The sequence below is a fragment of the Chitinophaga sp. YR573 genome, assembly GCF_900110995.1.
Classification (GTDB): Bacteria; Bacteroidota; Bacteroidia; order Chitinophagales; family Chitinophagaceae; genus Chitinophaga.
In genome coordinates this window covers 141,199-602,571 of record NZ_FOJF01000001.1, presented here as the reverse complement: position 1 = coordinate 602,571, position 461,373 = coordinate 141,199, and the positions used below count along the sequence as shown (strand labels likewise).

The window sequence follows — 461,373 nt, the reverse complement described above, 5'->3', positions numbered from 1 at the left end:
TAACCTGTTCTATACGTGAAAAAGAAGGAGATGTCCTCAGCATAGGCTTTGAAAAAGGGTAGATATAACGTTGATACTGCTCAGGTATCTTTACCATTTGTGGTAACAGTATTGATGGCATAGTTGTGTTTTAACGGTTACGTGGTATATTTCGGTTAACGTGTAGTCCTTAGTTAGGGTAGGTCCATAACAAACTTATTTTGGTTGTCCGTAGAACGAATATACCAATAAAAACTGCAAAATCCTTTCAGTATACACTTGCGAAATGATTTTCATATCTTGTACTTTTCAGACTAACCATGGAGCAGAAAAAGAATCATTCCAGGCGCACATTTATCAGGAATACGGTGGGTGCGGTCGCCGCCTTTACCATCGTGCCCAGGCATGTACTGGGCCGGGGATACCTGGCTCCCAGCGATCAGCTGACAAAGGCCGTGATAGGAACAGGAGAGATGGGCCGGAATCATTTCGCCTACGGGGGTACCCGTGTAGTGGCTATTTGCGACGTAGACCGTGGCCATTTGCAACAGGCCAAGGAAATGCTACCCGGCGGGGTTAAAACTTTTGATGATTACCGGGAAGTGATACAGCTGCCGGAAGTAGATATTGTACATATTGCTACTCCGCCTCACTGGCATGGCCTGATCTCGGCCCATGCCGCTGCTGCCGGCAAGGATATCTGGTGTGAAAAGCCCATGACCCGCACTATTGGCGAAGGTAAAAGGGTGATAGAAGCTGTGCAACAGTATGGCCGTATCTTCCGGTTGAATACCTGGTTCCGTTTCGAAGATAATTTCTATGGATTAAATACACCCGTAAAACCTGTGAAGAAACTGGTAAACAGTGGGTTATTGGGATGGCCGTTAAAAGTGACCGTAGGTAAAACCACCGGGTTCGACTGGAAATTCAACTGGGTTGGCAAAACCAACCTGCCTGTTATGCGGGTGCCTGCGGAGCTTAATTACGACCGCTGGCTGGGACCTGCTCCATATAAACCTTATCATCCGCATCGTGTTCACCAGACCTTCCGGGGTTACTGGGATTATGATGGCGGTGGACTGGGGGATATGGGTCAGCATTATCTCGATCCTGTACAATACATTCTTGGTAAAGACAATACCAGTCCGGTTTCTGTGGAAATAGACGCCCCGCAGCAGCATCCGGATGCAGTAGGTACCTGGAGAAGGATTACTTATACTTATCAGGATGGTTGTCAGATTATATTAGATGGAGAAGGCACTGATGAAAAAGCGGCTTACATTGAAGGCCCGCTGGGTAAGCTCTACCCCGGGTTTAAATCAGATATTCCTGACCTGGAAAAGAAACTGGCTATCTATCCGGAACCGCTGCTACAGGTAACAGATTTTACAGAAGCTGTAAAATTGCGTAAACAGTTTGCTCTTAATGAAATGAACGGGCATCGCTCCTGTACGTTGGTGAACATGGCGAAAATAGCTTTACAACTGGGACGCTCTCTGCAATTTGATCCTGTAAAACAGGTATTCTTATATGATGATGGAGCGAATGAATTGATAGACCCGCCAATGAGGGCACCCTGGAACTTATATTAAAACATGAAAAAGATATTACTGATCATATTGACTTGTACCGGTTTGTTTGCACAGGCGCAAACACTGCCAGCTACAACGCAGCAAACACTACCTGCTACTGGTCTGGAAGCAAAAATTCTGACGCTCACAGCCGGGTTAAAACCGGTAGGGCAGGGGGACAATACCAGTTTACAGTATACCCTTTCAGGTTATGCACATATAGTTACCGATGCAAATAAAGAAGAGGAACGTAAAATTGTTTCCCGCGCCTTTTGCAAGGCATTACCAATAGTTAAAGACCCGGAAAATAAAGCCTTCATTATCTCATTATTGCAAATCTGCGGAGACAACAAATCTGTACCTGCACTTAAAGTATACTTAAACAGTAAACGCCTCTGTGATCCTGCCACAAGAGCTTTGGTACAAATCAACAGTCCCGATGCTAAAGTGGCTTTACTGGCAGCATTAAAAAAAGCTGCTGTGAGTAATAACCAGATCAGTTTAATAGCAGCCATAGGGGAAGTCCATTACCTTGGTGCTTTAGATGAAATCACTGCGTTTACTGCCTCAAAAGATCCGCTGATAAAAAGAACAGCGTTACTGGCGCTGGCTAATATAGGTGATGAAGATAGTGAGCCAATCCTGGCAGCTGCTGCAGAAAAGAGCCATTATAATACTGACAGCACACAAGCTGTCGCTGCCTATATCCTCTATATAAAAAGACTGGCACTGAACTGGCCCATAGGGCCAGCCGTAGCGGCTTCGGAGAAGCTGCTGAAGAAAAGCCATTCGCCATACGTTCGTAGTGCAGCGTTAGAACTGCTCGTACAAACCCGCAGTAAGGATGCAATATTCATCCTGATGAGTGCTGTGGATGATACTGTACCGCAATACCGTGCTGCTGCTTTCCAGCTGGCAGGCAGAAACATCACTGGTGATAATGCAGAACAGTGGGTGCGTAAAGCAGAACTTTCAGAAGGAGCGGTGAAGGCAGGGGTGATAACTATGTTAGGCGCCAGCAAACAAACCGCAGGCTCCCGCCTGATCAAAAACTCTCTTTCCGATAAGGACCCGCGTGTGAAGTTAGCAGCTATCAACGCAGTAGGAGCTTTGGGTACCGGAGAGATGGTACCTGCACTACTGAATACGATGAAAACAGCGGATACGTTATCTGTTACTGCTATCCGGGACGTACTGCTCACCATCAGAGGCTTGGACGTAGTCAGCAGAATCATGGCGTCATTGCCGTTCCAGCCACCCCTGGCACAAACTGCTTTAAAAGAAGTCTTAGCGATCAGAAATCCAACAAATAAAACAGACTGACTCTCTGATAAAACAAACTTATCTAACCATCTATAACCTGTTAAAACCACTAAACCATTCAAACCCGGCCTTCCGGGTCACGGGATAATCATGGCATTCATTTTGATATTTATAGAATGTTTAACATGAATCACACTATATTCTATAACTCTCAATAAGTTCTCATTATGAAGTCATTTCTGCTCCTGCCACTGTTGCTAATGGGCGTATTATTTTCCAGCTGTAAGAAAGAAACAATAGTTCAACAGGTAGTAGTACCTAACCGTACGATTACCACTACGATTCCTGCCAGCGCATGGAAAATAGACAACACTAAACACACTTATTATGTGACGATCAACATGCCTGAAATAGATGACCGCGTATACCAGACCAACGGGGTACTCGTATACTTCTCTTTCGATGGTAAAATCTACGAAGCTATCCCGGATGTATTGGACGGTACTACACTGGAAGTAACACATTCCGTAGGCTCCATTTCAATAGATATACAGGGTGCAGACGGTAGCCAGGTAAATCCTCCCAACGAAGATATATTCGTGAAGATAGTGCTGGTGGAATCAGACCCCGCATAAATCATATAAATACAGATAAGGGGTATAAGTGACGATTCACTTATACCCCTTTTTTTATGTAATTTACCGCTCCATCTTTGATTTTGACTTTTCAACATATACTTTTGTCTCTCATCAGTGAACAAGGCAACAGGTCTGCCTATAAATTTTATGTATCTATGGTTCGGAGAATGCTGAAGATTACTTTCTTCCTGTTATTACCTTTTTTAGAATTAGCTGCTCAAAGTCAGTATGAACTGAACAGCGGATGGGAATGTAACAACATTTCCGGTGTCACTGTAAAAGGAGAGGCCCTCTCAGTGCCTTCCTACAAGCTCACCGGCTGGTTACCTGCTACCGTACCCGGTACGGTGCTAACTACACTGCTCAACAACAAGCTGGTGCCTGATCCGTTTTATGGTATGAACAACATGCGCATACCCGATATCTATCATATCGGACGCGATCATTATACCTACTGGTTCGTAAAAGACTTCACAGAAGCACCACCCGCGGCAGACGGCCAGGTATGGCTGCATTTCAGAGGGGTGAACGACGGCTGTGATATCTTCCTGAACGGTCACCGCTTAAATGCCACCACCCACTTCGGTACTTACCTGCGCTTCTCTTATAACATTACACAATGGCTGGCTAAAGACGGTCACAACCGACTGGCTGTCATCGTATATCCTTCTGCTACCCTGGGTGATCCCAATGGCGGACAGGGCGGCGATGGTACCATCGCTAAAAACGTTGGCCCTCAATACACCGCCGGCTGGGACTGGATTCAGCCTATGCGCGACCGTAACACCGGTATCTGGGATAAAGTGACCATCGAAAAAACAGGCGCTGTGCGGATCAAAAACCCGCATATCGTGACTAAAGTCCCTGGCGTAAGACTGCCGGATACAAAAGTGCAGGCTCCTGCTACCATCCTGGTTTCTACAGAACTGGAAAACGCTACCGCTAAAAGCATTGCCGGTACAGTTAGTTATAAACTGGCGGGTAACACCATCAGCAAAAAAGTAACTATTGCCCCTCATGCTACTGTAGAAGTACAGCTGCCAGACCTGGAACTGAAACAACCAGCTCTGTGGTGGCCTGCAGGTTATGGTCCGCAGAACTTATACCAGCTGCAGTTATCTTTCAATACTACTAAAGCAGAAGATACCGAAGACGTGGAATTTGGTGTACGTGAAATCCAGACCTACTGGAACACGCATACCAACAGCCGCGAAGTAGCCGTAAACGGGCAAAAAATCTTTATCAAAGGTGGTAACTGGATCACTTCAGATGCTATGTTCCGCTTCAGCAAAGAACGTTACGATGCGGAAATCCGCTTTCACAGAGATATGAACCTGAACCTCATCCGCATCTGGGGTGGTAGCTTAACAGAAAGACCAGAGTTCTACGAAGCCTGCGATAAATATGGCCTGCTGGTATTCCAGGACTTCTGGATGTCCGGCGACTGTAACGGCCGTTGGGTAGATCCTATGAAAAAGGAAAACCAGTGGACAAGACGTCAGTATCCTGATGATCACAGCCTGTTCATTACTTCCGTAATAGATCAGGTGAAGATGTTACGCAACTACGCATCACTGGCCTTCTGGTGTGGCGGTAATGAAATCACTCCTCCGGAAGATATCCTGTCCGTCATGAGAGATTCCATCATCCCTAAACTGGACGGTACCCGTTTCTTCTTCCATTATTCCAATACGGACAGCATGTCTTACAACTCCCTGGGTGGTAACGGCGATGGTCCTTATAATATACAGCCGCTCTCCGTTTTCTGGAACGAACGTACTTTCCCCTTCAACTCTGAAGTAGGTTCCGTAGGGGTAGGTGATTACGAATCACTGGAACGCTTTATGCCTAAAGAAAACATGATAGCTCCTGTGAATACACCTAATGGGGTGGATTCTGTATGGGATTACCATAAGTATATCCCTTACTTCGACCACCTGGACCCATACGGCAAACCAAAAGATGTAAGGGACTTCGCCAACAAGGCGCAGCTGGTAAACTACGACCAGTATCGTGGCCTGATGGAAGGCTTCAGCGCTCATATGTGGGACTGGTACACCGGTGTAATTATCTGGAAAACCCAGAACCCATGGACAGCCCTGCGCGGACAGATGTATGACTATTATCTGGACCCTAACGCCTGCCTCTATGGTCTGCATAACGGTAGTGCTCCCCTGCATGCTATGTGTAACCCTACAGATGGCACTATCTACTCAGTAAACAACACCTTTAAATATTATACTGATGTAATGCTGGAACTGAAAGCCTATAATATGGCCGGTAAAGACAGCCTGATTACCCAGGTATTTACAGAGATCAGCCCTAAAACAGTACAGAAATACCTGTCTGTGAAATCAGCAATAGAAGGACTGGGCAGCAAAGAAGGAATGTTCCTGTCTGTAAGATTAAGAGATAAGAACCAACAGGTTATATCCGATAATCTGTACTGGTTCCCGGATGCAAAGGGCAATTACTCCGGTTTGCAGAAGATGGAAGCGGCTAAGGTGCAGATCACTGCTCACAAGGCAGGTGCAGATAGTATCGCTATGAAAATCAGTAACCCGGCGAACGGACCGGTAGCCTTCTTTAACCGCGTATCTCTTGTGGATGCCAAGACAAAGAAGCGTATCCTCCCCGTATTCTATAATGATAACTATGTATCAGTATTACCCGGAGAAGAAAAGATCGTGACTATCAGCGGTGATATGGTAGGCAAAAGTGGAAACGCTGCTGTTTCTGTATATGGTTGGAATGTACCCGAGCAATATATCAATATAAAATAATACAAAACGTACGTAATACTCAGCAGCCATAAGAAAATTCTTATGGCTGTTTTTTTATCTGTCAGTTTTACCCCAAAAAAACATTTCTACTTCCATTTTTGAGTACTTCCGGCAGGAAATTTATTGTTAATTAATTTTTTATTTGATTCTGTAACTATCTATACAACAATTGATTAATCGTTTTTATCAAACGAAGGTTGTACTACTACGAGTAAGATATTTTATTGTAAAAAATCATAATAAATAAACTATTTGCTATATTTATAGTGTGTTTATTGCCTATACCTAGATTTTATGCCAAGATTGCGAATGATTTACACGTTTAGAGAGACGTGCTATCCTGTTTTTTCTGAAACGGGGAGTATTAAGGATTGTCATTTCATGAAGATATTATCACCTGCCGCGGGTGTGATATCTTATATGCTACCGCGGCCGTGGACGCTTACATAATAATGTTTGCCGGTGAGGATTGAACAAAAAATTAAGAATTTACGAATACTAGACGATGCAGCATAAATTTACACTCTTAGCATTTCTTACTTTATTAACGGGTTTACTTGCCGGTTGCGGCGGCGGTAAAAGTTCAGGATGTACTGATATCGTAAACCCCACTGTATCATCAAATGCCCCAATAGGTCAGAATGATACACTCAGGCTATCTATTTTCGGTGTGGAACCGAGTAATACGTATAGATGGACAGGCTCTGACGGATTTACTTCCACTCAGCAGAATCCAACTATTATACATCCTTCAAAGGGTAAGAATAAGTACTACGTGGTAGAAATCAAAACTGCCGGTGGTTGTACTTATACTGACTCTGTAACAGGGATTACGGTAGTTGGTCCATGGGCCCCTTGCGGACTGGATAGTAATACCGCCCAGCTGGATGGAGTTACCTATATGTCTTTACGTACTATAAAAGGTACCGTTACCAGCAGCAGCACCTATAAGATAGAAGGTGTCAGCACTAACGCAGGTGTAGTAGTAGAATTTGCAGGTACACAGCCCCCATCAGAAGGTGTGTATACCATACAGCCATCCAGTGGTACACTGGCAACCGGTTATGCGAAAGCTACCATTACTACAACTACCACCGGTGCATGGACCCCCAATTCCGGTAGTGTGTATGTATCTGTAGATGGAAGTTCGATTACAGTCAGTTTCTGTAACCTGGCCTTTACTTCTACGAATGGCAGTTCTGTGGGACGCATTAATATGACGTTACCGTAGGGAGGCCTCAAACCTTACCATAATTTTATCTATTGCAAGATAATTCAGGGCATATTCCCGGGCATTTCCGGTAATATGCCCTGGTTCGTTATGTACCGCTGCACAGATGCCTTCATTCAGCGCCAGCTGGTCTTCTGCTGCTACCAGTATCCCTATATTCTGTTCCCGTACTACTTCATGCAGACTGGTATCGCTGTTGGCGGTAATCAATGCCAGTCCGCCCACCGCCATAATTGTAGTCAGTTTTGATGGCATCACCAGGTCCCCCGCATTCGCTTTCTGGATCACCAGGTGAACATCTGCCATATTCAGGAAATGATTAAAACGCTCAAACGGCTGCAAGGGGAAAAAGATCACATTCTGCAGGCCCTGCTGCCTGGCCATCGCAATCAGCTTTTCTTTATAAGGCCCGGAGCCACAGATTAAAAACTGAATGTCTTTCAGCCCCGCTGCTGTATATAAGATAGCTTCCAGTCCCTGCTTTTCACCTATTGCACCGGAATACAGCACCACTTTATCCGTCATCTTAAATCCATACTCCGTTTTCAGAGAGGCCCTGTTCTCCAGGGGGTAAAACAGCGATACATCCACCCAGTTGGGAAACAGCACAATATCCCGTCCTGTTTTCTGCTGTATCTTACGGATCATCCCCTCAGAAATACTGCTGATCACATCTGCCTGTTTCATGATATACCGCTCTGTCTTAAACAACAGCCGGATAAGGAAATCAGTGCGTATCATACCCAGATCCCTGGCGGCTTCAATCTGTAAATCCTGTATATGGTAAAACAGCTTTGCTCCACGGACCTTTTTATAGAGTACCCCCAGTAATCCAAGATGGAAAGGGGGGACTACGGTCATGACTATATCGAATTTCTTTACAAATAATAACTGCAACAATTTTAAGAAGGTGGATAACAGGAAAGTAAAATCCATCAGAATCCGCTTCTTACCGGAGGGATCTGCCGGTATATATTGAGGACAACGATAAACGGTAATATTCCCTTCCACTTCTTTCTTATACCAATTCCTGTTTTTAACATATGGTTCCTGTACTTTCCACTGGGGATAATAAGGATAAGCTGTAATGACAGTACATTCATATCCGTTATCAGCCAGCCATCTGATCATTTCTCCACTGTATTTACCAATCCCTGTAGGCTCAGGTGCATAGTTCACTCCTATCAGCAATAATCGTCGGGGCATATTCTTTTATCAGTAAGCGTTTTTATCTCCTTTAATCATGTTCATCATTGTCTGGAAAATGATCTGGCAGTCTAACCAGAAACTGTAGTTCTCAATGTACCAGATGTCCATGTCCACACGTTTTTTCATCTGTCCGTTCTGACGGGTTTCTCCCCGGCAGCCATTCACCTGTGCCCATCCTGTAATACCGGGTTTCACCATCTGCCGCAGCATATAATGGTCCACTGTTTCCCTGGATTCAAAGTGTAAAGGAGTAGCATGAGGTCTTGGTCCTACAAAAGACATTTCTCCTCTTAATACATTGATGAACTGAGGTAATTCATCCAGGTTTGTTTTGCGCAGGAAACGGCCAATAGGTGTAACACGACTGTCATTCTTTGTTGCCTGTAAAAATTGCCCGTTACTATCTACTTCACTTGTCTGCACTATCATAGAACGGAACTTATAACAGGTGATCTTCCTGTTTTTCAGTCCCCATCTTTCCTGTTTAAATAATACCGGACCTTTAGAGGTTAGTTTGATAACAGCTGCAATCAGTAAAAACAACCAGCCAAACACAATAAACATAAACAGTGAAAAGCAGATGTCCAGCATACGTTTAATACGTTGATTACCGGTATCATCTAACGGACATGCACGTATATTTACCAGTGGTACATTGCCATACACATTCATACTTACAGTAGGTGTGCAATACTGATGACAGTCTGCAATAATCCTTACCCTTTTAGCAGCCCTTTCACTTACGTCAATGACCTTCTGTGTTTGTTCTTTCGACCTTTCAGGTAAAGCTACCACCACATCATCTATCTCATTTGTTTCCAGTATACTTGTAAGTTCAGAGAGCTTACCCAGGTACTGGCCATTAATCACGCTATTGGTCTGGTCATCTACAAAGCCCACACAATTATATCCGTACTGATTGTTGTTATGGATGGTATGATAAAAGTTCATGCCTGTTTCTCCTGTCCCTATGATCAGTACATTTTTAGGATCATGATGATGAGGTTGTAAACGAAGCAACAGTTTTTTTACAAGATATTTTGATGTAAGAATTCCCGCAAACAGATAGCTGCCATACAAGAGGGTAAAGGTTCGGGGATATGGGTAAAATTTAATAAAATAGAAGAATAGAAAAGTAAATACACATACATGCAGTAATACTGTTTTGAGGATAGCTACGAACTCGAAGGCAAAAGATCCTCCTTTATCGTAGCTGTCGTACAAACGCAATGAACTTCCCGTTATCGTCCATAAAAACGCGCTGAACAATAATAATAGCAGGTTGAGTTGCGAAAATAATATATCGCCCTTACCTGCGATGTAATGCCTGGTTAAAACAAATGCAGTTGTCAGCACTACATAATCGAGAATTTTCCTTAATGACAGGTGGTTATTAATCTGCTGTTTCATAATGGCAATAGCTTTACAAAAGATATCAATAGATAACTCTAACAATTAATTGGTAAGGCTATGAAGATGAAAATGTTGCTGATCTAAAGGGATGATTAGTTATTCTTTCGCTTGTACAACAAGTCCATTTGTAATATCTGTAATTCGTTTGTTTGTAAAAATCCTACGGGGGCTATAAATTCAAATCCAAGTTCTTTCACAAAATTATGCATCTCATCAAACAGGGGTTCTCCATCGTACATCTGTACAAAAGAGGTTTCAAAAAGCAGGTAATCAATTTTAACAAGGCTGTTCATCGCTCCTTTCAATACTTCTTTTTCAAATCCCTGTACATCCAGTTTTAATAATACCGGAGACATAAAAGGGATATTGATGAGCAGATCATCCATCCGTTTCACCGGTACTTTTATTTTATTCACAGAGGAGGTTTGCGGCATCATCTGTTGCTGCAGGGATGATACGGGTAATGCAGAACTGGCATGCGAATAATTATTACTGAAAAACTCCAGTGAACCGCTGGTACTTCCCAGCGCAAAATTGTAGGTGTTGATGGTGGTTGCCTTTCGTGTATTATGTCGCAGGATACTGTATACGGCCGGCACCGGTTCAAAGGAATGTATATCAGCCTGCGGATAAAAATACCGGGCAGATAAAGCAAATTGTCCCTGGTTTGCGCCTACGTCCAGGATCGTATTTATCTCGGGGATATAATGTTTGCAGTTATGTAATAACTGCGTGGAGGCAATAGAAATGCCCTTTTTTAAAAAAGAAGTAAGTCCCCTGCCGGATTGTAAAAAAACTCTGGCGGCATCCGCTACTTTGAAGATAAGGTTCATGATAAAAATTTATTGTTCCAGCAATCCTTGTAAAAATGAATCGTCTCCCGTACACTCTTCTCCCAGGTAAATAATTGCGCCTGTATAAGTCCGGCACAAATTATCTGTTGCCTGTAATTCCCGTTTTCCAGTTGTAGAATTTTCTCTGTAAAAGCATCCGCTGTAATTACATCTGTGAGTAATCCTGCCTGTCCTACTACCTCAGGCACGGCCGTTGCATTGGTGGCTACTACCGGGCAGCCGGCTTTCATGGCTTCTCCTGGTGGAAATCCAAAACCTTCATAGGCAGAAGGGTAGAGCAGGCACCATGCATAATTGTACAACAGGTTCAATGATGATGGGCTCACTGATTGAAGGATATGATAACGTCCCGGGATCTTTGTCTGAATGTTGCTTAATTCTTTGGGGCCCCATTGTTCTCCTCCTGTTACTACCAGTTGGTAATGCGATGGTAATTGTGTCATCACATCCAGTGCAATAGCAAAATTCTTATAGTGACTGCGTCCGCCTATATACAGAATATAGGGTGTGGTAATATCAAAAGGAAGCGCCTGTGTATTTTTATCCACGGGGTAAAAAGTATCTGCAATACCATGATGTACCACCCTTAATTTATCAGGATCTGTATCCGGATAAAAGTGCAGTAATTCTTTCTTTGTACTGTCTGAGATACAGATGATGCCATCTGCTTTTTTAATACCATAGGCTTTTTGTTGTTTGTTTGCAAGTCCGCGTGGAAAGCGTGTAGCTAGTTTCCTTTCATGTGCAAAATCATGCACTGTCAGTATATTGACGATATTCTTCTGTGGAGATACACGCAGGTATCCGCCATGAAAAACAGATGCATGTGGTAATGTATACCGCATAGGCAGATAGCGCAGATACTGATGAGGGATCCAGCTTTCACGGATACAGTTATGATTCTCGTAGTGTATACTTTTCTCGAAAATATTATCGGATGTAAGTCCGGCATTCAGGAAACTCACAGGTATTCCCGTATTGCAGATACCCTGCAATAATTCATACCAGTAAACGGATACACCGCCTGCTTTCTGAATGGTGAATACTATGTTATCCAGGAATATTTGCATAACTGTCCTCTTTGGTTTCATATACACTCAGCAATGCTGTAATAATCAGGAAAAGATCTATCTGGCTAAAAAAGAAACAAACCCATATAAAGGCCAGGTAGCTGCTCTGGAATCTTGTAATGTCAGGTTTGGTTTGGGTAAGGATGAAAAAGAAGCAGAACAGGGAAAACATCCCGAATTCTACCAGGATATAAAACCATCTCATATTGAGATTATGTCCACCGATACCATTTACACGATTTTCGTAATTCATTTGTCCAAAAAAATACTGTGAAGGAATAAATGTACTGTTGCCGGCCCCATATCCTGAGACCAACAGGTAGGGCTGGTCTCTCAGAAAATCCACTACGGGCAGTTCCATATCCCTTTGCAGGGGCATACCCATTATCACGTTGTCTTTCTGCCATATTTCATTATCATAGCGGTATACGGATCTTTTAAAGACTAACTGGTATATGGCATTGTGCTGATTTTGTGCATATAGTTTGATGAAATAATTTTTAGAGGTATTTACTACCATAAACAGGCATACGATGATGCCCAGTGTTCCGAATATTTTCACACGTACAGAAGGAAATCCACCTACGGCCCAGAATGTTAATAGTGCTGCCAGCATATTGATCCAGAATGTTTGTGAGGCAGTGAGCAAACCAAATATGATAGTGATAATGGTCATCCTGTACTGCCTGTCTTTTACAAACAGCGGAATACATAGTGAAAGGAATGCACTGAATACTTTTGGCTCTGCAAAGAGGGCCTGCACACGCAGTGTAACGAAGGAACTTTCCTGTTCCAGCATGTACCTGCTCTGTAACCCAAGCATTTCTCCCAGCGTCACGCTTCTGAATATATACTGACAAACGATTTGTATAGACGCAATCACGAAAGAGATCCCTGCAATCTTTTTCATTGTATCAGAAAAGAGTGTAAAAGAGAGCTGTTCTCTTTCCTGTACTATTTTGGAAGCAAGGGCAAAAAGGGGCAGGTATGTCTTTATGTAAAAATATACCGGCCTGAAATAAAAAGCAGCTTGTTTACCTAAAGGATAATAAAACGGATCTTTATAAAACTGTACAATCATGAAGACCACGACATTCGATATCAGTGGTAATGCCAGTAGCAAAAGGTATTTGCGCCTGATTTGAAGTCGTCCTGTCACTAACTGGTGTGCCTGGTCCACCATGAAAAATACACCCACAAAAAAAGTAGCTGTAAAGGTGGGACCTACCATTAACATAGTATATGCTTCCGTGGCAAAAGCATACATGATTGTTTCAAGAGCAGTAATCTTATTCTTGTAGTGAAGATATAAGAGTACGGCTGCAAAGAACAAGGGCATTGTTTCTCTGAAGAATTCCACGTATGGACTACTGCTAAAAAGTATACTGTATGAGCTATCCATATTATCCGGCAATGAGTTCATATAATTTCTGCGGCAATACACTCTTCACCAGCTTTTTCACTTTACTTAGCAGGTGAGTTGTTTTAAACAGTGTACTGGCAGCATATCGGTCTGCGTCTTCATCTATTTTAATAACTGAAGGATGTATGATTACAGGCATATCTCCATATTGCATTCTCTTAAACCAGGCAGGTACATATTTTGTATGCGTAGCCTGTTTGCCATAACCAATATTCCTGATAAGGTTGGTGTTAGGGGTGATAGTCCAACCCCTGTTAAACCATACGCTCATAAACCATTGTATATCCCAGGTATCAATTTCATTCCCATAAATAGCATCCAGGTCAGCACGTAACCGGGTATTCAATCCTTCTTTGGATGCATCTTTATATCTCTCCAGGGAGAAATCATATTTCTTCCATGCCCTGCGCCAGCTGGCCCATCCCCAGATATGTGTGTAATGGGAAAAGTAATAGGAACCATCTCCGCGTTCGATGCCCATCTGGTAATTAGTACCACTGATGTGCATGACTTTTTCATTGGTCCTGTAATGCGCAAGTAAGCTGGTGCAAAACGAAAAGAAAGTGGGATCGGGTAAGCAATCATCTTCCAGAATAATACCTTCTTCCACATTGTTGAAGAACCAATTGACAGCACTGCTTACGGCCTTTCCGCAACCCAGGTTATGTGTCTGGAACAACGTGTTTACTTCACAGTCCCAGTCTATCCGTTTTAATATTTCTTCCCTTGTTTCTTTGCATAAGACTGCCTCTCCGGGTTTGTGGGACCTGGGGCCATCCGCTGCAATGAATAATCTTTCAGGCTGCTGTTTGCGGATCTCTTCAAAGACCAGCAATGCCTGATCAGGGCGGTTAAATACCAGGAATAATATGGGTGTCTGTAATCTCATCACTTAATAGCCTCCAGTGCAACTGCGTTATCAAACCTTGAAGATTCTTCTACTAATCTGAACATCTCATCAGGACAGTCATTAAACTTACAGGTCCTTACTTTTTTGAAGCCTGCTTCCTGCAGAATATTTGTAAGAGATAAGGTATCCCACATATAGAGGTGTTCATGATTACCGAGGGAAGTAGACAGCAGGCTTTTAATACCGCGTTGCCGTTGTTTTTTCCCCAGCATTGTCTTTTCCAGGAATTTGGTATTTGCTTCCCTGTCCTGGTTGGAGAGGTCCTGTACATATTCCCTGGCAGCGCTTTCCAGGTCTGGTACCACACAACGGAAATAACCACCGGGTTTCATGATGCGGAAGGTATTGCTCACAGCCAGCTGACAGTCTTCATAAGACAAATGTTCCAGCACATGAGAACAGTACACACCATCGCATGAGTTTTCAGGAACACCTGGTAATCCTTTCAGGATGTCTCCCTGTAATACATCTTTGGGAAAGGTGACATGCATTCTGTGGCGTACGAGATTACCTATCAGTGGTAATTTCTGGATACGCAGAGTAGGAGAGGCATCAAAGTTCTTCCAGCCTTTAGGGGCCGAGTAAGGGCCACATCCGTATTGTACATATAATTTACTCATGGCTTTTCATGTTCTTAAAGATGTAAGTGTAATAAGTCTTGGCAAAAATGACATATCCTGCTTCCTGCATATATTGTCCTATTTCAGTGTTCTGCATATTCGCCAGCAGGAAGGGGTTGGACTCTACCAGTATATAAGCCGGCCGGTATTTCTGCCAGTTATTGGACCGTAGCACTTCCATATCCAGTCCTTCCGCATCAATGGTCAGAAAGTCGATGTTTGTACCGGCAGGCAGGTAACGGTCCAGTATATCTGCCAGTGGCCATGTTTCTATTTTCTGTTCTTTGATAATGCGGTACTGTGGGTCCTGCGTATATTCTTCTACTTTATCTGTAGAAAAAGTATTCAGAGCCGGTTCATTAAAAATGTAATAGGTGAGATGCTGCTTTGTAGCAGATACACCCATTTCAAGATTAATATCCAGTGGCCTGTATTTATTAAACATGGCCTGAGATCCCGGCATGGGATCTATATTGATGCCTGTCCAGTTTTTCTTGTAAAAGAGATAGGTGTTAGATACCCGGAAGGGGTGATGCGCACCTACATCGATATATACGCCATTGGTTTTCGTATCGAAGATCCTTTTCAGTATCAGGTCTTCGCCTTCTGAGCTATAGGCAGGCACCATGTACCGTATCCGCGGTACTAGTTTTGAAGCGATGTCTGCTACTATTTTTTTTACACTGGTCATTTCGTAAGCGGCTTTTCTCTGATTAAGGTTGATAAACTTCCTGTGAAAATTTTAAATGAACCCAATACCTGTTTCAGGTCTGCCAGGGCCATAAACGGGTCCAGCATCTGACGGGTAAAGGTGACTATCCTGCCGCTTTTATCCAGCAATATAACCGTGATATAAAGTGATACGTAAGAGGCTACAGTAGATATCGCAGCCCCTACGCCTCCCATAGAGGGTATTAATAAAATATTGATGATAACGTTGACGAATAAACCAGCTCCTGTCGCATACAGGTTGCTTTTATATGTTCCTTCCACTATCTGGTATTGCATGATGACCATGGCGAGGAATACGGGGATATTTGCCCATATATGAATAAGCAGTATTGTACCTGAGTGAGGATATTTTGCGCCATACAGCATGGTCGTTAGTTTCCCTGCCATAAAAGACATGCTTGTAGCTATGATGATACTTGCCCAAAAGGAGAAACGCAGCCACTTCTCTATGGTATCCCAGTATGCCTGGACGTTTACCTGTTTTTTCTGTACCAACCCGGGTAATAATGCGGTAGATATAACAGTTGGGATGGCATACCACAGTTCGGATATCCTGGCGGCGGCAGCATATTCTCCCAGTTGTACAGGGTTGCCGAATATATCCAGCAATAACTGATCAGATTTCATGTACAGCAATACCAGAACACCTGTGAAAATCAGTGGCCAGCTGTGGGTTATCAACCGGCTGGCTTCTTTTTTACTGAAAGCAGCAAAGAAGTTCACCTGGTTCTTACTAAGATAAAAAACGAGAATGATGATATAAGTAATGAGCAGTTCTATAAAAGACAACCATACAAACGTGAGCAGTGAACCATTGAATACAATGAAGAGCAGTTTGATGGCGCAGAAAAGAACAAACACAGCTACTTTAGGAATGATCACCTTCTGTACCTTGTTATTGGCCTGATAGAGACAATCGAATACATCGAATGACTGTAACACAATATTGAACCCGGTAATAACGGTGCATACCAGGTAAAGGGAGCTTTTGGTAAAGCCTACGACAGCGATGCAGATAAGGCAGGATAAAATACCTGCGCCTATGCGCATAACAAGAGCTGTAGAGAGGATTGTGTCCTGTTTGTCCGGGAAAGACACCAGTTCCTTCACCACCAGTTTGTCCAGGCCCAGTATGGCCAGTCCACCTGCAATAGTAGTTAATGCAATGGCAAAGTTCCATATGCCAAAGGCCTCCGGACCAATATGCCTGGCTATCATCGCCATGGTAATCAGTCCGAAGAAAAGCCGCGCAAGTTTATCTATCAGCAGCCACCCGCTTGTTTGAAATATTTTATGCAATCCTGTGTTTTAATTTTTTAAAGAATGAGAAAAACATCTTTTCTTTTCTCCTGCTATCTGTGTAGGTGTAATGGTCGTAGTAATAATATGGATAGAAAGAATCCTGTTCAATACCATTGAAGATGACGCCTGTCTTTTTGAAGAAACCGTCTTTTACATTGTCTGCAACAGATACCAGTTTCGTTTTCTGTGTGAAATTGTAGCGGACCACAAACAGGGTACAGTCTATAAAGGGAGCCAGGCTCTTCGCATCAGATACAATACCTATAGGCGCTGTATCTATGATGATATAATCAAAGCGTTCTTTCAGTTGTGTTAGCAGTACTTTCATCTTATTCCCTTCAATCAGTTCTACCGGGTTGGGAGGAATGGGGCCGGAAGAAATCAGGAACAGATTTTCTGAACCAGGTATAGGTTTGATGATCTCATCGATGGTTTTGTTTTCCACGATGAAGTTGGTAATACCTGTATGATTATCCTGTCCCATCAGTCGTGATAATTTAGGTTTACGCAGATCCAGTTCCAGTAATACAACCTTCTTGTTATTCACGGTCAGTGAATTACCAAGGTGTGCAGTCATAAAGGTTTTACCTTCTCCCGAAACACTGGACGTGATGAGGATGGTAGTAGAGGATGTATGCTCACTTAATAAGAAGCGCAGATTAGTACGCAGGTTGAAGATCTGTTCCAGCAGAATAGACCTGCTGTGAAGGGAGATCTCTTTATTCTTTTCATCTTCCTGGTATATTTCTGCCATGATGGGCAGGCCGAATGCCTGTTCAATTTCGTTCTTGTTCAGCACCTTGTTATTCAGGAAGTATTTGATGTAGATATATAACGTACCTAATACAAGACCTGCTATAATAAAGGCAACAAACACCAGTGTTCTCTTTGGAGACTCTGGTTTGTCGGGTACAAAAGCAGGTGCAATGATTTTGTTATCGGTAACATTACTGGCGTATGAAACAGAGGCTTCTTCTTTCTTCTTCAGCAGGTACAGGTAAAGATTTTCCTTTACACTCTGTTGTCTTTTGATATTGATGTAATCCCTTTCATAGGAAGGGATGCTCGCGATCCTGGCCTGGATCTGGTTCACTTTATCCTGCATCTGTGTTTGTGCCACATTTGCATTACGTTTATATCCTGCCAGGTAGTTTTTGATGGTGTTCCTGGAATCGTTAATCTGTGCATCCAGGTTCTGTACGATTATACTACCGGGCTGCAGGGAGAGCGATAATTTCTTCCTTTCGTTTAACAGTTCTTCGTAACGGTTGATCATGGCAGTGAGCGACTGGTCTACATTTCCCAGTACAGGAGCAAACGGATGATCTGTTCCCGGCGCATTGATATAATCTTCCATCTGGTTAAATACAGATAACTGCATGTTGGCTTCATTCAGTTTGGTATCTGCATCTTTTACCTGTTCCAGTGCCAGTTTGGAGTTACCTTCAATATCTGTGATCCCTCTCTTTACTTTAAAACTTTCTTCCTGTCTTTCCAGGAAACCCAGTTCATCTTTCAGTGAATCTATACGTACTGTTAAGAAACGGATTGTTTTCAGTGCAACCCTGTTTTTATCGTCCAGCGTATATTCATTGTAGGTATCCAGTAAGGCATTGAGGAAGTGTGCAGTTCTTTGAGGTACACGGTCTTCGTAGGTAACCACTACTACGGTGGCATCCCTGTTTACCAGTGCAGTGCCTATATCTTCAATCTTCTGATAGGCCAGTTGGGGAATAGAATCTATCCGTATACGGAATGCAACATTCTGTCCTGCAATAGCAGGATCGTAAGAGATGCTGAAACGGTCTTTATGTATGGTAAACGGTTCTCCTGCATGTATAGTAAATGGTACGGTAGATGTGTTTTCTACACTTTTTATTTTCAACAATCCGTTTTCGGGTGTCACATCAAGTGTATAGTTACCGGTTTGCGAACTATCGCTGAGGAGGTGTATGTTGAGCGGATTGTGTTCATACAGTTCTTCATTGCTTACAGTCCCTTTTCTGAAATAGCGTATATTGAAATTATTATCCTGAATTACTTTTCCCACAAGGATAGGAGATTTCAGTACTTCCATTTCATTCTCAATGTTCTTTCCGTTGTTAAAAAGGGAGAGTGATTTGAGCATATCCATTTCTTCCCCACCTTTCTTTTCATCATCTTTCAGATATAATTTAGCGCTGGAAAGATATCTTGGTTTGGCATATCTGAGGTATGAGAAGGCACCAGTCACCGCAATCGCGATTACAATTAAGTATAAAGGCCAGTGAAAGGCTATTTTCTTAAAAAGATCATTGATATCGATGATCGTACTTTTAGTATTTCTCTCAGTATTTTTATTCATATGCTTACATCTCTATTTAACGGTAACGATGATGAGGGTAGTGATAAGCGATAATGCACTTATCACTGTCGGTAAAAGTGGTACAATGGTGGAATTGGCAAAAGCCTTCTTCTTTCCGGGCTTTACATAAACAACATCATTGTTGTTCAGATAGTAATAAGGAGATGACAGGGCTTTGCTGTCGTTCAGGTCCAGGGTGGCATATTCTTTAACGCCCTCTGTTTCCCTGATGATCATGATATCGTCTCTGATAGCGGTGTTGTTCAGATCACCGGCCATACTCAATGCATCCAGGATAGAAGCTCTTTCTGCGGGTATTTTGAAAGAACCAGGCCGGGCTACATCTCCCAGTACAGATACCCTGAAATTAGCGATACGGGTAGATACGAAAGCGTTGCGGATAGTTTTGTCCAGTTCCAGTGCAACAAGCGTATTGATCTCTGACGTTGTTTTTCCTTTTACATATACTTTACCGACCATAGGGAGGCCCACATATCCTGTGCTGTCTACGAGGTAACCCTGGTCTATCATACTGGATGAAGCGGCCGATGTACCACTTACAGAGACGGGGTTCAGGATCATAGAGATGTCTTTGTCGATGGTGGTGATGGTAATCTGGAGAACATCACCCGGCTGGACCTTTAGCGACAGTAACTTGTTATCCATTGCTTTTCCATTCGCTTTTTCAATATCATTGAAGTACGTTAGCTTTTTGGTGTTAACGCAGCCTGTTAATATGCACAGGCTTGCGGTGAATAACAGAAGATGGAATTTAGGAATCATGTTTAATATATATTGGAATTGAATGTTTAATATCAGGCCGCTGCTGCCACCGGTTTCCGGGCTCTTTTGCTCCCTTTTTTCCGTAGCATCTGCTGCACAGGTACTTCTATATAATGGTGTATGATAAGACTGGATGGGATTAATACCGCATAGAAGGATAATAAGGTAAATGGTGAGTGGAATATATTCCGGCTGATGCCAAAGTAATCTACCACGATGACGGAAAATACCATTAATGGAAAATGGAGCAGGTACATGGCTAAACTGGAATTTGCCAGTGTCATCATCCATTTTATATTCAGGCCTCCATAGGTTGTTTCTGCAAGGGCCATCATCAGTAATGTTCCCGGATTGATAAGGGTACGGATAAATACATTCCTGATTATGTCAAACAATCTTGTATTGGTTGCTGCCTCATTTGCAGGAAAGAATTTTTGTAATAAGATCATCGCTCCATTCCTCATAAAAGAAAAAGCATATTCAGAAATGCTGAAGATCCATAGCAGGATAGTCAGGCCAATCATCACTCTGGTTATTATCTTCAGATAACTTTTCTGTGAGGCCCAGTGGTATATATGATATACCAGGGCACCCAGGAAAAATGAATAGATGCCTTGTCCTATCATGGGATACATATATTGCACCACCAGTGCAGACAGTGTTATGCCGACAATAATCAGCATGTTCTTATGCAGTTTTAACCAGCATAGAAGGAAGAATATCAGATATAGCAGCACTTCTACCGAGGCCGACCAGGAAGGGCCGTTAAACCCGTTTAAAGCAGGTGTTTTTTCAAATCCCCATGTTTGTATCAGAAACAGGTGTAAGAGAAAATGTGGGGTATCGTTGTTATGAACAATGAAATAATGCCCGTTGATGTAATACATGATGGGTTGTAAAACAACAAGGACCATCAACGTCATGAAGTGAACAGGATACAGGCGGGTAAACCTGAATAACAGGAAGTTGCCGAATGAAGTTTCCCTGGAGGCAATCTTTTCACTGTAAAACCAGAAGAAAATAAAACCGGATAACAGGAAAAAGAGATCTACCACAAGAGGTGACAGCTCATATAACATGGCGAGATAGGGATACAGCGGCAAATGCAGTTTTGCTAATGGGGAATCGAGGGTAAAATCATTCGTATAATAGAAAAACTGCCAGTGGGCCAGCACAACAATAAGTGGCGCAATAGCACGTATAACATCCAGGCTGAAAAAGTACTTTGGGCTTGATGAGAGCGGTGTCATGGAATGGTGTACGTATAAACAACGGAAAGCCTGTAGTGGTGGTTAGCCACTACAAATTATGGAGTTATTTTAGGTTTCAATTGATTATAACATTCTCAGACAAGGGCAAGTTAAATCAAAATTGTCATTTGTACAAAATTGAAGGAAAAAAGCCTTGTTGCACAGTCTGGATGAGATATCCGGAAGTTTATATGTTATAAATAATTAAAAAATGAACAATAATTATATTATTATGTATTTAAGGGAGGAGAAATTTTTTAACCTCAAAACGAAGTGAAAATTTGATGAAAAGTATAAAGAAATTAACCAATATCTTATACCATTATCTGTATAGTCTGCGAAAAACCCAACAAACGGATATCTTATTACTGGGAACATTACTGGCACGACAAAACAAACAACTCTCACATATAAATAATCTGGCAGATGCTGAGTTCAAAGTTTTTTCACAGGCAGGAGATGATGGCATCATCCAGTATCTGATAAATAAAGTACATATACAGGATAAGACATTTATAGAATTCGGGGTAGAGAATTATATAGAATCCAATACCCGTTTCCTGCTGAAGCATGATAACTGGTGTGGACTGATCATCGACGGTTCTAAAAAAGCCACCGACTTTATTAAGACAGATGACATCTATTACCAGCACGAATTAAAAGTAGTGACCTCTTTTATCACCGCTGAGAATATTAATGAACTGATCAGTTCTCAGGGGATCAGCGGGGAAATAGGATTGTTATCTATAGATATAGATGGGAATGATTACTGGATATGGAAAGCGATAGATGTGGTACAGCCTGTTATTGTGGTGATAGAATATAATAGTGTATTAGGGGCAGAAAGGGCTATTACGGTGCCTTATAAGAAGGATTTCGTCAGGGAGCAGGCACATCACAGCAACCTGTATTTTGGCGCCTCTATACAGTCGTTGTGTATGCTGGGGGATGAAAAAGGATATGCCTTCGTTGGCTCCAATTCCATAGGCAATAATGCTTACTTCGTTAAAAAGGACCGGCTGGGAAGTTTAAAAGCCCTCAGCGCAGCAGAAGGATATGTACTTTCCCGTTTCCGGGAAAGCAGGGATAAAAAAGGTAACCTCACACATCTGACAGGTCCCGCGCGTTATGAATGTATAAAAGGACTGCCGGTATATAATGTTTCTTCTAACACCTCAGAATTATTATAAAATATGAATGCACTCTCCAGTACTGTAAAGAAGGTCTACGTATTCCTGTTTGCCCGTAAGGCACTCTATCGTGTAAACCTGCTGTTATATAAATTGAGTATGACAGGCATCGGTATTCACAACTATGAAAATGATTATGTAAGCGGGGAAAAGGCTTTCATCAAATATATGAAAGCACATAATCTCTTTAAAGATGGGGTAATCCTGGATGTGGGGGCCAACGTGGGGAATTATGCTATTATGCTGCGGGAGAACAACATCACATTGCCCATCTTTGCATTTGAACCACATCCTGTTGCGTTTAAAAAATTGGAAAAGGCAGCCTCTGCACATCATTTCATACCTGTGAAGCGTGGGGCAGGAGATGCGTCTGCTACTGCGGTTATTTATGACTACGCAGGTAATGGAGGCTCTGAACATGCCAGTATGTACAAAGAGGTAATCTCAGATATACGCAACAGTGAAGTGGAAGAGATAAGTATAGACATGGTATCCTTAGACCAGTTTGTAACAGAGAATAAAATAGATAAAATAGCTTTACTGAAAATAGATACAGAAGGGCATGAACTGAATGTATTAAAAGGAGCAAAGGATACTATTAAAAGAGGACTGGTAAATGTAATACAGATAGAGTTCAATGAGATGAATGTGATTTCCAGAACATTCTTCAAGGATATTATTGATATCCTGCCCGGATATGATTTCTATAGATTATTACCAGATGGATTATTACCACTAGGGGTTTATAAAATACTGGACTTTGAAATATTCGCATTTCAGAATATAGTAGCCATGAAACGTTAACAGCATTCTATCAATCTACCAGTACAATATCAAGAGCAGTCAGGAAAGACAATGCCCCCGGTAGATTGAATTTTGCATTCTTGATCTTATTGGTCTTCGGATCTATAAAATAATTTTCTGTGTCAACAAAACTGGCGCCTGTGAGATCCGTATTGAAGAACCGGGCATTTCTTAAATCAGTACCGGAAAAGTTAGCAGTACTAAGATTACATTCACTGAAATCTACGTCCGCTGCCACACATTTAACAAACTGACTTTTCTTCAGGTTCTTACCGTAGAAGTTGGAGTAGCTTATCTGGGAGTGATGAAAGCTAATGGAGAGTGGATTACTGGCATTGCACCATAAAATACCAATAGCCTTTGAATTAATTACCTGTATACCGGTAAGGGCGGTTCGTTTTACATTAATAAGAGAGAGGTCACAATCCTCAAAAGTACATTTCTCAAAAATACATTCCTGGAAAATACAGCCTTTCAGGTTAGATTTATAGAAAGTGCAATCATAGAACTCCCTGCCTTCCACTACTTTATCTTCATAACTGATGTTCTCAAATCGCTTGTGCTGATGCAGTATTTCCATGCTCAAAGATAATATTTTTTTACTACGCAGAAAGAGTGCGTACATGGTATGCATCTTTGTATAGTCAGAAGCAGTAGCTCAGATGGTTAGAGCACGGTAATAAAGTTTTAGAATTTTCTCTTCAGGCCAACTAAAACTTACTTCTATGCCAGGGATGCTGGGGTCGTTGGTTCGAGTCCAACCTGCTTCACTGATTAAGGTCAACTGGTACTTACTTCAAACTCTTTGACGAAAAAAGTATCCGAATTACCTGATTAAATTAAATGATTATGAACGGATTATTGAAAGTTAGTTTACGGCAGCAGGCGATATTTATCGCAGAAACGATGGAAACCCAGCCATTGTCTGCAAGTACTGCAGCATTAATAGCTAACATGGTAAAACTGGGATATAGTGCAGGACCTGCGCTTTTGCAGGCATTAAATGTAGCTTCAGCTGCCATGCAGGATGAAGTGCTGGCGACGTTGCGCGAAGTAACAGGTGTGAATAAGAACTGGACACCGCTGGTAATAGACTGGGATATGCCCGGAGCAGCATCTCATGGATATCATGTCATGACGGCATTTGCCAATGCATTTAAAGGAACAGATACTACTTTATATAAGCAAACAACGACTACTTTACCATGCGGGCATATTATCCCGGATAATACGTTCCCCCTGGAACGTTATAACGGTTGTCCTTTCTGTGGAACACCATTTGTATTCGGTGAGCTGGAACATGTAGGGCAGGGTAGCAAACTAAAGATACTGGACCTCTGGACTATAAAGGATGCGCAGGCATTCCTGGAAGATCTGTTAACTTCTAAAACAGCGCTGGATGCTTCTCAGACAGATAGCTTGAAGATATTGCTGCAAAACTTCCCCGTTCCTGCCGTAACAGTAGGTATGAAGGAAACCGCTATGCTGGTAATTGATATACTGATTGATCAGCAGCAGGCTGCTAAAGCACAGGTGTTGTTTACTTCTCCCGCGGACATATTACGTTACCTGTGGTACAAACATACGGGCTTCCTGCAGGTGATTGAACCTAAAACTATCCTGAAAAGAAAGTCAAAGAATCATCAGCATATACATGCTGAACAGGATATGAGTGTAGTGGCGAGGATCTTCTCAAAAGCATTGCTGAAACTGAAATACGACCGTCAGCAATGTTTAATGGTAGCCCGCTGGCTGAATAACATGGACATGGGCCTTGAGCAGATGTGTGAATCCATGCATCCGAAACGTGCGATGTGGGTCCGCTTTATACGCGCCCTACGTCTGGCAGAGTATAGTAAACGTCCTGGTTTTACTAAGCTGAAGGAGCTGCTGGATTACTTCTATAATGAGACTTATTCAGTATGGCAGGGAGATGTGAACGATTACCGTTTAAGGCTGGATGCAGAGAAAACATTTCAGCTGTTAAAACAGCGTCCTGGTTTATTTGCCCGTTCATTGTTTGCCAATATGCTGTGGTTTGGTGAAGTAGATACGATAGCCGCTTTTAAAGAAGTGATAGATAAGGTGCCTGCAAGGCTGATCCTGACATTAAGCATGTATGCGGATATTTATTTCGATCCTGCAACTGACAGGGTTGTAAAACCATTGGGAAGTGTCAGCAAAACGATACCTGCCAATCCGTTACTGTCTGCATACAGTCCTGAGCACCGGGCTGTAATGGTAAAGGCAGTAAAGGACCTGTATGAAATGGTGATGATTAAACGTTTTGCTGCTATAGAAAATACAAATGTATCTATGTATATAGATCCTGTATTGTTTAAAATCCCATTGGCTATAGGTGACCGTTCAGAAACAGTGCAGGACATGCCTATGGCATTACAGGGGACACGTTTCCCGGTAGAAGGAGATACGGTGCGTTTGTTTATGCAGTGGGGAACAGGATTAAAAGCACAACACCTGGATATGGACCTGAGCTGCAGGATCATTTATGAAACTACAGCAGAGATGTGTTACTTCGGGAATTTAAATACTACCGGATGTAGGCATAGCGGTGATATCAGGGAAATACCTTCACAGATAGGTACTGCGGAATATATAGACATGAATTTAGACATCCTGCAAAAGGCGGACGCTAAGTATGTAGTATTCACCTGTAATGCCTACAGTGCCGGAGATCTTGCGCTGAACCTGACAGTAGGATGGATGAACAGTAAGTATCCAATGAAGGTATCTAATAAGACGGGAGTAGCGTATGATCCTTCCTGTGTACAGCACCAGGTACGTATCGTCAATGGCCTGTCAAAAGGATTGGTATTTGGCGTACTGGAACTGGCTACCCGTGAAATCATCTGGCTGGAAATACCTTTCGACGGACAGTTGGCCAAAAACCTGCATATAAAAACAGTGGAGGGTATGTTGCAACGTCTGAACAGTAAACAAACTATCGGACAGTTGTTACAGGTCAAAGCGAAAGCACAGGGTCTGGTATTAACAGATACTGCTGATGCAGATGAAATGTATACTGCCGAATGGGCAAGGAATACTGCCGCAGTAACCGGATTATTAATAGACTAAAAGAAAGCCACAGTAATGTGGCTTTCCTGCTTAAAAAATACTTAATTCAGATTATAGCCAGCGGCCATACCACCATCTACATTGATAATAGCCCCGGTGATAAAATTACTCTTGGCTACTGTATACACCATCTTAGCCACTTCTTCCGCTTCACCCACTCTGTTGATTAAATGTAAACCGGCACTATCATCCACACTATCTCCATGCATTGGCGTGCGTATTGTCCCCGGGGCAACTGTATTCACCCGGATATTATCCCTGCCGAATTCAGCAGCCAGCTGAATTGTCAGCGCATGAATCGCTCCTTTACTGGAAATAGGCGCAGTAGCAGGTACACCGCCAATGCCCTTGTTTACCAGTGGCGTACCGATGTTAATCACCACTCCATCATGCTGTTTCAGCATTTGCGGAATAACCGCCTGTGTAGTAAAGAATGTCCCCTTCAGGTTGGTAGTTAAGAAACGATCAAGATAAGCGTTATCCACTTCCAGGAATGGCTTTGTTTCAAAGATACCAGCGTTATTGACCAGCACGTCTACAGTACCGAATCTTTCAAGCGCCAGCGATACCAGTTGCTCCCCTGTTTTCTTATCACTTACATTCCCTGCCAGCATTGCCAGGTTATCACCTGCGCCCAGATCATTAAATGCCTGCAGTAATTTATCCGGAGTAGCAGCATTTATCACAACGTTGTCTCCCTGTTGAAGAAAATATCTGGCTATTTCCTTGCCTATTCCGGAAGATGCTCCGGTAACAATAATTGTTTGCTTTTTCATATGCCAAAGCACGCAAATATTCAGAAGCTGATTACGTGACCTGCATCACATTCTTTATCATCTTTTTTATCTGCGCAGGAAAGCTGCGCACATGGATATTACATTTGTAACATGAAAACGAACAAAATAACAGCAAAGGATTTAATGTCTGCAGGATACACAGAAGGAAAGATATTGGGGAAGGCGTTGTCAGTAGCAGAACAGTTATTGCAGGATATGGATGTTGATGTTGTATTATCAATGTTGACGGCTGTGCTGGACGATGAGTACGATGGTGAACTGAATGAGTTGCGTGATATGATCCTGGAAGATAGAAAAGTATCCGATATAATTGTATTGAAAGAGCAGCCTGAGAAGTTCGCCATCTATGGAGCTGATAATATTGATGAAGGTGCAAAAACGCAGATGGGAGTTGCTATGGCATTACCTGTTTCAAAGGCCGGTGCCTTAATGCCGGATGCACATCAGGGATATGGTTTACCGATAGGTGGGGTACTGGCTACGCATAACGCGGTGATTCCTTATGGTGTAGGTGTAGATATCGGTTGTCGTATGGCATTATCGATCTTCGATATTCCGGCAACACATTTCGATGAAAACCATGATAAATACAAACGTGAGCTGATCGCCCATACAAAGTTTGGTGCAGGTCATGGGTATTTAAAGGATGAACGTGCCCAGCATGCAGTACTGGATAATGATACATTCAATATGACGCAGTTCATCAGTCAGCTGAAAGATAAAGCCTATTCACAACTCGGTACTTCCGGGGGTGGTAACCACTTTGTGGAATGGGGGGTAGTGGAGTTCTCTGAACGTGATGAAGTGTTAAATATCGATAAGGGAAGTTATGTAGCGTTATTGACACATTCCGGTTCACGTGGTATGGGAGCGCAGATTGCCGGGCATTATACAAGGATCGCAAAGGATATCTGTAAACTGCCACAGCATGCTGTGAACCTGGCTTACCTGGATATGAACTCCGAAGTCGGACAGGAATACTGGCTGGCCATGAACCTGGCCGGGGATTACGCTTCTGCCTGTCATGATATCATCCACCAGAAACTGGCAAAAGCCATTGGTGGAGCACTGCTGGCAAAAGTGGAAAACCACCATAATTTTGCCTGGAAAGAGAAATGGGGAGGAGAAGAGGTGATCGTACATAGAAAAGGGGCTACTCCGGCCGGAAAAGGGGTGATGGGGATCATTCCGGGGTCTATGACAGCACCGGGGTTCTTAGTGCGCGGAAAAGGGCTTGAAAATGCGATTAATTCGGCATCTCATGGTGCGGGTAGACAGATGAGCCGTACTAAAGCTATCAACAACATCACAAAACAGGAGATGTCTGCGATACTGAAAGAAAATAAAGTGACGCTGATAGGGGCCGGACTGGATGAAGCGCCAATGGCATACAAAGACATCAATATGGTAATGGGTGCACAGAAAGATCTGGTAGATATAGTAGCGAAGTTTCAGCCACGTATCGTGAGAATGGCAGATGACGGAAGTAAAGAGGATTAAAATATTTCATTTTACAGGTTCCACTCTTGTGGAAGTGAAACCTGTGAAAATGAAATCCCTGTCCATTGAGTGTGCAAATTACAACGCATCCATAGAACAGGAAAGAGTAGTAACGCGTATTTTCATGCGTAGATATACGTATTCAATTCAAATGTTATATAACGTAGCCGGATACTTTAAGATATTTAAATATATCTTTCTGATAGCTATTAAAGACAACACTTTCCCCAAAACCTGATAATTTTGTGAGTGCTGATACTCAACCTACTAAACAGTTCTGGCCATTATTGGCATAATTTTTAATATTAGGTAATTCGAAAATACTAATTGTCGATTGCCAAACTTAAAATCAGAAATGCCAGCAAGATTTATCCTGTATAGCGTATTTGCCCTCACGTTATTAATTGCCTGTAAAAAGGATGATACATCCCCGGTACCAGGATCTTGTTTTGCAGACAACATTACATTAACGCAAACCGATTTTATCGACTATGTGAGTGCGCATAGTATATTCGTTGCACTGGATGTAAAGAATACCTCTTCAAAAAATTATGATGTGAGTAAAGGAGCCAAACTGGTGAATATGAAGATTCTCATTACAACTACCGATGGTGCACAATACGAAACACATATTGGTCTTACACAAACGTATATCCCCGCAGGTACTTCTACTTCTGCCATTATCTATGCAGAATACGGTGCAGGTAAAACTTACCAGGATTATAAAATAATCACTTCCTGTGATTAATTATTAGCCCCCTTTCCTTCTCTCTTTGTTAAAATCTTGTTCCTAAAAGGAATGATGTTGTTTTTTGTATATACTTAATTTGCTGAAAAACAGGTCTGGTATATTGCAAGTGTATAGTAATAGGTAGTCATAAGATATTGATATTCAACTCTCCCAGGGGTATAAGCCCTATATAAGCCCCCTCATAGTCCTCTACAAGCCCTATACAAGCCGACCTTATTTAGAGGGGGCTTATATAGGGCTTATATCTGTTGTAATTACATCTTTTAGCAGGGAGAGAGTACCGGCAGTATATACGGAATGGTATATAAGACATTGATCTTATAAGGCTGGCCTTTTTAAAATAAATTCTTAAAATAAGTGTAAGTTTCGGGCAGGTAGGAATACTAATGAATAAACACTTTCAACATGAAAACATATATCTGTCTCAAAACCATTGTTATCTGTATAGCTCTTATTATAACTGGTTTTGCTACTTCCTTTGCCCAGCAGAAAAAAGGGCTCCTGTGGGAGATCTCTGGTAAAGGGATGACGCATCCTGCCTATTTGTATGGGACTATTCATATGTACGATACATCCGTATACCGTTTACCTGCCGCTCCTTTCGCCATTCTTGATAAAGTAAAAAAGGTATTCTTTGAACTGGATTTTGGTCATATTGATGCTGCTGAAATGATGAATGCTATGTACATCACTGATAGTACACAATTCATTGATAAACTGCTGGATGCACCTTCACTGGCAAAGCTGAAACCATTACTGGCCTCTTCCCCCATATTGCAGATGCTGGGCGATAAGGCATATGCCATAAAACCCATTCTTTTGTGGAGTATCATAGCAGGAGGTGATGGTAAAACGCCGTCTATAGATATGGAGCTGTATAAGGCTGCTATCGCAAAGAAAGATTCAGTAGGCGGATTGGAAACCGTGAAAGAGGAAATGGACGCACTGAATACGATCAGCATTCCTGCACAGGTACAAATGTTAAAAGATGCCATTCTGAAAGATGTTTCTCCAAAGGAAAGTCTGGCCAAACTGACTGCCGTCTATACTAAACAGGATATTGAAAACTTAATGAAAGACCTGAGCGAAGGTGCGATGGTAGATGCCAATTTTAACGAGTATCTGCTGGTAAAAAGGAATGTTGTGATGGCAGACAGGATCGCTCCTTTACTGGGTAAAGAGCCAGTATTGTTTTGCATGGGTGCCATGCATCTGGGAGATAAAACAGGTGTGATCGCATTACTGGAAAAGAAAGGATATACACTGAAAAACATCCCTTTTAATTTTGAGAAGAATGACTAAAGCTGAATTTCTGGATCACACTATGCCACACCAGGGAATCATCTATAAAGTTGTCAATATCTATGCTGAGTATAAAGAGGATAAAGAAGACCTGTTGCAGGAGATCTGGTTACAGTTGTGGTTATCTTTTCCCCGGTTTAAGTTCCAGAGCAAAGTCTCAACCTGGATGTACCAGGTAGCTCTTAACACCGCATTAACGCATATCCGTAAATCCGCCACCAGGGATAAGCATTTCAAAGTGGTAGCTTCCATGCAACATATAGATGATAACAGTGAACGTGCGGAACAGGAACGCCTGCTGTGGGATATGATCCGGTCCCTTAAACAAGCAGAAAAGGCGTTGATACTGCTATACATTGAAGGCATCAGTTACCGGGAAATCGCAGAAATTACCGGGGAATCTGAAGGGAATGTTGGTGTAAAGCTGAACCGCATCAAACAGAAAATGAAAAAAGATCTGATCACCTCTGCTAAAATTCAACAGTAATGGAACAGAAGAATGATTTTGAATCTCTGCTGAGAGGCGCTGCTGCCAGGTTTGAAAATGAGCCCCTGTCTGAAATAGCTGTAAGTGACATGATTGATGCGCGTTTGGTTACCAGTAAATCCAGGTTATTGTCTTCATTTAGAAAAGAGATCCTGATTTGCCTTATTTGCATAGGTGTTTTCTTTATATATATCTGGGGCGCAAAATACTTTTTTGACACTCCGAAACTGGCTAAGTTTCTAAAGCTTTATACCCAGGTATGTTTAGCAGGGATGTTATATTGTATGGCCAGTATGCTTTTGTTTGTAAGACTCTTACAGATTTCTTTTTTACAAAAAGCGACCGGTATCAGGGATTACGTAACAGTTTTGTATAAAAAGACAAGATGGACATTACAGGTATATCTCTGGATCTCTACAACAGGGGCTACAGGTATGTTAACTGTATTTCTTATAGCCAGCCAGAAGATCCCTTTATACTGGCTGCTGGGTGCGATCCTGCTGTCCGGTACATGCTTTTATTATTTGAACGTATGGTACCTGCATAAAAGATTTGGGAAGAGAATGCAGGAACTGGAGTTACTGATTGCAGAATTTAATGAGCCGGACAAGTAATTGTCCGGCGTTTTGCCTCTAAAAACGAACTGTTCGCCTCATTTGTTTGTTTTCAAAATGAAAAAGCCGGAAGTTGCGGGGGCATATGTTCAAAAAGGGGGGCAAATATTTACGATACCATGTATTGGGGAGCATCGCGTTCCTCTTATTACCATTATTATTATCTCCAAGGCCACCTGAAGAGATAGGCTTTCTGTCACGTCCTACCATCCGGGATTTTATAGGAAATTTCCTGATGTTATCCGTTTTTTATCTCAACTATTACCTGTTCATCCCTGCATTTTATTTTAAGAAAAAATACATCGTCTATACGTTTTGCATTGTTACGGCATTGCTGCTCATCTGCTTACTACCTTCCCTTTTGACAGGGCGTATACCCTGGAACAGCCCCCCACTGCCCATACATACTGGTTTGGTAGATGGGATGCCTCCCTCTCCAAGAGGTAATCATTTCACCCAGGAGATCCGGCATCATATTTTCCTCTTTATCATCGTGATGCTCACTTCAGTCCTGCTGAGGGTAAGAGAGCGCTGGTTTCAGGCTGAAACGGCCCGTTATAACGATGAACTCTCCCATCTGAAAGCACAGATCAATCCTCACTTTTTATTCAATACACTGAATAGCATTTATTCCCTGGCCCTGGCTAAAGACGATGGGGCGCCTGATGCCATCGTTGAGTTGTCGGAGCTGATGCGGTATATTATTAAAGACGCAGATAAACATGAAGTGCTGCTGAGAAAGGAGCTGGCTTATCTCAATAATTACATCGCTTTACAACAATCCCGTCTGGGCAGGACAGTCGATATTATGTATGAAGTGGATGTAGCTCCCGGAGATAAAATGATAGCTCCGCTGATTATCATCTCTTTTATAGAGAACGCGTTTAAGTATGGGGTAAATCCTGATAAGACATCTGTAATTACGATTAAACTAGAATTGAAACAGAATATATTCAGTTTATATGTTGCTAATAAAAAGGTGACAAAAGCGCCTGTGGATGGAGATGGGATAGGAGTGGGGAATACGAAAAAACGCCTGCAGCTGTTATATCCTTCCAGACATGAATTACAGATAGTGGACAATGATATTAATTTTTCAGTGAACTTAATAATGCATCTGACATGATAAAGGCAATTGCAATAGATGATGAACCACCTGCATTACAGGTACTTGAGTGTTATTGTAGCAGAACAGATCTGATTAGCCTGGAACGGGTATTTACCAGTACAGCGGAAGCGCTTAAATACCTGGAGAAACATGTAGTAGATTTGCTGTTTCTCGATATTCATATGCCGGCTATTTCGGGAATCGACTTTTATCAGTCTTTATCCAGGAAGGCGATGGTAATTTTTACAACGGCTTACAGCGAATATGCGGTAGAAGGTTTTAATATGAAAGCCGCTGATTATCTGCTAAAACCGTTTCAATACCCCCGGTTTTTACAGGCGGCTATGAAGGCAAAACACCAGTTCGATTTATTGCAGAAAAGTGCGGACACTGGGTTAGAAGGATATTTAGTCGTACATTCCGGTTACAGTCTGTTACAAATAGCATTATCGGATATTCTTTTTATCGAAGGATTGGATGACTACCTGAAGATTCATTTAAAAAGGCAACAACCTATAACGACCAGGCTTACACTGGATGATATCTTAGCACAATTACCTACAAATCATTTTATACGTATACACCGATCGTACATTGTTTCTCTTAGTAAAATAGATGGGTTACAAAACAGGATTCTCACAATTAACGGGGAAGAAGTAATCATCGGAGCAAATTATGAGCAGAATTTTTTAAAGTACTACACGCAGTTATGAAAGAAGCGTTATTGCACATGTTATTCGTAGGAGTGGTACTGTTTGCCGCTTCCTATCTGAAAAAAGACAACAAAACAACAACAGGGCTGGATACGCAGGTGCAGACACGGATTGACCGTGATCTTCAACGCAACGCTGATTCCGCGCCCGCACTGGCATTGGTGCGGGATACAACTGTTAAGCTGCCGCGCCGGAAATAACGGAGCACTATTCCTGCTATCTTTCAAAACCCCAATTTATTTATGAAACAGGCGATTTGCCTGTTTCAGGATCGTATTGCCTCCCGGGTAAATCGTATGAGATTTTAATGTCCCTGAAAAAATAATTATAATAATTAATTTTTAATGATTAATTTGATAATCAATAGGGGACTGATTTCACCTAAGCCAAAATTAATCAAAGCAGCTAATCAACCAAAGGTCCGATGTACCTGTAATTTATTATAATATATCACGATATTCTTGTTCCATGAATCACAATCCAGATACAGAACTGGTTGAGCGATTAAAGGCAGGAGATATATCCGCGTATGATACTTTCTTTTTGAAGTACTACAAGTTGTTATGTCTGAATGCATATTGGTTTCTGCACAATGAGCAGGAAGCAAAGGATATTGTTCAAACGTTCTTCCTCGACATATGGGATAAAAAACTATATCTTGGTTTTAACGGAGATGTAAAGGGATACCTGCATACAGCCGTTAAGAACCGCTGTCTTAATTATATTAAGAAGCAGAAAGCATACCTGGAAAAACAGGAAACCTTCTCGAATATGCAGGAAGATACCTTCACGACTAACACAGATACCATTCCTGATTACTATAAACAATTGCGTGCCTCATTGAATGATATGGGCGGACAAAAAAGAGTAGCTATTCAAATGGTATATTTGCAGGGCAAAAAGTACCAGGAAGCAGCAGATGAGATGGGTATCAGTATCAATTCCTTCAAAACGCATCTCAAAAATGGATTGAAGGTATTGCGTCACGCATTTAATAATAAAGACCATTAACCTTGGAACATCAGTATGAACAGGCTTTAAGGTTATACATACAAAAGCTGACAGGTGACTTATCTGCAGCAGAGGAAAGTTATGTACATAAAATGCTGGCAGAAGATGCCGCCTTCAGGGAAATATGGTCTTCCCTGGAAAAAGAAAGTATTTCCCTTAATACAGACGAATTCCTTAATAAGATAGATGCACAGGCCGATTTACAGGCGCTGAAACAGCGGCAGCCCGTAAAGCGGATGTTCCCCTGGAAAAGTGTAGCGGCCGCTGCTGCTGTACTTATAGCAGTAGCTTATTTCCTGTTCCCACGCAGTAGTAATAAACCGCAGATAGCCCAGCAAAAGATCAGCAAACCACAGATAAGCCTCTTAACCGGCAACGGACAATCCGTTACATTAGATACTACCGGTACTATCGCCCTTGGGAATACTACTTTGAGTACCAGTGGTAACACGTTAAAGTATACTTCCGCAGATACTGTACAAAATACCCTGCTGGTCCCCGCCGGTAAGAACTATAAGCTCGTTTTGTCCGATGGGACCGAAGTATGGCTGAACGCTGCCACCCGTTTACGCTTCCCTTTCCATTTCTCTGGTTCATCCAGGGACGTATATATTGATGGAGAAGCCTATTTTAAGGTCGCTAAAGACGCTGATCACCCTTTTATCGTGCATACACCCCTTACGAAGGTAGAAGTGCTGGGAACAGCCTTTAATGTCAATACTTATGAAGCCGGCAATGTACAGACCGCCCTGGTTGAAGGCAGGGTCATTGCCCGCAGTGCCAATGGCGAGAGTCAGGACCTGCGTCCCGGCTATAAAGCTGATTACCGGTCGGCCCGGGGATTCGCCACCCACCCCTTTGACCAGGAAGAGGTCCTCTCCTGGATGAATGGCGTTTATTACTTCCATAGCATGCCTTTAACCGAACTGGTAGGGCTGGCCTCCCGCTTTTACGGGATCCATATTATATTAGATGAAAAGAAATTTGCAGGCGTAGCCACTACAGGTCTGATGGACAGGAACAAACTCAATGATTTCCTGAACGATCTGCAAACCACAGCTCATATCACTTACCAGTTATCTGGTGATGAACTGTACATTAAATAATTTATCTCTCTCCCGAAAAAAAATCATTTTAAGCATTCACCCGTTTTGCATGTTACGTTGTAGTTATATTGAAAAGCAGTTTTAATAGCTTAATGCTACACCATCGTATAACGTTTAAATGATCAACCAAAATGAGAAAAAGTGTACGCCATTGCCACCTGGCTATGCGAAGAGGTATACTATACCTTCTGCTCGGCTTAGGCTTTATCGCAAAAGCGCAGGATACTCCGCTTCAATCCACGGTTACAGTAACAGGCCACGACATCTCCCTGTTACAGATTTTCCAGTCAATTAAAAAGCAGACAGGCTTCACGCTTGTTTACAGCAACCAGTTATTAAACGATGGAGAGAAAGTTGACGTCAACTTCAGCAAAGTACACTTACAGGAAGTATTAACCTTCCTGTTCAAAGACAGGAACATCAGCTATGAGGTGAAAAATAACCGCATAGTACTTGATAAAAAAGCACCAGAAGCTGCTACCGTACCCGTAAAAGAGGGAAAGCAGGACGGCCGGATAGTAAAAGGACAGGTAATGGACGAGGAAGGACACCCGCTACCCGGCGTAACGGTATCAGTTAAGGGTACAACGAAAGGGGTGATCACAGATGAACTGGGGGTATTCTCTATCACCGCTGCCAGCGATGATATTCTGAGGATAGCCATGATGGGTATGAATCCGGAAGAAGTAAAAGTGCGGGAACAGAAAACACTGAAGATAACCTTAAGTGCAAAAGTAGATAAGCTCGATGAAGTGGTGGTAGTAGGATTTGGTAGTCAGAAGAAAGTAACGGTTACCGGTTCCGTGTCTACTGTTAATATGGATGATATGAGAACACCTGTACGTTCTCTGACCAATGCACTGGCGGGAAAAGTAGCTGGTGTAATTTCCATGCAGAGCGGTGGTGGTGAACCAGGTTATGACAATCCTAATTTTACCATCCGTGGTATTGGGACCTTCACCGGTAGTACTTCTCCGCTGATCATTGTAGATGGTGTACAACGCGATGATGTGAACAGTACTTATGGTGGTGCTTTTAATAATATAGATCCGGAAGATGTACAGAGTATCTCTTTATTAAAAGATGCGTCTGCTACTGCTGTATATGGTGCCAAAGGTGCTAATGGGGTGTTGATCATCACCACTAAAAGAGGGGTGGCAGGAAAGCCTAAAATCTCTGCGAAAGTGGAATCAGGGGTGAACGGTTTAACGAGATTACCCAAGATGCTGAATGGTGTAAACTATATGAAATTATACAATGAGGCAAGAACAAATGATGGTAATGATGCTACCTACTCTGATGAGGTAATCGCTAAAACTGCCAGTGGTCTTGATCCTTATCTCTACCCCGATGTAAACTGGATCAATACTATCTATAAAGATCTTACTCCCATGACCAACGCCAATATAAATGTAAGCGGCGGGGGAGAATCCATGAGATATTATGTATCCTCATCTTTTTACAACCAGGATGGACAATATAAAGTGAAAAATCTGGACGGATATAATCCTAATCTTAATTTCAAAAGATATGATTTCCGTACGAATGTTGATCTGAATGTAACGAAGACAACGGTGTTGTCTATGAATATCGCTGCTATGCTGGTGAATAGCCGGTATCCGGGTACTTCTGCCGGTAATATCTGGTACGCCGCCTATGCTACAAATCCTATTTCCTTCCCGGTTAAATACCCAGGTAATTTATGGGCAGGTCCCAGGAATAATGGTGGTTCCAATCCTTTCAACCTGGTGCAGAATGCAGGGTACAGCACAGAGTTTAAACCTTCTGTGCAGTCTGTATTAACACTGAACCAGAAACTGGATATGATCACTCCCGGATTAACAGCGATGGGAAGATTTTCCTTTGATACCTATGGCGAATTCAATACCAGCAGAACAGGACTGAATGATCTCTGGTATGCCGGTTCAAGAGATGCTACCGGAAATCTTCTATATGAACGTGTCAGAACCGGCAGCACTTACCTGGGCTATGGCACTTCTTCCTCAGGAGAACGTATTATGTACCTGGAAGGCAATATTGCGTATGACCATGCTTTCGGGAATCATACTTTCGGCGGGTTAATAGTAGCTACTATGCGTAACAGGGTAATAGGTTCTGCCGGAGATTTGAAAACAGCCATCCCTTACCGTAATCAAAGTATGGCAGGCAGGGTCACTTATTCCTTTAAAGATAAATACCTGGCAGAATTAAACATAGGAGCTACCGGATCAGAAAACTTTGAGAAAGGGAAACGCTGGGGATATTTCCCGGCCGTATCTGCAGGTTGGGTGATCTCTAAAGAAGCCTTCTTTGCGCCGTTAACACATACGGTAAGTCTGCTTAAAATAAGAGGTTCTGTAGGTACTACCGGTAATGACCAGATAGGAAGTTATGTGGGTGGCGACAGGTTCGGCTATCTTACTTATATCTCTGATGCAAGCGGGATTACTTTCGGATCTTCTCCTGTTGCTTATGGCGGTAAATCTGCTACTGTTATCGGTACACAGAATTTAACATGGGAGAAATCTGTTAAAACCGATATAGGTCTTGAAGTAGGATTATGGAATAAATTAAGTCTGACAGTAGATGCTTTCAGGGATAAAAGAACAGCGATATTAATCAATCGTCAGTCTATTTCTTCTATTGCAGGTTATAGTGGATTAAACATCTATGCCAATATGGGAGAGATGAAGAACATGGGGATTGATGGCAGTCTGGAGTATGATACGCGTATAGGCAGAGATATCACACTGCGTGTGTTTGGTAACATCACCTATGCCAAGAATAAAATTGTTTATGCGGATAACCCCAAATATCTCTATGCTTATCAGCAACCCGAAGGCCATCGTTTTGGTGAATACAAGGGTTATGTAAGCAAAGGGTTATTTGTTGATCAGGCTGATGTGGATAAAAGTCCTACGCAGACAAGGACCGTATTCCCCGGAGATATCAAGTACGAAGATATGAACGGAGATGGTGTGATAAACAGTAACGATATGACTTACTTAGGTAAGTCGTATTTCCCTACCTGGTCTTATGGTTATGGATTTAATTTCGGCTACAAAAAGATCTCTCTTTCCGCTGTTTTTGCAGGAGTAGCTGATGTAGGTATCATGGCAAATGGCGCTGATATTGTGTCTTCAGATGGTGCTGCAAATGGTGTGGGTGTAGTACCATTCACCGGTATCGGTCAGTATCCTGCTAATGTACTGACTAACTCAACCAGCAGATGGACAAAAGAAAACCCCAGTCAGAATGTGGATTACCCACGTTTAACAATCACTAACAGCGGAGACAATAATTATGTGAACAGCAGTTGGTGGTTGAAGGACGGTAGTTTCATGCGACTGAAACAGGTATCGCTTGGTTATTCATTTATCACGCCTGATATGAAGAGAAAGGGCATCAGCAATCTGGAAGTATATGCAGCAGGTACCAATCTACTGACGTTCTCCAAGTTTAAGCTGTGGGACCCTGAACTGGGTGGTAATGGTGCGAAATATCCTTATGCCAAAACAATGACTGTAGGTCTGAGGGCTCAATTTTAAACAAGACAAAAAGATAATCATATGAAATACTTATTGTGTCTTTTAGTCGTATTGTCTTCCTGTAGCAAGTATCTTGATAAAAAGCCGGATAATCTTTTAACAGAAGACCAGATATGGCAAACACGTGCAAATGCAGAGGCTTATCTCTATAATATTTATAGTTATGTATATAATACAGACGGGGGAGATTATGCTTCTATGGGAGGCTCCGATGAATCGTCTGTATCCATTGGTACGGTAGGAGTACGGCAGATGGTGAGTGGTAACTGGAATGCTGCCAGCGGATACTTTTACAACTGGGCGAATTATTATGCTGCTATCAGAAAATCTTATGTGTTTGAGCAGAATATTGATAAAGTTCCCGCAAATCAGTTAAGTGATGATTTGAAGAAACAATATAAAGGGGAGAATCTTTTTTTACGCGGTTATTATTACTGGCTGCTTTTAAGACAGTATGGACCTTTTGTAAAAATAGACGGGCTGTTGAGCCAGGATGAGGATTTTAACCAGTATCCACGTACTCCTTTTGATACCTGTGTATCGCATGTATCTGCGTTGATGGATCAGGCAGCATTGAACTTACCGGCGGTATGGTCTTCTTCCAGTAATAACGGACGTCCTACAAAAGGTGCCTGTTTAGCGATAAAGGCCAAGGTAGCGCAACTGGCTGCCAGTCCGCTATGGAACGGGAATGCCAACTTTGCGAATTTTAAGAATGCAGATGGTACAGCGTTGGCCCCTGCCAGTTATAGTGAAGACAAATGGAAGGTAGCCGCAGCTGCTGCGAAGGCAGTGATTGATGCAGGTAACTATAAGCTGTTTACCAATCTGGATAATGGCGGGATTACGTTTAACCCTTATCTCTCTGTAAGGGATCTGTTTTTAACCAACTGGAATAACGAGATCATTTTTGCAAATGTAAACTGGTGGCGCTGGGGATATACGAAATGTGCTTCTCCTGGTTCGGGTGGATATAATATGTATGATGCTACACAGAATTTAGTAGATGGGTTTTACATGAACAATGGCCGTACTATTGATGACCCTTCTTCCAATTATGTAGAAACAGGTTTTGCTTCATCTGCCGGTGCTAACAGCTGGGAGCATCATAAGAACGACTGGAACATGTATGCCAACAGAGAACCACGGTTTTATGCTTATATACAGTATAATGCACGCCCTGTATTGCCGGCTCCTACCGTAGATGATAAGAATTATTTTTCTTCTGATGAGAATGTTGATGGCCAGGGCAGGGTTGAGTTTTATTACAATGGTAAATCTGGTCAGCGTTCTGCCGGGAGTAATAATATTACTGGTTATTTAGCTTTGAAGAGAATCAGTCCTAATGATAATATCAGGAATGATGTTTCCTCTTTCCAGGGGCCTTATATCCTGCTTCGTTATGCGGAGATCTTACTGGATTATGCTGAAGCGCTGAATGAATATGATCCTGGTAATGGGGATATCGTTACTTATCTCAATATGGTGAGAACAAGAGCAGGATTGCCCGGTATTGAAACCGTATATCCGGAAGCGGTAGGAAATAAAGACCTGATGAGAAAGTATATCCTGAAAGAAAGATCAGTAGAGTTATGTTTTGAAGGAGACAGATATTTTACCATGATCAGAAGGTTGATGCTGGGGAACCAGGAGAACAGAGCTATCTATTGCATGAATGTAAACGCCAATGATAATGGCTTAGGATTTTCTTTTACCGCATTCTATAACAGAACGCTTTTTCAGCAGCGTTTCTGGGATAACAAGATGTACCTGTTCCCGATAGATCAGGGAGATATTGAGAGAGACAGAGCGCTGGTACAGAATCCGGGATGGTAATCAATTCTTTTACAACACAATTAATCATTATGATCAGGTATATCATAGCAGGTTGTTTGATCTTCTTTACAGCTTGTAAGAAGGATAATGGGTTTACGCATAGTGCCGGGTCTCCGATGTCGGTTGATCATTTCACGCCGGAGCAGGGTGGAGGAGGAACATCTATATTAATTACGGGGAGTAATTTCTCTACAGATACGGCTGCTATCAGTGTCACTATCAATGGTCATAAACTGGCTATTGTTGGTGCCAGTGCTACACAGGTGATGGCTGTAATACCTTCCAAATGTGGTGCTGGAAATATAGTGGTAAAGGTGGGATCTGACAGTACAGTGAGTGCGGATATCTTTAATTATGTGTTTACACGTAAAGTGACTTCGTTAGCTGGTAATGGTACTGCTGGTTTTTCCAATGGGCAGGGATCAGACGCGATATTTAATTTTAACGGGGAGTCGTGGTACCGGAGTAAAGGGATTGCGGCGGATGATAATCTGAATGTGTATGTCGCTGACGTGGGAAATCATTGTATCAGGAAGATAGATACTGCAGGTAATGTAAGCACGTTTGCAGGTAATCCAAATGCTGCCGGTAATGCAGATGGACAGGGGTTGGCTGCGCAGTTCAGCTTGCCTTATGATATTGCTGTTGATGCGCAGGGATATTTGTACATAACAGATCCTGGTAACTGGAATATCAGGAAAATAGCGCCGGATGGTACAGCTGTTGTGATGGGAGGGGCGAGTCAGGAACCCTGGAGTGTAGCAGTAGATCCTACTACAGGATTTGTGTATTATTCAAATTTTTCCAATTCGGGTAATGTGTATAGGATGGATACTGATGGCAGCAGTACAATGGTGATACAGGGACTTAATAAGCCTGCGGGAATGCACTTTGATAAAGACGGTAACCTCTTCATCGCTATAGGTGATGATCATGTAATCAAAAGATTTGAGAAGAACACCTGGGCTGCGACAACGATTGCTGGTCAGACAGGAACTCCGGGATATGTAAATGGTGCAGGTACGGATGCGCGGTTTGCGAATCCGTTTGGACTGACAATAGATGCCTCTTCTAACATTTACATAGCAGGTGCAGGGGATGGTAGCGCGTCTAATGCTGACCAGAGCATCCGTTTTATTGCAGGTGGCAGCTGGGTAGTAAGTACTTATGCTGGTAGTGGATCTGCAGGTTATGCGGATGCCATTGGAGAAGCGGCCGCCTTTAGTGCGCCGTTAGGAGTGGCAGTGGATAAGAATGGTGTGGTGTATGTATTGGATAAGAACAATAACCGCGTTAGAAAAATAGTATCACAATAGCATGAAGTATATGAACTTATTTTTTATAGTACTGATGATGGCTGCCTGTAGTAAAGGCAGCACATCACCAGCCAATATTGTTCAAGACACACACAAGTATTATGTTTCCCCTGCAGGTAATGATGCCAATGCAGGCACTTTAAATGCCCCTTTCAGGGCTATTAACACTGCTTTAAGTAAAGCGATAGCAGGAGATACTGTTTTTGTCAGGAAAGGGGTTTATTACGAGAAAGTAAGTTTTCCTAAATCCGGCCGGCTGGAGAAGGTGATTACCCTGAAGGCATATCCTGGTGAGATACCTGTGATCGATGGCACAGGATTGTCTGTTACAGGCAAAGAAGCGCTGGTAACTATCAGCAATGCCAGTTACATTACTTTCGAAGGTTTCGACGTTTGTAATTACAAAAGCAGCACTCCCTGGGTAAATGTCAACGGGATATTAGCCAATGGAAGCTCCGCTAATCTTATTATCCGGAATAACAGGATTTACAACATAGAACATAATGTCGCTCCTGCGGATGGAAGAAGTGGACATGGCATAGAGATCATAGGTAATACCACTATCCCGATGAAAAACATCCTGGTAGAAGGTAATGAGATCCATGACTGTAACACCGGGTATAGTGAGAACTTAACCATCAACGGTTATGTAGATGGGTTTACAATAAAAGGTAACAAGATCTACAATGCAGAGAACATTGGTATTGATGCTGCGGGTGGTTATTCCGCCAATCCTACACCCGCGTTTAACTATGCGAGAAATGGTGTGATCAGTGATAATGAACTGTATAACATAGACATGACTACCGGACCTATTGGTGGTGGTACAGGCCATGGTGCTATTGGTATTTACATTGACGGGGCCAGGAGTATCATTATAGAAAGAAATAAAGTGCATGAAGTAGACAGAGGTATTGGTATCGTGAGTGAGAATGATGCCTTTCCTACCAATGATTGTATTGTTCGTAATAACTTTGTGTCCAATAGTTTCCGGGCAGGGATTTATTTAGGGGGATATCTTAATTATACTTCCGGTGGTACCAATAATTGTTACGTGGTGAATAATACCCTGTACTTTAATAATAAAGAACTGGGTGCTTTTGGAGAGATAGAAGGGGAGATCAGGTTAACAGAGCAATGCTTTAATAATGTGATTAAGAACAATATCATTTATGCCCGGCCGGTAGATGTCATTATCCATAAGTATACTAATTCCGGGAGTAATAATATCATTGACAACAACCTTTATTTTACTACGGGTACGCCGCAGTGGATATGGAACAGTACCAATGGTCCTGCTATTACGGATTTTAGCATATGGAAGACTACCAGTGCTAATGACGCTGCATCTGTATATGGGGTAGATCCTTTACTGGTAAGCAGTACAGATTTGCATATACAGCCTGCTTCTCCGGCTAACAATACGGGGGTAGTGATTTCTGCTGATATAAACGGAGCGACAGATATAGACGGGAATCCGCGGATTATTAATAATAAAATTAGCAAAGGGGCGCATCAGCCGCAATAATTAAAGCATGTTCAGGATATTTTGTTTACTGTTATTACCGGTGCAGTTGTTGGCTGCTGATTTTAGTGGGGTGAAAGGGATTGTTGAGAGAAGGGTACCGTGGTTGAAACAGCATGTTGTATTTGAAACTTTGTCCGAATCTTCTACATTCTCATTACAAACAAAGAATGGGCAATTAGTTATTAGTGCAGATAGTCCTAATTCAGCTGCTGTTGGTCTCAACTGGTACCTGAAATACTATTGTCACAGGTCTATGTCTCACATGGGAGATAATCTTTCTGCTGTCTCTCCTTTACCTGTAATAAAAGAAGCCATCAAATTAAATGCTTCTGCGGAATATCGTTATGCACTCAACTACTGCACCTACAATTACACCATGAGCTTTTACAGCTGGAAAGACTGGGAGCATGAACTGGACTGGATGGCATTAAATGGTGTGAATGTAATGCTGGTAGCGAATGGTGAAGAAGCTGTATGGCAGAATGTACTGAAACGCATCGGTTATACTGATAAAGAAATCAGTGATTACATTACCGGTCCTGCTTACAACGCCTGGTGGCTGATGGGTAATATACAGGGATGGGGCGGCCCAATGCCACAGTCAGAAATAGATAGCCGTGCTGCGCTGGTGAAAAAGATGATAGCACGTATGAAGCTGTTAGGTATCTCTCCTGTGATGCCTGCATTCTATGGAATGGTGCCCAGTACACTGAAAAACAAAACCACTGCGCATATCATTAATCAGAGCAAATGGGGAGCATTTGTAAGACCAGATATACTGGACCCTACCGATACCGCTTTCACACGTTTAGCAGGTATCTTCTATGAAGAAACGCAACACATCTATGGCAAGGACATTCACTTTTTCTCAGGAGATCCTTTCCATGAAGGGGGTATCACTGATGGGGTAGATTTAGGTAAAGCAGGTGCTGCTATTCAACGTGCTATGCAGCAATATTTCCCTGGTGCTATCTGGGTATTGCAGGGCTGGCAGGATAATCCACGTAAGGAGTTACTGGCAGAGACTGACAAATCCACTATTCTCGTACAGGAGTTATTCGGTGAAAATACTAACAACTGGGAAACGCGTGGTAGTTATGAGCATACGCCTTTCATCTGGTGTACTGTCACCAACTTCGGCGAAAGACCAGGACTAAGTGGCAAGCTGCAACGCTTTGCGGATGAAGTATACCGTGCGTCTCAATCTTCTGAATATATGAAAGGCGTAGGAATAATGCCGGAAGGAATTAATAACAACCCTGTTACTTACGAATTATTATTAGAGCTGGGATGGCATAAAGAGCATGTAAAAGTTTCGGACTGGATAGCCGGATATATCACAGCCCGTTATGGCAAATATAACCCGGATATAGCCCGTGCGTGGCAGTCATTCTTATCTACTATCTATAGCAATCCAGGATACCAGGAAGGGCCTCCTGAAAATATTTTATGTGCAAGACCTGCCTTAAAAATAAAATCTGTTTCCAGCTGGGGAAATCTGAAAAAGGGATATGATACGACTGTATTTGCAAATGCGGTGAAAAGTTTTGAATTGGCAGCAGGCTCTTTTTCTAATAGCGAAACGTATAAAATAGACCTGGTCAATTTTAAAAGACAGGTACTGGCTAATCAGGCAGATAAAGTATTCGCAGATTTTGTTGCTGCTTATAACAGCAAAGACATGCCTGCTTTTGATAAATCTTCCAAAGCATTTTTGCATTTACATGATCTTACCAATCAGTTGTTAAATTCACATCCCTATTACCGTTTAAGCACCTATCAGCAACAGGCAAAACATCACTTATTAAACGCGATGATGCTGATTACTTACTGGGGAGAAAATGATCCCAAAGAAGATAACCTGCATGACTATGCATACAAAGAATGGAGCGGGATAATGCTCACGTTTTATAAGAAACGCTGGGAGTTATATTTCGATTATCTGAAAGGCAATACAGCAGTGCCTGACTGGTTTGCATGGGAAAGGGACTGGGTGAAAAATAATACCCAATCCCATTAAATTATCGGCTGTCCTGGTGAAATTATTTTTTTTGTCCGTAAGCAACGATAGATGCTTTGGCAATCAGGATACTTGAAATGTTGAACCCGACAAATGCTGCAGTAGCATTTTTATCTAAAGTTAATTTGCTTTTCAGTGCGTAGACTGTTACCAGGTATTCGTGTGGAGGACCGGGCACAGGGGCAGCACCTACATAGCCAGGTATGCCCATGTCTGTATTACCCTGGATGGCTCCGGCTGGTAATAGGTTTTTAGTAATATCACCGGCGCCAGCTGGTATTTCTTTGGTGTCTGCAGGGATGTTGTATACTACCCAATGCCAGAAACCGCTACCGGAAGGCGCATCCTTGTCGTAAATAGTGATAGCGAAACTCTGGGTACCGGCAGGTGCATTTTCCCACGATAACTGGGGAGATAAGTTTTCACCGGTGTAACCCATGAAATTGGCGTACTGCTTATTGGATATTTGTCCGCCCAGATCATTACTTTTCAATGTAAATGTTTGTGCAGATGCTGTTGTACAGATAGTAACAATCGCTAAGAGATACAGGATCTTTTTCATTTTACCTTTTTATTTAGGATCCAAAGGTAGTATGTAAGGGAAAGTTCCTGTTAGGGCTAACAGTTCAAAAATTACAGATAAAAGTTCAATTTCTTTGCTGGTACTCACTGGGAGTGAGTCCGAATATTTGTTTGAAAGAATGTGTAAAGCTGGAATGATTTTCATATCCTACTTTATGGTAGATATCACTGGGCTTTTCATTACTGTTGCGTAACAAGGCCGCTGCGAGTTCCATCCTCTTTTGTAAAAACCATTTGTTGGGAGAAGTGCTGTATAATTTAGAGAACTTTCTCTTAAAGGTAGACAGGCTCATGTTACAGAGGAATGCCAGTTCATCTATCGTGATATAATTTCCGATATTAGCTTCTACTGCTTTCCTGATAATAAGATCTTCCTGGTTGTCGAGTACGGATGTACGCAAACTTATAATCTGCTCCCTGTACTTATCACACATGTACAACATCAGTTCCTCTAATTTTAGTACCCGCATTGCCATGGAGATTGGCTTGTTAGTGGCCAGCATCAGGTTTAGTGAAGCGATGAAGTTTTGGAGGAAATCATCTGTCTGGAATACTATAAATGGTTCTTCCAGAGATCTCTTTGTGTTAGTATCAAAGATATCCGGGTGTTTCATGAAGAAGTTAACCAGCTCGCTGTTATCGAAGAAGAGCAGCACACTTTTGTACATCCCGTTTTGGGTAGTTCTTTCACTCATCAGGCAATTACCGGATGAAAGTAATAAGAACTCCTTATTATTTATTTGAACATTCTTTTGTGAATAGTATACACTTTTAGTGCCTTCTGTTAAGAAACTGAAGACGTTCTGATTGAGTGTAATCTTACTTTTCTCAGTATTGGAAGAGGATTGATAGCTGAAAATTGAAATACTATCATTGGTATTCAGATCTTCCGGCAATGAAAATATATTCATATATCAAAGGTAATAAAGATTACCAAAGGCAACTGCACGATTTACCTGACAGGTTTCACCCCTTCGCTGGTCATGATCACTCTTTTCATGCTGCCATCTTTATTATAATACAGATAGTCTATACATACGGAACGGCGAAAGCTACCACCTTCTGTGGGGATGCTGCCATTATGGTAAATGAAATAAGATTTCCCTTTATAGTCGATGATAGCCTGGTGATTTGTATTAGAGTTACCTGCCACTTCATTCAGGATACCTTTGTATTCCCAGGGGCCTTCGATATTACGGCTCATGGCGTAAACTGTTTTTTCCGGAAAGTGACTGGCATAGGAGAGGTAGTACCAGCCATTATGTTTGTTTATCCAGGGAGCTTCGGTGAAATCCTTCAGAGGAACGGTGTGGATGGGGCCATCCAGTTCAGTCATGTTCTCTTTTAGCTTTGCGTAGTAACAGATGGTATTACCCCAGTAGAGGTATGCCTGACCATTATCATCAATAAAAACAGTAGGGTCTATGTCATCCCAGCTGATTTTTGTGTTGGTGGTCATATCGTTTGTGATAAGGGCAGTACCCCTGGCATCCTTAAACGGCCCTGTTGGGCTGTCTGATACAGCTACACCGATGGCTTTGCCATGAATGGTACCATGTTCAACAGCTGCGTACCAGTAAAACTTCTTATTGCGGTAAATGACCTGAGATGCCCATGCGTCATCTTTTGCCCATTTAAACTCACTTACTTGCAGGGGAGAAGGGTGTTCCGTCCAGGTGACCATATCCGTAGAGGAGAAACAGAGCCAGTTGTGCATTATATAAGTTTCCTTTCTGGCGGGAGCTTCATCGTGGCCGGTGTACAGGTACACAGTACCATTGTATACCATTGCCGCCGGATCAGCGGTATATTCATGCGTGATGATAGGATTACCGTTTGAGTGGATAGTAGTATCTGTCTGATGGGATGCCGTATAGGCAAAAATAGATAGAATCAGCAGTTTCATAACGTTGGATTTAATAGCCTTTCAAATATAAGTGTTAATCTGACAATTTAGAAATTATATACATTCCGCTCATAATTATATAAATGCCTTAAGAGGCTTTAACCTTATCTTTGGGGTGTGATGAGTAAAAAGGTCATAAAAGCTTATTTTTTACTGGTTGTATTCTTCCTGAATACACTGGTAGGGATGGCTTGTGCCCTTACCCCACGCGACTGCTGCCATAAGCATGAGGCAATGGCCAGTCAGCGCTGCTGTAATGACTCCGTGCTTAAATTCCAGCAGCTGGATAAAAGCCTGGAACAGCATTTTAATACGGTGATGAATGCCCCGGTGGTATTCATTACGCTTCCCTCTTTACAGACTGTTTATAACAGTTACCCGCTGCAATACCGTATAATAAGGCCGGAAATACCGCCTGATGACATACGTGTATCTATTCAGTCCTTTCAGATTTGATGTGATAGCCCATGTTTTGGCTAATATCCGGCAGGATATTAGCTGCTATTCTTATTGCTATCTTTAAACATTCAATCTTTTATGATGAAAAGTCTGATCCTTTCAACAATATTATTGTTTTCCTCTTTTTCTTCCAGAGGCCATTTGTTAAGTACTGATGGTCATTTATCTCCCCTGTTAAATCTGTATTTAGATATTAAGGACGCCCTGGTAAGCAGTGATGCTGCTACGGCAACTGCCAAAGCCGCTGAATTTGCCAAAGCAGTGAACGCTGTTGATGTGAATAGCCTTACGGCAGATGAACAGGCCGCTTTTAAGCCTTTACAGCAGAAATTGTCTGCAGATGCTGATCTGATTGCCAAAGCCGGGGATCTGGCCGGACAAAGGGCTGCTTTTAAGGAATTTTCGGATCATGTGTATGCACTGTCTAAAGCAGTGAAATTGTCTGATAAACCAGTATACCAGCAGTATTGCCCTATGAAAAAGAGCTACTGGCTGAGTAAAGACGCTGCGATTAAGAACCCTTATTATGGCAAACAGATGCTGACATGTGGAAAAGTAAGCGATACATTATGAGGAAATTACTTTTAATGCAGGTTTGTTCTTTAGTGCTGGTCTGTTCTTCTGCATCTGCACAACATCCTTTGCCGAAGCCGCAGCCTGAAAGACCGATGAAGATGGCACATGATAAACTCAGGCTGATGAAACCTGACTTCCCGCCATCTAAAGGAGTAGTACGGTATGATTTGTACATATCTGACACAACAGTAAATTATACGGGGAAACCCCGGCCGGCAATGGCTATTAACGGATCTATCCCTGCGCCGGTATTATATTTCACAGAAGGAGATACTGCGGAAGTATACGTGCATAACAACATGCACATGGAAACATCTGTACACTGGCATGGGCTGATATTACCCAACAGGTATGACGGGGTATCTTATCTCACTACTGCTCCTGTTAAAGCAGGGGAAACACATCTGTACCGTTTCCCAATTGTACAGAGCGGTACGTACTGGTATCACTCACATACCATGTTCCAGGAGCAAAGTGGTATGTATGGTGCCATTGTAATACGTAAAAAGAATGCCCCCGTACAAAAGGAATATACTCTACTGTTAAGCGACTGGACAAATGACAAGCCTTATGAAGTAGACCGTCGTTTGCACATCGCCAGCGACTGGTTTGCCATCCGTAAGAATAGTGTACAGAGTTACGGCGAAGCGGCTAAAGCAGGTCATTTTAAGACCAAACTGACCAATGAATGGAAGCGCATGCTGGCTATGGACGTAAGTGATGTTTACTATGATCAGCTACTGGCCAATGGTAAAAAAACGGATGAACAACCACAGTTTAAAGCAGGGGATAAAGTAAGGTTGAGGATTGTGAACGGCAGCTCTTCTACCTATTTCTGGTTGAACTATGCAGGAGGAAAAATGACTGTGGTGGCCAATGATGGAATGGATGTAGAACCCGTGGAAGTGGATAGAATGATCATAGGCGTAGCAGAGACTTACGATGTGGTGGTGACTATCCCCGAAGATATGAAGTATGAATTCCTGGCTACCTCAGAAGACCGTACCCGGTCTGCTTCTTTGTTCTTAGGCAGTGGAATGGAGATGCCGGCAAAACATCTGCCTCGTTTGAAATATTTTGAAGGGATGAAGATGATGAATGATATGATGAAGATGAATGGGGAGATGAATGATATGGATATGCAGATGAGTAATCAGCAGATGGATATGAATACTGTGATGTATCCGGAGATGAGTGAGGAGAAGCATGATATGGATGATATGAAGGGGATGAAGATGTCATCATCCGGAGATATAGTAACGCTGAATTACGGTATGCTCCGCTCTCCCGTAAAAACAAACCTGCCTGCTGGTCCGGAGAAAATCCTGCACTTCAATCTTACGGGTAACATGAACCGTTATGTATGGAGCATCAATAACAAAACCGTTTCCGAATCAGATAAGATCCTTATCAAAAAAGGAGAGAACGTAAAGATCATTCTCTACAACGGAACGATGATGCGTCATCCCATGCATTTACATGGTCATTTCTTCAGAGTATTAAACGGACAGGGAGATTACTCTCCTCTGAAGAATACACTGGATATTATGCCCATGGAAACGGATACACTGGAATTTGCTGCAACAGAAAGCGGGGACTGGTTTTTCCATTGCCATATTCTCTATCATATGATGAGCGGAATGGGTAGAATATTCAGTTATGAAAACTCTCCGGCTAACCCGGAAATTCCTAATCCGGATAAGGCTATAAAGAAGATCTATGCTGATGACCGGAAGATTCACCCTTCTGCAAAAATAGGACTGGAAAGCAATGGCAGCGACGGTGAACTGGTCTTCGCCAATACCAGGTATCGTTTGCAAACAGAGTGGCGTATAGGATTAACACCAGAGCATGGATATGAAAGTGAAAGTCACCTGGGGAGATATTTCGGAAAAATGCAATGGTTGTTTCCATACATAGGCTGGGACTTCCGTTACAGAAGAATGCAGGCCCCGGAGAAAAACCTTTTCGGACAGATCAATACAAAGAATTACAGAAGCGCTTTCCATGCAGGGGTAGAATATACATTACCCATGCTGGTAATCGCCGATGCATCTGTAGATACTGATGGAAGATTAAGATTCCAGTTGAGCCGCGAAGATGTACCACTCACCAAACGTCTGCGCTTCAATTTCATGGCCAATACAGACAAGGAATACATGGCAGGATTCAGATACATCGTAACGAAGTATTTCTCTTTCTCCACACACTATGATAGTGATATGGGATTTGGTGCAGGCGTTACATTAAACTATTGACTATATTTTAACCCGATCTGCGCTTATTTTAACTCGCATCCGGATAAATTGTCTTTTTTACATTTAATAGTTATCTTGCTGATCATACATTTCGCATAAGTTATGATCAGCAAGAAACTTTTTTTATCTGCAATAATTACTTGTTTTTCTATAATCGTCATAGCACAGCCTGTGCGCAGACATATCAATTTAGATACAAACTGGAAATTCCATCCCGGGCATGCTGCTGATGCTGCCAGAGATTTTAACTACAGCCTGGAGACTATCCTCTCTAAATCGGGTTCTTCCTGGGGCACACCCGCTGATACTAAATTCGATGATAAAAACTGGGAAGATGTACAGTTACCGCACGACTGGGTTGTAGGATTACCTTTTCAATATGTGAAGAACGATGATATAGATGGTCATGGTTACAAGCCTGTTGGTGGACGGTTTCCCGAGAACAGTATAGGATGGTACCGGAAATCATTTGAGATAAACCGTGCTGATTCCGGGAACCGTTTTGTTATTCAGCTGGATGGTGTGTATCGTGATAGTAAGGTTTGGATCAACGGCTATTATGTAGGTGGTAATTTCAGCGGTTATAATGGTGCGTCTTATGATATCACAGACTTTATCCGTTTCAATAAAACGAATGTACTGGTGGTACGTGCAGATGCTTCCCAGTATGAAGGCTGGTTTTATGAAGGTGCAGGGATCTACAGACATGTGTGGCTGAATACTACCAATAATGTACATGTGGCTACTGAAGGTGGTGTGTATGTACATACTGCTGCAAACAAAACTGTGACCATAGAAACTAAAGTGGTGAATAAGAATATTCATCCTGCTAATACCAGTGTGTATACAGTGATTACCGACAGAAGCGGTAAGAAGATCGCACAGGGAAAAGAAGTACCGTTTACATTAGCTGTTAATGAGAACAAAACAATTAAACAGGACCTGAATATTCCTGCGGCTACATTATGGTCGTTGGAGAATCCTTATTTATACAGGGCTATTGCTGTTGTAAAATCAGAAGGACGTATTGTAGATAGTGTAGAGGTGCGTTTTGGTGTAAGAACGATTACAGTTGATAAAGATAAAGGCTTGTTCGTAAACGGCCTTCCGGTAAAAGTAAAGGGTGTTTGTTGTCACCAGGACCATGCAGGTGTTGGTGTTGCCTTACCAGATCAGTTACAGTATTACCGGATAGGATTATTAAAGGAGATGGGTGCCAATGCTTACCGTACCAGTCATAACCCGCCTACTCCAGAGTTACTTGACGCCTGTGATAGTTTGGGTATGCTGGTACTGGATGAACCACGTTTATTAAACAGCGGTACTGAATATGAAAACCAGTTCAGGCAGCTGATCCTGAGAGATCGTAATCATCCCAGTGTTTTCATGTGGTCTATCGGTAATGAAGAATTTGCCACACAGCGTACAGATATTGGTAAACGTATTGCGCAGAACCAGATCTTACTGCAACAGGAGTTAGACCCTTCCAGAACCAGCACCTATGCTGCCAATATGGGCAATGATTTCAATGGTGTGAATGAAGTGATCCCTGTAAGGGGTTTTAATTACAATCTGCATGGTGTGGATGGTTATCATAAAGATCATCCTAATCAGCCTGTAATAGGCACGGAAGTGGCCAGTACGGTTACTACCAGGAGCATCTATGTAAAAGATACGGTACGTGCTTATGTACCCGATTACGATAGCACCTATCCTTCCTGGGCTTCTACTGCGGAACAATGGTGGCAGCTGGCTGCTAAACGCGACTGGTTCATGGGTGGCTTTGCCTGGACAGGCTTCGACTACCGTGGTGAACCTACGCCGTACAACTGGCCTAATATCAACTCGCACTTCGGGATTATGGATATGTGTGGTTTCCCTAAGAACGTATATTACTACTATCAGGCCTGGTGGACTGACAAAGATATCCTGCACATAGCTCCTCACTGGAACTGGCCTGGTAAAGAAGGACAGCCGGTGCTGGTATGGATCAATACAAATGCAGATAATGTAGAGCTGTTCCTGAACGGGAAGAGTCTTGGTAAAAAAGACATGCCGCGTAATGGTCATCTGCGCTGGACAGTGAATTATGAACCAGGTACACTGGAAGCGGTGGCTTTCAAGAATGGTAAGAAGATAACATCTAAAGTAGAGACCACTGGTAAAGCAACGCGTATCATCTTAACTCCTTCTAAAACTACTTTATCAGCAGATAATGAAGATGCAGTAGTGGTGAATGTAAGTGCGGTGGATGCACAAGGCAGGGAAGTACCTGATGCGGTTAACCTGATCCATTTTTCAACAGAAGCCGGAGCGGTGATTATTGGTGTTGGTAATGGAGATCCCAGCAGCCATGAACCGGATCAATGTGTAGCTGAGGCCTGGCAACGTAGTTTGTTCGGTGGTAAAGCACAGGTGATTATCAGGGCGAATAACAAGCAGGGAGCGGTATCTTTTAAAGCAGAAGGGAATGGGTTGCAGACAGCAACATTAACATTATAGTTTGATTTTTGGGTGCAGGGCGAATGTAATGGTGCGAAGCGCCATCACAAAAAATTACTATTTGATCAGAATAAATCACTACCATATTTAAGCTCAAAATTAACCAGTATATATTTTTTAGTAAACCCAAATTGTAAACCCACTTAAACTGTAAGTATGAAAAAGTCCCCCTGTTTTCTGACGGCGATCGTAGCCCTGACGGTTATGATTGCCAGCTGCTCCAAAGATGAAGCTATTGTAAAAGACAAAGTAACAACAACCGCCGTTGCTGCTGCAGACGATGTTGTGGCCGCCGCCACAGGAAATGTAACCTATACGCTGGTAAAATCTGCTAACCCCACGGCAACAGAACAAGCAGCGTATAACCTGATTACCACCGCTATGGATACTGCGGTAAAATACATGAACGAGTACACTACGTTCACTAAATCTATTACTGTTACTTATGTGCCTTCAGTCGCTACTGCCGATGGGAACATCAATGGTTCCATCCGGTTCGGCTCTAACACCTATTACATGAATGCAGCTACTGCATTGCATGAAATAGCACATACTGTAGGTGTTGGTACTTCCAGTGTATGGTGGAACACATTGATCGTCAGTGGTATTTACACAGGGCCGGTGGCTACCCAGATCCTGAGAACGATCACCAACGACTCTACTGCGCAGATTCATGGTGACAGTCAGCATTTCTGGCCTTATGGGTTTAACTATCCCAGTGAGTTCAGTTCTTATCATGATTACATTTATCATTGTAACATCCTGGAAGGGATGAATCAGGATGGTTTGTAGAAAAAAAGGCACAAAAAAAGACGGGGATATGATTATCTCCGTCTATTACTTAACCTACAACTGTTAAAACTGTATTTGTACAGAATTAGTTCGACGCAAAATTAGTACTGCTCACGCATATAGGAAAACCAAAAGAACGGAATAGAAAACCAATTTTTCCGAAGCCCCGGAAAATTGGTCCTTTTATCCCACTAATTGGGGTTGTCTCAGCTTATTACGTTAGTTATATTTGTTAAAAATAAACTATATGAGTAAAAGGAAATGGCAGATAGACGCGGATCATTCTGATGTACAGTTCAAAATCAAGCACATGGTGATCTCTAATATCACCGGTGCATTCAACAACTTCCAGGGAGGAGCAACCACAGACCGTAGTCATCTTGAAGATGCAGAAGTGCATATGTCTGTAGATGTAAACAGTATTGATACCAACCAGGAACTCAGGGATGCGCATCTGCGTTCTGCCGACTTTTTTGACACTGCACAGTTTCCGCATATCGACTTCAAATCCCTTTACTTCAGAAAAATAAAAGGCGATAAGTATAGCCTTACAGGTAATCTTACCATGAAAGGTATCACGAAACCTGTAGAACTGCTGGCAGAATACGGCGGTACCGTTATAGACCCTAACGGCAAAACAAAGATTGGTTTTGAAGTAACAGGTACTATCAGCCGCTGGGAATTCGGTCTTAGTTATAATGCTGTAATGGAAGCAGGTGGATTTATGCTGGGAGAAGAAGTAGCATTGTTTGCAAATATTCAGTTAGTAGAGCAATAAATTAGTTTTGGGTGCAGGGCGAAGCCCTGCAAAACCCCTTCAATTTTTTTGTAATGGTGCGAAGCACCATACAAAAAAATTGCTCTTTAATAAGAATAGGAAAAATTGGTTTTTTTATCCGTCGTATTGGAATTGTTAGAACTTATTGATCGCTATACCTTTGTGTTATCACAGCTGGGATATAAAACGATAGATAAATAAGTAAAACAAAAGACGATGAAAAAGACAATCATGACAGGCATTGCCGCATTGACCCTTGTGATGGGACTGGCAATAGGAGCTAACGCACAGAGTAAGAACGAAAGACCGGGTTTAATTTTAAGTGCAGGACCGGAAGCAGGAATTCCGGTAGGTAACTGGAACAATTATTATAAGTGGTCATTAGGAGGATCTGTACAGGCTGATCTTGCTATTATTAAGAAGACATTGTACGTAAATCTGAATGCCGGTTATAACAACGTTTTCGCTGATTATACTACCAGCGCAAACGATTATCAACTCATCCCCGTTAAGGCTGGTTTAAAGTATTTCCCCGTAAATAATCTCAATTTGTATGTACAGGGACAGGCAGGTGTAACGTTCATTACGAACAGCACTACTCCATTTAATAACAAATCAGCAGCCTTTGTTTACAGTCCACAGATAGGGTATTTAATTCCACTAGGCAAAGGCAATTATCTGGATGCCGGTGTGAAGTTTGAAGGTAATTCCAAATTTGTTGACGGAGGGGAATCAAGCAATCTCATAGGGATCAGAGTAGCTTACGCATTTGGATTATAATTGTTTCAGGGAGTCATAGAGTATAGCGGGAAAGATCGCCTTGAGTAAAGGCGATCTTTCTATTTTTATGACAAAGATGCAAAAGGCAGTTTCTTAAATTCTGATGGATTTTCATCTGCAAATTTCTTGAAGAATCTGCTGAAGTGAGAACTGGTATCGAAGTTCAACTGATCAGAAATTTCTTTTACGCTTAGTGAAGAAGTGGTTAACAATAAACGTGCTTCCAGATACATTCTTCCGTGAATAATCTGCAATGCATTTTTTCCTGTTTCCTGTTTTACTACTTCACTGAGATGTTTAGCTGATACATGTAACATATCCGCATACTCCTGCACCGTTCTTTTCTCCAGGAAATTTTCTTCTACTAAGTTTCTGAATTCTACAAACAAAGTATACTGCCTGGAAAGCTGATGATGCGGACTGCTGTTTGTGCATTGTTCAAATGCACGGTTTACTTCGTACAGTACCTCTACCAGCTTTAAGCGGATCAGCTGCAGGTGGAAAGGTTTACTATCCCGGTATTCCTCATCCATACTTTCATACAGCTGCTTAATTTTTACAAATTCAGCGTGAGATAATTTATAGATAGGAGGACAGGCAGGATTTAAATCCATCAAAGGATCGAGTACGTTTTGCTTGATAAAGCTATCTGCAATGAATTCCTTTTTAAACATCACCATGTATAACAGCAGATCGTCTGAGGCATTTTCAAAAGAAGTGATATACCTGGGAGAGACGATGTGCAGCGACATAGGCGTTACATCAAAGGTAAAAGCGCCTACTGTTTTAGAGCAGGTACCACGTATGCAGAGTATAATAGCGTAATGATCAGTCTTGATAGGCATTCCTTTTTTCACACTGCCTTCATTGCTGAGGAGAGCGAAATTGTCAGGATGCAGGAGTTCGTCGTACTTGTCCATCCCAAAACTCTGTGCCACTTTCTTGTCGAGGGACAGGTAATATTTTATAGTGGATGGAATATCCAATATGGGAGTAGTCGTATTCATAATAAAGGGGCAAAATTAGGGGAAATTGGCAAATTGTTGCTAATTATACCAGTATCCTACAGTATACTACCCTTATTTTTTCAGCACAATGTCCTCTTTGGCAGCCCATGCGTTGAGGTCCTGTTTGCTTAAAGCTGCGGTCATCAGATCGGGGAAGAGGTCGGGCGTACAGGCGAACACAGGGATACCTAAGTTGGTGAAAAACTGTGCATTATCGTGATCGTAGGAGGGAGCACCTTCGTCATTAAGGGCCAGGAGAACGACTACCTGCACACCGGCAGCGGCCAGTTCAGTGGCTTTTTTGCGCATTTGCAGCTCGTTACCGCCCTCGAAGAGGTCGGTGATAAGTACCATTACCGTGTCCAGGGGGCGGGTGATGATCTGCTGGCAGTAGGTGAGGGCTGCGTTGATATCGGTACCGCCGCCCAGTTGAACGCCGAAAAGCAGTTCTACCGGGTCGGTGAGTTCTTCTGTGAGGTCTGCCACTTTGGTATCGAAGACGATCATCTTTGTATTGACGGCCGGGATACTGGCCATTACGCTGCCAAAGATGCCCGAATAAACCACGGAAGTTCCCATGGAACCACTTTGGTCTATACAGAGGACAACGTCCTTTAAAGAGGTCCTTTTGCGGCCATACCCGATTCTTGTTTCCGGGATGATGGTTTTATAGTCGGGTTGGTAGTGTTTCAGGTTTTTGAGGATGGTGACATGCCAGTTGATCTCGTTATGTCTTGGGCGGGTATTGCGGAGGCTTCTGTTGATGCTGCCGGATACTGCCTGTTGCATGGGCTGGGAGAGGCGGGCCAGCAGCTGGTCTACCACTTTGCGCACTACCTTACGGGCGGTGTCTTTTGTTTTATCGGGGATGACCCTGCTGAGGGTCATCAGGGTAGCTACCAGGTGCACGTCGGCTTCTACCTGTTCCAGCATCTCCTTTTCGAAGAGCATCTGGGTGAGGTTGAGGCGTTGCAGGGCGTCCTGCTGCATTACCTGCACTACGGTGTTGGGGAAGAAGGTACGGATATCCCCCAGCCAGCGGCTGACATTGGGAGAGGAAGGGCCCAGACCGCCTCTGCGGTCGCTGTCGTAGAGGGCGGATAATGCGCCATCCATTTGCAGGTCTGTTTTCCCGAGTTTGAACCCGGTACCATCATTCTGCTCTCCTCCTAATATTAATCTCCACTTCCGGATTTGTTCTTCTTCCATGTTAAATGTTGTTGTTATAACCTAATAACTGCATAATGACAGGGACGCCTTTGGCACCTCTTTCTTCTGCAATGGCGTATGCTGTCTGTGATGTTTGTGTACCGCTATCTCCCTGTTTCACTTTCTCTCCCAGTTTTCTTCTTTCAGCAGCAGTGAAACTGGCGAATGTGCGGCGTAATAAAGGAAGTACCTGGATAAAAACATCTTCCTGCAGCTGGTGTACCCAGTTGTTCACTACGCGCCACAGATCAGGATCTATCAGCAGTAATGTACCACTGCCTTTTAAGAAACCTTCCAGCCACGCTGCTGCAATACCAGGTGATACCGCTGCTGACATAGCGCTGTAGAATGCCTGTATCAGTTGTTCACTGGTGAATAGTTTATAGTCAGCGAGTAAACGGGTGCTGTACCCGGCTATAACAGGACTGGTATTATTCGCAGCGGCAATCACATGCAGCGTTTGTTGCCATTGCGTGGTGATATCGGGTTCCTGCAGGATGTTCACTGCGTTGTTCATTTGCAGGAACAACTGCAGCAGTTTTTGTGCTGCTTCATCTGCAATACCGGTGCAGGCACCGGGCAGACTGATACAGATACGTGTAATCATCCCTGTTATAATACCAGATACCAGAGCAGCATCTGTTTTACGCACGTTGCCATAGCGACTGATAGTGACTAAAGGCGGAATGACTTCCATCAGCTGGATCACATCTCCTGTTGCAGCAGACTGGTTACTTACCTGCCGGATCAGTGTTTCTACTGCCTGTGGTAATTCAGCTGGTAACGCGTTCTCCAGTAGCTCGCATAGTACTTGTAGAGAGGCCGCGTCGGTAGCCAGGTGTTTTACATAGGCATTCGCCGCTGTTTCCACCGTGTTGCCGTATACACCTTTGTCGATGATTTCTATGATAAAGGCCGGGTCCCATTGTAAGCGCCATTGTTCTTTGAAGGTCCCTTTGCCGCTGATATCTGTTTTCTCTGCCCAGGGGAGTTGCAGTAATTGTAAACGATGTAAAAAGATACTCCTTTCCAGATCGTTTTCCTTTCTTAGATCGAGAACATAATCTTTCCAGTCTGCCGTAGCGGGCAGGCGCAATTTCTTCTGTAATCTTTCTATATCTGATTGTAACGGTGGCTTAGGAATATCAAAAGGAACACTGCCTATTTTATTGCCCACTATCAACTGATCGTGGATCAGTTGCATGAGTACTGATTCTCCGTTGCAGAGTACACTGAGCGTAGCTTCATTGAGTTCTTCCAGTCCGGCCCTTGGCTGTTCCCTCAGGGCAGCCAGGCTTTGTGCCAGACGCACCGCTTCTATGATATGGGCTACAGAAGTATCCATGTCTTTGCTGCGGAATAGCTGGGCTACTTTGGCCATCCAGCGGGTACCATCGTCCTGGGGAAATTCCCAGAGATGGTCGTACCAGCCGGGGCTTTCAATACCTGCGCCATAGCCGCTGTAAAAGCTGAGGCGTTCGTAGGTCCAGGGAATCCAGGTACATTCCACTTTCACTTTAGGGAGCCCTTTCAGCAGGTCGTTGTCTTCTTTCTGGGAAGGCATGGTCGTGAGGGCCGGCACATGCCAGGCACCACAGATCACTGCTATTTCGGTGTACATTTCCTTTTGCGCCTGGCGGATGATCTTTCTCATCCAGGCTTCTCTCAAAGGTTCGTTAGGGTCTTTGTCTGGGGGGGCTAATTCTCTAACGGCGTGAATTGCTTCACTCACTGCTTCGAACACCTGTTCATTGGAAGTACGCTGTTCGAACATCTTTTCCCACCATTTATCGGTGTCGGAGTACCCGTCGGCCCTTGCCAGCCAGCTTACAGGATCTGCTCTGAAAGAGGGTTCTTCCGGTTTCTCCCGCTCAATATTCCTTAATGCAAACACATGTGTCATCGGCATATCCATGAAGCGCACCGGAACATTATGTTCATATGCATACTGGATAGCCTGCCATTCGGGAGAGAAGGCAGCAAAAGGATAAAAGACAGAATGATGCAGGTTATCTACCTGGTATAAGAGAATAGCTACAGGTGGCTGTAGCTCTGTGTTATTACTCCATTGCAATATTGCATCTGCTTCCGGCGGACCTTCCACAAGCACAATGTCGGGTCTTGTGGTTTCCAGGAATTCTTTTACATTCCTGGCGCTGCCCGGCCCATGGTGACGTATGCCTAGTGTATGAATCATTACATCATATTTCTACAGGCTCTGTAAATATCTTTCCAGTCCTCTCTTGTTTTTACTACGGTTTCCAGGTATTCCATCCATACAATTTTATCCTGTACAGGATCTTTTATCACAGCACCGATAATACCTGCAGCCATGTCTTCTGCTGTTAAACGGCCATCTCCGAAATAACCTGCCATTGCAAGTCCGCTGTTCACTACGGATATTGCTTCAGCAGTGCTGAGCGTACCGGAAGGAACTTTCAGTTTGGTTTTGCCATCTGTAGTCACCCCATTGCGTAATTCGCGCATGATGGTTACAATACGGCGGATCTCACCTAACGCAGGTGCTTCGGCAGGAACTTCCATGATCTTTTCAAAACTCTCCACACGACGGCGAACAATATCAATCTCTTCATCTATACTATCCGGTACAGGAAGAATAACCGTGTTGAAACGACGTTTCAACGCGCTGGATAAATCGTTCACACCTTTATCGCGGTTGTTGGCAGTAGCGATCACATTGAAGCCACGCACCGCCTGTACTTCTGTATTGAGTTCAGGGATAGGCAGCATTTTCTCGGAGAGAATAGTGATGAGTGTATCCTGTACATCCGCACCGATACGTGTCAGCTCTTCGATACGAACGATCTTGCCTTCTTTCATGGCACGCATTACAGGCGTTTCCACTACGGCATTGGCACTGGGGCCTTCTGCCAGTAAGCGTGCATAGTTCCAGCCATAACGGATAGACTCTTCACTGGTACCGGCAGTTCCCTGTATGATCATGGTACTGTCACCACTGATCGCAGCAGCCAGGTGTTCACTCACCCAGCTTTTGGCGGTACCAGGTAAGCCGTATAATAACAGCGCCCTGTCTGTAGTGAGGGTAGCCACTGCAATTTCCATTAAGCGCCGGTTACCGATGTATTTGGGTGTTACTTCAAAGCCGTTTTTCAGCTTACCACCTACAAGGTAAGTCACCACAGACTGTGGCGTTAATTTCCAGTTGGCAGGCAGTTTACTGCTATCCTGCTTTTTAAGCTCTTCCAATTCCTGTGCGTATAACTGTTCCGCATGACCGCGTAAAACCTGGGACATATTGTTTGTTTTATGAAAAGGATTGTGTGGTTCTTTGTTTTAATTGCAGCAATTTCCGGATATAGTCTGCATTGGCACGCCAGGTATGTTGCTGGTATGCTTCTGTTGGCAAAAAGTTATCCAGTTCTGCAGCTATCTCTACCGGGATAAAATGAATATACCGGTTGTAAAAGCTACGGTTATACTGATAAGAGTTGGCGGCAGTATGTTTAATGACTGCCCTGGCAATAGGTAGTGTCCATTCACGGGTATTCTCCTGTGTAAGGAAAGGAATCACCATGTCTATCATCTGCTCGAAATTACTCAGCAGATAAGCATCTCTTTCTGTGTCAGATAATAACGGCAACAGGCTTACGTAATGCCTTTCTTTATCCGCAGTAAATAAAGGCGCCCATGTCAGGTCTTTAAATCTTCCGGTAGCTATTACGATGGCAGGGATCAGCTTTGCGGATGTTTTATGACGGCCAAACAACTGTAAGATCTCTGCCGGGGAGGATTGAAGGTATTCTTCCCAGAAATGTGGCGGAATATATCCTACTAACTGGTAGAGAATAAACTCTTCATCAGTAAACTCTTTCTGATTACTGATTTTTTCTATGCCCACTTCGTTGATACCTTCAGGTACCTGGATGGTTAATACGTTTTTGGAAGTTAATCCCAGGAAGGCACTTTCTTTTTTCAATTTAACAGATTCCTGTACTAATTGCCAGTAGTGTTGTATGATAGAAGAAGATGGGATCTGACGAAGTATGTTCAGGGTTTCGTCTTTTACTTTCTGGCTTTTCTCTGTTATAATACTTTCCAGCCATTCCACATCTTTGGCTTCGGGATTTACATTGAATGCTTTCAGCAATTCTGCTTTGCTGTTGGCATTCTCCTGTGCCCAGGTTTCCTGGATCCATTGCCGGGCAAGGGCAGGGTTGGTAGTACGGAGTTGTTCCAGTACTTCTTTCCGTTGTTCCGGTTTACCGGTTAACCAGTGGTCTTCTTCTGTTTCGGCAGCGGTAAAGTTCCAGGACTCGTTAAATGTGCATAACCATTCCCCGCGTTTGCCCATACAATCTTCTACCAGCGTACGCAATTTCTTTTGCTGGGTCGCTTTATCCAGTAAAGCCGGCAACAGGTATGGTAGTATTAGTTGCCCTTTGCGGGAGCATAACTGCAGCCAGAGCTGAAGTAAGCTGTTAGCATCTTCATCCAGAATATCTTTTAATACCTGGGAAGCCTTTGGCACACAGTAAGGCTTTTCTTCTGCCGGAGCTTGCGGAATGACCACTTCTTTGTGTAAAGGTTGCACCCCGCTCTGACGGTAGTTAAATGCCAGGCTGACTATCTGTAAGAATTGTTCTTCTTTATCGATGTTCGTATTACCGGTAATCACTGTTACAGCATTTGACAGTACTCCCGGCAGTTCGTCTGCTGTGACCTGTTTTCTTTTGGTACCCAGCATGGCGGTTTGAATGATATTGTCCCAGAACTGCATAAAATTAGTTTGACAGGGAAATGTAATGGGTTTCTGTTAAGATGCCCAGGGGTTCATAACAATTTTCGTTGCCCAGTACGGCCAGGTTCAGGGGGTTGCCTCCGCTGATGGACAGTAGTTTGTACATCTCGCGGAAGTCTTCCTTTACCTGTACGACTCTGTTGCTGCTATCAGACAGCCACCAGCGGCCTTCATATCGCAAGGGTGTGATTTGCTGCAGCAGGAAAGGTCGGGGTGAGCTGAACGGCAGCGCACTGTTGTAAGCGGTTTCCAGTTCGGCTACCTGTTGCCAGCCGCTAAGGCCGGAGATGGGTGGTACGACTGCGGCCGCCGACTGACTTTTGATGAGCGCACGTAAAGGTTGTGCAGAGGGGTAGAATACCAGTTCTGCATCCAGCAACATTCCCGGAGCGAAGTTGAGCACCATGCTCTGAGCCATAACACTGAACTGTAGTACGAGCGCATATTGTTTAGTAGCGGTACCGTATAGCCAGTTACGTTCTACCGTGAGCGAATCTTCTGTTTCGGTTTGTTTGCTCAGCACCAGCCAGGTATCTTTAATACCGGGCTTTTCCCGCAGTTCTTCCTGACTTTGGGTAAATCCTATATTGCTGCGCAGATCGTCTGTTAAAGCAGCTGGTTTATTCGTATAACCGGCAATCAGCAGGTACATGCGTGCCAACAGATCGGTGAACTCATTTTGCCAGCCTTCTTTGTAAAAGCTGAGGTTACCTGCGTTTTTAACAAGAGTGGCTAGTCCGGGTGCTTTGGCATCTACCATACGCCGGGCCATATCGGTAAAAAAGGAACTGTCTTTTTCCGGGATGCCTACAATGCCGTTACGTACGATGTCTTTGATCCAGAGGAGTAATTCGGACAGTCCGTCTTCTACACTCTGTTCACGGGCGTGTTGCCTTTTGGCCTGAGCTGCTTCATTGACAGGCGTTTTTTTATCTGTAGCTGTATTTTTTGTTTCTCTTTTGGAGATCCATTCACTTACCCAGTCCGGCGCTTCGGTAGTAGTAAAATCAGCGGCATTCCGGGCAAAGAGTATCAGTAAGCCGATACCATGTTTACAGGGGAATTTGCGGCTGGGGCAACTGCATTTAAAGGCCATTCCGGCCAGATCTACCTGGGTACGGTAAGGTTTACTGCCGCTACCCTGGCATTCGCCCCAGAGAGCTTGTTCGTTGGCGCCTTTGGTCACCCATTTTGAAGGACTGCTTAATTCCCTGCCTGCTTTGCGGGATGCATCGTCAGGCGCCAGTGCCATTACTTGTTCTTCTGTCAGTTGCAAAGGATGATTTTTTAATTTGCCTTTTAAAGTAATACAAAATTCCAAAAGTGAACACCTGACGTATCAAAAGCGGACATTTACAATATTACACCTTATTATAAGGTGCTGATAATTAAATCAATATAAACTGGCACTTTCTTGGGGAATCAGGAATTATTAATTTAAGGGCGTATGTTCAAAAACTACTTTAAGATCGCTTTCAGGAATCTTTGGAATAATAAGGTTTTTTCTGCTATTAATATATTGGGTCTTGCCATCGGGTTAGCTATCTGTTTACTGATCACTTTATTTGTGACGGATGAACTGGGTTATGATAAATATAATGAGAAAGCAGATCGCATTTACCGGGTGAATGCAGATTTCCTGGTGAACGGGAGCGCTTTTAAAGAAAGGGTGTCCCCGGCGCAACTGGGCACTACGCTGGTGAATGATTATCCGCAGGTAGAGAACTTCGTGCGTATGATAGATTTTGGGGATATGCTGGTAAAGAAAGGAGAGCAGACACTGGTAGAGCATAATGCTGCCTTTGCAGATTCCACACTGTTTGATGTATTCACATTACCACTCATTACCGGTAATCCCAAAACAGCACTGACGCTGGCTAATACGATGGTGATATCGGAAAGTATGGCAAAAAAATACTTTAATACCACTGATGCTTTAGGCAAAACATTATTGGTAGATAATACCAATACCTATACGATTTCCGGTGTGATGAAAGATATGCCTGCCAGTTCGCATGTACATCTGAGTTTTATCAAGGCCATGGCAGGTAATGATGAAAGTCGGGATGCCAACTGGATGTCTGATAATTTTACTACTTACATTCTGGCAAAGCCCGGTACAGATGAAGCTATGCTGAATAACTATCTGAAGCAGGTAACAAAAAAATACATGGAACCGTCGCTGCTGAAAATGACAGGTAGCAATATTAGTGATTTAGAAAAGAAAGGTGGTCATTTTGGTTATAATGTGATCCCTGTAACAAAAATCCATTTATTCTCTACGCTGACCAGTGAAGTAGAGCCTTCCGGCAATATCCAGTATGTATATAGTTTTATCGTGATTGCCATCATCATATTACTGATTGCCTGTGTTAATTTCATGAACCTTTCTACTGCCCGTTCTGCCGGCAGGTCTAAGGAAGTAGGGGTACGTAAAGTATTGGGTTCTCAACGTTCAAACCTTATCTCACAGTTTCTTGTAGAATCTGTATTAACGAGTTTCATAGCATTGGTACTAGCCATTCTGATGGCTGCTGTCTTATTGCCTTTTCTGAATGAATTATCCGGAAAGCAATTGATGCTAGACATTTTTGCAGCGAACTGGATGTTGGTATCCCTGGTATTGACGGCTATAGTGGTGGGCTTACTGGCTGGCAGTTATCCAGCATTTTTCCTCTCTTCCTTTGAACCGGTGAAGGTATTAAAAGGAAAGATTGCTACAGGTTTTAAGGGAGGATGGTTAAGAAATAGTTTAGTAGTATTCCAGTTTGCCACAGCGGTTATCCTGATAGTAGGTACACTGGTGATTTATAGCCAGTTGAATTATATCAGGAATAAAAAGCTGGGTTATAAAAGAGAACAGGTACTGGTGTTAGGAAATACAGCCTCTTTGTGGATTCATGCACAGACATTTAAAGAGGAGATTTCACATATACCCGGAGTGGAAGCTGTTACGATGGCAGGATCTATGCCTACTACTACCAGTTTCAGTACCGGGATATTTTCCAAAGATGCAGCCCGGAGCGAAGGACAGGTGTTAGGCTTAACGCAATGGAATGTAGATGCGGATTATATACCAACACTGGGCATGGAGCTGGCGCAGGGGAGGAATTTTTCTCCGAAGCTGTCTACGGATTCGCAGACGGTTATCATTAATGAAACGGCAGCCCGTCTGCTGGGCTTTACCAAAGATCCTTTAAATAAGGTATTATATTATGGCGGTAATGCATTGAATGTGATAGGAGTGGTAAAGGATTTTAATGCAGGATCTTTGAGAAGTAAGATCCCGCCGGTAGTGTTTACGTTAAGGGACACAAGAGACCGTATGGCATTGAGGATTACTGCTGATAAGATATCTTCTGTTATTCCGCAGATTGAAAAGGCTTATCATGGAATGGATAAGATGGCTGGTCAGCCTTTTATATATTCCTTCCTGGATGATGATTTTAACCGCCTGTATAATGCGGAACAACGTACAGGTAAGCTGTTTTTATCCTTTGCATTTTTTGCTATCCTGATTGCCTGCCTGGGATTATTCGGACTGGTAACTTATGCGGCAGAGCAGCGTACTAAAGAAATAGGCATTCGTAAAGTACTGGGTTCATCTATCACGGGTATTGTAACGTTATTATCCAAAGACTTTTTAAAACTCGTAGGTATTGCATTGATTATAGGTTCTCCGCTGGCATGGTTTATTATGAACCGCTGGTTAGAAGATTTTGCTTACCGGATTAATATCAGCTGGTGGGTGTTTGCGATGGCTGCATGCTGCGCTATTGCTATCACACTGATCACTGTTAGTTTCCAGACGATCAAAGCAGCGCTGGCTAACCCCGTAAGGAGTTTGAAATCTGAATAAGATCATCCGTTTTTTATTAACCCTCTCAACTTTTCTTCATCTAAGATCCTGATGTTTTTTCCGGAAACATCCAGGATCTTTTGTGTGATGAGTTCATTGGTTAATTTGAAGAGTGTTTCGTAGGTGGTGCCCGCATAGGAAGCGATATCCTGGCGCGTTAAGGTGCTGTTTATTTCACCTTTATCATTTAAACCGAAGATCGCTGCTATTTTAAGGATAGCTTCTGCTATGCGGCTTTTTACATCCATGTGTACCATATTACGCATCCCTCTTTCTGCTTCCTGTAAGTCATTGGCATAATAGAGCATGAGCTGGTAAGTAAGTTCGTTATTTACTTTTAAGGTAGTTCTGAGAAATTCCGGCGTAACGAAACAGGCTGTTACATTTTCCAGTGCAGTGGCGGAAACAGGATAGTGCTGATTGGCAGCCAGTGCCCTGTGACCGAGTACATCTCCTGCAGCGGCGAATTTTACGATAAGATCTTTATCTGCTCCCCATTGTTTATGCACTTTTACTTTACCTGTGTGCAGGAAATAGAAACCAGTAACAGGATCTCCTTCTTTAAAGATCAGTTGTCCTTTCTTGATGGTCAGCAGTTTAGCGTTCGTATTAATGGCGGTAAACCACTCCGGCAGGCTGTACCGGCATAAAAAACAATCGCCATGGCTATGCGTCATATATTGTTTGTGCAATGTTTAATAGTACAAATTTATAAAATTATTGCTGAAAAGTATTGTTTATGTAATACTTTTGTGAAAAATAGTTATTTATGTCAGTTCCAATTGCGCCGTCGCTGGATATTAATATAGAACCGTCTCCGGTTGTTTCAAAAAGAGTGTTGTTTTTGAGTTTGCAGGCTATTGTAAATGCGATTGTGATCGGGTTTGTGGCCAAAGGACTGGTGGCTTTAATCAACCTGATCACTAATTTATCTTTTTACGGGAAGTTTTCTTTTGAGGAAGCGAGTCCTGTCCATAATACGCTGGGGTTATTTGTGATTATAGTACCGGTGATAGGTGGTTTGATAGTAGGAGTGATGGCCAGACTGGGTTCCGCAGCTATCCGCGGGCATGGTATTCCGGAAGCGATGGAGCAGGTGTTGACGAATGACAGTAAGATCAAGCCGATCATTACCTGGCTGAAGCCTTTGTCAGCCGCCTTTGCGATAGGGACTGGTGGTCCGTTTGGTGCAGAAGGGCCTATTATCGCCACAGGTGGGGCATTGGGATCTCTGGCCGGGCAGATCATGCATATTACGCCCAATGAAAGGAAGATTATGCTCACCGCAGGGGCAACGGCTGGTATGGCGGCTATTTTTGGAACACCAATAGCAGCGGTATTGTTAGCGATAGAATTGTTGTTGTTTGAGTTTTCTCCAAGGTCCATTATTCCGGTGGCGCTGGCCTGTGCGACAGGTACCGCCATGCATTTTATATTGTTTGGTACGGCCCCTGTTTTTGCGATGCCGGTTATTCCGGCTGCGGGTTCAGAGGCTATGTTGTGGTATGTTTTGCTGGGAGTGGTTATTGGTGTGATAGCTGCGTTTATTTCTAAAAGCATTTATTTTATTGAAGACCTGTTCGAGCATCTGCCTTTTCACTGGATGTGGTGGCCGGCCATTGGTGCTGTAGCAGTGGGTGTTACCGGGTATTTCGCGCCTTATACATTAGGAGTAGGGTACAGTAATATTTCTTCTTTGCTGAGTGGGAATTTATCTCTTCAGATAGTGTTAGGGTTATGTGTGCTGAAGTTTATTTCCTGGTCTGTTTCTTTAGGTAGTGGTACTTCGGGTGGTACACTGGCCCCCTTACTGACTATCGGTGGAGCAACAGGTGTAGGTTTAGGTATGTTGGTATTAACCCTTTTTCCTCATAGTGATATTAACCTTCCTACCTGTGCATTGATAGGTATGGCGGCTATGTTTGCAGGTGCTGCCAGGGCTTTGTTAACAGCCATCGTATTTGCTTTTGAGACGACAATGCAGCCGCATGGCTTATTACCTTTACTGGGTGCCTGTACAGCCTCTTATTTTGTTTCTTTCTTTCTGATGAAGAGCAGTATTATGACGGAGAAGATACAAAGGCGTGGAGTAGCTACTCCGGATGTATATGGACCTGATGTATTGCAGGGAATAAATGCAGAAGATGCCATGGATAAGACGATTAGCGTGGAAGGAGTACCGGAAGCCTATGTGCATCCGGACAGTAAGCTGAGTGTAGCGATTGCCGTGATGGATAAGTATAATACCGATTATTTACCGGTGGTAGATGATGGTAAAGTAGTAGGTGTATTAACAGCAAAGCTGGTACTTGCTGCCTATGGAAAAAAACACAGAGCGAACGAAGATTATCAGCGTGCCATATCAGTGAAGAGAAGTGGGTATAAACTGATTGTGAAAGGGAAGAATTTTTTGGGTGCAGGGCGGAACCCTGCAAAACCCCTTTAATTTTTTTGTGATGGTGCGAAGCGCCATCACAAAAAAATTACTCTTTGATCAAAATAGACCAATCTAAGCAACTAGTATACTTATTTTAACAGATTCATTAAAAAAGAAATATTACCTTCAACTATATTTTATTGTTGAATGGTATTTAAGAATAAACTACCTGTAAGCTATTTACTCTTTACAGGAAGGGGGAGGATTAACAGACTGACCTACTGGACTGTATCTGTATTCATCTGGACGTCGTTTTACATCCTTTTCAACCTTCTTGAATTTGTAGCAGGCTATAGCGCTACCTGGGCCATTTACCCCATTTTAGGCTGGTCTTTACTGGCAACTGCCATCAAAAGATTACATGACAGCAACAGATCCGGCCATTGGTTATGGCTGATCCTGATCCCTGTTGCCGGGCCTTTGATCCTTATCTTTTTACTGGGTTTTAAGAAAGGAAGTGTACTGCCTAACCGTTATGGGGTAGTACCTGGTTCTGCCCCGGATTATTTTAAGAATCCGCAGGTAGAGACGATTGTGAATGATGTGACCCAACTCAACCCCATCACCGTTGCAAAGGTTGTTATTCCAGCCAGTATTGAGGAGCTGGGAAGTATTATTAAAGATACTTCCGGCGCTATTGCTATTGGCGGTGGCCGGTTTAGCATGGGAGGGCAAACTGCCAGTCCCGGTTGTACGCATATAGATATGCGGAAGCTGAACAGGATTATCGCATTTTCGGCACAGGACAAGACCATTAAAGTAGAGGCGGGGATACGCTGGTGTGATATACAGCAGTATGTAGATCCGCATAACCTGAGTGTGAAGATCATGCAGACCTACGCCAATTTTACGGTGGGGGGATCATTGAGTGTGAATTGTCATGGCAGGTATATTGGATTAGGGGCATTGATCTTATCAGTAAAATCCCTGGAAGTAATTTTAGCTGATGGACAACTGGTGAAAACCTCTGCTACAGAAAAACCGGAGTTGTTCTTTGCCTGTGTGGGTTGTTATAATGCGGTGGCTGTGATAGCTACTGTTGAACTGGAGCTGGAAGAGAATGTAGCGGTGAAAAGAGCGTTTAAGAAAATGAGAAGGAGTCAATATAAAGATTTCTTCATTGAGCATATACGGGATAATAAAGATGTTGTTTTTCATAACGGTGATCTCTATCCGCCTTATTATAAAAATGCAAGAGCGGTCAGCTGGATGAAAACAACGGAGAAGCCTACAGTGAAAACCCGTTTGATGCCTTTGTCTGCTGCTTATCCTATTGAAAGATATTTTATCAGTGCGTTTAGTAAAAGCAAATTCGGAAAGTGGCGCAGGGAATATATTATCGATCCTATTTTATATCTCAGTAAAAAGATTCACTGGCGGAATTATGAAGCCGGGTATGATGTGGCTGAATTAGAGCCTGCATCCAGAGCAGAGAGTACTTATGTGTTGCAGGAATACTTTATCCCTGTACGTCATTTTGATGCTTTCTCTGATCTGATGGCGGAGATTTTTATCAGGCATAATGTGAATACGCTGAATGTATCTGTTCGTCATGCAGCGGCTGACAGTGGGTCTATGATGGCCTGGGCAAGGGAAGAAGTATTTGCATTTGTGGTGTGGTATAAGCAGTATACGAATGAGGTGGAGAAGGGGAAAGTAGGGGTATGGACAAGGGAGCTGATTAATGCGGCTATCGCGTTTAACGGCGCTTATTATCTGCCTTATCAGGCACATGCTACTACAGCGCAATTTCATCTTGCCTATCCTGATGCTAAGAAATTATTTGACCTGAAAGCTAAACTGGATCCCGGTTTTAAATTCAGAAATATACTTTGGGATACTTACTATCAAAAAAAATAAACCATATGAATTCCGAATTCAAAGCTGTTTACTCAGATACCAAATGGAGTGATGATTTTTACCGGTTTTTACAGGTGATCTTTCATTTATATCCTGAAGATAAATTCCATCATCTGATTGCTACTGTTTCTAAAGAAAAGAGTAATGATGAAGAGATTTATAAGACAGTGCAGGCTGGTTTGCCTAAGATAAAAACATTTCTGTCTGAACTGACGTATGCCTTACCTGCACTGAAGAAGCAGAAGAAGGAAATGGCCAGGCAGGTATTGCAGTTGCTGGGAGATAAGACAAAGATAAATGGTTACCTGGAGATCGGTTCTACCGGCAGATATATCAGTGAACTGAGGAAACATATTTCACTGAGCGGGCCTGTTTATCTGACCAATGATATTGTAACAGATTATTCACTGGCGGATATTATGGAGAGAGGACAGATTGCAAAAATAGGTACATTTTTCCCACTGGATTACCAGCCTATCAGTGCTACTCAGATCCCTGATGAAAGTGTAGACCTGGTTACCTGTCATATTGGATTACATCATTGTCCGCACGATTTACTGGATGGGTATATTCAATCTGTTAAACGTGTATTACGCAAGGGTGGCTTATTTATCATGCGTGATCATGATGTGAAGACTCCTGAGATGGCAACGTTTGTATCGCTGGTACACACTGTGTTTAATCTCGGATTGAAAGTAACCTGGGAGACGGATCAATCAGAATTTAAATCTTTTAAATCTATAGATGAATGGAGTAAGATCATCAGCTCTTATGGATTTAAAGATTCCGGTAGCAGGATTTTACAGGAGAGAGATCCTTCGGATAATACGTTGGTTTCGTTTACAAAATTGTAATTATGAAGCGACTGAGGATAATGACACTTTGTACGGTGGTAATAGCAGCATGCATTTTCTTTTTTAAGAAGAGAATGCCTACAACTGTTGCTGCCGGGAAAGGGTTAGTGATAAAAAAGGAATGGCTGACTGTAAATCAGCATCCGTTAACACCTGTGAACGATGTGCGTCCGGCGGATCAGACTTTCCTTACTTTTCCGGAATGGTATCTGGTGTTTAGTCCGGAAGAACAGGCGAATTACTTTAAGCAGTATACTGCCAGTAGTTTTCCTTTTATGAGTCATACTGCACAGATCTGGGAGAGTTATCATATCGTGAATGATCAGATCAAAGATAATTTTCCTGTTAATAAGGGATATCATTTTATGATATGGGTGATAGGGAGCAGTGCTTCTGTGGAGTATTCCATTAAAGCCTGGTATGAGACGGTGATAGGCCGGATAACAGATACCCATGAGGTTATTACAGAAGAGGACAGGTTCAATGCAAAGTTTACACAGGAGTATGTTGATTTCATCAAGGATACCCCCTGGTATGCTTTTGATTTTGGCAGTCGTTTACATGAGTTATGGGGTACTTCTTTTTTCGGAGATCATTTTCTGAGGAAGATAGAGCGGAAGTACATTCTTACTTCCGAGTTGCTGGTGAAGGCAGCTTATGGTAAGCTGATAGGGCTGGGTACCAAGACCGTGTATGAGGAAGCGTTGCTGACTACAGGGGTGGTACTGGATTCAAGATGTGTTTCGTTAAAGGGGGCAAAAGCGTTTGGGGACAGTGCTGTACTGGTGTATGTACCAAGGTATGATGGCTTTAGCAGGGCTGCTGATATATTGGCTCAGAGTGGTTGTAATTTTAAAGAAGTGGCAGGGAATAATTCAGCGATTCTATTGACTGTGCTGGTACCTTCTGCAGATACTGCAACATTTGCAGGTGCTCAGATTGTCTTTACACAGGTGATAGCGTCTAAGCCTTCGCAGAAGCGGGTGGCGTTGGCGGTGCCTGTAACCGGATTAAGCAAATTATTGAAACAGCTTGATGCCGGGAATATCCATGTTGAACATGTATTTGATTTTTAAAAACCATAATATGAAAATAGTTACGCTTATAGCTTTGCTTTTTATTACAGTGAGTGTGAGCGGTCAGGTAAAGAGATTGTACCTGGAAGAGCTGGCAAAGAATGATAAGATTAAAGTGTTTAATCGTGAGCTGACGGCAAGGAATTCCGGTGGCAGGAGTTGTGTGCATCTTTCTGAAGCCAATGGGGATGGTGTAGCATGGATAGAGGGGCTGGATTTTTCCAATGGGATTATTGAGATTGATCTGAAGGGGAGGGATGTTTCCCAGCAGAGTTTTTTAGGAGTGGCTTTTCATGTGAAGAGTCAAAAGGTGCTGGACGCTGTTTATTTCCGGCCTTTTAATTTTCAGTCTAAGGATGCGGTGAAGAAAAGCCATGCTGTACAGTATGTATCCCATCCGGATTTCCCCTGGGAGGTATTAAGGAATAAGTATCCAGGTAAATATGAGCAGGCGGTTAACCCGGCCCCGGGGCCTGATGACTGGTTTCATGTAAAGATAGTAGTAGAGTATCCACAGGTAATGGTATATGTGAACCGTAATACGGAACCTAGCTTAACAGTGACCAAATTAAACCAGCGTACCTCAGGGAAGGTAGGTTTATGGGTGGGTAATGGTTCTGACGGGGACTTCACCGGTTTGCAGATTCAGCAGAAATAAACTCATTTGGGTGCAGGGCGAAGCCCTGCAAAAACCCTTCTCTTTTTTATAATGGTGCGAAACACCATTATAAAAAAGAGATTTTATTTTCAATAAATATATTTTATGTTGTTGATTATTAATAAGTTACTGTTTTTGACCCCCTTTTCTTTAAAAATATCTTTCATCCCAGGCAACCATTCTCCTCTGTTCACGTATTATTATTGTAGAACGACAAATTTTGACCATTACTAAATTGATTTGGAACAACTGATAGCAATAATAGATGGGTGCCAGAATAAGCAGTCCAGATGCCAAAAGCTTCTGTATGAGCGCTATTATGGCTATGCATTTAAGATCGTTTTCAGGTATATTTATAGGTACGAAAGGTCGGCAGACATCGTAAATGATGGTTTTGTTAAGTTATTCAGCCATTTTGAGCGGTTTAGTTATGAAGAAACCGAGGATGCGGAAAAGATGCTCATGGGCTGGATAAGGAAGATAATGGTGAATACGGCGATTGATGAATTGCGTAGAAAGAACATGATTCCCGAGATAGGGGGGATTCCCGATTACGTATGGGAGGAAGCCTATGATGGTGAATCGGCAGAACAAAAGCTGTATTATAAGGAGCTGATTGTATTGATAAAGGAGTTGCCCCCTTCTTACCAGGTCGCATTTAACATGTATGTAATAGATGGCTTTTCCCACCAGGAGATAGCGGATAAGCTTCGTATCAGTATAGGGGCATCCAAGTCCAACCTGGCAAAGGCAAGGGCACATTTAAAGAAGAAATTAAGTAATGATACACAGGAATTTGATGTATGCAGCTTCTAGATGACGATATGGACGAATTATTTCGTAAGGCAGCTTCGCAGTATCCCCTAAAGACTGACGGACAGGATTGGGATGCGGTAATGCGTAGGTTGTCTGAGTCTTCTGCTTCTGAGAAGAAGCCTGCTTCCTCATTCAACAAATTGCTGAGGTGGTGGTGGAGACCGATGCTGGTATTGCTGGTATTGGGAGTTAGTATTCCATCATTGGAAACGGGAGATTTATTACCGCTTACAGATGGTGAAACTGGTATAACAAGTGTAAATAGTAATAAAAATAATGTAGGCGTTCCTGTTGCTAAAAAAGTATCAAAAACTGATGCAAATAGTAATAATAATATTCCGGTAACTGAGAGCGTACCAGAAACTGATGTAAATACTAAAATTAAAAAACTGGTAATCAACAATAATAATATTTACAGGCCCGTTATTGCATCGAACAGTGATAATAATAACAGCGTAAACAAAACTATTTCAGAGAAAACAGTGAACAATACAACCGGAATTACTTTATCCGGTGCCGACAATGATATCGTACCACCTTTAAGCATACACGTATTGCCTTCTGCCAATGCAGGAGAATGGAGTATATCTGCCGCATTGCAGCCTGTAAAGAAACCAGTAATAACTACATCACCTGTGGTTGAAAAAATGGATGTTCCTGTAAAGGTGCAGAAAGGTTTGTATGTAGGGATTGTTGCCAGTCCGGATATCAGTACAGTGAAATTACAGCATGTAAGCAAGGTAGGATACAATGCAGGGATTGTAGTAGGGTATAGGATCTCCAGGCGCGTAGCCGTTGAAACAGGGGTATTGCTTGAAAAGAAATATTATTATTCAGATGGTAGTCATTTCAGCACAAAAAAGATACCGATACCATCAGATACGAAGATTATCAATGTAGATGGTTGGTGTAATATGATTGAGATACCTGTTACAGTGAGATATGTTTTTGGTATAAAAGAGAAGAGCAACTGGTATGTGAATGGGGGGCTTACTTCTTATATCATGAACAGGGAGAATTATGCTTATAAGTATGAGGTGAACAATTGGGTTGATACGAAAACCTGGGACTATAGAAACTCCACCCGTAACTGGTTTTCTATTATACATGCAGGGGTAGGTTATGAGCATCGCTTAGGTGCTGTAGGTACATTGCGTGTAGAGCCATATCTGAATATACCTGCTGGTGGGGTAGGAATTGGTAATCTGCCAATAACGAGTGTGGGCCTTAACGTTGGTATTACAAGACCAATCCGTTTTTAGTTTTTAAATCAAACATTACATAATGCGAAAAAGGATCATCATTTTCGCAGGGGTAATCCTGTGCCTTACAGCCATGGCCATAGGTTATCACCTGTACAATATGCCCAGAACTACTGCGGCTGAAATGAGTGCGGATAAACTGGTATCTGCCAAAGAGTTATTTGATGCTTATACAAAGGATGAACAGGCTGCGGATACGCAGTATGGGAATAAAGTACTTGAAATAACAGGAACTGTGCTGGATGTGCAGAAAAGTGGAAAAGATCTGTCTGTGTTATTGGCGGGCGAGGGTAGTGGAGGAGGTGTGAATTGCACAATGGTAGGTGATGTAGCTGCTCCGCCTAAGGGATCGCTGATACATGTGAAGGGCCGTTGTACAGGGTTCTTAATGGATGTAAGTATTATAGATGCAACTATCGTCAACAAATAAACCGTTAAAATTATGAAGAAAGTACTCCTCACATTAGCTGCAATAATCATTGTCTGTAACCTGATGATGGTATCATCCTGTTCTAAAAGTAATGAAGCCGACCTTGCTGCGGACACAACTGGTACTGGTGGTAGCAGCTGCGACACTGTTAATATGAAATATGCAACCAATGTACAGCCTATTATTTCTTCTTACTGTTACGGTTGTCATACTACAGGAGCTGCTTCCGGTGGTGTAGCACTGGATAGTTATGCCAAGCTGAAAGCACAGGTAGATAATGGTAATCTGATTGGTGTTATTACACATGCTTCAGGTTATCCTGCTATGCCGCAGGGTGGCTCTAAATTGTCTGATTGTAATATCAACATTATCAAGGACTGGATTAACCGTGGTACACAAAATAACTAATTTATGAAAGTATTATATTCAATCATACTGGCCAGTATGTTATACATACCAGCGCAGGCACAGTCGTGGATTACGCGCAATGGCAAAATAAGTTTCTATTCGAAGACACCAATGGAAGATATCAAGGCTGTTAACAGTCAGGTTTTTGCTGCCATTGATGCCTCGAAGAAAACGATTGCCTTTACATTACTGCAAAAGAATTTTCTTTTTGAGAAACAGCTGATGCAGGACCATTTCAACGAGAATTATGTGGAGAGTGATAAATTCCCAAAGGCACAGTTTGAGGGTACTATCACAGGAAATATCGGTACAACACCTGGTGTGTATAAAGTGCAGATTGATGGTAAGCTTACCATGCACGGAGTTACCAAACCTGTTAGTATGCCTGCAGAACTGAATCTGCAGCAGGGAAAGCTGGTGGGTAAATCTGCTTTCAGCATCAAGCCATCAGATTATAATATTAAGATACCATCATTAGTTAAAGACAAAATTGCGGCAGAGATACCTGTACAGGTGAGTGCTGAATTTTTACCTAAATAGTTTGTTTTATGCAAAAAACAGCATTCTTATTTCTTTTATTAGTAGCGGGTAACCGGTTAATGGCACAGGATAACAGCCTGTTGCAGTCTTTGGATGATTCACTCAGCACGCAGCAAAAGCATGAAGTAGTAACGGGTACATTCAAAGCTACGCAGATAGTAAATTTACCTACGGTAGAATCTCCGGGTAAACAGAGTTTACAGTTTATGATTATGCACCGTTTCGGGAAACTGAATGGTGGTGCGTATGAATTGTTTGGACTGGACAATGCCTCTATCCGTTTTGGATTGGATTATGGTATTACGGACAGGCTGGCTGTAGGTCTGGGCAGGAGTTCTGAGGATAAGACCTTTGACGGTTCACTGAAGTATAAACTGTTGCAGCAGACAACACACCAGATACCTGTATCTGTGAGTTTGTATGGACTGGTAACGAACTATACACAGCGTTATACAGATAAGCCTTATCTGGATGCACGTTATCGTACCGCTTATACCACGCAGGTAATTATTGCACGTAAGTTTACGCGTAATTTATCACTGGAAGTGGTGCCGGCATGGATGCACTTTAACCTGGTGCCTACAGCACAGGATAAGAGTGATGTTTTTGCAGTGAGTGCAGGTGGACGTATGAAGTTCACCAAACGAATGAGTATCACAGCAGAATATAATTATCTTTTACCTGATCAGGTAGTGACTACAAGCGTAAAAAGTTCCATATCTCTTGGAATAGATATTGAAACGGGAGGACACGTATTTCAGCTGGTGTTTACCAATGCCAGCGGAATGGTAGGACCTTATTATCTTGCTAAGACGACGGGAACCTGGGGCAAAGGAGATATCTTCTTCGGATTCAATGTTACAAGAGCATTCAATTTTAAGAAGTAGATCCATAACCTATGCTATCGTGTGCCCTCCGGATATTATCCGGGGGGCTTTTTTGTATTTGTTGCAAAATTGCGACGAAAGGGCGTAAATCATCTACAAATAATTTACGCCCTTTTTCATGTAAAAACGGTACTGGTCAGGGAAATTAAGCTGTCTGTCGGCAAATATCCGCGATGCTTATATTATTGTTGGGCATGATGTGGGATAGCTATTATTTTCCGCTGTATGACTTATGCCAGCCGTTTAAATAGCCGGTTGTGGGAACCAGTGGATAACAGACCGCTGATTGTTTTCCGCATCCTGCTAGGATTTTTATTGTTCCTGGAATGCACAAATGACATGATATCCGGTAAAGTTGCGGAGCTGTTTATCAACCCGGCATTTACTTTTCCTTTTATCGGTTTCGAATGGTTACAACCTTTACCAGGAAATGGTATGTATATCTATTTTTCTATCATGGGCCTGTTGGGAATAATGATTATGACAGGTGCGTTTTACAGGATAGTGATGGCTGTGTTTACTGTGATGTGGACGATTATCTACCTGATGCAGAAATGTGATTATAACAATCATTATTACCTGATGATCCTTGTTTGTTTACTGATGTGTTTTATGCCTGCGCATCATCGTTTTGCTGTGGGGAATGTGAAGAAAAGTAATGTTTGTCCCAGATGGGTAGGCTGGTTGTTTATTATTCAGTTTGGTATTGTATATACTTTTGCGGCTATCAATAAAATCAATGCGGAATGGCTTAGCGGCAGGTATATGAAATACCTGATGACCGGAATGGATTATTCTTTTTTACAGGAGAGAAGTGTACAGCTATTCCTTTGTTATAGTGGTTTATTATTCGATCTGCTGATTACGCCATTGTTATTGTATAAGCGGACAAGAATTTTTGCTTTCTGCATGGCATGTGTTTTTCATCTGTTCAATGCATTTATTTTTAACATAGGTATCTTTCCTTTCCTGTCTTTGTCTGCTATGATCTTTTTCTTTCCTGAAACCCGTGTGCGGCGGCCAGTCGTAGATGGTAAAAGTAAGATAGGGATGTATGTGATGGGGACGTATTTATTGATCCAGTTGTTATTACCTGTACGTTATCTGTTATACGGCACAGACCCTAACTGGACTGGAGAAGGATTCCGTATGAGCTGGCGGATGATGTTGTGTAATAAATCCGGATGGGTATATTTCAGGATCACAGATCCTGATTCCGGAAAGACCTGGATAGATGAACCGGAGAACAGACTGAATTATATTACGCTCAATTCATTGGTAGGATTGCCGGATATGATATGGCAATATGCACAAAGACTGAAAGAGGAATGTAATAAAAAAGGGCTCCCGCATGTAAGGATTTATGTGATGAGCCAGGTGAGTTTAAACGGAGGGAAACCACAGTTCCTCATAGATCCGAATACGGATCTTGCAGCTGTAAAATGGGAACCATACAGACATTCGAAGTGGATTGTACCTTTACAATAGAATTTTGTTTGTAACTTCTCACTACGCAGATAGTGTAGTAAGTGAATGATTAGTTTCGGGACCTGAGAGATGTGCTTTGTTTCACGTTAAACCAAAAAACACCAAAATGGGATCCTCAAAAGTAACACAGGAGAGTATCGCTACAGACGATGCTTTCGACCTGATGGTTGATAATCTACGAATTTTATTTGATGGTAAAGCAGACCTGGACAGCTACAATGATTTGTTTGAGCAGGTGCAGGAATTGGCTGCTATGACCAGGAAGGTAGTAAGGGAAGATGTATTCAGCCCTTTAACAGATCAGCAGCTAAATCTTCAATACCCGGACGCAGTAAGTGGTATGCAGGTGATATGCCCCTTTATTACAGGTGGGGGAGAGCTGTATGAGAAATTTAATGATACCAGTGATGCCTGGTTCCGTTTGTATATGAGCAAAGGGACGGGTGTTAGTAGTCCTGGCGTTATGCTGAGCCTTGAAATCGGAAACTTTGTTTAGTCAGTACCCCCCAAAAAGAAATTACAATGAACATCGAACTTAAAAAGATCAACTGGGCACCAGGGCAATCAGCTACGGAGCCTCAGATAATGACACTTGCGGTGAGAAAACAAGTAGACAGTAATTACACAGTGATTACGGATGGATTGCAGGTATTATCTGATGGTACTATTTTTAATCCCCCTACCATAAAAGGACTGGATGAGAATACGGGCTATGTATTCCGGGTAAGTAATAATAATCCTGCCGGTGGGCAGATTGAAATGGTCTTTAATACACCGCAGGAGTTAACAACTACTGCTGTCACAAAGAAGTATTATCATAATTCAGAGCTGATCTATGCTGCACCGGGTGGTGGTTTCAGGGATGCTACACTACCGCCAAAGGTGGGTGCGTATTATTCCCTGGAGAATACACTGGCAGACTGGTTCGGCAATTATACAGCGGCTGTGCTGACAGGAACACCTGTATGGCAGAAAGCGAATGACCTCATTGGCATGAAGATTTCCGGGACTACTGATAAGATAGAAATGCCTTCAGTGAATCTGCCGCTGTTTTCGTCCAGGTATGGACTTGGTGTACACTTCTTTGTTGCATCGGCAGACCTGCCTGCAACGGGAGAGTGGCCGTTGTTATCCTGTGAGACAACTACAGGGAATGGCGTATACATTTATGTGGATGCGGCTACGAAAAAAGTACACTGGAGACAGAAGAATGGCAATGTAACAGAAGAGATCATCAGTACGAATGTTATTAATACGGATAGCTGGAATAAGGTGGTTGTTTTCCGTGCATCTGACATTGCGTTATCTCAGTTATGGTTGAACTATTTCAATACGTTTACAGGTAGTTTTAGTATTGCCGGTGTGTATACGGTGACCACTGAAACGGATGCTTTGTTAGTGGGCAGGGAGGCTGTAAGTAATAGTGTGGCCACAGGGGGTATCTTCCGGAATGTTTATTACACAACGGTAGATCTGGACAATAATATTGCAGGTAAATACCAGGACCCGCCGTATCCTGTGGGGATATTGGAGAACCCGGCTGACAGCCAGGATAAGTACAGGATACTGCGCAGGAATATGATAGTACTGAATAATGACAGGATAGTGTGTACTGTGCCACCTGATGCGCCGGTAGGTGCGCGTAAGTTCTATATTGAGAACAGTTCTGGTGTGACAGCTCCTGTGAATATAGAGATACTGGAGATGACGAAAGCTGCCGCTACGCTTGCTATTAATTTCGCTACGGATACGAATGCGGCTACGTTGTTGCAGCAGCAGTATTTTGGTATGGCGAAAGCGTGGGGAGGTGCAAATGGCGGTGTATCTCCGGAGAATGTGTATTTACAGGATAACACGCTGGTGTTTGAAGCGCATGGTGATCTGTATGATGGCACCTTACAGGGGTATAACCGGGATGGCAGTTTAAAGATCCATGATATCCCGCAGGACCCTGCTTTTGGAGAGCCCTGGACAAAACGTGTGGGTGCGGTTATTTCTTCTAAGGAGTATTGTGGTTACGGGCGTTATATAGTAGAGGCGAAGTTACCTCTGGATATTGGTGTGGCGCCTGCCTTCTGGACTTTCCATTACGGAGAGGTGTATCCACAGGACCCAAGGTATGAGCAATTGCTGGCGCAGGGATTACACCGGCAGGGAAGTTTTGGAGATGGGTATTATGTAGTGGAGAATAATGAGATTGATATTGAATTGCCCAGTCATAATTCGATGTATGTATTTGCGACTACTGCGGAGATGATCACGCCTAATTATAACATCGTATGGGCAGGTGAGAAGGTAGCAGTAGCGGAAGATCCTGATCCGTCGAAGAATGGTACCTGGCAGCTGACAAATGCAGCTGCTCCTAATCTGTTATCCAGCTGGACGAAGATCAATAATGAGGTACAACTTATCTATCAGCCCCGCAAGGATAATATGAAGTGTAATAACTGGAAGGGTGAGCTGGGAGCTGGTAATGGGTTTACTTTTGGTACAGATCCTTTCCAGGATGAGTTCTTTGCGATGTTGACCAGCATCGGCAAGAATGTGTGGGATGGGGCTTTTCATGAGTTCCGGTTCGACTGGTATGCGAACAGGGTAGAGTTTTTTGTAGACGGGCAGCAGGTGCAGGTGAATACGCATTTTGTACCGGATGTACCAGGCAGATGGACTGTAGGACTGTGGTTCCCTTCACAGCCGGACCCTGTAAAGCCCTGGTTAGTGAGGCCAACTGGCGGATGGGCAGGTTCTGTAGCTAACTGGAAGTATCAGAAGATGTTTGTGAAGAGGATTTCTCATGAACCTTTTTCTGATGCGGTAGCTGGCGGAACTAACAGATTAGTAGGAGAGACGTATCCGTTTGACGGGTATAAGAATTTTGAATAGATTAATTGACTCCGTAGGAGTTCCTGTTGATAAGGGAATTCCTGCGGAGTTTTATTATGTACAGAAATAAATCAGTTTTACTAAGGAGCTTTCATGTGATAGATAAAGGGGCTACCTTCTGCGTCAGGTCTATCCCTCTTAAATGATATGGCACCTGAGTCGCTATTGGAGTATCGCCAGTCAGCACTTACTTTACGTCTCAGTTCAACCGCAAGGTCTATACTAAGGTCAGTTGCGCCGGCTGGTCTTCCCGGCTCGGTATTACCATACCATTCTCCTCTTGTAGTTGTGCTTCCATTCCAACGTGCAAACTTTGCCTGCATATCGGCATATACAGTATTGCATAGTGTACTAAATGGCACCGGACGGTTTGCCTCACCATGCCTTTCCCTTTTTAATTTTCTTACTGCTTTCCAGAAAGAATCGGGCATTGCTGTATACCGGGACACTATATCCGGCCACTGTAAAAGTGCTACTTCCTGGTATTTAGGATCCTGATTATTATTCCCCGGTAATGCATCATGCCGTTCTACAGCCCTGTTAACTGCATCGTCCCATAAGGGGTGACCATCTTTTAATTCTGCTTTGAGAGCTGCAAGTAGTTTAGTATAGATTTCTTTGAATTGGACTTTAACCGGAGCCCTTCTGTCGGCCCTCATTTTAGCACTTAATTTGGTCTGTAGAGGACGCAGGCTTTCATACGCGGCTTCCATAGAGGCATAGTCTCCAGGCGTAAACGCCAGCGGATTCTCTACTTTATTATATTTAAGAAATTCACTGAAAGATTCTCTCTCTTTAACTGTCATACCGCCTTCTCCTGGTCCTTTCTCGGTAAGGATTTCCCTTTGGACAACGGGTTGCATCTGTACTGCCGGTCTGGAAATTCCATTTCTCTGTTCATCAGCTGCCGCTTTAAAAGCAGGAGGAGCTGGTTTTCTTTGTCGGTTGGAGTACATTAAATGATAGTATAGGATGAGGTATAAATTAGATTTTTAAAAATACGATAATAAATCAGTATTTTCTTATTCCATCTCAATATTAAAATCTGCTGTCATTACCAGCTTACCTTCCTTCTCTGTATCACTACCAGGAACTTTTAATCCTTTGATCTTACCGGTTTTTCCTTTGCTTAAGAGATCCACTATTTGTTTATCTGATAGTTTTTTACCCAGGATTTCGAAAGGGATTTTAAAACCACATACTTTAAAATTAGCACAGCCATAAGCAGTATTGCCCTTTTTAAGGAGCTGCTCCTTACATTTAGGACAAGAGAGTTCTTCAATGACAATAGCTTTCTTCGGCTCTTTAGGCTTAGGTTCTTCTTTCTCAGGCACCGGTGGCGGATCAGGTGCTATTGTGATTGTTTTATGGGCATTGGTCTTTACTTCTATAGTAAGATCTACGACCATTTGTATTAACTCCTGTTTAAAGGTTTCCATGGCATATTCGCCTTTCTCTATCAGGCGTAACTTACGTTCCCATATCCCCGTTAGCTCCGGACTTTTAAGGAGTTCCGACTGGATAGTATCTATGAGGTCCATGCCCGTTTGAGTCGCAAAGATGTTCTTTTTGCGTTTCTCTATATATTTTCTGCGGAACAGTGTTTCAATGATGTTAGCACGGGTAGATGGTCTGCCTATGCCGTTGTCTTTGAGGAGCTCACGCATTTCTTCATCTTCCACCTGTTTACCGGCAGTTTCCATTGCCCTTAGCAAAGTAGCTTCTGTAAAGGCTTTAGGCGGAGTGGTTTTACCCTGATGTACCCTTGGGGTATGCGGGCCAGTTTCTCCCACTACAAATAATGGCAATACTTTCTCTTCTTCTTCCCCTTCCTTTTTAGCACTGACATCATTGGCATAAACTTCTTTCCAGCCTGGTTCCAGGATCTGTTTACCGGTTACTTTAAACTCTACCTGTCCTACTTTACCCAGAACAGTAGTGTTGGATATTTTACACTCCGGGTAGAAGGCAGCGATGAAACGACGGGCAACGAGGTCGTAGATACGTTTTTCTTCCAGACCAATACCACCGGGGTATACGCCTGTAGGAATAATAGCATGGTGATCCGTTACTTTTTTATCATCGAAGACTGATTTTAGCTTAGGGATGGGTTTAGCTAAAATGGATGCAGTTAAGGCGCTATAAGGCGTCATGTCCTGCATGATACCGGCAATTTTAGGGTGTAAGTCTTCCGAGAGATAAGTGGTATCTACCCTGGGGTAGGTGACCAGTTTCTTTTCGTAGAGGCTTTGCACATATTTAAGGGTATCATCCGCAGAAAAACCATATTTCTTATTGGCTTCCACCTGTAAGGCGGTTAAGTCGAATAAGCGGGGATTCCCTTCTTTTCCTTCTTTCTTTTCGAAAGAGGTGACTTCAAAGGGATGTTCTTTGAGGTAGGCAAGCCCTTTATTGGCTTTCTCCAGGTTGCGGAGACGTTCTATGGTAGCGGTGAATTCCGTTTCGCGATAGATGGTTTTTAATTCCCAGTATTCTTCGGAAACGAAAGCGTTGATTTCTTTTTGTCGTTGTACGATCATGGCCAGGGTAGGTGTTTGTACCCTGCCAATGGATAATACTACTTTTCCTGAGGCGAATTTCTTCGTGAACAGGCGTGTAGCATTCATGCCTAAGAGCCAGTCGCCAATAGCGCGTGCGCTGCCCGCAGCATATAAATTGTTGTATTGATCGCTTTCTTTCAGTTTGTTAAAACCTTCGCGGATAGCCTGTTCCGTGAGGGAAGAGATCCAGAGGCGTTTGATAGGTACAGCGCATTGGGCTTTTAACAATACCCATCGCTGGATGAGTTCTCCTTCCTGCCCGGCATCCCCGCAGTTGATGACTTCATCACAATTTTGAACGAGGGTTTCTATTATTTTGAATTGCTTTTGTACACCGGAGTTGTCTATGAGTTTGATACCGAAGCTGGATGGGATCATGGGAAGATCTTCCAGTCGCCAGTATTTCCAGTAATCAAAATAATCGTGTGGTTCTTTCAGGGTACAGAAATGCCCGAAAGTCCAGGTTACCTGATAACCATTTCCTTCATAATAGCCCTCTTTGCGCTGCTTCGCACCGAGTACTTCGGCAATATCCCTTGCCACACTTGGTTTTTCGGCAATACAAACCTTCATAATAATTCTGAATAGGGCGGCAAATATCGTATAATTAGCGGGAATATCAGCCCCTTGTCCAGATGGTAGTTCTGCCAAGTAAGGTAATACCTATATATCCTTTTATTTTCAGGTTACTTCCATCCAGTTTCATGAAACAACTGTAGGTTTTACCACTTTTGGGATCGTAGATTTTTCCGCCATTCCATTCACCATCATCGTAGGTAAAATTTGTAAGGATAACGAGGTTCAGGAGTAACCGGGATTTAAGTTTTTCATCCGGGTTTTTGCGGTCTGTTCTGGAAGAGCCGTCGGGGTTAAAAATGTTCTTTCCCCAGATTATTTTTCCATAGTATTTATTACCTGTTTTATAGATCTCAATCCTGGCATCTTTTTCAGCATTTAACCAGTTACCGAGGACCCTGTCTGCTGCCGGAGTTTGTGCGAATATTTTGCCTGTGGAAATTATAAGGACAATGAGAATGAAAGCTAATCTCTTCATGGATGAAATTTTAAAGTAAATTAGCTTGATTTTGTCAAATCTGATCAAGATATTTTGATGCGTTATTGGTATGCAGTTATATTATTGATTTTAGGGGGAAGCACTACCAGGGGCCAGCAGCCTGTACCTATTGAGAAAGGTTTATCTCAGCATATATTTACTTATGATGAAATTGAATATCTGGAAGATCCGGGAGGGAAGTTACGTTTAGATCAGGTTGTAAACGCTGCTTTTAAGCCCAGCGCTGTCAGTACTCCGCAGAATGGTCATCTTGGTTCTGTTTATTGGTACAGGATCAAAATTAAGTATGATACAGCATCGCATAATTATTATCTGCTGGAATTTTTTGACCAGACGATTGATGAGATAACCGCTTATCTGCCGGATGGCAGGCAGGTATTGCTGGGTGATCGTTATCCTTTTTCCCAACGTTGGTTCCGGCATAAGAATTTCGAGTTACCGGTAGATAACAGTAAAGAAGGAACGGAAGTGTATTATTTCCGGCTGCGCTCTGCACAAACAGCGGATGTGATTATCGTACTGCGTTCGTTTGATCATTTTGTTTCTTATGCGTTGTCTGAATACATGACGTTTGGGATTTTTTATGGCATGATCTTCATTTTCAGCTTTTATAACCTGATTATGTTCATTGCCATGAGGCAGCGTCAGTACCTGTATTATGTGTTGTATAACCTGAGTGTGGTGTTGTATGAGATGTGTACGGATGGTATTGCCTATCAGTGGTTATGGCCAAATTCTCCCGACTGGAATCAGTATGCTTTTGCCTGGCCATTGCTGAGTATGAGCATTTTTGCGTTGTTGTTTACACGTAGCCTGTTGTATGTGGAGTTCAGGGTGCCGGTGCTGAACCGCCTGATTATGGGGGTGATAATAGCACGTTGCCTGTTCTTTTTAGCCTGTTTGTTCATCAACCCTTACTGGTTTAATTATAAGTTTATAGAGGTGATCCCGCTGGCGGTTGCTTTTTATACAGGGATTCATGTGTTGGCCAGGGGCTATAGACCTGCCCGGTTTTTTGTATTAGGGTATAGCTTTTTGTTTGTGGGTTTTATGCTCAAGTTTTTTATTATGCTTGGGTATAGCTGGCTGAACTTCGGGATTGTGAGTTATTATAGTCTGAGTTTCTGTTTTATCCTGGAAATGTTCTTTTTGTCTTTTGCAGTGGGGGATAAGGTGCGGTTATTGAAGAAGAAAAGGGATAAGGCCAGGCGGATGATGATCCGGCAGATGACGGAGAATGCCAGGCTGAAGGATAACCTGAATATGGAACTGGAAGCACAGGTAAAGGCCAGGACTAAGGAATTATCTGAGCAGGCCCAGGTAATTGCGGAGCAGAATGAGATCCTCACAGAGACGAATTCCTTATTAGAAAGCCAGGCCGCGGAGATTTCCCGAATGAATGCGTTGCTGGAGCAGGATAATATACAGCTGCAGACAAATGTGGAGAAGGTAAGCAGGGCCAGGGCCTTGTCTACTTCCCTTGATTTTGAGGAGTTTAGCAAGATTTATCCTGATAAGGAAAGCTGTTTACAGTTTCTGGCGGATTTAAAGTGGACCGGGACATTTCATTGCCGGAAGTGTGGGAATGAGCATTATTATGCCGGTCATCAGCCTTTTAGCAGGCGTTGCAGTAAATGTGGGTATGAGGAGTCGGCAACAGCATATACTATCTATCAGAATATCCGTATCCCTATTAATAAAGCGTTTTATCTCACTTTCCTCGTATATTCTACTAAAGGGAAGATTTCTTCCCATAAACTGTCTGATATCCTCGAAATCAGGCAAAGTACCTGCTGGTCTTATGCTACCCGTATTATTAAGATGATGGATGAAAGGAAGAAGGAATTAAAGCAGGCAAATGGTCAGGGTTGGAGCTTGCTGGTCTTAGACGACGAAGTGCGCGGTTAATATGCTTCAGACAGGACGGAGACAGGAAGGAGAGAGGACGGAGAGAGGAAGGAACCCTGAAAATAAATGAAGGGTACTCAAGCGTATCAGCCTCTCTTATCAAATTAACAGAAAATCCTCCTCGTGCCCTTCATTATCAGTACTTTTCTCACTAATCCCTCTATGGTATTCAAGCGTATCATATTTTTCATAAGTAATTAAAAACCAATTATTTGTGAAGATATTTTTTATTTTAGAATACTAAATCCCCTTATCTTTATCTCATCGTTGTGAAAGAAGTCCATGTTATGAGAGAATCTTCCTATGCTATATATGCTTATTGAACTTATATCCACAATTAAGAACTGACACATTATGAAAAAAAGGGTGACATTCCTGACAGCATGCCTGTTTATGTTATGCAGCTTTGCGATGGCGCAACAGGACATTACTGTAAAAGGACACGTTCAGGACAAACAGGGTACTTCACTTCCCGGGGTTTCCGTAAAAATCAAAGGGACCAACAGAGGTACCACCACACAGGCAGATGGTAATTTCTCCATCGAAGCTCCTTCAACAGGTACATTAGAGATTTCCTATGTAGGTTATGAAGGGCAGAATGTTGTATTAAATGGCCGTACACAGTTGAGTATCACGCTGGCCGATACGAAAACAGACCTCAATGAAGTAGTGGTAATCGGTTATGGTACGCAGAAAAAGAAAGATGTGACCACGGCTGTAGTAAGTGTAAGTACCAAAGACATAGGGGAAAGACCTATTATTCAGACAGCTGCCGCCTTGCAAGGTAAAGCTGCCGGGGTACAGGTTACACAACCCAGCGGTAAACCGGGTGCAGCCTTCTCTGTAAGGGTGCGTGGCGCTACTTCTGTACAGGCAGGTAATGAGCCATTGTATGTAATAGACGGGGTACCTACTTCCGATACCAGGGATATAAATCCTAATGATATCGAGAATATTACCGTGTTAAAGGATGCGTCCAGCGCTGCCATTTATGGAGCCAGGGCATCTAACGGGGTAGTGCTGATTACCACCAAAAGAGGTAAATCAGGTGCAGGGGTGATCAATTTCAATACGTATTATGGGGTATCAAATGTGGCAAAAAAGATCGATGTACTGAATCCAACACAGTATAATGATCTGATGAACGATCTGGGTTATGCTACTACCACTCCTACAGAAACGACCGACTGGTTAAAGGAAGTGTTCAAAACAGGGCATAATCAGAATTACCAGTTGTCTATGTCCGGAGGAAGTGAGAAGTCGCAGTATTTCGTTTCCGGTGCTGTTACCAAAGATGATGGGATGGTGAAACCGGCACAGTACAACCGTTATTCATTCAGAACGAATTTAGATAATCAGCTGAAAGAGTGGCTGAAGGTTTCAACAAATATCAGCTACTCTAATGTGGCTTTGAAAGATTTAAAAGACAATGATAATGCAGGGCGTAATGCAGCTATTCTGGGTGCATTAAATGCACCGCCTATCATGGGTATTTATGAAACGGATGCTGATGGTAACCGTCGTTATACGATGAATCCTTACAAAGCAGGCTGGGATAATCCTATGGCAGCAATTGAAGGCCCTACTCAGGGAACAGGTGATAACAGGGTGTTAGGTAATGCTTCTGCGGATATCAACCTGACTAAATCCCTGAAGTTCAGAAGTAATTTCGGGGTGGATTATTTCAGTCATAAGTATGATTATTACCTGGATTACATTATGACTACTCCTGGTCGTAATGATCATGGATATGCTACTTCACAGAAGACTAACAGCTTTACTTATCTGTGGGAGAATACACTGAACTACGATAAGAAATGGAACAAGCATAGTATTTCTGCATTGGGTGGTGTAACTACCCAGAAGAATAAGTATAATGAATCTAATTTAACGGGTCGTGATTTTCCGGCAGATGCTACTGTGAAAACGCTGAATGCAGCGAACCAGATAGTAGGAGATACGTATGAGTCGCAGTGGTTCCTGATGTCATATCTGGGTCGTGTGATGTATAATTATGACAGTAAATACCTGTTGACGGCAAACTTCCGTGCGGATGGTTCTTCTAAATTAGATAAGAAACATAAGTGGGGATATTTCCCTTCTGTATCTGCCGGCTGGCGTATTTCTGCAGAGCCTTTCCTGAAGGATGTGAAAGCGATCAGTGATTTAAAAGTAAGAGCAGGCTGGGGACAGAATGGTAACCAGGAAGGACTGGACCCTTATGCGTCTTATGGCTTGAATACTTATACCCGTCAAACGCCTACCAGTCCGTTATCCGGTCCGGTTATCAATCCTTCTAAAATCGCTCCTAATCCTGATCTGAAATGGGAAACCACTACACAAACGAACATAGGTATCGATTTGAGTATGTTTGATTCCCGTTTAAGTTTTACTGCGGATGCGTACATTAAGAAGACTTCTGATTTGTTGTTGAACGTAACATTACCTCCTGCAACAGGATATGATTATATCACCCGTAATTCCGGTAGCCTGGAAAATAAAGGGCTGGAGTTTGTAATATCTTCTGTGAATGTTGATAAGAAGGATTTGAGATGGAGCACAGATTTCAACATCGCTTTTAACCGTAACAAGATTACTGATCTGCAGTTATCACAGGTGTATTATTATGCCAGTGTAGAAAACAGGGATAATATTATCATCCTGCAGAAAGGTTTGGCATTAGGTACTTTTTATGGTTATGTATCAGAAGGCGTGGATCCTCAGACAGGGAGTATCAAATATAAAGATGTGAACGGAGATGGTAATGTTACACCGCAGGACCGTACCGTTATTGGTAGTGCGCAGCCTAAGTTTACTTATGGTTTGAATAACAATATCGATTATAAAAACTGGTCATTGTCTTTCCTGTTACAGGGATCACAGGGTAATAAAGTGTTTAATGCTTCCCGTATGGAAACAGAAGGAATGTATGACAGTAAGAATCAGTCGACCGAAGTATTACGCCGCTGGACAACACCAGGACAGGTAACGGATATTCCGAAAGCAAGCAACGGAGATGTAACGAATTCACGTACATCTTCCCGTTTTGTAGAGAATGGTTCATTCCTGCGTATGAAGAGTACTACCTTATCTTATAAGCTGCCGGAGAGCGCTATTTCAAGATTACATCTGAATAAGCTGATGGTATATGCTACTGCACAGAACCTGTTTACTATTACGAAGTATAAAGGGTTTGATCCGGAAGTAAATGCTTTCTCTACTAATGCTGATAATGGGGTAACACTGGGTATCGACTATGGTACTTATCCTGTTGCCAGAACATTCATCGTAGGTTTAAATCTGCAATTCTAAACGCCACAGTCATGAAAAATTCAAGTTATCTCATTATAATGATCGCATTCGTTTTGGGTGCGTGTAATAAAGAACTGGACCTGAAGCCTATCTCCAATAGTACCAGTGGTACTGGCGGACAGGGTACAGCAGGTGCTTTTATCAAAGATGCTGCTACTGCGGAATCTGCGTTATCCAGTTGTTATGCTTATTTCCGTAATGGCGGAGCAGAGTATTATGTACTCGACTATTTCAATATCAGTGATGCACAGTCGGACAATGCGTATGCAGGTGCCGATAATTCTGCCGGTTTTGAGATAGATGAATACCGTATACTTTCTACCAATGCATGGGTGCAACGCGACTGGGGATATCTGTATAATCACATTGCATCCTGTAATGCGGTGATTGTAAATGTACCTAAAGTAACAGATGCTGCACTGACAGATAGTCGTAAAGCACAGATCGTAGCAGAAGCAGAGTTTATTCGTGCGCGTGCTTATTTTGACCTGGTGAGATTGCAAGGCGCTGTACCGCTGGTATTAACAGAGCTGCCTACTATTACTTCTTCCAACCTGGCAGAGATTTATCCGTTGTTATATCCTGCACGTACCAGTGCAGACAGCGTATACGACCAGATCATCACTGATTTAAAAAGTGCAGCTGACGCAGTACCTGCTACTGCATCCAATAAAGGATTTGTGACGAAAGGAGCCGTGTATACATTGCTGGCGAAAATATATGCAACGCGTAAACCGGTTGACTGGCCTACGGTACAGTCGTATTGTGATAAGGTGATTGCATTGGGGTATAGCTTGTTGCCTGTGTATGATCAACTGTGGGATGGTGCGCATGAGAATTCTGCGGAGTCTATTTTTGAATTGAATTTTGATAGCTGGGATACAGGTGGTAACTGGGGAACATCTATGTTCTATGGTACAGACTGGAAGAAGTTCTGTAACCCCAGTAATGATATGGTAAGAGCATATCAGAATGCGCATGATTCTGTTCGTATGAAATCTACACTCACTTTCGCCGATGTAAATGGTAAATGGAGTGATACACGTTTATCACTGGATAGTTTTCCTTTCTTTTATAAGATGCGTAAGTCTGATGGTTCTCAGAATATCATCCTGTACCGTTTAGCGGATGTACTATTGTTAAAGGCAGAAGCGTTGAATGAGCAAAGTGATGTATCAGGAGCGAATGATATTATAACAGAAATCCGTACACGTGCTAAACTGAATGCATTGACAGTAACAGATCAATCTACCATGAGACTGGCAATTGAGAATGAGCGCAGACTGGAGCTGGCTTTTGAAGGGCAGCGCTGGTATGACCTGGTACGTACTGATCGTGCTATTCCTGTGATGGAAGCGGTGACAGATGGCAAAGGTGTGAACCTTGGATATCATTTAACAGCAGAGAAATTATTATGGCCTATACCACAGAGTGAGATGGACCAGAATCCTAATTTAACGCAAAACGAAGGGTATTAATGAGGTGGGGAATTTATAGTCTGGCTTTTATTTTAGCAGCTTGTACTTCTAAGCAGGCGAATGTTTTTCTGACTACGCCTGATGCTAAACAGTTATTGGCTTTACAACCGGCGGTGAATGCAGTTAAGGATACGGCAGTTATCAATATACGTATTGATACGGCTTTACAGTACCAGGAGATAGAAGGATTTGGTGCAGCGATGACAGGTTCTTCTGCGTATGTAATGCAGCAGTATATGAGTTTAAATCAGCGTGATAGCTTGCTGTTTGAGTTATTTGATTTAGAAAGAGGGATAGGAATCAATTATATCAGAATGTCTATAGGGGCCTCCGATTTTTCGGTGGCTCCTTATAGCTATGATGACATGCCTCCGGGCAAACGGGATGATTCTTTATTACATTTCAGTATAGGACGTGATAGTATGTTGTTACCTGTGCTGAAACAGGTAGTAGCGATTAATCCGGGGATACATATTATGGGAACGCCCTGGAGCCCGCCGGGATGGATGAAGACAAGTGATAAGCTGGAAGGTGGTTCTTTAAGAGCGGATGCTTATGATGTGTATGCAAGGTATTTTGTGAAGTATCTGAAAACGTTTGGCGATAATGGTATTAAGATAACAGCATTGACAGTACAGAATGAGCCGCAGTATGAAGCGTCTTATCCAAGTATGAAAATGACGGCATCAGAGCAGGCGGTATTTATTAAGGATCATCTGGGGCCCATGCTGGTACGTGAAGGATTGAAGCCGGAGATTATGTTGTTTGATCATAACTGGAATAGTCCGGAGTATCCTATTTCTATTTTGGATGATACGGCGGTTGCTAAATATGCTACAGGCGCTGCATTTCATTGTTATGAAGGAGCAGTCGGCGCTATGAGCCAGGTACATGCTGCACATCCTGAAAAGGGGCTTTATTTTACGGAATGTTCCGGGGGCAGCTGGGCACCTTCTTTTGCAGATAACCTGCAATATATGGTAGGGAATTTACTGATAGGTACGGTGAATAACTGGTCTAAGAATGTGTTGTTATGGAATATGGCGCTGGATGAGTATAACGGCCCCACTACCAACCAGGCTGATACCGCTTCTAAGGTAAACCGTGGTTGTATGACGTGCAGGGGAGTGGTAACGGTGCAGTCTACCAATGGTACTGTGACGAAGAATATAGAGTATTATGCACTGGGGCATTTCAGCAGGTTTGTGAGGCCGGGTGCTTTAAGAGTGTATTCTTCTTTGATTAAAGGATTGGCTAATACAGCGTTTTTGAATAAGGATGGGAGTAGGGTACTGGTGGTGTTGAATACAAGTAAAGAGGATCGTCTGTTTTCTGTACAGGATGGTACAGTGGTGTATCCGTATTTATTGAAGGCTGGTGCGGTGAGTACAATTATATTGAAATAAGGGGGATGGAAAATAGGGGGCTTGTGCTGGTATCAGTACAAGTCCCCATTTTATTAAATAAAGGTCTCTCGAACACCTCATACCATTGGCAACATCGATTTGAATAAATCTTAAGAGAATCCTGCTGATAATGAAAGAACAGGAATTTTATCACTTAATGAAAGACGCAGTTGGATTATAACCAAATTGCTTTTTAAACGCAAAGGAGAAGTGCGAAAGATTTTCAAAACCTATGTCAAAATATACATCAGATGGTTTTTTCTTTTGCTCGAAAATCAGGTAGTGCGCTAATTCCAGGCGCTTTTGGGTAAGCCACTTTTCCGGTGTGTTGTTAAACCTCTTTTTAAAATCCCGTTTAAAGGTGGTCAGACTTCTTCCGGTTAAATAAGCAAATTTACCAGCAGGCAGGTTAAACATAAAATTCTTTTCCATAAAGTCCATCAGATCAATCTTTCCGGGTTCATCAAGTTGACCGAGTATATGATCTGCGTTATTATCAATAGCCCGCAACACCCTGATTGCTTCTTCTATTTTAAAAGCGGCAAGATCAGACGGTAAGGCGTCCGCTAATTTAAAGTAGGGCGTGAGTGAATTAAACAAGCTTTCGAGCAGGGGATGATCGGCAAATTCTATTAATCCAGGATTGTGATATGTTTGTGAAGCGATCGGATGATTGGTATAAAACCGTTGTAAAATATCCCGCCTGAAAACGATTGATACGGCAATACAAGGATTTCCATCCAATGGTAATTTACTCATACGGCCCAATTGATTTCGGGGGAACAGCACCGTATCGCCCGCATAGAAATTGTATTGTCGGTCGGCAGCAGCTATCCTTACTTCACCAGATAACACTCTGACCAACGCGGGATACGGTAGTACCAACTCACGGCTATAGTGTACTTCTTTTTTGCAGGATATAAATATTTCCGGTACACTGGTAACTTTCAATGTATCCATATTAGTAAAATTAATAAACGTTATCGTGATAATGGCGAATATCAATATTGTTCATTAGTATAGTTTGATATGATGTTAAAGACATAGCTATATTAGAATGCAGGAGTTGAAATAATCCTATTTAACGATCCCTAAACGGATCAGGCTTTCGGCAGTAGCCATTATCGCTTCCGATGTAGAGCGGGGCGCCCAACCCAGCAGGCTTACTGCCTTTTCATTGGTTGTATTCATCACTTTGCTCAAAAACGGAATGATGGCTTTAGCCAAGGGGTTTGTCAACGCCGCAATCCGAACCAGCGTGTTCGGTAATTCTTTAACATTTACCTTTTCTGCCATTGCGCCCATATTTTGTTTTAGTATTTTAGCGACTTCCACCATCCAGATACTTTCGCCTGCCGTGGCAATAAAGCGTTGTCCCTTCGCTGCCGGATCGGTCATAGCCCGTAAATGCAGATCGGCTACATCGCGCACATCGACATATGAAGAGTTTACCTTTGGACAGCCGGGCATTTTTCCTTCCATCATATTTTGAAGAAAGTGAATGGAATGAGAATAATCCGAACCAAGCACAGGGCCTAAAACACCAACAGGGTTAACTACTGAAAGCTCCAGCTCACCACCTTCCTTTTTAATAAAATCCCAGGCTGCCCGTTCTGCCAGCGTTTTTGATTTTTGGTAAGCCGGTACATCCCCGGTTGTGATCGTCCAGTCTTTTTCTGTAAAAGGAATTGTTTGAGGTTTGTGCCCGTAAATTATTGCACCCACTGCAGAGGTAAGCACCACACGCTTTACACCCGTATCACGAGCGCCCCTTAAGACCCGCAGTACGCCTTCACGGGCAGGTATAATCATTTCATCCTCGTGCTTATACTCGTTTAAAGGAGTTGGGGATGCGACATGTAGAACATAGGTACAGCCAGTGACAGCTTCCACCCAATTTGTATCTGAACCTAATTCTGCGGCTATAAATGATAAGCGCTCACCGGCTTCTATGCCACCTTCTTTCAGCATGGCCCGTACATCTGGTTCGCGTGTCAGCGACCTGACGGTAGTTCTTACCTGATAACCTGCTTTTAATAATTGCAGCATACAATGCACCGCAATGAATCCCGATCCGCCGGTTACCAGCACTAATTTTTCACTATTTGAATTTGTTGTCATCTTATTAATGATTTGATGCAACAAAGATCGGTATGATTATAATTGAGTGTTTTGTTTAAAAGGCCGAAGTTGATTTGTTTAAAGGATCGCAAATGGATCCTTTAAATCTTTACGAGCAAATGGTTGGTTTAACTTTATGACATTGGACTCAGCACCATGTAAGGGGACGCTTTTTTCTTCGGTTAAATTTACCCGTTATAATTTGGGTCAAATTCCACTATCCATTCAATACCATATTTGTCCCTGAACATGCCGGCGTAAGTGCCCCAGGGGCTGTCGCCAATAGGCCCTTCAACGTCTCCACCTGCTGATAGTCCGTTAAATATTTTGTCGGCTTCTTCACGGCTTTCTGCACTAACTGCTATTTTCGACCTGTTCTCGCTTTCGTTTACCCGTCCCATAAATTCTGGAACGTCATTGGCAATTAACACATTGTGTTTGCCAAGTGGCAAGGCAATGGTCATTATTTTATTTGCTTCCTTTTCCGCTACCGGAAATTCAGCGCTTGCCAGGTCCTTAAAGCGAATGATCTTTGTGAACTCACCGCCAAAAACTGATTTGTAAAAAGTGAATGCTTCTTCGGCATTTCCATTGAAGTTGATCCAGGGGTTAATTGTTCTCATAATTTTTATTTTTAAATGTGATTGTAAATTTCCCTTTTATAATTTCTACGATAAAGAGGCCAACAGATCTTCCAGGTTTTTTAAGGTCATGGTGAAGCCTATTTTGAAGCCCTCCAATAATTTCTCCAATCGCTCAAACGATTCATTAAAAATGGTAATGTTTACTTTGGTTATGCCATTTTGTTCACTGAAATTGTAATCCCATTCAGAACCCGGCAGTTCACGATTTTCGTCTTTATCTGCAAACGCGTTGTACATCTTAAAATTGGTTTTCGGGGTGATGGATGTAAATTCCTGCACCGCCCAACGCTCCTGCCCGTCGGGGCTTATCATCGCGTAAAATCGCCGCCCGCCTACTTCAAAATTCATATACTTGGTTTTGGCGCGCATAGGTGCAGGTGCCCCCCATTGGTCCAGTAGTTCGGCTTTGGTAAAGGCATCCCATACTAAAGATTGCCCGGCATTAAACTCCCTGGTTATATAAACCGTTTTCGCGGTTTTGTCAACGTTAAAATCAAATAGCAGATCGTTGTTCATTATTTCTGTTCTTTAATTGTTGTTAATAATTGGTCAAGTTGGTTAAATTGAGTTTCCCAGTTTTGCCTGAATTGGGCTAACCAATGGTCAAACTCCTGCATTTTTTTCGCATTAAAGTGATAATAAATCTCCCTGCCGCTATGCTCAGGTTTAATCAATTCGCATTCGTGCAATACTTTAATATGTTTTGATACCGCCTGGCGGGTCATATCAAATTTTTCCGCCATTGCATTTGGTGTTAATGCCTGGATAGCGATTAACGTTAAAATAGCCCTGCGTGTTGGGTCTGATATGGCCTGGAATATATCTTGTTTCATGCTTGATTATTAATTGAGCAACCCTCAGGTTGCAAATATATATGCAACTTTTGAGTTGCGCAAATATATTTACATTTCTTTTTCGAGTATAATGACGGGAAGCTTAGTGGTAATTGTGGTATTCGTTACAATAACTAACCAAACGTGTCTTACTTTACATGAAGGGGGGCTCGAACTTGAAAACCTTTATAATTATCTCATTTTTAAATAATTATGCTGAGTTTATATGGGCTATTTATGAACAGCAGATAACAATTTTCTTTTTAAGTTTAAGATTCGGACTGAGAAGAGCTATTTGAAGACAGTTCACTTTTGATTTTCTGTCGGTGCTGAATACCCCATTCAGTTAAAGCTGCAACAACCTTTTCGAGCGTGTGGCTGTAGGGGGCTAGTTCATACTCTATGAGTACCGGATACCCAACCGATACTTTTTTTACAATGAAGCCGTTTAGCTCCAGTTCTTTAAGTTCGCTGGATAATACCCTTGCAGAAATTCCCGTAACCTGTCTTTGAAGTTCGGTAAATCTGTTGTTGCCTCTTGCCATAGCAATAATTATCATCAGTTTCCATTTGCCCCCAATGGCATATAAAGCATCTCCTACGGCTGCTAAAACCGTTGTACATTCTTCAGTAAACGCTTTATCTGCTTTTGGAATCTCGTTTTCTTCTTTCATAACTCTAGTATTAAGTTGTTAGTCACTAACCTTTAGGTAACAACTAACAAATTGTAAGCAAATGTAGCCTAATTTTGACTTACGAAAATGAACATCAACATCAATAAATAAAAAGTTATGACAGTAGAAATTTTGAGAACACAGGAAGAATTAAGGAATTTAATAGACACTTATGCATATTTAGGTGATGAAAAAAAGATATCAGAACAAATGGGGTTATTTACACGGGATGCTCTATATAAAGCTTATATGAACGACTTTTTAGCAGCAAATGTCTCTGGAACAGAGAACCTGGAAAAGGAATTTAACGGACATGCTTCTCTGGTAAAAACTTATTTTACAATGAATGGACAACATACAGTAAAAATAGATGGAGATACTGCTACAGGTGTTTCTTTTTCTCAAATCAAAATGATAAGAGAGTCTGAGGGAAAGAATATTATTACAGATTATAGTGTTAAATATGATGACAAATATGTGTGTCAAAACGGGAAATGGCTAATAAAAGAACGTACTGGCTACTTTATAATTGTAGAGGCAAGACCACTGAACAATTAGAACAATTGACACAGTGGGGGCTAAAAAAACAAAAATCCGTACCAATAATAATTGTAGCGAACTACTTTCTTTAACACTTGTAAAAGAAATGATGCAGCTACTGTCGGGCAAATGGAAGATGCAGATTGTCACTTTTCTATTAGAAAATGGGAAAACACATTTTATGGATTTGCAGAGAGGTGTGGAAGGTATTTCAGCAACAGTATTGTCCAAGGAATTACAGGAGCTGCAACAGAGTGAAATAGTCGCCCGTAGAGTGCTGAATACAAAACTCATTTCAGTAGAATATGAATTAACAAAACATGGTAAAACTTTAGAGAGTTTAGTTCTATCAATAGCAAGTTGGGGTGCTGCGCACCGTAAACACCAGCATGATAACTCTCAACAGGTATGAAATATTTAGGACAATGTGCACTGACTATGGATATTGAAGGCCGGAGATTATCTCCGGCCTTTCATAGTAAAGTATAGGGATAAATAAACTTTTAAAGAATATCCTTTAGTTTATCTTCCAATTCAATATCATGCAGGTTCTTCGCTATAATATTACCATTGGGACCGATCAGGAAATTCTGTGGTATAAAATGAATACCATATAATGTCGCGGCTTCGTTTTTTGATCCTTTCAGGTCTGACAGCTGTGTGAATACCCCCGTTTTATCTTCAATAATAGCTTTGCGCCATCCCTTTTCAGCATTATCTATGGATACACACACTACAGTGAAGTTTTTGTCTTTGTATAAGTTAAACGCCCTGATGATAAATGGCATTTGTTGTCTGCAGGGACTACACCAGCTTGCCCAGAAATCCAGGAGTACATATTTACCTTTGAAGTCGCTTAACTGATATTTCTTTCCTGCTGTATCAGACATAGAGAAATTCTTTGCAGTAGAACCGACCTCAAACGTTTTATTCAGATCCATCTGTACTCTCAATTCCTTTGCTATATCCATACTGTATAATGATGTGTCCAGCTGCTGATATAATGTCTGTACTTCAGCAGCTGGTGCTGAATAATTCCTGTTGTATTCACGTACCGCGAACAAGGCTACAGGTGATGCAGGATGTGCTTTAACATACTGACTCACTATTGCCGCCTCTTCATTTTTCAGTGAATCCAATACTACTCTGACTTCCCGCATTTTTGTTATTTGCATAGTCTTTTGTAGTTCCTGGTAGCGCATATTATTAGGCGCCATCTTCTTATACAGCAACATCATGTTATTATAATAAAGCTCATAGTCATGTTGCAGGCTGGAGCCTGATGTTACTGTATTACTGAGCGCATCCTGAGATGTAAGTGTTACATGAGATGTATCGAGAAATAAAGTGTAGCTATTGTAATGATCGATTATCTGTTGATTCAGGTTTTCTTTCGGTTGTACTGATCTTAGTCTTACGAGTTGAATGCTGGTCAGTTTTCCTGTAAAGGTATATTTGCCATTCTCCACGAAAGCACTATCTGTCATCATTTTTCCATTGATGGCATATGTCAGAAATATTTTGGAACTGTCTTTTATATTGACTGTTTTACCAGTAATAGAAAAAGTGTTTTGCGCGCTTGCCTGCTGCAAAATAAACAGACAGGCTATTGTTATATATCTTTTCATTAGTAGCCATTATTCTGTGAAAGATTAGTATTATTATTCCTTTCCAGTTGTGGAATAGGGAACAATGCAGCGTGGCTGGTCCAGCCGGATTTATCTACGCTTAGTACGGCATCCGCCCTGTTCGTCCTTTTAAGGTCATACCAGCGATGGCCATATTCACAGAAGAGTTCAATACGTCTTTCCTGCTCAATAGCGGTGAGCACATCACTCTGGGAAACCGCAGTGGTGTTGGCAAGACCGGCACGGGTACGGATGACATTAATATCTTCAATAGCGCCTGTCAGGTTCTTCTGATTGGCCCGGGCTTCCGCTCTTATCAGATACTGTTCGCCCAGGCGTAAGGGTGTCCAGTATTCTCCAGCGCTGGAAGTATTGGTTGTTCTCTGCTTGTATTTATATGGATAATAATAGGTGATTGTATCATCTGTATAGGTTTCTGTATTTACCCAATTGGTAAAGCGCAGATCGCCGGGTTCAAACGCCGCAAGCAGGCTGCTGGTTAATACAAAATTGGGACTGGAAGAGTAAGCCCCATAGTTATAATATTGACCTTCCAGTGTGTAACCACTATATACAGGGCTTGACATTTGCCAGATGGCTTCTGTATTGTTTTTAAGGAACGTCTTACTGATATCGGTGAGTTTGTATAAGCTGCTGTAGTTAATCAGTGTAGTGGCTATTGCTTCTGCATTTGCCCAGTCGTTGGTATACAAATAAGCCCTTGATAACAATGCAGCAGCGGCATACTTATTGGGTCTGGTACGTTCACCGTTTGCATAGGAATAGTCTGCTTTCATACCTGCCTGCGCATCTTTGAGGTCCCTGATGATCTGTGCATACACAGAGTCTGCCGGAGAACGGAATAAGGAATTATTAACGGCTGCATTGGTGGTGGTAGCAATAGGAACATCTCCATAAAGGTTTACCAGGTAGAAGTGACAGAAAGCCCGGATAAATTTGCCTTCAGCGATCGCTTCTCTGCTTAATGAATCGGATAATCCACCACTGCTGCCCTGTATACCTGCAATGAGTGAATTGGCGTAATAGTTAGTGTTGTAAAGACCTGTCCACATATCAAGCGTCATAGGATCATTAGTGGTCAGGGCATTGTTGGTGAAAGGGTCATAGCTGACATTGGAAGTAAGATATCTTATTTCATCAGCAGAGGTTGATGGCAGGACTGACAATTCATATTGCATCGTCTCCGCATTTGTTGAGGCGATAACACTGTACATACCTGCAATTGCAGATTTGAGTGTCGCATCGCTGGTGAAAACGGTTGCTGTGACCAGTTGACTGCTGGGTGCATTTACGTCTGTGAATTTCTTGCAGCTGCTGGCAATCACACATATGAGTAAGCTGCGGAAAAATATATTGCTTGTCATGATTGTACTTTTTAGAATGAGAATTTAAGACCTGTGGTGATAGTCCTGAGTGGAGGGATATTACTGGCAGGACTTTCAGGATCAAAGCCATTGAATTTTGTAACAGTGAAGAGGTTTTGTCCGCGTACAAAAATAGTAGCGTTGGTCATCTTTATCCGTTGTAACCATTTTTGTGGCAGTGTATAAGAAAGCGCTATGTTTTTGAGCCTTGCATAGGCTGCATTACTGATAATAGCGTCTGATCTGCTATAGGCCGCATAGCTGAGATAAGGAGAACCGTCGCTATAGTCGAACCGGGTATTGGCAATAGTTCCTTTTGTTGCCTTGAAGAGGTCATAGAGGCCGCTATATCCATTCTGGACTGTATATCCGGGAGAGTTTGCCGAGTAGGTAGCTGAACCAATTCCCGGTACCATTTTTTTACCTACGAACTGTACAAAGATGTCCAGTTGCAGACCTTTATAACCAAAACTGTTATTGAATCCTCCATAAAAATCAGGATCACTTTTACCCACGGTCACATAATCTCCCTGGCCATATGCTGCCAGTTCTGTAGAAAAGTAAGATGTACTACCATCTTTATTAGCATCCAGTACAGTTGGCAGATGGGTGTTAGGATCAATACCTGTATAATGCCAGAGATGAATAGCGCTCATTGATTCACCAACGATCATTGAACTTGCATAAGCGGTACTGGCAATGCCAGGGAAGGATACCAGTTTACTCTGTGGGAAGCTGATGTTAAAAGTTGAAGTCCAGTTAAAGTTTTTGCTTTTTACGTTCACGGTGGTGAATGAAAACTCCGGACCTTGTTGTTGTACAACAGCATTCAGGTTAGCATAATAACTGGAGAAACCGGTGACATTGGATATTGGGTAAGTGACAAGTGGATTGTCTGTCCTGTTGCGGAACCAGGCGGCTGTGATCAGGATCCTGTCTTTAAAGAAGCCAAGTTCTGTGGCGAGTTCCAGTTTTTTGTTCACTTCCCATTTCAGGTTTGGATTAGCGAGTTTGTTGGGGAGCAGTCCTGATACACCATTATAACCATAGTAGGTAGTCGCATAGGTATCTAAATACTGATAATTACTGATCTGGTCATTCCCGCTGCTGCCGTAACTACCTCGTAATTTTCCGAAACTAAGCCAGGGAAGTTTGTTTTTGAAAAGCTCTTCTTCAGAGAAGATCCATGCACCACCAACGGAAGCGAAACTACCATAGCGGTTATTGATCCCGAACTTGGAAGAAGCGTCCCAGCGGTAATTTACATTCAATATATATTTGTTGGCCCAGTTGTAATTCAGGCGTCCGAATAAAGAAGAGTATTTATATTCAGAATTAGAAGTATATACACTGATAGTACCGGCAGAAGAAGGATTATTTAACAAAGCATCTGAGGAGTAATTAGTAGCCACCAGATAATAAGGCTGTACATACTTATTGCCCTGTAAAGTACTTCCAGCCAGCAGGTTCAATGATCCTTTACTGATATGGTGAGAAAAATCTACCTGTGGTTCAACGTTCCATAATACAGTATAATTGTCCATGAAAAGTGCAGAAGGTAAGGTAGAGGAATAAGGACTAATTGATTTTTTATAGTAGAGGTTTGTAGAGGACATATCCAGTTTATTATATCCTGTGCTGATCTTAAAATTAAGTCCCTTTACAGGTGTATATTTTAACTGGATATTACCAATGAGATTATTATTCTTCGAAGTATACTGCGTGTTTTGATAGGACAGCGGATTAGTAAAGTTCAGGCTTTGATTGGTTGTCCAGTACAGATTCTTGCCGGTGCTGTCGTACAAAGGGAAATTGGGCGCCATTTTATAAGCATTCAGGGCAAGGTCCCCGGCAGCTCCAAGTTGGGCGATGTTCCTGTTTTTATCTACAATAAAAGAAGCTGAAATAGTAGCGGTGAACTTTTTATCCGGTGTACTATGTTCCAGGTTTAAGTGGATAGCGCCACGGTTATAGCCATTATCTCCCGGTACAACAGCGCCTTCATCATGGTAGGCGCCACTCAGCAGGAAGGTGGTTTGGTTATTGCCACCGGAAAAGGAGGCGGAGGCATCATGCGTCTTTGCAGTACCACCAATCAGCAGTTTCTGGAAATCCGTTGTTTTGGTCGTGTCCCAGAGGAGCAGATCGGGTGCATTCGCCACTGTTGGTGTCATGCCTGCATTGAGATAGGCTGTTCTGCGCATCTCAAGATATTGAGGCATTGTCAGTTCTTTTACCCGGTGAAGGTTAGCTACATCGCTGAAACCGGTACTTGCATTCACCTCAAATTTTGTTTTACCTGCTTTACCTTTTTTAGTGGTGATGAGGATCACACCGTTTGCACCACGACTGCCATAGATAGCGGTAGCATCTGCATCTTTTAATACATCAATACTTTCAATGTCGGAAGGATTGATAGCATTGAGCGGACTATTCCCAAATGCGGGTTTAAGATAGCCTACGGTATTACCACCGGCAGTATATACAGATTCTGATAAGTAAGGTACACCATCTACAATGAACAAAGGCGCTGTACCGGTAGTGAGGGAATTGGCTGCACGGATCTGCACCGTAATGCCAGCCCCCGGAGTACCGCTGTTTTCTGAGATGAGTAGTCCGGGTATACGTCCTGATAAAGCCTGCAGCGGATTGGTAACAGGCTGTTTTTCTATGTCTTTGGATGTTATCTTGGAGATACTGCTGGTAGAGGTCCTTTGTGTAGTGGTACCATACCCGATCACCATTACTTCATCGAGCGGACTGGTTTTTGTTTTAACCACTACTGATACTTCTGATCGTCCGTTTAGTTTTAACTCGTAACGTTCTATATTGATGGCTGTGATCACCAATATTGCTGTGGCAGGATCTACATTCTGCAAAACAAACTCTCCTTTTGCATTGGTGATCGCGCCGGATGCAATACCTTTTACACCTACGGTAGCACCAGGTACCGGCTCTCCGTTTTCATTTGTAACATGTCCTCTGATAAGCTCCTCCGGTTGAATGTTCTCTGCAGGTTTTGCTTTGGTCACGAATACAGTCCTTCCCTGGATCTCAAAATTCAGGGGTAGGTTGGCCAGTACAATTTCCATCGCTTCTTTTAAAGGGACCTGTTTCAATTGTACAGATACATTTTTTACATCTTTCAGATCATCTAAATCATAAAAGAATGTGCATCCTGTTTGTTTTTTGATGGCCGAAAATATTTCCGGCAAGGGTACAGACTTAGCTGAATAAGTCACTGTTTGTCCTGAAGCATCTGCGCTTACCTGCAATACAAAGGCAAGTAAGAACACGATGGTAAGTTTGAGCTGCATAAGCAGTTGTTTTTTAATAATTAGCCACCAATGCGAATGTGCTAATGTCTTGTTGGTTGATAATCCCTTTTGAGACCTATAGGCATAGGTCGCTGGATTGCAAAGAGCTTTAAATTGCATACTTTTGCAGTGTTTGGTTGAATAATGAACAGTTAATTGACTTAAACAGAAACCGGGTAATGGACGCCAATCTTTCGCCCGGTTTCAATTATGGCAGGATGATAATCCTGTTTCCCCCTTCTATTTTATAATTGACCCTTGTTTTTGTAAGTCCCTTTAATACCTGTGCCAGTGTCAGTTCCCTGGCTATTTCTCCGGTGAATGCACGTTTAGGTATAGCACCTGCATATTCCACCTCTACATTGTACCATCTGGATAACTGGCGCATAACGGTAGGGATATCGGCCTGATTAAAGGCAAATACGCCGTTTTTCCATGCAATGGCCTGGTCCATGTCTGCATCATCAATGACCTTTATATGGTCTGTTAGTTGTGTTTGTTGTCCTGGTTTTACTATTACACTGGTATGCCCGGTATAATTGACACGGATGCTGCCTTCCAGTAAAGTAGTACTAATGGCATTTTCATCTGTGTATGCATTGATGTTGAAATGAGTGCCTAACACTTCAATTTCCTGGATGCCGGATTTTACATAAAAAGGCATCTTTTCATTCTTAGCAACTTCGAAATAAACCTCTCCCGATATTTCCACTCTTCTTTCTTTTCCGTTAAAAGCAGTAGGATAGTGGATAGAAGAGGCTGCGTTCAGCCATACTTTTGTACCATCGGGTAAGGTCAGCTGGAATTGTCCGCCTCTTGGGGTAGTGAGTGTATTATAGCTGATAGCTAGATCTGCATCGTATTGCAGCTGTGCACCTGTCTGACGTATACCTTTACTGATCACTTTATTCCCGGTACTATCCAGTTTTACAGCAGTACCGTCAGACAGTGTAAGAACGGCTTTGTTACTGCCTGGCGGCACATCATTTGCCAGGACAGTTATATTTTGAGTGGATGAAGATTTGTTAACCCATATATAGGTGCCTGTTGATAATAATAACAAAACGGCAGCAGCGGCCCACCAGCGGGTACGTTTAATGACATGTACGCGATTAGTCTGGAAGATGGTCTGCAGGATCAGGTGCGTCTTTTCAGCAGATAAAGGGATTTCTTCTTTAGGAAGCAGCAGCTGTTTTTCCACCCACATTTCGATGAGCGCCTGGTTATCAGGTTCAGCAAGCAGGGAAAAGAATTCTTCCTCTTCGGTTGCTGTGATAGATTTGGCCAGCCATTGCTGATATAGGTATTGGAGACGATCCTGAGACATAACTATATAGTGGCAGGAAGAATAAGCTTTGGGGGGATCGGTCAGAAAATATTTTTCTGATGGAGCAGGATGAGGACGATGGGGATATCCTGAAGGAAAATGAGGCAGTAAGCGCGGACCTTACGGGTGGCTTCTTCCAGGTTGGATTTTACGGTTTCGGGAGAGATACCCAGTTGTGCAGCGGTTTCCTGCCGGGATAGTCCCTGTTGGCGGATAAGGGAATACACCTGTTGCTGCCGGGCAGGAAGGCGCTGTATAGCTCTCTGCAGGATGCCTTCGTATTCTTTTTCCAGCAGTTTGTGGGCGGCGTCCTGGTGCAGCATTAATTCCGGGAGCAGGCCTTTCTTTTGGCGTTCTCTTTGTTTCAGGAAGTTCCTGAGCGCATAAAGTATCGTTCTTCTTGAAATACCGTACAGGTATCCGGGGAAGTTTTCTATAGCAGGCAGGGATTCCCGCTTTTGCCATAGTACCATAAATACGTCCTGTACTACTTCTTCTGCTATTTCGGCTGACTGAATGACCCGCAGGGAAGTGGTGTAGATATTATTTTTATAGCGTTCTACCAGCATAGAGAATGCCTGCTGATCACCTTCCGCTATTTTTAAGAGAAGTTCCTGTTCATTATAAAAATCATCCTGCATTATCGAATAGTCTGGTTAAAGGTATAAAAAAATAGGGGATAGCCCTGTATAAACTGACTATATCAGTATAAGTTCCCGTTTTATGAAAAGACTCATTACGTTTTTTGCCGTATTGTTTACCCTGCCTGTTTCGGCACAGCATATCCTGGGTGCTGACATCTCCTTTTTACCTGAGCTGGAAGCCAGGGGAATGCATTTCTATGATAAGGGGAAAGAAAAGGATGCGATTGCTATCTTAAAAGATCATGGGTTTAATTATATCCGTTTAAGGATCTTCAATAACCCTGCGGAAGCAAATGGTTATTCTCCGGTTAAAGGTTTCTGTGATCTCTCTCATACTTTACAGATGGCGCTTAGGGTGAAAAAGGCGGGGATGAAATTCCTGCTGGATTTTCATTACAGTGATTTCTGGGCTGATCCCGGGAAGCAGTATAAGCCCTGTGCCTGGGAAGATCTGAGCGTAGATCAGCTGGATACCGTTTTGTATAATTACACTTTTAAGGTGTTGGAGGCATTGAAACAGCAGGGTACCCTGCCGGATATGGTACAGATAGGGAATGAGATCAATCACGGGCTGTTATGGCCCGATGGTAACTCTCGGCACCCTGATACTCTGGCCAGGTTGCTTGCGGCTGGTGTGAGGGCTGTAAAGGCCGTAGACAGCCATATTGTGATTATGATGCACCTGGCATTGGGAGGGCAGAATGCGGAATCCCGGTGGTGGCTGGATAATATGCAGGCAAGAGGGCTTAAGTTTGATGTGATAGGGTTGTCTTATTACCCGCAATGGCATGGCTCTGTGGAGGATCTAAAGAACAATATGACGGATTTGGTTACCCGGTATCAACAGGACCTTTGCCTGGTGGAATATTCTGAATGTAAAAGGGAAGTGAATGAGGTGGTAGCGCATTTACCGGGGAATAAAGGGCTGGGGACTTTCATCTGGGAGCCTTTGAATACCTGGGAAGCTGTATTTGATAAAGAGGGGAGGTCGAATAGCTTATTGGAGATCTATGACGGGCTTTGATATATAGAAAAATTAATATCTTTGGCGCCTGTCATTATAACCTATATCACCTATGAAAAGAGTTTTCACCTTATTCCTGCTGTCTGCGGCATTGTTTTCCTGTTCTAAAAAAGAAGAAGATACAGATCCACCAATCCGTATTGATTATCCATCATGGGGTAGCATGCAGTTTTCTGATACTACTTCTGAGAGTATTAAAATAAGTGTTACTGCTAACAAACCATTCAAGGAAGTTTGGCCTGTAATATACTACAGGGAAGCTGCATCCCTGGACAGCAGCGTTGGAGTGCTTACTCGCCTTGAGTTACCGGATAGTATTTATACAATAGGGAATCTGAAGCCAGGAACTGCTTATGTATTCGAACTGTTTATATTAGATTATGATGTATATAGTCGCTTGCAACGATCAGTTGTTTCAACATCAAAATAGATTGTAAACAATTTTATTATAAGGTGTGCTGCTTTCAACAGCGCACCTTTTTATTTTGAAATATTTGTACGTATTAAGGATTACTGTTAACTTAGAAATGTAGAACTGACACGAATTTAGGCATCGAATATATCTCCACGTATGAAAAAATTGCCTGTGCTTACGGATTCTGAACTGTTTACACTGCTAAAGCAGGGTAATGAAGCGGCATTTGACGAATTATATAACCGCTACTGGTCCTCATTGCTCTCCGCAGCCTGGAAAAGAGTAGGCTCCCGTGAAGCGGCCGAAGAGATCGTACAGGACTTATTTACACAACTGTGGATGAAAAGATCAGACCTGGACATACAGGGAACGCCTGCTGTTTACCTGTTTACTGCTATTAAATATAAGGTACTGAATCACCATATGAAGGAAGATGTACGCCGGCGCTACCGGGATACACTGGAAATACAAACAGATTACTCCATAGAGGAAGCCGTTATTGCAAAAGACCTGGCAGTACGCCTGGAAGAAGAAGTATCACACCTGCCTATGAAATGCCGGGCTGTATTTGACCTTAGCAGAAAACAGCATAAATCCCATAAAGAAATTGCCGAAATACTGCATATCTCAGAGAAAACCGTAGAAAATCATCTTACCAAAGCCTTACGCCTCTTACGTACCATCACTACGATATTATTTTTTTAGAAAGATAGGGGATAGATTTCAGCTGACTGACTATATTAATAGACAGGAGTTAAAACACGTTCATGAAAAACAAGATCCCACCGGAATTGATCCATAAATACCTGCAGGGACAATGTTCCCAGCAGGAAGAAGCCATTATCAATACATGGTATGAGTCGTTTGATGGCGATACGGACCCCTTAACGGGCCTTACAGCGGAAGAACAGCAGGCTGTTAAACAATTGATGCATAGCCGGATAAAGGCGTGTATAAAGGCTGTACCTGTTGTAAGAAAGAACAGGGTGATGGTATATGCTGCTATTGCGGCCTCTCTGTTATTATTTATAGGTATCCGTTTCTGGATGAAAGCGCCCACGAAATCGACACCGCTTGTGGCTTATAGAAATGCTTCTCATGGGCTGATGAAACAGGTGTTGCCGGATAGCAGTATTGTATGGCTGCATCCAAAGGCAAGGCTTAGTTATGCTGTGGGGGAAACCAGGGACGTACACCTGGAGGGAGATGCGTTTTTCGAGATCGCTAAAGATCCGGCGCATCCTTTTATCGTGTATAGCGGTATTATCGTTACCAGGGTATTGGGGACCAGCTTCTATATTAATGGCAATGAAGTGTCTGTTGTTTCGGGTAAAGTAGCCGTACATGCCACTGCTGAAGAGGAAATTATTTTACTGCCACAGCAAAAGGCCACATTATCAGATAAAGCACTGGTGAAGGAAAAAGGAGCAGCGCCTGGTATCTGGCAGCAGCACAGCGTTTCATTTGATAATGTCCCTGTAAAAGAGGTGGTGGATACATTGAATAAAGTGTTTAATACACATATCCGCCTGGAAGATAAAAAGATGGGTACTTACTTATTTAAAGCAGATTTCACCGGACAAAACTTAGCAGCTATTCTCGAAATAATGGAACAATCGCTTGAAGTCACGTATGAAATAACGAACAATGAAATCATCTTAAAGTATCAGCATTAAAAAAAGCCTAGGTGTGGGTTCAGCACGCCTAAGCTTTACAATTACTTCCCGGGAATACCCGGGATGAGGAACTGTTGTCATATTTCACGTAAAATGAAACAATTAAAGTTATGAAAATTAATTTGAAACCTCCCATTGACCTATGTAAAGTTATGAGGATCACATTGAGTCAACTCTTTATTGCATTTGTCTTTTCAGGAGTGGCCTTAGCAGGTACCACCAAAGCACAGGCTGTGTTAGACAGCGCTGTGGACCTTACTGTAAAAGATATGAGCCTGGACCATGCGTTGAGAACGCTGGAAAAGCAATTGCCTGTCAAATTTGTATATAGCAAAACATTAATAGAAACGGATCAGACAGTATCTGCCAACTTTCATAACAGGAAGCTGAGTCTCGTACTGGATAACCTGCTAACACCAATGGGTATCAGTTACCGGCTGGTGAACGGAATGATTGTATTAAGCCGCCTGCGGACGACGCTAAGTACCATACAGGGAAAGGTGACGGATTCTACCGGTACACCCATGCCTGGCGTAACCGTGTTGCTGAAGAACAGTAATAAGGGTGCTACTACAGACGCCAATGGTAATTACTCTTTGCAGGTGGATGACCTGAATGGGATACTTGTATTTAAACTGATCGGTTACCAGACACAGGAAATAGCGGTGAATGGGCGTACCATTATCAACGTTAGTATTACCATAGAGACCAGCGGTTTGCAGGAAGTGATTGTTATCGGATATGGTACCACTACCCGTCAGAATATTACTACTGCCGTATCTAAAGTAGATCCTAAAAAGATCCCTACTGCTGCGAATAACTCTATTCCTGATTTGTTGTTTGGTCGTGCTGCGGGTTTACAGGTAACTCAGCAGAGTTCTCAGCCGGGTGGGAATATTGATATCTCTATCCGTGGTAAAGGAACACCGTTAATCATTGTAGATGGAGTGGTATATCCTAACAGCGGATTGGAACCAACGAATGGTGTATCTACTGAATTACAGGGTGTAAACCGTGGTTTGCTGGCGGGATTGAACCCTAATGATATTGAATCAATAGAGTTCCTGAAAGATGCCAGTGCGGCAATTTATGGTGTATCTGCCTCCAATGGTGTAATGTTGATTACAACTAAAAAAGGGAAGGCAGGGCGCATGAGTGTGACGTATGATGGTAGTCGTTCCTATGTGCGTAACATGCATTATTTAGAGCCATTGAATGCACATGATTATATGCAATACTTCAATGAGCTGAATAAAGACAAATACTTATCAGATCGTAATATGGCGCCATTTGGAACGGTTGCTACAGACCTGAGTGGCTATACTGCCAAGTTTTCTGATGACCAGGTAGCGAAGGCCGGTGTAGGTACTAAATGGCTGGATCAGGTATTCAGGAGTGGTAGTGTGGATAATCATATGCTGAGTATTAATGGCGGTTCGGATAAAGTGACGTACTATTTCTCCGGTAGTTATTTCAATCAGCAGGGAACATTAAAGGAATCCGGTCTGGTGAAATATGCAGGAAGGATGAACATGTCCTTTAAGCTGAATAAAGTAATACAGTTCAATGCGGGATTAAATGCCAACCGTAATAATTACCAGAATCCACAGGCTGGATGGCAGAATGGCGGATCGGGTACGCAGGGATTTAATGCCTTGCAGGCAGCGCTGGCATATCCTTCGTATGTACCAGTACGTGATGCAACCGGTAAGTATTCCATCTTTGCCAATACAGGTAACCCGGTATCTCTTTTTGATATACAGGATAATACGCTGTACCAGGCTATGCTGGCCAATTTATCCGCAGATATTACTATCATTCCGGGTGTGCTGACAGGCAAGGTGTTGTATGGTAATAATAGCGAGTATTCCAATCGTGGATTTTATATTCCTGTGAGTGTTTACTACGGACAGTTATATAAATCAAGGGCCGCGCTGGTAGAAAACCGTCGTCAGAACCAGACAGAAGAAGCAACGTTATCGTTTAAGAAATCTTTCGGGAAAGTGTTGAAAGTTGATGCGGTAACAGGTGTTGGTCAGTACCTGGAAGATTATACCGGTTTTAGTGTGGAGACTTCCAATATCTTAGATCCTATCAATTTAGATAATCTTGCCAGTGCGACCGGACCTAAGACGATTGGTTCTTACAGAGGCGTGAATAAATTAAGATCGTTCTTTATCAGAAGTAATTTTGATTTTTATGATAAGTATGTAGTGGCATTGACTTTACGCAGGGATGGTGCAGATAAATTCTTCCCGGATAATAAATATCAGAACTTCCCTTCTATCTCTGTTGGATGGAAAATCTCTAATGAAGCATTTTTTCATAAAGGCTCTTTTGTGGAGTTGTTAAAGTTAAGGGCTAGTTATGGTACAACAGGGGACAGACCTGGCAGCGCTGCTTATGGCTCTTATGGGCCGGATGCAAATGCAGTTACTTTTGATAATGGGGCTACTATTTATTTCCCTTATAAGCAGACAGCATTTACTAATCCGGGATTACAATGGCCTATTGTAAAGACTTTTGATATAGGACTTGATTTCTCTTTTATCAAGGACAGGATTTCCGGCTCATTCGACTGGTATAATGAGAATAAAGAAAGGTTGTTAATTAATGCTACCACTCCACAGCTGTCACTGATCTCTACTTCTCCTATCAATGGTGGTCATCAGCGCAGGAAAGGATTTGAGTTTTCTTTAAACACGGTAAATATTCAGCATAAGAATTTTAGCTGGAACAGTACATTCAATGTTACTCATTTCGAAAATAGATGGGTAGAACGTTTTCCTAATGATGCTGTCAGACAGTATGAACATCTGGATGATTTAGTGGCCAGTTCTCCTTCCGGTAATACTTATCCTTCACAGGTGATTTATGTATATAAAACGGATGGCATTTTGCAGGCAAATGCGGCTGTTCCTGCATGGCAACCTACTGGTGCTACCAAGCCGGGTTCTCCCATATTTGTGGATCGTAATGGAGATAAGATACTGGATTATCATGATGTAGTGGGTTATTCTGCTATTCCTAAAGCGGTGATCGGGTTGGGTAATAATTTCACGTATAAGAACTTTGATCTGGCGATATTCCTGTATGGACAGTATGGCGCATGGGGATATGATTATACTACGCTGTGGGGAGATCCTGTGAATTTATTATCATTGAACCAGAGCGGTACTACACGTATCAAACAGGCATGGAGTACAAGTAATCCCGGAGGTACTTTACCTGGTGCTGCATATAATGAAACGGCTATTGCACTGGATGCTGGTATAGACAGTCGTTTAGTGAAAAAGGATTTCCTGCGTTGCCGTAATATCACATTGGGATATACCGTGAATACTAAAGTAGTGCATAGTCTGAAAGTATATGTAGATGTACAGAATGCATTTATTATTACTGGTTTTAAAGGAGTAGACCCGGAATTACAGGCAGCTTCTATTAAAGGTGGACCGGCTCCTTATCCAATGATCCGGACTTTCTCCTTTGGTGTAAAAGCAGGTTTTTGATCCTAAATAATTTAATGATGAAAAAGATATTGATCTATATAATATTTGTATTCATTTTAACCGGATGCAAAAAGAATTTTGATCCTGTTTTAACGGGGGTACTTTCTCCTTCCAATTTCCCTAAAACAGAAGCAGATTTTGAGCTGTATACTTTACAGGCGTATAAACCCTTTGGTTCCAAGTGGGGGTATAATGATGTAGTGTATCAGAATATGTTTTTCAGTCCGGAGTATGGGCATAACGCTATGTTCGATCTCCCTTCTGATGAGATGAATGTGTATGCGGAATGGGGTGGTTTCTGGGAGTATTTCAGTAAAGGGGATTTCACTTTTATGAAAACGCAGAATCAGCAGAGTCATTTTGAAAAGGTGCGTTATGTAACTGCGATGACACAGGTGATTGCTGATTTGGAGAAAGCGGATATCGATACCTCTGCTAAGAAGTTGTTACTGGCTCAGGCGCATATGGGGCGTGGATGGACGATGTATTACCTGTTGCATTTGTACGGACCGGTGCCTGTAATCCTTGATGCAAAGCTGATAAATACAGCCGCGGAGAAAGACCTTACACGCCCTTCCCGGGAGAGCTTTGTGAGTTCTATCGCCGGTGATTTGCGTTATGCTGCTGATAATCTTCAACAGACGCCTTCAGAATATGGACGTTTTAATAAGGGGCTTGCATTGGGCGTATTAACGCGTTTATATCTCAATGAAAAGAACTGGCCAATGGCGGAACAAACAGCGCGTGAGATTCTTCCTTTAGGATATAGTCTGGTAACAGATTATGCCAGTCTGTTCCGGGAAATTACAGAACGTAATACGGAGACAATATGGGCGGTGAATTGTGATCCTGCTGCGCCTACTAATGGTGAAGGTGGTGGTAACTTTAATGCGCTTGCATTGTATTGTTTACCGAGTGATTATAAGAGTACGAAACTGAATGGTGGATGGGGTAGTCCTTCCGGCGTGTTTTCTGCTACCTGGCAGTTTTATGATTCCTTTGATCCGTTGGATAAGAGACGGCAGTTATTAATAGCTTCTTATACGGCTAAAGATGGCACATTGCGCGACCGGTCTAATATGCGCGGAGCGGTGATCCGTAAATATCCTGATGAGTCTAATCCGGGTAGTGATGTGCAGGGGAATGATATTCCTATTCTGAGGTATGCAGATGTGTTGCTGATGTTGGCGGAGGCTATTAATCAGCAAAGCGGGCCTACTGCGGAAGCGGTGGGTTATGTGAATGAGGTGCGTTTGAAGCATGGTGGACTGGGCGCTTTACCTGCTGCGTCTACGGCTTCTACACAGGCATTTGATGATGCGATACTGGCCGAACGTGGTTGGGACTTTTATTTTGAAGGCTTGCGTAAGATAGACCTTGTAAGGCATAATAAATGGCCTTTGGCATTGGAGTCTGTTGGTAAGCTGGCGCATGGTCCTGCCGCGTTATTTCCTGTACCACAGTATGCAGTGGATGTAAGTGGTGGTAAATTGACACAGACAGAGGGGTATTGATACATTAACACAAGAGATCTCTTAAGTAATCTTCTGATTGCTTAAGGGATTTTTTTTATCGATTAATCTTTATGAGATATCTTATTTTATTGCTGTTAATTTCTTATAACAGCTTTGCACAAAATATTAATGCGGTTGTTCCTGCTCCTGTTATTCGTACAGGAGAATTACAGATGGGTAATCCCGGGCCTGCCGGTAAGGAATTGCGGGTGAATAATTTATACATGACGCTGGGAGGGAAGCCGGTTATCCCTGTGATGGGAGAGGTACATTTCTCCCGTGTTCCCCGTGAGCGGTGGGAAGATGTGATATTGAAGATGAAAGCGAATGGTATTAACATCGTTGCCTGTTATGTGTTGTGGATGCATCATGAAGAGATTGAGGGGCAGTTTGATTTTCATGGTAATAAAGACCTGCGTGCATTTATTAAACTTTGTCAGCAGCATGGGATGTGGGTATATCCGCGTATTGGTCCGTGGTGTCATGCGGAGGTGCGTAATGGAGGAACACCTGACTGGCTGTTGCTGAAAAACTATTTCCAGGATAGGTCCAATGACCCGGTATATCAGCATTATGCAGAAGATTGGTATGCGCATGTAGCAGGGCAGATGAAAGGTTTGTTGTATAAAGACGGTGGGCCGGTGATAGGAATTCAGTTAGAGAATGAGTATGGGCGTGGCCGTAATGGGGAAGACCATATACGCTGGTTGAAACAGACTGCTCTTAAGTACGGTATTGATGTTCCGTTGTATACGGTTACCGGATGGCAGAATGGGTCTGTACCTGCTAATGAGGTGATTCCTTTGTGGGGTGCATATCCTGACGAACCCTGGGGAGATCATTTAAACAGGAATACGAATTGTGTGAATTTCCGTTTTACGCCTTTGAGGGATAATGAGCATATAGGGAATGATGTGAAGCAGGGGAAGGATAGTTATTTCGACTATTCCGCCTATCCTTATTTTACTTGTGAAGTAGGGTTGGGAATAGAGAATACGGAGCATAGGCGTTTGCAGATTGGCCCTTTGGATGGGTTGGCAATCATTACTGCAAAGATAGGCTCCGGGAGTAACTTACCGGGGTATTATATGTTTGCGGGTGGGACTAACCCTCATGGGTTGTTGACATCTATGGAAGAGAATAAATCGGAGACTGGGTATTGGAATACGAATCCTGTTAGTTCTTATGATTTTCAGGCAGCGATACGGGAGTCCGGGCAATTGAATGATTGTTATCATACGGTGAAGACCTTGCATTATTTTTTAAATGAGTTTGGGGATTTGCTGGCGCCTATGGTGCCGGTGTTTTCTTCTTCTCAGGATTATACAGTAAGAGTAAATAAGAATGCAGGATTTCTGTTTGAGGTAAATTATTGCAGGCATAATGTATTGGATAAAAAGAGTGCGGGGGTTAATGTTAAACTGGCAAATGAGACGATCTCTTTTCCGGATGTAATCATTCCTGATAGCAGTATTTTTATCTGGCCTTTTAATTTTTCTGTAGGAGATGTATTGCTGAAGTATGCTACGGCGCAGCCGTTATGTCATATAGATAACAACTGGGTTTTTATTCAGGATATGAATATAACTCCTGAGTTTTGTTTTGATGCTGTGGAAGTGAAATCTACTACCGGGACTGTTACTAAAAAGAATGGGCGATTTATTGTATCGGATTTAAAACCGGGATTGCAGTGTGTGATTACCGTTCGTGGGGCTGATAAAGAACAGCGGATAATAGTACTCTCTGCCGCTGAAGCTAAACAATCATGGTTTTTTAATGAAAATGGGAAGAAGAGATTCTTTGTGTCTGATGCGGATTTATATATAAAGGATGATCAGTTGCATATCTTCGATACTGTTAATCATTTTAAAGTATCTGCACTTTCACATGATAGTCTTTTTGTAGAGCGGAATTATACATTACCCGCACAGAAAGCAAGTGTTAGTGTTAGACCTGTAATGGCTTTAGAAGGCGCGAAATGGTTGCAGACGTCTGTTATTGCCAAGAATAATCTGTATCACCGTTTTTTTATCAAAGAATTTAGTTTGGGAAATCCTGCTGGTATTAAAACTGCTTCATTAAATATTTACGGAGCATGTAATGTACAGGTGAATAACCGTTGGGTTAATCAACCTTTATTATCTGGTTTAAATAAGCTGGATATTACTGGTTATGTACAGAAAGGGGAGAATACTATTGTGCTTGATTTTCCTGCTGATAGTAGTAAGAAAACATTTGCTGCGGAGATAAATGTAGAATATCTGAATGCAGATAAAGTCTCTTTTGTTACAGATCAATCCTGGTTGATGAAAGATGCTTATACTTATCCCAGTTTTTTGAAAAAGACGGAAGGGCTGAAAGCGCCTGTATTTGGAGATGCCGTTGATGTAAAGAATACAGAAACATCTTACATACTGGAATTACCAGCTGATTATCCGAAGAATGCTTATCTCGATTTACGTTATACAGGAGATAAGGCGCGCTTGTATTATAATCAGGAATTGATGTCTGATGATTTTAATAATGGATCAGGATGGAGACTGGGTTTAAACAGATATGGAGATCTGGAAGGGCAATCCTTAAGATTAGAGATTACTCCTTTATTATCCCCGGAGAGAGTATATTTTGATGATACAGAAGCAAAGAAGAAAGCTTTGAATGCCGCTTTGCAAAGTGTAAGAATTATACCGGAGTATGAGGTAAATATACCTCTGGAATAAGAATAACTAAAGCTCCGTTAGGAGCTCCGTGTTTGTAGAAAACATGTTAAACAACAAACGTAGACTCCGTTAGGAGTCCCCTATTTATAACAAGTTAACAGGGGACTCCTAACGGAGTCTATTATCGGGAAGATTGATTGTTTCTACAAACACGGAGCTCCTAACGGAGCTTTAAATTTTTTCCATTCCTTCTGTACACTTCCCTCTGCGGGCAGCGCTATTAAGGCTTGCCCTATGGTACAACGCCTGCTGCGCAGCCGCTACATTCTCTGGTTTCCCAGCCCAGAGGTCCATTGCTGGTTGCTGAACCGCTCTTGCGTAAGAGAAGGTAAGCGCCCAGGGTAAAGAAGGGTAGAGTTTATGCATTGTGTTCAAACGTGCCGTTGCCTGTTGAGGTGATTGTCCTCCGGAAAGGAATGCTACTCCGGGTACAGAAGCAGGTACACAGCGCAAGAGACATTTAATAGTTGTATGTGCAATGGTCTCATCATCTTCCTGTACGGGGGAATCCTTACCCGGCAATATCATATTAGGCTTTAATATGATGCCATGTAAATCTACCCGTTGATTATGTAACTCGGTGAAAAGCATCAGCAGGCCTTCCTGTGTTACTTTCCGGCATCTTTCCAATGTATGAGAACCATCCATCAGCACTTCCGGTTCCACTATCGGTACTATGCCCGTTTCCTGGCAGATAGCCGCATACCGTGCCAGCGCATGCATATTTGCTTCCAGGCAACCTCCGGAAGGGATGTGTTCATTGATAATGATCACCGCCCGCCATTTGGCAAATTTAGCACCCATGGAGTAGTACTCACTCATACGCTGACGTAAGCCATCCAGTCCTTCGGTGACTTTCTCCCCGGGAAATCCCGCCAGGGGTACTGCACCCAGATCTACTTTTATTCCCGGGACGATGCCATTGTTCTTCAGGGCTTCAGCGAAGGGGATACCGGAGAACGTCTGCTGCCGGATCGTTTCATCACTAAGAATGGCTCCGCTGATGGCTGTCCCGAGGTTAGGGGTGTTAACGATCAGGTCGCGATAGGCCCGCCTGTACTCTTCTGTTTGCGGAATACCGGCTTCCGCAAAACGTTTGTTACAGGTAGCAATACTTTCGTCCATAGCCAGGAGGCCTTTATCGCCTGCCATCATGGCCTTTGTTGTGTCCGTCAGTTCTTGTGTTTTCATGATGTTTATTTCTGCTGCATTTATTGCATCAAAATTTGATCCGATTATCTGATTATTTGGAACTTATTGAACAGCTTCGAGGATATGTGCAACCATTTTATCCATCTCACTATTCTCTATCCATCTAACAACTGCAACAAGATCATGTTGTGGGTCTACATAAATAAAGTTCGTACCGTTGCCAATATGGACAAAAGCATTGGCAGGAGCATCGGGCAGTAATTTACGATCTGTATTCAGGAACCAGTTCATATAGCCATAACCCGTATTGGCAATGGTAGGCGTTAACGCCTGTTTTACCCATTTTTCAGAGATCAGCTGCCTGCCTTTCCAATTGCCTTTATGCAGTGTGAGCAGGCCAAAACGCCCCATATCATAAGCATTGATGAACATCCCGCCTCCCCAGTGACCACCACCACTGACAGACTGTATTGGCTGTCCGTCCAGTACTATCCAGGAGTTACGGTAGCCATACCATCTCCAGGTATTGGAGGCGCCGATGGAATCCATAATGAGTGTTTTGAGTACCTGGGGGAGTGGCTGCCGCCATACACTTGTTGCCGCCAGGGCCAGGGCATTCACCCGTACATCGTTGTATTTCCACACACTGCCGGGGGCATTCCTTTTGCGGGTCATCCATTCAGTGGCATTACCAGCCGGCCTGTCTGCCCAATCGGGTTTCCCCCACAATGTACCTTCCCAGTCGCTGGTCTGGCGCAGCATCACATCCCAGGTAAGCGTGCGGTTATGGGCGCTGGCGAAAGGGGTGAGTAAAGTGGGCTGCCCCAGTTGTTCGGGAGCCGGGTTGCCGGCATTGAATACCTCTATAGGGGGGACGTAAGGCGCTACGGTATCATATACGCTGCGGATAAGGCCGCGGTCTACTGCCAGTCCTATGACGGTGGAGAGGAAACTTTTGGTAACGCTATGCGTCATCTCTATTCTCGAAGGGTCTCCCCATTCTGCTACTATATATCCTTTGTAAATGATAATACCGGTAGGGTCTCCGCGTTCAGAGAACGGACCTACGCCATCGCTGTAGGGTTCTTTGCCAAAGCTCAGGGCCTGGGCAATTTCCTGGTTACGGGCAGCTTTGGATTCGTTGTCTTTCGCAAACTGAATAGCTGCCACCAGTTTAGTAGAATCGAGGCCCAGTGAGGCAGGGGAGCGGTGCTGCCATTGTCCCCGGGGAGGGAAATAAGATTGTGAAAAGCCTGTGATAACCAGACTTATAATAAGGCAAAAGAGGATAATACGTTTCATAATGGGTAATTTACTAATTTCAGGGCCGTATTGCGAAGAATTATGAAGAAGATTATACTTGACCTTTCGGGAGGCGTTGTTGAGCATTTACACGCGAATTCTACCATCTGTTTCAGGCCTTTTATCGATTATCTGAGGAAAAGAGCAGAGGAAGAACAGACCGTTAAAGCAACATTGTATGAAAATGCCCTGTCGCTGTTTGACAGCCATAACGTATATGACCAGGATATTCCGGTGGAAGAAATCCATCAGTATGAAGTATTGCTTGAACAGGTATACCTCTGCCTTTCCGCACCATTGGCATCAGAGGATGAACTGGCCTGGGGACTTGGCCATCCCATGCAGCCGGTTGTTTTTTACGGTACCAGCATGCTGTACGACCTGATGGAGACCAGGAAAGACTACCATGATATATCTATCACTCCAAAGACAGATGAAGCTCATCGCCGGGAAGATCTGCAGATGGTATATTCACTCATTCTCAAGAAAGTATATAATTTCCAGGTACCTCTTAATACCGGACAATTTCATGGTCTTAAGAACATGGCTACTGGTCTGCATGAGTACTATGGTGTACAGATGAATGTGGACTTTATAGATGTGGTTGTAAAAGGAGAAAAGCCAGATATCGATTTCAAAAAATTATATACGAGACTGACTGATGGCGCAGGCTATGAGATACTGGAAGATATACTGCCGCTGGACCTCTTTACTTTCAGGGGAATAACCGCGATGATGATATCGGATGTCACTGCCCGTATGGCCGTACAGAATATCCAGAAAGTACAGATGGAAAGTAATCCCGGTAATGAAGATGAGCGGTATAAAAGTGTGATGTTATCGCTGAAAACAATAGTCAAGAATAATAACATTGAATTTGATCTCTTCCCTTTTGTAAAAGTGAATGATGAACCGGTATATGGTTATGTAAAAGGTGGAACAGGTGTGCTTTTTTCTGTATGGGGAGAAGACCGTTTATCTATAGAAGATTTTCAGCGACAGGTAAAGGGATATACTGCCAACCCACGTTTCTTTTTCTCTGAAGATATCACTGCACCGGAAGAACAGGAGCATATTTTCCTGGAGTATTTCCGTAAGCTGGGAGTGAGATCACTGGCGCTGATGCCGGTATTTTATAACCATAAACTGGTAGGCGTATTATGTGTGCATACCTGGGAAGGCCATACTTTCAACGAAGGTATTTTACCATTGCTGGAGCCTGCTATTTCAGCTGTAGAACAGTTATCACAGGTATACATCGATGAATTTAACTGGGAGATAGAATCGATTATCAAGGAACAGTTCACTTCTATACAAACAGCCGTGCAGTGGAAGTTTAATGAAGCAGCCTGGAATTATCTGTATAGCAAAAAGAAAGGCCTTCCTGCTAAAAGAGCGCCTATCTGTTTTAATGATGTATATCCATTGTATGGCGCGGTGGATATCCGAAATTCTACTGTAGAGAGGAATAAAGCCATCATTGCTGATCTTGAAGGCCTGTTAAATACATTATTGGAAACACTATCGGTGTTGCAGGAGTTCGATCATTCTGCGCTGATGGAGGAGTTAGTCTATAAGTGCGGAAAATGGAAGGAGATGCTGCGACAGGAACAAATGAATGCAGCTGATGAAAACAACCTCACTATTTTTGTGAAGGAAGATGTTATTCCTTACTTAACTCATTTATCAAAACAGGATAAAAATACTACCACCATTATTGATAAATACCTGTTGCTGTCTGAGCGTAATTTGCAAACCAACAGGGAGGCACTGGAAATGTCGATGCAGATGATCAATAATGCAGTAACGGAATATTTTGAATCCCAGCAGGAGACCCTGCAACGACCTTATCCCTGCTACTTTGAGAAGTTCAGGACGGATGGTATAGAGTATGATATTTATATTGGTCAGTCTATTGCACCAGACAGACCCTATGATCAGTTCCATCTTAAAAATCTTCGTCTCTGGCAGTTGTCTTCCATGGCAGCGATTGCAAAACTCACGCATGGATTACTACCGGAGATGCCTACACCTTTACAAACTACGCAATTGATCTTTGTGCATAATAATGTGATCAATATCGGTTTCCGTGCAGATGAAAGAAAGTTTGATGTAGAAGGCGCGTATAGTATCCGTTACCAGATGATTAAAAAACGGATTGATAAAGTACATGTCCGGAATACGGAAGAACGGCTGACTCAACCGGATAAAATAGTGCTGATTTATTTTGATAAAGCAGATATACACGACTATTTGCCGTTCATCCATTATTTACAGGAGAAGGGCATTTTGCATAATGATCTCGAAGAGCTTGTACTGGAGGATTTACAAGGCTTAACCGGGTTAAAGGCGCTGAGGGTAGGAGTGGTATATTAATAGTAATTTAATTTTATCTTTTTGGGTGATGACTTATTTTTGCTATCCCATGAAAAGATATTTATTAGCAGTTTTTGCTCTCCTTGCCAACTGCACCTTTGCCCAGGATACAGCACAAAATATAGTTGCAGGTAGGATCAATGATGTTTCCCAACAACGGCAGTCTTATGTAATCATGATTTCCATTGATGGATTCAGGTATGATTATGCAGAGAAGTTTAACGCGCATAATTTACTGGAATTATCTGATGCCGGTGTGCGGGCAACTGCTATGCAGCCCTGTTATCCTTCCTTAACTTTTCCCAATCATTATGCTATCGTTACTGGTTTATATCCTGCACATCATGGCATTGTAGATAATACTTTTTATGATCGTGTACGTAAACAGGAATATAAAGTAAGCAATAAAAAAGAAGTGGGAGATGGCAGCTGGTATGGCGGTACTCCTTTATGGGTACTGGCGGAGCAGCAGCATATGCTGAGTGCGAGTTATTTCTGGGTAGGTTCTGAGAGTGCGATACAACATACTTATCCTACTTACTATTTTAATTACCAGGAGAAAACAGGTATTGATCAGCGGATACAAACAGTGGTGAACTGGTTGAGTTTACCGGAAGAGAAACGTCCGCATCTGATTACTTTTTATTTCCCGGAAGTAGATCATCAGGGGCATAAGTATGGCCCTGATTCAGATAGTGCAAGAGATGCTGTGCAGTTTGTGGATGCCAGTATAGGAAAGATGATGGCTGCGGTATCAAGGCTGCATTTACCGGTTAATTATATTGTAGTATCTGATCATGGTATGACCACGGTAGATACCCTGCATAATATTATAGTTGCCCCGGTAGTGAAGGATATGATCACAGCGGGAGGTAATGAAAAGATGATGTTGTACGGAGATAATGAGAAGAGGGTTAAATTTGTGTATGATTCGTTGAAACAGCATGCATCACATTATACCGTTTATCTGAAGAATGAGACGCCATTGAGATGGCATTATGGTTTGGAAGATGTTTATCACCGGATAGGAGATATTATCCTGGTGGCAGAGGCGGGATATATGTTTGTGAATGAGGAAACTAAAAAGAGATATCCGGGGCATCATGGGTATGATAATAATCTTACCAATATGAATGCGGTGTTCATGGCATGGGGGCCGGCATTCAAATCACATTACAGGATTGCTACATTTGAAAATATACATGTGTATCCTTTAGTAGCGAAGTTATTAGGGCTTTCAATAACGGAAAAGATAGATGGGAGGATTGATGTATTGAATGATTGTATTAAATGAAATAATTATCCATAAAAAAGTCCTATATTACTGATAAGCATAACTATACGCGAATGATCAGGGCAATTGCTTTGGATGATGAACCTCCTGCATTAAATGTATTACAAACATTTTGTGAGAAAGTGGAAACGATTGTGCTGGAAAGAACATTTACAGGAACAGAGGATGCTTTAAAATACCTGGAACAATCTCCTGTAGATCTCCTATTTCTTGATATCAATATGCCTGCTCTTTCAGGGATAGATTTTTATAAATCTCTTCCTCAGAAGATAATGGTAATATTTACAACTGCTTACAGTGAGTATGCTGTAGAGAGTTATAACCTGAGTGCAATAGATTATTTATTAAAGCCTTTTACTTTTAAACGTTTTCAGCAGGCCATCGATAAAGCAGATAAATACCTGCGGCTGGAACAGCCTAAAGACCTTGTACTGAGGATAGATTATGGACTGGTGAAAATTGTTTTAACAGATATTCTTTTCATAGAAGCCTATGATAATTACCTGAAGATTCATGTGCTGAACATTAAACCCGTTATTATAAGGATGACCATGAAGGCATTGTTATCTTCTCTGCCAGCGGATGTATTTATCAGGGTACATCGTTCTTATATAGTTTCTCTTAATCATATTGAGCATGTACGGAATAAGGTTATTTCCGTTGCCGGACAGAAAATCCCGCTGGGCAGCAGTTATGAAGAGAGCTTTTTCCATTTTTTCAAGGGGGCATAACCCATTCACCACAAGAAATCGCCTGTTCACCCCTGTAAACTAAACTTCGTTTTATAGTTTCTGTCAGTATAGCATTACCTACCATCGGACAAAACTATATTATGAAAAAGCGAACAATGTTAATTATTGGTATTCCTACTTTACTGATTTTTGCATGTAGCAAAAAGGATAGTACGGATACCACTACCACGACTACTACAACTGATACAACTACCTCTACCTCTGATTGCAGCAGTGCTGCCAATACACCCGCTAAGGTGGTGTGTCTGGCCGAAGCTTTTGAGGCTACATTGACTTCCACCCAGCTTTCTACTTTAGTGGTGGATTTCTCACAAACAAATGCGGTGAAATGGTCTAACCTCCCCTGTGGCTCTTCCTGCCGGAATGGGTTGCAGATGGCTAATCTTACTACTGCACAGGTGACCGCTGCACTGGCGGTTGTTGCTGCGGCTACGGGTACCGTAACAGATGAAGGGTACAGTGAGATTAAACAGATTATGGCTGCGGATGATGTATTAAATGCTACAGCTGGCGGTACCACTTACTCATCAGGTATTTACTTTATTGCCTTTTTAGGAACGCCTTCTACAACAGGCACCTGGATGTTGCAGTTTGGTGGTCATCACCTTGCGGTAAATATTACTTATAAAGCCGGTGCGGTGATAGGTGCTACTCCCAGGTTTGAAGGGATTGAACCTAAGAGCTGGGTAACGAGCGGCACTACTTACGCACCGCTTGCGGGTGAACAGGCCGGGATGTTAGCGATGCTGTCTTCTTTAAGTACCAGCCAATTGGCCAGCGCGAAACTCTCTGCTACATTTAGTGATGTATTACTGGGACCTAATGAGGATGGGCAATTCCCTTCTTCAAAACAGGGGTTGGCTGTAAGTTCATTAACCAGTGCGCAACAATTGCTGGTACTGGCAGCTATGAAGCCCTGGGTGGAAGATGTGGATGATTCTACAGCAGCTACATTACTGGCTACTTATAAAAATGAGTTAAGCTCTACCTACATTGCTTATTCAGGGAATGCTACACTGGCCACTAATGCAGATTATGTACGCATAGACGGACCAAGTGTATGGATAGAATTTGTTTGTCAGACAGGAGTGGTATATCCAAGTCAGATACATTATCACAGTATCTGGCGCGATCATACAAGAGATTACGGTAACAGCTTTACATTTTGATGCATGAGAGGGTTTATATTTTACAGCCGCCGGACTGCCATCCGGTGGCTGCTTTTAGCTTTAACAATATTTCCTTGCAGAGCTTTCGCGCATCCGATGCCGAACTCCTTTGTAATGCTGGATATAAAAACACATGGCATTAATGCCGAGTTACAGCTACCACTGAGCGAATTACAACTGGCCTTTGGACATGATGTGACACAAAATTCGGGTACGTTGGTGGCGCGGCTGTCTCCAGAACTCCGCGCTTACCTTCTTGCCCATATTCACGCAGTGAGCGCTGACGGGCGTGCATGGACAGTGACTGTCCGCGATCTGAAGGTGCAACCTGTAGAGCAAAGCGCCAGCGGTCCTTATCAGGAATTAACTGCACGTCTCTGGTTACAGGCGCCTGTTGGTGTTAGCACAAAAGACTTTACACTGAACTATGATGTAATTATTCATCAGCTGGTGACACATAAGGCGCTGGTGGCTATTCGTCAGGACTGGGAAAAAGGTGTTTACAGTGAGCAGCCGGAAGAAGTGGGTGTGATACGCCTGGATATACCTACCGGTACTATCCTGCCATTGCATATTAACCAGTCGGGCGGAAGTATGTGGAGAGGTTTTAAAAGTATGGTGTCATTAGGTATGCAGCATATTGCAGAAGGGACAGATCACCTGTTGTTTTTGCTGGTGTTATTATTACCGGCCCCATTGCTGGTAAAAGAGAAACGCTGGGGTGCTTTCGGAGGGACTCAATACAGTATTATCCGTCTTTTAAAAGTAGTAACGGCTTTTACTGTTGGTCATTCCATTACTTTATTTGCAGGGGCTTCCGGCTGGTTACGCTTACCAGGGCAACCGGTAGAGGTCTTAATAGCCCTTTCTATCCTGGTATCTGCTATTCATGCTTTACGCCCTGTTTTCTCGGGTAAAGAGGGGTATATAGCTGCGGGATTCGGATTGATTCACGGGATGGCTTTTGCCAGCACACTGGCCAATCTGGACCTTGATACTACCAGGATGGGATTAAGTATTCTGGGATTTAATATCGGGATAGAGCTGATGCAGCTATTCGTAATCGCAATTACAGCCCCCTGGTTGATTTTATTAAGCAGAACAAGTACTTATCCTTATGTAAGGATTATCGGGGCTTTTTGGGCAGCTATTGCAGCATTAGCATGGGTTATTCAACGGGTATCAGACAAGACGAATTTTATTACGGATTTAGTGCAGCAATTAATGAAGTATGCTCCCTGGATGATAGTATTGTTAGGAATAGCTGCAATTGTTAGCTTTAGCTGGGAGAGATATAGTCGTAAACAGGGCTTAAACAGGCTCTGAACAGGAACGAAACAGGAACAAAACAGGCTTATCCTCCGTTTATCCTCCGTCTTTTAACGGAGGATAAACGGAGGATAAGCCTGTTCAGAAGCTATTCAGAAGCTGTTCAAGGTATATTAGTAGTTCTTACCGGGCTTTGTTGTACAAAACTCTTTCCCAAAGAATTTTTTGATAAAGGTTTGAGGACTGATACCTAAAAAATGGTTGAAGTCTTTGATAAGATGGCTTTGATCATGATATCCAAAATCATGGATCAGATCAAACCAGTCTATTTCATTTCCCGGATGTTGTTCAATAGTGGTAATCACCTGTTTGAATCTTAAAAAGCGTAGCATCTCTTTAGGTGAATATCCTACATATTTTTTAAATCTCGATTGAATAGTACGTTCAGATAAATTGGCATCTCCGGCAATGGCTTTAACTGGTTCGATGGAAGGGTCATTAAAATAACCGACGCCTTCCAGCAATGGGAGGGAAGCGTTGTCAGATGTATGGGTAAAAGAAAGGATATAATCACTGAGGATTTGTACTCTATCAGGTGCTCTTTTTAAGATAGACCACAATTCAAGGTAGATAGCTTCATCAGGGTAATGAATCTTTTCACTGTCCATTTCGTCCACAGGTAATTGAAATAAGCGGTAAAAGCCATCGAGATTAAATACAACAGTAAGGATATCTGTGTTTTTTAATAACTCATAATTCAGCATTTTCCTTAGTGGCCCTAATAATGCAACATGTTCTATCTGTTTATTGTTTAATGGCTCTGCAGCGAATGAAATCCTTACAGGAGATCCGAAATTGAAGATTAACATCATCTCATAATTAGGAGAAAGATGCCCTATAGTCTGATAATCGGGTGTTGTCCGGATAGCGTAAAAGTGTTTTACGATATCCGATAATGGTGGTTCTGCTTCAAAGTGTTTGCCTGTAAGTCCCATAGTAATTAAGAAAAATTTTCAGACAGGTAATCATTGAATGATATCCTTAGATGTTCTACATTTTCCAGGAGGACGATGATCTTTACTTCCAGTCTTTTTTGCAGATCTATAGTTTTCCTGAGTTGCAGCACATTAGTGGGTTGAAGAAGGTGCTCTTGTTCCCTGATCTCATGCCTTAACAAACTGATCTGCTCATCAGTTTTCAGAAACCTGTTCTGATAATATTCCAATACTTCCAGCTGATCTTTATCAGGGTCAGTTTTTAAAATATGTGCCAGCCGGGTTTTGAAATGAATGTTTTCATCTTCCAGTGCTTTTAGACTTTTCTTCCAGGATTCGTATTCGCTGAGTTTTCCATTTACCATTTGTCGTGCCTTTTCAGCCAAAAATAAACAGATGTATAAAAACAGATGATGACGATGGTTATTTTAAATCATGATCTCCGTCATTTTTCAAATATGAGGGATTCCGCTTGTACGCCAAGTCCTTCCAGTGTGGCATTTATATCCTGGATCATTTTATCCGGACCGCAAACATAGAAGTGTTTATTGAAGTCGGGGATTTTTGCCAGCAAGAAGGCTTTATCAATATGAATGTTTTCTTCTCTTGTTAGAATGAAGCGGGCGTTTTCTCCCAGCATATGGATTAATTCATCTTTATAGATGATATCTGCCGCTGTTTTATTGGAGAAGAATAAGCTATTACCATCTAACTTTTTTTGCTGATATAATTCGCGGAGAATGGCAATAAATGGTGTGATACCGGCACCTCCTGCTATAAAATATCCGGGGCCTTTATATTCGATCGCTCCCCATACATCACGGATTATCAGTTCATCTCCTGTTACCAGTTGATGTAACTGATTGGTCACGTTGTTATATCTTTTGATAGTAAATTCCAGGTAGGCATCACTGTTTAAAGAGGTAAAAGTGAAAGGCCTGGTTTCGTTCTCCCATCCGGGTTTATTGATAGATACATCTGTCGCCTGTCCGGGAGTATATTTATAACCTTCCGGTTTTTCTATACGGAAGCATTTTACATCATGAGTGACCTGTTGTGTAGAAATGATTTTTACAGAGAAGGTTGCCATATGTATATGTTTAAATCAACCTTAAAGGTACCTTATTTCCTGATTTAACAGCTTCATAAATAGCATCTATTACTTTCAGGTCTTTCAGTGCCTCTTCTCCGTCTACCGGTACTTCTGGTTGTTTACCTTCCAGTATGATACCGGACATCTCTTCCATTTGTAAAGTCTGATGTACTACAACAGGCTGGTCCAGTTCACCTTTATTGGTCCGTCCTTTTATTGGTCCGTAACCTGTGGAGGGTTGTAATTCAGCAAATCCTTTTTCTCCATTCAGGAAAAATCTGTCCAGGTTATTCATGTTATAAGTGGAAAGGCAGGAGGCTACAGCTCCACCGGGAAAGCCCATCTGGAACTGGATGGTTTCATCTACTCCTGGTTTAAATAACTGAGGGTTTGTTTTGGTCTCCTGGGCAGTTACCCATACAGGGTCTTCACCTATCATATACCGGGCGCCATTGAGCGCATAAATGCCTATATCCATGATGGAGCCACCACCTGCCAGCTGTTTGTTTAACCGCCATTGATTTGGGTCGCCGATCCTGAATCCACAAAGCCCCTGGAAGAAGAGGATCTTTCCAAATTCCCCTGCTTTTCTCATTCTGATAATCTCCAGGGTATGTGGTTCAAAATGCATGCGATAACCTACCAGCAGTTTCACATTGGCCTTCTTACATGCGTTGATCATTTCCTGACCTTCTTTTGCATTCAGTGCCATTGGCTTTTCACAGATGACATGTTTACCCGCCTGTGCGGCCCTGATGACGTGCGGATGATGCAGGGCGTTAGGGGTGATTACATATACGGCGTCTATATCAGGATTGTCTTTGATTTTATCAAAGTTGTTGTAGTTGTAGCAATTCTTTTCAGGTATACTGTATTTACTTTGCCAGTCCTTTATTTTTGACGGCGTACCGCTTATTACTCCCACAAGTTTTGCTTTCTTACAGGATTGCATGGCTTCTGCTACGCGTGAGCCGTAACTTCCGAGTCCCATAATGGCGACTCTTAATACCGGGCCGTCGTAAGGTTGTTCGGGGATTGCCATACTATAGCGGGGGAGTATGGTGAGTGCTATTGCAGAAGCAGTAATTTTTTGTAAAAAATCGCGGCGTGAATTCATAACGAATGGGTTATTGATGTGTCTGATCGGCTTAACAGAATTAAGATAAGGATAAAAATGTGAAGTTTATACTTTTGTGTAGCATTTTAATATTACATACTATTTGCTGTACCTGGTTATAAATTTTGTTTTAGTAGAATTTTAGCTTTATTTTCATATAAACCCAGGAACTTTTAAAACTCCTATACATATAGAAATTTCCCATCGATAAGTAAATAAATGCCAAAGTGAGTACAGGAAAGAAAAACAGGTAAAAACACCTGTTTACTAAAATGCGTATTTCCGCTTTATAACACCCCGGTTTTTCCTGATAATTTAGACTATCAATAAGGCGTAAACCGAAAAGCCATAACAGAGTAGGTAATTACAAATTAAACTGATCTTCTAATGGGACAATTTGCCTCCATTATTTCGTTAACCTGGGAGGAGATCCTGACGTTAACTCAATCTGCCATCAATGACGAAAGCGCTGCTATTGCAGATCTTGAGTTGATAACTTTGGCATTGAACCCACGGACGCCGGTATTGGTGCCCATATTACCACCACCAGAAGGTATGTCTCCGTTACTTGGCACAGCTATCAGTGATGCACTTACCTCGGCCAACAAAGAAAGCAGGTATATTTATAATGCTATTTTTCCGGCATCTACGCTAACTGATGAAAATTATGATCTGGGGGTAGTACTTAACTACGCTCCGTCGCCCAATGATTTTAAAAGTCTTACTAATCATTTAACTACATTTTTTTCCGATCGTAATTTGCCATTGTCACCGGCAGCTAAAATAGCTGCCAAACTACAGCCGGAGGTAATGGCAAGCAGTAATACTCCATCCGTAACTTATGGACGGGTTCCGACAGGGAAAGTTGAGATCTCCGACCCTTTGATGCTTGTGGAATACCTGTTTTGGGTAGCCGCTTTTGGAATATTCCAAACCGGCAATTCAAGTGAAACCGGTTCACCTCAATTTGCGGTAATTTATAGTTTCCGGGCTTCTCTTGGTAACCTTAGCAGTACGATACAATAACAATTTTTACTTTAAACTCACAACTCCCGTATCATGAATAAAGCAATTACTGGCACACCACCGACAATACCATTGGATGAAGCTATAAAAAGGGCTGCAACCTGGAGGGATCAGGTTTCAAAATTGTCATCAGATGATAGCAGATCTGAAACACCACTGCTCCCGCCACAATTGATTTTCAGAGCCATTAATATCAATATGAGCGATATCGATTGGCTTAAACGCCAACACCCTGACGCCAAATCGGTGAGACTTTACCTTAGTATCCCCGATCCGGCATTTCCATTACAGATCTGTGGCATGTTGGTGCCGGTAGATGCGCAGAATCAGGATATACTTACGCAGAATATTGATAAAAATGCTTCAATGGAGGAGATACTTAAGAGTGTTGTAACCTCCACTATATATGATTTTACACAGCCCTGCCCAACTATGTGTAATACGCCAAGCCCGTTATTTAGCGACACTAATAATATCGATCCTTATCTGCGTTATAAAAAATAAAGATGCTTTCTGCAAATCTTATATACACGGGTATTATTGTACCTGCAAGTGTTTTAATTCCTATCGGCATAGCAACGTACAAAATAAAATATGCCAGTAAGAGTTTAAAAACAATCTGGTATTATTTGTTAATGGATGGCTGTTCAAACATAGTGGCCTCTATACTAGCCGATTTTCATATTAACAACTTACCGGTCCTTCATGTTTTCACTGTCCTGGAACTGTTGGTGCTTGGGTACTTTTATCTTTCCATTTTAAAAGATAAAAAAGCCAGACGGGTAGTTAAATATGTGATGGTGATATTTCCGCTGTTTTGCATCATTAATCTTTTATTTTTTCAGAGCATTTACCATTTTAATACCAATGCCAGGCCGGTTGAAGCATTAATCATTATGGCATGCAGCCTGGCCTATTTTGCCCAGACCAATGATGAAGGAACGGAATGGTCGATAAATCCGCTGAACTGGATCAATACAGGGATACTGTTATATTTTTCCGGTGCATTATTCATTTTCTCGTTTTCGAATTTAGTGGTCAGCCATATTAGTAAAAGATATTTTGCTATCAATACTTTAATGTGGAATATTCATGCAACGTTAGTACTCATTATGTATCTCTTAATTGCCAAAGGGTTTAGTAAATGGAGGAAAAATTAGGCGAAAATATATATCTGCTTATTATTTTATGCACCGGCGGCGTTTCGCTGCTGGTGATTTCCTTTGTGATGTTATTTATTCATAACCAGAATAAGTTACTGAAAAGCAAACAACAGATCCATGATGCTCAAATGAACTATCAGAAAGAGCTGATGCGGGTGGTATTACAATCGCAGGAAGAAGAACGGAAGAGGATAGGGGAGAACCTTCATGATGATGTAGGAAGTTCGTTATCGAACTTGCGTATACTTACTAACAGGCTTAATACGACTAGGCCACATGAAATAGAAAACTACATTCAGTTAATAGATAAAATCATAGAGGATGTACGTAATATATCGCATAATTTATCACCGCCGGCATTAACACTGTTTGGTTTTATGGGGGCATTGGAGGAAATGAGCGATATAATAAACGATGGGAATGATTCTTTTCTAACGATTATTAATCATGCCCAAACCATATCTGACCAATTGCCCTATAACGTTGCACTGGCTTTAATACGGGTATTACAGGAACTGATATCAAACACTGTTAAACATGCGGCTGCAAAAAAGACAGGCATCTCTATTTTTATGGATAATGGTTTACTCACTATTCATTATACAGACGATGGAGGTGGGTATGATCCGAATAATATTAATAATAAAAAAGGGATGGGTATGCAAAATATAGAAAGCAGGTTAAACATGATCAATGCCGGATACACTATAGAGACGGCCCCGGGGATGGGATTTGCCATGTTTATAACTATGGACCCTCATCAATATAAATAATATGATAAATATAGCTGTTGTTGACGATCAAAATCTTTTTCGTGAAGGCCTGGTGAATCTTTTAAGATCTAACCCTGATTATACACTGGTGACTCAGGCAGAAAACGGAAAAATATTCCTGGAGCAATTAGCCGATATGGTTACATTACCTGATATCGCTCTTGTTGATATGAATATGCCTCAAATGAATGGAGTAGAACTCAATACAGTGTTACGGAGAAACTATCCGTCAATAAAAGTTATCATTCTGTCTGTACATGGAGAAGAGCGGTATATGAGTAAAATGATAGAGGCCGGTGCCTGCGGATATCTTAAGAAAAATTGCGAAATAACAGAGTTATTTTCGACCATCAATAATACCTACCAGATAGGCTTTCATTTTAATATAGAAACCTTAAATGCTATGCGCAATGCCTCTAAATATCGCAAGCAGGGTTTGAAAAACATGAACAGTATTCCTATTAATCTTACCGAACGTGAAATGGTAATATTGAAAATGATTTGTGATGAACTTACCAATGCAGAAATATCCGAAAAACTTTTTATCAGCACTCGTACCGTTGACGGACACCGCACCAATCTGTTAACAAAAACCGGTTGTAAAAACACTGCCGGATTGGTCATCTTCGCCATTAAATATGGGATCTACGAAGTGAAATTTTAGAAGCAGGTAAAAATACCTGTTTAATATAATGGGGTATAACGCGCTTAAAAAACGCTTGCTTGTGTCGTTACTTTGAAGTGTCAAAACATATAAGCGCTTAAAAGTAAATTGACAAAGGCCGATACCGAAAAGCCTGAACCGAGTAGGTAAGTATCCCAATTAAAATTTAAAATCATGTTAACTTTCAAAGTATACATTCGTCGCCCACTCACTAAACCACCTATCTGGGACTGGTCGCAGACAGTAGTCAGCCGCACAAGCGCAGAAGCTATTAACAGTGCATATCAGGCCTGGGTAGACTCGAAGCCATCAATACCTGTACCCAAGTTAAGTGAATGTACTTCACAGGCTATTATTAAAAGTAATACGTTTGTAAGGGCGAATGGGAATATATTATCCAATGCCGATATTACACCCGCACAGCAATCATTTATCAGTTGTCTTGAAAGTAAAGTAAATAAGTCGTTGGGTTCCCAGCTTGATGGCAATTTTGAAATGATAAGTTATCCTTCCGGGTTTAATTATGGTATTACCTACGGTAGTAACGCGTATTATAACGCAGCAACTTTACAGGATATTGACACATTGCTCAGCATTTCCAGTAATGGTGGCTTAGAATTAACAGGCGGTGGGTTCTCTGGTTACTATGCCAGGTTATTGCAGTCAGTTATCTTTGTGTTTTCGCAAAAGGATCAACAAACAATGAACGATCAGGATACTAAGGCAAGTGCGCAAATTGCTTCTATTATCAAAGAGTTTTCAAATGCAGGTGGTAAGTTTAGCAATCCGCTGCCTTTAGGAGGAAAATTAGCGGACATTTTTGCTCAGCTTACGAAGACGTATGGAAGTGTATCCAATTTGCCTGATACGCTAAATAGCTTAAGGAATGCTATTATAGCTTATAAGAGTATGGCTGCTCTCAGTTATGCACTGCATAATAAATACACGCTGGCAATGGCTTATCTTAATGCTGCAATTGCAAATATAACAACCCCAACTGCAGACAATGGTGGCATGCAAACCGGAGACACGAGTTTCTATGTGGGTTATACACCATCAAAACTGCCAACCGTAAATCAACTGATTGGAGGTTTACGTACAGCAGGAAATGCTGTAGATGTGGATATGAAACTTTCCAATTTCAGTTCAGATTCGAGTCAGCTGGCAGTATCGGGCCAAACAAGTTTCAGTGTGCCGGTGGCGGATGTTTTTAAGATTTCGGTTAACGCGAATGCCTCTTATGATTTATCCAGATACACATCGTCCAGCTCTACGGTGAGTGTGAATATAACCTATCCTGGTGTTACGCTTTTCGCAGCTGCGCCATCTATAGTGTCAATTGATAATACACAAGGCTGGTATGCTATAGATATTTTACAGGATGTAGTAGCCAAAACCGGCAAGGATGCAACCGGGTTTGCATTACAGGGCTCTGAGTATAAGATAGACGATGTTTTTGGCCCGGGGAAAATATTCTCAAGGTTAAAAACTTTTACTATCAGTCAGCAGCCTACTATTACAATGACTTTCACAGGTGCAGAAAGCAGCCATATAGTATCCGATCTGAAGGTAAATGCATCCGTAAACATGAGTGTTCTTGGTTTATTTAGCGTAGGTTCGGCAAAGATGAGCTACAATGTGCAAAGTGTGGATGATAAATCTACAGAGGGATCTGTTACTGTTAAGTTTGGCCCTCCGGAAATAAGCGGAACGACTCCTTTAGAGCAGCAAAAAGCGTTTGTGTTAGGAGGCGTGGCCTCTTATCCTCCTAACAGTATTTAATATTATTCTGCCTGGGCCGCGTCAATTTATTTTGACGCGGCTTTTTTATTTTATCTTAGCATATGCTTTTTCATTTTAAAACTCAATTTCCAACGTTAAATCCATTTTGGGATAAATATTTGGAATTTCAGACACGGCTGGAGGTTCCTGCAAAAACAATTTTGCTGGAAGAAGGGAAGGTATCTCAGCAGTATATCTTTATTGAGAAAGGTTGTGTGCGTGCGTTTTTCAATAATAATGGAATCGATAAAACTGTACAGTTCTTTTTTGAAAATGAGGGGCTGACTTCTCTGGATAGCTTCGTTAATAATACTCCGAGTCTCTCTTCTATTGAAACGCTGGAACCCTCTGTTGTGTATTTACTCCCTAAACAGTACGTCACCCAATTACTGGAAGAGTTAAGACATGAGCCGGACTTTATGCAAATGATCCTGCAGATTTTTGCCCGGCGACAAATACATTATATGAATGAATTTGTTTCCTTTATACGGGATACACCTGAAGTACGTTATCAGAGATTGCTGAATGAAAGACCGCATATTGTACAGCGGGTGGCACAACACTATATAGCCTCTTACCTGGGTGTTAGTACCGTGCATTTAAGCCGTATTAAAAGCAAACTGGCAAAAGGTAAATCACATTTCTGAACTTGATAACATATGTTATCGTTCCGGTACTGCTTCCTGAACTAATTTTGTTTTAACAAAAAGAAAAGAAATGAAAGCAGCAGTAATGTATCAAAAAGGCGAATTGCCTCAGTATGTTGATTTCCCTGAGCCAATAGCACAAAATGACAATGAAGTATTGGTAAGTGTAAAAGCGGTTGCTATTAAACACTTTGATAAAGGGCGTGCTAATGGCAAACATTATTCAAGCGATGCACCCGGAGAGGGTGGGAGTGTGATCGGTGGCGACGGTGTTTGCCTGCTTGAAGATGGGACGAGGGTATATGGAATGGGGGTAAGTGGTATGCTGGCGGGAAAAGCGACTATTCATAAGGACAGGATAGTCAAATTGCCTAATGGCCTGGATGATGCCGCGGCTGCTGCGCTGCCTAATGCGGTTATTGGTGCAGCAATGGGGTTACGGTTTAAAGCGGATATTCAGCCGGGGGATGTGGTACTGATCAATGGCGCTACCGGTTTTACGGGGCGTGTAGCTGTACAAATAGCTAAACACTATGGTGCAAAGAAGGTCATTGTTACAGGTAGAAACCAGCAGTCGCTGAATGATCTGTTGACGCTGGGTGCAGATGAGATAGTTTCTGTGCTGCAGGATGATGAACAATTCAAAGCACAACTTACAGCGATTCATGCGCAGACACCGGTTGATATTGTTGTTGACTATCTCTGGGGACATACGGCGGAAATGATATTGGCGTGTTTAAAGGGTGATGGTTCTTTTACAAACAGGATCAGGTATGTTTCTGTTGGTAGTATGACCGGAGATCTTATCCAATTATCTGCTGCCAATCTACGAAGTGTAAATCTTCAGTTAACCGGGTCCGGGCTTGGTGCCTGGTCGAAGCAGCAGGTTGGTTTGCTATTTAAGGAAATACTTCCTGAGATGTTTGCATTAGCCGCTGAAGGAAAACTCAAAGTAGAGACGATCAACGTTAAAATGGAGGACATCGCTGAACTTTGGAATTTAGATGTCCCGGATGGACGCCGCCTGGTTGTAACCATATAAATAATCTTTCCCCAACACTTTAAACGTTACCATATGATAGCTGCGCTATTAATCGCCGCCTGGTCATTTATTGTCCTTAGGTTTCGTAAAACATTAGTGGCCAGGTTCCGTAGATGACCTTTTGGTCACCCTTATCTATAATAAATAATACCATCTTAATTGATAAGTATACCAGTTGAATCAAGCATTCCTTCCTGAATTGCATGACGATAGGGGATTGAGGTTTTTCTTCGAAGAATATATATTATGCGCTCATACAGAGCAATCGAGTTGGTTAATAGATTGCCGATATAGCGACCAATTATTCTCGCACTTACTAACTTTAGATAGTCATTGTCATTTGTGTCATAAAGATCTAACACGTCCAGTTCCTCCTGATAGATTTTTTCATCATTAAGGTCAAAATAGACAGAAATGATATGCTCTATATCGGTAATATCCTTTGTACGTCTTGGATTATCATCATTTGCGATGATTTTAAGCAAAATAATTGCTTCCAGTGAGCACACCTTTAACTTAATATTATTCTCGAATTCGAATTCTTCAATATCGATAAACGCTTCCATAAATCCAGGTACATCTATTACAAATAATCTGGGTTTGTGCAGCAGTGTTTCTCTTAACTCATTTTCGATACCACCAAATGGTAAAAGATCTATTTCAATGCTCTGTTTATAAATAAGCTTTATCGCTTCTGTTTCATGAACAGAAAAATCACCACCGTTGACCATTGCTTCTTTAATAGCATAAAATTGATCTTCATCAGAAATCAATATTGCAATATCTACATCTTTGGTTTTCCGTTGTGGCATAAAAGTAGGATTCACAGATAAATGAATATCCCTTGCCAGAGCACCCACCAGATAAAACTCAACACCAAATTGTTTAAATATTTTCTCTGCTGCTGCAAGTAGCTCTAATACAGCCGGCAGTATAATGTTACTTTCCATACAGATAATTATTTTTGATGCGATCAGCTGTTTCCCAACTGCGACTATCAGTGCCTGCCATAAGTTCAGCATAAATAATTAGTGGAGGAGCTGTTCCTTCAGGAATACTATAATTCATCAGTAAGGACTGATCCCAATATTGCTCATATATTTCTATATTGCCACCTGGATCAGGAACTATTTTTAGTTGCTTTACTAATTCATTGGTTGTCTTGGATGTATAGATAGTAAACGTTTGCGGCTCAAGATAATCTACGAGTAAATCTGCACCCGGCTCTCCGCCCCAATAAAATCCATCAATAGATAGCTCTTTCCAATTCTTTTGTTGCTGTTCTCGCAAAAATCGAAATCTGCCTTTTATCAATTTGGGCCTTAATACTACGTGAAATAATTCAGTCCAGCGTCTGATCAATTTTTCCCTGTCTTGTAATTGGGAGAAATTATCTATATTTTCGATATAACCATTCTGCTTCAATTCTTCCAGCATTGGCCCTATGTTACCTAAAGCAATTCCTGCTGCCTGGGCAATTTCCCTGTAAGGTGCTTTTAATAGCATTTTTTGGGATAACATTACCGACAAAAATTTTAGTCCGGTTGCGCTCCATAATTTGCCGATATCTGTTTGCCTACTGGGAGTAACCTCCTTATCGTTTATGTAAATAAATATATTCGTAACATTGATATAGCAATTACCTGCCGCTTCAAGATAGTTGATAGAGGCAGCTTTCAATCTTTCCTTTTGCGGACCAGGAATATACTTCGCAACTAGCAACCATTTGTCTTTTTCGCGACCAAATTGTTGGATGATAGTTGGTATATGCGTCTGGCGGATTTCATTTTTAGCCTCAATGAAAAATTCATAAGTTTGATTACCCAAGGTGATTTCAACATATGCATCTGCCATTGGATCAGGAGAAAGCTTTTGTTTTATCTTTCCCCCTGTCAGCTTACCGAAATTTGCTATAGTATCTCTTAATAGCTCAGGTTCCTTTGTTTTGTTCATTTTTATGCATTATTCATGTTTCATGAACAATCAAATTTAATGAACAAAACTGGATAAGACAAATTTATTTATGCTGTTATACAGATGTTTATATACCGAAGAACATTCATAGCTACAATTTGAGAATAGATCATTTTAGATAGTACGAAAGAGTTTGTATTGAAAGACACAGGCTCTGAATATTTGATAAACAATAAATTCGTAAGAAAAACAATCTTACTGTGTTCCCTGAACAGGACAATTATTATTAATATAATATGCAATCATTGGAAGTAATAGTTATTAACTTCCGATATACAGAATTTCTTAAATTTGTGTTGTATAATTCCTGCTCAAATTATGAATCAGCTTGCTTCAAAAGCTGAAAAAATAGATGCATTGTGGACTTTATCAAAAAAGAATGTCATCTTTTTAAATGATTTACAACAAGAATTCAGACCCGATCTTCAAGCTTGATTCAATCAGCAATTTATGACGCACCAGGAAATGATTGCCTTTAAAACCGGTCTAAAAAGGACTGGAGAGCAACTGATAGCAGAACGGATTACGATGGCAAAATCGGCTATCGCTAACGCACAGGAGGCAGCTAATAGCGAAGGCAAAAGTTCAGCAGGTGATAAATACGAAACAGGAAGAGCGATGGGACACCTGGAAAAAGATATGTATGCACGGCAACTGGCAGAAAATATCAAGGAGCTTGACAAGTTACAGAAAGTAAATACAGATACCATTTATACCACTGCTCAGACAGGGGCCTTTGTAAAATGTCAAGACCATTCTTTTTTTATTGCAGCCGGACTGGGTAAGCAGCAGATAGATGATCAGACAATATTTTTTCTTTCACCTTATGCGCCACTTGCAGCATTATTACTACACAAAAAAGCAGGTGATAGTTTCCTCTTTAATAAAAAAGACACGGTAATCCTTGAGATTTATTAAATGTGGTCATATGCCGCCTTATTGGCAAACGCTATAGTGTTTAAAACATGAATTCTCCCGTGAATGGATCGATCATAGTGGCGATGGGAGGATCAATCTGATTATTAAGGAAAGGTAATGTGCCGATTAGATTACCACTAGGAACATGGAAACCTGGTAGCTGAACTATTCCGAATAGTAGGAATGCAGCCACTGATTCTGCAGCCTGACCTCCGGTAATTTTAAGCTCCTGGTCGGATTTAAATTCAGGGTCAGTAACCATGAAAGATAGTCCTTGCCGTTTCATGGGAATGAACCAGTTCACGTTATAACGGTAAAGTTGTCCCTGATAGCACATACCCCAGGGCTGATTAATGATATTACAGGTGCTATCATCATGTATATGGTAGGCAACTATCTTACCATACTCAACGCCTAAAGTGAAGTTTGTAACGGAGGGTACATTTTTTAAAAACTCTTTGTAACTCGTATAAATGCCGTCATTAAATTGACTGGTAGTATAGATTGGCTGCTTATAACCTCTCCATGCTATATTGAGAATTTCATCTTTCGAGTGAAAAGCAGTAGTAATATTTTGTCTGTCAGCGGCTTTCATTAAGAGGTCAATTGCCTGGGCTATATTTTCACTATGAGCACGGCTATCACGTCTGTTATCATATACCAAAGTTGTATCTATCTGGCATGAAAGCTGAAATTGCTGATTATCGGCAGAGAGGAAGGCTACGGCTTTGATATGAACATAAGCCTTGTCCACAGCACCTTCGGCTATCCGAAAAGACTGTATCAAACAAAGTAAATCCTTTCCATTATCGCTTTTGTATTGATCGCCGTATTGCTTGTTTACATATTCCTGCAGGTAATCCTGTAATGGTTTATCAGGAAGAGCTATGGACTTTTTAAAATAGTTCCTTTTGTAGGGTAGGTATCCTAAGTTCACGCTGTCTCCGCAAATGGCAATCATCTGGATGTCTTTGACGGGCATTGCAAAATGATGAACCGTAATGTTAGCATTCAGTTTTATTACCTTAGTTTTGGGTTGTTCCGGAACAGGTATAGGATTATTAGAATCATCCGGATCTTGAGCAAATGAAGGGATGAGTTGGGATAAAAGCAGTGCTACAGTTAGAAACAGTTTCATTCTATACATAGGATGCTAAAGATAATAAAATCATTCTTAGCGGAATATTTGGTTTAGGCAGAATTCCCTGAATTTATGTTGTATAATTCCTGATCAAATTATGAATCAACTTGCCTTAATATCTGGAAAAATAGGTGCATTGTGGACCTTGTCAAAAAAGGACATCATCTTTTTAAATGATTTACCACAAGAATTCAAAGCCGATCTTCAAACCTTTATTATTGGTGAAACACTTTATATGAAGGAAGGCAAGCTTGTAATTGGTAATAATTTGTATAAAAAATGGCTTAGGAAATTACAAGCTCGAGGATTCGATTATGAGATCGACTTTAAAAACAGTGATTGAAAAGAAGATAGCAGTTTAATACTTCAGGAAGCCTTACTAATTCTCCTCCTTTATAACCAACGCCTGAGGTAGCATCAATAAAAAAGGCAATGCTTTGGTATAATCAAGTTCAGTATATTCAATTCCCAGCAGGCGTATATGATTATAATACTCCTGATGTTTGATATAATAGTATTTTTCTGATTGAATAAACCATGCTGCCGGCCCTAACTTTTGCGCCAGAAACCATTTTTCCAATAAACGCGCACTTCTTCCATTGCCGTCATTCCAGGGATGTATTTTTACAAATACCAGATGGATCAAACTGGCAAAAAAGAATGTTTCCTGTATAGTCAGATCTGTTGCCAATAAAATTTCAAGATCAGCATAAAACTTATTAATTTCTGTAGCTACTTCAAAAGGAGAAGTGGCTATAGATTCTATATGCCCATCATTGGTTGTAACATACATATTCTGACTTCGGAATTTCCCCTGCCAGTTTTTTGCTACAATGTGTTTTGCCAGAATCGTATGTGCTTGTGAAATGTTTGCTTTATTGGGGATTTGATTTTGGGCAAATTCATATGCGAGATAGAGATCATCAATTTTCCGGGTATAATCAGGTTCAAATTCTATCCCGAATCTTTTATGCTTAACATAGGAATCAAGCTCAATAGTAGCACCTTCTATTTTGCTGGAATATACAGAAGCAACAGATCTATAAAAGCTGAATTCTTTGGTAGATAATGGTGCATCGGAAAGCTCGTTGTAAGCAATTGTCAATATCCCAGACGATGTCGCTGAGATATACCCGCTTAACAAATCTGCTGTTAATATTTGCAATTGCTTCATAAATTTAGGCTAGATATCCACAGGATTTAAATAATAAAGAGGTACAAACAAAAAAGGCCATTCTTTCGAATGACCTTTAATTTCTTTGGGAAGCCTTTCCCATAATTCGTACCCGGAAACGGAGTTGAACCGTCACTCCCCTTGCGGAGAACAGGATTTTAAGTCCGGCGTGTCTACCAATTCCACCATCCGGGTATCCTGGAAACAAAAAATCCAAACTGCAAGCAATTTGGAAATCTGTATCTGGAGCGGAAGACCGGGCTCGAACCGGCCACCCCGACCTTGGCAAGGTCGTGCTCTACCAAATGAGCTACTTCCGCATATCTTGTAAGAACTTTCCCGCTAAAAGAACCGTTGTTTTTTCGTTGGGATTGCAAAGATAGGAATTGTTTTGAAAAAACAAAATTCCTACCCCCTTTTTTTGAAAACTACTTCGAATATTTGTACTTGATCATCCCCAGCAACTCCTTCTTTTTACCATAACATTCCTCTCTGTCCGGCAGCCCCTGTGCAGTATAAGTGTACTTCCAGATCGTATAATTCGCCGATTGCCCGTTCACGGTAGTCATCTGTGAAACCCGCTTCTGTGCATCGTAATCGAACATATAATCCGGTAACATCTTCTGACGGGAAGGAGAGTAGCGGACAATATCCGTAAGCAGCCCCTGGTCGTTGTATTTATAGTAAATACGCTGGCTGTGTACATTGTTGCCGGATTCAAACTCTTCTGTAATCTGACCCTTTTCATTTAAGGTGAAGGTGACGATAGAAGAATCCTGAATACGGTCATTATGAAAGTGAATCATTTTGATGATATGACCCGCTGCATCGTAAATATATCTCCGCGTTTCAGTAAACTGATATTTGCTCTTCTGATCCTGGGAAACCAGGTACACTTCCGTGAGTTTTGAGGCCGAATCCCGGATGTAATTGATCACCGTGGTACTATTCTGAGAACTGTCCACTGTTTTGGTCAGATTGCCCTTCGCAGAGAAGTAAGACATCATGGTGGAATAACCCGTTGACCTCGACTGCACCTTCGATTTCATCTTCCTGTAGTTCATCAGTATCTCCCGCTCACACCTGAAATCATCATCTGATTCCATACTCGCATCCAAACTCTCCACCCACTGTACAGCGATTTTATTCTGCTTTAGTACATCAAGATTTTCCTCCGTACGTATAGTATTATGAATATCCTGGTAATAAAACTGAGCATTCGCTACCCCCTGCAGCCCCAGCGCTGCTGCTATCAGCAAAATAAGTTTTCTCATATACATATTAGATGCAAAAATAATGATTCATGAACGGAAGATACAAGAAAGATATTGTATCCAAAAAATACAATATTGATTGTCAGGCGATTGTTAGTAAGCCTATCTACTTATATTTGCAAATTCCAACATAAAAATTCCCGTAACTTAGGATATGCAACCAGAATATATTATCATACACCGGCAAATTGCCCCTTTTGTGGCACAAATACAACTAAACAGACCCAAAGAACTCAATGCGCTGAACCTGCAGCTCATGACTGAATTGAAAGAGGCTTTGAAGGTCCTGGATGCAGATGACAGTGTACGCGTGATCGTAATAAGTGGCAACGACAAAGCCTTTGCTGCCGGGGCTGATATTAAACAAATGGCCGGAAAAACTGCCATGGATATGTTTAATACCGATCAGTTCAGTACCTGGGATGCAATAAAGAAAACAAAGAAGCCGTTGATTGCAGCTGTAAGTGGTTTTGCATTGGGCGGTGGTTGTGAACTGGTCATGTTATGTGATATGATTATCGCCAGCGAAACAGCCCGCTTCGGACAACCGGAAATTAAGATAGGCGTTATGCCAGGTGCAGGGGGGACTCAACGCCTTACCAGGGCAGTAGGGAAGGCCCTCGCTATGGAAATGGTACTTACAGGTCGCTCTATCACCGCTGAAGAAGCATTGAAAGCAGGTCTCATTAACCGGGTAGTACCTGTAGAACTGTATCTGCAGGAAGCCGTAAAGCTGGCAGAAGAAATTGCCGCATTAAGCCCTTTAGCCGTTAAAATGGCCAAAGAATCTGTACTTAAAGCTTTTGATAGCTCCCTTGAGGAAGGTTTGCATTTTGAACGTAAAAACTTTTACCTGCTATTTGCCTCTGATGATCAGAAAGAAGGTATGCAGGCGTTTGTAGAAAAAAGGACACCCATATTTAAAGGAAAATGATTAATAGACAACTGACTGCTTTTTATGTGATGGCCGCTTGCATCATCGGATGTAAACAACCGGAAACAACTAATAAAATAGAAGAAAAGAAACGCGGAGCCATTCAACCCGAAACAGATACCATGATTGCTGTCAATGATACCATAGAACCACTTCAGGTGGCTTCCTGGCAGATCTTTGAACAGTATGACGGTAAATATGCTTTAGAGACAGGTATGCTCCGGAAAGAGCCGCTTAAAACGCGTATAAGCCGGTTGCTGGGAAAAGATGAACCCGTTTTTACAGAACGCTTCGATGTCACCCCTCCAGTAGAAGTGGAAGGTACCATCCTTTATAACCAGGGATGCCGGCGGCATTACTGCGGTACAGATGAAGCTGCCCTGGCTGTAGATATGAACAGGGATATCATCTATATCGGCATAGCTGTAAATGGTGTGGTAACACTATATGCAGAAAAGAATGATAATGTATATCCTGATAAACTCTTAAGATGGAAACTGAAGTTCCCGCTTAACTAACCCGTGTAGGTTCATAACTTACAAAAAAGGAAAGATAAAGGGTCCTGGACCAGCGTATCAATCCGGGCATAATCAGCGCCAGCAGAATACCATTTGTTATCAGCCAGTGATAAATACTGTCATCACGCCATGTAATGCCAAAAATGAGCCAGTACCACGCTAAATTAAACAGGGAAAACAATACCGCTACCACATAACTCACATAACCCGTTCCATACCAGAAGCCTATTTCCAGCTCGGTCTTTTGTCCGCATACGGGACAATGATCATGCATATCAAATACCTTCTTCAATACATAAGGGTTCTGGTTCTTAAACAGATCTCCCTTCCTGCATCGGGGGCATTTATTCAGCAATAAACTGGATATGTAACTCATATGGCCATTAATGGTTGCCTGCGGAGATAAATGATGGCATACCGGTAACAACTCCATTGTGTGCTGGTGCAAAGCAGCGGGGACAGGTTCTCTAAAATACTCTGGAGCTTAGTTAAACATCTCCCGATGATAAAGTCATTCTTCTCAATAATAGCTTCTACTTCTGTATAATTCTCTGCTGTCTTTAATTCCTCAACGATCTGTGATGCGTATTCGTCTGTAGTCATAATTCATGTATGAATGAGAATGCAACAAAGCTACCGCTAATTAAGAGATAAAAGAAAAAAGCCTGGTGGAATATCCACCAGGCCTGCTAAAAACTATTTAATTAAATTTCTTTCTCAACTCGTTCAGCTTCGCCTGGAAATCATTGATTGGCGCAGGAGCAGCAGGTTTAGAAGAAGAAGGCTTCTTATTACTATTATTCTCCCTGCGAGGACCAGCAGAAGGGGCCTCATTATCCTTCATAGATAAAGAAATTCTCTTTCTTGAAGGATCTACTTCCAGTACTGTCACAGTTACTTTCTGGTTCAATTTCACCGCTTCGTTGGGATTGGTAATGAACTTATTACTCAGATGAGAGATATGCACCAAACCATCCTGTTTCACTCCCACATCCACAAAAGCACCGAAATTGGTAATGTTTGTCACCACACCCGGCAATGTCATACCTACTTTCAGGTCTTCCATCGTACGAATACCGTCTGCATATTCAAAGATAGCAATCTCATCACGGGGGTCACGACTAGGTTTATCCAGCTCTTTCAGAATATCTTCCAGTGTCAGCAAACCTACTTCCTCACTCACATATTCCTTCGGATTGATTTTCTTACGTAAATCTTCTTTTGCCATCAGGTCCTGTATGGAACTTCCCTGTTTGCTGGCCATTGACTCTATCAGCTTATAACGTTCCGGATGCACTGCTGAGTTATCCAGTGGGTTATCTCCGTTCTCAATGCGAAGGAAGCCCGCACACTGTTCAAACGCTTTCTCACCCAGACGGGTCACCTTTTTCAGCTGCATACGGTTGCTGAACGCACCATTCTCTTTCCTGTACTTCACGATATTCTCCGCCAGGGAAGGACCTAAGCCGGATACATACGCTAATAAGTGTTTAGAGGCTGTATTCAGGTTCACACCTACGTTATTCACGCAGCTTACCACCACTCTGTCCAGGCTCTGTTTCAGGTTGGACTGGTTCACATCATGCTGGTACTGACCAACGCCAATCGCTTTAGGATCTATCTTTACCAGCTCAGCCAGGGGATCTATCAGCCTGCGACCGATAGAAATAGCGCCACGCACGGTAACATCATACTCAGGGAACTCTTCCCTTGCAACTTCAGAGGCAGAGTAAACGGAAGCGCCGCTTTCATTCACCATAAACACATTGATCTTCTTGCCAAAATCAATTTTCTTCACAAACTCTTCCGTTTCACGGCCTGCTGTACCATTACCTACGGCAATGGCTTCGGTGTTATATTTTTGAGCCCATTTTCTCAATAAGGCTTCTGCATCATCTCTCTTGTAATTTTTTTCCAGGGGATAAATCACATCATTATCCAGCATATTCCCCTGATCATCAAGCGCTACCACTTTACAACCAGTTCTGTAACCCGGATCCACCGCAATAACTCCCTTAGGCCCTAATGGCGCAGCTAACAACAACTGACGCAGGTTCTCAGCAAACACGTCAATCGCCTCAGCATCAGCCTTTTCTTTCGCTACTGCCCTGAACTCATTTTCCAGAGATGGGCGCAGCAATCGTTTGTAAGCATCGGCTATTGCCTTGGTTACCTGTTCGCTGCTGGCGTTGTTGCCAGTCACAAACTGTCTGTGCATGATATCCATTGCATCTTCCTCTTCCGGATTGATGGTACCGTACAGGAAACCTTCAGCTTCCCCACGTAAAATGGCCATCACACGGTGAGAAGGGATGGTATGCAGTTCTTCGTTGAAGTCGAAGTAATCCTTATACTTATTACCTTCCTCTTCCTTACCTTCTATCACTTTGGACGTCAGTTTGGAAGTGTGGGTAAATAGTTTACGCATTTTATCACGCAGCTCTGCATTTTCATTGATCCACTCTGCCATGATATCACGGGCACCTTTCAGGGCTTCCTCTGTAGACGCTACCTGTTCGTTAAGGTATTGTTCTGCAACGGATTGTGGTGCATTCTCAGATTGTTCAAAGATCAGTTTCGCCAATGGTTCCAGGCCCTTTTCAATGGCCACAGTCGCCCTGGTTTTACGTTTGGTCTTATATGGGAGATACAAATCTTCCAGTTCTGCTATCACCCAGGATTGCTCCAGTTTCTCCAGCAGTTCATCGGTCATTTTGTTCTGTTCCGTAATAGTTTTGATGATGTAGGCCCTGCGTTCATCCACCTCTTTGTATCGTTTCTGTAAATCCTCGATACGCCCTATCTGTACCTCGTCCAGGCTACCTGTCACTTCCTTGCGGTAGCGGCTGATAAAAGGGACCGTAGACCCTTCCGCCAGCAAATTCATGGTGTTCTCCGCTTGTCGCGCCGCGATGTTCAGCTCCGCTGAAATAAGCGCAATGTGTTTGGTATTCATGAATTGAAAATTAGTCGGCAAATGTAACTAAATTGGCCTATCCGTTCATAAAAAGAAATTAACATCTTCACATGCAGCCTTACCGCTTTGGACCTTATATTTGACAAATGGAAAATAATGCGGCTTTTGAAAGATTGTTACATATTATGGATGACTTAAGGGAAAAATGCCCCTGGGACAAAAAACAAACCATCCATACCCTCAGACAACAAACAATTGAAGAATTATATGAACTGGTGGATGCCATCACCGATGAAGACTGGAAATCAATGAAAGAGGAACTGGGCGACCTGCTTCTTCACATCGTTTTCTACTCAAAAATCGGTACGGAACAACAACAGTTCACCATTGAAGACGTTATTAACGGGGTCTGTGAAAAACTGATCACCAGGCATCCACATATCTATGGAGATGTAAAAGTGGATAACGAAGAACAGGTGAAACAAAACTGGGAGAAAATAAAATTAAAAGAAGGAAAAACTTCTGTTCTCAGTGGAGTACCCAAAGCACTTCCTGCATTAGTAAAAGCCATGAGATTGCAGGGCAAAGCCAAACAGGTAGGATTTGAATGGGAGAATAGCCGGCAGGTATGGGATAAAGTAAAGGAAGAGATGGATGAATTACAGGAGATGGTAGAAAAAGGGACAGAGAAAGATATAGAAGCTGAATTCGGAGATGTGCTGTTTTCTTTAATTAACTATTCCCGTTTCTTACACATCGATGCAGAAAATGCACTGGAACGTACCAATAAAAAATTCATCCGCCGTTTTCAATACATAGAAAAAATGGCTACTGAAAAAGGGAAATCCCTGGATGAAATGTCACTGGTGGAAATGGATGAACTCTGGAACGAAGCAAAAAAAACTGAATAATTGTTAGATATAAAAGAAATAAGACTTTTCTTCATCCGGCATGGATACCTGCTGATTATTGCTGCCTGGTTATTTACTTTTTCCTTTCTTTTCAGCAATTACTGGTCGTACTATTCTTCCCCGCAGGGAGTAAAACGCAGCCTGGAAAAAAGTATCCGTCAACGGGAACAATCATTCATAGAACTTACAGGAGATTCTGTATTACTCAATGATATTTTTGCAAGAAAATATAATGAAAAAGAGGTAAAACTCCTGGACAACCAGGACTTCTACGTATTTGCATACGATAGCAGTTCTGCCGGTCGCTGGCTTGTATACTGGAGTACCAACCTAGTACAGCCGGAAGAGAAGCAGGCACCTCTTGTCCCTGGTACCCGTTTCGTAAAGTTGAAGAACGGGTATTATGAGATGATCTGTAAAAAGATAAGAAGTAGGGATAGCCACGACAGATACCTTATCGGTGCCATCCCGGTGATGATGGAATACAGTATCAGCAACAACTACCTGGTAGATCACTTTTATGATAAACCGGCGCTGGGGCCTGAATATTCTATTAATTTACGCCCCAAAGGTATTCCCGTTTTAAACGGCCAGAACCTAATACTCTTTTATCTGAACTATGACAGAACAATGGATGCTGGTCCGCCCAACATCCTCAGTGTCATTTTACGTGTATTAGGTTGTATCTGTGTACTCATATTTATCAACTTGTTTGCGGCCATGCTCGCAAAGCAAAAGAACCCGCTCTACGGGTTTCTTTTCCTGTTTGGGGTGATCTTCTTCTTCCGTATTCTCAGTTATTTATATCCATTCCCTTTTAACTTACGCGAACTCAATATATTCACTCCGCTCATTTATGCGAAAGATGAGATCTTCCGCTCATTGGGCGATCTCTTATTGAACGTATTACTTACATTCTGGTTATTACTGTTTTTCCGTGAACACGTAAAAACCATTAAACCGCCGGTAGTAAAGAACTTATGGCAGCAAAGACTGGTCATTATACTGGCCAGTTTACTCATGTATATCGTCGGACAATTCCTCTCGGAATTAATCCAGAGTCTTGTAATCGACTCCAAGATCTCTTTCGATGTAGCTAACTTTTTCAGCCTGAATGAATACAGTATTATAGGATTTATCATCCTCGGATTTATCTCCTTTAGTTTTCTGTTTTTCTCACAGATCATTAACTACCTGCTGAACGAGCTGACGAATTTCCGACATCGTACCAAGTACATTTTCGTAGCAGTAGTAGGGATTGTATGGTTGTTATTCAGGATTCACAACCAGGAAATCTATTACTCGGTAGTGTTGGTAGTATGGCTGATATTATACGTTGTACTACTTGATATTTTGTCTGTTCGTTTTGAGAATAGTTTGGCCACGGTACCTTTTCTTTTCTGGTTGTTTTTATTAACGATTACCACTTCAGCGGTATTGGTATATTATAATGATCAAAAGGAGATTTCATTGCGTGAGAGGATGGCCATAGAGTTATCGAAGCAGAAAGATCCTTACCTGGAGATGCTGCTGACGGATGTGACGAAACAGATGGAGAATGATGAACTGCTGCAATTATTCTTCCAGCAGAACAACGTGAGCAACATGCCCAGGGCTATGCTGGAAAATGAACTCAAACAAAAATATTTCAAAGGATATCTGGGGCGCTTTAACGTTACTTTCTATGCATTCGATGAAAATGGAATGCCGATTTATGGGGGAGATACCAGTAGTTTCTCTATTCTTAGCAGGCGTATGCTGGTGGAGTCGGAACTGATAGGTAATGATCTTTATTATAATGAACGTGGTTTCAACGACTTCAGTTATATAGGCCGGAAAGACTTCTATCGTAATGGGATAAAATCCGGTTACCTGGTGTATGAGTTAACACCGGCAGTGGTAAATACACAACGTCTTTACCCGGAATTATTAGTAGATGGAGAGATATATGATCCGGAAAAGGAATCTTCTGTTCCGTATTCATATGCTATATATGATAAGGGGCAACTGGTGATCAACAATAATGATTATCCATTTGAGGTAAAATTGTATACATCGGATTTACCCAAAGAAGAGATAGCGATTCGCTCCGTAAACGGTTTTTCAGAGATGACCTACAAAGCATCCAGGGATAAAGTAGTGATAGTCGTCAAGGAGAACAGGAGTTTTGTGGAGTTTATCACCCTCTTTGCCTACATGTTTTGTCTTTTCCTGCTGATCATTGTTATCTACCGGGTGCTTGATCTGCTTGTTAAAGCACGTATGCGTATCGGGAATCTCAAAGCGCTGGTTAACATCAGTATTCGTAAAAAGGTACACGGTACTATCATTTTTATTGTCGTATTTGCCTTTATCATTTTAGGTCTTACTACGATATTATTTTTTATAGATCGTTCAGAGAGAGAGAATAAGGAGAGATTAAGCCATACTATTAACGAAGTAACCCATGATGTAGAGAAAGTATTTTCCACCCAAAGGATGTTTGATGATCTGGATGATCTCTATGATCCTATTTTCCAGGCGAGTCTTTCTTCGGCTATCAGTGAAATTGCAGATGACCGTGCTTTGGATATCAACGTGTATGACCGGGATGGTAATCTGCAGATTACTACCCAGCCTTTAATTACCGAAAAGGGATTGTTATCCAGGAAGATCAATCCTGATGCTTATCTGCATTTATACAGGGAACAGAAAATCCAGTGGATTCAGCGGGAAACGATCGGTTCTATGAACTATCTGTCTGGTTATGCTCCTTTGCGCAGTAACGGGGAAATCTTTGCTTATCTGAACGTTCCTTACTTTGCTACACAGACAGAACTAAATCAGCAGATTTCCAATTTCCTGGTAGCGCTGATTAACTTTAATGCATTTATCTTCCTGATAGCTGGTTTACTGGCTTTGCTGATCACTAATTCTATCACCAAATCGTTCTCCCTGGTAACGGAGAAACTCCGGCATGTGAGTCTGGGACAACAGAATGATGAAATAGAATGGTCTAAGGATGATGAGATAGGCGCCCTGGTAAAGGAATATAACAAGATGGTGCGCAAACTGGAAGTGAGTGCGGCCAGACTGGCGAAGAGTGAGCGGGAAGGAGCCTGGAGGGAAATGGCCCGGCAGGTAGCCCATGAGATCAAGAATCCGCTTACACCGATGAAGCTGAGTATCCAGTATTTACAGCGGGCTATTGACAATGATGCACCTAATGTAAAGCAACTGTCTCATAATGTGGCGCGTACGCTGGTAGAACAGATAGATCATCTTTCAAATATTGCATCAGATTTCTCTGCTTTCTCCAGGATTGATGAGTCTAATGATGAGGTATTGCTCTTAAATGAAGTACTGCATTCTCTGAAGGACCTCTACCAGAGCCATCAGAACTGCAATATTCACTTTAATCCACCGGGGCATGCCTTTTATGTATTTGCGGATAAGACGCAGATGAACAGGCTGTTTACCAACCTGTTGCAGAACGCTATCCAGGCTATTCCGGAAGACAGGGAAGGAGAGGTGAATATTAGTATGAATGAGGTAGAGCAGGGCTGGGTGGTGATCAGTGTATCAGATAACGGGGATGGTATTCCTCCTGAGATCCAGTCTAAAATCTTCGTACCTAACTTTACTACAAAGAATTCCGGTACCGGCCTTGGCCTGGCTATGTGTAAAAACATTGTGGAGCAGGCGCATGGGGAAATCAGTTTTGAAACACAATTGACAGTAGGGACTACTTTCTACGTCAAACTCCCATTAATAAAAGAACAGGTGTGAGAGGCTCGTTAGGGCCTCTCATAACTCCCCCAAAGCTCCGAAGGAGCTTTGGGCAATCTCCTTTATCTCAAACTCAATCCGTTATAAAACAAAAATACCGGCTGTCTTTCAACAACCGGTATCGAATACCTTTTAGGTTTTAATAGGAAGTAATTATTTCACTAAGCTCTCACGGATCTTGTCCACAAGTTTAGATTCATGTACTTTTTGTGCCAGTGTGATCATGTTTTTGAAGGCTACTGATTTGGCTATACCATGACCAATGATCACTGGTTTATTAACTCCCAGTACAGGAGTACCGCCAAAGGTCTCATGGTCAAACATGTGCATGTACTCGTCATCGATATTACGTCTTACCGCCATATCATGAATTGACTCAGCCATTTTAAGCACCACATTACCAGTAAAACCTTCACAAACAATTACATCTGCTTTGTTAGTGAAAATATCCCGTCCTTCCACATTACCAATAAAGTTCAGCTGTGGATGTTCCTTCAGCAACGGATAGGTTGCCTGCGCCAACAGATTACCTTTACCTTCCTCTTCTCCGATATTCAATAATCCTACGGTAGGATTAGCGTTATTCAGGATATGTTTGGAATAAAGAGCGCCTAATACAGCAAACTGTACCAGGTTCTCAGGTTTGCAGTCCGCATTGATACCAACATCCAGTAATACTCCATAACCACTGCCGTCCCGGGGAACAAGAGTGGAAATTGTAGGACGTTGTATACCTTCAATTACTTTAATGGTGTAAACGGTACCAACCATCATAGCTCCGGAGTTACCGGCGCTGATAAAGGCGTCTATTTTGCCGTTCTGCAAAAGATAGAAGCCAATACTGATAGAAGACTGAGGTTTTTCCTTCAGTGCTTTGGTAGGATGTTCATCCATCCCGATTACCTGGGATGAATGAACAACTGAATATTTTGATTGGTCTAACTGTGCTTCTGCTAATAAAGGGGCTAAAGCCACTTCATCACCAATAAGCACCAGATGTACATCTGTAGCACCAGATTCTAAAAATACTTTTACTCCTTTTACTGCTTCCAGGGGTGCAAAGTCGCCACCCATCATATCGAGCCCGATTCTCATGAACTTTAGATTTGTCTGATTTGCGTCGGGGGTAAAAATAGTAAAATTATTTAGTGCTGCTTTGTTTTTCCAATACTACTTTACCTCTGTAGTACAGTTTGTTCTCAACCCAGTGAGCGCGATGTCTCAGGTGCACTTCGCCGGTAGCGCTATCGGTGCTTAAAGTATCAGCGAAGGCCTTGTAATGCGTTCTTCTCTTTGCTGATCTTTGCTGAGAATGTCTGCGTTTCGGATTTGGCATTTTATTTAATTTTAATTGTCTGTGTTTAAATGTTTGTTTGCCCGCCATTTACGGCAATGTCAAGCCTCACGGAGCGCAAAATTATCAATTCTGACGGAACTTATCTAAATCTTTCCAGATTGGATTGTCTTTTTCTCCGGATTGCTGACTCATATTCTCCAGCATCTCCAGTATTTTCGGGTCACAACCGCTCTTCCCATCGCTGTTATCCGGATGGATACGCTGCATGGGTATACTCAGGTTGATGAACTCATAAATCCATTCGGCCACATTTAAATGGGATTCCGTCTTGGAGATATACGCCACATCTGCATCTTCCTCATCAATCATCTCCTCAGGATTGTCAACCAGCTTTACTACCTGGTTGAAATCATCCCACAATTGTAACACAAATGGTTGCCCGCACCGATCACAATTTACAGTTGCCTTACCGCCGATCTCAAATTTGAGCAGGAAGAAATTGTTATTCTTTTCCAATAACAGCTTCACCGTAGCCTCACAATTCGTAAAATCCTGCGGACCATAGTTTTCAAAAAAACTATCCGTAATTTGGTACTGAAATGTATGCTCTCCGGGTTTTAGCCCCACAAAGGCAATCTCAAATTCACGGAGTGGTTTCATAAAAAAATCCTCACTTTTAGAGGGATGCAAAGGTAATTAAATATTCGCAATTGCAAAAATTTCCTAATTTTGTTGATTCTCAATATGTATATTTATATATTGTATGTAGTAATTATGTACTTTCCCCAGCTGGTAAATGAATAATGGCAAAAGCCCAAACCAACAAAGTTACACAAAAGCAAACCATAGCCAACAACTCCGCAGTTGCGGACCATGCTATTTTTTCATTGCCCATCAACCTTTTCCTGCAAAACAGTAATGCTGGCATCCTGCTCACTGATGCTCTTCACCGCTTCATCTGGTGTAATAATGTATTCCTGAGGGATGCTGATACAGATGCTTCTGCTATCATAGGCCAACCCTTTAAAGAAGTGATGGCACATATGGCCACCCTGATGCTGCACCCGGAAGAGTTCATTACCAGGATGGAAGACCTTCGTAAAAAGAAGAAACCCTGCCAGGGCCTTGAACTCGTCCTTACAGATAACCGTATATATGAGGTAAGTTATATCCCCCTGCTTGATAAACGCCGCTTCAACGGTAGTATCTGGCAGATAGTAGATGTCTCCAGGCACAAAATGATGAAGTCCAACCTGGAAAAAGCCCGGAACCAGGCTGAAGAGGCCAGGGGGGCCCAAAAGGAATTCCTGGCCAGCATGAGCCACGAAATCCGTACCCCACTGAATGTTATTATAGGTATGACCCACCTGCTGGGGGAAACCGATCTGCGGGATGAACAACAGGATTATATCAATATCCTCAAACATTCTTCGGGTATCCTGCTGGGGCTGATATCAGATATCCTGGACATCTCCCGCATAGAAGCAGGGGAACTCCAGGTGAACCAGCGGGAATTCAATCTTACAGAACTTATACAGTCGCTACGCCATACCTTCGAACTGAAAATGGGGCAGCGACCCATTAAAATATCCGCTGTTATAGACACGGAACTGCAAAACCTGCTGGTAGGGGATGATATGTTACTGAACCAAATCCTCATGAATTTGTTAGGTAATGCAGAGAAGTTCACCAGAGAAGGGGAAATTGCCATTAAAGTGACACTGGAAAGCTGGCAGGACGACAAACTCTGGGTGCAGTTCAAAGTATGTGATACCGGTATAGGGATCAGGAAAGACAGGTTAGAACTCATCTTCCGCAGCTATAAACAAGCCGAACAGGAAATAAGAGAAAAATACGGAGGCACTGGCCTGGGTCTCGCCATCTCCAAACAACTCGTTGAATTACAAGGGGGTACCATCCAGGTGATCGATGTTCCGGGTTTCAGTACCTGCTTCTCTTTCAATCTGCCTTTCATTAATACAAAGAAGTCGGCCACACAGGTGGCAGGTGCCGGTAGTCAGAGCAGAAAAGCCAACTTCTCAGGAGCTAAAGTCCTTGTCATAGAGGATAATCCCATGAATCTGAGATACATCATCAGCCTGCTGGAGAAATACAACATCCATCACCAGCTGGCTACAAATGGTCCTGATGCGCTTTATTTTCTGGACTCCAGGCAATACGACCTCGTACTGCTGGATATTCGTATACCGGGACTGAATGGCCTGGAACTGGCCATAAAGATCAGGGAAGATGAGGATAAGCCAAATGTGGCAACGCCTTTGGTTGCAACCACCGCACTTGCCATGGAAAGTACCTTTACACAGGCCCGTCAGGCAGGGATCACAGATATCCTTACAAAGCCCTACACACCGGACCAGCTGTTACAGGTACTTAATAAATATCTGAATGATGATGAAACAGAAATAATAATGGAAGAAGCTACAAACATAGACGGATTCGAATTTCATGACGAACTGGACGTAAAGTATCTCAATACTTTATACGAGAACAACATTTCGTACGCTGCTGACCTGTTTGAAATATTTCTGAAAACAGTAAAGGATGAAATGATTAAAATCAAGAAACTCGTTACTGACAGGGATTGGGAACAACTGAAATTCCAGGTACATAAACTGAAACCGAACTTTGCCATGGTGGGTCTTACCTGGATCAGCAGTAACATGCAACAACTCGAGAATACACTGAATAACAATACCATCCCCCCTCTGGAAGATGTGGATACACTATTCAGGAATATTTCCCTTGATCTTGAAAAATTCTATCCGATTATAGAAAAAGAATACGAACGTATGAAAGAACTGGAAAGCGGTAGCGCTAACTAAAAAGCATTCAGGATCTCCTTCACATTATTATGATAATTACCTCCGAACAATAACAGATGCACCATCAGGGGGTAGAGCTGACATACACTTATCCGCTGTTTCCACTCAGGTGCCAGCGGGAACATCGCCTCATAAGTATAATAAAAACGGGTATCGAAACCTCCAAACAACCTGGCCATCGCCAGATCCATCTCCCTGTTCCCGTAATACACAGAAGGGTCATAAATACAGGCTTTCCCATCTCTGCCTACCATGAAATTCCCCGACCATAAATCCCCATGCAGCAATGCAGGCGGTTCATCAGGGAAAATATTGGGTAAATGCCGCCACAACTTCTCCATCTTCTCCACCATGTCCTTGTCCAGCAGATGTTTATCATAAGCTGCCCTTGTCAGTGGCTGTAAACGGTTAAATGCATAAAACACAGACCAACTGCTGTAAGGCGAGTTATACTGCTTCATGGTTCCGATATAGTTCGTTTCGGGGAAACCGAAATGAGGCTGGCTATTCCTGTGCATTCTCGATAAGCTCGCGCCAAAATTCTCCCAGAAGTCGGGATTAGCGCCCCCTTTCTCCATAAACTCCGTCAGCAGAAAACCTTTTTCGCCTACCGTACCGTGATATAAAGGTCTGGGTACCGACACGGTATTCGTCTCACGCAATGCAGATAACCCGTTAAACTCCCTGGCAAACATTTCCGGATAACTACGGGAACTGTTCAGCTTCAAAAAGAATAAGCCTTCCCCCGTAGAGAGCTTATACGTTTCGTTAATATCTCCGCCAGGTATTTTTTCTGCGTAATTAATCTGTATTTTCACGCCCGACTGACAGGTAAGTGCTGTTGCAAGTTCGCCCAGTAAAATCTCATCTGTCATCTTCTCGCGGATTAGTATGGAAACAAAAACAAAAATCAGGCATACAGGAGTACGTATATTGATCACCGTATCGTGTATACTGTTGCTTAAAGTATTGTTCGGAGTCAGCCAGAGGTTCGCTGGTTTCTACTTTCATAGGTTTTACGTTTCAATAAGTATGTTGTTTCGACAGGTACTGGGGAAAGTTCCTTTCAGCATCGGCGACGTAATTTATATCGCCTGGATTATAACTGCTTGTATTTATTTGTTAAAACTATGTTATAATATCCTTAAAGCAAAATGGTATAACGTGCTATTTTTGTTGTTAAGAGGTACCCAGGCCATACTGGGCCTGTACCTGGCCTTTCTTGTACTATGGGGGTATAACTATGACCGGGACTCCCTGGAAGAAGATATGCAACTGCAGGTAAGTGATTATAATACAGACCAGTTATACCGTCTCACAGATACTTTACTGGTGCAGCTCAACCAGCATAAAATAGCCCTGGGAGATTCCGTAAAGGCTACCCACCCTGGTCCGGACAGCGCAAAATTATTTGAAAAAGCCATTGAAGCATACACACTGGCAGCTCCTAAGTGGCCCAGTGTCACTTATAAACACCCTTGTATCAAACCTTCGTTGTATGGTACCTGGCTGAATTATATGAATGTAGGGGGGTATCTGAACCCTTTCACCGCCGAAGCCCAGGTGAATATCACCACTCCGGGTTTCCTGCACCCTTTCACTATCTGTCATGAAGTTGCTCATCAGGTCGGTTATGCACCAGAGGAAGAGGCTAATTTTATCGGATATCTGGTAGCTAACAATTATCCCGATGAACGTTTCCGATATGCAGCTAACTTTGAGATGTTTATGTACAGCATCCGGCAACTGGGCAGGGAAGATACCACCCTGGCTGGTCAGTTATGGCGAAGGGCAGTTCCCGGTGTAAAAGCCGATCTGCATCAGCTGAGGGTCTTCAATGATCAGTATCGCAGCCGTGTAGACGACTACACCGCTATCATCTATGATCAGTATCTCAAGGCTAACAGACAGGAGAAAGGGATCCGCAGCTACAGCGAAGTAGTGGGCTGGCTCGTTGCTTATTTCAAGATAAAATAAATCTCAGGACATGAACGCAGAACAAGAACGTTTAGGACAATCAGGCTGGAAAAAATGGGGTTCTTATGTAAGTGACAGACAATGGGGGACCGTAAGAGAAGATTATAGCGCTAATGGGGCTTCCTGGGATTATACCACACACGATATGGCCCGTAGTAAAACCTGGCGCTGGGGAGAAGATGGTATCGCAGGCATATCAGATGATAAACAAAACCTCTGTTTTTCATTAGCCCTCTGGAATAAAAAAGACCCCATCCTGAAAGAAAGATATTTCGGTCTTACCAATGAACAGGGCAATCATGGAGAAGATGTAAAGGAACTGTACTACTACATCGACGCTACCCCCACACACTCCTACATGAAAATGCTGTATAAATATCCACAGCAGGAATATCCCTATCAACGGTTAATAGACGAAAATGCGAGGAGAAGTAAGGATGAGGAAGAGTTTGAATTACTGGATACAGGGCTATTCGACGAAAATAAATACTTCGATGTATTCGTGGAATACGCTAAAGGAGATGTAGAAGATATACTGATAAAAATAACGGTCCATAACAGGGCAAATGAAGCAGCCAGCCTGCATGTAATCCCCACTTTATGGTTCAGAAATACATGGGTATGGGGCCGGCACGATTACAAACCAGCCATGTGGCAGATAAATCAGCAAAGCATACAGCTGAAAGATGAAAGACTGGCAGTACAATATCTGCATCAGCAAGGTAATGGGAAAATAATGTTTTGTGAGAATGAAACAAACAATGTTCGCCTGTACAATGTTGCCAGCAACACCCCTTATCCAAAAGATGGGATCAATGATTATATCATTCACGGCACTAATACCATCAACCCTGTAAAGGAAGGAACGAAGGCCGCTATAGATTATGATATCACCATACCAGCACAGGGCGAATACACCATTACCCTGCGGCTGACAGATAAAGATAATTTCGGAACAGATTTCAATGCCATCTTCGAACAGAGAATTAAGGAGGCAAACATTTTCTATAATGATTTACAAACCGATATTAAAGATCAGGACGAAAGACTGATACATCGTCAGGCACTCGCCGGTATGCTATGGAATAAACAATTCTATAGCTATAAGGTAAAACAATGGCTGGAAGGAGATCCTGCTATGCCCACACCACCTAAAGAACGCCTGACAGGCCGTAACAGCAATTGGAAGCAATTGTATAATGATGATGTGATCAGCGTTCCCGATAAATGGGAATTTCCCTGGTATGCAGCCTGGGACCTGGCTTTCCACTGCGTAACCCTGGCCCTGATAGATCCTGACTTCGCTAAAGAACAACTATTATTGCTTACAGAAGAATGGTATATGAATCCTTCCGGTGGATTCCCTGCATATGAATGGGCATTCGGAGATGTAAATCCACCTGTACATGCAGGAGCAGTATATCGCGTCTTTAAACTGGATGCCAGTATCAAAGGGAAGAAGGATTACTTTTTCCTGGAAACGCTTTTCCACAAACTGATAATCAATTTCACCTGGTGGGTGAACAAAAAAGATAACACAGGCAGCAATATTTTTGAAGGTGGTTTCTTGGGGCTTGATAACATAGGGATATTCGATCGTGGTTTACCATTACCGGATGGTATGCGGGAAGAACAGGCAGATGCTTCCAGCTGGATGGCGGTATATGCATTGAACATGCTGCACATCGCTCTGGAACTGGCTACTTTCAATAAGTCATACACCGGTATGGCTACGAAATTCCTCGAACACTTCATGTACATAGCAGGTGCGATGGCCAGTATGGGAGAGGGGGATAGCGGACTATGGGATGAAGAAGATGAGTTTTTCTACGATCAGATACGCATGTCTGACAATAGTATCGTGAAACTGAAAATAAAGAGTATGGTGGGATTGATCCCGCTCTTCGCCGTAGAAGTCATCACCAAAGAAACATTAAAGGAGAACCCTGTCTTCGAAGAACATATGTCATGGTTCTTACGGCACCGGCCCGACCTGGCCAAGCTGGTATCCCGCTGGTACGAAGAAGGAAAAGAGAATAAACATTTACTGAGTTTACTCCGTGGACATCGCATGAAAAGGATCCTCAGTCGTATGTTAGACGAAACAGCATTCCTGAGTGATTATGGTATAAGAGCTTTATCAAAAGAATATCAGGATAACCCCTATAAGATAACCCAAAGGGGTGTTGAACTGACGCTTAAATATGCTCCCGGAGAAAGCGATAGTTATACTTATGGCGGTAACTCAAACTGGCGTGGCCCTATCTGGTTACAGATGAACTTCCTCATCATTGAAAGTCTGCGTAAGTTTCACTTCTTTTATTCAGATGATTTCAAGATAGAATACCCCACCGGTTCCGGTAAATTTATTTCACTAAAAGAAGTGGGAACAGAACTGGCCGGTCGTTTACTGAAAATATTCCTGAAAGATGAGAACGGGAAAAGACCGGTATTCGGTAACAATGAAAAATATCAGAAAGATCCGCACTTTGCAGACCTGATATTATTTCATGAATATTTTCATGGTGATAATGGTAAAGGAATAGGCGCGTCTCATCAGACAGGATGGACAGGGCTTGTGGCGAATCTTATCAAAATGAAAAACAGTAATCCCTGATTAATTCAATAATAATACGTTTACACTTCTCTGTAAGATATTAAAAGCGATTTCTGCCATCAGATTCTCTTTATCCAGTGTAGGATTTACTTCTGTAATTTCGAAACAGCATATTTTACGATGCTGCATGAATTTAGAGATCAGGTCCTCCACTTCTCTTTCTCTCAGTCCATTGGTTACCGGGGTACCGGTACCTTTGGAGATAGAGGCATCCAGGCTATCTACATCAAAAGAAACATAGATATACTCACAATCACTTAAGTAACGGAATACGGAGCGGGCTACCTGCTCTGGTCCTTTACGGCGTACCTCACTGGTAGTAATGATCTTCATCCCGTATTTCTTAATCAGGTGTTCTTCTTCTTTCTCATAATCTCTGAGGGAGATGAACACGATATCTTCCGGTAATATTTTTGGAGCGATACCACCTATATTTTTAAGTGCATCCCATGCTTTGAGTGTATGGTCATCTACATCATGCACTTTACAGTCGAGGTTATCTTCCGCAATAGACACCGCTACCGGCATCCCATGCATGTTCCCTGAAGGCGTAGTAAAAGGAGTATGCAGATCGGCATGTGCATCTATCCAGATAGCGCCTATTTTAGCCTGTGGGCGGGCCATCTTTAGCCCTGCAATAGTAGCGCCCGCCGTGCTGTGATCCCCGGAAAGAATAACCGGGAACAGGTTCGCTTTGATCGTTTCACTTACACTTTTGCTGATTCTTTCGTATAAGGTAAGGGTACCTTTAATACGTTTGGCATAGGGTGATTCAATAGGTTCAAACAGTAGTTTGTTCTCTGTTTCTATCGTTTCTGTAGGGAAATGCACAAAAAAGTTGCTCATAAAATCAAGCGCTGCAATTTTGATAGCTTCTACACCCAGGCTCGCGCCGCGTGTTCCTGCCCCTATTTCCGATTTTACCTCAATGATCTTAATATTCTTCATAAAAGGTTGTTCTTCCTGAATCAGCAATCTAATGGATTTTAACAGAACACCCTGGTTACCGGACTGTTAAGGCGTATACTCCCCAGGCATAAACGCTAAAGCAATTGCAATAAGGATGCTGTATCTTCAAATAATCTTTAATATTTCAAGGATAATGATGGATAACGTGCAATTTTACGGGATGCATTTTTTTAGTAGAGGCTGAAATGCTAATTTGAGAGGATTGGTATACAAAAACACGTTAAAACACATTCCTGTCCTTTCACAGCACCAAAAAACAATTTATGGACTTTCAACTCACTGAAGAACACCTCATGATCCAGAAAGCGGCAAGAGATTTCGCCGTTAACGAACTATTACCCGGTGTAATTGAACGCGATGAAAAACAACAGTATCCTGCAGAACAGATCAAAAAACTCGGGGAATTAGGATTTCTGGGGATGATGGTTGATCCGAAATACGGTGGGGCCGGACTGGATACTATCTCTTATGTACTGGCCATGGAAGAGATTTCCAAGATAGATGCCTCTACCTCAGTATGCATGAGTGTAAATAATTCATTGGTTTGCTGGGGCCTGGAAACCTTTGGCTCTGAAGAACAGAAACAACAATACTTAGTGCCTCTGGCTACCGGTCAGATGACCGGCGCCTTCCTGCTTAGTGAGCCGGAAGCAGGTTCTGATGCTACTTCCCAGCGTACCCTGGCAGAAGATAAAGGCGACCATTACCTCGTAAATGGTACCAAAAACTGGATTACCAATGGTAGCAGCGCCAGTGTATACCTGGTTATTGCCCAGACTAACCCCGAAAAAGGCAGTAAAGGTATCAACGTATTAATAATAGAGAAAAACACACCCGGTATTACAATAGGCGCTAAAGAGAACAAACTGGGGATTCGTGGCAGTGATACACATAGCATCATGTTCCAGGATGTGATTGTTCCTAAAAAGAACAGGATAGGGGAAGATGGGTTTGGATTCAAATTCGCGATGAAAACCCTGGGAGGTGGCCGTATTGGTATTGCTTCACAGGCACTGGGTATTGCCAGTGGCGCTTATGAACTGGCGCTGAAATACTCCAAACAGCGTAAAGCGTTTGGTAAGGAGATCAGTCAGCACCAGGCTATCCAGTTTAAGCTGGCAGATATGGCTACGCGTATAGAAGCAGCGCGCCTGCTTTGCTTTAAAGCAGCGCTGGATAAAGATAATCATGCTGATTATACATTGAGCGCCTCCATGGCAAAGGTTTTTGCCTCTGAAACAGCGATGTGGGTGACTACAGAAGCTGTGCAGGTACATGGCGGTTATGGCTATGTGAAAGAATATCATGTAGAACGCCTGATGCGGGATGCTAAAATCACGCAGATTTATGAAGGCACCAGCGAGGTACAACGTATTGTTATCAGCAGGGCTATCCTCAGCTAATAAGTTTTTAGGTGCAGGGCGAAGCCCTGCACCTAAAAACCTTTATTTTTGTCGAACTATGTCAGTCAATCTATCAGCTTATAACAAGATCAAAGAACAGCTTAAACCTTATAATGCAAAGCTGGTAGCGGTAAGTAAAATAAAGCCTGCGGCAGATATTCAGGCATTATATAACCTTGGGCAGCGCATCTTTGGCGAAAACTACGTACAGGAACTACAGGAGAAACAGGCCTTATTGCCGACAGATATTCAATGGCATTTTATAGGGCACCTGCAAAGTAATAAGGTAAAATACATTGCCCCTTTTGTTACTATGATCCATGCGGTAGACAGCATGAAACTGCTGGAAGAGATCAATAAACAGGCTGTTAAATTTAATCGTACTATCGAATGCCTGTTACAGGTACATATAGCTGAAGAGGAAACTAAATTCGGTCTCAGCGAAAAAGAACTGGAAGAATTGCTGGAACAATGGCGTGAGCAGCAGCAAGATCTTCCTAATATCCGTATTGCCGGCCTGATGGGCATGGCGACCAACACAGATAACCTGGAGCAGGTAAGGAAAGAGTTTAATCATCTCAAAAGTCTTCAGACAAGCCTTAAAGCCTGTTTCTTTGCGGATCAGGATACTTTCAACGAACTTTCTATTGGCATGAGCGGCGACTATACTATAGCCCTGGAAGAGGGGAGTACTATGGTACGTATAGGTAGTATGCTTTTTGGGGCGAGAATCTGATGGGTGCAGGGCGAAGCCCTGCAAAACCCCCTTCAATCTATCCATCCTAAAACCACTACAGCAGTCTGAAAAGTATTTCTTATCTTTACCCTACTGATCTAATAGGATATATGGTAAAGAGATTTTTATTTTTATTATTAGCCGTGCCAACACTCACTTTCGGCTTGCAACTTGAAAAATGGGATTTAGAAAAAGGTACCTGGCAGGCTCGCCTGCACCGCAAAGACGGAGCCGATATCATCTTTAATTTTGAAGTAAAAGACAGCGCGCAGAAAAAGATCATATACATCTTAAATGCCCACGACCGTCTCCTGGTAGACGACGTAAAAGTATTAGGAGATTCGATCTTCATAAAAATGCCTTTCTTCGATTCCGAATTTAAAGCCGCATTTCGCCCCAATGGCGAAATTGCCGGTACATGGACCCGCCATCTCGCAAATAATGATGTCAGCATCCCTTTCTCCGCAGTATACAATATAAAAGAACGCTTTAAGCAGCATGAGGCTGCTAAAAACAATATAACAGGTCGCTGGTCCACCTATTTCGTCTCACCAGGCAAAGATTCTTCCTTTGCAGTAGGAGAGTTTAAACAAAAAGGCAACACCGTCTATGGGACTTTCCTCACTTCTACCGGAGATTACCGCTTTCTGGAAGGCATTGTAGACGGCGATACCCTCAAACTTTCTACATTTGATGGTTCTCATGCCTATTACTTCACCGCACTGGTAAACAATAATACCCTGGAAAACGGGGTGTTCTATGCCGGTATTGGTGATGGCAGAGAAGGCTGGACAGCTCAGAAAGATGATAAGGCCGCTTTACCGGATGAAAGAACACTGGCTACTGTAAAACCGGGTAATAATCGCCTCGATTTCTCTTTCCCCGATCTTACCGGAAAGAAAGTGGGCATTCATGATAAACGCTTTGAGAATAAAGTAGTGGTAATTACCCTGATGGGGTCCTGGTGCCCCAATTGTATGGATGAAACAGGATTTCTGTCCAGTTGGTACAAACAAAATAAGAGCAGGGGAGTAGAGGTAATAGGATTATCTTATGAACGTACTACCGACTTTGAAAAATCTAAAAAAGCATTGGAAGGATTCCTGAAAAGATTTGATGTATCATACCCTGTTTTAATTACCGGAGTAACGCCTTCAGATCCGCAAAAAACAGAAAAATCATTACCTCAGTTAACAGGTATCAAAGGATTTCCTACTACTATCTTCATAGATAAAAAAGGAATTGTAAGAGAAGTACACACTGGCTTTAATGGCCCTGGAACAGGTACTCACTACGAAGAGTTTAAAAAGGAATATAATAAGCTGGTAGATGATTTACTGGCGGAAAAATAAGCATAAAAAAAGAGGCGGTGATCATATCACTGCCTCTTTTTTTTATTGTCGCTTTGCCATCAATATTTAACCAGCTACTTCTTTTTTGAACTTGCTATAATGTGCAATGCTCTCATTTATCAGTGTCATAATACGTTCGCGGGCATCATCTTTCAAGCCTGTCGCTTCATTTTCGAAAATGTATTTCAACTCACTTAATCCATCTACACCTTTCCCCAATATTCTGCTGATACGGCCCTGAAAATGATGAGCGGACCGTTTAATCTTTTTCTTGGTTTCTGCTCCACTATCTGGTGCATTGAGAATCCCCAGCACTAACCCTGTAGCAACCCCTGCCAATGCTCCGCATAATAATTTTGCCGTACTCATAAAAAATGGTTTTTAAGGTTATACAAATATAATCTGGTACTGTTTTCCAATAATTAGGCCACACTAAATAGTGATTACACCTGTTTCTACAAAATGTTTAAAGCTCAGGATATCTTTCTCAACAATTCTTGCAAAAGCACCGTTCAGTAACCAGGCTAATCCTTTACCCACATATCTTGCCGGCGGACGATAAGTAATATTTACTTCAATTGCTGTACCACCAGGCACATCACTGAAATTTACCCTGCCTGCAGTTACAATATCGGAACCAGCAGCAGAACGCCATCCGATTAAACTACCGGGTTCTTCCTTAATTACTTCAGCATCCCATTCCACTTTACCAATACCCGCAGGGCCTGTAACTACCCAATGGGAATGATAACTATCCAATACATCCACAGAAGCGATATGTTTCATAAAAAGAGGGAGATTATCTATCTGACGCCAGAATGCATATACTTCTGCTCTTGGTTTATCTACTATTAATTTCTTCCGGATATTGAGCGCCTTTGCATGAGCATCCCCCAGTCGTTTCCCGGATGCTGCCGCAGATACAGGGCAATTACCGGAAATACCCCTGTAGAGTAAATACCCGCCGGTAATTAAGCGCAGCAAACTGCGGAATGGATGTTTATCAACATTACTGATGGCGGAAGTGGTTAACATAGCTCCGCTTACTATTGAGGCAATACGTCCCGGTTTGCTCACATTGAGGATATTGGATTTCTCATATAAAGCTGTGGCGCGGGGTTCGCCGTGTCCGTTTAAACTGCTGTATGTACTCATAACAATGTTTATTTATAAAATGTCCCCAATTACATGCCAACTATCTCAGATACAAACGCTATCTTAAAGGCCATAAAAATACAGACGTATGAAAAAACTCTTCACCTGTGGACTCCTCCTGGTAGCGCTGACAGGCATGGCACAGCAAAAACAGAAAGGCTGGATTCAGTTATTCAACGGGAAAGATCTCAAAAACTGGGATATCAAGATAAAAGGACATGACCTCAATGATAACTTCGGAAATACTTTCCGTGTAGAAAACGGACTGCTGAAAGTAAGGTATGACCACTACAAAAACTTCGACGAAAAATACGGGCATATCTTCTACAGAAAACAATTCTCTGCTTATCTGATAGTGGTAGAATACCGTTTTGTGGGAGAACAGGTGCCGGGTGGTCCGGGATGGGCTATCCGCAATAATGGTATAATGTTACAGGGGCAAACAGCTGCCAGCATGGGCAAAGATCAGGACTTCCCCATTTCTCTCGAAGAACAGCTCCTGGGTGGTAATGGCAAAGATGAAAGGCCTACCTCTAACCTTTGTACACCAGGTACAAACGTTGTCATCGATGGTAAACTGATTACAGAACATTGCATTACATCTACCTCTAAAACATATCATGGCGACCAGTGGGTACGTGCTTCTGCACTTGTACTCGGGGATTCCGTTATCAAACATATTGTATTCAAAGACACCGTACTTGTATACAATAAACCACAGGTAGGAGGGGGTAACGTTTCAAATGCAGATCCTTCATTGCTACAGGATGGACGTTTACTAAAGGAAGGTACTATCTCTTTACAAAGTGAAAGCCATCCTACAGACTTCCGGAAAGTTGCGCTGTTCGACCTTTCCCCATATGTACACGATCCTAAAAAACTGGATGCCATCATCAGAAAACTCCAACAGGAAACGAAATAAGAAAAGGCTGACAATCGTCAGCCTTTTTAATATCTATACCATTACCGGCCGCTCAATCACATGATTAAACTGCACACCATGAGGTGGCCTTGGCGGATGCGGCGGACGTGGAGCATTACGTGGCGGCACACAACTGGCTCCCAATATCAGCAGCAGTAACACGGGCAAAAATCTCATATATTTCATGTTGTAGGTTTTAGGTAACATAAACAAAGAACATGCCCGTCAACAGTTGTGATTCCCCGGATTGGCTGCTTATACTCCCTTTTTGAAGAGAAATATGCCGGATGGGACCGCTCTTTTCCTAAAAAGGTTTTTGCTCATATTGGCGCAAAAATGGCCAAATTTGACCTCAGAAAGGCTATTTATGGCTAAAATCCTACTTATTTGTCAGGAAGAGCCTGGCTCAACTCATATTATAAATAATTGATAAAAAGGGGAGGTGATATATATCAGCGCTAAGTTGCAATACTAAGGTTACCTTTGCAGGATGAATATGTCAACTATTTCCAGACCACGCATTCATTTTACCAAAGATCATGAGTGGATCGATTTTAATGGTACTGTTGGTTTTATTGGCTTGTCCGCCTTTAAATTAGCAGGAATAAAAAAGATTGATAGTGTTAAATGGTTCAATAACAAGGGCTCCATTGAAAAAGGGACCTTGATAGCAAACCTCTATTCAGGAGATGAAATCATCCCCGTGAATGCTCCGGTGAAGTGTAAGTTTCTCGGACCGAACATCAGATTGACCAATAACCTGGACTTGATTCTTGAAAGTCCTCAGGACCGTGGGTGGATATTTTTCATCACCCCTTCTAAATTTCAGGACAGGGAAGGTCTTCTTCAGCCCGAAGAATACCAGAAATTAATCAAAGTGCCCGTAGTAGCTTTGTAATTACACATGCAGAAGTTAAATCCTACAGCGCAAAACCCCTACAATACTGATGCTGCATTTGACTGGTTGTATCCCGAAAGGATACAACTTTTGTCAAAGCGGCACTGGACGCCCATGAGTGTAGCCCGCAAAGCTGCACATTTCCTTTCTCAGGGAGAGAAAAAGAAGATCCTGGATATCGGTAGTGGTGTAGGTAAATTCTGCCTGGTAGGTGCTATATATTACCCTGCGGCCACCTTTTATGGGGTGGAACAACGGCAGGAACTCCATAACTATGCCCTGGACGCCCAGGATGCCCTCAAAGTAAATAACGCCCATTTTATTCATGGCAACTTCACACAGCTGAATCTGGACGATTATGATGGTTTCTATTTCTATAACTCCTTCTTTGAAAATCTTGATAAAGGAGACCGTATAGACCATGAAATAGAATATTCCACCAGCCTGTATGTCTATTACTCAAAATACCTGTCACGCGCATTGGAAATGCGTCCCGCCGGTACACGTCTTGTTACTTTCCACAGCCTGGGTGATGAAGTCCCAAATGCTTATCAACTGGTAGATGCCTCAGATGATTTCCTCTATAAAAGTTATATAAAAAGATAGCACTGCTTATAGGTGTTCCGCCCTGGAATCCTTGACTGTATTAACATTCCATTTAAAATTGTTTTTCCCGTTCATCCTTTTTTCTGCACCAATTTCTTGCGTTGCCAATAAACTATTTATATATTAGCACTCGTCAGAAGGTCTCAACTTTTCATTTTTTCTTTTGGCTTAACTCATTTTAACGTTATGGTACTTAGATCGAAAAATCATGCAAGCCGGTCTTTGATGGGCTTCCTGTGCCTCTGTGGCATGGGAATGGCTGTTGTCAATCCTGCTGCGGGCCAGTCAGTTCCTCTGCAGGACCTTTCCTCATTTCATGATCCGGGAAAGAGCTGGAGTATAGCAGGTGATGCTATCGCAAATTTAGAAAAACCCGATGTGCTGCAAGCCGGCACCGGTACAGGTGTATTGCTGAATGTTCCGGATAAAACACACCCTGGTCAGGATCTCTTCTCAAATGCTGAATACGGAGACGTAGACATTGAACTGGATTATATGATGGCGCCAGGCGCTAATTCCGGTATTTATCTGCAAGGCAGATACGAAATCCAGCTGTTGGACAGCTGGTCCGTTACTACCCCTAAATCCGGTGATAACGGTGGTATCTACGAACGCTGGGATGATAGTCGTCCTGCCGGTCAGCAGGGATACGACGGACATGCTCCCCGTTACAATGTAAGCCGTGCGCCCGGTCTCTGGCAGCATATGAAAATTTCTTTTCAGGCGCCCCGCTTCGATGCCGCTGGTCACAAAACAGAAAATGCAAGAATGCTGCTGGTGGAACTGAATGGCGTTACTATTCACGAAGACGTAGAACTGCTGGGACCTACCCGTGGTTCTGCCAGTGAAGAAAAAGCGCTGGGGCCTTTACGTTTACAGGGAGATCATGGTGCTGTTGCTTTCCGCAATATCAGTATCACTAAAGCAGATCAGCCCCGCAAACAAAGAGATGCCAACCGTCGTGATGAAACAGATCCTATCCTGGTAGACGCGCCAGTAAATACCATTCTGCGCAGCTTTATGGATGTTCCCGGCACCCGTATCGTGCATGCTGTTTCTGTAGGTAGCCCTGAAAACGTGCATTACACCTATGATATGGACAGGGGGATGCTGGTACAGGTATGGCGTGGTGGTTTCCTGGATGCTACTTCTATGTGGCACGACAGGGGCAATGGATGCTCCCGTCCTCGTGGTATGGTGCAGTACCTGGGTACACCTGCTTTTACGCTGGCTAAGCTGTCTTCTGCTGAAGCGGCCTGGTTATCCGATACCACTGGTACAGGTTACCGTCCTAAAGGATATGTGCTGGATGATAAAGACCGTCCCACTTTTAAATACTTCCTGTATGGCGCTGCAGTTACAGATGCGGTACGTGTAATATCAGAAGGTCATGGTGTACATCGCGAACTCACTGTAGCTGCTCCGGTAGATGGTTTGTATGCGAAGCTGGCACAGGGCCGTACGATAGAAGCGCTTTCAAAGGATATGTATATCATCGATGGAAAATCATATTACCTGCAACTGGAAGATGCCGGTGGAGAAAAGCCTGTCATCCGCGATGCTGATGGCCTGAAAGAGCTGATTATTCCGGTACGCAGTAAACTGAGTTATTCCATCCTTTTCTAATCTTTTGACTATTGCAAATGAAAAATATTTATAAGGCATTATTGTACTCGCTGTTGCTTACAGCTGCCGCAACAACACTGCATGCCCAGGAAACGCCTAAGGAAGAAGACTTCTTTAAGATCATGAAAGTGACTTCTCCGGAAGGTACCCTGCTGGAAGTAGGTGGCCTAACGGTATTGCCTAATGGTGATCTGGGTATTTCTACACGTCGCGGAGATGTGTACGTGGTAGAAAACCCCACCAGCCGCAAACCTTATTTCCGCAAATTCGCTTCTGGTCTGCATGAGATCCTGGGACTGGTATGGAAAGATGGTGCATTCTACTGCGCACAGCGCGGGGAACTCACCAAACTGGTAGATACCAATATGGACGGTAAAGCAGACGTCTATGAAACTGTTTACGCATGGCCGCTTTCTGGTCATTATCATGAATATAGCTTCGGTCCCAAGATTGCACCGGATGGTTCTTTCTTTGTATCCGGCAACGTTGCTTTCGGCGATCAGGAATGGTGGCGTGGTGAAAGCAAGGTGCCATGGCGCGGATGGATGATGCATATCTGGGAAGATGGACGTATGGAGCCTTATGCAACAGGTTTCCGTTCTCCCTGTGGTATCAGTATGCTGAACGGAGAACTGTTCTATACTGAAAATCAGGGCGACTGGGTTGGTTCCGGTGGTCTCTGGAAGATAGATAAAGGTGACTTTATTGGTCATCCGGCAGGTTTACGCTGGTCTCAGGAGCCAAATTCTCCGGTGAAATTATCCGATGCGGAGTTTCATTCACTGGTGAAGGATCGTCGTGAGAAAGGTGCTGATGGTCATTATCTCAAACCGGAGAACATCGTAAATGAAAAGTTCGTAACGCTGGCAGATGTTAAAAAGAAGATCCCTTCTTTACGTTTACCGGCAGTTATTTTACCACATGGTATACAGGGTGTTTCCAACTCGGAAGCGATCATGATCCCTGAAGGAAGTTTTGGTCCTTTCGGCGGACAGATTTTAATTGGTGACCAGGGTCAGAGTAAGATCATGCGTGTGGTGATGGAGAAAGTGGATGGTGAATACCAGGGTGTTTCTTTTGATTTCCGTGCTGGGTTTCAGTCGGGGGTATTGAGGATGGCCTGGGCCAAAGACGGTTCTACTCTTTTTGTAGGGGAGACCAACAGGGGATGGGGTTCTGCAGGAGATGCCAATGAAGGTTTACAGCGTTTGGTATGGAATGAGAAGATGCCGTTTGAGATGCGTACAATCAAAGCAATGCCTGATGGTTTCGAAATAGAATTCACTTTACCTGTAGATAAGAAATCAGCAGAAGATCTGGCTTCTTATTCCGTGGAGAGTTTTACTTACAAGTATCACTCTGTATATGGCAGTCCTCCGGTAAACAATATTACCTGCCCTGTCAAAGGTGTTAAAGTCTCTGAAGACGGTCTTAAAGCCCGTATTATAGTAGACAGCTTACGCCTGGATTATGTGCATAATATCACACTGGAAGGTGTGCGTGCAAAGGACCATTCTTATTCACTGGTGCATCCTACCGGATTCTACACTTTACATCATATCCCGCAGGGTGATAAACTGCCATTAAGCAAAGCGAGTACGTTCAATTCTTCTAAGGCAAAGGCTGCACCTGCTACTGCTACTACTACTACTAAATCAGCAGTGGCTAAAGTGCCTAAATTTGAAGAAGTAAAGCCTTTACTGGCGAAGTATACTTGTCTGGCATGTCACGCTCCTAATAAGCGTCAGATAGGCCCTGCCTATTCTGATGTGGCTAAGCGCCATTACACTAACGAACAGATCCTGAAACTGCTGGCAAATCCAAAGCCTCAGAACTGGCCTGATTATGCTACTGAAATGCCGCCAATGCCACAGGTGCCTCGTAATGATGCCCTGAAAATAGCGGCGTGGATTAATTCTCTGAAGTAATCATCTTTTGAATAAAAGGGGAAGAAGCCGTCTATATTTATGACGGCTTCTTCTCTTTAAGCTAAAGCCAGTCTGTTATAATTCCTTTCTTATGATAATACCCTTCTGATAATTACGGTATAAATTCCTTCAGCCAATCCTTCACATTAAACGACGGACACGCCTTATGTACATTCGGAAAATCCCTGTGCCCCTGAATAACAGCCGCGGGATACTTTTCTCTCAGTAAACAAACCATATAATACATGGCAGTCTTTTGCTCAAGCGTCCGTGTATCCCGAGGATTATTATCCTCATCAACTCCACCAATATAACTAACATGAATACACACATCATTATACCCCTTAACACCATTCGCAATCAACTCCTCATCCAGTAATCGCTGAACCGTCCCATCTATAGGTAAAATATAGTGGTATCCCGGATTCTTCCAGTGCAACTGTGTTCTCCAATAGTTCTGTATAGCGGCAACTGGTGTTAAAGGCGATGTTGCCGTACAGTGGATAACGATGTATTTTATGTTTCGCATAATCAGAATTTTATAAATGAATATTGTAATGAAATCCCTACAGAAGGCGTAAACGCTTTTCCGTTCCATCCGTAACCGGCGTATGGTCCGATTGTAAAATGTTGCCTGTTTATCATCCTCAGCGCGGTAATACCTGTTAAGTGAACATTTGGATTCAGACTATAAGCATCTACATAAGGTTTTTTATGCTTCTGATAAGCAGTGATGATAATCGAATCCGTAAACCGGTAATTAATCACAGACTCTTTCCCTATTTCACCGGTAAGATTCAGCCACTGGTCATGAAAGCTAAATTTGTATATGGTGGTAGAATCCGGCAGATAGACGGTGTCTACCTTAGGATAAATAAACCCGGTAGTCGCGGAGCTGACGGTCGTAATATCCCGGATATCCTCTTGTTTCACCTGCTTTTTTACAGCGTTTAAAAAAGCGGATGGTTTTTGTATGCTGCCGGCCATTTTGCTGATATGTTCCGTATTGTATTTGTCCTTCCAGTATACCGCACTGTCTTGCGTAACGTTGATATATTCCTGTTTGTGAAAACATGTTCTTAGTGTTATAAAAGTGAAAAATGTGAGTAAAAGAATGATGGTAATATGTGTTTTCATTTTCTTTTGTCTTTACTGTCAGGAGAAAAAGCGATCAGGTTGCACATTTGCCGTAACCGGCTGCGCAGCCGGTTGCCGTAACGTTTTTCCAGTTCTTCCCCATCCATGTTTGTGGTGAGATAAGTAATCATGTGTGCTTCCATGAACAGATCGTAACGATGGAAGAGAATGTCTGCCATTACGTTCATGCTGTTACCGAAATAGTTTACGTCTGATTCCAGTCCCAGGTCATCAAAACAACTGGGACGAGGAGCACTTGAGTGGATATCAAAGCATTGTTTGCTGTAACGACTGATCACCATATAACCTTCTCTCATAAATTCCAGGCTGACTTCTCTGCAGGAACGGATGAGAAATCTGTTATGAGGTGTTACCAGTGTCCGCATGATGCGCATGATAGCCGTCTTTCCGCATCCGACAGGTCCATTGATGATCAGCCCTTTGTACAGGTCTATACCCAGATGATCAGCCATGTTTTCGTCCTGAAGGAAGTAGGTGATCAGTTTCAGGATTGGCGCCCGATCAATATCATCGATGTTGTAATCCGGATGTAACAGCTCTTTTCCCTTTGCTATTATGAGTTGTAAAATCGCATGATAGTCATAGGGGGTTTGAATAGTTTTTGTTATTTTTTGTGTGGAGAGGATTTTGTCGTTCATTACCGAATTTGTTTTTTGTTGTTAAAAGCCATTTTGAGGCCGCTGCCTGCCATTTTCTGATGGGTTGCCTACCCATCATCCACCCGTTGGCTGAATAGTGGTAAAAAAAGCCGAGCGCCGTTTCTGTGTTTGCATGTTCTTTATCAAACCAGCTTAAAACTTCCTGCATGGTTGGATACTTTTGTGCGTGTGTCTCACACTCAATTGTTTTGCATTGTTTATAAGATTGTTTTTTTAAGTGTACCAGTTCTGGTACGGCTTCTGTACCAGTATTGGTACCTGTTTTGAGCAGATCTGGTACTACCTTTTTCACGTCTGGTACTACCCCTGTACCAGTGGAAGTACTACCCCCTGTATCAGGACTGGTACTACTCTCCCGAAAAAGATCCAACTGGTTTTTTGCAATCTCATGATCAGTTAACCGGATGACTGTTACTTTCGGGTAATGCCCTTTGTGCAACTCCGGCTGATAGATGATGTAACCGAATTCATGCAGTTGTTTAAGCATTTTGGCAAACGTATTCTTGTTGCCTATACGACTTCCGTTCATGAGTAAGTCACGCGAGATCCTGAATACAGGCGTAAAATGGTACTTGTTCCAGGTGTTGAACAGTGCGATGTACAACGTAATGTGCAAGGGTTTCAGACGCCTATCTCTTTCTACGAGGTAGTAGAAATTTTGCATGTGAAGAATGTAATTCATCGTTTAGTTTTTTTTCTTCTAAGAGTTTGCTGATAATTCTGCGGGCGTAGTATTCTACGGTTTGGCAGGTTTGTCTTTTTGAGAGGAGAAATAAATTTCCTTACTTGTTGTTGCTCTTTTTGAGTCAGGGGGATGTTTGTTTGCATAGTTTGAATGTTTTTATGCAAATCAAAAAAAATAAGGAATACAAGAACAGGTGCAAAGGGGTCTGACCCCTTTGCACCCCTGTTGATTATCAATAAGTTGAAGAGAAAAAAAGTTATAAATTTCTAAGATGATCGATCATCCTTGTAAGAAACCCGATTGCATCCTCAATAGCTGCGGGTTCAGGATTACGATAGTTTTTCTTAAAAGTTGTAATTGCCAGATCATCCGTTCTTCTGGAATTGAAATGCGTAACTATATAGGATACGATTTCATCCTGAACTTTAGGGGTGATATTCAGCGCTGCTTTCATAAGCGCTTTTGTAAGAACTGCAATTCCTCCTGCCGTGACATCCAGCTTTATTTTTTCAATAGTTGTAATGTGCTGGCTGGGAGCTGGCTGGCTATCCAGTGTTGGCGAAAAATGGTATTGTACGAAGTAATTAAGTACTCCGGTGTGGGATAAAACTTCCTTCATCAATTGTGTGGTGAAAGAATACTCGCTTTCTTTTTTAGAAATTGCCTCTTCTAACAGACTTTCAAGTACTGTTAGTGTACGATATTTATGCGCAATAAACTGCTTGTATTTCTGTTGGTTAACAATAGAAAGGGCGTTTATTACAATGGCTTCCCTGATAGTGTGGATTTCCGCTAAGAGCGCGGCTTTCTGAGCTTCGTATTGTTTCTTGTCTCTAAGGTTATCTTCTTCTACATTGCAAAGGTGGTAAACAATACTGGTCAGAGTGGTAACTGATGACGACATACTTATCTTTTCTACAATTAAAAATTACGGTTTCGGTCCTGGTTGTTAAGGGCCTTGCAAAATCTATCTTCATTTTTGTAAATTTTTATGGGAGCTAATTTATGTTATATAATATTTTGACCAAATTTTTCTTTTGTCCATTTTAGTGAAGGGGGATGTATGACACATCCCCCCGGCTGTTAATTTACATCAACAGCGATGATTGTAAGGGCATTGAAACTACCTGTCTTTAACTGATATAAACTACCGTTAAACTCCTGATAAAATTCAACTCCCAACACCAGAAATAGTGGATCTGCACTATTTGCCGGCAGGTTATGCGTGAGCGTTAACAGGGCTTCCTGTTGTGTGCCATAAGCTATTTCTGCACTGCTTGCAGATACTGACTGATAACTTTCATTTAAGAAATCTACTGCGGAGGCAGCGCTTATCAGTTTGAAGTGAGTAGTACCTGCGGGTGCGTTAATAGCATCCTGCGGAATGTAAGCCGGAATAGAAACCGATGCCACTCCCGTTACACGGTCGATCGCAGTCGTATACTGTTCTGATAAAACAGTACTGAGCGGGCTTTTAATGTTGAAGTTAAAGCCCTTCAGCAGACTGGCATCTCCACTCCAGATATTACGTTCTCCACGCGCACTTGTGATATCCGTTTTCTGCACGTCCATAATAGCCTGTACTAAACGGCTGATCACTCTGCCATCTGCACTTTTGGATAAGAATTTGCTAAAGGCTGCCCTTAGCACCTTTCCTGCTTTACCGGCCCTTCCAAACTCCTGCGCATTTTCCCTTACACGGGCAAACGCAGGATCTGTTGAACGATTACCACTGACGGTTGTTTTTTGCCGGGCCATCATCCCATCCTGGGATTTATAGAAGGTGATATCTCCTATGGTACCCTCTAATTTTGTTATTCCTAATTGTTTAGCCATGGTTAAAATTTTGTAAATTTGTGTATAACGTTTACGTAGGTACGTTATACTTAAACCCCGGTTCCTGCAGTAACCTTTTACAATAATACACCTGAGGATGACACGAAAAAAATGTGCTGATCATCCCTATCACATTTAATCACTTTTGATCAATATTGAACATTATGATACATAGAGTAGTAATTTATGCGAAAGACGTAGAGAACATCACCGGCAAAGAAAACCAGGCTGCGCGGCGGCTCTTAAAAAAGATAAAAAAGCAACTGGGCAAAGCACCACAGGAGTTTGTGACGATGCAGGATTTTTGCCTGGTGACAGGGATACCGGAAGAAGTAGTAGTGCCTTTTTTGAAGTATTGATGTTTTACCCTGATATTTAGGGTATTTCAAGCGACTCATCAGGTAGTATTAGCCCCATACTAGCCCTCTCATAGTCCCCTATAAGTCCCCTGTAAGCCCACCTTATTTAAGGGGGAGTTATAGGGGACTTATACTTGTCTTAATAACAGATTTTAACTAAATTGTAGTATACACGACATAACATATGGCCCGACTTAGAGGAGGTATCGATTTCACCGGAAAAATCGGAGGTTTATCTGCCTACAAAAGAAAAGATATAGATGGTACTTTTGTCCGAATCTCTGAAGGAGTATCCAGCAATAAAATCAAAACAGCTAAAAGTTTTGAAAGAACACGGGAGAATAATCTCGAGTGGAAAGGTTGCGGCAGAGCAGCTGGCAGAATCAGATGGGCATTGCTGTTTGTAAGACATCTTGCAGATCACAACATCACAGCTGAATTTTCGAAATTATGTAAAGTGATACAATTGCAGGATACTGAAAATGTAAAGGGACAGCGGTCTATTCTGTTTTCTAAACACAGGGACCTGCTGGAAGGGTTTCGCATTACTCAGAAAAACCCTTTTGACGGCGTAGTAAGGCTTCCGTTGAAATATGAGATCATAAGAGAAACCGGCAGTGCATGGGTACAGTTACCTAACCTGACACCGGAAATAAACCTGTTCATCCCGTGGCAATATCCGCTGTTCCGGTTTGTGATCTCATTACAGGCTATTACAGACCTGCACTACAACTATCCTGCATATACAAATAAAGACACTGACACTGCACCAGCTGCTTATACAGCGTGGCAGCCAGTAGGAGAAAACTACACAGGAGAGCGTATCGAATTACAATTAGAAGGAGGAGAGAAACGGGATGATTCCTGGACGTTTATACTGTCCGTAGGACTTGAAATGGGTACACCTATCAGCAACAAGATTGTAAACACGATGAAAGATGCAGGTTGTGCCAGGATATTGGCGGTAGGGTAAGTGTCGTACTATTCATTTTTTTGGTATTTAAGAAATATCCATTACTGTGCTTGGGGTTATATAATTAAAAGTTTTCAATCTTAAAATATTACTTGTAATCTTATTGTTTTCTGATAATCAAATTTATAGAAAATAAATATATTTATATATGTACTTTTGTGGATGTCATGCCATTTAGAATCGTATTTCCGTTATATATTGTAGAAATTACCCCTAATAACATGTTCCATGAAAAGAGTAGAAAAGGCCTCTAAAGCTCATGATATTCAAGTTTCCCTTGAGGGAAAAGAAGTTCCTGAGTTTGAGTTAATACCCAAAATTGGTATGATGGTTAATCTTTCCTTACACATAAGAGGGTTGCCCATTATTGATTACAATACTATGAGGCTTGCCGCGAGCCATTACTTTGCTATTCCCCCTAGTTCATTCAGGGAGATAATTTTTAATCTTGCAGAAATAGAATTTGTTCAACTCGTCACGGAAGGAACTACTATTAAAAAAGTCATTCCACGTGTTCCATACTTTGATGACATTTATACATCAATTGGTGATTATGCAGAGACGGTATATAAATTTAATGAACAAGAAGATTTAGCCTTGCGAATTATTTCAAAACTTTCAGATGCACCAACGGAGAAAAGCAACATTTATCTTCCTGGCGCAGATAAGAAAATTGTTGATAGGAGTTTGCAAATCGGTCTCCAAGGAGGTTACATATTATCAAAAAGAGCAAGAGGAAAGGATATTTTAATTAGCCCAACCTTCTTTTCAGAAAATGCTGATGTTTTTGCTGATATGACTGCTAAGGCCGGAGCTACTCAAATAAAAAAAATACTGGAACTCGTATCTAAATCACAAGGATGGCCTTTAAGCATCATAGAAAAAACAATGAGTATTAATGGGGATCCGATTACAAAGGAGGATCTTTCTATTTTAAAAAGCCTTGCGCAAGATGGCGCAGTCAAGCCTCCCTCTATAACAACTTCTCATTCTGGGAAAAATCATTTTTTGTTCCCTCCAGCTCCCGGAAGTTCAAAATTAAACCCTGTTAACAGGGAAATTTATGAAAGAGCTATGGCGTTAGTATCTTCTGTAAGACAAGGGCAACTGTTGTCAAAATCCTTTGCAATAAAATGGCCTGATAAAATCCTTAGAGCATTAAAACGTGATGGATGGTTACACCCAACAAGTGAAACCTATGCTCAATATCATCAACTTGCGATCATGAAATTGGGAAGACTTGAAAAAGCAACTGGAGATCGTTATAGGTTCATCATTATTAATTCAGAAGAAAATATGAAAGCCTTAGATTTGGCAATAAAACTCGTCGAAGAAGGTAAATTAACGAGCATGGAAGTAAATGAAGATGCTAGGATCGCATTACAAAAAGATCAAACCTACATTGAATCAATTATTTCGTCAAGTGACTTAAGAAGACGTGAGACAATAGAACTAAACGAGGAATCTAAGGCAGAGTTTGAAAATTTATTTATTAAAGGAACATCACTATGATGAAAGATAGATTGATAAAGGAAAAACTTTTAGGATATTATATTAGGAAATTTTGGTATCCTCAGCTTGAAGTAGATATTCTATCCAAACAACGAATTTCCAAAACGAAAAAATTAATTACTGATGTAGATGTGTTGGGATTATATACAGATGTTACCGGCAACTTTAGGCTTGTTCTTGGAGATTGCAAAACATTGAAAAATCAATCTCCAATTACCCGAACTCTTTGGATGAGGGGGTTGATGGCTTATCTAAATTCTGAAAAAGGTATTATTATATTATCAAAGGGAATTGAGAAAGAACATCAGCTAACTTCTAGCATTCTCGGAGTTCAATTACTTTCTGATGATGATTTTACAACTTACTCTAAAGGAACTGCTGATTATATCACTGATCTGAGAAGCGCGATGAGTGAAATTGATATCTGGGATGCATTTATTGAAATAGGAAACCGCTATCCTCCACTAAATAAATTTGTTGAATTTTCGCACACGCTTTTTTGGAACGAACAAAATAGCACGTATCAGCTTAGGTCTGCAATCTACCTATTAAGAACTCTAAAAGGAGAATTAAATCCAGCTAATACATTGCACCAAAGCCTTGTACTCAATCATTTTTCGTTGGTAGCAATAGCCTTAAATAATATACTTATACAAATTTTTAATCAATATTTAGTTCCTTCGGCGAAAAGCGATCTCGATGAGGACCTTAAGGTAATAATATATGGTGGTATCGAAAACTATGAGTTCTTAAATGACCTGAGAAAAACATACGCAGGAGGTTCTGATAAAACAGAAGACCTGAAACTACCCAACTGGGATAAGTTTATTGAATTGGTCAGGTTGATGCTAGACAACCCACTTTCTTTTTCAAACGTAGCCTTGTTACTTAAAGAATTAGCCTTTTTGTTATTATCAAAGGATTCAACAAAATATAATTATTCTAAAAAAATTATTAGTAAAGATAAATTCACTTCGACTTTCAGTTTGAGACTTATAGAATATCTTTGCTCAGCAACTGGTCTCCCAAAAGAGTTTAAAGAGATTTTTACCACCCTTATTATAGATTTAGAGAAAGAGTAGCTATTATATTTTTTACTTGTCTCGAATCTTAAAAAATATATTCTGAATAGTGTGGGTAACGAAACTTAAGAATTTAAGACACTGTCTGACATGATAGTAAGCGATATCATAATAGAGCAGATTGATCAAAATAAGCTTGATAGTGTTCTGAAGGTTAATCTTGGATGTAAATTACCTACTATTGATTAATTGAAGGATGTATTTATTTCTACTTATGATAAATCCGATTTGCGATATGCTATAACGCCGTGCACATATTTTCGAGTGCTTATGAAATAAGCGGATATGAAAACTCCCTTAGGCCATACAGAGGGATATATGGAAGAGAGTTTAAGTGTTGCTTTTGCAACACGATTTTGCGGAGGGGGCTTAAGTTACATGGCTTTGATATTAAATAAAAAATATATGGAAGATGAATGCTCGTTTTCATATGAATTATTGTATAACGCAGTCTTTGTTATAGAATCGTTGCGCCCAGGAGATAAAAAGACGGGGACAGACCTCCATAATGATGTTATCCGATGGAAATGTATTAAAAATGGAACGCAGTCACAGCTTTTTACGGTCGAAACAAAGGCTAAACTATTTTCTTTATTTCAGGAGATCAGACAGCTTGTAACCAAAGGAGTTCTTATTCCAATATTGCATTTTGAAATGCATGGATCGGAGAGAGGTATGCAGTTAACCAGCAATGAGGTTGTAACTTGGGAAGAGTTGGGAGAGTTGTGCAGAAATATTAATATGCTAATAAAAAATCAATTGATTGTTTCCTTAGCAACCTGCAAAGGTGCATATTTTTACAAATGCATTGAAATATCTAGACCAGCACCATTTTGGGGTTATATAGGGCCAAAAGAAGATTCAAATCAATACGAGCTCCTTGAGGATTACACAAATTTTTATACTGTATATTTAGATACAGAACAACTACAAGATGCCATTATTGCTCTTAATGTTGCGAGGGGTACAAACGATTATGTATTTATAAATGGGGATATCATTTTTGAGATATTGTTCGAGTTTATGGATAAGAACTACCCAAGCAAAATTATACGCTTCCATAGACTGAAACATCAAACAAAGGCTATTAATCCAAACATGAACAGGCGACAACGCAGAGGGAAATTAATGCAAAACATTGAAGAACACGACCCTTGGGAATTTAAGAGACGTATAAAGAATCAGTATCTTATGAAGTGAGCTTAACTACCAAGAATATAACATTATTAATATTCACAAAAATATGCCTATATGCAATTACAAATTCCACTTGCAAAACTGAATTATAACGAGCTCTTAGCCCTTATTAAATATAAATACCCAGATATTAATGAAGAAGTGAGACGGATGCACATTGCAGGGAGAACGGGAAGTACGGAGAGGCAGTAGATCGTGATGGAGTAGTTAGGACACATGATTGGATTGCAGCACATAATATTGCTGTAACGGAAGGAATAACTCCACAACATTTGGAACGGATATCAAACGAGATATTAAAGACGGTATCCCTATTTGTAGTGAATAAAACTTAAAAGTGAACGCTTATTGATTACATTAAAGGCAATTCCAAACATTAACCTCGTATTAACTGCGCGAAAACCAATAATCCTTTACTATTGTAGAATATAAATCTATATCTGTGCTTAAATAACACCCTAAATTATTCTGATGAGTAGTCTTTTATAACACCTATATATGAAGTAAATTATATCCTGGTACTATATAGCGACACAATTCAACTTGAGCGGGTCTTGCATTGCCTATACAACACAAAGCCAGCAAGTGTCAGGTTGTAAATGTCATTTACAGTACAATAAATATTAGGTCTAACAATTTACTGGTATTTTTTCTTGCGCAGATAGGCGGCGTACCTTTCCTCTAAGTTTACATCAAGATAAATACCTTATCTAAATAGTTAGCTGTCATGTAGAATTAATCCTGTATCATTCAAAAATTAATCTACCCAAAATCCTCTTGTCATGTTGTATTAGGAATTACGTTGCTGTGCGCAGGTATTTCTATAAGGTTATAGATTTTAGTGTCATTTAGTTTTCAAAGGGACAATATCGTATAAATCACATTACATGCATTATCGTATTTTTTATCTCATTGTAGCAATGAGCTGGCCTTGTATTGCCTTTGCTGGTCAACCCTTAGCCCATGACAGCACTGCCCGGCAAGTAACCCAATTACCTGAAAAGTATCTGGTACAGGTGAGGAAAAAGTCAGATCGGGTAGCCTCACGGGTTACTAACCGAACCGATAAGGTATTGAAACGTCTTGCCAAACAAGAATATAGAATGCAGGCAAAACTCAACAAAATTGATTCTGTTGCGGCAAAGAACATCTTCACTACTTCTATTGCAAAGTTAAACAGCTTACGATTTGGGTTGAAGGGAAAAGTAGCTACTGCCTTACCTATCGGAGGCAACGCAGACCTCGATACGCTGGAGAATTCCCTGAAGTTTTTAGATGGTTCAAAAGAATTATTGGGTAATTCTGAGGCGAAGTTAAAAAGCGCCACTAATAGCCTGCAGGAACTGCGAGGGAGCCTACAACAGGTTGATGATATCAAAGTATATATCCGTGAGCATAAACAACAGTTGCAGGAACAGTTAAAACAATATACCGGGTTTACCAGGAACCTGCAAAAGATGAACAAGGAAGCCTATTATTATGGGCAACAGGTCAATGAATACAAATCCCTGCTCAAAGATAGAAAGAAGGCAGAAGCAAAGGCAGTAGCGTTATTGAAGAAAATGCCTGCTTATAACGACTTTATTCAAAGACATTCACAACTGGGAAGTTTGTTTGGCCTTATTGCATCTGGAAATGTAGCACAAAGCATGGAAGGATTGCAAACCCGTACCCAGGTGGAACAGCTCATTCAGCAACGTGTTGGTAGCAGTCCTTCTGCACAGCAGGCCGTCGGTCAGGCAATGGACCAGGCCAGATCACAGTTCAGTGAATTGAAAAGTAAGTTTCCAGATCTGGATAACAGTGCAGATATGCCGGATTTTAAACCTAATCCCCTAAAGACTAAAAGTTTATTACAGCGGATGGAATTTGGTGGGAATATACAGTTCCAGAAGTCCAATAAGTATTTCCCAACCTATGCGGACATTGCCGGACAGGCTGCATATAAGTTCCATAAGAATGGCAGTTTAGGACTGGGCATTGCTTACAAACTAGGGCTGGGAAAGGGCTGGGAACATATCAGTTTTAGCCATACCGGGCTGGGTTTACGCTCATTTTTTGATTGGAAGATACGCGGAACTTTTTTTGTTAATGGTGGTTTTGAAGAAAATTATCAAACCACTTTTACTAGTTTGAACCAACTAAAAAGCCTGAATATTTGGAAGGGTAGCGCTCTCTTCGGACTCAGCAAAAAATATCAGATTAATCCCAAATTGAAAGGAAATATCATGGTGCTGTATGATTTTTTAGCCCCACGACAATTACCCAAAACAGATAATATCAAAGTCCGGCTTGGATATAACTTCTAAAATCAATAAACCTTAACCTTAAATTTTTAATTCATGAAATCAGTTCTTTTCGTGTTATCCCTGTTATGCGTAACACTGCTTGTTAAAGCCCAGAATTATGATGATGTATTCTACTATTCCACTAACACAACACCGGTTAACGGTGTAAAGCTTAAGACGAACCTACCATTTACCAACAGTTCACAGATGGTAACTATTATCCTGGAAGGATATGCTTATTCTACCGGTGATCCTATGAATCTGACACTTACTTATTACATCTATGGCGGTGCGTTTATTAATAGCAGAGTAAGTACTGCGGCCTCACATACTCCTAATATCACACTTGCGAATGAAAATGGTAAGGTCTCCATTTTTGTCGACAGCAAAATATTTTACCAACGATTTCATGTCAGAGCATTTGCCGGAGGTAATGGAGAACAGGCTGCCTGGTTTACCGGATGGAGTGCTGTTGATTCACTGCTCATTGGTACGGCAACAGCCAGCTACCAGATTCCTTACGTTAACAAATTCACAGGTAATGTGATTATGCCTGGTGGCGGCATCTGGAATAGCACCGGAAATGTGGGTGTAGGTACGGTATCACCACCTGTTAAGTTGAGTGTATATGGCCCTAATAATAACGATGGAGCCATTTCTATTCAATCCAATGTAGACAGCCGGTTCTATATCGCAGAAGGGGATAATATGCTAAGGATAGGTGGACTTAATGCGACCACAGGAGTTATTAATGTAATCAATACAGGTAATGTGGGTATTGGTACCACATCACCAGGTTCTTATAAACTGGCTGTAGAAGGCACAATAGGAGCCAGAAAAGTACAGGTGAAGCAAACCAGTTGGGCAGACTTTGTATTCCAGCAGGATTATCAGTTAATGCCTTTGCTGGAAGTAGAAAATTATGTGCTGGCTAATAAACATTTGCCCGATGTGCCTTCAGCTGTAGAAGTGGAAAAAAATGGTCAGGATCTTGGCGAAATGAATAAAATACTGTTGCAAAAGGTTGAAGAATTGACACTTTACCTGATCAGGCAGGAGAAACGTATAGAACAACTGGAAACAGCAAAAAAATAACCCTACACCTAAAAGAATTCTAATGAAAAAAATAAGTTATGGGCTTTTATGCTTCTTGCTACTAAGTAATAGCGTCTATGCGCAAGAATCTGCGCTAAACCCAACAAAGTTTACGGTAGTTCCGTCTGGGCCCAACGCTACAGCATTGGGTAAGTATGGTGATATTCCGGTGAACTTTGCAAATGGACTTCCAATAATCTCCATTCCACTTACTAATATAACGGTAGGTGATGAACTGAATACGGGTATTGACCTCTCTTACCATGCTTCGGGCATCCGCGTTGATGATATTGCTACTTATGTGGGCTTAGGCTTTAGCCTGAATGCTGGTGGCATGATCTCCCGTGTGGTGAAAGGAAAGCCTGATGAAGCTGGTTATATTGGGTTTAGCAACGGTAATCAAATTCCCCCCGGCTATCAGACTGATGCAGTGGATTCTACCTATACTCGTTTCAAGAACAGCGCTGAGGGTATTACAGATACACAGCCGGATGAATTTACTTACAACTTTTGTGGATATACCGGCAAATTTGTGATGGGTATGAGTTATGAGGCTTACCTGATGCCTTATAAAAACATAAAAATAAAATGGGTGAATGTTTCGGGCGGTTTCTATTTCGTGATCACAACGGAGAATGGTACACAGTATGTATTCAATAATCCTGAAACGACAGAGGTAATGGGCTGCGATGATAGTGACATGTCAACAGTGAACACCTGGTATTTGACTAAGATCATCCTGCCCAGGAGTAAGCGGGTTATTGATTTTACTTATGTGACAGATCCGCTGCTGACTATTCAGTCTGTTTCGGAAAGTGAGACTAGTCTGGGATCGTTAGGACCGTCTGAACCGCTCATCGGATGTCCTACTGCGAATTTTCCTATACATCAAACCTGCAATACCAGCAGGATGATCTATCAAACTAAAGTGAAAAGGATTGATTACGCTGGTGGCAGGATAGATTTTAATTATGGTTTCATCAGGACTGATTTGTCCAATGCTGCGCAGGATACTTTTTATGCACTTAGTTCTGTAGTAGAATCCTCAGTATTGTTTGGTGTGGTTACGCCTGTAAAAAGATTTACGATGGACTATACCAACGGTAGTCGTCTTTTATTGAAGCAGGTGAACAACTGTGATATATATGGTAACATTATTTCTACGTATAAGCTGAACTATAATACTGCTCATAGTTTCCCCGATCTGCTATCTAAAGCGCAGGACCATTGGGGTTATTATAACGGAAAGAACAATACAACTTTGCTGCCTGCGGAGGATGGCGTAGATGGTGCCGACCGGGAACCGGATACGGATTTTATCAAAACCGGGATGCTGGAAAAAATAGAATTCCCCACTGGTGGCTATACGACTTTTGAGTATGAAAATAATACCTACTCGCGTGTTTCAGCAACTGATAGTGTAAATGATGCATTATATAGTACGGGCAGTGTAGCTAAAGAGATAAGGACAGGATATTATTCTTCTACAATTCAGTATCCAAATTATCTTAGTGACAGTGCGACCTTTAGTATAAATACACACCAGTTTGTAAACAGTACTGCAACAATACAATCTTGTTGTGGTAACAGTGCCAGTTTGATTATCCGTAAACTGGGAACTTCTCAGACCTGGGATGTTGGTAACGGGCAGACTTACATAGAATTGGATTCGGGACAATACCGGATTATGCTGAATTGTGCGCATGATGAGCCAACTAATACTTATGAACAGTCGAAGATCACGCTTCAGTATAAGAATGTGACCGGGTATACCAAGATAGCACTGGGTGGTGGTTTACGGGTGAAGAAAATCACTTCTTATGATGGCCTTAACCATGCAAATGATGTGGTCAAGTCTTATTACTATCGTTTTGGAAATGATAGTCTGCACTCTACCGGATGGCTGTTTGATAAGCCTGACTATAAGTACAGTTTTACTGCGATGTGTCCTCCGGTAGTGGACCATTCTGGTGACGGGTCTTCTACTGGGGAGTATTCCTGTAATACCAATATAAAAACTTCGTCAGCTAACAATGAAATGGATTTTTCGCATGGTTCCAGTCTGACGTATAAGGAAGTACTGGAATCAACAAGAAATAGCAATGAGAATGGCAGTACACGGTATTCATATTTAATTATAAGTGATGCCAACCCTTATATGACCTATCCTTTTACCCCATGGACAAATAGCCATCCGGCTAATGCTATGGAAGAAAGCCGGTCTATATATGACAATACCGGAAAATTGCTGGAAAAAACCTCTACCACTTATGAAACGTATTTGAAAGGCAGCCTGACAGGCTGGAAGGCAGGTTATGTAATGAAGGGACATTTTGCCCTTGGTGCAGCGGTTGAACGGTTCCTTGGAAAGAAATATTATTATAATAGTTATGCAGTGGAGCCGCTGACAGCTACCGTGAAAGAATACTCCGGTACAGATTCATTGGTTGATGTTGTAGAATATACTTACGACAATAAACAGCACTATTTACCGACGCGCATTCATAGGGTAACTTCTAAAGGTGATGATCACTGGATATACAATAAATATCCTACAGATTATGTCATTCCAACTGGCACGTTATCATCAGCATTACAGGCTTTGAAAATGATGCAGGATAGCAATATCCATAATCCAATGATTGAACAGTACGTACAGCAGGTGCGATCTGGTGTGACTTCCACGATTTATGGGAAACAGGTGCAGTACCAAACAAATATTCAGGGTGTAGTGATGGCAGGAAGCTATAAACTGAAAAGAAGTTCTCCTTTATCCGGTTTTACACCAACATATATTCAGAGTAACGACCTTATAAGAGATGTCAATTATGTGCAGGATATTGTTTTTAATACTTATGATAGTACTGGTAACATCCGTGAGCAAAGAAATGTCAATGATGTAAACGGAGTGTATATATGGGGATATAATAATCTTTATCCTGTAGCTGAGATCACCGGAAGTACTTATGCTGCTGCTGTGGCCTTTATAACAAATATGAACATACTCCGTAATCCCACGAGTGATACACAGCTTAGGGCTGAGCTGAACAAAATAAGAATAGGGCTGGCATCTGCCAATGCATTGGTGACCACCTATACGTATAAGCCAGGTGTTGGTGTGACCAGTATAACTAATCCCTCTGGCAGAACGGTCTATTACGAATATGATAGATTCGGCCGTCTGAAACTGACCAAAGATAAAGATGGGAAAATCCTTAAACAGATGGATTACAAGTACAATAGTCCTGTTACCTATTAACCTCAGAAACTTATTTTATGAACAAAATTACTGCATATATCACCTTTGCGCTGTTGTGGTTAGGGATAAGTAGCACAGTAAAGGCTCAGAATGTACCCAATGGGCAAGGCCGCCCGGCGGCGGTGCCTGTAGCTTTGCCAGGTGCTTATACGGATACTACAATCAATTTGATACGCACCTGGGAACCCAGTATGCCTGCTACAGATACCAATGTGGTTTCTTCATCCAGTCGTACATTGGCAGAGGTGAAGGAATCAACCCAATATTTTGACGGACTTGGCCGCCCGCTGCAAACGATTAACAGGAGAGTTAGTCCTCTGGGTAGGGATTTGGTAACTCCGTTTGTGTATGATGCTTATGGCCGGGAGCAGTTTCAGTATCTTCCTTATGTTCCTAAAACGGGAAACACCAGTGATGGTAAGCTTAAGATTGATCCATGGAGTGGGCAACGGGCTTTCTATCGGGATAGTACACTGATTCCTGGTATTGGGGCTGACAGTGTTTACTATGATCAGACAGATTTTGAGCCATCTCCTCTAAACAGGGTACTTAAAAGTTACTCACCGGGAAACAGTTGGGCAAAAACCGGGGGTAATCATCCTTCGCAGTTGCAATACCTGTTTAACAAAGTTTCTGATTCTGTTCGTATCTGGTATTTCACTGCCGGAAATGTTGTTCCGGTAAGTGGTAGTGGAAAGGTATATGCTCCGGGGCAATTGCACAAAAATGTATCGATTGATAATGCGGGGATGCAAACTATAGAATACAAAGACAAGGAAAACCAACTGGTACTAAAGAAAAAACAGTTATCTGCCACACCGGGAACAGCGCATGTAGGCTGGCTGTGCACCTATTACTGTTATAACGACCTAGGGCAGTTTTGCTTTGTCGTACCACCTAAAGCGACAGACGCTATAAAAAACAATTGGGTAATCACTTCTGCTGTTACCAGTGATTTATGCTTTATATACAGGCATGATGAGCTGAACAGGGTGATTGTAAAAAAAGAGCCTGGGGCAGATTCTACAGAGAATGTATATGATGTGCGTGACAGGGTTGCTTTTAGTCGGGATGGTGCATTAAAAGTAAAGGGTCAATGGTTGTTTCATTTCTATGATGATTTGAATCGTCCTACTATGACGGCCCTGTGCTATATGACTACCAACAGAGCAGATCTTCAGAGTGTGATGAATACGGCGACATCCAATACCATGTCGATTCCGTTTACCTTTGCAGGTACAGGTGATCTGATTGTGATAGCTCCTACAGGTGATTCCTTGTATGAAGCTACAAATTCGATTACCTTTCAGGGGGATTTTGATTCTGGAACAGGTGCAAATTTTATTGCGCAGATCAATCCTAATGCAACGAATGGAGCCGATACAATCAATGCCACAAACCCTCATCCATACATAGTACCCAGTGGATTGATCCCTGTTTCATATACTTTTTATGACGATTATAATTATGCCGGTAAGTTTGACTATGTAAGTGGAGATGCAGGAAAACCACTTGCACTAAGCAATCCCTATGCTGAAACCAATCCTTCTACCCCGACGACCAATACAAAGGGTATGCTTACAGGTATGAAGGTAAGGATATTGGATACCGATCAGTGGCTGACAACGACCCAGTATTATAATGACAAAGGCCGGAATATTCAATCTATAGCGCAGAATACCTCTGGCGGGGAAACAGTAACTACAAGTTTGTACAACTTTAATGGAAAAGTGCTCAGTACTTATGAGCGGATAAGGAATTTCAGAAGTATCGTTACTCCTCAAATTACTTTGCTCACCATGATGCACTATGATGCGGCGGGTAGGATGGACTCGTTAAAAAAGCAGTTGAATGATGATCCCAATCTGCTTAAAACTATTGCAGTTTACAGTTACGACGAACTGGGAAAACCGAAACTAAAAAGGCTTGCGCCAACCAGTACAACAGCCCAGTTGGAAAGCCTTAACTATGAGCGTAACGTTCGTGGCTGGCTGAAATCAATAAACAAAAATTTTGTAAATACACCTGGTAGTTCTGCAAATTATTTTGGCGAAGAGTTGAGTTATGACTATGGCTTTGATAGTGTAGCTTATAATGGTAACATAGCCGGGGCAAAATGGAAAAGCATTTCGGACGGGACTGCCCGTGCCTATGGATACAGCTACGATAAAACGAGCAGGATTACTGCAGCTTATTTTAGCCAGCAGAATACTGGAAGTACTGCCTGGACAAAAGATAAGGTAGATTTTAGCGTAAGCAATCTTTCTTATGATGCGAATGGAAACATCAAAACTATGACGCAAAAGGGAATGATTGGTAATTCAATTGCTACAATTGACCAGCTGACTTATACCTATCCGGCAACCAGCAACAAATTGTCGTCCGTATCTGATCCCAGTAGCACCGCATCTTCCAAACTGGGAGATTTTTTAGATGGGGCCAATACGGGTGATGACTACAGTTATGATGAAAATGGTAATCTGAACCAGGATTTAAATAAGGGAGTTAGTTTGATCGCTTACAATTACCTTAATCTGCCACAAAGCATTAAGATTACAGGTAAGGGTATGGTTACTTACACTTATGATGCAGCCGGTAATAAGCTGCGTAAAACGACGGTGGATTCAACTCAAACACCTGTTAAGACCACCACTACAGATTACATAAGCGGACTGATATATGAGCAGGATTCATTACAGGTCATTCCGCATGAAGATGGACGAATCAGGGTTGTTTACAGGACAAATCAAGCTCCCAATTATGGGTTTGATTATTTTGATGTAGACCATCTGGGCAATGTAAGGGTAGTACTGGCTACTAAAAGCGATACCGCTTATTATGCTGCAACCATGGAATCTGCAGCCAGTGCTTATGAAAATGCTTTGTTTAGCAATATCGATAATACCCGGACAGCCATATCTGGTATCACCGGATATCCTACAGATAATACCACCAATCCTAATGCCTTCGTGGCAAAATTAAATGCGACCAGTGGACAGAAAATAGGGCCGTCATTGGTACTCCGGGTAATGGCAGGTGATACTGTTCAGATCAATGCTACAGGAGTTTATATCAGCACAGCAGCAAATACCTCTGTTACGACACCTCCTGATATGATATCCGCCATTTTAAATGCCTTTAGTGGTTCGGGAATTAGTGACGGGGTTCACGGAGCCTTTGGCGTTGGTTCTGCCATTAATACAGGTCTTACTACAACTGTGTTCAACAGCTTAAAGCAGATAGATACTACACAGAATCTTTCCACTAAGCCCAAGGCATATCTTAACTTCGCCCTCTTTGATGACCAGTTTGCCCTGGTAAATGAAAATAGTGGTGTTCGGCAGATACAGGGTAGCACAAATGTCTTGCAACCCTTATCTGTGGGAAGAATGACGATCAAAAAGACCGGATTTCTGTATATTTATACGAATAATGAGAGCGGTAGTGATGTGTTCTTTGACAATCTGGTAGTCACGCATAACAGCGGTCCTGTTATCGAGGAAACACATTATTATCCATTCGGCCTTACTATGGCGGGGATCAGTAACCACGCCTTAAAGGGGTTGAACTATCCCGAAAACAGATTAAAATACAACGGGAAAGAGTTGCAAAGCGGAGAATTTGCAGACGGCAGTGGAATTGAATGGTACGACTATGGAGCCAGGATGCAAGATCCCCAACTTGGAAGATGGCATGTACCTGATCCATTGGCTGGTAAGTATGACGCTTACTCTCCATACAATTATGCAATAAATAATCCGGTTAGTCTGCTTGATCCGAACGGGATGGACGTTCACTATTTCGATGGCGGGGTTACGTATGACGGTGCCGACGCAGTAGAGGCTTTCCAAAAGATTGAAACTGCCAGGGCGAATTTTAACGACGGCGGAAAAAGGAGAGGGAAAAATAAAACAGCTTTCGTTCCAGCTTTATATTATTTGTTAGCAGGTGAAATTTTAACTGGTGCGACAGCTTCAACGAGTTTGTATCATTTTCCAAGTTCCGATGACTGGAAGGCTGCCTGGAACGACTTTTATGCTAAACTACAATACATTCCAAACGGAGGAGTTGTTGGTTACGAGCTAGATCAACTATTTGGCAAAGGTTCTAAGCACTTAGTAGGATATGATCCTGCTCTAGCTCTGAAAATGTTTCAGGAGCTGGCTAGGATTTACTCTAAAACGTCGAGCAAGAGTGGTGTTGTGTATGCGCTATTGGCAACACATGATGGTTTGTACAATGTTTACGTATCTGGCAGCCCTGTTCCTAGTCCCGTGAAAGTCCTGTTAAAGGCGGGGGATGTGTGGAAATATGGAGAGACAACTGATCCGAAGAATAGGTATGATGATGCATACTTACAACAGGAAGGTGTTCGTATTGTACCTCTATTTTCAGGAAACCAGGTACAGTTGAAAGCTATGGAGAAATTCTTAATTTACGGATACTATTTTCAGACTGGCCAATTGCCACCTGCAAATAAAATGTTTAGATAAATAATGAAACTATGAGAGTCTATTTTACGCAAAATCTATCACATGACATGCTTGATAAATTTGATATTGTAACGGCTATCGGAAAAAACATGGATATTTTTTTTGCAGACAAAATTTACGGTAGTGATGTCGAGGTGATTTATATTGGGATTCGTTGCCTTACTCCTGTATTTGAAAGTGCTTTTCCTAAAAAGAAACCTAAATACGACCTCAAAGGAAAAGTGTATCATGTCAATAACGATGATGGCCCTATAAAATCACCAGATAAGGCTCTATCGTATAGTTTAACACTAGATTATAGCAAGTACAAGGAGATTACGGACATTCGCTCTATATTTCCTCAGGATGTCTTAGACTCATTGGATATAATTGGTACTATTAAGCAAATAAAAGATTTTGATCTTGTTAAATTCAAATCGGATTTTGAGACTTTCTTTAAATCAGTAGGTTGGATTTAGGTAAGTATACAGAAGCAGTGGTCTTGATGACTAACTGCTTCTGTATTTTGTCAAAATAGAACAATTAGTAGAAATAACCATTGATCCCTAATCTTCATGTTTACCCCAATTAAATCCAATTATGAAAGTGTATTTTGCAAAGTACTTTTCCGCTGATATCGCCGGTAAATTCCGGGTTATGGATATCAACAAAGAGTTTATTGAATTTTTTTCAGATAAGACTTACGGTAGCGATATTGAGGTGATCTATATCGGTGTGCTTTGTATGAGCCAAATTTCTGAAAGTGCTTTTCCAACTAAAAAAGCTAAATACGAACGGGTTGGGAAAAAACGTCAGGGCGATATTGGTGAACCGGAAAATAATGTATTAGATTATCAAATACGGCTGGATTTTGAAAAGTATGCGGAGACACCGGACATTCGCACCATATTTCCGGAGGATGTTTTAAACTCGTTAAATGTGGTCAGCACAATTAAACAGATCAAGGATTTTGATCTTGCTAAATTCAAATCGGATTTTGAGGCCTTCTTCAAATTAATAGGCTGGATTTCTCCAATCACATGCTAACACTTACACAGATGCATAACCAAAGTAACATTCAGATGAGAATTTATAAACGAAAAAACAGTAGCAAGAATGAACCTGCTACTGTTTAATTATTCTACTTTTATTCTTTAATAATCTGTATCACTATTTCAGGAAGGGTCATTGAAAATACAATTACTTATTGAGCTCGTTTAACAATACTTTTAAGTTCAGCCATAAAGTTTTCAGCATCCTTTTGAGAACGGATTACCTGTGCTAAGCCATCAACACGAACAGATTTAGATTGCATAGGCTTTGGATTACTACCCTGACTTCTCTGGGCAACTTTCTTATACTGATCTATCTTATGTTGAATATTTTGATTCATAGTACAAATGTACCCCTTTTCTTACGCATCAATTAGACAAATCATCATTCCTTATCTCGCTTCTGCTTTTATTTATCCCATCTCTCAACCCTCCAAAATTGTAATTCAGGCTAATATTAAAAGAGCGGAAATAATCCCTGCTGGTACTAAACTGTTGAAAGTTGGGGCCGAAAGTCTGGTTCTGATTATCCCTGTATTTTGTAAAAGGATTTTTAATACTTCCGGCAACAGACAGTTTGTTTTTAACCAGTTCTTTATTGACTCCAAATGCAGTACTGATCATGCCATTGGAAGTCCCCTGCGAGCCATTCGGACTGCGACTGATTACATTCAGATCCGCATTGATCCGCCAGCCTTTATTGAGTTGAAAAGCATTTGATAAAGCAAGAGAATATATCCAGCGGTTATTACTGATAGCCATACCATCACTTAGCCAGAGGTACATCACATTTCCATTCAAACCAGCATTATACCATTTAGTCAGCGGATAACTGATATTGAAATTACTACCTAAACTCTTCGCCTTACCAACATTGGCATAAGAGGTACGGGTAATCTTAGTAACAGCATCAAAATTAACCACCTTAAGATCCAGGTTATTCATAAAGGAATAATCCAAACCAATATTCAATGATAATTTCTTATTACTGCTATAACCTGCCTGTATATCATTCAATAGAACAGGACGTAGACCAGGATTACCTGTTGATTCAATATTTGGATTAGAACGATCTACATAAGGGTTTAGCCTGTTGATACCTGGTCTTCTCATCCGCTGTGTAAATCCGAAGTTAATACTGCTTTGATCATTGAAGTTTTTGCCTACAGCAATGGAAGGAATCACATTCAGATAGTTCTGATCAGCAACAGCAGCGGAAGAAATAAAATCAGCCTTTATTACTGTTTGCTCAAGTCTTACTCCCGCAGTGATATTCCAACTTTTTAATGATAACTGATAGGAGTTATAAGCACTGAATACATTCTGGGTATTGGTATATAAATCTGATAACGCAGTAACCAATTCAAATTTTCCATTGTTGAAGGAGTTATACTGAAAATCGCTGGAGTTCCTTCTGAGAATACCTTTCACACCCGCTTCTATATTCAGTGCTTTTACGGAAGTGACAAAGTCCATCTGGAAGGTATGCTCTTTAAAGCTTTGATGTGCATGCTGGTTATAATCAGGAGCATTTGATATGTTGATATTAGCCTGCTGATCTCCCGGATTGGTGCTATACATATAAGAGAAGGTCAGAAATCTGCTCTTAGAGGATTTAAACCCAAGCTGGTAATTAATAGCTGCATCAATACCATAAGAATGACTGGTATTATGATTGAGCAAATCATATTGTTGTGAAGATGCAACAGATGATAAACTACTGTTGCCGTTAGCGCGGGTACCATTGATATTAAATTGTCCGGAGAGAAGGTTCAGCGAATCAATTTCATAACTCAGCTGTGTACCAAAGTAACCATTTGTATTTTTAGATTTGGCCAATCCGTTCTGTTGCAGATTTGTGGTATCAGTACCTGTTCTGGTATTGGTAAAACTGGTCTGAGGGGAGTTATATATACTTACTCCACCAAAGGCAGAAACGCCCAATTTACCCAGTTTAGCTGTGAAAGAACCACCTGCACCTGGTCCGCCGGCAGGAAAGCCTTCGTTCACATTTAAAGTACCGTTATAGCCTTCATTCACCTTTTTATTGGTAATGATATTAATGATCCCGGCAAGGCCTTCTGCATCATATTTAGCAGGAGGGATAGTGATCACTTCTATTTTCTGGATAGTAGATGCCGGCATGCTTCTCAGTATTGCAGTTAAATTACCATTCACCATACTGGAAGATTTGCCATTAATCAGTACCTTATAACTGGCGTTTCCTTTTAAAAGGATATTATCACTACCATCTAAAGTGATAAAAGGGATTTTACGCATCATCCCTAAAACGCTGTTGCCTTTACTTTCAGGATCTGCCTGTAAGTTGTAGATAATACGATCCGACTTTTGTTGAATAAATGTTTTGTTGGCAATGATGGCCACTTCTTTTAAATTCTGTACAGAATCAGCGGTTTGTGCCAGAACGGTATTGCTAATTAATATACTGATAATCAGTATTATAAATTTATTGCACATGGTAATAATGAATTAAATTTGAGACATAGGTATCCTGATAAGAGCGGGATGCACTTTTAAATCGGGAATCAAAGAATTGCCAGGAGTTTAGCCTTTTCTTTTTTGTATCATTAAGTAATAGGTGATAAATCCAAGGGCTATAAAGACCATTTCAACACCATAAGGTAAGGGCGAGTTTTCAGCGCTGTAAGGAATGTATTCCATTGCTACCAGACCTATACCAGCAAAGAACAGTATGATACCCCATTTTAAGGATTCGGAACCTAAGCTTGTAAGTTGCGATAAGAACTTAAGGGCGGTTTCATCTAAAGGACCAGCATCCAGTATTCTTTTCTTTAACCGGTAGTTGAATAGGGAAATGATTACAACGGCAATGATGCCGAAAAACAAGATGGTGATTATAAAAGGAAGTAATTGTTTCATAACAAGCTATTTTATGTAGTAGTCAGCACAAGGGACAAAAAGGTTGCAATTATTTATTTTTTTATTTTGCAACCTTTCATCAAAACGAATTGACTAATGTAATATGTTAGATGAAAAGGAGATTGTATCCAGGATAATTAAGGGAGATTTCCGCGCTTTTGAGCTTTTGGTAAAAGAGTATGAAAAGCTGGTATTCTTTGTAATTAACCGTCTTGTAAGCGACATACAGGACAAAGAGGACATATGCCAGGAAGTTTTCATTAAAGTACATAAAAGTCTGTCTACATTCAAATTTGAGTCAAAACTGGCCACCTGGATTGCCCGTATTGCCTATCTGACTGCCATCAACTATACCAAAAAGTACAAGCGACAAACTGCTTATCCTGAGGGTATGGACGATTTCCACTTTAATGATGAGACGCCTGAGCATCTTTTAGATAAAAAGAATATGGCGGAGTACGTTAATCTGCTGATAGGGCAAATGCCCCTGCCATATAGAACGGCCTTAACGATGTACCATTTAAACGACTTTTCCTGCAAAGAGATAGAACAGATTACAGGTACGCCGGAAGGGACGGTCAAGAGTAATCTTTTCAGGGCAAGGAAATTACTGAAGGAAAAAATTGAAAAGGACCTTAAAAAAGAGCAATTATGAACGATAACGAGATACAATCCTTACTGGATGGAGAGCTGATACCTGATTCCTTATCAGACAACGAGAAGCGAACGCTTGAACAGTACCAGCTGCTGATTGCAAAACTGGAGGAGGAGCCGCATGAGGGGTTATCCTATAGTTTTGCTTCGAAGGTGAAAGCCCGTTTGCAGGCGCAGATCAACCGTAAAAAGGATATCCGGTTCTATAGTGCGGCGTTTATCTTTCTTATTCTCGGCTTTGCCACTTTTTACGGGTTGCTGCTGTTTGTGAATGCAAATGCAGGTAATGAATTTGTCGGGATCTTATCTAAATTCAAATGGATCATCGTTTTAGGTGCTGTCTTATTTGTAGGTATACTTTACCTGGATCAGAAATTAGTGAAGGAGAGGATTTTGAATCAGCGCTAAACTTCCCCGATTGGATAACCTGAATCCGCTTTTTTCCGATCCAATTTTGATTCCCTGAAATTTTTTCAGAAAAATATTTGCGAAACCGATCAGTTGCGTGTATATTGCAACCGATCGGTTTCTTATTTAAATAAATAATTATGAAAAGTAAAATTCTTTTTGTTTTATGCCTTCTGACTGGCCTGATGTTTATTAATGCAGGTTTGGATAAATTCTTTCACTATATGCCAGTACCTAAAGATATGCCTGAGAAAATGGTGAAAGTTGGTATGGCATTTATGGAAATAGGCTGGCTCATGCCATTGGTTGGTATCATAGAAATTCTTGGTGGTTTGTTATTGTTCTCCAGCAGAACGAGGGCGCTTGGTGCTATTGTTATTTTACCTGTTTTAACGGGCATTCTACTTACCTGTATCAGTATGGCCCCATCAGCTTTGCCCATCGCACTTACATTGACCGCAATTATTCTTTGGGTAATTATTGATAATAGGGAAAAGTACCTGCCGATGGTGAGGAAATAACAAATCAAAATGGCACTTCAATGAGAAGAGATATTTTTCAAGCCATTGCAGACCCGACACGAAGGGCTATCATAGCTTTAATTGCAATACAGGCAATGACACCTAATGCTATTGCCGAGCATTTTGATACGACACGGCAGGCAATTTCAAAACATCTGAGAATATTAACTGAATGCGAACTGGTAAAACAGGAACAGCAGGGCCGGGAAATATATTATCAACTTGAAATTGACAAAATGAAAGAAATAGACAAATGGATGGAACAATTCAGGAAGATCTGGGAAAGTCGCTTTCAACAACTCGATCAACTTTTATCAACTATCAAAAAGAATAAATAATGAAACACAGTTTGCAGTTCGACTTCATTGCAGATAAGGAAAAAAATACATTGACAATCAGACGTGAGTTTTTAGCTAACCGGCAACTGGTTTGGGATTGTTATACCAAAAGTGAATTGCTTGACCAATGGTTTGCGCCTGCTCCGTTAGCTACAAAGACGAAATCAATGGAATTTCGCGAAGGAGGTCACTGGCATTATGCAATGGTAGAACCCAATGGTACAGAATACTGGGGTTATACAGAGTATCTGAAAATTAAACCCATTGACTACTACACATCGTTAGATGCTTTCAGTAATGCAGAAGGTGAAATAAATAAAGACCTGCCCCGTGCAGAATGGGTTGTAACTTTTACCGATAAGGATGAAAACGCTTTGGTAGAATTCATCGTTACCTATAAATCTCTTTCAGATTTGGAACAGGTTATCCAGATGGGCATGGAACAAGGGATGATAGCAACCCTGGAAAAACTGGATAAGCTGTTACTTATCATAAAAAAGTAAAAAATATTCGCAACAAAACCAGGATTACTGCCTCCGCAGATTAAAATGGGAATAGTCAGGTATGATTATTCCCATTTTTAATTGGATACGACAACAATCCTTCCAGTTGTCCCAATGTTACAATGCGTTACAGGCATCAGTAAATTATCAGTATTATTTATTTTTATTTTGCAACCGTTTATTAAAAGCGATTGACTAATGTAATATGTTAGATGAACAAGAAATTGTATACGGGAGAGGATCTTGTACAGGTAACATATAGTCATCTTAATCTAAAAATAAATAGTATGTTCAGAAACAACCTAAAAACAGCGTGGCGACGTTTTCTGAGAGACCGGCAATTTACTATCCTTAATTTGATAGGGCTCTCAACCGGCCTGGCTGCTGTCTTATTGATTTGTTTGTGGGTGAGTGATGAGATAAGTGTTAATAAATTTCATAAAAAAGACCGGCAGCTCTATCAGGTGATAAGTAACCTTAAAACTCCGCAGGGTATTATGACCATGGATATAACGCCGGTTCCTCTGGCGGAATCACTAGTGAAAGAAATGCCTGAAGTGGAATCCGCGGTATCCGTTAATGATTTTTTCAACTGGCAAAGCAAAGATGGTATCCTGTCATCCGGGAACACTCATATACAGGCGCAGGGTTGGAATGCCGGTAAAGATTTTTTTAATGTGTTTTCCTATGACCTTATCCAGGGAAATAAAGGCCAGGTGCTGGCAGATGAAAACAATATTGTGATATCGGCGACGCTGGCAAAAAAATTGTTTAATACTACAGACAACGTTATTGGTAAAACCCTGGAATGGAAATACCCGTTCTTTGATGGAATATTCCGGGTTTCGGGTATTTTCAAAGACCCACCTGCAAACTCCACGGGCCATTTTGATTTCGTGCTCAACATTGGGGTGTTACTGAAAAATGACCAGTCGGCACAGAACTGGACGAACTCTCTCGCTCAAACGTATTTGATTTTAAGAAAGGGAACAGATGTTGACCAGTTTAATAAAAAGATCGCTGGTTACTTAAAAACAAAGAACCCCGGATTAGATATTTTTTCATTGTTTATTCAGCAATACTCTGCAAAATATCTCAACGGCAAATATGAAAATGGGGTACCGGCAGGTGGCAGGATCGCATATGTAAGACTGTTTTCCATTATTGGCCTTTTCATATTGCTTATTGCCTGCATTAATTTTATGAATCTGTCTACTGCACAGGCTTCCGGAAAAATGAAGGAAGTAGGAGTAAAAAAAGCGATAGGCGTAAGCCGTAAATCGTTAATTGCCCAATTCCTTGCAGAATCCATTCTCATGGCTTTCTTATCATTAGCCATTGCGTTTGTTTTCATTGTTTTGTGCCTGCCTCAATTCAATGCGATTACCGGCAAACATATTGGACTGGTCAATGTTGCCGGTTTTATATTGCCTGCGGTAGCCATTACCTTATTCACCGGAATTGTTTCGGGTTGCTATCCTGCATTTTATCTTTCAGGTTTTAACGCGGTGACCGTGTTAAAGGGGAAGCTCCGAACTTCTTTTGGGGAGCTATGGGTACGCAAGGGGTTGGTGGTAGTTCAATTTGCCGTATCTGTCATTTTCATTATAGGATTTTTAATCCTCAATGAACAAATTAAATACTCTCAAACAAAGAACCTTGGATATAATAAAGACAATATCCTGTGTTTCCAATGGAAAGGAGAATTGTATAACCAGTGGAATGGATTAGGAGAAGGAAAGTCAAATGGCAGGTTCGAAGCCTTCATGGCGGGATTAAAAAATGTAACAGGCGTTATAAGCGCAACAAATACGTACGGTAATATCCTGGACCAGATCCCTGCCACGTCTGGTGTTTCCTGGAGAGGGCAGGCAACGGACCAGAGTTACGTCTTTCAATCGCCCGTGGTAGGTTATGACTTTCTTGCAACCCTTGATATAAAACTTAAAGAAGGCCGGTCCTGTTCAAAAATATATAATGACGACTATTCAAAAATTATATTAAATGAGGCCGCCGTTAAAATGATGGACCTTAAAAATCCGGTAGGTAAAAACATAGACCTCAATGGTGGAAGTCAGATTGTCGGCGTGGTGAAAGACTTTCATTATGGATCACTCCATAATACAATAGAACCCCTCATTTTAAGGTTTGACCCCAATGGGCCAAATATCGTGGTGAGAATAAAAGCCGGAATGGAAAGAAATACCATAGAACGACTTAAAAGATACTACAGTGAATTTCTTCCCGGCTATACGTTTGACTTTACATTCATGGATGATGATTACCAGGCATTGTATGCTTCAGAGATGCGTGTAGCTGCTTTATCCCGCTATTTTGCTGTCCTGGCTATTCTTATATCCTGTCTGGGCCTGTTTGGCCTTGCCACCTTTACTGCACAGAAAAGACAGAAGGAAATCAGTATCCGCAAGGTCTTAGGGGCAACTGTCAGTGATGTATCGATTATGCTGTCAGGGGACTTTTTAAAGCTCGTGTTTTTTGCTGTCGTTATCGCCCTGCCTGTGGCATGGTGGGCTATGCACAAATGGCTTGAAGGTTTTTCTGATAGGGTGACCATCAACTGGTGGCTTTTTATCATTCCTGGTATGATGGCGTTATTGCTTGCTTTGATTACAGTGAGTTTCCAGTCAATAAAGGCAGCAATCGCCAACCCGGTGAAAAGTTTAAGTGCTGAATAAATTTGGGTTCATTTGTAAGCAGAAGGGGTTATTGCAATTAAGCATAGAATTGGCACAAAGATATTCGGTCACCTACTCACATAAAATCAAAATTCGTTTATTAACTTTCCCCCTAAAATGACAAGTGTTACTGACGGCAAATAGATTTTATTACAAGAATTTCAGGTAGTGGGAGCCGTATTGCTGGTTTGATATTTTTGATATTTACTAGAAAGTTTATCAGGTTCGGTAAGAGTGATATAACCAGCTTGTATTAGTGGTAAAATATGCAGGCGGTAATTTTTAGGCTGGTTCGAAATACCAAGGTGATCGAATATATCCACCCGGCTTTGAGGAATCTTACAAAAGTTTAATATTTCCTTTTGTTTGGGGGATAACAAAATGACATCTCTATTACCATCTCTATTACCATCTCTATTACCATCTCTATTACTTACCACTTCCTTTGGGGCATCATCTGCAAGAATAACATCGTTTTTAAGAGCAGGATGACAGAATATTTCTACTTCGAAAAAGGTACGTTCAGCATCTGTGCGAAAGGATGGTTCAGGAGAACCATTACGTTCCAAAACACGTTTAATAGTGGGAATACCTGTGGCACGGCCTTCCGTTAAATCGAGTTCTTTTAAAAAATCCCCTAAACGGCGATTGCGGTAACGACGTGGCCTTATCCTGCCACTAATAAAATCTTCCTGACGGATAGAGCGATCCGGGCCACCATAATTAAGCAGCACGATGGATTCTGGTGAAATCCGGATTTCAACCTGTTCCCTCAATTGATAATCACGATGAAATAATGCATTCGCCACGGCTTCTTCCAATGCAGCATAGGGGTAATTCCAAATACGTATTGCTTCTGCCTTATCAGCTTGCTTAATGACTTTCTCTTTTAAAAAATTTGTTTTTAATAGGTCCAGTGTCTTTCTGATTAAAGTAGGTACTGGGCCTGTGATACGTGGGTATTCAACAAATTCCGATTCTCCTTCACCCTTTGGGAAATACACGACATCGACCCAGGTGGCTGGAAAGAATTTTTCCGGATGTTCATTAAACATCATCAATGCCACATTCCGGGGAAAACGGTGTTCCGGGGGGCCATCCACAAGGAGCATCTGTTCTAATATTTCCGTTTTGGTATATTGATCGGAAGTTTCCATCAATTTACTGCCTATCAGGCGCAAATGATCCTGAACAAGTACCATTGAAATATCATCTATGCTGGCATATTGATTAGAGCGGTCATCAAAGGGGATTTGGTTGGCAAGACTAATCAGTTCTTGCTGAGTTTCCATATCTGCAATAACAGAACTAGCATACCTGCGAACATAATAGGAATATCTTTTTTGTTTGGTCGTAATTTGTTCAGGCACTTCATAAGGGCGGTTAGAACCACCAGGTACCCAAATAACTAAAATTTGCCGGCCATCCACGGTTTCAATAAAGAGTTTAGGATGGTAAACTGGGTTAATCAGGTTATTATAGCCGATCATCTCTTTTTGAATAGAGGCAATCTTGGAGGCACTTAAACCCATAATGGGTCGCTTGGCAATCCCGTTTTCTTCTTCCACGCCAATTAGGATATAGCCACCACCTACATTTTCAAAATCATTCGCAAAAGCGCAAATTGAACGGTATATGGCATCCGGATTCCATCCCTCTTTAAATTCGAGTCGTTCCGATTCAACAGAACGGGCGTTTAATAGATCTTCAATGTTTATGTGTAATGGCATATTGTAAAAATAAGCAGGAAATGTCATAGTATTGAAACTTCCATTTGCAGTGACCTGGCATAAAGATATTCGGTCACCCCCTCACATAAAATCAGAATTCGTTTATTAACTTTTGCCCTGTTCATCTGATTGCATCTCTATTAAGAAATCCACATCATTAATAATGGGCGTAGCCCCAAGCCTACCGGTTGCATACCATTTATCCAACGGTGTTCCGAGACGTAAACCGGTTATATCAGAACACCTGAATAAGTTAGTTGCACCAAATTCATTTTTTTCAGTGAACCATATCTGATCCCGGCGAAAATTGTCATTAGAAAGTTGTGTTACATCATGTGTAGCAAATATCAATTGTGCATTTCGTTTATTAAGTAAAGGATTGTTGAACAGTTGTATAAGGAATTGGGTAATTATCGGGTGAAGACTTTTTTCAAACTCATCAACAATAAGAACGCTTCCTGTTTCCAGTGCCTCAATGATAATACCACCAATTACAAAAAGGCTTTTAGTGCCAGACGATTCCTCCCGTACATCAAACACAACATCTTCGACACGAGTGACGCCCTCATATACTGTATGTCTGGTCGTAATATTGTACTTATAATCTTCCTGAAACCTCTTTTTAACTTCTTCTGACAGACTAGTAGTGAATTTAAATTCACTCCAATCAACCTCCTCTGCAGATACTGAAGTAATTCCTGTATCCACAGCACAGATTAAGGCATTAAATCTCTTCGAAAAAACAGATTCTTTGTCCTCCGCCAGGCGCCTTGCGTATAACCTGGCATAACTTGATTCATGATAATCCTCGATGAAAGGATAAACCATCATCTTTTGAGTTATAAACCGGTATGGTTCCATCAAAGCCTCTACGTTATTCTCTGCTGCTTTAGATAAAAAAAGCTGATTAGGTAATAATAGCTTTTCAAGTGTTTTCTTTGCTCCTTTATAGTAGTCCCCAAATTTCATTTCCTTTTCGGGAGATCTCGAATAAAGCAATGTTCTGGTGTTATTAGGATAATAGTACAGTTCTTCTGTTTCTATTCGCTCGTGGCTGAAGCTTATTGAATAGTCAAACTGGGTCTCATTTGAGATAAAACTAATCTCGAAAACCACAGGACTTAAAGCAAAGCTTTTTTCCAATCTATGTGGCTCATAGAGCTCCAGGGCCTGATCCGGCCTATACCCTGATGAACGATCTACTAAAAGCGCCAGAACTTTGATAGCCCTTAGAAAAACACTTTTCCCTGAGGCGTTTGGCCCATAAACCGCGGATGATCGCAGTAAATGTCTCTTATTAGAAATATCAAAGTAATTAGAGTTAAGTCCTTTTAATCCGGTCTTCAACATATTCAGTTCCACGCGCTCGCGTATCGACCTGAAATTAGTTACAGCAAATGAAAGTAACATCGATCTGATCTTTTCTTATTTCAAAGGTAGGAGTTTTTATAATAAATCCGAAAAAATGTAATTATTTGCTTATTTTATGCAAAATAATATATTTAAACAGATTTAAATCCTGTCCATAGATTAGATTACACCTATAAAATGAAAAGTGCTATCTGATTTGTAAGGATTTAATTTTAAGAGGAAAAGATTGGGGAGATGTTGCTTTGTTTTTTATCTTTTTAAATTGTTCCATTCTTTCTCCCATTGAGTGGCTACGGCCTCCAGAGCGGGCCAATTTTTTAACAGGACAAAGATTTCTGATATAGTAGCGTAATCAGTATCGTTCGGGAATGCTCTAAATCTAGCCATGGGATCATTCAGTCGGAAAAGCGCATGCTGAAGGTCGGGGTAATTCCTATAAGTCTCGTTGAACAAGTTGCAGGCAGCTTGCCAGATGCTATTTGCTACTGCCCTTCTTTGCTCTTGTGGATCAATAACTGGTGGCTGTTGCGGATTAAAATTAATATTAAAACTGAATGGCGGTGGATATTGTCGTGAACCACCATATGCCTCTGGTGGCTGGAAAGAGAAGCTCGTTGACGCTATAGGTAGGTGCTGTAGCTCTGGTGGTAAATCAGCATAACCGCCAGATTCTGATGGATATTGTTGCTGTTCGCTTATATTACCGGAAGGCTCTTTTCTCGCTCTTTTATGGTACTCAAACCTGGAAGGTGTTACATTTTGAGGATGGGAAGATGATTGTTGCGGTCCCTGAAATACCGGGCGCTCACGTTTGGTGCCATGACTGCTACCATGAGCTCTGTGCTGGTTCTGAGGTAGACGATAAGGTTCGGGTTCCCGTTCCTGGAATCTCGGTTGCTCACGCCTGCGATCATCACTGCTACCGTGAGGTCTGTGCTGGTTCTGAGATGGACGATAAGGTTGGGGTTCCCATTCCCGGAATCTCGGTTGCTCACGCCTGCGATCATCACTGCTACCGTGAGGTCTGTGCTGATTCTGAGATGGACGGTAAGATTGGGATTCCCGTTCCCGGAATCTCGGTTGCTCACGCCTCTCTTCATCACTGCTATCGCGAGGTATGCGCAGGTCCCGAGATGGACGGTAAGATTGGGATTCCCGTTCCCGGAATCTCGGTTGCTCACGCCTGCGATCATTACTGCTACCGCGAGGTATGTACCCGGAAGTGGACTGAGGTGGATGATAAGATGGCAATTGTTGTTGCTGCGAACTAGTTAGCAACTGTGCTTTCAATTTTGCTATTTCCAGTTCAGATGCGCGTAACTGTTCCTGTTGTTCCGCATTGGTCTCTTCCAAAGAGTTGATCCGTTGGGCATCATTAATTTGTCTCTCATTCAACACAATATGTTGTTCTTCCAGTTGCCGGTTTTTTTCCTGCAGGTCTTCCTGTTCTTTTTTCCGTTGTTCAATCTCTTCATCCGCAGCTAATAATTTTTTGGCGAGCATTTTATCATGCTCTAGTTCAAATTTATGCAATTGCTTTTCCACCACATCTTCTATAGGATGGCGGGTTTGGTCAATAAGATTGATCAGCTGTTCCAACGCAGGATGTATGGGTGCACCGGGGGTGTGATCGAATGACTTCTTTATATTTTTTATGGCACTAATGGCATCTCCCTTCGCCGTATTTACGGCCAGGCTAATAATACCTGTGTGTAATGCTTTCAATGTACTATATGCCGCTACCTGGGATATATCCTGATTAAAAATAGCATCCATATCAGTTTCAGACTGTATGGCGCCTTCCAGTTCGTCGTAAGCAGCTTCCATTTTTTCATCCTCCTTATCGCTTAATACATCCACATTAATCTTATAATGGCTTATGGCATTGTAAAGCGCACCCAATTCCACCTTCTGCTGGCCTACTTCTTTTTCCTGCTCTGCTACCTTGTCCTTCATCTTCTGGTATTCCGGCAACAGGGTTTGAGCGGCAATAAGATAAGACCTTGTTTTGATGGTAGTATTTAATATTACATGTGTCAGTTCCTTGGTGGTCTTAGCCACATTACCTGCAGCAATGGGGGTGACAGTTTTATGGCCCACCGCGGTATTGGTTGCTGCTTTTGTGATAGCGGTAGGATCTGTAAAGGTGAGCTTCAGATTATTATTCTTCAACCGGTTCCCGTCTTCGTCCAATTCACCCCAGTTACAGTCAAAGGAGGTGGTATAATTGCCATCGTCCCAAACAGATGGATCGTAATTCTTCTTTTTTGTATTATCAAGCGGTTTTCTTTCTGTTTTTACTTCGTAAAAGATCCATTTAAGGTCTTTATTCACCATCTTCTTTACCTCTGCTTCCACATGTTGTTTATGATTGGCATTGGCTTCAGAGGTAATGGGGGCCAGGTTACGTACATCTGTTCCGGGGCCGCCCAGCTGTTCGTTTAACAGGTGGCCTGCAACATAATCAGATTGCTTCCTGGACAGCGCTTCCATTCTTACCCTGGCTTTATTCCATTCCGAAGTTTTACCTCCGCCGGGAGTAGATCCCAGGGGATGGTCCGGGCCAAGCGGATCGGCAATCATATGGGTACCTTCATTTTTTACGGCGGGGTCCCAACGGATATAAGAGCGCAGTTTTTTGGCGGTACCTTCTATTTTTCCGCCCAGTCCAAAAGCAGCGGCATGACTACCCGGCTTTCCCTTATAGTTACCAGGTACACGTATACGTACTCCTTTCTCAATGCTCTCCTTATCTGTTTTTTTTGCTTCATCAGCCACTTCTGGCTGTTGATCTGTTTGTTTAATGTTTAGCACCTGTGTATAAAACCCACCAAGGAAATCCTCTTCGGAAGCAGCGCTTTTGGTCAGGCTAAGCTCATCTACATTGGCAAGGCCCTCAGGCCGGTCATAACGTACCGCCCCAATCAACTTATAGCTTTCCGCAGGCTTGATATGTTGCTTAAATGTTTTTACGTCAGCATAATTGGCAGGTATTTCACCGGTGTTAAGGGCGTAGCCCAGGAAACTGGCCAACGCATCCTGTTGCTCACTAACTTTGCCTGAGAATACATGCGTAAGATGATCAGCCCCCATCTTATCAATAATAGGTATAATAGTACTGGCATCAGGCTGCCCCAGAGATTTTGCAATTTCATCTATTGTAGCAGATAGCTCTTCACGATTGAAAAAAATGTCATCTTTGCTGCCAGCATATGTATTGATAGCCTGCCCTTTAAGTGATAACTTAAGTTGTACTGCGGGCATAGAAACCCCGTTTCCTATAGGGCTGATTGTATTAGCGACAGCCTTTGATGTAGTAGAGGGCGTATTTTCTACCCGGTTATTTTTCATACAATGGGTAAAGGGTTATTTGAAGATATAAAGGAATTTATCGCGCTAAACAAAAATATCCTTTTTTTGCACAAAAGCAATCCTGCTTTACCTGTTTTTCTATCCCGGAAATATTGACATACATCAAAAAATCCCATAAAATCCAGCCCACTTTTGCATTATAAAATTAACATAATGAAAAAGAAACATTACAAGTACGTCAACACTTTATTCGTAGTAATTCCCATGACACTGATTATGGCTTTTGTAGGACTCATGCGCAACTATGGCTTCGGACAGGACTGGTTCATCAAATTCCTGAAAGCATGGAGCGTGATGCTTCCCGTAGCATATGCCGCCGCATTTATCATCATCCCTAATGCAAGAAAATTGTCGGAACGAATCCTGACTAAAGATTAATTTTGCAGCAGATGTATGAACAGCTGACTAAATACATACAGGATAACATCCCGGCCACTGAAAAAGAGCTGGAATTGATTCTTTCTTATTTCAAACCACTGACAATAAAGAAAAATGAGTTATTAGGCGGACAGCGTATGTTTTTCGTGGTAAAAGGTTGCCTGCGTATTTTCTTCATACAGGAAGACGGACAAGATATCACCAGGTACCTGGCTTTTGAGAACAACTTTGCAACGGCATTAGTCAGTTTCATCAGCCAGGAGCCTTCCCTGGAATTTATCCAGACACTGGAGAATACAGAATTACTTTACATCTCCCGCCGCGACTTCCACCACCTGCTGGATACCATCCCTCTCTGGGATAAATTCTACCGACACTATCTGGAACATGCTTACGTTACCAACACAAACCGCCTCATGAGCTTTATTACTATGGATGCTATAGAACGATACCGTATCCTGCTGAAAGAAAATCCTATTATCGTACAAAGGCTTCCCAATAAAATAGTAGCGTCTTATCTTAACATCTCCCAGGAAACCCTCAGCAGGATAAAGTCAAAAAAAAGGCCGTCTTAAAGACAGCCTAAAATTTGTTTTTCCACATCATACTTTCCACCGGCTTCACCGTCCTCCCATTATACTTTGCATTCCCTTTCTGATTATACATCGTCTCCACTTCCCCTTCCACCACAAAATAAATCAGCTGTCCGATAGGCATTCCTGCATATATTCTCACGGGTTGGGCACAGGAAATCTCCAGTGTCCAGGTATTACAGAAGCCAACGTCTCCTTTACCCGCTGTAGCATGGATATCAATTCCAAGACGGCCGGTGCTGGATTTCCCTTCCAGGAAAGGTACATGTGCATGGGTTTCGGTGTATTCCTCAGTTACGCCAAGATAAAGTGTGCCCGGATGGAGAACATAACCCTCTGCCGGGATCTCAAAATGTTCAATCTCATTGTGTTCACGCGCATCTAAAATCCTGTCTTTATAGGTAGCCAGGTATTTTCCAAGATGTACATCGTAAGAATTGGTACCGAGGTACTTCCGGTCATAAGGAGCGATAACAATCGTTCCCTTCTCAATTTCCTCTAATATCCGTTTGTCTGACAGGATCATATTAGTCGTTAATAGTTATTACGCATCAGCATTGGGTAGTCTCCTGCTTTTTGCTTTAATTTGGCAAGATATGCCATTAATACGTACCATACAAATGAATCCCGGCAGCCGGTTGGGAGTGTGGAAGATAACCGAAGAGGAAGATTTTTTTGCGGGGAAGGTCAATATTTCCACCGCTATCCATCATCCGCACAAACGCCTGCAGCATTTCGCAGGCCGGTATCTGCTCACGGAGCTATTCCCGGATTTCCCGATAGGGGATATCCGCATCATGGAAAGCCGTAAACCATACGTCCATGGGAACGACTACCATTTCTCCATTTCCCATTGCGGGGATTATGTGGCAGCGATCATAAGCAGGGAAGGGGCAGTAGGTATTGATATTGAAGAGATAAAGATTAAAATTGAGAAAGTCTCCCATAAATTCCTGTCCGTAAAAGAACAGGCGTTTATAGACCCCGGGAACGCATTGGCACACAAAACCATCTGCTGGAGCGCCAAAGAAGCCGTATTCAAATGGTATGGCCTGGGAAGTGTTGATTTTAAGGAGAATATGACAATAGAACCCTTTCCTTTTCAGCCCAAAGGCTTTCTTACCTGTAATTTTAACAAAGCAGATAAAAATGCCCGGTTATATTTGCAATATTTGCTGGACAACGAATTGTGTTTAACTTGGACAGCTTAATCATCATCCATTTTTAAATCAGATACTTTGAAAATCTTTCTACTTGGTTTCATGGGCGCCGGCAAGTCTTACTGGGGAAAACAACTGGCAGAACATCTCGAATTGCCTTTTTATGATCTCGATGACGTGATCGTAGAGGCAGAATCTATGTCTATCAGCGATATCTTTGCCAATAAAGGAGAAGACTATTTCCGTGCGAAAGAAGGTTTCTGGTTGAGAGAACTCTCAGAATCAGACAACTTTGTTATTTCCTGCGGCGGGGGAGTACCCTGTTTCCAGGATAACATGGATATCATGAATGCAAGAGGTACTACCATCTGGCTTAACCCCGAATTGCCGGTAATCGTAGAAAGACTCAAACGTAAAAAGTCTAAACGCCCCCTCATCCAGGACTTACCAGATGAGGAACTGCTTGCTTTCGTAGAAAAGAAACTGGCAGAAAGGGAATCATTTTACGGACAGGCACAGATAACAATAGCTGAATCAGATACCATTACGTTAGACACGTTCACTCAAAGACTCAATAACAATGCATAAAGGATTTCTAGTATGGGCTTCCGCTTTAGGCGGACTGGCAGTAACTCTTGGCGCTTTTGGTGCCCATAAGCTAAAAGAACTCGTGCCACCGGAAACGGTAAGCACCTTCCAGACAGGCGTCACTTACCAGTTCTACCATGTATTCGCCCTGCTTGCTATCGCTATATTATATGCGCAGTTCCCCGGTTCTTTGCTGCAATGGGCCGGCCGCTGCTTTATCATAGGTGTTATATTGTTCTCCGGCTCTTTGTATGCACTTACTTTGCTGAAAATGACCGGCAATGTTGGTTTAAGAGGAGTAGGGATTGTCACTCCCATCGGAGGACTGTTCTTCATCGCAGGTTGGGTCTGCCTGCTGCTGTCCGTATTAAAGAAAGGATAAGATTATGTTTAAATATATTGTCATGACCTGCCTGGGTATCGCCCTGGCCGGCACTTCATTTTCTCAGTCACTCCACGATGCAAGTGGCAACTGGTACGGGTTTTTCAGAACTCCCCAGGGTAATAAACAACGCCTGCAGGTAACCTTCAGTTACCAGGGCAATGTGCTCAAAGGGCAGATGAAAAGCCCTGATGTTACCCAGGACGTTATCAACATGGACGAAGCATATGCTACAGATGATAGCCTGAAGTTCTCTATCAAAAAGATAGGTCTTGTTTATACCGGTGGCTGGAATTCCAGGAACGGCCGGTATGAAGGTTATTTCGAACAACTCGGTAACCGGGCAGAACTCAACTTTTCACGCCGTGAAACAGAACCGACTGAACACTCCCAGGAGCCGAAACCTCCTTTTGCATACGATATTGAAGAGGTGAAATTCGTTAATACTAAAGATAAAGTGCTGCTCAGCGGTACTTTCACCAAACCTGGTATAAAAGGCACCTTTCCCGCTATCATCATGATCTCCGGAGAAGGACAGCAGGATAGGGACGGAGAACATCTGGGACACAAACCATTTGCGGTGATAGCGGATTATTTCGCTAAACATGGCATGGCCGTACTTCGTTTTGATGACCGCGGTATGGGTACCAGCACCGGTAACTACGACTCTTCTGATATCTACAACTTCGCAGAAGATGTACGCGCAGCTGTTAGCTTTTTACGCCAGCGTAAAGATGTAGACAGTAATGCTATTGGTATGCTGGGCTATAGCCTCGGTGGTGCCGTAGGACAGATAGTAGCTTCTACTGATAATAAAATCGCTTTCCTGATGACAATGGCCGCACCCGGAGTGGATGGCCGTACCGAAAAAGCAGGGGATAACAAAGCCTTCAAAGACTACCTGGATATTCTCGTCACCGAAAAAGATACTGTAATACGTAAAAAGAAAGCATTCGCCAGCCTTACCAATGTGTATAAACAAATGGCTGATACAAACAGGATACAGGACTGGATGCTCGAAACCAGCTATAAAGCAGATACCCGCCCGGAGGTTTTAAGCTCGCTGGCGTATGATCCGGCTATATATCTGGCAAAAATTAAATGCCCGGTACTGGCAATGAACGGGGAAAAAGATCTGGAAGTGAATGCCGCCCAAAACCTGAAGGGCATTGAAGCCGGTATGCTAAGAGGTGGAAATGAAACAGTTACATTGCGTACTTTCCCGGGTCTTAACCACCAGTTTCAACGCTGTAACTCTTGTACAATAGAAGAATATGGCACCCTGGACGAAACAATAAATCCTGCCGTATTAGAGTTTATGGTCAGGTGGATACAATTATTATATTAAAATACGTTTGTAGCAACACCAAAATAAATTCTTAATATGTCAGCCGGCAGCCTTAATTTTGGAGCGCTATAATTATGTCTAGGAATAAACTGAAAACTGAGAAACCGGAAAGCAAGAAACCTCGTGGTAATGACCCCAATGTACTGAAACAGGAGAAGGAAGCTGAGGTAAAAGTAAAGGAGCTGGTAAAAGATGAGCGCACCCACAAGGTAATGGGTGTGATATTGCTGTTATTATCACTCTATTGCTTTATTGCCTTCACCTCTTATCTGTTCACCTGGGAAGATGATCAGGATAAAGTTTTCCGTTATGCTGCCAGCGTTTTGTTCATGGATGATCTGAAAGTGGAAAATCTGCTGGGCCGCCTGGGAGCCTTTGTGTCTCACTGGTTCATTTATGGCGGATTCGGTGTCGCCTCCTATCTCTTCTGTTACCTCTTTTTTATACTCGGAATGAATTTTATTGTTGGCCGTCGCGTATTCCGCATCTGGCGTAACATAAAATATATCATGTTTGGCCTGCTGTTCATCAGCACGGCCGCTGCTTTCGTTACCGGTATGGCCGGCTTCCCCTGGGGAGGGGCACTTGGCGATGCTGTAAGTAAATGGATCACAGGATTCCTGGGTAAAGCCGGAGCCGCATTATTACTGCTGGTAGCAGGCTTCGCCTGGATCATCTGGAAATACAACCTCGATTTCAAATGGCTGATGGAACGTAAACCTAAAAAAGTAGCCATTGAGGAAGATGAAGAGGATGAGGAAGCAGCAATTCCGGTAGTTGCTGATAACAAACGCAGAAACGGCCTGAAAGGTAATGGGGTTGTAGTGATCCCGCCAACAGATGAAACAGAAGAAGAGCCTGAAATGCAGCTGGTAGTGAAAAATATCACGGTTATTCCGCCAGCAGCTGTAATAGAAGAAGAGGAGGAGGAAGATGAGGAAGAAGCTGGTCCATTACTTTATATAGAAGAAACGGTAGAGCAAACATCATCCCGCAGAAAGAATAACCAGCCCAACGAAGTGGTTTTTGAATTAAAACCACCTGTAGAAGAAGCTGAAGATGACCTTGCTCCGGATGAACAACCTGCTACAGGTCCATTACAACTGGACCCTTACGATCCTGTCCTCGATCTGAGAGATTATAAATATCCCGTTCTGGAATTGCTGGACAACCACGGTACAGAAAAGATCGTACAGGATACTTCTGAACTGGACAGAAACAAGAACCAGATTATAGATACGCTGAAGAACTACGATATTTCTATCCAGAAAATAAGTGCAACAGTAGGCCCTACCGTTACACTCTACGAGATAGTACCCGCTGCCGGTGTACGTATTTCAAAGATTAAAAACCTGGAAGATGATATCGCCCTTAGCCTGTCAGCTTTAGGTATCCGTATCATTGCACCTATTCCCGGTAAAGGTACCATCGGTATAGAGGTACCTAATGTAAAGAAGAGTATCGTATCATTAAGAAACCTGCTGGCTTCTGAAAAGTTCCAGCAGAGTACCATGGATTTACCAATAGCCATTGGAAAAAAGATTGATAACGAGAACTTTATCGCAGACCTCGCCAAAATGCCCCATCTGCTCATGGCAGGAGCAACAGGACAGGGTAAATCTGTGGGTATCAACACCTTATTAGTATCATTATTATATAAAAAACACCCTTCTCAACTCAAATTTGTACTGATAGATCCCAAAAAGGTGGAGTTATCATTGTATAAACTGATAGAGAAACACTTCCTGGCGAAGTTGCCCGGAGAAGAAGATGCCATCATCACAGACATTAAAAAGGTGATTCACACCCTCAATGCCCTCTGTATAGAGATGGATATCCGTTATGATCTGCTGAAGGAAGCAGGTTCCCGTAACATCCGGGAATACAATGCTAAGTTTACTCAGCGTCGCCTGAATCCTGAAAAAGGACATCGTTACCTGCCATTTATTGTGCTGGTAATAGATGAGTTTGCGGATCTGATCATGACAGCCGGTAAAGAAGTGGAAATGCCTATTGCCCGTCTGGCCCAGCTGGCCCGTGCTATTGGTATCCATCTGATTATCGCCACTCAGCGCCCGTCTGTAAACATCATCACAGGTACTATCAAGGCCAACTTCCCGGCCCGTATAGCGTTCAAGGTATCTTCCAAGATAGACTCCCGTACCATCCTGGATATCGGCGGTGCTGAACAGCTGATAGGCCAGGGGGATATGCTGGTGTCCTTCAACAGCGAACTGGTACGTTTGCAGTGCGCATTCGTAGATACGCCGGAAGTGGAAAGAGTAGCAGAATTCATTGGAAAACAGCGCGGATATCCGGAAGCCTTCCTGCTGCCGGAATATGTGGACGATAAGGATATGGAAGGGAAGGAGATCAGCCTGCAGGACAGAGATACCCTTTTTGAAGAGGCTGCCCGCATCATTGTGCAGAACCAGCAGGGATCTACCTCACTCCTGCAACGCCGTATGAAACTGGGCTATAACCGCGCAGGCCGCCTGATGGACCAGTTGGAAGCAGCAGGTATTGTAGGCCCCAACATGGGTAGTAAAGCCAGGGACGTACATGTGAAATCAGAGTCTGAACTGGAGGAAATACTCGATAGCCTGGGCTAATTGGCTTTATATTAACATTGTAAAAACGTATCGGCATAACATTTGTCTTAAAACAACTAGTAAACTAAAACTTACAAAGCGATGAAGAAAATTATATTAATGGCCATGTTGACTGGAAGTGTAGTAATGAATGGCATGGCGCAGGCTAGATCTTTAGGAGTAAATGATCCTAAAGCAAAATCAATCCTGGATAATGTGAGCAAGAAATTTTCAACGTTAAAGTCTGTCGTAGCCAACTTCGTTTTAAAGGTTGAAGGGGCTAATAACAGTGTTACTGACTCAAAGAAGGGTACTGTATACCTGAAAGGTGCTAAGTATAAAGTAAACCTGGACGGACAGGAAATCATCAGCGATAACAAAACATCCTGGACATACGCAAAGGATGCTAATGAAGTAACAATCAACAATGTAGATCAGAATAGCTCTGCTTTAACGCCTGCTAAACTGTTCACCAACTTCTACGATAAAGACTATCTCTACCGCCTCGATGGTGAATCCAACGAGAAAGGTAAAGTGCTGGAGAATATCGAAATGACGCCTACAGACAAATCCAAGAACATTTTCAAGGTAATTGTATCTGTAGATAAGAAGAACCAGAGCATTTCCCGTATGAAAGTGTTCGAAAAGAACGGTAATCACTACACATACGAGATCACCAGCTTCACGCCAAACACTAACCTGACAGACGCTACCTTTACCTTTGATGCTAAAAAGTATCCTGGTGTGGAAGTAGTAGACCTCAGATAAAAAATATTAATAAGATATAAGATAGGCCCACCCGTTTGGATGGGCTTTTTTTATTTACTACCTTTGGCAAGTTTAAATTAAAATTAAGCAATATGGCATACGACGTAATCGTAATTGGCAGCGGCCCTGGTGGATATGTGGCTGCTATCCGTGCTTCTCAGCTGGGATTTAAGACGGCAATCGTGGAAAGGGAGAGCCTGGGCGGTATTTGTTTGAACTGGGGTTGTATTCCCACAAAGGCATTATTGAAGTCTGCGCAGGTATTGGAATATATACAACATGCCAAAACTTATGGTATTAACGTTGGCGAAGGTAGCGCCGATTTTGATGCGGTTATTAAACGTAGCCGTGGTGTTGCAGATAAGATGAGCAAGGGCGTTCAGTTCCTGATGAAGAAAAACAAAATTGATGTACTGCTTGGTTCCGGTAAGGTAAAATCCAAAGGACAGGTAGAAGTAACCGATAAGGATGGTAAGGCAGCTTTACACGAAGCTAAATTCATTATCCTGGCTACTGGTGCCCGTGCCCGTGAACTGCCTAACCTGAAAATAGACGGTAAAAAGGTAATTGGCTATCGCGAAGCAATGGTATTGCCTAAGCAGCCTAAATCCATGATCGTTGTAGGTTCCGGTGCAATTGGTGTTGAATTCGCGTACTTCTACAGTACCCTGGGTACTAAAGTAACGATCGTTGAGTTCCTCCCACGTATCGTTCCTGTTGAAGATGAAGATATCTCCAAAGAACTGGAAAAGATCTACAAGAAGAAAGGCATTGAAATAATGGTGAATTCTTCTGTAGAAAGCGTAGAAGCAAATGGCGAAGGTGTTAAAGCAAAAGTAAAAACAGCTACCGGTGAAATCACCCTGGAAGCAGATGTTGTACTGAGCGCTGTTGGTATCGCTGCTAATATAGAAAACCTGGGCCTCGAAGCATTAGGTATCAAAACTGATAAAGGAAAGGTATTGGTAGATAAATACTACCAGACTAACGTTCCCGGTGTATACGCTATCGGTGACATGGTTCCTGGTCAGGCACTGGCTCACGTTGCCTCTAAAGAAGGTATCATTTGCGTAGAAGCAATTGCATACAACGAAAAGAAATATGCACACAAGCCAGAACCAATCGACTATATGAACGTTCCGGGTTGTACGTACTGTGCGCCTGAAATTGCTTCTGTAGGTTATACAGAGAAGGCTGCTAAAGAAGCTGGTTACGAAGTGAAAGTGGGTAAATTCCCATTCTCTGCTTCCGGAAAAGCATCTGCTGCAAGTGCAACAGAAGGTTTCATCAAAGTAATCTTCGATGCAAAATATGGCGAGTGGTTAGGTACACACATGATAGGTGCCAACGTAACGGAAATCATTGCTCAGACAGTGACTGCCCGCAAACTGGAAACTACTTATCAGGAAGTACTGGACTCCATCCATCCGCACCCAACCATGAGCGAATCTGTAAAAGACGCGATCGAGGTTGCTTACGGAGAAGCTATCCACCTTTAATAGTACATTCACTAAATACAGAAGTCCCGGACAAGCGTCCGGGACTTTCTTTTTAGACTCCTTTAAGAATTCTGTAACAAATCCTTTTACTCTCCATAATAGACTCCGTCAGGAGTCCCGTGTTTGTAGATAAATCTACATATATCTCAAGCCCGACTCCGTTAGGAGTCCCCTATAACAAACTATTGCTTAACCACCTTCTTTGCTGTTATTTTCTTTCCGTCCCTGAACAAAACGACCGTATATATTCCTGCCGGCAAATCTTCTATCCACAAACTCTCCAGCTGATCCTGCAATAATTTATTCAATACCAACCGTCCGCTCATATCATACATCTGCAATTGCATGCCATATAATTCTTTACTCAGTACAGATAATGTACTATGCACCGGATTAGGGAAGAAGAGATACTGCTGATCATTCAATGAATAGACAGGTACAGGATCTGAATAGATGATCTTCCCATCATCTGTTACCAGTTTTACCCTGTAATACACCAACCCTTTTGGTGCATGTTCATCCAGGTAAGTATAATCAACTCCTGTTATCAACTGATCGGAGATATCAACATAATCACTGCCTGCTAAGCGTTGCCAATACAAATGCTGCAGTTTATAGACCGTTCCCAGATTAAGCGACAATGTCACAGTCCCATCTGCATTCAGGTCTGCCAGCAGATTTCTGAAATAACATCCGGTACCCTGTACAGTATAATTCGTTCCGTAACTCTTTAACCCGATCCATCCATCTTTATGTACAGGACTAACTGCGAAATAAGGAGAACCTCCGCTTACTGCAAGAAAAGTGTCTGTAGGTAAAGCATAAGGATTGAGGTACTGTTCTCCCAGATGATATACTTCGTAAGCTGAAGCATCAGAAACAGAAGACCAGTAAATGAAAGCGCTATCTCCGCAATCATATCCTGTTTGTAAGGTAAGGCGGGGGGAAAGGAAAAAAGTGTCACTGATGAATGAGGTATCAGGCATCGTAAACTTTAACAACGCAGCACTGAACAGAGAAGGCACTGCCCAGTAATAAAGCCCGTTTTCAGCCCCAACAGACGATACTAACGGATTCCAGGTAATACCACTGTCGATACTGTAAGAAAGGTCGCCTTTGCCTGTTATATTGCTTTGCCAGCGCAGGGGGAGAGGAGCGTTTCCTCCCGCATATAATACTTCATGGGCTCCGGGATTCAACCACTCAAAATGATGGGAGGGCGTCCATTGATATACTACGTAAAAAGTCTGTCCCGCAACGGGGCTGTGCACATGAATCTGCAAATCCCCGGCTACAGGATTATCAATAGTTACCTGCTCTATATTATTCAGACTATCCCGCCCGCGTTTTGCTGCTGCCCCCAGTGAATCCGGGGAAGGGGCAGCACTTAGTACCCATGGTGCATAAGTTTGTCCGGCAGCATCTGTGACAGATAAATCAAGATCATTCACTAAAGCTTTGGACGCATTCAATGCCGCTACCGGATCATTCCAGCAAAGTGTTACATGTAATTGTTCCATCCCCGCCGGAACATGAACAGTAAATTGCTGCGAACCACTGCCCTTTATAAACTGTGCTGCAGATAATGTATTCAGTGCATCCAGTGCATGTAAGCTACCATACCCGCTTTTATAACTTAAAGGAATATGGTCCACCTTTACGGCACTGTTAATCAGTAATGCTTTTACCAGTGCCGCAGAAGGCGCACCCCCATATTTCTGCTTATATGCATCCTGCACAAGAGCGGCTACACCACTGGTGATTGCTGACGCACCAGAGGTGCCATCAATGCCAAATGCTACCAGCTCCGGCTTTACCCGTCCGTCATAAGCAGGGCCCCGTGAACTTAATGAAACAACATGTAAGGAATCATCAGTGCCACCTGCTACAAGCACATTTTTTGCCTGCTTAAAAGTACCGGAAAGATTTGCATACCCGTTGATGCCCTGGTAAATGCCGCTGGAATCAGTAGCCGTACCTATGTTTCCCGAAGAAAAAACGTGTAGCAGTGTATCAGTGTTATACACCTGTTCATCATATGCTGCTGCTTCCAGTCCATAATAATTTTCTATTCCTGTACCATAGGAGTGGTTTTGTATAGTGATATCAAATTGCTTAAAATAGTCCGGATCTTCCGGCATCAGGCTTATATTAAAATCTGCAGAAGTAAATAGTACGGCTGGTGCAGCGCCTAAACTCTTTGTGCCTGTATTTCCCGCACCGCCAATCATCGTAGCCATTATAGTAGCATGAGAAGAGCGCTGCGTAGCAGCGAAGGAAGATGGAATATAACGTCCTGTAAAATCAATATCTGTTGTATCTAATAAATCTTCTTTTAATGATACGGTGATATTTTTACCTCTTACAGAAAGATATTTTTGTTGTGCAGTGTTTACTGCATTTGCAGCAGGATCTGAATTGTTGATCAGTATTTCTGTATGTGCTTTTCGGATACAATCTAAAAAAAGTATATCCGGTTGCGTTATGAAATTATCCCAGTCTTTTTTCTGTACACTTACACGTAATACAGAACCATACTGAGATATTACACGGCAATAATTTAAGGAAACATTACGTACACCGGCCAGTAGTACAAGACTATCAGACATAACCAGTTGTTGTAACAATTGCGCACTCGCTTTCCAGTTGTTATTTGCAGGATAGTTATAAACAACTTTACGTTGTAAGAGTGTATCAAAATCAACCCGGTTTAAAATATAATGAAACGGACTCAGAGTTTTTATGATGCCATAATTTCTCACTGCATTACCGGGATTTACGCTGAATTTCACCAGATAATAACGCAGTGAATTACCCGTACGTGCTGCGGTATCAGCAGCTGCATACCTTAGTGCAACGCTGTCTGGTGGCTGCACTTGCCTTGCTGATATATTTTGCCATAATAAAAGTGAGAACAAAACAAAGATTGTTTTCATAAAGATTTTGGGTTGACATATTTTGCTTTTAAATCTACAATTTTTTTTTTGGTATCCGGGAAAGTTGTAATATTGATTTGAGCAACTGAAATCTAAACGTCGAATATTTGACCCGAAGAGAAATCTTACAACCTGGTATGGCCAACCAGTACTAAACCTGAAACATAAATTTCCGAAAACCCTGTAATGACACAGTATTAGCACTATTACTGTACGTCATACACAGCACTATTAAAATCATGAGCAATAACTGTCAGCGTTAGCTGTATTTACTGATGAATAATGTCTATACGTCGGCATCGCCGCTGCGTATCTGCATTTATTTTCAGCTTATCAGCTAATAATATCCTCATTTCTTGAAACCCAAATCTAAATGTAATGCGCAAACAAACATTCACAGCCTTGTTTTGCCTCGTAGCAGGCATTTCTGTCGTTACTTTTTATTCTTGCCAAAAAGAGAAAGTAGCTAAAACACCCGAACAAACTGCGGCTATTCCACAAGCAGTTTTAAACCAGATCAGCAGCCTCGGATTCAGTACTGCTGATGTACACACATTTGGTGATGATTACCTGGTAGAAGGTGACATCCGCCTTTCCAAAGAAGATCTTAACAAAGGCTTCAGCGGCCCGGTGCTGCGTGTTGTAGATGCTGAACAGTACAGAACTACAAACCTTGTAACAGGTCTGCCACGTACTATTACTATCAGAGTAGCAAGCAGTCTGGGTACAGCTTTCGTATCAGGTACAGACCTGGCTATCTCACGTTATAATGCACTGGGACTGAGCATCACGCTCCAGCGTATTACCAGCGGTACAGCAAACATTACTATCTCTGGTTTTAATGAAGGCCCAAGCGGTGGTTACATTACTTTAGGCTCTTCAGGATTCCCTACAAGCTCTGGTAATCCTTACAGCTCTATTCAGATGAACACGAATGCTGCGGCTTATGGTAGCAACCCTAACGTTAACTATGTAGGTTCTGTAATTCAACACGAATTAGGACATTGCTTTGGCTTCCGTCATACAGATTATTACAACCGTGCTATCAGCTGCGGTGGTTCTGCGTCAAACGAAGGTTCTGCCGGTATAGGTGCTATCCTTATTCCTGGTACACCATCTACAGCAACAAATGCTGCAAATTCATTCATGCTGGCATGCTCTAACGGTGGAAACCGTACGTTCAATTCCAACGATATAGTAGCACTGAACTATTTGTATTAGTAGATAAGATCCCTTATTGGCTGATGCATGAGCAAATGGTCGATAGTCTCCGGACTATCGGCTATTCCCATTTAATCTGCTTTACATTCATACACTACAGAACTACATCTGTCCACATCTTTCAGTCCTCTTCTGTAAGAAGCTAAACCATGTAAGAATCCGGGTATCAGACGACTGCGTCCTGTCTTGTATTTCTCACTCAGCAAACTCACATAAAAACCATCAAACACCATGGGGTGTTTTTTAACAATGCGGATTTTGTGTTGTTTTAATAACTGCTCCATAGAAGAAGGGGAGAAGTGATAGAGATGACGGGGTACATCATAAGCTGCCCAGTAAGCGCCGTAATGCTCCGCATCGGGAGAAGTATAATTTGGTACTGCTATCAGTAAAGTACCTTCCGGTTTCAGTAGAACACGGATCTGTTGTAAATATTCATTTAATCCATGTACATGTTCCAGTACATGCCACATGGTAATGGCATCATATTGTTGCGCCGGTAAGCGGAATAATTCAGAAGATGGCAAAGGTTCTATGCCATACAATGTCTTTGCATTATGACGTGCATTGTCATCCGGTTCCAGCCCTGTAATTTCCCATCCTGCCAGCTTCATATAATGAAGGAAAGCGCCTGTACCACATCCGATATCCAGTAAATTACCCTGCTTGAGACCTGTACCGGCCTTCACCCAGTTTTGTTTGGAACGTAAAGTGATCTTCCTTACGCTATGGTATAAACGGTTTATTAATCCTTTACGTGTTTCAGAATGCGAAATGTATTCTGCCGACTGATAATAACGCCCTATTTCCTGGTTATTAGGAACATTCTGTGTAAAACGCCCGCTGCAATGCCCGCAATGAAATATGTCAAAAGATTCCAGGGATACAGTGTAATCCTTCGCAGTCAGTACCTTGTGTATATTGGACGACCCGCATACCGGGCAAGTGTTATGGTAGATAAAAGACATGGCCTAAAAATAATACGAATTTTAATACTATCAAGAATGTTCATACATATACCTGATACTTTCTCAAATGACACTCGTCATATTTTCTACCTGTGTTCTCCCCATACTTTACGTAAAGTATCGGCAATCTCACCCAGTGTACAATAGTTTTCTACCGCTTCCACCACAATAGGCATCAGGTTCTCCGTGGTATGTGCTGCATTTTCCAGTCGCTGTAAAATAGTCTGTACCATCTCGTTATTTCTTCTGTTCCTCAGCAATTGTAATTTTTCTGTCTGCACCTGCCGGATACTGTCATCTACCCTGAATAACTCGGGAGCCACTTCTTCCGGCACCACAAATTTATTCACTCCCACAATCACCTTCTTGCCATTCTCCACGTCTTTCTGATATTGATAAGCACTCCTTGCAATCTCATCCTGTACAAATCCCTGCTCAATGGCACTTACAGCCCCACCCATTGCGTCTATCCGGTTAATCAGCTCCCAGGCCTTGCCTTCTACTTCATTCGTCAGTGCTTCTACATAATAAGATCCTGCCAACGGGTCTACGGTATCCGCAACACCACTCTCATACCCCACAATCTGCTGCGTACGCAGGGCTATACGCGCCGCTGCTTCTGTAGGCAGGGATAATGCTTCGTCATATCCGTTGGTATGAAGGGACTGCGTTCCGCCCAGCGTGGCTGCCAGTGTCTGCACCGCAACTCTCACGATATTGTTATGCGGTTGCTGGGCAGTTAATGTGCTGCCCCCTGTTTGTGTATGGAAGCGCATCATCTGTGCCTTAGGGTCTGTAGCCCCCAGAGATTGGGTGATATGTGCCCACATACGTCGGGCAGCCCTGAACTTTGCCACCTCTTCAAAAAGATGGTTATGTGCATTGAAAAAGAAGGATAAACGACGTGCAAATACATTAATATCCAGTCCTTTCTCCTGGGCAGCAATTAAATAGGCTTTTCCGTTAGAAAGGGTAAAGGCCAGCTCCTGTACGGCATTGGCACCCGCTTCACGTATATGGTAACCGGATATGGAGATCGTATTCCATTTAGGCACTTCCCGGCTGCAATAATCAAAGATGTCAGTAATCAGCCGCATAGAAGGTTTGGGGGGATAGATGAAAGTCCCGCGGGCAGCATATTCTTTCAGGATATCATTCTGTATTGTCCCTGAAATCTTTTTCAGATCAGCCCCCTGCCTTTTTGCCAGTGCGATATAAAGCGCCAGTAATATAAATCCTGTGGCATTGATGGTCATGGACGTAGTGATCTCTTCCAGGTTAATTCCCTGGAATAACCGTTCCATATCTTCCAGGGAATCTATGGCCACACCTACTTTTCCTACTTCCCCTTCGGACATCGCATGGTCAGAATCGTAGCCTATTTGTGTAGGCAGGTCAAATGCCACACTCAGTCCGCTTACACCCTGACTCAACAGATAATGATACCGCTGATTAGAAGCCTCTGCCGTACTAAAACCGGCATACTGACGCATCGTCCACAGCTTGTCGCGATACATGGAAGCATGTACACCACGGGTAAAGGGAAACTCCCCCGGTAGCTCGTTCATGGGAACTGGCTGAGTATATACAGGCTCTATCGTGATACCGGCATCTGTTTTGATAATATTTTCCATAATTTAACGCTTGTGGAATAATGAAGTAGCAGCAATGTTACATAATTATTACGTTATAGCTGTATCGGGTAAATAATTGATAATTTGCAGAAGATTTTTTAGATAAGCCATGTTCATTTACGGATTGTTATTGCTCACTTTCGCCCTGGCCCTGTTAAGCCTTTTCCAGTTATTTATTGCCGGTGGGACCCTTTTGCGGGATAGCTGGAGCCGCATGCTGCTGGCCCTTTCACTGGGTGTATTTATCTACCTGTATGGTACCTGGGTGTACCTTACTATACATGCAAAATACGCGTTTGGTATCTGTTTTCTGATCTGTCTACTGTCGGCGTTCTTCCGTAAAAAGAAACCCGCCAGGAAACCGCGGACCTGGAAAACCGGCGCCAATCTTATAGTTTCCGCTGTACTGATTACATTGAGTGTATTGTATTTTACCGGTACTACCGGTAAGGCAAAGACCATAGAACTTTCTTTCCCGCTCAGAACAGGGCGTTATTTTGTTTTACAGGGGGGCAAGGGTTTACCTACCAACCTGTTTCACTACAGCCTGCGCGGTGCTATTTACGCGATGGATATCGTAAAACTAAAGCCTAATGGCAGCAGGGGCAATGCTATTTTCAGCAAGCGCCTGGAAGACTATGAAATCTATGGCGATACGCTTTACAGTCCCTGTAATGGCCGTGTGGTAAAGGCTTATGGTGATAATCCGGATAATATCCCGCCCGATATGAGCCGTGGACCGCAGAACACCAATCAGGTATTGATTGAAACCGATTCCAGTTTTGTATTCCTTGCCCATTTGAAGAAAGGAAGTGTTATTGTAAAGCAGGGCGATATTGTTACCTATGGTCAGCCATTGGGTTGCGTAGGTAATTCCGGCTTTAGTACAGAACCGCATCTGCATATACAGGCGCACGTAAAAACACCGGGAGTACCCTGGTTTCAGTCGCCTCCACTGTATATTCACTTCAATAATAAAGGGTACTTATTGTACGAAGTAATAAGACCAAAGAGAGTGATGATGATCAATAAAAAGTAATCAGAATAATTTCTTTGCTTCTGCATTTAATATCTGTGAAGTCAGCTCAGAAGGAGAGTTCTCAGCCTGTAAAAAGACTTCCAGTATCTGTTTATTCAGGTCCATGGCAGTTGCATTTTCCGGCAATTGACTAGCCACCTGGTTGATGATAGTAATCGTTTGTTCTTTTAGTGTTTTAACCGCTTCCCAGGCTGTAGGGGAGACGTAAATCTGCTGGGCAACATTATGATCAAACTCCGCTTTAATTGTCTGTATGAGGCCAATCTGCATATCTGTAGCTGTGAGTCCCTGCTGAAATATCCGGCTGATCAGGTTCTGTAAGTTAATACGTTCCACCAGCAGTACCAGACGCTCATAGGCCTGTAACTGGAAAGGAAGAACAGATTTGTCGGTACTGCGTGCCGCTTCCGGAGCAGGAGTAGCTTCTTTAGGTTTGAATAAATCTTTTACAGCCATATACAGCACAAATAAAACACCTATAGCCAATACCAGGTAAAGCAATGTTTGAGAATCAGGAAGCGTCATGTAGTTCTATTATTTACAGGTGCAAATATATATAAATCAATTAATATGCTGCTATGGGCCATATGTTAAAAGAAATAAAAAAAGCTCCCGGCGGAGCTTTTTATTATATAGATAGTATATCTGTTTACACTAATTGTCCTAATCCTTTTGCCAGTCTCTTAATCCCTTCCTGCAGCTTTTCTCTTGAAGCCGCATAAGACATCCTGATACAATCGGGTTGTTCAAACGCCGAACCTGTTACCAGCGATACATTCGCCTTGTGCAGGAGATACATGCAAAGATCATCTGCATTATTAATAACCTCTCCCTCAAAAGACTTTCCAAAGAACGCACTCACATCCGGGAACATATAAAACGCCCCATCCGGCTCTATCAGCTTCAATCCCGGGATAACCCTTAAAAGGTCGTACACCAGTCTGCGTCTTTCCCTGAACTCCGCAACCATGGTATGTGCAGTACTCAGATCACCTGTCAGTGCAGTAACAGCTGCCCTTTGCGTGATAGAACAAGTGGCAGAAGTAAACTGGCTCTGTATATTTTCAGCAGCTTTGGAAACAGCTTTAGGGGCAGCTAAATAGCCAAGTCTCCAGCCGGTCATGGCAAAACCTTTACTCAGACCATTGATAATTATCGTGCGTTCCTGCATTCCTTCAAACTGCGCAATGCTCTCATGTTTACCTACATAGTTAATATACTCGTAGATCTCATCTGCCATAATGTAAATACCCGGATACCGTGCAAATACATCTGCCAGTGCTTTCAACTCTTCTTTGGAATACACAGAACCCGTAGGGTTACATGGAGACGAGAACATGAACAGCTTTGTCTTCGGCGTAATAGCCGCCTCCAGCTGTGCAGGTGTGATCTTATATTTATTTTCTATACCGCAGGGTACAAATACTACTTCGCCCTGGCAGAGTTTCACTAATTCGGAATAAGTTACCCAGTAGGGGGTAGGGATGATCACCTCATCGCCGGGGTTGATCACACTTAACACGGTGTTCGCTATACTCTGCTTCGCACCCGTAGATACGATAATCTGTTCAGGCGTATATTCCAGGCCGTTATCCCGCTGCAGTTTCTTTACCACTGCCTGCCGCAGGTCTGCATAACCTGCCACCGGTGTATAATGCGTAAATCCTTCATCAATAGCTTTTTTGGCAGCCTCTCTGATGTGCGCAGGAGTATCAAAGTCAGGTTCTCCTATACTCAGATCTACGATGTCTATCCCCTGGGCCTTCAGCTCACGGCTTAATTTGGCCATTTTAATCGTTTGCGGCTCGGATATCCTCGACAGCCTTTCTGCTAATTCCAATTGCTTCGTCATAATAAAAGTTTTATTGGGTTAACTGGAGACAAACGTACAATAAATTTGGAATCGAAATGTAAAGATTTGCAGAAAGCTAAATAGGAGAAAATGAAGAAGGGATAACGAAATACTCCGTTATCCCTTCTCTTATATTTTGATAAACAACTTAATAAAGACTCTGTACATAACCTACTACAGGCTTCAGCGGACCAACGCTGTCCTTCTGTCCTGCCAGGAAAAGAGTATATGCATACCCACCCTGCAGGATGGCAGTATTTAATGTAGCAAGGGCTGTCGTAGAACCAGCCGCTGTTACCTTAATGGTACTGGCGGAGGAAATACCGGACAGTGATTTAAACAGTGTACTTACGGAGCTGTTGCCCACATAAGTGAGGTTACTGTCTACTTTTTTATCTGATACGTACAGATCTACCGCACCGGAATTAGGGCTTAAGTTGAAAAACCTGATATTTACATTGCTGGTAGATATGCCGGTAAAATCATCATGGATCGGTTTAACATAGGCCGCAGATGAATCTCCGTAAGTTACCAGTGTATAATACTGCAGTGAGTCATACACCAGTGTGGAAGTAGCCCATACTGTTGATGTAGTTGTCTTCATAAAGTCGAACTTATGAACACCACCATATGCCTGGTAATTTCTACCGGCGAAACCCATCGTTAAAACAACACTTGTAGCTTTAGAGCCATTATCATAAAAGTCTACAGCAACACTGCTCACAATGCCATTAATAACGGCAAATGCGGCTACAGGTCTGGAAGGGGTTGTATCAACAGATTTCAAGCACGCGGTAAATCCGGTTCCGATTACCACAAGGGCTGCTATTGCCCATAAACGATTTGTTTTTGTTGCCATTACGCTCTCTTTAAATTAGTATTTGATGTTTGATTATTTGTTATAACTCATTCTGAACCGGGATAAATCCGGCAGATGTTCTCTCTTGCGTTGTAGTTCGTACTGGTAAATAATTGTACCTAATCTTTTCATAAAGGGTTCGCCCGTTGTTTCAAACTGATAATGTTCGTCACTGAGAATGCCATCCTCGTTTACATACATAGTGGCTGATAACATAAATTCTACCTTATTGTCAAAATCAACAATGTACGCTACATCTGTTAAGAACCCATATGCCCAGCCAGGTTTATTGAATATTCTGATATTGGTTGCTTCGTTTTGCTGCTTTTCCCGGCCAAACAACAGGAATTTCACGTAATTATGAGGAAAGGCTGCCGTATCATAAGAAGGATAGACAGACTCTTCCGGTTGCATTGACATACAATGATATAAAAATTGATAGTCGCCTTCCTTTAAACGGAAACGTTGTGCTTTTGTTACAGACTCCGGAAAAATTATGCTCCGTAACATCTGATGGAGGTCTGCCAGCGGTATCCTGTTTTTCATAGAAGCATCCATCGGACTATTCACAAGTGTGTGCTGATCATTGTAATAAGCGCTGCCCATCTGGTCGTGCCGGGGGGAGAAAGCCATTGAGCTGTAAAGGGCTGGTTGCTGGTATACCAGTTGCCCGTCTTTGCGGAAGGAGACAGCATTGGTATGGCGGTTACCTTCTGTTGATATGCCGCCCAAACCCACCCGGTGCCGGATCTGCGTATTGGGGTAGCCCTTTGCCCGGAGGCTTTTGTTAAAAGACTCCTGCCCGATAAACTCGTACAGCCTGTTAAAAGCATCATTATCACTCACCAGCAGAATCTTTTTAATATAATGGGCTACGGATGGCAGCCCGTTCTCCGCCGAGCTATCTGTTGTTACCGCCGGGGTGATACCAGCCAGACTATCCGTAAACATAGGTGTATTTCTGTCAATATGCAGGTCATTGAGTTTTTCCAGGGCCAGGGCAACAGCAGGTAGTTTCACTGTAGAAGCAGGGTAGAAGTACTCAGAAGTATCCGCCCGGAAGGAATAATCATGGAAATGCGGGAGGTTTTGAGCATCTCTTTCTATCCGGGTATAGATGATCTGCAACCGGTATTTGGCAGCTTCATTATATATAGGTGTAAATTCCTGTAAATGAGCTCTTAAAAGCGTATCTAAAAAAGAGTTTGCGGAAGGATAATTGGTGGATTGCATAAATTTATTAGTATTGCAGGCTGCAAGGAATAGAATCAACCAAAAAAAATGGCAAAAACGCATAACTAAAGGATTAATTATAAAAAGAAAAGTAAGATTAAGTGTTGATAATCAGTATTCTCTACCTTTTTTCTTTTCTATGTTCGCACGGCTTTAATATATCAATTTAAATTCTATCTTTGCAACTCTTAAAAATTTTTTATAAACCCGAAACAATATGCAACTTAAAGGACTGGTTAGATTTTTTGCCGGTGCATTGATCCTTATCTCTGTGTATTATTTGTCTTTCACGTTTTTGGTTCGCAACTACGAGAAGAAAGTAGATGCGCAAGCCTTGAACGACATCAGTAGAGCATTTCCCAGTGCCGAACAGAAATATCCCGGCAATAAGGAGCTGCAGGCTTTTTACCAGGATTCTCTGACTGAACTGATAAAAATCAGAAGGCAGAGACTGTTAGATAGCACCAGCAACAAACAGATAGCGGGTTTCCCATGGTATGTTTCCTATACCAAGGCTAAGGAAAGAGAACTGAACCTCGGACTTGATCTCCAGGGTGGTATGAACGTAGTACTGGATGTTAGTGTGGAGGATGTAATCCGTTCTCTGAGTGGACAGTCCAAAGATCCGGCTTTCAACAAAGCGCTGGAACTGGCAGTTCAACGTAAAAAGAACAGCCAGTCTGATTTTGTAACATTGTTCGGACAAGCATACGAAGAAGTACAGCCTGAGGGTCGTCTGGCTACTATCTTCGCGAATGCTTACCAGAAGGATATTAATTTCAACAGCAGTAACTCGCAGGTATTGACCATCATTCGCCGTGAGGCAAGTGCTGCCATCAAAAATACCTACCTGGTATTGCAGAAACGTATAGATAAGTTCGGGGTTGCTTCTCCAAACATCAGTCTGGACGAAAACAAAGGTATCATCTCTGTAGAGCTGGCCGGTGTTGACAATCCTGAACGTGTAAGAAGATACCTGCAGGCAACTGCAAACCTCGAATTCCGTGAAGTGTACAGGAATGGTCAGGATTTCGTGACCAACGTCCTGCAGCCTATGAATGAGGCTGTAAAGAACTCACTCAGCGGTAAAAAAGCAGTAGATACCACTAAGACAGATAGCACCGCTGCTGTTGCCAAAGCTGCAACGGATACTTCTAAAACCGGTAGCCTTGCGTCTTACCTGTCTAAAGACACTGGTAAAGCCAAGAATGCTGTTGATTCTGCCAAAGCAAAGGCAGATCTGGAAAAAGAAGCAATTGCGGCTAATCCGCTGTTTGCTATCCTGCATCCTTATATTACACAGGATGGTCGTATCATCCCAAGTTCTACTGTAGGTATGATCTCTCCGTCGGATACAGCTACTTTCAAACAGTACCTGCAATTACCGGCTGTAAGAAACATCCTGCCTAAAGACCTGGTATTCGCTTACGGTCCTGAAAATAAAGAAGACAAGCACGGTCCGCTGGAAGTGTTCGCACTGAAAATAAACCCTGCTAACCCTACTCCACGTGTGGGTGGTGAAAGCGTGGTAGATGCAAGACAGGACTTTGACCAGAACGGTAGCCCTGAAATCAGCATGACGATGGACGCCGTTGGTGCAAGGGAATGGAAAAAGCTGACCGGGGAACTGGCGCCTTCCAATCCTGAAGACCGCTCTACTTTTAACTACGTAGCAGTTGTGCTGGATAGCATCGTTTATTCCGCACCATCTATATTAAATGAAATAGCCGGTGGCCGTTCCTCTATCACGGGTTCCTTTACCCTGGAAGAAGCGAAAGACCTTGCCAACATCCTGAAATCCGGTAAAATGCCGGCTCCTGCCAAAATTGTCCAGGAAATGGTTGTTGGACCAACCCTCGGTGCTGAATCTATCGCCGCTGGTGCTAAATCATTCATGATCTCTTTCGTTGTTATCTTCGTTCTGATGCTGGTGTACTACAACAGCGCAGGATGGGTAGCTAACATCGCACTGATCCTGAACTTACTGTTCACTTTCGGTATCCTTGCATCGCTTGGTGCAACACTGACAATGCCTGGTATCGCCGGTCTGGTACTGACTATCGGTATGGCAGTGGATACGAACGTAATCATATTCGAACGTATAAAGGATGAACTGTCCCGCGGTAAATCTTACCAGCAGGCAGTAGAAGACGGTTACAAGAAGTCATATGCGCCTATCCTGGATGGTCACATCACTTCCCTGTTAACTGCCTGTATCCTGTTCTACTTCGGTCTTGGTCCTGTACTGGGCTTTGCTACCACACAGATCATCGGTTTGCTGTTGTCCCTGTTCTGTGGTATCATGGTTTCCCGTATCGTAACAGACTACTGGACAAACAAGAAAAGACACTTTGAATACTTCACTCCGATCTCCCGTAGGATCTTCAAACATGCTTCTTTCGACTTCGTAGGAAAAAGAAAGTATGCATACGTGATCTCTACTGTTATGATCCTGTTAGGTGCATCTTCCTTCTTCCATGGTTTCCGTCACGGTGTTGACTTTGACGGTGGCCGTAACTACACTGTCCGCTTCGAGCAGCCAATGAAAACGGAAGAAGTACGTGCTGACCTGGAGAAAATATACGGCTCTGAACCGTATGTGAAAACAATCGGTAACACCAACCAGCTCAACATCACTACCAACTACAAGATTGATGAACAGAGCCTGGCGGTGGATAAGGAAGTAAGTGAGAAACTGTATCAGGGACTAAAGAAGTTCTATGATCCTTCAGTTACTTACGAAGTATTCTCCAACCGTTATGTTATTGCTTCTCAGACAGTATCACCAACCATCTCGGACGACTTACGTGCGGGTGCGGTGAAAGCAACCATATTATCCCTGGTGGTAATCTTCCTGTACATCCTGATCCGTTTCAGCAAATGGCAATATTCTGTTGGTACTATCTTCTCCCTGTTGCATGACGTAATGGTAACCCTGGCTGTATTCTCATACTGCCGCGATATCGTACCATTTGCACTGGAAGTTGACCAGCACTTCATTGCGGCTATACTAACGGTAATCGGGTTCTCGATGAATGATACCGTGATCGTATTCGACCGTATCCGTGAATACTTCCGTACCGGAACTTTCAAGGGTGAAAGCAGAGACTTCGTGATCAACAAAGCCATCAACGCTACCTTAAGCCGTACCGTAATGACTTCCCTCACAGTGTTCCTGACCATCCTGATCCTGTTCATCTTCGGTGGTGAAGTAACCCGCGGATTCGCCTTCGCAATGCTGATAGGTGTGGTAACCGGTACTTACTCTTCCATCTTCGTGGCAGCACCAGTACTGGTAGACTTCGACAGGAAGAACAAGCTCTCTGACGAAAGCGATGCTATCGTTGCGAAAGTTGTGTCTGAACCTGCTACCGCTAAAAAGTAAGACTATCTTAAAATGTTTGATACAGAAAAGCCCCGGGATTATCCCGGGGCTTTTTTATTAGTGTTCTGCTATATTATTGTAGCTCTATATTAACGAGCATATCTCCATCAACAAGTGTCAATAGTTGAGGATCATGCGTTTTCTTATACTGTTCTATTTTGTCTGTTTCAATGAACAGGTATTTATTATCCTTTTCTAAAACCCCCGACTTATCCATTGACTGGAATCGCCCTGTAATATTTTCCCCTCGTATAAAGGTTAAGCAGACATCCTTTTCATCACCCTGATAGGGGAAAATGATGGTTTTAGTTAGTCCCATCATTTTTAATTTCTTATTATAGGCCTCCAGGTACTTCTTTTTAGCCTTTTCACTAAGGAATGAATCACTGATCATTGAACGTACCTCATCAGAAATAACAAATACGTTTGTCAATATACGCTCTATTCTTACAGGCATCAATCCTAATCTGCGACCTAGTTCCCTGAAATGAGGCTGTCCATAGCAACCATGAATAGCATAAAACTCATTATCCACATTCATATCACCTTTATATAAATCCAGTGCAGTGTCCGATTCATTGGGCATGTGTAAAACTGTACTCATCAGATCATACGCCCTTGACAGGTGATAATCACCCATAGGCCCCTGTACGAGAGAGAAGTTTTTAAGATGTGCATCCCCGTTCGACATCACATAATTAAAAACAACTACCTTAAAGAGATTTTCAAGGTCCGGTATAGTCGCCGTTACATATTTACTGATCAACCCACCTATCTCTTCGTAGGTTCCTTCATATTTAAAATTCTCACCTACAGTTTGTTTGCTCCTGCCACTAAGTTGAGCCATATCTTCCTGAGGATACTTGCTTCCATCTTCCTTAACATCAAATCTGCGTGTTATGTATGCAGGACTCCCATCCTTAAAATAAATCAACGCATTGCTGGCTGTATCCAAGCGAAAGGCACGTGATGCAATCTGCATAGTCAGGTGTTCATTTTCAGGAGCCTGTGATGCTTCGGCAATTTGTATACCTGGCGGAATCGGTTTTAATATATACTGACCACCCTTATTTGTTAATACAAGTTCATTACCCTCCAGTCTGAGAGAGTATTTTAATTGTACTCCGGAAATAGACAGTCTTTTTGTCTTTTCCTGAAAGATAGATAAGTTGTCATCCGCAGGTGTGTCAAAAGATAAAATATGACTTACCTTCTTGCCATCAAATAATAATTTGCAGCAGTTAGGACAATAAGTGTCATGATCAGGTTTATAACATCCAGGGCACATTGTATTAATTAGTTATTTCTTTTACGGTTATAGCACCAATAGTATCCTCACATGCAGTACGTAGTAAACGGGTGAAATCATCGTCTTCATCAATCCTCAGTAACCTACATTGGATACTTTTATTAATACCTTCTGATAGAAGACCGGCAAAGAAGGGAAAAAGTACATTACTTCTGTACTGGTTATTGGATTTGGGTAATGTCAGGCTTACTGCAGGAAGAGAAGTATCAGCTAAATAATTATCGTCATAAATAAAATAATAATCATCGGGGGCTCTTTTTTCAAGATATCCGGCTAGTACACCATTACTATATACTTCACCTTTCTGCATCAGTTGATTGTTTTGATCTTCGCTATTAACTCCATTCCAAGGATAGTAAACAGTTTTATTAAGGTTTCATAAGAAGGATTTCCCTCACCTTTCTCAATAAGATGAATTGTTTTAATACCAACTCCACTCATCTCTGAAAGATCTTCTTGTTTCAGATGCAGAGATTCCCTTCTTTTTCTCATTACATCTCCTATTTCCAAAATTGTCATCGGTAATATATTACTGATTTAAACAAATATACTAAGAATTAAAATCAATAATTCCTTTAATCGGTAATATATTACTGATTTCCCCCTCTGAAACCTCAATAATTACTCAATTCAGCCTTGATCGGTAATATATTACCGGTTTAAATAAAAAACCGACGTCATAGACGCCGGTTCCCTTCATAAAAATATGCTTAATCCTTCATCAATATCTTAATCAGTTTCTTATCAGGGGTCCCTTCATCATCTACTATTCCGAAAGCCCCTTTATAATCCCATAACGTCCAGGCTATTCCGTTCTTCTCAAAGGCATTCCTCATATCCCTGAACCATCGCAATCTGTCTTTTCGGGGAACCGTATTTAAACATCCGAACTCTCCGCAGTAAAGGCTTAGTTTCATCTTCTTTGCTGCTTTCACTGCTATATCCATCTGGTTCATTATTACATCTTCATCGTATTCCTGTGTACTGCCTGCCAGTAGATTTCGTATAGTAGCAGGTTGTTCATTCAGTTCGTAAGGTGTAATAGTAGCTCCCGGGTAATGAATAGGCCCGCTATAATCTTTGTGGCGGGTCCAGCTGGCCTGGTAGTGTGTGAAATAGAACGGATTGTAGTAGTGGAAGCTGAGGATAACGCGCCTTTCTCCAGTTGGTATTTTTAACTGGGGCAAAGTGCTGTAAGACTCATACTGATTACTACCCGCAATAATCACACGGTTAGGTTCCAGCTGACGGATCAGCTGAATACCTTTTGCCAGCAGATCGTTCCATTGCTCGGCACTGTCAGCTACCGGTTCGTTCAGCAGCTCGTAAGCTACCTGGCTGACAGGGTATTTCTTCAACTCAGCACTCAGCTCACGCCATACCTGCAGGAAACGTTCCTGGGAGGCATCGCGGTCCCAGAGGGGCTGGTCTTTCGCATTAAAATCATGGCTGCGTAGGATATGCAGGTCTACGATAGCCCGCAGGTGATATTGTTTGCACCATTCCAGTGTTTTATGCAAGAGGGTAAAAGCATCCTTAAACTTCTCATCTTTATAGTCCCAGAGTTCTGCTTCGTCAACAGGAATACGGATATGATCGAAACCACTCTCCGCAATAAAGGCCATATCTTTTTCCGTAAAATATTCTGATTGGGAAATACCCCGGCGGCCCCCCGTCTGGGATAACCAGTGATTGAGATTCACACCACGCTGAATATTAAACCCTTCAGGCTTTTGTTGCTGCGGAGGTTGTGCTGACGCAGCAGTATATGCAAAAAGGAAAAAGGCAAGAATGGTTCTCGATAACATAATACAAATTTCGTAAATAACTTAATGAGGCCAAAATACTTAGCTGAAAAGGAAAGCCACATCTTCCTCTGTCAGCTTTTTCACAAAACCGGTATCCTCACTGATCAGATCATCCGCAATCATTTTTTTCCGCTGCTGTAAAGCCAGGATCTTCTCTTCCACACTATCCTTACAAATCATCTTATAAGCAAAAACCGGGTTCTGTTGCCCTATACGGTGTGTACGGTCAATAGCCTGCTGCTCTGCGGCCGGATTCCACCAGGGATCTACAAGATATACATAATCCGCTGCAGTGAGCGTAAGCCCCACACCTCCGGCCTTTAAGCTGATCAGGAATACCCGTACGCTCTCATCCTCCTGGAACTGCTTCACCAACTGTTGACGGTTTTCCGCTTTCGTTCCCCCATCCAGGTAGAGGAAAGGCAGGCCCGCAGCTTCCATCGACCGCGAAATCAATTGCAGCATTCCCGTAAACTGAGAAAACACCAGCACTTTATGTGCCCCTGTATTCTCTGTAATCTCCCGCATCAGTTCATCCAGCTTTACGGAACTCTTAATAGAAGCTTCTGCCTCTATCAGCTGAGGAGCATTACACACCTGGCGTAAACGCGTCAGACCTTCCAATACATAAATCGTGCTGGAAGCCATCCCGTCTTCTTTAATACGGTTTAAGAGTTTCTCTTTGTAGAAATCGCGGATACGGTTATACGCCTGGCGTTGCTCATCGCCCATTTCACACCACATAATGATCTCCGTTTTATCCGGGAGATCTTTCGCAATTTGTTCTTTGGTCCGGCGTAATAAAAAGGGATAGATCAGCCGGCGCAATTGACCTGCCTTTTCAGCATCCGCAAATTTATCAATGGGCTGGGCAAACTCAGAGCGGAAGAAGGCCTGGTTCCCCAGCAGACCCGGGTTCGCAAAGTTCATCTGCGCATAGAGGTCCATCGTATTATTCTGAATAGGAGTACCACTCAGTATCAGGCGGTTACGGCTTTGCAGGTCCTGTAAAGCCCTTGTAGTCTGGGAAGAAGGGTTTTTTATCACCTGGCTTTCATCCAGTACTACATATCCAAAAACATGTGTACTAAACGTTTCAATATCACTGCGTACAGTACCATAACTGGTAATGATCAGTTGTTTTTCGCGCCAGAGATCTGCATCATACTGCCGGTTTGCACCATGATACACGGTATAGCGTAAACCAGGAGCGAATTTCTGTAATTCACTCTCCCAGTTATAAATCAATGAAGTAGGACAAATAACCAGGTGTGTTTCACCAGGGTATTTCTCTGTAAGGTGTTGTAAGAAAGTAATGGTCTGTAAGGTTTTACCCAAACCCATATCATCTGCCAGGCATCCGCCCCAGCGCATTGCATCCAGTAAACACATCCACTCAAAGCCGGCCTGCTGATAGTTACGCAGTTGTGCCTGAATAGCAGGAGGGATGGGGAAGTGCTGAGAAGACTGTGCCTGCAGCTGTTGCAGTTTTGTCATGGTGTCCACAGGTGTATCCTGGGCTTCCAGCATCTCCTGCGCAATGGTGAAATGCAGCCGGGAGAGCCTTAATTTATCCTTCTGGATCTGCCCCAGTTTCCACAGCAGGTCGTACTTATGCAGCCACTCTTCCGGGATCACCCCGATAGTACCGTCTTTTAATAACAGGTGAGGCTGTTTATGCTGTAATGCTTTCTGTATGTCTGTAAGGGGAACGGAGATATCCCCGTAATGCACTTTTATTTCAAGGTCGAACCAGTCTTTATCATCCCCGTGCCAGCGGACATCCATTACCGGTACATGTGTATTGTAGCGGAAGTGTTGCAGCTGGTCCATCCCGTATACACCAATATTGCGGTCTGTGAGTTTGCGGTAGCATTTCACTAACCACTGGCTCTTTTCTGCATCTGCAAAAGGCAGGTAAAAGTATCCGTTTTGTTGTTGTGCAAACCGCGCATGCAGGGAACGGATAAAGGTGGTTACTTCCTTCTCGGTTTCAATATCTCTTTTTATCTCATATTGTGTATTCCCTTCAGTGCGTATTACAATCGGTGGGCCACCCGCGTCTAAGGTAAAGTTGCCATATTGCCACTGTGGGGTCAGCACTAAAAACGCTTTGTTCAGTTCACTTAACCATATATTACACACAGGCTCTGCTTCCACAAAAGCCTTGTCCATCAGTATACTCTTATTCACCGGATACGTTGCACTCAGGGGCTCAATAAGGTGCTGCAAAACATCTCCTTCCTGAGCAGCGGGGATATCCATAAATCCGCCCGGTAGTTTCTCTAAGATCTCCGTCGTAGCCGGTGGCAGGATAAATAATTCTCCACGGCTGCGTAAAACAAACCCATAGTGTTCAAAGTCGGAGAGGGGATAGGCCTGCCCGTTGACTGTCATGGTACCAGTAAGTCGCAAAACACCCGTATCCGTTCTTACCAGATCAAAGGATAACTGGGGAGGGAAGTTATTCACTACAGCAGGACGCGTATGTTTCAGCAGCATACTATCATCTGTGATCATGGTATACCAGGGCAGTACAGGTGTTAAGGAGCGCAGTTGCTGCAAAGTATTGTACAGGTAAAGCTGCATGCCTTCCTGGATATACTGCTGTAGTGTCTGGGACTTTACCGGGTTATCCCGAAACTTTTCCTTCAGTTGCAGCTCTTTATATACCATGGCTTCCTGTGTGCAGGGTTGCAGCAGGTATTGTACATTAGGGGGCAGGGTACTAAAAATGGACAATGATTTCTTATCATTCAGTGGCATACGCTGACAGGTACGCCCGCCGGCATCTTCCTTCAGTAATCCTGCACTGATCTTTACCGGGGTAGGATGATTGGTCTGTAACTCTAAAAGTAACACCGGTACTGCCTTCCCGGAATTAATGGTTTTACCCATAGATTGATATTAATTGTTGATGCAAAGCCAGCACCTGGGGTATAACCATTTGCTGCTCATCGTTATGGATCACATAATCGCACAGGCGCATCTTGATATTGTCGTCTATCTGTTTGTTGATACGCGCCAGCACTTCTTCACGGGTCACATGGTCTCGTTTCATAACACGCTCTATACGCATGGGTTGCGGTGCAAACACACCGATAATTTTATCCAGGTATTGAAAGGAACCGGATTCATACAGGAGGGCTGCTTCCTTGATCACATAGGGACTGGTTTGTCTGTTGGCCCATTCGTCGCTATGCCTGATGGTAGCGGGGTGTACGATGGAATTCAGCAGTTCCAGTTTGTCTTTATCATTAAACACGATTTTGCCCAGTGCTGCCCGGTCCAGTTTCCCGTCCGGCCCATAGATCTCTGCTCCGAAATGCTCTTTTACAGCTGTTTTCAGGGCTTCATCTGTTTGCATGATCTCTTTGGCAGCAGTATCTGCATAATATACCGGGATGCCCAGTAATTCAAAGATCCGGGAGACGGTGCTCTTGCCCGAACCAATACCTCCTGTGATACCTACTTTTAACATACGGCTGCAAATTCAAAAAAAAATCCCAAACTCCGCAGGGGAATTTGGGATGCGCAATCTGTAGACTGCAATTATTTTGTAGCTGTTTCAGCTGCTTTCTGCTGAGCTGAAGTATATTCCATACTGATAGCAGAACGTTCCATGGTAAAGAAAGTACCCGGACTAACTTCTATCTGTAATGTATTGTTATCATAAATCTTTTTCACCTTACCGTGAATACCTGCAATAGTAACTACTTTATCACCTTCACGAAGGTTGTTGATAAAATCTTTCTGCAGCTTTGCTTTTTTAGTCTGAGGGCGGATCATAAATAACCACATTACCACTATCATACCCCCGAAAAATAATAAAGACATTGCGGAACCACCACCGCCGGCACCTGCAGTCGGCATCAATAAAACGCCCAGATTGTTCATGTACATTGTATTAGTTTGTATTTGTTGTTTTGTATGTTTACTGCTTGATCACAGTACATTGTATTTTAGGTCCCTGTACTACCGGCGGATTAGTATTCGCTTTGATCGTAATTTCCTTTTCAGTGAAGCCTTCTTTGCCGGCACTGTTGAATACTACTTTCATATAAGCGCTTTTTCCGGGTCTTACAGGCTCTTTAGGCCAGTCAGGTACAGTACAGCCACAGCTGGAACTTGCATCCGTAATCAGCAGGTCTCTGTCACCGGTATTGGTGAATTTGAATGAATATTCCACCTTCTCTCCCTGCGTAACATTCCCAAAGTTATGAACTGGTTCTTCAAAGGAGATTTTCGCAGTACCTTTTGTTGTATCGGTAGCAGCACTCTGTTGATCGCCGCCTTTGCCGTTATTTGAGCCGCATGCGCCCAGAAACAGGCTGCCGCAGGCAAGTATAAAGAATAGCTTTTTCATATTTAGATGCATTAACCTCAAAAATAACTATTTTTTTGTACGGTCAACCTTCTTTATCTGGTTAGACGCATCAAGGTCTTTTAGTATATTATCCAGGATACCATTTACAAACTGCCCGCTCTGAGGGGTGCTGTATGCCTTGGCCAGGTCTATATACTCATTGATTGTCACCTTAGTAGGAATAGTAGGGAAGTAGAGGAATTCACATACACCCATTTCCATCAGCAGCATATCTACCGCAGCGATACGTTCCGGATCCCAGTTCTGTAATTTAGGCTTGATCAGTTCCAGGCAGTAGTCTTTCTTATCAAGCACTGTCAGCAGCAGTTCTTTTGCATAGTCCAGCTTTTCCTTACTGATAAGCTGCAGGAAGTTGAACAGGTGTGGCTTATGCATGTAGTTGGCAATCAGGAGGGTCATCATCTCCTCATCGTCACCCCAGTGCAGGAAGCTGTCTTCCATATGCTGTAAGAACAATTCGCTTTTTGACATGATCTCTTTATACAGGAATTCGATGATTTCCTTTTCCGCAGCTTTAGTACGGGCAGGGTCCTGTATATAAGTCTTGTAGGTATCAGATGCTGCCAGCTCGTTGTACAGTTTCCGCAACATATCCGGCTCGGGCAGGAATTTGAGCTTCCACTGCTCCAGGTTTACCTGGAAGCCTTTATCATTAATAATCTGAAAAATGAATTCGTTGCCGGCGATTTTTGTGTTCACCCGCAGATCTGCAGCAGAAGGGAGGTGCTTGGATGCTCTTGCCTGGGAATCTGTCTCAGCATACTGAGCCACCTGCGTCAGGCAATAGAGTAAATAAGTAAAGATCTGACTGGTCTGGTCCAGCTTCTCATTCAACAGGCTGGTTGCCGCACCTGGCTTTATTGTACCTGGCTCCATCGTTTCCAGGGCATAAAGGGTTTGCATCACCTTAACCCGGATATTTCTTCTACTAATCATCTTATAATCAAGAACTGTATGAGGCCGCAAAGCTAGGGAAAAAAACTGAACTCCAAACTTTCCGCTGCCGGTACATATTGTTTTAACAAGCCATTAAATGATCGTGTCAGGTTTTGTCTGAAAAAATGGCATTTTTGTCAGTGAGCATAAGAAAGCTATATTTGATAACTGAAAATTTGACCCGAAAAGTGCCTTGGCACAATTATCGAGGGCCTCAGTGCATAATACTCAACTTACCTTTTTAAAAAGTATAATTATATGGCAAAAGATTTAAGTATTAAACCCTTGGCTGACAGGGTGATCGTGAAACCCGCAGCTGCTGAAGAGAAAACTGCTGGTGGTATCATCATCCCGGATACTGCAAAAGAGAAACCACAGAGAGGTACTGTAGTTGCTGCAGGTCCTGGTAAAAAAGATGAACCGGTAACTGTTAAAGTGGGCGATACTGTATTATACGGCAAGTACTCCGGTACCGAGATCAGTATCGAAGGAGATGATTACTTAATCATGCGTGAATCTGACATTTTAGCAATTGTTTAATTAAACAGGCTGAACCCAAGAAATCTTAAAAATCGTTAAAATCGCAAGCTATTATGGCAAAACAAATATTTTTCAATATCGAAGCCCGCAACAAAATGAAGAAGGGCGTAGATATCCTGGCTGATGCCGTTAAGGTAACCCTGGGACCTAAAGGTCGTAACGTAGTAATTGAAAAGAAATTCGGCGCTCCTTCCTTAACCAAGGATGGTGTGAGCGTTGCTAAAGAAATAGAACTGGAAGATCCTATTGAGAACATGGGCGCCCAGATGGTGAAAGAAGTAGCTTCCAAAACAGCAGATATTGCTGGTGATGGTACTACTACTGCTACCGTTCTTGCTCAGTCTATCATCAGCGAAGGTCTGAAGAACGTAGCTGCCGGTGCTAACCCAATGGATCTGAAACGTGGTATCGACAAAGCTGTTAAAGTTGTTGTTGAAAACCTGAAGAAACAATCCGAAAGCGTTGGTAACGATATCAAGAAAATCGAACAGGTTGCTGCTATCTCTGCTAACAACGATGCTACTATTGGTAAGCTGATCGCTGAAGCAATGGATAAAGTAACCAAAGATGGTGTTATCACTGTAGAAGAAGCTAAGGGTACCGAAACTACTGTAGAAGTAGTAGAAGGTATGCAGTTCGACCGTGGTTACCTGTCTCCTTACTTCATCACCAACAGCGAAAAAATGCACGCTGAGCTGCAGAATCCTTACATCCTGATCTACGATAAGAAGATCAGCACCCTGAAGGATATCCTGCACATCCTCGAAAAAATCGTTCAGAATGGTCATCAACTGCTGATCATCGCTGAAGATCTGGAAGGTGAAGCATTAGCTACCCTGGTGGTAAACAAACTGCGTGGTCAGTTGAAAGTATCTGCTGTGAAGGCTCCGGGCTTTGGCGACAGAAGAAAAGAAATGCTGCAGGATATCGCTGTTCTTACAGGTGGTATCGTTATCAGCGAAGAACAAGGTTACAAACTGGAAAATGCTGACCTGAGCTACCTCGGTCGTGCAGAATCCGTAACTATCGATAAAGACAATACTACCGTTGTTGGTGGTAAAGGCGAAAAAGAAGCGATCCAGGCTCGTATCAACCAGATCAAGTCTCAGATCGAATCAACTACTTCAGACTACGACCGCGAAAAACTGCAGGAACGTCTTGCTAAATTAAGTGGTGGTGTTGCTGTACTGTACGTTGGTGCTGCTACAGAAGTGGAAATGAAAGAAAAGAAAGACCGCGTAGACGATGCACTGCACGCTACACGTGCTGCTGTTGAAGAAGGTATCGTTCCTGGTGGTGGTGTTGCTTACATCCGCGCTATCGCTAGCCTGGACACCCTGGTAGTTGATAACAAAGACGAACAGACTGGTGTAACTATCGTTAAACGTGCTATCGAAGAACCTCTTCGCCAGATCACTGCTAACGCAGGTATCGAAGGTTCTATCGTTGTTCAGAAAGTGAAAGAAGGTAAAGGTGACTACGGTTTCAATGCCCGCACAGAAGTTTACGAAAACTTACTGGCAGCTGGTGTTATTGACCCAACTAAAGTTACCCGTATCGCTCTGGAAAATGCAGCTTCCATCGCTGGTATGCTGTTGACTACTGAATGTGTGATAGCAGACAGACCAGAACCTAAATCCTCTGCCCCTGCAATGCCAGGCGGTCACGGTATGGGAATGGACTACTAATATCAGTACTTCTGAAAAATATCCAAAAGGGAGAAACGGCATTTGCCTTTCTCCCTTTTCCATTTATTTAGCTGTAACTTTGCCCTTTTTTAGCCGTTATACTGTCATGAAGGTAATTTTACGCTATTGTCTCTTATTACTGCTCTTGTCAGGTTGTTCCAAATCAGATTCGTCTGAGATGGATGCACTGGAAACGCTTTATAAAGAGGATGTAATTATCCGGGCATACATTGAAGCTCATGGCCTTACCGATATGGTAAAGGATTCCAGCGGTCTGTATTACAAAATCCAGGAACCAGGGGATTCTGTTCACATGACCCTCAATTCCGTTCCTACCATCATTTATTCCCGTAGTAATATTCAGGATAGCCTGCTGGATGCTTCTTTTGGTAGTACCAACTTCGACGGACGCAAATTGAAAGACCATATCGTGGGCTGGCAGATAGTATTACAGAAAATAGGGAAAGGGGGTAAGATCTTTACAATCATTCCTTCCCCGCTTGCCTTCGGCGATGAAGCGGTAGGCAATATTATTGCAGCCAATTCTATCCTCGTTTGTGAGATAGAAGTAGTAGATTTCAAATAAGTAACTTCATTATTTATTATATCAAAAAGTCATGAGAAAATTAGTACTGTTGAGCGGATTATTCCTCGTATTACTGGCAGCGTGTAAAAAGGATAAAGACTATGATGCCAGTCCACAGCTGAAGGCGGATGTGGCTACTATTAAGGCCTATATCGATACACATCACCTGGTAGCTACGCTGGACACTGCTACAGGGATTTACTACAATGTTACAGTACCAGGTAACGGCGTAGACAGCGTAAAGTATTTTGGAACAACAGTAAATGTATTGTATACAGGTCGCCTGATGGCAGACAGTACCGTATTTGATTCTACAGGTACTACTCCCCGCACGTTTACTTATAGTGGATTAATAGGTGGCTGGCAGTTTGGATTAACAAAGATCACCAAGGGTGGTAAAATAACATTGTATCTGCCTTCTTACTGGGCATATGGCAGACAGGCACAACCAGGCATACCTGCAAATTCTATCCTGATATTTGATATTGAGATGACAGACCTGAAGAATCCGTTGTAAGCTAAAATAATATAATAGTCAGATCCCGGTACACAGTACCGGGATTTGTCATTTCATACCCGGAATACACTAAATTTGTTCAAATTACGAACCACGTGGCACACGAATGTATTTCGGTATTCGACATCTTTAAAATTGGAGTAGGTCCTTCCAGTTCTCACACATTAGGTCCGTGGCGGGCAGCTCTCCAATTCCTGCAGGAAATACAGCAGAACGGACGCCAACTATCCACTGTAGAGCATGTAAGCGTTTTATTATACGGATCGCTGGCCAAAACCGGCCATGGACATGGTACGGATATCGCTGTTCTCCTTGGTCTCTGCGGAGATGATCCTGTTACATTTGATGTAAACCAGATCAACGAAAAAACTGATAATATCCGCCGTAATAAAACCATGTTACTGGGTGGTAGCCAACCGGTTACATTCGATCCTCTGGAAGATATTACTTTCCTCTACGAAGAATCCCTGCCCTTCCATCCCAATGCCCTTACTTTCCTGGTAACTTTCCTGGACGGTGAACAACAGGCTGTTACCTATTACTCTATTGGTGGTGGTTTTGTAGTAAGAGAAGGAGAGGAGAAAGGGAGAAATACCCCACAGGTGGATTTACCTTTCCCGATAGATACTGCTCGTCAGCTGTTACAGTTTTGTATCAAAACCGGTTACTCTATTTCCGAACTGGTAATGGAAAATGAGCATGCCTGGCGTTCAGAAGAAGAAACAAGAAATGGTATTCTCAGTATATGGAAAGTGATGAAAGAATGCACTTTCCGGGGTTCTCATACAGCAGGCGAACTCCCGGGCGGACTAAAAGTTGCCCGTCGTGCGGCAGCGCTTAACAAAAGACTGATCAAAGGCACTGCCTATTCAGACTATGACTCCTGGGTAACGGCTATCCGGCAGGGTGGTAACCACTTTGCCTATACGCTGGACTGGGTGAGCTGTTTTGCCCTGGCGGTAAATGAAGAAAATGCGTCCTTTGGACGTGTGGTAACAGCACCTACCAATGGTGCTGCCGGTGTGATCCCCGCAGTATTACAGTACTTCATCATCTTCTGCGATGGGTACTCCGAAGACAAGATTATCCAGTTTATGCTTACGGCATCTGAAATAGGCAGCATCTTTAAGAAACGCTCTACTATCTCCGCAGCAATGGGCGGTTGCCAGGCTGAAATCGGGGTATCTTCTGCTATGGCAGCAGCGGCGCTTACTGAATGCCTGGGTGGCTCTCAGCGACAGGTGCTGATGGCAGCGGAAATTGCGATGGAGCACCACCTTGGCCTTACCTGCGATCCTATTGGAGGCCTGGTGCAGGTACCTTGTATAGAACGTAATACGATGGGGGCTATCAAAGCGATCACAGCTTCCCAGCTGGCATTGCAAAGCAACCCCGAACTGGCCAAAGTATCCCTGGATGCTGTTGTAAAAACCATGTGGGAAACTGCACTGGATATGAACAGCAAATACAAGGAAACTTCCGATGGCGGCCTGGCCGTTAACATCCCTATTAGCCTTCCAGAGTGCTGATCTGATATCTTTAATTAAGCTCCGTTAGGAGCTCCGTGTTTGTAGCAACAATCTATCTTCTCCACAATAGACTCCGTTAGGAGTCCCCTATTTACGAGTTAGAAGGGGACTCCTAACGGAGTCAAATTAAATTGATTTATACATTTTCTACAAACACGGGGCTCCTAACGGAGCCTATTATGTTTTCTACAAATACAGAGCTTACGCAGAACGCTTTCTGCAATTAATCGTTTTGCATAAAGCGTTCTGCATTATTTGCGTATATTGTTTGTTTATACCTACAGCAAAGTTATGAGAGCTTTAACGTGTCTCCTCCTGGTACTATTCCCTGCAACCTTACTCGCACAGACGTTTGGTGGCAACCCTCCATCTATGAAATGGAACCAGATCAATACTGATACCGTTCGTATTATCTTTCCGAAAGGACTGGAAGCACAGGGACAACGGGTGGCAAACCTTGTACAATACATCAACAGATACACCCGCCCGTCTATAGGTGACCTGCAAAAGAAAGTAAACATCGTATTGCAGAACCAGACACTGGAATCTAACGGATATGTGCAACTGGGGCCTTTCCGCTCAGAATTTTACCTTACACCACCTCCATCATCAACAGACCTCGGATCACTGAACTGGGAAGAACAACTGGCCGTACATGAATACCGCCACGTACTGCAGAACAGTAACTTCCGCCAGGGGGTATCCAAAGTAGCCTCCTATGTACTGGGTGAAATGGGACAGGCTGCTGTTACGAACATAGCCGTCCCTAACTGGTTCTGGGAAGGAGATGCCGTTACCATGGAAACAGCCCTCAGCCCTCAGGGAAGAGGACGACTGCCATCTTTCTTCGACGGGTTCAGAGCCTTCTCATTAGAAAAAAAGAACTACAGCTACATGAAAATCCGCAACGGTTCTTATGTAGATTATATGCCCAATCACTATAACCTCGGCTACCTGATGAGCGTTTACGGACGTGAACATTATGGCCGTACCTTCTGGAAAGACGTTACCACAGATGCCGTGCGTTATAAAGGATTATTCTACCCCTTCTCCCAAAGCCTGAAAAGACGTACCGGTAAAAATATCACCGGCTTCTATGAGGCTATGCTACAGGAATACCAGCCCATCTGGAACAATTACGCCAAAGAAAACAGCGTTCCCGGAAAGCTGTTAATACCAACAGCTAAAACAGTTACCAACTATAAATACGTTTACGCCGTAAAACCCGGAGAATGGCTCGTCTACAAAGATGCTTACAATAAAGTCCCTGGGTTTTTCCTCTTGGACAGCAGCGGTAAACAAAAACTCATTACCCGCCCCGGTGTTAACTTCGACGACTATTTCAGCTACCGCAATGGCAGGATCATATGGACAGAAGCCCGCTTCCATCCCCGCTGGTCATGGAAAGACTATTCCATCATCCGCCTGTATAATACAGCCACAGGGCATAGCACCACCATCACTCATGGTACAAGGTATTTCTCTCCGGATATTACCGCAGACGGCAAACGTATCGTAGCCGTATTGACACTCCCTTCCCAACAGTTTAGTTTACAACTGCTGGACGGAGAAACCGGTAAAGTACAAACGACTTTACCCAATCCAAACAACTGGTATTACACTTATCCAAAGTTCTCTTCGGATGAACAATACATCATCAGTAATGTTCGTAATCAGCTGGGACAAATGGCTATGATCCGCCAGTCTGTAACAACAGGAGAAACAGAACAGCTCACGCCTTTCAAATACACAGTACTGGGTATTCCCGAAGTACAACATGATACCATTTATTACACGGCTTCTTATAAAGATGTAGATAATGTATACGCTGTAACGCAGTCGGATAAGAAAGTATATCAGGTGACTAAAAACGCGAACGGTGTACTGCATGCTGCCATAGATCCTGCCACACAGGAAATAGCATATACCGGCTTTACCAGCAAAGGATATAAACTCTATGAGACGCCACAGTCATGGGAATCCATCGATACCGGCCGTAATTATCACAGCGCCTGGCTACGCCCGGATTTACAGGAAGGTGGCAGCATACTCGCTAAAACACCACATGATCTTTTCCCGGTAAAGAAGTATCCGCAGGCATTCCAGTTCTTCAAGTTCCATAGCTGGATCCCTGCTTTTTATGATCCTACATACAGCCTCTCTTTAATTGGTAATAACATCCTGAATACTACCAGCACCAGCATCGGTTATGTATATAACCGCAATGAAGGGAGCTCCGCTATAAGTGCTAATATGTTGTTTGGTGGCTGGTTCCCATATTTACAGGCAGGGGCTTCCTATACATTCAACCGCTCAGATTTATTCAGTAGCAGAGGACGTTTATACTGGGATGAAACTGATGTACATGCAGGGATCACTATTCCGCTGAATATTTCTTCCGGTTTATATGGACGTACGATGTCACTCACATCTACTTACCACAACCTGTACAGATACCCACGCGGGAATTTCAAGTTCACCAACCCTAACTTACAGTACCTGGGTAATACATTTGTATTCACCAATTTCCGTATCAAAGGGCAGCAGAATATCTTCTCTCATTTTGGTCAGTATTTCGTAGCACAATACAATCATTCTTTAAGCAGTGTATATTCAGAACAGTTTCTTGCCAGACTGGATCTTTACCTGCCGGGATTTTCTCCTAATCACAGTATTGTGTTAAATGCTGCTTACCAGCAAAGGGATACGATGCGCAGGTATTCTTTCTCAGATAACTTCGTGTATGCAAGGGGATATAACACACCTTTCTATTCACATGTTTATAAGCTGGGGGCTAACTATCATTTCCCTATTGCATATCCCGACTGGGGCTTTGCACAGATGTTATACATCATGAGAATAAGAGGAAATGTGTTCTATGATTACAGCAGGGCGTATGATTATATTGATAAGATCAATAACAGATATAGTTCTGCGGGTGCAGAAATGTTCTTTGATACAAAGATTGGCAACATACTGCCCTTTAGTTTCGGCGTACGTTTCAGCCACTTATTTGATCAGGACCCTTCTGATAATGCGAAGCAGCGTATAGAATTTATCATACCACTTCAACAGTTATTCAGTTACTAATTCACTTTAAATTTCAGCTTTGGGACCCGGTATAATTTATCGCCGGTATAACGTACAGTGATATTGTCGAAATAGAGGACTTCTCCTTTCGACAATGTCTCTTTAATACGGGCAGCCCAGAAAGCGGGGAGCTTATCTCCATCAAAACTATCTCCTACAAATTCAGTATAAATGCCGGGTTTACCGGTAGTGTCATTCAGGTAAGGTTCCTTCTTCTCGTAAGTAAAGTCGAAGGAAACAACAGGGTATTTGTTATTCTTTTCATCCCTTACTACCAGTGCAGAGTCCAGTAGTTTCAATAATTCCGGGCGTGGCAGGGTATCACTGAGGAATATTCCCCAGGTGCTGCGGAACCGCAAAGAGGTTGTTTTAGCAGCAGTTGTGGCCGGTTTTTTAGACTTGCCGGATTGTGCATACAACGGCATAGCGCCTAAAACAACAAAAAGCCCTGATAGTAAATAATATTTCCGCATAGTACAAATGGGATATAAAAAACATCGCCCGGAATAGTTAACGTCCGGGCGATGCTGAAAATTATAGTGATTTTAAACTTTCCGTAATGGCGGCTATTTTAGCCTCCGCATCCGCTTTCTTTTTCTGCTCAGCTTCAACAACTTCCGGTTTGGCATTCTGTACAAAACGTTCGTTACCAAGCTTCTTCTCTACAGACACTAAAAATCCCTGCTGATAGGTCAGTTCTTTCAGTAATTCTTCTTTCTGTGCAACCGGGTCCAGTACCACTTCAGTTTCCAGGTAGAACTTATCCTGCTGTACTACGATGTTAATACAATCGGCTACCGGTGTTTTAGTGTAGGTAATGGATTTCGCATTCACCTGTTTGGATAGGGTATCTTCAATCAGTTTGAACACCTCTTCCTGTACAGTATCAATGTATACACTTATTGCATCTTTAGGTTTCAGCTGATGTTTGTTACGTGCATCACGAATGCTGCTGATTACCTCTTTTGCCAATGCACCCTGTAACAGGATGTCTGCGTTTGTAGCAGCAGGTGTAGTGAATTGTTTCACGATCAGGTCATCACCGGCAGTACGTGCCTGTAATAATTGATAGATCTCTTCCGTAGCAAATGGCATGAACGGATGCAGCAGTTGCATCAGCTGTTCAAAGAAATACACTGTTTTCTGATAGATAACCGCATCGATTGGCTGTTCAAAACCAGGCTTCACCCATTCCAGGTACCAGCTGCAGAAATCATCCCATACCAGGCTGTATATAGTTTTAAGCGCTTCGCTTAATTTAAAGTCTTTGAACAGTTCTGCTACCTCTGCCTGTACTTCATTCAGTCTGTTTTCAAACCACTCAACCGCAAAATGATTAGCATCTGGTGCGTTGGCGATAGTACCACGCTCTTCCCACATCTTCACCAGTTTCAGTGCGTTCCAGATCTTGTTACAGAAGAAACGGCCCTGTTCCAGAGATGCCTCATCAAACAGCAGGTCATTACCGGCAGGAGAGGAGATCATGATACCGAAGCGTACGGCATCAGCTCCATAATTTTCTATGAGGTCCAGCAGATCGGGAGAGTTGTTCAGCTGTTTACTCATCTTACGGCCTAGCTTATCGCGTACCATACCTGTGAAGTATACATCGCTGAAAGGTTTTACTTTCTTGTATTCCTCACCTGCCATGATCATACGCGCCACCCAGAAGAAGATGATATCCTGTCCTGTAACGAGTACGGATGTTGGGTAATAGTAGTTAATCTCTTCATTATCAGGCTGGGAAATACCGTTGAATACTTCCATTGGCCATAACCAGGAAGAGAACCAGGTATCCAGGCAATCTTCGTCCTGGCGCAGATCGGCAGCTTCCAGTATTACACCTTTCGCTTTAAACTGAGCTACTGCTTCTTCTATGCTTTCTGCTACTTCGAAAGTACCATCCGGTGCATAATAAGAAGGAATGCGTTGTCCCCACCACAGCTGACGGGAGATACACCAGTCCTTCACATTTTCCATCCAGTACTTGTAGGTAGCCAGGAAGCGGTCGCCGGGATGTATATTTACATCACCATTTACTACTGCGTCCAGCGCAGGTTTGGTGAGTTCAGCCATCTTCACGAACCACTGTGTACTGATACGGGGTTCCACTACCGTAGTTGGGTTACGTTCACTGTAACCTACACGGGTTGTGTATTCCTGTTCTTTATCCAGGAGTTCCTGTTCTTTTAATGTAGCGATCACCTGCTTACGGGCAGCGAAGCGGTCCATACCGATGAATACACCGGCAGCAGTGCTGAGGGTACCATCATCGTTCAGTGTATCTATTATTTCCAGGTTGTGTTTCAGACCCAGGTTATAGTCATTGATGTCGTGTGCAGGCGTTACTTTCAGTGCACCGGTACCAAATTCTTTATCAACGTAAGTATCAAAGATGAAAGGGATGCGGCGGTTCACCAGAGGTACGATGGCATAATGGCCAACCAGGTGCTGGTAACGTTCATCATCAGGGTTTACGCAGATAGCGCTGTCGCCCATAATGGTTTCAGGACGCTGTGTAGCGATGGTGATGTAATCACCGGTGAGCTGGTCTTCAGAATCAGCGATGGCATACTTTACATAGTAGAGTTTACCCTGTACTTCTTTGTACTGTACTTCTTCATCACTCAGGGCAGTTTTAGCTTTAGGGTCCCAGTTGATCATCCTTGCACCGCGGTAGATAAGACCTTTATTATAGAGGTCATTGAATACCTTGATAACGGCTTTATAGTAATGATCATCCATGGTGAAGGTAACACGGTCCCAGTCGCAGGAACATCCCAGTTTCTTGATCTGGTTATAGATAATACCACCGTATTTATCTTTCCATTCAAAGGCATATTTAAGGAACTCATCACGGGTAAGCTGGGATTTCTCAATTCCTTTTTCCGTTTTGAGCATGTTCACTACTTTGGCTTCTGTAGCAATGGAAGCATGGTCTGATCCCGGCACCCAGCAGGCGTTGAAGCCGGTCATACGTGCGCGGCGTACCAGGATATCCTGTACGGTTTCATTCAGGGTATGTCCCATGTGCAGTACTCCCGTAACATTAGGTGGAGGGATTACAATGGTAAAAGGAGGACGATTGTCCGGTTTACTACGGAAATAGCCATTATCCATCCAATACTGGTACCATTTGCCTTCAATAGCAGCAGGTGTATAATTTTTAGAGAGTTCCATGCTTGTTTAAATAAGTCTGCAAAAATAAGAGAATAACCGATGATACCGACAGTTTTCCTGCCAAAGCTACCGGATATTAAAGAAAGCACACCGGAAATGCATTCCCGCTTGTGTACGAAAGGGGGAGTCGTTAGTTTAGTACTGTTAAAGATTAACCGAACATTCCTGATGAAGTAGATAAATAACTTCATCCAAAGGCATCTAACCCCAAAAATAAAAAGCCCCTCTGTAGCAATTGCCGCAGAGGGGTTTTGACCTTTATATCATTATTGCATCTCCGCAATAGCGGCACATGTTTTTTCTATCATGGCAGGTGTCACATCCAGGTGCGTCACTATCCTCACCTGGTTTTCTGAAATCGGCATCACCAGTATGTCATGCTTTTTCAGGTAATCAGCAAAGGACTTAGGATTCCAGTCGTCCACTACCTCAAAGATGAGGATATTGGTTTCTACCGGCAGCATATGTCCGACGAACGACTTCTCCAGCAGGGCTTTGGCAATCTGTTTAGCATGATAATGGTCTTCTGCCAATCTGGCAATATGATGTTCCATGGCATAAATGCCAGTGGCTGCCATAAAGCCAGCCTGGCGTAATCCGCCACCCAGTTTTTTACGGATACGGCGGGCAGCTTTGATATAAGCAGCACTGCCTAACAGTACGGAACCCATAGGGCAACCCATGCCTTTATTCAGGCAAACAGAGATACTGTCAAACAGTTCCCCATAGATCTTTGGATTCTCTCCGCCCGCCACCAGTGCGTTAAAGAGCCTTGCACCATCCAGGTGTAATTTGAGATTATTATCCCGGCAAACGGTTTTGATCCTTTTAATTTCTTCGATGTCATACATACAGCCACCGCCACGGTTGGAAGTATTTTCCAGGCATACCAGTGAGGTGCTGGCTTTATGTACGTCATCGGGATTGATGGCAGCTGCCACCTGTTCGGCGGTGATCATACCACGTTCGCCTTCGATGGCGCGTACCTGGGCGCCTGCATTAAAAGCAATGCCACCACCTTCGTAAATATACACGTGGGCAAGGCTGCTGCAGATCACTTCATCACCCGGCTGGGTGTGTACTTTAATGGCTATCTGGTTGCTCATCGTGCCGGAAGGGCAGTATAAAGCTGCCTCTTTGCCAAAATATTCTGCCATCATGGCTTCCAGTCTGTTAACGCTTGGATCTTCCCCGAATACGTCATCTCCGGTGGCTGCATTGGCCATAGCCTGCAACATACCGGGGGTAGGACGGGTAAAAGTATCACTCCTAAAGTCGATCGTCATCCTTGAAGAATTTGCAATGTATTGAACAATAAATTAGTGAAGTTATTAATTTGAATGTGATTACTTATCAATTGTTAAAATTTATTTAAAGCATTCAAATAACCTAATAAAGGGCTATAAAATTTCGTTTATATAGAGTACTTTGTTATTAGAATGAAAAGGTTTGTGAAGATATTTGGCAGTATGGGCTATTAGCACGATCTTTGCAGGCTAATTTGTTAGAACGATAATATTGGAGAGTTGGAATAGTTTGTAAGATAAATATTAAAAGTTTTTCAACAAAATAATTCTTTCCAACGTTATTAAATTTAGTAAACTAATAAACTTTCAATATGAGGCAACTTAAAATTGCCACCCAGATCACTAACCGTGATTCGCAGGCGGTAGAAAAATACCTGCAGGAGATTTCAAAGATCCCTTTGTTAACCCCTGAAGAAGAGACCGTATTGGCGCAACGCATTAAAATGGGTGACCAAAAGGCTCTTGAACGTTTAACTACAGGTAACCTCCGTTTCGTTGTATCCGTAGCAAAGCAATATCAGCACCAGGGGCTCAGCCTCAGCGACCTTATAAATGAGGGCAATTTAGGTTTGATTAAAGCAGCGCAGCGTTTCGATGAAACCAAAGGTTTCAAATTCATTTCTTATGCGGTGTGGTGGATTCGTCAATCTATACTGCAGGCTTTAGCAGAACAGGGCCGTCTGGTTCGTTTGCCTCAGAATAAAATTGGCACTTATAATAAGGCTAATAAAGCCTATATGGCTTTTGAGCAGGAAAATGAAAGAGAACCTTCTACTGAAGAGTTAGCGGAAATCCTGGAAATGTCTGAATCGGAGATCAACAATATTTTTCAGAGTAATACCCGTCACATGTCATTGGATGCTCCGGTACACGAAGCAGAAGATGTTGCCATGGGAGATTTACTGGAAGGTGGTGATATTACCGATGACGACGTAATGCGTGATTCACTGCGTGAAGAGATCCGCCGGGTACTGAAATCCCTCAGTCCGCGTGAAGCTGAAATAGTGAATGCGTATTTTGGTCTGGATGGTGAAAACGGTGCTACGATCGAACAAATTGGGCAGAAATATGACCTGACAAAGGAAAGAATCCGTCAGATTAAAGAACGCGCCATTAAGAGATTGCAGAAAGCCCGCTACAGCGGAGCATTAAAATCTTACCTGGGATAATAGGTCCTGGACGAAGCAAACTACAGAGCTGTTTGAAACGTTATCCATACGTGGTCTGATCTGACGGTTTGTCTACCACATCTAAAATCTATTATGTCTATAAATGCACCGGCTGTAAATTTTATGGCCGGTGTTTTTTATATATAGCGGAAGCGTATTTTTGCAGGCGCTATATGAATTTTTATACCTTATTAATATTACATAGGAAGTATGGAAACTAACCAACAGCAGGAGCATGTGCATTTATTGATCATAGGTTCCGGACCGGCAGGTTATACCGCTGCCATTTATGCAGCCAGGGCTAATCTGAAACCGGTGCTTTACCAGGGAATACAACCGGGTGGACAACTGACCATTACTACAGAGGTAGAAAATTATCCGGGATATCCTGAAGGAGTACAGGGACCTGAAATGATGGTGGATTTTGAAAAACAGGCTACCCGTATGGGTGCTGATATACGTTTTGGCCTTGCCACTTCTGTAGACTTCAGCAGTCAGCCATATAAAATAACAATAGACGAAAACAAAGTGATGACTGCGGATGCAGTGATCATCGCTACAGGTGCTTCTGCCAAATGGCTTGGACTGCCTTCTGAACAACGTTTGAATGGTAGCGGCGTTTCTGCCTGCGCCGTGTGCGACGGATTCTTTTTCCGTGGTAAGGACGTAGTGATCGTTGGTGCCGGAGATACCGCTGCTGAAGAAGCACTGTACCTGTCCAAGATGTGTAACAACGTGCATATGGTGGTTCGCCGTCATGAAATGCGTGCGTCTATGATTATGCAGGACCGTGTGATGAAGACTTCCAATATCATGGTTTACTGGAACTCAGAAACCCTGGAAGTATTGGGCGAGAACAAGGTAGAAGGTGTGAAACTCCTGAACAACAAAACACAGGAAGAAACAACTATACCGGTAAGTGCTTTCTTTGTGGCTATTGGTCACCAGCCGAATTCAGACATCTTTAAAGATGTACTGGAACTGGATGAGCAGGGCTATATTAAAACAGTACCAGGTTCTTCCCGTACAAGCCTGGAAGGTGTGTTTGCATGTGGAGACGTACAGGATAAGATCTATCGTCAGGCAGTAACTGCCGCAGGTAGTGGCTGTATGGCTGCCCTGGATGCAGAACGTTACCTGTCTGCCAAAGAACATAATAATTAATGATTTTGGAGGGCTTCGCCCTGCAAAACCCCTTCAATTTTTTTGTGATGGAGCATCGCTCCATCACAAAAAAATCAAAATAGTATGTTAACAATCGGTTTAGAACACGTTCACATCAGAGCTTTCCACGGGTTATATCCCGAAGAGCGTATTATCGGTAATGATTTCATTATCGATGTATATGTTACGATTCCCGGTACTATGCCTATAGACAGTATCAGAGAAACCGTTAACTATCAGGGCATCTTTACCATTGTAGAACAGATCATGGCAATACCCCAGCCGCTGCTTGAACAAGTGGTCTATGCTATCACAGATGCTATCAAACTGAAATACCCCGAAGTACAAAAATCCAATGTTTCTTTACGCAAAATGAACCCTCCAATGGGTGCTTCCGTACGTAATTCAGTGGTGTCACTGGAAAAAAATTACTAAAGTTAGTGATGGCCGGTATACCATTGTTGGTATTAAATTAGTATTTTTAATATATATAGAAACTCCATCCTATGTTAAAAAACGTATTGGCCTTTGCTTATCTGCTGTTATTTTCCAGTGTTTTATATGCGCAAACAGCTGATGAACTGGTAGAACAGGCCAAACAACTTGAAAAACAGATGAATGAGGGCGTTGCGCTTGCCCGTTACAAAGATGCTATCAAGATTCAACCGGATAACCTTGCTGCCCTTATTGGCGCCAGTGAGCTTTGTTCCCGCGAAGGCTACCGTCAGAAAGATAGTGATGAGAAGGTTCGTAATTACGATGAGGCAAAGGCATATGCAGAACAAGCCCTTAAACTGGCACCTGAAAATGCAGATGCCAACTATGTAATGGCTGTGGCAATGGGACGTAAAGCCTTGATTGCCGGCGCTAAAGAGAAAGTAGCAGCCTCCAAGGAAGTAAAGAAATACGCGGAGCTGGCTATCAAGTTCAACCCCAATTATGCCAAAGCGTACCATGTATTAGGGAAGTGGAACTATGAAGTTGCCAACCTCAATACTTTTGAAAAGGCGGCAGCCAAAATGTTGTTCGGTGGTTTGCCGGATGGCTCTCTTACCTCAGCTATCAGCAATTATGAGAAATGCCGCAAGCTGGACCCTTCCTTCGTATTGAACTACCTGGAACTGGCCAGGGCCTATAAAGAGAACGACGAACAGGATAAAACAATAGAAGTGCTGAAGAAAGCTGTATCACTGAGAAGTATATATCAGGATGATACTGATCTCAAATCCCAGTGTAAAAAGATGCTGGAAGGATTGGAGTAAAGGATAGGGGGACAAACAGGTATAAGAATCGACTCCTTTACAGGTAAAATACCCTGTAACGGCCGGAATAACAAGGGACTCGCCCCAAAGTCACTATTTTTAGTTATTATTGTGCCATATCTAATGTATTAATAATGTCTGTTACATATAACATACATCCTGCCTTTGCCGTGGATGATGCTTCTTTACTGGAAACAGATCTTACCACCTGCCAGTTACTGGTACTTACAGGGAAGGGAGTTTTCAGTTACGTAGTCTATAATCCGGTTGCCAAAAAGTTCATGGCGCTGAAATCTTACCGGTTTCAGACGCAGAAAGGAGCGACGGCAGAACTGGAGATGATAGAGCAGGTATTTGATGCCGACAAACTGTTATTTACACATTTCAAAGCAGTATACCTGGCTTTCGACGGAGGAGATACGACTATCGTGCCTGCAAAGCATTACAATCCTTCTCTGAAAAAGGATTACCTGGAACTGATCTACCCGGAAAAAACACAGGAAGTTATCCTGGCAGACATCATGCAGGAACAGCAGATGGTAAATATCTACGCTGTAGATAAAGACCTGCTGGGTTATCTGCGTAAGGAATTTGCTACCGACAATACATTACACGTTAACACCGCCTTACTGAAATCATACTCTTTCGATAACGACTACCGCGATATTAACGGCGTAGCCTTTATCGATATTCAGCAACATAAGTTTACACTCACTGTATATAAGCTGGGACAACTGCTGTCGCAGCAGGAAATTGCCTGTCAGAATGGTCTGGATGTAGTATATCATCTGATCAACGCCCTGCGTCAAACCGGGTTAAATGAGCAATACGCCAGGGTAAAAGTAGGAGGGGCTGTTACCGCAGATTCCCAGATCTACGAAGAATTACACCGTTTCATTCCCAAGGTGGAATGGATGCAGCGCCTGCCCGGTTTTGGCTACATCAATAAAATGCAGGAGATCCCCGCTTATTATTTCAACAATTTATATGCACTCGCATTATGCGTATAATAGCAGGAGATAAAGGAGGATTGCGCTTTCAGCCACCGGCTAATATGCCGCATACCCGCCCGACTACAGATCTTGCCAAAGAAGGAGTATTCAATATCATCGAAAATAATCTTGATATTCCCTCTCTTAAAATACTGGACCTTTTCGCCGGTACCGGAAGTATCAGTTATGAACTGGCTTCCAGAGGCGCTACAGATATCACCGCTGTAGAGAAAGATGCAAACATGGCAGAGTTTATTAAAAAGACTGCTGCCGAAATGGATTTCCGGATTAAGGTGCAAAAAATGGATGTGTTCAGCTACCTGGGACAGTGTACAGAGAAATTTGACTTCATCTTTGCAGATCCGCCTTACGGAATGCCAACACTGGACAAAGTACCGCAGCTTGTTTTTGAGCGGGAACTGTTACCCCCGGAAGGATGGTTCGTTATAGAACATACCCGGAACATGGATTTTAAGAAACATTCTTATTACCGCAGTGAGCGTAACTATGGCTCAACTATCTTTTCTATTTTCATCAACAGGGAAGAACTGAAGAAATAATATGGAACGTATTTGTTTATTTCCCGGCACATTTGACCCTATTACACTGGGACACACAGATGTAATAGACCGCGCACTGGATTTATTCGACGAACTGGTTGTAGGCATTGGTACCAATTCTACCAAAACACCTATGTTCCCCATAGAGCAACGCATCCAGTGGATTAAAGATATTTACAGTCATACGCCTAAAGTAAAGGTGGTTACCTACGAAGGACTCACCATCAACTTCTGCAAACAGATCAACGCCCGCTTTATATTAAGGGGTATCCGGGGTATTGCAGATTTTGAATACGAGAAAGCGATTGCTGACGTGAACCGCATGATGGATAGCAAGGTTGAAACAATTTTTTTAAGTTGTACCCCAAAATATTCTACTATTGCGTCTTCACTGGTACGGGATGTGCTGCGTTACGGAGGGGATGCGTCCCAGTTACTACCAGAGAAAGTGTTAAACAGCATCAAATCAACAATATGAAACCAATCTGGCACTCGCTGAATGTTTCCCTGGACCAACTCAATGACGGTCGTAAAAATACCATGTCCGAAGCACTGGGTATGGAGTTTACGGAAATAGGACCTGATTACCTGCGTATGATCATGCCGGTAAATAACCTTACCCGTCAGCCATATGGGTTATTGCATGGCGGGGCTTCGGCTGCATTGGCAGAAACAGTAGGCAGTGTGGGTTCATGGCTGATTATTGATACCACAAAACAGATCTGTGTGGGCCTGGATATTAATGCCAACCACATAAAAGGAGTGAAGGACGGTTATGTACATGCTATTGCCCGGCCCTTGCATATAGGATCTACTACCCACGTATGGGATATCCGTATCTCCGATGAACATAACAAACTGGTTTGTATCAGCCGGCTTACAGTAGCCATAAGAGATATAAAAGAATAACGGAGACCAGTATCTCCGTTACCAGTTATTTATACAGGATATCCATCCTTCTCAAATACATCAGTAATATTCTGGTAAGAGAATTTCAGGTACTTACTCAGATGTTCCGGTTTTACCCATTGAATATCAACAATATCTTCTTCTATCTGCGGGATGGTGAGCTCTGTTCCGGTAAACTTCATTTTATACCAGTATGTATGCTTCAGGATTTTCTTTTCCTTGTAGGTATAAAAATGTAAGGTTTCGGTGATTTTATGTTCCAGGGTGACGCTATGTAAACCAGTTTCTTCTTCTACTTCACGTAAGGCACATGCTTCCAGGTTTTCCCCTTCATCCTGTTTTCCTTTGGGAAGGTCCCATTTGCCACGACGGAACATCAGCAATATCTCTTCTTCCTGGTTGGTGATTAAACCACCGGCAGCTACTAATATATTAAAATAGCCCTTCACTGTTTCCAGCATGGCATCTGTATCCGGATTGATGAAAATGGCGGCCGGCAGTTTACCGGTTTCCAGTGCCTGGAGGGTACTTTCTACAGTATGCTGATCCGGCAGGGTATATAATACGGCGTCTTTATATTTATTGGGAATAGCCTGGTGGGTAGGCACTATAATCAATGGCCTTTCGTTAAGATATATTATTGAGTCTTTTTGCATGCTGCAAAATTACAGAGGATAAAAGATAATTCCGAAATAAGTACTTTTGTCTTCTATGAGTAAGATCAGCGAAAAACAGATAGCAGAGAAGCTACTTCAGATACAGGCAGTAAAGCTGCGTCCGGCAGAACCTTTTACCTGGGCTTCCGGGTGGAAATCGCCTATTTATTGCGATAACCGTAAGATATTGTCATTCCCGTATGTGCGTGACTATGTAAAGTCTGAGTTGTGCAATGTGGTATTTGAAACATTCCCGGATGCCGCAGTGATTGCAGGGGTGGCTACGGGTGGTATTCCTTTGGGTGCCCTGGTGGCAGATCAGCTGAAGCTGCCTTTTATCTATGTGCGTGCAAAGGCAAAAGAGCATGGCATGGGAAACCTGATTGAAGGGGTATTACAGCCAGGCCAGCCTGTTGTTGTAGTGGAAGATCTGATCTCTACCGGTAAGAGCAGCCTGGAAGCTGTAGCAGCTATCAGGGCAGCAGGTGGGGAAGTAGTGGGAATGGTATCCATCTTTAACTATGGATTTGATGTAGCCGTAAAAGCATTTGAAGCAGCGGGCGTAACTTTCTATTCACTCAGCAATTACAGTGCACTGATCGAACTGGCAGTAGAAAAAGGGGTAGTTTCTGAATCAGAGCTGGCTACACTGGAAGCCTGGAGAAGCGCTCCGGATAAATGGAATTTACAGACGGTGTAACCGTTCTTCATAAAGGAGATTATCAATTGAAAGGTATTTATTATATTAGAATTACAAAAAGTAAGTTATGCGTATCATCAAACTTGTAATGGTATTATTATTTGTGGGTGTAGGTGTTACTATGGCCCAGGCAAAAAAGGGTACTATGGTAACTGCAAAGATCAGTACCCCAACTGTGCAATGCGAACAGTGTAAAAGTCGTATTGAAAGGTATCTGTTAACAGAAGAGGGCGTTGCTTCTTCCAAGGTGGATTACAAACATGGTATCACTACCGTGAAGTTTTTCAGCGACCGTACCAACATCGAGAATGTGAAAACAGCTATTGCAAATGCAGGGTATGATGCTGATAACATAAAGGCAAACGAAGAGTCTTATGCCAAGTTACCAACCTGCTGTAAGAAGCCGGAAGATGGCGGTGGAGAAGACAAGAAAAAGCACTAATCAACGCTTTAATAGGTAAAAGTGTCCCGTAGCCACGGGACACTTTTTTTATGCTTATCTAGCCATATATTTTTATCTGTTATATTATAGTTATTTATTATTTTTGGTTAACCTATATTTTTATACCCTCAATTGAATAACCATATTAACCGCTTTAACCATGCGAAAACCTATCTCCATGACATCCTTGTCATTTTAGAAGATTTTTTTTAACCATAAACGTGTATTGATGAAAAACACCCAATTCAAGATGATTCCCATCCTGGGAATGGCAGTATGTTTTACTGCACTGGTATCCTGCTCAAAAACTGAGTTAGCTGCTAAACAGGAGCCAGAAAAGAAAATCGAGTCAACTGAGGAAATTGCAGCACTGGATGTTGCTGCTGCGGCAAAAATTGCCTCCCCTGTACCTGGTTACAAAGTCACTTATCCTTATGGTGTGAAAGATCCCCGGTACGCTGCGGGATTCCATACAGGAGATGATTATGCAGCCCCAAGTGGCAAACCGGTGGTTGCTGTACTGGCCGGCACTATTGTATGGTCCAACTCCAATGGAGGGGCTTATGGTAACTGGATCGGCCTGCGTGCAAATGGTCGTGATTATGTTTACTGCCATTTATCCTCCCGTTCTGTAAGCACAGGTACTAAGGTAACTGCCGGACAGCAATTGGGAAAAGTGGGAGCTACGGGTAACGTAACCGGGCCACATTTGCATTTTGAAGACAGACCTGCAGGTGGTGGTTATGGTAATGTGCGGAAGCCAAAATGGTAATGAGCTGAATAAAAAAATCCCCCTGATTCTAGACCAGGGGGATTTTTTTATATATGTCTGTCAGATAAAAATCTTTGAATTTTATACTTTTTATCAGAAGAAGTTCAATGGTTGTTTCGTCTCACATTTTATAGGGAAAGGCAAAAACACCCCTCCTTTGCCCACCTTACAATTTCCCGTTGCCTTAATGGTTACCTCTTTATTCATGAGAGCGCCAAGGGCATTTTTGAACACATTCTCCATATTGATCTCCAGTTTTACCGGGAAGTAAAAAGTGTCTTTTGCCGGAATATAGATCATCGTGTCCTGAACAGAATGACCTACCTGGGTATCGTCGAAGAAAAGATCAAAGTTGGCATCTTTGAGTTTCAGGTTAAAATTGTTGGGGTTGTAATAAGACAAGGTCATCTCAACGATACTTTTTGAAAAGCCGAGGTTGCCTACTTTAAATCCTGCTACTCTCACAAATTCGAGGTCTTTCACTTTTTCGCAGGAGGCGGCCATTCCCCAGATAGCCAAAATGAAAATGCTCAGTCTGATATATTTCATGACAAATGATCTAAGTGATATTTTCTCAAACCTACATGAAAGTAAATAGATCTCAAAAAGAGGATGGGGGAATTATGAAAGTTTTAACCACGTCTGGTGTATTACTGCTGAGATACATACCCTCTGCTTAGCATTTTACTTTAAGTAAGAAACCCATTGAAAATGAACAAAAAAGGTACTAAATAGTTTAGTAAATTTGCGGCTGCTTATCTTTTTACTTTATAACACGAATTGCTAAAGAGAATAGCATCTTTTTAATTGTTCTATGAATTGTTTTACAATTACTTACAATTAATTGTTAAGTAATTAATCATAACTGATACAATCATTCAGAACGCAGGTATTTACATAGTAACCACTAAATTTAGACGATATGGCAGTTGATACTACAAAATCAACATTACTAATTGAATCTCAATACTTTCCTAATCTTACCTATTATAAAACTTTAATCAACCTTGATATATTATTGATAGAAAGATATGAACACTATCAGAAGTTGAGTTTTCGTAATCGCTGTTATATCGCCGGACCAAACGGACGCATTCTTTTGAGTGTTCCCCTGGCAAGAGGAAAAAACCAGCGGACGGTGATGAAGGATGTGAGAATCAGTAATGAAGAAAAATGGCAGGGACAACATTGGAAGACTTTGGTATCTGCTTACCGTCGTTCTCCCTGGTTCGAATATCATGAAGAGTCATTGGGGAAATTATATGAACAGCCTGCTGAGTTTCTGCTCGACTGGAACATGGCATGTTTCGAATGGGCAAATAATGTGATTGGTTTGAGTCACCCGGTAGCTTTTACAGATGCATATAATAAGGACCCGGAAACAGGGATTACGGATTTAAGAGATACTATGTCCCCGTCCGAAGCCGGTAATGGTCCTGTTTATACCCAGGTTTTCCAGGAAAGAGTGGGTTTCCTGCCAAATCTGAGTATCCTCGACCTTATTTTCTGTGAGGGAAGACGCAGTCTGGAGCTACTTAAATTATAGAAATTAACGATGTGTAAAAGTCCTTAATGTATTGATATGGAGTAATTTAAGCTAATATCTAACCGTTTAAAAAAAAGTAGAAATTTTTGTCCCGTCAATAGGACAAAATATTTAGCTTTGCAACCAATTTTGCTGGGTTCCGAACTGACGTAGGTGTGTAAACCAGGAGTTTTCCAGCGAGGGTTGTGATTGCTTTTTCTAATCCTAAAATTTTTCCCGGGTTTTAAATGAACAGCACCTACACAGATCTCGTTAATCAAACCTTTGAGTTTCCGCAGGAAGGATTTGATGTTAAGAACAACTACCTTGAATTCAATGATTTGAATATCAAGGCTTTGATTGACAAGTACGGCACACCTTTCAAGCTTACTTACCTCCCAAAGATCGGGATGCAGGTAAATAAGGCCAAGAAGATGTTCCAGGATGCAATTAAGAAGAACAAGTACGAAGGCAATTATTATTACTGCTATTGTACCAAGAGTTCACACTTCTCCTTTATAATGGAGGAGACGCTTAAACATGGTGTTCATATTGAAACATCCTTTGCATATGACATTGATATTATCAATAAGTTATATGAGCGTAAGAAGATCAATAAAGAGACGAAGGTTATTTGTAACGGTTACAAGACAAAACCTTACACCCGCGCAATTGCAAAATTGATCAACAGTGGGTTTAAGAATGTAATTCCGGTACTGGATAACAGGGAAGAACTGGATGACTATAAGAAGTTTGTCCGGTCAAAAGAAAAGGTAAAACTCGGTTTGCGTATCGCAGCCGAAGAAGAACCTAGCTTTGATTTTTATACTTCCCGTCTTGGCGTTCCTTCCCGTGATGTACTGGAGTTTTATGTGGACAAGATCAAAGGCAACGAGAAGTTCGAGCTGAAAATGCTTCACTTCTTTATGAATAAAGGTATCAAAGATGATATCTATTATTGGAGCCAGTTTAACAGGGTGATCAACCTTTACTGCCAGCTGAAGAAGATTTGTCCGGAGCTGGATAGTATAAATGTTGGTGGTGGATTCCCTATTAAACACTCCCTTGGTTTTGATTATGATTACAATTATATCGTAAACGAGATTGTAGCCAACATCAAAAGCATGTGTAAGAAGAACAAGGTGCCGGTACCTGATATTTATACAGAGTTCGGTTCCTTTACCGTAGGCGAAAGCGGTGCGGTAATATATAGTGTGGTTGGAGAAAAGATGCAGAACGACAGAGAGATCTGGTATATGATAGACAGTTCGTTTATCACTACTTTACCGGATACCTGGGGCATCGGAGAGAAGTTCCTGATGTTGCCCATTAATAAATGGGACCAGGAATACCAGGAGGTCCATCTGGGTGGGTTAACCTGTGACGGGTATGACTTCTATACATCAGAAGAACATATCAACGCGGTGTTTTTACCCAAGCAGCAGGGACATGAAGAGCCACTGTATATAGGATTCTTCCATACAGGTGCTTACCAGGACCAGCTGAGCGGTTATGGCGGTATTAAACACTGCCTGATCCCATCACCGAAACACGTAATTGTAGGATATGACAAGAATGGGCAACTGAAAGACTGGCTGTATGCCAAGGAACAGACCGCCCAGAGCATGTTAAAGATTTTGGGTTATTAAAAAAATGGGTTAGTAATCCACTTAAATACCTCGCGACTCCTCGCGAGGTTATTTTTTGCCCTATGGGCAAAAAATAAGGCTCCCCCGTATAACAGAAGAGCCCATTCCATGGCATAGGTTACATCAAAAGCATAAAGGAAAATAAGACAAAGGGATAAATGACGTTTCGTACAGGGAAATAAGACTCAAAAAGGTCTGGCGGTATAGGGACAATAAGACTGGCTTATTTGAGAGCCCAAAGATAGTTTGACTCAGGCAACTAAGAAATACCCGAAAGTTGTAATTTTTCTATTGGGGAACTACAGTATTCCATTTACCCTCACACACTCGTGTAGGGAACCCTGTTAGTTCTCCGGTAATCTTCCCGCATCCAGGTAATCAATCGCACTTTCGCATTGCTTTTCGATTTCACCCAGACAGGCTTCCAGCAGTTCCTTGTTACCATCCAGGTATTTGGACTTACCGGAACGGGAGAGTCCTTTCAGTATAATGAATTGTTTTGTAAGATGTTGATTAAGAAGGGAAGAGTGTTGTTTCTGCTTCTGCAGGCTCAGTTTCTCTTCAAAGATGAAGATGTTACGGTAGTGTGCCCCCAGTACCCTTATGAGGAACAGGATGTATAATCCGGACATCAGTGGTGCTGAATAGGCAATCATGTTGCTCGTATGACCAGCGGAAGGGAATAATGTGATCTGGTGAATGCTTAACCAGGTGGTCAGGTAAAGGTAACCACATACCAGGACACCCATAAAGAGGGTGGTAACCAGGTTGGTAGTAATAAAGCAGAACATGATACTTAGCAGCCATATCATTATATATGGAGCCGAAGTTTCCTGATTATTGAAAAAGGACGAAGCCATCGGGAGGAGCAGCGTAGTTAAAGTAGCCACTATACTAACAGTTTTAGTGGATACTCCCTTTTTAAGAAGTAGTAGGCCAGATAGCAAACATATCATGAAAACTGATGATAGAAGCAAATCCGTGGTATTTTGGTTATACAGGGAAATCAGGGATTCTGGTATTAAAAGCAGTATATGGAAGAACATATAATCGAATATCAGCTTGTAATTACAGTGTGCCCGGTTGTCGGTAATTGACTGCAAAGCATTGCCTATCACTGCATTTTCAGCAGCGGTATGGACTTTTACAGTCAATGATGTCATCCTGTTAAATAAATGCGGCATAGGCCTTATGGTTATATGGCAAATTATTCTATAAAAACAGGATACTTGTTCAACGTTTGTGTGAATTATGGAAACGTTTGTATTAATTATGAAAAGGGCTATAAACAAGAAATCCTTCCCGGTTTTACCCGGGAAGGACATATACAACTGTATCACATCTCTTCACATTCCAATCTTCGCGTCTCTGTCACATGCTCTCCTCACATCCCTTTCTCCTTTCCAATCCTCTCATCTTTACCACATTATCTCCTCACGTCGCTGTCACATTTCCGTTCCGCACTTCTCTGTCACAACCTATTCTACCACGATGGCTTTCACCGGATCTTGTATATTCTCTTTCTTTGATAAAGTCACTTTCAAAATACCATTCTCGTATTTAGCCTGGATCTTAGTAGCATCTACCTGTTCGTTTAAGGTAAAGGAACGTTTGAATGAGCGGAAACTGAACTCACGACGGATCTGTTTCTGGTTTTCATCCTTGGTTTCTGCTTCTTTTTCTTTCTCAGCGCTAACAGTTAACACCTTGTTGTCCAGGCTGATCTTAAAGTCTTCCTTGTTTAATCCTGGTACTAACAGGTCAATGATATACGCTTCTTTCGTTTCAAGAATGTTTACCGGAGGATGAGCGCCGAAGAAATCAGCAGTATTAAAATCATCCTTGATAAAATTTTTGAGGTTGGTGCCATTAATAATGTCTTCTACCAGGCCACCAAATGATTTTACTACAGGAGCGTTGTTGAATTTTACGTAAGTCATGATTATAAGTTTTTAATGTTTTTGAAAATTTATCGACACTTACTACTAAGCAAACGGGATACCATGCCATTAAACCTGCTATTTTGCTATGAAACAGGTTAATCGTATAGACTTTTTGTCAGTTTTATATTTGAATTGTTGACAGAAAGTCATATTCATTCAAGTTTTTCTATTTATCCCCTGATTGATTAACTTTGTAGAAACTTAAGAACAAAAAAATTGTATTAATATGTATCCAGCAGAACTTGTAATGCCAATGAAGGCAGAGTTAACAGATAACGGATTTGAAGAATTGCTGACATCTGATAAGGTTGACGAGATATTAAAGAAGGAAGGAACGACTCTGGTAATGATCAATTCTGTATGTGGTTGCTCTGCAGGTACTGCCCGTCCGGGAGTATTACTGGCAGTTGCGCATAGTGAAAAGAAACCAGACAGGCTGACTACCAGTTTTGCAGGTTTTGACTTAGCTGCTATCCAGCAGATCCGTTCACACCTGTTACCTTACCCTCCGTCTTCTCCGGCTATCGCTTTATTTAAAGACGGACAGCTAGTACACTTTATTGAGCGTCATATGATTGAAGGTCGCCCGGCTCAGATGATCGCGGCTAATCTGGCAGATGCGTTTGATCAGTACTGCTAATATCTGACGTATAGGAAAATGCTTAATACAGGAACGTGAGATACGTTATTGTATTAAGCATTTGACGTTAAGTATAAATATCATTTGGAATTTGTAATTTTTCCAACTTACTTTGGTGGTTTGATTTTCCTTTCGACTAATTCGGCTTTGTTCATAGGGAAATTTCAGATCACCAATTTTTTTTGGCTATGTATCCTAATCTTTATTACGCATTTAAAGACCTGTTTGGTCTTGATCTTCCTTTTTTCAAACTCTTTCAGACATTTGGCTTCTTTGTAGCCATTGCTTTCCTGGCAGCAGCTTATGTTTTATCAAGCGAGTTGAAAAGGAAGGAGCAAATGGGATTGTTGCATGGTGTACAGGAGAAAATAACAGTAGGTAAGCCGGTAGGCATGACGGAAATACTTCTGCATACGTTGCTTGGTTTTGTACTGGGATACAAAATATTAGGTGTAGCATTTAACTGGGAAGAAGCTTCCCAGGATTTCCAGTCCTTTATATTATCTACAAAAGGCAGCTGGCAGGGTGGTATTGTACTGGCAATCGTATTCGGATTCTTTAAGTACAGGTCCTCCAAAAAACAGCAATTACCCAAACAGGAAGTACGTACTATCATGGTGATGCCTCATCAGCGTGTACCTGATTTTACCGTGCAGGCAGCAGTAGCCGGTTTGATAGGTGCCAAGATTTTCCATAACCTGGAGAACTGGAACGACTTCGTACAGGACCCTATCGGGGCATTGACCTCTTTCAGCGGATTAACCTTTTACGGTGGGCTGATTGTAGCCGCTGTGGTGATCATCCGTTATGCAAGATCAAAACAGATCAATATTTTTCATTTGATAGATAGCTCCGGACCTGCATTGATGCTGGCTTACGGTATTGGCCGTATGGGCTGTCATTTTTCAGGAGACGGAGACTGGGGTATCTATAACAGCAGTTATGTAACTGATGCCACTGGTAAGGTTACACAGGTAGATCCCTCTAAGTTCCAGGAAGTTGTAAAAGGCAGTGAACAGTTCTTTACCAGGCAGTATGCCAGTCTGGAACATATTCCGCATGCACCTTTTGTAAAACCGGGTGCATTGAGCTTTTTGCCTGACTGGTTCTTTGCCTATGGTTATCCTCATAACGTTATTAATGAAGGTGTGCAGATGGCAGATTGTACCGGCAAGTACTGTAGTGTGTTGCCGGTAGCCGTATATCCTACAGCGTTGTACGAGATCATTGCCTGCCTGATATTGTTCTTTATATTATGGAGTATCCGTAAAAAGATTACTGTACCGGGTGTAATATTCGGTATCTACCTGATGATGAATGGTGCAGAAAGATTCTTTGTAGAGAAGATCAGGGTAAACACTAAATATGATATTTTCGGATTTCATCCTACCCAGGCTGAAATCATCTCTACTTTGTTGGTAATTGGCGGAGCCGTATTGATCTGGTATAGCCGTAAAGTGTTTAATGCAGCTAAAACGAGGTCCTAACCATGCAACGCCATACTACTTTAGTACCCTTATCTCAGGAACATCAACGTTTACTATTTGTATGCCGCTATCTGAAGAAGGATGCAGCTCCTTATGAAGGCTTTCCACTGGAAACAGATGCCAAGCTGGCTTATATAGTAAAAGTATTCCAGGAAGTAATGGTACCACATATTCAGAAAGAAGAATATCTTTTTGAGTTATGCCTGGGAAAAAACGAAGAAATTGATGCCCTTATTAAGGAACTGACTCAGGAACACTCTTTAATATCCCGTATGTACAGTGCTCTTACAGATACTAAGGACATGATTGATGCGATGGACCTGCTGGCCAGAAGCCTGGAAGAACATATAAGGAAAGAGGAAAGGGTCTTTTTTGAGAAGGTACAGGTGCTGTTGCCGCAGGTACTGGAACAGATTAGCTGGGTATAATTAAACTATACATTATTATATAGCCTCACAATGATGAATTGTGGGGCTTTTCTATGTCTGATAAGCTCCTGGTAAGATTCTAATAAGGATTTGGTAAGCTTCTGATAAGGATCATCCTACGTTCATCCTACGATACTAACGTAGGATGAACGTAGGATGATCCTTATATAGTCATATTATAGGCCTGTTTTGATCCTGTTCCGAAGCTGTTCCGGGTATAAATGAACTGATCCAGCCCCCGAAAGTTTGTAACCAAATCTGCTTATAAACGTCTTTAACTTAAAAATTACCAATCATCCCTATCAAGGAACCGTTTATGTAAAAACATGTACTATGCGATACACACTACCTATCTTTACACTGTAGTTTAGAAAGAAAGGAACTGTAGAAGTGGGAGAACTGTAGAAACAAAAGAACTATACATACTAATACAACAACTGATAACTATATATACATCTTAATCCTCCTTATATGAAATCTATTGCCACATTTATTACTCTTAGCATGCTGGTCTGTAAGACCTTCGCACAAACAACCCCTCCGGTCAAAATTACCGGTCAGGTAATGCAGGCTGGTAACAAACCAGTTGAATTTGCCACTATCACCTTATTAAAAGCACAGGACTCTTCCCTGGTAAAAGGCGCTATTGCCGATATCAGCGGTCAGTATGAGTTTGAGCAGATAAAACCTGGTAAATACCTGGTAGCTGCAGCTTATGTAGGTTTGAAAAAGGGTTATAGCCCTGTTTTCGAAGTAAGCGGCAGTACTGCTGTTAAAATAGCCACTTTATCTCTTGGTACAGATGCGAAGAATCTGAAAGAGGTGAATGTGACTGGTAAAAAGCCTTTTGTTGAGCAGCATGCCGACAAAATGGTGGTAAACGTTGAAAACAGTATCATCGGTGCAGGTGCTTCTGCCATGGAAGTACTGGAAAAATCACCCGGTGTAACAATTGATAAAGATGATAACATCAGTCTGAAAGGAAAGAATGGTGTTGTTATAATGATAGATGGTAAGTTGACCAATATGAGTTCCCAGGACGTTGCCCAGCTGCTGAAGAGTATGCCAAGCAGCAATATCGAACAGATAGAGCTGATAACTAATCCTTCCGCCAAATATGATGCAGCTGGCAACGCCGGGATCATTAACATCAAACTGAAAAAGAACAAAACGGTAGGTACCAATGGGAATGTGAGCCTGGGTGGTGCTTATGGACTTACACCAAAATACAATGCCAGTCTGAACCTGAACCATCGTAATGAAAAGTTCAATCTCTTTGGCTCCTATAATTATAACCACCGTACAAACGAACAGCATCTTGGATTATACCGTACCGGTACGGATGACGGCAAGTTCACCATATTTGATCAGCAGAGCGAAAACACCAATACACCTAACTACCATGGCGCCAAGGTAGGTATGGATTACTTTATCAGTAAAAATCACACGATAGGAGTGATGGTAGATGCAGGTTTCAGGCATTCAACTTCACCTGTTGCTTCTACTACGCTGATTGGTGGAAGGGAATCAGTTGATTCAACATTGAAAACGAATTCAGAAAACAGTTCTAACTGGAGCCGTTGGGCATATAACATTAACTACAAGGGTGTGCTGGATACAATGGGTAAAGAGTTAAACATTGACCTGGATTATGCGCTGAACAAGGAAACCAAAAAGGGTGATATCTTTTCTACTACCTGGGATGCCGCCGGTAAGAACTATATGCATGGTGATACTTCCCGCAGTTTACAGCCATCTAACATAGATATTAAAACGATCAAAATTGATTATGTAAATCCGCTGAAACATGAGGCTAAGTTTGAAGCAGGATTAAAGTTCTCTTTTGTAAAGACAGATAACAATGCCCGTTTCGATTCTTTACGCAATGATAACTGGGTATATGATGTGAACCGTTCTAACCAGTTCATTTATAAGGAAAATGTGCAGGCAGGTTATATCAATTTTCACAAGCAGTTTAAGAAGCTGAGTTTACAGGTAGGACTTCGTGGAGAAGCTACACAGGTAGAAGGTAATTCTGTAACGATCAACCGTAAAACAGATACCAGTTATTTTAACCTGTTCCCAAGTGTGTTTTTAAGTTACAAAGTATCGAAGGACCATCAGTTAGGTTTGTCTTACAGCAGAAGGTTACAGCGCCCCAGCTACGAAGATCTGAATCCGTTTGAGTTTTACCTGGACAGGTACACTATTATATCCGGTAACCCTTACCTGCGTCCTTCATATGCCAACGGTATAGAACTGACACATACTTTCAAAGATTTTTTAACTACCTCTATCGGGTATACCCATACAAAAGACCTGATGACACAGATCATAGAAGCAGAGAAAGACGCAGTGACTGGTGACAGTTCTATTTTAAGATATAAATACCTGAATGTGGCCAAGTCAGACAACTTTACAATGAACATTTCTTTCCCGGTACCGATTACCAAATGGTGGAGCAGTTTCACTTATTTGTCCGGTAATTACAGTAAGTATCAGACAGTGGTAAACGGTGAGAATGTGAGTGTTAAGGGTGGTGGATTTATGGCCCGTACACAGCATTCTTTCACCCTGCCGGCCGGGATCTCTACAGAGGTAAGTTTCTTTTACCTGTCCTCACAGGTAGCAGATGAAGGATTGTTTAGGATGAAACCAATGTATGCGATGGACTTTGGAGTATCCAAACAGGTATTACATAAGAAAGGTTCTTTGAAACTGAGTGTGAATGACGTTTTCAACAACCAGGTATTCCGTGGCACTTTTGAGAATGCCGGCCGGTACACCTCAGTAAGAAGCAAATGGGAAAGCCAGCAGGTGAGGCTGAACTTCACTTACCGCTTTGGAAGTACCAGTATTAAGGAAGCAAGATCCCGTAAAACAGGTTTGGAAGACGAGCAGAACAGGGTGAAGAGTAATAATTAGGTTCGACCTAGGTTTTAGGTACATATAAGGATGGATAGGACGTGATCTCTCGTTAGATCGCGTCCTTTTTTAAACTCTCAATTGATTGGTTATCAGCGTTTGTTACGATTTGGAAGAAATTTTTTTCCTGTCTAGTGCAACCTTTTCACAAAATAATGTCTTTATTATGCAAGCATTCGCCAACAACTTGAACCAGACAACCATAACAGACCACCTGGTAGACAGGTGCAAAAAAGGAGATGTACGCGCATTTCGGGAACTGTACAACGCTTATTCAGCGGCTATGTACAATATCTGTTTGCGTATGACAGGAAATGTTGCAGATGCGGAAGACACGCTGCAGGAGGCTTTTATGCAGATATTCAAGAACATTGAACGTCTGGAGAGTGCCAGCAGTGTTACATCCTGGATCAAGAGGATTGTGGTAAACCACTGTCTTTCCAGGTTGCGTAAAAAGAAAGTGTATTTTGAAGAAGTGGACAATATAGACGTGGAAGAGGATCGTGGAGCGGTAGATGAAGATAGTTTTGCCTGGACAGTGGCTGCGATTAAGGAAGCTATACATGTATTACCGCAGGGCTACCGTACAGTACTGAACCTGTATATCTTTGAAGAATATTCGCATAAGGAGATTGCCGCTATGCTGGATATTTCAGAGTCTACAGTAAAAACACAGTACATGAGGGCAAAAGATAAAGTGAGGCAGATCGTTAAACAAAAAAATGTAATTCGCTGATGCCAGAAAAGAGTTTTGAGGATTTTATCAGTCAACACCGGCCTGATTTTGAGGAGCAGGGCCCGGGGCCGGGCATTTGGGCGCAACTGGAAAAGGAGTTGGCGCCCCCTAAGAAAGGGCTTGTACACATGATGGGACGTCACTGGCTGAAAGCTGCAGCCGTACTGGTGCTGGTAGTGAACAGTGTAATGATTTTCCAGTTTCTGCAGATGAAAAAGGCGCAACACCTGGAAAATGTATCGCCTGAGTTGCAGGATGCTAAAATGTATTATACATCCCAGATAGAACAACGGTTAACAGCTATTAAAGCATATCCTTCTTCCGTAGTAGGACTGGATAGTTCCGCCCGTAAAGAACTGGAACTGCGTAATGAAACTTACCAGGTGCTGGAAACCGAGTTAATACAAAATCCCGGAAATGAACGTATAAAAGCAGCCATGATACATTATTATCAGTTGAAAATGGACCTGCTGGATAAAATATTGGACGAGCTGCACGATAAGCAGCCCGTTACACAAAAGCAACCAAATTATGAAAGAGAAATTTAAAATACTGTTACTGCTGTTACTTCCAGTGTTTGCGTTTGGATCTAAAGGAGACAGTGAATTTAAAAGAGTCATCGTTAAGGAGTTCAATAGTAGTAATGCCACCTCGTTGAACATTTCCAATAAATACGGTAAGGTAATTATTCATAGCTGGTCTAAGAATACAATCAAGGCGACTATTACGATTACAGGTTTTGGTAAGACGATAGATGAGGCGAAGGCAACGAATGACATGGTAGATATTGCCAGTAATTCAGGTGGTAATACCGTTAGTCTGCAAACAGTGTATAACCCTTCAGGCTCAGGCAGCAAGTGGTTTTCCTGGGGTAGCGGTAAAAAGGATTCGAAAGATTATGTGAACATAGATTATGAGGTGTATTTACCCGAAGATCTTGGACGTTTAATCATCGATAATAATTTCGGAGATGTCATAACAGATGTACTTTCTTTCCCTGCAGTGATCTCGATGAACTACTGTAATTATGATATCAAGGAAGCACAGAGGCCGCTGGAAATGCATATGAATTACTGTCAGAAAGGGAAGATCGGAAAAGCAGATGTGGTAATCATAAAAGCGAATTATTCCAATATCCGTAGTGAGTCTGTTGGATCACTCAGCACCAGTTCCAATTACAGTGAATACGTGCTGGGATGGGTAGGAAAGATGGAAGCAAAAGGTAACTATGATGACTATACTATCGCTAAAGTAGGATCTATTACTACGAAGTGTACCTATACCGATTTTCATATTACAGATGTACAGTCGGAAATCAATGCGAACCTGGTGTACGGCGATATGGAAGTGAAAAACGTATCATCGGGATTTAAGGGAGTGGATATGCACCTTACCTATGCGGATGTAAAGCTGGGATTTTTACAGAGTACCGGTTTCCAGCTCAAGGCAACGCTTAATAGCGGAGATCTTAAAACAGGTGAGCTGTCATTAAAGAACGTAAATTCTATTAAGAAGAATTCAAACCTTATATACAGCGCTACTTCAGGTAATGGAGGTGAGCAGTCGCCCTCAATAAATATCCAGGGAGTATACAGCGATATCGCTTTAAGCAGCCGCTGATTTTTATAACTACAAATCCATCAATCAAAAAATTCTTATTATGAAAACGCAACTTTTTGGCCGGTCCTTATATGGGCCGTTAGTGATCGCTTTGCTTGTACTTTGCTCTTTTACTATAGGCGACCGCAATGAACGCATTAAAGGAAGCGGCACTATCAAACAGGAAGTGCGTGCACAGAATGCTTTTAAGAGTATCAGTACTTCCGGCAATTACAATGTATATATACAGCAGGGCAGTAAGCGTGATATACAGATAGAGGCGGATGATAACCTGTTACAGTATATCGAGACTACTGTGGATGGTAATGAACTGCGTATCAATACTAAAAAAGGGTATGAGATCAAGCCTTCGAAGACAATCAATATTTATGTGACGGTAGAGGAGCTGGAAGCGTTGAATTCCAGCGGAAGTGGTGGTTTTTACAGTAAAAGTGGTCTGAAAGGGGATAAGGTAGTTTTTTCTTTCAGTGGCAGTACGGTAGCAGATATGGACCTTACTTCCAATGCACTGAATGTACGGATCTCCGGTTCCAGCAAGGTGAACCTGAAAGGGAATATCCCTTCTACCAATTATGGGATTTCCGGTTCCGGTGATATAGAAGCGTTCGATCTGCATTCAGATAATGTAAGAGTAGAGGTTTCGGGTAGTGGCAAGCTGAACGTATTTGCGGATAAAAAGCTGGATATAAGTGTGTCTGGTATGGGAAATGTGCGTTACAAAGGTAATGCGTCTATCAGCCAGTCATCTTCCGGTATGTCAAAAGTTTCCAAAATGGATTAATAGATCAGTTGTTGGTCGCTTGTAAGTGACCTCGTGTTAGCGGACTTCAATCCGCCAACATACCCCGGGTATATTCCCGGGGTTTTTGTTTCCATGCTATTCAAGTATATTTGCTGTTCCTAAATAATTTCAATTATGCCGTCCTTTGATATTGTTAGCAAAGTGGATACACAAACACTTGATAATGCTATAAATACTGTAAAGAAAGAAATCACCACCCGGTTTGATTTTAAGGGTTCCCATGTAGAAATGGAGTTGAATAAGAAGGACCTTACTTTAAACGTGGAGGTGGAGAGTGATATGAAGCTGACCCAGGTGATAGATGTGCTGATCAGCCGGACAATGCGTCATGGGCTGGATGCAAATATCTATGATCTGAGTAAGGAGCCTTACCAGAGTGGCAAGGTATATAAAAAGGAGATCCCGGTGCGGAATGGTATTAAGCAGGAAGATGCCAAGAAGGTAGTGAAGCTGATAAAGGATTCCGGTACCAAGGTACAGGCCGCCATTATGGATGACATTGTGCGCGTAACTGGTAAGAAAATCGATGATTTACAGGAAGTTATGCAGAAAGTAAGGGAAGCGGACCTGGGTGTACCTTTCCAGTTTGTAAATATGAAGAGTTAAAAATATTTCGGTTGCAGGGGTGTTGAAATTGAAAAATATTATTACCTTTGCAGCCTGTATTATAATAATATTCGTATGAGACCGAACCAGGTGTGAGGTTAGCGTATGATAACTAAAGAAAATTAATTCAAATGAAACAGGGAATCCATCCGGAAAATTACAGATTTGTAATATTCAAAGATATGTCTAACGGTACTGCTTTCTTAAGCCGTTCTACCGCCAGTTCTAAGGAAATGCTGAAATGGGAAGATGGTAACGAGTACCCGGTAATTAAGCTGGAAATCTCCAACACTTCTCACCCGTTCTACACTGGTAAGAACATTCTGTTGGATACAGCTGGTCGTATCGACAAGTTCAACAAACGTTACGCAAAGAAAGCCTAGTCTGGCTCTTTCAAAATAATTAATAGAATCCCATCGACTTTTTCGATGGGATTTTTTATTTTTAGCCTTTATGGAGCGGAATTACATTCTATTCGACACACCCGCACGCGATTTGTTATTCCCCTTTACTCACACAAGACCGGTAGCGGCTTGCCGCGTGGGTATTCTTACTATCCGCGAAAAATGGGATCTGTTCCTGGGTACCGGTACCAGTTATTTTACTGTTCCCCATTTACAGGAGAAATACCCGATAACGCAACATACTGTCAATGTCCTGATCAACGGGCATATACTTCCCTCTAAAACATTAGTGAAAGCGATACTTTCCCTGGAAACAGGGCAGGAGTTATATAAGGATAATACGGTGCTGGCGAAGGTAGTGGCGGCGGAAATACCGGATGTTACATCCAGGATAGCTTTTACAGATCCGGTAAGCATGATTAATTATCCCTGGGATATCATGCTGCTGAACGATCAGGCCCTTCGGGATGATTTTGAGCTGCTGACTGCCGGCCGGGAATCTGCTCCTTTGCCGGAGAATAACAAGGTGAGCGGACGGGAGCATATCTTCCTGGAACCAGGAGCAATAGTGAACCATAGTATCTTAAATGCCAGTACAGGGCCTATTTACATAGGGCGTAATGCAGAAGTGATGGAAGGTTGTTTAATAAGAGGGCCTTTTGCACTGGGAGAAGCAGGTGTACTGAAAATGGGGACTAAGATCTACGGGGCCACTTCATTGGGGCCCGGTTGTGTAGGAGGTGGAGAGATCAAGAATGTAGTCATGTTTGGCTATTCCAATAAAGGCCATGACGGCTACCTGGGAGACGCTGTACTGGGAGAATGGTGTAACCTTGGAGGCAATACCACCTGTTCTAACCTGAAAAACAACGGTAGTATAGTGAAAGTATGGCTGGAGGCCCGTAACGAAGCTTTCCCGGCAGGACGTAAGTGTGGTCTGATCATGGGAGACTACAGTCGTTGTGGAATAGGAACAATGTTTAATACAGGCACCGTAGTCGGTGTTTCAAGTAATATCTTTGGGGGCGATTTTCAGCCTAAGTTTGTGCCTTCATTTGCCTGGGGGGCACAAGGGAAATACAGGTTAGCAGAAGCTATAAAGGATGCAGGTGTGTGGATGCAGTTTAAAGGGCAGACATTGGGGGAAGCAGAAGAACGGCTGTTAACAGCTGTGTATCAATCAACCGGTAATTAATTATTCAATTAGATAGACATGAGAAAAAAAATTGTAGCTGGAAACTGGAAAATGAACCTGACACTGGCTCAGGGCGAACAGTTGATCAATGACATTTTGCAGGCTGGCCTGAAGCTGAAGGACGGTCAGGAAGTAGTGGTAGCCACTCCTTTTCCTTACCTGGTGAAGGCAAAGTCATTGTTAAAGAACAATCCTGGTTTTTACCTGGCAGCGCAAAATGTTGCTTCTGAGAAGTCCGGCGCTTATACAGGTGAAGTATCTGCAGAGATGCTGAAATCTGTTGGAGTTGATTACGTAATAATCGGCCATTCTGAAAGAAGGGAATATTTCCTGGAGAGCAATGCTGCCCTGGCTAAGAAAATTGATCTGTCTCTGGCAAATGGCCTGAAGCCTATTTTCTGCTGCGGAGAGCCGCTGGAAATCAGGAAGGCAGAAACGCAGAATGATTATGTAGCCAAACAACTGGAAGAAAGCCTGTATCATTTGAGTGCAGAGCAACTGAAGGATGTGGTGATCGCTTATGAGCCGATCTGGGCGATTGGCACCGGTTTAACAGCAAGTGCTGCACAGGCGCAGGACATGCATGCTTTTATCCGTTCCCAGATAGCTGCGAAATACGGCAGGGAAGCGGCTTTACATGTGAGCATCCTCTATGGTGGCAGTGCGAAACCTTCCAATGCAGAAGAACTGTTTGCATCTCCTGATGTAGATGGCGGTCTGATCGGTGGAGCGTCTCTGGTAGCTGCAGATTTTGCTGCTATCATTCATAAACTGGCTTAATTATATTGAGATATAGTGCGGGGCACTGTTCGCGATGGCGGGCAGTGCCCCGTTTGCGTTATTATTTAGCAAAAATTACTAAAAAAGTTAGTAAATGTCATTATTGTAATGTATATTTGTGATGTCAATATTCAAATAACCAATACACTTTAAGTCTTAAACTTATTTGGTTATGCAAGCAAATAACAACTTAACATTTGAGCAGGAAACATTGTATGATTACCTGCTGGTAGTAACTCCGGGTACTCAGATCAACAATGATGTGAAGGCCATGAAGCAATTAATCGCCCAGGAGCTGGGTTTGAATAGCAGCAGGGTTTCACAGGCGCATATTAGTCTGTTCCGCTCTGTATTTCCTGAGAAGTACCAGGATGATTTTATTAGTCTGCTGGACAGTATTGCAAAGAAGCAATCTAATTTCACGCTGTATACTTCCCGGTTTGATCATTTTCAGCATGGTGATGATAAGCGTACTATTTATGTGAATGTAGCTAATCCCAAGCCTATAGCTGAATTGCATACGAAGATTTTGCAGGAGTTTGAAATAAAGCCTACAGCATATAAACCTCATATAGCATTAGCAAGAGCGATCACTACTACTGAATTTCAGAAGGTATATGATCATTTCAATAACCAGATATTTGTACGCAGTTTTCAGTGCAGGAGTTTCACATTACTGAGGAAACCAGAAGGTGGTGGCAATTATGAGGTGGTAAAGGATTTTGTGTTTGGTCATGAGGTACAGAGAGAGAAGACGCTGTTTAATTATGCGGCATAGGATAATCAGAAAAGACGCTGCGGTATAGTTGAAGTATAGATTACCTGTGTTTGATCCATATTAACCACGTACTGATGAATGTGGAATATGGCATGATAAGAGAATATTCATTGTTTAGTTATAGTATAATAATCAAGTCATAAATGGTCAGAATAAAACTGTTGAATTATGTCATATTATGAACCCGGTCTGTATCATTCATTGTTTGTGTTTCCCTCAATCGTTCATTAAAACCCGGATAATAGTTAACCTGTTTCGTAGCTTTGGTGCTTTCATAAATGTAAGGCATGCATATGCGACAACTACATTCAATCATTATTGTTAAAGGAAGGGTACATGGTGTCTTTTTCAGGGCCAGTGCAAAAAATACCGCCGACCACTTAGGTATCCGGGGGCAAGTGAAGAACTTACCCGATGGCTCTGTATGGATAGCGGCAGAAGGAGAAGCACATGCAATGGAACAATTCATTGCGTGGTGTTGGGAAGGCCCGCCTTTAGCAAACGTGACAGACGTCACTGTTACAGCAGGAGAACTACAAAACTTTGAAGGGTTTAAAGTTATCCATTGATCATCCCTATGATTATCCTATAAGACAGGTGGCTCCCGTGGGAGCCGGATCAGACAGCGCCAACACTGCTGATCTAAATAGCTCCGGTTCGCCAGGAGCTACCTGTGTATAAGGCAGGGATAACTTTAAAAGAAAGACTCCGTAGGTAATACCTGAAAAGGTAGTACTTACGGAGTCTCTTTTTGTCACTGCTGATATCTTTTTGTAACAAAACATGATAGGCTCCGGTAGGAGCCCCGTGTTTGTAGAAAACGCATTAAATAACAAAACACAGACTCCGTAGGAGTCCCCTAATTCGTGAATAGAAGGGGACTCCTACGGAGTCAATTAAAGAGGATATTATATTTTCTACAAACACGGGGCTCCTACCGGAGCCTTTTTAGTGTCTCCTAATACTTTTGAGACAACCTGTTCTGATTATCTTTAATTAGCAGCCAGTTTGCTGCTGAAAGATTTATCCAAAGCAGCTTTAGGTACTACGATAGTAATAGTGTTGATAGCAAAATAGGGGACAGAAACATGCATATATCCATCAAAAGGACCGGCCTTAGTACCCCAGGAGTTCTTAACAATAAAGAAATCTTTACCCTGTTTGCTTTTACCGATACCGGTGATGTGCATGAGGTGATCATCTTCCGTAATTAATTCCTCATATAATTTCTGACGCCCTTCAGCTGTGAATGGCTTTTCTTCCACATCTGCATTAAAAGCGCTGCTTCTTCCGATGGTATCAACAGCAGGATATACTGCATATCCTTTGCCTGTCAGCCAGCCTCTGTTAGAGACATCTGCATCCCATAGTACAGTGTACCCTTTGGTCAGCGCTGTTTTGGCAATAGAGATCATTTCGTTGAGCGGAATATTGAGGTAAGTACCATTGGAGAAGTTGTCCGGTACTTCTACAATGAAGGGTTTGTAAAAGGGATGGTCCGTGAAGGAAGTCAGGTTCACATAATCATCCGGATTGAACTTTACCACTTCTTTGGCGAAGGTAAGGGGCGTATAAGTATGGCCATTGTAAGTAAAAGTAGCAGGAGGAGCGCCCAGGTACTGGTCTAGTATAGCAACCAGGTGTACCTGCCAGTCGTCGGGAAGGGGTCTTTTAACCTTCAGGAGGCTGTCCAGGTAAGTTTTCATAGCAGCGACCAGTGCACCATGGTCATGCTCTGTTTGCCCCGGTTTAAGCCCACTGTACACGCTCTCAGGAACGATGCCATAATGAGCAGCAGCGTAGAGGACATCATGGCCCAGTCCACCTTCATCAAAACGGGCGAATCCCTGGCGGTGAATGTAGTTCTTTGCCTTTTCTATGTAGATATTACGTACGGTGAACATCTCGGAGAGGTCCAGGGAGGGTTGTCCTTTCCGCAGAGATTCCGATTCTATCATGGAAGTGGTAGAGAAACACCAGCAGGTACCGGTCAGGCATTGGTTTTTAACCGGAGTAGCTGCATTACTTTTAACAACGGTAAAGTCCTGTGCCTGTACTTCCATCATAAGGAAGCTCGCGAGGATAGCTAAAAAAGCTTTCATATCAACTTTGAGGTTTAGGGTCTAAAGATAAGGGGGAACGGGCAAAAAAAAACGCTACTGCTGTATGAACGGCAGTAGCGAAGTATAATTGTAAGGTTAGATGGTATTAGTCGTTTTCGCTTATAACCAGGTTGTCATCTTTGCCCTGTATACTCAGATCTTTCACATCGCCCAGTTCTTTGTTGTATTTGTCCTTAACAGCTGAAGGTTGTACTTCACCGTTTATACTCAGTACGCCGTTTTTTACTGCAATAATGTATCCTTTTTCCGCATCAATCAGTTTATCTTCGGACATCTTCTTTATCAATACCTTGTATTTGGACTGAGCATCCTTTGCTGTTGCTATTTCTTTCTTGTTTAGTGTCAGGGTGTGCTGTGACTGGGTCATTGATATTTGGGCTTGCGCTATTCCTTTTTTGGCTTGTTCCATAGCTTCAGCTACATGTTTTTTTACATCTTCAGATGAGAAGTTAGCCATGGCAGTTTTTGCACTTTGCATTCCTATACGTACACTTTCGGCTATGATTTTAGGATCTACTGATGTCTGTGCTGCATTCACGCTTACTTTAATATCTTCATTGATTTTGTTCCAGTCGATATTTTTCAACGCTGTCTGAACATTCAGATTAATCTCGTCCCAGTTTACATTTTTCATGGCATTGTTAACCTCTACATTGATCTGGTTCCAGTCGATGTTTTTCATTGCTTCCTGGGCAGCATCTATGCCAATTTTAGCAGCATCCATGCTCTTTTCTGCTATATCCAGCTGTTCTGCTTTTGTCTTCTCGGCGCGTTGTTTTTCTGCCTGTCTTTTAGAGGCGGGAACAGTATCTTTTGTAAAGGTTGCAAGATGTATGGTAGCAGGTACGATGGCAGGAGCGATAGCTGCAGGTATTGCTACCTCTTTTTTATCTTTCTTGGTCTCTGTCATTGCGCTGGTAGGGTTCAGCCATGCAATGGATACAAGGCCTACGGCGATGATCAGTACAGCTAATAATTTTTGCGTATAGTTAATGTTTTTAGTTTTCATTTCCATGATGCGTTTAATGCGGTGAAATAAGTGTTGTTTGTTATTTGCAGCCGCCATTGCCAGGGTATTGACAGTTAACCGGTATTCTTCTAATGCTACCAGGGCTTTGGCATAATGCAACGGATGTACTTTACCTGTTATTACGAGATCGTCACAACAGTGTTCCCTTTCGATGCGGATATTTTTAGAGATCAGCCATATAAAGGGATTAAAGAACAGAATGGTTTCTACGATTGACTGGAAGATATTCAGTAGATAATCATTGCGTTTTATGTGAGCCAGTTCGTGCAGAAGAATTGCTTCCAGCTGCTCGGCTGTCAGGTTGTTAAACATGATGACAGGCAGAATGATCAGTGGCTTTAAAAAGCCGATCATAACGGGCACCTGTATGTGTTCGGAAATCAGCAGTTTTACTTTCCTGGATAGCTGAAGCTGCAGCAACAGTTTATCGAGGTGTTGTTGCCATACGGAATCGATGGGCAATACCTGCTTTCTTCTTATGTGCCGCAGTTGCAGCAGGTCCATTGTCAGCTTTATTGTCATAACAGCTACCCCTGTTATGTAGATAACCATAAGCAATGGAAAAAAGAATTCGAGGTTAGGGAAAAGGCTTGTCAGCCTGGTCTGGCTGTGATAGATAGCCGGCAGTTCCAGCCCGGTTGGGCGGATACCTGTATCTATCATTTGTACAGCAACAAAGTGGATCCTTTTGACCGTTTGCAACTGTTCCCACAGGGTGATGATGAACCATCCGAAAATGCCTGTGAGGGAAAGAAAAGAAAGATTGTATTTGATACCGGAACTGGCCTGTGGCCACAGGAGCAGTACCAGCCGTAAACAGCCGTATATAAGCAACGCTTGCCAGAAAGAATGCAGCAGGGCCCATCCAAAAGCCTGGATCAGATCTGCAGTGAAAGGTAGTGACGCAGTCATGATAGTCTTGTTTTATGTGCCGCAGCGCAGCAGGTTACTTATTCTGTTGATTTTCTATATCGTTCAGGTATTGCTTTATTTTCTCCAGTTCTTCTTTCGAGGAACGGTGATTACCTAATGCCTGCAGCACCAGTTGTGAGGCAGATCCATTGAACACGGTATCAATCATTTTATTGAGTAACTGTTGCTGTGTGCTTTCCTGTGAAATCGCAGCTTCATATATATGCGTTTTACTGGTAGTATCTCTTGTTAGCAGGTTCTTCTCATGCATGATCTGCATCAGCTTGAGGGTAGTAGTATATCCTGCGTCTTTCGTCTTCTCTAATATCTCATGTACTTCTCTTACTGTGCTGGCACCTTTATCCCACAGTATTCCTAATATTTCCAGTTCGCTTTCCGTCGGTTTCGTCTGTTTGGCAGTGCTCATAATTACAATGATTATTGATGTACGAATATCTTCGTATCAAATGTACGATACTTTTCGTAATCACCAAATATTTATGGAAAATAAATTAAAACAGGCATGCCGCCCTTCGGTTGGAAATCGTTCCGTCTGAAGAGGCAGCTATGCCTGGCACAAGTGTTATATTGATGGTTTGAGGACTAGAAGATACCGGCTTTCAAGCCTACGTGTACTGAGGGATTGCTGAGTTTACTATCTGTGATAGCTGTGGTACTTGTTCCTTTAACTAACCTGTAAGAGGCTCCTATATCTAAACGCAGGTTTTTGATGATATTGATTTCGAGGTTAGCAAAGGGTTCTGCTACAAACAATCCGCTTCTATCATAGTTATAACTGTTATGATCGCCGTCGTCATCGAATCTGTGTTTGTCCCTTCTGGAAACACCGCCACCACCAATGAGTGTACCGGCAGTCCAGTGTATCAGTTTGTCCGAATTATGGATGTATTCTACTACCGCGCCAGTATACCATAAATTCAGATAGTCTGTAGTACCGTTCGCATTTACACCTGGGAGAGCTATATTATTGACAAGCGAGTAAGCGCCTGCTCCCAGCATCCATTTACCATTTAAAAGTACACCACCGTAACCACCTGTCAGCACTCCAAATTTACCATCGATGGATGTAAATTTAGCCGCAGGCACACCATATGCGGCAATTCTTGTCTTGTGTAGACCGTTGTTGGAGAATAATGTCTGGGCATGCTGTGCCCGGGCCTGCTGTACTGTAATCAGTATCAGCAGCGCCATCAGCGCTTTTTTCATATAAATTGTTTTTTTTGTTTTTTGTGAAGCAGGCTGGAAAAAGAGACTTTCCAGCCTGCGTTATATGGGGAGAGAACTATTCTATTACTTTCTCGCTGCTGCTTACAGCAGAAGTACCGAACCAGCCAAGCAGTTTTTGTTTACCGCCGGGAGTGATATTTGTTGCATTACATTTTACGTTTTCCAGCACTTTGGCAAACAGTCCGCCTGCATTGATCTGTTCATCTACCTGTGTAAGGAAGAAGTGGCTCTGGTAAGTAAGTGAGCGGATTTTTACGATTATTTTTTCACCCAGCTGGTAAGGATGTTCTTCATCTGTAATACCTTCCTGAATGGGAAGTATGAAGGAAGCTCCATCCAGTACGCTCTGGTCAAAATAACCATCTACAGAATAGGTATCAGCTACACGATGCCATACATTGTTGCGGTAAGAACGGATCCAGTAATAATCTACTGCGCCCTTTACATCTACTGCATGGAACTTAGCCTCGTATCCATCTTTTGGCACTGCATTTTCACTTTTTGTTTTGTACTTATAGGTGATGGAATCGATAGGTGTTGTTCTTTTAATAGTATCTATCGCTTCGAATGTTTCACCTTTGTATACGACACGTAATCTGTATGCGTGGCCGGTTACACCAACTGTGGCATTATCACCCGGGTTAAACGTATAGGCAGAATCGTTAAAGTTGAACGCATATGTTTGTCCGGCTGTTTCATCGATGAGTGTAATGATGGCATCTTTGATAACAGGAGCAGGTGCCTGATCTGTATAAGGGACAGACTGTGTGAGTCTGATTACCTGTAAACCCGGTTCATTGGTGATCCATGCATCCAGTACCGGATAAGAGGTACCTTTTGCTACGTTCACATCTATCGTGTCTGTGCAGGCGCTGAATCCTGCCATTATCATTGCTATTATCAGTAATTTTTTCATGTAAATACCGGTTAAAATTTGAAGTTGTAAGTGATACCTGGAATAACAGAGCCTATGATAGAGAGACGTACTGCTTCTTTCTTGGAAGGATCATCTTTATTCTGCTGGAAATAGACGGTATAAGCATTTCTGCGTGCATAAACATTATACAGAGAGAATACCCATTCTCCTTTCCAGCGGCGCAGTTGTTTGCCTTTGATGGTGTAGGATAGATCCAGGCGGTGATAAGCAGGCAATCTGTAATTGTTACGCTTATCGGTGCTGTTGTAAGGAATATCCCAGTCCTGGAATTCCAGGCGGCTATCCGCAAATGTAGCAGGTGTACCGGATGCGAATACCCAGTTGGCAGACAGTGTCCTCCTTGGAGAGAAATCGTGTGTTAATACGAGGTTAAGGTTATGAGTTCTGTCGTAGCGGTTCAGGAACCATTCGTTCTGGCTGATACCGTTTGTCTGACGTTCTGTACGGGACAGTGTATAGCTGATCCATCCTGTAGTAGCGCCTACTTCTTTTTTCGCCATTACTTCCAGTCCGTATGAACGGCTGTGAGAAGGCAGTAAGTCTGCTTCTATCAGCTGGTTCAGTTGCAGATCAGCATTGTCTATATAATCCAGCTGATGCTCCATGTTTTTGTAGTATACTTCGGCAGAGATTTCATAGACATTAGACGGTGCATCGTATACATACCCTACGGTGTACTGGTCTGCCACCTGTGGTTGTACGTTGTTGGTACTTGGCGTCCAGATATCCAGTGGAGTAGGAGAGGCTGTGTTTGACAACTGATGCATGAACTGTGTAGTACGGGCATAAGATGCTTTGATGGCGTGATTGTCTGATAAAGCGTAACGTGCTGTGATTCTTGGTTCCAGGTAGTTGTATGCTTTTATCACTTCGTTGGCGCCGTATTCTTTGGTGCCTGCCAGTGTTTTACGGATGCCTGGTGTGGTATCGTTATAGTAGTAGGCAGTACCTTTACCAAGGTATTGATAAGAAGAGAACCTTAATCCATACTGTACGCCGAACCTGGTGGAAGGTTTCCACTCATGATCAATATAGGCAGCTGCTTCCAGGCCATGCTGTTGTGTTAAATCCGTTACACTGGTGGTCGTGCCATCTACAGCAGTACCAGTACCGGGTTTAAAGGTATAGTAGATGCCCGATACACCCGTATGTATACTGTTGTGTGCATTGATATAGTAAGTGAAGGCAGGTTTAACACCGTAGTTGATGATGTTGGATGTCCATTTGTATTTCTGAGTATTTTCTCCGGCTTCTTTCTTACTGCTGTTGTTAAAGTCCAGGGTATAATCGTAGTTACTATAGAAGGTGGTCAGGTTCAGGAACAATCTGTTGGTGAATACGTGATTCCATCTTACAGTAGCTGTTTTATTTCCCCAGTTCATATTTACCTGTGTACCGAAACCGAATACGTCACGGCCCAGGTAACCACTGGCAAACAGGGTATTGTTCTTATTCAGTTTGAAGTTCACCTTAGCGGTAACATCATAGAAATTCAGCTTGGTATCTTTCATGTCTCCTTTCAGGAAAGGTTTCATGATCACATCTATGTAAGAGCGGCGGGCAGCGATGATGAAAGAGGATTCATCTTTCTTGATAGGACCTTCCACAGATAACCTGCTGAAGATATTGCCTATACCGCCATTTACGGTCGTATTCTGGTTGTTTCCGTCCTTCATGCGTATATCTAGTACAGAGGAAGTACGGCCGCCATATTCAGCCGGAAAACCGCCTTTAATGAGGTTGATGCTTTTCACTGCATCAGGGTTGAATACGGAGAAGAAACCAAGCATGTGGGTGGAGTTATATACAGGGGCATCGTCCAGCAGGATGAGGTTTTCATCTGCTGCACCACCACGTACATTGAATCCACTGGCGCCTTCACCTACCGTGTTTACGCCGGGTAAGGTCTGGATAGAACGGAGTACATCTACTTCACCCATGAAAGTGGGCATCTTTTTCATCTGGGCAATATCCAGGCGGTTAAGACTGGTACTCAGTGTATTCACTGCTTTTTCCTGTTTGGTACCTTTTACAGTGACAGTACTTAACTGGCTGCTGGATTTCTCCAGCTTAATATCCATTGTTTTATTGCTTTTGAGGGATACATTCAATTTCATGGATGTATATCCTACATAAGAGAATTGCAGTACATGATCTCCTGCCGGTAAGGTGAGGGAGAAGAAACCGAATTCATTTGTAACTGTACCCAATCCGGTACCTGCTTTGGAAACGGAGATCCCGATGAGGCTTTCTCCATTCTGCTGGTCTTTTACATAACCACTTATAGTGTACCGTTGCTGAGCTTGTGCATACTGTCCCTGCAATAATAGCAGGACTGGAAACAGCAGCATTATTAACCTTGTCTTCATAAAAGGATCTTAATGTTGTTATTTGGCAGATAGTTGGCCTATTTACGCATATATGACGTAAGCGAAGGGAAGTACCCCTATGAGGGGAGAAGAGATTTTTTCAGATATGTAAGGCTATTCTAATACAGTACATTGATAACCCATATGTTGTACTAACTTTATAACGGCAGTTTCCTCTATAGGTTGGGTCTGGGCAACAATTCTCAATACTTTATCGCAATCTTCCATATCAATACTACAGGTAGCAACGTTAAATGAAGCAGAGATAGCCTCCAGTACATTTATCTTATCCTGTGTGGTGTTAATATTCGTCCTGAATATTCCAATCATAATAAATTATTAAATATTTGGGAATATTTTTGTGCAAATTTGAAGCACTTTGTCCGGTTAACTGTTACACGAGAAGGATTAAAATTTATATTTAACGGATTATTATGGGCATTCAGATATCTAATGACTCACATGAGGTATTGTTCCGGGAAGATGATCTTTTCCCTATGGACAAGCTACGTTCTCCTTCCCTGATAGAAGAAACGCAGCAATTGGAACGTGATTTCGGGGAGGCCAGCTTCCGGGAGATGTTTTTTGATGGCTATCATATTGCGATGGGCAGTGCGCAGATCTATCAGAATCTGCATATAGAATCTACAGAAAACATCAATGCCGTATCCCTGATGTTCCTGATACACGGGCAGATTGATACGGATATGGAAACTGCCGGGAAACGCCGTTTTTCTTCCCTTGAGCATAATCTTATCTACAACCCTTTTGAGACGGAGAATGCTTCTGTGATCAAACAGAATAACATGGAGATGGTGGCATTGAATTTTTCCACTGAACGTTTCCTGGACCTGGCTGCCAATAATGGGCGTGTACTGGATGGTTTGGCCAATAAAGTGGCAGTTGGTAAGGCGATCATGCTGAATAAAAACAGTAATCAACCGATTACCACAAGAATGCTGGCGATACTGGATGATGTGAAAAAGTGTGAATTCAGGGGTGGGTTGAAGAAGCTGTATTTACAGTCTAAGGTACTGGAGTTACTGGCTTTGCAGTGCGAGCAGTATGAGAGAGGAACAGAATTACACAGTACTGTTTCAAAGACGGATAAAGAGAAGATTTATCATGCGCGGGATATACTGTTAATGCGGATGCAGGAACCCCCTTCTTTACAGGAGTTATCGAGATTGACCGGGCTGAATGAATTTAAGCTGAAGAATGGTTTTAAGCAGGTATTTGATAATACGGTGTATGGATATCTGAATGATCACCGGATGGAACATGCACGTAAATTAGTGCTTGAGAAGAGTGTCTCTCTGACTGATATCGCGGATACGTACGGATTTTCCTCTATACAGCATTTCAGTACTGCATTTAAGAAGAAGTTCGGGGTAAGCCCTGTTAAAATGAGGTAGCGGCCAGACTTGCCGGCCGCATACCTGATTAATATGCTAAAGTGAATCTTTCTCTTATATGGGCTGGTTTTTCCAGTTCATCTATCATTGCTACTGCGTAGTCACCGGTAGATATCTTACTATCTCCTTTTTCATCTGCCACTACCTGGTCTTTCCCTAAGCGGAATCTGCCGGTACGTTCTCCTGGTTCTATCATCATGGCCGGACTTAATACCGTCCAGTCCAGGTCATTCTGTTCTCTTATTACATAAAACGCATCTCGGGTAGCAGAAGCACCACCTTTCCATTCTGCCGGGAATTCCGGGGTATCCAGTACCTGTAAGCCGGGTTCTATTTCCAGGCTACCGGCGCCGCTTACCGCCAGGAATCGTTTAATACCGGCTTTTTTAATGCCGTTGATGATAGCATGTATAGCCTTTACATAGGTAGCTGAGTCGTATGCGTTATAAGCGCTGATGACTGCTTCATTACCGGCTACCAGACTGGCAACGTCTGCAGTCGCTACATCTGCTTCTTTAATAATGAGCTGAGGATGAGTAGTGGTGATCTTTTCGGCATGTCTTACTATCGCAGTAACGCTATGCCCCCTGTCTAATGCTTCTTTCAAAATGGCTGAACCTATGAAGCCGGAGGCTCCGATAATGGCAATCTTCATGTTTATCTGTTTTAGTGTGATCTAGTACAATAAACATTCCGTAGTGGATATTGTTAACGAAAAAGGCCCCGTTGGTATATCCAACGGAGCCTTTTTTTATCAAAAGAGTTTATTTTTTTAATGCAACTACTTTAGCCTGAATTACTTGTTCTGTTTTTACGGTAGGCTTTTCTTCTACTTTAATAGTATGGAAAAGTTCCGCCAGGGTAGGAGCGATTACCAGGGATACGATAGACATCAGTTTGATAAGGATGTTCATAGAAGGACCAGAAGTATCTTTGAAAGGATCTCCTACGGTATCTCCTGTAACGGAAGCCTTATGTGGTTCTGATTTCTTGTAGTAAGTAACACCGTTGATATCAACACCTTTCTCAAAAGACTTCTTGGCATTATCCCATGCACCACCGGCATTGTTCTGGAACATCCCCATCAGCACACCACTCACGGTAGCACCTGCCAGGAATCCGCCCAGTACTTCGGGGCCGAATATAAAGCCCATGATTAATGGCGATAGCAGAGCAATAGCACCTGGTAACATCATTTTTTTAATAGAAGCCTGGGTAGAGATCGCCACACATTTGTCGTATTCCGGTTTACCGGTACCTTCCATGATCCCCGGGATTTCTTTGAACTGGCGGCGTACTTCTTCCACCATACTCATAGCCGCTTCACCTACTGCACGGATGGCCAGGGAAGAGAAAATGAAGGGGATCATTCCACCTACAAATAAACCTGCCAGTACATCAGCTTTATAAATATCGATACCGCTGATGCCTGCAACACCTACAAAGGCAGCGAAGAGCGCCAGTGAGGTAAGGGCCGCAGAGGCAATGGCAAAGCCTTTACCGGTAGCGGCGGTGGTGTTACCCACGGCATCCAGGATATCTGTTTTTTCACGTACATCTTTAGGCAGTTCGCTCATTTCTGCAATACCACCTGCGTTATCCGCAATAGGGCCGAAAGCATCGATTGCCAGCTGCATGGCAGTGGTAGCCATCATACCTGCTGCTGCTATCGCTACACCATAAAGGCCTGCGAAATAGAAGGAGCCGTAGATACCGGAAGCCAGTACCAGGATGGGTAAAAATGTGGATTCCATACCTACAGCCAGACCGCCGATCACGTTAGTAGCGTGGCCTGTGGAAGACTGGCGGATGATGGACATTACCGGGCGTTTACCCATAGCAGTGTAGTACTCTGTGATGATGCTCATCAGTGTTCCTACTGCGAGGCCCACGAAGATGGCTCCTACCACACCGTTTTGTGTAATGGCTTTTGCACCGTCTTTCAGCTGATCAGTACCGGCGATGAAATCGCGTTTTAAGTAGATAGCATCTGCGGGCATGATATAATATACCAGTGTAGCACTGGCGATAGCTGAGAGTACGATAGAACCCCAGTTACCCATGTTTAAGGCTCTCTGTACAACGCTGGTGCTGAGACCTGCGGTATCGGAGATGCGCACGAACAATGTGGCAATGATGGAGAATACGATACCCATGCCGGCAATCAGCATTGGTAATATGATAGGGGCGAGTCCGCCGAATTTATCATGGGAAATAATTTCGCTGCCAAGTACCATGGTAGCAAGTACGGTAGCTACATAAGAGCCGAACAGATCGGCGCCCATACCAGCTACGTCACCTACGTTATCGCCTACGTTATCGGCAATGGTAGCGGGGTTACGGGGATCATCCTCAGGGATGCCTGCTTCCACTTTACCTACCAGGTCGGCTCCTACGTCTGCGGCTTTGGTATAGATACCACCACCTACGCGGGCGAAGAGAGCGATGCTTTCTGCACCCAGGGAGAAGCCGGTGAGGACTTCAATCGTCTTGATCATTTCCTCTGTATTGGCTTCTGCACCAAAATATGCTTTGAGCAGGATGAACAGGGAACCTAGTCCGAGTACTGCCAGTCCTGCTACACCCATTCCCATTACAGATCCTCCTGTGAAGGATACCTTAAGGGCCTGGGCCAGGCTGCTGCGTGCTGCCTGTGCGGTACGTACGTTTGCTTTAGTGGCTATCTTCATTCCAATAAAACCAGCTGTGGCAGAAAATACGGCACCTACAATGAAAGCCAGGGCGATGGTCCAGTCGGAATTCTTGTGGGAAGCGCCCATGTAGGCTAACAAAAGAGCCGCGATGATAACGAAATAAGTGAGGATCTTGTATTCTGCCTTCAGGAAAGCCATTGCGCCCTCGGCAATATACCTGGCTATTTCCTGCATTTTTTCATTGCCTGCATCCTGACGGGATACCCAGGCACTTCGGATCGCTGTGAATAGTAACGCTAATAATCCAAAACATGGAACGAGATAAACAATAGTCATATCGGGAATTTTTACAATTCTATAAATATAAACTTTTATCGGAAACGGTATCTATTGATTTTTATGCAATGTGAGAAAGGTTCTGCCCAGGTAACCGGGGATGTCTTCCGCTGTCATGGCTTCCTGTGATAGTGCGGCTGCGGCGAAATCGCCGGCCAGACCGTGAATGTATACACCGAGCAGCATGGCTTCTTTTGAAGAATAACCTTGGGCCACCAGTGAGGTAATGATACCTGTAAGGACGTCTCCGCTGCCTCCGGTGGCCATACCGGGGTTGCCTGTGGCATTGAAATACAGTTCGCCATCCGGACTGGCCATTGCCGTGTACCGGCCTTTTAACAGGATACAGAGTTTCTTTTCGACCGCCTTTTGAGACAACAGCTCCAATCTCTCTATATCATTAGCTGCTTTACCAAAAAGGCGTTCAAACTCTTTGGGGTGGGGGGTAAGGATAGAGTTCTCCGGTACTTTGGCCAATGTTTTAGGGTTGGTTGATAATAGATTGAGGGCATCCGCATCTATCACCATTGGCTGCTGGTAATGGTCCAGGAGTTTGTCCAGGGCCCAGATGGAACCGGCAGCAGTGCCAAGACCAGGGCCTATACCGATCGTTTTATATTTTTTAGCGTCTTCTTCGGAAGGGAAGCTGGAGCTGTGATCGAATTGTTCATCTGTGATACACATAGCAGCAGGAACGGATATCTGCATGATATCGTAACCGCACCTGGGGATATGGCAGGTGAGTAAGCCCACGCCTGCCTGCAGACAGGATTTAGCGCTTAATATAGCGGCACCCATCTTGCCATAACTACCGGCAATCAGCAGTACATGTCCAAAGGTGCCTTTATGTGAAAAGGGTTTGCGGGGTTTGTAGATATCCCGCATCATGGCCCCGTCCATGATATTGAACTTTGCAGGGGTGTTGGCGATGTAATCCGGGTGTAAGCCGATAGACAGTATATGTACTTCGCCTATGCGTACAGCATTTTCGGGCAGTAAGAAGGCCAGTTTAGGTACTTCAAAGCTGAGGGTATGATGCGCCTGTACTGCCGGTTGCTTTACACTGGAAGTATCTGCCAGCAGGCCGGAGGGGATATCAATAGCGATGATGGTATGTTGTTCATAACAGCTATTGATACGACTGATAATATCTGCTATCAATCCTTCAGCGGGCCTGCTTAAGCCTGTGCCTAAAATAGCATCGATAATGACGGTATCTTTTGCCAGTTCAGGGAATACCTGTAGCGTATGCAGGCTTTCAGGGTAGTAACGTTGTAAGGATTTGTAGTTAGCCTGATGATCTTCGGAAGCCTGCTGGCTATGAGGCAGGATGTATGCATGTGCTTCGCAGCCCATGTTGCGCAGCATGCGGGTGATAGCGAGACCATCTCCGCCATTGTTACCCATACCGCAGAATATAGCAAAAGGGTATTTCACAAAGTGCTGTTCTGCCAGCCAGTCTGTACAGGCAAGCGCAGCTTTTTCCATGAGTGCCAGGCTACTTATAGGCGTATGCCTGATTGTATAAGCATCGGCTTCCCGTATCTGTAAAGCAGTGAATATTTTCATCCTGCTTAAATATAAGAAAAGCCGGACTACAAATGAAAATTTGCAATCCGGCTTTAAATAAAATAAAGTCTTATTATTTGAAGGTATACCTGGCAGAGATACCACCGATCTCTTCACCGAAGTGATGAACACCACCGCTGAAGTTAACGTATGGTTTTAAGTCAGCGCTTAATACCAGGGGAATCTTTCTGAAAGTATATTCCACGCCGAAGATACCATCCAGACCAGCAGTTACATAAGTACCATCGCCATGTCTGTAGTAATCATCACGGTAGTAGTCGAAGCGGTCATAAGCACCAACGTGCACACCACCACCTGCGTACATCAGGAATTCTTTCTTACCGAAAACATTCCAGTGGTACTCGTACAAACCGGTAAAAGTAACGTTTTGCTGTTCGCTTACATTGGTAGAAACGATGCCTTCAATGGCATGTGGACCTGCAATAAAATGCTTCACAGTAAAGCCTACCAGGAAAGGATTTACCCTTACACCCAGTGCTGTTGAATAATTAGCAAGAGAGCTGCTTCTTTTTTGTGCACTTGCCTGAATGGAAATCATTGCGAACAGGCTAAAGAATAACACAAGTTGTTTCATATATTATCTGGTTTTAAAAAAAGATTAACGTCCGAAAGTATATCTTATTGATATGGCAAAATCTGCAAGATCAGATGATGTATTGAAGTGAACGGCAGGTTTCCAGTCGAGACTCACATTTATCGGTAAATTCAGATCTGCCGGAAAAACATAATCTATTCCACCGATAGCATCCACACCTGCAATGAACTTCACATTATCATTCTCTTTACGGCTGCCCATATGTGCTCCACCCCCTACAAACCATCCAAATCCTTCTGTTGTTAAAGCGGAAAGGTCGAAATGCCTTTCATATAAACCGGTGATGGTAAAAGTATGTGCGTATGCTCCGGCTATGGCTTCTACTGCATTGGCATCGTCGAAAAAGTAACGTGCGGTTGCACCAAAAGGCAGCCCTAAACGAAGACCTACCTGGGGATTACCTTTTAATTGTGCATTAGCATAATTGAGACCCAGTACAAGGAGCATAGATATGAACAGCGTCTTTTTCATATTAGTTTGAAATGCTCTGCAATAACGGTGCCAGTGTGCCAATTATTGTTGTTTTTTGCTTACAAGATAAAAGTATCCTGTAAGACCAGACAGAAGGGAAGCCGCTATTACAGCTATTTTAGCCGTAATCTGCAGGGCTGGCTCCGGATATGCCAGGGTGGAGATGAAGATAGACATTGTGAAGCCAATACCAGCGATAATACCCACGCCCAGCAGCTGTGACCAGTTGGTATGAGCAGGCAGTGCGGCCAGTTTGAGCCTGGTAGCTATATAAGAGAACCCAAAGATTCCCAATGGTTTACCGATTACCAGTCCTGCCAGGATACCGTAGCTGATCGTATTATTGAAAGCGTTGAGTATGTCCGGAGGGAATATAATGGCGGTATTTGAAAGCGCAAATACGGGCATGATAAAAAAGTTCACAGGATCATGCAGGCGGCTGATGAGCATCGGTAAACGGGGCAGCGGGATACAGCTTGCGAGCAACACACCGGCGATAGTGGCATGGATACCGGAGTTGTAAATACAGTACCATAATATTGCGCCTGGAATAAGGTAAAACACCAGCTTTTGCACCTTGCAGAGGTTTAACACAATGAGCAGCAGCATGATACCTGCACCAATGAGCAAATACCCGGTATGCAGACTGGCCGTATAAAAAACGGCGATAGTAAGTATGGCACCGAGATCGTCTATAATAGCGAGGGCGGTGAGGAATATTTTTAGGGTGAGGGGGATTCTTTTTCCTAATAAGGACAGAACACCTAAGGAAAAAGCAATATCTGTAGCCATGGGTATTCCCCAGCCATGAGAATAAGGTGTATTGATGTTGAATATCAGGAAGATGACTGCAGGGCAGGCCATTCCTCCGATAGCTGCCAGTACGGGCAACATGGATTTTTTGATGGACGATAATTCGCCGGTGGTCAGCTCTCTTTTAATCTCCATTCCTACCAGGAAGAAGAAGGGGACCATTAAGCCGTCATTGATCCAGTGTAGTATGGAATGCGGGAGATGTTCTCCGATATGTACGGAAGTATCCCAGAATGACAGGTAAGCCTGTTGCCAGGGCGAATTAGCCAGTATCAGGCTTACAATGGTGCAGAGGATCAGTATACTCCCTACCGCCCTGCTGTCGTATAAAAACTGATAGATGGGCGAAAGGAATTTTCTAATCATATTTATTGGTTTTCTTTTTCTTCTGTTTTCTCAGGGGCTACTTTGACCGTATTTACAGAACCCATTAACTCGTATTTTGTTTTGGGTCTGCGTTTTATCTCCCAATGAAAAGTTTCCAGTAATAACTGGTCTAAAGGTCTTTGGGTAAAGGGGTACATCGTTCCTTCAGGGTCTTTGATGAAAGTAACATGATGTAACTCGCTATTCCTGAAGTAGATGTTGATGATACCACTGAGTGTTTTGTTTACACTGATAAAGCCGCCATCATCATCCTTGATATAATATATACTCTCTGCATTTCCATCCACATGCATCCAGTCGAGGGTTTCCCCTGCGAAGTAACCGGTTATCTGGTTACCTTTTATCTGGTTATATAATTCTTTCCCTGCTTCTTTTACTATCAGCCCGTTCTGGTCGAGTAGTATTTTATCAGCAGTTTGATTTTTTATATACAGGAAGATGGTGTCTCCGGTAAGTTGTGTACCGGTGGCCCATAATACAGGTTGTTTATAGAAGCGAAAGATAGAATCTTTTGAAGTATAATACAAGCTATCTGCTACTCCCTGAAGTGAATCGGAGAAGATACGGACATTATGCCAGGCCATGAGATAACGGTGTTCCGTGGTATCTTTTTGCTGAGCCGTATCCGATAGCGGTGCCAGTGGTTTGGCCGCCAGAGCGCTATCTGTGGCGGATACCCGTGCTTTACGGGTCGTATCTTTTGCTATCGTACTATCAGTTTTTATTGCCAATGTTTTTATTGTGCTATCGGCAGGTTTTAAGGCACTATCAAGCTTTAACGCAAATGCATTATGCTTACCGGCAGAATCTATGCTGATAGAATCTTTCTGTATAGAAATTCCTATTAGGGTAGAATCTACTATTGGTGTAACAATAACCGGCTTTTTTGTGCTAGTATCTCTTTTTACAATACCGGAGAACAGGGTATCAGCAGATACGTACAATGTATCTTTCTGCCTTTCCATGATCATCAGCGGATGCTGGGTAGCCAGGATGGTTTTCTCTTTCTGGTTAACGGTACCATAGTTGGAGAGCAGGGTCATTTTCTGCGCGGTATCACGATAGATCATGTTACCGGTAGCATATGCGAAGCCGGTGCGTTTATCCATAATGATCCTGTCGGCAGTAATGGTAGCGGTACTATCCTGGATGGTAGGGCGGCTGTCGAAGTTACCCTGACCAGATTCCGTATTGTATTCACCGGAGGTGGCATACATAAGGGTTTTACCATCGTTGATAGTAGTAGGGGCTACGATAGTAGCTATTTTTGTTTCTGTATTATAAAGAAGGGTATCGGTAGACAGGGTATATTCCGGGTCTATCATCACCACATTCTTCTTAAAGTATACGTCTTTGGTATCTGCGTAATAGAATCCTTCGAGGCTGGTGAGTACACTTTTACCATTCACCAGCTTACCGCCCTGTTCATAAGTACCTATGCGGGCATTCATGTCGTATTTAAGTTCCGGGCCGGAGATGGTGATCTTTCCATCGGTGAGCCGGGCGTTATCGCGAAGGGTAGCCAGTTTCGTATCTCCTTCATAATGAAGGTAATCTCCGTAGATATGGATACTGTCTGCCTGGTTAATATGTATATGACCGTAGGCATCCAGTATGTTGGAAGCCCTGTTAATCAGAGCACTATCGCAATAGAAAAGGGTATTCCCCTGGCGAAAGATAGCATTCCCTATAAAGCGGTTCAACTGCACGGTGTCTTTGGTGATAACATTCAGTTTATCTGACTGAATGATATGAATCACCTTGGTAGAATCAGTATTACCCGGCTCCTGAGCCATGGCGGGAAAGAATCCACCCAGGCAGATCCCTGTGAGGATAAGCCCGTATTTTGCTAATTGCTGTATCTTCAAAATCATTGTGCCTTTGCGGTATCTGATGGTAAGGGCTGCGCTTTTGATTTTTTGCCAAACAACGAGAAGTGTACGTAACGTTTAGGATTCACACGAAGGTCTTCCAGCAGTTTATTCAGGTTACCCAGTGAATATTGCAGGTTGTTATATACCTTTTTGTCGTTCATTAATAATCCCAGTGAACCGTCTGTACTGTTCAGTTTTCCCAGTGTTTCGTTGAGGCGTGTAGCCATTTGCTGCAGCTCAAGGAGTGTTTTATCCAGTTGTCCGTTAGCCAGGGCAGAAGTGGTTTTTTCTGCGTTGGCAAGGATGCCTGTTATCTTTTCATTATTATTCTTCAGATTACCGGAAAAGGACTCCAGGTTACTCATGGTAGCTGATACGCTGCCTGTTTTTGGGTCCAGCATCCTGTTGAGGGAAGCCGATGTTTTGCTGAAGTTACCCATGGTAGTGTTCAGGTTAGCGATAGCTTCACGCAGGTTACCTTTGGTGTTGGGATCAAAAATGGAGTTGACGGTCAGCAGAACAGAGTCCACAGATCCTAATGTAACTTCCAGTTTATTTACCAGAGGGCTTAACTGTTCTTTAAGAGCATCGGTAATAGAACCATCTACTGCCGCATATACGGTATCTCCATCTTTCAGATAATCATTAGCGTTACCAAAATCGATCTGAACGGTTTTACTACCTAATAAATCGCTGGTAATACGGGCTACAGAGTTACGGGGGATATCTATTTTCTTAGTGATCCTAAGTGTAACAAGTATTTTACCTGCATTCTTATTCATCACATCGAGATTAGCTACATTCCCTACTACCAGGCCATTCACCTGTACGCCGTTGGAAGGTTGTAATCCGTTTACTTGTGTATATACTGCGTAAATAGTCTTACTGGTTGAAAAAAGGCTCTTTCCCTTTAAAAGATTAAAACCCAAAAAAAGCAATGCGATAGATACCGCTGTAAGAATGCCTACTTTGGTTTCATTAGATACTTTAAGCATGAGAATACGTTATACGTTCTTGCAAAAATAAACAAAAAAGGATGTTGGCAATCAATTACCGGTTTGAATTACAAATAGTCAAATCTGATACCGGGTTTTCAATTCCTGGTATTTAGCCGACAATATATGAGTAAAAAAGGGATTTTTCTGGGGATAGGGGTTATAATCTGTGGGGTGGTGTATAGCTAATGTTATCTGCTTGCTAATCGAGTGTCATTTTTTTTTGGTAAAAGGAAGGCGTTCCAGAAGCCAAGCTGCTTTGCTCTACGCAAAGCAGTATTGGCTTCTGGTTCCGATCTGAAACTTCCCCAGATATACTTATTAAGCCGTTTATGATTAATCGTTATTTGCTCCTGCCTGATATTTCCCGACAGCTTATTAAAGATAGAAGAGCCGGAATGGTACTTCTTATCTGTAATCATCAACTGGATATCATATGCAAAGGAAGGTTTGACAACCACTTTTTTTGCAGCGATCGCTTTTGAAGATGTTTTTGATGGTTTCACCCTGGAAGCCAGCTGTTTATCTTTTTCTTTAGTAGTCTTTTTAGCGATCAGTGTTTTGCCTTTGGATGTTGTAACCGGCTGACGGCCAGCGCCTTTCTTATAACTGATGGGCGTAGGCTGCATGGTAGCAGGTTCAGTAGATTCCGGGTTGCTGTAACGGCCCAGTTCATCTTTATAGCGTTGGATGGCTTTATATATACAGGTGGCAGCTTCCTGCTGACCATCTTCTGAGTTCAGGTATTTTTCTTCTTCAGGGTTGCTGATGAAGCCTAGTTCTACCAGCACGCTGGGCATGGCAGTTGCCTGTAGCACCCAGATGCCTTTTTCATCACGTTGTCTTGCACCACGGCTGATTCTTCCTACATGGGTGAACTCGTCTTCTATCAGGGTAGAGAGGCGGAGGCTCTGATCGAAGTAGGTATTACGTAATGTATTTAGTAAGATAAAGGTTTCAGGATCAGACATATCCATCACAGTATTAGCACCTTCTGCATTATCCAGCAGGATTACCGGGCTTTCCCTGAGGGATTCTGTTTTAGCGGTATTTTTACCGGTAGCCCATACATATGTTTCGGTACCTTCTGCGGTACTGGGGGAGGTGGTATATATAGGCTTCTTGGTGGCTACTTTACGTTTGCCTTTCCTCACCATAACGGTTTTGTAGCCGACGACGTGGCGGGAAGGGCCGGCAGAGTTACAGTGAATAGATATGAAGAGGTCTCCTTTTTCCCTGTTGGCAATGATGGCTCTCTCGTTGAGGTCAGCTTTAAGGGTGGATGCCAGGGCATTACTCGTTTTACGGGTATATACCACACGTACATCCTTCATATTGGTTTCAATCAGTTTACCCAGTTTCAGGGCTACATCCAGCACAATTCCTTCTTCCGTAGAAAATTTACCGTGAGCGCCCGGGGTTTGGGCACTATGTCCCGGGTCTATGATGATTGTCCTGATAGGGGGATTCCTTTTGGTGCCACCGGGGGCTTCTTTGGCATAAATGAAAAAAAGTCCTAGCAAAGTGCTACATCCTAAGATCCAAAATCGGTTCCAGCGCATGACTCAATTTTTATTTTAATATAATGGGCGTTAGTTAGTAATATTTATAAATGACGTATCCCGCTTCTTTATTCCCTCTGATCCGTCATAGTTATTCGTTATTTCGTCGGTACATAAGATGTTAAATATCCTTTTCGTTTTACGATTGATAATAATTTGTATAAAATCTTGTAGGTTTGTGCCCGCTATCAAGACATGCACCTGAATCACAAAAATAATTATAAAAAGTTTTTGCGACCTATATACCTGCTATTTGCCGGTATATTAATTGTCGTTCCCTTTATTATAGATGCAGTAGCAACTCCCGCGCCACATCTTCCTGCCTACTTTAACAAAAGTTTCACAGATACCGTGCCGATTGTAAAAGATACGGCGTTGTTACTGAAAAAAGATGCAATATCCGTAAAAAAAGACACTTCCCTGCCTGTTCCGACAGATAGTACAGCCGTTGATAGTATGGATATGCCGAAACTGTCTAAGGATAGCCTGGATGCTCCTGTTACATATAAAGCTAAGGATTCCATAGTACTGGTGGTGCCGGATAAACGTTTTTTCTTCTATGGCACTGCAAATACGAAGTACAAAAAGGTAGACCTTACTGCGGAAAGGATGAATTTTACCCAGAGTACAGGGATAATGGAAGCTACTACTGCACTGGATACCAGCGGCAAGCCGTATGGCCGGCCGCAGTTGAATGACGGGGGTCAGAGCTTCGATTCCGATACCTTACGTTATAATATCAATACACAAAGGGCGAAGATATATAATACCCGGTCTCAGTATGGAGAAGGGTTTGTGGCTAGTCAGCAGACAAAGCGGCAGCCCGACAACAGTATTTTTGGTTTCAAGAACGGGTATACTACCTGTAACCTGGACACTCCTCACTTCCAGTTCCGCGCCAAGAAAATCAAGGTGATCCCTGATAAACTGGTGATTTCAGGCCCTGCTAATTTAGAGATAGAAGGGGTGCCGACGCCTTTATTCATACCATTTGCCATCTTCCCTATTACACAGGGGCAGCGTTCGGGGATGCTGATGCCGGGTTATGTGGTGAATGCGCAGAAGGGGATGGGGCTTGAAAACGGTGGTTATTATTTAGGACTGGGAGATAATTTTGACCTGACGATGCGTGGGGATGTGTATTCTTATGGCAGCTGGTCGCTGACGGCGAGTCCTACCTATAGGAAGCGTTATCATTATAACGGGGGGATGACACTAAGCTTTGCGAATACACGTTTTGGGGACCCCACCGTGAAAACAGAGTTTAGCCGCTCGCGTGACTTCCGTGTAACCTGGAACCATAGTATGGACAGTAAGGCGCGTCCTGGTGTGAACTTCGGAGCGAACGTGAACTTCGGAACATCGAGCTATAATACTTATAACGTCTATGATTATGCGACTCGTGTAAATAATAATATTGGATCATCTATTAGTTTTTCCAAGACCTGGCAGGGTAAGCCTTTCAACTTTACATCCAGTCTTACGCACTCTCAGAACCTGAGTACGCGTGATGTGTCTATATCATTCCCATCTGCTACATTTAACGTCAACACTTTGTATCCTTTCCAGCCTAAGGAGCTGGTGGGGCCATCCAAGTGGTATTATAAGCTGGGTATCGGATATTCTACTGTCCTGAATAACAGTGTTACTTTTAAGGATTCTGTATTTGGGAAGTCTAAAATGTTTGATGCGTTGCAGTCGGGTATGAAGCATAATCTTCCTATTTCGTTCTCTATTCCGGTGTTTAAGAATTTCACACTTTCTCCGGGTATTAGTTATTCGGAATACTGGTATACTAAGAAAACGGTGCGTGAGTGGGATCCGAATAAGCGTGTGAGCATTGATTCTGTAGGTGGTATTGACACGACTTACTCTTCCGGATTCTTTGCTGCTCGGCAGGCAAGTGCCAGTATTTCCTTATCAACGGCATTGTATGGGATGTATCATTTTAGCAAGACGTCGAAGATCAGGGCCATCCGTCACGTAATGCGTCCTACGATCAGTGCCAGTTACCAGCCGGACCTTGCAAAGAATGCTTATTATTATTTGCGGTATAACAAAGCGGGAGATAGTTTGCGACAGTCTTATTTTACCAGTTCATCAGTGGGGGTACCTTCTGAAGGGCGGGCGGGATCTATCTCGTTCGGCTTGGATAACAACCTGGAAATGAAGGTGTTTTCTAAGAAGGATACATCGGCGAATCATGAGAAGAAGATCAAGTTGCTGGATGGATTCGGGATTAATACGTCTTATAATATGCTGGCGGATAGTTTTAGGCTGTCTACTTTCAGTATTTATGCCCGTACGAACCTGTTTGATAAGATTAATGTAACAGCCAGTGGTTCAATTGACCCTTACCAGGTGAATGCCCGTGGCCGGAGACTGGATGCATATGTGTGGCAGGCAGGGAAACTGAGTCTGGGGCGTTTGACGAATGCGAATATCTCGATGAGTACCTCGTTCCAGTCGTCCGACAAAAAGAGCAAGGATAAAGAGAAGGAGATCAATAACATAGAGAACGAGCAGAGTACGGATGCGGCATTCCAGGCGCAGCAAAGGCAGCTGGCGGCGGTTCGGAAGAACCCGGGAGAGTATGTGGATTTTGATATTCCCTGGAAGGTGGACCTTTCTTACAGCTTATCTTACAGTAAACAGATCATTCCTGACTCTGGCGGGGTGGTAATCAGTTTTAACCAGTACCTGAGTTTTAATGGTGATTTCAGTCTGACTCCGAAGTGGAAAGTGGGGGTGAATAGTGGTGTAGACTTTATCAACAAACAATTAGCTTATACAAATATCTATATATCGCGCGATTTGCATTGCTGGCAGATGTCTATCAACCTTATACCTATCGGTACTTACAGGCAGTTCAGTATCACGATCAGTCCCAAATCGGGGATTCTGCGAGACCTGAGGATTAACCGATCACGAACGTTCTATGATTTGTAACGTAAGAAAAAAGCCGTTTTGTTTTAAACAGAACGGCTTTTTTCTATATGCTCCCACATTATTTTAAATACTTGTTCTTTTAGTGCCGGGATATCATCCTGTGTCAATTCTGCTGTTTCTATTGGTGGCAGGAAATGAACGTCTATCCGATGTGGCGATGCCCCGAAGGACTTACCTGCAGATAGTATCTTGCGGGTATTGAATATTACTGTGGGCATGATGGGTTTTTTAGTTTCAATTGCTAATATAAAAGCACCATCATAGAATGATTTCAGAGGGTCCTCTGTTTTATTGCGGGTGCCTTCCGGGTAAAGTAACATATGTACTCCCATGTTCAGCACCTCTTTCATCTCTGTAAAACTCCTTTTACGGCTCTCAGGATCGTCTCTGTTCACCAATACGCTGCCTACCCTATACATGATACCCCAAACAGGTACACGCGCTAATTCCTGCTTTGCAAGGCTTTTACTGGCACCAGGGATGGCATAGGTGGTTGTTGGGATGTCTACGAATGAGTTATGATTGCATACGAGGATGTAGGGTTGCCCTTTTTTGAAGTGTTCCCGTCCTTTTGTACGGACAGGGCAGAATACCAATGGCATGTATACGTGCATCCAGGCGCGGCCCAGCCACATGAAACAGCGGATGTTGAGTGGGGCAGGCAGCAGGGAGACCAGCCACATAGGTATTAACATGATCAGCATGGTGCTGACGAAGAGTATCAGTGCGTATGCTGCATATATCTTTCTCATAGGCTCCAGTCTACGGGTTCGATACCTGCTTTGGCGAGTAATGCATTTGCTTTTGAGAAGTGTTTGCAGCCGAAGAAGCCTTTATCTGCACTGAAGGGAGAGGGGTGAGCTGCTTTGAGGATATGATGTTTGGTAGCGTCTATCAGCACTTGTTTATCCTGTGCAAAGCGTCCCCAGAGCATGAATACGACATTCTCTTTAGTATCCGAGATCTTTTTTATAACAGCATCCGTAAAGTTCTCCCAGCCTATTTTGCTATGGGAAGCGGGTTCGTTGGCTCTTACCGTTAACATAGCGTTTAACAGCAGTACGCCGTGTTCTGCCCATTTGGTGAGATTTCCGCTTTGGGGGATGGGCATACCAATATCGTCACGTAATTCTTTGAATATATTTACCAGCGAAGGAGGGGGCTTTACACCATCCTGAACGGAAAAGCAGAGGCCATGGGCTTGTCCGGCGCCGTGGTAAGGGTCCTGCCCCAGCATGACTACTTTTACATTATCGAAGGGTGTTTTGTCAAATGCATTGAATATCAGGTTGCCGGGCGGGTAAATGGTGTGATTAAGCGCTTTTTCATGTTTTAGAAACATTGCGATCTGATCAAAGTAAGATTTGTGGAATTCGTCTTTGAGGGCTTCTTTCCAACTAGCTTCGATTTTTACGTCCATAAAAGTCTTTAATTTAAAAAATGGCTGAAATTTTGAATTATTTTACATAGATTTGCACTCCCAAATAAAACGATAAATATACGGGAAATTTGGGAATTGGACCGGTAGCTCAGCTGGATAGAGCAGCTGCCTTCTAAGCAGCAGGTCATTGGTTCGAATCCAATCCGGTTCACTTGAAAGGTTACAAAGCCCGCCACTATGGTGGGCTTTGTTATTTAGACCTTCCTTGAACCACTGATTTATCTTTGTTAACATGAGAAAATACCCAATAGGTTTACAGGATTTCGGGAAAATAAGAAAGGACGGTTTTTTATACATTGATAAAACCCAACTAATCTATGACCTGATAGAATCAGGTAACTATTATTTTCTAAGTCGTCCCAGGCGTTTTGGTAAATCCCTGTTGCTGTCAACCATTAAGGAGATTTTCAGTGGCAACAAAGAACTATTCGAAGGACTTTGGATACATGATCAATGGAATTGGGAGCAAATACATCCTGTAATACATTTGCGACTGAGCAAGCTCGATTATCAGCAATTGGGATTGTATGAGGCGCTCAACGTAGAAATGGGTGTAATAGCGAGAGAACTGGGTATAGAACTTGAAGCCAGTCATTTAAAAGGAAGATTTGAGGAGTTAATCCGGAAAGCAGCATTGAAGGGCCGTGTAGTAATTCTGATTGATGAATATGACAAACCCATTACGGATTATTTGGAAGATTTGGAGAGAGTGGAAGAGAACCGGTCGGTGTTTAAGAGTTTTTATTCTGTATTAAAAGATGCTGATGAATATATTCGTTTGTTGCTGATTACAGGGGTGAGCCGATTTCCCAAGGTGAGTATTTTTTCTGATCTGAATAACCTCAATGATATTACGATTCATCGTAAATATGCTACTATAGCTGGTATTACTCAGCAGGAACTGGAAAGTAATTTTGTGAAAGAAATAGCGGAGATAAAGCAACGTCAGCCAGATTTGTTAAGTAAACTAAAATTATGGTACAACGGTTATGCCTGGCACGAAGAGGTTGAACGGGTATATAATCCTTTTTCCATATTGAAATACATGGATGGCCGGGATTTCAGGAATTACTGGTTTCAAACGGGTACACCTACCTGGTTAGTGAATCTCATGAAACACAACAGAGAATTTGATCTGGAAAATGTATTCATAGGCGAAAATTCCCTGAGTAACTTTAATGTAGAACATGTTGCAATTGTGCCGGTTTTATTCCAGACTGGTTACCTGACCATTAAAAACTACCATTCTAAAAAAAGGTTGTATGAACTTGGATTTCCGAATAGAGAAGTGGAGGAAAGTCTGACAGATGCCTTGTTGAGTGCTTACAGGAACATATTTCCGGGTAATGATTCCATGGTGGTCACTGATGATTTGAGTGAGGCATTGACAAATAATGATATCTCTCAGATGATCAAAACGTTGGATGCACTTGTGTCTACTATTCCTTATGATCATTGGAAAGTGGAGAGTGAATCTATCTTCCATATCATTGTGCATTTGGCCTTTAAACGTTTAGGCCTTGATGTGCGAAGCGAAGTTCATAGCGCTACCGGCAGGTGTGATGTACTGGTGTTTACCGATCAATATATTTACGCTTTAGAACTGAAGCTAAACGGCTCTGCACAGGCAGCCCTTGATCAGATCATTGAGAAAGGCTATTTACGTTCTTACCAATCAGATGCGAGAAAGAAAATAGCCATTGGTATTAATTTTTCTTCTGAAAAGCGATCTGTTGAAGAATTTCTGATAAAGGAAATGTAATTTCCTTTGTGTTGTATTTAATTCTTTGTGTAAATAGTATAGTTAGCAACTGTATACGAGTTACACAAAGAATTAAATACCGACTCTCTATTGCCGATTATTTCACAACTGTAGCCTCAAGCTCAACTTTTAATGTTTCAAAAAGGCTTTTCACTTCTAACAAAGTGACCGTTTGTTTAATGTCATACTTCGCTATCCAATCCTGAAGAATATGAAACTGGGGCCAAAGCTCTGCCGTCGAAGTGGTATAGATATTTAACCGGACAATACCTTTGCATTCGTACCCAGCCTTGCTGATAACCTGTTCCAGATTCTGCAGGGCCTGAATTAACTGGGATTTCATGTCTTCGTTACTTGAGATTCCATCAGCGTTGATAGCTGCCTGACCCGAAATATACAGCGTACCTTCTACATGTTTTACTTCAACGGCTTGCACATAGCTGCGTTTATCCTGCCATTGCCAGGGATTAATGATTCTTTTTTCCATTTTACCGGGGATTTGAGTTTGTGCCAATGCAGGCACAGTAGTTACTAAGATTAATACTAAAAACCTGATCATAATTGCAGTTTAAAATTTACACTGCAAAGTTGTGGATACACCTGGAATTGAGTATTGATATACCTCACGATTATAAAGTGAGATATGTCACACTAAGAAGATAATCTGCTCAGGGTTTCGCGGGAAACACCCAGATAGGTAGCAAGGAGACTTTTGGGTACGCGTTGAATAAGTGAGGGGGATTGTTTAAGGAGCTGTTCATAACGCTCTTTCGCGTTAGAGGTTAACCAGGATATTATGCGCCGCTGTGATGCAATAAAACCAAAATTCGCTTTTTGAAGGAAGAAACGTTCCATCTTTTGGAGACCATCACATAACTTTTTGTAGTCTTCAAGCAATAGGCAGAAGACCACAGTATCTTCAACGCACTCCAGCGACATTGTTGCTTCTGTCTGAGTATAATAGGCATAGAAATCGCTTTCCCACCAGTCTTCCATCGCAAAAGAAACAATGTGCTGCTTTCCTGTGTCATCGGTATGCACCAGCTTTAAAAGCCCGGAAATTACGAAGTAAGAATACTTTACAGCCTCACCTTCCTGAATAAGGAATTGATGTTTCTTAAACTTTTTAATGGTAAAATGAGTACACACGAATGCAAACTCATCATCACTAAGTGGTACTATCTTCTCTATATGTTCCCTTAGTTTATCATGCATTGTTATAAAAGATGGTTACAAAGCTAAGGTATTCAGGATATTTTTTGAAAAATGTATATCGCATAGATAGCCGAATTGATAATCCGGATTGATAAAATCCTGCCAGAGTTTGTTAAAATAAATGAAACGAGGTCTACCGTATTAAACTAGTTTCGTGATATAGAAAATACTCTCAGAAAAACCATATAAAAGAACCTTGTAACCCATTTCACGTACTTTCTGATACACATTCTCTATAAAAAAACAGATCCTTTTAACCTATTTACTAACAAGAAAACCTAGGAAAAACCTAAGAAAACCCAACAAGAAAACCTATTTTATGAACACAACAAAATTCTCAATCCTAACATTAGGATTAATCTTGTTTTGCTCTTTAATGAAAGCGCAAACAAACATCGCCCCACAGGCTGCATCCACTACTTCGTATGTATCACCCTGGGAAACCATTACAGCCTTAAATGACAATTTCACACCAGCGAATTCTAATGATAAATCGCATGGTGCTTATGGTAACTGGAACAATCCTAACACAACTGAATGGGTACAGTACGACTGGTCACAGACTTATAAGGTGACTTCCCTTGAAGTGTATTGGTTCAATGATGGAGGCGGAGTACTGACTCCCACCACTGCTTATGCAGACTACTGGAATGGTACATCCTGGGTTCGCCTCGGTAATATACCATTGCAGACCAATGCATTTAACATACTATCTGTAGCATCAGTTAGTATGAGCAGAATACGCGTATCAATGCTGAACACTACCCAATCCACCGGGATGCTTGAATGGCGTGTAATTGGTACTACGGGAGGAGGAACAGTAGATACTACTACAGGAGGAAAACCATATACATGGCCTGCCTATTCTCCTACCATCAGTTACAATTTCAGAGATGAATTTCCAAGTTTACCAGCTCCTACTGTGGCATTAAATGATTGTCCACAGGTTGTTGGAACGCAATCTTCACAGTGGTGGGCTTTCCGTTGGGGACCCAATAAAAATTCACTGGTTACAACTGCAGCCATTACACCATTGCTTGCAAGAATGAATACAGACTTTGCCTATTTCCGCGATCAAATGGGCTGGCCTCCGGATTTACGTGCGAAGAAGGGGTATTTCAGTTCAGTGTACCTGTATGGTTCAGGACTTTGTACTGATAATGCACCCAATACAGAATTAGGTGGCTGGCAAAGTTCTATATACTATAACGGAGTTAGCTGGCCAATGGTGCTGGCATCCTATTATCCTATTTACAGTTATGATCCTGCCTGTACCTATAGTGACCGGGAATTTCAGAAAGGAGCAATGGTACATGAAGGTATTCATGCTTTATTGGCCGACTTACCAGGTGTAAAGCAGTCAGCATGGTTTCAGGAAGGTGGTAACGTTTGGTTACAACAAACCGCTGATGCAAGAAGATCTGGTAATTTTAATACGATGGGAGATCTGAATGGTACAGATTTCATTGCCCCTTTTATGCCAATTGAGTGTTACTCAGGTTGGTTACAGGATGGTAGTTTTGGTGGACCATCAGCAGAAGGAGTTAACATGTTTAATGGCAATCAGCAGATTTGTACATGGCGTACTTATTTAGGTGGACATCAGTACAGCAGCTCGTTCCCAACATTTTTAGGTAATACATTGGGTGATGGCGCTGTACCCTGGATATGGAGAAATGCACCCGGCCGCGTACTGGAAGGAATTGCATCCGGAGTTGGTGCTACGCAAATGCGCAGATTAATTACAGAATACCGTGCTAAACAAGCACTGGTAGATTTTGGTCCATGGAAAACCGCTGTACTGGCATTATTGAATGGACACTTCGGACAATCAATTGGTGCAGAATGGCAACCTTCCTGGTTAAATCCTGATGCATGGATTGCTACTCCATATGTTAAAACTACAAACAATGCAGGATTGCTTACTCCTGAAGCCCGCACATTACCTGGATGGTCAGGAGCAAATCAGATTCCTTTGACAGTAACAGGTAATATAGTTACGGTTAACTTTGAACCAATTGGTGCGAATATGACATGTCAGCTGGTGTATCGCTCAACAACAGGTGTACCTGTATATAGCCAGTATGTTTCAAGTGGTACCTGTAGTTTGAAGCTGGATGTTCCTCCTGCAAATGGGGTTGTCATTGCCGTTATTACAAATACTGATTACATCTATAATGGTGAAAGTACCCGTACAGCTCATTATGATTATCGTTTGAGATTAGTTACCGGTGTTACAGGCGCAGCAAGCGTTAACACCAAATGGTATAATTCAGCTACGTTAGCGAGTGCCAGAACAGCTGGTACTGATACCACCGGTGAAATAGGGATAGACTGGTCCAAGTATTGCAATCATTCATTTGAGAGTACCCGCGTAGTTGCTGAAGTGAAAGAGATAGTAAATCCTGCTGAGTTTTTGATGTACCCAAATCCTGTTGTGGAGAGTACTAATTTGAAACTTGAATTTATCAATCCTGCAATGGAAAAGACGGTTATCACTATTATTTCAATGAATGGTGGAAGAGTTTTTGAGACTATTACTACTGGTAAAAATTATATGATCAATACAAAGAATTTTAAAAGTGGATTATATCTGGTGAGAATTAAGAACACTAAGACGAATACCACGCAAAAGCTTGTTGTAATGTAGTTTTATACCACATTAACAAAAAAAGGCTGTCTATAGGGCAGCCTTTTTTCTTGTCCTAAATAGCATTTGAGTTTACTGTTGTTATACTACAGTCATTATTCATAATTTAATAAAAGACATTTTCGTATTTCTTAACCATTAAACTATCACAAATGCCATGAGGAAGAAAAAAATTGTTCAAAATCCAAAACTTGTATTAGACAAGAAAATAATTGCTTCCCTGAGTAGCAAGAAACAACCTAACGGTGCACGTTGTAATAGCTATGCATCCGGCCCATGTAATCCTTGCTCAGTAGAGGTTACCGTTACAGATGTTGTAATAGGGTGATTCAATTTACATTTTAAATTATATCCCTGGCTGAAGCCGGGGATTTTTTTGTAAATTGGGAAGGTTAACCAAATACCTTTAGAAGTTCAAAGCTAATCTCCTATGCCAAAAGAACAACCTTCAATTTTCGACAACAATTTCATACAGGAGACATTGATACGTCGTCGCCGGCTTATGCCATTGGCACTGAAAATATATGTGTGGTTTTTTATGCTGCTCCCTTTTCTTTCATGGGCAAGCAGCTCTTACTTTTTTTTAAATCATGAGATATCATACAATGTCGGTTCCATTAAAGGCTTACTCCTGGTTACTGCATTCGGAAGCCTGTTGTTACCTGCTTTGCGCTTTCTGTGCAACCTTTTTATTTTACTTGAAAAAAAATGGGCCATTCTGTTTGCATTGACAATAACAATCATTGATATAGTATTCTTGAGTTATTCCTCTATTAATATTCTATACTTAGTAAAGGCTGGCCTTAATGGCATATTAATTCTTAACATATGTTGGTGTGTGCTGGAAACCCCTTATCTGATTATGTTGTTTAAAATAAAAGGAGATTGGGAAAAAACACCTTCATCTATTAATCATCCCGATCCGTCGATAAAATAATGTTCGCATAACCATTTAGTATATATTGATTCCGGCTTAATAATTTGCCGCTTTGTGGTCATGAGAATGAAGGAACCGTTAAACATTACAATTATCGGAGGAGGTTTTTGTGGTATCATGACAGCAATAAATCTGATGAAGGATGATACACTCCCTCTGCATATTCATATCGTTAATAAGGGTTATCCAATTGCAAAAGGAGTTGCTTATGCTCCGCATACTTCCAGCCTGCTATTAAATGTACCTAATGGCAGAATGAGTGCCTACACTGATATTCCTGATCATTATGTACAATGGTTAAAAGCAAATGCTTTGTTTAGTAATGATGAAATAGCTACTGCGTTTTCAACCAGGGAACAATACGGAAATTATCTTAGCAGTTTATGGGAAGATGCTATAAAGGAAAAAGGTGCAAATACAGCTATTACAATTTATGATGATTATGCTTATGATATTATTGAGGACGGCGATCTTTTGCATATCCATTTAAAAGAGTCTCCGGTTTTAACCACCGATCTTGTAATCCTGGCAACGGGGAATGCTAAACCACGATTCCCTTTTAATATCAATTCATCTTTTAGAAATAGTAAACATTATTTTGGAAACCCGTGGAAAAAGGACTGTATTGAAAACCTGAACACAGAAAATGATGTGCTGATCATAGGAAATGGTTTAAGTATGGTTGACACAGTAATTGGCCTTACAGAAAATGGATTTGCTCAGAATATTCATACTGTCTCACCACATGGTTATCAGCTTAAACCCTGGAAGGGATCAACACCTCCTTATCGTGATATTAACTTCCTGACAACAATACTGAATCAGAATTTCGGATTACGAACGCTTGTTACATCCATGAACAGACATCGTAAAATAGCAGATACACTTGGTCAGTCTGTTTATAGTATGATAGATGTCTTACGACCTCACACACAGAAAATATGGCAGTCGTTAAGTATTAAAGAAAGGAACCGGTTTATTAAATATCTGAATCATATATGGGGTAGCATCAGACACCGGCTTCCCGATGAAATGCATGCATTCATAAAAGAGCATAAGAAGTTAATTATTCATAGGGGGCATATTGTTGATGTTAGTATGGCCGGAGACCAGGTTAAGGTTACACTTAGTGATAGCGGTTCTTTAAAACATTTGCTGGTACAAAGAGTGATTAATTGCACCGGACCAGAAACCAACATTCAATTATCAGAGAATGAATTACTCAGGAACCTGGAAAAAAGGGGACTGATTAGCGCTGATGTTTTTCATTTGGGTATAAATGCCCATCCTCAATATGGAAACGTCATGATGTCAAATGATAACTGTAAGCATAATTTATTTGTTATAGGCAATCATCTGAAGGGAGTACTCTGGGAAAGTGCTGCGATTCCCGAATTAAGGATGCAGACGGAAGCACTCTCAAAATATCTTATTACAAAATATAGTTAATTATTCATTTAAGGCATGATTCCAATGCATTGCTTTATATAAAGTTAATGCAGGCGTAAGATTCCGGTAACATTGGCATTTGACATTTGTGCATTCTTATATGCCACACTAAAATGTACCAAAATGCCTATTCGCCAAAAGGGAATGTTCTTTAGTATTATTTTCTGTCTAACAGCACTTTATTCAATGGCCCAGACTAACCTTGCAGGTGTCTCGGGTAAAATTAACGGGAAGGATGGTACGCCACTTCCGGGGGCAATTATATCAGTAAGAAATGAATCTACTGGTTTTCAAACAAAAGTAGTATCTAACGACAAGGGGGAATTTCTCCTGAAAGAGTTACCACTGGGTTCTCCCTACACTGTTACTGTTGAAGCAATGGGTATGGTTACCCAGAAGCAAACCGGCTATTCATTGAACCAGGGAGACCTGATCAAGGTAGCTTTTAAAATGGAAGATAAATCAACTGATCTTCAGGCAGTTGTTGTTTCTGCCGGTTCTCTTAAAAACAAAATAGAGAATATCGGGGCCGCTACAGCCGTAACAGCCAGGGATATTGCCAAGTTACCGGTGAACGGAAGAAACTTCACCTCACTGATGGACCTTTCTCCATTAAGTAGTGGAAGTAATTTGTCCGGACAGCTGGCATCTGCTACCAACTTCACTATTGATGGTATGGCTGCAAGAGGTACTATCTCCGGAGGACAACCTACCGGCGCTTATTCCATTACGATGGAAGCTGTAAGGGAGTTCCAGGTAGTTACCAACCAGTACGATGTTACCTATGGTAATGCAGGTGGTGGTACGGTAAGTACTGTTACAAAGTCTGGTACCAATAAATTACAGGGAAGCGCTTTTTCGTTTCTGCGTACAAACTGGTTATCCAGTCAGTATGGTCTGAACGGATTAAAACGTAATCAGAAATTCTCTACCTATCAGTATGGATTTTCAATAGGTGGGCCTATCATTAAGGATAAAGCACATTTCTTCTTAGCATGGGATCATCAGGAAGATTCACGCCCGTTATATATTGCCAATATACAATCGGCAGCTGATGAAAAGAGAAATAACGTAACACAGGCTACGCTGGACCAGTTCCTGGTTATAGCGAGAGGCAAGTATGGTGTTGCTAGTTCTCCTCAGTTCGGGCAGTTTGATAAAAAGAAAAATACGCATGCTGTTTTCGGAAGGATTGACTGGCAGCTGAACAGTAGAAACCTGTTGACTGTAAGAGACAATTTTATCTATGATATGGACAATCAGTCAGATGGGGATAACACTGCTATTAACATCTACGAAGTTTACAGCACCCGTAAGAGTATTAATAACAGTCTGATGGCGTCTTTACGTACTTCCATCAGTTCCAATGTAACCAATGAACTGAAATTGCAGCATTACTGGGAGTACAATAAAATGTTTGCCAATCCGCAACTGCCTGCTGATAATATCCCAAGAGCAATCGTACAAAGTATTAAGTCTATAGCCAGTGATAGTTCTACAGTGACTACTGCTATTCAATTGGGTGGACAACGTTACGGCGGAGACTATTTCAATAATAATCTTATACAGTTAGTAGATAACTTATACTATAATACAGACAAGTCGCACTTCACATTCGGTGGTGGTCTTACCTTTACCAATCAGAATTCTATTTATGGAAGTGAGACCAACGGACGTTTTTATTTTACGGGTCTGACTAACTTCGATAACCTTACCCCTTACCGTTTTGCGAGGGATATTTATTTATCAGATAATCATAATATCAAGTTTAATATTCTTGCTCCTAATGTGTATGCACAAATGCAGACGAATTTATTCCCTGGATTTGATGTGACTGTAGGTGTACGTGTAGATTATACGGACTATCTCAATAAGGCTAATTTCAACCAGACCGTATTTAATCAGCTTGGACTGAATACTTCTAATAAACTGAGAACTTTACAGGTTCAGCCACGTTTCCAGGCAACCTGGGACCTTGGACAGAATAAAAAAGATGTTATCCGTTTCGGTGCAGGTATCTTAGGTTCTGCACTGAACCCTTATTCCATGATCAACAATATGTTGTTTGATGGTTCTCATCTGGTGGGTGTTGATCTGACAGGTAGCCTGGTACCTACTCCTAACTTCCCCGGATATCGCCAGAATCCTGCAACCGCTCCGGGTATGGACCTGATTAATAATCCAAATATTCCTAAGCTGGCCACCATCAATATGAATGGTAAGGATGCAAAGGTTCCTACGGTATATAAAATGAATGCTTCCTATTCACACTTCTTTACAGAAACATTCAGGATGAGTGTGAACGGTTATCTGACCTTTGGTCGTAATAACTACACTTATTTAGATCGTAACATGGTAGATCAGCCTTATTTCCGTATTGCTGCTGAGGGTAATCGTGGCGTGTATGTTCCTGCTTCTACTATTAACACAACCAATGGTTCTGTAGACTGGACACAGGGTCGTAAAACAACTGATGTAGGTCGTGTACTGCAACTGGAAAGTAAAGGAAAGGTAAACCAGATGGCATTTGTAGTTGACGGAAGTTACCGCTACTTTAAAGATGGAGAAATTGCATTCTCTTATACCTGGAACGATAGTAAGGACAATACCTCTTATAATGGTAACGTGGCTAACACCGCAACACTTGTTCAGTATGTAAAAGATGATCCACGCGATCTTGGCAAGATGAGTTATTCTGATAACCAGTTCAGGAATAAAATTGTTGTATATGGTACTGCTCCTACTTTCTGGGGTGTTAGTGTAGGTGTGCGTTTCTCTGGTATAAGTGGTACACGTTATTCCTTTGTTGTTAACGGAAACGTGAATGGAGACTTTGTTGCGAGCAATGACCTTGCTTATGTATACGATCCTAAAGGTGAAGCCACTCCACAGTATTTAAAAGATGGTATTAATGCGATCCTGGCTAATCCGCTTGTAGAAAACAGTGCGAAAGATTATATCCGCAAAAACCTGGGAAAGATTGCTGAAAGAAATGGTGGTGTGAATCCTTTCTATGGCGTATTGGATTTAAGACTGTCTAAAAAGATAAAGACGTTCAAAAACCAATATCTTGAACTTTCTGCAGATATGTTCAACGTATTGAATTCTATTAATAAGGAATGGGGTGTAAATCATAATGTAACTTCAACGAGCTTATATACCATCAATGGCTTTGACCCGGCTACCAATACTTACAAGTATGCGGTGAATACCAATGCAGGTGTTTCTGCATTAAGTGGTAACCCTTACCAGGTACAGATAGGTGTTAGATACGGTTTCTGATAAGCATTAAATAAGCGAAAATGAAGAAGTTAATTATAGGATTGTGTTGTTTTCTTGGATTTCAACAGGTAAAAGCACAGACGGCCAAATATGTGGTGATGGTCACTGTTGATGGCTTCAGACCAGAGTTTTACCTGGATAGTACTTATGGTATGTTCACGGTGAGAGAACTTGCCCGCAATGGTGTTGCAGCAGAAGGTATGAATCCCGTGTTCCCTTCTGTTACTTATCCGGATCATACTACTATGGTGACAGGTGTTACACCTGCTAAACACGGTATTTATTATAATACACCATTTGAGCCGGAGGGACAAACCGGTAAATGGTACTGGGATTATAACCTGATCAAGGCTACTACTATCTGGGATGCTATGCACAAAGCTGGTCGTAAGACAGCCTGTGTACGCTGGCCTGTTACATTTAATGCTCCGATAGATTACCGTATTCCTGAGTACTGGAATTATAAGGATATGTCGGACAGTCGTGCTTATACAGCTGCTGCCACACAGCCATTGTCTTTATGGAAAGAAGTACAGGATAGCGCTACCGGGTATTTACAGCCGGATGATATCGGTGCTGAGCATAATGAGCTGATTGGGGATGAGAATGTTGCCAGGATGGCAGGGTATATCATCCGTAAGTATAAACCAGGGTTTATTGCGCTTCATCTGGCCTGTACAGACCATTACGAACACCAGGAAGGCCGGGAGGCTTATATGGTACGTGCGGCTGTTTCCGGGGCTGACAGGGGCATAAAAACACTGGTAGAGAGTATCCGTCGTGCAGGTATTACAGACAGTACGCTGATTGTGATATTAGGAGACCATGGATTTGAGAATATTTACCGCTCTTTTAATCCTAATTTCCTGCTGAAGGAGAATGGTTTGATAGGAGATGTGAAAAAAGGTGAATGGAAAGCGCAATTTCATACTTCCGGTGGAGGGGCCTTTTTGCAGTTAAAAGATCCGAAAGATAAAGTAACGCTGGAGAAGGTGAAGAGCATCCTGCAAAATGTACCGGATTCCCTGAAAGAATACTTTGCAATAGTAGATGAAGAGAAAATGGCGGCGATAGGAGCAGATCCGAATAGTCCGTTTGCATTGACAGGGTTAAATGGTACTTCTTTCGGTAGCAGTACTAAAGTGGTAACAGAAACTTTTGCTAAGGTAAAAGGTACCCATGGCTATTTCCCTGATCATAAACAGATTCAGACAGGCTTTGTAGCTTTTGGTCCGGGTCTTAAAAAAGGAGTGGTGATCCCTGTTATGAATATGACGGACGTAGCTCCTCTGATTGTAAAGATTGCGGGTATTGAATTACCTGGGATGCAGGGGAAACTGATTACTGAGTTTTTGAAATAATCAATCAAACTATTTCTATATGCAAAAGGGCTCCCGATGGGAGCCTTTTTGTATGTAATAAGGTGCTGACAGATCTTCTAAGGAGTCTCTGGGGAGTGTTCGGGGAGTCTCTATGTCTGTGTCACAGGTAGAACATACGTTGAACATACATAGAACAGAATACTGTGCTCTAAGTATGTTCAACGTACGACCAAGGTATGTTCAACGTATGTTCTACGTATAGACACTCCCCGAACACTCCCCGAAATCTAGTTAAATACTAAGTTTTTAAATGTTTGATAAACAGTTAATTAAGGATGCAGAGAAAGTTGCACCTTTTTTTATTTAATTTGAGGGGGTTATGAAAAAGCTAAATATTGTAGTGCTGTTACTGGTATTCCATGTAACCTTTGGACAGTCTACGGAATTGCAGTATCTCTCCGGTACAGGCAGTGACCATACCCTCAACTGGGAATTTTATTGTACTGATGGCAGTAATGCCGGCAAATGGACGTCTATACCGGTGCCTTCCTGCTGGGAATTACAGGGTTTTGGTAAATACGATTATGGCTTTGCCAAAGACAGCATAAGAGGAAAGGAAAGCGGTTTGTACAGGTACAATTTTAAGGTACCTGCCTCGTGGAGTAATAAAAAGATCAATATTGTTTTTGAGGGAGTGATGACAGATGCACTGGTGAAGGTGAATGGCCGGGTAGCTGGTGCTGTGCATCAGGGAGCGTTTTATTCGTTTAAGTATGATATCACCAGGTTATTAAAACAAGGGAATAACCTGTTAGAGGTAAAGGTGGATAAACATTCTGCGAATGCATCCGTGAATGAGGCAGAACGGAAAGGCGATTTCTGGATCTTTGGTGGAATTTTTCGCCCGGTGTACCTGGAAGCATTGCCATTATCTGATCATATAGAGAAGGTGGCTATTGATGCGAAGGCAGACGGCTCTTTTACTGCAAGGTTGGTGTTGGATAAACAGAAGGCAAAACAGGTGTCTGTGCAGTTGTATGATATGTCCTGCAATAAGATAGGAGAGCCTGTAGTGAAGATGGTGGGGGAAGAGATACATACTGTATATAAAGACATTCAGTTATGGTCTTCGGAGTTCCCGAATTTATACAGGGCAGAGATTTCTTTGCTGGATGGCACACAGGTATTACATACCGTGGAGCAGCGCTTTGGTTTTCGTACGGTGGAAGTACGGGCAAGAGATGGGGTATACGTGAATGGTGTAAAGATTAAATTCAAGGGAGTGAATCATCATTCTTTTCATCCTGAAAGCGGGAGGACAACGAGTAAAGATATCAGCATCACAGATGTATTACTGATCAAAGAAATGAACATGAATGCGGTACGTATGTCGCATTATCCTTCTGATGCACATTTCCTGGATATGTGCGATTCGCTGGGATTGTATGTGATGGATGAACTGGCAGGATGGCACGGGCATTATGATACGGAGATAGGTACTAAGCTGGTAAAAGAGATGCTGGAACATGATGTGAACCATCCCGGTATTGTATTTTGGGCCAATGGAAATGAAGGGGGGCATAATTTTGACCTGGATAGTTTATTCCCTTTGTCAGATCCGCAGTTGCGCCCCGTGGTGCATCCCTGGCAGTTATTTGGGGGGATTGAGACGCAGCATTACCGCGAATACAATTATGGTATCGGCAATTATGAAAATGGAAGAGAGATCGTGATGCCTACAGAATTTTTGCATGGGCAGTTTGATGGCGGGCATGGGGCCGGATTGGAAGATTACTGGGAGAAGATGTGGCATAACCCATTGAGTGCAGGTGGTTTTTTATGGGACTTTGTTGACCAGGGTATTGTTAGAAGGGATTTACATGATTCACTGGATACGGATCATTACAGAGCCGCAGATGGTATTGTAGGGCCTTATCATGAGAAGGAGGGCAGCTTTTTTACGATTAAAGAAGTGTGGAGCCCTGTTTATTTTGAGCGGAAGGAAATAACAAGAGTATTTGATGGACGACTGAATATAGAAAACCGTTATTATTTTACGAATACAGATCAGTGTAGTTTTTCCTGGACGCTAAAGAAGTTTGATGGCGGAGAAGTGCAGGGGATGGCAATAGCACCACATTTATTACCTTCTGAAAAAGGCGTGTTACAATTGAATTTGCCGGCAGACTGGCATGCTTATGATGTGTTGTATGTAACAGTAAAGGATAGATATCAGCGTGAGATTTTTACATGGAGTTTTCCGGTTGCGAGTCCTGCGGATATGGTAAAAGTAGATACCCTGACTAAGGGACGTGTGGAGATCAAAGAGCAGGATTCTTTGTGGCTGGTTGCTGTGGGGAAGATCAGATTATTGTTTAAGCATGGATTATTAAAAGAAGTAAGGAATAATGATGTGGTGATCCCTTTTGGTAATGGCCCTGTCTTGCAGGAAGGAGAGAACAATTTCAACGGATTTACACATCGTTTTGAAGGGGATAAGCTCATAATTTCTTCTGCTCTTGATAAGCTGCATTATAATACTTTACAATGGACCGTTTATCCTTCCGGTATTGTGAAGATGATGGTGAGATATTTTCCTGCTGCTTATTTTACTTCATTTGACGGGGTGAATTTCTCTTTTCCCGAAAAGGAAATACGCGCAGTGGAGTATATGGGGGACGGACCTTACAGGGTATGGAAGAATCGTTTGAAAGGTACCCGTTTTGGGGTATGGCATAAGGATTATAATAATACGGAAACCGGTGAGAGCTGGCATTATCCTGAGTTTAAAGGATACCATGCAAACATGTACTGGTGTAAGTTTATTACAACCACACAGCCGTTTACAGTATATACGGAAACAGAAGACCTGTTTTTACGTTTGTTTACACCTGCCTGGAAAACGGATCAGTGGCATAATTATGAACCTTTATTTCCTGGTGGAGACCTTTCTTTTATGCAGGGTATCAGTAGTATCGGTACTAAAACCCAACGTAATGAGACTACCGGCCCTATGGGTATGAAGAACATCTTTTACGATTATGAGAAAGATCCTTCCAGGGCATTACAGATAGTATTGTATTTTGATTTTTCCGGGAAGTAATATTTTTATTGTATAACTTACACTTATTGATTACCCATGTTATGAAAAACATCTTATTAACCCTTTGTCTGTTACTGTTGGGCATGTCATGCCTGTACGCGCAGCAAAATTCTGATAGTGCTTATAAGCGACCGCTTACAGCGGTGCTGGCTGATATTGAACAGCGATTCCGTATAAAGATCAGGTACTCACCTGCACAGGTGGAGAATAAATGGGTGTTGTATGCCGACTGGCGTTATCGTCCTACCCTGGAAGCTACTTTGGATAACATTTTGACACCGCTGGACCTGAAAGTAAAGAAAGAGAAAGAGGCTGTTTATAAGCTGGGTGAATATGAATATTATCGCTGGCCTGTAGCAGAAGGATGGGCAGAACTAGACAGGATTGCTGCGCAATACAGTAATATACAGCAATGGGAACAGCGAAAGAAACAATTGAAAGGTTGTATACTGGAAGCGCTACAGCTATCTCCTTTACCTGCTGCACCTGCATCTGCACCTATTATTACTCCGGAGAGAAAATTTGATGGTTATACTGTACGTAATATCGCTATTGAAATCCTGCCGGGAGTGTACATCAATGGTTCACTTTATAAACCTGCCCATTATAAGGGAAAGATCCCCGTCATTCTTAATCCGGATGGCCATTGGGAGAAGCAACGTTACAGACCCGATTGCCAGTACCGCTGTGCTTCACTGGCACGTATGGGAGCAATGGCATTCAGCTATGACCTGTTTGCGTGGGGAGAGTCCCTTCTGCAATTCGAAGTACCAGACCATCGTAAGAGCCTGGCGATGACGATACAGGCGTTAGGCACTATCCGCATTCTCGATTACCTCTTGTCTTTGCGTGATGCAGACACTGCCAGAGTTGGCATTACCGGTGGTTCCGGTGCTGGCAGTCATACGGTATTGGTAGCGGCGATTGATGAACGTATAAAGGTAAGTGCTCCTGTGGTGGCTATCAGCTCGTATTTCTATGGGGGATGTCCCTGTGAAAGCGGAATGCCCATTCATGCCTGTGGCGGCAGGACAGACAATGTGGAGATTGCTGCTATGGCAGCGCCACATCCACAACTGCTGGTAAGTGACGGGCAGGACTGGACAGATAAGACACCGGAGCATGATTTCCCTTATCTGCAGAAGGTGTATGGCTATTATAATAAAAGCGGGAATGTTTCTAATGTGCATCTGCCTGCGGAAGGCCATGATTTTGGAATAAACAAGAGACAGGCAGTGTATGACTTTATGGCTAAATACCTGGGCCTGGATCTGCATGCACTGGATGAGTCGAAAGTAACCATAGAGAAAGAGTCTGCCATGTATGTGTTTGGGGAAAAGGGAGAGAAACTGCCGGCCAATGCGATCCATGGATTTGATCAGTTGCTGAAAGTGTTTTATAAATGAGATTAGTGTTTGTTATAACCTGTTTGCTGGCAATGCAATATGCCTGTGCTGCGGATATTTATGTATCACTGAATGGGAATGATAAAAATGATGGTACAGCCACAAAACCATTTGCCACATTACCGGCTGCATTACGTTTTGCAAGAGAATTAAGAAGATTGAAAGATCCTGCTATAGCAGGAGGGATACATATTATTATAAGAGCCGGAACATACTTTTTGTATGAGCCGGTATTTATTCGTCCGGAAGATAGCGGGACGGTTGATAGCCCGACGATAATAGAGGCTGCTGAAGGCGGGAAAGTAGTATTCAGCGGATCTATAGTAGTAAAAGGCTGGAAACGGGCTAAAACGGGAAATATGTGGGTGGCTGATGTACCCGGGGAATTGAATTGCAGGCAGCTTTGGGTGAATGGTCAGAAGGCGGTACGTGCCAGGGATAGTATGCAGCGTATTCTTTCCTGGAATCATGAGACGGAAGAATGCTGGATACCTGCGCCCGGGTTGCGTAGTATCAAGGGTGTAGAGATGCTGATTCATCAGTGGTGGGCAGTGGCTGTTCTCAGAGTGAAGGGGATGCGTGTGCAGGGAGATAGTGCGTTGCTGTCATTTTATCAGCCGGAGAGTAAGATAGAATCAGAACATCCCTGGCCTGCACCATGGATCTCGAAAGAGTCGGGGAATTCCGGGTTCTTTTTAGCGAATGCACCGGAGTTGCTGGATGAGCCGGGGGAATGGTATCTGGATACAAAGGCGCAGCAATTGTATTACTGGCCGCGTGAGGATTTGTCAACGGCTACAGTGGTAGCACCGGTGCTGGAAACATTGGTAAAGATGAGCGGGACTATTGATCATCCGGTGGCGTACGTTTCTTTTAAGGGGATTTCTTTTGAACATACGGGATGGCTGCGTCCTTCCAGACAGGGGCATGTGCCTTTACAATCGGGGATGTATCTGCTGGATGCTTATAAGCTGCAAGTGCCTGGTACTCCGGATAAAGCGGGACTTGAAAACCAGGCATGGGTGGGACGGCCACCTGCTGCAGTAGAAGCATCTTATACCTGGCATACTGCTTTTGAGGGATGTAGATTTGAACATCTGGCTGCTACAGGTTTGGATTATAAGAGGGGGAATCATGAGGATATTATCAGGGGTAACCTGTTTAAGGATATTGGAGGTACAGGGATTCAGCTGGGCGTGTTTTCTGATGAGGCGACAGAAGTACATTTGCCTTATCTGCCTTTGGATGTAAGAGAGGTGTGTAGTAATATACAGATAAGTAATAACCTGGTAACAGATGTTACAAATGAAGACTGGGGTACGCTGGGAATTAGTGTGGGTTATGTGAAAGATGTAACGATCACACATAATGAAATATGTGAAGTGTCTTATTCCGGAATTAGTATTGGCTGGGGATGGACAAAGACTATTAATGTAATGAGTAATAATAAAGTGCTGGGGAATAAGATTCATCATTATGCCAGGCATATGTATGATGTGGCGGGTATTTATACACTGTCTGCACAGCCGGGTTCTGTTATCAGTGGTAATTATGTGGATAGTATTTATAAAGCGCCTTATGCGCATATCCCTGCTCATTGGTTTTATCTGTATACTGATGAAGGAACCTCTTATTATACGGTGAAAGATAACTGGTGTCCTTCTGAGAAGTTTTTGCAGAATGCGAATGGGCCTGGTAATGTGTGGGAGAATAATGGTCCGCAGGTAGCTGATAGTATTAAAGCTGCGGCAGGGTTGGAATTACCTTACAGGTATTTACTCGCAGAAAAAATAAAGCATATTTATCCTTATGTACAGTAAAGCATAGTTTTATTATCTAGTTATAGAAATCCTTGTTATGAAAAATAGTATTCTTCTTTTTGTTATCCTTGTATCCTGTACTTCTTCCTTCGCCCAATCAGCAACCTGGATATGGTATCCCGGGGATTTTGAGATCTATCTGAGTAATCAGGTACAACAACGTCGTACAGACAGAGGTACACTCTCACCTGTCTTCTGGAAAATTGACAGCCATTATGCATTAGTAGATTTCCATAAAGACTTTACACTTTCCCAACCTGAAGATGTTAACATTTATGCAGAAGGGCGTTATAACGTCAGGCTGGATGGACAGCTCATTGAAGGTACTCCCCAAAAGATAACAGTGCCTGCGGGAAAACACAGAATCAATATAAAAGTTTTTAACCAGGCTAATGTACCAGCTATTTATGTATCTGGTAAAACAGTGTTTTCCGATGCTGGATGGCAGCTTACTTTTGAAGATAAAGTGTGGATTGATGAAGTAGGAAATGCATCAGATATCTCCGCTACCAGATGGTTGTATGCAGGACACTGGAATTTAAATGATCCCACTCATCCTCCATCCACTTTTAAATTACCTGTTATAGCCCAACGGCCTGTAAATACAGAAAGTAAACTGATTGATTTCGGTAAAGAAACATTTGGATTTATTCAACTGCATGGTGTAAAAGGGAAAGGCAATCTTACACTGTATTATGGAGAAAGTAAAGAAGAAGCATTAAGTGAAAAAGGCGCAGAAACGCTTGATAAATTATCCTTTGATCTTTCATCAAAAAAGGATTCTACCATGCCTGATTCTAAAGCATTCCGTTATGTAAATGTAGTAACAGATGGGAATATCAGTATAGATTCTGTTACCATGTTATATGAATATGCAGATGTAAAAGCAAAGGGAGATTTTAAATGTTCTGATGAAGAAATCAACAGGATTTATGAAGTAGCAAAGTATACTTTTCAGCTCAATACAAGAGAATTTTTCCTGGATGGGATTAAGCGGGACAGATGGGTGTGGAGTGGGGATGCTTATCAGAGTTATCTGATGAATTATTATCTCTGGTTTGATAATGAAACCGTATCCAGAACCTTGCTGGCCCTGAGAGGAAAAGATCCTGTAACAAGCCATATCAATACTATCATGGATTATAGCTTCTACTGGTTCCTGGGGATTTATGATTATTATTTATATACAGGAGATCAGACTTTCATCAAACAGTTTTATCCGAGGATGCAGGGACTGATGGAGTATTGTTTAGGCAGAAGAGATAAAGAAGGATTGATGGTAGGTATGTCTGGCGACTGGATATTCATCGACTGGGCGGATAAGTTAAGTAAAAAAGGGGCAGTAAGTTTTGAGCAACTGTTGCTCTGCCGGAGTTTAGAAACGATGGCACTTTGTGCGGATATTGCCAATGAAAAAACGGATGCAGAGAGATATAAAAAGTATGCTGCTGAGTTAAAGGCTAAATTATTTTCTTTTTACTGGAATGAAACAAAGCAGGCTTTGGTACATAGCCGGGTGAACGGGCAGCAAACAGAGAACGTAACCCGTTATGCTAATATGTTTGCTATCTTCTTTGATTACTTTAACCAGCAACAAAAGGAGTCTGTAAAGAAGTCTGTTTTATTAAATGATAGTATTCAGAAAATCACCACTCCGTATATGCGGTTTTATGAATTGGAAGCATTGTGTGTGATGGGAGAGCAGGGGTATGTGTTACGGGAGATGAAAGATTACTGGGGTGGGATGTTAAAACTGGGTGCTACCAGTTTCTGGGAAGAATATAAGCCTGATTTACATGGTGATGAACATTATGCTATGTATGGAAGGCCGTTTGGGAAAAGCCTTTGTCATGCCTGGGGTGCGAGCCCTATTTATTTGCTGGGAAAGTATTACCTGGGTGTGAAACCTACTTCTCCGGGTTATGGGACGTATGATATTCAGCCTGCATTAGGTGGGTTGCAATGGATACACGGACATGTACCAACACCTAAAGGAAATATTGAAGTAAAGTGTAGTACGAAAGAAATGAATATTACAACAGCAGAAGGAGTGGGTACCTTGCGTTTTAAAAGTGTTGTGAAGCCGGTTTGTACAAATGCGGTTATTAATAGTAAAGGAGATTGGTATGAGATGAGTATGGAGCCTAATAAAAATTATATTATAAAGTATGTGGCTGAGAAATAGTTTTTTTCTGATAATGATTTCACTGTCTGCTTTTGCGCAGAAAGGACTGGTGAATACTTTGGCTAGCCCTTATGCGAAGTTAAGCAGTGTAGATATGGGCAGTGTACAGCTGACCAAAGGTTTCTGGGCAGAACGTTTTGCCGTATGTAAAAATGCAATGGTGCCACATTTATGGGCTACCTATCACGATGCCACACTTTGTCATTCTTTTAAAAACTTTGAGATAGCTGCGGGACTGGATACCGGTTCTTTCAAAGGACCATCCTTTCATGACGGCGACTTTTATAAGACCCTGGAAGCAGTGGCAGGTTTATATGCTGTTACAAAAGATCCTCAGTTAGATAAGATGATGGATGAGGCTATTGCTGTGATAGCAAAAGCGCAGCGGGAAGATGGATATGTGTATACGAAGTCTATCATTGAACAAAAGCAGAGTGGTAAAAGAAAAATGTTTGATGATAAGCTGAGTTTCGAAGCCTATAACTTTGGACATCTGATGACGGCCGCCTGTGTGCATTATCGTGCCACGGGCAAGACTACGCTATTGCATGTTGCAGAGAAAGCAACTGATTTCCTGATTGGTTTTTATAATACTGCTACCCCCGAGCAGGCAAGAAATGCTATTTGTCCTTCTCATTACATGGGTATTGTTGAACTATACAGGACTACAGAAAATAAGAAGTATTTGGCGCTTGCTGAAAAACTGATTGATATAAGAGGTAAAACAGAAGGCACAGATGATAATTCTGACAGAGTCCCTTTCAGGGATATGAAGCGCGTAGTAGGGCATGCTGTAAGGGCTAACTATTTATTCGCAGGTGTTGCGGATGTATATGCGGAAACAGGAGATAGTAGTCTGTTATCTGCTTTAAACAGGATGTGGGATGATGTGGTACTCCGGAAGATGTATATCACCGGCGGCTGTGGTGCCTTATATGATGGCGTATCTGTAGATGGCATTTCTTATAACCCGGATACCGTGCAGAAGATTCATCAGGCTTACGGGAAGGATTATCAGCTGCCGAATTTATCAGCACATAATGAGACCTGTGCCAATATAGGGAATGTGTTGTGGAACCGGCGTATGCTGGAATTAACCGGCGATTCAAGGTATGCGGATGTGGTAGAACTGGCTTTATACAATAGTGTGTTAAGTGGCGTAAGTATGGATGGTGATAAATTCTTTTATACGAATCCGCTGGCAGCTTCTGCATCCTATCCTTATAACCTGCGTTGGTCCGGGGGGAGAGAACGATATATCGCATTGTCCAATTGTTGCCCGCCTAACCTTGTGAGGACGATTGCAGAGATCAGTAACTATATGTATAGTGTGTCTGATGATGGGCTGTATATAGACATGTATGGGGGGAATGTGCTGAAGGCTATTTTGAAAGATGGTGCTGCTATCAGTGTAGAACAGCAGACGGATTATCCCTGGGACGGACGGATTGCTGTTGTTGTGAAAGAGGCCCCGGTTAAGGAAACAGGTATTTTTATGCGGATTCCCGGATGGTGTAAGAAGGCTTCTTTATCTGTGAACGGGAAAATGGTTGAGGTGAAGCTGGGCGGGTATGCGAAATTGCTTAGAAAGTGGAAGACCGGTGATAAGATAGAGCTGGTACTGGATATGCCGGCGACTTTGATAGAGGCAAATCCTTTGGTAGAGGAAACCCGCAATCAGGTAGCAGTGAAGCGTGGCCCGGTGGTTTATTGCCTTGAATCAGTCGATTTAAAGGCAGGACAGCAGTTGTCTGATATAGTTATACCCGCAGATGTGAAATTGCAGCAGCAGCCCTTTAAAATAGATAGCGGGAATATGATGGCTTTAGAAGGGGATGTGAGATTATTACATAATGATTGGGGGAGGGAGTTGTATAAAACATTGAATGATAGTACTTTGACTATAAAAGTAAGGTGGATACCTTATTATGCCTGGGCAAACAGAGGGAAGAGTGATATGAGTGTGTGGTTACCTGTAGGCAGGCGTTAATAAAAAAATAATGGATTCTATTACCAGCTAACCAAGTTATCTGATAGCTTTGCAGAATATTGCATGTTCTAAACCCGGTCCTATACGGCTGGCAACACTTATCTATTATGTCACTTAGAGAAGTGAATTGAAATATTTTCTATCTTCCTATAGTTTTTTATACCCCTTATCTATTTCGAATAAAGACATTACTTCTTAAGAAAGAAAGTTATAAATATCTTATGTACATTAAATTTAACGGGTACATTATTCTGGCTGTTATTCTCTTATTTCAACTGACAGCCGATGGACGTACATTCAACAGTCCACGGGTGAACCAGGTAATATCCGGTTTAATCAGTAATGAAAAAGGAGAGCCTATTCCGGGTGCTGTTGTTACTGATAAGGCATCCGGAAAAACAGTGGTGGCAGATGCGGAAGGACATTATTCTATTGAAGTCACTGATGCGGAGTCTGTATTGGTATTTCGCTCTATGGGATATGTTGCTAAAGAAGTAAAAGCAGGTACTTCCAGTGTGCTGAATATACAACTGCTCACTAATGTAAAAGACCTTTCTGCCGTAGTGGTAACAGCATTGGGTGTGAAACGTGAGGAGAAAGCATTGGGGTATTCCATAGCTACACTGGATGGCTCGAAAGTGAATACCGTGAAAGAGGTGAATGTGGTAAATGCATTGTCTGGTAAAGTAGCGGGTGTGGACATCAGGAGCGCCAGTTCTGATCCCGGTGGGTCTGTGCTGATCACGATTAGAGGAGCTTCTTCTATCGCCAATAATAACCAGCCTTTGTTTGTAGTGGATGGAGTGCCTGTTGCATCAGCTAACAGGGCGCCTTCACAACCAATAGGACAGGTAACAGTGGATTATGGTAGTCCGGTGTCTGATATCAACCCTGACGATATTGCGACTATTACCGTATTAAAAGGCGCCAGTGCTGCTGCTTTATATGGTAGCAGGGCCGGGAACGGGGTTGTGCTGATCACTACTAAAACAGGCACAAAGAAAAAGAAGGAACTGAATGTGAGTGCGAACTTTACGGCGATGTTTGACAAAGCCTGGCAGTTCCCTCAGTTCCAGAATGAATATGGTGCAGGAGATGCAACAGGATCTATTGATCCTACCAATACTTTATCTACAGCCTCATGGGGCCCAGGATTAGACCAGGGGACCAAACATCTGCAGTGGAATAGCCCTGTTGATGCGAATGGTGATCTGGTACCTACTGACTGGGTATCTTATCCAAACAGGGTAAAAGATTTTTATCGCACAGGACAGACGTATACAAGCAATGTAGCGGTGTCTGGTAATAACTACCGGCTTTCCTATACAAACCTGCAGAATAGAGGGATTACACCTAATACCGATCTGGAAAGGAATACGCTGAGCCTGGCCACAGGTTATGAATTGAACCCTAAGATCAGGGTGACTTCCAATATCACTTACACCAATAACCATAGTAATAACAGACCTACGTTTAACCGTGGTAGTTCCAGCAGTATTGTGTATACCATGCCTGCGAATATCAACACGAAAGAGTTGAAAAATTACTGGATAAAAGGACAGGAAGGATTACAACAGTTTTCACAGGATGCAGGAAATACAGACAATCCTTATTTCGTGGCTTATGAGCTCACGAACGGATATACCCGTAATCACCTTACCGGTAATGTACAGGTGACTATGGAACTGATGAAAGACCTTACCCTGATGGCACGTACCGGCCTTGATTTTTATACAGAGACTGATGAGAGTAAACGCGCATTCAGTTCGGTTATGAATCCTTATGGCGGTTATTCTGTGGGTAATATATTCAGCAGTGAGCAGAATACAGATTTCCTGCTGACGTATAAAAAGACATTAGCGAAAGACTGGTCGTTCTTTGTTTCTGCGGGTGCTAACCGCATGGACCAGCATACCAACACTTCTTCGCAGACAGCCGGTGCACTGGTGATGCCGGGAGTGTATAATATTTCCAATGCGGCAGCAGGGACTATTACCAATGCTTCTTATAAATCAAAGAAAAGAATTAATAGCGTATATGGCATGGGAGAGCTGGCTTATAAAGGATATGCATATCTGGATTTAACAGCCAGGAATGACTGGTCAAGTACATTGCCTGCAAATAACAACTCTTACTTTTATCCCTCTGCCTCTTTAAGTCTGATTGTATCAGATATGTTCAACATCCAGAGCAAATTATTATCATTTGCGAAACTGAGAGTGAACTGGTCGAGGGTGGGTAAAGATACTGATCCGTACAGCCTTTATAATAGCTTCTATTTTAGCTCTCCAGATTGGGGAGATGTGAAGCTGGCGAACTTCAGTTCATTGCTGAAAAATAATAACCTGAAACCGGAGATTGCTACTTCTTATGAGGTAGGTACAGATCTGAAATTCTTCTCGGGCAGACTGGGAATACAGGCTACTTATTATACTACCGATAGCCGGAACCAGATCATACAAACGCCTACTACCATGGCTTCCGGGTATAGCGCTAAAATCATTAATGCCGGAGAGATCCGTAACAGGGGATGGGAGTTAAGTATTAATGGTACACCAATAGCGAAACAATTTATCTGGGATATTGGTGTCAACTTCACCCGTAACAGGAATGAAGTCATTAAACTGACGGATGGCATCACCAATTATCTGCAGGGTAGTGCAGAAAGTATACAGTACCAGATAAGGGAAGGACAGAAGATAGGAGATATGTATGGTAACACCTGGACGACGGTACCTGATGGCCCATTTAAAGGTAAGGAGCTGCTGGATAATACAGGGCATTCCCAGTATGCAACAGACCTGATCAAAATCGGGAATTATAATGCAGATTTCATGGTGGGCATCACCAATACTTTTACCTACAAACATTTTACTTTAAATACACTGATAGACTGGCGCCAGGGTGGTAAGTTCTTCTCTTATGTATATATGAACCTGTTGTCTGACGGACGTACGGTGAATACATTGAAGGGAAGGGATTTACAACATGGTGGTGTTAGCTGGAATGACGGTACTACAGACCGCACAGATGGAATGATAGAAGATGGTTATATCGCTGATGGGAATGGTGGTTATGTGAAGAATACGAACGTCACTGACCCGGAAGCATTTTATGGTGATTATTACTGGAGGATGCATTCGCGCAATACATTCAGCTCCACATATGTGAAGTTGCGTGAAGCGAGTCTGACATACCTGTTCAGTAAGCAGCAACTTGGTCACTGGCCGGTATCAAATTTGTCGCTGTCATTAATAGCGAGGAACCTGTTTAGCTGGACAGCAGCAGGGAAGGGGTATGATCCTGAAACGGCTATGTCTATCAATAGTGGAAGTATTACTCCGGGTACTACCAGCTGGTCATTGCCTTACACCCGTTCTTATGGTATTAAGCTGGGTCTTAACTTTTAAAATTTATCAGCATGAAAGCGATATATATACTGGTGCTGATGTTATTACTGAGTGCCTGTACAAAGAATTTTGATGAGATCAATACTGATCCCAATACAGCAACGACTATTAGTCCGCAGTACCTTTTATCCACTGCCCTCATTAAAACAGCTTATGCATACCAGTACGATGCATTTATGGGGAAACCTGCAGAAGCGGGGCGTTACATTACCAAGGTGAGGAATGAAGAAGATGATTTATTCGGATGGTCTGCTGAGAGCTGGGATGGTTATTACGGAGCGCTGTCTGTTAATCAACAGTTGTATGCATTGGCTGCGCAAAGCGGGATGAAACAGTATATGGCTGTATCGCAGATTATCAGGGTGTTTAACTTTGCGTATATCACAGACCTGTATGGAGATTGCCCTTATAGTGAAGCATTGCTTTCGAAGGATAGTGGTATTGTTCATCCAAAGTATGATCAGCAGGAAGTGATTTATGCGGATTTGCTGAAGACGCTGACAGCGGCCAATGATAGTCTGGCGAATACGGACCTGGCTATCAATAGTACCTACGATGTATTGTATAACGGCAGTAATCTGAAATGGCGCAAGTTTGCGAATGCATTACATCTTCGTTTATTATTACGTATTTCTTCTCATGATGCTACTGCTTTTACAGCGATGCAAACAATGTTAAGTGATCCTGCAAAGTATCCTTTATTTGAAAGCAATGATGATAATGCAGCAGTGAAATACCTGGGTATTACTTCTGCTGATAGCTGGAGTGGAGGGAATCTGTTGAACCAGGCAACTGAGGTGAATAAGTATAAACCAAGTAAGGAAATAGTGGACACATTATTATCTCTGAATGATCCGCGACTGGCAATATGGGTAGCGCCAGTGACTTCATCAACAGGTTATACTGTTGATGGTAATACCTATGTAGGTGTACCAAATGCCATCCCTGCTCCTTATGATTATAATGGGGGAGAAGCACATATTTCTGAATTGTCTGCTATCTTTTATCAGAATGCAAATGATTTGCTGAAGGCGAGTTTAATGACATATGCAGAGCAGTGTTTTATTTTAGCTGAAGCGGTGCAGCGAGGTGCTGTTACTGTTAGTGGTGAAACGGCGGCTTCTCTTTATTATAAAGGTATTATAGCTTCTATGAAACAGAACGGAGCTGATGTTGATACTTATATGGATCAACCGGCTGTGGTGTATAAAGGCACATTATCCCAGCTGATTACACAGAAGTGGATAGCTTCATTTTTGAAGGGAGCAGAAGGATGGTTTGATCATCGCCGTACAGGATATCCAGCTTTTGTACCAGGGCCATTGTCTGCCATACGCAGTATCCCTTCCAGGTATATTTATCCTACAACGGAACAATCTTATAATCTTTTACAGTATCAATCTGCAGTAGCAAGACAGGGGGCCGACCAGACAACTACGTTGATGTGGTATCTTAAATAGCAGGTTACCACTGTTAACAATTAATATTAATTTCATAGCCAGGATTGTGATAAATAGTTTGAAAATGATTACCTCGCACAAAAAATCACAGATGAGACTTTTCCTGTTGGGATGTTTAATGATGGGTTGTATAACAGCAAATGCACAGGAGGATAATCCTGATGCGGCACCGGCGGCGTTGATCCGTGGACCTTATTTACAGGTAGGTTCAGCAACCAGTATGACGGTGCGCTGGCGTACTGATGTAGCTACCCGCAGCAGGGTACGCTATGGCGTTGAAAAGGCAGATCAGTTTGTGGATGATTCCATTTTACGTACGGAACATATTGTTACGGTGAAAGGTTTGCAGCCGCATACCCGTTATTACTATACCGTTGGTACTTTTACAGGTGTTTTGCAGGGAGATAAGGAGAATTACTTTTATACACTGCCGGAGACGGGTAAAGCTGCTATATACAGAATCGGTGCTTTCGGGGATTGCGGGAATAACTCCGTGAATCAAAGAAATGTAAAAGCGTCTGTATTGAAATACCTGGGTGAGAATTATATGGATGCCTGGTTACTGTTAGGGGATAATGCTTATAACAGTGGAACAGATGCAGAGTTTCAGGCTAAGTTTTTTAATATCTATAAGGATGATCTGTTGAAGAAATATCCGATGTTCCCTTCACCAGGCAATCATGATTATAATGATAAGGATTTCCCGGGAGCTGTTGAGATGGCGCAAAAGACTCATCAGACAGCTTATTACCAGAACTTCTCTATGCCAACACATGGAGAGTCCGGCGGAGTAGCTTCCAATACACAGGCTTTCTACTCTTTTGATGTAGGTAATATCCATTTCTTATCACTGGATTCTTATGGGATGGAAGAGAACCAGTATCGTTTGTATGATACACTGGGACCACAGGTACAATGGATAAAACGTGATCTGGAAGCGAATAAAAACAAACAGTGGATAGTGGCTTACTGGCATCATCCTCCTTATACCATGGGTTCTCATAATTCTGATGATACAGATGAACTGACTGCTATCAGAGAGAATTTCATCCGGATATTAGAGCGGTATGGTGTGGACCTGGTATTATGCGGGCATAGTCATGATTATGAGCGTTCCCGTTTAATGAAGGGGCATTATGGTAAGGAGGCTACTTTCAGCGCTGCGTTACATAATCTTAGTAACTCTTCCGGTTTATATGATGGCAGTGAGAATTCCTGTCCGTATGTAAAGGATGCAAGCGGTCGGGGTACTGTGTATGTAGTGACTGGTTCATCCGGTAAGCTGGGCGGTACACAACCTGCTTTCCCGCATAATGCGATGCAGTATTCCAATGCTACAGAAGGTGGCGCCAGTTTACTGGAAGTGCAGGGTAACAGGCTGGACCTCAAATGGATTTGTGCAGATGGAGTGATCAGAGATCATTTTACTATGATGAAAGAAGTAAACCAGCATAAGGTGATTAAGGCGAAAGCAGGAGAGCAGATTACGCTGACAGCCTCTTTTACAGGCAATTATAAATGGAGTGATCACGTAACGAATACACGTAGTATTACTATTACACCAAAGATGGGAACATCTTCTTATTTTGTGGAAGATAAAGAGAGTTGTGTGAAAGATTCTTTTACCATCATTGCTACTAAATGAAGATAATTTTTGTCCTTTCCGGTGTTTGCCTGTTTGCGGCTATGACGCTGGCTTTACCGGGAGGGACGCCCACACGTATCACTGATTACGTGAAAAAGACACAGGTTACTTTCAGTGCAAAGGCTACTGCTATGCAGCAGGCTATTGCACAGATAGATGCAAATGATACGGTTACACTATCCCGTGCTAAAGAGGCTTTGCGCGAATGCAGAGTTAGTTATAAACAGCTGGCGTTTTTTATGGAATACTTTTTTGCCAGTGAGGCATATGTATTCAATTCTCCACCCAAGTATGAAATAGATGAACCTTATATAGAGTATGAAGCTCCGGTAGGATTACAACAGATAGAATCATTGTTGTATGATTCTACGGTGTATTCCAGGAAAAAGGAACTGATGGCGCAGGCAGAGGTAGTGGCTAATACGGCTGCTGATCTGCCTTCGTTGTTATATCACTTCTCTGCTACGGACGGGCAGGTGTTTGAGAGTGTGAAGCTGGAGCTGATCCGTATTATGACCCTGTATATTTCGGGTTATGATGCACCTTTACTGAAGAGCGGAATAGAGGAGTCCAGGGTTGCTATGGAAGCAGTGAACGAAGTGGTGCTGCCTTATACGACTGCCAGTGACAGTATAGGGTATTCTCTGAGGAAAGCGATAGATTATCTGCGACGTGCTAAAGATTTTGATAAGTTTGACCGGTTAACTTTTTTAGTGGAGTATGCTTTGCCTTTAGAAAGGCAGTTGAGTGATTTTATGCATGCTAAGGGGTTTGATGTGCATAGTACTCCGGCATTGGATGAAGACCAGTTGTTTGGTAAGAATGCTTTGAGGAAAGCTGCATTTCCTGGTGGAGAAAATACAGGAGACAGTGCCTTAGGAAGACGACTGTTTTTTGAGACAGCTTTATCCGGGAATAATACACGCAGCTGTGCTACCTGTCATCAACCGGATAAACATTTTACAGATGGGTTAGTGAAGAATGTTGCGCTGGATAGTGGGTTACTACCCAGGAATACACCTGGTTTGTTATATGCCTGTTTTCAATATTCACAGTTCTGGGATGGACGGGTGAAGAGCCTGGAAGAGCAGGTACTTGCCGTGATGCATAGCAGGCAGGAAATGGATGCTAATGATGATACAGTTATTCACCGCCTGCAGAAAGTATATAAGGGCATTACCATGGATACGGTGGTACATGCACTGGCTGCTTATGTAAGAACATTATCGCCTTTTAACTCTCCTTTTGATCATTATATTAATGGGGATCGTGCTGCTTTAACGGCTTTGCAGAAACAAGGGTTTAATCTGTTTATGGGAAAGGGGCAATGTGGTACCTGCCACTTTGCACCGTTGTTTAATGGATTGACACCGCCTTTATATAACCGGACTGAATTTGAGGTGTTAGGTACTCCAATGAATGAAGACTTATTACATCCTGTTACAGATATGGATCATGGTCGTTATTCTTTTTTCAAAATAGGGTTTTATGAGGGAGCCTTTAAGACACCTACAGTGCGTAATGCCGCGGTAACGGGACCTTATATGCATCATGGAGCATTTAGCAATATGGATGAGGTAATAGATTTTTATGATAGGGGCGGAGGTAATGGAATAGGATTGCCATTGTCGAATCAGACGCTGGCTACTAACCAGCTGCATCTGGACAGTACTGAAAAGAAAGCGATTATTGCTTTTATGGAAGCGCTTACTGATGAATAGTTGAGAGTATTATTTGAGCTTGTTCTTACGCATGGAGTATTTGTAGAAATCTTCCACTTTGGTCCTTGCCCAGGGTGTTTTGCGTAAGAATTTTAAACTGGACTGGATAGAAGGGTTACTTGTAAAGCAGTTGATCCTGATTTGTTGTCCCAGTTCATCCCACCCATAACTTTCCACAAGATGTGTAACGATCATCTCAAGTGTTAATCCATGAAGTGGATCATTGGACATAGTTTCTAACGGCATACGTTCTCCTTTGGCACAAAGATAAGGTTGTGAATTGGTATTTGTTTTTTGTACTTTGATCAGCAGAACCATAATCTCATCATTTTGCGAATTATTCCCCGTCTATGTTGTGCTATCCTGCCTATATTTCCATTGGTGGCTGTAGCGCAAAAAAAGAACGAAGCCTTTCAACTGCATATACGCCGTGCCACTTCTCCTGTAAAGATCGATGGTGTGATGGATGAGCCGGCCTGGCAGGCTGCTGATGTAGCTACGGATTTCCACATGATATTGCCTATGGATACCAGTTATGCCAATGTACGGACAGATGTACGTATGGCCTATGACGATCAGCATATTTACCTGCTGGTGGTGAACTATAACGGGGCGCCGGGGCCTTATATGGTAGAATCCTTAAGAAGGGATTTCGCTTTTCTCAAAAATGATAATTTCCTGCTTTTCATGGACCCTTTTGATGACCAGACCAATGGTTATTCCTTTGGGGCAAATGCTGCCGGGGCCCAATGGGATGGGATTATGTATGATGGGGGCAAGGTTGATCTGAGTTGGGATAACAAATGGAGTTCAGTAGTCAAGAACTATCCTGATAAATGGATTTTTGAAGCAGTGATCCCTTTTAAGACGATCCGTTATAAAAAGGGGATCAGCAGATGGGGGATCAATTTTGGCCGGAATGACCTTAAAACCACAGAAAAGAGTAGCTGGGCACCAGTCCCCAGGCAGTTCCCTTCGGCTTCTTTAGCCTATACCGGTGTGTTGGAATGGGATGTACCACCACCAGACCCCGGGCCTAATATTTCGGTGATTCCTTATTTGTTGGGTGGTGTGAACAAGGATTATACAACGGGGAAAAAGGAGCATTACAGAGGAGATGCGGGAGTAGATGCAAAAATAGCCGTCACCTCTTCCCTGAACCTGGATCTGACGGTTAACCCCGATTTCTCGCAGGTAGATGTAGATAAGCAGGTAACGAACCTGGACAGGTTTGAGCTGTTCTTCCCGGAGAAGCGGCAGTTCTTCCTGGAGAACGGGGACCAGTTCACCAACTTCGGGTACAGCACTATCCGGCCTTTCTTTTCCAGGCGCATAGGGTTGGGAGTACCTATCCTCTTTGGCGCCAGGCTGAGTGGTAAACTGGACAAGAACTGGAGAATGGGATTGATGAATATGCAGACGGATGCGGAGGCATCTCTGGGCCTGCCTTCCCAGAATTTTACGGTAGCCGCGTTACAAAGGAGGGTGTTTGCAAGGTCGAATGTGGGGTTGTTGTTCATCAATAAGGAATCTATTAATTATCATCCTTCAGAAGATAAACCTGTGTATTCGCGCTATAACAGGAATCTGGGGATGGAGTATAACCTGGCCTCTTCCAATAATTTCTGGACGGGGAAGGCATTGCTGCTGAAGTCTGCGACTCCGGGTAAAACAGGGCACGACTGGGTACATGCTGCGAATCTTCAATATACCAGCAGGGTTTGGAATATAAGCTGGCAGCATGAATATGTAGGGCATAATTATAATGCAGAGGTAGGGTATGTACCCCGTCAGGGGTATATCAAGTTGTTGCCACAGGTAACACGTTTGTTCTTTCCAAAAGCAGGGCCAGTGCTGAGTCATGGGCCACAGGTGCAGCTAACGAATTTCTTTGATGAGCATATGAAGCGTACAGACAATGAGTTGTTGTTGTCTTATGGGATTGTGTTCCGCAAGCGGAATACACTGAGTGTATGGACTACGAACAGTTATGTGCGTTTGCTGCAGCCGTTTGACCCGACGAATACCGGGAAGGATAGTCTGGCTACAGGAACTGTGCATAGCTGGAACACAGTAGGTGTGGATTATGTATCCAGACCGCAAAGTCTTTTCACGTATTCTTTTTCCGGGCGTTATGGCGGTTATTATGCAGATGGGACGCGACTAACACTGGGCGGGGAGCTGGGCTACCGTTTTCAACCGTATGTGAGTATTGCGCTGAGTACAACTTATAATGATATCCACCTGCCGCAGCCCTGGGGCAGGAATGCCTTTCTGCTGGCGGGGCCCAGGCTGGATGTTACCATGACCAACACGCTCTTCTTTACAGGTTTTATGCAGTATAATGAGCAGTTGAAGAATATGAATCTGAATACGCGTTTGCAGTGGAGGTATCGTCCGGCATCTGATCTGTTCATTGTATATACGGATAATTATCTGCCCGCGCCTTTGGCGATTAAAACGAGGGCGTTGGTCATAAAGCTGGTGTACTGGTTGAATATCTGAATGTAATTAAATTAATATATGACTGCTGAGCGTGGCTCTGCGCCCTATAGTATTGAATGTTGCTTGACAAAGAGTTATTTTTTTTGTACCTTCATATAAATCACGTTGTTCGTTCCACTTACTTTTATTTCACCCGGAACGGATATAAATGATAGCAATTACACTATGGGTAGATCACAAGAAACTTTCAGTAAAAAAGAAAACGAAAAGAAAAGATTAAAAAAGAAAAAAGACAAGGAAGAAAAGAAGGCCGAAAGACAAGCCAATTCAAAACCAGGTAAAACACTGGAAGAAATGATGGCTTACATCGATGAGAATGGTAACATTTCATCAACTCCACCAGATCCCAAGAAAAAGAAGATTATCAGAAGCGAAGACATCCAGATTGGTGTTGCAAAACAGCAACCTATGGATGAGGCTGAACTGATCCGTAAGGGAGTGGTTACATTCTTTAATGAATCCAAAGGTTATGGCTTTATTAAAGACCTTCAGACTCAGGAGAGCATATTTGTGCATATCAATGAGCTGGTGGATGCGATAAAAGAGCATGACAAAGTAACCTTTGAAGTGCAGATGGGACATAAAGGCCCGAACGCAGTATCAGTGAAAAAGAGCAGTTAAGTAGACACCGGTCTTTACTTTCAATATCTTTTTATGGTATTAAGGTACCATAACGGAAAAAGTTTGAAGTAAGGTGAATAATATTATAGCCTGAAAAACCGTCCTTATGGACGGTTTTTTTATTGGGGAAGATATTTGATAAGTGATCTTCATTAAAGAATTTAACCCAGTACAAACCTGTAGCCCACACCCTTTATTGTTAATATTTCCAGGTTTTCATCTTCTTTCAGGCACACGCGCAGCCGGGTAATGTATACATCAAGATTACGGCTATTGAAAAACGAATCATTGCCCCATAACAGGTTGAGTATGCTTTTCCTGTCTATGATACCATCACGGTTTTCGTATAATAACTTAAGTAATTCACTTTCCCTGTACGATAGTTTTTTCTCTTCACTTCCATTTGTCAACAGCTGGCGGTTAGTATAGAACCTGAACCTGCCTATCCTGACATAGTCGACAGCAGGTGAAGATGACCGGTCTGTTTTACGTAATACATTATCGATGCGTACAATCAGTTCTTCCAGGCTGAAAGGCTTACGGATATAATCATTGCCACCCAGTGTAAAGCCCTTTACGAGATCGGCCGTTTGTGTTTTGGCCGTCAGGAATAAAATGGGTACCTCCGGATTGAGGGCACGTATCTCTTCCGCAATTTCAAACCCATCTTTATTGGGCAGCATTACATCCAGTATACATACTGCGGGTTTTATCTGTTTATACAGTTCCATCACTTTAGCTCCGTCACATTCCATTATCACCTCAAAGCCTCTGCCCTGTAAGCTTTCCTTCACAATTTTCCCCAGGAATAATTCGTCTTCAACATATAAAATTTTAATACTCATTTAATCCTGTTTTGAACTTTACAATCCGTCCCTTATCGTAATGAATAACTGGTGCTTCTGCAAAGGGAAGCTTAACGGAAAAAGTACTGCCTTTATCCAGCTCGCTTTTCACCTCTATAAAACCGCCATGGCGTTGTAATATATGCGACACATAACTTAAACCAAGGCCATATCCTTTTATATTATGCCGGTTGCCACTGGGTACGCGAAAGAACTTTTCGAATATTTTGCTTTTGTATTCCTTTGCAATACCTATCCCGTTGTCTGTTACACTTATTTCCAGGTATTGTGAATGATCAATGATATGAATAAGGATTTCCGGGTCTTTAATGCTGTACTTCAAAGCATTGTCCAGCAAATTATAGAGTACACTTGTCAGATGAAGCTTGTCGGCCGTAATGATAAAATTTTTACCTGTTGTTTCCAGTATTGTGATGGCCTTTTGTTTTTCAAACTGCAACTTCATTGAGAGCATTACTCCTTTGGCCAGCTCTACAAGATCAAACTGTTCTTTATTTAAAGCGATTTCTTTATTCTCAAACATTGACAGCTTTAATACTTTATCTACCAATAAACCCAGTCTTTGCATTTCACCGGCCGATATATCAAGATATTCGTCTGTTCTTTGCGGATCATCCAACACATTAAAACTCCTTAAGGCTTCTATGGCTACACTTACGGTGGCAATAGGTGTTTTCAGCTCATGTGTCATGTTGTTGATAAAATCATTCTTAAGCTGTGCCAGCTTTTGCTGTTGTTTCAGGTTCCTGTATAACAGTAGAAATGAAAATATAGTGACACCCAGCAATAGAAATGAGATCAGGATAGGCTGACTGATACGCTTCAGCAGGTACCAGGTATTGTTGTCAAATATAACCTGGTATCTGACAGGTTTTGTAAAACCAATGGTAACGATGTTGCCTTCCAGGTCGTCCGGGACTAGTGCGAAATCTGGTTCAGCGGGACCTAGTTTAGCGGTATCGGCAGGAAGGATATTTATGATGAAAGGCAAATTTATCTTTTCTCTTTCCAGTGCTTTATGGTATCGATCGATCACTTCTTTTACAGTAATCGAATCGCGCAGTGAGTCTACATCTACCAGGAAATCAAACACTCTTCTTCCAGGCACCGCTTTATTTATCCTGTATTGTACATTAAAGGAATCCCTCTCCGGACCCGCAAGGTCTGCTCTATTCATCGCTACGATCATTGTTTGCCTCAGCGCTGGTTTTGCAGAGGAAGAATCCCTTATTTTTTCTCTCAGCACATTTGATATGCCGATCACTCCTTCACGATCCTGTACACGGATATTGATCCCGGAATCCATTTGTAACTTGGCTGCCTGCAGCCGGAAGATCGTCTCTCTGAAAAGTACATTGGTCCGGGTGGTAAAAATCCTTTTTTCTTCCTGGTAATTCTTATGCAGCCAGTATCCCTGGAAAACTGTGATAGTCACAATAGTCAATGTAATCAGAAAAGCCGTAACCGGTATGGAAAGTTTATATCGCACCTGGTTGTATGGTTTATTATAGCAAATGTATCATTTCCTTTTTCCCTTCAGCAAGCACATTAACCTTAATTAACATTAAAGCAAGGCATGTTAACCTCTGTTACGGCAAGAACCGGATAGCTTTATTTTCTTAAAAATACACAGAATGAAAAAGATATTTTTTACATTTTGCATGGGCCTGGCACTGATGACTGCCAATGGCCAGCAAAAACAAGGCAGGGTATTGTACGAGCGTACAACACAAATGCAGATGCACATCAAGGGTATGGGTATGAGTGAAAGTGAGGAGCAGCTTCTTCCCCGTTCACTCAAAGACAAACTGGAAATATTGTTTGACAATAACCAGTTGCTGCGCCGCGCAGTGGTGGATGAAACGCCTGAAGAGTTTACTCAGGAAGATGGCGGTATGCAGCTTCGTACGGTAATAGCCGATGCCGATGATGTGACCTATATTAATTTTGCCACCAGCCAGGTGATAGCACAACGCGAATTTGCTGCGAAGAACTATATTATTGCCGACAGCATCCACAAGCTGAACTGGAAACTGACCGGCGAAACCAGCACTATTCTCGGTTATCCCTGTCAGCAGGCAGTGGCCCAAAGTATTGGTAAGCGCAACATCACCACCATGGAGAACGGGCAGATGAAAAAACAGGAAGTGCCGGATACATCCAATATCATGGTTTGGTTCACGCTTTCCATTCCGGTACCGGCAGGGCCTGAATATGAAGGACAATTACCAGGCCTTATCCTCGGTATTGACATTAATGCTGGTCGCATTGTTTACAAGGCGGTTGAAGTATCTCCCCAGGTTGATGTAGCGGCTATTAAACAGCCCTCAAAAGGGAAAAAAGTAACGATGGAAGAGTTTAATAAAGAGCGCGATAAAACGGTGGCAGAAATGCAACGTAATAATACAGGGAGAGGAAGAATGATCCAAATCAATTAACAAACAGCAGGGCTGTTTCAAAAGTAACTAATAGACCCTCGATACGTTTACTGCAAAACATAATAGGCTCCGTTAGGAGCCCCGTGTTTGTAGCAATAATTTATCTTCTACATAATAGACTCCGTTAGGAGTCCCCTAAAATTGCTAATATCAGGGGACTCCTAACGGAGTCTGTGTTTTGTTGTTCTATTTATTTTCTACAAACACGGGGCTCCTAACGGAGCCTTAATACTTTTGATAGCCTGATTTTTCTTTACGTATTACTGTCGTATAATTTTCATTCCGCCATCTGGTCTGACACTTGTAAGACCGTTTTTACTCAGGCTATAAGTAAAGCTCAGGAGAAAAAAGCGCTGCAGGTTTTTTATCCGGCTGTCTTCGATATAATTCTGGTTGCTGGTACGACTGATCCCTATATTTTCATTGAGCATATCAAAAACACTCAGTTTTAGCTCCCCTCTGTTAAAACGCAGGAACTGGCGGCTAACAGCCATATTCCATAATGGTACCCTGGCATTAAAGCCCTTCGCACGCTGGCTGTTAACAGTATAAGTAAAGCTGGTGGTAAAGTAAAAACGGGATGGCAACTGACAATTGATTTCACCTTCATATTGCTGTGAAAAATAGCTGGTGTTAAGGGCAGCCTGCAATGAATAGCTGGTTTTATAATAATTAAAGCCACCGCTTAACGACAGGTCTACTTTATCAGAAGGATTCAGATCGAAGCGTACCTCAGGCCCCAGGCTAATGGTACCTATGGTATTAGCCACGGTATTAATGAATTGTTTCGTTTTTCCGTATCCCATATTGCTGCTGAAATTAACCGAACCTTTCAGCAAACGGAGTGGCAGGCCAAGGTTAAAATTACCAGTCATATTGTATATCCCGTTTACATTTACCGGGCGGGTATATTTAATACCGAGAGTATCCACTACATCGTAGTTCACAATTTTGTGCTGTGTTTCCTGCAGGTTGAAAAACGCAAACAGGTTTTTATTTTTGAAAGGGTTCACAGATATAAAATTCAGCTGTACCGCATGTGTAAACTCCTGTTTCAGATCAGGATTTCCTTCGCGGATATTGAGAGGATCAGTAATATCAGGTACCGGTTGCAGCTGTGACATATCAGGCTGTCTGGTAATAGCCGCATAGTTAATACTAATATTGCGGTAGCGGGTGAAATCGTATTTAAACCGGAGCGATGGCAGCAGGTTATAGAATGTTTTATGAATAACCGAATCGCTGGTACCAGCGATGATCTTACCTTTTAACTCCGCCTTTTGCCAATTCAAACCGGCAGCGAGGCTGAATTGTTTCTGCTGTGTGCGTAGACGTAATCCTGCATTCGTATAATCGTAAGTATTTTCGAAATTGTTGGTCAGGCCCGTATTCAATTGATCAAACTTCCCGCTTTGCCCGTTATAGTCATATGTTACCTTATCAGACGTACTGCTGGAATTGCTTCTGCCCAGGCTGAATTCAAGCAGTGAACGTTTAAACAGCGGTTCTGTATATACGGCACGTATGGTATAGCTGTTCAACGCACCCGTTACAACATTACGCTGATTGATGGAATCAATTGAGGTGCCATGATTGTAAAACTGGTTTATAGAAAGCAGGCTACCATTGCTTTTGCTGTTATTGAAGCTGTTTTGCAGGCTGAGTGAAAACGTCCGGCCCCGGCGATGGAATTTTTTCCTGAACAACAGATCATTGCGGAAATTGCTACCATAACCTGAGGAATAGTTATTGCTGAAGCCCTGGTTAGCCAGTTGTTTATCTTCAGAAAGTGTTTCATAATTGCTGTAACTGTTATTGCGGGTTTCCTGGTAACCAATGGAAGGTGATATTTTGAGTGAATGAAAAGAATCGATGCGGATATCTGCACTGAGATTAAGGCGATGGCTGTTATTAAGGTTATCACTGACGGCATGCTGGTTGTAGTAATAAGAAGAATCGGGCAGGAAATACTGGCGTCCTATCGTACTTTCCTGGTAAGGGTTGTAGCGGTTGTAAAAATAATTGCTGGTGAAATCAGTGTTATTCCCGATGATGTTATTGTAGTTAAATCCGCTACCCCAGATGGTCTTGATACCGTTGCTGTTACTGTTACCCATTAATGCAGTAATGGGATCATCCGAATTCAGGGATAAGTTCATATTTCCGTTGCCGCTTTGGCGCTGGCGATTCAGTTCTCCGGTAAAATTCATCAGGTCCATAAATGAAAAGCCTTCCGCGTTGGTATTATTAGCCATGCCAATGACAGAGAACTGCCGGGCCCCTTTAAAGGAGTTTACATTAAAACGTCCTTCATACCTGTCGTTAGTACCTGCTCCGGCAGACGCTTTACCAAACAGCCCTTTCTTTTTATCCTGTTTCAGTTTCAGGTTGATGGTCCTTTCACTATTGCCATCGTCGAAGCCGGTCAGCTGAGCAGCATCGCTCAGCCGGTCGTATACCTGTACTTTGTCTACCGCATCGGCAGGGAGGTTTTTAGTAGCGGTTTTAGGATCGGTACCAAAAAATTCTTTACCGTCTACCAGTACGCGGTTTACTTTTTGTCCCTGGGCTTTTACCGTACCATCTTTATCCACCTGTATCCCTGGCATTTTCTTAAGCAGTTGTTCCACACTGGCATTGGGCTGTGTTTTAAATGAGCCTGCATTGTATTGAACGGTATCGCCGATAAGGGTAACAGGAGGAGCTTCGGCAGTTACCACCACTTCCTTCAATGTTATACTCAGGTCATAGAGTACGATGGTATTAAAGTGGACGGCAGGAGCTGCATCGGTGATGATGACAGGCCGGCTGGTATTGTGATAGTTTACATGGGTAATCAGCAGGCGATATTCTCCTTTGGCAATACCGGTAAGTACAAAATCGCCTTTGTTGTCCGTCATCGTAAAGCTGACCAGCGAAGAGTCTTTTTTCTGTAAAAGGGTAATAGTGGCTGAAGCAACGGGTTGCCTGGCTATACTATCGAATACGGTACCGTTAACAGAACCATTCTTTTGAGCGTGAGCAGCTATAGCAAAACAGCAGGTTGTCAGGAGTAAGCAGATCTTTTGCATGGAGTTTTTTTACTTCATAAACTGCTTACGAAAGTAGTTCCGCCATCTGCAAAAGCAGGTTAACAAGCCTTGCATTAATGTTAAGGAAAGTTAATGTTTGGTAATCCTTTTTTACAGTTGTCAGATGGGAAAAATCCCAATCAGGCATATTGATACATTTCAAAAAGAGCCGGGATACCTTCTCGCAACATCTAATCAGATAAATCCTGTACAACTATACTTTAGCCTGTTGCTACTTAAGTAATTCACCTGGCGACTGCCCGAACTGTTTTTTAAAAGCAAATGAAAAATGGGAGAGGTCTTCGAAGCCCAGGTGCAGATAAATTTCGCTGGGTTTCTGACTTTCATTCCGGATCAGGAAATACGCTTCATCCAGTCGTTTTCTTGTAAGCCAGTGCCCTGGTGTTTCATTAAACTGTTTTTGAAAGTCCCTCTTAAAGGCAGATAAACTTCTTCCCGTCAAAAAAGCAAAACGTTCCAGGCTGATGTTGAACCGGTAATTCCGGTTCATAAAAGCAGCCAGGTCTATTTTTTCCGGAGCGCCGAAATTGAACAGCACACCTGCCAGATCAGCATCATTTCTTAACAGGATCAGCAGCAGTTCTTCCCGCTTGATGTCGGCAAAGGTCTCATCAATTTCGGCTTCTCCCAGATAATATGGTTCAAGTGAGAGAATAAAGCTACGGAGCAGTTGATTGTCTTTTAAAAACAGGACCGAATCGTCATGATTTACGATTTTTACATCAGTAGGATGTCTTTCCAGAAATCTTCTTAAAAAAAGTTCATCAAGGGCGATAACGATCTTGTGGAAGTCGCCATCCTGAGGGCGCTTAACATAACGCAGCAAATGATTTTTTCTGGCAATACAGTAATCACCAGGATTCATCTGATAAAGTTTATCACCATTATAAGTCGTCATTGAACCTTTTAGCAGATACATGAAGAAATGCTCCGGAATCACCTGTTCCGGAGATATTTCAGGACCTAAATGACAAGACTGCAGACTTTGTGCTTTCACTTAAAACTGGATTAGTCCTTTCAAAAGTAATTATTTTCCCAGCGTATCAACACTTGCCAGAATTGCCTCTTCCTTACTTCGCGGAGTCCAGCCAAGTACTCTTCCCGCTTTTTCATTGGACATTGCGATATAAAGGGATTGATCCAAAGGTTTAAGATCAGCGATCTCTCCTGCCTTATCAGCTTTTTCTTTCCTTATCAGCTGTGCTACATCATAAAGACTCATCACACCTTCTGCAGTGGCCAGGAACCGTTCTCCTTTTGCAGCCGGGTGTGTCATTGCGAGTACATGTATCTCTGCTACATCACGCACATCCACAACACCAAAGGTGAATCCAGGGGTTTCTTTCATCTGACCATCGAGAATAGCTTTAATCAGGCCGATGGATGTAGAATAATCCTTTCCTAAAGCTGGTCCAAAAACACCAACCGGATTGATGACCGATAATTCCATGCTCCCGCCTTCCTGGTTTATAAAATCCCAGGCAGCCTGTTCTGCGAGTGTTTTAGACTTGATATAGGCACCGGTGGCCTTGTTCGCATCAGTCCAATCTTTCTCTGTAAACACATGCCCCTTTGGATCAATGCTATAACCAATGGCAGCAAATGAAGACGTCAATACCACACGTTTTACACCTGCATCACGGGATGCCCTGAGAACCCTCAATGCACCTTCCCGTGCGGGAATGATCAGTTCGTTCTCATCTTTAGGCTCTCCCATGGGGAATGGAGAAGCTACATGCAGCACATAGGTACAGCCTTTTACGGCATCGTTCCAGTTATTGTCGCTGGTCAGATCAGCCTCAACAAAGGAAAGATTTTCGAAAGAAGTAATGCCTGCTTCTTTGAGCATACTGATTACTTCATCTTTCCTGGCAAGTGAGCGCAAAGATGTTTTTACTTTAAATCCTGCTTTTAAAAGATACAGGATGCAATAGATACCGACAAATCCGGTACCTCCGGTAACTAAGACTGTTTGTTTTTCTAAATTTTCCATACAGCAAAGCTATCATAAAATTCATCCGGGTCTTTTGTTTAAAAGTCCATTTTTACTTTGTTCAGAAGTCCAGCAGGTAGTGGCTCAGTTTAATTTTTGGGTGCAGGGCGAAGCCCTTCAAAACCCCTTTAATTTTTTCTGATGATGCGAAGCATCATCAGAAAAAATTGCTCTTTGATCAAAATAGATCAAACTGAGTTTTTAAGTTTCCCGGATTAGTTTATTGCTCCTCAACAATCTGGAATCCCCAGGCTGGTAAGGTAATCTGGCTTTGCATTGCCACGTTTTCATCCGTAAGCAAAGCTATACCCCTGGGGTAAGGATAAATAAATGTTTTTGCTTCAGCAGAATAGTTGAAGTAATAATGAATGGCTTTGCCTTGTTGATTGGTACCAGATTTGGTAATCAATGGAAATTTCAATTCCTGGTCTTTCCCCCATAAGCCAGCACCTTTCACGGCATCTTCCAGGATTCTTTCGGTGATGGTGTTACTGGTCCCACAGCCTATATAAGTCGCCACTCCTTTGCCATAATTATTCCGGGTCACCGCTGCATATCTGCCCCATGCCGGATGGTCATACCAGGCCAGTACTTTGGCTGTTACAGGTGTGATCAGTTCCATCCATTTTTCAGCATAGTTCTGGGTGCCGGCATGAAAAGGGTCATCCTTCAGGCTGACTTTTTCAGGAACGGTGAACTGGGTATACATGATACCACAGGCCTCACTGATTATACCCGGCTGACGGACTGATCTTACTTTATTATGCTCATCTGCAAAGCCACTTTTAAAAGTGTATACGACATGGCCACCATTTTTTACAAAACGGTTTAAACGCAGTAACAAACTGTCAGGTGCAGCATATAATGCAGGGATCACGATGAGTTTGTATTTTTCTATTTGCGTGCTGGACGGGTCAATAAAATCAACACCGACGTTCATGTTATAAAGAATGTCGTACATCGGTCTGAGAATACCATTATAATTACCCGGACCAAAAGAATTGTATGCAGTTAACGCTTCATTGCTGAATAATATCGCTACATCATTTTTCTTTTTGAGATTGGCAAGATGAGCCCCGAGTTTTTTAAAGTCAGTACCGATCGTTTTAGCCTCATTGTAGGTTGGGTTAGGCTCGAAATCATGGCTGAGCAAGCCTTTCCAGTAAGTCTCCGCTGAATTGTGTATGGAATGCCAATGCCAGTAAGAAACCATATCGGCACCTGAAGCCAGGTGGCTGAAGGCCTGCAGCCGTAGCTGACCGGGATAAGGGACCCATTGCGGAAATCCCTGTGCCTCCGTTTCCATGACCAGGTAATTCTGTCCGCCTTTCATAGACCTGGCTACATCCCCTCCAAAGGAAATTTCTGCTCCTGTAAGTTTATCCTGTGATGGGTGGTAAATATCCACACCTGCGATATCAAGCACTTTGGCAGCAGCAAAATGATCTACCTCAGGTTGTATACCATAGGAATGCCCCTGCCAGTCAAAATCAAAGTTTTGTGTAATGAACTGATCGTTTCTTTTGTATTCACGAACGATCTTAGCCTGCCATGCGAGGTAGTCTGTAACCAGCGAACGCTGGAATTTGGCAAATTCTGCATTAAGACTGGCGTTAATGCTTCCATTAACGGAGGGAAAGTCGTCCCAGTTGTTGATCCGGTTACTCCAGTAATCCAGGCCAAATATCCTGTTCAAACTATCCAGCGAGGGATACCTGGCTTTCATATAAGCTACAAACAGGGCCTGCACATTTGGGCCGCTTGTCCCGTAAGACTTGGTCTCATTGTCTATCTGATATCCGATAATTGCCGGGTGATCCTTTATATGCTCAAGCATTTTGCGGATAGCTTTTTCAGCATAAGTTCTGAAATGGATGTTGGTGATATCCATATTCTGACGTGCACCGTATTGATTAGGCCCCCTGGAAGTAATGGCCAGCACATCGGGATATTTTCTAACCAGCCAGGTGGGTACTGCATAGGTGGGGGTTCCTATGATTACACTGATGCCGGCCTTATGCATCGCATTCAGCACACGGTCTATATGAGTAAAATCGTAAACCCCTTCCTGAGGCTCCATTGTACTCCAGGTAGATTCCGCTATACGAACAACGTTGATGCCAGCTTCTTTCATCATCCCGATATCCTTATCGAGGCGATCATAAGGCATGTATTCGTCGTAGTATGCAACGCCGAATAAGATCTTATTTTTAGGGGTTTGGGCAACGCTTGCAGCCGAATTAAAAATAATTGTGAAAATTACACTTATTGAGATGAACAAAGCATTTTTTCCCATACTGGAATTTATTTAGGTACTAAATTGGATCATCCAATTTAGTACATTGAAATTAAAAAATGTAATTACTCTGTTCAGTTCTTTATAAGATTACTATATGGGGGGATCTTACCGGAAGGCTTTGACAGGTAGCTGAAAAATGTTGATCATATCTTAGTGTCTAAAAGTGGGCATAATTATGCCCACTTTTAGACAAATTCACTTTAAAAGCTGTATCCAAAATGAACGGTGGGAAAGAAAGAGAGTGTCTTTTGCCGATACTCTTTTCCCTGGATGGATGCGGACTGCGGATTGAGGTTAAAGGATAAAAATGATACCCAGGGAAAGATGTACAGACCTTTGTAACTATTGCTTTTACTGCCTAACATCCATCGGTATCCTACTCTCATGCTCAGAGAGACATTCGTAAATCTTTTAGTAAGATCATTGTCAGAACCGGAATCATTTGATTTTGGAGAGACCCGCTCACGGGAAATATTAGATTCAATGCCGAGCAATAACCCTTTTCTTTTTTGGAAGAGATAATCCATTTTAATGCCTCCTCCGTTGCTTCTGATGTCAAACTCATCATAGCCTGAGAAAGAGGAGGGTTCCTGGATCCCGTATACTCCTGCATCCCACCGGAAATGCCCCGATTGGTAGCCTACATGGGCGGAATAACCGTGAAGGATAAAGGCGATTGGATCCACTTCGAGTTCAAAATGGTTGTCATTTTTTTTGGTCTGAGCTACTGAAATGCGAACGATAATAAAAGTCAGAATAAGGCAGGTAATGTATTTTTGAAACATATAAACTTTTGCGCAAAATTATCCATAGGCAATCAGAAAAGGCATTAACAATTGTAAAGAAATTACTTCCGGCTTATCCTTTTACGTATGCGACTCAGGGATACCGGAGTAATACCCAGATAGGAAGCGATGATATGTTGAGGTACCCGCTGCAGTAATCCGGGATATTGATTGGAGAATTGGTGGTAACGTTCTTCAGGGCTATCCAGCAGGTGGGAAGACAAGATACGTTGCCCATTGATAAAACGTTGCTCTGCGACCACCCTTGCTATGATATGAAGGGCAGGAACTTCTTTATAAAGTGTTTGTAATGAACTGTGATCGATTGCCAGCAACGCACAATCTTCTAATGTTTCTAAGGTCTGGTTGCTCTTTGTTTGTAGCAGAAAACTCTCATAACAGCTTGCAAATAATCCTTCGGAAAAGATAAAACCAGTGATTTCCACATCTTCTTTTGTATAAAAAATACGAAGAATACCTTTATTGATAAAATAAATGCTCGTGGCGATCTGACCTTCTTTGGTTAGTTGGGTGCGTTTAGGCACTTCCATTGGGTTGAATCTCTGGCTAATCATCTGCCACTCAGAATCATTGAGGGGAATGATCTGTTCTAATGTTTTCCTGAAGTTTAGAAGCGGGTTTTCTATATCGTATCTTTCCATAAAAAATACGGCAAGGTATATAAATTCGCTTGTACCATCCGACAATAATTTATCTTAATAAAAAAGCCAGTACCTTTTTTGAGGTACTGGCTTTTCTGTATCGGGTTCTGTATTTGTCTTTATTGTTTAATGATCTTCGTCATATTCACTTGTTTTACTCCATTCTTAATCCTGATCATATAAACACCTGCAGGCAATGCAGAAATATCAAGCTGTGTGCTAACCGTGTTCACTTCACGACGCAATACCACGCGGCCATTCACATCAAACATACTCACCTCTGATTTCCCTTTTAAGCCTGGAAGATTAATGTTCACTACATTATTGGCAGGGTTCGGGAATACAGACACTTTTTGCGCATCGCTGGTAATAACATCAGTTTCGCGGCTGGCAGTACCTAATTGTACCCGTAATGTATAACAAGAGGTAGCACTATTGGCCCCATTGTAACCATACACCTGTGCATAATAGGTACCCGCACTAACAGTTCTGCTGATACTTTCACTGGTGGTGCTACCTGCCTGTGAAATAGCGACCTGTGTACCTGCACTGTTCAGCAGTTTCAGGTCATAATCGCCAGGCAACGTGCTCAATGTAATAGTAATAGTACCGCTGGTAGTGATCACAAACTTATAATTATCAATATCAGCACTTGGGCTGATCAGGCCAGTGACATTGGTATTAAATGGAATAGTTGCAGCACCGGCAATTGTTCCATTGGTTGCAGTATCCAATGTATTTGAACAACCTGTTGCGGTTAAGCTGGTGAATTGTGCAGTAGCATATGTACTGTTACCACCGGAACAATTTGTTCTTACTCTCCAGTCATATAATGTGGCTGATGTTAATCCGCTTAAATTAACAGATGTGGAAGTGGTTGCGGTTACAGCATTGATCCATGTTGCGGACGAATTAGCTTTATAATCTACACTATAACTCAAAGCACCGCTTGCGGCTGTCCAGCTAACAGTAGCACTGCTGGCCGTTATAGCTGAACTGGTTAAACCGGTTGGCGCATTACAAGGGGCTGTTGATATAGTGGTAAACTGTGCAGCTGAATAAGCACTGCTGTCGCTGGCGCAATTGGTCCTTACCCTGTAATCATAGGTAGTTCCCTGCGTAAGACCTGTTAAGCCCAGAGACGTAGCTGTTGTAGCTGTTGCAGCATTGATCCAGGTTGCAGATGAACTAAGTTTATAATCCACTTTATATGATACAGCGCCACTTACTGCTGTCCATCCTATTGTAGCCGATGTGCTGTCAATAGCAGAAGCAGTTAACCCTGATGGAGAAGCACAGCCTGAACCGGATGTGATAGTGAAGTTGGTATTAGAAATATCAAAGAAAATATTTCCTACGGCTTCTACTTTTATTCTTGCTGTTGTAGTGGGCGTATTAGGAATCGTTACAACCTCAGTGCCGTCATTAGGAGTGCTTGCCACTAATGTGCTGAATGTAGTGCCTCCGTCTGTAGAGATGGATATTTTTACATTGGCACAACTAACTGGTGCTGCTGTAGTACTCGCAACACTCCATGTTATAGTTTGTGATGAATTACCTGCCCATGATACAGCCGTATTAGGAGCAGTTACAGCAAAAGGTCCTGATGTATTGGTGACGGTTACTGTCATATCCGCAAAGTTGGTCTGCCCGATACTTACTGGTGCTGTAGAACTATAAGGAGCATTATCCCTTACAGTTAACCGGAAGGCCAAAGTTCTTGAAACGGAACTCAATGCTTCCGTATTAGCTCCCGCATCACCACCTGTTAACGGGCCGGATACTAAACCGCCTGCAAGAATGGTAGCCAGTTTGGGAAAATATCTTGTTGGTGACGTGGTAGGGGGAAATGAGATCCAATTGGGGCCGGATGCTTTGGTAGCGCTGGCCACACTGCTGGTTCCTGTTTGTGATGATGAAGCACTATTATTTTGCTCCCAGCAATACGTTAGTACGTCACTGGCATTGGCATCAGTAGCTGAACCGGTAAGTGCAAACGGGGTGCTGATAGGAATAGTAAAATTACTGCCGGCATTGACTACAGGTGTTGCGTTAGTACCGGATAAACTGGTAGTTACCGGGCAAGTCTTGCTGGTAAGATTAGACTGGATTTGTGCAATGGAAGCGGCATGAAAAATATCAATAGAATGTGGTGCAAGGTCCTGGCTGGTAATACCGGCATAACCCATAATGGTAATGCCTGAACCAGGTTCCACATTAACGCCTGTGCCTTCATTACTCATGGAGAAAGTATGGTTAGCACCCAACTGGTGTCCTACTTCATGCACTACATAGTCGATATCGAAATTATCTCCCTGTGGAATAGCATCAGCAGGAGAAGTAAAGCCACTCCCTTTTGAATTGTCGACACAAATGCAACCTATACAACCAGCGTTACCGCCACCGCCGGATGCACCGAACAGGTGACCAATATCATAATTCGCTGCACCAATCACAGAGGTCAAGGTACTTTGTAACTCGCTGTTCCATGCTCCGCCAGCGCCTGTACTAGCCGCGGAATATGGATCTGTTGAAGAATTATAATAGAACACGCTGGTAGATGCGGCGATCAGGTTAAGATGGATCGCGAGGTCCTTTTCATAAACACCATTGCAACGGGTAAGCGTAGCATTGACAGCCGCCAGCACCAATGAAACCTGTGAAGCGCTTGTGGCGCCAAAATAATTGGAGTATTCGGCAGTAACTGATTGAGCCAGTCGCAATGTTTTCATATCTCCGGTTGACCTGGCTGCAACATTTTTATCTATGTTAGCTAACATTTTTTGCTCCGGGGTAGAGCATTTCCATGGTAAAGTCTTCTGTTGTTTTTTGAACACAGTGTAAACAGTGTGGTCAGCAGAATAAGGTTCAATAAATTCATTTTCCTTTTCCGTACGGAAGACTACTGTCTGTATTCCCTGTGGAGAAATGCTCAACTTTAATGTAGCATTTTTATCGGTAATACCTTTTCCTGAAAATGCCCTTATTTTCGGAAACTGGGCCTGCAATGCGGGCTCGAAATTAGAAGCTTCTATAATTTCGAACTGTTCAATTTGTCCGTCTGCGTTAGGCAAAGAGATAATTGTTGAATGTGCTGACGTATTACCTACAGTTTTGAATACTTCATTCCGTAAAGGAGTTAAATTCAGATCAAATAATTTGAAGTCCGTCGGAAATGCAAGCCGGGCTACGGCTTTGTCGGTAACAATCCTGGCGGCATCTGTGTGTGGTCTCCAATAATCCTGTGCAAAGGATAGTGTACTGCACAACAATGCTGTTGCGAAGAGTAAAAGATTTCTCATGCGTAGTTTAGATTTAGGGTGAAAAAGGGTTATCTCTATAAATCTAGTTTAATTCACTGCGGTTGTAATTGTAGTGGTTTGGGTTATAAAAATCAGGCATATCCCGCCCCTTTAAACAATTTATAAAAAAAGAAACTTTTCCATGTGATCAAAAGTAGGTGTTAAACAGAGTTTACCGGACTTGAAAAGCTTTCAATTCCAATGACTTGAAGGCTTTTTAATAATCTGCGGAGAGAAGGTTACAACTTTCGACAGATGCAGTCTATCGTGGGATAGCTTTTTTCATAAAATCAGCCTGATGTTATTGTTTGTATGCATTTCAGGGTTTCGGCTAAACAAAAAGCAGATTTGGATAAATCGGGTTGACGGGTTTAAAGGACTTTTGTATCAACAAAAGAAAAACTTTATGCGTGTTTTTGTTACAGGAGCCACAGGCTTTATAGGTACTGCCATTGTGCAGGAATTAATAGGTGCCGGTCACCAGGTATTAGGATTGGCCCGTTCGAATGCATCAGCCCAAAAACTGATCGAAGCAGGTGCAGAAGTTCATCGCGGTGATCTGGAAGATCTGGATAGCCTGCGGACTGGCGCCGCAGAAACCGATGGCGTTATCCATGCCGGGTTTATCCATGACTTTACCCGATTCAAGGAAGTATGCGAGGTAGATAAAAAAGCCATCGAAACCATCGGTGAGGTACTGGCCGGTTATAACCGCCCATTCATTGTTACTTCCGGCACGGCGTTGGTCAGCCCGGGAAGGCTGGCTACGGAAGATATCATTCCGCCTTTTAACCCGGCCTGGCCGCGTGTTTCTGAGCAAACAGCGGATAACGTAGCTGCATTGGACGTGCGGGCGGCTGTCATTCGTTTGTCTCCATCGGTCCATGGTGATGACGATAAGCATGGATTCATTCCGATACTGATCAACACTGCCCGCGAAAAAGGGTTTTCAGCTTATATCGGTGAGGGTCTTAACTGTTGGAACGCCGTGCATCGCTTAGATGCCGCAAAATTGTTTCGTTTGGCTTTAGAAAATGCAACACCACGTGCTCGTTATCACAGTTGCGCTGAGGAAGCGATTACGGTCAGGTCTATTGCAGAGGCGATAGGCAAACAACTGAATATCCCGATAAAATCAATAGCTCCTGAAGCTGCTGCCGAACATTTTGGCTGGTTCTCACCCATGGCCGGAATTGACTGCCCGGCTTCGAGTAAATTAACCCGGGAACGTTTGAACTGGCAACCAATACATTCAACATTGCTTGCTGATATTGAGAATGGCATTTACACGAAATAAAGGACTTATGAAGATCATTATAACTGGTTCCTTAGGGAACATCAGCAAACCGCTGACAGAGATATTAGTTGCGCAGGGACACACCGTGACCGTGATAAGCAGCGACTCCAAAAAACAGGACGCTATAGAGAAATTAGGCGCGAAGCCGGCGATAGGCTCAATTTCCGACGTCGCTTTCCTCTCGGAAACTTTTAAAGGAGCAGATGCAGTTTATGCTATGATCCCGTTGAGTTTTACCGAACCCGATCTGGGCTATTATTTGCGCCAGACGGCGCAAAATTATGTGCAGGCTTTGAAAGATACTGGCATCAAACGTGTGGTGGTTATGAGTGGCTGGGCGGCAGACCTGTTGCGTAGCGAAAACGTCGAGGATGTTTTTGATGGCCTGGCGGCGTCCCTTACGATCATGCGTCCCGCGTCCTTTTACACCAATTTTTACCAGTCGATGAACCTGATCAAAGGCAAGGGGCTAATCGGCAAATTCCTGACGCTGCGTTATTCCGGCCTTTGGGCACTGCTGACAGGGAGAACTGGCCTGCTGATGGGAAACTACGGTGGGGACGACCGGACTGTTTTCGTGTCGCCGAAAGATATCGCTGATGCCGTGGCAGAAGAATTGTTGCTGCATCCCGAAAAGACCACCATTCGTTATGTTGGCAGCGAGGAAATGACCTGTAACGAAGCGGCCAGGATCATTGGCATCGCTGTTGGCAAACCATGGTTGAAATGGGTACTGCTGTCGGACAAGGAAATGCTGCAGGGGTTGAAAGCGGCCAAAGTACCGGAAAAACTCGCCGAAACTTTGGTGGAAATGCAGTCAATAGTGCACAGCGGTAAAACGCTCGCAAATTTCCATCGGAACCATCCCAAAATGGGTAAGATAAAACTGGCCGATTTCGCCAAAGAATTTGCTGAAGTCTATTATAATAAGCGATAAATTCATATTGCATATGAAAAAACATCAGCTTTTTCGTTTCAAAACGATCACCGAATATCATCGGGCCGCAGGTCTGCCTAAGCCGGCGCACCCATTGATCAGCGTGATCCACATGGATGACATTACTCTGCCGGTCGCCGAGATCCCTTTCAGCCTGATTTATGACTTTTATTCTATTTCCCTGAAAAAGGTATCGCCCGCCAAATTCAAATACGGACAGCAGGCCGGTGACTTCGACGAAGGTGTGTTATTCTTTATGTCACCCGGACAACTATTTGGTATTGATACCCCTGTTGATATGGCTACAGTGAAACGCCCCGAAGGTTGGATGATCCTGATCCACCCGGATTTTTTATGGAACACAGCGCTGGCCAAAACCATCAAACAATATGAGTACTTCAACTATTCGGTCCATGAAGCGCTGTATCTTTCCGATAAGGAGGAAAATATGCTCACTGCCATCGCCAACCAGATAGAACAGGAGTACCATGCAAATATTGACCGGTTCAGCCAGGATGTAATTATCGCACAGCTGGAACTCCTGCTGACCTATTCGGAAAGATTTTACCAGCGCCAATTCATCACCCGCAAGATTGCCAGTCATGAACTGCTGATCCGGCTGGAAGATTATCTTTCCAACTACTTCAACAGTGGTGCCCTGGCCAAACAAGGCCTGCCCAGCGTGACCAGTATAGCGGAAGCATTAAATATCTCACCGGGTTACCTGAGCGGTTTGCTTAAATCTTTGACAGGCCAAAGCACACAGCAACACCTGCACAACAAACTAATCGATCTGGCCAAGGAAAAGTTGTCAACCACAAACCTTACGGTCAGTGAGATCGCCTATGAACTGGGATTTGAGCATTTACAGTCTTTCAGTAAACTTTTTAAAACCAAAACCAGTCTTTCACCTTTGGAATTCAGACAATCGTATAATTAATTGCTGATCTGTGCAACAATGCACACTATGTAGTATTGTCTGGCGGTTCGAGTCCTGGCAAGGGGGAACAAAGATTTCAAGTTTGGGGGATAATTTAATCTTTTCGTTTGCATTATAAAATTCCGTTGGAGATGAATACCTTTTTAAAGAAGAGGAACTGGTATGACACCGCGTTTCCCCAATACGGCCATTCATGTTTTCCGGGTCTTTCAATGTAGTCATGCGGTGTTCTGTTTTCCAGTAAAAGCCTATGCAGTTCGCGGTTAGGAGTTATCATCAAAATACCGATCATCAAAAAAATACCGGAAAAATCCCCTCCTTCCAATTAACAGGATCTCCATAATTTCGTTGTCAGATTTTCTTTCAATTGTTCACACCAAAAATTTAATCTTATGGCAGATGTTCAAGTTACCTGCATCAACAAAAATTCTCGCGAAAGCTCTCATGAAGGCATCACTCATTTAGGAGGAAGTACATGGAAATGGACAAGAAGCGAAGTAATAACGTCTATCGAAAATGAGACTAACACATTTTATACGATGATAGGAGGCAAAAGGGCTAATGTCGGAGTGGTAAATGGTTCCAATGGGAAATATTTGAGAACATATGCAGACGGCCTATGGAACGATAATTTACTAGCATTACCGGAGTGCTCATAAAACATAAGCTATCCCAATGCTACTATTTTACTAAAGGGGTCATTGTTGATACCTTTATTTTCCCAATTTCCTCAAGCTTTAAAGCCTTCAAATCTTTCGACTTGAAGGCTTTAAAGCTTGAGGGTTGTAGGGGACGAAGTTCAAACCGAATCGTAGATGATTATAATGAAATTCAGCGTTTTTGTGGAAGGATATTTTCTATGATCAGATTTGTTAATCATCTGGCGATGCAATAATTTCATATCAAATAAGTATAAGTCCGGTGTCTCCTCACACTTAATGGTTTCAATGAAAAGCAATATTAAATGTGAGTATTGTATGAAAATGCTTATGCTCATATTGGAGCCATTGTAAAAAAAACTAAAGTAAGTTAGGAGTAGAATTAAAGACATAACGAATGAGTAGTTGGAAAGATATCGCAATGCAATTATTAAGTAAAAGCTTAGAACCTATTCCAATGGAGTTAAATGAACTTGATTGGAAAACTGATATTTCAGATAATGGTAACAGGCTTGCACAACATATTTCGGCCTTTGCTAATTATCCGGGAGGTGGATTTCTTGCATTTGGTATTAATAACAATGGTCAGTCAATTGATTTGAGCAAGGAAACGATGGATATTATCATTCAAAAAATGGGAAATATCGCGCGTAATAACCTGGCTCAACCAATAGGTATAGACCATGTAGTAGCATACTACGATGGAACACCGGTTTTATTTATTCATATACCAGAGTATCAGGATAAGCCTGTTCATCTGCGAGGTAAAGATGTATATGAAAGCTATAAGCGTTCAGCAGGTCAAACTGTAAAAATTTCCCGACAGGAAGTTAAACATCTAATTGCTGCATCTACAGGATTAGACTATGAAAACAATATTGCTGCCACTCGAATCGACAGCGATGAGGTATTAAAGATGCTGGATTATGACCGGTATTTCACGTTGCTTGATAAGCGATTACCAGATACAAAGCAGGCCATTCTTGAAGCATTAACTGATGATGGATTGGTTAAAAGAGCAGGATCTAATTGGGATATCACTAACCTGGGAGCTATTCTCTTCGCTAAAGATTTAAGTGGATTTAAATCGTTGCAGCGGAAAGTTGTTCGGGTAATTATATACAAAGAGAACAGTCGCGTAAATGCTATAAAAGAGGAGGAAATTCTAAAGGGATATGCTACAGGCTTTGAAGGCATGATTAGTTATATTATGGATCAGTTACCTACGAATGAAGTAATAGAAGCCGCGTTGCGGCAGCGATTGAAAATATATCCAGATAGGGCTATCCGTGAATTTGTGGCAAATGCAATTATTCATCAGGATTTATCTATTACTGGAGCTGGTGTAATGGTAGAAGTATTTAAGGATAGAATTGAAATAACTAATCCAGGTGTACCATTAGTTGATACCAACCGGTTTATTGATACTGCTCCAAAATCAAGAAATGAGATACTTGCTTCACTCATGCGTCGCCTTAATATCTGTGAAGAAAGAGGCAGTGGTGTGGATAGAGCAATTGAAGTAATTGAAGAGTTTCAGCTTCCTGCTCCTAAATTTATCAGAGGAGACGAGTATACCCGGGTTATTTTATATGCCCCCTTACCATTAACAAAAATGAATAACGAAGACAGGATTAGAGCCTGTTATCAACATACTTGTCTGCATTATGTCAATAATGAAGCTGTAAATAATCAGTCAGTACGAAGGAGATTTAATATTAATAAAAACAATGTATCGTTTGCATCTAAAATTATTACTGATACAATTGATGCGGGCTTTATTAAACCTTCTGACCCAGACAATATATCAAAAAAGTTTGCCTCATATATTCCTTATTGGGCTTAAGTTTATTTCATTGGAATATCCTGATTTGGCTTTATATTAACATAATATATTGATTTTTAAATAGTTATTATTTCATTGAGAAATCCTAAAAACAAATTACAAGTACTCACCCAAAACAAAAATTCCGCATCTGGCTCCCTGTAAGTGTAGTAAAAATGCGAGTCCGCTACATGGGCTTTTCAAGGAAAAATCAGCGAGGTAAAAATACTGGGGCTGAAATGATAACTCCTACACTCTAATTTTCTTCTCATCGGATTTTTTTTTAATTTAACGTACTCAACTAAAGGCGCCGATGAAAAAAAGAACCATTTTAATCATAAGCTTCAGCCTAATATTTCTTTTTACCGCCTACAATGAGCTTAGCTTAAGATCTTATCTTTACAAACACTCCATTAAACCCCATTTTCTCGCAGAGTCACTGCCCAATTTTCTGGCTGTAATTCTGTTTAGTTTTTTATTTTCTATTATTGAATATAAAAAAGCAATTGCCACGCCTCTACGACAATCAATAAAGACGACTATATCGATGGTTATATACGAATTTGCACAATTTTTAATTCCAGGAAGAACTTTTGATATCCAGGATATAGCAGCGTCAATATTAGGCGGCATCTTTTCGTACTTATTTCTATTACTAATCTCTACCTACTGTAAACCGGATCAAAAGAGTTCCCAATAGAAAATCAGACAAGCGGTAAACTTTAATAAAAGAAAGATTTATGATGCAAAACAAATTATTAAGAATGGATAATGTAGGGATCGTTGTTGAATCCCTCGATAAAACGATTTCATTTTTCCAGGAGATCGGCCTGAAGCTGGAAGGCAGGGCTATGATAGAAGGTGAATGGGCAGGTAGTGTTACCGGCCTTGGCGATCAAAGCGTGGAAATTGCAATGTTGGTCACTCCCGATGGCCACAGTCGATTGGAGCTTTCTCAATTTATCAGGCCGGCAGTTGTTTCCGATCATCGCGCAGCCCCGGTAAATGCGCTGGGCTATCTGCGTGCAATGTTTACCGTTGAAAACATTGATGAGTTGGTGACAAGGCTTAAAGAAAAACATAGTGCCCAGGTAGTTGGGGAAATAGTTCAGTATCAAAATTCTTACCGGCTTTGCTACCTGCGCGCAGCCGACGGTCTGCTCATCGGTCTGGCCCAGCAACTTATTGCCTGACTATTTATTCCTGGAACTGATCAGCCCTGAAAAATGTGATGTTAACCATGTCTTAATTGTATAAAAAAGGGATGATCTTTCAATCATCCCTTAAACGGACTACCGGGAACGAATTAGTGCGATTTAAAAACCATACATACCACCCGAAACGGAAATTTGCTCTCCCGTAATCCACGCTGCATCATCAGAAGCAAGAAATACGGCAGCTTTCGCAATATCTTCGGGCTGACCTCTACGGCCAAGCGGTGTATTGGCAACAAACATTTTCTCATACTCACTGCCAGTAGTGACGCCCGCACTATGTGCACCTTCTGTTTCCGTAGCGCCCGGCAAAATAGAATTGATACGAATGTTTTTTGCACCGAGTTCTTTCGACAAAGCAATCGTTATGGCATCTAATGCCGCTTTAGTTGCAGAGTACAACGAGGCGGCCGGAAGAGGCATTTTGCTTGCACCCGAACTGATATTGATGATATTACCACCCTTATCGCCAAACAGTTTCAAAGATGCCTGGATAGCAAGTACAGACCCCAAAACATTGACGTTGAAATGCTGATGAAAAGATTCTGCTGTTACCTGTTCAATAGGAGTGTATCCCTGATAGGCCGCGTTGTTTACCAAAATATCCAACGTGCCGAAAGCCTTCTTTGTTTCTTCAAACAATCTGATTACATCAGCTTCTTTCGATACATCGCCCTGTACCGAAATGGCTATGCCTCCATTGTCGGTTATGGCTTTCACCACTTTATCCGCTCCTTCTTTGCTTGAAGAATAATTTACAACAACCTTTGCGCCTGCTGCCGCAAAATGTTTTGCAATAGATGCACCTATTCCTTTTGAAGCACCGGTAACTACCGCTACTTTATTTTTTAATTTACTCATTATTTCTGTTGTTGATAAGGTTATTTCACTAAGAAAGCATTAGCCATACCGCCATCTGCTAAGATATCGGCGCCTACAATGAATGTTGAATCGTCAGAAGCTAAAAATACAGCCGTTTTTCCGATCTCAGCCGGAGTCCCCTGCCTGCCAAGCGGCGTAAGATCTATCCAGATTTGCTTCACCTGGTCCACCAGATCCTGCGGTACCATCTTTCCAAAAACCGGTGTATCAATTGAGCCAGGCGAAATTGTATTCACCCTTATTCTCCTTGACAATAAATCGAGCGATAAGCCTCTGCCCAATGAAATAACGGCCGCTTTTGCAGCAGCATATATCGTCGCTCCGGGAGCAGCCCGATGTGCAGCGTTCGACGCGATCAGTATAATGGAAGCGCCGTCATTTAAATAAGGAAGCGATTTTTTTACAGTGAAATAGGCGCTTTTTAAATTCAGGTCCATATAGCGGTCGTAACCTTCTTCCGTTACATCGGTTATCGTCATCAGGGGAATCCCGTCCACAACGCCACCTGCATTCACTACCAATGCGTCTATCTTCCCAAACTTATCAGCCGTAGTCCTATACAGGTTCTCCAGGTCATCAAGATTTGTTACGTCTCCTTTTACACCTATAAAATTACCACCCAGTGTTTCAACAGCACTGTTCAATGTAGTCTCATTTCTTCCGGCGATTGCACCGACTGCACCTTCATTTTTAAAAGCTTCAGCAATACCAAACCCGATACCACTATTGCCACCCGTAATTACGGTAACCTTGTTTTTCAGTTTACTCATTATTTCTATTATTTAAGATTTGAGCAACAAAGCTAGATTACTAAAGTTACTTTTAGTAACTTTGTACTGAAAAGTAACGGTAACATCGGTGTAACAAAGTAACATTATGAGGTGTAAAATAGAAGAGTTCCAACAGGAGCAAAAGAAAAGAATGAGAGCTGTTCAGGATTCAATGGACGCGCTGAATGGGAAATGGAAGATTCCTATTATTTCGTCTATTTGCTGTTACGGTAAAAGGCGATTTTCCGATATTTTGAACGATATAGAAGGAGTTTCCAACAGAATGTTGAGCAAAGAATTAAAGGAATTAGAAATAAATCAGTTGATCAAACGTACCATTTTAGATACACAACCCATAACGGTTCAATATGAACTTACAGACCACGGCAATACGTTACAAACCATCATCAGCAATCTTACAGATTGGGGAATTGTACACCGAAAGAAAATTGTCGGGAAATAATGTTCGTTCTTTGTTGGGCATCATCCTGCCAATGTTCTTTATCAAAAGGCAAATGGAGTGCTTATTGGGAACGTTTATGATTGAAAAAATTTTCTCTTGCTATTGATATGAATTTCTACTAATATTATGAGATAAAATAACCTTGCCTCTTGGATCGATCACAAATTCCGAAAACTCATAGTAACTCGTCCTCATCGAACGCTGACCAAACGGCGAAAGGCGGAAAAGCGATGCCTGCAGTACCTGTGCAGCCGCTATCTGAAAAAGAATATACTGAGAAGGACGCTTCAACAGCTGGCTTAGCACCATTGCAGGCGCAGGCAGATGGTACAGGGGAGATTAAACCGTTTCATCTCGCCAATACATTCACCGGACAAAGTGATTCTCCACAAAAACAACGTTCACAGGAGGCATGGCATGTGGTGCAGCAAAAAAAGACGCACGTTGCTGGAGCCATGGTGGATCAAATGGGAAACAGCAGCAAAAATTCGCCGGCTCCGATTCAAAAAAGAGACTTTATACCTTTTACCAGTATCAGAAATAGATCAAATGTGTCTCAGTTAAAAAATGCAGTACAGGGTGGTGTTATACCGGCGGGGTATAAGGAAATAGAGAAAAATACTGGTCTTTATAATGCAAACAGAGTATATAATGGGAATACTTATGAAAAGGAAATAGATGTGGCTGATAGTAACCTTAAAACAGCCATTGCCGGGTATATTGCTGAAACAAGAGTAATTGGTAATAACTTAAAACCAAAACAATTTTTTGACAAGGTAGTCAACATGATAGGGCCACCTAATGATAAAAAATGGAAAGAGCCGGGGGAGAAAGAAAAGTTTATTGATTCTGTCAGAGCGCATCTTGATAGTGATAAAGCTAACGATAATTTTGATACCGTGCTTGGCACGCGGCATAAAGCGTCAACATATGCAAAGGCATTTAATGCAAATAGGGAAAATTTCCGGGATAAAGGTTATATAGGATTTATTGATCCATTCGTTGTCGTGCACAAGATGAAAAAGGATAAAGACGTCTGGACTTATAAAACCGTTTTCTCAAATTCCGCCTTTGGATATATAGTTGCTATAGAAGATCCCACCATTGGAAGAGGAGAAATTAAACCACAAGACACAGATAAGCCTCCAAAAGCAGATTCCTATGAGGCCTTGCAGAATGTTCCACGCAATAATCCAAACGACACATATATTTATTCTGCAGCACATCGTAACAGCAAAATTTCCGACGATTTGGCTGCGAAGGGAGCCAACGATGAACAAGGGAAGTACCATGAACGCTTTGATGCGATAACAAGATTAGGGGCAGAAGGGGCTCGCTTTATGGCTATAGAGAAAGCAGGTGATAAAGTGCAATGGGATACCCGATTTTACGGTACCAAAAAATATTACGAATACGGTGGACTGTTAAATAAGTGGGGAGAGTGGTTTGGTCGGGCCTATGGCGTCGACAACGCAACAATGACAGCCGAAATAGATGCGAGGGGTACTGCCATCGGCGCTAACCATCCAAGACTTGGTGTGGATTTTATGTTAGCAACAGACGATTTTGCCAAATAGATAGGATCTCCGATTGAATGAATTGATTAAAAGACCAACATGATAGCAAGCAGCGAACAAATAGAATCTGTCATTATTGAGGAGAAATGCCGTTTTTCTCAGTCCAGGATCTGGAATTTGCAACGCCTTTTTTTTAATCAGCAAGGCACTAAAGCCTGGAGCAAAGGGATTGTACCGCATTATGTAACCAGTAATCCTTACATCGCCGCGTGTTATGCGAAACTGACATATGCATACATCAGTGATCTGATAGCTCAACACAGCGAAAGTACCCCGACGTTTGACCTGCAACATCCAATATATATAGTGGAACTAGGAACAGGTTCAGGCCGTTTCTCATTTCATTTCATGAAATGCTTTTTTGATATTTTGGACCAATCTGCACTCAGAAAAATTAAAGTGATCTATGTAATGTCAGACTTTGTCCAATCTACCATCAACGATTGGTTAGTGCATCCACAATTACAGGATTGGGTGAAAAAAGGCAGACTTGACTTTGCAACTTTTGATGCAATTGAAAGCCAGTCGTTTGAATTAGTGATTTCAGGCGAGTCCATCTCAAATACAACGCTCAGAAATCCACTGATTGTAATTGCCAACTATTTCTTTGACACACTTCCTGTCGACGTTTTTTCTATCTGGCAGGGAAAGTTGTCTGAAGCGCTTGTTTCTATCAGCATACCCAAAGAAAAGGCAAACATTGATGAAGCGGAGCTTATTCATCACATTGCTTTGAGCTATAACTATGAGGAAGTAGACGATGTTTATTATAAAACGTCAGCATTTAATGAAATATTAAAACAGTATAAAGATGCGTTGCCAGATACCTGCATCAATTTTCCTATTGGTGCATTACACTGCCTGCAAACGCTCAATAATATTGCCAATGGTGCTTTAATGGTCCTTACGGCAGATAAAGGAGTGCACCAACAAAGCGATCTTCTTTTTCAAAACGAACCATATCTGGCCTTACATGGTGGATGTTTTTCGTTAACGCTAAATTATCACGCCATCGGAGAGTACTTTAAAAATAATAAAGGCATTTTTCTGTCAACAACACATGCGCATGCAAGCATTGATATCTGCTTGCTATTATCAGGGAAAAATTCAGCTGATTTTATAGAAACAAAGATCGCCTATGAGCTATGTGTCGAGCAGGGCAGCCCCGATGATTTCTATTTGCTCACGTCAGCGATAGCCGGAAAAGACACCTCTTTTTCCTTGCCTCAAATGATAGCCTTGTTAAGGCTGAGCCGCTGGGATAGTGCAATATTCATTAATAATTTTATGCCTGTAATTGAAAATGCAGGCGATTTATCCGATACCCTGAGACAGGAGCTTTATTTTGCATTATATAAAATATGGGATAATTATTTTTATATAGGGGAAGAAACGGATGTTTGCCTTTATATTGGAATAGTATTATGTAAGATGCATTATTACCCGGATGCCTTAAAATTCTTTGAGTATTCATTATCTCTCAAAGGAGCGAATACAGCCGCTCTATATAATATTGCCCTGTATTATTATGATTTACGGCAACTTGATAAATGTTTGGATACGATTGAACAAGCACTTCATTTACAACAGGATTTTAGCCCTGCCATCGCTTTGAAAATGCGGGTTGTTGCCGGGATGCAACGTTTAAAAGAACTTTAAACGTATTAGCTATTGAATCCTTGCTAAAGAATATATTAAGTCTATTAATTTTGTAGAGTAATCGTAAGGGCATAACTTTGCCGCAAACTATACCCGTGTTAAAAAAATCAATCGAGAGCCTTCAGCGGGAAGCTGCACAAACGGGCGGGAATACACTGAAAAGAAGTTTGGGTGGTATTAACCTGATAGCCATAGGGATAGGTGTTATCATAGGCGCCGGTCTGTTCTCTTTAACAGGCATTGCGGCGGCTAATAATGCCGGTCCGGCCGTGATCCTTTCCTTTGTACTGGCAGCCGTAGGCTGTGCCTTCAGCGCCCTCTGTTATGCAGAAATGGCCTCTATGGTGCCTGTTGCAGGTAGTGCTTATACTTACGCATATGCTACGCTGGGGGAACTGTTTGCCTGGATCATAGGCTGGGACCTGGTGCTGGAATATTCTGTAGGCGCCGCTACAGTAGGGATCAGCTGGTCTAAATACCTGGTTACTTTCCTTAGCAGGTTCAATATCCATTTACCAGCACAGCTGGTGGCTTCTCCTTTTGAACTGATCACACTGGCAGATGGTACACAGATCCATGGCTATATTAATTTGCCTGCTGTATTGATCATCGTCTTTATTACTTCTATCATTATATGGGGAACCAAAGGCTCTGCCCTGTTCAATGCTATTGTAGTAGCATTAAAGGTAAGTGTGGTACTGGTGTTCATTGCACTGGGCTGGCATTATATCAATCCTGAAAACTATAAACCATTTATTCCTGCCAATAACGGGGAGTTTGGGCATTTCGGATGGAGTGGTATATTACGTGGTGCCGGTGTGGTATTCTTTGTATTCATAGGGTTTGATATCGTGGCTACAATGGCGCAGGAGACGAAGAATCCTAAACGGAATATGCCTATAGGGATTTTAGGCTCGCTGATAGTATGTACGATATTGTTTGTGCTGTTCGGATATGTAATGACCGGATTAGCGCATTATACGGAGTTTAAAGACAGTGCAGCACCAGTGGCGATAGCTATAGCACATACGCCTTATGAATGGCTGTTTATGGCTGTTATTGCGGCTATCCTGATAGGGTATACTTCGGTGATACTGGTAGACTTACTGGGGCAATCGAGGGTATTTTATTCTATGAGTAAAGACGGGTTACTGCCAAACGTATTTTCTCACTTGCATCCGAAGTTTAACACACCATTTAAATCCAATATCGTGTTATGCGTGTTCATCAGTTTGTTTGCCGGACTGGTACCCATTCAGGTAGTAGGGGAGATGACGAGTATCGGTACGTTACTGGCGTTTGTAATGGTATGCATAGGAGTATTGATACTAAGAAAAACACAGCCCAATATTCCAAGACCTTTTAGAACTCCATGGGTGCCTGTTGTACCTATACTGGGTATTCTGACCTGTTTAACCATGATGGTGGCACTGCCCCTGGATACATGGATCAGACTGATAGTATGGCTGCTGATAGGTTTTGCGATCTATTTCGGGTACGGGAAGAAGCACAGTAAATTAAGAAATAGTTAGAAACCTGCTTTTTGTTGTATACAACAAAAAGCAGGCTGTCTTTTATAAATGCGGGTTTAACGGATCTTTAGGAATGTTCACAATACCTTTACGTATGAGTGAATGCTTTTTACTATAGAAGAAGTAAATAGCCAGTCCCAGTATCATCCAAACGGCTAAACGGATCCAGGTATCCAGCGGTAATGATACCATCATTAAAACACAAATGATAATGCCTGCTATTGGTACAAAAGGTACCCATGGAGTTCTAAAAGGGCGTGGAGTAGCCGGATCCGATTTTCTCATTACCATCACGCCAATGCAAACCAGTACAAAGGCAAATAATGTTCCGATAGATACCATTTCGCCCACCACTCTTACCGGTACAAAAGCAGCAAATAAACTCACGAATACTGCGAATAATATATTTGATTTATACGGAGTCTGAAATTTCTTATGAACTGCAGAGAATGTTTTAGGGATCAATCCATCTTTTGCCATTGTATAAAAGATACGGGATTGCCCCATAAGCATTACCAGGATCACTGAAGTATAACCAGCCAGTATTGCCACTATAATGGATTCCTGTAACCAGGCATAGGGAGTTTTTGCGATGGCTACTGCAACAGGTGCAGCACTGTCTTTAAACTCCGTATAATTTGCAACACCTGTCATTACGTGAGAAAATAATACATACAATACTGTACATACCAGCAATGAACCTATTATCCCTATTGGCATACCACGTTTAGGATCTTTTGCTTCCTGTGCGGCAGTTGAAACTGCATCAAAGCCAATAAAGGCAAAGAATACCACACCGGCACCACGTAATATACCCGACAAGCCAAATTCACCGAATGTACCTGTATTGGCAGGAATGTAAGGGGTATGATTGGCAGGATTGATAAAGCCCCAGCCAACAGCTATAAAAACTAATACAACAGCTACCTTAAGCACCACCAGTAAGTTATTTACAAAGGCTGATTCTCTTGTGCCGCGAATCAATAATAGCGATAAGCATACAATGATAAATACAGCAGGAAGATTCATGATACCATGTACCTCGGTGCCATTAGCAAGCATGATACTCTCCCAGGGCGACTTTGTAAATTGCGGAGGTATTTCCATATTGAAATAGTGCAAAAATTTAGTCAGATACTGCGACCAGCTAATGGATACTGTTGCTGCACCTAATGCATATTCCAGTACCAGGTCCCATCCGATTACCCAGGCTGTAAATTCACCCATCGTTGCATAGGAATAAGTATAAGCAGAACCGGCAATCGGGATCATACTTGCAAATTCAGCATAACATAATCCTGCAAAAGCACAACCTATAGCACCTATTACAAATGATATGGTAACAGCCGGACCTGCATTATTAGCAGCGGCCAGACCGGTAAGTGAAAATAATCCTGCCCCTATTATTGCCCCTATCCCCATTGTAACCAGATTGAAACTGCTTAAAGTGCGTCTTAACGTACTTGTCCCGGTTTCAGCGGCTTCGTTCAGTAATAAATCTAATGGTTTCTTAAATTTCATAAAGGTTATTGGTGTTTTGATATTAATTGAAGATATTCAATTGATTACGATTTAGTCTTTTGTCCTGGGTTATCTATTTTTAAAGAACCGAATATAATAATAGATAATGAGGATTTTCCAAATAAAAAAGACAGCTCTTTTCTTGCCTTTACTGTAGCCGGTAAACCACTTATCATTTAGTAAAATTGAAACAAGGCTGCGATTTAATATATTTACTTCATTAACTGCTTATGAAAAGATTACTACTTGCTTTTACAGCCTGTTGTATGGCTGTTGGCGTCCATGCCCAGGACAATGCATTATGGCTGAGATATCCCGCTATCTCTCCTGATGGGAAGACTATTGCCTTTGGCTATAAAGGAGATATCTACCGGGTAGATGTTAATGGCGGCGTTGCTGTGCCAGTGACTATCCATGAGGCTCAGGATATGATGCCGGTGTGGAGTCATGATGGGAAACAGATTGCTTTTGCCAGTGACCGTTATGGCAACTTTGACGTGTTTGTAATGCCTGCTACGGGTGGAACTCCTGTGCGGCTTACTTATAACAGCGCCGGAGATTATCCGTATGATTTTAGTCCGGATAATAAGCAGGTGCTGTACGGCAGTGCCAGGAATGCACCGGCTACTGCTATCCGTTTCAGTTCTCATTTATTCAATAACCTGTATACAGTACCTGTTGGTGGTGGCAGATCTGTACTGGTAAGTGCTGCCGGTGCGGAGAATGCACATTACAACAGTAAAGGTACTCAGCTGGTATTCCAGGACAGGAAAGGGTATGAAGATCCCTGGAGAAAACATCATGTATCTGCGGTAACACGTGATATATGGATCTATGATCTCAATACAAAATCTTACAAACAGATTTCTGCTTATGAAGGAGAGGACAGAGAGCCTGTGTTTGGGAATAATGATCAGGTATATTATCTGAGTGAGAAGGGTGGTATTTCCCAGAACCTGTTTGTATATGATAAAGGTCAGTTGCAGCAGCTGACGCATTTTGATAAAAATCCGGTACGTCATTTATCCCGTGCTGATAATAATACACTTTGCTTTACTTATAACGGAGAGATCTATACGTTAAAAGAAGGACAGCAACCTAAGAAGATAGCTGTACAGGTATTGAATGATGGCCGTTATTTAACAGAGAAACATTTGCCTGTAAGTGGTAATGTGACTCAGTTTGCGATGAGCCCGAATGGTAAGGAGATGGCGTTTATTGCCCGTGGAGAAGTGTTTGTGACCAGTGTGGACAACAACATGACTAAACGTATCACCAACACCCCGCAGCAGGAAAGATCTGTGCAGTGGTCGCCTGACGGGAAACATTTAGTTTATGCAGCTGAGCGTAACGGTAACTGGGATATTTACCAGAGTTCGATAGTACGTGCAGAAGAACCTTATTTCTTTGCCGCTACCTTATTGAAAGAAGAACCGCTGTTAGCGACTGATGCGCAGGAGTTTCAACCGTTTTTCTCACCGGATGGTAAAGAAATAGCGTATGTGGAAGACAGAAATATACTGAGAGTATATAATATCGCTTCAAAGAAAAGCCGTACGTTATTACCTAAGGGTCGTAACTATTCTTACTCCGATGGAGACTGGGATTTTGCATGGAGCCCTGACGGGAAATGGATAGTAGTAGAAGATCATCAGGGATATGCGTTTGGGGTAAGTAATGCTGCGCTGATACCGGTAGATGGAAAAGGAGAGGTGATTTATCCTGTGATGAGTGGCTTTGGAGAGTCTGGTATTAAATGGGCCGCAGATGGGAAGATCCTGACATGGCAGAGTGAGCGTGAAGGTCGTCGTTCTCTGGCTAAACAAGGTAGCAGGGAAGTGGATATTTATGGGGTGTTCTTTGATCAGGAAACTTATGATCAGTTTAAATTATCTAAGGATGAATTTACTTTACTGAAGGAGAAAGGGGATACCACTGCCAAGAAAGATACGACTGCTGTTAAGAAAAAGTTCCAGCCTGATTTTAATAACCTGGAGAATAGAATCGCGCGTTTAACTATTAACAGCGCTTCTATCAGTGATTATGTAGTGAATAAAGATGCCAGTAAGATTTATTACACCGCTTCTTTTGAAAAGGGATATGACCTTTGGGTAACAGAACCAAGAACAGGAGATACGAAGATCCTGGCTAAGCTGAGTGGTACACAGGGAGATATTGTGCTGAGTAAAGATGGTAATTCTTTGTTTGTAAGCAACAAGGGAAGTGTAGTGAAAGTAGATGCTGCATCAGGTAAGATCACACCTGTGAATATCAATACAGAGTTTGAATGGAATGCGGATGCAGAGCGTCGTTATATCTTTGAACATGCATGGAAAGAAGTAAAGGATAAGTTTTATGATCCTTCTTTACGTGGACTCGACTGGGAAGGATATGCAAAGAACTACGAACGTTTTCTTCCGCATATCAGTAATAACTACGACTTCCAGGAATTGCTGAGCGAATTACTGGGAGAGCTGAACGGATCACATACAGGTAGCCGTTATTATCCTTCAAGTCCTAATGGGGATATTACAGCCGCGTTAGGGTTATTGTATGATGAAACGTATACCGGCAATGGTTTGAAAGTGGATGAAGTGATTGCAGGAGGACCTTTTGATAAGGCTGCCAGTAAGCTGAAGAAAGGGAATATCATTGAACGTATTAACGGATCGGAGATTACTTCTCAGGCCGACTGGGCCACATTGCTGAACCGTAAAACAGGAGATAACATCCTGGTAAGTATTACGGATGGTCAGCAGCATTGGGATGAAACAGTGAAGCCTATCAGTGGTGGAGAAGAAGATGTGCTGATGTACAAACGTTGGGTGAACAGGATGCGTGTGATGGTAGATAAACTGAGTGGTGGTAAAGTAGGATATATCCATGTACAGAGTATGAACGATGCCAGCTATCGTTCTGTGTATGATGAAGTGATGGGTAAGAACAGGGATAAGCAGGCGTTGATCGTAGATACCCGCTTTAATGGTGGTGGCTGGTTACATGATGACCTGGCTACATTCCTGAGTGGTAAGCGTTATCTGGATTTCGCTCCGCAGGGGAATAAAGTGAAAGGTGGAGAGCCGGAAGGCAGATGGCAGAAGCCTAGTTGTGTGATTATGAGTGAAGGGAATTATAGTGATGCGTTCATCTTCCCATATATTTATAAGCAGAACGGATTGGGCAAGATAATCGGTATGCCGGTAGCTGGTACAGGTACGGCGGTATGGTGGGAAAGGCAGATAGATCCTTCCCTGATCTTTGGTATCCCTATGATTGCCACTATCGGTAAAGAAGGGCGTCCTACGGAGAATCTGCAATTAGAACCGGATATTAAAGTACCGTTGAGTTATGAAGATAATTTAAGCGGGAAGGATACGCAGCTGGAAGCTGCAGTGAAGGAGATGATGAAAGAGATTAAATAATTGATAAGATAAAAGACCGGACTTGTTCCGGTCTTTTGTTTTTGATTAACTTTATCAGGATAGAAAACTCTTTTTGAACCCACAATTAACCCACGTATGAGAATCCTTCTAAATGGTCTTTTTCTGACCTTGCTATTAAGCGCCTGTGCTAAAAACAAAGAATCACTTAAGTTATCAACCGATTTAGCTGTGGCAGCAGCAGGAGCGCCATCTGACCCTGCAAGGGCTGCGTTAAAAACACTTATTTCCAATGTTACAACAGCTACCGCTAAAGTGTACAATGCCAAAGATAATGTGGGGCATACCATGGATTGTGCGAAGATCATTGCTAACCCAAGTGGTGGTTTTATTGCTGTGTATCATACTTATGTAAACGGGTCCGCGAAGGTGAACCTGGCTACATCTACCAATTTACTTACCTGGACATGGATCAGAGAACTGGCGGGAAGTAATACAGGGTCTGCTTCTCAGCCTACTATTAAAGTAGCTTCTGATGGTGGATTTGTGATGGCCTGGGAACAGGAGCCGAGTAATCATTTGAAATTTGTGTATTTCAAAAACTGGGCAGATTTGCAGAATGGGGTGGTGAATAAGAGTTATGAAGCATCGCGTACGCTTTCTTCCTGTGCGGAAGGAACGCCTAATTTGTATGCTGCCAGTAGTACACGTTTAGATGTGGGATTTCATTATTATGCCAATTGTGATGTGGACAGGCAGGCGAGAGGAACACTGACGAACTTTAACAACTGGAGTGCGGCTACACAGTCGAATTTTGACAATGCGTTATTGTATTGGGGAGTGGCAGGGAATATCGGAGACCGGGATGGGTATCTGAATTACCAGGGGTATAATTTCGGATTGATAGAGGGGCAGTTTACGAAGGGGGATTTTGGGACCTGGAGGACGTTTATCTATGATTATTCTACAGGGAATGCAGAGCAATTGAATATACAGACGAATGGGGGAAGTTTGGCCTTTGCGAATCCTACATTTACGGATGTGGTGATTAACGGTCAGCATGCAATATTAGTAACATTGTTTGTGCCAAGTGAGAATTCGGCTGCGGGAGAAGCGGGGGAGTTGATCTATTATAAGACGTACTAAGAACAGTTCTTTAACAGGTCCTGATCAGGTCTTGATCAGGAATAAAAGAGGTTCATCCTCCGTTTATCCTCCGTTAATTAACGGAGGATAAACGGAGGATGAACCTCTTTTATTCCTGTTTTGTACCTCTTCAAGGTATTAAATAAGAATAGGCTGTCATACATTGACAGCCTGTCTGGTTTTAGAATGGTATTATCAGGCGGTACCGTTAATCATCCATCTTGTGCCGAAGCGGTCTACAAAGTGACCGAAGAAATCTCCCCAGAATTGTTTTTCCAGTGGCATGAGAACATTTCCTCCTTTCGATAATGCGTTGAATACACGTGTGGCTTCAGCTTCCCCGTCAATGGAAATTGACAGTGATACGGAATCTCCGTATTTGAGTTGTTGTCCGGGGAAGCTATCGGATGCCATGATGCTGTTATCTCCGAAATAGATAACGCCGTGTAAAACTTTGTTTTTGTAGTCTTCTGGTGCGTTCATGTTAGGATTATCGTAACGGCTTACTATTTCTACTTTACCGTTGAGGATATCTTTATAGAAATTTAATGCTTCTTCGCAGTTGCCCTGGAAGTGCAGATAAGGTACCAGTTTCATACAGTGTTTATTTTTCTAAACAAATGTAATGGGTATTGGTTCGGGAGAGGGTGGTGAAAAAAGTCAAGTTTAGGGGGGATTTGAGACAAAATTGTGTAAATTAATGCTGTTGTTATAAACCTATCATGATGAGAAAGCTGGCATTACTGCTTACGCATAAACACAGACTGATCAGTATCGCTGCTATACTGGATGTGTTTGACACGGTAAATAGTTTTTATATCGGCATGCAGCAGCCACCGTTTTTTAATATTCAGTTGGTGGTACCGGATGATGAGGTGATACCTTTGCCTGATTATCCTGCTGTTTCATTAGCCAATGCTTCTTCTGCAGATGTAGTGTTGATCCCGGCATTTGTGGCGGAAGATCTTGGACAGGCACTTGCTGCCAACCGTGCTTTTGTACCCTGGATACAGGAGCAGTACCAGAATGGTGCAGAAATAGCGAGCTTTTGTACAGGGGCATTTTTGCTGGGATCTACAGGGTTGCTGAATGGTAAGCCTGCTACTACACATGTGATGTCCTGCCCGGCGTTTGCGGGGATATTCCCGGAAGTAGTGCTGCAATCCGATAAAGTATTAACTGCTGCGGAAGGGATTTATACCAGCGGTGGGGCTACCAGTACTTTTCATTTGCTGATATATTTAATAGAGAAATATTGCGGCCGGCCAATGGCGATACAAACCGCCAAGGTGTTTGCGATTGATATGGATAGGTATACACAGGCCTATTTCAGCGTGTTTGTGCCGGATAAACACCATACTGATACATTGATCACGGAAGTGCAGAAACGCATGGAAATGGGGTATAAGGATGCGAATACGGTGGAAGCATTCATGGAGGATATACCTGCCAGCAGACGGAACTTTGTGCGGCGGTTTAAACTGGCGACCGGCATTACGCCAATAGAATATTTGCAGAAGACGCGTATAGAGGCGGCCAAGAGGCTGCTGGAACAGACGGGTAACAGCGTACTGGCTGTGATGCTGGATTGCGGATATAATGATGTGAAAGCTTTCAGGAAGGTGTTTAGAAAAGAGGTAGGGCTGACACCGACAGAATACAGGTTGAAGTTTTCCGGAGGGAACAGGAAACTGGCAACAGCTTGATTTTGGGTGCAGGGCGAAGAGGATTTTACTGATCGATAGCAGCGGTTTAAAAATATTATCTTATCTTGATTTGACTTCACCGGGGGAAACGGGAATCATTTTATCAATCTTATTTATTAATCCCGTTTATTTATGTCAGTACATTTAAAGAAGGCAATCAAGCCCATTCACCTGTGGGCCATTGGTGTAGGTTTAGTGATCTCCGGCGAGTATTTCGGCTGGAATTATGGCTGGGGAGTAGCCGGTACCGTAGGCTTCCTGATAGCGACACTTATTATCACATTATTGTACGTCACTTTTATCTTCAGCTTTACAGAACTCACTACTTCTATTCCCCAGGCAGGCGGACCATTTACTTATTCACACCGGGCATTGGGACCTATTGGCGGTCTTATTGCCGGGTATGCCACTGCCGTGGAGTTTTTGCTGGCCACACCTGCTATTGCTTTTGCATTGGGGAACTATCTGCATTTTTTGCATCCGGCTTTGCCTGTGCTGGGATGTGGGATTGGGTTTTATGTGTTGTTAACAGGTGTGAACCTGTTAGGGATTAAAGAGTCTGCACTTTTTTCACTGGTGATTACTTTGCTGGCAGTATTTGAGTTGCTGGTGTATATGGGTATTGTCGGGCCTTCTTTTAAGATGGGCAACTTTATGCATAATCCTATGCCATTTGGATGGTATGGGGTATTTGCCGCTTTACCTTTCGCAATATGGCTGTATGTGTGTATAGAGGGCATCGCGATGGTAGCAGAAGAAGTACAGGACCCTTCCCGCAATATTCCCAAGGGATATATTTCAGGGATCCTTACTTTGATGATACTGGCCATCGGGGTGATGGTGTTTACGGGTGGGATTACAGACTGGAAAGAGTTATCTGCTATAGATTATCCCTTGCCAGAAGCAATTGGTATTGTGCTGGGGAAACAAAGCGGGATTACGAAGATCTTTGCGGGAATAGGTTTATTTGGATTGATAGCTTCTTTTAACGGGATTATCCTTAGTTATTCCAGGCAGTTATTTGCACTGGCAAGGGCGGGTTATTTACCTTCTTTTTTAGCTGCCCTGAGTCCCAAGCGGCAGGCACCCCATTGGTCTTTAATAGTGGGTGGATTATTAGGTGTTGTAGCGTTGTATATAGGTAAAACAGATCAATTGGTAATATTGTCCGTATTGGGTGCGGTGGTGATGTATATCCTGAGTATGATCAGTCTGTTTGTATTGAGGAGTAAGGAGCCATTACTGGAACGTCCTTTTAAGGCGCCGCTGTATCCCTGGTTTCCGGCTATCGCTTTAATTTTGTCGCTGGTATCCCTGGCGGCTATCGTTTATTACAATGTTTTTTTAAGTGCATTGTTCTTTGCAGGTATGCTCATAGCCCTGGTTATTTTTGTGGGGATGGGCAGGCATAAAGTCCAAACATTGGTACATGGCGTTTAAGAGTACGATACATCATAAAACATATCATTTCAACGACCTGCGTACGTTGCTGGCGAAGGCTACTCCTTTTCGTTCGGGGGATGCTCTGGCAGGACTGGCAGCAGATAGTTATGAGGAAAGGGTGGCGGCGCAGATGGCTTTGGCGGATGTACCGTTAAAGGTGTTTTTGAACGAAGCGATAATTCCTTATGAACAGGATGAGGTGACGCGGTTGATTATAGATACTCATGATGCAGTAGCGTTTGCCCCTGTGAGTCATTTTACGGTGGGAGAATTCAGGGACTGGCTGCTGGGAGATAGTGCTACAACTATTGCGTTGCAGCAGTTAGCGCCGGGGATTACACCGGAGATGGTAGCAGCAGTGTCCAAGCTGATGCGGAACCAGGATTTAATTAGTGTGGCGCATAAATGTGAGGTGGTAACAAAGTTCCGGAATACGATTGGTTTGAAAGGGCATTTGTCGGTGCGGTTACAGCCGAATCATAATACGGATGATCCGAAGGGGATTGCAGCGAGTATTGTAGATGGGTTATTGTATGGCAGCGGTGATGCGGTGATAGGGATCAATCCGGCGACAGACAGTCCGCAGGCGGTAATTACATTGTTACAGATGTTAGACCAGCTGCGTCAGCAGTTTGAGATACCGACACAGTCTTGTGTGTTGTGTCATGTAACCACTGCGATGCAGATTATGCACCGGGCACCGGTAGACCTGGTTTTCCAGTCGATAGCGGGGACGGAGCAGGCGAATAAGAGTTTTGGGATTGATATTGCTTTACTGGCAGAGGCGCATGCCTCTGCGTTGTCTTTGCAGCGGGGAACGATAGGAAATAACGTGATGTATTTTGAGACGGGACAGGGGAGTGCGCTATCTGCCAATGCGAATTCTGGGGTGGACCAGCAGACTTGTGAAGTACGTTCTTATGCGATAGCCAGGCGGTTTTCTCCTTTGCTGGTGAATACGGTGGTGGGCTTTATAGGGCCGGAGTATTTGTTTGATGGTAAACAGATTATCCGGGCAGCACTGGAAGACCATTTTTGCGGGAAGCTGATGGGGTTACCGATGGGCGTGGATATCTGTTATACGAATCATGCAGAAGCGGATCAGGATGATATGGATAATTTACTGACGCTTTTGGGAGTGGCAGGGGTTAATTTCATTATGGGGGTTCCGGGAGCGGATGATATCATGTTAAATTATCAGTCTACTTCTTTTCATGATGCTTTGTATGCAAGGAAGGTATTAGGGCTTAAAGCTGCTCCTGAGTTTGAGCAATGGTTGCAGAAACAAGGGATTATGGATGTATCCGGTAAGTTATTACCGGTTGGAGAGACGCATAGGTTACTTGGGTATGGGGTGTAAAAGTGCGCGGTTAATATGGCGGAGACAGGAAGGAGAGAGGAAGGAGAGTGGGAGGAGAGTAGGAGGAGAGTGGGAGCAGCCATACCATAAAGTAACAGTTGCAACAGATAATAATACAGCTACCCATATAGGTTTTCAACCAGGGTTGTATTTATAAAAGACTATATGGAATTAATACAATCAGATCCCTGGGCCTCATTAAAGGCATTTACAACGGCACGTATTGCCCTGGGAAGAACCGGGACGGCTATTCCCCTCCGGGAAGTGCTGGCCTTTAAAATGGCCCATGCACATGCCAGAGATGCGGTATACTCCAGATTAGAGACTGCTGCTTTACAGGAGCAGTTGCAGTCGTTTCATCTGCCGATAGTCCTGTTGCACAGCCGGGCAGCAGACAGGTACGAATATCTGCAAAGACCGGATAAAGGTCGACGCTTAGATGTGGATAGTGTAGCATCTTTAGCTCCACAAACTTCTGATGTAGTTTTCATACTCGCAGACGGCTTATCTGCCACCGCAGTGAATGTACATGCCTACCCATTGTTACAACATGTATTACCTATGTTAAAGGCCACAGGAATATCAGTAGGGCCGATATGCCTTGTACAACAGGGAAGAGTTGCTATCGGAGATGAGACAGGGGCTTTGTTAAAAGCGAAGGTGACAATAGTACTGATAGGTGAACGACCAGGATTAAGCGCAGCAGACAGTATGGGCGCTTATATCACCTATAACCCGCAGGTAGGGAACACAGACGAAGTAAGGAACTGTATATCCAACATAAGAGAAGAAGGACTGCAATATCCCGCAGCAGCAGGAAAAATCTTCTACCTGTTACAGGAAGCTTTAAGATTAAAATTATCCGGAGTAGAACTGAAGGATAACCATGGGTTATTAAGTTAGTTGTATTAACCATGCGATAAACATTCCGTACTTTGTCAGGAAGAAGTTTCATTAATTTCAAAATTTATAATATTTTGCCCTTTTCACTTCTTCAATAAAGATGCTACAGGACGGATTCAATATTTCTGCAGAACAAGCTAATGAAGGGCTCCGTAATCATAATGTGGACGTCTTCCGGCAAATCTATCTGGCATATAGTGAAGAGCTTTTTTTACTGGCCAGCCGTTGGGTAAAGGATGAACATCTTGCTAAAGACCTGGTACATAATCTGTTCGTGCATCTGTGGGAAAAGGGAGGATCGCTGACTATCACCGGAAATGTGCGTCATTATCTTTTCAGGGCGATTACCAACCGTTGTCTGAATGAATTAAAGAGGAGGTCCAGGTTTGTGAGTGAAGACCTGCTCCAATGGCAGGCAGATCCATCTTCTCTGAATGAAATCTCTGATTATATCCTTTTACAGAAAGAGCTGATCAACCATTTACAGGGCCTTGCACCCCGTTGCAGGGAAATATTTATGATGAGTCGTGTGCAGGGGCTGGACCCTTCAGAGATCGCTTCCAAACTGGGTATCACCCTTAATACCGTTTATTTTCAACTGGCAGTAGCATTGAAGTACCTCCGTACACATATGAAGGGAAAAAAAGGTTGAAACGCCATCAAAGTTTAACCATTTTGTATTGTCATTAGTATATAGATCATGAGTAACGACGATATACAGGAATTTGTTATTGATTGTATAACGGATCCTGAAAACAGGGACAAACAGGCTGCGCTGGATAAATGGCTGCAGGAATCCGAAGAAAACCGGGTACTGTATGCAGAAATCAAACGCATCTGGGATATAGCGGAGACCGTTCCGTCCACACCTTTCAATAAAACTGAGGGATGGGATTTGTTGTCTCAGCATATTACGGGAACCCCTGTGAAAGTAAGGAAGATGTCCGGCTGGTGGCGTGCTGCTGCTGTGCTGGTACCGCTGTGTATTGTAGCAGCTGCCTGGTGGCAGTATAGTGGTCGTGAACATAAGGAATCGGAGTGGATGAATTTTGTAGCACAGGGCGCTGAGAAGGATAGTTTGCTGCTGCCAGATGGCTCTAAGGTGTACGCAAAACCCGGTACTATACTGGCGTATAATAAACAGCGGGTAGTGAAACTGGAAAAAGGTGAGGCGTTTTTTAAAGTGGTGCAGGATGAAAAGACAAGGTTTGTAGTACAGATGAAGACCGCAGAAGTGACCGTATTGGGTACTTCATTTAATATCACTGTGGATTCAACATTGACAGATGTTGCTGTATGGGATGGTAAGGTGAGTATGGCCAGAAAAGATGGTGAGACTATTGTGTTAAAAGAAGGCGAAATGGGCCGGCTGGATAAAGGAAGCCTGAATAAAATGACGGGTAATTATGCCTACCGTTGTGGCTGGGCGAATGGATATCTTATATTTGAAAATGAGGAAGCAGGAGTTGTAGCAGCTATTTTATCTAAATATTATCATGTAAACTTTACTATAGCAGATTCTCTTGTGAAAAAGAGAATTACTGTGCGATTCCGTAATATGTCATTTGAAGAAGTACAGACCGTTTTAGCAGAAGTTTTAGATAAATAAGAATTTAATCTCCCATATCTGATTTTTTTCTCATAATTTGATGCCGCGCAGGTAATTCCTGCTATCTCAGTTAACCATATATCAGATCAACCGGCATTTATGAATCGCAGTGGCGTCATAAGCATCTATTTATTCTTAACCATTCTATTTACCTCTTCTATAGGACGAGCGCAGGATTCTACTGTGTTTATGAAAGCCGTTCAAATTGATGTTAATAATCAGCCCTTACGTGTTGTGATGCAATCTATTGAGCAGCAGACAGGTGTTTCCTTTGCGTATGCCAATGAAATACTGCTAGGGCGGCCAAATATCTCCCTGCATATACGTCATACTAACCTGAAAGCTATCCTGGATAAATTATTTCCCGTTACACAGTATCGCGTAAAAGTGATTGGCGGACAGGTAATTATCAAACTGCAATCTGTTATTATTATTCCTTTGGACAGTGTCCTGAAACGGGTAGAAATGAATACCGTAGTGATAACAGCATTGGGGATTGGGCGGCAACAACGTTCCCTGGGGTATGCTTATACCGATGTGAAGGGCAGTGAGCTGATAACAGCCAGAGAAATTAACCCGGTAAATGCATTGAGTGGAAGAGTGGCAGGTTTGGATGTAAATCCTGTAAATGGTGGGGTAGGAGCATCTACGAAAGTCACTTTAAGGGGTGTTAAGATTATAGGGGGCAATAACCAGCCGCTGTACGTAGTTGATGGTATCCCGGTGAATAATTCATCGCCTGGGCAGGCAGAGAAATATGGGGGGTATGATTTAGGAGATGGAACAGGGATTATCAATCCTGATGAGATAGAAACGATATCTGTGCTGAAAGGAGGCGCTGCGGCGGCCTTATATGGCAGCAGGGCAGGTAATGGCGTGATATTGATTACGACTAAAAAGGGGGTTACGAAAGGGCTGGAAGTTGCCTTTTCTTCCAGTGCCACGGTAGATGTGGCGAATAACAGTTATGATTTTCAGAATACGTATGGCAGTGGAAGAGATGGTGCTTTACCATCAGATGCAGAAGATGCACATAACTTTCCGCAGATAAGCTGGGGACCTAGAATGAGTCCGGATAGCCTGGTATGGATATGGAACGGGAAACAGGTGCCTTATGTGAATGCAAAGCATAAGGCGAATAGCTTTTTCAGAGAAGGGCTTACACTGACGAATGCGGTATCGGTTTCAAGAGGAGATGAGAGAACACAACTGCGCTTTGCGTATACGAATATCCATAATAAGGATATTGTACCGGAGAGTGGTTTGAGCAGGCATAACTTTTCTGTAAGAGGTACTTCACAGGTGAGTTCCAGAGTGAGCCTGGATACGAAGATCACCTATATGAATGAACAGGTGGATAACCGTCCGGCTTTATCTGATAACTCTAATAATATTGGGTATGTACTAAGTGGAATTGCGCCTAACATTGATATCAACTGGTTGAAGGATTACAAACATGCTGTAACAGGAGATTATGTGAACTGGAATAACAATGTGTACCAGGTGAACCCTTATTGGGTAATTCATGAACAGCCTAATACGAGTACACAGAACCGGCTGACAGGCTTCGTGCAGCTGAAGTACCAGTTATGTCCCAACTTTTACATACAGGGACGTACAGGAATGGATTACTCGCGTTTTAGTTTCCGGGAGTTTATGGATTATTCCACACCGTATAATCCTGGTGGAGGGTTAGCGCTGAAGGACCGTACCTTCCGGGAGATGAATTCAGATATACTGTTGTATTACAGAAGGAAGGTAAACGATTTCTGGATAGGAGCGAATGCAGGCGCTAACCGGATGGATTATAACGAAGACCTGCTGAATACTACCGGCAGGAATATGAATACAAGACATGTGCAGAGTATTAATAATTTCCAGACGCAATTGAGGAATGAACAGGTGCGGCGCAAACGGATCAACTCTGTGTATGGGTCTATCAATCTGTCTTATAAAAATTTTCTTTATGTAGATCTGACGGGAAGGAACGACTGGTCATCTACATTAGCTGCCAGTCATAATTCTTTCTTTTATCCTTCCGCTTCTGCCAGTTTTGTTTTTTCTGAGTTGATGAAAAGTGAGGTATTGTCTTTTGGTAAAGTACGTTTTTCTATTGCGCAAACGGGTAGTGATGCCATTGATCCTTATCAGCTGAAACTTACTTATGGAGCAGACCCGGATATACCTTCCGTAGGTAGTTATATCATAGGTGGCGTGGCCACTAACAGTGTTCCTTTTGAGAAGTTGAAGCCCAGTATCAGTAAGGCTTATGAAGCAGGTATCAACCTTTCTTTTTTCGATAACAGAATGAGTGTGGATGCCACACTTTATCGTTCCAGTACAAGGAACCAGGTATTGAATGCGCCTGTTTCTTCCAGTAGTGGTTATACCAGTGCGGTGATCAATTCCGGTAATGTACGGAACCGGGGAATAGAAGTTACGCTGGGGCTGAAGCCTTTTGTGGGTAAGGTTTTTAGCTGGGATATTGATGTGAATTTTGCACGTAATCAGAATAAGATACTGGCGTTGAATTCCCTGGTATCTGATTATTATACGTTGTCATCTGCACGTTGGGGGAATGTAACCATAGTGGCAAAGTCGGGTGAAGAATATGGTAGTATTATGGGCAGGAGTTTTTTGAGAGATAGTCAGGGACATCTGATTTTGGATGGTAATAATCTGCCTCAGTATAATACGAGAGATACGAAGCTGGGGAATAGTCAGTATAAATGGATAGGCGGTATTAATAACCGGTTTTCTTATAAAAGGATTTCTCTTTCGATATTACTGGATGTTAAACATGGGGGGAATATTTTCTCTATGACGAATTTATTATCTTATTCGAATGGGTTACAGAAAGGTACACTTGCAGGCCGGGAAGGATGGGCCAGATCTGAAAAGGAAAGACTGGCAGCCGGTGTGGCACAGGGAGACTGGACCCCAACAGGAGGATTGAAAGTAGATGGGGTATGGTTAAATGAGAATGGGGGTGGAGCGGGGAGGCCAATGTATGTGGATGTATCAGCGTATGTGAATCCGGAGGCGTATTGGCAGAGAGTAGCCGGTAATATACCGGAGCCGTTTATTTATGATGCTTCTTTTGTGAAAGTGAGGCAGCTGAATATTGATTACCGGTTAACGCTTTTTAAGAAGGAAGTGGTTGTATCGCTGGTATCAAGGAATCCTTTTATTCTTAGTAAACATATTCCGAATGTAGATCCGGAATCGACTTATAACAATACAAATGCGCAGGGACTTGAATATGGTTCTCTGCCTACACGTCGTTCTTTTGGAATTAATATTCATGCTACTTTATGAGAAAATATATCCTGTTTATATTCATATTGGTTAGTTGTACAAAAGACTTTAAGGAGATTAATACTGATCCGGGGAAAGTCTCTTCTGTGGCTCCCGGAGAGCAGCTGACAGCTGCTGCTTATTTTCTGGATGGAGGAAGAGAAACGGGTTATCCGAATTTATTTTTATTTCAGCCGATGGCGCAATACCTGAATGGTACTACGGGTATGGGTTATGGCACCAGGTATATCTGGAATGATTTCTATAATACGCTGATGTGGGATATCTTTTATAGTAAGAGTATCAAACAACTGGCAGATCTTATAGAGAAGAATAAAGCGGATAGTATGCAGGCGAATTATATTGCGGCAGCAAGGGTATTGAAGGTGTATATTTTTTCTTTGTTAACAGATGCTTACGGGGATATACCTTATTCACAGGCGGGCATGGCTTATTACAACAAAGTGTATACGCCGCAGTATGATAAGCAGGCCGATATCTATAATGACTTCTTCTTGCAGCTGGATACTGCTTTTCACCAGTTTGATGCCGCTAAAGCACCTGTATTGAATGATATTGTGTATGATGGAGCGCTTGTTAAATGGAAACGTCTGGCAGCGTCTTTACGGTTACGTTTGGGTATGCGGCTGACGCAGACAGATGTGGTGAAGGCGAAGGCTGAAGTACTGGCTGCTATTGAAGAAGGAGTGATGGAGAGTGCGGATGATAATTTCAGGATGATTCATGAAGATTATGCATATCCGGACCTTCGTGGGAATGGGGTGGCGCAGGCGTTGCAGGAAGAACAGGCGTATCAGCATACTGCAGGCTGTGCTACTTTTGTTAATTATCTGAAGGCGGAGAATGATCCCAGATTAGGAAGGTTTTTTGTAAACCGTGATGCGGCAGGGAATGATATTACAGCTATTACACATTATCTGCCTATTCAACCGGGTATGTACTGGTGGGATGATACGGCGGATTTTATTGGTACTAACGGGCAGGTGATCCCTTATGCGTATAAGTATTGTACCATCAGTACGCCGTTTTATCAGTATCAGTCGCCCTATCTGCATTTTGGATATGCAGAAGTGGAGTTTTTGCTGGCGGAGGCGGGAGCCCGAGGCTGGACAGGAGATGCGAATCTGCATTACCAACGGGGGATACGGGCAGCGATGGCACAGATTGAGATGTATCCCGGGATGCCTGCTATTCCGGCGAATGTGGTGCAGGATTTTATAGATGCGCATGTTTTAACGGATAAAGCGATAGCTGAGATTAATATGCAGAAGTGGGTAGCTTTATTCCCCAATGGGTTTGAGGCATATGCGAACCAGCGGCGGATAGGTTATCCTGAGTTATTGTCTATTCAGGATGTGGACGGGAATTCGCAGACGCATGGGATATTGCCAAAACGCTTGTTGTATCCGGCAACAGAGGCGCTGAATAACCCGGTACATTACCAGGAAGCGCTGGACAGATTAGGTGGAACGGATGACTGGTTGAAAAATGTGTGGTGGGACCGGTAAAAATTATATAGCAACAACTAATAAATAAAAATCCGTTTTGCCACAAAACATAATAGGCTCCGGTAGGAGCCCCGTGTTTGTAGAAACACAATAAACAACAAAACACAGACTCCGTAGGAGTCCCCTAACTCGCGAATAATAGGGGACTCCTATGGAGTCAATTAAGGAGAATATTAATGTTTTCTACAAACACGGGGCTCCTACCGGAGCCTATTATATTTTGTTATAAAGTAGATATCTTCTCCCGGAACCTTTATCATTTTATACACATTACATTGTTTCAAGTTCTTCCGGGTGACGGGGCCTGTGCCAGAGGTAATAGTAGGCCAGGATCAATACGCCCAGGGCAAACGGTATTACCGCCAGGTGTTTATACGTCAGATCTCCGACAATAGTAATAGCATCGAAGTGCATGAATTCACTGATCATCCAGTAGGAGTTAGCGCTGATCCATACAGTGATGGCCAGGTTATGGCATAACTCAGAGGCGAATTGCCGGGTACGGTAGGCAATGATGATAGAGATAATAAGAGTGGGGAATATCATGATAATCCCCAGTGTGTGCCATACCAGGCACCAGCTGATGTCTTTGAATAACCAGAAAACAATATGGAGATTTTCCATTTTCCGGTATTTTAACGGAATGCTGTAAACAGGTGATGGTGTGGTTTCGGGCATTGTTGATCTTGATTGAAGGGGCAAAAATATAAAAAGCTGGCGGCAATTGGTACAACTCTTGTGTTATCCCTGTAGAACCAAAAAACAACACTATGAAAAAAGCAATGATAGCTGCCGCAATTGTAGGCATTGCCGCAGCCGGCGTAATCTTATATCTGACAAAAAAAGAAACTGTAAAAGGTATATTAGATGAGGTATCCGGTGGAGCAAAAGATGCAGGACGTTTAGCTACCCGTCATCTTCGTAAAACCCAGGAAAAAATCAATAACATATTGCACGAAAATCTGTCTTGATTATGATACAGGTTTGTATGTGTTACCTGTTGCCGGTATAATAGAAAAGCTAGGACCGGGCAACAGGTATTTTTTTATATAAACGTTCTTACGCCGGATAAACTCTCTCTGAAACTTTTAGGCGTACATCCCTTCTTCTTCTTAAACAGCCTGTTAAAATTGGATATATTATTGAACCCGCATTTGTAGGAGATTTCTGCAATGGCATGTGTGGTATTTACCAGCATACGACAGGCATGCCCCAGTCTTATTTCATTCAGACTATCTATAAAAGTATTGCCTGTACATTTCTTGATAAAGCGGCTGAAAGATACTTCTGTCATGCTTACCAGCTTTGCCACATCTGTTAAATTTACCTGTTTATCATAGTTGTTATTCATGTATTCAAATGCCTTCTCTATTCTCCTGCTGCTATAGTTAAATACACCTTTGTGAAAAGTAGTGTCTGACAACAGGCGCATGTTGCGTGAAATGGACAGATCGTGCAGGATAGACATCAGTTCGAGTACAGAATCAAACCCACTTTTCTGGTTGAGAGAAAGGAGCCTGGGAGCTAATTGTCTGATAGTCTCCTGAGAAAAAAGGATCCCGTTGGCAGCACTTTCAAACATTCCCCGCATAAAGCGCAACTGATTTTTTCGCAGCAGTTTATCATCAAATAAATCCTTATGAAACTGTAATGTTATTTCTGTGATCTCCGGACTTTTACATTCATGTGTAAACCAGCCGTGGTTCAGGTTGGGGCCTACAAGTACCAGTTCTGCATCATCTATTACATCTATATGATCTCCTACTATACGTTGGGCGCCTTTGGCATTCAGAATAAGGTTGAGTTCAAATTCCTCATGATAGTGTAACGGGAAATCGAACTTGTTTTTTGTACGTGAAAAGATCATGAAGCAATCACTCTGTGTGAGTGGAGTTATCTCGCGGAGTATATTAGTTTCGGCCATAACGTATCATTCTTAGCATAGTAAGTCTAAGTTAAGGGATAAAATAATACTATTGTAATTTTTGATGCAAATAATTGATTACCAATAATATTTATAAATACTGAGAATGGAAGTTGAAAATCAGATAAGAAAGTATTATTTAAGTGCAGAATAAAATTAGCTTTGGGTGGGAAAGTATTTAATAAGTTTAACACGTAATGAACGGGGCTGATTTTATCAGCCCCATTTTTTTATCTTCTTTATGTAGTTTGTTAAATCTGTGGCGATTTGTTTGTGTTCCTGTAAATCAGGATGTCCTCCGCATCCAAGACCATATTGTTTAGTAAAAAAGTAGTGGTATACGTTTTTGTTATTTTTGATGATGGCTGTTATGTAACGTTCCAATACAGGTTTAAACTGTTGATCTGCCATAGGGCTGCTAAGGCAGATGATAGTTACTTTGGGGTAATGTTGTTTGATGGTATTGATGAATTGTTTATAAGCGTTGCAGAAAATAACAGAATCCTGTATGCCATCATTTTCTCCCAGGCAAACGGCTACTACATCTGGCTGGTATTTACTAAAATCCCATTTGATGGAATCTGTGCGCATGTTTATTTTATCGTATACCTGTGTCATGGGAAAAGGCATACCACAGCAGCTGTGTATCAACCCGATTCCTGAAACGGATGCCAGTTGCCATTGGGCTTTTAATGCTCTTGCGGTGAGGGGACCATAGCTCATCCATGCATTGTGCTGATCGAACCACTGGCCCTGCCCGCAGGGAAATAAAGATTGATCTGCACCGGAGCCGCAGGTGACAGAGTTTCCGATGAATTCTATTTTACGTACAGGTTTTGCCGGCAGTGGTAATAATGCCTGACATTTTACACCTATGAATTGCAGGTAGCCTATACCGGCTTCTGTATTCTTACAGATGGTAAGTACATGATCCCCATTATCCAGATGATCTGTGATGTTAATCATATTGTGCTTACCCGTAGTCTGAAAACGTTTAGCCGGCAGGTTATCAACCTGTACAGCGAGGTAGTTATGAGTATCATCATCCATTAAAATAGTACAATGACTGCCTTTGAATTTCAGCTTTATATACACACCTGGTTGCCAGAAGCGTGGTGTTGCAGGATCTGTGAAATCTATGCGTCCTGTGTACTGGATGTATGGATGGTCTGCTTTGAAAAAAGTAGTATCTGCTGCACTTAGGTGGAAGCTAAGTAACAATAATGGTATCAATAATTTCATGCCTCAAAATAAGATATTTTATCTTTTATTAAAGGCGAAAATCAGTCTTAATATAGTAAAGCGATGTTCTAACGGCGTTGGTTTTATATCCATTGTCTGGAGTTGCTGATAACATTCCAGTACTCTTTGCCTGGATTGCGGGAGGCAGTTGAGTTTACTGGTGTTGATGATCAGTTCTATGGCAAGGTGAGGATCGGTAAGAGATAGTAGTTTTGAGATTTTTACGAGTTCGTTGCAGTATTCGCTGCGGAAGCCCTGGAATTCATCGGGCAGATAATTGAGGAGTGTGATGGTGGTTTGTTGTTCGAGGTCGGTAGGGTTGATTTTTTTCTTTAGTTGCAGGTTGTTCCATAGGGTGATGAGTTTTTGTTGTTTTTCCCTTAGAAAGTTCAGGATAATGAAGTAGCTTTTTTGCTGGTATTCATCATCCAATAAAATGGGATTGTTTACCAGGGCGTTCATCATATCAATATTGCCTGTATTAAAGCATTGTATGATGGCGGCAGTGAAGACGGCTTCATATTTTTCGGAGATAAAGTGCAGAAAATCAGGCGATTTATACCTGTCGTTCTGTAAGAATTTCGCATTGCCCGGCAATTCACCTGATTCCAGAAAGTTGGAAAGCATAGGATCATTGCTAATGGTAGCGAGGTAAACCTGTTCTTCCGTAGACGTTAGCCGGGAAGATTGCGGTACGTACATCATAGGTAGTAGCTTTAAACAGGAATGGTATGTCTATACAATATACGCTTTTTTCGAATATGTTACAAGAAAACGGTTATGCTGGCCAAAAATGTTTTATACACACTTATTAATCCCATTTCTTTATTGAAGATCAAACAATTATACCACTTTTTTATTATTTCCGGATAAAAAGAAAGGCTTGTTTTACGATTTCAGCGTAGAACAAGCCTTTCTTTAATAGCTTTTATCTTATTGATTCTCTTTCTTCAGTTTGTCTTTAAAGACCTTTTTGAACTTTTCTACTTTAGGGCCTATTACATAATGGCAGTATGGTTGTGAGCCATTCTGATTATAATAGTTCTGGTGATAATCTTCCGCTATGTAAAAGTTCCTGAGCGGCGATATTTCTGTTACGATCGGATGTTCGAAGGCGCCTGATTTCTGCAGTTTATCTTTGTATTCCTGGGCCAGTTTGTGCTGATCTTCGTTGCTATAGAAGATAGCGGAACGGTACTGGGTACCTACGTCGTTACCCTGCTGGTTAAGCTGGGTGGGGTCGTGGCTTTGCCAGAAGGCCTCTAATAACTCTTCATAAGAGATTTTAGCAGGATCATAAGTTATCTGTACGGCTTCAGCATGACCGGTGGTACCGGTACATACCAGTTCGTAGGAGGGATTGGCCACGGTGCCTCCTGAATAACCGGATTCGACTTTCACTACCCCGTCCAGGTACTGAAACTGGGCTTCAACGCACCAGAAGCAGCCTGCTGCAAAAGTGGCTTTCTCTAATTTTGTGTTAGCGGGAACGTCCATGTCTACCGGTTCTTTACTTTTTGTTTGTTTTCCCTGGGCACATGCATAGAAGGCGATGGCCAGCAAACAGCTTAATAATGAGTATCTTCGCATGATTTAAATGACAGAAGGTGATTGTGAGTATGCCTTCATATAGTTAAATTACGATAAGAATGGTGTATTGGATCATCATTATAAGTAACTTTAACATTCTTTTTTAGCGCCTGTGGGTTGCTGAAAACCAATTTTAACCGGTCTTGTGACAATGGGTCATTAGACTTTTGTATGGAATAGAAAGATGAAATATTTTCCCGATTCAGCGCTGATGCAGCTGGAATTTGACAAGGTACAGGCTTTGTTGCAGGAACATTGTAAAACGGAGCTGGGTAAACAGATGGCAGCAGAACTGCGGCTGCACACCCACATCGATTACGTAAAGACTGCGCTGCAGCAGGCGCATGAATATAAGCAGCTAACCCTGCTGCAGGAACACTTCCCGAACGATTACGTACTCAACCTTAAGAACGAACTGCGCCTGTTAAGCATACAGGGAGCTGTATTAAGCGGAGATCAGCTGATGCTGTTACGTAAGCTGGCAGAGAGCATGCATAGTATTGTGCGGTTCTTTGACCATGACAGGCGTGTGCAGTATTCCGGTCTGTTTGGTGTGATTACACATACGCATTACGAGAAGAAAATTGTATCGCTGATTGATGATGTACTGGATGAAACCGGGCAGGTGAGAGATAATGCCTCTCCTGAACTGGAGAAGATCCGCATGTCGTTATACCGCAAGCGTAATGAACTGCGCAGGGCGTTTGAACGCAGTCTGAGTAAACTCAGCAAGCTGGGTTACCTGGCGGATACGGAAGAAGCCTTCCTGAATGGCAGAAGGGTACTGGCAGTATTTGCAGAGAACAAGCGTATGGTGAAGGGTATTCTGCACGGAGAGTCTGATACCCGCCGTACTGCATTTGTGGAGCCGGAAGAGACGATCGAGCTGAATAACGATGTGGCATCCCTGGAGCGTGAAGAGAATAAGGAAGTATACAGGATTTTGCGGGCGCTGACGGCCGCACTGAGCCAGTTTTCTCCCCTGTTGAATAACTACCACGATATCCTGGGGATGTATGATTTTATACGGGCGAAGTCGAAGCTGGCACTGGATATGGATGGAAACTACCCTATGCTGAGCCCTAATTCGCAGGCGCACCTGGTGGAAGCATATCATCCTTTGTTACTGCTGTATAACCGTAAGAACAAGAAGCCTACCATTCCGCTTAATGTAAAGCTGGACAATGATAATCATATACTGGTGATCAGCGGTCCGAATGCAGGGGGTAAAACAGTTACGCTGAAAACCATTGGTTTGATACAACTGATGTTGCAGGCGGGGTTGTTAGTGCCGGTGCATCCGAGTTCCCAGTTAGGTATTTTCAGGCAGCTGATGATACATATAGGAGATACGCAGTCGCTTGAATTTGAGTTAAGTACGTATAGCTCTCACCTGAAGAACATGAAATATTTTATGGAGAACGCCAACGGTAAAACGTTGTTCTTCATAGATGAACTGGGAAGTGGATCTGACCCTAACCTGGGAGGAGCTTTTGCGGAAGTGATCATGGAAGAGCTGGCGAAGAAACATGCCTTTGGTATTGTAACAACGCACTACCTGAATCTGAAGGTGATGGCGAATAAGGTAAAAGGGATTATTAACGGCGCGATGGGCTTTGATGAAGAGACCCTGTCGCCTATGTATAAACTGATCATAGGTAAGCCGGGTAGTTCTTATACGTTTTCTATTGCGCAGCGTATAGGGTTGCATCCTTCTCTTATTTCCCGCGCGAGGAACCTGGTGGATGAAGGACATTTTCAGCTTGATAAATTGCTGAATAAGGCCGAACAGGACCTGCAAAAGGTAGAAGCCAAGGAGAAAGAGCTGCAGAAATTACTGAAGGAAAATGAGCGCTTAAAACGCGAATACGAGATATTGTCTGATAAGGAGCGGAAAACGCAGCAGGTAACGGTACTGAAATTGCAGAACCAGATCAAGGAAGAGGAGTTGAGTTACCTGAAGGATATGGAGCGGAAGATGAAGCAGATAGTGGTAGAGTGGAAACGTACAGATGATAAGCCTAAAGTGATAAAACAGGCAGAGGCGTTGTTATTCCGGAAGAAGGAGAAACAGATTAATGAGCGGTTTGAGAAGAAGGTACAGGATAGGTTTTTAGAGATAGGTGGCGCGTGTAAGGTGGGCGACCAGGTGAAGATCCGGAGTAACGGACAGGTAGGGAAGTTGCTGGAGATAAGGGATAAGAGAGGGATTGTGAAGCTGGGGAATATCCCGATGAACGTGTTACTGGCGGATTTGGTACTGGTGCGGGAGAGACCGAAGGAAGAGGCCGCGAAATAGTTTGATTTAGGGTGCAGGGCGACTGTTTTGCTTCTACTCAGTTGATTTAGGGTGCAGGGCGAAGCCCTGCAAAAATATCTTCAATGTTTTTGTGATGGAGCGAAGCTCTATCACAAAAAAATTCTAATTATGATATTTTCTATACATCCCACAAAGCAATAATCCACGTTTATCCCCCTCATACTAGTATTATTTTAATATATACAGATATCTTTTTTCCTTTTTTTATTTAATTAGCCGGCTAAGTATTATATTTGTTGCATGAACAAACCGCTTATGTGCAGTACCATCAGTCATCTGTTGGTACAGATCAGCAAAGCGCACCGTAATAAGGGTAACCAGATGCTGTCTTGCTATAATTTGCATGCAGGTCAGGAAATATTTCTCCAGCAGGTATTATGCCGGCAGGGGATAACCATGAATGAACTGACGAATAATATGGAGGTGACACCGGCAACGGTGACCCGGATGGCGGAGCGACTGGAAAAGAAAGGATTTTTAAGAAGGGAAAAAAGTACTAATGATCAGCGGGTTGTGCAGGTTTTCCTGACAGAGCTGGGAGAGGAGGCTGCGAAGTATATTACAGAACAGACCTGGAATAAACTGGAACAGCAGACAGTAAAGAACCTGAGCATGGAAGAACGTATGCTGCTTAAAAGATTGCTCATGCAGGTGCTAGAGAACCTGGATGAAGTTGAGTATGGCCTTTAAAAGGCTTTTTTTTGCCGCTATTACTTAGCCGGCTAATCAATATGACCGGGAAATTAAATTATCAAGTTTCATAGAATATTATGAAAATTGCCCGGAAGTTATAATATTTGCAGTATTATGATTCTTACCAAAGGTTAATACTAACTCTACCTACTACTCTTTAAAGGTCATGTAACCTGACCTACCCACCACTGTGTGACTTATTTACTGATGCCCTAACAAAAAAACAAACGATTAATATTATGAAAAATAATGTGATCATACCTGTTTATAATTATGCTGTAGAATGCAATACCGGTCCGAATCCTATTAAGGGATTTAACATAAAACGCAGTACATACCTGGTGCAGTCTGATGGTGTAACGGAGCCTCACCGGAGGATTGACTATAATATAATGCTTGTTCTTTCCGGAGAGATGACATTGTTCATAGATTTTGAAAAACATACGGTAAAAGCGCCCGCGCTTATTTTGTTATCACCTGATCAGATACATCAGTACATGGGTGATAGTTTATGCGAGATAGTGAGTGTGGCATTTGAAGAAGAGTTTCTCTGCGAAGATGCGCTGGGTGGGATGTTGTGCTGGTCGGCCTGTGTATTTCAGACACCTGTGGTACAACTCACGGAAGGACAATTGAAAGAGCTGATGGCCTATGCAAAACTGATAATGAAGGAGATGGATAGTCAGTTGCCGTTGCGTGAAGTGATCATCCGTAATTTACTGAATTCACTGATGGCCGCAAGTGCACGTTTACCACAACGTGATATTGCCGCGATACAGGCCGATACCGTGCAGAACCGCATTGTACGGCAGTTTAAAGAATTGTCTGATGTACATTATAAGGATAAAACGCAGGTAGGTCATTATGCAGATATGATGTATGTGACGCCTGGTCATTTGAATGATACAGTTAAATCTGTTGTGGGTAAGACCGCGAAACAGATCATTGATGAAAGACGTGTTACGGAGGCGAAAAGATTGTTGTTCTGGAATGAGCATAGCATCAAGGAAATTGCCTGGCAGCTTAACTTTGAGGATGACGGGTACTTTAACCGGTTCTTTAAAAAACATACGGGTCATACGCCTGCTGTTTTCCAGAAAAGTATCCGTGAAAAGTACAATTAATCCCGTAATTAGTTAAGTGTATATCGTCTTTATCCATAGTACTTTTGTACAGTTCATTAATCGTTGTTGAACATCATCTTAAAACCGCACGCCCATGAAGTATAATTATCGCGCCTGCTAATCTTTATTATTCATTATTCTCTTTAGCAGTAAAACAGAAAACAAGAAGCCTGTTCGTAGTGTTATAACTACGTCAAGCTACTTTATTCACTTTTCCGTATCAGCCGGGAAAAGTGACCTCTAAAACCCAGTAGCTGTCATTATTTGATTATTCATTGCCGCAGTAATGCGGGGTGGAAAGCTATTGCAAAAACAAAAAACATTTACCTTATTATGACTCAATTATTTCAACACAACAACATGTATAAGCCAGTGGGCTTTATTTATACCATGCTTCTTCTGGCCGTATTGACCGGATGCGCCAGTTCTTCTGCCAAAACAGAGAATGCCGGTATGCCTCCTGCTGAACTGCCGGTATTAAAAGTAGCTGCTGTTCCAGCCACTACTTACCGTGAATATAACGCTACCGTAGAAGGTAAGGTGAACGTAGAGATCCGCGCCCAGGTAGATGGTTATCTCGATAAAATATTCGTAGATGAAGGTGCGTATGTAAAAGCGGGCCAGCCTTTATTCAGAATCAACGAACGTACTTATCAGGAACAGTTAAGCAATACAGCTGCTTCTTTGCAGGCCGCAAAAGCCAATGAAGAAAAGGCGGAAGTAGAAGTGAACCGTCTTACACCACTGGTACAGAATAATGTAGTGTCTGATGTGCAGCTGAAAACAGCGAACGCAGCTTATCAGGCAGCAAAAGCAAATGTTGCACAGGCACAGGCGATGGTAAGCAATGCCCGTATCAACCTGGGTTATACCCTAATCTCAGCACCGGTAAGTGGTTACATTGGCAGAATTCCTTTCAAAATCGGTAGTCTGGTAGGCAAGGGAGATGCACAGGCATTAACAATGTTGTCTGATGTAAGCGAAGTATATGCTTATTTCTCCATGAGTGAAGTTGACTTCTTACAGTTTAAAAATAAAACAGAAGGTAAAACGGTGCAGGATAAGGTGAAGAAATTACCTCCTGTAGAACTGGTACTGGCTGATAACAGTATTTACCAGGAAAAAGGCCGTGTAGAAACCATAGAAGGACAGTTTGACAAGAGCATCGGGGCTATCAGCTTCCGCGCTGTATTCCCTAATGCAGCTGGTCTGTTGCGTTCCGGAAATACCGGTAGGGTAAAGATTCCTGAACAGTTTGCGTCAGCATTACTGATCCCACAGGAAGCTACTTTCGAATTACAGGATAAGGTGTTTGTATTTGCAGTAGGAGACAGTAACAAAGTGGTGAGTAAACTTATCACTATCTCCGGCAAGAATAGCTCATACTATTTTGTGGAGAAAGGAGTACAACCAGGTGAGAGAATTGTGTATACTGGCCTCGATCGTTTACGCGATGGTGCTGTGATTGCACCGCAAATGATGTCAATGGATAGTTTGCTGAAGCTGAAACCGCTTTAATCACTATCTCACAAATCAATAGGATATACGCTGTTATGGCTGTTACCAAGGTGGCAGTAAGGACATCCTATGACCTGATCTATCAGCTCATTTAAAAAAGATTATGTTAAAGAAATTCATTGAGAGACCCGTACTGGCAACAGTGGTCTCGATTATACTGGTACTATTGGGATTATTGTCACTGGCAACACTGCCGGTAACACAGTTCCCGGATATCGCGCCGCCCTGCGTTGCTGTAACGGCTTCTTACCCCGGAGCCAATGCGGAAGTGGTAGCCCGTTCTGTAGCTACCCCCATAGAAGAATCCGTGAATGGTGTGGAGAACATGACATACATGACCTCTACTTCCAACAACGATGGTTCCATGACACTGAACGTGTATTTTAAACTGGGAACAGACCCTGACCTGGCTGCTGTGAACGTACAGAACCGTGTGGCTAAAGCTACCAGCATTTTACCGCAGGAAGTGGTGAATGCAGGTATCAGCACACAGAAGCAACAGAACAGTATGATCATGGTGGTGAACCTGATGAGTAATACAGAAGATTATGATGAAACATTTTTGCAGAACTATGCAAAGATCAATATCATTCCTGAAATACAGCGTGTAACCGGTGTTGGACAGGCTTCCGTATTCGGTGGTAAAGATTACTCCATGCGTATCTGGTTGCGTCCTGACAGGCTGGCTGCCAATAACCTTTCTCCACAGGACGTGCTGACCGCTATCAGGGAACAGAACCTGGAAGCAGCTCCCGGCCGCTTTGGTGAAAGCAGTAAGGAAGCATTTGAATATGTGATCAAGTACAAAGGGAAACTTAACCAGCATGAACAGTATGAAGATATTGTACTGAAAGCAAATGCTGACGGTTCTTCGCTCAAGCTGAAAGATGTAGCCAAAGTAGAATTTGGTTCATTTACCTATAGCAGTAATACTAAAGTAAACGGTAAACAGGGTATTGGTCTTGCCATTTATCAGACTGCAGGTTCCAATGCAAATGATATACAGGTATCAGTTAATAAACTGATGAAAAAGGCCGAGCTGTCGTTTCCAAAAGGTGTAGAGTACTTCAATATTTACAGTACAAAAGAATACCTGGATGAATCAATTGATCAGGTGAAACATACGCTGATAGAAGCATTTATACTGGTATTTATCGTAGTGTTCATCTTCCTGCAGGATTTCCGTTCTACACTGATCCCCGCGATCGCTGTACCGGTAGCCATTATAGGTACCTTCTTTTTCATGCAGCTGTTTGGGTTTACGATTAACCTGCTGACACTGTTTGCGCTGGTACTGGCGATCGGGATAGTCGTCGATGATGCGATTGTGGTGGTGGAGGCCGTCCATTCCAAGATGGAGAAGATCAATATGTCTCCCAGGAATGCCACTATCACCAGTATGCAGGAGATCTCCGGTGCTATCATTTCCATTACGATGGTGATGGCCGCGGTGTTCATTCCTGTAGGTTTCATGCAGGGACCTGCGGGTGTATTCTACCGGCAGTTTGCCTTTACACTGGCGATTGCGATCCTGATCTCTGCATTGAATGCGTTGACATTGAGTCCTGCATTATGTGCTTTGTTACTGAAGAACAAACATCATGATGAACATGATACCAAATTTGCAGCAAAAGGATTTGGTGGCCGCTTCTTTAGCGCTTTCAATACAGGCTTTGAGGCAGTGAGTTCTAAATATATTAACAGCCTGCGTTTCCTGGTAAGGTATAAATGGGTACCTATCAGTGCGCTGGTAATCATACTGGGCATTACAGTATGGCTGGTAAGAAAAACGCCTACAGGTTTTATACCTACTGAGGATAATGGTTTTGTGGTGTATTCTGTGACGATGCCTCCGGGTACTTCCCTGCAACGTACACGTCAGGTAGTAGACAAAGTAGAAAAGGAGATGAAGTCGTTTGAAGCAGTGAACAGTTATCTGAGTGTATCCGGCTTAAACATCATGACCACCTCTATCAGTTCTTCTTATGCAGTAGGTTTTGTGAAACTGAAGCAGCATGCGGACAGAGGCGCGGTGAAAGATCTTAAGCAGGTAATGGGTATGATGCAGGGGAAACTGATGGGTATAAAAGAAGCCAACATCTTCATGTTTAACATGCCTACCGTACCGGGATTCAGTAACGTGGACGGGTTTGAAGTAGTGTTACAGGACAGAACAGGCGGACCATTGGATAAACTGGCTGGTACAGCGTATGGCTTTATCGGGGAACTGATGAAGAGAAAAGAGATAGCCTTTGCTTTCACCACTTTCAATGCGGGTAACCCTCAGTACAATGTGCAGATTGATGAGAACAAGGCAAAACAGTTAGGTGTATCTGTTTCGGATGTACTGCAAACCATGCAGGTGTATTACGGTAGTACTTTTGCTTCTGACTTTAACCGCTTTGGTAAATATTACCGTGTGATCGTACAGGCGGATATGGCATCACGTGCTGATCCGGCCAGTCTGAACGACATCTTTGTAAAGAACAGCACCGGATTAATGGTGCCTATCAATACGATCGTAAAACTGGAAAGAGTATATGGCCCTGAAACAGTGACCCGTAATAACCTCTTTAATGCGGTAACGATTAATGGTCAGCCTAAACCAGGGTACAGCTCCGGTGATGCGATTAAAGCGGTAGAAGAAGTGGCTGCACAGTACCTGCCACGTGGGTATGCTTACGAGTGGGTAGGTATGACCAAAGAGGAAATCTCCGCAGGCGGACAGGCCGGTATTATCTTCCTGCTTTGCCTGGTGTTTGTGTACTTCCTGTTATCTGCCCAGTATGAAAGTTATATACTTCCATTCTCGGTGATATTATCTATCCCGCTGGGTATTTTCGGAGTGTTCGTTTTCATCAACCTGTTTGGTATAGATAACAACATTTATGTACAGGTAGGTTTGATCATGCTGATAGGTTTGCTGGCGAAGAATGCGATCCTGATCGTGGAATACGCGGTACAGCGGCGACGTAATGGTATGGGATTGCTGGCAGCGGCGCTGGAAGCATCCAGGTTGCGTCTGCGACCCATCCTCATGACCTCCTTTGCCTTTATCGCAGGTTTAACACCACTGATGCGGGCAACAGGTTCATCTGCCCAGGGTAACCGTTCTATCAGTACGGGAGCAGCGGGTGGTATGTTAACCGGTGTATTGCTTGGCATCTTTGCTATACCAGTGTTGTTCATCATCTTCCAGTATTTACAGGAGAAGATCAGTGGCAAACCACAGAAACATGATGAAGCAACGGTGTAAGATCCTTAATTAATAAAGTAATTATAATGCAACGAAAATATATTGGTCTTTTTTTTATAGTTGTAGGACTGGCAGCCTGCCGGGTAGGACGTGATTATAAACGTCCTGCCCTGGTACTGCCGGATCAATTCGCCAGTGCTGCTGCTCCTTCGGACAGTAGTATTGCCGGATTAGAATGGAAGAAGTTCTTTACGGATGCAACATTACAGGAATTGATTTCCCGGGCGCTTGCCGGGAACTACGATCTGCAACTGGCGCTGAAGCGTATAGAAACCGCAGACGCGTATGTGAAGCAGGCTAAAGTAGGCTGGCTGCCATCAGTAAATCTGAATGCATCTGCATCTACTTCTATCCCTTCTAAAAACAGTTTGAATGGTACTAGCCTGAACACTTTTTTAGGTACAAGTCATATAGAAGATTATAGTTTGGGTGCGAGCTTGTCCTGGGAAATTGATGTATGGGGAAAGATCCGTCGTCAGAAGGAAGCGGCACTGGCCAGTTACCTGCAGACATATGAAGGAGCAAGAGCAGTGCAGACAGGACTGGTTGCTGATATCGCGAACAGTTATTACAACCTGCTGATGCTGGATGAACAGTTGAAGATAGCCCGCAGGAATGTAGCCTTAAGTGATACCATCGTACAGATGCTCCGCTTACAGAAGACAGCCGGAGAAGTGACAGAACTGGGCGTACAACAGGCAGTTGCCCAGCAGCAGACAGCAGCGTTGCTGATCCCGCAGCTGGAGCAGGCACAGGCTATACAGGAGAATGCGATCCGCATTTTAGCGGGAGAACTGCCAGGCAGTGTAGCACGTAGTACAGAGCTGAATGCGGTGGTGTTGCGCGATTCATTGCCAACGGGTATACCAGCGGCGATGGTGAGTCGCAGACCGGATGTACGGGCAGCAGAGATGGCGCTGGTAGCAGCCAATGCGAATGCAGGGGTAGCACAGGCGAATATGTACCCTACGCTGAACATAACAGCCAGCGGCGGTGTGAATGCCTTTAAAGCCAGTCAGTGGTTTACTTTACCGGCATCTTTGTTTGGAACAGTAGCAGGTGGCCTTACGCAACCCTTGTTCCAGCGCAGGCAGCTGAAAACACAGCTGGAAGTAGCGAAGATCCAGAGAGAGGAAGCGGTGATCAGTTTCAGGCAGCTGGCACTGGATGCTATAGGTGATGTATCTAATGCGCTTATTAAGCTGGATAAACTGAAGGAACAGCAGAAAATTGCTACAGACCAGGTGAATACATTGCTACTGGCAACAAGCCAGGCGCAGATGCTTTTCCGCAGTGGTATGGCTAATTATCTTGAAGTGATTACAGCACAGAGCAAATCCCTGCAGGCAGGTTTGACACAGGCAGATATTACCCGTCAGCAACTGAGTGCTTCTGTAGAATTATACAGAAGCCTGGGTGGCGGTTATCAATAAGAACAGTTGTAATAGGTATATATGTATTGTTGACCCCAAAATTTTATTTCGTAAGTACAAGAAAGGCTGAAGGACCAATAGAGAGGAAAATTAAACGTCGCAGGTTAGCGGCGTTTTTTTTTGTGAAAAAAAAAGGCCGTCTCTGAAGAGAAACAGCCATTTGTTCTAACCAATGCCAACTGTATAGTAATTATCGATGAGCCTTTTTCTTATCTGTAACAGATAAAATATATTTAGAAAAGTTTTCTACAGTAATATCTCCGTCTAACTGTTTATCTCTGATGAAAAACGCGGGGATCTGTTTTATCCCCAGGCGTTTTCCTTCAGCCATGTCCCCATGTACCTGCCAGCCATATCTTCCTCCAACTAATGAATCAAGGAACTGTTTACTTTTGATCCCTATTTGCCTTGCGTAACTTGTCAGACTTATCACACCTAAATTTGTTCTGTTTTTTAACAGCAGTTCATGCATCTCTGCGAACTTACCTTCCTGTCCGGCAGCGATTGCAGCTTCCGCGGCTTTATATGCACGTTGATGTATTTCCAGTAATGGATAATGTCTGAAATTGAAGTTGATCTTATCAGGATATTTTTCAAGTAAATCCAGCACTACCTGGTGTACCTGTGAGGTAGATTTACTTTCATAATCACCAAATTCCACTAATGTTACCGGAGCTTTCGGATCACCGATCAGAATTTCTTTTGATGGTATAATTGGTATATCTCTGTTGTTGATCATTCTTCCATTCATAACAATACAAAGATGAAGTATTGTACTACATCAGACAATGGCCGGATAAAGGAATAAATTGTATTGATTATGGATAGCTGTTTTGTGTGGAGGGGCATTTACTAACGTTGCCGGACGTACTTTTATATCACTGATGAGGCTGTTGTAATAGCGTGAAAATTAATAATATAAAAAGTTTTCTCATGGTATATGCATCGTGTTGGTAAAAATAGTTAACATCTTATTTTTAGCTTATCATAAAATTTTGTATTATTCATGAAATTACGTGTAAATGAGTGGGACAATTTATATCCGGCATATTTCGGGGAAAGATGCGCTGCCGGTGACTACGCTATCTTTAGAGTTGGGTTATTCTATGACAGTGAACGAAACGATTGTCAATATTGCAGCAATTGACAAGAGCATTTGTGATGTAGCTTATGTGGCAGTACTGGATGAGGTCGTTGTAGGGTGGATTCATGTATTTTACACTATCCGTTTAGAGTCTGGTCCGTTTTGTGAAATAGGAGGACTGGTAGTTTCTAAAGCGGTGCAGGGAAAAGGAATTGGTAAGCAACTGGTGGAGAAAGCCCGGAAATGGGCAGCAGAAAGAAACATCAATAAGTTGCGTGTGCGCTGCAATGTGAAGAGAGCAGGCGCACACGAATTTTATGTAAAGTCCGGATTTACTGAAAATAAAGAGCAGAAGGTATTTGAATGTATTGTGTAAATTTTAATGAACAAGATCTTTCAGCATCCATATGGTAGTAGCGAAATGGCCTGAGTTACCAAGTTGTTCCGGTAACATGTTAAAGCCTGCTTTTTCATACATGCTGACTGCTTTGGACAGTTCGGGGAAGGATTCCAGGTAAAGCTGAGTATAGCCGATTTTCGCAGCAGCGTCAAAGCATGTTTCCATCAGTAATCTTCCTATACCTTTGCCTCTTGCGGCAGTGGACAAATAGAATTTCACTAATTCTGCGCATCCGTCGGGTAATCCGTCGGTAGGGAAGATACCACAGCAGCCGAGGACAATTCCATCTTCTTCTGCCACGAAGCAGGTGCTTCCGGGGAACTGGAATAACTGGTACAGGTTATCAGTTTCAGGTTCTGTGAAAATAGTTCCTTCCTGTGGTACATTAAACTCTATGAATGCGTTACGTACAATCTTAGCTAATGCTTCGTTGTCTCTTGTTTCAATGTTTCTTAGGATGACAGACATCTTATTTATTTTTTATTGATTGAGCCCGTTGGTAAAAACTTTGTTGTTCCATTTTTTCTTCCACATCATCTATTGCTTTTATCAGGTTGACGGTAAAAGAGGAGAGTGCTTCAGTCATGACAGACCATACCGGTTGCATTTGTGTTACCAGTTCAGCTCCTTTTTCTGTTAATGTTAACAGACGTTTTCTTTCATCTGATTTATCCTTTTTGGAACGGATCAGTTTCTTCTTTTCCAGCTCTTTTAACAGGCTGATGGTAGAAGGATGGCTATAGCCTATTTCAGCCGCTATTTCTACTACACTGAGGGTTGATTTCTGGTGCAGGGTATATATTACAGGGAACCATTTAGGCTCAAAGTCAATACCGTTGGCTTTATAAATGAGTAACCCGTCTTTACGGATCTGGTCCGCCAGTCTTTGCAGTCTGGTGGAAATGGCAAGGATACCTGACTCGTTAATAACGTTCATTATGTAAATATAATAAAAAGTACGTAGTTGACTACGTATATGTCAATTATATTTTGGCTATCTTTCAACCTTTATGAAAAAGTACATCTCCACATTGACTATTGCAGGTTCCGACAGCAGCGGGGGAGCTGGTATACAGGCCGATCTTAAGACGTTCGCTGCATTGGGTTGTTTCGGTACTTCTGCTATTACAGCCATTACTGTACAGAACACTTTAGGTGTTACAGGTATTCATCCTGTTCCTGCTGCTGTTGTGGAAGGGCAGATAAGGGCTGTTTTAAGCGATATTAAGCCCTCTGCGATTAAAATAGGCATGGTACATAGTGCAGACACTGTCAGGGCAATAGTGGGCGTTTTAAAGGATTATCCGGGCATTCCTGTTATACTGGACCCGGTGATGGTATCGAGTAGCGGACGTATGTTGATGGAAGAGGAGACGATTACTGTTTTGCAGGAGCTGTTATTTCCTTTGGTAACATTGGTAACACCTAACCTGGATGAAGCAGGAATATTATCGGGTATATCTTTACATACTGTGGATGATATGAAAGCAGCAGCTGCCAGGATCCTTGAAACGGGTTGTAATGCGGTGTTGGTGAAAGGGGGGCATTTATCCGGTAGTAAGTTGTATGATGTTTATCTGGATAAATCCGGTCTTGAACATATTATTACCAGTAATGCTATTGCTACCAATAATACGCATGGTACAGGGTGCACTTTATCTTCAGCTATTACTGCATTTCTTGCCCGTGGTATGGAATTGGTTGCAGCTATTGAACAGGGGAGTGTTTATATGCATACTGCTATAGAACAGGGGATGGATGTAAAGACGGGTGAGGGGCATGGGCCTGTGAACCATTTCTTTGATCCTGTTAAGCAGATAATAATATAAGATGAATAGTTACATTTGTAGAATACTGATAGCACTGGTATGGTTGGTTAACGGATTGTTTTGCAAAGTGTTGAACCTTGTTCCGAGGCACCGGCTGATTGTTGCGAGGATATTGGGGGATGAATATGCCACACTGGCTACTACGACTATAGGAGTATTGGAGATCCTGATGGCCATCTGGGTTTTAACCAGGATACAATCAAGGTTATGTGCTATTACACAGATAGTGATCGTAGCTGTCATGAATATTTTAGAATTTATACTTGTTCCTGATCTCTTGTTATTTGGAAGGATCAATATTATTATCGCCACCTTTTTTATCCTTATCATCTTCATAAATGAGTTTAGCATTCTTAAAAAATCATCCCTTCGCCGTTGAAGCTTACTTTAAAAGCTCCCTGGTACTTACCTATGCTGTTGCTGCTGCTGAGATAAAACATATGATACCTGCATGTCTGGAGCTGGATACATTTGAAGATAAATGGGCTTTCATTGCTATTGCAGTTGTACAGACAAAACATTTAAGACCTAAAGGATTTCCTCAATGGTTGGGGAATGACTTCATCCTGACAGGATACAGGATTTTTGTCCGTTATACTACTACGGCAGGTAAAAGACTGCGTGGATTGTATATCATAGGTTCTGAGACGGATAAGAAGAAGATGCAGATAATGGGTAATACATTTACGCATTATAATTACAAAACAACGGATATCAGTTTGACGGAAGAAGGTAGTATCGTGAATGTACAGTCTAAACAATCTGATCTGGATATAGCCGTTGATGTGGGAGAAGCTGTATTGCCTCCTGATTCCCCTTTTCACGACTGGAAAGAAGCCAGGCGTTTTGCGGGTCCTTTACCTTTTACGTTTACTTATGATGAGCCGTCGAAGAAGGTGGTGATCATAGAAGGGGTGAGGACGAACTGGACACCTGCACCTGTGCATGTGATCAGAAGTAATGCTGGTTTTATCAATAAACTGGGATTGAAAGATATCCGTCTTGCAAATGCATTTATCATCAACAATGTTCCTTATTACTGGAAGAGTGGTAAAACCGAATTATGGAAAGGGTAGCGTTTCAGGGGGTGACAAATATTATCCGGTTTAACTGGCATTTTTATATCATTGCTATAGGTGGTATTATCGGCTGTGTTATATTTCATCAGTATTTACTGATCCTGTTGATTATATTAAGCACTGTTATTTCTCTGGCGGTATCCTGGTATGTGTATGATTATTCTGATCTGTATACACTGGATTGGATAGACTTTCCTGATGTAGATCATATCGTAAACATCAATGCGGGATTTGATGAAACAAGTGTATTGTTATCTGCTAAATTTCCTGCTGCAGCACTGACAGTCTTTGATTTTTATGATCCTGTGAAACATACGGAGATTTCTATAGAGCGGGCCAGGAAGGCTTATGGCCCTTATCCAGGTACTATGAATATCAGTACTGATAATATTCCTTTATTAAATGCTGATCTTATCTGTATGATGATGGCTGCGCATGAAATCAGGAACAGTGAGGAGAGAATTAAATTCTTTTCTTTATTGAAAGCACGATTGAATGATCAGGGGCAGATACTTGTATTGGAGCATTTGAGAGATCTTCCCAACTTTATGGCGTATAATATCGGCTTCTTTCACTTTTTCTCTAAAAAAGAATGGATACGTACCTTTACAGGAGCGGGTCTTACTATTTATAGGGAAATCAAGGTTACACCTTTTTTATCTGCTTTTATCCTTCAGAAAAATGGAATTACATCTTAAAATTGTTGGTTGTATTTTAGTGCTGATTTCTTTTATCCATGCCATCTTTCCTAAATACTTTAACTGGGAAGTAGAACTGTTGCCTTTAAGTGTGATCAACAAGCAGCTGATGTATGTGCATACCTTCTTTATCGCGTTAATAGTGTTTTTGATGGGTGTGTTTTGCTGGGTCTGTTCTTCGGATATTGTTAATACGAAATTGGGTGGTCAGCTGTCATTTGGTTTATTTGTTTTCTGGGGGATAAGATTGATGTTTCAATTCTTTGTATACTCCGCTGAGTTGTGGAAAGGGAAGGTCTTTGAGACGGTTATCCATGTTATCTTTTCTTTTATGTGGACTTATTTCACGATTGTATTTTTTATGATATGGTATTTATCTTATTAATACAGTTGTTCCTTTCCTGAATACCTTTTTACCGCTTTCTTTCATGGTATAACGTAACATCCATACATAGGTGCCTAAGTCTGCAGGATTTCCGTTTACGGTACCATCCCATTTTTTTGTCCAGTTAGTAGTTTCGAATAGTTTCTGTCCTACGCGGTTGTATACGGCGAAGTAAAGATCTATTGCTTTGTATGCACTGAGAGGGTAGAGGTAGTCGTTGACGCCGTCTCCGTTAGGAGTGAAGGCGGTAGGAACATCTATATAACAGCTGGTTACGGCTGTGATAATGTGGTCTGCTGTGTCCCGGCAGTTAAGGTTGTCGGTGACTATTAGGCGTATGACGAAATGCTGTTCCTTGCGGACAGGAAAATATTGTTGGGGGTTCGGGTCCGGACTGGTAGAGACATTGCCATTACCATAGTTCCATAGATAGGAAACTATGCTACCGAAGCTCTCATTTTTGGCGCTTACAATATCCAGTGGGCAGTAAGGGCCGGGATCTACGGAAAACAGGCTTCCGAGGGTCTGTACGAGGCTGATGGTCTTGGATACGGTATCTGTGCATACTCCGTTAGAAACGGCCAGTTGGATGCCTTTATCACCGAAATCACCATATATTTTGGTGAGGTTCTGCAGGGTGGATTGATCCCCGTCGGAGAATGTCCATTTCCAGGAGTTTACTTTATGTGCGCCGTCATGGCTAAGTGTGAAGGTACTGACCTTGCAATTCTTGTCTATAGTATAGCTGAAGTCAGCGGATACGGTATCGGCTGTATGAAAGGTGGCTAGTTGTCCGGTTGATGCAGGCTGATGACATTCTCCCAGTACAGGATTCCCGTCGCTGCCCATGTTGAGTTGTACGGTGTAGTCTCCTTCCGTTTGGATAGGCTGGTTGAGTTGTAGTATGATGGTGTCTGCCAGGTTGTTACTGTTGCAGTTGCCGGTGGCACTGCGGATGCTTACGGCGGTGGTACCTGTAATTTGAAAGTCGGAGCCGTCTGCTGCAATGGATTCGCAACGTACTGGTACTGACATACCGACTTTTATAATATCCGGAGCGCAGCCTACGGTGATCGTAGATCGCAGTAGGACCGGTGGGGGAGGATCTATATGGAAGGAGGAGGTTTGTCCCGTAGGGAGTGCATTACCGCAGGTATTGAGGATGGTATTGCCATCTGTCCCGTTTTGGGTGATGATGGTATAATCGCCTGGTGTTAGGGGGCCATTCAGCGTCAGGATGACGGAATCCATGTCGAAACCGTTGAGGCAGCCTATGCCGGTTGCACCGGTGATCGCAGGCCCTGCTGTAGTGAATGCAAAATCACTGCCGTTCTTTGCCAGTGAAGAGCAGATCAGTTTTTTGCTGAGTTTGACACTTACTGTATAATCGCCGCAATTATAAGTGGAAGATACTAACTGGGGGATGGTAGGGTCTGTGATATCAGCTGTTCCTCCGTTGAATTCCAGGCTGTAGCCACTTTGTGAATCTCCTGCGAAGTGGCTGATGAGTAGCAGGTATTCATGTCCTTTTATGAGGGTAGGCATGCTACTGAACAGGGGCTGGCCGTATCCGCCACATACATTAGCGTCTGTGCCTGCGGAAGAGGCACCAGTGGCACCACCTTCTCCGGACCAGTTCATGCACAGGTACAGGCTGCTATTCGTAAAAACATCATTGGGAGAACGGCCTGTGATATCGAATATCTGCCAGTCGTAATCGTCAATAATGACGTTGGGAGTGATCTTAAACCCCAGTGTACCAGCGGTGTAGCAGGTAAATTTATACCAATAGGGGTTCATATCTGTATGAACACCGTCACCCGGAGTATTACATGCGGGGCCTGGCACTGTGCGATTTCCGCAAACGGGCACAGATTGCTGGGAAAAGGTTTTAGTACCGCATACGGGAAATGCCGTGGAAGGGTTCTGACCCGGAGCCGTACATGTTTGTGCATGAGCGGTTTTTATAAAGGCCAGTAACACAAATGGGTACAGGATAATGTCTTTTAAGCGCATGGTGAATCCGTTCGGGATGCTATAATAAACTTAAAAATAAGTTTTTTTTGCGATGAAACCCTATGTGCTTATGGTTTTTAATCACCTCACCTTCAATATGGAAAAGTTTTTTTTTGAAAATTGATTCAGTTTTATACTTTTGCAGCGGAGAAATGGCAGAGCGGTCGATTGCGGCAGTCTTGAAAACTGTTGACTGTTACAGGTCCGGGGGTTCGAATCCCTCTTTCTCCGCTCTTTTTTTGAGGGAAACATGAAAGTCTTATTGAGTCAATGTTTCCCTCTTTTTAATCTTTGATTTTAGGCAGTTCCGGAGTGTCAATAAATAAAATGTCAAACAAAAAGTCAAACATTTTAATTTATTGCTCATGCCAAAACAAGGTTACTCAACCCCCAAACTCTTCTCCTACGAAGATGATTTAGACAAAGAATGGTATATCGGCTTCAGGTATACATGCCCAACTTCTCAAATCAGAAAGCCATTTCAAGTTAGGCTAGGAATTAATTACTACCACACTATTAAGGAAAGAAATGCCCAGGGTGATGGCGTTGTTGCTATTACAAAGAAAGCCCTGAAAGATGGCTGGAATCCATTCGATGAACGCATTGAAGATTTCCTTGAGAAGTCCGCACCGGTACAAGTAAATGAGTTGCAAAAAGATAGAGAAATTAATCTGGATGAAATAGAAGACTTCTCTAAGCTCCTTTTCAATGATGCTTTAGCAGCTGCTTATAAGATAAAAGAAGAGTCCCTAAAAGAAAGATCTCTGCAGGCTTATTTCAGTATAGTGAAGTTTGCAAAACAAGCCTCAATTACAATAGGCCTTGATAAACATCAGATAGGTAGTCTTAAAAAGATGCACTATAAAAAACTTCTCCTTCAGATTAGCAAAGATAGACAAGCGGCATACGATAAAGAAGGGAAAGGAAAGATATTCACTGGATCCGCATACAACAAGTATAAGAAAAATCTCAGCGCTTTGTTGGGAGAATTAATAGAACTCGACGCTTTAGAATATAACCCTTGCGAGAATCTAAAGAACAGGCCTAAAATTAAAACCGGTATCAATCGGCATGCTACAGATCTTGAGGCCCAAATAATAAAAAGAGAACTTCTTAAGCGCAAGCCGGAATTATGCGCATTTGTAAGGTTTGAATATGTAACAGGTATGCGCCCAGTAGAAATATTGGCAACAAAATTTAGTATGATTGATTGGCTGAATTCTATCATTAGATTATCCTACGTAGACGGTAAAACAAAAATATATCGTGAAGTAGCAGTGCCAAGTTACCTTTTAGACTGGTTACATGTGAGGGCAAATAGGTCTGAATCCGATTGGTATATATTTTCAAATGGACTAACTCCTGGATCACACAATTTGACGCGAAATAGAGTTACCCGGATGTGGAATAAAATTGTGAAGAAAGATTTAGGTATACCAGTTAGTATGTACTCTTTTAAGGGTAAAGGCGGTGACGACAAAAGAGATGCCGGAGTTGATTTTGGAGCAGTCATGGTCGGATGGGGGCATACAAATCCTAATACTTCAAAGATATATTTGGAGAAGGAAGAACAGCGATTAATCAAGCAGTTGATTGCGAAAACGCCAGATTTCTAATATTTAAGCAGATCCCATATTTCCATTTCGAACGCACGGGCTAAAGCGGTAATATAGATAAGTCCGGGATTTACTTTCCCGCGTTCTACCTTGCCCAAATATCCGGCATCTAATTCTCCCTCATGAGAAAGGTCCGAAATTGACCATCCACGCTCCTTCCGGAGTGTTCTTATTCTTCTTCCAAACTGTTTTATTATCTTCTGTTCGTCCTGTTGTAACATAAAGACGAACATATATATAATCTATTCAATCATCACTGTTCGATAAAACAGGTTCGATCGAACATAATTTTTAGTAAATTAGGGTATGCATACCTCAAAATATTATGTCAAAGATGTGATTATCAGGATGTACAAGAAGCCTTGGCAACCTGTTATATGTGTTATTTCAGGAAAACAAGAAGCTGAGTTTGCCATCAACGACAATCAAATAGAATTAATATCAGGAGAAATTGAGGAAGAATTATTACCAGGTGTGAGGTCCTTGATAAAGCAGTACTTCTTACCTATGAAAGAAATAAAGAGAAAACGACCTGAATAAAATTTATTTAATGCAAATACCTACTGACGAAGAAATAATTAAAGAGCTTGAAAAGCAGGGTGTAGAACAGAAATATCATGCTGAAGGAATTTCTGCAGTCAAAAATTGCATGGAGCAAGATGGATGGGGTCTCGAAAGATCAGTTAAGCTTATCGCAAAATATGCGACTCTTAATTCTTCAGAAAGATCTTAACCCAGTCACTCACCAACCTAGCATATTTATCCGGTAATGGGCGCTGACCATCTACCCATGCTTTTAGTGTTCGCCCAGGGATCTCAATCTCACGCGCAATGCGATCTATTTTAATGTACTCTCCACGGTTTTTCAACCAGGTGAGTAGCTCTTCATTACTCATAAGCAAAACAAAAAAGGGCCGAAGCCCTGGTAAGTAAAGTATTTATGATTCCTATACCCGGGGAAACTACTCCCCAGACTTGGTACAATTAAATTTGTAAGATTAAACCAGGATGTTTCTGAACATCTTGAATTCGTTCGTCAGTGCAACAACCTGATTCGTGTCGTCAGTATATACTCCGTAGATGTCTCCGTTCTCGTGAGCAATGATGAAAGTATCATTGAAGTCGCTTAATTCAAGGTTGCGGTCAATCTTCATTTTTTCGTCAGCGGTGTCGATATTTTCGATATCATCAACTAACATTACTGGAACAGATACGTTTGCGATGTTTGAAAGATAGCTTGACATGATTTGGAGTTTTGATGTTTTGGTTGTTATTGATGAATCAAAGATACAACTTCTTTTCATTTGTGCAATTTTTAGCACAAATATATTTTTGCAACAGTTTTTCAAATTAAAAAGGCCGGGTAGAAACCCGGCCGCAATAAAAGTATTATATATCAAAATGTTTTCAGGTGCAATTTCACTAATTATGATAATGTTTAGATATGGTTTCCCGTATTAATGATAAAGCCCGGGTAAATACCCAGGCCGTAAATTATCAACCAAAATATATGTTATAGAAATATCTTCGCTGCCTGCCTGTACATTGAGAGAAAGTTTGCAACTTCAGTTTCAGTAGGCTTATAAGCTTTAAGTCCTTTTACCCAGTCACGCTTATAAGCAATAGCAAGGTCGGTGGCCGTTGATATGCGCATCTTCGCTATGAGCCGTGCATATCCGCCTAGATACAATCCCCGGTCCTGCACACGCTCAATCAAGAAATTGATACTATCCTGCCAGCCATGAAAGGCAACGAATAGCCGCACCTTCCCGGTTCCGTTTTCTGTTTTTGCCACAGTCCCCACTATATCGTTATCCCATTTTGCCGGCCACCGACCCGAGTCTGCCTGTACCCCCCCGTAATTATTATTCAGCCCTTTAGAACCATTCGCTGATTCGTTACGGAAAATAATATAGGCAGATTTCTTTATCTCTGCCGGTACTAATAGCGATTGCATATAACCCACAACCGCGCCCATTTCGACGGTTGTCTTTTGATATTTTACTTCCGGTTTTTCCGGATAACTATTTTTCATCTTTCATCTTTTTAAATCGTCCACCGAAATATATAAACAATAGAACCAATGCTACAACAACTCCAATGGCCACCACGCCGGCCATATTGAAACGAAATGCTTGCTTGCTACTGGTAGTCACTGTTTGCATCCTTGTCTCCGTAACGCCTGTTTTCTTCTTATCTGAGGCTGTTTCCTTCGTAGTTGTCTTCTTATTAATAGGAATATCAACCTTCTTAGGTTTTACGACAGCCTTACTGTTCACATCATACCCGGTAATTTTGCCCTTCTCGTTAGTTTTTGGCGTGACTGTGGTAGTTAGGCTCATATCATCAGTTTCAACCGTCTGCTGATGGGTTGTTGTATCCTCAGCGGACATGGTACCGGATGTTTCTACACTATCAGCATCCGTCGTTATAGGCATTGTGCTTTTCTCCTCAGTAGTAGTTTCCTTTTGATACTGAAGTTCATTAGAACTAGTATCAATCAGTTGCTGATCATTTATGCTGGATGATCTATATTTATGCACGGTTGCACATGATGATATAAAAACCATCATTGATAATATTTTAATAACGTTTTGCATCAAATTCAATTTGCAAGTTTGTAACCTTTTGTTCAAGAATGCTTACCCTCACCTTCATCTCTGTCCATTCTGCCTCTGATTTTGCTCTGAAAGCTTTGTCCTCATCCTGTTGTTCTTTCTGTATAGCTTCCATGCGCTGTTGACCAGAAACCAGAGTACGAATATCAGTCTTCATGATTAGTACGAATGAGGTAGCTGTTACCACATTGGCAAGTATCATAATCATGTCCCGTCCTGTGAATCTTATATTATCCCAGTTCATCGTTTAGTTTTTATTTTCAGTAGTATCCTGCACTTCCACTCCAAACATTTTAGAGAACCCCAAGACGAGCATATCTAATCCTTTCAGGTATACACCGATACGCACCTTGATTATATCAGGTATGCCCGGATCAGCAGCAATAACGAAGGCTGCCACAGTGGTCAAGATGATTGTAATACGAAACATCCACTTTGACCATTTTGGTGTTTCGTTTCCTACTTGATCTAACCCGAATTTTGTGTCTGGCATAATATATAAATTAATTATTATTGAATTACGTGATATTTCCAGGTATACGTACCTGTATTAAGGGTTCCGGATGGAGCAGATGCTAATTGAAATGAAGACGTAGTTGTATTCTTGACATATACTGCAGATAGATTAGCAGCACTGGCATCAACCGGACTAAATAATACAATAGGCGCTATACCATATGTATTATTGAAAGTAAGTTCAAAGAAATTAGCCAGGGTAGCGAAGCTGCCGCCCGTAGATACTGTCAACGTCACAGTCCCTGCAATATCGGTACCAGTAACAGCAACAGATCCGGCTGTTACGGCAGAGCCTATAGCAGCCGTAGGAGCCGTTGAATTGCCGATTATATGAATTAATTTCACGTTACCGTTAACTTGCAATTTTTCAGTTGGAGCAAGAGTTCCTAATCCTGTATTATTGCTGCTGTCAAGATATATACCTGTAGGGCTACCATTATATATATTAACATAATAATTACCTGGTAATACTGAGGTCTTCAAAGTACTTGTACGAGATCCTGTCGTTCTATATGAACCCATTTCTGTTTGACCTGGAACAATGGACACTTGCGATGTCGTATCACTAGTCAAGCTGCGCGTTGCCTGAAGGAGATAGGCGAGTGAATCAATTGTAAGACCAAATAGATTATTTCGCCCTCCTACTAATCGATTGCCAGTAAGAAAACTACTGTTATTATATATACTCAGTGAAGGAACACCTATCTGGGTTAATACCCAGGCTTTCGATGGAAATGGGAACCATATACCGGTACCTCTGACATTAAGCGTTGTATCTGATGAATTGAATCCCAAATATCCCACTGTGTCTACACCTCCATTGAGATTTGTAGAACCAGAATAACGAGGAATAATGAGTATACGATCTGCCCATAATGCTCTATCCTGTACGATATTTCTACCATCCGTGCGGCGAGGCACATTTGAGTTCACTACCTGAGCGGTGGCATGAAAAAAAGAAAAGAATATGAATAAAGAAAACAGTGATTTCATGTTAGTAAATATTAAAGTAATTGTTCTGATTTATTTTCAGCTGCCCAACTTCTCCAACTGATAGATTTTTATTGAAAAATACCAGTTCCGAAAAATAGCAATCTGTAGCACCGCCTGCATTGCCACCATACGCCGCGATTTGCATAGGCAGTGCGGCGTTAGATGCACTAACACCATTTGTTAGTACGTTGTTATTGACAACCGCCGCATTGTTGATATATATTGAAAGACGGTTTGCGGGAGTTGCGTTAGTATTATCAAAGCCAACTGTCAACATGAACGTGCTGCCAACCGTAACAGCATTCTGTATCGTTGAAGATGACGTGAAAGACGAAGTAACCCCTCGCTGCACTTGCACCGTAATAGCATTAGTATTACTTGATGCAGAACGATTATCATATCGCGCATATATACCTATCGTTCCAGAAGTGCCTTGATTATTACCAAAAAGTCCATCTAATGATGTAGTAGTTGCACTTCCGATCTTGCTGACAATCGACGCTGATCCTACAGAATTGTGCAGGTAATTGAAATTGCCCTGGCTACTGAGTATGGTTGCTTTTGCGACAGTAGTAGGAAAATACATGTCATATCTACCGTTAGCATCAACGTGTAAAGTAGGCTGTGCGGTAAGAGTTGTTTGGCTCCAATCTAGCCCATTACCTGATTGATCATACCATTTCTCAACAAATCCCGTTGCGGTGCCAAGGAATAATTTCAAACGAATTGTATCTAACCTATCACCATTGAAGTATATATCTCTAACTACTCCTGTTGTTCCGTTGCGGACGCGCACAACAGGTCCGTTATATCTGGCAAGTAGCCTTCTGAAAGAATAAACAGCAGTATATCCTGCGATTGAATCAAGTGTGTATTTATATTCTTTCTTCACAATAGGGATAAAAGATTGTACGATTAATCTACCAGTGTTTGAAAGATGAACTGATAATGTAAAACCACCACCAGGAAGAAGTGTGAATTCAGAATTCTTTAAAAATCGGCCATGCTCATCGCTCCAAATGATTAAACTTCTATTGTATAAAAGGCTATCATTATAAATAGTACCGCCTGATGAAAGTCGAGTGGAATCCAGGTCAAGTATAATATTCTCAGTTAACTTTGCGTATTGATTGCCATCGTTTATTTCCGCGACTCCATAAGAACTATTATACCGTAGCTTTCCCGCTTCTCCAGTCCCAAAACTGCTATCTCGCGGTATTACAATGCCGTCTTCATAGAGCTTATAGGCGTTGTTATAACTGTTGTCGATTCGCAATAACGGGGCCCCTACAGCTTTCTTGTATATAGTGTCACCAAACTGCATGTACCAGTGGGCTATGCCACCGCCTACATATCTTTGAATCCTGGTCATATATCCGAATGCAGGATTATTTGTAACTATCACGTTCAATGGAGAAAAGGATGAAGTGCTATTGAGATAATTTTGCAAAGACCAAGTACCTGCAGTATCAGGAACATCCTTATTGAAAATTTCCAGCAATCTGGTATCGGTTGTTGTTATTTTTTTTCTTCCTGTAATGACATTGCTAAAATAGTCAGTCTGCTTGTAGACGAAAGGTAATTGCATGTTTTTTGTCACCAAATTATAATTACTTGATGTGGGATAAGTGATACTGTATGCAATTATCATTTTGTTTTTAGCACTATCAACAAAGACAGTAGGTTCATTAACTAGATTACCACTTTCTGCCTGATCAACTTTGAGTATTTTACCCCAATTTTTTCCATCATCTGAGCTGGCGAATAGTTGAATCACGCGCCGCGCGGTAGTTGACGTAGGGTTCCCATAATCCACATCTGTTCCAGCCCCAATAAGCATTTTCAAGCCGGGGAAATATCTTATTGTGGATAATGCATTTTGTGACTCTATTCCGGTATTGGCAGGGACTGTGGTCCAGGTATTTCCATCATCCGTGGATTTTACCGAATAAATATATCCGCGTGTCGTGCGGAAATAACACGTGATTGAATTATCAGCCAGTTGGTAGACACCTGGTTCTGTAACATTCCAAGGTCCATTGTCTACGGTAGCATTTGTGATGGTGTCCCATGTTACTCCATCATCGTCTGATTTGAAGAACTTCCCCCAATAAATTGAAGAGGTAGAAGGTCCATTGCCTGCGACTAGAACGGGATAAGGCAGCAATAGCCTGCCTGTATTCGTCTTTATAATCCTGTCGAATGCGATAGGTTTGTAACTACTATCGCTGTGGATTAAGGACGGGGCCGACCACGTTAAACCATCGTCTGTACTAATACTTTTATACAGCCAACTTTTTGTGACTGGAAAAATATTCTTACTAAATATTAAAATAATATTCCCATTATTTTGACGGTAAAAAGCTGGCATAAGATTCTTGTTTCCAGTGCTGCCTCCACCGGGAATGGTATCGAATAACAATCTGTTATTGAACCAAGTATCTCCACCATCGTTCGAGTTAGCTAACCAAATAGTAGCGGCTGATGCATCGCTTGACGATCCGGCGTAATGATTATATGCTACTAAATAACTACCATCGTTTAATTTTACAATAGCAGCTCCATCGTTTCGCAAATTATCTGTATTATTAGCTGAATCTATAACCGCGGCACCTTCAGTTGTAAAAGAGTACACCGGATTTCTTACCAAACCTGCTATTCCTTGCGGATTAGTTGACAAAAATTTATCTGTTGCATTCGTCAACATACTAAATTTAACTGTGTCAGGGAAACTATATCCGTTCCTGATTCTACTTGGTAATTGTCCATAACAAAGAGTGGAAAATAAAAGTAATGTTGATAATATTTTTGCGATTCTCATTGTATATTTTTTAGTATGCTATTCTCCAATTTGTTCCATCGCTGATGTAGCTATTAGGTGGGATACCTGTGATGGTTATATTGTTACCATACACCCCGGCAGATGTTTCAATCTGCCCTATGGGAGTGAAAAGTGTTGCTGTTTGTGATCCCAAATTGGTACGAACAAAGAACCTTCTGCCCTTAACTAATGTGGGCCGTGGTAGGGTTATAGTCGCACTGACTGCATCGACAATTACAAAAGATGTTGTAATATCAAATGTGTAATTCCCTGTTACGGTAATTTCATTTTCATAATAGGTGTCGACATATAGACCATTATCAATCCAAGCATTTATAGAGTCGTTGGTACTGACTTGTATTGTATACACCGCCGTATCTTTTACGCCCGATCCTTTGAATATATCAAACAGCCACTTACCGTTATGATACCTGGTACTAATAGGTGAACCGCCGTTCGCAATACCGAATCCAATGTCTGCGGTATCCGAAGCAAAAAAGCGTAATGATCCATATGGGTTATATACTGCTATTGCATTATTTTTCCTTGAGGACATACCTATGTATCCTCGCGGAGTGCCATTTTGATCATAAAATCTTAAGACAGCACTTGTAGTATCGCTGCCTCTCTGAATTCTTATAGCATCTGAAGGAGCTCCTCCATTTTCCGGCTCTTTAAACCAACCAATACCTTGAATTTTGAAGCTATCTGTATTAAATATAGAGAACTGATCTTTTATATAATTTAATGCATTAATAGAAAAGCTTGTTTCGTCATATAACCGTATCCATTTTTGCAGATTGCAATCAAAACGATAGAAATTGTTGTTGTAAATAGCTACTCTCCTGCAACTATCTTTTGAATTAATAATAGATACAAGTGTATCAGCTGGCAATGTAAGGCCCGAATCGGCCTTGATAAATGGAGCCTTGGTATTTGGCGCACTCTGATATTTCTGAGCACTAATAGCGCCTGAAAACAGCATAAATAATAATAATAACCTGTTTCTCATGTCAGTTTGTTTCCGTATAAATTAATGTACCAATCAGATAATCCTACACGCTGTAATACTGCTATTTGATCAGGATAATTTGTGAGTGTTGTAAAAGTGACAATCTTATTATCAGGATAGGTAGTATTCATATATGCCTTTGTCAATGCATCGCTATCGGTTGGTGTGTCTATCTCTACAGATCTAATATCTCCACCTAATGGTTCCCATATAGATGTAAGGCGATTCCATTTATATTGTACACCATCTTTCATGCCCACAGCATTATCAGATGTCGGATCAGGAAATCCATCTGCTATTTCAGGCAATGAAAATTCATTCATGGCTTGTATCTTACCATTCAACTTCTGCCAAACATTTATATCTTGAAAGTCACTCATGGATTAACAGTTAACAAACAAATCAAAATTACAATCCGTACTTATTCTGAGATCAGCATTTTATCAGTGGCAGGAAGGAATAGTTCTTTACTGTGTTCTCTGCACTACCAAAAGATTGTGTCCTTGCATGGTTATTATTATATCCTCCCACAGTGCCATTACTAGATGCCAACCATCCACCTCCGCCAAGATTATCGTTTCCTTCTTCATTCTCAACGCCATGTATATGCGCTTTTACAGCATCTTTCTGATATCCGCCTGGGAAATCAAATGTTCTGCCATTTTGATCCAGCCCATCACTACGATTTGAAAATCTGGCAAATGCTCCACGTAAATCTGGTACACGGAAGTTATCTGTATCACCTGTTGGTGCAAGAGCGAAACATCCTTTTCTGATTGGATTTCCATCGGTATCTAACTCATTCCATTCTGCATCTGTAATGAAACTTGCACCAACAGATTGAGCATATGCCCAAAGCCGGGGATAGGAATCTTTTCTCAGAAGCTGACCTTCAGCTATAATGGTATTTTTCGGTTGGTTGTATCCAAAAATCACCTCTCCAACTGTCAGGTAATTTCCGTAAGCTGTGACCACATACCATCCATCTGTTCCCCGGTATAACCAAAGATTATCACCTATACCCATCCACATTTGAGAATACCCGGATCCTGCGAAGTATATCAGCTGTCCGGCAGTAGTTGCAATTGTAGCCTGATAAGTGTTATTGATATTAGTTTCAATAGGTATGAGAGTATTCTCAGGAACATCGCTAATATCTGGCAAGTTATAAGTGACTTTATTTGTGCCGCCGGAGATATTGATCAGCTTATTCTTGTGCGCATCTGCCCAAGAAGTATTAGTAGTAACTAATACCATTCCAGTGATGAAGGATCCTGAATTGTTTATGATATCAGTATCACCACCCTGTAGCTTGGTTAATGTCAGGATGAATGTTTCATTCAACTTCATTACAGGAGACGTTCCTGTGAGAATGAATCCACCGGTGGAAATTATATTATACTCAGTCGTTTGCAACATGCCGACACCACGACGCTCCAAGGTAAACTCCTGACCTGAAATACTTGGCAGGTCCCATCTGAGGTTGTCTACATGTGTTGGATCAACTGTAAGCTCTATTATGCCGTTGTTAAGTACCGGTGTCTGAGGAATGCCCTCACCAATCAGCTTACTTCTCAGCTGATCAATGGTCATATATTTTGTCTTATTTTCACTTACATCCATTCCTCCGAGGATGTCATCATCCTGAATATCTGTGAACGTAGGCAATTCATTATGCCTGGCAGTTGGCAGATCCATAACACCGGCAATAGCCTGTCCTGTCTCTGTTATTGTACCGCTGAAAGCTATTTGTGACATTAACTTGATTTATATAGCTTCCCATCGCTGCCGATAGAAAGCGGGGTTAACGTTACGCCAATGGGGGGCGTTGTAATGTCCAGTATAATCAATGTACCCTGGTCAATAGTGACATCTCCTACCAGATTATTCTCACTGGCCTTATTATTCAATGAGCCGTTGATATCATTGATATCACGACCGGTTGCACCCTGCCCTGAATACAGATCCGCAATCGGGTTAGACGAAACAGTATCACTCAATACAAACTGGTAACTATACATATCCTCAAAGGATCGTGTAAATGATGTGATCCGGATCTGCCGGCTTACTTCCAATTCCGTATCCATGATATACACCATATTGCCTATGTCCGGAGTGATCCTTCTTTTTCTCATGTAAACAGGATCTACCGTTAATGCGTATGTTAGTAACGGATCGCTATTAGCATCTAACCAGGCTTGCGCTTTTATTCTCAATTCTTCCTCTGCCGCTGTAACATAGCTCTCCGGCATCTGGATATCCACCAACACATATAGGTCCGCAATGGCCGGCCGGAAGTCCACGCTGGGTACATCAATGCTTTTTTCATTTTTGTTTTTTAGTACAGTGAATTCCTTAGTGCTGTTATCAAACTTCTGAATATCGAATGTGTAACCGGCCAGCTGACCAGTATTGAAAGTGACCTTTGCACTTACACCGGGTAGCAGGTAATCATTCACGTTGAAATCAATGGTAAGGTCTTTGAACCTATAGAAATTTGTAGCATCTACAGCGGTCACCTTACCGGTACGATGTGGATATATTGTATCAAATATCTCAGTATGCTCTATCGTTCCATACAGTGCGGTATTCTTCTCCAGATATATTTCACCAACAGATACCGGTAGTTTTAACCTGGTTGAATAGTTTCTGTAATCAGGAGGAAGGTTCTTATCTGAACCGAATGCATATAACCTGGTGATGACGTTAGAACTATCCAAATTAGATCTGGTAATATCATACAGACCTCTATCTTTCCCAATACGGAAGGTATATCCGGTATCCTTTTGTTTCTTCGCCAGGTGTATTGTTTTACCTTCTATTTTGTATTCAGTATTGAATTGAGTTGCCAGCCGGCTGAGTACTTCCAGACAACTCTCTGCTTGAAAACTCATGTTCACATAATCAGCAACGATCACTTCCCCCTTTAGCCAGCCGCTGCCTATCCTATTTGCATTTTGTATAAGCAGGTCAATAAAAGAAGATGGGTTACCCATCAACGAGAAATCACCCTCCTGTAGTTCATTATCTTCATTCAGGAACATATATTGAACCTTTGCCAGATCGTAATAGGCGGCCTGCATGGTCAGGTTGTATTCATAGAAGTACTTTGATTGCTTCTTGATTACAGGTAATTTGTTGATATAGTATTTTTCTCCATACACTTCACACCAATCACCTATACGAAAGAGGATATAAGTGCTGAGATCAAATTGAAGATTGATCACATTGTCACCCATTACAGCCTTACTCTGATTGCTATTGCTATCCGGTTTGATCGTAGTAATAATTACCGGATCTGGTGAACCATTTCTTTTTATGTCGATAGCAATCATGTGATCAGGAATCTATTATCGTCAGTAATAATGAACACATTGCTGGCATCAACGGTAGGATTCTTCTCTATCAAATTTATCTGAAACTTACACGCTACCTTTCCAGCATTTATTCCTATTTTAATACGTGTATACCTGGTGAAACTTGGACATTCACTATAATACACATAGTAAGAAGTTCCAAATTCAGCAAGTTCCAATCTTCTCAAATCTGGTTGTACAAGCATTGCAATGAATGCGTTATATTTTATTCTGAATTCCTCTGGCGTAGATACAATTAAGTTGCAACTCAATGTAACAGGACGTGATTCAAAGTATACGCGAGATAGATCTACGTCAATCCCATTCTCATCTTGCCAGTCATGACTTATACTACTTTTTCTCTTCGGAAATTTCAGTAAGTCATCACTACCCGACTCTATGGTAACACCGTATACCAGGTACAGGTCCTTTCCATCCATCCAATATTGTCCTGTAGGATATCCCATTATGATCTGAGTTTTATTCCTTGTGTTTCCAATAATCTCAACCTGCTATCTATGCTCACCAAGTAAGATGTATCCCCTTTGATATCATTGAGTATCATCAAATGTTGATTCATTACCTGCAGCTGTTGCATGCCGGTCTGCCGGAGTCCTCCGAACTGTCCCGCCAATAAGTCCGCCTGTTGTTCTGTAATACCTTTTATTGCTCCGGAAAGACTGTTGACGTTTTGGTCATTATTAGGATTCTGTAGAATTGAAAGTCCTGCCTGTTCTGCTGCTTCCTGTGCGGCTTTTAGCTGATCATCAAATTGTGATGTAAGGCCTGAGTATTGCTTAAAGAAATTAGTAAGATCATCCTGCCAATTCATATCCCCACCTTGCTTAAATGAATCTTGCATCTCCTTTTGAAGAGCATCAAATGCAGACCCAAATACATTATTGAATATCATTTGGGTAATAATATTGTCTAATGTTTTTTGCACAGATTCTGCGAATGCCTTAGCTGAATCGGTACCTTGCTCAAAGGCATCTACTAATGCATTTCTTAGATCGCCTCCGAGATCACCAGCTAAGTCAGAAATTATATTTTTAATTTGGTCGTTCGCTTTATCAATGGCATCTTGCCAGTCAAGTGTATCCTGTATAAGTACTTTTGTGGAATCACTTACCAGGTTATTTTGTATGAGTGTCTTTGCTAAATCTTTATTTACTTCTATTACACCATCATCTGTCTTTTGAAGCAATTCGGGATATTCAGAAAGTAGTGCTGTGTATACATCTTTTTTCTTCTTTGAAAAAAGACCTACAATCCCACCTACAACAGCTCCTATTGCTGCTCCAATTGGCCCAAACGCAGCCCCTGCTACTGCTCCAGTTCCTGCACCTTTTAATACATTTCCCCAATCAACAGCATTCCTTAAACCAACCTTAGCTTGACCATCAGAAAGGGCCTTAATAGCTTCCTGATATTTAGACTGAGCATCTGTTAGAGCATTAATTCCATCCCTCAGTTGTCCCTGATAATTAACTAGGAATACATTTCCCTTCAGTTGAGCATTTAGTCTGATAGCTTCATTAAGTGAAAGATTATATTGCTCTTGCTGGTTAATTAAGTCTTGAGTGAACTGCTTTTCAGCTTTAGCACGTTGAGCCGCAGCACTGATAAGCATAGAAGTAAGCTGTAAAGCTCCCTGAATAACTCCAGAAATTTTATCCCCAGTACTATGCTCCTGCCCCATACTACTGTAAACAGAAGACAATGAAGAGGCAAGTTTTCCTAGCCCAGAAATAGTGTTTGATAGTCCTGAATTAGTATCTCCTATTGAAGAGGCAATTGATTCTAATCCGGTAGATACGGACTGAAAAACTTTGGCTATTTCCTTGTATTGTTCAATATTTATTTTACTATCTGTATTTTTTGATTGGCCGTTTAACTTTTGTAGTTCTGCATTTAGTTTGTTCAGTTCTTTTATATAATTACTTATATCCCCTTTAGAGTTTAATATCGCTACTTGAAGTGCCTTTATTTTTGCTAAAACAGTAGTTTTATTTACATCAATCTCTGATTTTTCAGCAAACAATTTTTGTAATGTGATTACAGTTGGATTGTCTATAATCTCTTGAAATGAGGCTATTTGTGCTGCTGCTGCTGCATCTAAATTTTCAAGAATAACTCGTAACTGATGATCGGTATATTTATCATCTAACTTTTTCTTTTCAACAAGATTATTTGAGTGTATCTCCAATATTTTCGATGCAAGTAGCTTTTCATCTTCAATTTGGCTTTGCACTTTAGCAATATCAAGTTGTTCTTGTTTATCAATGAGCTGCTTCTTTATATCAAGTTCATCATCGGACCATTTTTGTGCAGCAGATAATTTTGTATTAAGGGTAGAAATATTTGTGCTGATATCTGCCTCAGAAGCGGAGAAGTTATATTTTTTAGTATTTTCTAAAATATCACGATCTCTGGTAGCAGTTATCTCTGCTATTTTAGAAGCATTGCCATTTGCTTGTGCTATTTCTTTTTCTGCTTGGATGTCAATAAGTGCGGACTTGGCATTAAACTCTTCAAAGCTGCCTTTCTTAGTACGGGCAAGCGTAGCTTTAGCATAGTTCTCCTGATCATCCAGTCCTTTAATAAGTATCTGTCTATTTAGATCATAAGTTGCACGGGCAGCATCTGCATTGATCTTCTGAATTTCTCCTGCTGTAAGATTGACGTTGGCTAATTGTGCCTTTCTTTCTGCTTCAATAGCGGCGATCTGCGCTCTCAATTCCTGGAAGGATCCCTCTCTTGCTATTGATACTCTCGCTTCAACTGCAGCGGTAGCAGATTTTACCGCATTGTCTTTTGCCTTCTTTGCCTGTTCTGCCGCCAGTTCTTCAGACTTAGCATTACCTGATTCTAAAGTGTCGGCAATGCCTTTTGAGTAATCAAATATTGATTTGAGCCTCTTCTCCTGGGATTCAAGCAATTCAAGCTGCTTCTTTTGCTCTTTTGTACGATCAGCTTCAGGTATAGAAACAATAAAGCTTTTTTGCTGAATAATATTTTCAAGCTGGGCTTCCATTATGCCCAACTTCTGTTTATCTACATCTAGGAATGCGAGTTGCTTAATCGCTTCTTCCCTAGATGCATTATTTGCTTTAACCTTTAAATCAAGTATTTCTTTTTCTGATTTACCCTGAGCTTGTGCAAGGGTAACAGCATTCTGATAGTTTTGAACGCGATCACTGCCCGCAAGGGCCTGTAAACCTGATAATTCATTAAGTAACTCTTGTGTCTCAGCAAGAGCTTTATTGAGTTCGATGGCTTTCTCTGTTTCGCTTTTCGTATTTTCTATCAGATATCCTATGGCACCAACTACTGCTGTAACTGCGATCAACAATGCTCCTACAGGGTTGGCGGCAATAGCATCATTTAGGCTCCATTGTGCAGCGGCTGCACCTTCAGTTGCTACTGCCTGTGCGGTTTCTGCACCAGCTGCAACGACAGCCGCAGCTGCTTCTTCGGTAGATGCAACAGCGGTGAGCCTTCTATACGTAGCCAGCAGGTATTGTGAAACGGCGCTCTCCTTATTTACCAGGGCAAGAAACTGCTCCGCTCCACCTACAAGGGTAAGTACAGCAAATAACTTTGCCATTGTCTGCTGCAACTGCTCGTTGCTGCCTGAAAAAAGGGCTATTGCAGAACTGGTAGCAGTAAATGCACCTACCAGGCCATTAACACCTGCTTTTGCAGCTGTAATGCCTGATGTATTGGATCCAGTAAGCCTGATCTCATTGCGAACATTCTGAATATTGCTTTGTAACTCTGCAGCTTCATCAATCAGATCTTGAAATCCCAGGTCCGTAGGCTCCATGGTTGCAAGAATCTCTTTGATCTCTCTCAACCTGGCAGATGCCGTTTGTGCCTTCCCTTCGGTTTCTGATAATGCCCCGGTAATTTCATTGATTTGTGACTTCGTTTCAGCAAGTGAATCATTGTATTGTTGAACGGATGCTTCTGCAGGTGCAAGAGTTAATGCTTCTCTTAACCTGGTTGCATAATCAGTAAGCTCTTTTAATTTAGCCTTGAGTTGATCCTGAGAGGAAGTGTTTATATCTATTTTATCAGGAGCATTGCCAACGTTTCCATACCCGGCAGAACCATTTAACTTGATCATCTTCGCCTGAACAACATCCAATTGTTCATATACTTTTCCAAGTTCATCTTTCAGTTGAGTAATGGACTCCGGAGTAGAAGCTGATTTAAGTGTTTCTTCAAGCTGTGTAGCTTTCGCATCCAGCGCTGCATATTGATCATTAAGTTCACCCAAAGGAGTGATAGCGCCCTTTATAGCTTGTGCAGTAGTTTCGAGGTTTTGAGATACATTTTGTGCAATATCTTGCGTGGAACCCTGATTGACTACATCTTGAAGGTCTTTTATCTTATTGCGGAGATCTACAGCGGCCTCGGATGTTTTACCAAGTTGCTGTTCATTATCGGTAAGGAACTTTAATATTACATTAAGGCCTTCGGCATCAGTAGCAACGCCTTTAAGTTGCTCATCAAGCTCTTTTATCTTTTCAACCCCAAACGTGCTATTGAGAAATTCAGATACTGTATTTGACAGACCTCTGAACTTCTCATCTACTTCTTCAATAGGTTTGGTATCAAAGGCATTGGCAGCAGTTACGGCAGCAGCATACATCGCCTTATTAGCCTCATTAACGGATTCGGCTATTTCATTGAAACTCTTTTTAAGCTTTTCAGCTTCAGCAGCTACCTGATCTTCAGTTTCTGAAAAATCAATTCCAGCCGTGAACTGTAATGAACCATCGAATACCTCTACTCCCATCCAAATAAAATTTATAAGCCTAAAAATCCACTCAGATTAGATCCTGATAACTCTTCTGCATCCTCATCATCTATATCATCCGAGTCTTTTTTGTATTGAGGTATAGTAGCAGAAAGCATTAATACATTGGGCCAGCTGATTTCCCAAAGAATGTATTCCAACGTACCATTTTGACCGGTTAACCGGAAGTACTTTATTAGTCCTCCGATGGTCCCCCAAAGGCTATTTTCTCCTTTGGATTTAGTAGGCTCACTCCGCGAATGGAGATGATAGTAGTCATAAAAGGCACAACATTCAATTGCTTGACGATAACCATAGCAATGTCCATCAATTCAGAGCTGGTGAGGTTTTCCTTGATGAAGGAAATCATACTTTTTGTAGGACCTGATTTAGTATTGACAATAGCAGTTGCTATAACTTCCGCTAAAGCATCCCCATGCTTATTGAGTACCTGGTAGTTTGCGTCAAGCGTAGTAAGATCTCCTTTGTAAGGCATCACATCAATATCCAAAAGAAGCCTGGATATGCGAATCATATTTCCTAAGGTGGCAGGTTTGATATGGAATGTTCGTTTTGCCGGCAACCAGCGTAATTTAATTCCTAATCGTTCCCACCACCTTGGGTTTAATACGTCCACATCAATCCGGATGGCTTTATCGAGTATGGTGTCAGCTGTATCGAATAATACTTGCTTTTCCTGCATGGGTTACGATGGTGTTGTGATAGATATCTCCGGTGTATTGTCTTTTGTAGGAAGCAAAGCATACAACGTCAGATCCACCTGAGCCAGTTTGTTTTTTTGCAGGTTCCACTGGAAAACAGCAGTAATATTACCGCGAGGTATCTGGATGATAGTGCCATCTTTCATGGTTACTTTACAGGATACCTCAATATTTGGTGTGTCAGCAGGTTTGTTCCAGGTATTATTACCACTAGCATCTACTGTAACAGTTCCGCCTTTTACACGGACCAGGGCAGCAGGTTCCACATTATAAGAACTCCACTTGATTGACAACTTACCATCTACGGTAGCCGTAAAAAATGGTGCAGTTTGTTCTTCAATATTGAAGTCTGTAACGTTAGGAGAATCGTTTGATAATACCGCGGTATCACTCACGGTAGCACCGAATTCTGTGAGTGCGGTTCCCATGCCGCCGTCACCAGCGACATCACCGAACTCAATTTTTTTCAGACCTATTCTAGCTTTTCCAGCCATGGGTTAACAGTTTAAATATTTACTGAATAAAATGTTATTCGAAAGTTTACGTAATGGGCGTTTGTTTGTTCATCTTCGAACACAGTCTGACTTTGTATGTCATAATTAATTTGACCATCATCAGACCATACATCTGTTAATGACGAAGCGGCTATGTCGGCTAATTGTTCCAGGCGTACATGATCAGGCTGAGAGTTGTCTTGCGCTCCATTATTACTAAGCAGCAGGTTAGGTACATGAATGTTGACATTTATTAACCCTTCCTGTAGCTGTAGGTTTACAATGGTTGGGCTATTGATGATTACATCTTCCTTCTTTGAATTCAATGGACGTTTCTGCTTATACACACCGCCATTTACGGCAGTTTTAAGCGGGCTTTCGTTGAGCCTCTTCCAAACGATATCAATTGCCTTCAATGTCGTGATCATAGTCTTTGAATCTTCTTAAAGATGCTCTCAATAGCTTTCTTCAATTCATCCTTTGCGATGATGCTTGAACTAGCAATAACGTCAAATCCAAGGCTCTCAACAGCAGCTGCGTAATTCATCCCGGCAACACAGATAAGAACAAATCCTTTAGGAAATTTCTCTCCGATCTCTTGGGCCTTCTCCTGGCCAATCTGAAAACCTCCCTTACCCTCAATTTTTGTTTCTCCATCCCCTGATGTTGTTTTCCTGAAGTTTGAAATCAGTTGTTTGCCATCTTTTAGAATGATGTATCCTATTGAGTTTCGAAGGTTGCCAGTTCGATCAGTGAAAGTTGCATTCTCTCTGGCATTCTTGACAAAGTTTTCTCCTATGTATTGAAGCCTTTCGAAATATGCTTTACTAATCAAATCCAGTTTACCATTTAATAGCTTTTCTATTTGAGCAGCAGTAAACTTAGGCTTGATCTTTATTACAGCCATAGCCGGGAATTCAATTGCCCCTGAGAGAAACGCAGCACTGCACCGGCAGTAACTGGGCTGCTGGTAATACTTACTCGTGTACCATCTTGTAGTGGAGTAGTCCCTCTTGGCATATACACTATTGATGAATACACGATTAGACTTCCATCTGCAACCTGTACCTGCCTGCCGCCACCATTCGGTTCAACCCGGCATTTGATTTCCCTTGTAGTATCGCTACCAGGTACCCAATTACCATCATCATCCTGATGTGACTCAGCGACGATTGTAGCAGTGAGGGTATGTGGGTATTGAACTACCATGGTTTGATGCCGGTTATAGTAGGTGTAGCAGTTAAGTTATCAGGTAAGCCCAGTTCATTAGCCAACCAGGAATACCACGCTTTGATGCCGGCATAATTCCATTTTTCTGAATAGCCACCTTCTGAGATATCCTTAATACCCGCAAGCATGGCTGGTATCTGATAGTACATAGCAGTTTTAAGGGCTGTAGTATTTGATACTACAGCATCCCCGTCAATGCCCTGCTCTATCATGAGTAAGTCTATCTCATCAGATGTTACTCCGAACTTTCCCAACTGAAGCGTTAAGTATTCCTTGTTCGTCATTTCAAAATGATTAATCGTGAACTGCATTAAGCAGGAAAATGCCATCAATCGTATCGAAGCTTGGGAAAGCGTTCAATTCGGATTTTGTCCATTCTCCATAAGGCTCGTTTGCACTCCATTTTGAAATCAATGCGCGTTGATATGAGGCATAGCTTACGCCAGCCACAGGTTTTACCTGTTCAATAGCAATTGCATTCTTAATGGTACCTAATGGGCCACTTGGAACAAAAACAGCATTATCCTCATTGAATGGACGCATTGGTGTTATAATGCCATCCTTTTCAATACCGACTACCTGATCTATTATTTCAATTACAGGTAAGCGATTAGCTGAAAGGAATTCATTTACACGATCCAGAGTAGTTACTGCGACAGGATTAAGTCCGGAGCCGGCTTTAGGACCATACAGGAACGACAGCATGGTATCTATTACCTCTTTAGTCTTGATGAATTTCATCCATAAGACATCACTCATCAGGATCCTGTCTATTGATCTGCCAGCATCCTGTGCAGCCTTCTTTACAGTTTGTATATCTGTAATTGGGGTTGCGGATGCTGCAGTATCCCAGGTCACGGCAGATTGCTTAATGTTGCCAGGAGGCATAAGGAGATCAAGCGCCTGAGTAAGAATGACACCATCAGGGTTGTTCAGTGTAGTGAGGCTTACCTTACCCGTACTCAATCCTTCAAGGACCATATAATCAATACGCTTCATTGCTGCATTACCTACTTTCAATACATCATTGAAAATCAGATCGAGCATCTGATCACGTCTTACCGTATCTGACACTTGCATACTTTGCATTGTCAGAAAGTCGCGGTAATCATCCTCTGTCATGTTGAACATCTCTTTAATAGCAGGAATAGCTCCTGATAATTTTGAGAGTTCTCCACGCGCTCTTAATGGAGTGCTGGAGTTTCTGCTTACTACAGAAGCCGCAGCTTCAATGCGGGAAGCTCCTAATATTGAGGTATAGGTCAGGCTTACCTGTGGAGGCGCCCAACCAAATACACTTGGAAACCAGGTAGGAGCGAATCTGTCCTGGCTACGGTCGATCATCAGCTGCATGCTATCAGCATAAGCGCCGAAAATTGATTTTAATTTTGCCATTTTTTAGTCCTCCTATGATTTAGAATGATTGTGAGAAAATGATCAGCGGCAATAATGTTTTGATACCTGTGGTATATCCAGGTGCGCGGCGTTCATAGACGGTACCACGAACTACTACTGATAAATCAGCATCAGTTGAAATGGTAACATCTTCATTGAGTAACCCGCGAGGTGTTACAGATAAAGCCGCACTTGTTGCGCCTGTAGCACTTGATTGGAATACGCCATCACCTGCAGTAACAGCACCGATAGAAGTGCCTACAGTAAGTGTATCGTAAACGTTTGAACCAGTTGTGTCAATTGCAGTAATAGCATATGCCTTACCACCGACTACATTGCCTATATAGTCGCCAATGTTGAACAGGGACCCTTTTTTCAATTTATAAGCAGTTGCGGATCCACCAGCATTTTCATATACCTGACCAGTTTTAAGCACCTTTGCCATACGAGTAGATTCATCGTATGCAATAGGCGCACCTGCAGGAATTGTACTCCCTTTTGTAAGACCAGTATTATCCAGAGTGAAACCCCCTTGAGCAGTTTCAAAAACCTTCTGAAATATTGGAATGCCAGAGGATACAACTTCTTTTGTTAACTGTAAACTCATGGTTTAAGCTTTTGTTTGTGAAGTAGGTGGTTTATGGCTATCGACCCATGAGCCGATATCTGCCTCTACCTTTGTCTTTTCTACATTGACAGAATTGCCGCTACCGGGGATGGTATTCGTACTGAAGCCCTGATTAGCCAGTTCTTGCTTATACGAATTGTGGTCTGCTTCAATTTCAGCCAATACTGTTTCAATGTCTTCTGCCTTTTCAACCAAACGTCCTTTAGCCAGTACAACTGGTATTTTCTTCTCAATGAGTTTTTCATTAAGCTGTTGAGAGAAGGATTTTTGTTGATCCTTCTTTTCATACCCGTCAACTTTTGCTGTCAGAGCTGTTACAGCCTGAACAAGTTTGGCAATTTCAGAGTCACCACCCTTTTCAGGTTTGTCTTTTGGATTTGGATTGGCAGGATCCTTTTTCTCATCATCCTGTTCTGTTGCAGGCACATATCCCTTACGGGCATCTGTTGCACGACGATCACCTTCTTTTTGAAGGAATGCAGCATAGTCAGTAATAGAAAGAGGAAGGTTGTCAAGTTCGCCGATGGCCCCTTGTATTTGGTCTTCTGCTGTTACTTTTACGGCCATCTTATCCGCAATTTGTCCCAGCAATTCTTTAGGCACCCCTGGGTATTTGACACGCAGTTGTGCAAGGATTTTTTCCTTCATGAAGATGAATAGTTTGGTTACGAATATTCGTTATCACCAAACCCATTGTAAGTAGGAGAGAAAGAAAAAGTGGGTTAACAAACAATGTTTTTGATGACTAATTAAGAACAAAATTACTATCCGTACTTATTCCCAAACTTTTTATTGAAAATATTTTAAAATAATATTGGTTTTAACTTAAGCTGCTAACAATCCCATATATTTCTCATTATCTTCTATCCAGTAAGGAGTAGAGGATAGCCCGTTAATAGTATCTTTGTTTGCCTTGAGATATTTATAGAATTCTGCAGGCACATCATCTACCTGGTTAACACTCTTACCATCCCATTTACCTAATCCTAGTATCATATCTTCGTACTTATCCATCTCTTCTGCTGTAATAACGATTGGTGTCTGATAGCAGATACAGTGAGGGTGCCATCCTACCCATTTAAAATCTTTGGGGTAATTACCCTCAAGTGTGTCGCAGATATCCGGACGAGGATGTGCATCCGAAGTTTGCACCTTAATTCCAACAACAAACGGCTGGGATTTCCACCGTTCAAAATCTGCCGTCCGGTATGACATATTAGTTTCTGTGCGGGTAATGCGTAATGCATTTTTGAAGCTGGATCTGTAAACCCCCTGACCTGGTTTATATGCTAATGCTGCTTTTGATAATCTAAGCCGGCCATTTCGTCCTTTCACACGCCTAAATAGTTTATCCGGCTCTACCAGGTTCTTTTTCATGCTGGTAGCCATGGATTTGGCATTCTGGCCGTTAGCTATGCCTTCTGCAAGTCCATATTCCAGCTCTTGTCTGAATGGCTCCACTGCCTTAACAACTCTTTTTGACAGATTTAGACCCTTAGTGAGCCTGTTCTTAAAGGCATGCTTAGCCTTTATATTGCTATCAAATAGGGTTTTCTTTATACCTGCTGGTATCTTTATTCCTCTGAGATTTTTATCCAGGAAAATGTGATTCTTTTTATCGGAGAGGTCCCATGCCAAGTCAGTTGCACTCGATATAGTGATTTCTATCTTAGAGACAAGTGTTTTAAGAACCTCATCTACTCTTTTTTTCAGAGTAGGGTATAACGCAAGACTAAATATTGTGTCTTTATATGGTAATGATGCAGCAATAACAGACAGATCAACTATTGCATTATAATAGAACTCCCGTATTTCTCGTTCCTTCTGGTTCTGGAGTTTAACCAGCTTCTTTCCATATTCCTTTTGCTCGTCCATTAGGTTGTTACTGTAATTATATTGCGTTCTGCATCAAGTTCAAATTCATAATGATTACTTTGAAATGTGCCTTGCACCACCTCATACAATAATTCTCCTTCTTTACAGACTTTGATAGCTGTGATGATGCGAGGTAGCTGATCTTTATCAGTTTTCAGAAATACTATAGCTGTGATTTCATATTTATTTTTAATCACCATCATAATTACGCGTTTGCTATATCCGTTCCAAACAATCCTTCATCTGTCATCTTCTTTATTTCCGTATCAGCATCTGTAACTAATGGATTCTGTCTAATAGCAGATTCTTGGCTCATTACGGCCTTGCCACCACCTACTGCTTCTGTAAGTAAGCCGATTATTTCTTCAATATTTTTAGGCAGGTAATATTCGAATACCGGCTTGATATTTAATGTCAATGCCTTCTCAAATGCGCTAACATTTATCTTTGCCATGGCTGCTTTCAGGAAGTTTATCCGTCGTTGAATCCCCTTACCAAATATGCCTTCTTTGCGGGCTGCCTTTAAGTGTGCTGCAAGAAATAACATCTTCAGAGCAATTCCGGAGAATGTACCAAGCCCCTTCATTTCATCAAATGATATGTTTGGAGTATCAGTCATGCTATATATGACTTTCTCTAATCGTTCATTCTCCAGCTTAACTGCTTCAGACGCTTGCTCCCAGGTAAGATATTCGACAGTTGCTCCATTTTCAGTCTGTATTACTTTTCCTGATTCTCCTTTATCAGAGAACCCAGTTACTTTTCCTCCCACTTTCATCATAGGGCTACCGAAGTAATCATTTGTGTCCGCATTATTACTGGTGCTTGTTTCTATTCTATCAATTTCGGGCTGTACATCAGTCCATTCTGGCTGTGGTTGAGTATAATATATAATAGGTATTTTACCGGTAGCATTTGTTTGTGGAGTTGTTGTCCAAGCGCCTCCTTCTTTTGAACCTAAAACGATATTCTTATCTGTATAAAAATCAAAATGCTCAATTGTCTTATCTCCTACAGTTACCATATATCCTCTACCAAAGGCTATCATGTCACCGGTGATATCATAGACAGGATAAAGTGTGTCTCCAAGTGAAGGGGCGAGTACTCTCATCCTCATTCTATTTGCAGCACCTTCATTTGGAGTACCTGCCCAATAAAGATCATCAGCCGGTACAACATACCATAACTCTGCGCATTCTGTCTCACCCATCATTATTTCGGCTAATCCCATGGATTCATAATCCAATTTATTATCATCCCATGTTTTCTTAATTACGTATAATAGATTTTTCTGAGGATCATCCAATGGTTGACAGTCCATCTTAATAGGATTAGCACATAAGAATGCTGCTGCTACCTGAACAATCCTTTTTTGCATAGGTATTGGAAGTCTTGCAACTTCAACGACTGATGTTACATCTTTACCGTTGTCATCTTTCTTTTTGATGGTTTTATCTTGCCTTTTCGTCTTATCGGTTACATCATGTTGAGATGGATCTAGCTGTTTATTAATAGTTGCAGCATCTACCTTTTTCTTTGGTTTTTCAGCTATAAACTTTTTAACCAGGTCATCATAATTGCCTGATTGAAGTACTTGCAGCTCTTCTAATTCCATGGGTTAATGTTTTACAATGTGATCATAAAGATCGAATCGGTACTTATTCCAGGCAAATAAATTGTAGTTGGTGGTTGCCCATTCATGAAGTTGTTCTCCCAATTCAGCAGCCTTCTCTCTGTTATCTGCAAGGTACCTGATGTGTTCAACCCAATCCCGGGACTTTTTCACCCATAGTACTGGAGCATCGCAATCTGAGTAGGGAGGGACCTGCTGGCAGATAACTGGCAGATGCTTTGCAGCAGCTTCAAGCAGCTTCAAGTTTGATTTGCATGAATTGAATGTGTTATTTTCAAGGGGGACTATAGTAGCATCGGCATGGCCGTACACATTCATGTATTCCTCCAATGCTTGTTGTTCAATCCGAGCATAATTGGGCATAGTTCCATTTGCGCTCATGATATCCTCTATCATAGGCCAAACCAGTGATGTGTCATCCGGGTGGTGGTGATACCCTGCCAGGATAAATCCGATATCGTGCCGGTTCTTGCTGGCTATGTGCTTTAATGGACCGGCTACTTGCTTCAGGTCATGCAGATGTGATCTCTGGCCGGCATATATAAAACTGAAGTGGTCCCGGGCGGGTAGACGCTGATCATTGAACTGGCCGTGACCATATGGCAGCGCATTGGGAATAACATGCACGTTGGCATTGTAAGGGCGGACCATATCAGCCAACCTGGTAGTGGTAACAGTAACAGCATCTGCTAACTTGATATTTCGGATCATGATCTCCGCTATCTTATTCCTGCGATAATAAGCAGAAAGGAAGTGGTGTGGATATAGATGCCAGTAGTCATCCAGATCTACAACGACTTTGAAGCCATACTTATTTTGAAACTCAATAGCCGCGTCAATACCGAGAGGGAAATCCCTATTCCAAATAACCAGTTCCGCTACCTTTAACTTGTTCCTTAGTTTAGATCCTGCCTTATCGAAGGCTTCATTATCAACCCTGCCATCCTCATACTGAAATGGCAGGGTAATGCGGTGGTAGTCACAGCCTGAATCTGGCTTATAAAGTGCGAGTGCTTTGATCATATGTCTTTTGATTGCCTGGAATTGCCTATGAATTGCCTATGATCACACCTTATGTCATGATCACTGAAAATCTTGTATTTCCCTTCTTGGTTAACATCATGGCTGATCCATGCATCCGGAAAGGCTCCCCAGTTCTCTTCACTTATACGGAATGGATGACACTCAACTACCTCACGTCTGTATACAGTACATCCGGACAATGCATGATGCGTCTGGTGGATACCCATTTTGTTATAATCGTGGAATCCTTCATAATACAGAGCGCCAACTATTCCCCAGTCTTCTGGAAGATCTTCAATTGTATCATCAAATTGTTCAAGCAGGGCCTTTGGTGGTATAACATCTGACTCGATGATCAGGAAATAATCACAATCACTTTTAAGGAAGGCTTCTCTCAGTTGAGAAACCGAAAAACAGACATTATGATGGAACTTATGATCATCAGCCTGAACGTTCAGGTGTCTTACTTCGTGTTCTTTAAGCACATCAGCACATAATGTAGCCAACTGAGGCACGTAAACATGCTTTGAAGGATCAGTGTTGTCTATTACATAGACTTTGTTATCTCCTTGCAGTTCTCCCAACCTGGTAAAGAACTCACGATCACAATAATCTTTGCAGGCATTTGTATACACTGCGATAAAGTACTTATTCATAATTTTGGTTTTAGACTTCTATAATACCTATACCCCAACCTTCCGGCTCACAGATCTCAGTTGCCCTATGGCTGCCTTTGATCTCCTGCCAGTACTGCTTTACTTCCGGCAGTCCACATACATCATGAAATACTATCAACCCACCAGGACGAACAAAAGTAGAGTAGTTCTCAAAGTCAGCTTTCACACCGGCATAGCTATGATCACCATCAATAAAAAGGAAGTCTACATCGTTATCCGGGTATAGCTGCTTAACTCGTTGTACGGTGATCTGGTTGTGAGAATCCCCCTGTATGTCGTGGAAGTCTATGCCGGCTGTCCACTCAGGCCACATGGCACGGCAGCGAAGCATTTCTTCATAACGACTATCTGATGGGCCAATAGGATAATCTATTGACGTTAAATGTTCCAGATTACCTATAGATCCCCAATTTCCAGGCATATTAACAGGCGTATCAGATCCATATTCTGAATAGTATCTTCTTCCCCATATTCTAGTCCACCACCAAAGAGTTCCACCATAGAACGACCCAATCTCTACTACTTTTCGTGGTTTAAGCGTCTTATATATTTCCAATAGTTTGCTAAATTCCCAAGGACTTTGTAGGATGGGTACCGGACAATGTTCAATAATGTTGATGTTATCCATTATCGTAAATAGTTATAGTAGCACAGAGGCTGGTTAACAATGAGAAACTTGTCTTTATTTCGAGCGTATAGTTCTTCTATGAATACTCCATCAGCATCGTACCGGCTCTCATCAAAGCGTAGGCCCTTAACAATGCTTCCCCGGAACATGTACTGTGCGGTATCAATGTTTCCTACAGTGATCTTATCTGGATCTGCTTTCAACCTGGTAACTCCGTTCTTAAATGCTTGGTCGAATATGATACCGGAATAGTTATTCAACACTCCGATATTTGCCGCCAACCAAGGAATAAGATCCGGATGCATTATATTATCATCATCGAGGGACATAATCCACTCATCAAGTACAGATGGACCTTCATATCTTGATCTCCAATCAATCAACATTAATAAACTGTTACGGTGAACATGACCTGCAATACCAGAGACCTTTGATATAAAGTAAGAGCCGTTGTATCCTGAGTTAATTAATGATTGTATTTCAAAGTCTTTGATTGAACTGTCTATATGTACATCCCACATTATATTTATTCCAGGAATGTCAAACTTTATAGATTCACCTATTCTTTTAAGATTAACCAACCTGGTTGTTGGTGTAATAATGTTTAACCTAAAAGGTTTCGAATCATTGTTTGTTGGAGTCCAATGGCATTGCCAGCATTGTTTGTTCATGTTTCATATTTAGAAGAAGATGCCTGACAGGTTCTGTACAGCTTCTTCTTGTGATTCTGGATAGAATGTGTTTGCCAGTGCATCTGCCTTATCAGGAGACTTACCTAAGCGCTTCTTAATGTCTTCCTTTGGCTCTATGATTATTTTACCATTACTCTGAAACTTCCAGGTAGCTTCCGTGAGTTCAGTCGCAAGATCATCATCCCGAGGAAGCATTGCCTTTGATCCCTTATGCGGATCGAGCCAGTCACGAACTGCCCAATGCAGGTAAGCTCTCATGTTGGCAAACTCATAAACATCTGTATAGTCTTTCAGAGGCTGTCCTCCATCTGTAGTTGCAGCTTCTGAATACTTGCAGGAGTAGATACCTTGTACCTTTAGCTCCTGGAGCCGGGAGAATACACCAGCACCCTCTCCAATCGTATCGATGAAGGCTTTTGCCTTCTTGCCGGTGAACTTATCTGCATGCTGCTCTATCTTGTTTTTTGTAATACCTGCAATCTGCATGTGTTCTGCCTTGCCTCCTGATTGCAGCATTTCCAATTGTCCTACATAATCGCCGTAACGGGGGCAGAAGCAGGAGCTATCCCTACCCATGCCGGCAACGTCTACACCAAGACGAAGCATATTATCGATTGGGAAGTTATTGAGTCGATGCTCTTCCCATCTTTTGTTTGCCAGTTCTATCCAGTGAAGAGGTATAAGGCTATCAGACGATTCTTTCGGGAACATCCCCAACACCTTAACCCGGAAAAGATCTGAGGGCCGGTAGTATCTGCCTTCCCATTGAAAGTCACCTTCTGCCTCATTGAACTCTTCAGGCTTAATTTGACTGCACCATTCATCTACCTTGTCATTTATCCAGTCATAATCCACTTGACCAGGTATCACTATTCGCTTCTCCAATACGTTTGTAGCATTCATGCTATTTAGCCGGAACTTGTGCCAGCGTTTTGACTTTTGGGACTTGGCAGCATACCCGGTGAGAACATTAGGATTGAATACAATCAGCAGGCGGCTATTACCCTGTAGATTACCTTCTATTGCATCGAATACCTTATCAGGCATACCAGAAGCTTCAGTAACTACGAACATGGTATTGGCAGCATGAAACCCTGTCCATGCCTCCGTATTGTTCGTATCGGCCTTAAAACCAGTCAGAAACCACTCTTCGTTATCTGTCCGGATATCGTATCCTGTTAGCCGGCCGGGAAGGACTTTTGCATTTTTCCACAAGCGCGATATTTCAGGAAACATGATATTTCCTACCTGTCTATCAGTAGGAGCAGTGAGTGCAACCTTTGTATTGTGGGTCATTTCTCCTTTCGCATTCCAAACGGGTGTGAGATACATAAAGCAGATTGCAGCAACAGCGGAAATGAAGTCTTTCCCGCGTGATGTGCCAGAAGCAACAGAGGTCATTTTGTTTACTTGCACTGAATCAAGTATGGCTTCCTGTTCAATATCAAGGCTAACACGAAGAATCTCTTTGGAAAATACTTTCCAACCACCAGGCTTGCGCCACTCATCGAATTTGGTCTGTATTTGAGAGTCTATCTTCATTGTACAGCGCAAAATTAGCAACCGTACTTTTTCGCAACTCAGACATAGAATTATTCCATAGGTTTTTCTTCAGCAGGAGAACTGGTAGCTTTCAATAAGTGCAGGAAGGATCCCTCGATGCCACCGGAGTGTTCATTCTTGATCAGATCTTTGAAGTTTTCATCGTCCAGGTTCTTGAGGGCAAAGATTACACTGGTAGGATTAGGCAGAATCACCTTCTTTACCTTCTTCATGTGCTTGATCTTTGGCTTACCTTCCTTATCCTCTGTGTACTCAGTAGTCACCTCTTCGTATTCTTTGCCCCTTAAGAGCGTCAACAGACCACTTCGGGCAGCAGCCTTGAATGTTGCAAGCCTTCGTTCTTCTGCCTTTTTAATGGCCTCTAAAAACTCTATTTTCTTTGCGTCTGCCTTCCAACCGAAATAGGTGGACTCGTTAATTCCAACCTGTTTGCAAATTTCTGATACGGTATAGTCGTCCGCCTCAATCAGCTCACATATCTTTTGCACTATGGCTTTCGTGTACTTAGGCATATTAATTATTTATAATTTTACACCGGTACCCTTTAGCGGCGAGGTAGGAATGTACTGTCTTCTGGTCCTCTTCATCACTAAATATGATCTCTAACTTGTAGGTAGGTTTAGCTTCTGTAATGGTATTGTCCTGTTCTTTCAACTCTTCCTGATCAAAAACAGGCATATCTACACCCCAATCGGATAGCTGCTCACTGCTCCATTCTTTGATTAAGGCTTCCATGTCCCATTCGCCAAAGCCCACATTGTCTAAGATGATGAATGCCTGCTGCTCTTCAGGCGTCAGGTCTTCAGCGTACCTTATCCATGCCAAAGGGATTTCAGTATAACCAATCTCAATTAATCCGGCATGACGCATGTTACCACCCAATATCATCGGGTTCCTTCGACTTTCCAAGACAATAGGTCTTAGCCCTAAGAGCTTTGGATAGCGTCTTAGATTATCACATAGTTTCTCAAATTTGTGATCCTTTATAATCCGGGGGTTATTCGGATTTGGAATGATACACGATATTTTGATGGTATCCATGGGTTAACGGTTTCTGTAAAGGTAGCATCGGTACTTTTCCCCGGTTAAAAGCAGACTTTACGCCAGCCATCTATATTGAAAAAGCCATCTGTTTCCCAGGGTTCTTTCTTTCCATCATGTGTTGGCTTCCTATCTCCTTTGTTGTATTGCTTCCCGGTTGAGAAGTGATGTCCGTTCATTTCCTCACCCGAATCAACCGCGGCCATCAGCGATTGATAGGACTTATGCTCGTGCATCATAGCATCATGTATACTGGTATAGGTGTGAACCATTTCACCGTTCAGGTCAAATTTGTATATGGGTGTACCCGCTTTGGCCCTGAATCCCTTGTTAATTTTTAGAATTACCATAGCCTTTAGTTTAACAGTTTCATTCCCTTGTCCTGAAAAGATTGATAGAGCGTTTTGCCGGTTGATGGCATCACCATGTAAGGCATAAATACCTCTTGGATACTAGCAACCTGTGCTTCTACCATGGCCAGCTGTGCCTCAACCCAATCCTTGACAATCCGCCAGCCAACACGCAGCGCCTGCTCTTCATTCTTATATGTCCCTGGTATCTTCTTGTTCTTCTGCAGAGAATTCAATACACCAGTATAATTACAAGGCAGACTGAAGTTGAGCGGCGTTCCCTTAAAGTCGATAGTGAATACCATGGCTACAGGCATGCTTCCCTGATTAGTAATGCTAAAGTGGGTTGCTCCATGCCGGACGATTATCTGTTGGATTTCTCCTACGGTCTTCCATGCATCAATCTTTGTAGTGTAATTAAGAATTGCCATTGTTTTGATGTTTTATTGCCATACTCACACGGCATCATTTTTAAATTTGCGTTTAGATCGTATTGAATAGTTCCGGTTGCCCTGCTGCTGAATCCTTATTTTTCTTATTGTTGCCATGGAAACTGGTAATAACTCCTGTCTGTGCGAACTGTCGGAGCTGGCGCATGTATTCATTAGCCCAAGTCTTTTTCATATGCCCATACTGCCCAGGATTCGCGGCGCAAAGGATTTTCTTTATCTCCTTCAACGGCTTATCCTTATTATCCTGGATGATATGGAATATTTGCGGGGCATATGATTCTCTCCATGTATCTTTTCCCATAGTTTAGATTGTTTATTGTTTCTTCGTTAAGTACTGCTGTGCAAGCATTTTGATTCTACTTTCATCTGAGTATTGTTCTGAAACAGCCTGTAAAGGATCTATAATTCCTGTTGCTTGTGATTCCTTAAGCGCCAATAAGTCTATGATTAGCGGGTCGCTGCCGGCATCACTTGTGAGGTAATATTCTGTAACAGGGTTTGTCTGCCCGGGACGGTCTATTCTGGCCGTAAACTGCTGATGTACCTTCTTTGACCAGTCCAGTTCTCCATAAACTACCGTTGAGCAACGTTTTTGCAGGCCATCTACACCGATGCCAGAACGGAGTGACATAATCATCAGGTTTGTATCTCCGTTAATAAATCGCTTTTCACTCTCATTTTTCTGCCTTGATGATTCGGTACCGGTGTAGAACACTGGTTGTAGGTCATTGAGTTCTTCCTGCCAGATATCATATACCTCACGATGCCAACCACCCAGCAATACCGGTTCTCCTGATTCTATTAACATTCTCACAAATACTGCAACGGCCTTTGCTTTCGCAACACCGGTTACTTGCCGCGCACGCATATCAAGTTCCCTGGCTGCTTGTCCGCGTTCCATGAAACTGCCTTGCGTTACCTTGATAGCCAGGATACGAGCTAACTCCTCAAATCTTTCTACCTCTGCTTCGTCATAGTCTACGTTCTGCACAATTGTGTTAATCCGTGGAAGCTCCATGCCTACATCCGCCCTTGTTCTACGCAGGAAGAGAAAGTTTTCCCGCAGGTAGGTACCCAACGCCTTGGGGTCTTTGATAATGATCTTATTACTCATACATCCTCCCGCCCATTCCCTTATAAAATCATTGTAGCTTCCCAAGCAATCTGGTTTTATAAGGTTCAGTACATTGAATATCTCATCAGCGTAGTTGTAAATAGGTGTTGCAGATAGCCCCGTTACGCGTGTTGCATTATCAGCCAATACCTTTGCGGAATTGTATTTACTTGTTGCATCATGACGCAGATCCTGTATTTCATCGAATAGGGCATATTTTATTATTCCCTGACTGAAGACATCCACCCATCCCATAATAGTGCTGTACCTGATTATGTATACATCAGCAGGTGGAAGGCTATAAATCTTCCTGGTCTTAATTTCATGCACTGATAGGTCTGTGAACTCTGCTATTTTCATTGTCCAGTGCTTAACGAGATGTATAGGACATACTACCGCCGCAGGTCGGTTAGATGATTCCAATAGCATTAGAATTCCACTCACGGTTTTACCCAGTCCTAAATCATCTCCTAAGAGCATGCGGTTACAGCCAATGTTTACATCCCTGGCAACCTGTTGATAGTGCCTAGCTTTTGCGGGATGTTTCAACTCAGAATCTTTGGGACTATAGGAGGGGAGTAATATGCTTTCAAGACGATCCAACCTTTTCAACTGCTTTGCCTTACCTCCTTGAAGTATTGCTTTATGTGAATTGCACATCTCCAACGGATACCGGTCAATGAACCATGCCAGGTCAAGGCAATTCTCTGTTGAATGCATTATTTTAAATGGTACCGTTTCATGTTTCGGTATCTTCGGGAAGATAGATTTCAATTTTATGCACACATGAGGTGCTGCTTCACTGATAATCCATTGTTTATCATTCACATCAAACTCCAGCTTCCCGAATGTTCTTACTATAGCCATGCTGTCCCTAACTTGATAAAGTATGCCGGCTTCCCATTTATTTCAGCGGGAAATCCCATACTCCTGTTTGTAATTAAAATGATTCCTTTTACTTCTGTGAATCCTGCATATCTTTCGCACTGAGCATATATTAGCCGGGCGCTTCCCTTAATCTTTACTTCAACCGCAATGCCCTGATCAGGGAAGAAGAAGTCAGGAATATTCTTTGCATTAAGGTTATGTTCTTTATTAACTGGTATTGTTAACCCGCTCAAACACCAATGTATTTGTGTCTGCAATTCCTTTTCATCTTGCAGGTTGAATCTTTTCCCTTTCACCGCTTTCACAATTGATTGAATATACTCAGTCATGATGTGATTGCTTTAGTAGCCTTCTATATCTGTTACTTAATCCACGATGCCGGTAATTTGTTCCATGCCCTTTTATTGGACGCCATATGTCACCAAAGACTGTATGCATCAATCTGAACTGTGGTAATCTATATTTCATGCTTTGCATTTTGCAATTGCTTTTTCAAGTTAGAATAACTCTTCTGTTACATATCTGAATCCCTGGAACCCCTTTTGCCGAATCTTGTAAGGAGCTTTCACTATTGGACCTGCAAGAACAAGTCGCGGCCATCTTATCACCTGCCGGGAGGACCAACTGTGACCATTCCCGTTATGAATGGTTGTCTCTCCGGATTGATATCCTCCGTAAAACAGTCGGTATCGAACCTGATTGCAAACTATTATGTACACATAGCTGATGTCCTGTGTTGGGCAATTCTTAGATTTTTGTAACCAGAGAGCATCTTCTTGCTTCATAGTCTGTTCAAAGTACCGGATGAATGCAAGGAGTCCGCCTTTCTCCTGAATCATATCTTTGCCCCATGTGACCATGATGCCTATGGGCGGCTGTTCAAATCTGTTTTTCATGATTCATCAATTATTTGATATTGTCTTTGCTTCATATACTCCATTATTTCTTCTCCCAATTCCGTTTCAATCCAGTCTACCTCATATGAGCAGGCACCCTGGGAAATAACAAACTCTATCCAGATACCACACTGCATTTCTCCGGGGATGTCATGAAATTTAATGCCAGATACAAATAATTCTTCCCAGTCAACAGATGCTTTATATCCGTCTATCCATTCGCAAAATTCCTGTGTAGCATCTGGATATTTTTCAAAACATTTATTCCAGAAATTCTCTTTAGTTAGATCATTCATAATTTATTCCCCGGTATCGCTTCCGGACGCGTTTAATAACCCATTTCCTTAAATGCCTCAATTATAACCAAGGCTTCGTTGTAAGAAATCTGAATGGCGTCATCTGCATCCATATCAGTAACAGATTCATCTATAGTAGACACAATCTCTTCAAGAGCTTCTTTAAGGACTTTCCTGTTTATTTCAACATATTTCTGGTTCATAATTACTTATCCCGGTTCGCCGGGGCGGTTTTAAAAGTTTTCTTTACAATAAATAACCATGCTATCCAAATCACCTATATTCATCGCATTAATTCCTTTTTCTCCAAATGACTCCGCAATAGAAGAGGCCCTTTTTTTAAGTAGATCAGCTAATACAGCCACATCCCATCCTTTTAAGTGTTCTGAGTAAGCATCATTACCCAATGCATTAGATATTAATATTGCTGAATACAACCCTGACAATGCTTTTAATTGCTTCTTTGTCATTTCTATTTATTTGCAGATGATGGAATAAGTCCGCGTTTAATTAAGGTTGCTAAATAGTATTGACTCCTTGAAACAATACTAATTTCATCGTCTAATGGGAATTGATCCTTGGCGCTTAAGCCGGTTACATAGCCCTTATAGTGTGCTGTATTTATTTCAGCAATCATTACATGAGCTTCTTCCATTTTACAATCTATCAATTCCTGTTTTTTAGCCATATAATAATCAATACCGACGAAATCATAGTCAGGGTTTATTGTTGCTTCTGTAAGTTGATCCCAGGTCATCAGCACCCATTTACATTTTTTGTATTCAATCATTGCCAATATTTCGGCAATCCTGCGCACCTCTGAATCATATGAGTTTGTTTCGGCACTTTTATCGGTAGGTCCATCAATCCCACAGGTATGAGCAGGCATTTGCTTTACCTGTTCGTCGCGCTCCTGTATTGTACAGGCAATACAGTTATTTGCCAATCTCTTTTCAAGTTCTGATTCGAGAAACTTTTGAGAAACATCATGCCACGCCCGTTCAGCGTCAATTGGCTCTTCCTTGTATGCAAGTCCATACATGCTGGCAATATCTATATTTGTAACGATCAGAGCCTGACCCTGATCAGACAAGATGAATCTATTATCGTCATCTTTTATTTTTCTCATTAACACTCCGCTGGGAAGTGTTTCAGGTTTATAGTCACTCATTTTATTGTATTTTTTCAATGATTATTTTTACCTTTTCCCAGTAATGATATTTTTCATACCTCCTTCCGTTACTATCTGTGTAAGGCATTGATGCCAGTTTCATTTTGATGGCAAAACCTAACATTTCCTTACAATGCGTCTTGTGGACTATTGTCCCCTTTGCACCCTTACAATGGTAACTGGCTGTTGAGAAGAGCTTATTTGCTTCCTGCTCTTCCGGTGAAAGAATCCTGGGTGGTATCAAAGTTTTACGAGGCCTTATCTTCATTGTTCTGATGATTAACGACAGAAATACCAAGTGAAACAGCCATTTCAATTTCACACTGCATGCCAAAACTGATTCGATCTCCAAACAGCCACACTTCATCAATTACCCCACGTTTGAAGAACTCAGTATCATTTTTGATGCCCCGCTCTCTTTCTGAAGGAATCGTATCATCCAAAGCGTGGCAGTCTACCCAGTATGGGGCGAAAGGAACAATGTCTGCACATTCAAGATTAATCTTTCTTACTATCTGCCTGATCTTCTCCAAATTGCCTGCAATGTCTCCGCTGATAGGATGCGCGATGTATACTATTTTCATTAGAAAAGTTTTAATTGAGACTTGAAATCCTCTATTCTCTGTATGGCATCTTGATAATATTCTTCATCAATCTCAAAACCCACATATTCAAAATTTAAGTCTATGCAAGCAATTAATGAACTACAACTACCACCGTGAGTATCTAATATTTTATGACCAGGTTTTGCATATTTGTCCAATAGCCATTTATATATTGCAATTGGTTTTTGAGTAGGATGAATTCTTTTTTCGTTTTTTGATTTAATAGCATTCATACGGCCATCAAAACCTGCACCTTGCATAAATCCATGCCACATATATTTTACTTGTCTTACCGCAGTTTTAAAAGATGTATATGCTAGTTCGCAATCTGCAAAATCATTTTCTCCGTTAACCTTATCCCAAACTATCCAACAACTTGATGGTAATGGTATTCTATCTATAAAGTGATTTGCACCCCAAATAATCTGGTTCTTTGAAACTCGAATTAGTTCATTAAAATATTCTATCGGCGGCGGGGAACTATCCCAAGTCTTTTTTTTATATTTTTTTGGTTTAACGCCTGTCTTTCGGCATCTGCTTTCTGATTTTCCTCCATCTTCTCCTATTCCATATGGAGGATCTACTATTGCTAAATCAAAATATTTATCAGGGAAATGCATCATCCCATCCATGCAGTCCATATTGTATAGCCTATTCAGTTCTAACACAGTTATTTTTTTAATCTTGAAATTTTGAATCCTTCCTTTTCTGCCTCCGCCGGAAATATCTCGCACCAAGTATTACAATGATTACAGGCCGGTATCCAGTATCGTTCATCCAGTAGGAGTTCTATACTGGACTTCCCTTTTTTATGATGAATGCCCTGAGCAGTACCGGTACAACCTGGTGCGCTGATTGCGCAATGCTTACCTATCCATAGCGGCCGTGACTTCTCTGCATACTCCCTGTTAGCTCTTTGACGCTTCTTGCTAAACCGTGCAATCTTTCCGGGCTTCTTTTTCTCAGGCGGCTTCATTCCGTTTTTCAAGGCAAGTCGGTATATCATGTAGTCATTCATCTTAAGCCGTTTTTATATTTATTGAATTCACAATCCCCGCATAACTTGCCTCAATCAATACCTTTGCCTGATTGACTTCTACAGCATTTCCAATGAATTTTTTCTTATCTGCTTCAGTTCCTTTCAGTATATATCCATCGCCAAATCCCTGTATACGGAGTAGTTCTGGTATTTTCAACATGCGCATTTTGATATTAATAATTCCATAAGCAGCCATGAAATACCTTATCTTAACCTCAATCACAGAACGCCCTATTATAAGTTTGTTCTCCACTTTCCCTAGCACGGCAATTAACATATACATAGGTGCTTTATCTTGCCGCGCAACAATAACAGGGCATGGTTGATTAGTTGAGGTAGTATGACCACCCCATGAAGGATTAATCAGGTATGATGCGTGATGAGATGCCGTTATAGTTGGTGCAGGAACATCCAGACTCGTAGGATTGTTATTGTAGCTGGTCCCCATTAGGAAAGCCTGCATAACCGAGTGCTTATCATTTGTAACTATGGTGCCGGCTGGTTGTTCTACTGATTGATGATTATACTTTCCGCTATAATTCTTATCTATCCAGTATTTAGGCTGAATAAGAGATAGCCTATCCTTTGTTGATATAGTTGATGCCGGTTCGTCAACACCATTCAGTTGTCCTCCGTTGCTATAATACTTAGCAATAAAACAGGAAGTAATAAGTGATTGACCATCTTTACATCTAACTGTTCCTGCAGGACCATCTATAGATATTACTTTGCCATCAGGTTTACCCGAGTAGTATTTTGCAATGAAGGCCTGTTTCCCGCCTGCCACATACTTTAATAGCCCAGCATAAATTCTTTCCATTGTTTTGTCTGACAATGGCTTCTTCCTGGTAAAGATGCTATCTCCTTCATCATTGAAGTCTAATACATCTTTTACTGCTTTCCATTTTTCCAGTGTTCCGAAACATCCGCCGGCAGGTTTTTTTGCATGCGATGCTTCTGGCCATACTATTGGTAATTCGGGGCGCATGAATTGAGCAAAGTATCTTTTTCGAGAGGTGTAAGCTCCATAGTCAGCTGCATTGAGTATTCGGTACTCAAATTCATATCCATATGTTTTCACTTCATTAACCCATCGTAAATAGTCCTGTCCTGATTTTTTACTAATTGGTTTGCCATTATCATCAAGCGGTCCCCACGACATAAACTCTTCAACATTTTCAATCCACAAGCCATCAGGATTAAGTTCATCTAAGTAGCGGAACAAGCCATCGGCCAGAGTGCGACTATCACCATCTCGTGGTAATCCTCCTTTAGCTTTCGAAAAGTTGGTGCATTCCAAAGAAGCCCAGATGAATATCAAACAGTAAGGATCTTCTCTTCGTAAACGCTCAACAATTTCTCTAACATTTGTAAGATCGGCAGTAAGTATATTTTCTAAAAAATGGATAGTATCTGGGTGGTTACTTTCATGGCTTGCAATCGCCATTGGATCATGATTAAAGCATGCAATGACTTTAGCAAACTCCATTCCTTTGTACCTAGCCCTGTCAATACCAGTAGTAACTCCACCGGCACCACAAAACAAGTCTATAAAATATACCTTCCTCATAATCCAATTTGTTTTTCCAGTTCCTTCAATACATTCTTATAATTCTTTACGGTAAACCGTAATACCTTCCATCCGAGTGCCTGCGCGGCGTTCATCTTCTCAGTATCTCCGGTAAATCCAGTAAGCGTTGTATGCCGGCTCTTTACACTTTGTAACCCATCGTATTCAATGCCAATCTTCTTATCAGGAAGTGCAAAATCGAACCGCCATTTTCTTTCCGGGTGAAATTTATGCTCCTTCACCACTTCAATTTTTCTATCTAATGACCACCATACCAGCTGTCCCCACATCCACTGTGCCTGCTGAGACATTTGACCAGGTATATGAGCTGATTTCTTCTTTGCAGGTTTTGCTAATTGATCAAAGGCCTGCTGGTTAATATTTGCCACCTTGCTCTGCTTCAGATCTGCTATTGTCATGCGCGGTGATTTCATCAGAATGGCATTTCTTCTTGAGTACTGGCAGATTGATGGTTTTCTACATAACTTTCAGCAGCTTGTGTATCCTGATCCTCTGTGATGTCGCCAAATTTTTGAATGGATAATTCAGCTTTAATCATAATTGTTTCTAATGCACCATTCCGGTGCTTTGCAATTTTAACATAAGTCACTCCGGCAATATTAGTGTCTACTTTATGGGCTTCTTGTTGGTAGTCCAACCGGTATAGGAAAGCAACGAGATCAGCATCCTGTTCTATCGCTCCTGATTCACGTAAATCACTCAATTTTGGTTCACCAGATGCATTCCTTTTTTCTACATCCCGGCTTAACTGAGATAGTGCGATAATTGGAACACATAATTCCTTAGCAAGTGCTTTCAGCTGCCGGGAAATTTTACTTATTTCCTGTTCTCTATTTCCGCCATCTCCACTCATTAACTGCAGGTAATCAATAATGATCAATCCAACCCCATGTTTATTTACCAAACGGCGGCATTTTGCGCGTAGTTCAAATACACCAAGAGCTGGAGTATCATCAATGAAGATGTTATCCTGAAGGAATGTGAGATCACACAGGTTCTTTATTTTTTCCAGTTCCCATTGTTCCATCTTACCGCGTTTGATGGATGCTAACCTTACTCTTGATTCAGATGACATTAGTCGTGCTGTTAATTGACCGGTAGACATTTCCAAGGAGAATACCGCACTTTTAGTTGGCTTTATTGGATGATAGGCTGCATTCCTTGCCAAGTTCAATGAGAATGCTGTCTTGCCTACACTGGGACGTGCTGCAATTATTATAAGGTCTGTAGATTGCCATCCATATGTGATTGCATCCAGTGATGGGAATCCAGAAGGAACACCGGTAAACTTTTCATCCTTGGTTATCCTTTCAACAAGCAGCTTAAATTCTTTTGTATATTCTTCGGAAATAGGCCTGAAGTCTTTTTTTAGATGACCGGAATTGATTGCAAACAGTTCGCTACCTGCTTTATCCATAATTTCAAAAACATCTGACTGATCATCATAACATTCATTCAACGTTTCCATTGAAATCCTGATCATTTCCCTTTGTAGAAACTTCTGCAATACAATACGTGCATGAGCCTCAATATTTGCAGATGAGACAACATTGTTTGTTAACCTTGTGACATAATAAGGTCCTCCAACCATTTCAAGTTCGCCTCTTGACCGGAGTTCTTCTACAACGGTTAATATGTCTATAGGCAAAGATTTACTGGCAAGATCTACCATTGCAGAATAGACCTTTTGATGTGCTTCCACATAAAACACTTCCGGCTTGAGGAACTCTATAACAATATCAAGAGCATTTGATTCCAGCATGATTGCACCCAGTACTGCTTCTTCCATTTCTTTAGCCTGCGGCGGTATCTTGCCATAAATCACACTATCAAGATTCATTGTTCGCGATCCGGCGCGTTCTATCCTCGATGGCCCTCTTTGCTTGTAGTTGTTCCTCTGTGATTTGTCCTGGTTCATTTTGATTTATTTTTCCTTTACTAAAGCGTTGTTCGTTCTTTTCCCATTTAATAAGTCTGAGACTTAAATCCCAGGTATCTTCCATCTCACATTTCATCTTAGTCTTTGATCGGTTGGGTTCTGACCAGTGTGTGTAGAAAGCCCTGAGCATTTCTTTTGAATACTGTTTTACAAAAAGTGCTATTGAATCATAAAACTGCTTCTGTCGGACTAACATCTTTTGCTGCTTTTCCTCTAAAGAATCTTTGGATGGAGGAGGAAGCGGTACCGCTTCCGGCACAACAATCTTTTCTTCTTTAATTTCTTTTACTCTACTTTCATTTACTTTGTCAATAACTTCCGCCTGTTTAGTAGTTTCTTCCGCCTTTAATCCGTCATTTACTTCTAAAATCCAGATTTTACTATCTATTATCCTGTCTTTACGTTTTCTTGATGCATCTAACCAGGTCTTCTGTATACGTGTTGATGTGAGAATCTGAAACGTATTAAACACGGTTTGATCTAACAAACCCCATCGAATAAACTTCGGCACCAGCTCTTTAATGAAACTCATAGAGAAACCACAATAATCGTAACGTCTCAAGAACCTCAGCTGTACACTTTCATCCCACTCAGTGAAATACCCATTATGCTTGTATATCCAACACAGCAGTTTAGTAAAAAGCTTTTCACCCTTTTCGCCATACTCACCTATGATCATTCCCAGTTTATCATCCTGGTCAAGATCCACATCCATTGGGAAGTAATCCAATCCTTGTTTCGCTGGCCTTGCCATATTTATTTAAATAATTCCTGTTGTTCTGACTTAGGTATCTCTTTTAATTCTTCCTTAATGAAGTGATCAAGTTGTCTGGCGTAATAAACTCCTTTGTCGAAGTCAACACTAGTTTTAAACTTGATATGCCTGATTTGATGATGACGAAGCTTTGCAGACAATTCAAAAATCTTTTTATACTTCTTTTCAAGATCTTGCAGCTTATCCACAGTTATATCTGACATACTTTATTTTTTATAAATGTTGATCAAATCATCCAATACGCTTGTTTGAATATCGTCACCACCACCGTTGATTGCCTCTACCATTTCTCTTTTTGTCTCAATGATTTTGTATATGTGATCATCTATTGTATTGCGGCCGGTGAAGTAGCAACAGAGTACGTTGTCTTTAACGCCAATTCTATATGCCCTATCTTCTGCCTGATCATGGTGCATTGGATTCCAGCCGAATTCAATGAATAATACCAATGAAGCTGCTGTAAGTGTATGTCCTACACCACCAGCTTTGATTGTCGTAACAATTGCTGTAACAGAAGGGTCATTCTGAAAACGATTTTTATTCTGTTGCCTTACTTCCAGTGTCTGCTCACCAGTTAAGGCAACTGCACCAGGTATAGCAGATATTATGACATTAACTATATCCAAATGCCAACAGAATATGATTACCTTTTTCCCAGCAGCAATGGCCTCCTGTATATATTCAATTACTGCTTCTAATTTTCCTTTTGCTGATAGCATTTTAAGAATTCCAATCTGTACTAATGCCTGCGCTCGTACTGCCTTTGATATTTGCTCATCGCTTTTACCTTGGTCTTCCAGGAAGGAAACAAAATCTCTTTCTGCCTTATCATATTCTGCCTGATTACTAAGGTGGACATGTATAACCTGTCTGGTTTTATCAGGAAGATCTTTCAAGACATCCTTCTTCATTCTCATATAGAAACCTGACTTCCGGAGACGATATCCTAATTCTAAAAGGTTAGTTGCTCTGCCTCCAGGGCAGAATGTATCAACAAACTTCTTATAGCCACCAAACTCAGAATGTAATGCACCTGTAACAGACAATGGAGCTATCAGATCCTTAGGATTATTTACTACAAATGTTCCTGAAAGCAACATCCTATATTCTGCATTTTGGGCAATCCCGATACTGAATTTACTTTGCTGGGTAGTCCAGTCTTTTATCTTGTGAGCTTCATCAATTATGACAGTCTTAAAAAGCTTAATAAATTGAGAGAACTCAATATCTTTGACTTTATAGCTGTCGCCACCAGGTACTTTCACTACAAAATATTTCCTCAGACTTTCATAATTCACGATGAATACTCCGATACCCATAACTTTCCATAGATTAGGCCATGTACGTCTTATATTATCCTGTAGGATAATTGACTCTTTACCAGCTACCGTTAACCATTCTTCCTGCCAATTAAGTTTGAGTGAAGAAGGACAGATAACAAGTGCAGGGAACGCATTAGCTATCGTAGTAGTAGCAATTGCTTGAGTAGTTTTACCAAGGCCCATATCATCACCATTCATTGCTCCTTTCTTATCCAAGCAATAGGCAACGCCTTCGGCCTGGAAGGGATACAATTTCCTTTTGATGAATTGTAACTCATTTACCTGCAGCTGAGGTAGTGGAGGATATTCAGTCCATTTAGCACGTTGTGTTGCAGCATCCACAAACTGAAACTTATACTTCTCTGCGAATACCTCCACTTTTGACCTCAGCACAATGTCAACCTTAAACACTTTGTTAATAGGATCAAATTTCCTTAAAGGGGCAGGGAAGTGGTGTTTTACCAAGTCAACCATTACCTTACGATAAGGAAACTCAAACTCAAACCATTCTTTCTTTTCTATTATTTTATGTGTCGGTTCCATTGTTAGTAAAAAGTAAATTAAAGGAAGGATCGAAGACGATTGTTAGATTGATTCATCATCGTCCACACCATCGTCTGCACCAGGAAAAGCAAGTTGTTGTTGTACTTCAGGAGCATGCTTACCTGCTAAATATGCATTGATCTCTGTCTTGATCTGCTCAATCAGTTCTGCCAATTCCGAAACGTATGGGTAACCTTTGTCTTCTGATTCTTCCCACTTGATAGGAGGGGAGGTTACTGGGATTGATTTACCAGTAGAAAGTCTACGGCTTCCAGATATGACTACACCAGTATCCTCGCTGAGAAAAGAAACAGTACTAACCTTGAAGTAATCAAAGAAATCATACTGCATCTTTTCTATATCCTCTCCCTCTTTTGGGATATAATATTCTACGGATATAGCCAAGTGTGGGAACAGCTTAGCAAATGCAAGTTCAAGGTCGTTGTGTACAGCTGCAGAGAAGCTGCTTTTGCTGTCTGTGAAACTGCCATCCTTTTCACGTTTAACATAGACAAGGCGTAGCCCATGTCCTGAAGTGATTGCGGCATCTTTGATGGTAATCCTGTTACTCATTTAAAAAATTGTTTTTAGATTAGAAAAATTATAAAATCTCATTGGGTAATGGTATTTGGATATTCAAATATTCAACTGCCCATTGAATGATTTCCTCTATGTAAGTATTAAATTCAACAGTAGAAAGATTTGCCGTACTGCCAATATATTCTTTCACTTTTCCAGTTTTGTGATTGTATTTTTTCTTCTTCAGGAATAACATCTTCATTATTTGATGTGCGTCAGCCTTAGTTTTAACTTCTCTATATCCGGTATCATATAACCCTTCTCTTACCATGTCACATACAACCCCCCAGTAATATTCATTTTGTAACGGGCTACGTGGCTTACGTGTTGCTACTCTAACCAGGTAGATGCCATCTTGCAATTCAGAAAAAAGTTTCCTAATCTCCTGTGGGTTGGCTATTTTACCGGACTCTATATGGCAGATGCGTTCAGTCATTAGAAAGGATTTCTGTTGAAATTGATTATCTGGTTAACATCTGCTACGTGAACACACTTACCGGTTGACTCCTCCACTCTTTGTTTGAATTGAATAGCATTGCTGTTCTTATCAGACAGGTGTATGAGTACTATGTTATTCACCTGTCTAAGATCATTTGCCATAAGAAGATCTATGCAGGTATCAATGCTCATGTGAGATATGATGATCCTATTACGAAGCTTCCTATGAATTACCCCTAGCTTAACCTGTTCATCAAGTATATCCTGGCTATAATTCGCTTCTATAATGATGTTGTTCAATCCAGAGAATGAGTATTCACAGAAATAGGTATCAGTGAGGAAAAGTACATTACCTGTTTCCGCATGCTTTATTAGATACCCAACCGGTTCTGTAGCATCATGCTTAACATCAAAAGATTTGAATTGAAAACCACCTGCTGTTTTCAGTGTGCCATCAGTAATAGCGGCCCTGTGATGAGATGATGTTCCCATTGCATTGTGAGTACCTGCAGATGCATATACAGTAATACCTGCTGCCATCACATCCTGAACAGCCTTACAGTGATCCCCATCCTCATGCGTGATGATGCAGGCAACTACTTTGCTAAGATTGAAATTCAGCCCTTTCTTAATTTGTTCGAAGCGTACACCGGCTTCTATAATGAGAGCTTCCTTCTCATTTTCAAGTAGATAGCAGTTTCCTGCGCTGGAGCTGGATATAATTTTTAGTTCCATCAAAAACCCGGTTCTTCTTTTTCTGAAGTTTGATTATTTACTTGTTCTGCCTCTGCGCCATTGCCTTTATCTGTAGCAGCGTTATTATCTGTAGTTTGGGTAAGTGGTTCTTCATCCATATTCACAACCTTTTTATTTCCATGCTGCTTTACTTCTTTCTTAACGCGATCTGATACATCTTCAAAGTCGATGTCTTCAATGTCATTTGCTTCTTCAACAGTCTTCATGCCTAAGCTTAGTTCTGGTGCATGCTCATTTGTCCAGAAGGATGCCGCACGGTACATGAGCATTTTTTTTGTCATTGTGGGCCATTTTGAGCCAACCTTTTGATACCAACCTTCTTGTATCGCAAGTTTGATAGAGACTTCAGAGCTTTCCAAGACTGTATCAGATCCTTTCTCATTAGCATAAGCAATGCACTGTAGATTATCAACATTGGTCCCGTCGAAAGTAAGTTTAGACGTTTGCTTTTGGCCTCCTACCCATTTAGTTTCCAAATATTCCACTTTGCCAACCTTGCCAAGATTTTCGATCTTGTATTTAAGCTGACTAAACCTTCCGCATGTATTAATAGTACCAATCAGAAATTTGCTTGACCAGGACGGTTTACCTTGTATAATATCCATGTTCTGCATTACCATTAAAGGACTTGCGCCTATCCTCATTGCTGTTTCTATTGCTATCATGCAATTAGCAACAGCTTTCTTTTCAGGATTTTTATCCGAAACCCGGTATCTGTCAGGTACTAAGTCGCTACTTGCAAACATGTTGCAAAGCCGTTGCATTACGGCGAACTGCTCACCATCGAAATAATTGAATTGTGTGGGCGGCAATGATAATTGCTTCGTAATATCCTGTGTCATAATCTATAATTATTGAATCAGGTTAATTGAATAAGGTATCCATCACACCTGCAGTTTCAACGCGAATCTTCTTATCCTTCGGTGATACTATCAGGTTTATAATTTGACTGTCAGTATCTGGTATCCAGGTTACAGACTCACGGCAGTCGATGAAGATGGGGGCGGAGATATTATAGTGATGAGAAAGTGTGTCGATTATATCCAATCCTGCCTGCACTTTACCGGCTGTATTGAGTTCAGGATAAGGAACACCCTTGTACATACTTTCACAGCACTCTACAACACCTCCGTTGACCTGGCGATCAAACAGTTTAAACTTCACATGCTTGAACTTGTCTGCGATACGTGATTCCATCAGGTCCATCTTTCCTTTCGTGAATTGTTCGACAGCGAATTCTGTTTTCTCAAGCTGTGCTAATTCCTGAGAGAGAGACTTCTCTTCTTCTTGCAGTTCCTTTATACGCTTCTCTGCTGCTTCAATTTGTGCCTTAGTAGACAACTGTTGTTTCAGAGCATCAACCTCAGAGGTAACAGCCTTTTTCTTATCAAGGAGTTCCTGATTATCTACAGCCGTTTCGTCTTTAATCTGACTCTGTAGAGTGGTGATTTGCGTGTTAATGTCATTGTACTTTTCATTAGTATCAACGGCTTCATGAAGGCGATCTTCAACAGGGCGGGGAGTTATATAATTTTCTTTCAGAGTAGCAAGATTAGCTTCCTCTTTTTCAAGTTCTGCCAATACATCTGCTTTACTCTGATTGTATTCTGCTAATTGCGCTTCGTATTCAACAACCTTTGCCGCATACCCTTTCCCTTCCTCACGGATTTTCTCCTTATCAGCAACATTTTTTACATTGAATGCCTTTTCCATTTCTGCTTTCTTTGCATCTACATCTGTTGCTTCAAGAGGACGTTGACAGGTTGAGCATGCAAATTCACCTTCTTTGTACACAAGCTCACGCTCATTAATTTTATCGAATACTAAACGCAGGTTCTCACGCAGGCCATTATACTTAGTGATATTAGCATTGACAGTATTAATATCATTTATGATCGAAGTAAGACTATAGTTCAGTCTTTTGATCGTTGCATTTGCAGTATCAATATCCTGAACACCGGTTTTATCTGCCTGCAGTATTTCTGTCTTAAGGTTGTTCTTGATGCTGTCAAGTTCCCGCTGTAGAGAGAAGATTTTCTGCTGAATGTCGCGTTGTTCTGTTTGTTTGACCTGAAGCGCTTTCGAGGCGTTCAATATCAGCTCGTCGATACCTGTAAGTTCCGCTTCTTTCTTTTTCAGATTAGCCGTGATCACCGAGAAGTCTTGTTTTTCTGGAATGGATTTTGTCAGTTCATCTATTCTGGCAGGTATGTGTTCAAGTGTTTCCTTGATGTTCCGCTTCTTAGAGGAATATTCCTTTTTGATATCCTCAATGGTTTTGTTTTCATTGAGAAGTTTAATTAATTCAGCAAAACTCGCGATGGTTGATTTGTCAGAAATGGTGACAATAACTTCTTCGTTTGTAATCTCACCTGCAAGCTTTAAGAGCGCATCTCTGCGACGCGTCCATGTAAGTACTTCATTGAAATATTTAGTGCTGGTGATCAGCTTAAAAACCTCTTCTTTGATCAGGTCCGCAAGTCTGCTCTGAAAGTCACCCATATTACAAGGAGTATCATTCCAATAGTATTGTGCCTCGTTCTTCGTGAACACTGCGGTGTCAGATCCGCGCTTCTTTTCCCATACTTCCCGGTATACCTTCTTCAGGGTAAGTGATCTGCCATCCACCAGGAGAGAGGCTTTAACTTCATGATCCGCACGGTTCAGCGAAGTGTCAACAGTATTCTTGATTGCGAACTTTGACCTGTCAGAACTATCCTTATCGAAAAGCAGCCAGAGGAAGGCGTCATATAGAGTAGTCTTACCAGTTTCATTAGCTCCGTACACGTTAGTTACCTGACCAGGTACCAGCACCTGCGATTTCACCCCTTTGAAATTTGTAATTGTGAGTTGCTGTAATTCGAATTTCATTATAATAATTGTTGTAGAGAGATCTCCATGGTAATTAGATAGATGCTATTTCTTTCAGCTTCTTCAGGACTGTATCATTGTCAGAGAAGAAGAGATATGCTAAGGATGGTATTACCGTACATCCAGCAGTTTTGGTGTCCGTTTTCTGCTCTATTTCCCGTGCAATAGGACTAAGGATTGTCGCCCAACCAGCTATGCAGTGAGATGTGCCACAATGCCATTTCTCCATTTGCAAACAACCTGGCTGATTATTAACTGTTGTTGCAATGTCTTTTATGAGTGCGGCTTCGTCTACCATCTGCGCTCCAAACCGTTCTCTTAATACCGCAGATGCTTCATGAATCATTACACCATTTGTAATAAGAACTGTCAGGTCCTCATTTGAAGGTGATTGCTTCAGCAGCTGTTCCCCGGCTTCATTGCGCTTATCAGTGTATTCGATGATGTAGCGCAGGTCCTCATTTGAAGGTGATTGCTTCAGCAGCTGTTCCCAGGCTTCATTGCGCTTATCAGTGTATTCGATGATGTAGCGCAGGTCCTCATTTGAAGGTGATTGCTTCAGCAGCTGTTCCCCGGCTTCATTGCGCTTATCAGTGA

General features: G+C 42.2%; 408 protein-coding genes and 5 tRNA genes (1 of these 413 only partly in view). 210 read left to right on the top strand and 203 right to left on the bottom strand.

The window, feature by feature from the left end; genetic code table 11:
* On the bottom strand, positions 1–121 hold the start of the coding sequence (locus BMW86_RS02620; RefSeq protein WP_089778692.1) for a helix-turn-helix domain-containing protein. 788 nt of this gene lie to the left of the window's left edge; the window shows 121 of its 909 coding nt (coding positions 1–121); the start codon lies at positions 119–121; its stop codon lies beyond the left edge, outside the window.
* Positions 122–299: 178 nt separating this feature from the next.
* Here BMW86_RS02620 and BMW86_RS02615 point away from each other — a divergent pair, with 178 nt between their 5' ends.
* The 5 genes from BMW86_RS02615 (at position 300) to BMW86_RS02595 (ending at position 7,465) form a co-directional block, all read left to right on the top strand.
* Positions 300–1,571, top strand: a complete 1,272-nt coding sequence (locus BMW86_RS02615; protein ID WP_089778690.1) for a Gfo/Idh/MocA family oxidoreductase — start codon at positions 300–302, stop codon at positions 1,569–1,571.
* A 3-nt stretch (positions 1,572–1,574) separates the two neighbouring features.
* Entirely contained in the window at positions 1,575–2,873 is a 1,299-nt protein-coding gene (locus BMW86_RS02610; protein ID WP_089778688.1) for a HEAT repeat domain-containing protein, read from the top strand.
* A 167-nt stretch (positions 2,874–3,040) separates the two neighbouring features.
* The gene (locus tag BMW86_RS02605; RefSeq protein ID WP_143056461.1) at positions 3,041–3,448 is read left to right on the top strand and encodes a hypothetical protein; all 408 of its coding nucleotides are present in this window, start codon (positions 3,041–3,043) and stop codon (positions 3,446–3,448) included.
* Positions 3,449–3,606: 158 nt separating this feature from the next.
* A complete protein-coding gene (locus BMW86_RS02600; protein ID WP_255372831.1) occupies positions 3,607–6,234 on the top strand; it encodes a glycoside hydrolase family 2 protein in 2,628 nt (875 codons plus the stop codon).
* A gap of 505 nt (positions 6,235–6,739) precedes the next feature.
* Positions 6,740–7,465 carry a hypothetical protein gene (locus BMW86_RS02595; protein WP_089778682.1) on the top strand — a complete coding sequence of 242 codons (726 nt, stop codon included), beginning with the start codon at positions 6,740–6,742 and terminating at the stop codon, positions 7,463–7,465.
* Here BMW86_RS02595 and BMW86_RS02590 read toward each other — a convergent pair.
* The 12 genes from BMW86_RS02590 to BMW86_RS02535 all read right to left on the bottom strand — a co-directional run bounded on the left by BMW86_RS02590 (position 7,457) and on the right by BMW86_RS02535 (position 21,375).
* Positions 7,457–8,671, bottom strand: a complete 1,215-nt coding sequence (locus BMW86_RS02590; RefSeq protein ID WP_089778680.1) for a WcaI family glycosyltransferase — start codon at positions 8,669–8,671, stop codon at positions 7,457–7,459. The two genes, BMW86_RS02595 and BMW86_RS02590, sit on opposite strands and share 9 nt — an antisense overlap.
* A gap of 9 nt (positions 8,672–8,680) precedes the next feature.
* A complete protein-coding gene (locus BMW86_RS02585) occupies positions 8,681–10,084 on the bottom strand; it encodes an undecaprenyl-phosphate glucose phosphotransferase (protein WP_089778678.1) in 1,404 nt (467 codons plus the stop codon).
* A 95-nt stretch (positions 10,085–10,179) separates the two neighbouring features.
* Positions 10,180–10,920, bottom strand: a complete 741-nt coding sequence (locus BMW86_RS02580; protein ID WP_089778676.1) for an FkbM family methyltransferase — start codon at positions 10,918–10,920, stop codon at positions 10,180–10,182.
* Complete coding sequence (locus tag BMW86_RS02575; protein ID WP_177189130.1) at positions 10,917–12,011, bottom strand: glycosyltransferase family 4 protein; 1,095 nt, start codon at positions 12,009–12,011, stop codon at positions 10,917–10,919. The genes BMW86_RS02580 and BMW86_RS02575 overlap by 4 nt, the downstream gene beginning before the upstream one ends.
* Positions 11,992–13,434 (bottom strand): hypothetical protein, encoded by a 1,443-nt coding sequence (locus BMW86_RS02570; RefSeq protein ID WP_089778672.1) that lies wholly within the window; start codon positions 13,432–13,434, stop codon positions 11,992–11,994. Before BMW86_RS02570 ends, BMW86_RS02575 begins: the two co-directional genes overlap by 20 nt.
* Entirely contained in the window at positions 13,415–14,323 is a 909-nt protein-coding gene (locus tag BMW86_RS02565) for a hypothetical protein (RefSeq protein WP_089778670.1), read from the bottom strand. Before BMW86_RS02565 ends, BMW86_RS02570 begins: the two co-directional genes overlap by 20 nt.
* Positions 14,323–14,964, bottom strand: a complete 642-nt coding sequence (locus BMW86_RS02560) for a class I SAM-dependent methyltransferase (RefSeq protein WP_089778668.1) — start codon at positions 14,962–14,964, stop codon at positions 14,323–14,325. The genes BMW86_RS02565 and BMW86_RS02560 overlap by 1 nt, the downstream gene beginning before the upstream one ends.
* Positions 14,957–15,655 (bottom strand): FkbM family methyltransferase, encoded by a 699-nt coding sequence (locus tag BMW86_RS02555; RefSeq protein ID WP_089778666.1) that lies wholly within the window; start codon positions 15,653–15,655, stop codon positions 14,957–14,959. Before BMW86_RS02555 ends, BMW86_RS02560 begins: the two co-directional genes overlap by 8 nt.
* Positions 15,652–16,995 (bottom strand): flippase, encoded by a 1,344-nt coding sequence (locus tag BMW86_RS02550; protein WP_089778664.1) that lies wholly within the window; start codon positions 16,993–16,995, stop codon positions 15,652–15,654. The genes BMW86_RS02555 and BMW86_RS02550 overlap by 4 nt, the downstream gene beginning before the upstream one ends.
* Positions 16,988–19,342: a GumC family protein gene (locus BMW86_RS02545; RefSeq protein WP_089778661.1), complete on the bottom strand. Its 2,355-nt coding sequence runs from the start codon at positions 19,340–19,342 to the stop codon at positions 16,988–16,990. Before BMW86_RS02545 ends, BMW86_RS02550 begins: the two co-directional genes overlap by 8 nt.
* Before the next feature lie 12 nt (positions 19,343–19,354).
* Positions 19,355–20,125, bottom strand: coding sequence for a polysaccharide biosynthesis/export family protein (locus BMW86_RS02540; protein WP_089778659.1), 771 nt, complete (start codon positions 20,123–20,125; stop codon positions 19,355–19,357).
* Positions 20,126–20,157: 32 nt separating this feature from the next.
* Complete coding sequence (locus BMW86_RS02535; RefSeq protein WP_089778657.1) at positions 20,158–21,375, bottom strand: acyltransferase family protein; 1,218 nt, start codon at positions 21,373–21,375, stop codon at positions 20,158–20,160.
* Between the two features lie 284 nt (positions 21,376–21,659).
* On the opposite strand from BMW86_RS02535, the gene BMW86_RS02530 reads away from it, so the two are divergent.
* Together BMW86_RS02530 and BMW86_RS02525 are read left to right on the top strand one after the other, a co-directional pair.
* Positions 21,660–22,565 carry a hypothetical protein gene (locus BMW86_RS02530; protein ID WP_255372830.1) on the top strand — a complete coding sequence of 302 codons (906 nt, stop codon included), beginning with the start codon at positions 21,660–21,662 and terminating at the stop codon, positions 22,563–22,565.
* 3 nt (positions 22,566–22,568) lie between these two features.
* Positions 22,569–23,369, top strand: coding sequence for an FkbM family methyltransferase (locus BMW86_RS02525; RefSeq protein WP_089778655.1), 801 nt, complete (start codon positions 22,569–22,571; stop codon positions 23,367–23,369).
* A 10-nt stretch (positions 23,370–23,379) separates the two neighbouring features.
* Here BMW86_RS02525 and BMW86_RS02520 read toward each other — a convergent pair whose 3' ends face one another.
* Entirely contained in the window at positions 23,380–23,949 is a 570-nt protein-coding gene (locus BMW86_RS02520) for a pentapeptide repeat-containing protein (RefSeq protein ID WP_177189129.1), read from the bottom strand.
* 67 nt (positions 23,950–24,016) lie between these two features.
* On the opposite strand from BMW86_RS02520, the gene BMW86_RS32710 reads away from it, so the two are divergent.
* Both BMW86_RS32710 and BMW86_RS02515 read left to right on the top strand, forming a co-directional pair.
* A tRNA-OTHER gene (locus BMW86_RS32710) sits at positions 24,017–24,139 on the top strand.
* Between the two features lie 79 nt (positions 24,140–24,218).
* Complete coding sequence (locus tag BMW86_RS02515; protein WP_089783529.1) at positions 24,219–26,465, top strand: hypothetical protein; 2,247 nt, start codon at positions 24,219–24,221, stop codon at positions 26,463–26,465.
* A 41-nt stretch (positions 26,466–26,506) separates the two neighbouring features.
* Here the strand turns inward: BMW86_RS02515 and BMW86_RS02510 are convergent, their stop codons facing one another.
* Complete coding sequence (locus BMW86_RS02510) at positions 26,507–27,241, bottom strand: SDR family NAD(P)-dependent oxidoreductase (RefSeq protein ID WP_089778651.1); 735 nt, start codon at positions 27,239–27,241, stop codon at positions 26,507–26,509.
* A gap of 111 nt (positions 27,242–27,352) precedes the next feature.
* Between BMW86_RS02510 and BMW86_RS02505 the strand changes: the two genes are divergently transcribed.
* The 15 genes from BMW86_RS02505 to BMW86_RS02430 all read left to right on the top strand — a co-directional run bounded on the left by BMW86_RS02505 (position 27,353) and on the right by BMW86_RS02430 (position 46,102).
* A complete protein-coding gene (locus tag BMW86_RS02505) occupies positions 27,353–28,762 on the top strand; it encodes an RtcB family protein (RefSeq protein ID WP_089778648.1) in 1,410 nt (469 codons plus the stop codon).
* Between the two features lie 355 nt (positions 28,763–29,117).
* Positions 29,118–29,510, top strand: a complete 393-nt coding sequence (locus BMW86_RS02495) for a hypothetical protein (protein ID WP_089778644.1) — start codon at positions 29,118–29,120, stop codon at positions 29,508–29,510.
* Between the two features lie 408 nt (positions 29,511–29,918).
* A complete protein-coding gene (locus tag BMW86_RS02490; protein ID WP_089778642.1) occupies positions 29,919–30,815 on the top strand; it encodes a TraB/GumN family protein in 897 nt (298 codons plus the stop codon).
* Positions 30,808–31,302: an RNA polymerase sigma factor gene (locus BMW86_RS02485; RefSeq protein ID WP_089778639.1), complete on the top strand. Its 495-nt coding sequence runs from the start codon at positions 30,808–30,810 to the stop codon at positions 31,300–31,302. Before BMW86_RS02490 ends, BMW86_RS02485 begins: the two co-directional genes overlap by 8 nt.
* Positions 31,302–31,916 carry a hypothetical protein gene (locus BMW86_RS02480; RefSeq protein WP_089778637.1) on the top strand — a complete coding sequence of 205 codons (615 nt, stop codon included), beginning with the start codon at positions 31,302–31,304 and terminating at the stop codon, positions 31,914–31,916. Before BMW86_RS02485 ends, BMW86_RS02480 begins: the two co-directional genes overlap by 1 nt.
* An 85-nt stretch (positions 31,917–32,001) precedes the next feature.
* Positions 32,002–33,042 (top strand): sensor histidine kinase, encoded by a 1,041-nt coding sequence (locus BMW86_RS02475; protein WP_089778635.1) that lies wholly within the window; start codon positions 32,002–32,004, stop codon positions 33,040–33,042.
* Positions 33,039–33,737 carry a LytR/AlgR family response regulator transcription factor gene (locus BMW86_RS02470; protein WP_089778633.1) on the top strand — a complete coding sequence of 233 codons (699 nt, stop codon included), beginning with the start codon at positions 33,039–33,041 and terminating at the stop codon, positions 33,735–33,737. Before BMW86_RS02475 ends, BMW86_RS02470 begins: the two co-directional genes overlap by 4 nt.
* Positions 33,734–33,937: a hypothetical protein gene (locus BMW86_RS02465; RefSeq protein ID WP_089778632.1), complete on the top strand. Its 204-nt coding sequence runs from the start codon at positions 33,734–33,736 to the stop codon at positions 33,935–33,937. Before BMW86_RS02470 ends, BMW86_RS02465 begins: the two co-directional genes overlap by 4 nt.
* Before the next feature lie 268 nt (positions 33,938–34,205).
* On the top strand, positions 34,206–34,748 hold the full coding sequence (locus tag BMW86_RS02460) for an RNA polymerase sigma factor (RefSeq protein WP_089778630.1): 543 nt from the start codon (positions 34,206–34,208) through the stop codon (positions 34,746–34,748).
* A 2-nt stretch (positions 34,749–34,750) separates the two neighbouring features.
* Complete coding sequence (locus tag BMW86_RS02455; RefSeq protein WP_089778628.1) at positions 34,751–35,854, top strand: FecR family protein; 1,104 nt, start codon at positions 34,751–34,753, stop codon at positions 35,852–35,854.
* 131 nt (positions 35,855–35,985) lie between these two features.
* The gene (locus BMW86_RS02450) at positions 35,986–39,402 is read left to right on the top strand and encodes a TonB-dependent receptor (RefSeq protein WP_089778626.1); all 3,417 of its coding nucleotides are present in this window, start codon (positions 35,986–35,988) and stop codon (positions 39,400–39,402) included.
* Positions 39,403–39,423: 21 nt separating this feature from the next.
* Positions 39,424–41,238, top strand: coding sequence for a RagB/SusD family nutrient uptake outer membrane protein (locus tag BMW86_RS02445; RefSeq protein ID WP_089778624.1), 1,815 nt, complete (start codon positions 39,424–39,426; stop codon positions 41,236–41,238).
* Positions 41,239–41,267: 29 nt separating this feature from the next.
* Positions 41,268–42,554, top strand: coding sequence for an IPT/TIG domain-containing protein (locus BMW86_RS02440; protein WP_089783528.1), 1,287 nt, complete (start codon positions 41,268–41,270; stop codon positions 42,552–42,554).
* Positions 42,555–42,564: 10 nt separating this feature from the next.
* Positions 42,565–44,082, top strand: a complete 1,518-nt coding sequence (locus BMW86_RS02435; protein ID WP_143056459.1) for a DUF1565 domain-containing protein — start codon at positions 42,565–42,567, stop codon at positions 44,080–44,082.
* A 7-nt stretch (positions 44,083–44,089) separates the two neighbouring features.
* Positions 44,090–46,102, top strand: a complete 2,013-nt coding sequence (locus BMW86_RS02430; protein ID WP_089778620.1) for an alpha-N-acetylglucosaminidase — start codon at positions 44,090–44,092, stop codon at positions 46,100–46,102.
* Between the two features lie 22 nt (positions 46,103–46,124).
* On the opposite strand, the gene BMW86_RS02425 is transcribed toward BMW86_RS02430, so the two are convergent.
* From BMW86_RS02425 to BMW86_RS02415, 3 genes are all read right to left on the bottom strand, one after another.
* Positions 46,125–46,664, bottom strand: coding sequence for a YbhB/YbcL family Raf kinase inhibitor-like protein (locus tag BMW86_RS02425; protein WP_089778618.1), 540 nt, complete (start codon positions 46,662–46,664; stop codon positions 46,125–46,127).
* An 85-nt stretch (positions 46,665–46,749) separates the two neighbouring features.
* Complete coding sequence (locus BMW86_RS02420) at positions 46,750–47,595, bottom strand: helix-turn-helix domain-containing protein (protein WP_089778616.1); 846 nt, start codon at positions 47,593–47,595, stop codon at positions 46,750–46,752.
* Between the two features lie 41 nt (positions 47,596–47,636).
* The gene (locus BMW86_RS02415) at positions 47,637–48,590 is read right to left on the bottom strand and encodes a glycoside hydrolase family 43 protein (protein ID WP_089778614.1); all 954 of its coding nucleotides are present in this window, start codon (positions 48,588–48,590) and stop codon (positions 47,637–47,639) included.
* Positions 48,591–48,710: 120 nt separating this feature from the next.
* On the opposite strand from BMW86_RS02415, the gene BMW86_RS02410 reads away from it, so the two are divergent.
* The 7 genes from BMW86_RS02410 to BMW86_RS02380 all read left to right on the top strand — a co-directional run bounded on the left by BMW86_RS02410 (position 48,711) and on the right by BMW86_RS02380 (position 56,735).
* Positions 48,711–49,046 (top strand): hypothetical protein, encoded by a 336-nt coding sequence (locus BMW86_RS02410; RefSeq protein WP_089778612.1) that lies wholly within the window; start codon positions 48,711–48,713, stop codon positions 49,044–49,046.
* Positions 49,047–49,127: 81 nt separating this feature from the next.
* Positions 49,128–49,622, top strand: coding sequence for a DUF3347 domain-containing protein (locus BMW86_RS02405; RefSeq protein WP_089778610.1), 495 nt, complete (start codon positions 49,128–49,130; stop codon positions 49,620–49,622).
* Positions 49,619–51,883 (top strand): multicopper oxidase domain-containing protein, encoded by a 2,265-nt coding sequence (locus BMW86_RS02400; protein WP_255372829.1) that lies wholly within the window; start codon positions 49,619–49,621, stop codon positions 51,881–51,883. The genes BMW86_RS02405 and BMW86_RS02400 overlap by 4 nt, the downstream gene beginning before the upstream one ends.
* Positions 51,884–52,054: 171 nt before the next feature.
* Positions 52,055–54,385, top strand: a complete 2,331-nt coding sequence (gene galA / locus BMW86_RS02395) for a beta-galactosidase GalA (protein WP_218149102.1) — start codon at positions 52,055–52,057, stop codon at positions 54,383–54,385.
* 156 nt (positions 54,386–54,541) lie between these two features.
* Positions 54,542–55,177, top strand: a complete 636-nt coding sequence (locus tag BMW86_RS02390; RefSeq protein ID WP_218149101.1) for a hypothetical protein — start codon at positions 54,542–54,544, stop codon at positions 55,175–55,177.
* Between the two features lie 247 nt (positions 55,178–55,424).
* The gene (locus BMW86_RS02385; protein WP_089778608.1) at positions 55,425–55,955 is read left to right on the top strand and encodes a YceI family protein; all 531 of its coding nucleotides are present in this window, start codon (positions 55,425–55,427) and stop codon (positions 55,953–55,955) included.
* 216 nt (positions 55,956–56,171) lie between these two features.
* Positions 56,172–56,735: a hypothetical protein gene (locus tag BMW86_RS02380; protein WP_089778606.1), complete on the top strand. Its 564-nt coding sequence runs from the start codon at positions 56,172–56,174 to the stop codon at positions 56,733–56,735.
* 65 nt (positions 56,736–56,800) lie between these two features.
* Here BMW86_RS02380 and BMW86_RS02375 read toward each other — a convergent pair whose 3' ends face one another.
* The 6 genes from BMW86_RS02375 to BMW86_RS02350 form a co-directional block, all read right to left on the bottom strand.
* Positions 56,801–57,742 (bottom strand): helix-turn-helix domain-containing protein, encoded by a 942-nt coding sequence (locus BMW86_RS02375; RefSeq protein ID WP_089778604.1) that lies wholly within the window; start codon positions 57,740–57,742, stop codon positions 56,801–56,803.
* A gap of 72 nt (positions 57,743–57,814) precedes the next feature.
* Complete coding sequence (locus tag BMW86_RS02370) at positions 57,815–58,951, bottom strand: vWA domain-containing protein (RefSeq protein WP_089778602.1); 1,137 nt, start codon at positions 58,949–58,951, stop codon at positions 57,815–57,817.
* A gap of 1 nt (position 58,952) precedes the next feature.
* Positions 58,953–61,148 (bottom strand): DUF5682 family protein, encoded by a 2,196-nt coding sequence (locus BMW86_RS02365; RefSeq protein WP_089778600.1) that lies wholly within the window; start codon positions 61,146–61,148, stop codon positions 58,953–58,955.
* A complete protein-coding gene (locus BMW86_RS02360) occupies positions 61,148–62,227 on the bottom strand; it encodes an ATP-binding protein (RefSeq protein WP_089778598.1) in 1,080 nt (359 codons plus the stop codon). The genes BMW86_RS02365 and BMW86_RS02360 overlap by 1 nt, the downstream gene beginning before the upstream one ends.
* Before the next feature lie 10 nt (positions 62,228–62,237).
* Entirely contained in the window at positions 62,238–63,710 is a 1,473-nt protein-coding gene (locus tag BMW86_RS02355) for a DUF5691 domain-containing protein (RefSeq protein WP_089778596.1), read from the bottom strand.
* A 4-nt stretch (positions 63,711–63,714) separates the two neighbouring features.
* Complete coding sequence (locus tag BMW86_RS02350) at positions 63,715–65,007, bottom strand: SWIM zinc finger family protein (RefSeq protein WP_089783524.1); 1,293 nt, start codon at positions 65,005–65,007, stop codon at positions 63,715–63,717.
* Between the two features lie 171 nt (positions 65,008–65,178).
* Between BMW86_RS02350 and BMW86_RS02345 the strand changes: the two genes are divergently transcribed.
* A complete protein-coding gene (locus BMW86_RS02345; protein WP_089778594.1) occupies positions 65,179–67,590 on the top strand; it encodes an ABC transporter permease in 2,412 nt (803 codons plus the stop codon).
* A gap of 2 nt (positions 67,591–67,592) precedes the next feature.
* Here BMW86_RS02345 and BMW86_RS02340 read toward each other — a convergent pair whose 3' ends face one another.
* Positions 67,593–68,267, bottom strand: coding sequence for a Crp/Fnr family transcriptional regulator (locus tag BMW86_RS02340; RefSeq protein ID WP_089778592.1), 675 nt, complete (start codon positions 68,265–68,267; stop codon positions 67,593–67,595).
* Positions 68,268–68,359: 92 nt separating this feature from the next.
* On the opposite strand from BMW86_RS02340, the gene BMW86_RS02335 reads away from it, so the two are divergent.
* From BMW86_RS02335 to BMW86_RS02275, 14 genes are all read left to right on the top strand, one after another.
* The gene (locus tag BMW86_RS02335; protein ID WP_089778590.1) at positions 68,360–70,036 is read left to right on the top strand and encodes a chloride channel protein; all 1,677 of its coding nucleotides are present in this window, start codon (positions 68,360–68,362) and stop codon (positions 70,034–70,036) included.
* Positions 70,037–70,174: 138 nt separating this feature from the next.
* Positions 70,175–71,887: an FAD-binding protein gene (locus BMW86_RS02330; RefSeq protein WP_218149100.1), complete on the top strand. Its 1,713-nt coding sequence runs from the start codon at positions 70,175–70,177 to the stop codon at positions 71,885–71,887.
* A 5-nt stretch (positions 71,888–71,892) separates the two neighbouring features.
* Positions 71,893–72,741: a class I SAM-dependent methyltransferase gene (locus BMW86_RS32970; RefSeq protein WP_218149099.1), complete on the top strand. Its 849-nt coding sequence runs from the start codon at positions 71,893–71,895 to the stop codon at positions 72,739–72,741.
* 2 nt (positions 72,742–72,743) lie between these two features.
* A complete protein-coding gene (locus tag BMW86_RS02325; protein ID WP_143056458.1) occupies positions 72,744–73,817 on the top strand; it encodes a hypothetical protein in 1,074 nt (357 codons plus the stop codon).
* Between the two features lie 10 nt (positions 73,818–73,827).
* Complete coding sequence (locus BMW86_RS02320; protein WP_143056457.1) at positions 73,828–74,475, top strand: hypothetical protein; 648 nt, start codon at positions 73,828–73,830, stop codon at positions 74,473–74,475.
* Positions 74,476–74,715: 240 nt separating this feature from the next.
* On the top strand, positions 74,716–75,291 hold the full coding sequence (locus BMW86_RS02315; RefSeq protein ID WP_089778584.1) for an RNA polymerase sigma factor: 576 nt from the start codon (positions 74,716–74,718) through the stop codon (positions 75,289–75,291).
* Positions 75,292–75,299: 8 nt separating this feature from the next.
* Positions 75,300–76,553, top strand: coding sequence for a porin family protein (locus tag BMW86_RS02310; protein ID WP_089778582.1), 1,254 nt, complete (start codon positions 75,300–75,302; stop codon positions 76,551–76,553).
* A gap of 22 nt (positions 76,554–76,575) precedes the next feature.
* On the top strand, positions 76,576–76,983 hold the full coding sequence (locus BMW86_RS02305) for an OB-fold protein (protein WP_089778580.1): 408 nt from the start codon (positions 76,576–76,578) through the stop codon (positions 76,981–76,983).
* A gap of 12 nt (positions 76,984–76,995) precedes the next feature.
* Positions 76,996–77,391, top strand: a complete 396-nt coding sequence (locus BMW86_RS02300; protein WP_089778578.1) for a c-type cytochrome — start codon at positions 76,996–76,998, stop codon at positions 77,389–77,391.
* Between the two features lie 3 nt (positions 77,392–77,394).
* Positions 77,395–77,931 carry a YceI family protein gene (locus BMW86_RS02295; RefSeq protein ID WP_089778575.1) on the top strand — a complete coding sequence of 179 codons (537 nt, stop codon included), beginning with the start codon at positions 77,395–77,397 and terminating at the stop codon, positions 77,929–77,931.
* An 8-nt stretch (positions 77,932–77,939) separates the two neighbouring features.
* Complete coding sequence (locus BMW86_RS02290; RefSeq protein ID WP_089778573.1) at positions 77,940–78,818, top strand: DUF5777 family beta-barrel protein; 879 nt, start codon at positions 77,940–77,942, stop codon at positions 78,816–78,818.
* Between the two features lie 225 nt (positions 78,819–79,043).
* Positions 79,044–80,306 (top strand): HTTM domain-containing protein, encoded by a 1,263-nt coding sequence (locus tag BMW86_RS02285; RefSeq protein ID WP_089778571.1) that lies wholly within the window; start codon positions 79,044–79,046, stop codon positions 80,304–80,306.
* Between the two features lie 106 nt (positions 80,307–80,412).
* Complete coding sequence (locus tag BMW86_RS02280; RefSeq protein WP_089778569.1) at positions 80,413–80,802, top strand: hypothetical protein; 390 nt, start codon at positions 80,413–80,415, stop codon at positions 80,800–80,802.
* Positions 80,803–80,828: 26 nt separating this feature from the next.
* The gene (locus BMW86_RS02275) at positions 80,829–83,189 is read left to right on the top strand and encodes a glycoside hydrolase family 16 protein (RefSeq protein ID WP_089778567.1); all 2,361 of its coding nucleotides are present in this window, start codon (positions 80,829–80,831) and stop codon (positions 83,187–83,189) included.
* An 80-nt stretch (positions 83,190–83,269) separates the two neighbouring features.
* Here the strand turns inward: BMW86_RS02275 and BMW86_RS02270 are convergent, their stop codons facing one another.
* The 3 genes from BMW86_RS02270 to BMW86_RS02260 form a co-directional block, all read right to left on the bottom strand.
* Entirely contained in the window at positions 83,270–84,145 is an 876-nt protein-coding gene (locus BMW86_RS02270; RefSeq protein ID WP_089778565.1) for a hypothetical protein, read from the bottom strand.
* 66 nt (positions 84,146–84,211) lie between these two features.
* Complete coding sequence (locus BMW86_RS02265; RefSeq protein ID WP_089778563.1) at positions 84,212–86,323, bottom strand: type IA DNA topoisomerase; 2,112 nt, start codon at positions 86,321–86,323, stop codon at positions 84,212–84,214.
* Positions 86,324–86,369: 46 nt separating this feature from the next.
* The gene (locus BMW86_RS02260; RefSeq protein ID WP_089778561.1) at positions 86,370–86,804 is read right to left on the bottom strand and encodes a DUF2147 domain-containing protein; all 435 of its coding nucleotides are present in this window, start codon (positions 86,802–86,804) and stop codon (positions 86,370–86,372) included.
* A 57-nt stretch (positions 86,805–86,861) separates the two neighbouring features.
* On the opposite strand from BMW86_RS02260, the gene BMW86_RS02255 reads away from it, so the two are divergent.
* The 4 genes from BMW86_RS02255 (at position 86,862) to BMW86_RS02240 (ending at position 94,929) form a co-directional block, all read left to right on the top strand.
* Positions 86,862–88,733: a 7TM diverse intracellular signaling domain-containing protein gene (locus BMW86_RS02255; RefSeq protein ID WP_089778559.1), complete on the top strand. Its 1,872-nt coding sequence runs from the start codon at positions 86,862–86,864 to the stop codon at positions 88,731–88,733.
* A 354-nt stretch (positions 88,734–89,087) separates the two neighbouring features.
* Positions 89,088–92,045 carry a SusC/RagA family TonB-linked outer membrane protein gene (locus BMW86_RS02250; protein ID WP_089778557.1) on the top strand — a complete coding sequence of 986 codons (2,958 nt, stop codon included), beginning with the start codon at positions 89,088–89,090 and terminating at the stop codon, positions 92,043–92,045.
* Between the two features lie 11 nt (positions 92,046–92,056).
* On the top strand, positions 92,057–93,523 hold the full coding sequence (locus BMW86_RS02245; protein ID WP_089778555.1) for a RagB/SusD family nutrient uptake outer membrane protein: 1,467 nt from the start codon (positions 92,057–92,059) through the stop codon (positions 93,521–93,523).
* Positions 93,523–94,929, top strand: coding sequence for a glycoside hydrolase family 30 protein (locus tag BMW86_RS02240; protein ID WP_089778553.1), 1,407 nt, complete (start codon positions 93,523–93,525; stop codon positions 94,927–94,929). Before BMW86_RS02245 ends, BMW86_RS02240 begins: the two co-directional genes overlap by 1 nt.
* 150 nt (positions 94,930–95,079) lie before the next feature.
* Here BMW86_RS02240 and BMW86_RS02235 read toward each other — a convergent pair whose 3' ends face one another.
* From BMW86_RS02235 to BMW86_RS02210, 6 genes are all read right to left on the bottom strand, one after another.
* Complete coding sequence (locus BMW86_RS02235; protein WP_089778551.1) at positions 95,080–95,889, bottom strand: AraC family transcriptional regulator; 810 nt, start codon at positions 95,887–95,889, stop codon at positions 95,080–95,082.
* 117 nt (positions 95,890–96,006) lie between these two features.
* Positions 96,007–97,050, bottom strand: coding sequence for an SDR family oxidoreductase (locus tag BMW86_RS02230; RefSeq protein WP_089778549.1), 1,044 nt, complete (start codon positions 97,048–97,050; stop codon positions 96,007–96,009).
* A gap of 188 nt (positions 97,051–97,238) precedes the next feature.
* Positions 97,239–97,673 carry a VOC family protein gene (locus BMW86_RS02225; protein WP_089778547.1) on the bottom strand — a complete coding sequence of 145 codons (435 nt, stop codon included), beginning with the start codon at positions 97,671–97,673 and terminating at the stop codon, positions 97,239–97,241.
* 45 nt (positions 97,674–97,718) lie between these two features.
* Positions 97,719–98,210, bottom strand: coding sequence for an SRPBCC family protein (locus BMW86_RS02220; RefSeq protein WP_089778545.1), 492 nt, complete (start codon positions 98,208–98,210; stop codon positions 97,719–97,721).
* Complete coding sequence (locus BMW86_RS02215) at positions 98,210–98,527, bottom strand: ArsR/SmtB family transcription factor (protein WP_089778544.1); 318 nt, start codon at positions 98,525–98,527, stop codon at positions 98,210–98,212. Before BMW86_RS02215 ends, BMW86_RS02220 begins: the two co-directional genes overlap by 1 nt.
* A 269-nt stretch (positions 98,528–98,796) precedes the next feature.
* Complete coding sequence (locus BMW86_RS02210) at positions 98,797–99,201, bottom strand: winged helix-turn-helix transcriptional regulator (protein WP_089778542.1); 405 nt, start codon at positions 99,199–99,201, stop codon at positions 98,797–98,799.
* A 117-nt stretch (positions 99,202–99,318) separates the two neighbouring features.
* On the opposite strand from BMW86_RS02210, the gene BMW86_RS02205 reads away from it, so the two are divergent.
* Both BMW86_RS02205 and BMW86_RS02200 read left to right on the top strand, forming a co-directional pair.
* Entirely contained in the window at positions 99,319–99,759 is a 441-nt protein-coding gene (locus BMW86_RS02205) for a nuclear transport factor 2 family protein (RefSeq protein WP_089778540.1), read from the top strand.
* A gap of 88 nt (positions 99,760–99,847) precedes the next feature.
* A complete protein-coding gene (locus BMW86_RS02200; RefSeq protein ID WP_218149098.1) occupies positions 99,848–100,153 on the top strand; it encodes a winged helix-turn-helix transcriptional regulator in 306 nt (101 codons plus the stop codon).
* A gap of 91 nt (positions 100,154–100,244) precedes the next feature.
* Here the strand turns inward: BMW86_RS02200 and BMW86_RS02195 are convergent, their stop codons facing one another.
* The 5 genes from BMW86_RS02195 to BMW86_RS02175 all read right to left on the bottom strand — a co-directional run bounded on the left by BMW86_RS02195 (position 100,245) and on the right by BMW86_RS02175 (position 108,039).
* Positions 100,245–101,369, bottom strand: coding sequence for a TlpA disulfide reductase family protein (locus BMW86_RS02195; RefSeq protein ID WP_089778538.1), 1,125 nt, complete (start codon positions 101,367–101,369; stop codon positions 100,245–100,247).
* On the bottom strand, positions 101,369–102,754 hold the full coding sequence (locus tag BMW86_RS02190; RefSeq protein ID WP_089778536.1) for a RagB/SusD family nutrient uptake outer membrane protein: 1,386 nt from the start codon (positions 102,752–102,754) through the stop codon (positions 101,369–101,371). The genes BMW86_RS02195 and BMW86_RS02190 overlap by 1 nt, the downstream gene beginning before the upstream one ends.
* 11 nt (positions 102,755–102,765) lie before the next feature.
* The gene (locus BMW86_RS02185) at positions 102,766–106,071 is read right to left on the bottom strand and encodes a SusC/RagA family TonB-linked outer membrane protein (protein WP_177189128.1); all 3,306 of its coding nucleotides are present in this window, start codon (positions 106,069–106,071) and stop codon (positions 102,766–102,768) included.
* Positions 106,072–106,279: 208 nt separating this feature from the next.
* On the bottom strand, positions 106,280–107,398 hold the full coding sequence (locus tag BMW86_RS02180; RefSeq protein WP_089778532.1) for a FecR family protein: 1,119 nt from the start codon (positions 107,396–107,398) through the stop codon (positions 106,280–106,282).
* A 41-nt stretch (positions 107,399–107,439) separates the two neighbouring features.
* Positions 107,440–108,039, bottom strand: a complete 600-nt coding sequence (locus BMW86_RS02175; protein WP_089778530.1) for an RNA polymerase sigma factor — start codon at positions 108,037–108,039, stop codon at positions 107,440–107,442.
* 82 nt (positions 108,040–108,121) lie between these two features.
* Between BMW86_RS02175 and BMW86_RS02170 the strand changes: the two genes are divergently transcribed.
* The 7 genes from BMW86_RS02170 (at position 108,122) to BMW86_RS02140 (ending at position 118,900) form a co-directional block, all read left to right on the top strand.
* Positions 108,122–109,066, top strand: coding sequence for a glycoside hydrolase family 53 protein (locus BMW86_RS02170; protein ID WP_089778529.1), 945 nt, complete (start codon positions 108,122–108,124; stop codon positions 109,064–109,066).
* A 52-nt stretch (positions 109,067–109,118) separates the two neighbouring features.
* Positions 109,119–109,496, top strand: a complete 378-nt coding sequence (locus BMW86_RS02165) for a fibronectin type III domain-containing protein (RefSeq protein WP_089778527.1) — start codon at positions 109,119–109,121, stop codon at positions 109,494–109,496.
* A gap of 141 nt (positions 109,497–109,637) precedes the next feature.
* Positions 109,638–110,186, top strand: a complete 549-nt coding sequence (locus BMW86_RS02160; protein ID WP_089778525.1) for an RNA polymerase sigma-70 factor — start codon at positions 109,638–109,640, stop codon at positions 110,184–110,186.
* A gap of 62 nt (positions 110,187–110,248) precedes the next feature.
* Positions 110,249–111,157, top strand: coding sequence for a FecR family protein (locus BMW86_RS02155; protein ID WP_089778523.1), 909 nt, complete (start codon positions 110,249–110,251; stop codon positions 111,155–111,157).
* 152 nt (positions 111,158–111,309) lie between these two features.
* Positions 111,310–114,666 (top strand): SusC/RagA family TonB-linked outer membrane protein, encoded by a 3,357-nt coding sequence (locus BMW86_RS02150; RefSeq protein ID WP_218149097.1) that lies wholly within the window; start codon positions 111,310–111,312, stop codon positions 114,664–114,666.
* A gap of 17 nt (positions 114,667–114,683) precedes the next feature.
* On the top strand, positions 114,684–116,180 hold the full coding sequence (locus BMW86_RS02145; protein ID WP_089783521.1) for a RagB/SusD family nutrient uptake outer membrane protein: 1,497 nt from the start codon (positions 114,684–114,686) through the stop codon (positions 116,178–116,180).
* A 71-nt stretch (positions 116,181–116,251) separates the two neighbouring features.
* A complete protein-coding gene (locus tag BMW86_RS02140; RefSeq protein ID WP_089778521.1) occupies positions 116,252–118,900 on the top strand; it encodes a beta-galactosidase in 2,649 nt (882 codons plus the stop codon).
* Positions 118,901–119,071: 171 nt separating this feature from the next.
* Here the strand turns inward: BMW86_RS02140 and BMW86_RS02135 are convergent, their stop codons facing one another.
* Positions 119,072–120,091: a class I fructose-bisphosphate aldolase gene (locus BMW86_RS02135; RefSeq protein WP_089778519.1), complete on the bottom strand. Its 1,020-nt coding sequence runs from the start codon at positions 120,089–120,091 to the stop codon at positions 119,072–119,074.
* A gap of 63 nt (positions 120,092–120,154) precedes the next feature.
* The gene (locus BMW86_RS02130; RefSeq protein WP_089778517.1) at positions 120,155–121,354 is read right to left on the bottom strand and encodes a serine hydrolase domain-containing protein; all 1,200 of its coding nucleotides are present in this window, start codon (positions 121,352–121,354) and stop codon (positions 120,155–120,157) included.
* A gap of 42 nt (positions 121,355–121,396) precedes the next feature.
* Here BMW86_RS02130 and BMW86_RS02125 point away from each other — a divergent pair, with 42 nt between their 5' ends.
* The 5 genes from BMW86_RS02125 to BMW86_RS02105 all read left to right on the top strand — a co-directional run bounded on the left by BMW86_RS02125 (position 121,397) and on the right by BMW86_RS02105 (position 128,271).
* Positions 121,397–123,730: a GAF domain-containing protein gene (locus BMW86_RS02125; protein ID WP_089778515.1), complete on the top strand. Its 2,334-nt coding sequence runs from the start codon at positions 121,397–121,399 to the stop codon at positions 123,728–123,730.
* Positions 123,731–123,779: 49 nt separating this feature from the next.
* Positions 123,780–125,024 (top strand): alkaline phosphatase family protein, encoded by a 1,245-nt coding sequence (locus BMW86_RS02120; protein WP_089778513.1) that lies wholly within the window; start codon positions 123,780–123,782, stop codon positions 125,022–125,024.
* A 53-nt stretch (positions 125,025–125,077) separates the two neighbouring features.
* Positions 125,078–125,755: a LytR/AlgR family response regulator transcription factor gene (locus BMW86_RS02115; RefSeq protein WP_089778511.1), complete on the top strand. Its 678-nt coding sequence runs from the start codon at positions 125,078–125,080 to the stop codon at positions 125,753–125,755.
* A 101-nt stretch (positions 125,756–125,856) separates the two neighbouring features.
* Complete coding sequence (locus BMW86_RS02110; protein ID WP_218149095.1) at positions 125,857–126,945, top strand: DUF3500 domain-containing protein; 1,089 nt, start codon at positions 125,857–125,859, stop codon at positions 126,943–126,945.
* Between the two features lie 114 nt (positions 126,946–127,059).
* Positions 127,060–128,271: a HupE/UreJ family protein gene (locus tag BMW86_RS02105; protein ID WP_218149094.1), complete on the top strand. Its 1,212-nt coding sequence runs from the start codon at positions 127,060–127,062 to the stop codon at positions 128,269–128,271.
* Positions 128,272–128,387: 116 nt separating this feature from the next.
* Here BMW86_RS02105 and BMW86_RS02100 read toward each other — a convergent pair whose 3' ends face one another.
* The 4 genes from BMW86_RS02100 to BMW86_RS02085 form a co-directional block, all read right to left on the bottom strand.
* The gene (locus BMW86_RS02100; RefSeq protein ID WP_089778507.1) at positions 128,388–129,209 is read right to left on the bottom strand and encodes a helix-turn-helix domain-containing protein; all 822 of its coding nucleotides are present in this window, start codon (positions 129,207–129,209) and stop codon (positions 128,388–128,390) included.
* Positions 129,210–129,214: 5 nt separating this feature from the next.
* Positions 129,215–129,574: a hypothetical protein gene (locus BMW86_RS02095; protein ID WP_089778505.1), complete on the bottom strand. Its 360-nt coding sequence runs from the start codon at positions 129,572–129,574 to the stop codon at positions 129,215–129,217.
* Positions 129,575–129,654: 80 nt separating this feature from the next.
* Positions 129,655–130,299: an FAD-binding oxidoreductase gene (locus BMW86_RS02090; RefSeq protein WP_089778504.1), complete on the bottom strand. Its 645-nt coding sequence runs from the start codon at positions 130,297–130,299 to the stop codon at positions 129,655–129,657.
* Between the two features lie 10 nt (positions 130,300–130,309).
* Positions 130,310–131,419, bottom strand: coding sequence for a Gfo/Idh/MocA family protein (locus BMW86_RS02085; protein ID WP_089778502.1), 1,110 nt, complete (start codon positions 131,417–131,419; stop codon positions 130,310–130,312).
* Positions 131,420–131,806: 387 nt separating this feature from the next.
* Here BMW86_RS02085 and BMW86_RS02080 point away from each other — a divergent pair, with 387 nt between their 5' ends.
* The 8 genes from BMW86_RS02080 to BMW86_RS02045 all read left to right on the top strand — a co-directional run bounded on the left by BMW86_RS02080 (position 131,807) and on the right by BMW86_RS02045 (position 138,516).
* Positions 131,807–132,445, top strand: coding sequence for a hypothetical protein (locus BMW86_RS02080; protein ID WP_089778499.1), 639 nt, complete (start codon positions 131,807–131,809; stop codon positions 132,443–132,445).
* Positions 132,446–132,478: 33 nt separating this feature from the next.
* Entirely contained in the window at positions 132,479–132,949 is a 471-nt protein-coding gene (locus BMW86_RS02075) for a hypothetical protein (protein WP_089778498.1), read from the top strand.
* Positions 132,950–132,951: 2 nt separating this feature from the next.
* Positions 132,952–133,605 (top strand): hypothetical protein, encoded by a 654-nt coding sequence (locus BMW86_RS02070; protein WP_089778496.1) that lies wholly within the window; start codon positions 132,952–132,954, stop codon positions 133,603–133,605.
* Complete coding sequence (locus BMW86_RS02065) at positions 133,590–134,381, top strand: sensor histidine kinase (protein ID WP_089778494.1); 792 nt, start codon at positions 133,590–133,592, stop codon at positions 134,379–134,381. Before BMW86_RS02070 ends, BMW86_RS02065 begins: the two co-directional genes overlap by 16 nt.
* Before the next feature lies 1 nt (position 134,382).
* Positions 134,383–135,045 (top strand): response regulator transcription factor, encoded by a 663-nt coding sequence (locus BMW86_RS02060; RefSeq protein ID WP_089778492.1) that lies wholly within the window; start codon positions 134,383–134,385, stop codon positions 135,043–135,045.
* A 174-nt stretch (positions 135,046–135,219) separates the two neighbouring features.
* Complete coding sequence (locus tag BMW86_RS32705; RefSeq protein ID WP_089778490.1) at positions 135,220–136,827, top strand: hypothetical protein; 1,608 nt, start codon at positions 135,220–135,222, stop codon at positions 136,825–136,827.
* A gap of 119 nt (positions 136,828–136,946) precedes the next feature.
* Positions 136,947–137,474: a Crp/Fnr family transcriptional regulator gene (locus tag BMW86_RS02050; RefSeq protein WP_255372828.1), complete on the top strand. Its 528-nt coding sequence runs from the start codon at positions 136,947–136,949 to the stop codon at positions 137,472–137,474.
* Positions 137,475–137,544: 70 nt separating this feature from the next.
* On the top strand, positions 137,545–138,516 hold the full coding sequence (locus BMW86_RS02045) for a quinone oxidoreductase family protein (RefSeq protein ID WP_089778486.1): 972 nt from the start codon (positions 137,545–137,547) through the stop codon (positions 138,514–138,516).
* A gap of 155 nt (positions 138,517–138,671) precedes the next feature.
* On the opposite strand, the gene BMW86_RS02040 is transcribed toward BMW86_RS02045, so the two are convergent.
* A complete protein-coding gene (locus BMW86_RS02040; RefSeq protein WP_177189127.1) occupies positions 138,672–139,466 on the bottom strand; it encodes a nucleotidyl transferase AbiEii/AbiGii toxin family protein in 795 nt (264 codons plus the stop codon).
* A complete protein-coding gene (locus BMW86_RS02035) occupies positions 139,456–140,469 on the bottom strand; it encodes a type IV toxin-antitoxin system AbiEi family antitoxin (protein ID WP_089778481.1) in 1,014 nt (337 codons plus the stop codon). Before BMW86_RS02035 ends, BMW86_RS02040 begins: the two co-directional genes overlap by 11 nt.
* Before the next feature lie 471 nt (positions 140,470–140,940).
* Between BMW86_RS02035 and BMW86_RS02030 the strand changes: the two genes are divergently transcribed.
* Positions 140,941–141,408, top strand: a complete 468-nt coding sequence (locus BMW86_RS02030) for a hypothetical protein (RefSeq protein ID WP_089778479.1) — start codon at positions 140,941–140,943, stop codon at positions 141,406–141,408.
* A gap of 40 nt (positions 141,409–141,448) precedes the next feature.
* On the opposite strand, the gene BMW86_RS02025 is transcribed toward BMW86_RS02030, so the two are convergent.
* Complete coding sequence (locus tag BMW86_RS02025; RefSeq protein WP_089778476.1) at positions 141,449–142,546, bottom strand: hypothetical protein; 1,098 nt, start codon at positions 142,544–142,546, stop codon at positions 141,449–141,451.
* Positions 142,547–142,646: 100 nt separating this feature from the next.
* On the opposite strand from BMW86_RS02025, the gene BMW86_RS02020 reads away from it, so the two are divergent.
* On the top strand, positions 142,647–142,892 hold the full coding sequence (locus tag BMW86_RS02020) for a hypothetical protein (protein WP_089778474.1): 246 nt from the start codon (positions 142,647–142,649) through the stop codon (positions 142,890–142,892).
* Between the two features lie 36 nt (positions 142,893–142,928).
* Here BMW86_RS02020 and BMW86_RS02015 read toward each other — a convergent pair whose 3' ends face one another.
* The 4 genes from BMW86_RS02015 to BMW86_RS02000 all read right to left on the bottom strand — a co-directional run bounded on the left by BMW86_RS02015 (position 142,929) and on the right by BMW86_RS02000 (position 144,997).
* Positions 142,929–143,723, bottom strand: a complete 795-nt coding sequence (locus tag BMW86_RS02015; RefSeq protein WP_089778472.1) for a Fic family protein — start codon at positions 143,721–143,723, stop codon at positions 142,929–142,931.
* A gap of 109 nt (positions 143,724–143,832) precedes the next feature.
* A tRNA-Leu gene (locus tag BMW86_RS02010) sits at positions 143,833–143,918 on the bottom strand.
* Between the two features lie 49 nt (positions 143,919–143,967).
* Positions 143,968–144,043 (bottom strand) — tRNA-Gly (locus BMW86_RS02005).
* Between the two features lie 108 nt (positions 144,044–144,151).
* Entirely contained in the window at positions 144,152–144,997 is an 846-nt protein-coding gene (locus BMW86_RS02000) for a hypothetical protein (RefSeq protein ID WP_143056456.1), read from the bottom strand.
* A gap of 154 nt (positions 144,998–145,151) precedes the next feature.
* Here BMW86_RS02000 and BMW86_RS01995 point away from each other — a divergent pair, with 154 nt between their 5' ends.
* Together BMW86_RS01995 and BMW86_RS01990 are read left to right on the top strand one after the other, a co-directional pair.
* Complete coding sequence (locus BMW86_RS01995) at positions 145,152–145,931, top strand: enoyl-CoA hydratase-related protein (protein WP_089778467.1); 780 nt, start codon at positions 145,152–145,154, stop codon at positions 145,929–145,931.
* Complete coding sequence (locus BMW86_RS01990; RefSeq protein ID WP_089778465.1) at positions 145,928–146,449, top strand: hypothetical protein; 522 nt, start codon at positions 145,928–145,930, stop codon at positions 146,447–146,449. Before BMW86_RS01995 ends, BMW86_RS01990 begins: the two co-directional genes overlap by 4 nt.
* Here the strand turns inward: BMW86_RS01990 and BMW86_RS01985 are convergent.
* The 3 genes from BMW86_RS01985 to BMW86_RS01975 all read right to left on the bottom strand — a co-directional run bounded on the left by BMW86_RS01985 (position 146,442) and on the right by BMW86_RS01975 (position 149,405).
* Positions 146,442–146,825 (bottom strand): DUF983 domain-containing protein, encoded by a 384-nt coding sequence (locus BMW86_RS01985; RefSeq protein WP_089778463.1) that lies wholly within the window; start codon positions 146,823–146,825, stop codon positions 146,442–146,444. The two genes, BMW86_RS01990 and BMW86_RS01985, sit on opposite strands and share 8 nt — an antisense overlap.
* Positions 146,822–147,052: a hypothetical protein gene (locus tag BMW86_RS01980; protein ID WP_089778461.1), complete on the bottom strand. Its 231-nt coding sequence runs from the start codon at positions 147,050–147,052 to the stop codon at positions 146,822–146,824. The genes BMW86_RS01985 and BMW86_RS01980 overlap by 4 nt, the downstream gene beginning before the upstream one ends.
* Before the next feature lie 97 nt (positions 147,053–147,149).
* Positions 147,150–149,405 (bottom strand): Tex family protein, encoded by a 2,256-nt coding sequence (locus BMW86_RS01975; protein ID WP_089778459.1) that lies wholly within the window; start codon positions 149,403–149,405, stop codon positions 147,150–147,152.
* A 107-nt stretch (positions 149,406–149,512) separates the two neighbouring features.
* On the opposite strand from BMW86_RS01975, the gene mazG reads away from it, so the two are divergent.
* Both mazG and BMW86_RS01965 read left to right on the top strand, forming a co-directional pair.
* Positions 149,513–150,277, top strand: coding sequence for a nucleoside triphosphate pyrophosphohydrolase (gene mazG / locus BMW86_RS01970; RefSeq protein WP_089778457.1), 765 nt, complete (start codon positions 149,513–149,515; stop codon positions 150,275–150,277).
* Positions 150,278–154,045, top strand: a complete 3,768-nt coding sequence (locus BMW86_RS01965) for a sensor histidine kinase (protein WP_089778455.1) — start codon at positions 150,278–150,280, stop codon at positions 154,043–154,045.
* A 153-nt stretch (positions 154,046–154,198) separates the two neighbouring features.
* On the opposite strand, the gene plsX is transcribed toward BMW86_RS01965, so the two are convergent.
* The 3 genes from plsX to BMW86_RS01950 form a co-directional block, all read right to left on the bottom strand.
* Positions 154,199–155,140 (bottom strand): phosphate acyltransferase PlsX, encoded by a 942-nt coding sequence (plsX, locus tag BMW86_RS01960; protein WP_089778453.1) that lies wholly within the window; start codon positions 155,138–155,140, stop codon positions 154,199–154,201.
* Between the two features lie 46 nt (positions 155,141–155,186).
* Positions 155,187–155,381, bottom strand: a complete 195-nt coding sequence (gene rpmF, locus BMW86_RS01955) for a 50S ribosomal protein L32 (RefSeq protein ID WP_012793868.1) — start codon at positions 155,379–155,381, stop codon at positions 155,187–155,189.
* Positions 155,382–155,465: 84 nt separating this feature from the next.
* Complete coding sequence (locus BMW86_RS01950) at positions 155,466–156,002, bottom strand: YceD family protein (protein ID WP_089778452.1); 537 nt, start codon at positions 156,000–156,002, stop codon at positions 155,466–155,468.
* Between the two features lie 143 nt (positions 156,003–156,145).
* Here BMW86_RS01950 and BMW86_RS01945 point away from each other — a divergent pair, with 143 nt between their 5' ends.
* Positions 156,146–158,185 carry a PAS domain-containing hybrid sensor histidine kinase/response regulator gene (locus BMW86_RS01945; RefSeq protein WP_089778450.1) on the top strand — a complete coding sequence of 680 codons (2,040 nt, stop codon included), beginning with the start codon at positions 156,146–156,148 and terminating at the stop codon, positions 158,183–158,185.
* Here the strand turns inward: BMW86_RS01945 and BMW86_RS01940 are convergent.
* Positions 158,182–159,060 (bottom strand): fructosamine kinase family protein, encoded by an 879-nt coding sequence (locus BMW86_RS01940; protein WP_089778449.1) that lies wholly within the window; start codon positions 159,058–159,060, stop codon positions 158,182–158,184. The genes BMW86_RS01945 and BMW86_RS01940 overlap by 4 nt on opposite strands.
* 16 nt (positions 159,061–159,076) lie before the next feature.
* On the opposite strand from BMW86_RS01940, the gene BMW86_RS01935 reads away from it, so the two are divergent.
* Positions 159,077–160,162 (top strand): DUF3810 domain-containing protein, encoded by a 1,086-nt coding sequence (locus BMW86_RS01935; protein WP_089778447.1) that lies wholly within the window; start codon positions 159,077–159,079, stop codon positions 160,160–160,162.
* Positions 160,163–160,172: 10 nt separating this feature from the next.
* Positions 160,173–162,779 carry an MGH1-like glycoside hydrolase domain-containing protein gene (locus BMW86_RS01930; RefSeq protein WP_089778445.1) on the top strand — a complete coding sequence of 869 codons (2,607 nt, stop codon included), beginning with the start codon at positions 160,173–160,175 and terminating at the stop codon, positions 162,777–162,779.
* On the opposite strand, the gene BMW86_RS01925 is transcribed toward BMW86_RS01930, so the two are convergent.
* Positions 162,780–163,727: an arginase gene (locus tag BMW86_RS01925; RefSeq protein ID WP_089783519.1), complete on the bottom strand. Its 948-nt coding sequence runs from the start codon at positions 163,725–163,727 to the stop codon at positions 162,780–162,782.
* A gap of 284 nt (positions 163,728–164,011) precedes the next feature.
* Here BMW86_RS01925 and BMW86_RS01920 point away from each other — a divergent pair, with 284 nt between their 5' ends.
* The 3 genes from BMW86_RS01920 to BMW86_RS01910 all read left to right on the top strand — a co-directional run bounded on the left by BMW86_RS01920 (position 164,012) and on the right by BMW86_RS01910 (position 167,239).
* On the top strand, positions 164,012–165,151 hold the full coding sequence (locus BMW86_RS01920; RefSeq protein WP_089778443.1) for an acyl-CoA dehydrogenase: 1,140 nt from the start codon (positions 164,012–164,014) through the stop codon (positions 165,149–165,151).
* A 58-nt stretch (positions 165,152–165,209) separates the two neighbouring features.
* The gene (locus tag BMW86_RS01915) at positions 165,210–165,887 is read left to right on the top strand and encodes a YggS family pyridoxal phosphate-dependent enzyme (RefSeq protein ID WP_089778441.1); all 678 of its coding nucleotides are present in this window, start codon (positions 165,210–165,212) and stop codon (positions 165,885–165,887) included.
* A 110-nt stretch (positions 165,888–165,997) separates the two neighbouring features.
* A complete protein-coding gene (locus tag BMW86_RS01910) occupies positions 165,998–167,239 on the top strand; it encodes a TlpA disulfide reductase family protein (RefSeq protein ID WP_089778439.1) in 1,242 nt (413 codons plus the stop codon).
* A 66-nt stretch (positions 167,240–167,305) separates the two neighbouring features.
* On the opposite strand, the gene BMW86_RS01905 is transcribed toward BMW86_RS01910, so the two are convergent.
* Positions 167,306–167,608, bottom strand: coding sequence for a YtxH domain-containing protein (locus BMW86_RS01905; protein ID WP_089778436.1), 303 nt, complete (start codon positions 167,606–167,608; stop codon positions 167,306–167,308).
* A gap of 63 nt (positions 167,609–167,671) precedes the next feature.
* Positions 167,672–168,394: an SRPBCC family protein gene (locus tag BMW86_RS01900; RefSeq protein ID WP_089778434.1), complete on the bottom strand. Its 723-nt coding sequence runs from the start codon at positions 168,392–168,394 to the stop codon at positions 167,672–167,674.
* Positions 168,395–168,482: 88 nt separating this feature from the next.
* Here BMW86_RS01900 and BMW86_RS01895 point away from each other — a divergent pair, with 88 nt between their 5' ends.
* On the top strand, positions 168,483–169,316 hold the full coding sequence (locus BMW86_RS01895; protein WP_089778432.1) for a 3-keto-disaccharide hydrolase: 834 nt from the start codon (positions 168,483–168,485) through the stop codon (positions 169,314–169,316).
* Positions 169,317–169,349: 33 nt separating this feature from the next.
* Here BMW86_RS01895 and BMW86_RS32700 read toward each other — a convergent pair whose 3' ends face one another.
* Complete coding sequence (locus BMW86_RS32700) at positions 169,350–169,502, bottom strand: hypothetical protein (RefSeq protein ID WP_177189125.1); 153 nt, start codon at positions 169,500–169,502, stop codon at positions 169,350–169,352.
* A 304-nt stretch (positions 169,503–169,806) separates the two neighbouring features.
* Between BMW86_RS32700 and BMW86_RS01890 the strand changes: the two genes are divergently transcribed.
* From BMW86_RS01890 to BMW86_RS01875, 4 genes are all read left to right on the top strand, one after another.
* Positions 169,807–170,214, top strand: coding sequence for a glycine cleavage system protein H (locus BMW86_RS01890; protein WP_089778429.1), 408 nt, complete (start codon positions 169,807–169,809; stop codon positions 170,212–170,214).
* 6 nt (positions 170,215–170,220) lie between these two features.
* Positions 170,221–170,820, top strand: a complete 600-nt coding sequence (locus BMW86_RS01885) for a class I SAM-dependent methyltransferase (protein WP_089778427.1) — start codon at positions 170,221–170,223, stop codon at positions 170,818–170,820.
* A 186-nt stretch (positions 170,821–171,006) separates the two neighbouring features.
* Entirely contained in the window at positions 171,007–172,446 is a 1,440-nt protein-coding gene (locus tag BMW86_RS01880; protein ID WP_089778426.1) for a 3-keto-disaccharide hydrolase, read from the top strand.
* A gap of 17 nt (positions 172,447–172,463) precedes the next feature.
* The gene (locus BMW86_RS01875) at positions 172,464–174,374 is read left to right on the top strand and encodes a c-type cytochrome (RefSeq protein WP_089778424.1); all 1,911 of its coding nucleotides are present in this window, start codon (positions 172,464–172,466) and stop codon (positions 174,372–174,374) included.
* 112 nt (positions 174,375–174,486) lie between these two features.
* Here BMW86_RS01875 and BMW86_RS01870 read toward each other — a convergent pair whose 3' ends face one another.
* The 6 genes from BMW86_RS01870 to BMW86_RS01840 all read right to left on the bottom strand — a co-directional run bounded on the left by BMW86_RS01870 (position 174,487) and on the right by BMW86_RS01840 (position 178,712).
* Entirely contained in the window at positions 174,487–174,903 is a 417-nt protein-coding gene (locus BMW86_RS01870; RefSeq protein ID WP_089778422.1) for an N-acetylmuramoyl-L-alanine amidase, read from the bottom strand.
* 2 nt (positions 174,904–174,905) lie between these two features.
* Positions 174,906–175,511 (bottom strand): hypothetical protein, encoded by a 606-nt coding sequence (locus tag BMW86_RS01865; RefSeq protein WP_089778420.1) that lies wholly within the window; start codon positions 175,509–175,511, stop codon positions 174,906–174,908.
* A complete protein-coding gene (locus BMW86_RS01860; RefSeq protein WP_089778419.1) occupies positions 175,508–176,170 on the bottom strand; it encodes a P-loop NTPase family protein in 663 nt (220 codons plus the stop codon). Before BMW86_RS01860 ends, BMW86_RS01865 begins: the two co-directional genes overlap by 4 nt.
* Positions 176,112–176,855 carry a hypothetical protein gene (locus tag BMW86_RS01855; RefSeq protein ID WP_143056455.1) on the bottom strand — a complete coding sequence of 248 codons (744 nt, stop codon included), beginning with the start codon at positions 176,853–176,855 and terminating at the stop codon, positions 176,112–176,114. Before BMW86_RS01855 ends, BMW86_RS01860 begins: the two co-directional genes overlap by 59 nt.
* A gap of 277 nt (positions 176,856–177,132) precedes the next feature.
* Complete coding sequence (locus BMW86_RS01845; protein ID WP_089778412.1) at positions 177,133–177,780, bottom strand: hypothetical protein; 648 nt, start codon at positions 177,778–177,780, stop codon at positions 177,133–177,135.
* A 179-nt stretch (positions 177,781–177,959) separates the two neighbouring features.
* Positions 177,960–178,712 (bottom strand): hypothetical protein, encoded by a 753-nt coding sequence (locus BMW86_RS01840; protein WP_089778411.1) that lies wholly within the window; start codon positions 178,710–178,712, stop codon positions 177,960–177,962.
* A 164-nt stretch (positions 178,713–178,876) separates the two neighbouring features.
* Between BMW86_RS01840 and BMW86_RS01835 the strand changes: the two genes are divergently transcribed.
* The 11 genes from BMW86_RS01835 to BMW86_RS01785 all read left to right on the top strand — a co-directional run bounded on the left by BMW86_RS01835 (position 178,877) and on the right by BMW86_RS01785 (position 195,996).
* Positions 178,877–179,071: a hypothetical protein gene (locus BMW86_RS01835; protein WP_218149093.1), complete on the top strand. Its 195-nt coding sequence runs from the start codon at positions 178,877–178,879 to the stop codon at positions 179,069–179,071.
* Positions 179,072–179,255: 184 nt separating this feature from the next.
* Positions 179,256–180,044 carry a hypothetical protein gene (locus BMW86_RS01830; protein ID WP_089778407.1) on the top strand — a complete coding sequence of 263 codons (789 nt, stop codon included), beginning with the start codon at positions 179,256–179,258 and terminating at the stop codon, positions 180,042–180,044.
* A gap of 228 nt (positions 180,045–180,272) precedes the next feature.
* Entirely contained in the window at positions 180,273–181,556 is a 1,284-nt protein-coding gene (locus BMW86_RS01825) for a hypothetical protein (protein ID WP_089778405.1), read from the top strand.
* On the top strand, positions 181,553–182,638 hold the full coding sequence (locus tag BMW86_RS01820) for a hypothetical protein (RefSeq protein WP_089778403.1): 1,086 nt from the start codon (positions 181,553–181,555) through the stop codon (positions 182,636–182,638). Before BMW86_RS01825 ends, BMW86_RS01820 begins: the two co-directional genes overlap by 4 nt.
* Positions 182,639–182,923: 285 nt before the next feature.
* Positions 182,924–183,838 carry a hypothetical protein gene (locus tag BMW86_RS01815; RefSeq protein ID WP_089778401.1) on the top strand — a complete coding sequence of 305 codons (915 nt, stop codon included), beginning with the start codon at positions 182,924–182,926 and terminating at the stop codon, positions 183,836–183,838.
* Between the two features lie 884 nt (positions 183,839–184,722).
* Positions 184,723–186,144, top strand: a complete 1,422-nt coding sequence (locus tag BMW86_RS01810; protein ID WP_255372827.1) for a hypothetical protein — start codon at positions 184,723–184,725, stop codon at positions 186,142–186,144.
* Positions 186,145–186,177: 33 nt separating this feature from the next.
* Positions 186,178–187,218, top strand: coding sequence for a hypothetical protein (locus BMW86_RS01805; protein ID WP_089778397.1), 1,041 nt, complete (start codon positions 186,178–186,180; stop codon positions 187,216–187,218).
* Between the two features lie 22 nt (positions 187,219–187,240).
* Positions 187,241–190,477 (top strand): RHS repeat domain-containing protein, encoded by a 3,237-nt coding sequence (locus tag BMW86_RS01800; protein WP_143056454.1) that lies wholly within the window; start codon positions 187,241–187,243, stop codon positions 190,475–190,477.
* A gap of 17 nt (positions 190,478–190,494) precedes the next feature.
* Entirely contained in the window at positions 190,495–194,970 is a 4,476-nt protein-coding gene (locus BMW86_RS01795; RefSeq protein WP_218149092.1) for a DUF6443 domain-containing protein, read from the top strand.
* Positions 194,971–194,981: 11 nt separating this feature from the next.
* A complete protein-coding gene (locus BMW86_RS01790; RefSeq protein WP_089778393.1) occupies positions 194,982–195,428 on the top strand; it encodes a hypothetical protein in 447 nt (148 codons plus the stop codon).
* Positions 195,429–195,549: 121 nt separating this feature from the next.
* Positions 195,550–195,996: a hypothetical protein gene (locus BMW86_RS01785; protein WP_089778391.1), complete on the top strand. Its 447-nt coding sequence runs from the start codon at positions 195,550–195,552 to the stop codon at positions 195,994–195,996.
* 157 nt (positions 195,997–196,153) lie between these two features.
* Here BMW86_RS01785 and BMW86_RS01780 read toward each other — a convergent pair whose 3' ends face one another.
* From BMW86_RS01780 to BMW86_RS01770, 3 genes are all read right to left on the bottom strand, one after another.
* The gene (locus tag BMW86_RS01780; RefSeq protein WP_089778389.1) at positions 196,154–196,342 is read right to left on the bottom strand and encodes a hypothetical protein; all 189 of its coding nucleotides are present in this window, start codon (positions 196,340–196,342) and stop codon (positions 196,154–196,156) included.
* A 28-nt stretch (positions 196,343–196,370) separates the two neighbouring features.
* The gene (locus tag BMW86_RS01775) at positions 196,371–198,479 is read right to left on the bottom strand and encodes an outer membrane beta-barrel family protein (protein WP_089778388.1); all 2,109 of its coding nucleotides are present in this window, start codon (positions 198,477–198,479) and stop codon (positions 196,371–196,373) included.
* Positions 198,480–198,566: 87 nt separating this feature from the next.
* Positions 198,567–198,902, bottom strand: coding sequence for a hypothetical protein (locus tag BMW86_RS01770; RefSeq protein WP_089778386.1), 336 nt, complete (start codon positions 198,900–198,902; stop codon positions 198,567–198,569).
* Positions 198,903–199,005: 103 nt separating this feature from the next.
* Here BMW86_RS01770 and BMW86_RS01765 point away from each other — a divergent pair, with 103 nt between their 5' ends.
* The 6 genes from BMW86_RS01765 (at position 199,006) to BMW86_RS01740 (ending at position 204,022) form a co-directional block, all read left to right on the top strand.
* Positions 199,006–199,557 carry an RNA polymerase sigma factor gene (locus BMW86_RS01765; protein WP_089778384.1) on the top strand — a complete coding sequence of 184 codons (552 nt, stop codon included), beginning with the start codon at positions 199,006–199,008 and terminating at the stop codon, positions 199,555–199,557.
* Positions 199,554–199,964 carry a hypothetical protein gene (locus BMW86_RS01760; protein WP_089778382.1) on the top strand — a complete coding sequence of 137 codons (411 nt, stop codon included), beginning with the start codon at positions 199,554–199,556 and terminating at the stop codon, positions 199,962–199,964. The genes BMW86_RS01765 and BMW86_RS01760 overlap by 4 nt, the downstream gene beginning before the upstream one ends.
* A gap of 140 nt (positions 199,965–200,104) precedes the next feature.
* Positions 200,105–200,485, top strand: coding sequence for a DoxX family membrane protein (locus tag BMW86_RS01755; protein WP_089778380.1), 381 nt, complete (start codon positions 200,105–200,107; stop codon positions 200,483–200,485).
* Positions 200,486–200,505: 20 nt separating this feature from the next.
* Complete coding sequence (locus BMW86_RS01750) at positions 200,506–200,823, top strand: ArsR/SmtB family transcription factor (protein ID WP_089778379.1); 318 nt, start codon at positions 200,506–200,508, stop codon at positions 200,821–200,823.
* Positions 200,823–201,326 carry an SRPBCC family protein gene (locus tag BMW86_RS01745; RefSeq protein ID WP_089778376.1) on the top strand — a complete coding sequence of 168 codons (504 nt, stop codon included), beginning with the start codon at positions 200,823–200,825 and terminating at the stop codon, positions 201,324–201,326. The genes BMW86_RS01750 and BMW86_RS01745 overlap by 1 nt, the downstream gene beginning before the upstream one ends.
* 287 nt (positions 201,327–201,613) lie before the next feature.
* On the top strand, positions 201,614–204,022 hold the full coding sequence (locus BMW86_RS01740; protein ID WP_177189124.1) for an ABC transporter permease: 2,409 nt from the start codon (positions 201,614–201,616) through the stop codon (positions 204,020–204,022).
* 161 nt (positions 204,023–204,183) lie between these two features.
* Here the strand turns inward: BMW86_RS01740 and BMW86_RS01735 are convergent, their stop codons facing one another.
* The 3 genes from BMW86_RS01735 to BMW86_RS01725 form a co-directional block, all read right to left on the bottom strand.
* On the bottom strand, positions 204,184–205,779 hold the full coding sequence (locus tag BMW86_RS01735; protein WP_218149091.1) for an RNA-binding domain-containing protein: 1,596 nt from the start codon (positions 205,777–205,779) through the stop codon (positions 204,184–204,186).
* A gap of 78 nt (positions 205,780–205,857) precedes the next feature.
* Complete coding sequence (locus BMW86_RS01730) at positions 205,858–207,162, bottom strand: AAA family ATPase (protein ID WP_089778372.1); 1,305 nt, start codon at positions 207,160–207,162, stop codon at positions 205,858–205,860.
* A gap of 210 nt (positions 207,163–207,372) precedes the next feature.
* A complete protein-coding gene (locus BMW86_RS01725; protein ID WP_089778370.1) occupies positions 207,373–210,474 on the bottom strand; it encodes a DNA/RNA non-specific endonuclease in 3,102 nt (1,033 codons plus the stop codon).
* A 174-nt stretch (positions 210,475–210,648) separates the two neighbouring features.
* Between BMW86_RS01725 and BMW86_RS01720 the strand changes: the two genes are divergently transcribed.
* Complete coding sequence (locus tag BMW86_RS01720; protein ID WP_089778369.1) at positions 210,649–210,873, top strand: DUF2798 domain-containing protein; 225 nt, start codon at positions 210,649–210,651, stop codon at positions 210,871–210,873.
* A gap of 11 nt (positions 210,874–210,884) precedes the next feature.
* Positions 210,885–211,448: a Crp/Fnr family transcriptional regulator gene (locus BMW86_RS01715; RefSeq protein WP_089778366.1), complete on the top strand. Its 564-nt coding sequence runs from the start codon at positions 210,885–210,887 to the stop codon at positions 211,446–211,448.
* Positions 211,449–211,455: 7 nt separating this feature from the next.
* Here BMW86_RS01715 and dcd read toward each other — a convergent pair whose 3' ends face one another.
* The gene (gene dcd, locus BMW86_RS01710) at positions 211,456–211,992 is read right to left on the bottom strand and encodes a dCTP deaminase (RefSeq protein ID WP_089778364.1); all 537 of its coding nucleotides are present in this window, start codon (positions 211,990–211,992) and stop codon (positions 211,456–211,458) included.
* A gap of 70 nt (positions 211,993–212,062) precedes the next feature.
* Between dcd and BMW86_RS01705 the strand changes: the two genes are divergently transcribed.
* The 7 genes from BMW86_RS01705 to lpdA all read left to right on the top strand — a co-directional run bounded on the left by BMW86_RS01705 (position 212,063) and on the right by lpdA (position 219,802).
* A complete protein-coding gene (locus BMW86_RS01705; RefSeq protein ID WP_089778362.1) occupies positions 212,063–212,677 on the top strand; it encodes a 4'-phosphopantetheinyl transferase family protein in 615 nt (204 codons plus the stop codon).
* A 27-nt stretch (positions 212,678–212,704) separates the two neighbouring features.
* Positions 212,705–213,214, top strand: a complete 510-nt coding sequence (locus tag BMW86_RS01700) for a shikimate kinase (protein ID WP_089778360.1) — start codon at positions 212,705–212,707, stop codon at positions 213,212–213,214.
* Entirely contained in the window at positions 213,207–213,596 is a 390-nt protein-coding gene (locus tag BMW86_RS01695; protein ID WP_089778359.1) for a DUF423 domain-containing protein, read from the top strand. The genes BMW86_RS01700 and BMW86_RS01695 overlap by 8 nt, the downstream gene beginning before the upstream one ends.
* A gap of 4 nt (positions 213,597–213,600) precedes the next feature.
* Positions 213,601–214,944, top strand: coding sequence for an alpha/beta hydrolase family protein (locus BMW86_RS01690; protein WP_089778358.1), 1,344 nt, complete (start codon positions 213,601–213,603; stop codon positions 214,942–214,944).
* A gap of 74 nt (positions 214,945–215,018) precedes the next feature.
* Positions 215,019–217,556 (top strand): FtsK/SpoIIIE family DNA translocase, encoded by a 2,538-nt coding sequence (locus BMW86_RS01685; protein ID WP_089778356.1) that lies wholly within the window; start codon positions 215,019–215,021, stop codon positions 217,554–217,556.
* 81 nt (positions 217,557–217,637) lie between these two features.
* The gene (locus tag BMW86_RS01680; protein WP_089778354.1) at positions 217,638–218,303 is read left to right on the top strand and encodes an outer membrane lipoprotein periplasmic chaperone LolA1; all 666 of its coding nucleotides are present in this window, start codon (positions 217,638–217,640) and stop codon (positions 218,301–218,303) included.
* A 92-nt stretch (positions 218,304–218,395) separates the two neighbouring features.
* Positions 218,396–219,802: a dihydrolipoyl dehydrogenase gene (gene lpdA / locus BMW86_RS01675; RefSeq protein WP_089783516.1), complete on the top strand. Its 1,407-nt coding sequence runs from the start codon at positions 218,396–218,398 to the stop codon at positions 219,800–219,802.
* A gap of 182 nt (positions 219,803–219,984) precedes the next feature.
* On the opposite strand, the gene BMW86_RS01670 is transcribed toward lpdA, so the two are convergent.
* Positions 219,985–222,738 carry a S8 family peptidase gene (locus tag BMW86_RS01670; protein ID WP_089778352.1) on the bottom strand — a complete coding sequence of 918 codons (2,754 nt, stop codon included), beginning with the start codon at positions 222,736–222,738 and terminating at the stop codon, positions 219,985–219,987.
* Between the two features lie 378 nt (positions 222,739–223,116).
* Here BMW86_RS01670 and BMW86_RS01665 point away from each other — a divergent pair, with 378 nt between their 5' ends.
* Positions 223,117–223,959: a M57 family metalloprotease gene (locus BMW86_RS01665; protein ID WP_089778350.1), complete on the top strand. Its 843-nt coding sequence runs from the start codon at positions 223,117–223,119 to the stop codon at positions 223,957–223,959.
* Between the two features lie 71 nt (positions 223,960–224,030).
* On the opposite strand, the gene BMW86_RS01660 is transcribed toward BMW86_RS01665, so the two are convergent.
* Both BMW86_RS01660 and BMW86_RS01655 read right to left on the bottom strand, forming a co-directional pair.
* On the bottom strand, positions 224,031–224,927 hold the full coding sequence (locus BMW86_RS01660; protein ID WP_089778349.1) for a class I SAM-dependent methyltransferase: 897 nt from the start codon (positions 224,925–224,927) through the stop codon (positions 224,031–224,033).
* An 86-nt stretch (positions 224,928–225,013) separates the two neighbouring features.
* A complete protein-coding gene (locus BMW86_RS01655) occupies positions 225,014–226,561 on the bottom strand; it encodes an acyl-CoA mutase large subunit family protein (protein ID WP_089778347.1) in 1,548 nt (515 codons plus the stop codon).
* A gap of 109 nt (positions 226,562–226,670) precedes the next feature.
* Between BMW86_RS01655 and BMW86_RS01650 the strand changes: the two genes are divergently transcribed.
* A complete protein-coding gene (locus BMW86_RS01650; protein WP_089778345.1) occupies positions 226,671–227,600 on the top strand; it encodes a M23 family metallopeptidase in 930 nt (309 codons plus the stop codon).
* Here BMW86_RS01650 and BMW86_RS01645 read toward each other — a convergent pair whose 3' ends face one another.
* From BMW86_RS01645 to BMW86_RS01630, 4 genes are all read right to left on the bottom strand, one after another.
* Positions 227,601–228,125: a DUF7935 family protein gene (locus BMW86_RS01645; RefSeq protein ID WP_089778343.1), complete on the bottom strand. Its 525-nt coding sequence runs from the start codon at positions 228,123–228,125 to the stop codon at positions 227,601–227,603.
* Between the two features lie 124 nt (positions 228,126–228,249).
* Complete coding sequence (locus BMW86_RS01640; protein WP_089778341.1) at positions 228,250–229,452, bottom strand: pyridoxal phosphate-dependent aminotransferase; 1,203 nt, start codon at positions 229,450–229,452, stop codon at positions 228,250–228,252.
* A 148-nt stretch (positions 229,453–229,600) separates the two neighbouring features.
* Positions 229,601–230,311 carry a DUF4397 domain-containing protein gene (locus BMW86_RS01635; RefSeq protein ID WP_089778339.1) on the bottom strand — a complete coding sequence of 237 codons (711 nt, stop codon included), beginning with the start codon at positions 230,309–230,311 and terminating at the stop codon, positions 229,601–229,603.
* Between the two features lie 33 nt (positions 230,312–230,344).
* Entirely contained in the window at positions 230,345–231,544 is a 1,200-nt protein-coding gene (locus tag BMW86_RS01630; RefSeq protein ID WP_089778337.1) for a serine hydrolase, read from the bottom strand.
* A 217-nt stretch (positions 231,545–231,761) separates the two neighbouring features.
* On the opposite strand from BMW86_RS01630, the gene secDF reads away from it, so the two are divergent.
* The gene (gene secDF, locus BMW86_RS01625; RefSeq protein ID WP_089778335.1) at positions 231,762–234,929 is read left to right on the top strand and encodes a protein translocase subunit SecDF; all 3,168 of its coding nucleotides are present in this window, start codon (positions 231,762–231,764) and stop codon (positions 234,927–234,929) included.
* 73 nt (positions 234,930–235,002) lie between these two features.
* On the opposite strand, the gene BMW86_RS01620 is transcribed toward secDF, so the two are convergent.
* The 9 genes from BMW86_RS01620 to nusB all read right to left on the bottom strand — a co-directional run bounded on the left by BMW86_RS01620 (position 235,003) and on the right by nusB (position 243,369).
* A complete protein-coding gene (locus BMW86_RS01620; protein ID WP_089778333.1) occupies positions 235,003–236,217 on the bottom strand; it encodes a HipA domain-containing protein in 1,215 nt (404 codons plus the stop codon).
* A 4-nt stretch (positions 236,218–236,221) separates the two neighbouring features.
* Positions 236,222–236,548 carry a HipA N-terminal domain-containing protein gene (locus BMW86_RS01615; RefSeq protein WP_089778331.1) on the bottom strand — a complete coding sequence of 109 codons (327 nt, stop codon included), beginning with the start codon at positions 236,546–236,548 and terminating at the stop codon, positions 236,222–236,224.
* Positions 236,548–236,757, bottom strand: coding sequence for a helix-turn-helix domain-containing protein (locus BMW86_RS01610; RefSeq protein ID WP_089778329.1), 210 nt, complete (start codon positions 236,755–236,757; stop codon positions 236,548–236,550). The genes BMW86_RS01615 and BMW86_RS01610 overlap by 1 nt, the downstream gene beginning before the upstream one ends.
* Positions 236,758–236,948: 191 nt before the next feature.
* Positions 236,949–238,046, bottom strand: coding sequence for a glycoside hydrolase family 5 protein (locus BMW86_RS01605; RefSeq protein ID WP_089778327.1), 1,098 nt, complete (start codon positions 238,044–238,046; stop codon positions 236,949–236,951).
* A 39-nt stretch (positions 238,047–238,085) separates the two neighbouring features.
* Entirely contained in the window at positions 238,086–240,944 is a 2,859-nt protein-coding gene (locus BMW86_RS01600; RefSeq protein WP_089778325.1) for a DEAD/DEAH box helicase, read from the bottom strand.
* Positions 240,937–241,527: a dephospho-CoA kinase gene (gene coaE, locus BMW86_RS01595; RefSeq protein ID WP_089778323.1), complete on the bottom strand. Its 591-nt coding sequence runs from the start codon at positions 241,525–241,527 to the stop codon at positions 240,937–240,939. The genes BMW86_RS01600 and coaE overlap by 8 nt, the downstream gene beginning before the upstream one ends.
* Before the next feature lie 71 nt (positions 241,528–241,598).
* A complete protein-coding gene (yajC, locus tag BMW86_RS01590; RefSeq protein ID WP_089778321.1) occupies positions 241,599–241,949 on the bottom strand; it encodes a preprotein translocase subunit YajC in 351 nt (116 codons plus the stop codon).
* Between the two features lie 31 nt (positions 241,950–241,980).
* On the bottom strand, positions 241,981–242,412 hold the full coding sequence (locus tag BMW86_RS01585) for a DUF1573 domain-containing protein (protein WP_218149090.1): 432 nt from the start codon (positions 242,410–242,412) through the stop codon (positions 241,981–241,983).
* Between the two features lie 27 nt (positions 242,413–242,439).
* Positions 242,440–243,369 carry a transcription antitermination factor NusB gene (gene nusB / locus BMW86_RS01580; protein WP_089778317.1) on the bottom strand — a complete coding sequence of 310 codons (930 nt, stop codon included), beginning with the start codon at positions 243,367–243,369 and terminating at the stop codon, positions 242,440–242,442.
* Positions 243,370–243,627: 258 nt separating this feature from the next.
* Here nusB and groES point away from each other — a divergent pair, with 258 nt between their 5' ends.
* The 6 genes from groES to BMW86_RS01550 all read left to right on the top strand — a co-directional run bounded on the left by groES (position 243,628) and on the right by BMW86_RS01550 (position 251,319).
* A complete protein-coding gene (gene groES, locus BMW86_RS01575; RefSeq protein WP_089778315.1) occupies positions 243,628–243,909 on the top strand; it encodes a co-chaperone GroES in 282 nt (93 codons plus the stop codon).
* 50 nt (positions 243,910–243,959) lie between these two features.
* On the top strand, positions 243,960–245,597 hold the full coding sequence (groL, locus tag BMW86_RS01570; RefSeq protein WP_410492552.1) for a chaperonin GroEL: 1,638 nt from the start codon (positions 243,960–243,962) through the stop codon (positions 245,595–245,597).
* 106 nt (positions 245,598–245,703) lie between these two features.
* On the top strand, positions 245,704–246,183 hold the full coding sequence (locus BMW86_RS01565; protein WP_089778311.1) for an FKBP-type peptidyl-prolyl cis-trans isomerase: 480 nt from the start codon (positions 245,704–245,706) through the stop codon (positions 246,181–246,183).
* A 31-nt stretch (positions 246,184–246,214) separates the two neighbouring features.
* On the top strand, positions 246,215–246,700 hold the full coding sequence (locus BMW86_RS01560; RefSeq protein WP_089778309.1) for an FKBP-type peptidyl-prolyl cis-trans isomerase: 486 nt from the start codon (positions 246,215–246,217) through the stop codon (positions 246,698–246,700).
* A gap of 95 nt (positions 246,701–246,795) precedes the next feature.
* Positions 246,796–248,229: an L-serine ammonia-lyase gene (locus BMW86_RS01555; RefSeq protein ID WP_089778307.1), complete on the top strand. Its 1,434-nt coding sequence runs from the start codon at positions 246,796–246,798 to the stop codon at positions 248,227–248,229.
* A 291-nt stretch (positions 248,230–248,520) separates the two neighbouring features.
* Positions 248,521–251,319 (top strand): hypothetical protein, encoded by a 2,799-nt coding sequence (locus tag BMW86_RS01550; RefSeq protein ID WP_089778305.1) that lies wholly within the window; start codon positions 248,521–248,523, stop codon positions 251,317–251,319.
* Here BMW86_RS01550 and BMW86_RS01545 read toward each other — a convergent pair.
* The 3 genes from BMW86_RS01545 to BMW86_RS01535 form a co-directional block, all read right to left on the bottom strand.
* Complete coding sequence (locus tag BMW86_RS01545; protein WP_143056453.1) at positions 251,316–251,792, bottom strand: hypothetical protein; 477 nt, start codon at positions 251,790–251,792, stop codon at positions 251,316–251,318. The two genes, BMW86_RS01550 and BMW86_RS01545, sit on opposite strands and share 4 nt — an antisense overlap.
* A 61-nt stretch (positions 251,793–251,853) precedes the next feature.
* The gene (locus BMW86_RS01540) at positions 251,854–254,499 is read right to left on the bottom strand and encodes a valine--tRNA ligase (RefSeq protein WP_089778302.1); all 2,646 of its coding nucleotides are present in this window, start codon (positions 254,497–254,499) and stop codon (positions 251,854–251,856) included.
* Between the two features lie 266 nt (positions 254,500–254,765).
* Entirely contained in the window at positions 254,766–255,785 is a 1,020-nt protein-coding gene (locus tag BMW86_RS01535) for a threonine aldolase family protein (protein ID WP_089778300.1), read from the bottom strand.
* 332 nt (positions 255,786–256,117) lie between these two features.
* On the opposite strand from BMW86_RS01535, the gene BMW86_RS01530 reads away from it, so the two are divergent.
* The 8 genes from BMW86_RS01530 to BMW86_RS01495 all read left to right on the top strand — a co-directional run bounded on the left by BMW86_RS01530 (position 256,118) and on the right by BMW86_RS01495 (position 261,862).
* The gene (locus BMW86_RS01530) at positions 256,118–256,975 is read left to right on the top strand and encodes a sigma-70 family RNA polymerase sigma factor (protein ID WP_012793808.1); all 858 of its coding nucleotides are present in this window, start codon (positions 256,118–256,120) and stop codon (positions 256,973–256,975) included.
* A 210-nt stretch (positions 256,976–257,185) separates the two neighbouring features.
* Complete coding sequence (trxB, locus tag BMW86_RS01525) at positions 257,186–258,139, top strand: thioredoxin-disulfide reductase (protein ID WP_089778298.1); 954 nt, start codon at positions 257,186–257,188, stop codon at positions 258,137–258,139.
* A gap of 84 nt (positions 258,140–258,223) precedes the next feature.
* Complete coding sequence (locus BMW86_RS01520; RefSeq protein ID WP_089778296.1) at positions 258,224–258,574, top strand: dihydroneopterin aldolase; 351 nt, start codon at positions 258,224–258,226, stop codon at positions 258,572–258,574.
* A 71-nt stretch (positions 258,575–258,645) separates the two neighbouring features.
* Positions 258,646–259,401 (top strand): tetratricopeptide repeat protein, encoded by a 756-nt coding sequence (locus BMW86_RS01515; RefSeq protein ID WP_089778293.1) that lies wholly within the window; start codon positions 258,646–258,648, stop codon positions 259,399–259,401.
* Positions 259,402–259,535: 134 nt separating this feature from the next.
* Complete coding sequence (locus BMW86_RS01510; protein ID WP_089778291.1) at positions 259,536–260,411, top strand: DUF3822 family protein; 876 nt, start codon at positions 259,536–259,538, stop codon at positions 260,409–260,411.
* Complete coding sequence (locus BMW86_RS01505; protein WP_089778289.1) at positions 260,402–260,953, top strand: RsmD family RNA methyltransferase; 552 nt, start codon at positions 260,402–260,404, stop codon at positions 260,951–260,953. Before BMW86_RS01510 ends, BMW86_RS01505 begins: the two co-directional genes overlap by 10 nt.
* A 1-nt stretch (position 260,954) precedes the next feature.
* The gene (gene coaD / locus BMW86_RS01500) at positions 260,955–261,431 is read left to right on the top strand and encodes a pantetheine-phosphate adenylyltransferase (RefSeq protein ID WP_089778287.1); all 477 of its coding nucleotides are present in this window, start codon (positions 260,955–260,957) and stop codon (positions 261,429–261,431) included.
* Positions 261,428–261,862, top strand: a complete 435-nt coding sequence (locus tag BMW86_RS01495) for a hotdog fold thioesterase (protein ID WP_089778285.1) — start codon at positions 261,428–261,430, stop codon at positions 261,860–261,862. The genes coaD and BMW86_RS01495 overlap by 4 nt, the downstream gene beginning before the upstream one ends.
* Before the next feature lie 29 nt (positions 261,863–261,891).
* Here the strand turns inward: BMW86_RS01495 and BMW86_RS01490 are convergent, their stop codons facing one another.
* Entirely contained in the window at positions 261,892–262,518 is a 627-nt protein-coding gene (locus tag BMW86_RS01490; protein ID WP_089778283.1) for an NUDIX hydrolase, read from the bottom strand.
* A gap of 55 nt (positions 262,519–262,573) precedes the next feature.
* On the opposite strand from BMW86_RS01490, the gene pyrE reads away from it, so the two are divergent.
* The 3 genes from pyrE to BMW86_RS01475 all read left to right on the top strand — a co-directional run bounded on the left by pyrE (position 262,574) and on the right by BMW86_RS01475 (position 264,432).
* Entirely contained in the window at positions 262,574–263,218 is a 645-nt protein-coding gene (pyrE, locus tag BMW86_RS01485) for an orotate phosphoribosyltransferase (protein WP_089778281.1), read from the top strand.
* 67 nt (positions 263,219–263,285) lie between these two features.
* Positions 263,286–263,660: a heavy-metal-associated domain-containing protein gene (locus tag BMW86_RS01480; RefSeq protein WP_089778279.1), complete on the top strand. Its 375-nt coding sequence runs from the start codon at positions 263,286–263,288 to the stop codon at positions 263,658–263,660.
* Between the two features lie 229 nt (positions 263,661–263,889).
* Positions 263,890–264,432 (top strand): M23 family metallopeptidase, encoded by a 543-nt coding sequence (locus BMW86_RS01475; RefSeq protein WP_089778277.1) that lies wholly within the window; start codon positions 263,890–263,892, stop codon positions 264,430–264,432.
* Between the two features lie 93 nt (positions 264,433–264,525).
* Here the strand turns inward: BMW86_RS01475 and BMW86_RS01470 are convergent, their stop codons facing one another.
* On the bottom strand, positions 264,526–264,981 hold the full coding sequence (locus BMW86_RS01470; protein WP_089778275.1) for an LEA/WHy family protein: 456 nt from the start codon (positions 264,979–264,981) through the stop codon (positions 264,526–264,528).
* A 373-nt stretch (positions 264,982–265,354) separates the two neighbouring features.
* On the opposite strand from BMW86_RS01470, the gene BMW86_RS01465 reads away from it, so the two are divergent.
* Together BMW86_RS01465 and BMW86_RS01460 are read left to right on the top strand one after the other, a co-directional pair.
* Positions 265,355–265,978, top strand: coding sequence for a WbqC family protein (locus BMW86_RS01465; RefSeq protein ID WP_089778273.1), 624 nt, complete (start codon positions 265,355–265,357; stop codon positions 265,976–265,978).
* Between the two features lie 227 nt (positions 265,979–266,205).
* On the top strand, positions 266,206–267,606 hold the full coding sequence (locus BMW86_RS01460; protein ID WP_089778271.1) for a type III PLP-dependent enzyme domain-containing protein: 1,401 nt from the start codon (positions 266,206–266,208) through the stop codon (positions 267,604–267,606).
* A 344-nt stretch (positions 267,607–267,950) separates the two neighbouring features.
* Here BMW86_RS01460 and BMW86_RS01455 read toward each other — a convergent pair whose 3' ends face one another.
* Positions 267,951–268,790 carry a hypothetical protein gene (locus BMW86_RS01455; RefSeq protein WP_143056452.1) on the bottom strand — a complete coding sequence of 280 codons (840 nt, stop codon included), beginning with the start codon at positions 268,788–268,790 and terminating at the stop codon, positions 267,951–267,953.
* 294 nt (positions 268,791–269,084) lie between these two features.
* Positions 269,085–269,546, bottom strand: a complete 462-nt coding sequence (locus tag BMW86_RS01450) for an Hsp20/alpha crystallin family protein (RefSeq protein WP_089778266.1) — start codon at positions 269,544–269,546, stop codon at positions 269,085–269,087.
* A 229-nt stretch (positions 269,547–269,775) separates the two neighbouring features.
* Here BMW86_RS01450 and BMW86_RS01445 point away from each other — a divergent pair, with 229 nt between their 5' ends.
* The 14 genes from BMW86_RS01445 to BMW86_RS01380 all read left to right on the top strand — a co-directional run bounded on the left by BMW86_RS01445 (position 269,776) and on the right by BMW86_RS01380 (position 282,519).
* Positions 269,776–270,189 (top strand): BrxA/BrxB family bacilliredoxin, encoded by a 414-nt coding sequence (locus BMW86_RS01445; RefSeq protein ID WP_089778264.1) that lies wholly within the window; start codon positions 269,776–269,778, stop codon positions 270,187–270,189.
* A gap of 188 nt (positions 270,190–270,377) precedes the next feature.
* Positions 270,378–271,676 (top strand): prolipoprotein diacylglyceryl transferase, encoded by a 1,299-nt coding sequence (locus tag BMW86_RS01440; protein ID WP_089778262.1) that lies wholly within the window; start codon positions 270,378–270,380, stop codon positions 271,674–271,676.
* A 2-nt stretch (positions 271,677–271,678) separates the two neighbouring features.
* On the top strand, positions 271,679–272,104 hold the full coding sequence (locus BMW86_RS01435) for a hemerythrin domain-containing protein (protein WP_089778260.1): 426 nt from the start codon (positions 271,679–271,681) through the stop codon (positions 272,102–272,104).
* 471 nt (positions 272,105–272,575) lie between these two features.
* The gene (locus BMW86_RS01430; protein WP_089778257.1) at positions 272,576–275,029 is read left to right on the top strand and encodes a TonB-dependent receptor; all 2,454 of its coding nucleotides are present in this window, start codon (positions 272,576–272,578) and stop codon (positions 275,027–275,029) included.
* 166 nt (positions 275,030–275,195) lie between these two features.
* Positions 275,196–275,765: an RNA polymerase sigma factor gene (locus tag BMW86_RS01425; RefSeq protein ID WP_089778255.1), complete on the top strand. Its 570-nt coding sequence runs from the start codon at positions 275,196–275,198 to the stop codon at positions 275,763–275,765.
* Positions 275,765–276,313 (top strand): hypothetical protein, encoded by a 549-nt coding sequence (locus tag BMW86_RS01420; protein ID WP_089778253.1) that lies wholly within the window; start codon positions 275,765–275,767, stop codon positions 276,311–276,313. Before BMW86_RS01425 ends, BMW86_RS01420 begins: the two co-directional genes overlap by 1 nt.
* Positions 276,297–277,385, top strand: coding sequence for a hypothetical protein (locus BMW86_RS01415; protein WP_089778250.1), 1,089 nt, complete (start codon positions 276,297–276,299; stop codon positions 277,383–277,385). Before BMW86_RS01420 ends, BMW86_RS01415 begins: the two co-directional genes overlap by 17 nt.
* Before the next feature lie 40 nt (positions 277,386–277,425).
* Positions 277,426–278,166 (top strand): head GIN domain-containing protein, encoded by a 741-nt coding sequence (locus tag BMW86_RS01410; protein ID WP_089778248.1) that lies wholly within the window; start codon positions 277,426–277,428, stop codon positions 278,164–278,166.
* Between the two features lie 135 nt (positions 278,167–278,301).
* Positions 278,302–278,793 carry a YajQ family cyclic di-GMP-binding protein gene (locus BMW86_RS01405; RefSeq protein ID WP_089778246.1) on the top strand — a complete coding sequence of 164 codons (492 nt, stop codon included), beginning with the start codon at positions 278,302–278,304 and terminating at the stop codon, positions 278,791–278,793.
* Positions 278,794–278,924: 131 nt separating this feature from the next.
* The gene (locus tag BMW86_RS01400) at positions 278,925–279,176 is read left to right on the top strand and encodes a type B 50S ribosomal protein L31 (protein WP_089778244.1); all 252 of its coding nucleotides are present in this window, start codon (positions 278,925–278,927) and stop codon (positions 279,174–279,176) included.
* Positions 279,177–279,246: 70 nt separating this feature from the next.
* Positions 279,247–280,392 carry a putative sugar nucleotidyl transferase gene (locus BMW86_RS01395; RefSeq protein WP_089778242.1) on the top strand — a complete coding sequence of 382 codons (1,146 nt, stop codon included), beginning with the start codon at positions 279,247–279,249 and terminating at the stop codon, positions 280,390–280,392.
* An 18-nt stretch (positions 280,393–280,410) separates the two neighbouring features.
* Positions 280,411–281,172 (top strand): triose-phosphate isomerase, encoded by a 762-nt coding sequence (gene tpiA, locus BMW86_RS01390; RefSeq protein WP_089778240.1) that lies wholly within the window; start codon positions 280,411–280,413, stop codon positions 281,170–281,172.
* A gap of 172 nt (positions 281,173–281,344) precedes the next feature.
* Positions 281,345–281,950 (top strand): 2'-5' RNA ligase family protein, encoded by a 606-nt coding sequence (locus tag BMW86_RS01385; RefSeq protein WP_089778238.1) that lies wholly within the window; start codon positions 281,345–281,347, stop codon positions 281,948–281,950.
* Positions 281,951–282,243: 293 nt separating this feature from the next.
* Positions 282,244–282,519, top strand: a complete 276-nt coding sequence (locus tag BMW86_RS01380; RefSeq protein WP_089783515.1) for an acylphosphatase — start codon at positions 282,244–282,246, stop codon at positions 282,517–282,519.
* A gap of 12 nt (positions 282,520–282,531) precedes the next feature.
* On the opposite strand, the gene BMW86_RS32695 is transcribed toward BMW86_RS01380, so the two are convergent.
* From BMW86_RS32695 to BMW86_RS01340, 8 genes are all read right to left on the bottom strand, one after another.
* Positions 282,532–282,708: a hypothetical protein gene (locus tag BMW86_RS32695; RefSeq protein WP_177189122.1), complete on the bottom strand. Its 177-nt coding sequence runs from the start codon at positions 282,706–282,708 to the stop codon at positions 282,532–282,534.
* A gap of 234 nt (positions 282,709–282,942) precedes the next feature.
* Complete coding sequence (locus tag BMW86_RS01370) at positions 282,943–284,052, bottom strand: C1 family peptidase (protein WP_089778234.1); 1,110 nt, start codon at positions 284,050–284,052, stop codon at positions 282,943–282,945.
* A gap of 106 nt (positions 284,053–284,158) precedes the next feature.
* Positions 284,159–286,015 (bottom strand): M56 family metallopeptidase, encoded by a 1,857-nt coding sequence (locus BMW86_RS01365; protein ID WP_089778232.1) that lies wholly within the window; start codon positions 286,013–286,015, stop codon positions 284,159–284,161.
* A gap of 34 nt (positions 286,016–286,049) precedes the next feature.
* Positions 286,050–286,442 carry a BlaI/MecI/CopY family transcriptional regulator gene (locus BMW86_RS01360; protein WP_089778230.1) on the bottom strand — a complete coding sequence of 131 codons (393 nt, stop codon included), beginning with the start codon at positions 286,440–286,442 and terminating at the stop codon, positions 286,050–286,052.
* A gap of 176 nt (positions 286,443–286,618) precedes the next feature.
* On the bottom strand, positions 286,619–287,242 hold the full coding sequence (locus BMW86_RS01355; RefSeq protein WP_089778228.1) for a hypothetical protein: 624 nt from the start codon (positions 287,240–287,242) through the stop codon (positions 286,619–286,621).
* Positions 287,243–287,318: 76 nt separating this feature from the next.
* Positions 287,319–288,179 carry a DUF4249 domain-containing protein gene (locus BMW86_RS01350; protein WP_089778226.1) on the bottom strand — a complete coding sequence of 287 codons (861 nt, stop codon included), beginning with the start codon at positions 288,177–288,179 and terminating at the stop codon, positions 287,319–287,321.
* 11 nt (positions 288,180–288,190) lie between these two features.
* A complete protein-coding gene (locus BMW86_RS01345) occupies positions 288,191–290,569 on the bottom strand; it encodes a TonB-dependent receptor (protein WP_089778224.1) in 2,379 nt (792 codons plus the stop codon).
* A gap of 114 nt (positions 290,570–290,683) precedes the next feature.
* A complete protein-coding gene (locus BMW86_RS01340) occupies positions 290,684–290,899 on the bottom strand; it encodes a hypothetical protein (protein WP_089778222.1) in 216 nt (71 codons plus the stop codon).
* 104 nt (positions 290,900–291,003) lie between these two features.
* On the opposite strand from BMW86_RS01340, the gene BMW86_RS01335 reads away from it, so the two are divergent.
* Entirely contained in the window at positions 291,004–291,984 is a 981-nt protein-coding gene (locus BMW86_RS01335; RefSeq protein WP_089778220.1) for a helix-turn-helix transcriptional regulator, read from the top strand.
* 28 nt (positions 291,985–292,012) lie between these two features.
* Here the strand turns inward: BMW86_RS01335 and BMW86_RS01330 are convergent, their stop codons facing one another.
* The 9 genes from BMW86_RS01330 to BMW86_RS01290 form a co-directional block, all read right to left on the bottom strand.
* Complete coding sequence (locus BMW86_RS01330) at positions 292,013–292,639, bottom strand: NAD(P)-dependent oxidoreductase (protein WP_089778218.1); 627 nt, start codon at positions 292,637–292,639, stop codon at positions 292,013–292,015.
* A gap of 109 nt (positions 292,640–292,748) precedes the next feature.
* Positions 292,749–294,974 (bottom strand): sodium-translocating pyrophosphatase, encoded by a 2,226-nt coding sequence (locus BMW86_RS01325; protein ID WP_089778216.1) that lies wholly within the window; start codon positions 294,972–294,974, stop codon positions 292,749–292,751.
* A 51-nt stretch (positions 294,975–295,025) separates the two neighbouring features.
* Entirely contained in the window at positions 295,026–296,543 is a 1,518-nt protein-coding gene (locus BMW86_RS01320) for an NAD(P)H-hydrate dehydratase (protein ID WP_089778214.1), read from the bottom strand.
* Positions 296,544–296,616: 73 nt separating this feature from the next.
* Positions 296,617–297,138, bottom strand: coding sequence for a hypothetical protein (locus tag BMW86_RS01315; RefSeq protein ID WP_089778212.1), 522 nt, complete (start codon positions 297,136–297,138; stop codon positions 296,617–296,619).
* A 24-nt stretch (positions 297,139–297,162) separates the two neighbouring features.
* Positions 297,163–297,630, bottom strand: coding sequence for a hypothetical protein (locus tag BMW86_RS01310; protein ID WP_089778210.1), 468 nt, complete (start codon positions 297,628–297,630; stop codon positions 297,163–297,165).
* A gap of 42 nt (positions 297,631–297,672) precedes the next feature.
* A complete protein-coding gene (gene nhaA / locus BMW86_RS01305) occupies positions 297,673–298,809 on the bottom strand; it encodes a Na+/H+ antiporter NhaA (RefSeq protein WP_089778208.1) in 1,137 nt (378 codons plus the stop codon).
* 2 nt (positions 298,810–298,811) lie between these two features.
* On the bottom strand, positions 298,812–300,704 hold the full coding sequence (locus BMW86_RS01300) for an OstA-like protein (protein WP_089778206.1): 1,893 nt from the start codon (positions 300,702–300,704) through the stop codon (positions 298,812–298,814).
* On the bottom strand, positions 300,701–301,699 hold the full coding sequence (locus BMW86_RS01295; RefSeq protein WP_089778204.1) for an MlaD family protein: 999 nt from the start codon (positions 301,697–301,699) through the stop codon (positions 300,701–300,703). The genes BMW86_RS01300 and BMW86_RS01295 overlap by 4 nt, the downstream gene beginning before the upstream one ends.
* Positions 301,700–301,890: 191 nt before the next feature.
* A complete protein-coding gene (locus BMW86_RS01290) occupies positions 301,891–303,261 on the bottom strand; it encodes an N-acetylmuramoyl-L-alanine amidase family protein (protein ID WP_089778201.1) in 1,371 nt (456 codons plus the stop codon).
* Between the two features lie 231 nt (positions 303,262–303,492).
* Between BMW86_RS01290 and BMW86_RS01285 the strand changes: the two genes are divergently transcribed.
* The gene (locus tag BMW86_RS01285; protein ID WP_143056451.1) at positions 303,493–306,210 is read left to right on the top strand and encodes a putative LPS assembly protein LptD; all 2,718 of its coding nucleotides are present in this window, start codon (positions 303,493–303,495) and stop codon (positions 306,208–306,210) included.
* A gap of 23 nt (positions 306,211–306,233) precedes the next feature.
* On the opposite strand, the gene BMW86_RS01280 is transcribed toward BMW86_RS01285, so the two are convergent.
* Both BMW86_RS01280 and ung read right to left on the bottom strand, forming a co-directional pair.
* The gene (locus BMW86_RS01280; RefSeq protein ID WP_089778197.1) at positions 306,234–306,962 is read right to left on the bottom strand and encodes a lysophospholipid acyltransferase family protein; all 729 of its coding nucleotides are present in this window, start codon (positions 306,960–306,962) and stop codon (positions 306,234–306,236) included.
* The gene (gene ung, locus BMW86_RS01275) at positions 306,959–307,630 is read right to left on the bottom strand and encodes a uracil-DNA glycosylase (protein ID WP_089778194.1); all 672 of its coding nucleotides are present in this window, start codon (positions 307,628–307,630) and stop codon (positions 306,959–306,961) included. Before ung ends, BMW86_RS01280 begins: the two co-directional genes overlap by 4 nt.
* A gap of 98 nt (positions 307,631–307,728) precedes the next feature.
* Here ung and BMW86_RS01270 point away from each other — a divergent pair.
* Both BMW86_RS01270 and BMW86_RS01265 read left to right on the top strand, forming a co-directional pair.
* Positions 307,729–307,802, top strand: a tRNA-Arg gene (locus tag BMW86_RS01270).
* Between the two features lie 81 nt (positions 307,803–307,883).
* Positions 307,884–309,413: an ATP-binding protein gene (locus BMW86_RS01265; protein WP_089778192.1), complete on the top strand. Its 1,530-nt coding sequence runs from the start codon at positions 307,884–307,886 to the stop codon at positions 309,411–309,413.
* 97 nt (positions 309,414–309,510) lie between these two features.
* Here BMW86_RS01265 and BMW86_RS01260 read toward each other — a convergent pair whose 3' ends face one another.
* Together BMW86_RS01260 and BMW86_RS01255 are read right to left on the bottom strand one after the other, a co-directional pair.
* On the bottom strand, positions 309,511–309,972 hold the full coding sequence (locus BMW86_RS01260) for a RidA family protein (RefSeq protein ID WP_255372826.1): 462 nt from the start codon (positions 309,970–309,972) through the stop codon (positions 309,511–309,513).
* Positions 309,973–310,064: 92 nt separating this feature from the next.
* The gene (locus tag BMW86_RS01255; RefSeq protein ID WP_089778190.1) at positions 310,065–310,628 is read right to left on the bottom strand and encodes a Crp/Fnr family transcriptional regulator; all 564 of its coding nucleotides are present in this window, start codon (positions 310,626–310,628) and stop codon (positions 310,065–310,067) included.
* A 376-nt stretch (positions 310,629–311,004) separates the two neighbouring features.
* Here BMW86_RS01255 and BMW86_RS01250 point away from each other — a divergent pair, with 376 nt between their 5' ends.
* From BMW86_RS01250 to BMW86_RS01185, 14 genes are all read left to right on the top strand, one after another.
* Complete coding sequence (locus tag BMW86_RS01250; RefSeq protein ID WP_177189121.1) at positions 311,005–313,278, top strand: T9SS type A sorting domain-containing protein; 2,274 nt, start codon at positions 311,005–311,007, stop codon at positions 313,276–313,278.
* A 430-nt stretch (positions 313,279–313,708) separates the two neighbouring features.
* On the top strand, positions 313,709–314,215 hold the full coding sequence (locus BMW86_RS01245) for a hypothetical protein (RefSeq protein ID WP_143056450.1): 507 nt from the start codon (positions 313,709–313,711) through the stop codon (positions 314,213–314,215).
* Between the two features lie 60 nt (positions 314,216–314,275).
* Entirely contained in the window at positions 314,276–315,664 is a 1,389-nt protein-coding gene (locus BMW86_RS01240) for an FAD/NAD(P)-binding protein (protein ID WP_089778185.1), read from the top strand.
* A gap of 123 nt (positions 315,665–315,787) precedes the next feature.
* On the top strand, positions 315,788–318,946 hold the full coding sequence (locus BMW86_RS01235; protein WP_089778183.1) for a TonB-dependent receptor: 3,159 nt from the start codon (positions 315,788–315,790) through the stop codon (positions 318,944–318,946).
* Positions 318,947–318,966: 20 nt separating this feature from the next.
* Complete coding sequence (locus BMW86_RS01230) at positions 318,967–320,307, top strand: alkaline phosphatase family protein (protein WP_089778181.1); 1,341 nt, start codon at positions 318,967–318,969, stop codon at positions 320,305–320,307.
* A 340-nt stretch (positions 320,308–320,647) separates the two neighbouring features.
* The gene (locus tag BMW86_RS01225; protein ID WP_089778178.1) at positions 320,648–323,371 is read left to right on the top strand and encodes a glycoside hydrolase family 2 protein; all 2,724 of its coding nucleotides are present in this window, start codon (positions 320,648–320,650) and stop codon (positions 323,369–323,371) included.
* A gap of 41 nt (positions 323,372–323,412) precedes the next feature.
* Positions 323,413–324,777, top strand: coding sequence for an alpha/beta hydrolase family protein (locus BMW86_RS01220; RefSeq protein WP_089778176.1), 1,365 nt, complete (start codon positions 323,413–323,415; stop codon positions 324,775–324,777).
* The gene (locus BMW86_RS01215; protein WP_089778173.1) at positions 324,774–326,597 is read left to right on the top strand and encodes a right-handed parallel beta-helix repeat-containing protein; all 1,824 of its coding nucleotides are present in this window, start codon (positions 324,774–324,776) and stop codon (positions 326,595–326,597) included. Before BMW86_RS01220 ends, BMW86_RS01215 begins: the two co-directional genes overlap by 4 nt.
* A gap of 37 nt (positions 326,598–326,634) precedes the next feature.
* Positions 326,635–328,782 carry an alpha-L-rhamnosidase-related protein gene (locus tag BMW86_RS01210; protein WP_089778172.1) on the top strand — a complete coding sequence of 716 codons (2,148 nt, stop codon included), beginning with the start codon at positions 326,635–326,637 and terminating at the stop codon, positions 328,780–328,782.
* A 13-nt stretch (positions 328,783–328,795) separates the two neighbouring features.
* Positions 328,796–330,772 carry an aceric acid hydrolase gene (locus BMW86_RS01205; RefSeq protein WP_255372825.1) on the top strand — a complete coding sequence of 659 codons (1,977 nt, stop codon included), beginning with the start codon at positions 328,796–328,798 and terminating at the stop codon, positions 330,770–330,772.
* 221 nt (positions 330,773–330,993) lie between these two features.
* Positions 330,994–334,182: a SusC/RagA family TonB-linked outer membrane protein gene (locus tag BMW86_RS01200; RefSeq protein ID WP_089778168.1), complete on the top strand. Its 3,189-nt coding sequence runs from the start codon at positions 330,994–330,996 to the stop codon at positions 334,180–334,182.
* Between the two features lie 11 nt (positions 334,183–334,193).
* Positions 334,194–335,642 carry a SusD/RagB family nutrient-binding outer membrane lipoprotein gene (locus BMW86_RS01195; RefSeq protein WP_089778166.1) on the top strand — a complete coding sequence of 483 codons (1,449 nt, stop codon included), beginning with the start codon at positions 334,194–334,196 and terminating at the stop codon, positions 335,640–335,642.
* Between the two features lie 91 nt (positions 335,643–335,733).
* A complete protein-coding gene (locus BMW86_RS01190; RefSeq protein WP_089783513.1) occupies positions 335,734–337,287 on the top strand; it encodes a purple acid phosphatase family protein in 1,554 nt (517 codons plus the stop codon).
* A complete protein-coding gene (locus BMW86_RS01185; protein WP_218149089.1) occupies positions 337,284–339,008 on the top strand; it encodes a cytochrome-c peroxidase in 1,725 nt (574 codons plus the stop codon). The genes BMW86_RS01190 and BMW86_RS01185 overlap by 4 nt, the downstream gene beginning before the upstream one ends.
* Positions 339,009–339,017: 9 nt before the next feature.
* On the opposite strand, the gene BMW86_RS01180 is transcribed toward BMW86_RS01185, so the two are convergent.
* The gene (locus tag BMW86_RS01180) at positions 339,018–339,326 is read right to left on the bottom strand and encodes a VF530 family protein (protein WP_255372824.1); all 309 of its coding nucleotides are present in this window, start codon (positions 339,324–339,326) and stop codon (positions 339,018–339,020) included.
* A gap of 12 nt (positions 339,327–339,338) precedes the next feature.
* On the opposite strand from BMW86_RS01180, the gene BMW86_RS01175 reads away from it, so the two are divergent.
* Together BMW86_RS01175 and BMW86_RS01170 are read left to right on the top strand one after the other, a co-directional pair.
* Positions 339,339–341,513, top strand: a complete 2,175-nt coding sequence (locus BMW86_RS01175) for a carbohydrate binding family 9 domain-containing protein (RefSeq protein ID WP_255372823.1) — start codon at positions 339,339–339,341, stop codon at positions 341,511–341,513.
* 165 nt (positions 341,514–341,678) lie between these two features.
* Positions 341,679–342,134 carry a cold-shock protein gene (locus BMW86_RS01170; RefSeq protein WP_089778164.1) on the top strand — a complete coding sequence of 152 codons (456 nt, stop codon included), beginning with the start codon at positions 341,679–341,681 and terminating at the stop codon, positions 342,132–342,134.
* 161 nt (positions 342,135–342,295) lie between these two features.
* Here the strand turns inward: BMW86_RS01170 and BMW86_RS01165 are convergent, their stop codons facing one another.
* Both BMW86_RS01165 and BMW86_RS01160 read right to left on the bottom strand, forming a co-directional pair.
* The gene (locus BMW86_RS01165) at positions 342,296–342,979 is read right to left on the bottom strand and encodes a response regulator transcription factor (RefSeq protein ID WP_089778162.1); all 684 of its coding nucleotides are present in this window, start codon (positions 342,977–342,979) and stop codon (positions 342,296–342,298) included.
* Positions 342,969–344,489, bottom strand: coding sequence for a sensor histidine kinase (locus tag BMW86_RS01160; RefSeq protein ID WP_143056449.1), 1,521 nt, complete (start codon positions 344,487–344,489; stop codon positions 342,969–342,971). Before BMW86_RS01160 ends, BMW86_RS01165 begins: the two co-directional genes overlap by 11 nt.
* Before the next feature lie 145 nt (positions 344,490–344,634).
* On the opposite strand from BMW86_RS01160, the gene BMW86_RS01155 reads away from it, so the two are divergent.
* A complete protein-coding gene (locus BMW86_RS01155) occupies positions 344,635–345,438 on the top strand; it encodes a GLPGLI family protein (protein ID WP_089778158.1) in 804 nt (267 codons plus the stop codon).
* Positions 345,439–345,698: 260 nt separating this feature from the next.
* On the opposite strand, the gene BMW86_RS01150 is transcribed toward BMW86_RS01155, so the two are convergent.
* The 7 genes from BMW86_RS01150 to BMW86_RS01120 all read right to left on the bottom strand — a co-directional run bounded on the left by BMW86_RS01150 (position 345,699) and on the right by BMW86_RS01120 (position 357,571).
* Positions 345,699–348,509, bottom strand: a complete 2,811-nt coding sequence (locus BMW86_RS01150; protein WP_089778156.1) for an outer membrane beta-barrel protein — start codon at positions 348,507–348,509, stop codon at positions 345,699–345,701.
* 232 nt (positions 348,510–348,741) lie between these two features.
* Positions 348,742–349,527, bottom strand: coding sequence for a helix-turn-helix domain-containing protein (locus BMW86_RS01145; RefSeq protein WP_089778154.1), 786 nt, complete (start codon positions 349,525–349,527; stop codon positions 348,742–348,744).
* 30 nt (positions 349,528–349,557) lie between these two features.
* Positions 349,558–350,523, bottom strand: coding sequence for an SDR family oxidoreductase (locus BMW86_RS01140; protein WP_089778152.1), 966 nt, complete (start codon positions 350,521–350,523; stop codon positions 349,558–349,560).
* 220 nt (positions 350,524–350,743) lie between these two features.
* Complete coding sequence (locus BMW86_RS01135) at positions 350,744–352,819, bottom strand: beta-galactosidase (RefSeq protein WP_089778150.1); 2,076 nt, start codon at positions 352,817–352,819, stop codon at positions 350,744–350,746.
* Between the two features lie 203 nt (positions 352,820–353,022).
* Positions 353,023–353,607: a hypothetical protein gene (locus BMW86_RS01130; RefSeq protein WP_089778148.1), complete on the bottom strand. Its 585-nt coding sequence runs from the start codon at positions 353,605–353,607 to the stop codon at positions 353,023–353,025.
* Positions 353,608–353,669: 62 nt separating this feature from the next.
* Complete coding sequence (locus tag BMW86_RS01125) at positions 353,670–354,269, bottom strand: Crp/Fnr family transcriptional regulator (protein ID WP_089778146.1); 600 nt, start codon at positions 354,267–354,269, stop codon at positions 353,670–353,672.
* A 119-nt stretch (positions 354,270–354,388) separates the two neighbouring features.
* Positions 354,389–357,571: a zinc-dependent metalloprotease gene (locus tag BMW86_RS01120; RefSeq protein WP_089778144.1), complete on the bottom strand. Its 3,183-nt coding sequence runs from the start codon at positions 357,569–357,571 to the stop codon at positions 354,389–354,391.
* Between the two features lie 298 nt (positions 357,572–357,869).
* Between BMW86_RS01120 and BMW86_RS01115 the strand changes: the two genes are divergently transcribed.
* The 7 genes from BMW86_RS01115 to BMW86_RS01080 all read left to right on the top strand — a co-directional run bounded on the left by BMW86_RS01115 (position 357,870) and on the right by BMW86_RS01080 (position 364,422).
* Positions 357,870–358,868, top strand: coding sequence for an SDR family oxidoreductase (locus BMW86_RS01115; RefSeq protein ID WP_255372822.1), 999 nt, complete (start codon positions 357,870–357,872; stop codon positions 358,866–358,868).
* 7 nt (positions 358,869–358,875) lie between these two features.
* A complete protein-coding gene (locus tag BMW86_RS01110; protein WP_089783509.1) occupies positions 358,876–359,805 on the top strand; it encodes an NAD(P)H-binding protein in 930 nt (309 codons plus the stop codon).
* A 13-nt stretch (positions 359,806–359,818) separates the two neighbouring features.
* Positions 359,819–360,745: a helix-turn-helix domain-containing protein gene (locus BMW86_RS01105; RefSeq protein ID WP_089778140.1), complete on the top strand. Its 927-nt coding sequence runs from the start codon at positions 359,819–359,821 to the stop codon at positions 360,743–360,745.
* 392 nt (positions 360,746–361,137) lie between these two features.
* The gene (locus tag BMW86_RS33290; RefSeq protein WP_089778136.1) at positions 361,138–361,404 is read left to right on the top strand and encodes a DUF3892 domain-containing protein; all 267 of its coding nucleotides are present in this window, start codon (positions 361,138–361,140) and stop codon (positions 361,402–361,404) included.
* Between the two features lie 397 nt (positions 361,405–361,801).
* Entirely contained in the window at positions 361,802–363,250 is a 1,449-nt protein-coding gene (locus tag BMW86_RS01090; RefSeq protein WP_089778134.1) for an ATP-binding protein, read from the top strand.
* A 292-nt stretch (positions 363,251–363,542) separates the two neighbouring features.
* Positions 363,543–363,929 (top strand): VanZ family protein, encoded by a 387-nt coding sequence (locus BMW86_RS33285; protein WP_089778132.1) that lies wholly within the window; start codon positions 363,543–363,545, stop codon positions 363,927–363,929.
* Positions 363,930–363,969: 40 nt separating this feature from the next.
* On the top strand, positions 363,970–364,422 hold the full coding sequence (locus BMW86_RS01080; protein ID WP_089778130.1) for a VOC family protein: 453 nt from the start codon (positions 363,970–363,972) through the stop codon (positions 364,420–364,422).
* A 123-nt stretch (positions 364,423–364,545) separates the two neighbouring features.
* On the opposite strand, the gene BMW86_RS01075 is transcribed toward BMW86_RS01080, so the two are convergent.
* Together BMW86_RS01075 and BMW86_RS01070 are read right to left on the bottom strand one after the other, a co-directional pair.
* A complete protein-coding gene (locus tag BMW86_RS01075; RefSeq protein ID WP_089778129.1) occupies positions 364,546–365,304 on the bottom strand; it encodes an SDR family NAD(P)-dependent oxidoreductase in 759 nt (252 codons plus the stop codon).
* 20 nt (positions 365,305–365,324) lie between these two features.
* Positions 365,325–366,095, bottom strand: coding sequence for an SDR family oxidoreductase (locus tag BMW86_RS01070; RefSeq protein ID WP_089778126.1), 771 nt, complete (start codon positions 366,093–366,095; stop codon positions 365,325–365,327).
* Between the two features lie 106 nt (positions 366,096–366,201).
* On the opposite strand from BMW86_RS01070, the gene BMW86_RS01065 reads away from it, so the two are divergent.
* From BMW86_RS01065 to BMW86_RS01050, 4 genes are all read left to right on the top strand, one after another.
* Positions 366,202–366,558 carry a winged helix-turn-helix transcriptional regulator gene (locus tag BMW86_RS01065; RefSeq protein WP_089778124.1) on the top strand — a complete coding sequence of 119 codons (357 nt, stop codon included), beginning with the start codon at positions 366,202–366,204 and terminating at the stop codon, positions 366,556–366,558.
* 149 nt (positions 366,559–366,707) lie between these two features.
* Positions 366,708–368,135, top strand: a complete 1,428-nt coding sequence (locus BMW86_RS01060) for a hypothetical protein (RefSeq protein ID WP_143056448.1) — start codon at positions 366,708–366,710, stop codon at positions 368,133–368,135.
* 39 nt (positions 368,136–368,174) lie between these two features.
* Complete coding sequence (locus BMW86_RS01055) at positions 368,175–369,794, top strand: SAM-dependent methyltransferase (RefSeq protein WP_089778120.1); 1,620 nt, start codon at positions 368,175–368,177, stop codon at positions 369,792–369,794.
* A gap of 95 nt (positions 369,795–369,889) precedes the next feature.
* Positions 369,890–371,326, top strand: a complete 1,437-nt coding sequence (locus tag BMW86_RS01050) for an amino acid permease (protein WP_089778117.1) — start codon at positions 369,890–369,892, stop codon at positions 371,324–371,326.
* Positions 371,327–371,368: 42 nt separating this feature from the next.
* On the opposite strand, the gene BMW86_RS01045 is transcribed toward BMW86_RS01050, so the two are convergent.
* Positions 371,369–372,847 carry an amino acid permease gene (locus BMW86_RS01045; protein ID WP_089778115.1) on the bottom strand — a complete coding sequence of 493 codons (1,479 nt, stop codon included), beginning with the start codon at positions 372,845–372,847 and terminating at the stop codon, positions 371,369–371,371.
* A 230-nt stretch (positions 372,848–373,077) separates the two neighbouring features.
* Here BMW86_RS01045 and BMW86_RS01040 point away from each other — a divergent pair, with 230 nt between their 5' ends.
* Together BMW86_RS01040 and BMW86_RS01035 are read left to right on the top strand one after the other, a co-directional pair.
* The gene (locus BMW86_RS01040) at positions 373,078–376,269 is read left to right on the top strand and encodes a S41 family peptidase (protein WP_089778113.1); all 3,192 of its coding nucleotides are present in this window, start codon (positions 373,078–373,080) and stop codon (positions 376,267–376,269) included.
* A gap of 96 nt (positions 376,270–376,365) precedes the next feature.
* Positions 376,366–377,373 (top strand): hypothetical protein, encoded by a 1,008-nt coding sequence (locus BMW86_RS01035; RefSeq protein ID WP_218149088.1) that lies wholly within the window; start codon positions 376,366–376,368, stop codon positions 377,371–377,373.
* 195 nt (positions 377,374–377,568) lie between these two features.
* On the opposite strand, the gene BMW86_RS01030 is transcribed toward BMW86_RS01035, so the two are convergent.
* Positions 377,569–377,970, bottom strand: coding sequence for a VOC family protein (locus BMW86_RS01030; protein WP_089778112.1), 402 nt, complete (start codon positions 377,968–377,970; stop codon positions 377,569–377,571).
* A gap of 125 nt (positions 377,971–378,095) precedes the next feature.
* Between BMW86_RS01030 and BMW86_RS01025 the strand changes: the two genes are divergently transcribed.
* From BMW86_RS01025 to BMW86_RS00990, 8 genes are all read left to right on the top strand, one after another.
* The gene (locus BMW86_RS01025; RefSeq protein WP_255372821.1) at positions 378,096–379,079 is read left to right on the top strand and encodes a GlxA family transcriptional regulator; all 984 of its coding nucleotides are present in this window, start codon (positions 378,096–378,098) and stop codon (positions 379,077–379,079) included.
* Positions 379,080–379,211: 132 nt separating this feature from the next.
* The gene (eat, locus tag BMW86_RS01020; RefSeq protein WP_089778108.1) at positions 379,212–380,519 is read left to right on the top strand and encodes an ethanolamine permease; all 1,308 of its coding nucleotides are present in this window, start codon (positions 379,212–379,214) and stop codon (positions 380,517–380,519) included.
* Positions 380,509–381,882, top strand: coding sequence for an ethanolamine ammonia-lyase subunit EutB (locus tag BMW86_RS01015; RefSeq protein ID WP_089778106.1), 1,374 nt, complete (start codon positions 380,509–380,511; stop codon positions 381,880–381,882). Before eat ends, BMW86_RS01015 begins: the two co-directional genes overlap by 11 nt.
* A gap of 165 nt (positions 381,883–382,047) precedes the next feature.
* On the top strand, positions 382,048–382,785 hold the full coding sequence (gene eutC / locus BMW86_RS01010) for an ethanolamine ammonia-lyase subunit EutC (RefSeq protein WP_089778103.1): 738 nt from the start codon (positions 382,048–382,050) through the stop codon (positions 382,783–382,785).
* A gap of 100 nt (positions 382,786–382,885) precedes the next feature.
* Complete coding sequence (locus BMW86_RS01005) at positions 382,886–383,437, top strand: sigma-70 family RNA polymerase sigma factor (protein WP_089778101.1); 552 nt, start codon at positions 382,886–382,888, stop codon at positions 383,435–383,437.
* Between the two features lie 48 nt (positions 383,438–383,485).
* Positions 383,486–384,394 (top strand): FecR family protein, encoded by a 909-nt coding sequence (locus tag BMW86_RS01000; RefSeq protein WP_089778100.1) that lies wholly within the window; start codon positions 383,486–383,488, stop codon positions 384,392–384,394.
* A 99-nt stretch (positions 384,395–384,493) separates the two neighbouring features.
* Complete coding sequence (locus BMW86_RS00995; protein WP_089778098.1) at positions 384,494–387,712, top strand: SusC/RagA family TonB-linked outer membrane protein; 3,219 nt, start codon at positions 384,494–384,496, stop codon at positions 387,710–387,712.
* On the top strand, positions 387,709–389,220 hold the full coding sequence (locus BMW86_RS00990) for a SusD/RagB family nutrient-binding outer membrane lipoprotein (protein ID WP_089778096.1): 1,512 nt from the start codon (positions 387,709–387,711) through the stop codon (positions 389,218–389,220). The genes BMW86_RS00995 and BMW86_RS00990 overlap by 4 nt, the downstream gene beginning before the upstream one ends.
* Before the next feature lie 270 nt (positions 389,221–389,490).
* Here BMW86_RS00990 and BMW86_RS00985 read toward each other — a convergent pair whose 3' ends face one another.
* The gene (locus BMW86_RS00985; RefSeq protein ID WP_089783507.1) at positions 389,491–389,844 is read right to left on the bottom strand and encodes a hypothetical protein; all 354 of its coding nucleotides are present in this window, start codon (positions 389,842–389,844) and stop codon (positions 389,491–389,493) included.
* Between the two features lie 146 nt (positions 389,845–389,990).
* On the opposite strand from BMW86_RS00985, the gene BMW86_RS00980 reads away from it, so the two are divergent.
* Positions 389,991–390,191 (top strand): hypothetical protein, encoded by a 201-nt coding sequence (locus tag BMW86_RS00980; RefSeq protein WP_089778094.1) that lies wholly within the window; start codon positions 389,991–389,993, stop codon positions 390,189–390,191.
* Between the two features lie 74 nt (positions 390,192–390,265).
* Here the strand turns inward: BMW86_RS00980 and BMW86_RS00975 are convergent, their stop codons facing one another.
* The 4 genes from BMW86_RS00975 to msrA all read right to left on the bottom strand — a co-directional run bounded on the left by BMW86_RS00975 (position 390,266) and on the right by msrA (position 393,976).
* On the bottom strand, positions 390,266–391,144 hold the full coding sequence (locus BMW86_RS00975; protein ID WP_089778092.1) for an AraC family transcriptional regulator: 879 nt from the start codon (positions 391,142–391,144) through the stop codon (positions 390,266–390,268).
* A gap of 216 nt (positions 391,145–391,360) precedes the next feature.
* On the bottom strand, positions 391,361–392,386 hold the full coding sequence (locus tag BMW86_RS00970; RefSeq protein ID WP_089778090.1) for an SGNH/GDSL hydrolase family protein: 1,026 nt from the start codon (positions 392,384–392,386) through the stop codon (positions 391,361–391,363).
* Between the two features lie 18 nt (positions 392,387–392,404).
* A complete protein-coding gene (locus BMW86_RS00965) occupies positions 392,405–393,091 on the bottom strand; it encodes a hypothetical protein (protein WP_143056447.1) in 687 nt (228 codons plus the stop codon).
* 228 nt (positions 393,092–393,319) lie between these two features.
* Positions 393,320–393,976 carry a peptide-methionine (S)-S-oxide reductase MsrA gene (gene msrA, locus BMW86_RS00960; RefSeq protein WP_089778086.1) on the bottom strand — a complete coding sequence of 219 codons (657 nt, stop codon included), beginning with the start codon at positions 393,974–393,976 and terminating at the stop codon, positions 393,320–393,322.
* 184 nt (positions 393,977–394,160) lie between these two features.
* Between msrA and BMW86_RS00955 the strand changes: the two genes are divergently transcribed.
* The 6 genes from BMW86_RS00955 to BMW86_RS00930 all read left to right on the top strand — a co-directional run bounded on the left by BMW86_RS00955 (position 394,161) and on the right by BMW86_RS00930 (position 404,320).
* A complete protein-coding gene (locus BMW86_RS00955) occupies positions 394,161–396,275 on the top strand; it encodes an endonuclease MutS2 (protein WP_089778084.1) in 2,115 nt (704 codons plus the stop codon).
* A gap of 261 nt (positions 396,276–396,536) precedes the next feature.
* Positions 396,537–396,986 (top strand): MarR family winged helix-turn-helix transcriptional regulator, encoded by a 450-nt coding sequence (locus BMW86_RS00950; RefSeq protein ID WP_089778082.1) that lies wholly within the window; start codon positions 396,537–396,539, stop codon positions 396,984–396,986.
* A 242-nt stretch (positions 396,987–397,228) separates the two neighbouring features.
* Entirely contained in the window at positions 397,229–398,113 is an 885-nt protein-coding gene (locus tag BMW86_RS00945; RefSeq protein ID WP_089778080.1) for a helix-turn-helix domain-containing protein, read from the top strand.
* 333 nt (positions 398,114–398,446) lie between these two features.
* Positions 398,447–399,631 carry an efflux RND transporter periplasmic adaptor subunit gene (locus tag BMW86_RS00940; RefSeq protein ID WP_255372820.1) on the top strand — a complete coding sequence of 395 codons (1,185 nt, stop codon included), beginning with the start codon at positions 398,447–398,449 and terminating at the stop codon, positions 399,629–399,631.
* 103 nt (positions 399,632–399,734) lie between these two features.
* Positions 399,735–402,887, top strand: coding sequence for an efflux RND transporter permease subunit (locus BMW86_RS00935; protein WP_089778076.1), 3,153 nt, complete (start codon positions 399,735–399,737; stop codon positions 402,885–402,887).
* Between the two features lie 26 nt (positions 402,888–402,913).
* Entirely contained in the window at positions 402,914–404,320 is a 1,407-nt protein-coding gene (locus BMW86_RS00930) for an efflux transporter outer membrane subunit (protein ID WP_089778073.1), read from the top strand.
* Between the two features lie 190 nt (positions 404,321–404,510).
* Here BMW86_RS00930 and BMW86_RS00925 read toward each other — a convergent pair whose 3' ends face one another.
* Positions 404,511–405,071 (bottom strand): DsbA family protein, encoded by a 561-nt coding sequence (locus BMW86_RS00925; protein WP_255372819.1) that lies wholly within the window; start codon positions 405,069–405,071, stop codon positions 404,511–404,513.
* Positions 405,072–405,342: 271 nt separating this feature from the next.
* On the opposite strand from BMW86_RS00925, the gene BMW86_RS00920 reads away from it, so the two are divergent.
* The gene (locus BMW86_RS00920) at positions 405,343–405,780 is read left to right on the top strand and encodes a GNAT family N-acetyltransferase (protein ID WP_089778069.1); all 438 of its coding nucleotides are present in this window, start codon (positions 405,343–405,345) and stop codon (positions 405,778–405,780) included.
* Positions 405,781–405,783: 3 nt separating this feature from the next.
* Here the strand turns inward: BMW86_RS00920 and BMW86_RS00915 are convergent, their stop codons facing one another.
* Positions 405,784–406,272, bottom strand: coding sequence for a GNAT family N-acetyltransferase (locus BMW86_RS00915; protein WP_089778067.1), 489 nt, complete (start codon positions 406,270–406,272; stop codon positions 405,784–405,786).
* A gap of 1 nt (position 406,273) precedes the next feature.
* Entirely contained in the window at positions 406,274–406,741 is a 468-nt protein-coding gene (locus BMW86_RS00910) for a MarR family winged helix-turn-helix transcriptional regulator (RefSeq protein ID WP_089778065.1), read from the bottom strand.
* A gap of 73 nt (positions 406,742–406,814) precedes the next feature.
* Between BMW86_RS00910 and thiD the strand changes: the two genes are divergently transcribed.
* The 5 genes from thiD to BMW86_RS00885 are packed head-to-tail and all read left to right on the top strand — an operon-like array spanning position 406,815 to position 409,795.
* Positions 406,815–407,633, top strand: a complete 819-nt coding sequence (gene thiD, locus BMW86_RS00905) for a bifunctional hydroxymethylpyrimidine kinase/phosphomethylpyrimidine kinase (protein WP_089778063.1) — start codon at positions 406,815–406,817, stop codon at positions 407,631–407,633.
* A gap of 1 nt (position 407,634) precedes the next feature.
* Positions 407,635–408,012 (top strand): DoxX-like family protein, encoded by a 378-nt coding sequence (locus BMW86_RS00900; protein WP_089778061.1) that lies wholly within the window; start codon positions 407,635–407,637, stop codon positions 408,010–408,012.
* Entirely contained in the window at positions 407,972–408,709 is a 738-nt protein-coding gene (locus BMW86_RS00895) for a DUF2071 domain-containing protein (protein WP_089778059.1), read from the top strand. The genes BMW86_RS00900 and BMW86_RS00895 overlap by 41 nt, the downstream gene beginning before the upstream one ends.
* On the top strand, positions 408,697–409,410 hold the full coding sequence (locus tag BMW86_RS00890; RefSeq protein ID WP_089778057.1) for a methyltransferase: 714 nt from the start codon (positions 408,697–408,699) through the stop codon (positions 409,408–409,410). Before BMW86_RS00895 ends, BMW86_RS00890 begins: the two co-directional genes overlap by 13 nt.
* A complete protein-coding gene (locus BMW86_RS00885; RefSeq protein ID WP_089778055.1) occupies positions 409,394–409,795 on the top strand; it encodes a hypothetical protein in 402 nt (133 codons plus the stop codon). The genes BMW86_RS00890 and BMW86_RS00885 overlap by 17 nt, the downstream gene beginning before the upstream one ends.
* Here the strand turns inward: BMW86_RS00885 and BMW86_RS00880 are convergent.
* Entirely contained in the window at positions 409,784–411,811 is a 2,028-nt protein-coding gene (locus tag BMW86_RS00880; RefSeq protein ID WP_089778053.1) for a T9SS type B sorting domain-containing protein, read from the bottom strand. The two genes, BMW86_RS00885 and BMW86_RS00880, sit on opposite strands and share 12 nt — an antisense overlap.
* Positions 411,812–411,957: 146 nt before the next feature.
* On the opposite strand from BMW86_RS00880, the gene BMW86_RS00875 reads away from it, so the two are divergent.
* Both BMW86_RS00875 and BMW86_RS00870 read left to right on the top strand, forming a co-directional pair.
* Positions 411,958–412,042: transfer RNA gene (locus BMW86_RS00875), tRNA-Ser, on the top strand.
* A 134-nt stretch (positions 412,043–412,176) separates the two neighbouring features.
* Entirely contained in the window at positions 412,177–413,427 is a 1,251-nt protein-coding gene (locus tag BMW86_RS00870) for a tyrosine-type recombinase/integrase (RefSeq protein ID WP_089778051.1), read from the top strand.
* On the opposite strand, the gene BMW86_RS00865 is transcribed toward BMW86_RS00870, so the two are convergent.
* Entirely contained in the window at positions 413,424–413,648 is a 225-nt protein-coding gene (locus BMW86_RS00865; RefSeq protein WP_177189120.1) for a helix-turn-helix domain-containing protein, read from the bottom strand. The genes BMW86_RS00870 and BMW86_RS00865 overlap by 4 nt on opposite strands.
* An 85-nt stretch (positions 413,649–413,733) precedes the next feature.
* Between BMW86_RS00865 and BMW86_RS00860 the strand changes: the two genes are divergently transcribed.
* Both BMW86_RS00860 and BMW86_RS00855 read left to right on the top strand, forming a co-directional pair.
* The gene (locus tag BMW86_RS00860; RefSeq protein ID WP_089778047.1) at positions 413,734–413,967 is read left to right on the top strand and encodes a hypothetical protein; all 234 of its coding nucleotides are present in this window, start codon (positions 413,734–413,736) and stop codon (positions 413,965–413,967) included.
* A gap of 10 nt (positions 413,968–413,977) precedes the next feature.
* Positions 413,978–414,160, top strand: coding sequence for a hypothetical protein (locus BMW86_RS00855; RefSeq protein ID WP_089778045.1), 183 nt, complete (start codon positions 413,978–413,980; stop codon positions 414,158–414,160).
* On the opposite strand, the gene BMW86_RS00850 is transcribed toward BMW86_RS00855, so the two are convergent.
* The 59 genes from BMW86_RS00850 to BMW86_RS32680 all read right to left on the bottom strand — a co-directional run.
* Positions 414,138–414,323, bottom strand: a complete 186-nt coding sequence (locus BMW86_RS00850) for a hypothetical protein (RefSeq protein ID WP_089778043.1) — start codon at positions 414,321–414,323, stop codon at positions 414,138–414,140. The two genes, BMW86_RS00855 and BMW86_RS00850, sit on opposite strands and share 23 nt — an antisense overlap.
* Before the next feature lie 102 nt (positions 414,324–414,425).
* A complete protein-coding gene (locus tag BMW86_RS00845) occupies positions 414,426–414,671 on the bottom strand; it encodes a hypothetical protein (protein WP_089778041.1) in 246 nt (81 codons plus the stop codon).
* 269 nt (positions 414,672–414,940) lie between these two features.
* On the bottom strand, positions 414,941–415,462 hold the full coding sequence (locus tag BMW86_RS00835; protein WP_089778036.1) for a hypothetical protein: 522 nt from the start codon (positions 415,460–415,462) through the stop codon (positions 414,941–414,943).
* Positions 415,452–415,970, bottom strand: coding sequence for a hypothetical protein (locus tag BMW86_RS00830; protein ID WP_143056446.1), 519 nt, complete (start codon positions 415,968–415,970; stop codon positions 415,452–415,454). Before BMW86_RS00830 ends, BMW86_RS00835 begins: the two co-directional genes overlap by 11 nt.
* 40 nt (positions 415,971–416,010) lie before the next feature.
* Positions 416,011–416,289, bottom strand: coding sequence for a hypothetical protein (locus tag BMW86_RS00825; RefSeq protein WP_089778033.1), 279 nt, complete (start codon positions 416,287–416,289; stop codon positions 416,011–416,013).
* Between the two features lie 3 nt (positions 416,290–416,292).
* A complete protein-coding gene (locus BMW86_RS00820) occupies positions 416,293–416,538 on the bottom strand; it encodes a hypothetical protein (protein ID WP_089778031.1) in 246 nt (81 codons plus the stop codon).
* A 17-nt stretch (positions 416,539–416,555) separates the two neighbouring features.
* A complete protein-coding gene (locus BMW86_RS00815) occupies positions 416,556–417,554 on the bottom strand; it encodes a hypothetical protein (RefSeq protein WP_089778028.1) in 999 nt (332 codons plus the stop codon).
* Position 417,555: 1 nt separating this feature from the next.
* Positions 417,556–420,375, bottom strand: a complete 2,820-nt coding sequence (locus tag BMW86_RS00810) for a sialidase family protein (RefSeq protein WP_089778026.1) — start codon at positions 420,373–420,375, stop codon at positions 417,556–417,558.
* Positions 420,376–420,385: 10 nt separating this feature from the next.
* Positions 420,386–421,387, bottom strand: coding sequence for a hypothetical protein (locus BMW86_RS00805; RefSeq protein ID WP_089778024.1), 1,002 nt, complete (start codon positions 421,385–421,387; stop codon positions 420,386–420,388).
* Positions 421,384–421,767 carry a hypothetical protein gene (locus tag BMW86_RS00800; RefSeq protein ID WP_089778023.1) on the bottom strand — a complete coding sequence of 128 codons (384 nt, stop codon included), beginning with the start codon at positions 421,765–421,767 and terminating at the stop codon, positions 421,384–421,386. The genes BMW86_RS00805 and BMW86_RS00800 overlap by 4 nt, the downstream gene beginning before the upstream one ends.
* A gap of 52 nt (positions 421,768–421,819) precedes the next feature.
* Positions 421,820–423,145, bottom strand: a complete 1,326-nt coding sequence (locus tag BMW86_RS00795; RefSeq protein ID WP_089778022.1) for a hypothetical protein — start codon at positions 423,143–423,145, stop codon at positions 421,820–421,822.
* Positions 423,145–424,722: a phage tail protein gene (locus tag BMW86_RS00790; protein WP_089778020.1), complete on the bottom strand. Its 1,578-nt coding sequence runs from the start codon at positions 424,720–424,722 to the stop codon at positions 423,145–423,147. Before BMW86_RS00790 ends, BMW86_RS00795 begins: the two co-directional genes overlap by 1 nt.
* The gene (locus tag BMW86_RS00785) at positions 424,719–425,210 is read right to left on the bottom strand and encodes a hypothetical protein (protein ID WP_089778018.1); all 492 of its coding nucleotides are present in this window, start codon (positions 425,208–425,210) and stop codon (positions 424,719–424,721) included. Before BMW86_RS00785 ends, BMW86_RS00790 begins: the two co-directional genes overlap by 4 nt.
* A complete protein-coding gene (locus BMW86_RS00780; protein ID WP_089778016.1) occupies positions 425,210–429,550 on the bottom strand; it encodes a coiled-coil domain-containing protein in 4,341 nt (1,446 codons plus the stop codon). Before BMW86_RS00780 ends, BMW86_RS00785 begins: the two co-directional genes overlap by 1 nt.
* Positions 429,551–429,561: 11 nt before the next feature.
* The gene (locus BMW86_RS32690) at positions 429,562–429,711 is read right to left on the bottom strand and encodes a hypothetical protein (protein ID WP_177189119.1); all 150 of its coding nucleotides are present in this window, start codon (positions 429,709–429,711) and stop codon (positions 429,562–429,564) included.
* 35 nt (positions 429,712–429,746) lie between these two features.
* The gene (locus tag BMW86_RS00775; RefSeq protein WP_089778014.1) at positions 429,747–430,253 is read right to left on the bottom strand and encodes a hypothetical protein; all 507 of its coding nucleotides are present in this window, start codon (positions 430,251–430,253) and stop codon (positions 429,747–429,749) included.
* 3 nt (positions 430,254–430,256) lie between these two features.
* A complete protein-coding gene (locus tag BMW86_RS00770; protein WP_089778012.1) occupies positions 430,257–430,766 on the bottom strand; it encodes a hypothetical protein in 510 nt (169 codons plus the stop codon).
* 11 nt (positions 430,767–430,777) lie between these two features.
* Complete coding sequence (locus BMW86_RS00765) at positions 430,778–431,194, bottom strand: hypothetical protein (protein WP_089778010.1); 417 nt, start codon at positions 431,192–431,194, stop codon at positions 430,778–430,780.
* Positions 431,191–431,673: a hypothetical protein gene (locus BMW86_RS00760; RefSeq protein WP_089778008.1), complete on the bottom strand. Its 483-nt coding sequence runs from the start codon at positions 431,671–431,673 to the stop codon at positions 431,191–431,193. The genes BMW86_RS00765 and BMW86_RS00760 overlap by 4 nt, the downstream gene beginning before the upstream one ends.
* On the bottom strand, positions 431,664–431,975 hold the full coding sequence (locus tag BMW86_RS00755; RefSeq protein ID WP_089778006.1) for a hypothetical protein: 312 nt from the start codon (positions 431,973–431,975) through the stop codon (positions 431,664–431,666). Before BMW86_RS00755 ends, BMW86_RS00760 begins: the two co-directional genes overlap by 10 nt.
* On the bottom strand, positions 431,969–432,280 hold the full coding sequence (locus tag BMW86_RS00750; RefSeq protein WP_143056445.1) for a DUF6706 family protein: 312 nt from the start codon (positions 432,278–432,280) through the stop codon (positions 431,969–431,971). The genes BMW86_RS00755 and BMW86_RS00750 overlap by 7 nt, the downstream gene beginning before the upstream one ends.
* A 10-nt stretch (positions 432,281–432,290) precedes the next feature.
* Positions 432,291–433,391 (bottom strand): major capsid protein, encoded by a 1,101-nt coding sequence (locus BMW86_RS00745; protein ID WP_089778000.1) that lies wholly within the window; start codon positions 433,389–433,391, stop codon positions 432,291–432,293.
* Positions 433,392–433,410: 19 nt separating this feature from the next.
* On the bottom strand, positions 433,411–433,998 hold the full coding sequence (locus BMW86_RS00740; RefSeq protein WP_089777999.1) for a hypothetical protein: 588 nt from the start codon (positions 433,996–433,998) through the stop codon (positions 433,411–433,413).
* Positions 433,999–434,001: 3 nt separating this feature from the next.
* Positions 434,002–434,667 carry a hypothetical protein gene (locus BMW86_RS00735; protein WP_089777997.1) on the bottom strand — a complete coding sequence of 222 codons (666 nt, stop codon included), beginning with the start codon at positions 434,665–434,667 and terminating at the stop codon, positions 434,002–434,004.
* 177 nt (positions 434,668–434,844) lie between these two features.
* Positions 434,845–435,894 (bottom strand): hypothetical protein, encoded by a 1,050-nt coding sequence (locus tag BMW86_RS00730; protein ID WP_089777995.1) that lies wholly within the window; start codon positions 435,892–435,894, stop codon positions 434,845–434,847.
* The gene (locus BMW86_RS00725; protein ID WP_089777993.1) at positions 435,894–436,097 is read right to left on the bottom strand and encodes a hypothetical protein; all 204 of its coding nucleotides are present in this window, start codon (positions 436,095–436,097) and stop codon (positions 435,894–435,896) included. The genes BMW86_RS00730 and BMW86_RS00725 overlap by 1 nt, the downstream gene beginning before the upstream one ends.
* Positions 436,098–436,099: 2 nt before the next feature.
* Positions 436,100–437,509, bottom strand: a complete 1,410-nt coding sequence (locus BMW86_RS00720) for a phage portal protein (protein WP_089777991.1) — start codon at positions 437,507–437,509, stop codon at positions 436,100–436,102.
* A 3-nt stretch (positions 437,510–437,512) separates the two neighbouring features.
* The gene (locus BMW86_RS00715; RefSeq protein ID WP_089777989.1) at positions 437,513–438,550 is read right to left on the bottom strand and encodes a glycosyltransferase family protein; all 1,038 of its coding nucleotides are present in this window, start codon (positions 438,548–438,550) and stop codon (positions 437,513–437,515) included.
* Entirely contained in the window at positions 438,547–439,206 is a 660-nt protein-coding gene (locus BMW86_RS00710; protein WP_089777986.1) for a hypothetical protein, read from the bottom strand. Before BMW86_RS00710 ends, BMW86_RS00715 begins: the two co-directional genes overlap by 4 nt.
* A 10-nt stretch (positions 439,207–439,216) precedes the next feature.
* Positions 439,217–439,855, bottom strand: coding sequence for a class I SAM-dependent methyltransferase (locus BMW86_RS00705; RefSeq protein ID WP_089777984.1), 639 nt, complete (start codon positions 439,853–439,855; stop codon positions 439,217–439,219).
* On the bottom strand, positions 439,855–440,526 hold the full coding sequence (locus BMW86_RS00700; protein WP_089777981.1) for a hypothetical protein: 672 nt from the start codon (positions 440,524–440,526) through the stop codon (positions 439,855–439,857). The genes BMW86_RS00705 and BMW86_RS00700 overlap by 1 nt, the downstream gene beginning before the upstream one ends.
* A gap of 9 nt (positions 440,527–440,535) precedes the next feature.
* A complete protein-coding gene (locus BMW86_RS00695) occupies positions 440,536–442,089 on the bottom strand; it encodes a hypothetical protein (protein ID WP_218149087.1) in 1,554 nt (517 codons plus the stop codon).
* A 50-nt stretch (positions 442,090–442,139) separates the two neighbouring features.
* Positions 442,140–442,622: a transposase gene (locus BMW86_RS00690; RefSeq protein ID WP_089777979.1), complete on the bottom strand. Its 483-nt coding sequence runs from the start codon at positions 442,620–442,622 to the stop codon at positions 442,140–442,142.
* A 1-nt stretch (position 442,623) separates the two neighbouring features.
* Positions 442,624–443,019 carry a ParB N-terminal domain-containing protein gene (locus BMW86_RS00685; RefSeq protein WP_143056444.1) on the bottom strand — a complete coding sequence of 132 codons (396 nt, stop codon included), beginning with the start codon at positions 443,017–443,019 and terminating at the stop codon, positions 442,624–442,626.
* 176 nt (positions 443,020–443,195) lie between these two features.
* Positions 443,196–443,501, bottom strand: coding sequence for a hypothetical protein (locus tag BMW86_RS00680; RefSeq protein ID WP_089777975.1), 306 nt, complete (start codon positions 443,499–443,501; stop codon positions 443,196–443,198).
* A gap of 5 nt (positions 443,502–443,506) precedes the next feature.
* Positions 443,507–443,932: a hypothetical protein gene (locus BMW86_RS00675; RefSeq protein WP_089777973.1), complete on the bottom strand. Its 426-nt coding sequence runs from the start codon at positions 443,930–443,932 to the stop codon at positions 443,507–443,509.
* A 52-nt stretch (positions 443,933–443,984) separates the two neighbouring features.
* Entirely contained in the window at positions 443,985–444,254 is a 270-nt protein-coding gene (locus BMW86_RS00670) for a hypothetical protein (RefSeq protein ID WP_089777971.1), read from the bottom strand.
* A gap of 12 nt (positions 444,255–444,266) precedes the next feature.
* Entirely contained in the window at positions 444,267–445,934 is a 1,668-nt protein-coding gene (locus BMW86_RS00665) for an SNF2-related protein (protein WP_089777968.1), read from the bottom strand.
* Positions 445,925–446,284 (bottom strand): hypothetical protein, encoded by a 360-nt coding sequence (locus BMW86_RS00660; RefSeq protein ID WP_089777966.1) that lies wholly within the window; start codon positions 446,282–446,284, stop codon positions 445,925–445,927. The genes BMW86_RS00665 and BMW86_RS00660 overlap by 10 nt, the downstream gene beginning before the upstream one ends.
* Positions 446,285–446,847: 563 nt before the next feature.
* Positions 446,848–447,147: a hypothetical protein gene (locus BMW86_RS00650; RefSeq protein WP_089777964.1), complete on the bottom strand. Its 300-nt coding sequence runs from the start codon at positions 447,145–447,147 to the stop codon at positions 446,848–446,850.
* Between the two features lie 32 nt (positions 447,148–447,179).
* Entirely contained in the window at positions 447,180–447,350 is a 171-nt protein-coding gene (locus tag BMW86_RS32685) for a hypothetical protein (RefSeq protein WP_177189118.1), read from the bottom strand.
* 30 nt (positions 447,351–447,380) lie between these two features.
* Positions 447,381–447,617 (bottom strand): hypothetical protein, encoded by a 237-nt coding sequence (locus BMW86_RS00645; protein ID WP_089777963.1) that lies wholly within the window; start codon positions 447,615–447,617, stop codon positions 447,381–447,383.
* Between the two features lie 2 nt (positions 447,618–447,619).
* Entirely contained in the window at positions 447,620–448,318 is a 699-nt protein-coding gene (locus BMW86_RS00640; RefSeq protein ID WP_089777961.1) for a hypothetical protein, read from the bottom strand.
* A gap of 1 nt (position 448,319) precedes the next feature.
* On the bottom strand, positions 448,320–448,586 hold the full coding sequence (locus tag BMW86_RS00635; RefSeq protein WP_089777959.1) for a hypothetical protein: 267 nt from the start codon (positions 448,584–448,586) through the stop codon (positions 448,320–448,322).
* Positions 448,567–448,902, bottom strand: coding sequence for a DUF7768 domain-containing protein (locus BMW86_RS00630; protein WP_089777957.1), 336 nt, complete (start codon positions 448,900–448,902; stop codon positions 448,567–448,569). The genes BMW86_RS00635 and BMW86_RS00630 overlap by 20 nt, the downstream gene beginning before the upstream one ends.
* Positions 448,902–449,591, bottom strand: a complete 690-nt coding sequence (locus tag BMW86_RS00625) for a DNA methyltransferase (protein ID WP_218149086.1) — start codon at positions 449,589–449,591, stop codon at positions 448,902–448,904. Before BMW86_RS00625 ends, BMW86_RS00630 begins: the two co-directional genes overlap by 1 nt.
* 2 nt (positions 449,592–449,593) lie before the next feature.
* Entirely contained in the window at positions 449,594–449,941 is a 348-nt protein-coding gene (locus BMW86_RS00620; RefSeq protein WP_089777953.1) for a hypothetical protein, read from the bottom strand.
* Position 449,942: 1 nt separating this feature from the next.
* Complete coding sequence (locus tag BMW86_RS00615; protein WP_089777952.1) at positions 449,943–451,532, bottom strand: DNA cytosine methyltransferase; 1,590 nt, start codon at positions 451,530–451,532, stop codon at positions 449,943–449,945.
* Positions 451,529–451,966 carry a DUF559 domain-containing protein gene (locus tag BMW86_RS00610; protein ID WP_089777950.1) on the bottom strand — a complete coding sequence of 146 codons (438 nt, stop codon included), beginning with the start codon at positions 451,964–451,966 and terminating at the stop codon, positions 451,529–451,531. The genes BMW86_RS00615 and BMW86_RS00610 overlap by 4 nt, the downstream gene beginning before the upstream one ends.
* Positions 451,966–453,471, bottom strand: a complete 1,506-nt coding sequence (gene dnaB, locus BMW86_RS00605; protein WP_089777948.1) for a replicative DNA helicase — start codon at positions 453,469–453,471, stop codon at positions 451,966–451,968. Before dnaB ends, BMW86_RS00610 begins: the two co-directional genes overlap by 1 nt.
* Positions 453,383–454,246, bottom strand: coding sequence for a DUF4373 domain-containing protein (locus BMW86_RS00600; RefSeq protein WP_089777945.1), 864 nt, complete (start codon positions 454,244–454,246; stop codon positions 453,383–453,385). Before BMW86_RS00600 ends, dnaB begins: the two co-directional genes overlap by 89 nt.
* A gap of 2 nt (positions 454,247–454,248) precedes the next feature.
* A complete protein-coding gene (locus BMW86_RS00595) occupies positions 454,249–454,470 on the bottom strand; it encodes a hypothetical protein (protein ID WP_089777944.1) in 222 nt (73 codons plus the stop codon).
* Between the two features lie 3 nt (positions 454,471–454,473).
* On the bottom strand, positions 454,474–456,132 hold the full coding sequence (locus BMW86_RS00590; protein WP_089777942.1) for a DEAD/DEAH box helicase: 1,659 nt from the start codon (positions 456,130–456,132) through the stop codon (positions 454,474–454,476).
* Positions 456,133–456,174: 42 nt separating this feature from the next.
* Complete coding sequence (locus BMW86_RS00585) at positions 456,175–456,705, bottom strand: hypothetical protein (RefSeq protein ID WP_089777940.1); 531 nt, start codon at positions 456,703–456,705, stop codon at positions 456,175–456,177.
* 28 nt (positions 456,706–456,733) lie between these two features.
* The gene (locus BMW86_RS00580) at positions 456,734–457,147 is read right to left on the bottom strand and encodes a hypothetical protein (RefSeq protein WP_089777938.1); all 414 of its coding nucleotides are present in this window, start codon (positions 457,145–457,147) and stop codon (positions 456,734–456,736) included.
* Positions 457,147–457,884 carry an MBL fold metallo-hydrolase gene (locus tag BMW86_RS00575; protein ID WP_089777936.1) on the bottom strand — a complete coding sequence of 246 codons (738 nt, stop codon included), beginning with the start codon at positions 457,882–457,884 and terminating at the stop codon, positions 457,147–457,149. Before BMW86_RS00575 ends, BMW86_RS00580 begins: the two co-directional genes overlap by 1 nt.
* Positions 457,884–458,747 (bottom strand): hypothetical protein, encoded by an 864-nt coding sequence (locus tag BMW86_RS00570; RefSeq protein WP_089777934.1) that lies wholly within the window; start codon positions 458,745–458,747, stop codon positions 457,884–457,886. Before BMW86_RS00570 ends, BMW86_RS00575 begins: the two co-directional genes overlap by 1 nt.
* Positions 458,748–458,769: 22 nt before the next feature.
* Positions 458,770–460,776 (bottom strand): AAA family ATPase, encoded by a 2,007-nt coding sequence (locus BMW86_RS00565; RefSeq protein WP_089777932.1) that lies wholly within the window; start codon positions 460,774–460,776, stop codon positions 458,770–458,772.
* Positions 460,777–460,810: 34 nt separating this feature from the next.
* Positions 460,811–461,373, bottom strand: a 563-nt coding sequence (locus BMW86_RS32680) for a hypothetical protein (protein WP_218149085.1), incomplete at its 5' end; no start/stop codon positions are given.

Bases quoted from the DNA above. Each gene is read 5' to 3' on its own strand.
- BMW86_RS01655 (WP_089778347.1), bottom strand. From the start codon at position 226,561: ATGGAAAATATTATCAAAACAGATGCCGGTATCACGATAGAGCCTGTA.
- BMW86_RS01905 (WP_089778436.1), bottom strand. From the start codon at position 167,608: ATGAGTACGGCAAAATTATTATGCGGAGCATTGGCAGGGGTTGCTACA.
- BMW86_RS01370 (WP_089778234.1), bottom strand. From the start codon at position 284,052: ATGAAAGCTTTTTTAGCTATCCTCGCGAGCTTCCTTATGATGGAAGTA.
- BMW86_RS01735 (WP_218149091.1), bottom strand. From the start codon at position 205,779: ATGACATTTCCTGCTTATTTTTACAATATGCCATTACACATAAACATT.
- BMW86_RS00620 (WP_089777953.1), bottom strand. From the start codon at position 449,941: ATGAATGACTACATGATATACCGACTTGCCTTGAAAAACGGAATGAAG.
- BMW86_RS01875 (WP_089778424.1), top strand. From the start codon at position 172,464: ATGAAAAATATTTATAAGGCATTATTGTACTCGCTGTTGCTTACAGCT.
- BMW86_RS02610 (WP_089778688.1), top strand. From the start codon at position 1,575: ATGAAAAAGATATTACTGATCATATTGACTTGTACCGGTTTGTTTGCA.
- BMW86_RS01055 (WP_089778120.1), top strand. From the start codon at position 368,175: ATGATAGCAAGCAGCGAACAAATAGAATCTGTCATTATTGAGGAGAAA.
- BMW86_RS01480 (WP_089778279.1), top strand. From the start codon at position 263,286: ATGCGTATCATCAAACTTGTAATGGTATTATTATTTGTGGGTGTAGGT.
- BMW86_RS01780 (WP_089778389.1), bottom strand. From the start codon at position 196,342: ATGAATCAAAATATTCAACATAAGATAGATCAGTATAAGAAAGTTGCC.
- BMW86_RS02225 (WP_089778547.1), bottom strand. From the start codon at position 97,673: ATGAGAACAATTAACCCCTGGATCAACTTCAATGGAAATGCCGAAGAA.
- plsX (WP_089778453.1), bottom strand. From the start codon at position 155,140: ATGAGAATCGGGCTCGATATGATGGGTGGCGACTTTGCACCCCTGGAA.
- BMW86_RS00885 (WP_089778055.1), top strand. From the start codon at position 409,394: ATGGAATTACATCTTAAAATTGTTGGTTGTATTTTAGTGCTGATTTCT.
- BMW86_RS02120 (WP_089778513.1), top strand. From the start codon at position 123,780: ATGAAAAGATATTTATTAGCAGTTTTTGCTCTCCTTGCCAACTGCACC.
- BMW86_RS01225 (WP_089778178.1), top strand. From the start codon at position 320,648: ATGAAAAAGCTAAATATTGTAGTGCTGTTACTGGTATTCCATGTAACC.
- BMW86_RS00765 (WP_089778010.1), bottom strand. From the start codon at position 431,194: ATGATCACGACATTGAAGGCAATTGATATCGTTTGGAAGAGGCTCAAC.
- BMW86_RS01645 (WP_089778343.1), bottom strand. From the start codon at position 228,125: ATGACGCTTCCTGATTCTCAAACATTGCTTTACCTGGTATTGGCTATA.
- BMW86_RS00995 (WP_089778098.1), top strand. From the start codon at position 384,494: ATGAATCGCAGTGGCGTCATAAGCATCTATTTATTCTTAACCATTCTA.
- BMW86_RS02560 (WP_089778668.1), bottom strand. From the start codon at position 14,964: ATGAGTAAATTATATGTACAATACGGATGTGGCCCTTACTCGGCCCCT.
- BMW86_RS02220 (WP_089778545.1), bottom strand. From the start codon at position 98,210: ATGAACAACGATCTGCTATTTGATTTTAACGTTGACAAAACCGCGAAA.
- BMW86_RS01785 (WP_089778391.1), top strand. From the start codon at position 195,550: ATGAAAGTGTATTTTGCAAAGTACTTTTCCGCTGATATCGCCGGTAAA.
- BMW86_RS02425 (WP_089778618.1), bottom strand. From the start codon at position 46,664: ATGAAAAAGATCCTGTATCTCTTAGCGATTGTTACTATCTGTACAACA.
- BMW86_RS02000 (WP_143056456.1), bottom strand. From the start codon at position 144,997: ATGAGAAAACTTATTTTGCTGATAGCAGCAGCGCTGGGGCTGCAGGGG.
- BMW86_RS02405 (WP_089778610.1), top strand. From the start codon at position 49,128: ATGATGAAAAGTCTGATCCTTTCAACAATATTATTGTTTTCCTCTTTT.
- BMW86_RS00645 (WP_089777963.1), bottom strand. From the start codon at position 447,617: ATGACAAAGAAGCAATTAAAAGCATTGTCAGGGTTGTATTCAGCAATA.
- BMW86_RS01185 (WP_218149089.1), top strand. From the start codon at position 337,284: ATGAAGATAATTTTTGTCCTTTCCGGTGTTTGCCTGTTTGCGGCTATG.
- BMW86_RS01290 (WP_089778201.1), bottom strand. From the start codon at position 303,261: ATGCGCTGGAACCGATTTTGGATCTTAGGATGTAGCACTTTGCTAGGA.
- BMW86_RS01040 (WP_089778113.1), top strand. From the start codon at position 373,078: ATGAAAAGATTACTACTTGCTTTTACAGCCTGTTGTATGGCTGTTGGC.
- BMW86_RS01680 (WP_089778354.1), top strand. From the start codon at position 217,638: ATGAAGAAAATTATATTAATGGCCATGTTGACTGGAAGTGTAGTAATG.
- BMW86_RS00785 (WP_089778018.1), bottom strand. From the start codon at position 425,210: ATGGGATATCCTACAGGACAATATTGGATGGATGGAAAGGACCTGTAC.
- BMW86_RS00575 (WP_089777936.1), bottom strand. From the start codon at position 457,884: ATGGAACTAAAAATTATATCCAGCTCCAGCGCAGGAAACTGCTATCTA.
- BMW86_RS01835 (WP_218149093.1), top strand. From the start codon at position 178,877: ATGATACATAGAGTAGTAATTTATGCGAAAGACGTAGAGAACATCACC.
- BMW86_RS02365 (WP_089778600.1), bottom strand. From the start codon at position 61,148: ATGATTCATACACTAGGCATACGTCACCATGGGCCGGGCAGCGCCAGG.
- BMW86_RS01195 (WP_089778166.1), top strand. From the start codon at position 334,194: ATGAAAGCGATATATATACTGGTGCTGATGTTATTACTGAGTGCCTGT.
- BMW86_RS00985 (WP_089783507.1), bottom strand. From the start codon at position 389,844: ATGGAAAATCTCCATATTGTTTTCTGGTTATTCAAAGACATCAGCTGG.
- BMW86_RS01510 (WP_089778291.1), top strand. From the start codon at position 259,536: ATGTCTGTTACATATAACATACATCCTGCCTTTGCCGTGGATGATGCT.
- BMW86_RS02270 (WP_089778565.1), bottom strand. From the start codon at position 84,145: ATGTACTCCAACCGACAAAGAAAACCAGCTCCTCCTGCTTTTAAAGCG.
- BMW86_RS01115 (WP_255372822.1), top strand. From the start codon at position 357,870: ATGTTATTGTTTGTATGCATTTCAGGGTTTCGGCTAAACAAAAAGCAG.
- BMW86_RS02590 (WP_089778680.1), bottom strand. From the start codon at position 8,671: ATGCCCCGACGATTATTGCTGATAGGAGTGAACTATGCACCTGAGCCT.
- BMW86_RS01130 (WP_089778148.1), bottom strand. From the start codon at position 353,607: ATGTTTCAAAAATACATTACCTGCCTTATTCTGACTTTTATTATCGTT.
- BMW86_RS01870 (WP_089778422.1), bottom strand. From the start codon at position 174,903: ATGCGAAACATAAAATACATCGTTATCCACTGTACGGCAACATCGCCT.
- BMW86_RS02345 (WP_089778594.1), top strand. From the start codon at position 65,179: ATGTTCAAAAACTACTTTAAGATCGCTTTCAGGAATCTTTGGAATAAT.
- BMW86_RS01950 (WP_089778452.1), bottom strand. From the start codon at position 156,002: ATGAAACCACTCCGTGAATTTGAGATTGCCTTTGTGGGGCTAAAACCC.
- mazG (WP_089778457.1), top strand. From the start codon at position 149,513: ATGGAAAATAATGCGGCTTTTGAAAGATTGTTACATATTATGGATGAC.
- BMW86_RS00690 (WP_089777979.1), bottom strand. From the start codon at position 442,622: ATGCCTAAGTACACGAAAGCCATAGTGCAAAAGATATGTGAGCTGATT.
- BMW86_RS01910 (WP_089778439.1), top strand. From the start codon at position 165,998: ATGGTAAAGAGATTTTTATTTTTATTATTAGCCGTGCCAACACTCACT.
- BMW86_RS02410 (WP_089778612.1), top strand. From the start codon at position 48,711: ATGAGTAAAAAGGTCATAAAAGCTTATTTTTTACTGGTTGTATTCTTC.
- BMW86_RS00580 (WP_089777938.1), bottom strand. From the start codon at position 457,147: ATGACTGAACGCATCTGCCATATAGAGTCCGGTAAAATAGCCAACCCA.
- BMW86_RS00740 (WP_089777999.1), bottom strand. From the start codon at position 433,998: ATGAGTTTACAGTTAACAAAAGAAGTTGTATCCTCTGGCATTCCAATA.
- BMW86_RS01030 (WP_089778112.1), bottom strand. From the start codon at position 377,970: ATGAAACTGGTACCTTATCTGCACTTCCAGGGCAACTGCGAAGAAGCA.
- BMW86_RS00680 (WP_089777975.1), bottom strand. From the start codon at position 443,501: ATGGTAATTCTAAAAATTAACAAGGGATTCAGGGCCAAAGCGGGTACA.
- BMW86_RS01205 (WP_255372825.1), top strand. From the start codon at position 328,796: ATGATTTCACTGTCTGCTTTTGCGCAGAAAGGACTGGTGAATACTTTG.
- BMW86_RS00975 (WP_089778092.1), bottom strand. From the start codon at position 391,144: ATGGCCGAAACTAATATACTCCGCGAGATAACTCCACTCACACAGAGT.
- BMW86_RS01640 (WP_089778341.1), bottom strand. From the start codon at position 229,452: ATGACGAAGCAATTGGAATTAGCAGAAAGGCTGTCGAGGATATCCGAG.
- BMW86_RS01840 (WP_089778411.1), bottom strand. From the start codon at position 178,712: ATGGCTAAACAATTAGGAATAACAAAATTAGAGGGTACCATAGGAGAT.
- BMW86_RS02460 (WP_089778630.1), top strand. From the start codon at position 34,206: ATGAATCACAATCCAGATACAGAACTGGTTGAGCGATTAAAGGCAGGA.
- BMW86_RS01215 (WP_089778173.1), top strand. From the start codon at position 324,774: ATGAGATTAGTGTTTGTTATAACCTGTTTGCTGGCAATGCAATATGCC.
- BMW86_RS01810 (WP_255372827.1), top strand. From the start codon at position 184,723: ATGCATTATCGTATTTTTTATCTCATTGTAGCAATGAGCTGGCCTTGT.
- BMW86_RS02385 (WP_089778608.1), top strand. From the start codon at position 55,425: ATGAGTAAAAGGAAATGGCAGATAGACGCGGATCATTCTGATGTACAG.
- BMW86_RS02115 (WP_089778511.1), top strand. From the start codon at position 125,078: ATGATCAGGGCAATTGCTTTGGATGATGAACCTCCTGCATTAAATGTA.
- BMW86_RS02330 (WP_218149100.1), top strand. From the start codon at position 70,175: ATGGTATTTAAGAATAAACTACCTGTAAGCTATTTACTCTTTACAGGA.
- BMW86_RS01795 (WP_218149092.1), top strand. From the start codon at position 190,495: ATGAACAAAATTACTGCATATATCACCTTTGCGCTGTTGTGGTTAGGG.
- BMW86_RS02530 (WP_255372830.1), top strand. From the start codon at position 21,660: ATGAAAAGTATAAAGAAATTAACCAATATCTTATACCATTATCTGTAT.
- BMW86_RS00825 (WP_089778033.1), bottom strand. From the start codon at position 416,289: ATGAACTGGGATAATATAAGATTCACAGGACGGGACATGATTATGATA.
- trxB (WP_089778298.1), top strand. From the start codon at position 257,186: ATGGAAACTAACCAACAGCAGGAGCATGTGCATTTATTGATCATAGGT.
- BMW86_RS00890 (WP_089778057.1), top strand. From the start codon at position 408,697: ATGGAAAGGGTAGCGTTTCAGGGGGTGACAAATATTATCCGGTTTAAC.
- BMW86_RS01450 (WP_089778266.1), bottom strand. From the start codon at position 269,546: ATGACTTACGTAAAATTCAACAACGCTCCTGTAGTAAAATCATTTGGT.
- BMW86_RS01635 (WP_089778339.1), bottom strand. From the start codon at position 230,311: ATGGCAACAAAAACAAATCGTTTATGGGCAATAGCAGCCCTTGTGGTA.
- BMW86_RS02030 (WP_089778479.1), top strand. From the start codon at position 140,941: ATGACGCACCAGGAAATGATTGCCTTTAAAACCGGTCTAAAAAGGACT.
- BMW86_RS02075 (WP_089778498.1), top strand. From the start codon at position 132,479: ATGAATAAAGCAATTACTGGCACACCACCGACAATACCATTGGATGAA.
- BMW86_RS00815 (WP_089778028.1), bottom strand. From the start codon at position 417,554: ATGAAATCACTGTTTTCTTTATTCATATTCTTTTCTTTTTTTCATGCC.
- BMW86_RS02205 (WP_089778540.1), top strand. From the start codon at position 99,319: ATGACAGTAGAAATTTTGAGAACACAGGAAGAATTAAGGAATTTAATA.
- BMW86_RS01460 (WP_089778271.1), top strand. From the start codon at position 266,206: ATGAACAGCACCTACACAGATCTCGTTAATCAAACCTTTGAGTTTCCG.
- BMW86_RS01140 (WP_089778152.1), bottom strand. From the start codon at position 350,523: ATGGAAAATTTAGAAAAACAAACAGTCTTAGTTACCGGAGGTACCGGA.
- BMW86_RS02250 (WP_089778557.1), top strand. From the start codon at position 89,088: ATGAAAAAAAGGGTGACATTCCTGACAGCATGCCTGTTTATGTTATGC.
- BMW86_RS02145 (WP_089783521.1), top strand. From the start codon at position 114,684: ATGAAAAAGATATTGATCTATATAATATTTGTATTCATTTTAACCGGA.
- BMW86_RS02480 (WP_089778637.1), top strand. From the start codon at position 31,302: ATGGAACAGAAGAATGATTTTGAATCTCTGCTGAGAGGCGCTGCTGCC.
- BMW86_RS01885 (WP_089778427.1), top strand. From the start codon at position 170,221: ATGCAGAAGTTAAATCCTACAGCGCAAAACCCCTACAATACTGATGCT.
- BMW86_RS00925 (WP_255372819.1), bottom strand. From the start codon at position 405,071: ATGAATGGAAGAATGATCAACAACAGAGATATACCAATTATACCATCA.
- BMW86_RS01000 (WP_089778100.1), top strand. From the start codon at position 383,486: ATGAGTAACGACGATATACAGGAATTTGTTATTGATTGTATAACGGAT.
- BMW86_RS02085 (WP_089778502.1), bottom strand. From the start codon at position 131,419: ATGAATTCACGCCGCGATTTTTTACAAAAAATTACTGCTTCTGCAATA.
- BMW86_RS01075 (WP_089778129.1), bottom strand. From the start codon at position 365,304: ATGAGTAAATTAAAAAATAAAGTAGCGGTAGTTACCGGTGCTTCAAAA.
- BMW86_RS00915 (WP_089778067.1), bottom strand. From the start codon at position 406,272: ATGTCTGTCATCCTAAGAAACATTGAAACAAGAGACAACGAAGCATTA.
- coaD (WP_089778287.1), top strand. From the start codon at position 260,955: ATGGAACGTATTTGTTTATTTCCCGGCACATTTGACCCTATTACACTG.
- BMW86_RS00675 (WP_089777973.1), bottom strand. From the start codon at position 443,932: ATGGCAATTCTTAATTACACTACAAAGATTGATGCATGGAAGACCGTA.
- BMW86_RS00565 (WP_089777932.1), bottom strand. From the start codon at position 460,776: ATGAAATTCGAATTACAGCAACTCACAATTACAAATTTCAAAGGGGTG.
- dcd (WP_089778364.1), bottom strand. From the start codon at position 211,992: ATGATCCTGTCAGACAAACGGATATTAGAGGAAATTGAGAAGGGAACG.
- BMW86_RS01880 (WP_089778426.1), top strand. From the start codon at position 171,007: ATGGTACTTAGATCGAAAAATCATGCAAGCCGGTCTTTGATGGGCTTC.
- BMW86_RS00705 (WP_089777984.1), bottom strand. From the start codon at position 439,855: ATGGATAACATCAACATTATTGAACATTGTCCGGTACCCATCCTACAA.
- BMW86_RS00955 (WP_089778084.1), top strand. From the start codon at position 394,161: ATGAAATATTTTCCCGATTCAGCGCTGATGCAGCTGGAATTTGACAAG.
- BMW86_RS02515 (WP_089783529.1), top strand. From the start codon at position 24,219: ATGAACGGATTATTGAAAGTTAGTTTACGGCAGCAGGCGATATTTATC.
- BMW86_RS01665 (WP_089778350.1), top strand. From the start codon at position 223,117: ATGCGCAAACAAACATTCACAGCCTTGTTTTGCCTCGTAGCAGGCATT.
- BMW86_RS02435 (WP_143056459.1), top strand. From the start codon at position 42,565: ATGAACTTATTTTTTATAGTACTGATGATGGCTGCCTGTAGTAAAGGC.
- BMW86_RS02275 (WP_089778567.1), top strand. From the start codon at position 80,829: ATGAACATCGAACTTAAAAAGATCAACTGGGCACCAGGGCAATCAGCT.
- BMW86_RS01430 (WP_089778257.1), top strand. From the start codon at position 272,576: ATGAAATCTATTGCCACATTTATTACTCTTAGCATGCTGGTCTGTAAG.
- BMW86_RS00725 (WP_089777993.1), bottom strand. From the start codon at position 436,097: ATGATGGTGATTAAAAATAAATATGAAATCACAGCTATAGTATTTCTG.
- BMW86_RS02290 (WP_089778573.1), top strand. From the start codon at position 77,940: ATGCAAAAAACAGCATTCTTATTTCTTTTATTAGTAGCGGGTAACCGG.
- BMW86_RS00720 (WP_089777991.1), bottom strand. From the start codon at position 437,509: ATGGAATTAGAAGAGCTGCAAGTACTTCAATCAGGCAATTATGATGAC.
- BMW86_RS01745 (WP_089778376.1), top strand. From the start codon at position 200,823: ATGAAACACAGTTTGCAGTTCGACTTCATTGCAGATAAGGAAAAAAAT.
- BMW86_RS02180 (WP_089778532.1), bottom strand. From the start codon at position 107,398: ATGTCTCAGGATCGTCTCCAATACCTATATCAGCAATGGCTGGCCAAA.
- BMW86_RS01220 (WP_089778176.1), top strand. From the start codon at position 323,413: ATGAAAAACATCTTATTAACCCTTTGTCTGTTACTGTTGGGCATGTCA.
- BMW86_RS01670 (WP_089778352.1), bottom strand. From the start codon at position 222,738: ATGAAAACAATCTTTGTTTTGTTCTCACTTTTATTATGGCAAAATATA.
- BMW86_RS02170 (WP_089778529.1), top strand. From the start codon at position 108,122: ATGAAAAGACTCATTACGTTTTTTGCCGTATTGTTTACCCTGCCTGTT.
- BMW86_RS00930 (WP_089778073.1), top strand. From the start codon at position 402,914: ATGCAACGAAAATATATTGGTCTTTTTTTTATAGTTGTAGGACTGGCA.
- BMW86_RS01935 (WP_089778447.1), top strand. From the start codon at position 159,077: ATGGAAACAAAAACAAAAATCAGGCATACAGGAGTACGTATATTGATC.
- BMW86_RS00650 (WP_089777964.1), bottom strand. From the start codon at position 447,147: ATGAATGATCTAACTAAAGAGAATTTCTGGAATAAATGTTTTGAAAAA.
- BMW86_RS02355 (WP_089778596.1), bottom strand. From the start codon at position 63,710: ATGCAGTTCTGGGACAATATCATTCAAACCGCCATGCTGGGTACCAAA.
- BMW86_RS02570 (WP_089778672.1), bottom strand. From the start codon at position 13,434: ATGAACTCATTGCCGGATAATATGGATAGCTCATACAGTATACTTTTT.
- BMW86_RS01985 (WP_089778463.1), bottom strand. From the start codon at position 146,825: ATGAGTTACATATCCAGTTTATTGCTGAATAAATGCCCCCGATGCAGG.
- BMW86_RS00755 (WP_089778006.1), bottom strand. From the start codon at position 431,975: ATGGTAGTTCAATACCCACATACCCTCACTGCTACAATCGTCGCTGAG.
- BMW86_RS01315 (WP_089778212.1), bottom strand. From the start codon at position 297,138: ATGAAACAACTTGTGTTATTCTTTAGCCTGTTCGCAATGATTTCCATT.
- BMW86_RS00790 (WP_089778020.1), bottom strand. From the start codon at position 424,722: ATGATTGCTATCGACATAAAAAGAAATGGTTCACCAGATCCGGTAATT.
- BMW86_RS01155 (WP_089778158.1), top strand. From the start codon at position 344,635: ATGAAAAAGATATTTTTTACATTTTGCATGGGCCTGGCACTGATGACT.
- nusB (WP_089778317.1), bottom strand. From the start codon at position 243,369: ATGATTAGTAGAAGAAATATCCGGGTTAAGGTGATGCAAACCCTTTAT.
- BMW86_RS01395 (WP_089778242.1), top strand. From the start codon at position 279,247: ATGGAGCGGAATTACATTCTATTCGACACACCCGCACGCGATTTGTTA.
- BMW86_RS01495 (WP_089778285.1), top strand. From the start codon at position 261,428: ATGAAACCAATCTGGCACTCGCTGAATGTTTCCCTGGACCAACTCAAT.
- BMW86_RS01790 (WP_089778393.1), top strand. From the start codon at position 194,982: ATGAGAGTCTATTTTACGCAAAATCTATCACATGACATGCTTGATAAA.
- BMW86_RS01725 (WP_089778370.1), bottom strand. From the start codon at position 210,474: ATGAAAAATAACCGGGTAGAAAATACGCCCTCTACTACATCAAAGGCT.
- BMW86_RS01435 (WP_089778260.1), top strand. From the start codon at position 271,679: ATGCAACGCCATACTACTTTAGTACCCTTATCTCAGGAACATCAACGT.
- BMW86_RS01340 (WP_089778222.1), bottom strand. From the start codon at position 290,899: ATGATTGGAATATTCAGGACGAATATTAACACCACACAGGATAAGATA.
- BMW86_RS00735 (WP_089777997.1), bottom strand. From the start codon at position 434,667: ATGAAGGAAAAAATCCTTGCACAACTGCGTGTCAAATACCCAGGGGTG.
- BMW86_RS02470 (WP_089778633.1), top strand. From the start codon at position 33,039: ATGATAAAGGCAATTGCAATAGATGATGAACCACCTGCATTACAGGTA.
- BMW86_RS01825 (WP_089778405.1), top strand. From the start codon at position 180,273: ATGAAAAGAGTAGAAAAGGCCTCTAAAGCTCATGATATTCAAGTTTCC.
- BMW86_RS01415 (WP_089778250.1), top strand. From the start codon at position 276,297: ATGAAAGAGAAATTTAAAATACTGTTACTGCTGTTACTTCCAGTGTTT.
- BMW86_RS00600 (WP_089777945.1), bottom strand. From the start codon at position 454,246: ATGGCAAGGCCAGCGAAACAAGGATTGGATTACTTCCCAATGGATGTG.
- BMW86_RS01610 (WP_089778329.1), bottom strand. From the start codon at position 236,757: ATGACAATTTTGGAAATAGGAGATGTAATGAGAAAAAGAAGGGAATCT.
- BMW86_RS01770 (WP_089778386.1), bottom strand. From the start codon at position 198,902: ATGAAACAATTACTTCCTTTTATAATCACCATCTTGTTTTTCGGCATC.
- BMW86_RS02070 (WP_089778496.1), top strand. From the start codon at position 132,952: ATGCTTTCTGCAAATCTTATATACACGGGTATTATTGTACCTGCAAGT.
- BMW86_RS01550 (WP_089778305.1), top strand. From the start codon at position 248,521: ATGAGAGCTTTAACGTGTCTCCTCCTGGTACTATTCCCTGCAACCTTA.
- BMW86_RS00855 (WP_089778045.1), top strand. From the start codon at position 413,978: ATGCAAATACCTACTGACGAAGAAATAATTAAAGAGCTTGAAAAGCAG.
- BMW86_RS01650 (WP_089778345.1), top strand. From the start codon at position 226,671: ATGTTCATTTACGGATTGTTATTGCTCACTTTCGCCCTGGCCCTGTTA.
- BMW86_RS00700 (WP_089777981.1), bottom strand. From the start codon at position 440,526: ATGAACAAACAATGCTGGCAATGCCATTGGACTCCAACAAACAATGAT.
- dnaB (WP_089777948.1), bottom strand. From the start codon at position 453,471: ATGAACCAGGACAAATCACAGAGGAACAACTACAAGCAAAGAGGGCCA.
- BMW86_RS00615 (WP_089777952.1), bottom strand. From the start codon at position 451,532: ATGAGGAAGGTATATTTTATAGACTTGTTTTGTGGTGCCGGTGGAGTT.
- lpdA (WP_089783516.1), top strand. From the start codon at position 218,396: ATGGCATACGACGTAATCGTAATTGGCAGCGGCCCTGGTGGATATGTG.
- BMW86_RS02245 (WP_089778555.1), top strand. From the start codon at position 92,057: ATGAAAAATTCAAGTTATCTCATTATAATGATCGCATTCGTTTTGGGT.
- BMW86_RS02150 (WP_218149097.1), top strand. From the start codon at position 111,310: ATGAGGATCACATTGAGTCAACTCTTTATTGCATTTGTCTTTTCAGGA.
- BMW86_RS02185 (WP_177189128.1), bottom strand. From the start codon at position 106,071: ATGCAGCTCAAACTTACCATCGTGTTCTTACTTGCCTTTGTATTGCAG.
- BMW86_RS01980 (WP_089778461.1), bottom strand. From the start codon at position 147,052: ATGACTACAGACGAATACGCATCACAGATCGTTGAGGAATTAAAGACA.
- BMW86_RS00850 (WP_089778043.1), bottom strand. From the start codon at position 414,323: ATGAGTAATGAAGAGCTACTCACCTGGTTGAAAAACCGTGGAGAGTAC.
- BMW86_RS02430 (WP_089778620.1), top strand. From the start codon at position 44,090: ATGTTCAGGATATTTTGTTTACTGTTATTACCGGTGCAGTTGTTGGCT.
- BMW86_RS02045 (WP_089778486.1), top strand. From the start codon at position 137,545: ATGAAAGCAGCAGTAATGTATCAAAAAGGCGAATTGCCTCAGTATGTT.
- BMW86_RS00695 (WP_218149087.1), bottom strand. From the start codon at position 442,089: ATGAAGATAGACTCTCAAATACAGACCAAATTCGATGAGTGGCGCAAG.
- BMW86_RS01320 (WP_089778214.1), bottom strand. From the start codon at position 296,543: ATGAAAATATTCACTGCTTTACAGATACGGGAAGCCGATGCTTATACA.
- BMW86_RS01720 (WP_089778369.1), top strand. From the start codon at position 210,649: ATGAAAAAGAAACATTACAAGTACGTCAACACTTTATTCGTAGTAATT.
- ung (WP_089778194.1), bottom strand. From the start codon at position 307,630: ATGGACGTAAAAATCGAAGCTAGTTGGAAAGAAGCCCTCAAAGACGAA.
- BMW86_RS02105 (WP_218149094.1), top strand. From the start codon at position 127,060: ATGCTGGATATAAAAACACATGGCATTAATGCCGAGTTACAGCTACCA.
- BMW86_RS01295 (WP_089778204.1), bottom strand. From the start codon at position 301,699: ATGCTTAAAGTATCTAATGAAACCAAAGTAGGCATTCTTACAGCGGTA.
- BMW86_RS02595 (WP_089778682.1), top strand. From the start codon at position 6,740: ATGCAGCATAAATTTACACTCTTAGCATTTCTTACTTTATTAACGGGT.
- BMW86_RS02545 (WP_089778661.1), bottom strand. From the start codon at position 19,342: ATGAATAAAAATACTGAGAGAAATACTAAAAGTACGATCATCGATATC.
- BMW86_RS00900 (WP_089778061.1), top strand. From the start codon at position 407,635: ATGAATAGTTACATTTGTAGAATACTGATAGCACTGGTATGGTTGGTT.
- BMW86_RS01360 (WP_089778230.1), bottom strand. From the start codon at position 286,442: ATGAGCACTGCCAAACAGACGAAACCGACGGAAAGCGAACTGGAAATA.
- tpiA (WP_089778240.1), top strand. From the start codon at position 280,411: ATGAGAAAAAAAATTGTAGCTGGAAACTGGAAAATGAACCTGACACTG.
- BMW86_RS02445 (WP_089778624.1), top strand. From the start codon at position 39,424: ATGAAATACTTATTGTGTCTTTTAGTCGTATTGTCTTCCTGTAGCAAG.
- BMW86_RS02440 (WP_089783528.1), top strand. From the start codon at position 41,268: ATGATCAGGTATATCATAGCAGGTTGTTTGATCTTCTTTACAGCTTGT.
- BMW86_RS01410 (WP_089778248.1), top strand. From the start codon at position 277,426: ATGAAAACGCAACTTTTTGGCCGGTCCTTATATGGGCCGTTAGTGATC.
- BMW86_RS01535 (WP_089778300.1), bottom strand. From the start codon at position 255,785: ATGACGATCGACTTTAGGAGTGATACTTTTACCCGTCCTACCCCCGGT.
- BMW86_RS02535 (WP_089778657.1), bottom strand. From the start codon at position 21,375: ATGACACCGCTCTCATCAAGCCCAAAGTACTTTTTCAGCCTGGATGTT.
- BMW86_RS02110 (WP_218149095.1), top strand. From the start codon at position 125,857: ATGAAAAAGCGAACAATGTTAATTATTGGTATTCCTACTTTACTGATT.
- BMW86_RS01815 (WP_089778401.1), top strand. From the start codon at position 182,924: ATGAAAACTCCCTTAGGCCATACAGAGGGATATATGGAAGAGAGTTTA.
- BMW86_RS00795 (WP_089778022.1), bottom strand. From the start codon at position 423,145: ATGTCACAAATAGCTTTCAGCGGTACAATAACAGAGACAGGACAGGCT.
- BMW86_RS00715 (WP_089777989.1), bottom strand. From the start codon at position 438,550: ATGATCAAAGCACTCGCACTTTATAAGCCAGATTCAGGCTGTGACTAC.
- BMW86_RS02375 (WP_089778604.1), bottom strand. From the start codon at position 57,742: ATGAATACGACTACTCCCATATTGGATATTCCATCCACTATAAAATAT.
- BMW86_RS01600 (WP_089778325.1), bottom strand. From the start codon at position 240,944: ATGGGTAAAACCATTAATTCCGGGAAGGCAGTACCGGTGTTACTTTTA.
- BMW86_RS02165 (WP_089778527.1), top strand. From the start codon at position 109,119: ATGAAAAGAGTTTTCACCTTATTCCTGCTGTCTGCGGCATTGTTTTCC.
- BMW86_RS00610 (WP_089777950.1), bottom strand. From the start codon at position 451,966: ATGAAATCACCGCGCATGACAATAGCAGATCTGAAGCAGAGCAAGGTG.
- BMW86_RS01240 (WP_089778185.1), top strand. From the start codon at position 314,276: ATGAGAATGAAGGAACCGTTAAACATTACAATTATCGGAGGAGGTTTT.
- BMW86_RS02565 (WP_089778670.1), bottom strand. From the start codon at position 14,323: ATGAGATTACAGACACCCATATTATTCCTGGTATTTAACCGCCCTGAT.
- BMW86_RS01615 (WP_089778331.1), bottom strand. From the start codon at position 236,548: ATGCAGAAAGGTGAAGTATATAGTAATGGTGTACTAGCCGGATATCTT.
- BMW86_RS02140 (WP_089778521.1), top strand. From the start codon at position 116,252: ATGAGATATCTTATTTTATTGCTGTTAATTTCTTATAACAGCTTTGCA.
- BMW86_RS00990 (WP_089778096.1), top strand. From the start codon at position 387,709: ATGAGAAAATATATCCTGTTTATATTCATATTGGTTAGTTGTACAAAA.
- BMW86_RS00640 (WP_089777961.1), bottom strand. From the start codon at position 448,318: ATGAGTGACTATAAACCTGAAACACTTCCCAGCGGAGTGTTAATGAGA.
- BMW86_RS00750 (WP_143056445.1), bottom strand. From the start codon at position 432,280: ATGACGAACAAGGAATACTTAACGCTTCAGTTGGGAAAGTTCGGAGTA.
- BMW86_RS00935 (WP_089778076.1), top strand. From the start codon at position 399,735: ATGTTAAAGAAATTCATTGAGAGACCCGTACTGGCAACAGTGGTCTCG.
- BMW86_RS01385 (WP_089778238.1), top strand. From the start codon at position 281,345: ATGCAAGCAAATAACAACTTAACATTTGAGCAGGAAACATTGTATGAT.
- BMW86_RS00970 (WP_089778090.1), bottom strand. From the start codon at position 392,386: ATGAAATTATTGATACCATTATTGTTACTTAGCTTCCACCTAAGTGCA.
- BMW86_RS01915 (WP_089778441.1), top strand. From the start codon at position 165,210: ATGTCAGTCAATCTATCAGCTTATAACAAGATCAAAGAACAGCTTAAA.
- BMW86_RS00810 (WP_089778026.1), bottom strand. From the start codon at position 420,375: ATGAGAATCGCAAAAATATTATCAACATTACTTTTATTTTCCACTCTT.
- BMW86_RS00590 (WP_089777942.1), bottom strand. From the start codon at position 456,132: ATGGAACCGACACATAAAATAATAGAAAAGAAAGAATGGTTTGAGTTT.
- BMW86_RS02230 (WP_089778549.1), bottom strand. From the start codon at position 97,050: ATGACAACAAATTCAAATAGTGAAAAATTAGTGCTGGTAACCGGCGGA.
- BMW86_RS02495 (WP_089778644.1), top strand. From the start codon at position 29,118: ATGCCAGCAAGATTTATCCTGTATAGCGTATTTGCCCTCACGTTATTA.
- BMW86_RS02020 (WP_089778474.1), top strand. From the start codon at position 142,647: ATGAATCAACTTGCCTTAATATCTGGAAAAATAGGTGCATTGTGGACC.
- BMW86_RS02485 (WP_089778639.1), top strand. From the start codon at position 30,808: ATGACTAAAGCTGAATTTCTGGATCACACTATGCCACACCAGGGAATC.
- BMW86_RS01280 (WP_089778197.1), bottom strand. From the start codon at position 306,962: ATGAGAAAGATATATGCAGCATACGCACTGATACTCTTCGTCAGCACC.
- BMW86_RS00870 (WP_089778051.1), top strand. From the start codon at position 412,177: ATGCCAAAACAAGGTTACTCAACCCCCAAACTCTTCTCCTACGAAGAT.
- BMW86_RS00775 (WP_089778014.1), bottom strand. From the start codon at position 430,253: ATGCAGGAAAAGCAAGTATTATTCGATACAGCTGACACCATACTCGAT.
- BMW86_RS01560 (WP_089778309.1), top strand. From the start codon at position 246,215: ATGAGAAAATTAGTACTGTTGAGCGGATTATTCCTCGTATTACTGGCA.
- BMW86_RS01230 (WP_089778181.1), top strand. From the start codon at position 318,967: ATGAAGAAGTTAATTATAGGATTGTGTTGTTTTCTTGGATTTCAACAG.
- BMW86_RS01300 (WP_089778206.1), bottom strand. From the start codon at position 300,704: ATGATTTTGAAGATACAGCAATTAGCAAAATACGGGCTTATCCTCACA.
- BMW86_RS00950 (WP_089778082.1), top strand. From the start codon at position 396,537: ATGAACAAACCGCTTATGTGCAGTACCATCAGTCATCTGTTGGTACAG.
- BMW86_RS01845 (WP_089778412.1), bottom strand. From the start codon at position 177,780: ATGTCGTCATCAGTTACCACTCTGACCAGTATTGTTTACCACCTTTGC.
- BMW86_RS00770 (WP_089778012.1), bottom strand. From the start codon at position 430,766: ATGGCTGGAAAAGCTAGAATAGGTCTGAAAAAAATTGAGTTCGGTGAT.
- BMW86_RS01035 (WP_218149088.1), top strand. From the start codon at position 376,366: ATGAGAATCCTTCTAAATGGTCTTTTTCTGACCTTGCTATTAAGCGCC.
- BMW86_RS01045 (WP_089778115.1), bottom strand. From the start codon at position 372,847: ATGAAATTTAAGAAACCATTAGATTTATTACTGAACGAAGCCGCTGAA.
- BMW86_RS02325 (WP_143056458.1), top strand. From the start codon at position 72,744: ATGAAGCGACTGAGGATAATGACACTTTGTACGGTGGTAATAGCAGCA.
- BMW86_RS00910 (WP_089778065.1), bottom strand. From the start codon at position 406,741: ATGAACGTTATTAACGAGTCAGGTATCCTTGCCATTTCCACCAGACTG.
- BMW86_RS01310 (WP_089778210.1), bottom strand. From the start codon at position 297,630: ATGAAAAAGACGCTGTTCATATCTATGCTCCTTGTACTGGGTCTCAAT.
- BMW86_RS02605 (WP_143056461.1), top strand. From the start codon at position 3,041: ATGAAGTCATTTCTGCTCCTGCCACTGTTGCTAATGGGCGTATTATTT.
- BMW86_RS01750 (WP_089778379.1), top strand. From the start codon at position 200,506: ATGAGAAGAGATATTTTTCAAGCCATTGCAGACCCGACACGAAGGGCT.
- BMW86_RS00760 (WP_089778008.1), bottom strand. From the start codon at position 431,673: ATGGCTGTAATAAAGATCAAGCCTAAGTTTACTGCTGCTCAAATAGAA.
- BMW86_RS01245 (WP_143056450.1), top strand. From the start codon at position 313,709: ATGCCAAAAGAACAACCTTCAATTTTCGACAACAATTTCATACAGGAG.
- BMW86_RS01895 (WP_089778432.1), top strand. From the start codon at position 168,483: ATGAAAAAACTCTTCACCTGTGGACTCCTCCTGGTAGCGCTGACAGGC.
- BMW86_RS01015 (WP_089778106.1), top strand. From the start codon at position 380,509: ATGGCGTTTAAGAGTACGATACATCATAAAACATATCATTTCAACGAC.
- BMW86_RS02135 (WP_089778519.1), bottom strand. From the start codon at position 120,091: ATGAAAACACAAGAACTGACGGACACAACAAAGGCCATGATGGCAGGC.
- BMW86_RS01860 (WP_089778419.1), bottom strand. From the start codon at position 176,170: ATGAACGACAAAATCCTCTCCACACAAAAAATAACAAAAACTATTCAA.
- BMW86_RS01605 (WP_089778327.1), bottom strand. From the start codon at position 238,046: ATGTTATCGAGAACCATTCTTGCCTTTTTCCTTTTTGCATATACTGCT.
- eat (WP_089778108.1), top strand. From the start codon at position 379,212: ATGTCAGTACATTTAAAGAAGGCAATCAAGCCCATTCACCTGTGGGCC.
- BMW86_RS00980 (WP_089778094.1), top strand. From the start codon at position 389,991: ATGAAAAAAGCAATGATAGCTGCCGCAATTGTAGGCATTGCCGCAGCC.
- BMW86_RS32685 (WP_177189118.1), bottom strand. From the start codon at position 447,350: ATGAACCAGAAATATGTTGAAATAAACAGGAAAGTCCTTAAAGAAGCT.
- BMW86_RS02285 (WP_089778571.1), top strand. From the start codon at position 79,044: ATGACTTATGCCAGCCGTTTAAATAGCCGGTTGTGGGAACCAGTGGAT.
- BMW86_RS02415 (WP_089778614.1), bottom strand. From the start codon at position 48,590: ATGAAACTGCTGATTCTATCTATTTTTGCCTATACGGCATCCCATCAG.
- BMW86_RS01325 (WP_089778216.1), bottom strand. From the start codon at position 294,974: ATGACTATTGTTTATCTCGTTCCATGTTTTGGATTATTAGCGTTACTA.
- BMW86_RS01260 (WP_255372826.1), bottom strand. From the start codon at position 309,972: ATGATCAGGTTTTTAGTATTAATCTTAGTAACTACTGTGCCTGCATTG.
- BMW86_RS02190 (WP_089778536.1), bottom strand. From the start codon at position 102,754: ATGACAAGCAATATATTTTTCCGCAGCTTACTCATATGTGTGATTGCC.
- BMW86_RS01380 (WP_089783515.1), top strand. From the start codon at position 282,244: ATGCGACAACTACATTCAATCATTATTGTTAAAGGAAGGGTACATGGT.
- BMW86_RS01255 (WP_089778190.1), bottom strand. From the start codon at position 310,628: ATGCATGATAAACTAAGGGAACATATAGAGAAGATAGTACCACTTAGT.
- BMW86_RS01690 (WP_089778358.1), top strand. From the start codon at position 213,601: ATGTTTAAATATATTGTCATGACCTGCCTGGGTATCGCCCTGGCCGGC.
- BMW86_RS02465 (WP_089778632.1), top strand. From the start codon at position 33,734: ATGAAAGAAGCGTTATTGCACATGTTATTCGTAGGAGTGGTACTGTTT.
- BMW86_RS01065 (WP_089778124.1), top strand. From the start codon at position 366,202: ATGAGGTGTAAAATAGAAGAGTTCCAACAGGAGCAAAAGAAAAGAATG.
- BMW86_RS02095 (WP_089778505.1), bottom strand. From the start codon at position 129,574: ATGGTAAATGGAAAACTCAGCGAATACGAATCCTGGAAGAAAAGTCTA.
- BMW86_RS02505 (WP_089778648.1), top strand. From the start codon at position 27,353: ATGAAAACGAACAAAATAACAGCAAAGGATTTAATGTCTGCAGGATAC.
- pyrE (WP_089778281.1), top strand. From the start codon at position 262,574: ATGAGTAAGATCAGCGAAAAACAGATAGCAGAGAAGCTACTTCAGATA.
- BMW86_RS01530 (WP_012793808.1), top strand. From the start codon at position 256,118: ATGAGGCAACTTAAAATTGCCACCCAGATCACTAACCGTGATTCGCAG.
- BMW86_RS01630 (WP_089778337.1), bottom strand. From the start codon at position 231,544: ATGCAATCCACCAATTATCCTTCCGCAAACTCTTTTTTAGATACGCTT.
- BMW86_RS02125 (WP_089778515.1), top strand. From the start codon at position 121,397: ATGAAGAAGATTATACTTGACCTTTCGGGAGGCGTTGTTGAGCATTTA.
- nhaA (WP_089778208.1), bottom strand. From the start codon at position 298,809: ATGATTAGAAAATTCCTTTCGCCCATCTATCAGTTTTTATACGACAGC.
- BMW86_RS02335 (WP_089778590.1), top strand. From the start codon at position 68,360: ATGTCAGTTCCAATTGCGCCGTCGCTGGATATTAATATAGAACCGTCT.
- BMW86_RS00635 (WP_089777959.1), bottom strand. From the start codon at position 448,586: ATGAAGATAAGGCCTCGTAAAACTTTGATACCACCCAGGATTCTTTCA.
- BMW86_RS02600 (WP_255372831.1), top strand. From the start codon at position 3,607: ATGGTTCGGAGAATGCTGAAGATTACTTTCTTCCTGTTATTACCTTTT.
- BMW86_RS01470 (WP_089778275.1), bottom strand. From the start codon at position 264,981: ATGAAATATATCAGACTGAGCATTTTCATTTTGGCTATCTGGGGAATG.
- BMW86_RS00865 (WP_177189120.1), bottom strand. From the start codon at position 413,648: ATGTTACAACAGGACGAACAGAAGATAATAAAACAGTTTGGAAGAAGA.
- BMW86_RS00570 (WP_089777934.1), bottom strand. From the start codon at position 458,747: ATGACACAGGATATTACGAAGCAATTATCATTGCCGCCCACACAATTC.
- BMW86_RS01210 (WP_089778172.1), top strand. From the start codon at position 326,635: ATGAAAAATAGTATTCTTCTTTTTGTTATCCTTGTATCCTGTACTTCT.
- BMW86_RS02255 (WP_089778559.1), top strand. From the start codon at position 86,862: ATGCGTTATTGGTATGCAGTTATATTATTGATTTTAGGGGGAAGCACT.
- BMW86_RS02575 (WP_177189130.1), bottom strand. From the start codon at position 12,011: ATGCAAATATTCCTGGATAACATAGTATTCACCATTCAGAAAGCAGGC.
- msrA (WP_089778086.1), bottom strand. From the start codon at position 393,976: ATGCGAAGATACTCATTATTAAGCTGTTTGCTGGCCATCGCCTTCTAT.
- BMW86_RS01990 (WP_089778465.1), top strand. From the start codon at position 145,928: ATGATTAATAGACAACTGACTGCTTTTTATGTGATGGCCGCTTGCATC.
- BMW86_RS01165 (WP_089778162.1), bottom strand. From the start codon at position 342,979: ATGAGTATTAAAATTTTATATGTTGAAGACGAATTATTCCTGGGGAAA.
- BMW86_RS00880 (WP_089778053.1), bottom strand. From the start codon at position 411,811: ATGCGCTTAAAAGACATTATCCTGTACCCATTTGTGTTACTGGCCTTT.
- BMW86_RS02300 (WP_089778578.1), top strand. From the start codon at position 76,996: ATGAAGAAAGTACTCCTCACATTAGCTGCAATAATCATTGTCTGTAAC.
- BMW86_RS01440 (WP_089778262.1), top strand. From the start codon at position 270,378: ATGTATCCTAATCTTTATTACGCATTTAAAGACCTGTTTGGTCTTGAT.
- BMW86_RS02475 (WP_089778635.1), top strand. From the start codon at position 32,002: ATGTTCAAAAAGGGGGGCAAATATTTACGATACCATGTATTGGGGAGC.
- BMW86_RS02580 (WP_089778676.1), bottom strand. From the start codon at position 10,920: ATGAACCTTATCTTCAAAGTAGCGGATGCCGCCAGAGTTTTTTTACAA.
- BMW86_RS00630 (WP_089777957.1), bottom strand. From the start codon at position 448,902: ATGAAAATAGTATACATCGCGCATCCTATCAGCGGAGACATTGCAGGC.
- BMW86_RS02320 (WP_143056457.1), top strand. From the start codon at position 73,828: ATGAAAATAGTTACGCTTATAGCTTTGCTTTTTATTACAGTGAGTGTG.
- BMW86_RS01805 (WP_089778397.1), top strand. From the start codon at position 186,178: ATGAAATCAGTTCTTTTCGTGTTATCCCTGTTATGCGTAACACTGCTT.
- BMW86_RS00845 (WP_089778041.1), bottom strand. From the start codon at position 414,671: ATGTCAAGCTATCTTTCAAACATCGCAAACGTATCTGTTCCAGTAATG.
- BMW86_RS02585 (WP_089778678.1), bottom strand. From the start codon at position 10,084: ATGAAACAGCAGATTAATAACCACCTGTCATTAAGGAAAATTCTCGAT.
- BMW86_RS02310 (WP_089778582.1), top strand. From the start codon at position 75,300: ATGGACGAATTATTTCGTAAGGCAGCTTCGCAGTATCCCCTAAAGACT.
- BMW86_RS02040 (WP_177189127.1), bottom strand. From the start codon at position 139,466: ATGGAAAGTAACATTATACTGCCGGCTGTATTAGAGCTACTTGCAGCA.
- BMW86_RS01150 (WP_089778156.1), bottom strand. From the start codon at position 348,509: ATGCAAAAGATCTGCTTACTCCTGACAACCTGCTGTTTTGCTATAGCT.
- BMW86_RS01775 (WP_089778388.1), bottom strand. From the start codon at position 198,479: ATGTGCAATAAATTTATAATACTGATTATCAGTATATTAATTAGCAAT.
- BMW86_RS02025 (WP_089778476.1), bottom strand. From the start codon at position 142,546: ATGAAACTGTTTCTAACTGTAGCACTGCTTTTATCCCAACTCATCCCT.
- BMW86_RS01695 (WP_089778359.1), top strand. From the start codon at position 213,207: ATGCATAAAGGATTTCTAGTATGGGCTTCCGCTTTAGGCGGACTGGCA.
- BMW86_RS01545 (WP_143056453.1), bottom strand. From the start codon at position 251,792: ATGCGGAAATATTATTTACTATCAGGGCTTTTTGTTGTTTTAGGCGCT.
- BMW86_RS01975 (WP_089778459.1), bottom strand. From the start codon at position 149,405: ATGAATACCAAACACATTGCGCTTATTTCAGCGGAGCTGAACATCGCG.
- BMW86_RS01540 (WP_089778302.1), bottom strand. From the start codon at position 254,499: ATGGAACTCTCTAAAAATTATACACCTGCTGCTATTGAAGGCAAATGG.
- BMW86_RS01740 (WP_177189124.1), top strand. From the start codon at position 201,614: ATGTTCAGAAACAACCTAAAAACAGCGTGGCGACGTTTTCTGAGAGAC.
- BMW86_RS02195 (WP_089778538.1), bottom strand. From the start codon at position 101,369: ATGAAAAGATATATAACAATAGCCTGTCTGTTTATTTTGCAGCAGGCA.
- BMW86_RS01705 (WP_089778362.1), top strand. From the start codon at position 212,063: ATGCCATTAATACGTACCATACAAATGAATCCCGGCAGCCGGTTGGGA.
- BMW86_RS02520 (WP_177189129.1), bottom strand. From the start codon at position 23,949: ATGGAAATACTGCATCAGCACAAGCGATTTGAGAACATCAGTTATGAA.
- BMW86_RS00860 (WP_089778047.1), top strand. From the start codon at position 413,734: ATGCATACCTCAAAATATTATGTCAAAGATGTGATTATCAGGATGTAC.
- BMW86_RS01830 (WP_089778407.1), top strand. From the start codon at position 179,256: ATGGCCCGACTTAGAGGAGGTATCGATTTCACCGGAAAAATCGGAGGT.
- BMW86_RS01080 (WP_089778130.1), top strand. From the start codon at position 363,970: ATGATGCAAAACAAATTATTAAGAATGGATAATGTAGGGATCGTTGTT.
- BMW86_RS33290 (WP_089778136.1), top strand. From the start codon at position 361,138: ATGGCAGATGTTCAAGTTACCTGCATCAACAAAAATTCTCGCGAAAGC.
- BMW86_RS00805 (WP_089778024.1), bottom strand. From the start codon at position 421,387: ATGAGAAACAGGTTATTATTATTATTTATGCTGTTTTCAGGCGCTATT.
- BMW86_RS01250 (WP_177189121.1), top strand. From the start codon at position 311,005: ATGAAAGCGCAAACAAACATCGCCCCACAGGCTGCATCCACTACTTCG.
- BMW86_RS01730 (WP_089778372.1), bottom strand. From the start codon at position 207,162: ATGTTACTTTCATTTGCTGTAACTAATTTCAGGTCGATACGCGAGCGC.
- BMW86_RS01995 (WP_089778467.1), top strand. From the start codon at position 145,152: ATGCAACCAGAATATATTATCATACACCGGCAAATTGCCCCTTTTGTG.
- rpmF (WP_012793868.1), bottom strand. From the start codon at position 155,381: ATGCCAAATCCGAAACGCAGACATTCTCAGCAAAGATCAGCAAAGAGA.
- BMW86_RS33285 (WP_089778132.1), top strand. From the start codon at position 363,543: ATGAAAAAAAGAACCATTTTAATCATAAGCTTCAGCCTAATATTTCTT.
- BMW86_RS01420 (WP_089778253.1), top strand. From the start codon at position 275,765: ATGCCAGAAAAGAGTTTTGAGGATTTTATCAGTCAACACCGGCCTGAT.
- secDF (WP_089778335.1), top strand. From the start codon at position 231,762: ATGCAACTTAAAGGACTGGTTAGATTTTTTGCCGGTGCATTGATCCTT.
- BMW86_RS02295 (WP_089778575.1), top strand. From the start codon at position 77,395: ATGAAAGTATTATATTCAATCATACTGGCCAGTATGTTATACATACCA.
- BMW86_RS02160 (WP_089778525.1), top strand. From the start codon at position 109,638: ATGAAAAAATTGCCTGTGCTTACGGATTCTGAACTGTTTACACTGCTA.
- BMW86_RS02340 (WP_089778592.1), bottom strand. From the start codon at position 68,267: ATGACGCATAGCCATGGCGATTGTTTTTTATGCCGGTACAGCCTGCCG.
- BMW86_RS00835 (WP_089778036.1), bottom strand. From the start codon at position 415,462: ATGAAAAATAGTTATCCGGAAAAACCGGAAGTAAAATATCAAAAGACA.
- BMW86_RS01200 (WP_089778168.1), top strand. From the start codon at position 330,994: ATGTACATTAAATTTAACGGGTACATTATTCTGGCTGTTATTCTCTTA.
- BMW86_RS02155 (WP_089778523.1), top strand. From the start codon at position 110,249: ATGAAAAACAAGATCCCACCGGAATTGATCCATAAATACCTGCAGGGA.
- BMW86_RS01760 (WP_089778382.1), top strand. From the start codon at position 199,554: ATGAACGATAACGAGATACAATCCTTACTGGATGGAGAGCTGATACCT.
- BMW86_RS01365 (WP_089778232.1), bottom strand. From the start codon at position 286,015: ATGACTGCGTCACTACCTTTCACTGCAGATCTGATCCAGGCTTTTGGA.
- BMW86_RS02525 (WP_089778655.1), top strand. From the start codon at position 22,569: ATGAATGCACTCTCCAGTACTGTAAAGAAGGTCTACGTATTCCTGTTT.
- BMW86_RS01330 (WP_089778218.1), bottom strand. From the start codon at position 292,639: ATGAAGATTGCCATTATCGGAGCCTCCGGCTTCATAGGTTCAGCCATT.
- BMW86_RS01170 (WP_089778164.1), top strand. From the start codon at position 341,679: ATGGGTAGATCACAAGAAACTTTCAGTAAAAAAGAAAACGAAAAGAAA.
- BMW86_RS01855 (WP_143056455.1), bottom strand. From the start codon at position 176,855: ATGCAAAATTTCTACTACCTCGTAGAAAGAGATAGGCGTCTGAAACCC.
- BMW86_RS02390 (WP_218149101.1), top strand. From the start codon at position 54,542: ATGAAAAAGTCCCCCTGTTTTCTGACGGCGATCGTAGCCCTGACGGTT.
- BMW86_RS01350 (WP_089778226.1), bottom strand. From the start codon at position 288,179: ATGAAAAAATTACTGATAATAGCAATGATAATGGCAGGATTCAGCGCC.
- BMW86_RS01920 (WP_089778443.1), top strand. From the start codon at position 164,012: ATGGACTTTCAACTCACTGAAGAACACCTCATGATCCAGAAAGCGGCA.
- BMW86_RS00670 (WP_089777971.1), bottom strand. From the start codon at position 444,254: ATGGGAAAAGATACATGGAGAGAATCATATGCCCCGCAAATATTCCAT.
- BMW86_RS32970 (WP_218149099.1), top strand. From the start codon at position 71,893: ATGAATTCCGAATTCAAAGCTGTTTACTCAGATACCAAATGGAGTGAT.
- BMW86_RS01070 (WP_089778126.1), bottom strand. From the start codon at position 366,095: ATGAGTAAACTGAAAAACAAGGTTACCGTAATTACGGGTGGCAATAGT.
- BMW86_RS02175 (WP_089778530.1), bottom strand. From the start codon at position 108,039: ATGCAGGATGATTTTTATAATGAACAGGAACTTCTCTTAAAAATAGCG.
- BMW86_RS01520 (WP_089778296.1), top strand. From the start codon at position 258,224: ATGTTAACAATCGGTTTAGAACACGTTCACATCAGAGCTTTCCACGGG.
- BMW86_RS01345 (WP_089778224.1), bottom strand. From the start codon at position 290,569: ATGAAGACAAGGTTAATAATGCTGCTGTTTCCAGTCCTGCTATTATTG.
- BMW86_RS02035 (WP_089778481.1), bottom strand. From the start codon at position 140,469: ATGAACAAAACAAAGGAACCTGAGCTATTAAGAGATACTATAGCAAAT.
- BMW86_RS01505 (WP_089778289.1), top strand. From the start codon at position 260,402: ATGCGTATAATAGCAGGAGATAAAGGAGGATTGCGCTTTCAGCCACCG.
- BMW86_RS01235 (WP_089778183.1), top strand. From the start codon at position 315,788: ATGCCTATTCGCCAAAAGGGAATGTTCTTTAGTATTATTTTCTGTCTA.
- BMW86_RS00945 (WP_089778080.1), top strand. From the start codon at position 397,229: ATGAAAAATAATGTGATCATACCTGTTTATAATTATGCTGTAGAATGC.
- BMW86_RS02065 (WP_089778494.1), top strand. From the start codon at position 133,590: ATGGAGGAAAAATTAGGCGAAAATATATATCTGCTTATTATTTTATGC.
- BMW86_RS02450 (WP_089778626.1), top strand. From the start codon at position 35,986: ATGAGAAAAAGTGTACGCCATTGCCACCTGGCTATGCGAAGAGGTATA.
- BMW86_RS02420 (WP_089778616.1), bottom strand. From the start codon at position 47,595: ATGAATATATTTTCATTGCCGGAAGATCTGAATACCAATGATAGTATT.
- BMW86_RS01465 (WP_089778273.1), top strand. From the start codon at position 265,355: ATGGCAGTTGATACTACAAAATCAACATTACTAATTGAATCTCAATAC.
- BMW86_RS00820 (WP_089778031.1), bottom strand. From the start codon at position 416,538: ATGCCAGACACAAAATTCGGGTTAGATCAAGTAGGAAACGAAACACCA.
- eutC (WP_089778103.1), top strand. From the start codon at position 382,048: ATGGAATTAATACAATCAGATCCCTGGGCCTCATTAAAGGCATTTACA.
- BMW86_RS02490 (WP_089778642.1), top strand. From the start codon at position 29,919: ATGAAAACATATATCTGTCTCAAAACCATTGTTATCTGTATAGCTCTT.
- BMW86_RS01490 (WP_089778283.1), bottom strand. From the start codon at position 262,518: ATGCAAAAAGACTCAATAATATATCTTAACGAAAGGCCATTGATTATA.
- BMW86_RS01890 (WP_089778429.1), top strand. From the start codon at position 169,807: ATGAATATGTCAACTATTTCCAGACCACGCATTCATTTTACCAAAGAT.
- BMW86_RS02090 (WP_089778504.1), bottom strand. From the start codon at position 130,299: ATGGCAACCTTCTCTGTAAAAATCATTTCTACACAACAGGTCACTCAT.
- BMW86_RS01005 (WP_089778101.1), top strand. From the start codon at position 382,886: ATGCTACAGGACGGATTCAATATTTCTGCAGAACAAGCTAATGAAGGG.
- BMW86_RS02510 (WP_089778651.1), bottom strand. From the start codon at position 27,241: ATGAAAAAGCAAACAATTATTGTTACCGGAGCATCTTCCGGAATAGGC.
- BMW86_RS01620 (WP_089778333.1), bottom strand. From the start codon at position 236,217: ATGTGCCCTGGATGTTATAAACCTGATCATGACACTTATTGTCCTAAC.
- BMW86_RS01265 (WP_089778192.1), top strand. From the start codon at position 307,884: ATGAGAAAATACCCAATAGGTTTACAGGATTTCGGGAAAATAAGAAAG.
- BMW86_RS01515 (WP_089778293.1), top strand. From the start codon at position 258,646: ATGTTAAAAAACGTATTGGCCTTTGCTTATCTGCTGTTATTTTCCAGT.
- yajC (WP_089778321.1), bottom strand. From the start codon at position 241,949: ATGTACATGAACAATCTGGGCGTTTTATTGATGCCGACTGCAGGTGCC.
- BMW86_RS01765 (WP_089778384.1), top strand. From the start codon at position 199,006: ATGTTAGATGAAAAGGAGATTGTATCCAGGATAATTAAGGGAGATTTC.
- BMW86_RS01090 (WP_089778134.1), top strand. From the start codon at position 361,802: ATGAGTAGTTGGAAAGATATCGCAATGCAATTATTAAGTAAAAGCTTA.
- BMW86_RS32700 (WP_177189125.1), bottom strand. From the start codon at position 169,502: ATGAAATATATGAGATTTTTGCCCGTGTTACTGCTGCTGATATTGGGA.
- BMW86_RS01585 (WP_218149090.1), bottom strand. From the start codon at position 242,412: ATGAAAAAGCTATTCTTTATACTTGCCTGCGGCAGCCTGTTTCTGGGC.
- BMW86_RS02200 (WP_218149098.1), top strand. From the start codon at position 99,848: ATGATGCAGCTACTGTCGGGCAAATGGAAGATGCAGATTGTCACTTTT.
- BMW86_RS01025 (WP_255372821.1), top strand. From the start codon at position 378,096: ATGATGAGAAAGCTGGCATTACTGCTTACGCATAAACACAGACTGATC.
- BMW86_RS00940 (WP_255372820.1), top strand. From the start codon at position 398,447: ATGACTCAATTATTTCAACACAACAACATGTATAAGCCAGTGGGCTTT.
- BMW86_RS02130 (WP_089778517.1), bottom strand. From the start codon at position 121,354: ATGAAACGTATTATCCTCTTTTGCCTTATTATAAGTCTGGTTATCACA.
- BMW86_RS01445 (WP_089778264.1), top strand. From the start codon at position 269,776: ATGTATCCAGCAGAACTTGTAATGCCAATGAAGGCAGAGTTAACAGAT.
- BMW86_RS00730 (WP_089777995.1), bottom strand. From the start codon at position 435,894: ATGGACGAGCAAAAGGAATATGGAAAGAAGCTGGTTAAACTCCAGAAC.
- BMW86_RS01180 (WP_255372824.1), bottom strand. From the start codon at position 339,326: ATGGTTCTGCTGATCAAAGTACAAAAAACAAATACCAATTCACAACCT.
- BMW86_RS01475 (WP_089778277.1), top strand. From the start codon at position 263,890: ATGAAAAACACCCAATTCAAGATGATTCCCATCCTGGGAATGGCAGTA.
- BMW86_RS02100 (WP_089778507.1), bottom strand. From the start codon at position 129,209: ATGGGACTTACAGGCAAACACTTTGAAGCAGAACCACCATTATCGGAT.
- groES (WP_089778315.1), top strand. From the start codon at position 243,628: ATGGCAAAAGATTTAAGTATTAAACCCTTGGCTGACAGGGTGATCGTG.
- BMW86_RS02240 (WP_089778553.1), top strand. From the start codon at position 93,523: ATGAGGTGGGGAATTTATAGTCTGGCTTTTATTTTAGCAGCTTGTACT.
- BMW86_RS01405 (WP_089778246.1), top strand. From the start codon at position 278,302: ATGCCGTCCTTTGATATTGTTAGCAAAGTGGATACACAAACACTTGAT.
- BMW86_RS01135 (WP_089778150.1), bottom strand. From the start codon at position 352,819: ATGGGAAAAAATGCTTTGTTCATCTCAATAAGTGTAATTTTCACAATT.
- BMW86_RS02555 (WP_089778666.1), bottom strand. From the start codon at position 15,655: ATGACCAGTGTAAAAAAAATAGTAGCAGACATCGCTTCAAAACTAGTA.
- BMW86_RS02210 (WP_089778542.1), bottom strand. From the start codon at position 99,201: ATGAAAGAAGAAAACGAGATTCCAAAAGCAGATAAAGCGTTTACTGAA.
- BMW86_RS01455 (WP_143056452.1), bottom strand. From the start codon at position 268,790: ATGCCGCATTTATTTAACAGGATGACATCATTGACTGTAAAAGTCCAT.
- BMW86_RS01865 (WP_089778420.1), bottom strand. From the start codon at position 175,511: ATGAAAACACATATTACCATCATTCTTTTACTCACATTTTTCACTTTT.
- BMW86_RS01930 (WP_089778445.1), top strand. From the start codon at position 160,173: ATGAACGCAGAACAAGAACGTTTAGGACAATCAGGCTGGAAAAAATGG.
- BMW86_RS02280 (WP_089778569.1), top strand. From the start codon at position 80,413: ATGGGATCCTCAAAAGTAACACAGGAGAGTATCGCTACAGACGATGCT.
- BMW86_RS02380 (WP_089778606.1), top strand. From the start codon at position 56,172: ATGAAAAAGACAATCATGACAGGCATTGCCGCATTGACCCTTGTGATG.
- BMW86_RS00745 (WP_089778000.1), bottom strand. From the start codon at position 433,391: ATGGCAAAATTAAAATCAATTTTCGGCGCTTATGCTGATAGCATGCAG.
- BMW86_RS02615 (WP_089778690.1), top strand. From the start codon at position 300: ATGGAGCAGAAAAAGAATCATTCCAGGCGCACATTTATCAGGAATACG.
- BMW86_RS02215 (WP_089778544.1), bottom strand. From the start codon at position 98,527: ATGAAACAAGATATATTCCAGGCCATATCAGACCCAACACGCAGGGCT.
- coaE (WP_089778323.1), bottom strand. From the start codon at position 241,527: ATGTTAAAAGTAGGTATCACAGGAGGTATTGGTTCGGGCAAGAGCACC.
- BMW86_RS00895 (WP_089778059.1), top strand. From the start codon at position 407,972: ATGAGTTTAGCATTCTTAAAAAATCATCCCTTCGCCGTTGAAGCTTAC.
- BMW86_RS00800 (WP_089778023.1), bottom strand. From the start codon at position 421,767: ATGAGTGACTTTCAAGATATAAATGTTTGGCAGAAGTTGAATGGTAAG.
- BMW86_RS00585 (WP_089777940.1), bottom strand. From the start codon at position 456,705: ATGAGTAACAGGATTACCATCAAAGATGCCGCAATCACTTCAGGACAT.
- BMW86_RS01900 (WP_089778434.1), bottom strand. From the start codon at position 168,394: ATGAGTACATACAGCAGTTTAAACGGACACGGCGAACCCCGCGCCACA.
- BMW86_RS01660 (WP_089778349.1), bottom strand. From the start codon at position 224,927: ATGTCTTTTATCTACCATAACACTTGCCCGGTATGCGGGTCGTCCAAT.
- BMW86_RS01755 (WP_089778380.1), top strand. From the start codon at position 200,105: ATGAAAAGTAAAATTCTTTTTGTTTTATGCCTTCTGACTGGCCTGATG.
- BMW86_RS01110 (WP_089783509.1), top strand. From the start codon at position 358,876: ATGAAGATCATTATAACTGGTTCCTTAGGGAACATCAGCAAACCGCTG.
- BMW86_RS01940 (WP_089778449.1), bottom strand. From the start codon at position 159,060: ATGACAGATGAGATTTTACTGGGCGAACTTGCAACAGCACTTACCTGT.
- BMW86_RS02305 (WP_089778580.1), top strand. From the start codon at position 76,576: ATGCGAAAAAGGATCATCATTTTCGCAGGGGTAATCCTGTGCCTTACA.
- BMW86_RS01565 (WP_089778311.1), top strand. From the start codon at position 245,704: ATGAAGGTAATTTTACGCTATTGTCTCTTATTACTGCTCTTGTCAGGT.
- BMW86_RS01925 (WP_089783519.1), bottom strand. From the start codon at position 163,727: ATGAAGAATATTAAGATCATTGAGGTAAAATCGGAAATAGGGGCAGGA.
- BMW86_RS02235 (WP_089778551.1), bottom strand. From the start codon at position 95,889: ATGGATACATTGAAAGTTACCAGTGTACCGGAAATATTTATATCCTGC.
- BMW86_RS02060 (WP_089778492.1), top strand. From the start codon at position 134,383: ATGATAAATATAGCTGTTGTTGACGATCAAAATCTTTTTCGTGAAGGC.
- BMW86_RS01685 (WP_089778356.1), top strand. From the start codon at position 215,019: ATGTCTAGGAATAAACTGAAAACTGAGAAACCGGAAAGCAAGAAACCT.
- BMW86_RS02540 (WP_089778659.1), bottom strand. From the start codon at position 20,125: ATGATTCCTAAATTCCATCTTCTGTTATTCACCGCAAGCCTGTGCATA.
- BMW86_RS01400 (WP_089778244.1), top strand. From the start codon at position 278,925: ATGAAACAGGGAATCCATCCGGAAAATTACAGATTTGTAATATTCAAA.
- BMW86_RS01355 (WP_089778228.1), bottom strand. From the start codon at position 287,242: ATGAAAAAAGCGCTGATGGCGCTGCTGATACTGATTACAGTACAGCAG.
- BMW86_RS01820 (WP_089778403.1), top strand. From the start codon at position 181,553: ATGATGAAAGATAGATTGATAAAGGAAAAACTTTTAGGATATTATATT.
- BMW86_RS01125 (WP_089778146.1), bottom strand. From the start codon at position 354,269: ATGGAAAGATACGATATAGAAAACCCGCTTCTAAACTTCAGGAAAACA.
- BMW86_RS00710 (WP_089777986.1), bottom strand. From the start codon at position 439,206: ATGAATAAGTACTTTATCGCAGTGTATACAAATGCCTGCAAAGATTAT.
- BMW86_RS00920 (WP_089778069.1), top strand. From the start codon at position 405,343: ATGAGTGGGACAATTTATATCCGGCATATTTCGGGGAAAGATGCGCTG.
- BMW86_RS00965 (WP_143056447.1), bottom strand. From the start codon at position 393,091: ATGATGTACGTACCGCAATCTTCCCGGCTAACGTCTACGGAAGAACAG.
- BMW86_RS00660 (WP_089777966.1), bottom strand. From the start codon at position 446,284: ATGACTGAGTATATTCAATCAATTGTGAAAGCGGTGAAAGGGAAAAGA.
- BMW86_RS02360 (WP_089778598.1), bottom strand. From the start codon at position 62,227: ATGTCCCAGGTTTTACGCGGTCATGCGGAACAGTTATACGCACAGGAA.
- BMW86_RS02260 (WP_089778561.1), bottom strand. From the start codon at position 86,804: ATGAAGAGATTAGCTTTCATTCTCATTGTCCTTATAATTTCCACAGGC.
- BMW86_RS01425 (WP_089778255.1), top strand. From the start codon at position 275,196: ATGCAAGCATTCGCCAACAACTTGAACCAGACAACCATAACAGACCAC.
- BMW86_RS01120 (WP_089778144.1), bottom strand. From the start codon at position 357,571: ATGAGAAATCTTTTACTCTTCGCAACAGCATTGTTGTGCAGTACACTA.
- BMW86_RS02080 (WP_089778499.1), top strand. From the start codon at position 131,807: ATGGGACAATTTGCCTCCATTATTTCGTTAACCTGGGAGGAGATCCTG.
- BMW86_RS02015 (WP_089778472.1), bottom strand. From the start codon at position 143,723: ATGAAGCAATTGCAAATATTAACAGCAGATTTGTTAAGCGGGTATATC.
- BMW86_RS01335 (WP_089778220.1), top strand. From the start codon at position 291,004: ATGGGCATTCAGATATCTAATGACTCACATGAGGTATTGTTCCGGGAA.
- BMW86_RS00665 (WP_089777968.1), bottom strand. From the start codon at position 445,934: ATGGCTATAGTAAGAACATTCGGGAAGCTGGAGTTTGATGTGAATGAT.
- BMW86_RS02265 (WP_089778563.1), bottom strand. From the start codon at position 86,323: ATGAAGGTTTGTATTGCCGAAAAACCAAGTGTGGCAAGGGATATTGCC.
- BMW86_RS01105 (WP_089778140.1), top strand. From the start codon at position 359,819: ATGAAAAAACATCAGCTTTTTCGTTTCAAAACGATCACCGAATATCAT.
- thiD (WP_089778063.1), top strand. From the start codon at position 406,815: ATGAAAAAGTACATCTCCACATTGACTATTGCAGGTTCCGACAGCAGC.
- BMW86_RS01715 (WP_089778366.1), top strand. From the start codon at position 210,885: ATGTATGAACAGCTGACTAAATACATACAGGATAACATCCCGGCCACT.
- BMW86_RS01800 (WP_143056454.1), top strand. From the start codon at position 187,241: ATGAAAAAAATAAGTTATGGGCTTTTATGCTTCTTGCTACTAAGTAAT.
- BMW86_RS02400 (WP_255372829.1), top strand. From the start codon at position 49,619: ATGAGGAAATTACTTTTAATGCAGGTTTGTTCTTTAGTGCTGGTCTGT.
- BMW86_RS00780 (WP_089778016.1), bottom strand. From the start codon at position 429,550: ATGGGAGTAGAGGTATTCGATGGTTCATTACAGTTCACGGCTGGAATT.
- BMW86_RS01945 (WP_089778450.1), top strand. From the start codon at position 156,146: ATGGCAAAAGCCCAAACCAACAAAGTTACACAAAAGCAAACCATAGCC.
- BMW86_RS02370 (WP_089778602.1), bottom strand. From the start codon at position 58,951: ATGGAAGAAGAACAAATCCGGAAGTGGAGATTAATATTAGGAGGAGAG.
- BMW86_RS01190 (WP_089783513.1), top strand. From the start codon at position 335,734: ATGAGACTTTTCCTGTTGGGATGTTTAATGATGGGTTGTATAACAGCA.
- BMW86_RS00595 (WP_089777944.1), bottom strand. From the start codon at position 454,470: ATGTCAGATATAACTGTGGATAAGCTGCAAGATCTTGAAAAGAAGTAT.
- BMW86_RS32705 (WP_089778490.1), top strand. From the start codon at position 135,220: ATGTTAACTTTCAAAGTATACATTCGTCGCCCACTCACTAAACCACCT.